This window comes from Pseudomonas sp. FBCC-B1565 (genome assembly GCF_059133265.1).
In genome coordinates this window covers 5,426,320-5,882,741 of the sequence record NZ_CP101438.1, presented here as the reverse complement: position 1 = coordinate 5,882,741, position 456,422 = coordinate 5,426,320, and the positions used below count along the sequence as shown (strand labels likewise).

Sequence of the window (456,422 nt, the reverse complement as noted above, 5' to 3'; positions counted from 1 at the left end):
AACCACGATTTTGACGCCAGCCGGGATTTCGGCGCCTACCGCAGCTGGGCCTGGAAAGACCCGGCCCTGCAATACCGCCCCGATGACCCGCGCATCAAGAGCGACCTCACCGAACAACGTATCCGCCAGGCCGTGGGTGAACAACTCGACCAGCGCGGCCTGCGCCCTGCGGCGCCTGGCACCAGGGCTGACCTGAACGTGCAGGCCTACCTGATCGTCGAAGACCGCCAGCAACAGGTCACCACCAACTACGGCGGCGCCTGGGGCGGCCCGTGGAATGGCTATTGGGGCGCGCCGATGTACAACGAAACGCGCAACATCACCTACAAAGTGGCGACCATCCAGATCGACCTGCTCGATGGCAAGGACGGCAAACTGGTCTGGCGCGGCAGCGACGAACAGATGATGGCCACCTCGCCCAACCCACAGGACCGTGACAAAGCCATCCGCACCACCGTCACCCGCGTCCTCTCCAGCTACCCCCCTCACTAACCCCTTTAGGCGCAGGCTCGCCGTGGTGAGCAGGCTTGCTTTGGCCAGCAGGCTTGCTGTAGCGAGCAGGCTTGCTGTGGTGAGCAGGCTTGCCCTGCGTTGGGCTGCGAAGCAGCCCCCTAAAGCCCTAAAGCCCTAAAACCGATTTATGGCAACGGGCCAGCCCTTGTCTACACTCAAAACCATCTACGGAGAGTAAGCGCTAAGGAGTGCCTGATGTCTCCCCGACTTGGTGACAGGCAGCGTGGTGCAATTGGCCTGATGGCGGCGGCTACCCTGGCGATGGCCATGGTGTTCCTGCTGCTGGCGGTAGACAGCGGCCGTCTCTACCTGGAAAAGCGCAAGCTGCAGTCCGTTGCCGACAGTGCCGCGCTGGAAGCCGCAAGCCGTGGCGGCCTGTGCACACCCACCACCACCGCCAATGACTACGCCGTGCAGAACGCCACACGCAACGGCTTCACCGTGGTCGCCGGCGACAACAGCCGTGGCCTGGCCGTGACCTGCGGCACACTGACCACCAATGCCAGCAATGTCCGCGTGTTTGCGGCCGATGCCACCAAAAACGATGCCGTCCGCGTGGTCGCCACCCGCAGCGTGATGACCAGCGTCGCCAGTGGGCTGTGGAACATGTTCAGCGGCGCGCCGATGTCTACCCAAATGGTGCTGAGTGCCACTGCCGTGGCCGCCTATGCACCGCCGGTGGCGCAACTGACGATTCGCAGCAGTCTGGCCTCGGTGAACTCCGGCAACTCCCCGCTATTGAACATGGTCATCGGCAACCTGTTGGGCGGCAGCCTGTCCCTGACCGCAGCGGGCTGGAATGGCTTGCTGACGACGAACGTGAATCTGCTCGGTTATCTGGACCAGTTGGCGATCCAATTGAACGTCAAGGCGGGGGACTACGACGCGTTGCTCAGCACCGCCGTATCCGCCAGCCAGTTGATCGATGCGGCGGTGAAGGTCCTGCAAAAAAATGGCGCGGTCGCCACGGCGGTGATCAACGACGTGATTACATTAAAAGCCATCGCCCCGAATACCCAGCTTCTGAAGGTGGGAGACTTGCTGAAAGTCGCCACCGGGACGCCGGCTGCGGCCTTGAATACCAGTGTGCAGTTGTTTCAGTTGCTGGAGACCGTGGCGCAGCTATCCAGTAGCAAAAGTGCGGTCAGTGCGGCAGCGCAGGTGAATATTCCTCTGGTTGGCACCGTCTCGGTCCAGACCAAAGTCATCGAACCGCCGCAACTGTCTGCGTTTGGCAATCCGGCCAAGGCCAAGGCGGGGCTGTTGAATAATCCGCCGACGGACCAGATTTTTGTACGAACTGCCCAGGTACGCACGTTGGTCACCATCGATGCGCCCATCATCAAGGTGGTCTCGGGGGTTTCCTCGATACTGACCGGGCTGGCGACGCCCGTGTCGAAGGTGGTCGGCGGTTTGTTGAACCTGAACCTGCTCGATGTGGTGGCCGGTGTCGTGTGCATAGTCGGGTGCAATGTGGCTGATGTGGATATCACCACAACCTTATCCATCTATATCGAGGCGGCCAGTGCAGAGAGCCACGTGACAGACTTCAGTTGCGCCACCCCGGCCACCAAGTCGTTGACGGTGCAGGCCACCACCTCACTCGCTACCTTGGGCGTCGGCTACGTTGACCCGGTGTCGGCGTTTTCATCGTCCCTGCCTGTGAATGTGCAGCCGGTGCGGCTGATCGACTTTGGCCAACGCTTTTGCCTGCTGACCCTGGTGTGCGGTCCGCGTACCGCCGGCGTCGGCGGTGGCTTGAACCTGAGGGCGTTGTCCACCGTAGGGGCACAAACCAATACGGTGTTGTTTTCGCCGGTGAATGACATCAATGCGGCGACGATCTACAAAAGCCCACCCGGCACCGCCAATATCGTTAACAGCCTGGGGGCTACCTTGAGCGGCTTGCAGGTGACCTATGTCCCACCTACCGGAAGCACGCCCGCTACGCCGAACAGCACAGTCACCAGTGCACTGGCGACCATCGTCAACTCGGTGGTCAGCCTGGTCCAGAACGTCCTGGCGCCGATCCTCGACCCTATCGTCAACACGTTGCTCGCAGCCCTGGGTGTCAACCTCGGCAATGCCGAAGTCGGCGCCAACCTCAGTTGTCACATGGGCCGCGCCTACCTGGTGATCTAGCTGATCGGCAACTCCACACAAAACTTCGCGCCGTGCTCACCATTGGCGACGCTCAGGCGTCCGCCCATGTTTTCCACAATCCCATAACTCACCGACAACCCCAGCCCGGTGCCCACGCCAATCGGCTTGGTGGTGAAGAACGGTTCGAAAATCCGCTCCAGCAGCCGTGGGTCAATGCCGCCGCCGTTGTCTTCCACCCAGATCCGTACATGGCGGCTGTCGTGCTCGCAATGCACCGCGATCCAGGGACGAAATTCAGGGTGTTTTTCCCGCTTGCTCAACAGCGCGTCACGGGCATTGACCATCAGGTTGATCAACACCTGTTCAAGCTGGTCGACATAGCCTTTGACCTGCACCTGGAAGTCCGCTGGGGTGATGCGCACCTCCACCCCCTTGCCGCGCAGACCCTCGCCGAGCAGTGACAGCGTGCCGTCCAACGCCTGCGACGGGTCGAAGGGCAGTTGTTCGATTTCCGAGCGGCGGCCGAACACGCGCATATGGTCCACCACCCGCGTGGCGCGCTGCACCTGGGCATCGATGCGCTGGAGTTTTTCGATGAGGTAGTCGATCTGCGCATCGCCATTGCCCAGGCGCTTGAGCACATTGACGACGGCCATGCGCATCACGTTCAGCGGCTGGTTGATTTCATGGGCCAGACCGGTGGCCATTTCGCCCAGGGTGGCCATCTTGGCGCTTTGCGTCAGTTGCTGCTGGGAGCGGCGCACTTCGGTGTTGTCACGGCCCACCGCCTGCACTTCCACCAGCGTGCCCTGTTCATCGAACACACCACGGTCCGACCAGACCCACCAGGCATGTTCGCGTCCCGGCAATTCCAAGCTGATTTCGGCGGTGCTGACCGGGAATTCCGGGGTCAACTGTTCGATGCGTTGCACAAAGGCCTGGCGTTGTTCGTCCGACAGCCAGTGACCCAGGTTCAGTCCCGGCAATTGCGCGGGCAGGCATTCCAGGTAGTTGGCCAGCGGTGTGTTGCCGAAGGTCAGGGTCAGGTCGGGGCGATAGCGGCAGATCATCGCCGGGGAGTCTTCGACCAGGATGCGGTAGCGTTCTTCGCTCTGCCTGATTTGCTCGGCGGCCAGGGTTGCCTCGGTGACATCCAGCCACAGGCCGACGGCTTCCACCGGCAGGCCGAGGTCATCGCGCAGCAACTTGGCTTCGTCCAGCAACCAGTGGTAGTGGCCCTGTTTGTCGCGCAGGCGGTAGCGACTGCGTACGCTGCCGTCACGTAGTAATTGGCGGCTGCGCTCGAAGTACAGCTCGCGGTCTTCGGGGTGGATCAAGGACGCCAGGCTTTCGTGGTTGCACTCGGCCAAGGTCCAGCCCAGCAGCGGTAGCAGGCTGTCGCTGAAAAAGGCCGGATGCAGGGCGCCGTCGACATAGCGCTGCACATAGATCACGGCCGGTGAGCTGGCGATCAGGTTGTCCAGGCGCGCATGGGCGGCGGCGGCTTGCAGTTGCTGGTTCTTGATGTCGCTGATGTCGAGCATGAAACCGATCCAGCGGCGGCTGTCGCCCACGCCCAGCACCTGGCCCTGCACGCGATACCAGAGCGGGTGGTGCTCGGCGTCGGTGCGTTGCAGGCGCACGCTGGTCAGCAAGGGTTTGCCCAGGGCCTGCAGGTCGTGCAGACGGCTGTCGAGGGCCTGGCGATCGGCCGGGTGGATCAGTTCCAGCCACTGGCTCAGGGGTTGGCGGGTAGGACCGTCTTCCAGGCTGAGGCTGTGCAGCAACTGCGGGGCCAGCTGGATTTCCTGGGTGGCCGGCAGCAGCTCCCACCAGCCGGTGCCGAGCAGGCCCTGCAACGCCTCCATACGGTCGAGCTGCTGGTGATAGCGCTGCTCGCGCAGCCGGCTCAGCAGGGGCGCGGCGAGGGCGGCGGCAAGGTTGAGCCAGTCGCGGTCGCGGGTGTGTTGCTGGCCGTTGTATTGGCCACAGAGCAACCAGGCGGCGACGCCCTGACTGTCGCGGTAGGGCACCAGGAAACCGTCGGCATCGCCGAAGATACTGTGCAGGCGCGGGTTATCGCTGCGCTCCTGGGCCAGGCTCAACGGTGCGTTGCCATTGACGCTGTCCAGGCTGATCCCCAGGTGTTGGCCGGCCTGCCACAAGGCGGGGGCGTCGTGGGCGGCGTACTGGCTGTAGATCCGCCAGCCGTGGTCTTCGTCATCGAGCAAGGCCAGGGCAACGCAGGGGATGTGCCAGCGCTGGGCCAGGCTGCGCAGGTGCTCGTTGAACACCTCGGGCAGGCGGGCCAGGCTGCACACCCGCAATTGCTCGCTCATCTGGCAGGCGAGTTGATGGTTCTGTTCGCGGTGCTGGGCCAGTTGCCGGCCGGCGAGCAAATCGCCAACGTCCTGCAGGCGCAGGCTCCAGGCATCACCGTCGGGTTCGATCCAGCCGCGGGTATGCAGCACCTGGCCGGTTGCGGCCTGGAAGTCCAGGTCCAGGCCCTGGTGTTGCCAGTCGGCGGGGCTGCCTTCGATAGTCAAGGCGCTGCTGGCGCACAGCAGTTCATGCAGTGGTGGCCGGCGTTCGCCGATGGCGTGCATCGCAAGCTGTGGGCGCAGGCTGCCGCTGATGCTCAGCACATGGCCTAGAGCATCCAATTGCACCTGCAGCCCTGGCAGGGGCACACCCGGCATGTCGAGGGGCGGCGCGCTGGCGCGACCGAGCAGGCGCCCGAAGAGTTTATCCCCCGACGTCAAAACTGCAGACTCGAACTGGCGGAGAGGTTGGCCGGCAGGTTCGGGACGGTGCCGATCCCCGGCAGCACCAGTGCCGGGAACACGGAATAGAGGTTGGTAGTGGGGTAGTTGATCGCCACGGTCAACGTGGTGCCGTTGTAGGTGCTGCTGATGTAACTGGGGGAGAACTGGAAGCTGGAAGGGATCCAGCTCAACTGGGTGATCACGGTGTTTTTGGCGCGGTCGGTCACCTGCGTCCCGTACGCGGTGCCGGCGGCTATCGGGTCCACCGACAGGGCCTGGCGCACGGCCTCCGCCGCCGCCTGGTTGAACGACTGCATCAACAGCAACGGCAGGCTATAGCTGATCAACCCGTAGAACACGGCAAAAAAGATCGCGAAGACCAGGGCGAACTCAATCGCCGCCGCACCTTTTTGCTTTCCAGGCAGGCCTGTTTTCATGACTGCGTCTACCCTGACGGCTACTACTTGATATCAGCATAGAATCATTCAGCGAAAAGGGATGTTTTTTACGTGATCCATGGCGTGGTGATTCTGCTCTGGCTGGGGCTCTGTGCGTTGCAGGATATGCGTCAGCGTCAAATTGCCAATGGCCTGACCCTGGGGGCGGCGCTGCTGGCGCTGATCTTCTTGCTGTGGACGGGCACGACCTGGCTCGGAGCGCCCGCCAGCGAGGGCGGCTGGGCCTTCGCCCTGGCCTTGCTGCTGACCTTGCCCGGCTATGCGCTGGGCCGCTTTGGCGCGGGGGATGTGAAGCTGCTGGCTGCGCTGGCCCTGGCCAGTACGCTGGACTATTTGCTTTGGTCGTTGATCGGTGCGGCGCTGTTTCAGGCGTGCTGGGTGCTTGTGAGTCAAAGGCTTAGGGCGCGTCGGGGGAGGACAGATGTGCAGGTGTCAACCAAACAGCCCTTTGCCCCCTTTGTTTTGACAGGATTTGTGCTGTGCTGGCTTTGGATCCATTAGTCGAACAACCGCTCTGCCGCTATGTACATAGTCGGAAAGTGCGTCTACGTTTATGTAGTATCCGGATGTTTTTTTTGTCCAAATGGATGGGTCGCCCATTTGCTTGCCAGGCATGGAGTAGCGCGTGAACAAGCTTACCTCGGCGGTAAAAGTGCTCGTGGTCGACGATCAGCCGTTGATCGTGGAAGAGCTCTGCGAATTTCTTGAAGGCAGCGGTTACCGCTGCGTCCCCTGTGAGTCCAGCCGACACGCTTTGCAGCGCTTCAGCGAAGACCTCGAGATCGGCCTAGTGCTGTGCGACCTGCATATGCCGGACATGGATGGCATCGAACTGGTGCAGGCCATGCAGAAGGTCGCGGGCAAGCAGCGCGCGTTCGAGGCCATCATGCTCACCGGGCGTGCCGACAAACAGGACGTGATCAAGGCCCTGCGCGCGGGGATCTCGGATTACTACCAGAAGCCGATCAACCTCGATGAGTTGCTCGAAGGCCTGCAACGCCAGGAAGCGGCGCTGGAGGAGCGGCAAAAGGAGCTGCACCTGGGGCACCTGAACCAGAAGCTGCAATACCTTTCCGAATCCATCAACGATTTGTACCAGGACCTCGACAAAGTGCGGCGCAGTCCTGGCGCCGGCTTGGCGGATGAGGGCGAGCCGGTCGTCGATGATGCCGGGCCGATCGAAATCCCGACCATCTTCAACCAGCTGTCGCCGCGCCAGCTCGATGTTGCGCGCCTGGTGGGCAAGGGCCAGACCAACTACCAGATCGCCTGTGAACTGGGGATCACCGAAAACACCGTCAAGCTGTACGTGTCCCAGGTGCTGCGCCTCACCCATATGCATAACCGTACCCAGCTGGCACTGGCCCTGTCGCCGGCTACCTCGGCGCTGCGGCAACGGGTGACGGCGCACTGACGGTTACTGACTCTTCCCACCCTTGGACGACCCGCCGGATTGCGACTCGAAGAACTCCGGAATTGGATGTTTGTTGCTGTCCAACCAACGCTGCAAGGCCTGCTCTCGTTCTGCGGGCGTGGTCCGTTGTGGCGTGGCGGAAGCTGCGCGCCCATCGACCTGCAAGGCCATCCAGTTTTCGGTCTCCGCCTGGTAGGGGGACGATGGGCCAGGTTCGATGGCCAGTGCGCTCAGGGGTAGCAGCGCCAGTGCGATGAAGTAGTGTGCTTTCATCTTGCTCTCCTTACTTGAGGGTCACCGGCAGGGTTTCGCTGACCGCTGCGACTTTGCGTGTCGCCACGCCGGAGGCCTTGAGTTTCTCCGCGCGGGCCTGGGCCTCGGTGAACTGTTCGCGGCTCAGGCCCAACTGGCTGACAACCTTGGCCGCTTGCCCCCAGTCATTCTGGTAAATCAACAGCGTGACCAGGTTGACGGCCGCCAGCGGGTCGCCTTGCTTGAGTTCGATGGCGGTCATGAATTCAAAGCGGGCGTCTTCCACCCTTAATTGGTTGAGGTACACCACGCCCAAGTCATTGCGGATCTTTTCGTCAGTGGGTGCCAGCTGCGCAGCCCGTTGCAAGTGAGTCATGGCCAGGCCGTTGTTGCCCCTGGCGGCCGCCAATTGCCCGAGGCCGTGCTCGCCTTCGGCCGTCATGCAGGTGCCGAGCAGGCTGCGGTACAACGGCTCGGCTTCGCTGCGCCCGAGCAGGCGATAAGTGCGGGCTTTGCGCTGGCGCACCTGGGGCAGTGACTCGGGCAGGTTTTGCAGGTTGGCCAGGCTGGCGTGCAGCTTGCCTTCGTTGGCCAGGTCATCGGACAGGTTCAGCGCCAGCTCCTGGTCCGCGCTCGGCTTGGCGCAACTGCCGGGTGAGGTCAGTGCCGCCCAGGGTGATTGGCCGTTGGTGGCGCAGCCGCCGAGCATCAACAGTGTCAGGCCGGCAATCAGTGCTTTCATCAAGGTCTCCTCAAAAGTGGCTCAACGCGCGGGCGATGCCGATAAAGGCCGGGCCGCCGAGCACGATCAACAAAGCGGGGAACAGAAACACCATCATCACCACCGACATTTTTGCCGACATCTTCGAGATGTATTCCTGCAAGCGGGTCAGGCGTCGGTCGTCGAGCAGTTGCTTGAGGGCCAGCAGGGACTTCATCGCGCCGCCACCCTGCTGGATCAATTGCTGGAGGATGATGCAGGTGTCGGTGAACTCATCTACCTCCAGCAGGCGCGCGGTCTTGCCCAGTTCCTCGCTCAGCTCCAGCCCGGAATCGACCCGTGCCAGGATCAGGCGCAGTTCATGGGTCAGTGCAGGCAGCAGGCGCTGCGCTTCGTTGCCCACCACCCGCAGCGACTGTTCAATCGCCATGCCGGATTCGAACAGGATGCGCAGCAGTGGAATGAAGGTTGAAATTTCCTTGGCGATGGTCTGCTGGCGATACTTGGCCGCAGCGGCGAGCACACGTTTGGGCAGCAGGTAGCCGATGCCCAGGGCAAACATCGGCGCAATCCATGCGGGGTCCGCGTGTGGGAACAGTATCTGCTGGCCAAGCAAGGTGAAACCCAGCAGCACAATCGGTGTACCGACCTGGAAGGCGGCGAACAGCGAACGCTGGCTGGCCTTGCGCCAACCCACGCGGTTCAGCAGGGTCTGGGTCTCGTTGTCCAGGCTGACCGAACGCTGTGCCAGGCTGCTGCCGCCCAGTTGGCGGATGAGCGTGGCGAGTTTGTCATCAGTGCCCATCCGCCCCTGCAAGCGCTCCGTGACCCTGCGCTCGCGCCGCCGGTTTTCGAGCAACTGGCCACCCACCAGGACGGCGGCGGCGAGCAACAACAAGGCGAAGGCCAGCAGTGCCATCTCAAACACTCCTCAGCATGCGCCACATGGCCAGGGTCCCGGCCATGTCCATCGCCAATGCCACGAAGAGCAGGGTGCGCCCGGTGCCGTCGTTCCACATGGTCATCAAGTATTGCGGGTTGACCATCATGAAGTAGCCCACGATCAGGATGGGCAGCCCGCCCAGCACATAAGCGGTCATGCGCGTTTCACCGGTCATGGCCTTGAGTTGCCTCGCGCCTTGTTCGCGCTCGCGGATCATCTTGATCAGGTTTTCCAGCAGTTCGCTGGCGTTGCCGCCGTAGCGGTGGTTGACCTTCAGGCCGAGGGCGAACAGGCGGAATTCGTCCTGCTCGTAGAACTCGGCAAAGTCGCTCACCGAGTCCGGCAGGCTGACCCCCATGCGCACGTTGCGCTGCACGCGGGCCATGGCGTCCTTGAGTGGGTTTTCAACGCCCTCGACGCCGCCCAGTACCGCGTCCGCCAGGGTTCTGCCGGACTTGAGGCTGCGTACGCTATGGTCGAGCAACTGCGGCAGTTGCTCGACCATGCGCTGCACGCGCCGTTGATAACGCCAGCTGATGTACACGCGCAGTACCAGGGGCGGCACCACGACCATCGCGATCAGCCCCAGACCGTCGGCCAGCAGCCAGCCGAACAGCGCGCCTATCACCCAGGCGCTCAGCCACAGGCCCAGGCGGTCGGTGGGCTTGCCCAGCCCGGCGCGCTGGAACATGCGCTCAAGGCCGCTCCACTTGGTATTCGGCTCCTGGGTGTCGGGCTGGCCTTCGCCGAGGCGCTCCAACACGCGGTCTGTCTGGGCTTTGCGCAGGCCATGCTGAAACTGCCAGAACGACAGGCCGATCAACAGCAGGCAGACAAGCAGCAACACCGGTCCTGTCATCACGCGCTCCCTAGGACTGCAACGCCGATTCGCGGCGCAGTTTGTCGCCGGCCGGGTTGAGGGCTTCGCGCAGGAAGCCAAAGCCGGTACGCCGGTCCAGGCGGAACAGGGTATTGGTGACGTACACGTCATCACGCACACCGACCACTTCCACCACTTCGCTCACGCAGCGACGCCCATCGGGCATGCGCGTCAGTTGGATGATCACGTCCAGTGCGGCGCAGATCATCTGGCGCAGGGTTTTTTCGGCGATTACCCGCCCGGTCAGACCCACCAGGGTTTCCAGGCGCAGCAACGCATCCTGGGCGTTGTTGGCGTGCACGGTGCTCATGGAGCCGTCGTGGCCGGTGTTCATCGCCGTCATCACGTCGAGCACTTCGACACCACGGATCTCGCCAAGGATGATGCGGTCCGGGCGCATCCGCAGGGCGTTGCGGATCAGGTCGCTGGACTTGACTTCGCCGTGGCCCTCGGCGTTCGGCGGACGGGTTTCCAGGCGTACCACGTGGGGATGGCCCAGTTGCAATTCGGCGACGTCTTCGATGGTCACCAGGCGCTCGTGGGGGTTGATCAGCTGGCTGAGGATATTCAGCAACGTGGTTTTTCCGGTGCCGGTACCGCCGCTGATCAGGATATTGCAGCGCTTGCCCACGGCCTCTTGGAAGAACTCGAAAATGCTCTGGTCGATGGTCTGCATGGCGACCAGGTCACTGCTCTTGAGCATGTCCTTGCGGAATTTTCGGATCGACAGGCACGGCCCATCCAGGGCAATCGGCGGGATGATCGCATTGACTCGGCTGCCATCAGGCAGGCGTGCATCCACCATCGGCGAAGACTCGTCCAGGCGCCGGCCCAGCGGTGCGAGGATGCGTTGCATCACGCGCTCCACGTGGTGGTCGTCGATGAAGCGCAGGTCGCTCTGGTGCAGCAGCCCATCACGCTCGATGAATACCCGATGGGGCCCGTTGACCAGGATCTCGGTCACCGAAGGGTCACGCAACAGCACCTCCAGCGGGCCGAAACCGGTGAGTTCGTCGACGATCTCTTCGGCCAGGCGCTCCGTTTCATAGCGCGAGATCGCCAGGCGCATGCGCGTGATGTACTCGGAAACTTTGTCGACGACGAATTGCGCCAGGGACTGGCGCGTGCCTTCGAGCAGGTTCTTACCCGACTCCTCGATGGCGTCGATGATGTAGCGATGCAGCACCAGTTTCAGGCCATCGTGATCGGTGTTGCCACCGGCAGCGCGGGCCGGGCCGCCAAACAGTTTTTCGCCGCTCATCGTCCGGACCCCAGGAAGCGTTCAAACCAGCGCATCGAGGGCTTTGCCAAACCCTCGGAGCGTTTTGCCAGGCGCTCGCCCAAGGCACGTACGGCCTGGGTCAAGGGTTCGCGTGGCGCCAGGGCGAACAGGGTCTGACCCTGGTTTTTCACATTCAGGCGCAATTCGGCGCTCAGGGGCAGCACGGCGACGCATTCGAGGCCGAAGCTCTTTTCCAGGGCTTCGGTGTCCGGCGCGCAGGCTTTGATATAGCGGTCCACCACCAGCTTGGCGTGATCGAGCTTCATGCCTTTCTCGCGCCAGCGGTTGATCACTGCCAGGTTGCGGCGGCAGTCCAGCACGTTCTGATCGGTACACCACAGCAGTTTGTCGCAATGGCCGACAAAGGTGCGCAGGGCTTCGCTGTCCGGCTGACCGGTAATGTTCACGACGATGTGCTGGAAGTGTTGGCGCAAGGCGCTGAGCAACATGTACAGCTCGGCGGCGCTGGTGAGTTTGAGCGGTTCGTCACCGGTGGCGTACGCCAGGATGCGCAGGCCATCCAGGGCGGTGGTGAACGCGCTGTTGATCATGGTGGTGTCGAGGCGGCGCAGATGCCGCAGCGCATCGCCGAAATTGAACGTGCTCTCCAGGCCCAGCAGCGCCAGGCTGTCGCTGCGTGGCAGGCCCAGGTCGAGCAGCAGGGTCTGCTGCCCGCTCTTCTGCACCACCAGCGCCAGGTGGGTGGCCAACATCGCCCCATCGGCGTTGCTCTGGGTGCCGAACAGTACGGTCAGGCCACCCAGTTGGGCGTTGGATGTCACGGTCGGCAGGCGCTTGCTCAGGCGCCGCACCAGGCCGGCCACTTCGCTGGAGCGTGAGCCGTAGGCGACAAAATCCCGAGCGCCGGCACGCATGGCATTCAGCACAAGCTGGTTGTCCATGCCATCGCCCAGGGCGACCACGGCGAGCATCGGCTTGGCTTCCAGGGCACCTTCGATCAGTGCGCTCTGGGCCACCAGGTTTTCGCGGTCCAGGCCGATGAACACCAGGTTGGCGAAGGTCACGTCGGCCAGTGCCAGCAGTTCGTCGAGGCTGCCGGTGCCGGCGCTCACCACTTGGCCAAGCGGTGCAAGGGCTCCCTGCAGCCACTCAAGGTCGGTGGTGTTGCGGGTGATGGCGAGGAAGGTCTGGCTCAGGCTATCGCTCATTGGGAAAGTCCACTGCGACGATCGAAGTTGCCGTTTTCCAGGAAAAACAGCCGGTACCAGTTCGGGTCGTAGCTGCGCAGTTTTTCGCCCGGCAAGGACGGCAGTTGGGCGTTGGCGGCCAACGGTTGCACCAGGTGCGGCGTGACGATCATCAGCAGTTCTTTTTCTTCGCGGCTGATCGTGGAGTCGCGGAAGAACGCGCCGAGGATCGGGATATCGCCCAGCCCCGGGAATTTGTCGATGGTCGAGCGGTTGTTGGTGCTGATCAGGCCGCTGATCACAAAGCTTTCGCCATCGGCCAGGGACACGCTGGTGTCGGTGCGGCGTACGGTCAGGGCCGGCACCTGGATGCCTTGGATCTGCACCGCGTTGCTGTAGTCGAGCTCGCTGACTTCCGGCGCCACCTTGAGGGTGATGCGGTTGCGGTCGATCACCGTAGGTGTCAGCGTCAGGCGGATGCCGAACTCCTTGTACTCGATAGAAATGGTGTCGCTGCCGGAGCTGGGCACCGGGATGGGCACCTCACCGCCGGCCAGGAAGGATGCGCTCTGCCCGCTCATGGCCACCAGGCTTGGGCGTGCCAGGGTGTAGGCAAAGCCACTGCGTTCCAGGGCGTTGATCATGGCCTTGACCCGGCCACCACCAAAACCGACGTTGAAGCTGTCCGTGCTCACCGGCAGTTTGAACACGCCTTCCGAGGGGGACAGGATGTTGGGGCTACCGAGGAAAAAGTTTGCACCCGTGCCCAACAGCTTGGTGCTGGCTTCCTTGAGCTTGCTGCGACTGACTTCCACGAAGCGGATATCGGTCTGCACCTGGCTGGGCAGCAACGGGTCTTGCGAGGGCGACAGCGACACGCTGGTCAGCGCCGAGGTGGCCTTGCCCTTGACGAACACCATGCTCTGGCGCGGCGCGCTGGCGCAGGCGGTCCACACCAGCAGGCTGGTGGCGCCGCTGCTGACACCGGTGAGCAGGAAGTTACGGTCGCCGTTGACCCGCACATCGGCGATCTTCGGGTCGCCGATGGCCAGGCGCGTGATTGCCACGGGTGATTGCAGTTCCTGCTGCAGGCCTTCTCCCACCTCGACCACGGCGGGCAACTGGCCCAGGGCGCTGCAATTACCCGGCGCTGCCAGAGCCATGCCGATCGGCAGGCTCGACAGCGTCAAGGCGCAGGCCAGCTGCGTGAACATGGGTGCGTAGCGATGGCTCATTCAAGGCATCCTTGTTCGATCACGGGGTTTGTGGCGCCGCTTGGGCGCCGCGAATCACTTCGATGCCACGGCGCACGCCAGGCCCACCGCCAACCGGCGCGACGCGTTTGGGCGGGCCGGTCAATGCCAGTTGAGTGAATTGGTAAAGGTCGCGGTTGGCACTTTCCAGCTTCTGCGCGGTGTCATCTTCACCGGCCCAGTAGCGGCTGAGCAGTTGCTCCTCGGCACTGCGCACGGCCAGGCGCAAGGTCCCGGCTTGCGCCGCGAGCATCAGGCGGCTTAATAAAGGCTCCGGCACGGCCAGCACCACGGTGCGTGCGGCGAGGCGGCGTTGTAGGGCCTGGGCGCGTTCTTCGGCGGTCGCTGGCGGTGGCACTGCCGGCTGGCCATCGTTGGCCAGGCCCAATTGATCGCCGACGCTGAGCAGACGCATGGCCGGCAGGACGATCTGGGCCGACTGTTCGGCGTTGCCGGCATCCTGGCGCAGGAACAGCAGCACATCCACGTAATCGCCGGGGCTCAACTGGCCTGCGGCGCCGACCACCTCGTCCACGGCCACGGCCAGCGCGCGCTCGTTGGGGCGGATCATGCGCGAGAGGGGGCCACCGGCGTTGAAACTGTCCTCGTTGAGCCAGGTACCGGCGCCGAGGGCTCTCAGGGGGATACGGCCGATGGCCTGGTCGAGCTGGGTCAGGCTGCCGGCGGGCGCGGTGCGCAGTTTCTCGACGGACAGGTCGGCGGCGGTCAGTGGCGTAAAGGCAGGCACCTCATGCCGCAAGACAACTACCGGCTGGCGGGTTTGGTCTTCAGCGGCGGCGAGGGTTTTTTCAACGGAAACGACAGGTGCGGCAGGCGCTACGACGGGCTCGGGTGTGCGGCTCAACACAAGTCCCCAGTACCCGGCAATCAATGCCCCGATCAGCAACAAGCCGGCCAGGACCATGCTGATGCGACTGTTCATGACGGCTCTCCCTTTCCCGTTGCACTGCACACCCTGTTAATCCAAACGGGTTAATCCGCAACCTGGCTGTGATGAACATCTAACGATTTGGCTATTTGAAGGTAGCTCAGCTAGGACGAAATGCCATTACCGCTGGAAAAAATTATCTGGCGTATAAAGTTGGCCTTTTAAATTGCAGTGTTGTGGCGTCAACTTTGCGACTAATACTTTGTGATTAATCCGTTCTTACAGTTGTGAGGCCGAGGTTTGTTGACAATGCTCTAATGGCACGCCGCGATCATCTGGTGGTAGAGCCTTTCCGGCTTTCAGTGGCGTTTTAGGGAGAAGTCCAATGTTCCTTGACATGATGTTGAAGCTGTATGTCCAAACCCAACTTTTCTTTCAACGCAAAGACGGCGCGTCCGGGATTGAGTACGCGATCATTGTGGCCATGGTTGCATTGGTGATCGTCGGTGCCGGTTCTGGGCTTGGAACTAAGATCAAATCGATCTTCGACAGCGTCGCCACTAAGATGACCACTTGATAGCCTGCTTATCCATGTGGAAACGCCTTATTAACGTTCTTCCTGTCCAGGTACAGCTATGAGCGCCTCTTCGCCTTGCCGCCAACAAATTCTTTTGGTGGATGACGAAGAGGACGCCTTGATCGAACTCGCCGAATCCCTCGAAAACGAAGGGTTTGTGTGTTTCACCGCCAATTCTGTCACGTTCGCCCTGCAAGAATTGACACTTCACCCCGACATTGCCCTGGTCATCACCGACCTGCGCATGCCCGAGGAAAGTGGCATTTCCTTGATCAAGCGCCTGCGCGAACACACCTCACGCTCCCACCTGCCAGTGATTGTGATGTCGGGTCATGCCGAAATGGATGATGTGAGCGACATGCTGCGCCTGCAGGTGCTGGACCTGTTTCGCAAGCCGATCTACCTGGTGCGGTTGATCGATACGTTGAACAACCTTTTTCCTCTGCCCAAAACGGTGTAGTGAGCTGGCCTGGTAAAAGCGGGAGTGCTGCGCACTCCAACGCGGGGCAAGCCCGCTCACCACATTAGAGCTGGTAGCTGAAGCTCAGCGAATAGCGCGGTCGACGATCGAAGCTGTCCAGGGCTTCGTCCGACATCGGCTTGGCGGCTTCCAGCGCGATGTTGTAGTACTTGGCGTCGCCAAAGCGCAGGCCCAGCGCCGCCGATGACAGGTCATTGCCCTTGACCGGCAGGTCGTTGAACCAGGTCTTGGCGCGGTCGAACACCACATAGGGTTGCAGGATCCTCACCCCATCACCGGCGCGGTTGTAGCTGTAGTTGACCTCGTATGCCACGCCCCAGCCTTTGTCGCCCGTGCCTTGGTCATCGGGGTAGCCGCGGCCGAAACTCTGCCCGCCGAAGGTGGCGCGCTCGCTGTCCGGCAGGTAGTCGTTGCTCCAGTAGAGCGCGCCGGACAGCACGCCTTGCCAATTGCCGAACAGCTTGTTGCTCTGCACGCCAGACAGGCGCAGGCGGAAGAAGTCGGGGTCGGGCTTGAGGCCGCCGAAGTCGGTGCGTGTCTTGGCACCCATGCCGTTGATGCCTTGGTAGAGGCCGCCGCTGATGATGCGCAACTGCGTGGGATCCGCTTTGCGCCAGTCGCCCTCGAAGGCCAGGGCGCGCAGGTTGGTTTCCAGCTCGAAACGCTGAGGGAAACCGCTGAGCTTGTACCGGGTGGTCTGGTCGACGGCGTAGAGGCGGGCGCCGAGGTTCAGCGATTCGCTGGGCGAGGCGATAAAAGGGTGGCTGAGGCCAAAGGAGTAACGGTCGATTTCCTGGTGCGGCTTGAGTTCCAGGCCATCGCCCAGTTGCAGGCTGGTGCTTGGGTCGGCGCGGTAGCGTTCGCCCGAGAGCGCCAGTTGGGTGCCTTCGGCATTGAGGAACTGGCTATAGGTCGCGCGGTAGTAGTGCTCTTTATCCTGGCCCGGCGGAAACAGGCCACTGATGCTCAGTTGCTCGCCCATGGAGGTCCACGAATTGCTGGTGCCGGTCAGCAGCGCCTGGGTGCCGCCACGGCTGGCCTGGTTGAGGCTCATGCTGGTGGTGACGGGCTTGCGGCTGGCGGTGACTTGCATATGAGTGCCGCCATCGGTGGTGCTGGGGGGCGGCACTTGAGCCTGCACGGTCAGGCCTGGGATCGCACTCATCAGCGTGGTGTAGCGTTCGAAGGTCTTGCGCGTGAGCGGGCGTTCGGCCTGGAGTTTTCCCGCCAGTTTGTCGACATAGGAGGAGACTGATCCGATGTCGCCTTGCAACTGGTAATCGCGGATGTAGCCCTCCACCAGCACCACCTGTACCAGGCCGTTTTCGAAGTGCTGTTCCGGCAGGAAGGCGTAGGACAGCAAGTAGCCGTCTTCCTGGTAGCGCCGGGTGATGCTGCGGGTGGCTTCGATCAATTGCGCCAGGTTGGTTTCATGGCCGATCAGCGGCGCGAATGCCTGGGCGACGTCCTTGAGCGGGTAGACGGTGCCGCCGTCGATCTGCAGTTTGCGAATGGTGACCTTGGTGTCCATCATCAGCGGCTGCCCGGCGGTGGGCGCCGGTGTTGGCACCTGGGTGGGCGTGCCGGTAGGCCGGTAGGCGTCGACGGGCAGATTGGGCACGGGCAGGTTGCGGATGGTGTCGTTGCTATTGAGGAAAGTGGGAAGGGTATCGGCGTGGGCGTAAGCACTGAGGGTGAGCAATAACAACGGCGTCAAAGCGCGCATAGGACACTCCATGGTCAAAACTGCAGCAGCGTTTCGCAGATTCCCGCCGGGCTCTGGGGGCGCGGTTCGGGTGTCTCCAGGGGTCGATCATTGACCCAAAAAAAAGACGAGAGACTTAGTGGGGTCTCTCGTCTCAACCAAGCGTAGGCGCTGTAGGTGAGGCCGTCTAATCGGCCAGGTGCAATTCTATTTTGTGCCGCTCAGGCCACCCAACAGCCCGCCGAGAACACCACCGTTTGCATTGGCGCCGGCCCCCGCGCCCGCCGAGGCACCGGCACCCACATTGAGACCGCCGCCGAGCAAGCCGCCACCGGTGTTGGTGCCGCCGGTGACCAGGCCGCCGATCGACGCCACGGTGCCACCCACTGCGGTCACGGTGCCGCCCAGGGCATTGGTGACCGGGTTGGCGTTGGTGGCGCTGATTTGCCCGCCCAGGCTGCTGACCGCGCCACCGACATTAGTGACCAGGCCATTCACCGGGCCACCCAGGCCGGTGGCGTTGCCGACGTTTTGCGTCAAGCTTTGCACGCCGCTGGTGACGGGGTTCAGTGCGCCGCCGATCTGGCTGGTCAGCCCTGCAATGGGGGCGCCTGCCGCCATGTTTGGAGCGCCGCTGCCGCCGAGGAGGGTACCCAGGGAGGCCACGGTGGTGCCGGCTTTGACACCGGTGACGCCGGTCGCGCTGACCACGCCATTACTGCTGCCTGCATCCAGGCCGCCACCGGCACCGGCAATCACGCCACCGATCAGTTCAGGCAAACCCAACCGGTTGATGCTGCCGCCTGTACCGCCGCCGCTGTTGCCACCGTTGTTGCCTTCATTTGGGTCGACATAACCGCCAGCCTTGCTCACCACGGTGCCGACGCCATTGAGCACATTGCCCACCGCACCCGTCACTGGGTTGCCAGTGCCACCTGCGCCGGCGACGTTATCGCCCAGGCCGTCGACGGTATCGCCAACTTTTTGCAGCAGGCCGCCCACAGGCTTATCAAGACCGGTCGCGGTGCCGACTTTACCCGTGGTGTTTTCCACCAGGGATACCACCGGTACCAGCACTCTCGCGCCGACGGTGTTGGTCACCGAGCCCAGTGGGCCGGTGGTGCTGGCGGTGCTCAGGGTGTCGCCCAGCATGGTCACGGCATTGCCGACCTTGCCGACGACGTTGCCGACTACCGGGGCTGCGCCGCTGACGACCGGCACTTTACCCAGCAGGGTGGCGACGTTGCTACCGGTGACGGTCACGCCATCGCCCAGGTCGGAAACCCCATTGGCCACGCCGGCGACGGTTTTGCCCAAGGCATTGCTGTCCGTGCCAAGCGAGCCCAGGCCATCCGACAGGCCGGTGCCGATGCTGCCGACCGCGTTGCCGGTGGCATTCACCAGGCCGCCCGCAGTGGCGCCAACGATGGGCAGGCTGCCAAGGGTGGTGCCCAGGCTCCTGACGGTGCCGCCGAGGTCGGTCACGGTATTACCGAGGGTGTCGACCACGGTGGCGGTGACCAAGGGGGTCGTGCCGCCGCCTGGGTTGGTGCCAGGATCGGTGCCGGGGTTGGTCCCTGGGTCGGTGCCGCCGCCTGTCCCGCCACCTGCACCCGCACCCGCACCCGAGGAGGACCCACCGCTGTGATGCCCGCCACCACCGCTGCTGCAGCCGCCGAGTGCCAGTGCTACTGCCAGGGCCAGCGCGGTACTTGCTTTCCAAAACACGACTTGAGTTTTCATGATTGAGTTCCTTGCACCTGTACAACCTTGGTTGTCTTCAAACGCTCGCTACTTCTGGGGATAGCGATGCGTTTGTCCGTGTGGCTATAGCAGCCCCGGCGGTGCGTTCTCTCAATGCTCTACTTGGTATTAACGATTTATATACAGCAGCGGTGTACCGGTTAAGCAACTAATGCCAAGGGTATAAGGGAAGGATGTATCAAGATGTATATATGTTATAAATCAATTGGTTAAATAAAAAAAGCGGACTTCATGAAGTCCGCTATTACTTAGTGTGTATATATACAATTAACCTGTTTGTTTCAGGCGATCGGCCGCCACTTGCCTACCATATGTTCAATATCGCCCGCGCCTTTCAACCACAACGCTCCGCTGGAACCGGCGGCGCTGGCCAATAACGTCACTTCACCGGGCAGGCGCACGGGTTTCCTGAACTCGACGTCGATCTCGATATTGGCGGCGGGCAAGTGTTCGCCGAGCGCGGCGAGGGTGTGCGCCTTGTTCCACAGCCCATGGGCGATGGCCTGGGGGAAGCCGAACAGCTTGGCGGTCAGGGCGCTGAGGTGGATCGGGTTGTAATCACCGGAGACTCGCGCATAACGACGGCCGATATCGGCGGGGGCTTTCCAGCGGGTCAGTTCGCTGACCTGGGCGGGAGACGGTTGGGTGATAGCTTCTGTCTCGCCTTCCAGCTTCACGCCCCGGCACAGCATGCGGCTGTCGGCTTCCCACAGCAGGCCGAGGGAATCTTCAACCGTGGTGATCAGATCGAAGGTTGCACCCTTGGGGTGGGGTTTGAGGTTCTGCGCGTGTACAGCCACGAAAAGGTCGCTCACACCCCCCAAGGGGCGATGAATGCGGATGCGGTTACTCAGGTGAATCAGCCCCAGCAGCGGGAAGGGAAAACGTTTATCGGTGAGCAACTGCATCTGCAGGCCGAACGCCAGGATATGCGGATACGTCGCCGGCAGGATTGGGCCGTCGGCAAAGCCGCAGACCTTGCGATAGGCCGTCACCCGCTGGGGATCGATGCTGACCCGGCAGCGCAACCCGAACTCGGGCAATGTACTGCCGGTGATTTTGCGCTTGAGGGCTGCGCGCCAATACAGCGGCGGCAGAGACGGTGCTGTGTCAAACGTCTTCCATTGCATGCTCACGCTCCCAACAGACTTTGCCCACACACCCGCAACGCTTGCCCGCTGATCGCACCGGAGCCCGGTTGGCCCAGCCAGGCCACCGCTTCGGCGACATCCTGCGGCAGGCCGCCCTGGCCCAGCGAACTCATGCGTCGCCCGGCCTCGCGCAAGGCGAACGGGATATGCGCGGTCATCTGGGTTTCGATAAACCCCGGCGCCACGGCATTGATACTGATGCCGCGCGCCTTGAGCAGCGGCGCCCAGGCCTGTGCGAGGCCGATCAAGCCGGCCTTGCTCGCCGCGTAGTTGGTTTGCCCACGGTTGCCGGCGATGCCGCTGATCGACGCCAGCAGCACCACGCGGGCGTTGTCATGCAGGGTGCCGCTGTCGAGCAGCGCCTTGGTCAGTACCTGCGGCGCATTGAGGTTGACGGCCAGCACCGCGTCCCAGTATTCCGGGGTCATGTTCGCCAGGGTTTTGTCACGGGTGATACCCGCGTTGTGCACCAGGATATCCAGGCCATCGGGCAGGTGTTCGATCAATTGGGTGGCGGCGTCTTCGGCGCAGATATCCAGCGCCACGGTGCGTGCACCCAGGCGTGCGGCCAGGGCATCGAGGTCGGCCTTGGCCTGGGGCACGTCGAGCAGGATCACCTCGGCGCCGTCGCGGGCGAGGGTTTCGGCGATGGATGCGCCAATGCCACGGGCGGCACCGGTGACCAGCGCCTTGCGCCCGGCCAGGGGCCGTGTCCAATCTTCGACCGGCGTGGCGCAGGCCTCCAGGCGGATCACCTGGCCGGAGATATAGGCGCTTTTCGGCGAGAGGAAGAAACGCAGGGCGCCTTCCAACTGGTCTTCGGCACCGTCGCCGACATACAGCAATTGCAGCACCCCGCCGTTGCGCAGCTCTTTGGCCAGCGAGCGGCTGAAGCCTTCCAGGGCGCGCTGGGCACTGGCAGCGAACGGATCGCCGAGGTTTTCCGGCGCACGGCCGAGGATCACCAGGTGCGCACTGTTATCCAGGTTTTTCAGTAGCGGTTGGAAGAACTCGCGCAATTGCTTGAGCTGATCGGTGTGTTGCAAGTCGCTGGCGTCGAACACTACGGCCTTGAGCTTGGGGCCGTGGCCGGGGATCCACGTCGACGTCTCTGCGCCGTAGGTGTAGATCGCGTCGGTGAGCTTGTTGGCGAACGCCTGCACCTTGCTGACCAGTGCACCGCCGCCCAGCAGCAATGCGCCTTCCACCGGGCGCAGGCGCCCGGCTTGCCAGCGTTCCAGGCGTACCGGCGACGGCAGGCCAATGGCGGCGACCAGACGATGGCCGAGGCTTGAGTTGGCGAAGTCGATATAACGGTCAGACATGGAACGCTCTCCGAAGGCTGGGGTTCAAAGGGTTGACCATCCCAGGGTAGCAGTCGTTCGACTAGGCTCAGTAATCCAGCCCACAACAGACAGAGGGAGCTTTCCATGACTCAATTGCGCCGTGTAGCGATCATTGGCGGTAATCGCATTCCTTTCGCGCGCTCCAATGGCCCTTATGCCACGGCGAGCAACCAGGCAATGTTGACCGCGGCCCTCGAAGGCCTGATCGAACGCTACAACCTGCACGGCCTGCGCCTGGGCGAAGTGGCTGCCGGCGCGGTGCTCAAGCATTCGCGGGATTTCAACCTGACCCGCGAATGTGTGCTCGGCTCACGCCTGTCCCCGCAAACCCCGGCCTATGACATTCAACAGGCCTGCGGCACCGGCCTGGAAGCGGCGTTGCTGGTGGCCAACAAGATTGCCCTGGGCCAGATCGAATGCGGGATTGCCGGTGGGGTCGACACCACCTCCGACGCGCCGATCGGCGTGAACGAAGGGCTGCGCAAGATTTTGCTGCAAGCCAACCGCAGCAAGTCCATGGCGGATAAATTAAAAGTCCTGTTACAACTTCGTCCCCATCACCTCAAGCCGGAACTGCCGCGCAACGGCGAACCGCGTACCGGTTTGTCCATGGGGCAACATTGTGAATTGATGGCGCAGACCTGGCAGATTCCCCGCGCCGAGCAGGACCAGTTGGCCCTGGAAAGCCATCAGAAAATGGCCGCTGCTTACGCCGAGGGCTGGCACAACGATCTGCTCACGCCGTTCCTGGGCCTGACCCGTGACAACAACCTGCGCCCCGACCTGACCCTGGAAAAACTCGCCGCCCTCAAGCCTGCCTTCGAACGCAGCGCAAAGGGCACGCTCACTGCCGGCAACTCCACGCCGCTCACCGATGGCGCATCGCTGGTGCTCTTGGGCAGTGAAGCGTGGGCCAGGGAGCGCGGCTTGCCGATCCTCGCGTACCTGCGCGATGGCGAAGCGGCAGCGGTGGACTTCGTCAACGGTGCCGAAGGCCTGCTGATGGCGCCGGTTTATGCGGTACCGCGCTTGCTGGCGAGGAATGGTCTGACGCTGCAGGACTTCGATTACTACGAGATCCACGAAGCCTTCGCTGCCCAAGTGTTGTGCACGCTCAAGGCCTGGGAAGATGCGGACTACTGCAAGACGCGCCTGGGACTTGACGCCCCCTTGGGCTCCATCGACCGTAGCCGCTTGAACGTTAAAGGCAGTTCCCTGGCCGCCGGTCATCCGTTTGCCGCCACCGGTGGGCGTATCGTCGCCAATCTGGCCAAGCTGCTGGACGCGGCGGGCCAGGGGCGTGGGCTGATTTCGATCTGCGCGGCGGGCGGTCAGGGTGTTACGGCGATCATTGAGCGCTGAAACTGGCATATTGGATGCATTCTTAAGTGATCAACGGTCGGTAGCCTCTCCCACCGGCGAGCTGATTGCCGTATAACGAGTGCCATACGCGTATTTGGTAATAAAGGACCCACAATAAAAGCTGATGAAGACTCCTAAACGCATTGAACCCCTGATCGAAGACGGTCTGGTCGACGAAGTGCTGCGCCCACTCATGAGTGGTAAAGAAGCAGCTGTTTATGTGGTGCGCTGCGGCAACGAATTGCGTTGCGCCAAGGTTTACAAGGAGGCGAACAAACGAAGTTTTCGTCAAGCGTCCGAATACCAGGAAGGCCGTAAGGTCCGTAACAGCCGGCAGGCGCGGGCCATGGCCAAGGGCTCCAAGTTCGGCAAGAAAGAAACCGAAGATGCCTGGCAGAACGCCGAAGTAGCGGCGTTGTTCCGCCTGGCCGGTGCGGGCGTTCGCGTGCCCCAGCCGTTCGACTTCCTCGAAGGCGTGCTGCTGATGGAGCTGGTGGCCGACGAGTACGGCGATGCGGCGCCGCGTCTGAACGACGTGGTGTTGGAGCCGGACCAGGCGCGCGAATACCACGCCTTCCTGATTTCCCAGATCGTGCTGATGCTGTGTACCGGCCTGGTGCACGGTGACCTGTCCGAGTTCAACGTACTGCTCACGCCAACCGGCCCGGTGATTATCGACCTGCCCCAGGCGGTGGATGCGGCGGGCAACAACCACGCGTTCAGCATGCTGGAGCGTGATGTGGGCAACATGGCTTCCTATTTCGGGCGTTTTGCCCCGGAATTGAAGAAGACCAAGTACGCCAAGGAAATGTGGGCGCTGTATGAAGCCGGCACCCTGCACCCGGCCAGCGTCTTGACCGGCGAGTTCGACGAGCCGGAAGAACTGGCGGACGTCGGCGGTGTGATTCGCGAGATCGAAGCGGCGCGGCTGGATGAAGAGCGTCGCCAGGCGATTCGCGCGGCGGACGATGCGCCGCCGAGCAAGGTGCCGGACGAACCGCCGCCGCCGCCGTGGATGCAGTGATTTCCAGATAACTGGAAATCACAATGTGGGAGGGGGCTTGCCCCCGATTGCAGTGGGTCAGCTACAGATAAGCCGGCTGATCCACCGCTATCGGGGGCAAGCCCCCTCCCACATTGGATTTTTGTACATTCGGTCAGGCGCAGCAGCTTCCGGACGCCAACTCCTTGAGAATCGGACAATCCGGCCGGTGATCGCCTTGGCAGTGCTCCACCAGGTCCTGCAAGGTATCGCGCAACTGCCCCAGCTCCAGGATCTTCTGGTTCAACTCATCGATATGCTGGCGCGCCAAGGCTTTTACATCGGCGCTGGCCCGTTGGCGGTCCTGCCACAGGGTCAGCAGCTTGCCGACTTCCTCCAATGAAAACCCCAGGTCGCGCGAGCGTTTGATAAACGCCAGGGTGTGCAAGTCATCCGCGCCGTACACGCGATAGCCGCTGTCGGTACGGTGGGCGGCCTTGAGCAGGCCGATGGATTCGTAGTAACGAATCATCTTGGCGCTGAGCCCGCTCTGACGGGCGGCTTGGCCGATGTTCATGGGCGTTGATCCTCCAAATCCTTGGGTTTCCAAGTCTTCAACAGTAAGGCATTGCTGACCACGCTGACACTCGACAAGGCCATCGCGGCACCGGCCAATACCGGGTTGAGCAGGCCGAATGCGGCCAGCGGAATGCCGATCAGGTTGTACACAAAGGCCCAGAACAGGTTCTGACGGATCTTGGCGTAGGTCTTGCGGCTGATCTCCAGTGCGGCCGGCACCAGGCGCGGGTCGCCGCGCATCAGGGTGATACCGGCCGCGTGCATGGCCACGTCGGTGCCACCACCCATGGCGATGCCGATATCGGCGGCGGCCAGGGCCGGGGCGTCGTTGATGCCGTCGCCGACCATGGCCACCACGCCGGTTTTTTTCAGCTCGGCGACAGTAGCGGCTTTGTCGGCGGGCAGCACCTCGGCGTGCACATCCTCTATGCCCAAGGCCTCGGCGACCACGCGGGCGCTGCCGCGATTATCGCCAGTGAGTAAATGACTGCTGATGTGCTGGGCCTTGAGTTGCTGTACCGCCTCCAGCGCGCCGGGCTTGAGCGTATCGCCAAAAGCGAACAGCCCCAGCACTCGCGGTTGGGCGCCTTGCGCGATCAGCCAGGACAAGGTGCGACCTTCGGCCTCCCAGGCTTTGGCCGAGTCGGCCAGGCCCCCCGCGTTCAAACCGTTTTCTTCAAGCAGGCGGCGATTGCCCAGGGCCAACTGCTGGCCATTCAGCGTGCCAGCGATGCCGCGGCCGGTCAGCGATTGGCTGGCCGTCACATCGGCTACCTCCAACCCTTGCTCGCTACAGGCATCCAGTACGGCTTTGGCCAAAGGGTGTTCACTGCCGCGTTGCAGCGCGCCGGCGTGTTGCAGCAGGAGCGCTTCATTGCCATCCACGGCTGCCAGATGAGCGATCTTTGGCGCGCCGGAGGTGAGGGTGCCGGTCTTGTCGAAGACCACGGCGCTCACTTCATGGGCGCGCTCCAAGGCTTCGGCGTCCTTGATCAGGATGCCGTGGCGGGCGGCAACCCCGGTGCCGGCCATGATCGCAGTCGGTGTGGCCAGGCCCAAGGCACAGGGGCAGGCGATCACCAGCACGGCGACGGCATTGATGATCGCGGTCTCCAGTGACGCGCCGTACAACCACCAGCCCACCAGGGTGATCAATGCCAGTACCAGCACGGCCGGGACAAACACCTGGCTGACTTTGTCCACCAGCTTCTGGATCGGTGCCTTGGCGGCCTGGGCGTCTTCCACCAGGCGAATGATCCGCGCCAGCACGCTTTCGGCGCCGAGGGCCAGGGTGCGTACCAGCAGGCGGCCTTCACCGTTGATGGCGCCACCGGTGACTTTGTCGCCAGGTTGCTTGGGCACCGGCAGGCTTTCGCCGCTGATCAAGGCTTCGTCGGCGTGGCTTTGGCCTTCGACCACTTCACCGTCCACCGGGAAGCGCTCGCCGGGTTTTACCAGCACCAGGTCATTGAGTTTCAACGCGTTGATGGCGACATCTTCTTCACGGCCGTCGAGCACTCGAATCGCCCGCTCGGGGCGCAGGGCTTCCAGGGCGCGGATGGCGCTGGCGGTCTGGCGCTTGGCGCGGCTCTCCAGGTATTTACCCAACAGCACCAGGGCGATCACCACCGCCGACGCTTCGAAGTACAGGTGCGGCGCCATGCCCGGGTGAGCGGTGAGCCATTCGTAAATACTCAGGCCGTATCCGGCGCTGGTGCCGATGGCGACCAGCAGGTCCATATTGCCGGCACCAGCCCGCACGGCTTTCCAGGCGGCGATATAAAAGCGTGCGCCGAAGATGAATTGCACCGGCGTGGCCAGGGCGAACTGCGCCCAGGCCGGCAGCATCCAATGCACGCCAAAGGGCTCCACCAGCATCGGCAACACCAACGGCAGTGCCAGTAGGATCGCCAGCAGCAGCGCCCACCGCTCGCGGAGCAGGCGCCGGGCCTGATCGGCATCGGTGGCGGTTTCGCTTTGGGGCAGGGTGGCGGTGTAGCCGGCTTTGTCGACGGCAGCGATCAGCACGCCGGGGTCCATCTGGCCGAGCACTTCAACATGGGCGCGTTCGTTGGCCAGGTTGACGCTGACGCTTTGCACCCCCGGCACCTTGCCCAGCGCGCGCTCGACCCGGCCGGCACAGCTGGCGCAGGTCATGCCACTGATGGGCAGGTCAAAGGTGGTGGATCCATTCATGGGGCAGTCCTCCAGGAGAAGTTGCCCCTAGCATCAACCTTGACCTGTGGGGAAGGTCAAGCGCGATCGTTCCCACGCTCGGCGTGGGAATGCATCCAGTGACGCTCTGCGTCACGATTCTTTTTGCTCAGTATTCCAATGCGGCGGGTTTCAGATACATCCCGTCCGGCCCTTGGGCAATGCGCAACTTGCGCACATCACCGACCTTCAGCGTGATGTTCTGCGCAGGCGGCGCTAGCAGGCCCGGTAGGCAACCCGGGGCCTGGCCCGGCAACAGCTTCAAGCGCAGGGACAGGTTGCCCGCCGGCAGGTTGAACGAAGTGGCCTGCTCCTGGAACAGCCGGCCCGCCAACTGGTCATTCAGGTACAGACCGATCTCGCAGTTGGTCGGCACTTCCAGGCGTTCCCGGGAAATGATCAGCACCGCATAGTCTTCTGCGGCGAGGGCTTGGGGCGCTGCGGCCGACAGGCTCATCAGGCCGGCAAGGGCAAAAAACGACCAGCGCATGGCGAATGCTCCGTGGTTTAAATCGACGATGAGTGAAGCTTGGCCTTTGAAGCGGCCAAATACCAGCCCGGCAGACATTTGCGGAACTTGACCTTGCCATCGTGGCAAGGTCGAGACTGGGTCCAACCTCATCAAAGGAGTCATGTCATGCAAGTATTCAGCGTTGAAGGAATGACCTGCGGCCATTGCGTTCGAGCGGTGACCCAGGCAGTGCAGGGCCAGGACCCGGCGGCCAGCGTGAAGGTCGACCTGGCAGCAAAGGAAGTGGGCGTCGAAAGCCGCCTGTCTGCCGAGCAAGTGATCGAGGCGATCGCAGAAGAAGGCTATAGCGCCAAGCTTGCCTGAGGCGGAAAAATAGTTAGCGAGCTATCGTGTTCAATGTACCCAAGCGCGGCTAGACTATCGGGCTGCCGACTCACTTGGGTGCCCGATGAACCTCCGCATAATCCTGATCCTGGGTGCCTTGAGCGCCTTCGCGCCGCTGGCGATCGATTTTTACCTGCCGGGCTTCCCGGCCATGGCCAAGGCCTTCGCCACCGATGAAAAACACATCCAGCTGACCCTGGCGGTGTACTTCGGCGGCCTGGCCATCGGCCAATTGATCTACGGCCCGCTGGCGGACCGCTTCGGTCGGCGCGGCCCGCTGCTCAGCGGCGTCACCTTGTTCACCTTGGCCTCCTTCGCCTGCGCCTTTGCGCCGTCACTGGAATGGCTGATTGGCGCGCGTTTCGTGCAAGCCCTGGGCGGCTGCGCGGGCATGGTGATTTCCCGCGCCGTGGTCAGCGACAAATGCGATGCGGTGGGCTCGGCCAAAGTCTTTTCCCAACTGATGCTGGTCACTGGCCTGGCGCCGATCCTCGCACCGTTGGCCGGTGGGGTGATGGTGGGGCTGTGGGGCTGGCAGTCGATTTTCCTGGCGCTGTCGATATTCAGCGTGATGGCGGCCATCGCGGTCGCCGTCGGGCTGCCGGAAACCTTTCCGGCCCATCAGCCGCGCCAGCCGTTGTCCGGCTCGTTGCGTCGCTATGCGGCCTTGTTGTCGGACCGGGTCTACTTGGGCTACGCCCTCACCGGCGGTATCTCGATTGCCGGGATGTTTGCCTACATCGCCGGTTCACCTTTCGTGTTTATCCAACTTTACGGCGTGCCAGCCGAGCATTACGGCTGGCTGTTTGGCTCCAACGCTGCGGGATTTATCCTGGTGGCCCAGGTGAATGCGCGGCTGCTGTCCAAGCGCGGGCCGGCGTTTCTGCTGTCGCGCAGTGTGTGGGTCTACCTGCTGGCGGCGTTGACGTTGCTGGGCATCGCGGCGTTGCGCACCGATGCGCTGTGGCCATTGCTGGTGCCACTGTTTATCTGCATCGCCAGCCTGGGCTGCATTTTGCCCAATACCTCGGCCTGCGCCATGAGCGGGCAGGGCGCACGGGCCGGTAGCGCTTCGGCGTTGCTCGGCTGCATTCAGTTTGGCGTGGCCGCCGGCGCCGCTTCGTTGGTCGGCGTGTTGCACGACGGCACGGCGATGCCGATGGCCATGGTCATCAGCTTGTGCGGTGTATTGGCGGTGACGATTGCGATGTCGACCCAGCGCCTGCAACGCAAACGGGCCTTGCAGGCGCAGGTCTGAAGAGCGGGTCAGCCAGCGGCAGAACGTTGCTGGCTGATGGGAAAACGGTGGGGCGCCTGGATACGGGCTTGCAGGGTTTCGGCAAAGGCACGGGCCTCGGCCTCGGTGCGGAAGGTGAAGGCGTCCTGGTCGAGTCGCACCTGCCATTTATTGCCTGCGGATTTTGCTAACGCTTTTATCAGGATTTTCATTGCTGACTTCCTCACGTAAAAGAATCGTGGCAAAGGCGGCCAATATAAACCCGAATACGCTCACACATATGACAAAGATCAACTCTCTGACTAGCGGTGTCGTCCATTACTCACATGAATAATGGACGACACTGACAGCCTTTTTTCAGAACCCTTCCAGCACGATCTTGCCCTTGGCCTTGCCGCTTTCCAGCAGCGCATGGGCACGGCGCAGGTTGGCCGCATTGATCACGCCGAAGTGCTCGCCTACCGTGGTTTTCAGGGTGCCGGCGTCGATCAGCTCAGCCACGCGGTTGAGCAGGTTGTGTTGCTCGATCATGTCCGGCGTCTCGAACATCGAACGGGTGTACATGAACTCCCAGTGCAACGACAGGCTCTTGCGCTTGAGCTTGCTGACGTCCAGCGCCTTGGGATCGTCGATCAGCGCCAGCTTGCCCTGGGGTTGCAGCGCTTCCACCAGTTGGTCCAGGTGATGGTCGGTCTGGGTCAGGCTGGCGACGTGGGTCACGTGCGGGTGGCCGGCGGCTTTCAGCGCTTCGCTCAACGGTTGGCTGTGGTCGATCACCAGGTCGGCACCGAGGGCCGTGGTCCACGCCTGGGTTTCAGGGCGCGAAGCGGTGCCGATCACTTTCAGGGCAGTGAGCTGGCTGGCCAGTTGGGTCAGGATCGAACCCACACCACCGGCGGCACCGACAATCAGCAGGCTCTGGCCTTCATCCTGATTACCCTCACGCACTTGCAGGCGTTCGAACAGCAGCTCCCAGGCGGTGATCGCCGTCAGCGGCAGCGCGGCGGCTTCGGCAAAGCCCAGGCTTTTCGGCATATGGCCGACGATGCGCTCATCCACGGTGTGCAGTTCGCTGTTGCCACCCGGGCGCACCAGGGATCCCGCGTAGAACACCTTGTCACCGGCCTTGAACAGCGTCACGTCGCTGCCGACGGCCTTGACCACACCGGCCACATCCCAGCCCAGCACCTTGGCGGCGCCGTTTTCCGGGGCGACGTTCTGGCGCACCTTGGTGTCCACCGGGTTGACCGAGATGGCTTTTACTTCCACCAGCAGGTCACGCGGGCCGGCAACGGGGGCTGGCAACTCGATGTCTTGCAAGGCGTTTGGATCGTTGATTGGCAGTGAGGCGTAGTAGGCAATGGCTTTCATGGGGGCTCCAGAAAAAAGGGTGGCAATCAGGCGAGAAATTTCAGGCGCTTGAGTTCGAAGTGTTCGATCACATCAGCGGCCATGGCGCGAAAGCTCTGGATATGCGCGCTCTGGTCGTGGTCGGCGAGCGCCGCGTCGTCGCTCCAGCGTTCGAGCATGTAGAAGGTCTCGGGATGTTGCAGGTCCTGGTGCAGGTCGTACTGTTCGCAACCGGCTTCCAGGCGCGTGGGTTCCAGCAGGTCGCGCAGCAAGGGTTCCAGGGTGGCCTGTTGGCCGGGTTTGGCGATCAGCGTGGCAATGACGTTAAAGGCAGTGGACATATTCAACTCCAGACACGTGATGAACGGGATGCACAGATGATTGGCTATTTCCCGCGCAGATAAAAGCGGCTAAAACAGCAGGCTGTTTCAATGAAATTTTGATAATGAGCGGGAATGCATGCTGCGCTTTGATGATTTGCAATTGTTTGTACGGGCGGCGGACCTGGGGAGCCTGTCCGCCGCCGCACGGGTGATGGATTTGTCGCCCGCCGTGGCCAGCGCCGCGCTCAAGCGTATTGAGCAGCAACTGGGCACGCGCTTGCTGGCCCGCTCCACCCGCAGCTTGCGCCTGACCGCCGAAGGCGAGGGCTTCCTGGAATATGCCCGCGCAGCGCTGAGTTCGCTGGATGAAGGCCGCCGTTTATTGGCCAGCGGCCAGGACCATGTCAGCGGTGTGCTGCAGCTGTCGGCTCCGTCGGATTTTGGGCGTAACCAGTTGCTGCCGTGGCTGGATGAATTTCAGCGTGAGTACCCGCAACTCACCGTGCGCCTGCTGTTGGGCGATCGGATTGCCGATCTGTTTCGCCAGCCGGTGGATATTGCCCTGCGTTACGGTGAGCCCGAAGATTCGAGCCTTATCGCACTGCCCGTTGCGCCGGATAACGTACGGGTGCTGTGCGCCTCCCCCAGCTACCTCGCACGTCATGGTCAGCCTCGGCACCTGGAGCAGTTGGCCCAGCACAATTGCCTGCTCTATATGCTCGGCAGCCGGGTCCATGACCACTGGACCTTTCACGACGGTAAACGCGAGGTCAGCCTGACGGTGACCGGCGACCGCTTCAGTGACGATGCCGACGTGGTCCGCCGTTGGGCGGTGGCGGGTGTGGGGATTGCCTACAAATCCTGGCTGGATGTCAGCACCGATGTGCTCGCGGGACGCTTGCGCCTGATCCTGCCGGAGCTGCGCGGTGAGCGCACGCCGCTCAATCTACTGTGTGCCCATCGTGCGCAACTGAGCAAACCCATCAACCTGTTGCGGGAAATGCTCGTGTCTCGCTGTGCGACGTTGACCGCTCAATTGCCGGAGCGATTGAACGCGATGTAACGCCCTCCATCACAGCAGGAAATTTCATTCAGGTTCTGTCCCTATCCACGCTGTCAGACGCCGTGGAACCGGTGGTTTGCGCCCCTATACTTTGGCTCCCGCATCAGTAGAAAAATAAGCCAACAGGGAGTGAAAAGATGGAAGCAGCACCTTGCATCAGTCAGATCGCCAGCTTGCTTGCCGAGCCTAAACGAACCGCCATGCTGTGGGCCTTGATGGACGGTTCAGCCAAGTCGCCGGTAGAACTGGCGACGCTCGCCGGGTTGTCCGCGACCTCCGCCCATGCGCATTTGGCGCGACTGACCGCAGGCGGTTTGCTGCGTGTGGAAGCCAGGCGTGGCAAGCGCCTGTTTCGCGTGGCGGCGCCGGATGTCAGTGCCGCCATCGATGCCCTGGCCAGGACCACCATGGCCTGCGCAGCGCGCAGCGCGCCGGATGCTTTGCCGCCGACCCTGCTTGCTCCGCCGTCGTTACGTCATGCCCGTTTGTGCCATGGGCACCTTGGTGGCGAGTTGGGGGCGCAGTTATATCAACATCTGCTGGAAGCAGGCTGGATCGAGCGCTACGAACAGCGTACCGATGTCACGGTGAAGGGCGCGAAGCGCTTGGCAAAACTGGGGATTTTTACCCAGGCATTGGCATCGCCGCTGGTGTGCAGCTGCTTTGACTGGAGCCAGCAGCAGCCGCACCTGGGTGGTGCGTTGGGGACGGGGTTGTTGCAACTGTTTTTGCAGTCGAACTGGATCAGCGTGATCAATGAGTCCCAGGCCTTGCAGGTTCATGCCATCGGGCGACAGGAAATCACCCGATTGGCCGTGCCACCAAGGAGCTGACCGTGTAGGAGCCAGCAAGCCGGCTCCTACTGGGTTACGGTTTTACCAGTCGCGCATCCAGGCTGTTTTGCGCCAGGCGTTTGGCCTGGTCCTGGGTCATGCCCAGTGAGGTGTACAACGCGTGGAAGTTCTCGGTGACATAACCGCCGAAGTACGCCGGGTCATCCGAGTTCACGGTCACCTTCACACCACGTTCGAGCATGTCGAGGATGTTGTGCTGGGCCATGTCGTCGAACACGCACAGCTTGGTGTTGGACAGCGGGCACACGGTCAGTGGGATCTGCTCGTCGATGATGCGCTGCATCAGGCGCTCGTCTTCGATGGCGCGTACGCCATGGTCGATACGCTGGATTTTCAGCAGGTCGATGGCTTCCCAGATGTACTCCGGCGGGCCTTCTTCACCGGCGTGGGCGACGGTGAGGAAGCCTTCGTGGCGGGCACGGTCGAACACACGCTGGAATTTGCTTGGCGGGTGACCCATCTCCGAGCTGTCCAGGCCCACGGCGACGAACGCGTCGCGGAACGGCAGGGCCTGGTCGAGGGTTTTTTCGGCTTCGGCTTCGCTCAGGTGGCGCAGGAAGCTGAGGATCAAGCCGCTGGTGATGCCCAGTTGCTGCTCGCCATCATTCAGCGCAGCGGCGATGCCGTTGAGCACGACTTCGAAGGGTATGCCACGGTCGGTGTGGGTTTGCGGGTCGAAGAAGGGTTCGGTATGGATCACGTTCTGTGCTTTGCAGCGCAGCAGGTAGGCCCAGGTCAGGTCGTAGAAATCCTGGGAAGTGCGCAGCACGTCGGCGCCCTTGTAATACAGGTCGAGGAATTCCTGCAGGTTGTTGAAGGCGTAGGCCTTGCGCAGGGTTTCGACGTCGTTCCATGGCAGCGCAATCTTGTTGCGCTCGGCCAGGGCGAACAGCAGCTCCGGCTCCAGCGAGCCTTCCAGGTGCAGGTGCAGTTCAGCCTTGGGCAGGGCGTTGAGCCAATCGTACATTTTCTAAATTCTCATCAGGTGCAATGGCGGCATTCTACAGGCCATGGCTGAAATAATTGGCAAAACCTGACCAGCAGGATTGTTTTCGTTGCATTCGCGCAAGGGCCTTGTGAACTAAGGTGTAACGAAACGTTAGCGGCTTGGCGCAGTCTGTACCCCATCAATGACTGATTTGCCGTACTAAAAGGCCCGGAATGCTCACATCCCTCAAGCAAGAAAAATTCATGCTGCTGGCGCTGATTGCCGCCATCGCCGCCTACCCGCTGGAGCACTGGATGCTCAATAGCGGGCAAATCACGGCGCTGTTGGCCGGCGTGGCGCTGATCGGCTTTATCGTGGTGGCGTCGATGCGCGTGGCCCATCACGCCGAACAACTTGCGGAAAAGGTCGGTGACCCCTACGGCACCATGATCCTCACCCTCGCCGCCGTGCTGGTGGAAGTGGTGATCCTGGCGATCATGATGAGCAACGAGCCGTCGCCCACGCTGGTGCGCGACACCATCTATTCGGCGGTAATGCTCGACATCAACGGGATTCTCGGCCTGGCCGCGCTGATGGGCGGCATCAAGCATGGTGAACAGTCTTACAACGACGATTCGGCACGCACCTATAGCGTGATGATCCTCACCGCCATGGGTGTGTCGATGGTGGTGCCGGAATTTATCCCCGAAGCCGACTGGAAAATTTACTCAGCCTTCACCATCGGCGCGATGGTGGTGTTGTACACCCTGTTCCTGCGCATGCAGGTGGGGCCGCACAGTTATTTCTTCAGTTACAGCTACCCGGAAAAACGCCGCAAGAAACTGCCGGAAGAGCAGGAGGCGCCGCCGGTCAACCTGGCGTTTTCCATCGGCACCCTGGTGTTTGGGGTGATTGTGATCGGCGCATTGGCCGAGGTGATGTCCAAGACTTTGGACCTGGGCCTGGAAGGTACAGGCGCGCCGCCGGTGATCACGGCGATCGTGGTCGCGGCTATTTCGGCGGCACCGGAGATTCTGACCGCGTTACGTGCTGCGTTGGCGAACCGCATGCAATCGGTGGTGAATATCGCGCTGGGTGCTTCGCTGTCGACGGTGATCCTGACGGTGCCGGTGATGGAGGCGATGGCGCTCTACACCGGGCAGCCGTTCCAGATGGCAATGACGCCGGTGCAAACGGTGATGGTGTTTATCACGCTGATTGTCAGCGCGATCAACCTCAACGATGGCGAAACCAACGCCATCGAAGGGATGACCCATTTTGTGTTGTTTGCGACCTTTATCATGTTGTCGCTGTTGGGGCTCTAAATCACCGAGAAACAATGTGGGAGGGGGCTTGCCCCCTCCCACATTTTTAATCGGCGTCTGGTCTAGGTTCCGGCGATCAACTGGCGCGCGGCCTGGGTGTGATCGGCGATCAGGCCCTTGAGGTCCAGGCCTTCGACCTGGCCATCGATCACGCGCCACTTGCCTGCAATCATCACCCGGTCCGCACGGTCGGCGCCGCATAACAGCAGCGCTGAAATCGGATCATGGCTGCCGGAGAAACGCAGCTCATCGAGCTTGAACAGCGCCAGATCGGCCTGCTTGCCTACGGCCAATTCGCCGATATCGGTACGCCCCAGCAACTGCGCCGACCCCTTGGTCGCCCAACCCAGTACGCCTTCCGGGGTGATTTTTTCCGCACCATAACGCAGCCGCTGGATGTACAGGGCCTGGCGCGCTTCGAGGATCATGTTCGACGCATCGTTGGACGCTGAACCGTCCACGCCCAGGCCGATAGGCGCGCCCGCTGCGAGCAGGTCCAGGGTCGGGCAGATGCCGGAGGCCAGGCGCATGTTCGAGCTTGGGCAATGGCAGATGCCGGTGCCGGCGGCGCCCAGGCGCGCGATTTCATCCGGGTTGAAGTGAATGCCATGGGCCAGCCAGGTGCGCGGACCGAGCCAGCCGACGCTGTCCAGGTAGTCCACGGTGCGCAGGCCGAAACGTTGCAGGCAGAAGTCTTCCTCGTCGAGGGTTTCCGCCAGGTGAGTGTGCAAGCGTACATCCAGGCGATTGGCCAGTTCAGCGCTGGCTTCCATGATTTCCGGGGTGACGGAAAACGGCGAGCAGGGCGCCAGGGCGATCTGGATCTGCGCGCCGTCGCCGCGCTCGTGGTATGCGCGGATCAGGCGCTGGCTGTCTTCGAGGATGACCTGGCCTTGCTGCACGGTCTGTTGCGGCGGCAGGCCGCCGTCGGCTTCACCCAAACTCATGGAACCACGGGTGAGCATGGCGCGCATGCCCAACTCGCGGACGCTTTCCACTTGTACGTCGATGGCGTTTTCCAGGCCGTCGGGGAACAAGTAGTGGTGGTCCGCCGCCGTGGTGCAGCCCGAGAGCAGCAATTCGGCCAGTGCGACTTTGCTGGCGAGAGCGAGCTTTTCCGGGGTGAGCCGTGCCCAGACCGGGTACAGGGTCTTCAACCAGGGAAACAAGGGTTGATTGACCACCGGCGCCCAGGCGCGGGTGAGGGTTTGATAGAAATGATGGTGGGTGTTGATCAGCCCGGGCAGGACCACATGTTCACGGGCGTCGAACACCTGCGCGCAGGGCTGCGCGGGTTCTTGGCCCTGGGCCAGTACTTCGGTGATCACACCGTCTTGCAGCACCAGGCCGCCACGGGCATCGAGGCCATTGGCCGTGAAAATCGCGAGGGGTTTTTTTAACCAGATACGGGTCGCAGGCATTGGCCGGCTCCTCTGAATGATGGGTTCAGGTTTGCCAGCTCAGTGTTGCCCTGTCTGCTGATCCAGGGTCGCCGGTGAAGGCGAGGGGGCAGTCTACGCGCGGATTGTTATCGACGGCAATCGGTCGATAACAATCCCGCACCGCTTACCAGGCGATGGCGTCGCCTTTGTAGTCGATGAAGTGATGGCCGCCTTTGCCGGTGTAGGCGCTCACTTGATCGACCAGGCCGCGCACGCTGGTGTCGACATCGATGTGTGCGTTTTCGCCGCCCATGTCAGTCTTCACCCAGCCCGGATGCAGCGACAATACGGTCAGCTTGTGATCACCCAACTGAGTAATGAAGCTGTTGGTCATGGAGTTCAGTGCCGCCTTGCTGGCTTTGTACAGCGCCAGGTCCGAGCCGTCGGGGATGGCCACGCTGCCCAGCACCGAACTCATGAACGCCAGCACGCCAGTGTCCTTGCGGATCTGCCCGACGAAACGCTGGGCCAGGTTGATCGGCGCTACGGCATTGGTGAAAAACAGTTGGCCGACTTCGGCCAGGGTGGCGTGGCCCGGCTCCTGGTTGGCGGGGCCCTTGACGCCCGCATTGACGAACAGCAGGTCGAAGGTGCTGGCCTTGAGGCGTTGGCTCAGGGCGATCACGGCTTGCTGATCGTCCATGTCGAGTTTCTCGATCTGCACCGGCCCAACGGCTTTCAGCGCATCGGCCTTGCTCGGGTCACGCACGGTGGCGGTCACGTCCCAGCCGTCCTGAAGCAGTTGCTTGACCAGCCCAAGGCCCAGGCCGCGGGAGGCGCCGATGATCAATGCGGTTTTTGGCGTAGACATGAAAAGCTTCCTTTAGCGTCGCGGTTCACGGAGTTCAACGTTGTAGCAGGATACGCCCACGGCTGAGGTCGGCGAGTTGAATTTGCAGGGTGTCGATATGTGCTTCGCCCAAGGCCAGTTGCAGCTCGACGCCGTTGGCGGTGAAGGTTTCTTCGACCACCAGTCCACCCAGCTCAGCCACACGCAATTTCACCAGGTTCAGCTCGGCGAAGCCACAGGCGCAACTCAACGGGACACGGCTGATCAGTTCGATGCGGTCGGCCGTTTGCAGGCATTTGTTGGCGCCGCCGCCGTAGGCCCGGGCGAGGCCGCCGGTGCCCAACTGGATGCCGCCGTACCAGCGAATCACCAGCACCGCCACCTGATCAAAACCCTGTGCCTCGATGGCCGCCAGGATCGGCCGCCCGGCGGTGCCGCCGGGTTCGCCATCGTCGTTGCTGCGGTATTGATCGGCCAGTTTCCAGGCCCAGCAATTGTGCGTGGCGTTCAAGTCGCTGTGTTGCTCGAAAAACGCCTGGGCGTCTTGCGGGCTGGTGATCGGTGCGGCGAGGGTGATAAAGCGGCTTTTGCGTATTTCTTCGCGAAACTCGCAAAGGCCGGTGAGCGTGAAAGGCATAAGTCGCTTCGTTTAATGGACGGGCTTGATGCCACAGCCCTTGAGGATGATATGGATCAGGTTGGTGCCGGCGTCTTCCATGTCCTGCTTGGTCAGCTTGGTGCGACCGGTGACGCGGCAGATCTGGGTGGCGAAGTCGGCATAGTGCTGAGTGCTGCCCCACAGCAGGAAGATCAGGTGCACTGGGTCTATCGGGTCCATCTTGCCGGCGTCGATCCAGGCCTGGAACACGGCTGCCCGGCCGCTGAACCAGGCGCGGTAGTCCTGGCTGAAATATTCGGTGAGGCATTCGCCGCCACTGATGATCTCCATGGCGAAGATTCGCGAAGCCTGTGGCTGGCGCCGCGAGAACTCCATCTTGGTGCGGATATAGCGGGTGAGCGCCGCGGCCGGGTCATCCTCGGCGGTCAGCGTGTTGAAAGTGCTGTCCCACAGTTCGAGGATATTACTGAGCACCGCGATGTACAGGCCCAGCTTGTTGGTGAAGTAGTAATGCAAGTTGGCCTTGGGCAGCCCGGCACTGGCCGCAATGGTGTTCATGCTGGTGCCTTTGTAGCCATGGCGCGCGAACTCGTCTTCAGCTGCCTGCAGAATCGCTTGTTCGTTCTTTTGCCGAATGCGGCTGGCGGGCTTACCGGCGTGGGTGCTGTGGGCAGGAACTTCGAGGCTCATGGAGGTTTCCGTGCTGATCGATTGAGACGACGTGTGCACAGATAACCCACCCTCAAGCCTCAGACAAGTCCTGATGCAATAAAACCGTCAAAGCGGTTCCAGGCTGTCGCTTTCCGGCGCTTTGTTTGCGGCAGCGTTGAGGGCCTTGCTTTCCGGCAGCAGCAAGCACAATACGATGGCCGTCAGCCCGCCGCTGGTGATGGCGGAGTCAAACAGGTTTTGTATGAGCGTCGGCATCTGATGCAGCAGGTTCGGCTGGGCGGCGATGCCCAGGCCGACGCCAAACGAAGTGGCGATGATCAGCATGCTGCGCCGGTCCAGCGGCGCCTGGGCGAGGATGCGTACGCCCGCAGCGGCGACACTGCCGAACATCACCAGCGTCGCGCCGCCCAATACCGGCTTGGGGATTTGCTGCAGTACTGCGCCAATCAGTGGAAACAAACCGAGACAAAACAGCACCACGCCGATGTACAGGCCAACGTAACGGCTGGCCACGCCAGTGAGTTGGATCACGCCGTTGTTCTGCGCGAAGGTCGTGTTGGGGAAGGCGCTGAAGGTGGCGGCGATCATGCAGCTCACGCCATCACCGAGTACGCCGCCCTTGAGTCGGCTTATATAAGAAGGGCCACTGATAGGTTGGCGGGCGATCATGCAGTTGGCGGTGAGGTCGCCGACGGTTTCAATGCTGCTGATCAGATAAATCAGCGCGATCGGCAGGAAGGCGCTCCAGTCGAAGTTGAAACCAAAGCGGAACGGGATCGGCAGGCTGACCAGCGGCAGGTCGGGCAAGGCTTGAGGCACGAGCTTGCCGCTGAACCACGCAGCCAGGCTGCCGAGCGCGAGGCCGATAATGATGGCCGAGAGGCGCACCCAGGCTGTGTTCGAACGGTTGAGTAGAATGATCGTCAGCACCACGAACAGACCCAGCGCGAGGTTGGTGGGTGCGCCGAAGTCGGGTGCGTTGAAGCCGCCGCCAAGGTCAGTGATACCGACCTTGATCAAGCTGATGCCGATCAGGGTGATGACAATTCCGGTCACCAGGGGCGTGATCACCCGGCGCAGTTGCCCGATAAACCGGCTCAACACGATCTGTACCACGGCGCCGAAAAAGCACACGCCGAAGATCATCGCCATGATGTCTTCCGGGCTGCCGCCGCGTTGTTTCACCAGAAAGCCCGCCGACAACACTGCGCCCAGAAACGCGAAGCTGGTGCCTTGCAGGCAGATCATCCCGGCACCGATACCAAATGGCCTGCGCGCCTGAATGAAGGTGCCGACACCGGAGACCATCAACGCCATGCTGATCAGGTAAGGCAAATGGGCGGTGAGGCCCAGGGTGGAGCCGATGATCAGCGGTGGAGTGATGATGCCGACAAATGCAGCGAGTACATGTTGCAGTGCGGCGAGAAAGGCCGGCGCGGGTTTCGGGCGGTCGTTGAGGCCGTAGATAAGATCGCTGCTGTTGGACGCTTCTGGTGGCATGGCGGGCAAACTCAAGGTCTATGTCCCTGGGTTGTTGCAAAAAGCTGTCCAACTGCTCAGCTTTTAGCTGCGAGGCCGAGTTAGCGGGTTGCTGCGAGGCTTTCCAGGAAGCTTTCCAGCACCAAATGGGGGCGCCGGCCTTTGCGCGTGACCGATGCGAGGCTTAAATCGTAAAAACGCGTAGCCGGTTTCAGCGCACGCAGTCGGCCTTGTTGTACCCACAGGCTCGCGTAGTGGTCGGGCAGGTAGCCGATGTAGCGGCCGGTGAGGATCAGGAACGCCATGCCTTCGCGGTCGGAGGCGCTGGCCGTGCAGTTGAGCGCCTGGTAATGGGCCTGGATCTCGGCGGGCAGGCGGAAGGTCGGAGCGATGGCGTCCTGGGCATCGATGCGTGCATCGTCGAGTTGCTTGTTGTCGGCGTAGAACAAGGGGTGGCCGACTGCGCAGTAGAGCAGTGAGCGTTCGCTGTACAGCGGCTGGTATTCCAACCCTGACAGGGCGCTGGCCTGGGGGACTACGCCGACATGCAGGCGACCGTCGAGTACGCCTTGTTCGACTTCGTTGGGGGCGATCATACGGATCTGGATCTGCACGTCCGGCCCGCGCTCCTTCAGCTGCGCAAGTGCGTGGGTGATGCGCATGTGGGGCAGGGTGACCAGATTATCGGTAAGGCCGATGATCAGCTCGCCGCGCAAGTGCTGGTGCAGGCCATTGACCTCGGTGCGAAAGCTTTCCAGGGCACTTAGCAGTTGCAGGGCCGACTGGTAGACCTCGCGGCCCTCTTCGGTCAGGGAAAAACCGGCGCGGCCGCGTTGGCACAGTCTTAATCCAAGGCGTTGCTCCAGGTCGCTCATTTGCTGGCTGATCGCCGAGCGCCCGATGCCCAGCACGGTTTCCGCCGCTGAAAAGCCGCCGCACTCCACCACGCTGCGAAAGATGCGCAGCAGGCGGATATCGAAGTCGCTGACTTGGGCCAGGGGATCGGGTCGACGGCTGCTCATAGTTTAGTGAAGGCCTGACTGAAGGTTAGAAGAGTTGAATTTCACCGACTTTATCGTCGTGGCAATTTAGCTGCAACAACGCTTTTCAATCCCGACGCTGCCTTTTGCCCTGCGAGGTTTTGCTGATGAACATGCCCGAAAACGCCCCATCGTCCCTGGCCAGCCAATTGAAGTTGGACGCGCACTGGATGCCGTACACCGCCAACCGTAACTTCCAGCGCGACCCGCGGCTGATCGTGGCCGCCGAAGGAAGCTGGTTGACCGATGACAAAGGCCGCAAGGTGTATGACTCGTTGTCGGGCCTGTGGACCTGTGGTGCCGGGCATACGCGCAAGGAGATTCAGGAAGCAGTCGCCAAACAACTGGGGACTCTGGACTACTCGCCGGGCTTCCAATACGGTCATCCATTGTCCTTCCAATTGGCGGAAAAGATCACCGACCTGACCCCAGGCAACCTGAACCATGTGTTCTTCACCGACTCTGGCTCCGAGTGCGCCGATACGGCGGTGAAGATGGTGCGTGCGTACTGGCGCCTGAAGGGCCAGGCCACCAAGACCAAGATGATTGGCCGCGCCCGTGGCTATCACGGTGTGAACATTGCCGGTACCAGCCTGGGTGGCGTCAACGGCAACCGTAAGCTGTTTGGCCAGGGCTTGATGGACGTTGACCATTTGCCGCACACCTTGCTGGCGAGCAATGCCTTCTCCCGTGGCATGCCGGAGCAGGGCGGTATTGCGCTGGCAGACGAACTGCTCAAGCTGATCGAATTGCACGATGCGTCGAACATCGCCGCAGTATTTGTCGAGCCAATGGCCGGCTCCGCGGGTGTGCTGGTGCCGCCACAGGGTTACCTCAAGCGTCTGCGTGAGATCTGTGATCAGCACAATATCCTGCTGGTGTTCGATGAAGTGATCACCGGTTTCGGCCGTACCGGCTCGATGTTCGGTGCCGACAGCTTCGGCGTGACCCCGGACCTGATGTGCATCGCCAAGCAAGTCACCAACGGCGCGATCCCGATGGGCGCGGTGATTGCCAGCAGCGAGATCTACCAGACATTCATGAATCAGGCGACGCCGGAGTACGCGGTGGAATTCCCCCACGGCTACACCTACTCGGCGCACCCGGTGGCCTGCGCGGCTGGCCTGGCGGCATTGGACCTGTTGCAGAAGGAAAACCTGGTGCAGAGCGTCGCTGAGGTTGCCCCGCACTTTGAGAACGCGCTGCATGGCTTGAAGGGCAGCAAGAACGTGATCGACATCCGCAACTACGGCCTGGCCGGCGCGATCCAGATTGCCCCGCGTGACGGTGATGCCATCGTGCGTCCATTCGAGGCTGGCATGGCCTTGTGGAAAGCCGGTTTCTACGTGCGCTTTGGCGGTGACACGCTGCAGTTCGGGCCAACCTTCAATAGCAAGCCGCAGGACCTGGATCGCCTGTTCGATGCGGTCGGCGAAGTGCTGAACAAGATCGACTGATTTCTCCTTCTATATAGAACAACTTTTTCAGGAGCCCCGCATGAGCCTTATCCAGCATTTGATCAACGGTGAGTTGGTCAATGATTTCGGCCGTAGTGCTGACGTGTACAACCCGTCGACCGGCCAGGTGATTCATCAAGTGCCGTTGGCCAGCCGTGAAACCATCCAACAGGCGATCGACTCCGCCAAGGCAGCGTTCCCGGCCTGGCGTAATACTCCGCCAGCCAAGCGTGCGCAGGTGATGTTTCGTTTCAAGCAATTGCTGGAACAGAACGAAGCGCGTATCTCGCAATTGATCAGCGAAGAGCATGGCAAGACGCTGGAAGATGCCGCCGGTGAATTGAAGCGCGGTATCGAGAACGTCGAGTATGCGTGCTCTGCACCGGAGATTCTGAAGGGTGAGTACAGCCGTAACGTAGGACCGAACATTGATGCCTGGTCAGATTTCCAGCCGCTGGGCGTGGTGGCCGGTATTACACCGTTCAACTTTCCGGCGATGGTGCCGCTGTGGATGTACCCGCTGGCGATCGTTTGCGGCAACTGTTTCATCCTGAAACCATCGGAGCGTGATCCGAGCTCGACATTGCTGATTGCACAACTGCTGCAGGAAGCCGGGCTGCCCAAAGGCGTGCTCAGCGTGGTGCACGGCGACAAGGGCGCGGTGGATGCGCTGATCGAAGCGCCGGAAGTGAAAGCGCTGAGTTTCGTGGGCTCGACGCCGATTGCCGAGTACATCTATTCCGAAGCGACCAAGCGTGGCAAGCGCGTACAGGCATTGGGTGGGGCGAAGAACCACGCGGTGCTGATGCCGGATGCAGATCTGGATAACGCCGTCAGCGCTCTGATGGGGGCGGCATACGGTTCCTGCGGCGAGCGTTGCATGGCGATCTCGGTGGCGGTGTGCGTGGGCGACCAGGTGGCGGATGCGTTGATCGCCAAGCTGGTGCCGCAGGTCAAGGCGCTGAAGATTGGGGCGGGGACTTCTTGTGGCCTGGATATGGGGCCGCTGGTGACCGGTCAGGCGCGGGATAAAGTCAGTGGCTATATAGAAGACGGTGTCTCAGCGGGCGCCAAGTTGGTGGTTGATGGGCGTGGGCTGAGTGTTGCAGGCCATGAAGAAGGTTTCTTCCTGGGCGGTAGTCTGTTTGATCATGTGATGCCTGAAATGCGTATCTACAAAGAAGAGATCTTTGGGCCGGTATTGTGTGTTGTGCGGGTGGATAGCCTGGAAGCGGCCATGCAACTGATCAACGATCATGAATACGGTAACGGTACGTGTATCTTCACCCGTGACGGTGAAGCGGCGCGTCTGTTCTGTGACGAGATTGAAGTGGGTATGGTGGGGGTGAACGTTCCATTGCCGGTGCCGGTGGCATATCACAGCTTTGGTGGCTGGAAGCGCTCGCTGTTTGGCGACCTGCATGCCTACGGGCCGGATGGGGTGCGTTTCTATACTCGTCGCAAGGCGATTACCCAGCGCTGGCCGCAACGGGCCAGCCATGAAGCCTCGCAATTTGCTTTCCCTAGCTTGTAAGCAGTGCTGAAAGCCGGCCCCTTGGGGCCGGCTTTCGCGTTTCTGGGGCTTTTTTGACCCATGTGACAGAAATATGAAAAAAGGTGTTGACGGCAGATTCTGGAAGTCTATAATTCGCCCCACTTCCGGCGCAGTCGAAACGAAAAACTCCTTGGTAAACAAAGAGTTACGCAGAATTCGACAGCGAGTTGCTTCAGTTCATCGAAGCCCAGAAGGAGTTGGTAGAGCAGTGTTGTCTGGCTCTATTAACGTTTCGATCCTCTCGGTCGAAAGCGGAGAAAAAGAGGTGTTGACAGCAGCGTGTAACGCTGTAGAATTCGCCTCCCGCTAACGAGAGATCGGAAGCGCAAGTGGTTGAAGTTGTTGAAGAAATCTTCGAAAACTTCTGAAAATAATCACTTGACAGCAAATGAGGCTGCTGTAGAATGCGCGCCTCGGTTGAGACGAAAGATCTTAACCAACCGCTCTTTAACAACTGAATCAAGCAATTCGTGTGGGTGCTTGTGGAGTCAGACTGATAGTCAACAAGATTATCAGCATCACAAGTTACTCCGCGAGAAATCAAAGATGTAACCAACGATTGCTGAGCCAAGTTTAGGGTTTCTTAAAAACCCAAAGATGTTTGAACTGAAGAGTTTGATCATGGCTCAGATTGAACGCTGGCGGCAGGCCTAACACATGCAAGTCGAGCGGTAGAGAGAAGCTTGCTTCTCTTGAGAGCGGCGGACGGGTGAGTAATGCCTAGGAATCTGCCTGGTAGTGGGGGATAACGTTCGGAAACGAACGCTAATACCGCATACGTCCTACGGGAGAAAGCAGGGGACCTTCGGGCCTTGCGCTATCAGATGAGCCTAGGTCGGATTAGCTAGTTGGTGAGGTAATGGCTCACCAAGGCGACGATCCGTAACTGGTCTGAGAGGATGATCAGTCACACTGGAACTGAGACACGGTCCAGACTCCTACGGGAGGCAGCAGTGGGGAATATTGGACAATGGGCGAAAGCCTGATCCAGCCATGCCGCGTGTGTGAAGAAGGTCTTCGGATTGTAAAGCACTTTAAGTTGGGAGGAAGGGCAGTTACCTAATACGTGATTGTTTTGACGTTACCGACAGAATAAGCACCGGCTAACTCTGTGCCAGCAGCCGCGGTAATACAGAGGGTGCAAGCGTTAATCGGAATTACTGGGCGTAAAGCGCGCGTAGGTGGTTTGTTAAGTTGGATGTGAAATCCCCGGGCTCAACCTGGGAACTGCATTCAAAACTGACTGACTAGAGTATGGTAGAGGGTGGTGGAATTTCCTGTGTAGCGGTGAAATGCGTAGATATAGGAAGGAACACCAGTGGCGAAGGCGACCACCTGGACTAATACTGACACTGAGGTGCGAAAGCGTGGGGAGCAAACAGGATTAGATACCCTGGTAGTCCACGCCGTAAACGATGTCAACTAGCCGTTGGAAGCCTTGAGCTTTTAGTGGCGCAGCTAACGCATTAAGTTGACCGCCTGGGGAGTACGGCCGCAAGGTTAAAACTCAAATGAATTGACGGGGGCCCGCACAAGCGGTGGAGCATGTGGTTTAATTCGAAGCAACGCGAAGAACCTTACCAGGCCTTGACATCCAATGAACTTTCTAGAGATAGATTGGTGCCTTCGGGAACATTGAGACAGGTGCTGCATGGCTGTCGTCAGCTCGTGTCGTGAGATGTTGGGTTAAGTCCCGTAACGAGCGCAACCCTTGTCCTTAGTTACCAGCACGTAATGGTGGGCACTCTAAGGAGACTGCCGGTGACAAACCGGAGGAAGGTGGGGATGACGTCAAGTCATCATGGCCCTTACGGCCTGGGCTACACACGTGCTACAATGGTCGGTACAGAGGGTTGCCAAGCCGCGAGGTGGAGCTAATCCCATAAAACCGATCGTAGTCCGGATCGCAGTCTGCAACTCGACTGCGTGAAGTCGGAATCGCTAGTAATCGCGAATCAGAATGTCGCGGTGAATACGTTCCCGGGCCTTGTACACACCGCCCGTCACACCATGGGAGTGGGTTGCACCAGAAGTAGCTAGTCTAACCTTCGGGAGGACGGTTACCACGGTGTGATTCATGACTGGGGTGAAGTCGTAACAAGGTAGCCGTAGGGGAACCTGCGGCTGGATCACCTCCTTAATCGACGACATCAGCTGCTCCATAAGTTCCCACACGAATTGCTTGATTCATTGAAGAAGACGATAAGAAGCAGCCCGAAATTGGGTCTGTAGCTCAGTTGGTTAGAGCGCACCCCTGATAAGGGTGAGGTCGGCAGTTCGAATCTGCCCAGACCCACCAATTTTGTGTGGGAAACGCCTGTAGAAATACGGGGCCATAGCTCAGCTGGGAGAGCGCCTGCCTTGCACGCAGGAGGTCAACGGTTCGATCCCGTTTGGCTCCACCACTACTGCTTCTGAAAGTTTTGAAAGCTTAGAAATGAGCATTCCATCAAGGTGATGGTGAATGTTGATTTCTAGTCTTTGATTAGATCGTTCTTTAAAAATTTGGGTATGTGATAGAAAGATAGACTGAACGTTACTTTCACTGGTAACGGATCAGGCTAAGGTAAAATTTGTGAGTTCTCTTAGTTGAGAAATTCGAATTTTCGGCGAATGTCGTCTTCACAGTATAACCAGATTGCTTGGGGTTATATGGTCAAGTGAAGAAGCGCATACGGTGGATGCCTTGGCAGTCAGAGGCGATGAAAGACGTGGTAGCCTGCGAAAAGCTTCGGGGAGTCGGCAAACAGACTTTGATCCGGAGATGTCTGAATGGGGGAACCCAGCCATCATAAGATGGTTATCTTGTACTGAATACATAGGTGCAAGAGGCGAACCAGGGGAACTGAAACATCTAAGTACCCTGAGGAAAAGAAATCAACCGAGATTCCCTTAGTAGTGGCGAGCGAACGGGGACTAGCCCTTAAGTGGCTTTGAGATTAGCGGAACGCTCTGGAAAGTGCGGCCATAGTGGGTGATAGCCCTGTACGCGAAAATCTCTTAGTCATGAAATCGAGTAGGACGGAGCACGAGAAACTTTGTCTGAATATGGGGGGACCATCCTCCAAGGCTAAATACTACTGACTGACCGATAGTGAACTAGTACCGTGAGGGAAAGGCGAAAAGAACCCCGGAGAGGGGAGTGAAATAGATCCTGAAACCGTATGCGTACAAGCAGTGGGAGCAGACTTTGTTCTGTGACTGCGTACCTTTTGTATAATGGGTCAGCGACTTATTTTCAGTGGCGAGCTTAACCGAATAGGGGAGGCGTAGCGAAAGCGAGTCTTAATAGGGCGTCTAGTCGCTGGGAATAGACCCGAAACCGGGCGATCTATCCATGGGCAGGTTGAAGGTTGGGTAACACTAACTGGAGGACCGAACCGACTACCGTTGAAAAGTTAGCGGATGACCTGTGGATCGGAGTGAAAGGCTAATCAAGCTCGGAGATAGCTGGTTCTCCTCGAAAGCTATTTAGGTAGCGCCTCATGTATCACTGTAGGGGGTAGAGCACTGTTTCGGCTAGGGGGTCATCCCGACTTACCAAACCGATGCAAACTCCGAATACCTACAAGTGCCGAGCATGGGAGACACACGGCGGGTGCTAACGTCCGTCGTGAAAAGGGAAACAACCCAGACCGTCAGCTAAGGTCCCAAAGTTATGGTTAAGTGGGAAACGATGTGGGAAGGCTTAGACAGCTAGGAGGTTGGCTTAGAAGCAGCCACCCTTTAAAGAAAGCGTAATAGCTCACTAGTCGAGTCGGCCTGCGCGGAAGATGTAACGGGGCTCAAACCATACACCGAAGCTACGGGTATCACGTAAGTGATGCGGTAGAGGAGCGTTCTGTAAGCCTGTGAAGGTGAGTTGAGAAGCTTGCTGGAGGTATCAGAAGTGCGAATGCTGACATGAGTAACGACAATGGGTGTGAAAAACACCCACGCCGAAAGACCAAGGTTTCCTGCGCAACGTTAATCGACGCAGGGTTAGTCGGTCCCTAAGGCGAGGCTGAAAAGCGTAGTCGATGGAAAACAGGTTAATATTCCTGTACTTCTGGTTATTGCGATGGAGGGACGGAGAAGGCTAGGCCAGCTTGGCGTTGGTTGTCCAAGTTTAAGGTGGTAGGCTGAGATCTTAGGTAAATCCGGGATCTTAAGGCCGAGAGCTGATGACGAGTTACCTTTTAGGTAACGAAGTGGTTGATGCCATGCTTCCAAGAAAAGCTTCTAAGCTTCAGGTAACCAGGAACCGTACCCCAAACCGACACAGGTGGTTGGGTAGAGAATACCAAGGCGCTTGAGAGAACTCGGGTGAAGGAACTAGGCAAAATGGCACCGTAACTTCGGGAGAAGGTGCGCCGGTGAGGGTGAAGGACTTGCTCCGTAAGCTCATGCCGGTCGAAGATACCAGGCCGCTGCGACTGTTTATTAAAAACACAGCACTCTGCAAACACGAAAGTGGACGTATAGGGTGTGACGCCTGCCCGGTGCCGGAAGGTTAATTGATGGGGTTAGCTAACGCGAAGCTCTTGATCGAAGCCCCGGTAAACGGCGGCCGTAACTATAACGGTCCTAAGGTAGCGAAATTCCTTGTCGGGTAAGTTCCGACCTGCACGAATGGCGTAACGATGGCGGCGCTGTCTCCACCCGAGACTCAGTGAAATTGAAATCGCTGTGAAGATGCAGTGTATCCGCGGCTAGACGGAAAGACCCCGTGAACCTTTACTATAGCTTTGCACTGGACTTTGAATTTGCTTGTGTAGGATAGGTGGGAGGCTTTGAAGCGTGGACGCCAGTTCGCGTGGAGCCATCCTTGAAATACCACCCTGGCAACTTTGAGGTTCTAACTCAGGTCCGTTATCCGGATCGAGGACAGTGTATGGTGGGTAGTTTGACTGGGGCGGTCTCCTCCTAAAGAGTAACGGAGGAGTACGAAGGTGCGCTCAGACCGGTCGGAAATCGGTCGTAGAGTATAAAGGCAAAAGCGCGCTTGACTGCGAGACAGACACGTCGAGCAGGTACGAAAGTAGGTCTTAGTGATCCGGTGGTTCTGTATGGAAGGGCCATCGCTCAACGGATAAAAGGTACTCCGGGGATAACAGGCTGATACCGCCCAAGAGTTCATATCGACGGCGGTGTTTGGCACCTCGATGTCGGCTCATCACATCCTGGGGCTGAAGCCGGTCCCAAGGGTATGGCTGTTCGCCATTTAAAGTGGTACGCGAGCTGGGTTTAGAACGTCGTGAGACAGTTCGGTCCCTATCTGCCGTGGACGTTTGAGATTTGAGAGGGGCTGCTCCTAGTACGAGAGGACCGGAGTGGACGAACCTCTGGTGTTCCGGTTGTCACGCCAGTGGCATTGCCGGGTAGCTATGTTCGGAATAGATAACCGCTGAAAGCATCTAAGCGGGAAACTAGCCTCAAGATGAGATCTCACTGGAACCTTGAGTTCCCTGAAGGGCCGTCGAAGACTACGACGTTGATAGGTTGGGTGTGTAAGCGCTGTGAGGCGTTGAGCTAACCAATACTAATTGCCCGTGAGGCTTGACCATATAACACCCAAGCAATTTGACTACTCTAACGAGCATCAGATTGCGGTGTGTGAAGACGAAATGAACCGAAAGTTCGATGTTCACAAAACACCGAAAGCTGTCACATACCCAATTTGCTGAAGCGAGGCCCAGGCCACGACTCAGTACCCGAATTTCTTGACGACCATAGAGCATTGGAACCACCTGATCCCATCCCGAACTCAGCAGTGAAACGATGCATCGCCGATGGTAGTGTGGGGTTTCCCCATGTGAGAGTAGGTCATCGTCAAGATTAAATTCCAGAACCCCTGATTGCTAACGCAGTCAGGGGTTTTGTTTTGGGCGGTCGAAAACTCAAGCGCTACTTATCCCCCGACAAATTTGCACAGTTATTTCTGAACCAGAGCACTAGAATAGGCACCTAACCATTTTTAGAGCCAGAGCCCTATCTATGCCTGATCCGGCTGATGCCCTCGAGCTATCGGATTTACCACTGGACGACCTGGTGGCATGCCATGAGTGCGACTTGCTGATGCGCAAACCGGAGCTCGCCCTTGGCGAAAAAGCCCAATGCCCGCGTTGCGGTTATGAGCTTTTTGCTCACCGCCACAATGTCGTTGAGCGAAGCCTCGCCTTGGTGCTGGCTGCACTGTTGCTGTATATACCCGCGAACTTTCTACCCATCATGCAGCTCAATCTACTTGGGCAGTCCTCCGAGGACACCGTGTGGAGTGGCGTCGTTGGTTTGTTTGACACCGGCATGCAAGGTGTCGCCGCTGTGGTTTTCCTGTGCAGCATGGGCATCCCCTTGCTCAAGCTGCTTTGCCAATTGGCAGTGCTGCTCAGCATCCGCTGGAATGTCGGGCGCAGTTATGGGCTGCTGCTGTACCGCATTTACCATCACATGAAAGACTGGGGAATGCTGGAGGTCTATTTGATGGGCGTACTGGTGGCGATCGTAAAACTCGCCGACATGGCCTCCATCACGATAGGCCTGGGGCTGGTCTGCTTTATCAGCCTATTGGTGGTTCAGGTGTTGCTTGAGGTGGTGATGTCGCCCCACCAGATCTGGCAAGCGCTATCAGGAGAGGATGATCATGCGGGCGATTGATGCAGGCATTCTGATTTGTACCGAATGCCACGAGTTGAACATACAAGACGCTGATAGCGACGAGCAAACCTGCACCCGTTGTGGAGCGCTGATCCATGCCCGTCGCCCCAACAGCCTTACCCGTACCTGGGCGCTGCTGATCACCGCGGCGATCTTGTACATTCCCGCCAACCTGTTGCCTATCATGACCATCAATTCGCTTGGACAGGGTGACCCCAGCACTATCATGGCCGGGGTGATTCAACTGGTGCAGCATGGCATGTACCCTATCGCGGCTGTGGTGTTCATCGCCAGCATCCTGGTGCCGACGTTCAAGCTGGTCGGCATAGGTCTGCTACTGTTCTCGGTGCAGCGTCACCAACCCCTGTCCGCGCAACAACGCATTGTGATGTACCGCTTTATCGAATTCATTGGCCGCTGGTCCATGCTGGATATCTTCGTGATCGCCATCCTGGTGGCGGTTGTAAACTTTGGGCGACTCGCCAGTGTCGAGGCCAATCTCGGCGCTGCGGCGTTCGCCAGTGTGGTGATCTTGACGATGCTTGCCGCAGTAACTTTTGATCCCCGACTGATTTGGGATAACACGGAGTCGGACGACGACCATGAGTGATTTGCCTAAAGCTAAAACCCGCCCAGCCTCCAACTGGTCGGCCATTTGGGTGTTGCCTCTGATTGCCCTGATCATCGGTGGCTGGCTGGGGTGGCGCGCCTATTCCCAGCAGGGCATCGACATCCAGGTGCGCTTTGAAAGCGGCGAAGGCATCCAGGTCAACAAGACCGAAGTGGTCTACAAAGGCATGCCGGTGGGCAAGGTCAAGGCCCTGGCCTTGGATGACGAGGGTAACAATCGCGGGGTGATTGCCACCATCGAGATGAACAAGGACGTCGAACAATACCTGAAGACCAATACCCGTTTCTGGCTGGTAAAACCGAGTGTCAGCCTCGCCGGCATCACCGGCCTGGAAACCCTGGTGTCGGGTAACTACATCGCTGCCAGCCCTGGTGACGGTGAGCCCACGCGCAAGTTCAAGGCGCTCTCCGAAGAGCCGCCCTTGTCCGACGCCAAGCCCGGTTTGCACCTGACCATCAAGGCTGACCGTCTCGGTTCGCTCAACCGTGGCAGCCCGGTGTTCTACAAGCAGATCCAAGTGGGCCAGGTCAAAAGCTACCTGCTCTCCGAAGACCAGAGCACCGTCGAGATCAAGGTCTATATCGAACCGACCTACGCCAGCCTTGTGCGTAAACACACACGTTTCTGGAACGCCAGCGGCATCAGCATCGATGCGAATCTCTCCGGCGTGAAAGTGCGCAGCGAATCCCTCTCCAGCATCGTGGCAGGCGGCATCGCCTTCGCCACGCCGGAGAACCGCAAGGACAGTCCGCCTACGGATCCGAGCCTGCCATTCCGCCTGTACGAAGATTTCGACGCCGCCGCGGCCGGCATCAAGGTCAAGGTCACACTCTCCGACTTCGAAGGCCTGCAGGCCGGCCGTACACCCGTGATGTACAAAGGTATCCAGGTCGGCAGCCTGAAAACGCTGAAGATCAACCCAGACCTTTCCAGTGCTAACGCCGAACTGACCCTTGATCCCCTGGCTGAAGATTACCTGGTGCAAGACACTCAGTTCTGGGTGGTCAAACCGTCTATTTCCCTGGCGGGTATCACCGGGCTTGAAGCCTTGGTCAAAGGTAACTACATCGCCATTCGCCCAGGTGACAAAGGGACGCCTCCACAGCGTGAGTACGTCGCACGGGCCAAGGCGCCACCGTTGGACCTGCGTTCCCCTGGCCTGCACATGGTGCTGTTCACCGACAACCTCGGCTCCCTGGATGTCGGCAGCCCGATCCTCTACAAACAGGTCAAGGTCGGCTCGGTGCAGAGCTACCAGTTCTCGCGCAAGAACAAGCAGTTGGTGATCGGTGTCCACATCGAGAAGGAATATGAAAACCTGGTCAACGGTTCGACACGCTTCTGGAATGCCAGCGGCGTCACCCTGACCGGTGGCCTTACTGGCGGCATCCAGGTGAAGAGTGAATCCTTGGCCAGCCTGATGGCCGGAGGCATCGCCTTCGAAACACCTGAGCAGAACGTTCCGCTGAAAAAGCGCATCCCGCGTTTCCGCCTGTTTGCCGACCGCGAGGCCGCCAACCAGCACGGTACCCTGGTGACCATCAAGGTCGACCGCGCTGACGGCATGCGCCCTGGTACACCGGTACGTTTCAAAGGCCTGGACGTGGGCAAGATCGAAAGTGTTGACCTCAGTGCCGATATGCAATCGGTGCTGCTCAGTGCGCGTATCACCCAGGTAGCGGATCGTATCGCCCGCGTCGGCAGTCAGTTCTGGGTGGTCAAGCCTGAGCTGGGCCTGATGAAAACCGCCAACCTGGAAACCCTGGTCACCGGTCAATACATCGAAGTGCAACCGGCAGCAAAAAACGCCGGCCCGCAGAAGAGTTTCGTCGCGCTGGACCAGCCCCCTGAAGCCGCCCATCAGGAAGCCGGCCTGAGCCTGACACTCAGCGCCGCCCGCCGTGGATCGTTGAAGGAGGGCGTACCGGTCACCTACCGCGAAGTCACCGTGGGCAAAGTCACTGGCTACGAGCTGGGCCAAACCGCCGACCGCGTGTTGATCCACATTCTGATCGAGCCGAAATATGCCCCGCTGGTCCGTGGCGGCAGCCGGTTCTGGAACACCAGTGGCTTTGGCCTCGACTTCGGCCTGTTCAAAGGCGCAACCGTACGCACGGAGTCCTTGGAAACCCTGGTCGCCGGCGGTATCGCCTTCGCCACACCCGATGGCGAGCGCATGGGCAATGCCGCCCGGCCACAGCAAACCTTCCCGCTGTTCGACAAGTTTGAAGATGAGTGGCTGACCTGGGCACCTAAAATCCCGCTCGGCAAATAAGCGCCACAAAAAAGGCCGCGATCCATAGATCGCGGCCTTTTGCATTTCAGTGTCTCGTCCTAAATAAGGTTTACACCTTCTGACGTCTTATCGGGAAGGTGCAATGAATACGGGCGCAAAACGCAGTCAACGAGATTACACGCTGACTTTTAAATTGTCGGTTGTCGACCAAGTCGAAAAAGGCGAGTTGAGTTATAAAGAAGCTCAACGGCGTTATGGGATTCAGGGTCGTTCGACGGTGTTGGTGTGGTTACGCAAGCATGGTCGGCAGGACTGGAGCCAAGGCGCCTCCATTCGGACCCAGAGGAGCCGACCGATGGACAAACCTACCTTGCCGTTGACTCCCGAGCAAAGAATCAAAGAGCTCGAGGAACAACTGGCACTGGCCAACCAGAAGGCCAAATTCTTTGAAGACGTGGTCGATGTTCTGAAGAACGATTACGGTGTATCCGTTGTAAAAAAGCGGTCCGGCAAGTCGTTGCGCAAACCCAGACCCTGAGTGTCAGCAGGGCTTGCCAGTTTATGAGTATCAGTCGCCAAGCCTATTACAAGCGTGACCGGGTCCATCGTGCCCGAGCCGATCAAGATCAGAAACTTCTCCAGTTTGTGCAGGAAGTTCGTGTGCGCCAACCGTGCATTGGCACCCGCAAATTGCACTCGATGATGCAAGCGAAGCATGACAAGCCAGAATTGCATGTCGGACGAGATCGTTTGTTTGGGGTTTTACGAGAGCACCGGCAGTTGGTGCGCAGGAGACGGGCCTATCACAAGACGACCGATAGCCATCATCGCTTTCGCTGCCATCCCAATTTGCTAAAGCCTGGCCCGCAACAAGTCGTAGCTACTGGCCCGGAACAGGTCTGGGTGGCGGATATCACCTACCTATCTACAGGGCGCGATGAACCGGCCTACCTAAGTTTGGTGACGGATGCCTTCTCGAGGAAAATAGTTGGTTATCACGTGCATGGCAGTCTACATGCCGATTCGGTAGCCCAAGCCTTACGCATGGCGTTGAAGGCACGTCGAACGGGCCAGAAACTGGTTCATCACTCGGATCGCGGCGTGCAGTACTGCTCAGTGCTCTATCAAAAAATCCATGCCAAGCATGGCATCACATGCTCGATGACTGATGGCTACGATTGCTACCAAAACGCCTTGGCAGAACGGGTCAACGGAATCTTGAAGGCGGAACTCTTGCTTCACCGGCCGACAGACTTGGTTCAAGCGGAGCAAATGGTGCGGGAGGCGATCTTGATCTACAACCAGGAGCGCCCGCACTTGTCCTTAAAATACAAAACGCCCGATGCAGTGCATCGGGCGTTGGGGTGAAACAGGTGTAAACCTATTTCAGGACTAGACACAGCGCAGGGCGTCAGACTTCATCCAGCTCCGGCTCATCCGCCTGCACATTCATCGTCGCCTTCACCACATCATGACGACGGATGTACTTCCAGTCCGCCTCATCGATGTAGATCCCATTCGGCCCGCTGCCACCTTCCAGGTCGATCGCCACCTGGGCGGAGACCTGCGGCTTCACACTGGCCAGGATCGGTACGAAGCCCAGCTGCAAGCTGGTCTCCAACAGGGCAGCCTGGTTCTTCTCATCGATGTCCGCCGCTTCGTCGAGGTAGTACGGCAAGCGCACACGCCCGGCCTGGTCACGGTCCATCAAGTGCAGCAACAAGTACATGTTGGTCAGCGCCTTGATGGTCATGGTGGTGCCGTTGGACGCGGCGCCATCGATGTCAGTGTGAATCACCGGCTGGCCATGCACTTTGGTGATCTCGAACGCCAGCTCGAACAAGTCCTTGAGGCCCAGTTGGTTATGGTTGGCCGCCACCAGCCGCGCCAGGTACTCCTTGGCTTCTTCGTTCTTGTTGTCCTGCTCGGCGCTCTGGCTCAGGTCGAACACCGACAGGGTTTCGCCTTCTTCATACTGACCGGCGCTGTGGATGATCTGGTCGATATGCTTGAGCGCTTCCTTGTTCGGCGCCAGCACGATGCGGAAGCTTTGCAGGTTGGAGACTTGGCGTTTGTTGATCTCACGGTTGAACAACGCCAGTTGATGCTCAAGGCTGTCGTAGTCGCTGCGGATGTTGCGCAGGGTCCGTGCGATATCGGTGACCGCCGCACGGCGGGCTTTGCCGAGTGTCAGCGCTTCATCCGTGCGGTGCGCATAAGCGTTGATCAGCAATTGCAGGCGACGCTCGACATCATCCTCGCTGTCGAACTTGGCCACGCCCTTGAGGCGAACCTGGGCGTACAGCGCTTCGATCTGGCCATCGGCGCGCAGCAAACCTTGCCAGCTGTCCTGATAGTCATTGAGCAGCGGCAGCAGGTTGTCCATGGAGTCGTCGACCGGGTCCATGAACGGCGTGCCGAACGGCAAGTCCGCCGGCAACAATTGACGGCGACGCAACGCGTCGTCCAGCGTACGTTGCTTGGCTTCCATGTCACCGATCTGGCGGCCGACCAATTGCAGCTTGGCCGACAGTTGCTGAACACGCTCGGTGAACGCATCACTGGAACGCTTCAACTCATCCTGCGCCGCTTCCATCTGCGCCAGGTTTTCCAGCTTCTCGCCTTCTTCGGCGCTCAGGGTTTGCGCACGGCGGAAGTCTTCAAGGGCCTTTTGCGCATCGAGCACCTGCTGGTACAGCGCTTCGGTCTGCGTCTTGCTCGCGGCACGGTCGGAGGCGACAGCCTGTTGGGTTTTCAGCTGCTTGAGTTCTTTCTCCAGGCGCTCTTTCTGGTCGCGCAACGCCGCGCGATCCGCCAGGGCCTGCAAGGCCGGTGGTTCGATGTGGGAGATGTCGATGGACAGCCCCGGTACTTCAAAGCGCTCACCCTTGAAGCCGTCGAGTATCTGCTCCAGGGATTTGACCCACTGGCCGTCCTCGTCCAGCGTGATGCCATGTTCGCCCAACGGCAGGCTGAACAACGAACTGTTGAACAGGCGCATCAGACGCTCGACGTCTTGCTGTGAGAATTCTTCGCGCAGTTTGGCGTAGCTGTTGTTGTCCGCGTGATCGAGCTGCTGCTTGACCGACTTCAGGCGCTTTTCCAGATCGCGCAAACGCTCGTCCAGATCCTCGGCGCTGAACTGCCGCGACTGCGCCAGGGCGCCCGCCAGTTCATCGTGGGCATCCTTGGCCGCCAGCAGTTGCTGCTCCAGCACCTTCACGTCATCCACCAGGGCGAAGCGATGCTTGAGCACCGACAATTCGCCCAGCCAACGCTGGATACCGCTGATTTCCCGCTCCAGGCGCATCAGCTCCTGGGTGCCGCCACGTTGGTCGTTTTGCAGCGCGTCCTGCTCGTTGCGGTAGTGCTCGGCCTGAATCGTCAGTTCTTCCTTGCGCGCACTGGCGTAGTCCGACCAGGTGCCCAGCAACGAGTCGAGCAATGGCGACAGGCGATGCAATTTGCCACGCAGCACGTCGCGCTGACGAACACCATTGGACAGCGCTTCAACCAGCGGGCCAGCTGCAACCAGGGAGTTGTAGTCCTGCTCCATGCGTCGCACATCGCGGAAGGCTTCTTCGCACGCCGCGATGTAGTCCACGCTACCCGAACGCAGGCTGTGTTCAAACGCATCGAGGAACAATTGCTTGAGCTTGGCCGCGGTGATTTCACGCATGTGCAGCAGGTTGATAAACAGTGCGCGGAAGGTCTTCAGGCTCTGCTCACTGGTGGAGCGCAGTGGAATCAACGTCAGGTCCAGCGGGATCGACGTATGCCCGCCCACCAGCAAGCGACGCAGTTCATCCGGCTTGAGTTCGTAGGCTTTCAGGCCTTCGCGCTCGAGGTTGGTGAACAGCTCTTTCTGACGCAGGCAGGTGTCATTCTTCTGGTAGTGCGCCAGGTCCAGCTTGCCGGCATAGGCGAAGAACTGGTGACCGAAACCACCGCCCGGGCCACGCCCGACCACGCCGATCACATGGGGGCCGTGGGGCAGCGAGACTTCCACGAGGATGTAGCTGGTGTCGGTGGCGAAGTAGAAGCGCCGCGATTGTTCCAGGGTGTACTTGCCGAAACTCATGTCCGACATGCGCGCCAGGATCGGGAACTGCAAGGCGTTGATCGAGGCGGATTTACCCAGGTTGTTCGCGCCATACACGGACAGCGGCTCTTCCAGCGGGAACAGGCCCAGGCTGTAGCCGGCGGTGTTCAATAGGGCGAAGCGGCGGATGCCGTAGCGTTCCTTGCTCATGCATCGGTCTCCTGTTCTTCGGCAATGGCGCGGGCCAGGGCGTCTTCTTCGCTTTCATCGGCGAAGTCGCTCAAGTCGAGTGGGTCATCGGTTTTCAGCAATTTCTCATCGCTGTCTTCGTCGATGATCACCGGTGCCGGCAGCGGCAACACGCTGTGCACGCTGGCTGCCAGGTCGCGGTCTTGCTGCACCGACAGGCACACATCGAGGAAGCGGTGCATCGGCGGCAGGAAGCGATAGATGCCGTTGTCTTCGCTGGCAAAACCCAGCTGGGTCATGCGGCGCATGATTTTTTCTTCGAGTTCTTCCTGGGTCTGCACCTCGGCCTGGATAAACAGGTCACGGTACTTCTCCAGCAACGATGGCAGCTCATCACGGCCGAGGCTGCCACCGTCAAGCACGGCGATCGGGTCGCGGCCCTGGTCGGCCAGGTGCTCGACGATGATGAAGGTGAACAGCGCCAGGCGCTGGGCGGTCTTGTTGACCTGCGCGGCGGCCACGGCAGTGTCCGGCACGAAGTAGTAAAAGCCCCGCGTGTCGCACACCAGCTCGAAGCCCAGGGCCTTGAAGAGCGTGCGGTACTGGTCCTGGAAGTTCGACAGCTGTGCGTACAGCTCCGGGTCGCGGCGGCTGACGTGGTAACCCTTGAACAGCTCGCGAAAGATCGGCGCCAGCTGGGACAGTTCGGATAGATCAAGATGCATGAGGTGTACTCGCAGGGTGCTCGGCGGCGTCGGATCCGGCCGGGAGCAGGGCGAATGAGCGCAGGCTGACCTGGTGCTCGTGTGTGTGGTAATCGCGGCGTTCCAGGCGTTCGCGCTTGAAGCGTTTTTCCCGCGAGAGGCGCGAGAACCAGTACAGCAATTCGTCGGTGGCGCCGTCCGGTTCCTGCTCCAGCAGCCAGGTCATCAGGTCCGGCATCGGCAGCGCGTCTTCGCAGCGCTCGAGCATCTCCTTGACCGTGCGCGGTGCACGCTGGGCGTCGCCTTTGTGGGACTTGTGCGCCTTGGGAAAGCGCGCCGGTTTCGGCTCGAAATTCGCCAGGGCATACACATAGGCTTCGACCTGGCTGGCGCTGCCGAGGAAGGTGCTCTGCGGCCGGGTAAACATCGGCATCGCCGCTTGCGGCACTGCGTCCAGGCCTTTGCGGCGAATGGCCGACAAGGCCAGCGCCGCACCACGGGTCACGGCGTTGTGCCGACGCGCTTCTTCACGCAGCGGCAGCAGCAGTTCGCGGGCATGACGCAAGGTCAACTGGGCGCTGGTCTGCATCTCCAGGATGCGCGCGTGGGTGCGCAGCAACATGTCGTCGTCCACCAGGTGGCCGAGGCGCTGCTGTTCGGTGAGCATGCGCAGCAACACATTTTCCACCTTGCGCACGCCTTGTTCGAAGGCGCCGTCGGCGTTCACCAGCTGGATCATCGGTTCGACGTATTCGTCCCAGGTCGCCAGGACCTCGGCATAACGCTGGCGCAACGGGATCTGCCGGTCGCTGGTCTTGGCGCGGTCGGCCACGGCGGCGAGGGCCTGTTCGTCGTTGGCGAGTTTTTTCAGCACATCGCGCACGCGCATGTCGAGCAGGCGCAGTTGACGGGCCAGGTCGTGGCCATCGCGGATGTCGAAGGCGTCCTGGATGTAACCGGCCAGGCGCTCGAGGTGGCGCAGGTAGGCTTCGATTTCCAGGCACAGGCCAAGCCGGTGCTCCTTGCGAAGATAAGCCAGGAAGTCGTGGATCTGTGCGTTGAGCTCGAAACGGTTCGGGCTCTTGGCGACAGGCACCAGGATGTCCAGGCGAATCCACACGTCCAGCAGGCTGGTGATGTCCTGTGGCGTGCTGTCCAGTTGTTGGGCGGCCAGTTGTGCGCGCAGTTCACTCAGGCTCAGGGTGCCCTGGTCGAAGTGTTCGCACAGTGGCTCAAGCAGGGCCCAGTGTTCGGCGAGGGCGCGCAAGACGCGCTTGGGTTCGATCATCGGAATGGCCAGCTGGTTGGCGATTAAAAGTCGCGATTGTACTGCATCGGACGCGGGATTTATCCACAGCCGGTCAGTACGCAGTGGGCGATTGTTGCCGAACAGCGGTAGAATCCCCGCTCTTTAGTTATCCACAAGTGGCCGAGCTGTGCTTATCGAGTCCCGACGTCGCGCTTACTTGACCGCCATGCAGGTGGTCAACTGGCTGCCCCGCACCGAACTGCCGTTTGCCGCGCCGTCGCGGCCCGAGCTGTTGCAGGCGCTTGAGCCCTATGAGGCGTTCGAGTCTTCGGGCGAGGAAGCGGCTGCGCCGGTGGCTGTGGTCAAGCCCACGCCGGAGGCGCGACCGGTGGTCGAACGGGCCAAGATCGAAGTGCCGCGCCCCGCGCCGGTGACCAAGGCCGCCAAGGTGGTCGAAGAGACGGCCCCGGTGGTCAAGGCCCCGGTGGTGCCGCCACCGCGCTTTGCCCTGCAATTGCTGCGTGCCGGGCGCTGCCTGCTGCTGGTGGAGTTGCCCACCGGCGAACGTTTCCAGACCCGCGACCCCGCCTACATGCTGCTCAAGGACATGCTGCGCGCCGCCGGCCTGCCCGACAGCCCGCAAATCGTCGGCGACCCGGTGCGCTGGCCGCTGCTGGTGCGTGGCAACATGGATCAAGGCCCCGAGGCCGCACGGGATTTTGTGCAAGGTTTTGTGTCTGCGCGTCTGGAAGACGAGCCTTGCGCGTGCCTGTGGCTGATCGGCCTGCCTGCCGTGCGTTTTGCCGGCGAGGCCAATGCCGAAGCCTGGTACCGCGAGTTGCAGGTCGAAAGCCTGGGCTTGGTGTGGGCCTTGCCGGGCCTGGAATTATTAATGGAAGAGCCACAGCGTAAGGCTGATGTCTGGCAAGCCATGCGCCGGCTGATGGCGCGCTGGAAAACAACCGATGAGTGAGGCTTTATCCTTCCGCCCGATGACCGAGGCCGACCTCGACGCCGTGCTGAAAATCGAATATGCGGCGTTCAGCCACCCCTGGACCCGTGGGATCTTTCTCGATGGGCTGGGCAAATACCAGATCTGGCTGATGTTTGAAGGTGAGCAGCAGGTGGGGCACGGCGTGGTGCAGATCATCCTCGACGAGGCGCATCTGCTGAACATCACCGTCAAACCGGAAAACCAGGGACGCGGCCTTGGCCTGGCGCTGCTGGAACACCTGATGTCCCGCGCCTATGCCGCCAGTGCGCGGGAGTGTTTCCTGGAGGTGCGCGACAGCAATACCGGCGCGTTTCGCCTGTATGAGCGCTATGGCTTCAACGAGATCGGCCGTCGCCGGGACTATTACCCGGCTGTCGGTGGCCGCGAAGATGCGGTCGTCATGGCCTGCACCCTGGTCGACTAAATACATAGGCCATTGTGGGAGGGGGCTTGCCCCCGATGGCGGTGTACCAGGCACCTTATCAGTCTGATATGCCGCTATCGTGGGCAAGCCCCCTCCCACTTTTAGGGCACGTTTTGTCAGCGGTTACCGTCTACTGGATCAATATCTGCCAATTCGGCCTCATCCAGGCCATTGCCCCCACCGATCTCATCCTCATCGACGATACTCAGGTCCCAGTCCGCCGGTTCGCTTTCGCCCGCTTCCTGAGCATCCCGTGCTCCATCTTCATGGATCAGCGTTTCAGGGCTCATGTCATCGTCCGTCGCTTCATGGTCTTCGGTTGAAGCCCCGGTCATCCCGGCCTCCCGCACCCGTTCGTCACCGATATGCGTGGTGGGCGCGTCTTCTTCAAAATCCAGCTCACGCATCGAGCCCATGCGATCTTCATTATCATCAATCGGTTCGGGCTGTGTAGCGCCGTAGGGACGTCGTGATTCAGTCATGGCCAATCCTCATACTGTGGGGCTTATAGTGTGTGGACAGGCACGGAGGGCTAAAGATTCAAGCTGATTCGTGCTGAGCGTGACCTGGACGCGGGGTTGTCAGTCACAAAACTGCGCATCATTCCTGAGGCTTTCCCTGATGAACGAACTACAAGACCTGCTTGATAACAATGAACGCTGGGCGGACGCGATTAAACAGGAAGATCCCGAATTCTTCGCCAAGCTCGCCCGCCAGCAAACCCCGGAATACCTGTGGATCGGCTGTTCAGACGCCCGCGTCCCGGCCAACGAGATTGTCGGCATGCTGCCGGGTGATCTGTTCGTGCACCGTAACGTCGCCAACGTGGTGCTGCACACCGACCTCAATTGCCTGTCGGTGATTCAGTACGCGGTGGACGTGCTCAAGGTCAAACACATCCTGGTCACCGGCCACTATGGCTGCGGCGGCGTGCGCGCCTCGATGCAGGACCGCCAGTTCGGCCTGATCGACGGCTGGTTGCGCACCATTCGCGACCTCTACTACGAGAACCGCGACCTGCTGGCCCAGTTGCCGACTGAAGAAGAGCGCGTCGACCGTCTTTGCGAGTTGAACGTGATCCAGCAAGTGGCCAACGTCGGTCACACCAGCATCGTGCAGAACGCCTGGCACCGTGGGCAGAGCCTGTCGATCCACGGTTGCATCTACGGCATCAAGGATGGCCGCTGGAAGAGCTTGAATACCACCATCAGTGGTTTCGAACAGTTGCCACCGCAGTACCGCCTGCGTCCGCTGGGCGAAGCCTAAGATCGTTTACGGTCGCGCCACTGAGCCATGAACGCCTGCCCCTCGGCGTTCAGCGGCTCATCGCGACCGGTAATCCAGCCCCGGCAGTTCAACTCGCCGCATTGGCAGGCAAACTGTTGGAACAGCACGTCTTCGGTGCTGGCGTAATCCATGGTCAGCAGGGTGCCGGCCATGATCTCGTGCAAGGTCCAGACCTCCAGGTAGTGCAAGTCGAGAAACACGTTCGGTTTGCACGAGTGCGACAGCAGGCCGCTGAACCAGCAGTCGTAGAGGTGGATGCGCGACGAAAGCTGCAAAGTGTGCAGGCATCGCTCGCTCAGGGCATAGCCGGAGATCTTGGCGATGCACACGCGGCTGTCAAAGGCCATGCTCGCCTTGATTCCGACGCCCACGCCAGCAATGTTGTGCACCACCTCGAATTGCTTGCGAGTTGGGTAGCCTTTTCCGAGTTTGGACTTGAAAGGGTAAAGGCAGTCACTCGCAGCGGTTTTAGCCTTATCCATGGCCTGAGTTTTCATAACTCTCCTGGTTTAGGCTGCATCGACCTGCGGGTGGTGGCTGACTACCAGTCTTGCAGCGGATGGGCGCGGCTCAAGACTCGCTGAACATGGAGCCGATTTCTACTGTCAATGTTGACAGTAGAAATCGGCTGTTTTTTGTGTGATTTACAGCGCCGGCGCACTGACCGTCGGGGTTGGGGCCGCATTGCGCAGCTGTTTCAATTGGGTCTTGATGGTGGGCGTAGCGCACTTGGCATTCGCGTCTTGCGGGGAAAGATTGCGCACCGAGGTGTAGAACAGCTCGCACGTCTGCTCCTTGCGCGTGACTTGCCAGGTATTCATGCAGGCCTTGAGCAAGACATTCGGATCGCTCGCGGGTTTCTGGCCCATCCCGGCCTGCCAGCAGGCGGCGCTCAGGTCCTGGCCCATGACCTTCAAGCCGGCCTCGTCGGCTTTCTGTTCGTTGCCGTCGTAGGTGTCGGGGCTCGCGGCATACCAGATGTAACTGGGGTGGTTCGATCCCAGCACCGAAACGGTTTGGCCGGCGGCGGGGCTGATCTGCGCCAGGCCCAGCACGCCTACCGTCTGCCCGTATTGTTGCTTGATCCAGCTGCGCACCGGTGCGCCGAACGCCACCATCGGCAACGCCCCTTTGGCCGGCAGGCTCAACTCCCGGACCATGCGCGTCTGGTAGTCGGTGAAGTAGCTGTAGACGGTTTCCAGGTCCTTGCCTGCATTGGACGGCGCGGCGATGGGCGCGATATCGATGATGGTCTGGTAAGCCGGCGTTTCGGTGGCCGGGATGCCATTGTCGGTCAACAGGGTAGCCCAGCGGTCGGTGGTGGCCGATTCCAGGTAGTCCTGGGCCTGGGTCAGCGAGTAGTCCGGCGGGAAGTGCAGCAGCTCGATGCTTTTGCGATTTTCCAGGGCCATGCCCAGCGGCAGGAACAGGTACCAGTTGTAGGCCCATTTACCATCGCTGTTGAGCTTGCTGGCGCCTTGATAGGCCAGGTCGGCGGTATTGAGCAGGGTGGTCAGCGGTTGGCCATAACTGTCCGGCACGCCGCTGAAGGTCGCCGATACCTGGCCGTCATGGGTCTTGACGCTGACTTTTGCCCGGCTGTACCCGTCCCGTTGCAGGCTCTGGTTCAAGTAATGCTCGGCAGTCTGTTCCAGCGTCCAGGGCCGAAAGCAGATCACATTGCAGTTATTGGGGAATGCGAACAGCTGAGTCACGCGCTGCGTGCTCCCCAGCGGCACCTCGATGTCGGCCTGTACCGCCGCACTCGCCATCAGTGCGGCCAGGGTGAAGGACAGCCTGGTTGGTTTGAACATGGTTGTTTCCTTGTCAGCGAAAGCCCGTCTGCGCGGGGTGAAAGCCCACCCCAACACAGTAGCGGCTGACCAGGAAAACCGCGTGCTAAATCACCGGGCGTGTCGCTATTGGATAAGAAAACCTACACGCTGAACTGCAACGCGTTGCTCAAGTCGCCCATGGGTTTCTGGCCGCGGGCGATCATCGCATCGTCGCGTTGCTTGAGGCCGTCCAGGGTTTCCAACTGGAACACCCGGGTGATCAGGCGCAGGATCGACGCGGTGTCGTACACCGTATGGTCCACCGTGCCTTTGCGGGCGAACGGCGACACCACCAGCGCCGGAATCCGCGTGCCAGGGCCCCAGCGGTCGCCCTTGGGCGGTGCCACGTGGTCCCACCAACCGCCGTTTTCGTCGACCGTCACCACCACCACCATGTTTTTCCACTGCGGGCTCTCTTGCAGCACCTTCAAGGCACGGGCGATATGGCGGTCGCCCGAGGCGACGTCGGCATAGCCTGCGTGCATGTTCAGGTTGCCCTGGGGTTTGTAGAAGGTCACGGCGGGCAGCTTGCCAGCCTGGGCGTCGGCAAAGAACTTGTTGGTGCTCGACTCGTCCCCCAAACCGCCATCGCGCAGGCGCTTGTCGCGCTCGGTGCGGTTCTCGGGGCCTTGCTGCTTGAAGTAATTGAATGGCTGGTGGTGATACTGGAAGTTCGGGATTTTCGGAATACCGCCCGAATCCTTGAACTGGTCCAGCGTCGCTTGCCACGCGCCGGCGTACCACGCCCAGTCGACGTTCTTCTTCGACAGCTTGTCGCCGATGTGTTCGTGGGTTTGCGGCACCAGCACGTTGGGCAGGTCAGGCTTGGAGTAGTCCGGGTTTTCCGGGTCGCGGATCCAGGTCGGCCAGTACGGTGGAGCCAGGGTGTTCACGCCGTAGCCATCCGGGGTCAGCGCGCTGGGGCCGAACTGCGGCGGGCCGGTCATCGCGCTGGCGGGGGACTTGTCCAGGGGCTTGAGGCGCGGGTCGGTCGGGTCATCGCTTTGCAGCGTGGCGATCTGCGCCTTGGCCACCGATTGCGCGGCATTCGGGTAAAACGGCGCGGTGGCGCTGATCAGGTATTGGTGATTGAGGAACGAGCCGCCAAACGCCCCCTGGAAGAAGTTATCGCAGAGCACAAACTCCTTGGCCACATCCCACAGGCGCAGGGCATAACGACTCTGGGTGTAATGCCCCATCACCAGGCCGCCGGAGTCGGCCCAGGCGACGAAGTTGTCATTCTTGCCGCCGTTGATCTGCATCTGGTTCTGGTAGAACACGTGCCACAGGTCACGGGTGACCAGGCTCAGGGGCAGGTCTTCGGCGTTCGGGCCCTTGAGGGCGAAGGGTGCGTTGGGCAGGTTTTCCTGGAATTGCACTTCGCTGGGGTAGGTCACCCCGTCCACCGTTTGCGGGCCGACTTGCAGCACGCCGCCCCACGTCGGAGGCAGGCTGGTCAACAAGCTGCCATCGCGGTCACGCTGCTGCGTGTCGGCGGCGGATAGCGCCGACAGCGGTTTCTCAACACCCGGGAAGTCCGCAAACAAGTTGTTGAAACTGCGGTTTTCGGCGTAGATCACCACCACGGTTTTCACCTGCTCACGCAAGGCCTTGTCCAACTCTTGCGGCGTCAGCGGCCGCGCCACCGGTTTGCCCGGTGCTTCGCTGGTATTGCCGCAGGCACTCAGGGTCGCACCGACCCCCAACACCGCCGCGCCCCCCAGGAAACGCCGACGGCTGGTGTCGACGGGCGGTTGGGCTGCGGAATCGGGGGAAGGGCGGTCTTCGTGCTCGTCGCTCATTGCGGGGAGTCCTTGGCGAGGTGTTGCAAGATATTTCGCAGGACGGTAGCAATGCAATGTGACGGAACGAAGACAGTGATTTGAATCAGAGGATCACAGCAGACGCAGTGCCAACTCGCTGCCGGCGCGCAAGTACTCGACCTGGGCCGTCACCGCGTCCTTGACGATGGCCTCGCCCGTGTCGGTCAGCCTGGCTTTCTTTGCATCGATGACACTGCTCTGCAACAACTGCATGGCCACGTCGATCGATTTCTGGAAGGCGGTCACGTTGTTGTGCAGGCCGAACTCCTTGACCACAGCGGCCATGCGGCGATCTGCGTCGTCGCGCAAGGTCCTGTATTCAGTGACTGAAACGTTGCCGTCCTGGTAAATATCAGTGATCAACTCTTCCAGTGATTTGGATAGGGGCGTCATCGGAGTTTCCTTGGTGCTAGGTGAGTAGGAGTCCGAGTCAGGTTAATCAACGGTATTGGTGGGTGAAGCCGGGGGTTGCCGTTGTCTGGAGTAGGACAACCCCACGCGTTAGATCAGAAGGTGCTTTTAGGGCATCACCGGCGGCAAATACTTCAACGTCGTCCCCAGCGCCCAAAGCAGGAACAACACCAGCGGCGTATGCACCAGCAACTGCACGAACGAGAATCCGATCAAGTCCCGTGCCTTCAACCCCAATACCCCCAGTAGCGGCAGCATATAGAACGGGTTGATCAGGTTCGGCAGCGCCTCGGCGGCGTTGTAGATCTGCACGGCCCAGCCCAGGTGGTATTGCAGGTCATTGGCCACTTGCATCACGTACGGCGCTTCGATGATCCACTTGCCACCGCCCGACGGGATGAAGAAGCCCAGCACCGCCGAATACACGCCCATCAGCAGCGCGTAGGTGTCGTGGGACGCGATGGAGGTGAAGAAGGTCGAGATATGGTGCGCCAGGGTCTGGCCGTCACCGCCCTTGACCACCGTCATCAGCGCGGCGATCGAGCCATACAGCGGGAACTGGATCAGCACGCCAGTGGTGGTCGGCACCGCCCGCGCCACTGCATCAAGGAAGCTGCGCGGGCGCCAGTGCAGCAGGGCGCCGGTCATGATGAACAGGAAGTTATAGGTGTTCAGCCCCGAGATTGCGCTGATCGCCGGTTTGGTCGAGAACTCATGGAACAGCCAACCGGCCGCCAGCAATGCCAGCAGGATGGTCAGCAATGGGCTGTGTTCCAGCCACTCGCCCGGGCGGGTCGGGGCTTGCAGCTTGGGCAGGTTGAACGCCGGGTCGACTCCACAGGCCTTGGCATCGCGGGCGCTGTTCGGGCCGGGTGCGGTGGCGTAGGCGATAATCAGCGACACCACGATCAACGCCAGCAACAGCACGCCGGATTGCCACAGGAAGATGGTGTCGGTGAACGGGATCACCCCCGTGATCGACAGAATCGACGGCGGCAGGCTCGCCGGGTTGGCCTGCAACTGAGCCGCCGAGGACGACAACCCCAACGCCCACACGGCACCGAGCCCCAGATACGCCGCGGCACCGGCAGCACGGTAATCCATGCGCAGATCCGTGCGCCGTGCCAGCGCCCGTACCAGCAAACCGCCAAACACCAGCGATAAGCCCCAGTTCAGCAACGAGGCGACCATTGAGATCAGCGCCACCCAGGCCACCGCCGAGCGCCCGTTCTTCGGGATTCGCGCCAGGCGGTCGATCAGTTTCACGGCGGGCGGCGAGCTGGCCACCACATAACCGCCGATCACCACAAAGGCCATCTGCATGGTGAACGGGATCAGGCTCCAGAACCCATCACCAAAGGCCTTGGCGGCCTCGGTCGGTGCGGCGCCCATACCCAGGGTCGCCACGGCAACGATGATCACCGCAAGGGCGGCGAATACCCAGGAGTCTGGAAACCAGCGCTCGGCGAAATTGGAACAACGCAGGGCAAATCGGGCATAGCGGCTTTCTTCGATAGCATCGGCCATGAGTCTTTCCTCTTATAGTTATTAGGGTGCAGGCGATTTTTCCGGCATGTTCCGCTACGGCCATTGATATGGGAATGCAGTTATCTTCATCGATCCATGAGGAAAACAAATATATCTGCCGCGATTGCCATCATTGGGCTCAGCTCATAACCTGCACGCCATTTTGTTTGTCTACCGAGCCTCCACATGACTGCCACCTTTCCTACGCAGGCGCAGCGTTTTTCCCGCTCCGACTACAAAACCCTGGGCCTGGCCGCCCTGGGTGGCGCCCTGGAAATCTACGACTTCATCATCTTCGTGTTTTTCGCGCTGACCTTGAGCCAGCTGTTCTTCCCGCCGGAAATGCCCGAGTGGCTGCGCCTGCTGCAAAGCTTCGGGATCTTCGTCACCGGCTACCTGGCGCGCCCGCTGGGCGGCATCCTGATGGCGCACTTCGCCGATCACCTGGGACGCAAGCGCGTGTTCAGCCTAAGCATCCTGATGATGGCCTTGCCTTGCCTGCTGATCGGGATCATGCCCACCTATGCGCAAATCGGTTACTTCGCTCCGTTGATCCTGCTGGCGCTGCGCGTGCTGCAAGGCGCAGCGGTCGGCGGTGAAGTGCCCAGCGCCTGGACCTTCGTCGCCGAACACGCACCGCCCCATCATCGCGGCTACGCCCTGGGCTTCCTGCAAGCCGGCCTGACCTTTGGCTACCTGCTCGGCGCCCTCACTGCCACACTGCTGGCGCAAGTCTTCACCCCTGCAGAAATCCTCGACTACGCCTGGCGCTTCCCGTTCCTGCTCGGCGGTGTGTTCGGCGTGATCGGCGTGTGGCTGCGCCGCTGGCTCAGCGAAACCCCGGTGTTCCTCGAAATGCAGGCCCGCCGCCAGGCCGCCGCCGAACTCCCGCTGCGTGCCGTGCTGCGTGACCATCGCGCGGTGTTGCTGCCGGCGATGATCCTCACCTGCGTGCTTACCTCTGCCGTCGTCGTGCTGGTGGTCATCACCCCGACCATGATGCAGAAAACCTTCGGCATGAGCCCCAGCCACACCTTCGCCTTGAGCGCCTTGGGCATCGTGTTCCTGAATATCGGCTGCGTACTGGCCGGCCTGCTGGTGGACCGCATCGGCGCCTGGCGCGCGGTGCTGGTCTACAGCCTGTTGCTGCCGGCGGGGATCGCGGTGCTGTACGCCAGCCTGATCAACGGCGGAATCTGGCTGGGCGCGGCGTATGCCGTGGCGGGCCTCAGTTGCGGCGTGGTCGGCGCGGTGCCGTCGGTGATGGTGGGCCTGTTTCCGGCGCAGGTGCGGGTGTCGGGGATTTCCTTCACCTACAACATTGCCTACGCGCTGTGGGCGAGTACCACGCCGCTGCTGCTGATTGCACTGATGCCGACCAGCCCGTGGATCTGCGTGGGGTATTGCGTGGTGATGGGGGCGGTGGGGGTGGGGAGTGTGGCGTTGTTTGGAAAACGCCACACGTTGGCTGCGTCGGATTAAGTCAAGAAGTGCCAAAGCACCAGCGTCCCCACCAGACCGACGACTGAGACAATCGTCTGCAACACCGACCACACCCAGATCGTCTGCTTCAACTGCAAGCCAAAGTACTCACGCACCATCCAGAACCCGGCGTCGTTGACGTGGCAGAAGAACACCGAGCCGGCGCCGATTGCCAGCGCGACCAACGAGCTTTGCGTCACCGCCAGCCCGGCCATCATCGGCGCGAGAATGCCCGCCGTCGTGGTGGTGGCGACTGTCGCCGAACCCGTTGCCTGGCGCAACGCAACTGCGATCAGCCACGCCATTAGCAGGTAGGGCATGTGCGCGCCTTCGGCGACCTTGCTGATGGTCTGGCTCACACCAGCATCCAGCAGGGTTTGCTTGAGGCCACCGCCAGCGCCGATGGTGAGCAGCAAGACGGCGATGGGGGCGAGGGCTTTGCGCAGGGTGTTGCCCACGTCGGCCCTAGGCATGCCAGCGGCCCAGCCCAGGCAGATTACGGCGGCGATCACAGCCAGGCCGAGGGCGATCAGCGGTTCGCCGAGAAACTTCAAGGTCAGGCCGAGGGTGCTTTCCGCCGGCAGCGCGACCTTGGCCAAGGTGCTGCCCAGCATCAGGATCACCGGCAACAGAATGATCAGCAACGACACGCCGAAGCTCGGTTGGCGCGGCGCCTTGGGCGGTGCGCTGAACAGTGCGCCGATGTCCGCCGGTTCATCCACCTGCAGGCGCTTGGACAGCCAGTTGCCGTAGATCGGGCCGGCCAGGATCACCGCTGGCACCGCCAGGCAGAAGCCCAGCAACATGGTCAGGCCGAGGTCGGCGTGTAACGCGCCCACCGCAATCAGCGGCCCCGGATGCGGTGGCATCAGGGCGTGCAGGGTGGTCATGCCGGCCAGCGCCGGGATGGCGATTTTCAGCAGCGGCTGGTTCGACCGCTTGGCCATTACAAAGATGATCGGCACCATCATCACCAGGCCCACTTCGAAGAACAGCGGCAGGCCGATCACCATCGCCACGAGCGCCATCACCCACGGCAATGACTTGCCCTTGCCCAGCCCGAGCAGGGTGGTGGCAATGCGGTCGGCCGCGCCGGATTCGGCCATCAATGCGCCGAGCATCGAGCCCAGGGCAATGATGATCCCGGCCTCACCGAGGATCGCCCCGGCACCTTTGCTGAAGGCCTTGGCGACTTCTTCCGGCGGCAGGCCGGCGCCGACACCGGCGATGAAGGTGCCGATCAGGATCGACAGGAATGGCGGCAACTTGGTCGCGCTGATCAGCACGATGATGCTGGCGATGGCCAGCAGTACACAAAACATAAGGCGAGTGTCGTGAACCATCCACGCGGCAGTCGATAACTCCAAGGCGGGACTCCTTATCGAACAGGTTGGGAGAATTGTTTCTTTTTGTTTCCTGCCCGAAAAGCATACCTGATACCGCGATAGCCAAGTGCTTATGTATCGTTTTGGTGCGATCAGCGACAGGCCGCCGAAATGCCCGCCGCAGAGCCATTGCTGTCGGATTTGTAATCTTTGCTCCACCGCCCTGATAAGTCGTGACCGCTACATTGCCCCGGCTAGTATTTCTTGGGCGTGGAACTCTCGTTATGGCAATTTCCGTTAGAAAACTCTTGGGGGCGGGGGCGTTGTGGCTGGTCGCTAGCGCTGCCCAGGCACAGACCCTCACCCTCAATTCAGCCCTGCAAACCGCCTTCGCCAATAACCCTGACCTAGCGGCCGCACAATGGGAAATCGACATCACCCAGGGCGGCCGCCAGCAGGCCGGTTTGATCCCCAACCCGGTGCTCTCCTGGGATGCCGAAGACACCCGTCGCAACTCTCGCACCACCTCCATCAAGCTCAGCCAGACCCTTGAACTGGGCGGCAAGCGTGGTGCGCGCATTGACGTGGCCAGCCGTGCCCAGGACGCCGCCGCCCTGACCTTGGAACAGCGCCGCAACACACTGCGCGCTGACGTCATCGACAACTACTACGGCGCGTTGCGTGCCCAGGAGCGCCTCGACCTGGCGCAGCGTTCCATGGCTGTGGCCGAGCGCGGCCTGGGCGTTGCCAATGGTCGCGTCGCGGCGGGCAAAGCGTCGCCGGTAGAGGCAACCCGTGCGCAGGTACAGCTATCGGAAATGCGCCTGGAATTGAACCGCGCACAGGTCGGCCTCACCGACGCCTATCGCCGCCTGGCCGCGAGTACTGGCAGTGCCGGCGCGGATTTCCAGGTCGTCGCCACACAGCCCCAATCCACACCGCCCCTGCCGCCGGTTGCGCAGTTGTTGACGCGCCTTGAGCAGACCACGGAACTGCGCCTGGCCGAACTGAACATCCTGCAAAACGAAGCCAGCGTCGGCCTGGAAAAAGCCCAACGCATTCCCGACCTCGATGTGTCCATCGGCAGCCAGTACGACGCTAGCGTGCGCGAGCGCGTGAACCTGGTGGGCGTATCGATGCCGATCCCGCTGTTCAACCGCAATCAGGGCAACGTGCTCGCCGCCACCCGCCGTGCCGATCAGGCCCGCGACCTGCGCAACGCCACCGAACTGCGCCTGCGCACCGAAACCCGCCAGGCGCTGGACCTGTGGCAAACCGCCAATACCGAAGTGCGCGCATTCAACCAGCAGATCCTGCCCGCCGCGCAAAGTGCAGTGGACAGCGCCACCCGTGGTTTCGAGATGGGCAAGTTCAGCTACCTCGACGTGCTCGATGCGCAGCGCACCCTGATCGCTGCGCGCAACCAGTACCTCACCGCCACCGCCCAGGCCACTGACGCCTGGGTGCGTATCGAACGGATCTACGGCGACCTCGCCCGGTTTTGATTGTCTTTGGAGTGTTTTATGAATAACCGACACGGCGTGGCACTTGCCGTCGCCCTGGGCCTGATGCTGTCCGGCCTTGCCAGGGCCGACGAGGAAGAAGGCGCCCTCGAACTCACCGAGCAGCAGATCCAGGCCGCCGGTATTCAACTGGCGCAAGCCCAACCCCGCACGATCAGCACGCTGCTGACATTGCCGGGCGAAGTGCGTTTCGACGAAGACCGCACCTCCCACATCATCCCGCGTGTGGCGGGCGTGGTGGAATCCGTCCAGGCCAACCTTGGCCAGTCGGTGAAGAAGGGCGAGCTATTGGCGGTAATTGCCAGCCAGCAGATCTCCGACCAGCGCAGTGAGCTGGCCGCCAGCGAGCGCCGGGTTGAGTTGGCGCGCACCACCTTCCAGCGCGAACGGCAGTTGTGGCAGGACAAGATCTCCGCCGAACAGGATTACCTGCTGGCGCGCCAGGCTTTGCAGGAAGCCGAGATTGCCCTCGACAACGCTCGCCAAAAGATGACTGCGTTGAGCGGCAGCGCTGTGCTGGTCGGCGGTAATCGCTACGAACTGCGCGCCCCGTTCGCAGGTGTCGTGGTGGAAAAACACCTGGGCGTCGGTGAAGTCGTCAGCGAGACCAGCAACGCTTTCACCCTCTCGGACCTGTCCCAGGTGTGGGTGACCTTCGGTGTGTTTCCCAAGGACTTGAACAAGGTCCGGGTCGGCAAACCGGTCACCGTCAGCTCCAGCGAAATGGGCACCCAAGTGCAGGGCACTGTGGCGTATGTCGGCAACCTGCTCGGTGAACAGACCCGCACGGCCACCGTGCGCATCAGTGTGCCCAACCCCGACGACGCCTGGCGCCCTGGGCTGTTTGTCAGCGTGCAATTGGCGACGGATTCCTACCAGGCCAAGGTCACCGTCCCGCAGGCCGCGATCCAGACCGTCGAGGACAAACCCTCGGTGTTCGTCCGCACCGCAGAGGGTTTTATCACCCGCCACCTGGAGCTCGGCGCCAGCGAAAACGGCTACGTCGAAGTGCGCCAGGGCCTCGACGCCGGGGCGCAGGTGGCCACGGTCGGTAGCTTCATCCTCAAGTCCGAACTGGGCAAAGGCTCGGCCGAGCACGCCCATTGATCCTGCGAGTGATTTCCCATGTTTGAGCGCCTTATCCAATTTGCCATCGAGCAGCGCATCATCGTGCTGCTGGCGGTGCTGTTGATGGCCGGTGTCGGCATCGCCAGCTACCAGAAATTGCCCATCGACGCGGTGCCCGACATCACCAACGTGCAGGTGCAGATCAACTCGGCGGCTGCCGGGTACTCGCCGCTGGAAACCGAACAGCGCATCACCTTTCCCATCGAAACTGCCATGGCCGGTTTGCCTGGCTTGCAGCAGACCCGCTCATTGTCGCGTTCCGGTTTGTCCCAGGTGACGGTGATCTTCAAGGACGGCACCGACCTGTTCTTCGCCCGCCAACTGGTCAACGAACGCCTGCAAGTGGCTCGCGAACAATTACCTTCCGGCATCGAAACTGTCATGGGGCCTATCTCCACCGGCCTCGGGGAAATTTTCCTATGGACCGTCGAGTCCGAGGACGGCGCCCGCAAAGAGGACGGCACGCCGTACACGCCCACCGACCTGCGGGTTATCCAGGACTGGATCATTAAGCCGCAACTGCGCAACGTGCCGGGCGTGGCCGAGATCAACACCATTGGTGGCTTCGCCAAGGAGTACCAGATTGCCCCTGACCCCAAGCGCCTGGCCGCCTATAACCTGACCCTGAATGACCTGGTCACGGCGCTGGAGCGCAATAACGCTAACGTCGGCGCCGGCTACATCGAGCGCAGCGGCGAGCAACTGCTGATCCGGGCGCCGGGGCAGTTGGCATCTATCGATGATATCGCCAACATTGTCATCACCAGCTCGGACGGCACGCCGATTCGCGTGCGCAATGTGGCCCAGGTCGAGATCGGCCGCGAACTGCGCACCGGCGCCGCCACTGAAAACGGCCGTGAAGTGGTACTGGGCACGGTGTTCATGTTGATCGGCGAAAACAGCCGCAGCGTGTCCCAGGCCGTGGCGAAAAAACTCGAAGAGATCAACCGCTCGCTGCCTAAGGGCGTAGTGGCGGTCACGGTCTACGACCGCACCAACCTGGTCGAAAAAGCCATCGCCACCGTGAAGAAGAACCTCTTCGAAGGTGCGCTGCTGGTGGTGGCGGTACTGTTCCTGTTCCTCGGCAATATCCGCGCTGCGCTGATCACCGCGATGGTGATTCCCCTGGCGATGCTGTTCACTTTTACCGGGATGTTCACCAACAAGGTCAGCGCCAACTTGATGAGCCTCGGCGCGCTGGACTTCGGCATTATCGTCGACGGCGCGGTGGTGATCGTCGAGAACGCCATCCGCCGCCTGGCCCACGCGCAACAGCGGCATGGTCGCCTGCTGACCCGCAGCGAACGCCTGCATGAAGTATTCGCGGCGGCGAAGGAAGCGCGGCGGGCGCTGATCTTCGGACAGCTGATCATTATGGTGGTGTACCTGCCGATCTTCGCCCTCACCGGGGTGGCCGGGAAGATGTTCCACCCGATGGCGTTTACCGTGGTGATCGCCCTGCTGGGCGCGATGATCCTATCGGTGACCTTCGTGCCGGCGGCGATTGCGTTGTTCGTCACCGGCAAGGTCAAGGAAGAAGAAAATATCGTCATGCGCAGTGCACGCCGAGTCTATGCACCGGTGCTGGACTGGGTGATGGCGCACCGATCGCTGGTGTTCAGCCTGGCCGTACTGACCATCGTCGCCTCCGGCGTTGTCGCCAGCCGCATGGGCAGCGAATTTATTCCCAGCCTCAGCGAAGGTGATTTCGCCCAGCAGGCCTTGCGTGTGCCCGGCACCAGCCTGACGCAATCGGTGCAGATGCAGCAGCAGTTGGAAAAAACCTTGATGGCCCAGGTGCCGGAAATCCAGCGAGTGTTTGCGCGCACCGGCACTGCGGAAATTGCTTCGGATCCGATGCCACCGAACATTTCTGACAGCTACGTGATGCTTAAACCCAAGGACCAATGGCCGGATCCCAAGAAGTCCCGGGAAACCCTGATCGCCGATATCCAACGTGCCAGTGCGATTGTGCCGGGCAGTGCGTACGAGTTGTCGCAACCGATCCAACTGCGCTTCAACGAACTGATTTCCGGCGTGCGCAGTGATGTGGCGGTGAAGGTGTTCGGCGATGACATGGACGTACTCAACGCCACCGCCGGAGAAATCGCCGAGGCCCTGAAGAAACTTGATGGTGCTTCGGAAGTGAAGGTTGAGCAGACCTCCGGCTTGCCGGTGCTGACCATCAATATCGACCGCGACAAGGCTGCGCGCTTTGGCCTGAATGCGGGCGATGTGCAGGACACCATTGCCGTCGCCGTGGGTGGGCGCCAGGCCGGTACGTTGTACGAAGGCGACCGTCGTTTCGACATGGTCGTGCGTTTGTCCGACGCTCTGCGTACCGATATCGACGGGTTGTCACGCCTGTTGATTCCGGTGCCGGGTAACGCGTCTGGCCAGTTGGGGTTTATCGCGTTGTCCCAGGTTGCCAGCCTGGACCTGGTGCTCGGCCCGAACCAGATCAGCCGCGAGAATGGCAAGCGCCTGGTGATCGTCAGCGCCAACGTGCGGGGGCGGGATATCGGTTCGTTTGTCGAGGAGGCCGAGGCTGCCTTGATCGCCCAGGTGAAAGTGCCGGCGGGCTATTGGACCACCTGGGGCGGCCAGTTCGAACAGTTGAAGGAAGCCTCCGAGCGCCTGCGCATCGTGGTGCCAGTGGCGTTGCTGCTGGTGTTCGGCCTGTTGTTCATGATGTTCAACAATCTGAAGGACGGCCTGCTGGTGTTCACCGGGATTCCGTTCGCCTTGACCGGTGGGATCATGGCGCTGTGGCTGCGGGATATTCCGCTGTCGATCTCGGCGGGCGTGGGCTTTATCGCCTTGTCCGGCGTGGCGGTGCTGAACGGCCTGGTGATGATCGCCTTTATCCGCAACCTGCGTGAGGAAGGGCGCTCATTGTCGATGGCGATCAACGAAGGCGCGCTAACCCGACTGCGCCCGGTGTTGATGACGGCGTTGGTGGCGTCCCTCGGGTTTATCCCCATGGCGCTTGCCACCGGCACCGGCGCCGAAGTGCAGCGGCCCTTGGCGACGGTGGTGATCGGCGGGATCATTTCCTCAACATTGCTGACCCTGCTGGTGCTGCCGGCCCTGTATCAGTGGGCGCATCGCAAGGAAGAGGAAACACCAGGCTGAACCGTGTGAACCGGCCCGGCTGGCTGCTGACCTCGGCGTGCCCCTGATGCAGGTGCATGATCGACTGCACAATCGCCAGGCCGAGGCCGGTGCCGCCTTCGGCGCGGGTACGGCTGCTGTCGGCGCGGTAGAAACGTTCGAACAGGTGGGGCAAGTGATGGGCCTCGATACCGCGCCCTGGGTTGCCGACCGACAGCGACACGTTCTGGTCGTAGCTTTCTACCAGCAGCAACACGCTGGAGTCGCAGGGGGTGTGGCGAATGGCATTGGACAGCAGGTTTGAAATGGCGCGCTGGATCATCAAGCGGTCCCCGGTCACCCAGGCATCACCGCGCAGGCTCAGGGTCACGTGCTTGTCTTCGGCGCTGAGGGCGAACAGTTCCATCACCCGTTGCGCTTCCTCGGCCAACCACACCGGGGCAAATTCGGCCCGTGCCGCCGGGTGACTGACCTGGGCCAGGAACAACATGTCGGACACGATCCGCGACAGACGCTCCATTTCTTCGGTGCAGGATTCCAGGCTGGCCTTGTACTCCGCCGAGGGCCGCTCGCGGGACAGGGTCACCTGGGCCTTGCCCATCAGGTTGGTCAGCGGGGCGCGCAGTTCGTGGGCCAGATCGTCGGAGAACTGCGACAGCTGCTGCACCCCGGCGTCCAGGCGATGCAGCATGAAATTGATGCCCTGGGCCAGTTCGCCGAGTTCCTTGGGCAGGTTGTCCAGAGCCAGGCGATGGGTCAGGTCCTGGGTGCTGACCTTGGCCGCCACCCGGCTGAACTGCTGCAAGGGCGCAAGCCCGCGTTGCACCAGCCACCAGGCGCCCATGCCGATCAGGATCAGCAGCATCGGCAGGGCGATCACCGTGGAGCGTAGGTAGGCACTGAGCAGCGCTTCATCATCGGAACGGTCCAGCGACAGCAGCACGCGTACGTACTCGCCCCCTTGCAAGGGCATCAGGCGCGTAGCGCTGAGAATACGATTGCCCTGGCCATCGACCCAGTTCAGATAGGCCAGGTTTTTGCCGGTGGGCACATCGAGCAACAGCGGTTGCTGGGGCTTGGCGCCGACGCTGAGGAGTACCGGTGCATCGGGCCGTGCGCCGATGATGGTCAGGTAGATGTTGTCGTGGCCCATCACCAGGTCCAGCAGTGAATGGGGGCGGTTGGTGATGCGGTGTTCATCGAGGCCCTGGCCGAGGGTATGGGCCAGTTGCTCCATTTTGTTTTCCAGGCCCTTGCGTGCGAGCTTGTCCAACTCGTGGGTCAGGGCCAGGTACGCCAGGGTTGCCAGCAGCACTACCAACCCGGCGCCCATCAGGCTGACGGTCAACCCCAGGCGCATCGACAGGCTGCTGGTCTTCATGGTCGCGCCTCCAGCACATAACCCACGCCGCGAATGGTGTGGATCAACTTCACCTCGCTCTGGTCATCGACCTTGGCCCGCAGGCGGCTGATGGAGACCTCCACCACATTGGTGTCGCAGTCGAAGTTCATGTCCCACACCAGCGAGATGATCTGCGTGCGGGTCATCACCTCGCCGTTCTGGCGCATCAGCACGTGCAACAGGGCGAACTCCTTGGTGGTCAGGTCGATCCGGCGGTTGCCGCGGTAGGCGCGATGCCGGCGCGGGTCCAGTTCCAGGTCCGAGACGCGCAGCACGTCCGGCACCGGGATGTGCTCGCTGCGCCGCAGCAAGGTGCGCACGCGGGCGAGCAGTTCGGGAAACTCGAAGGGTTTGACGAGGTAATCATCGGCGCCCATGTCCAGACCCTTGATCTTGTCGGCCAGCCGGCCGCGCGCGGTCAGCATCATCACGCGCTGGTTGCCGTCGCGGCGCAGTTGCTCCAGCACTTCCCAACCGTCGGTGTTGGGCAGGTTCACATCAAGGATCACCAATTCGTAGCTGTGCTGCCGGGCCAGGTGCAGGCCATCGATGCCGCTGGCGGCGCAGTCGACGACATAACCGCTTTCGGTCAGGCCTTGCTGCAGGTAGTCGGCGGTTTTTTGCTCGTCCTCAACCACAAGGATACGCATGGGGAGTTACCTTCATAGAAAACGAAAAGGGGCATGGCCTCATGGCGAGGCGGGGGAGGCTGTAGGAAAACTCTGAACCGTGAAGTAGCTTTAGGGTCAAGCCATGTCAGGCAGGTGCGACGATTCGTCACTGCGCCTGCACACAAAAAAAACGCCCCGAGCGGGGCGCAAAAATTCATCTCTGTTCCAAAGGAGCTACACAAAAGCCGCAGAGATGAGATGTGTTGGGTGTGCAGTGTAGAAAGTGCAACTTAACAAGAGAGTGAGACGAATATTACAGTTCTGACAGACTTCAACCTGTGAAGAGATGTAGCGCATCGGCAAGTGAATGTAATTGGCCTCCCTTAAAGCACTGCAATTGGAGACTCGATAATCAGCCTAACTTCTTCCAAGTCCGACTCGAATGCACTTGAGCGCACGGTTGCCTGGCGCAGTCGCAGTGATAAGTCTTTCAAGTTTCCACTTTGCACCACGTATTTGGCCTCGATATCCCGCTCCCAGCGGCGTTGATCGGTCAGTGGGGTGCCAGCTGCATCGCGACGCATGTACACCGCGTTGGCGTTGCTGTAGTCGGCGCCGGTGCCTTTGCCGTAGCGAGTCATGAACGACAGGCCGGGGATGCCGAATGCCTGCATGTCCAGGTCGTAGCGCACCATCCACGAGCGCTCCTTGGGCGAGTTGAAGTCGCTGTACTGGATCGAGTTGTTGAGGAAGATCGAGTCTGACTGGCGCAGGTAGTCGAAGTCGTCATCGCCGTTGTTGCGCTGGTGGGACAGGGCCAGGCTGTGGGCGCCGACCTTCACCCCGAGCCTGGCGCTCCAGATGTTGTTATCGAATTCACCGAGCTTTTTCTGGCCTTCGTCCACCGCCTTGTAATAGTTGACGTCGCCGAACAGCGAGACTTCTTCAGCCAGCGGATAGCTGGCGGCGCTGCCGACGTAGTATTGGTCCCAGGCGTCTTTCAAGCGGCTGCTGTAGAGGCTGACGCTGAGGTGTTGGTTGACGGTGTAATCACCGCCGAAATAGCCGATCCACGGTGAGTCGACGGGCCCGGCGTAGAAGGTCGCGAAGCCTTTGTTCATGCCGCTTTCGCTCGGTTGGCTCATGCCGTTCAAGCGCCCGCCTTGCAGGGTCAGGCCCTCGAGGCTGGTATTTTGTGCGGTCACGCCACGAAAGCTTTCCGGCAACACGCGTGAATCGCCGTAGGCCACGACCGGCGTCAGCGGGAATACGTCGCCGGCCTTGATGACGGTATCCAGCACGCGCAGTTTCGCGGCACCGCCGACTTTACTGTAGGTGTCCTCGGGGTGGTTTTCGCCGTCCACCGGCAGCACGCCGAAGGAGCCTTTGCCGCCGCTGCGGCCGGTGCCCGAGTCCAGCTTTATGCCGACCATGGTGAATGCATCCACGCCAAAGCCCACGGTGCCCTGGGTAAAGCCGGATTCGAAGCGGCCGATCAAGCCCTGCGCCCAGGCCTCTGAATAGCCATTGCCGGTGGGGCTGGACTGGCCTTTGCGATCATCGCGGTTGAAGTAGAAATTTCGCGCCAGCACATTGAAGCGGCTGCCTTCGACAAAGCCCTCGGGCGGGTCTTCTACCGCCACGGCGGTCAGCGGGAACGCGGCGCACAGTGAAAGGGGAAGGCTGTAATAACGGATACGCATGGTTCGCTCCTGGGTGTTGGCAGTTTCAGCTTCTTATAAGAGTGGGCGTTCTTATTGATCTGGCCCGGGCTGATAGTTGCAAACCACAGATAACGAAGAAGTGGCGCGAAGATTACAATTCTGGAAGCTCACACTTATCTAACAGATAAGTAATGTTCTGGTGAAGATTGCGTCAGGGTCAGTTGGTTAGTCTGCGCACTGAATCTTTCAGTCGAGGAACTAATCATGAAACTTTATAAAGTCGCGCTGGGTGTTTTAACTGCAGTCTTGTCGTTCGGTGTGTTGGCTGAAGGTGGGGGGGACCGTACGTTCGCACTGATGATGGAGCGTAATGAGAAAGCCATGGCTGACTACGCCGCCAAAAAGGGCAAGCCGGCGCCCGAGGTGCAGGCCTATCGCTATGGCATGAAGCTGGACATCGCCACGGTGGTCAACGTCACGCCGCCGATCCGCTCGTGCAACCCGGTGCCGTCGCGCATGACCTATGAAGACTCCAGCGGCAAGCTCAATACCCTTGAGTATCAAGTGATGGGCGTGTGCCGAAATAACGGTGGCTGATGGATCCAAAAAAATAGTTGGGCCAGGGCCGGAAGACCGCTTAAGAAAATGCCGGCAGCGCCGATGCAGGTCAGATTCCTCTCCGTCATTTGATCATCGGTGCCCCATGTTCAACACCCGTTTGAAGCAGGAGCTGTCGGCTCTTCGCGAAGAATTGTCCAGCTTGAATCAGGTCAAGGAGAGCCTGGAAAGTGAAATGCTGTGCCTGACGCTGGACGCCGAAGGCCGGGTGGAATGGGCCAACGCCAACTTCCTGCAGGAGTTGGCTTACCAGAGTGGCCAACTGCTGGGGCGCGCGATCGAAGACCTGGAGCCGGCCCACGTGCGCAGGGATGAGTTCCAGCAACGCTTCAAGAACGCCCTGGTGCGCGGCGAGCATTTCGCCGGCACCGTGCGCCTGATGCGGGGCAATGGCCAGGAAGCCTGGCTGCGCTCGATTGTGCAGCCGGTGCGCAGTTCCGATGGGCGCATCAAGCATTTTTCGATCTATTCCAGCGACCTCACCCGCACCATCGAAGCCTCCCGTGAGCATGAAAACCTCATGAACGCGCTGGTGCGCTCTACCGCCGTGATCGAGTTCGACCTCGGTGGCCACGTGCTGACGGCCAATGACCGTTTCCTTGGAGGCATGGGTTACAGCCTGGCGCAGATTCAGGGCAAGCATCACCGGATATTCTGCGAGCCGGAGGAATACAACAGCACCGAGTACCAGGACTTCTGGAAGCGCTTGAACGCCGGTGAGTTCGTTGCGGCCCGCTTCAAACGGGTCGACAGCCATGGCCGTGTGGTGTGGCTGGAAGCCACCTATAACCCGGTGCTGGACGCCAATGACCGGTTGTACAAAGTGGTCAAGTTCGCCACGGTCATCACCGATCAGGTCAACCAGGAGCAGGCGGTCGCGGAAGCGGCGAACATTGCCTACAGCACCTCGCTGCAAACCGACAACAGCGCCCAGCGTGGCACCACCGTGGTCACTCAGGCGGTGGATGTGATGCGCGACCTGGCCAAGCACATGCAACAGGCCGGTGACGGCATCGAGGCGCTGAACGCCCAGTCCCAGGTGATCGGCACCATCGTCAAGACCATCAGCGGGATTGCCGAACAGACCAACCTGCTGGCGCTCAACGCCGCCATCGAAGCCGCGCGTGCCGGCGAACAGGGCCGTGGTTTTGCGGTAGTCGCCGATGAAGTACGGCAGTTGGCCTCGCGCACTAGCAAGGCCACCGAGGAGATTGTCGGCGTGGTGCGTCAGAACCAGGACATGGCCCGCGATGCGGTTGCCCTGATGACCGACGGTCGCCTGCAAGCCGAACAAGGCCTGGCGCTGGCTGCCGAAGCGGGCACGGTGATCGTGGAAATCCAGGACGGTGCGCAGAAGGTGGTCAGCGCGGTGGGGCAGTTCGCCAACCAACTGTCGAGTTGAGCGTAGGGCTTCAGGTATCGTAGGGGCTTTCTGGTATGAAGAGTCGACTGTCCATGAGCCCTACCCACCGTCGCCCCGTCCCTCTGTCCAAGGCCTACCGCTTGCTCAACCATGGCCCTACGGTGCTGGTGAGCGCTGCCCACAACGGCCAGCGCAATATCATGGCAGCGGCCTGGGCCATGCCGCTGGATTTCGAACCGCCGAAAGTGGCGGTGGTGCTGGACAAGGCCACCTGGACCCGCCAACTGCTGGAAGGCGCCGGCACGTTTGTGCTGCAGGTGCCTTGCGTGGCGCAGGCCGATCTGGTGCAAACCGTCGGTAACGTCACCGGTGCCGACACCGACAAGTTTGCCGCTTACGGCCTGCAAACATTCAATGGCGAATACACTCAGGCTCCGCTGCTGGAAGGCTGTGTGGCCTGGCTGGAATGTCGTCTGTTGCCCGAGCCGCATAATCAGCAGACCTACGACCTGTTCCTCGGCGAAGTGGTCGCGGCCTATGCCGAAGAGCGTGTATTCAGCGACGGCCGCTGGCACTTCGAAGGGCATGATCAACTGCGCACCTTGCACCATGTGGCGGGCGGGCATTTTCTCAGCATCGGCCAGCCGATTGATGGGCACGCGCTCTAAGCCTTGTCAGCGCCCGAGCATCTTCACCCAGCGCGACGGCGGCATGCCGTAGGTGCTGCGAAATTGCCGGGTCATGTGGCTCTGGTCGGTGAAGCCGGCCATCATCGCCGCGTCCACCAGCGATTGGCCCTGGGCCAGCAGGCTGCGCACCAGGTCCAGGCGGCGCATGGTCAGGTAGCGATAGGGGCTGGTGCCGAACAGCAGGCGAAAATCCCGCGACAAGGCCCAGCGATCGCGACCGGCGTGGTCGGCCATTTCATCCAGGGTGATGCTGCGGCCCAGGGCACTGTGGATAAATTCGCGGGCGCGCTCGGCGGCCACGTAGTCGAAGGTCTTGCGGCTGATGATCCCGCCCGAGACGTTGTTCAGCGCGTGGGCCAGGTCGAACAGGGCGTCCTGTTCCTGCAATGGGTCGATGGGGTTGTCGAGGTTCTGCAGCAACACCTCACTGGCGCGGAACAGCCTGGGATCGGTGGACAGGCCGCCCGCGATAAACGGCAATGGCTTGCCGCCGAGGATCTGCTGGATCAGCGAGGGCTCGACGTAAATCATCCGGTATTTGAAGCCCTCTTCGCTGCCGGCGTGGCCGTCGTGGGTTTCATCGGGGTGAAGCACCATGGTGGTGCCGGGCACACTGTGGATCATGTCGCCGCGATAGTGAAAGCTCTGCACGCCTGTCAACGTACGCCCGATGGCGTAAGTGTCGTGGCGATGCGGGTCGAAGGCGAAGCCGGCAAAGTATGCCTCGATGCGATCCAGGCCACTGGCATGGGGCGCGCGGTGCAGCCAGTCGAGGGTGGCGGTGGGTTTGCCCATGGTGAGGGGTCACAAAAAAGAGAGGGAAATACGTTAACCCAGTCTGCATCCCTTGTCTGCCGGGGTCTTGTACGATTGTGCGAGTGGAGTAGGCAACGCTCGACTGTATTATTTTTGTATTGTTTTATGAGTAATTATTATTGTTTTACGATAATTTTTTCGCTATCTTGCCTCGACATTCCTTTCGAGAGGCATTTTATGAACACCCACCGTCTTGCCCAACTCAGCCAGCGTATGTCGACGATCACACTCCTGTTGATCATCACCATGCTCGTGCTCAATGCTGCTGTCTGGCTGTTTCCGGTGTTGAGTTCCTCTGCTGATGGACTCGGGTTTGGCTTCGCTCTGAGCGATCGTCAGATTCAAGGGCGCGTCGAGCGGGTGGCCTTGTTCCCCTTGTGGCAGGTTCTGGGCGCAATCGTACTGTCCAGCGTCCCCCTGATGGCACTGGCGTGTGGCTTGAATCACCTGCGCAAGCTGTTTCAGAACTATGCGCGCGGCGAGTATTTCTCCAGTTCGGCAGCGTTGCATTTGGGCAAGGTCGGCAAAGCGGTGGCAATTTGGGTCTTGCTGGATTTTTTATGTGAACCGCTGCTGAGTGTCTGGGTGACGATGAACGAGCCAGTCGGCCAGCGAATGATCAGCCTGAGTGTGACGGCCCCCAGCTTTGTGGCATTGTTCCTGGCAGCCTGTATCGCGGTCATTGCGCGTATCCTGTGGCAGGCCAATGAAGTGGATTCTGAAAACCGCACGTTTGTATGAGATTCAAATGCCCATCGTGATTGAGCTGGACGTTATGCTTGCCCGACGCAAGGTCAAATCCAAGGACCTGGCGGCGGCTATCGGAATTACCGAACAGAACCTGTCATTGCTTAAACAAGGCAAGGTCAAGGGCGTAAGGCTGGGGACTCTGGATGCTATCTGCGCCTACCTGGATTGCCAACCGGGTGACTTGCTTGTGCATATTCCCGCGCCTGCTGACGACCAGTAGCCGCTTATCAACATCGCAAGAGGGACCGTCCGATGCTGTTCTCCAACCTGCCGTACGCCGCGCCGTTACTGTCATTGGCGTTGCTCTGGACCGTTGCGGTAGTGACGCCCGGCCCCAACTTTTTCAACACGGCGCAACTGGCCGCCAGTTGTTCGCGCCGCCATGGTGTGGTGGCATCAGCCGGAGTGGCCACGGGTACGATCATGTGGGGCCTGGCGGGTGGCCTGGGCATCAAGTCGCTGTTTACGGCGGCACCGATGCTGTACCTGGCGTTCAAGATCATCGGCGGCTGCTACCTGATCTACCTCGGGTTGAAACTGTTCAAGCGCTCTTCACCGAGCATGAGCCAGAACGTGCTGCCGGACGAAGCCCGGCGTTCGCTGTTTTCCGCGTGGCGCCTGGGGTTGCTGGGTAATTTGTCCAACCCCAAGGCCGCCTTGTTTGTTGCCACCATCTTCGCGTCAACCATGCCGCCCTCGCCGTCGCCGATGTTGCTGACCCTGGCGGTGATCACCATGGCCACCTTGTCGTTCAGTTGGTATTCCAGCGTCGCCCTGGTGTTTTCCAGCGAACGCATGGCCACGCTCTACAGCCGATCGCGCAAGTGGCTCGACCGCTTTGCCGGCGGTTGCTACGTGTTGTTCGGTGCACATCTGGTAGCGAATCGCTGACGGCCCGTGGTAAGAAGCCTTACGTTCAACAGTGAGGTCGGGTCATGGGCAAGGTGCGGGTAGGTATTATTTTTGGTGGCCGTTCGGCAGAGCACGAAGTGTCGTTGCAGTCGGCGCGCAATATCGTCGATGCGCTCGACCGCTCGCGCTTCGAGCCGGTGTTGATCGGTATCGACAAGGCCGGCCATTGGCACCTCAACGACACCTCGAACTTCCTGCTCAACCAGGAAAACCCGGCCTTGATCGCCCTCAACCAGTCCAACCGCGAGCTGGCGGTGGTGCCTGGCAAGGCCAGCCAGCAACTGGTGGAGACCTCGGGCACTGGCTTGCTGGAACATGTCGATGTGATCTTCCCCATTGTCCACGGCACCCTCGGCGAAGACGGCTGCCTGCAAGGCCTTTTGCGTATGGCCGACCTGCCTTTCGTGGGTTCCGACGTGCTCGGCTCGGCGGTGTGCATGGACAAAGACATCAGCAAGCGCCTGCTGCGCGATGCCGGGATTGCCGTCACGCCATTCATCACCCTGACCCGCAGCACTGCCGCGCGTACCGCCTTTGATACGGCAGTGAGCAAACTCGGCCTGCCGATGTTCGTCAAACCCGCCAACCAGGGCTCATCGGTGGGCGTGAGCAAAGTCGGCGACGAAGCCGAGTACCATGCAGCTGTCGAACTGGCTCTGGGTTTCGATGAAAAAGTACTGGTCGAATCGGCTGTAAAAGGCCGCGAAATCGAATGCGCCGTGCTGGGCAATGAACACCCCATCGCCAGCGGTTGCGGCGAGATTGTGGTGAGCAGCGGTTTCTATTCCTACGACAGCAAGTACATCGACGCCCAGGCCGCCCAGGTGGTGGTGCCCGCCGATATCAGCCATGACGCCAGCGAGCGTATTCGTCGGTTGGCCATCGAGGCCTTCGAGGTGCTGGGCTGTTCCGGCCTGGCGCGGGTCGATGTGTTTCTCACCGATGATGACGAAGTGCTGATCAACGAAATCAACTCACTGCCCGGCTTCACCCGCATCAGCATGTACCCCAAGCTGTGGCAGGCCGCGGGGATGAGCTACAGCGAGCTGGTGAGCCGCTTGATCGAGCTGGCGCTGGAGCGGCATGCAGGGCGCAAGGGGTTGAAGATCAGTCGGTAGTCGTTCATCAGTGGCTCAGTAACGCCATTACGCGTTACTGAGGACTTCCCGAAAGACGTCCGGTCTGATTGCAGCGATATGCAGCAAGGAGCGTGCTGCGCCAGAAGGGGAGCGACGCCCTTGCTCCCACTCTTGAAGGGTTCTTACCGAAACGCCCAGAAGCTCAGCAAATTTGGGTTGCGACAACCCGGTCTTGCTTCTTGCTTCGGCGGCTTGAGTGATTTCGACCTGGTTCACCGAGCCGTATCGTCCCGCTTTAACATCCTGAACAGCGGCCAGGAACTCTTCGCCGATGTTGCGTTTGGCATCCCGTTCTTTCAGCTGTTTCTCAGTGAGTGGCATGGTTCATTTCCTTCGCGATTTTGTACAGGGTGTGCGCTGGAATACTGTCGGTTGCGCCCTTGCCATATATCAGTAGCGCTACCAGGGCCCCGCAAGCCAGTTGTGTGGTGTAGATGATTCGTACCGATCCACTTTTGCCTCGACCTTCCAGGCTCCAGCGTATTTTTCGGCATCCACCTGAGCCGGGTACAACGGTCCCTGCTTCAGGATGACTGGCTAGAAAAGCCATGAAAATGCCTCTTTCCTCTTCGGTCCAATAGTCAGGCCATAACCTGCTGAACAGAGGGGATTCTATTATCGTTAACACACGGAATTCTACGTCTTTGACGTAGCCTCTGGCAAGAACGGGCGGGCCAGAAAATCGCAGGATAACGGGTACTGCTCAAGGTGCGTTTTATCGCAAAAAATGACATGGCACTTTGCGTATCGGCGATATGAGCAGGGCCTGGGACCGTGTTTGGTAAGCTTTCTCTCACCGTTGCGTACGAGCAATCCACGAATAAATCAGTGTCTTTACTTCCTCCGGGTGATGCGTCCTGCGGCGGTAGCTGGCAAAGGTGGGGGAGGTGCAGTAAGTGCACACCTCACTCACCTCGATTTGTTCACGCCGGATGCCGGCCGCTTGCAGCAGCATCACCCCATACCGGCTCAAGTCAAACCACGCGCTGCCCATTTGCCGCGCATGGGGCGGTGCAATTTCAGGGGGCAACAACGGCACCGGCTGCACAGGGCTCCACGGCGCCCGCCCGGTTGACCACACGTGCCCCTGGTCAGCCTGGAACTGCGCAACAAACCCCTCGCTCACCTCATAGCAGCACGGTTTGATCGACGGTCCGATCGCCACGCGCAACTGGTCGACTGCAATTCCTTCGTCGGTAAAGCGCGTGATTGCATTGGCGATGATCCCGCTTTGCAGCCCCTTCCATCCACCATGCACCGCAGCGACCTTTTCGCCGTTTTGCGCGGCAATGAGAAGGGGCAGGCAGTCAGCGGTGATCACCGCGATGGGCTGATGCTCACCTGTGCACACCCCGTCCGCCTCAACGGTATTGGGTACCTGGTCGGCTTGCCACTCGATCACCGAGGCGCTATGCACCTGCTTGCAGATAAACACCTCTGCCGGGCGCAGCGGATCGTTGATCGAACAAAAACCATGATCGACGCCAGGAATGGCGCCGAGATTATCGGCCTGATGCACGCGTGTTTTCTCCGTTGATTGAAGTGTTCAGTCGCCGACCGCTTCGCCTTCGCGCCGCGGGTCGGCGCCGCCGCTGAGCGACACCTTGCCCTGGGCATCCCGCGTGCGAACGATGGCCTGGATGCCGCTGGTCATATCGATCTCGCTCAGCGCATGGCCCTTGTCCTTGAGGGCCTGTTTCAGTGCAGGGCTGAACAGGCCGCTTTCCAGCTCGGTCGCGCCGTTACGGCTGCCGAAATTCGGCAGGCTGATGGCCGCTTGCGGGTCAAGTTTCCAGTCGAGCATCGCCACCAGGGACTTGCTCACGTACTCGATGATTTGCGAGCCGCCGGGCGAGCCGAGCGTGACCAGCAGCTCGCCGCTCTTGCGGTCGAACACCAGGGTTGGCGCCATGGCCGAACGTGGGCGCTTGCCGGGCTCGACGCGGTTGGCCACCGGCTGGCCGTCCTCCTCGGGGATAAACGAGAAGTCGGTCATCTGGTTGTTGAGCAAGAAACCCTGGACCATCAGATGGGAGCCAAACGCCGCTTCCACCGTGGTGGTCATCGACACGGCACCACCCTGGTCATCCACCGCCACCACTTGTGAGGTGGAGATGCGCAGCGGCGAGCGATCCGGCGCATAGGCCACCTGGATACCCGCCGGTACGCCCGGTTTGGCGATACCCATGCTGCGCTCGCCGATCAAGGCGGCGCGCCTGGCCAGGTAGTCCGGTGCGACGAGGCCCGCGACCGGCACGGGGACGAAGTCTGCATCAGCGACGTAGAGACCGCGATCAGCAAAGGCCAGGCGACCGGCTTCGGCCAGCAGGTGCACGGCGTCGGGCGTTGGTTCAAGGCCGGCAGGCGCGGCGCTTTTTACCGGTGGCATCGCTGCGATGTCGTGGGCTTGCAGCGCCTGCAAGGTGCCCAGGATCTGCGCGATAGCGATCCCGCCCGATGATGGCGGTGGCATGCCGCAGACTTTCCACTGCTTGTAATCGGTGCACAGTGGCGTGCGTTCCTTGGCGGTGTAGCCTTTGAGGTCGGCCTGGGACAGGCTGCCTGGGTTGCGATGGCCCTGCACCTTGCGTGCGATCTCATCGGCAATCGGCCCTTGGTACAGCGCGTCCGGGCCTTCCTTGGCGATGCGTTTGAACACATTGGCCAGCGCCGGGTTTTTCAACACGGTGCCGGTGGCTTTCGGTGTGCCATCGGCATTCAGGAAATACGCCGCCATATCCGGTGACTGCGGGATGTTACGGTCAGCCGCGATCAGGCTGTGCAGGCGCGGAGACATGGCGAAGCCCTGCTCCGCCAGGCGGATCGCCGGCTCGAACAGCGTGGCCCATTGCAACCGGCCGGTCTTCTTGTGCGCCATTTCGAGCGCGCGCAGTACTCCAGGCGTACCGACTGAGCGTCCACCAATTTGCGCTTCTGGAAACGCCATCGGCGTGCCGTCGCCTCTCAGGAACAAACGCTCGGTGGCCCCGGCCGGTGCGGTTTCACGGCCGTCATACGCGTGTACGTTTTTCCCGTCCCACAACATGATGAACGCGCCGCCGCCGATGCCGGAGGACTGCGGCTCCACCAGCGTCAACACTGCCTGCATTGCAATCGCCGCATCTATTGCCGAACCGCCCACGCGCAGCATCTCGCGTCCGGCTTCGGCTGCCAGCGGGTTGGCGGCCGCGGCCATATGGCGCTCGGCGTGTTGAGTAGTGAGGTCGGTGCGATAGCCGGAACCCAGCTCCGGTGCCGGAGGCTGTTCGTTGACCGGGGTATGACAGGCAGCCAGGGTCAGGGCTGCGGCAATCATCGACAGTTGACGGCGGGAAATCGAAAACACGCGCTGAACTCCGTTCATTTTGAGAATGATCTGTTGTCCTTGGGGTAGTGCGTTTTACAGGTAAATCGTGCCTTGCAGGTAGAGCACCGCGTGGCCGGAAATGATCACGCGATCACCCTTGAGCTCGCAGCGCAGTTGGCCACGGCGCTTGCCGCCCTGTTCGGCGGTCAACCGGTTCTTGCCCAGGCGCTCAGCCCAGAATGGCGCCAATGAAGTGTGGGCCGAACCGGTCACCGGGTCCTCATTCACGCCCACATTCGGCCCGAACCAGCGGGAGACAAAATCAAACCGTGCGCTCTTGGCTGTCACGGCGATGCCGCGTTTGGGCAGGCCCTTGAGGCGGGCGAAATCCGGGGTCAGTGCGGCGACTTGCGCTTCGTCTTCCAGCAGTACGATGTAGTCATCAGTGCTGAACACGTCGGCCTGTTCAATGCCGAGCGCGCTCAACATGCCATCGGGAGATTCGCAGGGTTGTGGTTGCTTGGCGGGGAAGTCCATCGCCAGTTCATCACCATTGCGCGTCACCCGCAGCTCGCCGCTGCGTGTGGCGAAGCGCAATACCTCTGGCGCGTCCGTCAGTTGGTGAATCAACACCCACGCCGCCGCAAGCGTGGCATGGCCGCACAGGTCCACTTCGACTTCGGGGGTAAACCAGCGCAATTCATAGAGTTCACCGCGAGGTACAAAATAGGCGGTTTCAGAGAGGTTGTTTTCGGCGGCGATGGCTTGCAGTTGCTCATCGCTCAGCCACTCGGTAAGCGGGCAGACCGCCGCCGGGTTGCCGCCGAACGGGGACTGGCTGAAAGCGTCGACTTGGTAGATGTCCAGTTTCACCGTGGAGCACTCCGTGCATAGAAGGGAGGCTGGACACTAACAGTGGGTCAAGGGAGCGTCAAAATACAGATGGCGCCTTTTTTTGCGCGCAAGTGCACCGCTCGTAACCGCAATCCATCGTCCCGGCACTTTTCTCCAGGCATAAAAAAACGGCCTACCTTTCGGTAAGCCGTTTTTAGTACTTGGTGGTACACAGACATTTGAACTGGTTAATTAACTTGCTGTTTTAGTTGATTATTCTAGTGTTCGTATTTTGAAGGGATACACCTGGGGATACACGGTGCTGTCTGCTGGGGTGTTTCTGGCTTGTTTCACGCTGGCTGAAAAAGCCGTCTTGGTTCGTGGCTCCGTCCCCGACGAACGGTAACGTATCCTGATAAACCCGCCACAAGTGCAAAGGTATGGTCATCACCACCACTCCTTTGATGGATCAGCCCAAAAGTGGCCAGATTATCTCGTTCCTCACTTTTGAGGAGCCATCGTCACACTTTTGCGTCGATGGTGCTGGCGCCGTGTGGCAGCTGCACCACACAGAGGCGTTCTTGCCATTTCCCCGCGCCAGCACCACCCCGGATCAGGGTAGTGGCGCACCAGAGTTTGAGTTCGCGAACAGGCAAATAGAAAGCCCGGCACATGGCCGGGCTTGAATATTATTTCTCTGTGTTCTTTAGCCTTCTTTTCCGTAATGGCGGTTTCGCTTGAAGGGGCGGCGCAGGCGGGGCGAACGGAAACTCGATCGCATTAGCACCGAGGTACTCAAGCAGAGGCTTGGCTACGTTGCGAACGTAAGGATAGAGCAAAGAACCGAGTTCATATGGGGCGTCGGGATGGTCGAGGCCTCCCATTGCCGCATCGGTCATGGCCTGGAAGGTACCAATCATGCTCAGCGAGAAGAAACCTTCATTTCCATCAATTGAAGTTTCGAGGTTGATACGAACGTCGAAGTTGTCACGGACCTTCAGCTCCTTAATCGATCCTATAAACTCGACATTCATTTTCGCGGCGTAACCCTCTTCATCTTCAGACGGATCGAAGGGAAGCCCATGGATCTCTTCCACCCTAACCAGTTCGAGGCGAATATCATAAAGGTTCATTAATTCACGGCTCGCAGGGTGACTCGCTGTGTTGGTCGGCGCTCGTGAACCTTAAATGACGTCTCGTAGCTTGGGACCTCAGGATAATGGTGATGAATTTCCTGGTGTCTTCCATATAGGTGGCAGTCGATGGCCTCCCTGACTACGTCATTAATGCTCTTATCTTCGCGAGACGCATGGCGAGCGACTTCTCGATGAAGGCTCGTGCCAATGCGCACGTTGAACGTGCCCGAAAACGGTTTGTTGGGTTCGGTACCTAGCTCCTTGCAGGTTTCCAAATAATCTTCGATCGATTCGACGAAGGAGTCGTGCAGATCCTTGATGTTGTCTGCTTCGAAAGTCACCAGATCGTCGATGTGGAGAATTTTCCCAAAAAGGATGTTGTTTTCCAAAGAAAACTCCACCGATCCCTGAAATCCCTTGTGTTCAAGAATCTTTTTACTCATTTCAAATGCCCTTGAGATGTCAGAGCTTCAACCACAAGCTCAATCTGATAATCCAGCAGTGTGCTGTCAGGATGTCTTTTGTGAAGCAAAATCTTGTGTTTTGAATGGCTCACGAATTTTTTTCGCGAGCCTGTGCCTTCTATTTCAGCATAGCCAAAAGATTTCAAAATTTTGACTACGTCCGCCCAAGCGAAGTCTTTGGGGGATGGTTTGCGCGTCAAATCGTCGATGAGCTTCTGGAGCCTGCTCATTTGGACAACCCAGGAACGCGCGGGTTGCAACTATAGTTCAGTTGCAATCCAAGCTGCAAATGACAGACGGCAGGTATTTGTAGGGCTGTCGTTAGGCACGCTGAAATTGAGTGGCAATCCATACCAATTCACCAGGTTTATCAAAGACATAGTCTATTTATGAAATATTTTTTATGATTCGATAGCTTTCTCAAATGAGAATGCTTGCCGCTTTTGTCGCTCCGTTAATCCTGAAGGCGCATCTCAAAAGCAGTCAGGGCGATGCGGAAATCCTCACGCGAATACTATCAACATGATGGCGCGGCCTCGGCGAATATAACAAAGCCATAGGTATTTACGTAAGAGTTGTGGAAGTCGTGGGGTTGCAGATCCACATGAAGGTTTTTGAAAACGTCATCTTTGATCTGCTCCGCAGGCTGGGGGAGTTGAGCGATCGCTTCAAACGCTAGCTGAAGGGGGCGCGCAACAATTGATGCTTAGCCGCTGGTCGCGATATCTGAGCTCCCAGTCCGTTATGGCAGGTACTTGAAAAACTACCGAGGCCACGGCAATCCCATTTTCCGCCTACAAGCGCATTTCCCTGATGACTCGCGTTGGCTCAGTTCCCTGCGACAGTGCGCGTCGGGCGTCCTTGGTGAGCTGATCGAGGGCTTGCTCCTCGAATGCCGCGGCCATTGCGCTGGCCTTCCTGACGATCAGCAGCGCCAGCTCCGGCGGAAACACCACCTTGTCGGCGGGTAGATAATCACAGTCAATAACGGACACGGCTCTATCCTCGGTACGCGGTGGATGCTGGCGCCGGAATGAAGCGGGGCCAGCAGATGACCTGCAGATGTTACCAGCGGAACGTGAGCAACTACCTGGGAACCGGGGGTTGGCCAAGCTGGCAAGTCGACCAGCTCCCATCCCTGGGTGAACAACTCGTTCACCACCTGCTCCGACCTGCTGTCAGGTCGCCAGAAACCCCGGAAAATACTAGACGAATATCAGGCTCCAGCACGCCACCTTTAACGCTGTAAGCGGCGCATTGCTTGGGCTGCGGGCAGTTCGCCCGTGGTCTGTCGTCGGAAATCCGTCTAGTGCCTGTCTAGTATTGCCTGGCGCGCTAAGCATTTTTCTGGCCCGGTATTTCGCCACCCCATCCCGCCAGCGAGGGCCTGGATATTCATTTCACAGCAGCCTTGACGGCCACCTCTTAAATTCTTGACGAGGCTGGTGATGGCCAAGCTGCGAGAATGCCCGCAAAGCCCTGCCACGCTTGGCTTTAAGCGATCCTGCTGCTGGTGGCGCCAGATAAATCCGTCAAGACCTGTCAAGAATTTCGTCAAGGCTGGTCAAGGATAGCGGTCGCGTTTGCCCGGTTCGACCGAGTGCCACTTGTCCCGCAAGTAACTGTCTCGGCTAGCCACTGTTTCTGGACGAGGTAGCTACCCGGCCGCATGCCCGATCTGCCGCCAGCCTTTGCTGGCTTTGGCCCGCGGACCGAGTTGGATGAACTGCGGCCTCTCCAGCCGTCCAGAGCCTGTCCAGAATCCTAGCCTGCGTCACGACTGCCCCAGACTGCCGGCGACGGTCAGCTCAGCAATGCCCTGGCGAATGAACACCAGGTTCTCGTCGAGCGTCTCCAGTGCGCCGCGCACGTTATTGGCAATGTCTGCCGATCCGCGCTGCTCGACCCAGTTGGAAAGCTCCTCCACCGCGGCGCCCAAGGCGAGCTGGTTCTGATTGAGGCGGTCGAACAGGTTGGCGATCAGTTTGGTGTCCGTCATGGTGGCTCTCCGTGTTTCGAGAGAGCGTAGCACCGGCGCCGCGAATGCCTGGAATCACCTTTACGTGGTTTGCGTCTGCCGGCGGCAAAGTGGCCTGGCGATGTGATACGGGATTTCCCCGCATCTACCGCGTGAGCCCCGCCCGCATTTGTCGCTGCGCGTTCTCAGGCGGCCATGCTCGCCGAATCCGTCTCATGCCTGTCTCACATTCGCCAGCGATTCGGTAAAGGCCGGGTAAAAAGTAGGTGGGCCGAAAGCGCCGTATCCGTCTGGGGTCTGTCAGGGGTATCAGCGGCAACGGTGCGCTTGTTTGACGGGCTGGCCACGCGATAAGCCTCAGACGCCAACCGGCTTGGGTTTGGTCTGATGCCTGTCTCGCATTCCGTCAAAGTGTGGTCAAAGTAATTGCCTTCGCCAGCGTGTTGGGAACTACACGGTCAGTTGAATTCAACATTCAGTGCTAGCTCGGATCGTGCGCGCCGGCCAGTCGACCCCGAGCCGTGGTTTGGTCTGGGCCTGGCCAGGTTTCCAGTGGAAACCGCTGCTAAAGTCTGTAAACCACAGTGGAATCCTGCGCCTGGGAACCTTACTTTTGATAACAGGTGGGCGGCATGGTCCGCGCGCCGATGGTTGCACACCTGCCCTACACGATTCGATACTCTGTAGCGGCGTGTACAGAGTTGTATTCTGAAAAGTTAACGCGTCCTGCGACGCGCCAGGAATGCACTCCAAGCAGGCCGGGTGGCTGCGATCACAGGGTGCATTCTCTGACTGTCACATATCACCGCAGGCGAGGATAAACAGCGCTTGTCATATTGCGCCGGCCACCTAACCGAGACTCATTACGCGGTTACAGGTTCTCCCTGCAGAGAAACAGTCCAATGCCCACCAAGCTCCTTGTGTAAGTTCAACGAGTCATGTGCCTTCATCATTTCTAATAACCCAGAAAAACCGTATTTCGAGGGGGAGAAGCTAGGATCTCGTCGCTTGAGATAAAAGCCTACAGCACTAACAGTGACCTTGCCTTCCGGAGCGTCTCCAGCCAAGAGTGAAACTGCCTCCACGACGAATGCAGTGGATTCCTTGGATTCGTGCTCACTCACTTGGGCTGACCCGTCTCCTTTTTCAGTCAGGCTTGGAACGTCCTCACTTACGCTATCTTTGCGCCATTCGAAAAACTGATCGCTCGCGTTCCTCAAGGCAGGAGGGGTCTTACTCTCGCCCACAATACAGACAGCAGCTCCTCGTTCTCTGAGTTTTCGGCAAAGGTATGCGAAGTCGGAATCGCTGGTAACTAAGCAAAACAGATCAGCGCGATTGTCAAAAAGCGTCTCCTGGGCATCTAGCGCCAATGCGATATCAGACGTATTTTTACCTGCGGCGTATTGGAACTGAAGGCAAGGTGTGAATGCGAGTCGCACCAGTGCCTCTTGCCATTTGTTCGCGAGGGTTCCATGGTTTCCATATCCTCGTCTCACTACTATGCGCCCGAACTGAGCTGCGACCTTGAGAGCGTGTTCCAGTACGTCTGGAGATACGTTGTCACAATCAACGAGTACAGCTACTCGAGATTCCCCGTGGTTTTGTATAGACGCCATTGAATCCTCCTTGAATAAACGCGGTCTGCGGCTGATTAATTCAGCCCAATAGAACATAGCACTGTGCCACATATTGGATCTATACCGCGTGAGAGGACTATTGCGATTGACTGTATAGGTTCGCGCGTTGGCGGTTGCGAACCTCAGTGCGAACCTGCTGCCAGTACGCACCCGAATGCGTACCAACGTGCGTCTGAGCTGCGTAATTCCTGTGCGCAATTTGCGCAGTTACTGCGCAGTGCTGAGGCTTAAACATCTGCGGGCCGCCAGGGCTTCACGCGGCCCAGTGCGTGAACATGCTGCGTGAAGGGTGCGTGAAACCTTGACGGGGGAGGTCTTCGCGCAAAGGCCAAGTGCGCGACGGGCGTGCGCGAAGCACTGCGCGAAAGCTGGTCGACCGCCCCTTGACGTGAGCCTTCCATGGGGTTGTTTCGCAAACTGGGCATCGTGATGGTTGTGACCAGCACAAAGTGGTCACTGATGGCGGTCACCGCGCCTGGTCACCGCCATCATATCCAGCTTGGATCAGCAACAATCTGTGGATACCTGATTGGATACCGGCAGTTTTCCGCTAGAAGCTGCCGCTCAGTACTGTCCAAGACGCTCGGGGCGATTCACAGGTTCCGTCGACTCAAATGGCGACATCGCATCGCCTGCAGCCCGCGTGGGTCAAGCCGAGGTCGCTCGCCATCCAACTATCAGTCCCTACGTGTATCAATCAGCGCTTTGACCGTGCTGATGACCAGGGGGCTCATCCTGCTTAGGAGCAGAATGGATCGAAGTTACGGGAGCCGGTGATTTTCTTTTCGCCGACATAATCATCTGCACTTCTTCCTTCCCTGGAAAAAGAGGGCCAATTGGAGCATTAGCTGGATTTGCCCTGTACTTCTCGACTACGGATTCGCCGCACCACTCTTTGGTCAGCCGAGTCACACCCTCGTAAGCTTTTTGGTCTGACTTTTGTGCTTCCACAATCAAATGAAAATTTCTACGTTCTAATCCTGCCAAAATATTACTGAAGCACTCCCTCAGCAAACAATCATCAAGATCCCGAAATTTAATTCCCTGAGCGAGAAATTCGTAATAGTTTAGAATATATACGGAACCGTCTAACGCTTCCTTAATATCCTGGGGTACTTCAGCATCCCTAAATTCGTCTTTGTGGGGATCAACCCTCCACTCAGCGAGCTCCGAGGGCACAGCTGAGGCTCTGAAAACTTTACTCATATTTCTTGACTGGGTCTGGTACTCAGTGCTGGTTCGCGAGGACATAATTATGTTTAGCGTGTGCGTCCGCCGTGAGTGAGCGGCGCTGGTGATGGATTGAATCCACCAACCCATTCCGACGAAAACGCCAGTAACCAAGATCGAAAGTGAGGTCTGGTAAGTATCTTGATAGCGCAAAACTAGATAACTAGAAACAATTACTGCGCACACAATTACACTGAAGAGGGGAAGCATCTCTTTAGTATCTGGATATTTCTTTAAGACTAAGGAGTAGACCGATAACCCGAGACTGCTAGCAGTGCATAGCACTATGCAGAAATCGATCCATCCCAGCGAAAACGGCAGTGGAATGCTTGCCAGCTCGAAAAAAATCCTCGAGATGATCCCTATAATCAAGGACGCAAATGCAGAGCCGATGAGATATTTGCTCATAAGTTCCCTCTATTTATTTTTGGCATTAAAAAAGGCCCGTAGGGGGCCTTTTTCAAGGTTGTACCTTGCTCAGCTATTCAGCTGTCACCAAATCCGACATTCAGCATATCAATCTGCTCCCTTTAGTAAACGAAGTTACTACATCCCCACCCCAGGGGTACGGCCCACCCTAGGAGGGGTGGGAACTCAAGATGTCTGCTACAGATTTTGGCAATCTGGTCGCCTCGCGACGATCATCTATCTACATATTTAGCGAGTAAACGCCCTGCCGTCAACAGGCATGCCTCAGTTTCGGTTCCATCGAGACATGCCATCCGCAGGGCGTGCACTATGCCACAAGGATCAGGCCTTGCGAAGCTCATTCAAGCATTTGACTATGGTAGCTAGCCAAAAGCTAACTGTTGAGAGCGGTATCGCCGATCAAGAGGAATCGGCCAGGACGCTCGCTGCAGGCATCACAGCCTTCACTCCTCGCGCTCGTAAAGGTTATGCACATCGTGCAGAGGCTCGCGTACATCGTCTGAGTCGGCCCTACGTTCGCAGGCACATCTCACTGACTCCTTTTCCCGATTTCTGCCGTTTGGTCAGTGCCAGCGACTTAACAAAACTTAACCTTTTTTCAAGGCGAGAACCTGACAAAACCTGACATTGGATCGAGTGCGGGGCCTGCCGCATATTGAGAAATGTTGAGATCAGACCGGCCTGGAGCCAGTGGCAGTGCTCGCGGCCTGTTAGCAAAAGTTAGCCCCGGGGGAGGTTGCCCGCTCTCAGGCGGCTAACAAGTGGTAAGGCAAGTTTCAAACCTTCCATCTGCGACTATCATTGCGCTTTCAAGTGGGCGGGATGCTTTGTCGACAAATCCAAATTTCTCTAGATCACGAGGGGCCGTCCGATGGGGCTTTTTTTCGAACCATACCAAGCTGACCGCTGCTGCCTATGTGGCTCCCCGGAATCTCTCACGGGAGAACACATGGTAAAAGCTTCTGCGTTACGAAAGATCTTTGGGAAAGAGCCTACGGTCATCGGCAGTTTTGATGGCACCAGCGTTCCCCGTGACGCGCAAGGTCCGAAGTCCCAGGCCTTTCATTTCTCGGCTCGCATATGTTCGTCATGTAATAGCTCTAAGACCCAAGCTCCTGATCGCGAGTTTGACCGGTTTAGTGCCTTGGTATCCGAGCTGATATCGCAAGGTAAGTCTCCGGAATCAGTATTCAACCTACCGCAATATGAACTGTCGTCCACGCCGTACCTGAACGTATTCCGCTACTTCGCCAAACTCCTGTGTTGTCACGTTGCGGAGTCGTGCGGTCCGCGTCCATTGGCATTAAGCGAATTCGCGGTAGGGAAAACAGATCTTAATTTAGTGCTCCTAGATATTGATGCAGACCCAATGTACGAAAAATTGCTGGATAGATTCGGAGAGCAGCAATTTGCTGGGCACGGTGGGCTGACGGTTTGCGCTGATTCATCCAGCCTTCCCGCGAGCTTCCGAAGTTCACTAAGCGTTGGACGTGTTCGCTATAAATTTTGGGTTCAGTACGGCGCGGACGTACAAGCGGAGCTCCAACATTTCCATCCTGATTTTTGGGGGAAATGCGAGGCGGCATATCGTGAGGCAATAGAAGCTCGATTATCAGACGATGACCGAAGTCGCCTCGGCATTTAGCCTAGCTGGCTGAAGTTTACGAGGGGTGGCCAGTCTCTGAACCTGTTAACAATTGTCAAGGTTGGCGGGCGTGTGGCGCCTCCGTGAGGGAGATCCCTACGACTGAGGGTAACCAGGCGGGGTGGTTACTTTTGATGGTTACCTGAGTGGTTGCCAGGCACGGCTTCTATTCCGCCATCATCTTGCCGAGCTTGTAATTACAGTATGAGCACAGGCCTTCAAAATGTTGTTCATCCACGCTCAAACCCGTTTCACACGCTTTGCATGAGTTATATTCCAGTTCTGAAAAGCACACGGCACACTCACCTTGCGCGACCAGGAAGGTTTCCTCTCCGCACATAGGGCAGTCCTCTATAAGTGAATCGCCTCCATCCTTTACGCTCACATAGTTGGCACCTTCCATGCTTTCAGGAAGGGCTGCGGTGATGACGGTTTCATATGAAGAGTTTGACCCACAACTGCTACAAACGAATTCGATGTCAGCACCAAGATCTGTAGGGTCTAGTACCTTGATGAGCTGTGAGTCGCAGTCAGGACACCTCATATAATCAATGGCGTCCTTTACTTCTGGGTATGGCCAATCAACAGACTCAAGGTTCTCTTTTGCGGCTTTTAACTCAGCCTCATAGAGAGACGCCACGCCGAGAAGCAAATCCCAGCACTCTTGGCCTAGGATTTGTACCGGATCTTTTCCAAGATGAGGCTTGCAGAACTGAATAATCAAATGAAGCGCGCTTGCAATGGCCTCCTTCATTCGTTCAACAGGATCTTTGCTGTAATAGTGCTCTATATTATTTCGAATCTTCTGAAGGTTCTCCAAGCGGCTCCATTCGATGCCCTCGACCCCTAGAGATTTCAGCCGATCTCTGATGTCCCTAACCTCGACAGTGTTGATTCCTGATCCGATCCATACCGTTTCTCCTGTCACTGAGTCGATTACGGGAAGGATATTCTTCTTTAGCAGCACCTCTTCTGAACCCTCCGGGCTTAGCTCTTGCAGCTTGCATTTGAAGAGTAAGAGGATGCCGGCATAAAAGTTACGAATGGCCGAGACGGCTCGTCGAGGATCGTCATTGTGGAAGTCTTCCATGCCGATCCAAATGGAATCGACCGCGTTTTTCATCATCGACATGGTGCTCTCCTTGAACAGATGAGTTGACGATGCGGCTTCAGCAGCAATTTGAAACCACGTCTTGGATGGAGGCTATCGGTGAAACAGACGATTTGGTCTGAGTGAGACCATATCGTCTGTCTCGATCAGTCAGTTAAATGGAGCTCGGGCGTATGTCCGTTCCATTTTGAGTACCCGAAATCCTGAATTTTTGGGTTTCTCCTGAGCTGACCTCGGCTGCCGTTTCCTTCACGGGCTGACCGATCTGCATTGCACAGAGGCCGTTGCCTTCGTCATCGCCGGCAATGCCAACGATATGCCGACCTGGCTTGACCTTGAATTTCACAATTTCGCCGGTGTCGATGCGGGCGACCTTTTTTCCGTCGATGAGCACGGTGGCCAAGCAGCCGCCAGACGCCCAAAAACCGTTGTCTCGACTAACTGCCAGTGTCGCACCACCAGGAACGTCTGACTGATAGGCGTAGACCCTGTCGGCAGGCACCCGCTTTGCAGAGCCAGGCGCTACTGGTGTGCTTGAACATCCAGCCAGTAGTGCGAAGGTGACGGTGGCGAGCAAAATCCTGTGCATATTTCTTCCTCCGGGGTTGATGGATCACTTTACACCAGCACCCCTACATCTGGTCTTCGGCGTAAATGGCAGCGCTGATGATCGCTCCGCCTATCCGCCGTTTGCCGTAACAGAGCGGCACCGGGTTGCCACTGGCCGTGGTGTTCTTGGCGCTGCCGAAGGCGTACCCTGGGGTGTTCTGTGGTGCGGCACTGGTCTTGAGACCGCCGGCCTGGGGGCTGAGCATTTGGATAACACCACCAGCAGCGAGAGCAATCCCTGGGGCAAGCGTAGCGCCGTTGGTGAACGGACTAGCCACGATCAACACAATTCCGATGATGGTCTGAAGTATCCCAGCACGCTTGCTACCGGTGATCACGGGGACGACCCGTATCTCCTTGGCTCCGCCGAGTGTCAGCTCGGATTCGCCAACATTCTTCCTGTTGCGGAAAATTGCGAACTCCAGACCGATGGAGCGTGCTCGCGCGATATCGCTCAGGAACCCTGGGTGATTCACATCTATTGCCCTCAGCGCCTCCCTGGTGTCGCCATGAGCGGATAGGGCATAGGTGTGTCTACGGCCGTACTTTTTGGCCAGTGAACCGCTGAGCAGAATGGTTGTGCGCGGTGAATATTCGATGGCAGTCATACCCGATCCTCAGCGTAAATAGCAGCGCTGATGATCGCGCCACCCCAGCGGCGATGGCCGATGCAAAGAGGTACGGGCAAGCCTGATGCCACGGTGTTTTTTGCACCACCAAAGGCATAGCCAGGAGTATTCTCGGGCGCGGCGCTAGACTTCAAGCCCTGGGATTGCGGGCTCAACATCTGAATTACGCCGCCGGCGGCCAGCGCGATACCCGGCGCAAGTGTTGCGCCATTTGTGAAAGGGCTCATAACGATCAGTACGGCCCCTATGATCGTTTGCAAGATACCTGCCCGCTTACTGCCGACGATCACGGGGGCGATAATGATGTCGCCATGGCCTTGATAATTGAGCTCACTTTCACCGATGTTTTTCTTTCCTCGGAAAACAGCAAACACAAGTCCGCGCGACCTGGCGTTTGAGATGAATCTCTCAAGGCCGGGAATCTGCACGCACAGCGCTTTCAAGGCTTCCGCTGGCGTGCGCACGGCAAGGTCGTAGGACCTGCCGAACTGCCGGAGTTGTCCGTAGAGCTTGATGGTGGTCATAGGGGAGTTATCGAATGCGGTAGCGGCCATGTGGCCTCCTATACGGTGATCGAAGGGGCAGGTAGCCCAAGGCGAATGGCGAGTACTGCGCGCGACATATGCGCCTGGTCGATGGTCAGTTGTTCCTGGCGCGGGTCGTAGTTCCACACCCGGTTGTAGATTGTTTCGCTTGCCCTGGCGCCGCGGAATGTTCCCCGCATCAGGTCCGCCGAAACCCGGGCTTCTTCCTCAGTGAAGTAGGGGCCGTCTATGGTCACTTGATGGCCATTGCGAAGGTGCTGGACCTCCCACACCAGATAGCCTGCGCCCGGCCCCTGAATCAGCTCGTAGGGTTTGAATTTAAGTGTGTTGCATGCGTCGGTGAATCGCTCCTGATAGGTGGGCGTGTGGCCCGCTGTGTTGCTGTCTTGGTCAGTCATGTTTTCCTCAATGCGCCGCTGGCGCTGATCATGGGCAGTTGCCCGATGGTGTTGCTCGGTGTCGCGCCACGTTTTCGTGATTCGCAAAACGTGGCGCGCAAAATGGTCATTTGCCGACGATGCTTAGGGCGGGCGGCAGCTTTGGGCCGAACGGCGCGCCAGGGGCGAACGGGTCGGGTAGTTGGTCTTCTGGGCATTCCCTGATGAACCGGATCATCGCGGCGTGGCAGGCGCGATACAGCGGGCCACCGGCGCCCCATTCGTCGCTCTTGCGGTCGGCGCTGTCCTCCAGTTGGTATAGGTAGGCCACTCCGCGAAGGCTGGTGTCACCGTCTGCGCTGGCATCCTGGCGATGTACTGGGTTGACGCCCAGCAGATCGCACATCTGGTCGAAGCCCAACGCCTGCGCCAGCCCCTCGCGGTCGAACATCAGGGATTGGCCAAACCCAGCAAGTGCACTCCACGCTCCGCTGCGGGTGGTTTCCTGGTGCTCGCGGGCCTTCTCCTCCAGTTCCGCAATGGCCTGGCAAGTGAATGGGAGAAACGCTTTCAGCTTTCCCGCCTGCCGGCGAAGGGCTCGCCGTTCACTACGGATAACGTCGAGCTGGTCAGCAATGGCGCGACAGATTCGCCGGGTGGTGATGAGCTGCGTGGCGGCGCTGATGCCGGGTTTCATACCGATGTTGCACAAGCGGGTGATAAGGCTGGGCGTCATTGGTGCGCCTCCATAGGTGTGGCGTCGTAGCTGGCGCGCAGGTGGCTGCCAGCCGTGCAATAGCGGCCGGTGGGCGCGTAGCAGCTCCGACAAACCATGATGTGGTTGAGGTACTCGTCACGGGCGTGTCGCCATTCGAGCGTTGCAGTGGCGGCGCTTGCGTGTGGGCTTGTGATGAGCCGGGAAGTGCGCTCGACAGGGTTGGCCAGCACCAGGCGTGGGCGAGGCCGGCTATCCATTTTTGGCGTGTCGGTACTGGCAATGGCTGGCGGCATGTTATCGAGCAAGCCGGAAAGTAGACTCATGGGGTCGCCTCGGCCTGATTGCTCCATTGCCCATATGTGTCTCTAGAAAAAAATCTGGGGAACGGGGGAACAGTGGGAACAGCCAATGTTTCCAGGGCTTTCAGAGGGGGTTTCTGTTCCCCACGTTTTTTTGTGGGGAACGGTGATAACCAAATTCTGGAAAACGCGGACACGCTTATATTCAAAAACATGTTTGTGTTCCCCCTGTTCCCCATACATTCAATAAGGGGGAACGGCCACAGCCCACGGTTTTACTGGCTGTTCCCCCGTTCCCCCTGTTCCCCACGTTTATAGGTTCCTGTGAACTCGGGCATTCATACTTGGTGGATATGGTGGTCATGCGCCGCCCCCATCGCTGTCCATGGCTTCTGGGTCGATCACGTACAGGCGCGCCGATCCGCCGGCAGGGATGCGGTACTTTTTGGTTTTGCGGCTATCGCGGTCGGTGTCGCGTTTGGCCAGGGCTCCGCCAACCTCCAGTGCCTTGACCACGCGGGTGAGGCCGAACCCATGGGCGGCCTCGATCAGCGCGGACTTGTTGAACAGGTACAACCGTTTGCCGGCCGCCAGCTCCCAGTACCCGGCGCGGTTGAATACCTTGGCGTCCACCTCTGCTGCGTCGACATCGGAGAATCGGCTGCTACCGTGCTTGTCGATAAAATCGATGATGCCGGCCAGGATCTGGCGGTCTTCCGCGTTGCCCCCGCCGACACGGGAGAGCCATTCCCCGTAGAGCAAGCGGCAGTCGGAGAGGGCGGTGCCCGGCTCCCATGGCAACAGGCCGTAGGCGATGGCCATCTCGCCCGCCAGCGCGATCACGGCGAACCGGTCAGCCACGCGGCCGGCCTGGGCGTTGTCCTCGACGAACTGGGCGCGGATGCCGTCAAAGTCACTGAGTAGCCCGGGCTTATCGTCGGCGGCGACCAAGCACTCCACAAACGCTGGTCCAAGATGGCCGTGGTGGGCGCCTACCGCTACGGTGAGCTGGCGGTGAAAGTCTGCCCCCTCAAGCCCGTGCAATTCGTCGAAGGCCCGGTGTGTGCGGGTACCGGCGTTCACGTCGACCATGCGTAACTCAGCGCCAGCGTGGGCGGCATTGCCGGATATGGCCGCGTGCTCAGAGAGGGAGCGCTCGCCGCTGGAGAGTGTCAGCAGGCGCCAGCTCAATTTGGCGCGGCCTTCGCGCTCTCGGGTCATGGTGCCTTTGCCCTGGCCGTTGGCGAGGGAGTAGGCCATTTCCTGTACGCGCTTGGGGTCGGCGCGCTTGATCTCATCCAAGGGCAGGATGGTGTCATTGCGGCTCGACGCCTCGATCTCCAGGCCGCCCTTGGTCATGTCCCAACTGGCGGCGAACACGCCCGGGTCGCCCCATACCGACGATCCGATCAGTTGCGCCAGCGACTTACCGCTCGAGCTATCGCCCACCAGGTGAACACCGCCACCTAGCACGCCGACCAAACTCAGCAGTGGGCCAGCCAGCGAGCAGCCAATCGCGAGTGTCAGCACCGGGTTGCCCGCGCACTTGGCGGCTACCTCCGATTGCCACAGCGCCAGCTCGCCGCGCCGACTGAAAAGTACCTGAGCCTTGTTGCTGGCCTGGTACCGCACATTGGCGCTGCCGATGGTTCGCCCAGGCAGCACGAACGCGCCCGACTCATGCCAGCCCGGCCGGCTGGTGGTGGCAAACACTTCTGCAGGATGCTGGTCGAGCAGGTACTCCATGAACGTGCCGCGCTTCTTGAGGGCAATGATGACGCCCATCCCGAACAAGGCGCGCCGGGCGTCCTCGCCGCTGCCGCCGAACACCTCCATGGCGATGATCCATTCCTTGATGCCGCCCTCGGTGACCAGGCGCAGCAATCGGCCTTCGCTGTCATCGTCGCTGTTGGTGGTGCGGGCGACGACGGTGACGGGGCTGGAGATCCACTCATCGGTGATAGGCCGGTCGCCGGTATCGCCCTCGGCGTCGTCCTGGTCAGCGCCGGCGCGCTTGAAGCTATGCCAGTAAACGCCCGGGCGCAGCTTGCGACCCTTCTCATTGACTACCCAATGCTCATACACCGCCCAGCAGGGGCGATCTGGCGCAATGGTCGCGGCGTCCGGCCGAAGGTTGATCACGTTGGTGTCAGGCTTGGACATGAGCGAGTTTCCAGTTGGCGAGGTCGTTGAAGTCGGTGAGGTCATCGGGGGCGCCTTCCGGCCATTCAGGGAAAGCCACTTGGCCACCCACGGCCGCCGCCGCTGCGTTTGCCGCTGCGCGCCCCGGGTTGCCATCGGTGAGCCGGTCGTCGTCGCCGGCGATGACGATTGGCTGGCCCGGGTAGCGAGCGCGAAGTGCCATCGCCGCCGGGATCAAGTTGCCCGCGTTCATGGCAGCGGCAACGACATAGCCGCCGTGCTGGTGGAGGCTGGCGGCCGTCGCCCACCCTTCGCAGATGCAAAGCACAGAACCTGGCTCGATGATGCCCAGCGGTGAATAGGTGCCCTTGATCCGGCCGCCGAACAGGAAGCGCTTCTCGCCGTCCGGAGCAATTCGTTGCAGGTTGACCAAGCGCCCATCCAGGTACAGCGGGATCAGCAGGTCAGTGCCGCGCTGGCGCAGGCCGTAGGAGCGAACTGCCTTGGCTACCAGATACGGGTGGTCGGGTGAGGCGCGGCGCGCGTTGCGCCACCAGTGGTTAGCCTTCTCGGCGGCCTGCTGCTGGCGCCGGTGTTGCTCGGCTTCGCGCTGGCGCCGGGCCTGGTCAACTCGCTCGCGGATCTGGGCCGCTTCGCGGGCGTCCACCGGTTCGCGACTACACCAGGTACTGGCGCCGCCGGCTTTCCAACTGCCGAACGCGCCGGATGCGATGCCGTCCAGGTACAGCACATACCACCCGTTGAGCGAGCCGGGCTTATCCTCCGGCACACGGAACCGGTGGATTGCACCGTCGGGCTCTGGCAGCCAGTCGAGAGGGCCATAGATGGCCTGGAGGGCATCACGGAATTGGATCGTTGCGTCCGTCATGCGGCCCCCTTCGGCGGGGTAAACCGCTTGGCCAAGGTCTCCAGTTTCTGAGTCAGGCGCTCCAGCTCATCGCAGTGGCGGCCTTGATCGCCTTCCGAGATGCGCAGCTCCAGGAAGCCAACCATGGCTTCCACCAGCAGCACATAGCTGGCGCTGTCGATATAAGCGCCAGCAGCGGGTGGGCCGCCACTGCCCTTGCGCTTGATGGGGGTGACGTTACCCATGGCTGACCTCCCGGCGATCAGCGCCAGCAAAAGCCCGGCAAACTTGACCGTTGTTCACGCCGTGCCAGTGGGTGATGTCGTCGATCCCGTCAACTAGGCAGGCCGTTACCTGAGCGCCAGCACAACGCATAACTACGCGCCCGCACTCTGCGTCGGCCTCGCTCAAGAACGGCCCTAGCAAAGCCTTGGGCACCTTCGGGTGGGTGACGAACCAAAGCTCTGTGGCTTTTTTCGGGCAAGCCGATCCCGTCGACGCAGATGCGCCGTTTTGAATTTTCATGCTTAACCTCTTAGGTCAGTGCGTCGGCGGTTCGCGTGAGTACGCGGTGGAAAAAATGTGGGGCTGATAAAAAGGATCGAATGTGAACGCATGTGTTGGCTCATAGGGCGACCTCGCGGTATTGCTGAGCGCCGCCCAGGTCGTTCGATCCGAATAGGGCTTGATTGACGGCCTTCCGGCTTTCCAGCAGCAGATCGTGTTCATCATGCGTGCCGACGCCCGGCGCAACCCAGTCAGGCAGTTCCTTGCGGCGCCGCATCTCGTTTAAGTGCGTCCACCACCGGGTAGCGTGCGTGCGCTCGGCAGAAATCGCCTCGGCCACCTCGTTACTGCGCTGGTCCTGCAGGTAGTGCGCCAATGGCGCAGCCTTTTGCGCTTCGCCGTTCGCATCATCCAGCTCGTTTTCCATGCACTCACACCACTGGTAAACCTTGGTGTTCCAGTCGGTTATCTCGATAGTGCCCAACTGCGCGAAGGCGTGAGGCGTGCTGTCTTCGGGGAAGGTCTCAAGCATCAGCGTGAAGATTGCGCGCACGCTCTCGAGCGCACTGGTCACTTCGTACAGATCCTGGACGCCGGTCTCGGCTATTTCCTTGTAGGAACGGCTCATAGGTCCCCCCCGGCGCCCAGGCCAGCGCACCCGGACAGAGCGGCGGAAATTGCCTCGCGGTTGCAGTCGGCGGTGTTGGCACCGTCAGCGGCTAGGTTCCACGCGACATCTACCAGATTGCGGACGTGCTGACTCGTGCCCTTGTCTGCCAATGCGGCATAGAGAACGGCCTCAACCTTGCGCAGAGCGATCTGGGCGCTCTCGAGATCCTCAAGCGTATCGTGGGCGATTTCTTGGATGGTGCGGGCGGGAGTATTCATTGCGCACCCTCAGCAGACTCCAGGGTACGAGCGATGGCAATGTGGGAGTTGTAGCGGGCGAGGCGAACGGAGAGTGATGAGTTTGCGCGGAGGGCGCTCAGGGCCATGCGGCGGTGAGCAAATGCGCGAATCGCAGACGGATATAGGGCGGGCATACGTGGAGCTCCTAACGTAAAGAGGGAGCTGCCACGTTCGTTACCAAGCGAATGGGTGGCAGCTGTGCGCAGGTTGGTAAACCGGGACGTTAGGAACCCGGCAGGCACGAATGCCTCCCACGCACAGCCGCCATAACACGTAACTGCGGGCACAAAAAAAGCGCCTGCAATCGTAATGGGGGCGCTGTTGCGCCTAACGTTCAGCGGGTTACCAAGCCCGGTCGCTGAATTTGCAGCGACGGGCAAACCATACCGACGAGCGCGATTGCTTGCAACAAAAGTTATCGACCGTTTATCGCTGATCATGAGCATAGCTGTCATGGGCGGAAGTCCTCAGAATCGATTGGCAGCTTTAGTTGCTCCCTCAAATGAGCGACGTGCGCGTATACGCCTGGCTTGTCGTAGCGCCAGTGGGCGAGGCGCCGACCACTGCTGCTGGCTTCCTTCTTGCGGGCCTCCAGCGTCTGGCAGGCGTGCCCATACCGAGCCTCGCGGAACGCCATTATTAGGCTCGCTTTCAGTTCCACAACGCGGTCGGTATTGCGGGACAGCGACAGCAGGAAGAACGCTTGATCTTCGTTCAGCAGGGCGAAGCGCTCCGGTCTACCACCAGCAGTTCCGGCCAAGGGTTTCTCCGTTTGAAACGGAACAACCCCGAACTCTTCAAACTTCGCCAGGTATCGCTCAATCAGCGCCATTGGGTTTTTGTGCTTGGTTCCCAGTTGCTTCGCGAGTTGGCGGCTATCCACGCGCGGTTCGTTCCCGGTGTGGGTCAGCGTGATTGCATTCATGCTGTCACCTGCGCCGGCGGGTTAGTGCTGAGGTAGTAGAGCGCCATGCCCTGGTGAGTTCGCCCTTGATCGTCGGTCAGGGTGAGGCGGTGGGTCAGGATCTTGTGGCCCAGGCCGCGCAGTTCATTAATGCGCGCACCAGGGCGGACGATGTTCAGTTCGCGGATGGCGGTGAAGGTATCAATCGGGCCAGCTTGCAGGCGCTCCAAAAGGCGAGCGCGTTGTGCGGTTCCGCTGGTATTCTCGACGCGAGTATTTTTGTGGCTGGCCTGTTGGTCGGCCTTTTTTTTGTTCATTAGGCGGCCACCTCGCGCAGAGCGATGCGCTGGCGCACCCAAGCTTGCGCCTCAGCCAAAATCCAGCCGACAGGTGCCCCACGTGATTTGCTATCACTCAGCGGGACGGGGCGGGGAAAGGTCGGATCGTCTTTAAGGCGCTTGTAGATTGTCGGGCGGGCGTAGCCGGTGATCGCCGACAGTTCGCTGATACGGATGATGACCGTGGCCGGGTCGAACTGGTGATTGGTTGCAGCAGTTGGCTGCATATAAACTGAGGTTCTTTGCATGTTCTGTATCCCGTGATTGATAGAGATTGGTGGAGCGACGGGATAAAGACTGGCAGGCTGGATCGGGTGGGCGGCAACCCTCCGAGGTGGTCGGTAGGTGGGTACCTAAAATTGGTATTGGTTGGCCACCCAAGAGATTTTCTAGGTGGTCACCTATGCGAAGAGGTCCGTAGTTAAAGGCTTTATGAGGTGGGTGCCTTCTTCGTTTTTTGTCCTCCTCGTCTAAGTCGGGCCGGACGAAGAACGAGATTTACGGCATCCGCCATGTTAGAGCCCGCCCCTTTTTCGCGAAGGTGCCTAATCACTTCCTCCTGAGTCGGAGCAGTGCTTGGATCGTCTTCGTCATAGGTTGACCACAATTGTCTTATAGCCTCGTCTACGAACTCCAAGCCCTCTGAAGTATGTCCGTAGTACGGCAAAGAAAGCGCCTGAGGAATAACGTCTGCGGTGGCAGATGGCTCGGGTGGCGTGGCTATGACGGCAACTGTTTTGCGAGGTCTAGAAATTTGCACGCGCTCTGTAGTGATCCAGCCTACCAATGACGCGCGGGTGATGATGGTTTCCGTTGGACAGATTTCTCCATCTCTATCGGTTGGTTTGATGGTTCTAATCATCCGTTCAACATTTCCGTTGAAATCGGATTCAAAGAATTCTGCCCTGCATACGACAGGGCTTATTAGGCCTTGGCGGATGGCGGATACGATACCTAGAGCGTGCCCGTGTGCTTGCTTCCAGCGAGGGAGCTTTTTGGCTCTTGCTTCGTCAAGGCTGGTTTCAAATGGGTCGATTCCCGCCATCAGTAGCGAGGCCCGCTCCACGGTGAACTCCATTACGGTCTTCCAATGGTCTAGGTTTGGTAGATCGTCGATGTCTTCCATTGTCACGCCCTCCCAGGCGCTCCCCTGCAGAATAATTCGGCTTTCCAGGCAGGTGGGAAGTCCACTTTTCGCTCCGTCGAGCTAGGTCAGCCAAAACCGGTTTTTATGCGGGTGCTGTCTATTTAAACAGTGATAGTTGGCAGTCTATATCTATCTACGCCGACAAAGAAAGGGCCTCATTAAGCCCGCTTGCCAAAGTCACCTTGGACAACAACGCCACCGGCGAGGCAGTCGAGGTAGTTCGCATACCATTGCATCATCACCGTGCGCTGAGGCAGGTACTGGGCCTTGTTGTAGACGCCGGCAACACCGGGCTTTTTGTGTGATAGCTGGGCCTCGACGTGGTTCTCGTCGAACCCGTTCTCGTTGAGCACTGTCGACGCGATATGCCGGAAGCCGTGACCGGTTTGCCGGCCTTCATATCCCATACGACGCAGTGCCATCAGAAACACGGTGTCACTGCGTGGTTTGGTGTGGTCGCTGCGGCCAGGGAATAAAAGTGGATAGCTGCCGGTGTACTTGCGTAATTCCTCCAGCGCCGCGATCGCTTGCGACGAAAGCGGCACCAGGTGCTCAAGTCCTTTCTTGCGGCCTTTGCGCTCGACGGGGATCGTCCAAACCTTCTTGGCAAAGTCGAACTCAGACCACTGAGCTTCGCGTAGCTCGCTTGGACGCACGGCGAACAGGCTCAGCAGCCGCAGGCCGAGGCGCACGTCGTGGGCGTGTGGATAGGCTGCGATGGCTCGGATCAGGCCGGGAAGTTCATCGGGTGAGACGTGGGCGTAGTTCTCGGCCTTGCCGGACTGGAGATATTTTTGCAGCCCCTCGAGCGGGTTATGGGTGGCGCGGCCGGTTACCCTGGCCAAGTCGTAGGCATCTCGGCAGTACGAGCGCACTCGGCTCATTTGCTCAAGGATTCCCTGCCGCTCCATGCCGCGCAGAAACTCCATCCACTCAAGCGGAGTGATATCGGCATAGGGGCGCTTGCCGAACACCGGGAATACGTGACGTTCCAAGGCGCCGATTATTCGCTTGGCGGTACCCGCATCCCAGTTGGTGAGACGTGAGGCGTACCACTCTCTCGCCAGTGGCTCGAATGTCTCGCCGGCGATATCCCTTTCTGCTTTCTTGCGGGCTTGCTTGGTAACGATCGGGTTTTTGCCGTCGGCAGCGTCGGTGCGCAATTCGGCAGCTTTCTGCCTGGCGACTGATCCGCTCACCTCGGGGTAACCGCCAAGCCCAAGCCATGACCATTTGCCGTCGGGCTTCTTGTAGCGAAGCTGCCAGGACTTTTGGCCATCAGGCTTCACGCGGAAATAAAGGCCGCTCCCGTCCAGCTCGCGATACTCGTTGGCATCAGGCTCCAGGCCGGCCAATGCGGTATCGGAAAGGGGGCGGCGTTTTATCTCGGATCGCTTCATCTGGGCTTGTATCCCCTCGGTTCAATTATTTGTCGAGGATACACAGCGGGATACACGGAGGGAAGGTATAGGGGGATACAAGGGGAGATAGCCAGAAACAAGAAAGCCCGCACGAGGCGGGCTTCTTGAGGTGGTTTAGAGACTCATGTAGACATCTATAAACCGGTACTTGGTGGCTACACAGGGACTTGAACCCCGGACCCCAGCATTATGAATGCTATGCTCTAACCAACTGAGCTATGTAGCCAAGTGGCGCGCATTATTCGCGTAGAACGGCAATGCGTCAAGTATTTATTTTGAGTTTTTATCTACGCTTTCAACTGTTTAAGCGAAATTACCGGATCGGGCGACGAGTGGTTCGCTATTCACCCGTCTGCACAGCAAGAAAAACCTGATCGCGTTGGGCAGATATCCCTGCCGCCCAACGCGGGGGGCTGATATTAAGGGAACTTCGCGTTGTGAGTGGCGCGTTTAAGCTGTTCACGCGCCCGGGAGAGGCGCGAGCGAACCGTGCCGATCGGAATGTCCAGTGCGTCGGCGGTGTCCTGATAGCTGCCGTCGGTTTCCAGTGAGGCGTACAGCGTCTTGCGCATCTCTATCGGCAGGTGGTCGATGGCGCTCAAGGTTTTCTCCAGGCGCCGATTGATTTCAAATTCCCAGTCCAAGTTATGGTTCTCTTCCTGTCCATGCCACAGCGATTCGTCGAATTCGCAATGCACGGGCTTGGCGTACAGCCGCCTGAAGTGGTTGCGTATGAGGTTTTGCGCGATACCGCACATCCAAGTGCTGAGCGTGGCATTCCCGCTGAAACGCTCACGGTTGCGCCAGGCTTCCAGGTACGTCAATTGCAGCAGGTCGTCTGCATCTTCGGGGTTGAGTACGCGCTTGTGGATGAATCTGCGAAGTTTTTTTTGCTGGTCATCTGTCAGGTGAAGCATGAATTGAGGCGAGCTGCCAACCAGGTGCGCTAAAGCTTCAATAGGGATATTCATGGATTTTTCCTTGGAGTAGACACAGTCGAAAGGTGTCGACGAGAACCCCGTTTGCACTGGCTGTGCCAAGCGGAAAAATTTCTTAATTTATTGATTTATATAAATAAAAATCTTGTATTAATGCGATTTTGTGCAAGTGTTTGCAGAGGGCGTTGCAGGCGCATGCAAGTTTTTTCAAATGTGCAGTGGGCCGCTAGCTGATGGAACCGCTTGGGTTGGTCTTGCCACACAGGTAGACACTCTTCCTGTTCAGGTCCGGCCATGATTGAATTCCCTTCCGAACTGTCAAAGACCCACACCGTGGATCAGCCACGTGTCAATCAGACGTCCACACCTGCTGCCACCACAGGCCCGGTTACCGATAACCTGGCTCTGCTGTTCAACGAGGAAGTGGTCGCCAACAACCGGGCGCTGAATCACCGGCAGCTCATCCTGCCCTTGGCATCAGTTCAGATGCTCAAGCAGATTTATAACCAATTGGGTCATCCCGCCAAGAAGACCTTTGCAATGGCCAGATTGCAGATCAAGCAGCAACTGGAAGTACGTGGTGATGTTGCGAAGTTGCTTGAGGTTTGCGAAGGCGACCCCACGCTCACTTGTGTTGTGCTCAAGAATGAGGAGGCCCTGGGGGGCACTGCAGCAGCCTTGGCACGCGATGCACGCATCATGCTGGAGGCTAGTTTCAGAGGGCAGATCCAGGCAGGTCTGAATACTGCGGCTGCATTTGAGGAGGGGTGTCCCAATCTGCAAGAACGCATGGCGGTGCGAATGCTCTATTACGAGAGTGTGGTTCCGCACCAATCCCTGCCGACGATGTTGCAGAAGCTGTTGGATGTATACGGTGTCGAGCGGTTTCCAGAAGGACTCAAGGTCATGCAAAGAGCCTTGGCGGACGATATCGCCGCCAAGGTGTCTTCATCGCCCAATGCGTCCCTGCGTACCTTGCTCCTGGGCCTGCAAAGCTGTGGGCAACTGAGCGGGGTGTTGGCGGCGTGTCAAGGACTGCGCCAACGACTGGCTGTCGATCATGATGCGGTAGTCCTGCTGCAACGACTTCTGGGGTTCACTGGCGGTGGTGTTGGCGCTGCGGAAATCCTGAGATTTGTAGATGATTTGCAGGGTGGTTCAACTGCGCAGCAATTGCTGGTCCTCAATGCACTTTTGCCAGTGGTCGAGCAATTGCCATTGGCTTTATGGCCCGATAGTACAGTACGTAATGAAACCCTGAATTGCTTCCGGGTAGTGATCGGGGAGCTGGACCGGATTGCACGTAGCCATGCACGTTTTCCACGTGAGCTGGAGGCCCGGGCGTGACGATGCTGTCGGTCATCAACCGCTTTCTGCTCAAGGCGGCGCAGCGCGCCGAAGTGCTGGGCGCAGTGGTGGTGATGGCCATCGTGTTCATTTTCATCGTGCCGCTGCCCACCTGGCTGGTGGACATTCTGATTGCGCTCAACATCTGTATTTCGTGCCTGTTGATCGTGTTGGCGCTTTACCTACCAGGGCCATTGGCGTTCTCATCGTTCCCCTCGATTCTGTTGCTGACCACCATGTTCCGTCTGGCGTTGTCGATTGCAACCACACGTCTGATCCTGCTGGAGCAGGACGCCGGCGATATCGTCGAGGCGTTTGGCAATTTCGTGGTCGGCGGCAACCTGGCGGTCGGGATGGTCATCTTCCTGATCCTGACGCTGGTCAACTTTCTGGTCATCACCAAAGGCTCGGAGCGGGTGGCCGAGGTGGCGGCACGTTTCAGCCTGGATGCCATGCCCGGCAAGCAAATGTCCATCGACAGCGACTTGCGTGCCGGCCTCATTGACGGCATGCAGGCAAGGGACAAGCGAGACCAGTTGTCCCGCGAGAGTCAATTGTTCGGGGCCATGGACGGTGCGATGAAGTTCGTCAAGGGCGATGCTGTCGCCGGCTTGATTATCGTCGTGGTCAACCTGTTGGGCGGCTTCGCCACGGGCATGTTCCAGCATGGCTTGAGTGCTTCCGACTCTATCAGCCTGTACTCGGTGCTGACCATCGGCGACGGCCTGATCGCGCAGATCCCGGCGCTGCTGATTTCTCTCACCGCCGGCATGATCATCACCCGTGTGGCGCCGGATGGGCGCAGGGGCATCACGAATATGGGCGCCGAAATTGCCCGGCAGATGACCAGCGAACCCAAGAGCTGGATGATCGCTTCGGTAGGGATGCTGGCGTTTGCGGCGGTGCCTGGCATGCCTACCGTGGTGTTTATCCTGATAGCGCTGGTCACTGGTAGCCTGGGGTATTTCCTGATGCGCCAGCGCCAACGGCAGGAACAACCCACTGCTGAAGCCGCAGAGGCGGTGCGCCCCGAAGAGAACGGTCGTGAGGACTTGCGTGGGTTTGATCCTTCAAGGCCGTACCTGCTGCAGTTCTCTCCGGTGCTGCGTGGGACGCCCGAGGTGACCGATCTTATTCACGCGATTCGCCAGGCGCGAAATGCGCTGGTCGCCAATATTGGCCTGACATTGCCACCGTTCGAGGTGGAACTCGATGACACGCTGGCCGACGATGAAATGCGTTTTTGTGTGCACGAAGTGCCGATGGTCAAGGCCTCGGTCGTCAGCCTGGTTGCGGTTGAGCGCAAGGCGCTCACGGTCGAACCCGCGCACGCCATACCGGGGCTGGCGGAGCGCGATGAACAGGAGTGGCTCTGGTTGGCGCCGGATGATCCGCTGCTCGATGATCCGCAGTTGGAGCGCTTCACCGCGGCGAGCCTGATCGTCGAGCGCATGAAGCAGGCGATGATGCTCAGCGGGCCGCAGTTCCTGGGGATCCAGGAGAGCAAGTCGATCCTCAGTTGGCTGGAGCACAACCAACCGGAATTGGTCCAGGAACTGCAGCGGATCATGCCGCTGTCGCGGTTTTCGGCGGTGTTGCAACGCCTGGCCAGCGAAGGTGTGCCGTTGCGGGCGGTGCGGCTGATTGTCGAATCACTGATCGAGTACGGCCAGCATGAGCGTGAACCGGACGCACTGGCTGACTACGCGCGTATTGCGCTCAAGGCACAGATCTACCATCAGTACCGCGAAGCCGACGGCCTGCAGGCCTGGCTGCTGTCGCCGCAGACCGAAAACATCTTGCGTGATGCATTGCGCCAGACCCAGACCGGCGTGTTCTTCGCCCTCGACGAAGAGCATAGCGCGGCGTTGATCAACCTGCTCAATCAAGCCTTTTGCGCACGCCCGAAATTCAAGAGCGTGATGCTGGTTGCGCAAGATTTGCGCAGCCCTTTGCGCACGTTGTTGGTGGAAGAGTTCAACCATGTGCCGGTGCTGTCTTTCGCTGAGCTGGGCAGTACTTCCAAGGTCAAGGTGTTGGGCCGTTTTGACCTGGGCCAGGATGAGCTGATGCGCGGTGCAGTGGCGTGAGGGCTTGATGATGTTCGAGTTACGCGTGCTTGACGGGCTGCACCAGGGTGCTGCGTTGCCGTTGTTTGGGGAGCAGTGGACCATCGGTGCCCACACCGATGCAGACCTGTTGCTGAGTGATCCTGGCATTGCCGAGCGGCATGCATGTCTGTGGCTTATCGACGGCGTTTGGTCGGTGCAGGCCGAAGCTGGGTTGTTACGCGGGGCTGACGGTCAGGTGCTGGCTCAGATCGCGCGTCTGGCGCTCAATGGTGTGTTTTCGGTGGGAAACGTACGGCTGTGTGTCAGCCTGGCTGATGAGCCCTGGCCTCAAGCGCCTGCGCCTGCGGCGCCGCCCGTGTTCAATGAGGCGGCACGGACACTTAAGTTGTCGACTATCTCCCACTCCCAGCAGAAGCGCTTGATCAGCCTGGTGCTGGCGATAACGGTCATCTTTATCGTGGTGGGTATGGCGTCTACGGGTGAGCCTGAGGCCAAGCCTTCCTTGATGCCGCCTGTGGTGCGCAAGCACGAGTTGGCTTCACCGTTCGAGGTGCGTCAGCAGCTGTTGAAGATGCTCAATGAGCGCGAGTTGAGCCAGCGCGTCAACTTGCAGGTGATCAATGGGCAGGTCGCCCTCGATGGTGATGTGTCCCAGGATGATGTAGAGCTGGTCGCACGCATGCTCAATCGTTTCGGCGAGCAATTTGACAGCGCGGTCCCGGTGATCAGCCGTGTGCGCGTGCGCGACGCAACCTTGCCGTTCAAGATTGTGCAGATCGTGGGTGGGCCCAACGGTCATGTAGTCCTGGAGGAGGGCGGCCGGCTGTTTGTTGGCGATGAAGTGGAGGGTCTGCGCCTGGTGCTGATCGACAACAGCAAAGTGGTGTTCGATGGCGTGCAGCAGTATGAGGTGCGCTGGTGAGCGTGGAAGTGCAGGCACGCCTCGAGGCCTGGCAGCAGCGTCAGGCTCAGTCGCTGGCTACCTTCGCGCCTGTGACGATGCGGGGGCGCATCCAGCGCGTCAATGGCATGTTGTTGCAGTGCCGACTGCCCCAGGCGCGTATCGGGGATCTGTGCCAGGTAGAGAAAAAGCCGGGCGACTACATGCTCGCCGAGATCATCGGTTTTGATCAGCAGGATGCCGTGCTCAGTGCCCTGGGCAACCTTGAAGGCGTGCAGGTAGGCGCCGGCGTGGAGCGCCTGGGTGTTTCGCATCGGGTCCAGGTCAGCGAGGCACTCCTGGGGCAGGTGCTGGATGGTTTCGGACGACCGATCACCGGTGATGGCCCCAGCGCCTTTGTCGAAGCCGACTTGCCGGATACCAGCGCGGTATTGTGTGAGGCTCCTTTACCCACCGAGCGGCCACGCATCAACCGTGCATTGGCCACCGGGGTGCGTTCGATCGATGGCCTGCTGACGCTTGGTGAAGGCCAACGCGTAGGGCTGTTCGCTGGCGCGGGGTGCGGTAAGACCACCCTGCTGGCGGAGATTGCCCGTAACGTGGAGTGCGACGTCATCGTGTTCGGCCTGATCGGCGAGCGGGGTCGCGAACTGCGCGAATTTCTCGATCATGAACTCGATGAGCAACTGCGCTCCAAAGCGGTATTGGTGTGTGCCACCTCCGATCGCTCCAGCATGGAACGTGCACGTGCGGCGTTCACGGCCACCGCATTGGCAGAAGGCTTCCGGCGCAAGGGGCAGCGTGTGCTGCTGCTGATCGACTCCCTGACACGTTTCGCCAGGGCCCAGCGTGAGATCGGCCTGGCTGCCGGCGAACCCCTCGGCCGCGGCGGCCTGCCGCCATCGGTCTACAGCCTGCTGCCGCGGCTGGTCGAGCGTGCCGGCCTGACCCGTGAGGGCGTAATCACGGCGATCTATACGGTGCTGATCGAGCAGGACTCCATGAGCGATCCGGTAGCCGATGAAGTTCGCTCGTTGCTCGACGGCCATATCGTACTGTCCCGTAAGTTGGCCGAACGTGGCCATTATCCTGCGGTGGATGTGCTGGCGAGCCTTTCACGGATCTTGAGTAATGTTGTCGAGCCTGCGGATATCCAGGCGGGTACAGCGCTGCGTCGCTTGTTGTCGGCCTACCAGCAGATCGAGTTGATGCTCAAGCTGGGGGAGTATCAGCCTGGGAGCGATGCCTTGACCGACCTGGCAGTGGACAGTCGCCAGGCTGTCGATGGTTTCTTGCGCCAGGACTTGCGTGAACCCACACCCATGGCGGCAACGCTTGCTCAACTCAAGGAGCTGACGGCCTATGTCCCATTCTGATGTGCTGCTCAGTGAAGTCGAGACGCTGTGCCGCCTGCGCCGTCACCGGGCAGACCGCGCCGAGCGCGCCCTGCGTGAAGCCAAGCGAGCCCAGCAGGCCCTGCTTGCGCATATCCAGCAGGCCCAGGATGCACTTGAGCAAACCCGGCAGGAGGAGGCCGTGCAAAGTGCTCAGTTGCTCAGCCAACACCAGGGGCAGGTATTGACTCGGCAGGCTCTCAAATCCTGGGCGGCGCAGGAGCGCTCGTTATCTGCCAATACACGTCGAGACATAGGGCAGTTGGAGGCCTTGCAGGGCCAGCGTGACGCTCAGCAAACCCGTGTCGGCAGCGCCCAGAAGCAGGTGACCGAGTGCCTGCGGCAGGTCGAAAAACTTCAGGAGTTGTCCCTTTTATTGGTACAGGAGCCGACATGACCCAGGTTGCAGATAAACCCGCTGAGCGTCCACGCGTACGTGAACATCGAGAGGAGCGCGAGCCGGGAACTCGAGGTGTTGTGCCTGCGGAATTGACCCGGTTGTTCAGCCAGTTGTGGGCCGGTGACGGCAAGGGTTCTGGCTCTGGCACTTCCCTGTCGGGTGCGAAATCCTCGGGCAGTGCCGTGATGATCGAGGCGCTTGCCGAACAACTGGTTCCGCGTCTCCAGGCCGCTTCGCAGTGGCCGCTTCAGGCCGTGTTGTACCTGCCGCGTCTGGGGCGGATCAATGCCAGTGTGCATCGCGAACAGAACAGCTGGAGTATCGATCTGGACGCGCAAGAGGAGGCGACGGCGCGCTGGCTCAGTGGCGTGCGGCGACAGTGTGAGGATCGGATTGCGCTGACGCTGGGGCAGCCGGTCAGCCTGTTTCTGCCTAATGTCGGCAGAGCATGATAGTGCCGCTGCTGACATTGCCTTCTATCAAGGGCGACACCGCTGCCGCGCGACGCCGGCTGGGACGCGGTTTGGGCCTGGCGTTTGAAGTGGCCGGGCAAGCCGGTCAGTTGCGGCTCGAACCTGGACGTGCCCCCGCAGGTGGCCAGGCGATGTGCTTCGAAACGGGGTGTGGCGTGCTGGCCCTCGCCGAAGCAGGGCCGCTGCTCAGCCTGCTGGGTGAATGCCCGGTGACGTTGGCCCCCTCCGGCAACGATCCGGATTCCTGGTTTTGGGCGCTGTTCCAGTTTCACCTGAGCCCTCAGGTGAAAGCCCTGTTGGGCTATGTGCGATTGCTGGATACCGAACGGCCCAAGGCGTTTGGCTGCCGGCTAAGTGTGGCCCTGGGGAAAACCCGGGTCGAAGGGTATGTGTGGCTGAAGCCCGAGAGCTTTCTGGCGTTGTGCGATGCCGGCCCCTGGCGTGCTACGGCCAGGCCGATGCCCGCGTCGTTTCAGTTGGCCATTGCCGTGACCCTCGGACATTTGCAGTTGCCGATTGCGCAAGCACGCAGCCTGCGGACCGGGGATGTGCTGCTGCTTGAGAGGATCTTTTTCCTAGCCCAGGGCAGCGGCCATTTGCAGGTTGGCAAACGGCGACTGAATGGCTGCATTGATGATAACAACGGGTCGTTGTGCCTGACCCTGACTTCAATTGAGGAGACTTCTGTGGATGAAGAATTCATAGCCCCCGACTATGCCGGTGATGAGGGCGACGAGCCAGTGATGGACGTATTCGGTCACGAACCGTTCGATGAATTGAGCATGGGGCTGAACGTACGCTGCGGCACGTTGAACCTGACCCTGGGCGAGTTGCGTAACCTCGCGCCGGGCGCGGTGCTGGGCATTGGCGGTTATGCGCCAGGCATGGCAGGCCTCTATTACGGCGACCGGCCGATTGGCCAGGGACAGTTGGTGGAAGTCGATGGACGCCTGGGATTGCAGTTATCCCGCGTGATGTTTGGCCGATGATACTTCAGGGGTTGGACCCCTTAGTCCTGGCGGTGTTTCTTGCGGCATTATCGTTGATGCCCATGTTGCTGGTGGTGTGTACGGCGTTCTTGAAGATTGTGATTGTGCTGATGATCACACGTAACGCTATCGGTGTGCAGCAGGTGCCACCGAGCATGGCCATCAATGGCATCGCGCTGGCCGTCACGCTGTTTATCATGGCCCCAGTCGGGTATCAGATCGCTGAAAGCGTCAAAGTCTCCCCCCTTGATCTGAGCAATGTGCAAACGCTCCTACAGACGGGAAGCGAAGCCATCAAACCGTTGCGTGCCTTCATGCTGCGCAACATCGACCCGGATGTGCTCACGCATCTGCTGGACAACACCGCACGCCTTTGGCCGGCGCAGATGGCCCATGAGGTGCAGCGCGAAGACTTGATCCTGTTGATTCCGGCATTCGTGCTGTCGCAACTGCAGGCAGGGTTCGAGATCGGTTTCCTGATCTATATCCCCTTCATCGTGATCGACCTGATTGTTTCCAATCTGCTGTTGGCGCTGGGTATGCAAATGGTCTCGCCGATGACCATTTCCCTGCCGCTCAAATTACTGTTGTTCGTGATGGTGTCTGGTTGGTCGCGTTTGCTCGACAGTCTGTTCCTCTCCTATCTCTGAGTGGCTTATGGAACCCATCGTGCTGTTCAAGCAAGGCATGTTGTTGGTGGTTGTGCTGTCGGCACCGCCATTGATCGTGGCGGTAGTCGTGGGCGTGATGACGTCCCTGGTGCAGGCGCTGATGCAGGTGCAAGACCAGACGCTGCCTTTCGGCATCAAGCTGGTGGCGGTAGGTATCACGTTGATCATGACCGGCCGCTGGATTGGCGTGGAGTTGATTCAACTGATCAACCTCACCTTTGACATGATCGGCCGATCGGCCCTGAACTGAGGCCCTGCCTGTGCTGGTTTATCTCGAGTATCTGCCCAGCCTGGTGATTGGCATGGCGCGTATCTACCCTTGCGGCATCCTGGTGGCAGCCTTCTGTTTTCAGCATATTCGGGGCATGCCACGGCATACCATCGTGATGGTCCTGGCCTTGCTGCCTGCACCGGGTATTCATGCGGCGTTGGTCGGCCAGGACTACTCGGCGATGCTGCTTGGGGTGTTGGTGCTCAAGGAGGTGGGCCTGGGGATTTTACTGGGCGTGCTGCTTTCGATGCCGTTCTGGATGTTCGAGTCGGTGGGGGCGCTGCTGGACAACCAGCGCGGCGCCTTGGCGGGTGGCCAGCTCAACCCTTCGTTGGGGCCGGATGCGACACCGATCGGGCATTTGTTCAAGCAGCTGGCGATTTTCCTGCTGATGGTCAGCCTGGGGTTGGGGACGTTGACCCAAGTGATCTGGGACAGTTATTTGATCTGGCCGCCCACAGTGTGGTTTCCGGTGCCGGCCATTAACGGCATGAGCGTGTTTATCGACCTGTTGGGGGAGACGTTCACGCACATGATGCTCTACGCCGCGCCGTTTATTGCAGTGTTGCTGTTGCTGGAGTTCGGCATCGCACTGCTGGGGGTCTACAGCCAGCAGTTACAAGTGAGCACGCTGGCGCCACCAGTCAAGAGCCTGGCGGGGATCGGCATCCTCTTGCTCTACTTCACGTTGCTGCAGGACCTGATTGTCGGGCGTATGGGGCTATTGGGTGACCTTAAACAATCGCTGAGGTTGTTGATCAAGGTCGCTATCCCATGAGTGACTCCGGCGAAAAAAAGCACCCGGCGTCAGCCAAGAAGCTGCGGGATCAACGCAAGAAAGGCCAAGTCGCCCAAAGCCAGGATGTGGCAAAGCTGGTGGCGCTTACGGCCATCAGCGAAATTGCCTTGTTCACTGCCGAGAGCAGCCTGCAACGCTTCCAACAATTGATGCTGCTGCCGATGTCGCGCCTGACCCAGCCCTTTGCCCGAGCGTTGGAGGAAGTACTGTTTGAAGGCATGGTGGTGTTTTTCTCATTCGCCCTGTTGATGGCCGGGGTGGCGATTGCCGCCAAGCTGATCAGCAGTTGGATGCAGTTCGGGTTGCTGTTTGCACCGGAGACCCTGAAGCTGGATTTCAATCGCCTCAACCCGATCAGCCAAATCAAGCAAATGTTCTCGGCCCAGCAGTTGATGAACTTGTTGATGAGTGTCGCAAAAGCCTGCCTGATTGCGTTGATTCTGTATGTGGTGATCTGGCCCTCATTGGGTACGTTAGTCAATTTGGCCACCAGTGATCTGCAGAGTTATATCCTGGCGTTGATCGCTTTGTTTCGCCACCTGCTGCATGTCTGTCTCGGCATGCTGCTGGTGCTGGCGCTCATCGACCTGATCATGGCGAAGCACTTTTTTGCCAAACGCATGCGCATGACCCAGGTGGAGGTCGTCAAAGAGTACAAAGACATGGAAGGCGACCCCCATGTAAAGGGCCAGCGGCGCGCACTGGCGCAACAATTGGCCCAGGAGGAGCCGAAGGTCAAGCTGCCCAAGCTGGAAGAGGCCGATATGCTGGTGGTCAACCCGACGCACTTTGCTGTGGCCTTGTACTACCGCCCCGGTAAAACGCCGCTGCCCTTGCTGGTCAGCAAAGGCATGGATGCCGAAGCCCGTAAACTGATCCATCGCGCCAAGGTCGCCGACGTACCGGTAATCCAGTGCGTGTGGCTGGCCCGTACGCTCTACACAAGGCAGCTGGGTACCAGTATCCCCCGCGAAACCCTGCAGGCGGTTGCAGTGATTTATCGCACCTTGCGCGAGCTCGATGATGAAGCCAAGCGCGAAACCCTGGAGTTGCCGGAACTTGAGCAACGTTGATCAGCGGTTTCTACCTGCGTCCAAGGCTTGCAGATTGGCCAGCGACAGCAGACGGCTGAGGACCCTGTCCACAGCACTGTGGGCTGCGGGCAGAGCGTGCCAAATCACCAGAGCATCCTGGTCGTCGACGTAGATAAAACAACCATCGAACGCCAGCGCCTGCTCAAATCGCCGTTCTAACACCCGCTGCAATTGCCCGGCCTGCACTGCTTCGCGAGCGATCTTCAGTGCCAGTCCCTGGCGGTTTCCAGCCCGCAGTGCGCAAGCGCTGATACCGGGTGCCAGGGACAGGTGAGCATCGGTGCCGCTCACCAGGCTGCTCAGAAATACCTGGCGTTGATCGTCGGGCATTGGCTGGTGCTTCATCGTTCAAGCGAAATCGTCTGGTAGTCCGCGCGCTCGCCGGAGGGGCCGGGTTCGACTCGCATTGATGAGGGCCACCAGATGACCATCTTGTCTTTGGTCGATTGTGGGCGTGAGCACGAATCACCTTTGCAGGTAGGAGTGCATCCGCTGACGAGCAAGGCTGCACTGATCAGGATGATACGTAACGGTCTGTATTTCATGGCGTGGCCTTTTGAGCAGGTGTGATCAAGGAGGGACGGGGCACGCTGAGGTGTGCATCCTTCACTACTGGGCGCATGGCGATAAACACCTCGGTTTCCTCACCTGGCTTGAGCCAGGCGCGCGGCCACACGGTGACTGCCAGGGTCTGCGAGTTACTGCACTCCTTTTCGTCGATACGTACGTTGCGTTTGAACTGGTTGCGTAACACCACGACCGCTACGTTGTATTCTGGGCCCGCGTACCACTGGCTACGTTCGTTATTCAGCGCCAGGAGGTCACGGGTGTTGCATAAGGTGTTCAGTCCCAGTGGCATCGGCGCCGCGTTGAACGCCTTGGGCACTTCCCCGCTGACCAGATGCGCCAGGGTAGAAATGATGTCACTGCGCTTGATGACCGGCTGATGGGGAGCCAGGCGTTTGGCCAACGGAGCGAGGGCGGCCTGCAATTCGGCTTGGTCGGCTTGTGGCAAGTAGCGCGACGGGTCGTCCTGGTCCCCGATGACGCGTGGGGTGAGGATGAACAGGCGTTCACGGCGATTGCTATGGCGTTCTATCGATGAAAACAGTGCCTTGCCCAAAAGCGGAATATCTCCGAGCAACGGTATCTTGCTGTGCTTGTCGGTGTTGTCGGTGACATGGAAACCGCCGACGACCAGCGAACGTTTTTCCTCCATGACTGCCTGGGTACTGACCTTGCCCCGGCGCACATCAGGGTGGTTGGGCGTTGGGTTGGTCTCGTCGAAACTGCCATCTTCGATGTCGACCGCCAAATGGATCCGGTGAGCGCCCCGGCCGGTGGTGACCCGAGGTATGACTTGAAGGCTGGTGCCCACGGTGACCGGCAAAGTGGTTGCGAAATCTCCACTGGTGGTGATGTATTGGGTGCGGTTGAAGTCGATCACCGCCGGTTGGTTCTCCAGGGTGAGCACCGAGGGGTTTGAGACCATGGTTGCCAGTCCCTTTTCTTCCAGCGCGCGTATGTCGGCGTAGAAGCGATCGCGATGTTCAATCCACAGCTGCGACGAAGTCCCGGGTGCCATGTTGACGCCACCCCGGAAGCGGCTGTTCTGGAAACCCCAATTAACGCCGAATTCACGCAGTTGTGTACGCTCGATGTCGAGAATGATCGCATCGATTTCTATCAGCTTGCGTGCGACATCGAGTTGAGTGATCAACTCGCGGTACATGGCCTGGCGTTCGGGCAGGTCATAGATCAGCACGGCGTTGTTGCGCACATCGGCTTCGACACGGATTCGTCCGGCAGATACCGGCGCGCGCGGGGTAACCGCCGGCCCTGCGTCCACCTGCCCTGTGTTGGCGTGTGCACCGAGCATTTGGCCCAGCAGCGGGTTGCCCAACCGTGGCACATTGGGTGTGAGGGGGGCCGGTTGGGATGTTGGGCGTTGAGACAGTCCTGTAAGCGTCGAGGCGGAGCGCGGTTCCAGCAGGCCACGTAAAATGCTGGCGACGCCGGGCACGTTGAGCTTCTCGCCGCGATAATCCACCTGGCGGTCTGCCGCATTGGCAAACTTCAACGGGTAACTGAGCACGCTCTGTTTTTCATCTGCAGAGCGACGCTGGCTGCTGAATTGCTTGATCTGTTCTATGTAGCGCTTGGGGCCGGAGACGAGTACCACACCGTCTTCCGGCAACTCGCCCCAGCCAAAGCGGCTATCGAGCAGGCCGATATCGGTCAGGGCCTGCTTGAGGTCCGCTATCGTCTCTGAAGAGACCTCCAGGCGCGCGGACTCCTGTTGGTCAAGCGTGCTGACGAATAGGGTGTTGTTGTAGAGATACCATTGAAAACGATGCTCGACGCCCAGTCTGTCCAGCAGAGACTGGGGGGTATTCGCGCGGATCTTACCGTTGACGTTGCCTTCCAGCAGGCCCTCGATTTGCAGTTGGGTGCCAAAGGTCTGAGCGAAGTCTTCGAGTACTTCGCGCAGCGGTTTGTGCTCGGCCTCGTAGGCGTACGCGGTGTTTTTCCATTCGGGGGGGATGGCGGCCAAGGTGTTTCCTGCTGGAATCAGCAACCAGGAAAGCAGCACCAGATTTCGCCAATGAGGTCTTTTGGGCGAGTCGTCAGGCGAAGCAAGGCGCAAAAAAGTGCGCTTGTGGTTCTTGTTATGCATTGTCGGCTCTCTGGTTAGTACGACAGTGAACGTAGTGAGGTGGGTCTTAGGTTCCGGGGCTGGTGAGCAAAGCGTGCACACGCAGCGCGCCAGGTATCGCGTTGGTTGAGCAGGGCTTCGAGGCAAACGAGCACGCACGCCTCTCTTTGTTCGCCTTGCAGGCTTTGAATCAGCCAAAGCGCACCGTTGTCGGCTTTTCGGGCAAGTGCGCCTTGGAAATGATTCAGGCTGACGAAGCCCAGGCGCATCCACCGCTGCAAGGCTGTGTTATCTGAGCAGGTCGACGTCAGTTGAGCGGCGAGTAATAAAGACCCACTCTGGCGTTTTAATACGATTGGGTCATCGCCTTCATAGAAGGTTGTCTGTTCATCGCGGCTGTTTAACCAGTCACTGACTATCGCCTGCATATTATTGAAAACTCTCAAAACAATTCTTGAGCAGCAGGTGATTAACTCGATTGTGTTCCAGATAGGACATTTGAGTTGTCATTTTCTTTACGGCCAGTTCAAAGAACAGATCGGCGTCGGCATCGTCTGCCTGGGTGGCGAGAGACGTTGATTTGAATGTGTTGTGCGCGCGCTTGCTATTGTTCAGAAGTTGACGTGGTAGATCGCTGAAAAAGTCCATGGGTATTTCCTTTTTGTTTGCCGGGATAGTGAGTGAACACTGGATTTTTTCCCGGTGCGGAGGGCAAATGGCAAAGTCGGTAGCGTTAGATGTTTATCCGGTACTCGTTGCTGTGAATAAAAAAGGTATCGAGCATTGAGCGCCAACTGATACGAAAGTCTCCTTCGTCGGTTTTCAATACGAGTGTCTGAGAAGGAGTGGAACCGTCAGCATGAAGTTTCCAGAACATCGGCTTGTGAGTGGCCAGACACTGTTTTATTTCCTCAAAATCATTGGGGTGACATAACAGGGCTGCTTCGATCTCTGGGACTTGATTGGCCATCAATTGCTTCAGCATGGCTGCAAGCCTTTTGGGAGCTACCGTCTCGTCGAGCACACAGCGAATTGCCTGATTGGTGATGGACGTCGCGTACTGTTCCAGGTTGTCGAGCATTGCTTGGCGGTCGCGCTCCCAGCGCTTGAATTGCGTGTCTGCGCGCTGCCAGATCTCAAGCGATGAGGTTTCCAGAAGCGCTTCGCATTTTTTTTCTGCCTGGCGTATCAGTTCAGCGGCTTTAGTATGGGCGCGGTTCAAGAGCTCTTCTGCTTGCTCCCAGTTCGCAAGTTCTTCCCGGGGTATCAGATTGCCTCGCAACCCGGGTGTGTCCTTGAACAACTCAAGGGTGTATCGGCATAACATCGCTGGTCTCCTCACCATTGGAGTCAGGAAGCGTGGGGTCGTCCGCCCAGGTTGTAATGCGCCAGACTATGGCTTGCCATAACGTGTTCAGCCGACTGTTTACATGCTCGAATGAGGTGTTATTTTCCTCTACCCTCTGCACGCGCTCACGGGAAAAACGCAATCTAAGACGCTGCCAGGTAGTGGGTTCCACCCAGCTATGGAGCAGTTGCAGCGGGTCCAGGCTCGGCAACAACAGGTCTGGCGGGAGAGCCTTGGATAGACGCATGCACCACAGGTGATGGCTATCGCTCAACGGCATTGCCGGCTCAGTGCAGAAGGTTCGCTGAACCAGCGTGAGTGCCAGGCTCAGTTGTTCCTCGGAGGCCAGGGCCAGGTGCAATACCGTGGAGGGGGGCGTGGGAGGCAGGCAGGCTGTCACTCCCATGAAGTCGCGTGGCGTCCATCGCCTGCTTCGATAAAGCGCGTCAACCGCCCTGTACTCATCACCCTTCCAGTCGTCGTGCGCGTGCCTCCAAGGGAATGCCCACCATTTAGCCCAAGCCAGGTGTTCAGCGATGGAGGGGTACGGACTAGGCATCATGAGCCGGACCGACTGATTCACCTGCTACGGGCGAGCCTTGTAGGAGCTTTTTACGTCGATTGTGCAGGACCAGTGCGGCGACTACCGCTGCCACCATACCGAGCAGTGACGCGATAACGCTGCTTCGCCAAAAGGCGAGATTCTCGCTGGGCACCAGGAACGGACCGAAGTACACCAGGCGTTGCTGTTCCTGATAGGTAGTGGCAGGTACGAAGATCACGGTAAGTTTTTGCAGGTTGTCCACTGCAGTGGTCATGCCTGGGATGCTGCTTGCCACCATTCTGCGAACGCGCGCGCGGATGTTATCGGGGTCTAGGCGCGGATCGTGCTTGATGAATACCGAAGCGGATGCCGGTTGGACAGGTTCTCCTGGAGCGATGCGTTCGGGCAATACTACGTGCACACGTGCAACGATAACCCCGTCAATTTTGGATAAGGTCGCTTCAAGCTCCTGAGATAAGGCATAGATATAGCGTGCTCGCTCTTCCAGAGGTGTGGAAATAACCCCTTCCTTGCGAAATGTATCGCCTAGCGAAGTTCGAGCCACCCTGGGTAAACCAGCGGCTTCCAGCGTGCGTACTGCACGTCCGATGTCGGTTGCTTCTACCGCTACGACGACACCATCTTTTGCCGGGATTTTTTGGGCGCGAATATGTTTGTCTGCCAATTCAGCGACCACCTCATTGGCTTCTTGCTCAGAGAGTTGGCGATGAAGTTCTACGCGGTCACCGCAACCGCTTAACAGAAAGATAGCCGTGAGAAATAGAGCGGCCGGTAGAATGTTATTCATGATGACTATTGCAAGTTACAGATTTTGTCGATGCATTGAGTTGCCTTGCCAAGGCTTTTTACCATCAGTTGTGAGGTGATAACGGCACCTGATAATTCGCGTGGGTATTCGTTGAATGCAGTCATGTCTGTGCTGTTACTTGATGATTTCAGCGCTCGCGCCATGCGATTTTCTTTGGCTTTAAGCAGTTCCGATAGCTCTGCCAGTATGGTAAGTGTGGTACCTGAATCTGTAGGAGCGCGCGCCGACGTTGAAGGAGCGAGCATAGCGCTGAAAAAAGTGGCGTCTGTGTTGAAGGCCGAATGTTCTCGCGTGTCACGGGAGTCTTCGGAGCGGTGGTGTTGCGTTAAGAGTGCATATTCTTCTATCTGCATGTGAGGCCTTCAAGGTGGGAGAGCTAAAGCAGATGCTGAATGTTTGTGGATGCCATGATTGTTGTAATTTATATAGCGGCCTCCCCGGCAGTCGAGCCGGGGAGGTTATTGCGTTATCGCACTTCTTTACCTGCGGAGTACGCGTTTGTAATGGTCTTCGCTTGCAGGCTCTGCTGAAAACCTTTCTCGGCGACTGCGGCTGCTCGCGCGATCTGGTCATCGCTGCCTGGGGATACTTCATTGCCCGATAACATATCTTTGAGCTGTTGAAATATTGCGTTGTTGTTGCTACCAGATATACCAGAAATACTCATAATAAACTCCAAGTTCATCTATAGGGTTTGATTTACTCGCCTCGGATCAAGACACACAGCGGGTCTGCAAGGCTGATAAACTTAATCCAAGCTATGACTGTGTGGCGAGCGTGTATGAAACGTTCCGGATATTTTCGAGAGCATATGTTTCTATATGTTTTCCAATGAATAGGTTTTTGCCAGTGATATGTCCAGTTGTTTCATTCGGTAGTACAGCGTGCGCTTTGCAAGGCCTAGTTCTACGGCCGCGGTGTCTACACAATGGCGGTGGCGATGCAGCGACTCCTCTATCAAAGCTTTTTCAATTTGTTGCAGGCGAACTTTAAGGCTTACTTGGGTTTCTCGCTGGCTGTCTCCGGGGGGGGAGAGCGGTGACAAGCCCAGCACAAAGCGTTTTGCTGTCGACCGGAGCTCACGAATATTCCCGCGCCACGAGTGACTGAGCAGTTGTTGCAGTAACCCGCCTGAAGGGGGCGGGGCTGTGCATTTGAAGTGGTCGGCTTCCTGCTGGACCATTTCCAGGAACAACGGAATGATGTGCTCACGTCGATCGCGTAATGGCGGCAGCTGGATGTTCACGACATTCAGGCGGAAATAAAGATCACGTCTAAAGGTGCCCCGTTCGACCATCTGGTGGAGAGAAGCTTGGGCAGACGCGATGACACGCATGTCCACAGGGATGAAACGGGTTGAGCCCAGGCGCTCTACTCCACGCGACTCCAGAACGCGCAGCAGTTTGGCTTGCAGGCCCAATGGCATGCTATCGATCTCATCAAGGTAGAGCGTGCCCAGGTGGGCTGCCTCAATGAAGCCTGCCCTGGATTGCATCGCTCCGGTATAGGCACCACTGTTGACGCCGAACAATTGGCTTTCCGCAAGGCTTTCCGGGATGGCCGCACAGTTCACGGCAACAAAGTTGCCTCGGCGTCCCGATAAGCGATGAATTCGCTCTGCCAAGGTATCCTTGCCGGTACCGGTTTCTCCCAGTAACAGCAGGTCAATATTGAGGGTCGCCGTGCTGTTAAGTGTCTGTTCAATGTCCGGGCCTTCGATGAGTGACGTTGCCGTTTCATTTTCTTTGTTGAAGGCAGCCGACATTGAATGATGCTCCGTGCTCGCTATTACGCCATTGTCAAAAATACGGTATGTAGATGCTGACTAGTAACGCCTAGGGTATAGAAGTTTTCATACTTTCTTAAGGTGGGAAGGGGGAAAGTCTTGTGGGGAAGTGTCTCTTTTTTGTGGCGATAAAGTGACTATTTTGAACTTGAGCTTGAGGGGGGGTAGGAGAAGTCTGAAATTATTTAATATTTTGATGTGAGTAGTCACTTGTTGAGCATTAAACAGTCACGCATAAAAAAAGCCGATGCAGAGCATCAGCTTTTTTATCTGTAGCTTAAATGGCGAGTGATGATTACACGTTAAACCGGAAATGCATCACATCGCCATCTTTTACAATGTATTCCTTACCTTCCAAACGCCACTTGCCCGCTTCCTTGGCACCGGCCTCACCCTTGAACTGGATGAAGTCGTTGTAGGCAATCACTTCGGCGCGGATAAACCCTTTTTCGAAGTCCGTGTGGATCACCCCAGCAGCCTGTGGTGCGGTAGCACCGACCTTGACGGTCCACGCACGGACTTCTTCGACACCGGCGGTGAAGTAGGTCTGCAGGTTGAGCATTTCATAACCGGCGCGGATCACACGGTTCAGGCCAGGTTCTTCCAGGCCCAGGGCCTCGAGGAACATGTCTTTTTCTTCACCGTCATCCAGCTCGGCGATTTCCGCTTCGATCTTGTTGCACACCGGCACCACGATGGCGCCTTCTTCGTCGGCGATGGCCTTGACCACGTCCAGCAGTGGGTTGTTCTCGAAACCGTCTTCAGCGACGTTGGCGATGTACATCACCGGCTTGGTGGTCAGCAGGTGGAAACCCTTGATCACGGCCTTCTCATCGGCGCCCATGTTCTTCATCAGGCTGCGTGCCGGCTTGCCTTCGGTGAAGTGAGCAATCAACTGCTCCAGCAGGCCTTTCTGGACGACTGCGTCCTTGTCGCCGCCCTTGGCGTTACGTGCGACTTTCTGCAGTTGCTTCTCGCAGCTGTCGAGGTCGGCGAAGATCAGTTCCAGGTCGATGATCTCGATGTCGCGTTTCGGGTCGACGCTGTTGGATACGTGGATTACGTTCTCGTCTTCAAAGCAGCGGACCACGTGAGCGATGGCATCGGTCTCACGGATGTTGGCCAGGAACTTGTTGCCCAGGCCTTCACCCTTCGACGCACCGGCGACCAGGCCGGCGATGTCGACGAACTCCATGGTGGTCGGCAGGATGCGCTTGGGATTGACGATGGCCGCCAGGGCGTCCAAGCGTGGATCCGGCATCGGCACGATACCGCTGTTGGGCTCGATGGTGCAGAAGGGGAAGTTCTCCGCCGCAATACCGGATTTGGTCAGGGCGTTGAACAGGGTGGATTTGCCGACGTTGGGCAGGCCGACGATGCCGCAATTGAATCCCATGGTGTTTCCCCTCGGTAAGAGTCAGGCCTTCTGGCTGTGCAGGTTTTTCATCGCGCGGTTCCATTCACCGGCGAAGATATCCGGCAGCACGCCGAGGGCAAAGTCGATGCTGGCATCGAGTTTTTCCTGTTCGGCGCGTGGCGCACGACCCAGGACGAAATTTGAAACCATACTGGCAACGCCTGGGTGGCCAATGCCGAGCCGCAGACGGTAGAAATTATTCTGATTACCCAACTGCGCGATGATGTCGCGCAGGCCGTTGTGCCCGCCATGCCCGCCGCCCAGCTTGAGCTTGGCAACACCGGGTGGCAGGTCCAGTTCGTCATGGGCCACCAGGATTTCCTCGGGTTTGATCCGGAAGAAACCCGCAAGCGCCGCGACAGCCTGGCCGCTGCGGTTCATGTAGGTGGTGGGAATCAGCAGACGAACATCCTGACCCTGGTGCGAAAAGCGCCCGGTCAGGCCGAAATATTTGCGATCGGCCACCAGGTTCACACCTTGGGCGTGGGCGATGCGCTCAACAAAAAGGGCCCCCGCGTTATGCCGGGTCTGTTCGTATTCGGCGCCTGGATTTCCCAGGCCAACGATCAGTTTAATGGCAGTCACGACAGGGGCCCTTCCTTTGGAGTTGTGGATAACATCGCCAGACCTGAGTGCGGCGAAAGTGGACGACACTACATCATTTACTCAAGAGTAAACGCCGCGTTATCGCCCGCTTTCTCGCTACGTTTCGGTCCGCGATGTTTCCTCAAGCTCCGGCAATGCAGAGTGAATTACTCTGCAGCGCCTTCTTCAGCTTCTGGAGCAACGCGTGGAGCGTGAACGTTGGCAACTGCTTTGTCATCACCGTGAGCCAGTGCGACAAACTCAACGCCTTTAGGGGCCTTGAGGTCGGACAGGTGAACGATAGCGCCGATTTCCAGAGCCGACAGGTCGACTTCGATGAACTCAGGCAGGTCTTTCGGCAGGCAGGTCACTTCGATTTCGTTCAGTACGTGCGAGATCTCGCCGCCTTTCTTGACCGGAGCGTCTTCACCAACAAAGTGCACAGGCACGATAGCGGTCAGTTTCTGGCCAGCTACAACGCGAACGAAGTCTGCGTGCATGATGAACTGCTTGGACGGGTGACGCTGCATCGCTTTAACGATGACGTTCTGCTTGGCGCCGTCGACGTTCAGCTCGATAACGTGGCTGTAGGCAGCTTCGTTTTCGAACAGCTTGGCGATTTCCTTGGCCAGGATGGTCACGGATTCAGCAGGCTTGTTACCACCGTATACAACGGCTGGGATGTTGGCGGCGTGACGCAGGCGGCGGCTCGCACCTTTCCCCAGGTCAGTACGCGCTTGGGCGTTCAGAGTAAAGTCAGTCATTTTGTATCTCCAAAATAGCCATCATCGAGCGGCGTTTGCGACCAGCGCCGGCCTCGACATGGGCAAAAAAGCCCCGCCCCAACAGAATGTCGGGGCGGGGCGCTTTTCGTCAGTGGAATGTACCGAAGGTTTGACCCTTAGCGGAACATCGCGCTGATCGATTCTTCATTGCTGATACGGCGAACCGCCTCGGCAACTACCGGTGCGATATCCAGTTGACGGATACGCGAACAGGCTTGAGCAGCAGCGGACAACGGGATGGTGTTGGTCACCACCAGTTCGTCCAGCATGGAATTCTCGATGTTCTCGATCGCTCGGCCCGACAGCACAGGGTGTGTGCAGTAGGCGAAGACTTTAGCGGCACCGTGCTCTTTCAAGGCTTTCGCCGCGTGGCACAGGGTGCCGGCGGTGTCGACCATGTCATCAACCAGAATACAGGTACGCCCTTCGACATCACCGATGATATGCATCACTTCAGAGTGATTGGCTTTCTCGCGGCGTTTGTCGATGATCCCGAGGTCCACGCCCAGGGATTTGGCAACGGCCCGTGCACGCACGACGCCACCAATGTCCGGGGACACGATCATCAGGTTTTCAAAGCGCTGGTCTTCGATGTCATCCACCAATACGGGGGAGCCGTAGATGTTATCTACCGGAATATCGAAGAACCCCTGGATTTGGTCAGCGTGCAGGTCAACCGTGAGAACACGGTCGATACCTACCACGGTCAGCATGTCAGCAACGACTTTCGCGCTGATGGCCACACGTGCGGAGCGCGGACGGCGATCCTGACGGGCATAACCAAAGTAAGGGATTACAGCTGTGATTCGAGTCGCTGAGGAGCGGCGGAAGGCATCAGCCATCACGACGAGTTCCATCAGGTTATCGTTGGTCGGAGCGCAGGTCGGCTGAATAATGAACACGTCTTTACCGCGGACGTTTTCATTGATCTCGGCTGTAATTTCGCCGTCGGAGAATTTACCGACAGAGATGTCACCGAGAGGGATATGCAGCTGACGTACGACACGTCGAGCCAGATCGGGGTTGGCGTTCCCCGTAAAGACCATCATCTTGGACACGCGCAGTACCTAGAGGCTGAGGGTAACCTGGATGAGTATAGGAAAATGGCAGGGGCGGCTGGATTCGAACCAACGCATGGCAGGATCAAAACCTGCTGCCTTACCGCTTGGCGACGCCCCTGTATCTGTTGCAACGAGTGCCTAACACTCGGTTCCTTTAGAGCAGACTTTGCAACTTGCGATGCAACATCGAAACGTTGCTTCCCTTTGCTACAAACCCTGTAAGGGTCTCTGTAAGAAGGGCCGAGACTTTATCAGCTTCAGCTTTGCTTGGGAAGCCCCCAAACACACAACTTCCAGTTCCGGTTAATTTTGCTTCGGTAAATTTACCTAACAAATTCAAAGCGTTACGTACCTCTGGATAACGCCTTGCTACAACCGGTAAGCAGTCATTTCGACTGTTTCCCTTGGGAACGGGGCGCACTTTAATGGGAGAAGAGTTACGTGTCAACAACGGATCTGAAAAAATTTCTGCTGTACTTACAGATACTTGCGGCACAAGCACGACATACCACGGCTCTTCGGGGTATTCCGGGGTGAGTTTCTCCCCCACACCCTCGGCGAAAGCCGCGTGCCCACGCACGAAAACCGGGACGTCGGCGCCCAGTGTCAGGCCCAGTGTGGCCAGCCGATCATGGTCCCAACCCAGTTGCCACAAGTGATTCAGGCCCAGCAGAGTTGTCGCGGCATTCGAGCTGCCACCGCCGATGCCACCGCCCATGGGCAGGATTTTATCGATCCAGATATCGATGCCGAGCGCGCAACCGGATTGCTCCTGAAGTTTTTTTGCGGCCTTCACGATCAGGTTACTGTCGTGAGGCACGCCTTCGAATTCGGTATGCAGCTTGATCACGCCATCGTCGCGTACAGCGAAGGTCAGCTCGTCGCCGTAGTCGAGGAATTGAAACAGCGTCTGCAGTTCGTGATAGCCGTCTTCACGGCGACCGAGAATGTGCAGCATCAGGTTGAGCTTGGCCGGGGAGGGCAGGGTCAATGTTTGTACGGACACGTTATTGCCCCAGCTTGCGTGGTTGCCAGTCCTTGATCACCAGTGTGACGTCAAGGTCGGGACCATGCAGCTTGATGCGCTCTGGCAACCAATAGCCGCTTTGCTCTACGTAGCTCAAATACTCGACCTGCCAACCATCCTGCTCCAGGCTGGCCAGGCGGCTGTCGCCGTTGAGGCTCAGGCGACTCTTGCTGTCAGGTGCGGGCAAACCGCGTACCCACCACACCAGGTGAGACACCGGCAGCTTCCAGCCGATCTGTTGTTCCAGCAATTCTTCCGGAGAAGCCGCTTCGTAGCGGCCCTGGTTGGCCACTTCAAGGCTGACTTGCCCCGGCCGGCCGGTCAGGCGTGCGGCGCCACGGCCCAGCGGGCCAGACAGGCGAATATCGTAGTAGTCCTGGCGTTGCAGCCAGAACAAGGTGCCGCTGCCGGAGTCTTTCGGCGCGCGAACCCCCACTTTGCCTTCGATCTGCCAGCCATCGATGCTGCTGAGCTGGTCCTTGTGCTGCTTCCATTGCGCCGGGTTGCCCTGGCCTTCAACGGATTCACGGCTGCCGATGCCCGCGCAACCGGCGAGCAGGGCTATGAGGCTGAAAATAACAACGTGGCGCAAGAACATAAGCTTAAAGAGTCTCGGATCCGGTCAGGCGCTTGATGGTGCCGCGCAGGATAGGGCTTTCGGGTTGTTCCTTGAGGAATTTTTCCCAGATCTGGCGTGCTTCGCGCTGTTTGCCATTGGCCCACAGCACTTCGCCCAAGTGGGCGGCGACTTCCTGGTCGGGGAAGCGCTCCAGCGCCTGGCGCAGCAAGCGTTCGGCCTCATCCAGGTTGCCCAGGCGGTAATTCACCCAGCCCAGGCTGTCGAGCACGGCCGGGTCCTCCGGGTTGAGCTTGTGGGCTTGCTCGATCAGCACCTTGGCTTCGTCGTAGCGCGTGGTGCGGTCGGACAAGGTGTAGCCCAGGGCGTTTAGGGCCATGGCGTTGTCCGGATCGCGCTTGATGATCAGGCGCAGGTCTTTTTCCATCTGCGCCAGGTCATTGCGTTTTTCCGCCTGCATGGCGCGGGTGTACAGCAGGTTCAAATCATCCGGGAATTGCAGCAAGGCTTGTTGCAGCAGCTTCCAGGCGCGCTCGCCCTGGTTGTTGGCCGACAGGGTTTCGGCCTGGATCAGGTAGAGCTGGATCGCGTAATCCGGTTCGGCATCCCGCGCGGCGGCCAGGCGTTTCTCCGCCTCGTCGGTGCGGCCGTTGCTCATCAGGATGTCGGCCTGGCGCAATTGGGCGGGCAGGTAGTCGTTGCCGGGGCCGACCTGGGCATATTCGAGCAGGGCGGCTTGCGGATCGTTGCGCTCTTCGGCGATACGGCCGAGGTTCAGGTGCGCCGAATCCACATGGCTTTCACGTTGGATCAGCTCCTCCAGGTAACCCTTGGCCTCGTCCCAGGCCTTGGCTTCCAGGCACACCAGTGCCAGGGAATAACGCAATTCGTCGTCGTCCGGGTATTGCTGGACCAGGTTGGCGAACTGCACTTTGGCGTCCTCCATGCGGTCCTGTTCCACCAGCATGCGTGCGTAAGTCAGGCGCAGGCGCTTGTCGTCCGGATACTTCTTGAGGCTTTTTTCCAGCAGCGGAATCGCTTCCTTGCCGCGATTGAGGTTCTGCAGCAGGCGTGCGCGCAGCAGGATCGGCGCGATTTCGCCTTCTTCCGGCGGATTCTGCTCCAGCAGCTTCAGGGCCGCATCGGCTTCATCATCCTGTTGCAGCAGTAACGCCTTGCCAAAAATCAACTGGCTGTTCTTCGGGTGCTTTTGCAGCAGGCGGTCGAAACTCTTCATCAGGCCATTGCGCGTGTCCTGGTCGGTGTCGGCAGCCGACAGCGCGAGGAAGTCGAAATGGGTGTCGCCCTTGCCCTGCAGGACTTTCTCCATATAGACCATGGAGTCGTCATAGCGCCCGGCGCGTGCCAACTGAATGGCTGCCGCCCGCTGTGCTTCCAGGTCGTCCGGAGCGTTTTTCGCCCAGATCAGCGAGGAGTCCAGCGCAGCCTGATCGGCCCCCAGGTACTCGGCGATGCGGAAGGCCCGCTCGGAAATTCCCGGATCCTGGGTGTTGATGGCCTGGGTCACGTAGTTATCCAGCGCAATATCGAAGCGATTGCGCTGGCCGGCCAGTTCCGCGGTCAGCAGGCTGTACACCGTTTCTTCGGTGAACGAGGAATAAACCTTGGGCTTTTCAGGGGCGGGAGTGGTGTCTTCCACCGGCGGCGTACCGTCCGGCGACACGGGGGCCATGGCCTGGCAGCCGCTGAGAAAGACAAAGGCGAGGAGCAACGCGGAAGATCTATTCATATAGGAAGAGGACGACTAACCTGCGGTCGGATCATCATGACACAAGCCTTCGGCCAAACATAACCGAGTCTCAGTTGATGCCTTTATAGACACAAGGCATTAGGACAATAGACGACGGTGGTTGTTCTGAATCTTTCGAAGTAGGACAATTGTCGGCTTCCCGACATCATCAGCGATATTGAATGGCCTTCCTCGCACTCGGTATTAACCACAAGACTGCCTCCGTAGACGTGCGCGAGCGCGTGGCGTTTACGCCTGAGCAGTTGGTTGAGGCCTTGCAGCAGCTCTGCCGGCTCACCGACAGCCGCGAAGCTGCGATCCTTTCGACCTGCAATCGCAGCGAGCTTTATATAGAGCAGGAGCATCTTTCAGCGGATGTCGTACTGCGCTGGCTGGCCGATTACCATCATTTGGACCTCGATGACCTTCGCGCCAGCGCTTATGTGCACGAAGAGGATGCGGCAGTTCGTCACATGATGCGTGTGGCGGCCGGCCTCGATTCGCTGGTGTTGGGCGAGCCGCAGATTCTGGGCCAGATGAAGTCCGCCTACGCCGTGGCGCGTGAAGCCGGCACCGTCGGCCCGCTGCTGGGGCGCCTGTTCCAGGCCACCTTCAATTCCGCCAAGCAGGTGCGCACCGACACCGCCATCGGTGAAAACCCGGTGTCCGTGGCGTTTGCCGCCGTAAGCCTGGCCAAACAGATTTTCAGTGACTTGCAACGCAGCCAGGCGCTGCTGATCGGCGCTGGCGAGACCATCACGCTGGTTGCCCGCCATCTGCATGACCTGGGCGTGAAGCGTATCGTGGTCGCCAACCGCACATTGGAGCGCGCCAGCATCCTCGCCGAGCAGTTCGGCGCCCATGCGGTGTTGCTGGCGGACATTCCGGCCGAACTGGTGCGCAGCGATATCGTCATCAGCTCCACCGCCAGCCAACTGCCGATCCTGGGCAAGGGCGCGGTCGAGAGCGCGCTGAAGCTGCGCAAGCACAAGCCGATCTTCATGGTGGATATTGCCGTTCCCCGGGATATCGAGCCCGAAGTCGGCGAGTTGGACGACGTTTACCTCTATAGCGTCGACGATCTGCACGAAGTGGTTGCCGAAAACCTCAAGAGCCGCCAGGGTGCTGCCCAGGCCGCCGAGGAGATGGTCAGCACCGGCGCCGAAGACTTCATGGTGCGCCTGCGTGAACTGGCGGCGGTGGACGTGCTCAAGGCGTATCGTCAGCAAGGCGAACGCCTGCGCGACGAGGAATTGATCAAGGCCCAGCGCTTGCTGGCCAACGGTAGTAGTGCCGAGGAAGTGCTGATGCAACTGGCCCGTGGCCTCACCAACAAATTGCTGCATGCACCCAGCGTGCAACTGAAAAAGCTTACCGCCGAAGGCCGCCTCGATGCGCTGGCCATGGCCCAGGAACTCTTTGCCCTCGGTGAGGGCGCGTCAGATAGCTCTTCGGATAAAAAACCGCAATGAAAGCGTCACTGCTCAATAAACTGGACGTGCTCCAGGACCGTTTCGAAGAACTGACCGCCTTGCTCGGCGATGGCGAGGTCATCTCCGATCAGAGCAAATTCCGTGCCTATTCCAAGGAATACGCCGAAGTTGAGCCCGTTGTGGCCACTTACAAGAATCTGCTGAAGGTGCAGGCCGACCTTGAAGGTGCCCAGGCACTGCTTAAGGACAGCGACCCGGACATGCGCGAAATGGCCGTGGAAGAAGTCCGCGAAGCCAAGGAAAAACTCGCCGAGCTGGAAGGCGACCTGCAACGCATGCTGCTGCCCAAGGACCCGAATGACGGGCGCAACGTGTTCCTCGAAATCCGCGCCGGTACCGGCGGCGACGAGGCGGCGATCTTCTCCGGCGACCTGTTCCGTATGTACTCGCGGTATGCCGAACGTCGTGGCTGGCGTGTAGAGATCCTGTCCGAGAACGAAGGCGAACACGGCGGCTATAAAGAAGTCATTGCACGGGTCGAAGGCGACAACGTCTACGGCAAGCTCAAATTCGAGTCCGGCGCGCACCGCGTGCAGCGTGTCCCCGCGACCGAGTCCCAGGGCCGTATCCACACTTCGGCGTGCACCGTTGCCGTATTGCCCGAGCCGGACGAGCAGGAAGCCATCGAGATCAACCCGGCCGACCTGCGCATCGACACCTACCGCTCCTCGGGCGCCGGCGGTCAGCACGTCAACAAGACCGACTCGGCGATCCGCATCACGCACTTGCCGTCGGGCATCGTGGTGGAGTGCCAGGAAGAGCGCTCCCAGCACAAGAACCGGGCGCGGGCTATGTCCTGGCTGTCGGCCAAACTCAATGACCAGCAGACCAGCGCCGCCGCCAACGCGATTGCCAGCGAGCGCAAGTTGCTGGTGGGCTCGGGCGACCGCTCCGAGCGCATCCGTACCTACAACTTTGCCCAAGGCCGGGTCACCGACCACCGGGTCAACCTCACCCTTTACTCCCTGGACGAGATCCTTGCCGGTGGAGTGGATGCGGTGATCGAGCCGTTGCTCGCCGAATACCAGGCCGATCAACTGGCCGCGATAGGTGATTAAATGACCATTATCGCCAGCCTGCTGCGCGCCGCCGACCTGCCCGACTCGCCCACGGCGCGCCTGGATGCCGAATTGTTGCTGGCGGCTGCCCTGGGTAAGTCGCGCAGTTACCTGCATACCTGGCCCGAGAAAATCGTCAGCAGCGAGCACGCGCTGACCTTTGCCGGCTACCTGCAACGCCGTCGCGGCGGTGAGCCGGTGGCCTATATCCTCGGCCAGCAAGGCTTCTGGAAGCTGGACCTGGAGGTCGCGCCCCACACGCTGATCCCGCGTCCGGATACCGAATTGCTGGTGGAAACCGCCCTGGAATTGTTGCCCGCCACGCCCGCCAAGGTCCTCGACCTCGGCACTGGCAGCGGCGCCATCGCCCTGGCCCTGGCCAGCGAGCGCCCGGGCTGGCAGGTCACCGCCGTCGACCGTGTGCTGGAAGCCGTGGCCCTGGCCGAGCGCAACCGCCAGCGGCTGCACCTCAATAACGCCACGGTGCTGAACAGCCATTGGTTCAGCGCGCTGCACGGCCATACCTATGACCTGATCATCAGCAACCCGCCGTACATTGCCGCCAACGATCCGCACCTGGTGGCGGGCGACGTGCGTTTCGAGCCGGCCAGCGCATTGGTGGCCGGCCATGATGGCTTGGACGACCTGCGCCTGATCATCAAAGAAGCCCCGGCCCACCTGAATGCCGGTGGCCGGCTGTTGCTGGAGCACGGTTACGACCAGGCCCCGGCCGTGCGCGACCTGCTGTTGAGTGAAGGGTTTGAAGAGGTGCACAGCCGCATCGACCTCGGCGGCCATGAGCGCATCACCCTGGGGCGCCGGCCGTGCTGACCGATCAGGAGCTGTTGCGCTATAGCCGGCAGATTCTGTTGCAGCATGTCGACATCGACGGCCAGTTGCGCCTGAAAAACGGCCGTGCCTTGATCGTCGGCCTCGGTGGCCTGGGTGCGCCCGTCGCGTTGTACCTCGCAGCTGCCGGCGTCGGCGAGTTGCATCTGGCGGACTTCGACACCGTCGACCTGACCAACCTGCAACGCCAGATCATCCATGACACTGACAGCGTCGGGCAGACCAAGGTCGACTCGGCCCTGCGTCGCCTGGCGGCGATCAATCCCGAGATTCAACTGGTCGCCCATCGCACCGCGCTGGATGCCGACTCCCTGGCTGCGGCGGTTGAAGCGGTCGATGTGGTGCTCGATTGCAGCGACAACTTCTCCACCCGCGAAGCCGTCAACGCGGCCTGCGTCGCCGCCGGCAAGCCCTTGATCAGCGGCGCGGCGATCCGTCTTGAAGGGCAACTGTCGGTGTTCGACCCGCGTCGCGCCGAGAGCCCGTGCTACCACTGCCTATATGGGCACGGCAGCGACACAGAACTCACCTGCAGCGAAGCCGGCGTGGTCGGGCCATTGGTTGGTGTGGTCGGTAGCCTGCAAGCACTGGAAGCCCTGAAACTGCTGGCCGGTTTCGGTGAACCGTTGGTAGGCCGCTTGTTGCTGATCGACGCCCTGGCCACGCGCTTTCGCGAGTTGCGCGTCAAGCGTGACCCCGGTTGCAGCGTGTGCGGGACGCCACATGGTTAAGGGCGCGCCAATCGGTGTGTTCGATTCCGGTATCGGTGGCTTGACCGTGCTGGACGAAATCCAGCAGCTATTGCCCCAGGAATCACTGCTGTACGTGGCCGATTGTGGGCATATCCCCTACGGCGAGAAAAGCCCGGCGTTTATCCTTGAACGCTCGCGGCAGGTGGCGGCATTTTTCCAGGCGCAGGGCGCCAAAGCCTTTGTGATTGCTTGTAATACCGCCACTGTTGCCGCCGTCGCTGATCTGCGTCTGGATTTTCCCGATTGGCCGCTGGTGGGGATGGAGCCTGCTGTCAAACCGGCGGCGGCAGCTACCCGCAGTGGCGTGGTCGGGGTGCTTGCCACCACCGGCACGCTGCAAAGCGCCAAGTTCGCCGCGCTGCTCGACCGCTTCGCTACCGATGTGAAGGTCATCACCCAACCGTGCCCGGGCCTGGTGGAGCTGATCGAAAGCGGTGACCTGACCAGCCCGGCCTTGCGCCAGTTATTGCAGGGCTATATCGACCCGCTGCTCAGCGCCGGTTGCGACACTGTCATCCTCGGCTGCACCCACTATCCCTTCCTCAAGCCGCTCCTGGCGCACATGCTGCCCCCCAGCATCATCCTCATCGACACCGGCGCTGCCGTGGCCCGCCAGCTCAAACGTTTGCTGGGTGAGCGCGACCTATTGGCCGTCGGCAATCCAGCACCGGCACAGTTCTGGACCAGTGGCGATGTGTGTCACCTAAGAAATATCCTACCGACACTATGGAAATATCCGGGCGTTGTGAGAAGCTTCGACTCGTGAAAATTTCGTGAAATACCCGCGTTATTAGCTGGAACTTCTGGCTACACGCCAGCTTCCTATAGCGAGATAGCCTGTAGAAAATCATATAACTTCGTTCGGAAAGGATGTTTCTTATGAAGCGCTTGTTCTGTTTGGCTGCGATTGCGGCCGCTGTAGTGGGGCACTCTGTTTCGGCGCAGGCCGCTGGCCTGGAACTGGGGGTGGGGAGCACCAGCGATTCGACCATGACCTATCGGCTGGGGCTGACATCGGACTGGGACAAAAGCTGGTGGCAGAGCGATACCGGCCGGTTGACCGGCTACTGGAGCGGCGCCTACACCTATTGGGATGGGGACAAGCGGGCCAGCGCCAGCAGCCTGTCGTTCTCGCCGGTGTTTGTGTATGAATTTGCCGGGGAATCGGTGAAGCCTTACATCGAGGCCGGGATCGGGGTCGCAGTGTTTTCCCGCACCAAGCTGGAAGACAACAACATCGGCCAGGCCTTTCAGTTCGAAGACCGCCTGGGTTTCGGCCTGCGCTTCGCGGGTGGGCATGAGGTGGGTATTCGTGCCACGCATTATTCCAATGCGGGTATCAGCAGCAATAACGACGGGGTAGAGAGCTACTCGTTGCATTACACCTTGCCGTTGTAACTCTTCAGGACACTGAAAAAAATATGTGGGAGGGGGCAAGCCCCCTCCCACAGTTGATTGCCACAATCTTCAGCATCAGCGGTAGGCGGTAGCGATGCCCTGTCGCTCTTCCAGGCACTCCGGCGCGCCCATCTCGAACTCCCGACAAATCAGTGGCCGCCGCTCGTAGATCGTGCACATCATCGTGTCCCGGTCCAGCGCCGCGCACCAGCCGTCGTCCAGGCGCAGCATCACTTCACCGCCCCACTCATCGGTATCGATATAGCGCTCCGGCACGCCGGTGTCGGTGATCAACATGACTTCCAGCTGGCAGCAGCAGGCCGCACACGTCGAGCAGGTGACGGCGGGTTCGGCGATTTGGGTGTGGGGGATGTTGGTCATAGGCGTGCAGTGTAAGGCAAGCGGGTGACGCACGTGTGAAACGGCTGACGGACGTCAGCGCGCCAGCCGATGCAAACCCACAAACACCATCGCCCACAGCAGCGCCAGCGCAACCATCGTGGGCGCGAAGCCGAAACCAAACTGCACCCCTGCCAGTTGGCTACCGGCGTAATAAGACAGCGGGCCGCCCAGCGCACCCAGCACGGCGGCACGCCACCAGGGACGGGCACTCCAGGCCAGGCAATGACGCAACGTCGTCGCCAGCAATGCCCATAGCAGGATCAACCAGAAGGGAATCAACGTGCCCGGTTCCGTGAACTCAAACACCCCCAGCATGCGCAACGCGGTGTCCAATAGGGTGCCCAGAACCATCACGCTCAGGATCAACCTGCCGTCTTCAGCCCACGAACTTATCCACAGCAGGTGAACTGCCAGCACGGCAAGCCCCACCATTAACCACGGGCTGTCCCCACCCAGCACACAGGCAAACCAACCGCACTGAAACAGCACGGCATTGGCCAGCGTCTTAAGCATTGAAGCGCCCGAGCAGCGGCGGGTTGATCGCCGATGGCTTGGCCAGCAGCAATTGCGCGGTGCCAATGGTGCGCTCCATGAAGCCGCCTTCGCAGTAGCACAGGTAAAACTCCCACAGGCGCAGGAAGTATTCGTCGTAGCCCAGCTCGGCGAGGCGACCGTGGGCGCGACGAAAATTCTCATGCCACAGGCGTAGGGTTCGTGCGTAGTGCAGGCCGAAATCTTCCATGTGCAGCAGGTTCATGTCGGTGTTGCGGCTGACGATGTGCAGCATGTTCTGCACACAGGGCAGGGCGCCGCCGGGGAAGATATAGCGCTGGATAAAATCCACGCTGCGCTTGGCCTGTTCAAAGCGTTGCTCACGAATGGTGATGGCTTGCAGCAACATCAGCCCATCGTTCTTGAGCAGGTGCGCGCACTGTTTGAAGTAGGTCGGCAGGAAGCGATGGCCCACCGCCTCGATCATCTCGATGGACACCAGCTTGTCGTATTGGCCGGTGAGGTCGCGGTAGTCCTGCAGCAGCAGCGTGACCTGGCCTTGCAACCCCAGGGCTTCGATGCGCTGTTGGGTGTAGGCGAACTGTTCCTTGGAGAGTGTCGTGGTGGTGACCTGGCAGCCGTAATGCTGCGCCGCGTACAGCGCCATGCTGCCCCAGCCGGTGCCGATTTCCAGCAGGTGGTCGGTGGGCTTGAGGGCAAGCTTCTGGCAGATGCGCTCCAGCTTGTTCAACTGCGCCTGTTCGAGGGTGTCGTCGGGCGTCAGAAACTGCGCCGCTGAGTACATCATGGTTGGGTCGAGGAATTCTTCGAACAGGTCGTTGCCCAGGTCGTAGTGGGCGGCGATGTTCTTCTGCGAACCCTTGCGCGTGTTGCGGTTGAGCCAGTGCAGGCCCTGGGTGAACGGCCGCGCCAGGCGTGCCAGGCCGCCTTCCATTGCATCGAGCACGTCCAGGTTGCTGACCATCACGCGCACCACGGCGGTCAGGTCCGGGCTGGTCCAGTAACCGTGGATAAACGCTTCGCCGGCGCCGATGGACCCGCTGGCCGCCACGAGGCCCCACACGGCAGAGTCCAGGATCTGGATTTCCCCCAGCAAGTGCGCTTCCCGTGCGCCGAACACTTGCCGCTCGCCGTCCTCGATCACCACCAACTGGCCATGGCGCAGTTGGCTGAGTTGGCGCAATACCGCCTTGCGCAGCAGCGCGGCGGTCATGCCGTTGACGTTCAGGCGGTGAGTCTTGACCGATAAGCTAGGGGATTTCATGGCGGCGATCCTTGGTGTACCCGACTGCGGTGCGAGAGGCGCCATCGGCGGCCCGGTGGGAAAAAATCGGCGTGCGTTTGAGCAACAGGCGCAAAGCCTGCCAGTAAATGGCGAGGCAGGTCTTGGCGGTCATCCAGGGGAAACGCCACAGGTAGCGATGCAGGCTGGCGCGATCCAGCGTTTCTTTCTCCAGGCTCAACGTGGCGTCGAAGATTTTCTGCGTGCCCTGCCAATCGGCCATGTGCACGCCGAGCCTGGCGGCGGGAGGGCTGAAGCTCATGCGGTATTCCAGGTCGCGGGGTAGAAACGGCGACACATGGAAGGCCTTGGCCACGGCGAAATGCTGGTGCTCATCGGCGTCCAGGGCCTGGGCCGGCAGCACGTAGTGATAGCGTTCGCGCCATGGGGTGTTGGTCACTTCACACAGGATCGCGGCCAGACGTCCGTCGGCCTCGAAGCAGTAGAAGAAACTCACGGGGTTAAAAGCCAGGCCCCAACTACGGGCCTGGGTCAGTAGGCAGATAACGCCCTGGGGTGTATGCCCCAGTGCCTTGCCGACTTCCTGACGCACGGCATCGCTCAAGCTCATGCCGGTGCGCGTCCATTCACGCAGGTAATCCTGCTGGCGAAAACCGAAGGGGGCCAGGCGACTGCGCCCGGCCAAGGGCGAGAGCCCAAGCACTTGGTGTTCTTCGCTCAAATCCAGGTACAGCAGGCCGATGCGGTAGCGAAAGGCATGGGCTTTGGGCGCAAACCGCCGATGGGCGATCCAGCCGCTGTACAGGGCGCTGTTCACAGGGTTTCCCCAAAGGCTTCGGCCACGCGCAATGCGCTGACCACGCCGTCTTCGTGAAAGCCGTTGGCCCAGTACGCGCCGCAGTAAAACGTCTGGCGCACACCGGATATTTCCTCGCGACGCGCTTGTGCCGCCACCGCCGCCAGGCTGTATTGCGGGTGGGCGTAGGTGTAGCGGGCCAGCACCTTCAGTGGGTTGATCATTGGCGTCTGGTTGAGGCTGACGCAAAACGTGGTGGCGCTGTCGATGCCTTGCAGGATGTTCATGTCATAGGTCACCGCCGCCTGTGCCTGGCGATCGCCGGTCAGCCGGTAATTCCAGCTGGCCCAGGCGAGTTTGCGGTCGGGCAACAGGCGCGTGTCGGTGTGTAGCACCACGTCATTGTCGGCGTAGGGCATGGCGCCGAGGATCTCCTGTTCGGCCTGGCTCGGGTCGGCCAGCAACGCCAGGGCCTGGTCGCTGTGGCAGGCGAACACCACGCGATCAAACCCTTCACTGCCGGCCGGGCTGTGGATAACCACACCGTTGTCGGTGCGTGCCACTTTATGCACAGGGCAATTGAGGCGGATCTGTTCGCGAAAACTGCGGGTCAAGGGTTCGATATAGTTGCTTGAACCACCTTCGATCACACACCACTGCGGACGGTTGTTCACCGAGAGCAACCCGTGGTTCTTGAAAAAGCGCACAAAGAACTGCAACGGGAACCCCAGCATATCGGCCAGGGACATCGACCAGATCGCCGCGCCCATCGGCACGATGTAGTGCCGCACAAACCGCTCGCCGTAACCACCGGCGCTGAGATAGTCGCCCAGGGTCATCTCGGCGCTGATGCGCTGCTCCTGCAGGTCCAGCGGCGCCTGGCGATTGAACCGCAGGATATCGCGCAACATGCCCCAGAACCCCGGCGACAGGATGTTGCGACGCTGGGCAAACAGGCTGTTGAGGTTGTTGCCGTTGTACTCGAACCGGGTGTGCTCGTCGCACACCGAAAAGCTCATCTCGGTCGGTTTGAACGCCACCCCGATCTGCCCCAGCAGGCGGATGAAGTTGGGGTAGGTCCAGTCGTTGAACACGATGAAACCGGTGTCGACCGCGTAGCGTTTACCCTCGACGGTGACGTTGACCGTGTGGGTATGCCCGCCGACGCGGTCGCCCGCTTCGAACAGGGTGATGTCGTGACGGCGGCTGAGCAGATAGGCGCTGGTCAGCCCGGCGATGCCGCTGCCGATAATGGCGATCTTCACAGGTCGTCCTTTTTCGGCGGCGGGCTGCGCAACATGCGCTTGCCGATGATCAGTTGCGCACGGTTCGGCAGTTTCGACAGCGGCCACAACGTGGCGATGAACAGTGCGGGAAAGGCGATTTCCAACGGGCGCTTTTCCAGCTTGGCGAAAATATGCCGTGCGGCTTTATCCGCCGACCAACTGAGGGGCATGGGGAAGTCATTGCGTTCGGTCAGCGGCGTGTCGACAAAGCCCGGGCTGATCACGGTGACGTCGATATTTTCCGGCGACAGGCTGATGCGCAAGGATTCGAACAGATAGCGCAGGCCGGCCTTGGACGCGCCATAGGCCTCGGCGCGGGGCATCGGCAGGTAGGTCACGGCGCTGGCGACACCTACCAGGTGCGGCGTGTGCCCGGCGCGCAGCAGCGGCAGGGCGGCTTCGATGCAATAACTGCTGGCCAGCAGGTTGGTACGCACCACGTGCTCAATGATCGATGAGTCAAACTGCCGGGCGTCCACGTACTCACAGGTGCCGGCATTGAGGATGACCGTGTCCAGCGCGCCCCAGGCCACGCCAATGCGCTCACCGATCTCGCGCACGGTCTGGCTGTTGGTCAGGTCGCCGGCCACCACCAACACCTGGCCAGGGTAGCGTTGGGCGAGGGCTTCCAGCGGGCCTTTCGAACGTGAGCTCAAGGCGACGTGGGCGCCGCTGTTGAGCAACTCCACGGCCAGCGCGGCACCGATGCCACTGCTGGCGCCGGTCAGCCAATAACGGCGAGGCAATGTACGGCTCATCCCATTCTCCTTTTCAGCCAGCCCACGACGTTGCCCAGCACGGGCAAGTGTTCGTAGAGCATGGCGCCGGCATCGAAATAATCGCGGTGGCGGTACACCTTGTCGCGCCACATCACGTGCGAACAACCTTCCACCCGGATCACCTTGCCGTTGGCCAGGCGTGGGTGGCAGAAACTCATTTTCCAGCGCAGGTAACCCTCACCTTCGGCCACCTGATCGAAACCGTGGAAGTCGAAGCGTAGCTGGCTGACGTTGCTGTACAGCTCGGCGAAATAGCGGTGCATGGCGGGCAGGCCCTGCACCTCGTGCAGCGGGTCGGTAAAGCGGATGTCCTGGCTGTACAGGCTGTCGAGCAAGTGCAGGTTGTGCTTGTCCAGCGTGGAAAAGGCCTGGGCGAAGCGGCGCAGGAAGTCACTCATACTCGCCCCCTGCAGCTTGTCGCGAGGGCAGGCTGCGGAAGGCGGCCAGGGCGCGTTCACGGGACTTTTTCAGGTCGACAATCGAACGCGGGTAATCCGCCACGCCGAACAAGCCACCGGCGGCTTCGGGGTTGTGTACTTCTTTTTTATTCAGCGCGGCCAGTTCCGGCAGCCAGTGCTTGATGAACACGCCTTCGCTGTCGAATTTTTCCGACTGGCTCAAGGGGCTGAAAATCCGGAAGTATGGCGCCGAGTCGGTGCCGGTGGACGAACTCCATTGCCAGCCGCCGTTATTGGCCGCCAGGTCACCGTCGATCAGGTGGCGCATGAAGAAACGTTCGCCCTCGCGCCAGTCGATCAGCAGGTTCTTGGTCAGGAACATTGCCACGACCATGCGCAGGCGGTTGTGCATCCAGCCGGTTTCGAGCAGTTGGCGCATGGCCGCGTCGATGATCGGCAGGCCGGTGCGCGCTTGCTGCCAGGCGGCCAGGTCCTTGGGCGCGTTACGCCAGGCAACGGCTTCGGTCTCAGGGCGGAACGCCCGGTGGCGCGACACCCGTGGGTAACCCACCAGGATGTGCTTGTAGAACTCGCGCCACAGCAGTTCGTTGATCCAGGTGATGGCGCCCATGTCGCCGCTTTCAAACTCGCCGCCGTTGGTTTGCAGTGCGGCGTGCAGGCACTGGCGCGGCGATACCACGCCGGCGGCGAGGTACGCCGACAGCTGGCTGGTGCCGGGCTTGGCGGGGAAGTCGCGTTCGTCCTTGTAGTAGCTGATCTGCTGGTCGGCGAAGGCGTCGAGGCGGCGCCGGGCTTCGTCTTCACCGGCAGGCCAGAGGGCGCGCAGGGTCTCGCTGGGTGGCTCGAAACCGTCGACCGTCTTCGGGATTGGGTCGCTTTTCAGCGTGAGCGCAGCCTGGGCCTTGGGGGCCGCGACTATCCGCGGCAGTGCGCTGTGCAGGCGGGTGTAGCAGACCTTACGGAATTGGCTGAACACCTGGAAGTAGGTGCCGGTCTTGGTCAGCACGCTGCCCGGTTGGAAAAACAGTTGGTCCAGGTAACTATGGAAGCTGATGCCCGCCGACTCCAATGCCTTGGACACGGCCGCATCGCGACGGCTTTCATGGATACCGTATTCCTCGTTGACGTGCACCGACTCCACCGCCAGTTCACGGCACAGCGTGCCCAGTACGTCGGGCACCTGGTCCCAAGTTGCTGCGGTACGGATCAGCAGGGGAATGTTCAGTTCGCCGAGTGTCTTGCTCAGGTCATCCAGGTTGCGCAGCCAGAAATCCACCTTGCACGGTGCATCGTCATGGGCCAGCCATTGTTCGGGCGTGATCAGGTACACGGCGGCGATCGGCCCCCGCTGGCTCGCGGCGGTCAGGGCGGTGTTGTCGTGTAGGCGCAGGTCGGTGCGCAGCCAGATCAAATGCATTTAAACGAGTCCACGCTGGATCAGTAGCTGGTGGGCCGACAACAACTCTTCGGCGACGAACAATTCAGGGATGTCCTGGGTTAATACGGCCAACTCGGCCTGGTGGATGCATACCGTTGGTCCGACGATCAACTTTGGGCAACGGACGCCGCCCAAAAGTTTTGCCAGCGCCGACACATGCAGTGCTCTGCTCGAATACAGCAGCACGGCCCGCGGTTGCAGGTGCTCCACCGCCAGGGCCAGTTCGCCGGCGGGCAACGGCCAGTCGAACACCTCCACCGGGCAATCGGCACTGCTGGCGAGCCAGGCACTGAGCCACAGGTGTGGCTCCAGGGGCAGGTCGGACTGATTGACCAGCAACAACGGCGCGCCGTGCAACTGGCGATTGTTGTGGTAAATGCGTGCGCCGAATTTGCTGCGCAGCCATGAGAGGAAAAACACCCGCTCCATCTGCGCGCCGAACTGGCCTTGCCAACGCTGTTCCAACTCTCGCAGCAGCGGCAGCATCAATTGCTCGCACAACGTGCGTGGCGGGTACAGCGCCATGGCCTGGTTGAAGGCGTCATCGACTCGGCGTTCGGTCAATTCGCTGATGGCTTGCACCAAGTTCTGGCGCAGGCTGTGCCACTCGTTTTCCACCGCCTCGGGAAGGGACTGGGCCGAGTCGATCAGGCCTTTGACCTGGCTCACCGGCACGCCGCGATTGAGCCAGGTGAGGATGGTGTGGATGCGCTGCACATGCTCGGCACTGAACAGCCGATGGCCCTTGGGCGTGCGCTGGGGCACGATCAGGCCGTAACGGCGTTCCCAGGCGCGCAGGGTCACGGCGTTGACGCCGGTCTGGCGCGCCACTTCGCGGATCGGCAGCCAGCCATCTTCCAGGGCTTGGGCGATGTCTTCACCGGGTTCGTCTAGCAGGGCAGCTTTCATGGTCTAGATCGCATTTCGCAGGCTGAGGTTTTCCGGGTGCGGTTGCAGGTAGGCCTGCTGCGCGATGTAGCGGTCCGGGTGTTGGCGAAAGTGGTGTTTGAGCAGGGTCAGTGGCACCACCAGCGGCACGATACCGTGACGGTACTGGCCGATGACGGTCTGCATTTCCTGCTTGTCGTCGGCGCTGATGACCTGCTTGAGATAACCGCTGATGTGTTGCAGCACGTTGGTGTGGGTGCCACGGGTGGCGCATTGGGTGAGGCCGGTCATCAGGTCGCTGAAATAACAGGTCGCCAATTCATCGAGCTGGGTGCCCTTGTTCATGCTGCCCAGCAGGTGGCCAAGGCTTTTGTAGTGTGCCGGGCTGTGGGCCATCAACAAGTATTTGTAGCGTGAATGAAAGGCCAGCAGGCGGTGGCGGGTCAGGCCTTCGGCCAACAGTTTCTGCCAGCTGGCGTAGACGAATACGCGGGTCAGGAAGTTTTCCCGCAGCACCGGGTCGTTCAGCCGACCGTCTTCTTCCACCGGCAGGTTGGGATGGCGCGCACAGAACGCCTGGGCGTAGATGCCGCGCCCGCCACCGTCCACCGGGGTGCCGTTGTCGCGGTAGACCTTGACCCGCTCAAGGCCGCACGACGGCGATTTCTGCATGAAGATGTAGCCGCACAGATCGGTATGTTCCGCAGCCATCTGCTGGCCGTAATCGTCCAGCGGCTGGGTGACGTTCAACTCGCGGTTCACGGTGCCGACGGCTTGCGGGTGGGCGGGGTCGCCCACCAGGCGGATCGGTTCGCGTGGAATGCCCAGGCCGATGGCGACTTCGGGGCACAGCGGCACGAAGTCGAAATAGTCGGCGAGGGTCTGGCTGCACAACAGGGATTGTTTATGGCCGCCGTTGAAGCGCACGTTCTCGCCCAACAGGCAGGCGCTGATGGCGATCTTCGGTTTGGTGGTGCTGGACATACACGAACCCTCAGCGAGATTCCTGTACAAGATTTAAATCCTGTACAACTAAATCTCATCATAGGTTCGATGCTGTACAAGTCAAATTATTTGTACAAGTTTTGCGAGTGCGCTATTTCCAGCCGATTTTCCAGGCGTCGATATCCTGCAGGGTTTGCCAGGGCAGGCGCTCGCTGCGGTGTGTCATCACGGCCTGCAGTTCAATGTCGAGCACCGTGCCTTCTTCATCACGAAACAGCTCGGTGACCAGAAAGTGTTTTTCTTTGTTGCGAGGGTGGGCTGCTGTCCACTTCGACAGCAGCAATTTGGCGGGATTGATGCGGTTCATTGCAGGTGCTCGATCAAGCGTCGTGCGGCTTCCTGGCCGCTGAGCCAGGCACCTTCCACACGGCCCGACAGGCACCAGTCGCCACACACGTACAGGCCCAGGTCGGCATCGGCCAGCACACCGAATTCGTGGCTGCTGGATGGTCGAGCATAGAGCCAGCGGTGCGCCAGGCTGAATGACGGCGCGGGCATGGCGCTGTGCAGCAGTTCGGCGAAGGCGCCGTGCAGGTGCTCGATCACCGCCTCTTTGGGCAGGTCTAGGTGTGCCTTGCTCCAAGCGCTGGTGGCGTGCAGCACCCAGGTGTCGAGGGTGGTATCGCGCCCAGGTTTGCTGCGGTTGCGCGCTAGCCAGTCGAGGGGGCTGTCTTGCACGAAGCAGCCCTCCATCGGGGTATCCAGGGGTTTATCGAAGGCCAGGGCGATGGCCCAGGTCGGGTCCATTTTCACCCCGGCGGCGGCACTCGCCAGCTTGGGCGCTGCGGCCAGCAAGGCGGTGGCCTGGGGCGCAGGCGTGGCGATGATCACGTGGCTGAAGGGGCCATGGTTTTCGCCGTCCGCGTCCAGCAGGTTCCAGTGGTGTTTGCCCTGGAACACCTCGGTGATGCGGCAACCGAACTCCACCGGCAGGTCGTCGAGCAGGGCGCGGGTGATTGCGCTCATGCGCGGCGTGCCGACCCAGCGGATCTGTTCATCGGGGGAGGGAGTGAGCTGGCCGGACTTGAAGTTGTACAGCTGGGGCTTCCATTGCTCGGCCCAGCCGTGGCTTTGCCAGCGTTGCACTTCGTTGACGAAGCGCCGGTCGCGGGCGGTGAAGTATTGCGCGCCCATGTCCAGGGAGCCGGCATCGCTGCGCTTGCTGGACATGCGCCCGCCACTGCCGCGGCTTTTATCGAAGAGTTGTACAACGTGCCCCGCGTCTCGTAACGCTCGGGCGGCGGAGAGACCGGCGATGCCGGTGCCGATGATCGCGATGGGAACAGTCATGGGAGGCCTCGTTTTACCGTTGGGTACAGACTACGCCGACACCAATAGCTGTACAATATTGTTTTTTGGTATAAGTTTTGGCTTACCTGTTCTTACGGCGTGACCTATGGTTAAAGCAGAGGCTTAATCCAACGTGACGCCCGTTCAAATTGATCCCTGTTTATAAAATAGACCAGTGATGGACGGCGAACGTTACATGAGGGACATCCCATGCACATTTTGCTGACCGGCGGTACTGGCCTGATCGGCCGTCAACTCTGCCAGCACTGGCTTGCCCAGGGCCATCGCCTGACCGTGTGGAGTCGCCACGCGGATCAGGTCGCCAAGGTGTGCGGCGCTCAGGTGTCGGGAGTCAGCCGCCTTGAAGAGGTTATCGGCCCGGTCGACGCGGTCATTAACCTGGCGGGTGCGCCCATCGCCGACCGCCCCTGGACCCACAAGCGCAAGGCGCTGTTGTGGAGCAGCCGAATCAGTCTCACTGAGACCTTGCTGGCGTGGCTTGAAGGCTTGGAGCACAAACCGGCGGTGTTGATTTCCGGTTCGGCAGTGGGCTGGTACGGCGATGGCGGCGAGCGCGAATTGACCGAAGCCAGCGGCCCGGTGCAGGACGATTTCCCCAGCCAGTTGTGCATCGCCTGGGAAGAAACCGCCCAGCGTGCCGAAGCCCTGGGGATGCGTGTGGTGCTGGTACGTACCGGCCTGGTGCTGGCGGCGCAGGGCGGCTTTTTGTCGCGGCTGTTGCTGCCGTTCAAACTGGCGCTGGGCGGGCCTATCGGCAATGGTCGGCAGTGGATGCCGTGGGTGCATATCGAGGATCAAATCGCCCTGATTGATTTTCTTCTGCACCAGGCCGACGCCAGCGGTCCCTATAATGCCTGCGCGCCACACCCGGTGCGCAATCGCGAGTTTGCCAAAACCCTGGGCCAGGTGCTGCACCGCCCGGCGTTCATGCCGATGCCGGCCTTTGCATTGAGGGTGGGCCTGGGCGAGTTGTCCGGCCTGTTGCTGGGCGGGCAGAAGGCGCTGCCCGAGCGCTTGCTGGCTGCCGGTTTCACTTTCCAGTTCACTGAGTTGCGTGCGGCTTTGGATGACTTGTCCAGCCGCCTCTAAAGATAGGATGTTGCATGACGGATCACGCGTTGTTACTGGTCAACCTGGGCTCGCCGGCGTCCACTTCGGTGGCGGATGTGCGCAGCTACCTCAATCAGTTCCTGATGGACCCTTATGTGATCGACCTGCCGTGGCCGGTGCGGCGCTTGCTGGTGTCGCTGATCCTGATCAAGCGCCCCGAGCAGTCGGCGCATGCCTACGCGTCCATCTGGTGGGACGAGGGTTCGCCGCTGGTGGTGCTCAGTCGCCGCCTGCAACAGCAGATGACTTCGCAGTGGACCCAGGGCCCGGTGGAGTTGGCGATGCGTTATGGTGAGCCGTCGATTGAAAGCGTGCTGACCCGTCTCGCCGCCCAAGGCATTCGCAAGGTCACCCTGGCGCCGCTGTATCCGCAGTTTGCCGACAGCACCGTGACCACGGTGATCGAGGAAGCCAAGCGCGTGGTGCGCGACAAAAAGCTCGACGTGCAATTCTCGATCCTGCAACCGTTCTACGATCAGCCCGAATATCTCGACGCCCTGGCTGCCAGCGTAAGGCCGTACGTGGAACAGCATTACGACCACCTGCTGCTGAGTTTCCACGGTTTGCCCGAGCGCCATCTGACCAAGCTCGACCCTACCGGCCAGCACTGCTTCAAGGATGCAGACTGCTGCAAGAATGCGTCCGCCGAGGTGCTCAAGACCTGCTATCGCGCGCAGTGCTTCAGCGTCGCCCGCGACTTTGCCGCACGCCTGGGCTTGCCCGAAGACAAGTGGTCGGTGGCCTTCCAATCGCGCCTGGGCCGCGCCAAGTGGATCGAACCCTACACCGAGGCTCGCCTTGAAGCATTGGCCCAGCAGGGCGTGAAAAAGCTGCTGGTGATGTGCCCGGCGTTCGTCGCCGATTGCATCGAGACGCTGGAAGAAATCGGCGATCGCGGGCTGGAGCAGTTCCGCGAGGCCGGGGGCGAGGAGTTGGTGTTGGTGCCGTGCCTGAATGATGATCCGCAGTGGGCGAAGGCGCTTAATACCCTTTGCGAGCGCGCACCCACGGCGCTGTAACCAAACCAAGTGAAGATCAAAATGTGGGAGGGGACTTGCCCCTCCCACATTTTGGTTGTGTTACAGGTTGAGGGTCAGGCTGACCGTGAGGTTGCGCGGTTCGCCTGGGCTGATCCAGTAGTTGCTGTAGGACCGCTCGTAGTACTTCTCATCAAACAGGTTGTTGAGGTTCAAGCCCACGGTGACGTTGTCGGTGGCCTTGTAATGGGCCAGCAGATCAACCGTGTGGTAGGCCGGCAATTCGAAACTCGTGCCGGCCTCACCGGAGCGATCGCCCACATAGGTGAACGCCGCCCCCAGGTCTGAACCGCGCAACGCGCCATCCTGGAACTCATACACCCCCAACAGGCTGCCGCTGCGCTTGGCCACGCCGAGTATCCGGCTGCCGGCAGGAATGACTTTGTCGCCCTTGGTCACTTCAGCATCAATGTAGGCAAACGCGCCAATCACCCGTACGGCGTCGGTCACTTGCCCGGACAGTTGCAGGTCGAGGCCCTGGCTGCGCGCCTTGCCTACGGCGCGGTTGAGGTTGGTGGCCGGGTCCAGGCTCAGCACGTTTTCCTTTTCTATATGGAAGGCTGCGATCGTAGCGCTGAGGCGCTCGTCGAACAGCTCGCTCTTGATCCCCACTTCATAGCCCACGCCTTCCTCAGGCTTGAAGGACTTGTTGTCGGCGCCCAACCCGCTATTGGGCTTGAACGAAGTAGAGGCGTTGGCGAATACGCCGACTTGCGGCGTGAGCTGATAGAGCAGGCCGGCGCGCTGGGTAAAGGCGTTGTGGGTTTGCTCGGCTTTGGCGTGGTTGCGGGTGAAGTCGTCGATACGCTGCTCGAAATGCTCGAAGCGCGCTCCGACCATGCCGCGCAGGCGGTCGGTGAAGACGATCTGGTCTTGCAGGTTCAGCGCGTGGCTCTTGGTCTGTTCGAAGAAGTCGGTGCCGGAGCGCAGGCCGTTGGGTTTGGCCTGGCCGTAGACCGGGTTGTAGATGTCGATGCTGTAGCGGCTACCGCCAATCGCCGTGACGCGCTCTTTCTTGCGATAGTCCTCGTATTCGGTGCCGATCAGCAGTTCGTGCTGCCAACTGCCGATGTCGAACAGGCCGCGCAGCTCGAGCTGGGTAATGCTGTCGTGCCAGTCCATGGAGCGTTCACGGTAGCGGCGGTCGATGGTGTGACCGTCGGCATTCAGTGCACGGTTTTCCGAGGCGTCGCCCCACAGGCTGCCTTGTTTGTAGTGGCTGGCCAGACGCAGTTTCCAGGCATCGTTGAGGTGATGCTCAAGGGTGGCCTGGAGACGATTGTTGTGGTTGTCGATATCGCCGTCGTTGGGTTCGCCGAGGAAGGTGGAACGAGATACGCCGGGGGCGTCGACGATGCCACGGTCGAAGGTAGAGCTGTGGCGGACGAATTCACTCTCGACGAGCAGACTGGTGTCCGGGTCCAGTTGCCAACTGAACGAAGGCGCGACGAATACCCGCTTGCTCTGCACGTGATCGCGGAAGCTGTGGTTGTCTTCCACCGCCAGGTTGACCCGCGACAGCAGGTTGCCTTCGCCGTCCAGCGGAGTGTTCACGTCCACGGCGGTGCGATAGCGGTCCCAACTGCCGGCGCTGGTCTGCACGGTGGTGAAGGCTTCTGGCTGGGGCTTCTTGGTGACAATGTTCACGGTGCCGCCGGGATCGCCGCGTCCATACAGGCTGGCGGCAGGGCCCTTGAGTACTTCGATGCGCTCGATATTGGCCGCGTCCGGTGTACTCGGGTAGCCACGGTTGGCGCTGAAACCGTCCTGGTAGAACTCGGACGTGGTGAAGCCACGCACGCTGTATTCGTACAGAGTCAGGCCGCCGAAGTTGTTTTGCTTGGACACGCCGCCGGCAAATTCCAGGGCGCGTTCCACGTGGGTACTGCCCAGGTCCTTGAGCACTGTGGCGGGAATTACGCTGATGGATTGCGGGATGTCGCGAATGGCGGTGTCGGTTTTTGTCGCGCTGGCGGAGCGGGTGGCGCGGTAGCCTTTGACCGGGCCGGTGGCGGACTCATAGGCGTCGGTGGTGACGCTGATGGTGTCGAGTTCCAGGGTGTTTTCTTCGGCGAAGGCGGGGTCGAGCAGCAAACCCAAGGCCAGGCCAGCCATGGGGGCGATTCTTCGAGACGGCATGATAGAGCGTTCCAATAGCGATATTGAAACAATATAACATGCCTAATGAGAATGACTTGCTTTGAAATATCAGTTTACAGGTGCCCGGGAAGGGGCACCTGCAAGCGGCGACCTATTCCTCTTCTTTGACCGGCGCAGGCGGCGGACGCAGCCCGATTTCCGCCAGCAACTTGATCTCTTTGCCGTTGCGCATCACCTGGATCGCCACCTTCTCGGTCGGCTTGATCCGCGCCACCTGGTTCATCGACTTGCGGCCATCACCGGCCGGTTCGCCGTTGATGCTGAGGATGACATCCCCCAGTTGCAGGCCGGCTTTCTGCGCCGGGCCATCGCGGAAGATCCCGGCGACCACGATGCCAGGGCGTCCGGTCAAGCCAAATGACTCGGCCAGCTCCTTGGTCAGCGGCTGTACCTCGATCCCCAGCCAGCCGCGAATCACCTGGCCGTGCTCGATGATCGACTTCATCACCTCCATCGCCAGCTTCACCGGGATCGCAAACCCGATGCCCTGGGAGCCGCCGGACTTGGAGAAGATCGCCGTGTTGATGCCCGTCAGGTTGCCATTGGCGTCCACCAATGCACCGCCGGAGTTACCCGGGTTGATCGCCGCGTCGGTCTGGATGAAGTCTTCGTAGCTGTTAAGGCCCAGTTGGTTGCGCCCGGTGGCACTGATAATGCCCATGGTCACGGTCTGGCCCACGCCGAACGGGTTGCCGATGGCCAGCGCCACGTCACCCACACGCAAACCGTCGGAACGGCCGAGGGTGATGGAGGGCAGGCTCTTCAAATCGATCTTCAATACCGCAAGGTCGGTTTCCGGGTCGCTGCCCACCACACGGGCCAGGGTTTCGCGGCCGTCACGCAGGGCCACCACAATCTGGTCGGCGCCGGTGGTCACGTGGTTGTTGGTAAGGATGTAACCTTCGGGGCTCATGATCACCCCGGAGCCCAGGCTGGACTCCATGCGACGCTGTTTTGGCCCGTTGTCACCGAAGTAACGGCGGAACTGCGGGTCTTCAAACAGTGGATGGGCCGGTTTGTTGATGACCTTGGTGGTGTACAGGTTGACCACGGCAGGGGCGGCGATCACCACGGCATCGGCGTAGGTCACCGGGCCTTGCACCACCGAATTGCTTTGCGGCGCCTGTTGCAGGTTCACATCCAGGCTGGGCAGCCCCACCAGCTCGGGGTAACGCTGAATAATCAGCATCGCGATCAGCACGCCAGCCAGCAATGGCCATCCAAAAAAACGCAGCGCCTTGAGCATCAAGTAAGTCCTGACAGGTTGCAGGGGGCGGGAGAGCGCCCATAATGTCGCGCATTATACGAGGCTGTGACGCCTGCGAACCGGATATTTAGGAGTCTTTTATGGCCGTCCCCCTTACCACCCTCGTCGAGGAAGCGGACCGCTACCTCGGCAGCGCAAAAATTGCCGATTACTGCCCCAATGGCCTGCAGGTCGAGGGCCGGCCACAGGTGATGCGCATCGTCAGCGGCGTGACCGCCAGCCAGGCCCTGTTGGACGCGGCCGTCGAAGCCCAGGCGGATCTGGTCCTGGTGCACCACGGTTACTTCTGGAAAGGCGAAAACCCGTGCATCACCGGCATGAAGCAGCGCCGCCTGAAGACGCTGCTCAAGCACGACATCAGCCTGCTGGCCTACCACCTGCCGCTGGACCTGCATCCCGAGGTCGGCAACAACGTGCAGTTGGCCCGTCAACTCGACATCACCGTCGAAGGCCCGCTGGACCCGGGCAATCCCAAAATCGTCGGGCTGGTCGGCTCGCTCGCCGAACCGCTGTCACCTCGCGACTTTGCCCGCCGCGTGCAGGAAGTCATGGGCCGTGAGCCGTTGCTGATCGAAGGCAGCGAGATGATCCGCCGCGTCGGCTGGTGCACCGGCGGTGGTCAGGGCTACATCGACGACGCGATTGCGGCCGGTGTCGACCTGTTCCTCAGCGGCGAAGCCTCCGAGCAGACCTTCCACAGCGCCCGCGAAAACGACATCAGCTTCATCGCCGCCGGTCACCATGCCACTGAGCGCTACGGCGTGCAGGCGCTGGGCGATTACCTGGCGCGGCGCTTCGCGTTGGAGCATTTGTTCATCGACTGCCCCAACCCAATCTAACAAACACCACCGAACAAATGTGGGAGGGGGCTTGCCCCCGATGGCGGTGGATCAGCTACTCATGCAGTGACTGACACATCGCTATCGGGGGCAAGCCCCCTCCCACACTTGACCGCGATTAACCCCAAACTCCGTGGTATATCCATATACCGTTTCGGTCTAGTAGGCCGCCTGAATAGAAGCAGGTGCTGTGCTAGCATGCCCCGCTCGAACACGGCCCGCTGGCCGTCCATAAGATCGTTTTTCCGTGAGTAACCATGGTCGACAAACTGACGCATCTGAAACAGCTGGAGGCGGAAAGCATCCACATCATCCGCGAGGTCGCCGCCGAGTTCGACAACCCGGTGATGCTCTACTCGATCGGTAAAGATTCCGCCGTGATGCTGCACCTGGCACGCAAGGCCTTCTTCCCGGGCAAGCTGCCGTTCCCGGTGATGCACGTCGACACCCGCTGGAAATTCCAGGAGATGTACGCGTTCCGCGACAAGATGGTCGAAGAGCTGGGCCTGGACCTGATCACCCACATCAACCCGGACGGCGTGGCGCAGAACATCAACCCGTTCACCCACGGCAGTGCCAAGCACACCGACATCATGAAGACCGAAGGCCTCAAACAGGCCCTGAACAAGCATGGTTTCGACGCAGCCTTTGGCGGCGCCCGTCGCGATGAAGAGAAATCCCGTGCCAAAGAGCGCGTGTACTCGTTCCGCGACAGCAAGCACCGCTGGGACCCGAAAAACCAGCGCCCCGAGCTGTGGAATGTCTACAACGGCAACGTCAACAAGGGCGAGTCGATCCGCGTGTTCCCGCTGTCCAACTGGACCGAACTGGACATCTGGCAGTACATCTACCTGGAAGGCATCCCGATCGTACCGCTGTACTTCGCCGCCGAGCGTGAAGTGATCGAGAAGAACGGTACGTTGATCATGATCGACGACGACCGCATCCTCGAGCACCTGTCCGACGAAGACAAAGCCCGAATCGTCAAAAAGAAAGTACGTTTCCGTACCCTTGGCTGCTACCCGTTGACTGGCGCGGTGGAGTCCGAAGCCGAGACGCTGACGGACATCATTCAGGAAATGCTCCTGACGCGAACTTCCGAGCGCCAGGGCCGTGTCATCGACCACGATGGCGCAGGCTCGATGGAAGATAAAAAACGTCAAGGTTATTTCTAAGGGGCTGTCATGTCGCATCAATCTGATTTGATCAGCGAGGACATCCTCGCCTACCTGGGCCAGCACGAGCGCAAGGAAATGTTGCGCTTCCTGACCTGTGGCAACGTCGACGACGGCAAGAGCACCCTGATCGGGCGCCTGCTGCACGACTCCAAGATGATCTACGAAGATCACCTGGAAGCCATCACCCGCGATTCGAAGAAGTCCGGCACCACCGGTGACGACATCGACCTGGCCTTGCTGGTCGACGGCCTGCAGGCCGAGCGGGAGCAAGGCATCACCATCGATGTCGCCTATCGCTACTTCTCCACCGCCAAGCGCAAGTTCATTATCGCCGACACCCCCGGCCATGAGCAGTACACCCGCAACATGGCCACCGGTGCGTCCACCTGTGACCTGGCGATCATCCTGATCGACGCGCGCTACGGCGTGCAGACCCAGACCCGTCGCCACAGCTTCATCGCCTCGTTGCTGGGCATCAAGCACATCGTGGTGGCCGTCAACAAGATGGACATCAATGGCTTTGACCAAAGCGTATTCGAGCAGATCAAGGCCGATTACCTGAAGTTCGCCGACGGTATCGCCTTCAAGCCGAGCACCCTGGCCTTCGTGCCGATGTCGGCGCTCAAGGGCGACAACGTGGTGAACAAGAGCGAGCGTTCGCCCTGGTACACCGGCCAGTCGCTGATGGAGATCCTCGAAACCGTCGAGATCGCCAACGACCGCAATTACACCGACCTGCGCTTCCCAGTGCAGTACGTCAATCGTCCGAACCTGAATTTCCGTGGGTTCGCCGGCACCCTGGCCAGCGGCATCGTGCACAAGGGCGACGAAGTTGTGGTGCTGCCGTCGGGCAAGAGCAGCCGCGTCAAATCCATTGTCACCTTCGAAGGTGAGCTGGAGCACGCCGGCCCTGGTCAAGCGGTGACGCTGACCATGGAAGACGAGATCGATATCTCCCGTGGCGACCTGCTGGTGCATGCCGACAACGTGCCGCAAGTGACTGACGCCTTCGACGCCATGCTGGTGTGGATGGCCGAAGAGCCGATGCTGCCGGGCAAGAAATACGACATCAAGCGCGCCACCAGCTACGTGCCGGGTTCCATCACCAGCATCGTGCACCGTGTGGACGTGAACACCCTGGCCGAAGGCCCGGCGAGCGCGCTGCAACTGAACGAGATCGGTCGGGTCAAGGTCAGCCTCGACGCCGCCATCGCGCTGGACGGTTACGACAGCAACCGCACCACCGGTGCGTTTATCGTCATCGACCGTTTGACCAATGGCACAGTAGCCGCAGGCATGATCATCGCCCCGCCGGTCGGTCACGGCAGTGCGGCGCAGCACGGCAAGTTGGCCCATGTGGCCACCGAAGAGCGTGCACTGCGCTTCGGCCAGCAACCGGCCACCGTGTTGTTCAGCGGCCTGTCCGGCGCTGGCAAGAGCACCCTGGCCTATGCGGTCGAGCGCAAGCTGTTCGACATGGGCCGTGCGGTATTTGTGCTGGATGGCCAGAACCTGCGCCATGACCTGAACAAGGGCTTGCCGCAGGACCGTGCCGGTCGCACCGAGAACTGGCGTCGTGCCGCGCATGTGGCGCGTCAGTTCAACGAAGCCGGCCTGCTGACCCTGGCCGCGTTCGTTGCGCCGGATGCCGAAGGCCGTGAACAGGCCAAGGCGTTGATTGGCGGCGACCGTCTGCTGACCGTCTACGTGCAGGCGTCGCCGTTGGTGTGCGCCGAGCGCGATCCGCAAGGCCTGTACGCGGCCGGTGGGGATAACATCCCGGGCGAATCCTTCCCGTACGACGTGCCGTTGAATGCCGATCTGGTGATCGACACCCAGGCCCTGTCACTGGAAGAAAGCGTCAAGCAAGTGCTGGAGTTGCTGCGTCAGCGCGGCGCGATCTAAAGCCTGTCGCAATCAAATGTTGGAGGGGGCTTGCCCCCGATAGCGGAGTGTCAGTCAGTACATCTGTTACTGACCCAACGCCATCGGGGGCAAGCCCCCTCCCACATTCTTGATCATTGTTTACCTGGGAATTCTCTGTGCAGCTGCTCCAGTAGCTGATCCTTCTGTTCCCAGAGCTGGTTGATCCAGCCCTGGAACGCCAACCGATATTCCCCATCCTGCTCATAATTCTTGCCAATGAATTCGGCCGGGATCTGCACCTCTTCAAACTGCACCACCACGTCCCGCACATTCCCGCACAGCAAATCCCAATAACCTGGGCGCCCAGCCGGGTAGTGAATGGTCACGTTCACCAGTGACTTCAACTGCTCCCCCATGGCATCCAGCACAAACGCAATCCCGCCAGCCTTGGGCTTGAGCAGGTAACGGAAGGGGGACTTTTGCTGCGCATGCTTGCCTGGGGTAAACCGCGTGCCCTCGGCAAAGTTGAAAATACCCACCGGGTTGTCGCGAAACTTCGCGCAGGTCTTGCGAGTGGTTTCCAGGTCCTTGCCTTTCTTTTCCGGGTGTTTCTCCAGGTAGGCCTTGGTGTAGCGTTTCATGAACGGAAAGCCCAGCGCCCACCACGCCAGGCCAATCACCGGCACCCAGATCAGCTCCTGCTTGAGAAAGAACTTCAGTGGGCGAATCCGGCGGTTCAGCACGTATTGCAGCACCATGATGTCGACCCAGCTCTGGTGGTTGCTGGTGACCAGGTACGAGTGCTGGTAGTCCAGCCCTTCCAGCCCGGTGAGGTGCCAGCGGGTGCGTCGCACCAGGTTCATCCAGCCCTTGTTGTTGGTCACCCATGCCTCATGGGTGTGGTTCATCAGCCATTCGCTGAAACGCTTGGCAAACGGCAGGGCCTTGAACAACGCCACGATAAACAGGAACGAACACAACAGGATCGTGTTCAGCGCCAACAACAGCGATGCAATCACCCCGCGCACGGCGGCAGGTAGAAAATCCAGCATTTAGATATCCATAGGTCGGTTGGCGGCTTGGATCGCAGTGAGCGCGATGGTGTACACGATGTCGTCCACCTGGGCGCCGCGCGGCAGGTCGTTGACCGGTTTGCGCAGGCCCTGGAGCATCGGCCCCAGGCTCACGCAATCGGCACTGCGCTGCACGGCCTTGTGCGTGGTGTTGCCGGTGTTCAGGTCGGGGAACACAAACACTGTGGCCTTGCCGGCGACCTGGCTGTTGGGGGCCAATTGCCGGGCCACGTTTTCGTTGGCGGCGGCGTCGTATTGCAGTGGGCCGTCGATCAGCAGCGAGCTTTGCTGTTCGTGGGCGAGCAGGGTGGCTTCGCGGACTTTCTCCACTTCTTCGCCGCTGGCCGAATCGCCGCTGGAATAGCTGATCATCGCCACGCGCGGGGTGATGCCGAACGCGGCTGCCGAGTCGGCGCTTTGCAGGGCAATCTCTGCCAGTTCGGCGGCGCTCGGGTGCGGGTTCATCACGCAGTCGCCGTACACTAGCACCTGCTCGGGGAACAGCATGAAGAACACCGACGACACCAGGGTGCAGCCCGGCGCCGTTTTAATCAGCTGCAGGGCAGGGCGGATGGTGTTGGCGGTGGAGTGAATGACGCCGGAGACCAGGCCGTCCACCTCATCCAGTGCGAGCATCATGGTGGCGATCACCACGGTGTCTTCCAGTTGCTGCTCAGCCATCGGCGCGTTGAGGCTTTTGCTCTTGCGCAGCGCCACCATCGGCTCGACGTAGCGCTGGCGGATCAGGTCCGGGTCGAGAATCTCCAGGCCTTCAGGCAGTTCGATACCCTGGGCGCGGGCGACTGCTTCCACATCCGCCGGCTTGGCCAGCAGCACGCAACGGGCAATGCCGCGCGCCTGGCAGATCGCGGCGGCTTGCACGGTCAGCGGCTCGCTGCCTTCGGGCAACACGATGCGCTTGTTGGCGGCCTGGGCGCGCTGGATCAGTTGGTAGCGGAACACCGCCGGCGACAGACGCATTTCCCGTGGTGTGCCGCAACGTTGGTGCAGCCAGCGCGCATCGAGGTGGCTGGCGACGAAATCGGTGATGATTTCCGCACGCTCGCGGTCATCAATCGGGATTTCCTTGTTGAGGCTGTTGAGCTGGTTGGCGGTGTCGTAGGAACCGGTGCTCACCGACAGCACCGGCAGCCCGGCCTGGAACGCGCCACGGCACAACTCCATGATGCGCGGGTCGGGCAGGGTGTCGCTGGTCAGCAGCAGGCCGGCCAGCGGCACGCCGTTGATCGCGGCCAGGCTGACGGCGAGGATGATGTCGTCGCGGTCGCCGGGCGTCACCACCAGCACGCCGGGCTTGAGCAGCTCCACGGTGTTGCGCATGGTGCGCGCGCAAATGATGATCTTGGTCATGCGCCGGGTTTCGTAGTCGCCGGCGTTGAGGATCTGCGCGCCCATCAGGTCGGCCACGTCGCGGGTACGCGGTGCGTTGAGTTCCGGTTGATAGGGAATGCAGCCGAGCAAGCGGAAATCACCGCTGCGCAACAGCGGCGAATGTTCCTTGAGGCGTGCCGAGAAGGCTTCCATGCTTTCGTCGGTGCGCACCTTGTTGAGGATCACGCCGAGCACTTTGGGGTCTTTCGGGCCGCCGAACAGTTGGGCCTGCAGCTCAACACGCCCGGAGAGTTCGGTGAGCACTTCGTTTTCTGGTGCGGACACCAGGATCACTTCCGCATCCAGGCTCTTGGCCAGGTGCAGGTTGACCCGCGCCGCATAGCTGGCGCTGCGGGTGGGCACCATGCCTTCGACGATCAATACGTCCTTGCCCACCGCGGCTTGCTGGTACAGCGTGATGATTTCTTCGAGCAACTCGTCGAGTTGGCCGTCGCCGAGCATGCGCTCTACGTGGGCCAGGCCCAGAGGCTGTGGCGGCTTGAGGCCGTGGGTGCGCGCCACCAGCTCGGTGGAGCGCTCGGGGCCGGTGTCGCCGGGGTGCGGCTGGGCAATCGGCTTGAAAAAGCCGACTTTCAGCCCGGCTCGCTCAAGGGTACGCACCAGCCCAAGGCTGATGGAGGTCAGACCCACACCAAAATCGGTGGGCGCGATAAAAAAAGTCTGCATGCGGATTCTCTGGAGGTGCATGGCTTGGGTGACGCTCTATGGCTGAGCGTCTACCGCGAATCAGGCGCCAAGGTTATCGTTAATCGCGCTCCTGCGCACACCAGCCGCAGGCAAAGGGCTGGCCTAATTTTTCAATACGTTGCGCGGGGTCCAGCACCCAGGCGCGTGACTGCCAGGGTGGCTGGTGGCGCAGGTGCTGGGTGTGGCCGCAGGACAGCTCGGCGACCCAGTGCTGGTCGTCGTCCTGGTGGAACCCGATGATGAAGGATGCCGTTGATCGGTCCCGTCTGTCCGGGTTCTGTTCGCTTTCGGGCAAATCCTTGTTTAGACTTGTCCGTTCTTCATTCTTATGCAAAAGGTCTCGCCCCATGACGATCGCCGCTAACAAGGCTGTCTCCATCGACTATACCCTGACCAACGACGCTGGTGAGGTCATCGACAGCTCAGCCGGCGGCGCGCCGCTGGTCTACCTGCAAGGCGCAGGTAACATCATCCCAGGCTTGGAAAAAGCCCTGGAAGGCAAGAATGTCGGTGATGAGCTGACCGTTGCCGTAGAACCTGAAGATGCCTACGGCGAGTACTCGGCCGAACTGGTCAGCACCCTGAGCCGCAGCATGTTCGAAGGCGTTGACGAGCTGGAAGTCGGCATGCAGTTCCACGCCTCCGCACCGGACGGCCAAATGCAGATCGTCACCATCCGTGACCTGGACGGCGACGACGTCACCGTCGACGGCAACCACCCGCTGGCTGGCCAGCGCCTGAACTTCCAAGTGAAGATCGTTGCCATCCGCGACGCTTCCCAGGAAGAAGTGGCCCACGGCCACGTTCACGGTGAAGGCGGTCACCACCATTGATTGTGGTTTGATCAATCGGTAGCAAAAACGCCCCGACTGGTTCGGGGCGTTTTTTTGTGCCTGAAAAAATGTGGGAGGGGGCTTGCCCCCGATTGCAGTATGTCAGTCAGTACATTCTTTACTGACCCACCGTCATCGGGGGCAAGCCCCCTCCCACAACAAAAATGCCCCGGACCTTTCGGTACGGGGCATTTCTTAACTGTTTCGCAACCTGGGCTGCGTAGCAGTTGTTACCACTTAGGCTGCAGCAGCAACGCTCAGAGCCTTGATGTGGCCATTCAGGCGGCTCTTATGGCGAGCGGCCTTGTTCTTGTGGATGATGCCTTTATCGGCCATACGGTCGATAACTGGCACAGCCAGAACGTAAGCAGCTTGGGCTTTTTCAGCGTCTTTGGTGTCGATGGCTTTAACTACATTCTTGATGTAGGTACGAACCATGGAACGCAGGCTGGCGTTGTGGCTGCGACGCTTCTCAGCCTGTTTTGCACGTTTTTTGGCGGAAGGTGTGTTGGCCACCGTCGAGCTCCTCGAAAGACTTTTTAGGAAATAGCAAACAAAATAGGCCGCGAATCATGCCGATGACTTGATGGGTTGTCAAGGGCGGCTGATGCGAACTGCTGAGTGGTCGATCTGAAGAGGCGGGTGATTTATTTCCGGCGCTTGACCTGTAAACTCGCGAGCTTTGGCTCTGTGCTGTTGCAGGCGCGCAGTATCGCATAAGTGGGCGCTTTGTACGCCTGCTCTTTATCTAAAGGCGCAAACTCTTTCAATGAATCTGCTCAAATCGTTGGCCGCCGTCAGCTCTATCACGATGATCTCCCGGGTTCTGGGGTTTGTGCGTGACACCCTGCTGGCGCGCATTTTTGGCGCCAGCATGGCCACGGATGCCTTCTTTATTGCGTTTAAATTGCCCAACCTGCTGCGGCGGATCTTCGCCGAAGGTGCGTTTTCCCAGGCATTCGTGCCGATCCTGGCCGAGTACAAGACCCAGCAGGGCGAGGAAGCTACCCGTACCTTTATTGCCTATGTGTCCGGCCTGTTGACCCTGGTGCTGATGCTGGTGACGATTCTGGGCATGCTCGCCGCCCCCTGGGTGATCTGGGCCACGGCCCCCGGTTTTGCCAATACCCCGGAAAAATTCGCGCTGACCACCGATCTGCTGCGAGTGACCTTTCCTTATATATTGCTGATCTCCCTGTCATCCCTGGCCGGGGCGATCCTCAATACCTGGAACCGCTTCTCGGTGCCAGCCTTCGTGCCGACCCTGCTGAACGTCAGCATGATCATCTTCGCGCTGTTTCTCACGCCGTACTTCGACCCGCCGGTGATGGCGCTCGGTTGGGCCGTACTGGCCGGTGGCCTGGCGCAACTGCTCTACCAACTGCCGCACCTGAAAAAGATCGGCATGCTCGTATTGCCACGCCTGAACCTCAAGGACACCGGCGTATGGCGCGTGATGCGCAATATGCTGCCGGCGATCCTCGGCGTGTCGGTCAGCCAGATTTCGCTGATCATCAACACGGCTTTCGCTTCGCTGCTGGTGTCGGGCTCGGTGTCGTGGATGTACTACGCCGACCGCCTGATGGAGCTGCCCTCCGGCGTGCTCGGCGTGGCCCTGGGCACGATTCTGCTGCCTACCCTGTCGCGCACCTACGCCAGCAAGGACCGCCAGGAATACTCGCGCATCCTCGATTGGGGCCTACGCCTGTGCTTCGTGCTGGTGTTGCCGTGCGCACTGGCCCTGGGGATCCTGGCTGAGCCGCTGACTGTGTCACTGTTTCAATACGGCCAATTCGATGCCCACGACGCACTGATGACGCAGCATGCCTTGGTCGCCTATTCCGTTGGCTTGCTCGGCATCATCGTGATCAAGGTGCTTGCGCCAGGCTTCTATGCTCAGCAAAACATCCGTACACCGGTAAAAATCGCAATTTTCACGCTGATCGTCACACAACTGCTCAACCTGGTGTTTATCGGCCCGCTGGCCCATGCCGGCCTGGCCTTGGCCATCAGTGCGGGCGCGTGCATCAACGCAGGGCTTTTGTTTTACCAGTTGCGTAAGCAGCAGATGTTCCAGCCGCAGGCTGGCTGGGGTCTGTTCACCCTCAAGCTGCTGGTGGCGGTCGGGGCGATGTCGGCCGTGTTGCTGGGGTTGATGCACTTCATGCCGGCGTGGGATGAAGGCCATATGCTGGAGCGCTTCATGCGTCTTGGCGTGTTGGTCGTCGCGGGTGTGGTGGTGTACTTCGGGATGTTGCTGCTGCAGGGCTTCCGCCTGCGGGATTTCAATCGCAAGTCCCTGGGTTAGAGAGTTTGCCGCGATAAAACGGTTGTTTTATCGATTCGACCCATTTGGCCCGTTCAGTTGCCTGTCGTCCGGGGCCGGGTGTGGTTATAATCGACCACTTTATGAGCAAGAAGCGCGTTATGCAGCTGGTTCGAGGTCTCCACAACCTGCGCCCCGAGCATCGGGGCTGCGTCGCCACTATTGGCAACTTTGACGGTGTTCACCGTGGCCACCAGGCTATCCTGGCCAGGCTGCGCGAACGTGCGGTCGAGTTGGGCGTGCCCAGCTGCGTGGTGATTTTCGAGCCGCAGCCACGGGAATACTTTACGCCCGAGACTGCGCCGGCACGCCTGGCCCGTCTGCGTGACAAGTTGCAACTGCTGGCGGAAGAAGGCGTTGACCGCGTCCTCTGCCTGGCTTTCAACCAGCGTTTGCAAAGCCTGAGCGCTGCCGAGTTCGTCGACCGCATCCTGGTTGATGGCCTGGGCGTACAGCACCTGGAGGTCGGTGACGACTTCCGCTTCGGTTGCGACCGGGTCGGGGATTTCGATTTCCTGCAACAGGCCGGCGTCAGCCAGGGTTTTACCGTCGAAGCCGCGCAAACCGTCGAGCTGGACGGCCTGCGGGTGAGCAGTACCCAGGTGCGTAATGCCCTGGCGGCTGCCGACTTCGCCTTGGCCGAGCGTTTGCTCGGTCGCCCGTTCCGCATTGCCGGGCGGGTCCTGCACGGCCAGAAGCTGGCGCGCCAATTGGGCACGCCAACCGCCAACGTGCAACTCAAGCGCCGTCGTGTGCCGCTGACCGGGGTTTACCTGGTGAGCGTCGACATCGACGGCCAATCGTGGCCGGGAGTCGCCAACATAGGTGTCAGGCCCACGGTTGCAGGTGATGGCAAGGCCCACCTGGAAGTACATCTGCTGGATTTTGCCGGTGATCTGTATGACCGGCGTTTGACGGTGGTTTTCCACCAGAAGCTGCGTGAAGAGCAGCGTTTCGCCTCCCTTGAGGCGTTGAAAACGGCGATCAATGCGGATGTCGCCGCCGCCCGTGCACTAGCCGCACCTAGCGCCCATCGCTAACCGAAGAGCCTTAAATGACCGACTATAAAGCCACGTTAAACCTTCCGGACACCGCCTTCCCAATGAAGGCCGGCCTGCCACAGCGCGAACCGCAGATCCTGCAGCGCTGGGACAGTATTGGCCTGTACGGAAAGTTGCGCGAGATTGGCAAGGATCGTCCGAAATTCGTCCTGCACGACGGCCCTCCTTATGCCAACGGCACGATTCACATCGGTCATGCGCTGAACAAGATTCTCAAGGACATGATCCTGCGCTCGAAAACCCTGTCGGGCTTCGACGCGCCTTATGTCCCGGGTTGGGACTGCCACGGCCTGCCGATCGAACACAAAGTCGAAGTGACCTACGGCAAGAACCTGGGCGCGGATAAAACCCGCGAACTGTGCCGTGCCTACGCCACCGAGCAGATCGAAGGGCAGAAGTCCGAGTTCATCCGCCTGGGCGTGCTGGGCGAGTGGGACAACCCGTACAAGACCATGAACTTCAAGAACGAGGCCGGTGAAATCCGCGCCTTGGCCGAAATCGTCAAGGGCGGTTTCGTGTTCAAGGGCCTCAAGCCCGTGAACTGGTGCTTCGACTGCGGTTCGGCCCTGGCCGAAGCGGAAGTCGAGTACGAAGACAAGAAGTCCTCGACCATCGACGTGGCCTTCCCGGTCGCCGACGACGCCAAGCTGGCCGAGGCCTTCGGCCTGGCAAGCCTGGGCAAGCCGGCTGCCATCGTGATCTGGACCACCACGCCGTGGACCATCCCGGCCAACCAGGCGCTGAACGTGCACCCGGAATTCACCTACGCCCTGGTGGACATCGGTGACCGCCTGCTGGTGCTGGCCGAAGAAATGGTCGAAGCCTGCCTGGCCCGCTACGAGCTGCAAGGTTCGGTGATCGCCACCACCACCGGCTCCGCGCTGGAACTGATCAATTTCCGCCACCCGTTCTATGACCGCCTGTCGCCGGTATACTTGGCTGACTACGTCGAACTGGGTTCGGGTACCGGCATCGTGCACTGCTCGCCGGCCTACGGCGTGGACGACTTCGTCATCTGCAAGAAGTACGGCCTGGTCAACGACGACATCATCAACCCGGTGCAAAGCAACGGCGTCTACGTGCCTTCGCTGGAGTTCTTCGGCGGCCAGTTCATCTTCAAGGCCGACCAGCCGATCATCGACAAGCTGCGCGAAGTCGGTGCGCTGATGCAGACCGCGACCATCCAGCACAGCTACATGCACTGCTGGCGCCACAAGACCCCGCTGATCTATCGCGCCACTGCGCAGTGGTTCATCGGCATGGACAAAGAACCGACCAGCGGCGACACCCTGCGTGTCCGCTCGCTCAAAGCCATCGAAGACACCAAGTTCGTCCCGGCCTGGGGCCAGGCGCGCCTGCACTCGATGATCGCCAACCGCCCTGACTGGTGCATCTCGCGCCAGCGTAACTGGGGCGTGCCGATCCCGTTCTTCCTGAACAAGGAAAGCGGCGAGCTGCACCCACGTACCGTCGAACTGATGGAACAAGTGGCCCAGCGTGTCGAACAGGAAGGCATCGAAGCCTGGTTCAAGCTGGACGCTGCCGAGTTGCTGGGCGATGAAGCGCCGCAGTACGACAAGATCAGCGACACCCTCGACGTGTGGTTCGACTCGGGCACTACGCACTGGCACGTGCTGCGCGGCTCGCACCCGATGGGTCACGAAACCGGCCCGCGTGCCGACCTGTACCTGGAAGGCTCGGACCAACACCGTGGCTGGTTCCACTCGTCGTTGCTGACCGGTTGCGCCATCGACAACCACGCGCCGTACCGCGAACTGCTGACCCACGGCTTCACCGTCGACGAGACAGGCCGCAAGATGTCCAAGTCGCTGAAGAACGTGATCGAGCCGAAAAAGATCAACGACACCCTGGGCGCCGACATCATGCGTCTGTGGGTCGCGTCGACCGACTACTCGGGTGAAATCGCCGTGTCGGACCAGATCCTGGCTCGCAGCGCCGATGCCTACCGTCGTATCCGTAATACCGCGCGCTTCCTGCTGTCGAACCTGACCGGTTTCAACCCGGCCACCGACCTCCTGCCGGCCGAGGACATGCTCGCGCTGGACCGTTGGGCCGTGGACCGTACCCTGTTGCTGCAACGCGAGTTGCAGGAAAACTACGGCGAATACCGTTTCTGGAACGTCTATTCGAAGATCCACAACTTCTGCGTGCAGGAGTTGGGTGGTTTCTACCTCGACATCATCAAGGACCGCCAGTACACCACCGGCACCAACAGCAAGGCGCGCCGTTCGGCGCAGACCGCGCTGTATCACATCAGCGAAGCGCTGGTGCGCTGGATCGCACCGATCCTGGCGTTCACCGCCGACGAACTGTGGGAATACCTGCCGGGCGAGCGCAACGAATCTGTGATGCTCAACACCTGGTACGACGGCCTGACCGAACTGCCGGCCGGCTTCGAACTGGGCCGCGAGTACTGGGAAGGCGTGATGGCCGTGAAGGTTGCGGTGAACAAGGAGCTGGAAGTACAGCGTGCGGCCAAGGCCGTCGGTGGCAACCTGCAAGCCGAGGTCACCCTGTTTGCCGAAGACGGTCTCACCGCCGACCTGGCCAAGCTGAGCAACGAACTGCGCTTCGTGCTGATCACTTCTACCGCGAGCCTGGCGCCATTCGCCCAGGCCCCGGCGGACGCGGTTGCCACCGAAGTGCCGGGCCTCAAGCTCAAAGTGGTCAAGTCGGCCTTCCCTAAGTGCGCCCGTTGCTGGCACTGTCGTGAAGACGTTGGCGTGAACCCCGAGCATCCGGAAATCTGCGGTCGTTGCGTCGACAACATCTCGGGTGCTGGCGAGGTTCGCCACTATGCCTAACGCCAGTCGTTTCGGACGTCTGGGCTGGCTCGTACTGAGTGTGCTGGTCCTGGTCATCGACCAGGTCAGCAAGGCTCATTTCGAAGGCTCCTTGCAGATGTTCCAGCAGATCGTGGTGATCCCGGATTACTTCAGCTGGACCCTGGCCTACAACACCGGCGCCGCCTTCAGCTTCCTGGCTGACAGCGGTGGCTGGCAGCGCTGGCTGTTCGCCCTGATTGCCGTGGTGGTCAGCGCAGTGTTGGTAGTGTGGCTCAAGCGCCTGGGTCGCGATGACACCTGGCTGGCCATCGCCTTGGCCCTGGTGTTGGGCGGCGCGCTGGGCAACCTGTACGACCGCATTGCCCTGGGCCATGTGATCGACTTCATTCTGGTGCATTGGCAGAACCGCTGGTATTTCCCGGCGTTCAACTTTGCCGACAGTGCCATCACCGTCGGTGCAATCATGCTGGCGTTGGACATGTTCAAAAGCAAGAAAACCGGAGAGACCGTCAATGACTGATCAGGTATTGGCTGAGCAACGCATCGGCCAGAACACGGAAGTCACTTTGCATTTCGCACTGCGCCTGGAGAATGGCGACACGGTCGACAGCACGTTCGACAAAGCCCCGGCCACCTTCAAGGTCGGCGACGGCAACCTGCTGCCGGGTTTCGAAGCGGCCCTGTTCGGCTTCAAGGCCGGCGACAAGCGTACCCTGCAGATCCTGCCGGAAAACGCCTTTGGCCAGCCCAACCCGCAAAACGTACAGATCATCCCGCGTTCGCAGTTCCAGGACATGGACCTGTCGGAAGGCCTGCTGGTGATCTTCAACGATGCGGCGAATACCGAACTGCCGGGTGTGGTGAAAACCTTCGATGACGCGCAAGTGACCATCGACTTCAACCACCCGTTGGCCGGTAAAACCTTGACCTTTGACGTTGAAATCATCGACGTTAAAGCGCTCTGATCAACAACACACAATTAAATGTGTGAAGTGGGCTTGTGTGGGAGGGGGCTTGCCCCCGATAGCGGTGGAACAGTCAGGGGTTTGTTTACTGACCCACCGCCATCGGGGGCAAGTCGAATCGTCGCACCGCCCCTCCCTCCTTTGATCTTCATTTTCGGTTGGGTTAGCGTCACACCAGACCCAAATAGCTGCAAGACACGAGGCACAGCATGCAAATCAAACTCGCCAACCCCCGTGGCTTCTGCGCCGGTGTGGACCGGGCGATCGAAATCGTCAACCGCGCCCTGGAAGTCTTCGGGCCGCCGATTTACGTGCGTCATGAAGTCGTCCACAACAAATTCGTGGTCGAAGACCTGCGCGCACGCGGCGCCATCTTTGTCGAAGAGCTCGACCAGGTGCCGGACGATGTGATCGTCATCTTCAGCGCCCACGGTGTTTCCCAGGCGGTGCGTACCGAAGCGGCAGGCCGCGGCCTGAAAGTCTTCGATGCTACCTGCCCACTGGTCACCAAGGTGCACATCGAAGTCGCGCGCTACAGCCGTGATGGTCGCGAGTGCATCCTGATCGGCCACGCCGGCCACCCGGAAGTCGAAGGCACCATGGGTCAGTACGACGCCAGCAATGGCGGGGCGATTTACTTGGTGGAAGACGAAAAAGACGTCGCCAACCTGCAGGTACAGAATCCCGAGCGCCTGGCATTCGTGACCCAGACCACCCTGTCCATGGACGACACCAGCCGCGTGATCGACGCGCTGCGCAGTCGCTTCCCGGCCATTGGCGGCCCGCGCAAGGACGACATCTGCTACGCCACCCAGAACCGCCAGGACGCGGTCAAGCAACTGGCAGACGAATGCGATGTGGTCCTGGTAGTCGGCAGCCCCAACAGTTCCAACTCCAACCGCTTGCGTGAGTTGGCTGAGCGCATGGCGACGCCAGCGTACCTGATCGACGGTGCCGAAGACATGCAGCGTAGCTGGTTCGATGGCGTCGAGCGTATTGGTATCACGGCGGGTGCTTCGGCCCCGGAAGTGCTGGTGCGCGGTGTTATCCAGCAGTTGCACGCCTGGGGCGCCACCGGTGCCGATGAACTGGCTGGCCGCGAAGAGAACATCACGTTCTCCATGCCCAAGGAACTGCGGGTTCGCTCGCTGCTGTAAAAAACCGGCGTGCCGGATCAACTCCGGCACAATGCCTGCTCGGCACGCTCGCTGCGCAGGCTGATGCGCCCGCTGGGTGCCAGCACTACCTGATACAGGCTCTGCGCCTGGTCCGCGGCACACACATGCACGGTGCCGGCACGGAAGCCTCCCCCTGAAAAGATGGGCTCACCCAGCCCGCTGAAGCGCACCTGGTTCTTGAGCGGCCCATTGCCCACGATCGGCGCTTGCCTGCTGGCCTGGTGCTCCAACAGCACCGGGTTGTCATCGTCCAGGGGGCCGCGCCCGCTGATGTCCACGATGACCCGCCACCCCAGGCCCCAATCATCCCTCAGTGCGTGAATGACCACCGCCCGGTTGCGTGCGATGGCTTCGGTGCGTGCATAACGCAGGCCTTGCGTCAAGGACTGTGCTGCGCTCTGTCGCTGCTGTGACTCCAGCAGGCTCTTGAAACTCGGCACCGCCAGGTTGGCCAGAATGCCGCTCACGATCAGCCCCAGCAGCAGTTCGATCAAGGTGAACCCTCGTTGTTGCATGTGCCATCCCTCCGTGGATTTGGGTGTAGTCCTAGTTATAGCGTCCCGTCTGTGGTGCGGATGATGGCCTTCATGTCCAAAGTATTTCCCTTTGTTCCGGTTGCAGCGCAGGTGAAAAACCGGCGCTAGTCTTGGGCCGCACAGCAGGGTTTACCTGCTCTTTTTCGGACCTCGACACGGATGACGACGGTAATGCTTGCCTGCACGAACACCTGTTTGCCCAACGCCTTATCCCGCTACCAAGCCGGTACGACACTGATCGAAGTGCTGGTCGCGGTGTTGATTCTCACCATTGGCCTGCTGGGTGCGGCGGTGATCCAACTCAATGCGCTCAAGTACACCGACAGTTCCAGGATGACCAGCCAGGCCAGTTTCATTGCCTACGACTTGCTCGACCGGATCCGTGCCAATTCTGCTGCCGACTACACGTGGGGCCGGGCCGAGCGTGCCTTGGCCGGCAATGTTGCCGCCAGTGCGCGCGACCTGGACTTGCATGATTTCGAGGCCAACATTCTCGGTTTTGCCGGGGAGAGCGCCAAAGGCTCGGTGTCGATCAGTGGCGGCGAGGTGACGGTCAGAATCAGTTGGGATGACAGTCGAGGTACAGGCAGGCCGGGTGCCCGGGAAACCTTCACCCTGACCAGTCGCATCCGCGATGAACCGGGAGTGGCGCAATGAGGTGTCTTGTTCGAGGTTTCAGCCTGGTGGAGGTGCTGCTAGCGTTGGCGATGGGGCTGGTACTGGTGCTCTGGGCCAGCCAGGTGGCAATTCAGTCCAGGGCTACTCATGCCAGCCAGCAGGCCGCGCTGTTGATGCAGGATGATGCGCGGTTTGTGCTGGGCAAGCTGCTCCAGGATATCCGTCAGGCGGGCATGTTCGGCTGTCTGGCGACAGCGTTTATCGACAACGCCCCGCCCGCTTTTGACCGGCCTGTCGCTTGGCGTGTCGGAGGCGGATCAACCTCGCTGACGCTGGTGACCGCGGAGGTCGCCGTTGGAAGCGGCACGCCTGACTGGACTGTATTGTCCGATTGCACAGGCAGCGCCCACGCCTACGCGGGAAGCGCCCCGGCATCGGCACCCGGGCAAATCCGTTTTGCGTTACGCCAAGTTACCTACACCTTCGAAGCAGGGCAGTTGAAAGTCAGTACGCCTGCATCACCCGCCAAGGCGGTATTGGTGGATAACGTGAAGGCATTCGATATCAGTTTCGGCGTGTCCGCCAAACCTGCGTCAACGGAAGTGGTGCGCTACGACGCCGGCCCGGCCGACGAATCCTTGATACGCAGTGTGCGCATTGTGATGACGCTGCAAGACCCTACCGCCCGGGTGAAAGATCAAACCTACAGCGTCGTGGCGGCGCTGCGGAACCGACTGGGGTAGGGCTGCCATGATGCATTTAGAGCGTTTTCGTCTGCGACAGGCGGGCATGGTGCTGCTGGTCAGCCTGGTGTTGCTGCTGCTGTTATCGCTGATCGGCTTATCCTCGATGCAGGCTGCGCTCACTCAGCAAAAGATTGCCGGTAGTTTCTGGCACCGTAATCAGTCGCTGCAAAGTGCCGAGAGTGGCTTGAGATTGGGAGAACTCCTTGTAAGGCGGGCGTCCGCAGGCTTGACGTTGTGTCAGTCAATTGCCACCTGCGTGCCGCCCGCTGAAGCGTTTTCGGTTGTGGGCTCCGGAACCCACCCTGTCTCGGGCATCAAGTGGGTCGCTCTCAAAGGCGGGGTTTACGGCATTCAGTTCCTGGGCCCTGCGGTTGGGCTGACACATTTACCGGCACAAACCACGGCTGCGGTGTATCGAGTGACGGCAGTCGGGCTGCACGGGCAATTGCGCACGGTGCTGGAGAGTACCTATGCGCGGGTAGAAGAGGAGGGTGGCTCGCGGTTTCGGCGAGTGGCATGGCGACAACTTCAATAAGGAGTAGTGGAATGGGCATGGACAGCCAGGGTTTTACCCTGATCGAGTTACTGATCGCCGTGGTGATCATTGCGGTTCTGGCCGGGATTGCTTACCCCAGTTACACCGGCCATCTGAAAAAAGTCTATCGCGCTGAAATCGTTGCGCTGTTGACCGAGCAAGCACAGTACCTGGAGCGCTTTTATGCGAGAAACGGCAGTTTTATTGATGCAGCCGGCCTCAGTGCAGGCAATGATCGCTATAGAATCACCGCTGCATTGAACCCTCAGGACTTCCAACTGGTGGCCACACCGGTCGCCGACTCGGTGATGGCTGGCGATCCTTGCGGGGATTTCGGCCTGACCGGCGCGGGCACGCGGACCAACCCGGGCGCTGCGCCGCAGATGTCGCGCAAGCTGTGCTGGGGGCAATGATGAGGGTGCTGGATGATTGGGCGCCGGGTGCGCTTGTTCCTATTTATCGGCTGGATCAAATGATGGCAGAGCAACAGCAGGTAGTGATTGTCGGTGGCGGAGTCATCGGCTTGTTGACGGCGTTCAACCTCGCGACCCAAGGGCAGGCGGTGGTGTTGCTGGAGCGTGCTGGATTGGGACAGGAATCCTCCTGGGCCGGCGGCGGCATCGTTTCGCCCCTGTATCCGTGGCGCTACAGCCCGGCGGTCACGGCCCTGGCTCATTGGTCCCAGGATTTTTATCCACAGCTGGCGCAGCGTCTGTTCGCTGCGACGGGCGTTGATCCGGAGGTTCACACCACGGGCTTGTACTGGCTCGATCTGGATGACGAAGCCGAAGCCCTTTCTTGGGCCGCGCGTGAAGGCCGTCCCTTGAGCAAAGTGGACGTGTCGGCCGCCCATGACGCCGTTCCGGTGCTGGGCGGCGGTTATTCCCAGGCGATCTACATGGCCAACGTTGCCAATGTGCGAAACCCGCGCCTGGTCAAATCGCTCAAGGCGGCGCTGCTGGCGCTGCCCGGCGTGACCATTCATGAACAGTGTGAAGTGACTGGTTTTGTTCTGGATGCGGGTAATGTCGTGGGCGTGAACACAGCTGATGGGTCGATCTACGGCGATCAGGTCGTACTGGCCGCCGGCGCCTGGAGCGGTGAGCTGCTCGGCACGTTGGGCCTGTCGCTGCCGGTCGAGCCGGTAAAAGGCCAGATGATTCTGTACAAATGCGCTTCGGACTTCCTGTCGAGCATGGTATTAGCCAAGGGGCGTTACGCGATCCCTCGGCGGGACGGGCACATCCTGATCGGCAGTACCCTGGAACATGAAGGTTTCGACAAGACCCCCACCGAAACCGCGCTGGAAAGCCTCAAGGCATCAGCGGTGGAGTTGATTCCCGCCCTGGCGGACGCCGAGGTGGTCGGACATTGGGCCGGTCTGCGCCCTGGTTCGCCCGAAGGCATTCCCTACATCGGTCGTGTGCCGGGCTTCAATGGCCTGTGGCTCAACTGCGGGCATTACCGCAACGGCCTGGTGCTTGCGCCGGCGTCCTGCCAATTGTTTGCTGACTTGCTACTGGCGCGCGCACCGATCATCGACCCGGCGCCGTATGCGCCGGAAGGTCGGCTCAACGCTGGATAGATTTTGGCCCTTGCTCCAGGTGCGCCTGGGTGCAATACCACTCCTGGCGAGAGCTCAGGGCGCGATCCTGCGGCAGATGCACGCCGCAGTGGGCGCAGCGCACCATCAGGGCCGCGTCAGGCTCGCTGGCACGATGCTGCCTGGCGGCTGGGCTTTTGAATTTGCGCCAGAACCATACTGCGGCGGCAATGACGGCAATCCAGAACAGTAGACGAAGCATGATGGGCAGTTTCTCGACAAGGAATGCGCCAGTTTAGCCAAGGACGTGCCAGGCGCACAGCGCAATAATACCGCCCACAAAAAAGGAGCCTCGCAAGGCTCCTTCTTGATGACGCCGGTGCAATCAGTCAAATACACCGAAGGTCATGTAGCTGAACCACGAGCGGTCCTGGTTGTTGCCCAGGGCCTGCGGTGCTTCTTCTTCGATCACGTCGCCGTTTTCATCATGCGGCTTGAGGTCCGAAGGGATGGCGTCCTTGGCGTCCTGGTACTGCTTGATGACGTCCTGGTTGGCGCGGGTTTCGCCCGGCGGCAGCGGTGGACGGGACTCGATCAGGCCCAAGGTGTACTTGCTCAGCCACGAACGGTTGTCCGCTTCGGCCACCTGAGGCACGAACTGGCCGTCTTTCAGGCTTGGGTGGTCCGGGTAGTTGAGCTTCAGGGTTTCCAGGCTGGTGCTGGCCAGTTCGTCCAGGTGCAGGCGCTGGTAAGCCTCGGTCATCACGGCCAGGCCATCACCCACGGAAGGGGTTTCCTGGAAGTTTTCCACAACATAGCGGCCACGGTTGGCTGCGGCCACGTATGCCTGACGGGTCAGGTAGTAGTGGGCCACGTGGATCTCGTAGGACGCCAGCAGGTTGCGCAGGTAGATCATGCGCTGCTTGGCGTCCGGCGCGTACCGGCTGTTGGGGTAGCGGCTGGTCAACTGGGCGAACTCGTTATAGGAGTCGCGGGCAGCGCCCGGGTCACGCTTGGTCATGTCCAGCGGCAGGAAGCGCGCCAGCAGGCCGACGTCCTGGTCGAACGAGGTCAGGCCCTTCATGTAGTAGGCGTAGTCGACGTTCGGGTGCTGCGGGTGCAGGCGGATAAAACGCTCGGCGGCGGACTTGGCGGCTTCCGGCTCGGCGTTCTTGTAGTTGGCGTAGATCAGCTCGAGCTGGGCCTGGTCGGCATAACGCCCGAACGGATAGCGCGACTCCAGGGCCTTCAGCTTCGCTGTGGCGCTGGTGTAGCTATTATTGTCCAAGTCTTTCTGAGCCAGTTGGTACAACTCGACTTCGCTCAGGTTTTCGTCGACGACTTCCTTTGTTGACGAGCAAGCAGCAGTCATGGCGAGGATGGCGATCAGCAGCAGGTGTTTCACTTGCATGGCGGCTTGCGTCCCTATGACGGCCGCTGTCTTGGGCGGGGCCGTCCTGTTATGATGAGCGCCCCGTTGAAAGCCTCGGGGCAAAAGACGCCGTATTTAACCACAAGCGCGCAGCCGAAACCAAAGGCTGTGCCACGCCTAGTCTGAGCATGTCCGATAAAATTGAACTTCGCGCAGAGGTGCCGTCCGAATTGGGCGGCCAACGCCTCGATCAAGTCGCCGCACAATTATTCGCTGAGCACTCGCGCTCGCGCCTTTCCGCCTGGATCAAAGACGGCCGCCTGACTGTGGATGGGGCGGTTATCCGCCCGCGAGACATAGTCCATGGCGGTGCGATTCTTGAGCTGACTGCCGAGCAGGAAGCCCAGGGAGAATGGGTCGCCCAGGACATCGAGTTGGATATCGTCTATGAAGACGACGACATCCTGGTCATCAACAAACCCGCAGGCCTGGTGGTTCACCCGGCCGCCGGGCACGCTGATGGCACGTTGCTCAATGCCTTGTTGCACCATGTGCCGGACATCATCAATGTGCCACGCTGCGGCATCGTGCACCGCCTGGACAAGGACACCACCGGTCTGATGGTGGTGGCCAAGACCATTCAGGCGCAGACGCAACTGGTTACACAGTTGCAGAGTCGCAGCGTCAGCCGGATCTACGAATGCATCGTGATTGGTGTGGTGGTAGCCGGCGGCAAGATCAACGCCCCGATCGGTCGTCACGGCCAGCAACGCCAGCGTATGGCGGTGATGGAAGGTGGCAAGCAGGCCGTCAGCCATTACCGAGTACTCGAACGTTTCCGCTCCCACACCCACGTGCGGGTCAAGCTCGAAACCGGCCGTACCCACCAGATTCGCGTGCACATGGCACACATCAACTTCCCGTTGGTCGGTGATCCGGCCTACGGGGGGCGCTTCCGCATTCCACCGGCGGCGAGCCAGACCATGGTTGAATCGCTGAAAAACTTCCCGCGCCAGGCGTTGCATGCACGCTTCCTGGAATTGGATCATCCGACGAGCGGTAAGCGGATGAGCTGGGAATCGCCTCTGCCGGACGATCTGGTCTGGTTGTTGACGCTGCTCAAGCAGGATCGCGAGGCGTTTGTCGGATGAGTGACTGGCTGATACCTGACTGGCCCGCGCCGGCTCAGGTGAAAGCCTGCGTCACCACTCGAGCGGGCGGCGTCAGTCTGGCGCCGTTCGACAGCTTCAACCTGGGCGATCATGTTGAGGATAATCTTGACGCGGTCCTCGAAAACCGCCGCCGTCTTACCGGCGCGTTCAATATTCAGTCTGCCTGGTTGCGCCAAGTCCACGGGGTAACTGTGGTCGAGGCTGACCCGTCACGCATTGCCGAAGCTGATGGCAGCTGGACCAGCACCCCTGGCATCGCCTGCACCTCAATGACCGCCGATTGCCTGCCCGCGTTGTTCTGCAACCGCGCTGGCACCCGCGTGGCTGCAGCCCATGCTGGCTGGCGCGGCCTGGCGGCGGGGGTGCTGGAAGCGGCTTTCGAAAGCCTCGGCGCCGAACCTGAAGACGTGCTGGTCTGGCTCGGCCCGGCGATTGGCCCACAAGCCTTCGAAGTCGGCCCGGAAGTACGCGAAGCCTTCATGCAGCCGTTGCCGCTCACTGCCGAAGCGTTCGTGCCGAGCCACAACCCAGGCAAGTTCATGGCCGACATCTATAAGCTCGCGCGCCTGCGCCTCGCTGCGCGCGGCGTTAATGCTATCTATGGTGGCGGGTACTGTACGGTGACCGACCCGCGCTTCTTTTCCTACCGGCGTAGCCCCCGCACCGGACGTTTTGCCTCCCTTGTCTGGCTTGAACGCTAGACTCCTTTGATCTGGGTCAAACCCGGTCCATATCCGCCGTCGCGCGCTTGAATCTTCCAGAATCCACCCCATCTATAAGGGTATCTGGCAGGTTTCTTCATTCAGGATGTTTTATAGCTCCGGCCTGCTCAAAAGGAAGGTGACTAATGCGTATTGATCGTTTAACCAGCAAATTACAGTTGGCATTGTCTGACTCTCAATCCTTGGCGGTGGGCCTCGACCACCCGGCCATCGAGCCTGCGCACTTGATGCAGGCGCTCCTGGAACAGCAAGGTGGTTCTATCAAGCCCTTGCTGATGCAGGTGGGCTTTGACGTCAACAGCCTGCGCAAGGAACTGAGCAAAGAGCTCGACCAGCTGCCGAAAATCCAAAACCCGACCGGCGACGTGAATATGTCCCAGGACCTGGCGCGCCTGCTCAACCAGGCGGACCGTCTGGCCCAGCAGAAGGGCGACCAGTTCATCTCCAGTGAGCTGGTGCTGCTCGCCGCCATGGACGAGAACAGCAAGCTCGGCAAGTTGTTGCTCGGTCAAGGCGTGAGCAAGAAAGCCCTGGAAAACGCCATCAACAACCTGCGTGGCGGCGACGCGGTGAACGACCCCAACCATGAGGAGTCGCGCCAGGCCCTGGATAAATACACCGTCGACCTGACCAAGCGCGCCGAAGAGGGCAAGCTTGATCCGGTGATCGGTCGTGACGATGAAATCCGTCGCACCATCCAGGTGCTGCAGCGTCGTACCAAGAACAACCCGGTGCTGATCGGTGAGCCTGGCGTGGGTAAAACCGCGATTGCCGAAGGTTTGGCCCAGCGCATCATCAATGGTGAAGTGCCGGACGGCCTCAAAGGCAAGCGCCTGTTGTCCCTGGACATGGGGTCTTTGATCGCCGGTGCCAAGTTCCGTGGCGAGTTCGAAGAGCGCCTGAAGTCCTTGCTCAATGAACTGTCGAAGCAGGAAGGGCAGATCATTCTGTTTATCGACGAACTGCACACCATGGTCGGCGCCGGTAAAGGCGAAGGCTCCATGGATGCAGGCAATATGCTCAAGCCGGCCTTGGCGCGGGGTGAGCTGCACTGCGTCGGCGCTACCACGCTCAACGAATACCGCCAGTACATAGAAAAGGACGCGGCCCTTGAGCGTCGTTTCCAGAAGGTACTGGTGGAAGAGCCGAGCGAAGAAGACACCATCGCGATCCTGCGTGGCCTGAAAGAGCGTTATGAGGTGCACCACAAGGTGGCGATCACCGACGGTGCGATCATTGCGGCGGCCAAGCTGAGCCATCGCTATATCACCGACCGTCAGTTGCCCGACAAAGCCATCGACCTGATCGACGAGGCGGCCAGCCGTATCCGCATGGAGATCGACTCCAAGCCGGAAGTGCTCGACCGCCTGGACCGCCGCCTGATTCAACTGAAAGTTGAGTCCCAGGCCCTGAAGAAAGAAGAAGACGACGCGGCGAAGAAACGCCTGGAAAAACTCCAGGAAGAAATCGTCCGCCTGGAGCGCGAGTATTCGGACCTGGAAGAAATCTGGACCTCGGAAAAAGCAGAAGTGCAGGGCTCTGCGCAGATCCAGCAGAAAATCGAGCAGTCCCGTCAGGAGTTGGAAGCGGCACGCCGTAAAGGCGACCTGAACCGCATGGCCGAGTTGCAGTACGGGGTGATCCCGGACCTGGAGCGCAGCCTGCAGATGGTCGACCAGCATGGCCACAGCGAGAACCAGCTGCTGCGCAGCAAAGTGACCGAGGAAGAAATTGCCGAAGTCGTCTCCAAGTGGACCGGCATCCCCGTGTCGAAAATGCTCGAAGGCGAGCGCGACAAGCTGCTGAAGATGGAAAGCCTGTTGCACCAACGCGTGATTGGCCAGGAAGAGGCTGTGGTGGCGGTGTCCAACGCGGTACGGCGTTCGCGGGCCGGGTTGTCCGACCCGAACCGGCCGAGCGGCTCGTTCATGTTCCTCGGCCCGACCGGCGTGGGTAAGACCGAACTGTGCAAGGCCCTGGCCGAGTTCCTCTTTGATACCGAAGAGGCCATGGTGCGGATCGATATGTCCGAATTCATGGAGAAACACTCGGTGGCTCGCTTGATCGGTGCGCCACCAGGCTACGTAGGCTACGAGGAGGGCGGTTACCTGACCGAAGCTGTGCGGCGCAAGCCTTACTCGGTGATCCTGCTGGATGAGGTCGAGAAGGCGCATCCGGATGTGTTCAACATCCTGTTGCAGGTGCTGGAAGACGGCCGCCTGACCGACAGTCACGGGCGTACCGTGGATTTCCGCAACACGGTGATCGTGATGACCTCCAACCTGGGCTCGGCGCAGATCCAGGAGCTGGTGGGTGATCGTGAAGCGCAACGTGCGGCTGTCATGGATGCATTGACTTCGCACTTCCGCCCGGAATTCATCAACCGGGTCGACGAAGTGGTGATCTTCGAGCCTCTGGCGCGGGATCAGATCGCGGGCATTACCGAGATCCAGCTGGGTCGCCTGCGCGGCCGTCTGGCAGAGCGCGAGTTGTCCCTGGACCTGAGCCAGGAGGCGTTGGACAAGCTGATCGCGGTAGGTTACGACCCGGTATATGGCGCACGGCCTTTGAAGCGTGCGATCCAGCGCTGGATCGAGAACCCGCTGGCCCAGCTCATCCTGTCGGGCAGCTTCATGCCGGGCACCAGCGTCGAGGCGACCGTGGAAAACGACGAGATCGTCTTCCACTAAGCCCAAAGGGCAAAGCAAAAATGAAAGGCCCCGCATTGCGGGGCCTTTTTTTTCGATAGGGCGTTGAACTGTAAGGCAAAGGCTTGTAAAGTGCGCCCCGCAGCAACGTCAGCCCACGGGTTTCTTCTCCCCAAGAAGAAATCAGAAACAAGCGCAAATCATTGTCTTAAAAGCAATTTAAAGGGTTGACAGGGGTTTTTAAGATTGTAGAATAGCGCGCCTCAGAGACATGAACGTAGCGATACGAACAAGTCGAAGAGAAGGTAGTAAGCAGTAACGTAGTACTTTGAAATATGTAGTTCCGTGATAGCTCAGTCGGTAGAGCAAATGACTGTTAATCATTGGGTCCCAGGTTCGAGTCCTGGTCACGGAGCCAATTTCAATATCGGGGTATAGCGCAGTCCGGTAGCGCGCCTGCTTTGGGAGCAGGATGTCGGGAGTTCGAATCCCCCTACCCCGACCATATTTGGGTCGTTAGCTCAGTTGGTAGAGCAGTTGGCTTTTAACCAATTGGTCGTAGGTTCGAATCCCACACGACCCACCATTTTTGAGACCAGTTAACACTGGAATCGAATCTTAAGATCAGAGGCCAAAAGCACTGATCGAAGAAGGCGACTGAAAGGTCGCCTTTTTTTTACCGGGGTATAGCGCAGTCCGGTAGCGCGCCTGCTTTGGGAGCAGGATGTCAGGAGTTCGAATCCCCTTACCCCGACCATATTAAAAATCCTCGTATCGAAAGATACGGGGATTTTTTTTGTGCGTGAAAAACTCAAGTCCGGTGAAAATCGAATGTGGGAGGGCTTGCCCCCGATGGCAGTGTGTCAGTCGACAAATCAATGACTGCTTCACCGCAATCGGGGGCAAGCCCCCTCCCACATTTATTGAGTGGCCTCAGGGGCCGAGTTGTCAGTGAAGTTTGAGTCGCGGCTCGGTGCCACGGCCAATCTTGCTGCCCAGCATCAGCATCGCCGTACGGAAGAACCCATACAGCGCCATCTGGTGCATGCGATACAGCGACACGTAGAACATCCGCGCCAGCCAGCCTTCCAGCATCACGCTGCCGGTGAGGTTGCCCATCAAGTTACCCACCGCCGAGAACCGCGACAGCGAGATCAACGAGCCGTAGTCGGTGTATTTGTAGGAAGGCAGGTCCTTGCCTTCGATACGCAGCTTCAGCGACTTGGCCAGCAACGAGGCCTGCTGGTGAGCCGCCTGGGCCCGTGGGGGGACGTTGCGGTCGGTGCCCGGTTGCGGGCAGGCGGCGCAGTCGCCGAAGGCGAAGATGTTCTCGTCGCGGGTGGTTTGCAGCGTTGGCAAAACCTGCAATTGATTGATGCGGTTGGTTTCCAGGCCATCGATGTCCTTGAGGAAACCCGGCGCGCGAATGCCGGCAGCCCATACCTTGAGGCTGGCCGGGATCACTTGGCCACTGCTGGTGATCAGCGCATCGGCCGTCACTTCGCTGACCGCCGAGTTGGTCAGTACCGTCACCCCAAGCTTTTCCAGGGTTTTATGCACAGGCCCGCCAATACGCTCCGGCAGGGCCGGCAGTACTCGTGGGCCGGCTTCGATCAGGGTGATGTGCATGTTTTCCGGCTTGATACGGTCCAGGCCATAGGCCGCCAGCTCATGGGCGGCGTTATGCAGTTCGGCGGCCAGCTCGACCCCGGTGGCACCGGCGCCGACGATGGCGACGCTGATTTTTTCCACCACGTCAGTCTGCCCGGCATGGGCGCGCAGGTAGTGGTTGAGCAACTGCTGGTGGAAGCGTTCGGCCTGCTTGCGGGTGTCGAGGAACAGGCAGTGCTGCGCCGCACCTTCGGTGCCGAAGTCGTTGGTGGTGCTGCCGACCGCAATCACCAGGCTGTCATAGCCCAGCACGCGCGCGGGCACCAGTTCACGGCCTTCTTCGTCGAGGGTGGCGGCCAGCTGGATCTTCTTCTGTTCACGATCAAGCCCGCTCATGCGCCCCAGTTGGAACTCGAAGTGGTTCCATTTGGCCTGGGCGACATAATTGAGTTCGTCTTCCGAAGAGTTCAACGAGCCGGCCGCCACTTCGTGCAGCAGTGGCTTCCAGATATGGGTCAGGTTGGCGTCCACCAGCGTGATGCTGGCAGTGCCGCGCTTGCCCAGAGTCTTACCCAGGCGGGTAGCCAACTCCAGGCCGCCGGCGCCGCCGCCGATGATAATAATACGATGGGTCATGGGGATATCTCGCAAGGCTAAAAGAAATCGGAGCAGTTACCCCCGCGAGCGCCAGGCAGCTCATAGCGTCAGGTAACTCAAAAGGCGACTCAGCAGGCCGAGGCCGATCACCACGGCAAGCACCACGCCGAGGAGCAGCCACGGCCGGAAAGGCTTGCGCTCGACTCGGTTCTGGGAGAGTTGCAGGTACTCTTCGACATGCTGTTGGTCATCGGGGTTCAGGCGGCTGGTCATAAAGGCCTCGTCAGGTAGACGTTGCAAAAGGGCGCCACGTTACAGTCCGGGGGGGCTCAGAGGCTGATACCCACGTCGAACACTATGCTGCGGCCCAGGTTGTTGCGCAAGAAATCCGGTGCGTCCGGGTGAGCGAACAGCACCCGTGCAAAGGTCGGTCCTACCAGGGACAGCGAGCGCCAACCCTGGCGCAGGTATTCGGTAGGCGGAGGAAAATGGCTGTTGAGGTCGAGCACTTCGCGCTTGAGGCTGGTGAAGGCGACGATATCCAGCTCACCCAGGTCCATCCCGCGTTCTTTATAGTTGTGCGCCTTCTTGCGCAGCGTGGGCGCCAGGCGCAGCAGAAACTCGTGGGCCGGGATCCGTCGCGGCTTGGCTTCGCGTCGTACCAGTTGGCTCAGGGAAAACGCACTGCGCCGGCGCAGCAACTCGTCGCGCCATTCGTCATTCAGGCGACGGCCCTCGTCCAGCACGAAAAACACCTCGAAGCTTGCGTCGCGAAACAGCACGTCCGGCGGCTCTTGCCCGGCGGCGTGGAACTCTTCGGCACGGTAGGGCACGTTCAAGCCTTGCAGCAGACGCTGGCAGACCCAACGCTCACGCTCCCATTTGCGGGCATTGGACAGGAACGCGTTGGCTTGTTCGGCCGCTACGGTGAGCAGGCGCAAGTAATCTGAGTCATCCATAGCTAGCAGCTTAGCGCCCAAATGATGACCGCAGGAAGTACCCCTGTGAAACGTCGGTGTAGACTGATCATCCGACTCAATTCGACCCGGGGATTATCGCCGTGATCAGTGCCGCCCTGTTGGCGCCGACAACCATGGGCATCGGCTGGCTCCTGTACGCGCCAGTGGTACTGTGGGCGATCCTGCGTTCGCCGTGGGTCGAGTTGTTCGCCGACCGGCGCCGCCAGCATTTGCTGTTCGGCACCGTGTTCGCGTTGTTCATGCTGTGGCTGGTGCGGCGGGATTTTGATACCGGCGTGTCCTACCACTTCATCGGCATGACGGCGGTGACCCTGTTACTGGACTGGCCCCTGGCAATCGTCGGCGGTTTTGCCGCCCAATTGGGCTTGATGCTGTTGGGGCGCCAGGACCTCGCTGCCCTGGGCGTCAATGGCCTGTTGCTTATCGGGCTGCCGGTGCTGGTCACTGAAGCCTGCGCGCTGCTGGTCGAGCGTGCGCAACCGCGCAATCCCTTTGTGTATATCTTCTGTTCCGGTTTTTTCGCGGCAGCCCTGTCGGCACTGTTCTGCCTGCTGTTTGGGCTGGGGCTGTTGTGGTTCGACGGGCGTTTCGCCATGCCGGAATGGCTGGCGGATTTTGTCGGCTACCTGTGGCTGATCATCTTCCCCGAGGCCTTTATCAACGGCATGGTCATCAGTGCCCTGGTGGTGTTTTGCCCTGAATGGCTGGAGACCTTCAACCGCACGCGCTACCTCTCGGCGCCTTGGAAGGACGACGATTCGCAGCGTTGACCTGGATCAAATCCCGCGTCGACGAGCAGGCCCATGCTCTGCGAAATTTTTCCGGGAGCGCGGATCATGAGTGTGTACGAATGGGCACGGCAGGAGTTACGCAGAAGCCAGGACGCGGCACAGGAGATCGGTTTTGACCCAGGACTGACTTTGCGCGCCATGCTCAGCGCGGTGGTGCAACAGAGCAAAGGCGTGCGCAGTTTCGAAGACTTGGCCGACGAGCTGCAATACCTCGCAGAAAACCTCGACGACCAGCAGGAATATGCCTTTATGCGCCCTTAATGGCGCGGCGGCAGGTCTTCGGAAAACAGCTCGTCTTCGGCATCCGGCGCCACGGGGATCTTGTGTTCTTCAGCGGCCCAGGCGCCCAGGTCGATGAGTTTGCAGCGGTCCGAACAGAACGGCCGGTTGAGGTTGGTCGCTTTCCATTCCACGGGTGCGCCGCAGGTTGGGCAGTCGACGGTCAGGGGTTGGCTCATGATCGGCCTCCACGCAAAGTAAGGTAAAAGTGGTGCAGTCGCTCGACCTCGCTGTGCAGCCAGGCAAGGTCCTGGTCATTGACCAGTACGTCATCGGCATGTTTCAGGCGGTCTTCGCGGCTCGATTGGGCCTTGAGGATCGCCTGCACCTGTTGTTCGTTGATGCCGTCGCGCTGCAGGGTACGCTGAATCTGCAGCGATTGCGGCACATCGATCACCAGGATGCGCTGGGTCATGCTGTACTGGCCGGACTCGATCAGCAGTGGCGACACCAGGATCGCGTAAGGTGACGTCGCGCGCGCCAGGTGGCTGCGGATCTCCTCGCCAATCAACGGGTGCAGCAGGGCTTCGAGCCAGCGCCGCTCTTCGGGTACTTCAAAGATCAGCTTGCGCAATGCGGCGCGGTCCAACTGGCCGTCTGGCTGCAGCACGCCGGCACCGAAATGCTCGGCGATGTGCGCCAATGCTGGCCGACCAGGCTCTACCACCCAGCGGGCGGCGTGATCGGCGTCCACCAGGTCGATACCCAGGTCGATAAAGTGCTGGGCCGCCGCGCTTTTGCCGCTGCCGATGCCGCCGGTAAGGCCGAGAATCCAGGGTGTTGCAACACGAGTGGTCATCTGAAACCGACAGACTGCAAATAGAAGTCGGTTATTTGACCACCCCAGAGCAATGCAATCCAGCCGGCAATCGCCAGATACGGACCAAATGGCATCGGTGCCGACGCCTGGGACTTGCGCAGGCGCATCAGGATCAAGCCGGCGAATACCCCGACCAGTGACGACATCAACAGCGTCATCGGCAGGATCTGCCAGCCACCCCAGGCGCCTAGCAGCGCCAGCAACTTGAAGTCGCCGTGGCCCATGCCGTCCTTGCCGGTGACCAGCTTGAATAGCCAGAACACGCTCCACAGGCTCATGTATCCGATCACGGCGCCCCACAGGGCGTCGGCCAATGTCGTCAGCAGGCCGAAACTGTTGACGATCAGTCCCAGCCACAGCAGTGGCATTACCAGCACATCCGGCAGCAGTTGATGGTCGGCGTCGATCAGGCTCATCGCCAACAATCCCCAGCTCAGCACCATCACCGTTCCCGCCTGCCAGCCAAAGCCGAAATGCCAGGCCACCCAGGCCGAGATCAAAGCGCATGCCAGTTCCGTGAGGGGGTAGCGGATGCTGATCGCCCCTTGGCAATGCGCGCAGCGGCCGCGCAGAAACAGGTAGCTGAGCAGCGGGATATTTTCCCATGGGCGTATGGGATGGTTGCAGCGCGGGCAGCAGGAGTTGGGCTGCATCAGGTTGTAGGTCGGCCCGGCTGGTTCTGCGGGCAAGTCCAGCACTTCATGGGCCTGGGCGCGCCATTCCCGCTCGAGCATTTTCGGCAGGCGCCACACCAGCACGTTGAGAAAACTGCCGACGATCAGCCCCAGCACCGCCGCCATCGCCACAAACGCCCAGGGATGCTCCCCCAGCAGCAGGCTCAAAATGCGCTTCCCAGTTGGAATACCGGCAGGTACATGGCAATCACCAGCGCGCCGACGATGCCCCCCAGTACCACCATGATCAGAGGCTCCATCAGGCTGGTGAGGTGATCGACCAGGGTGTCCACATCGGCCTCGTAATGGTTGGCGACCTTCTCCAGCATGCGGTCAAGCGTGCCCGACTCTTCGCCGATGGCCGTCATCTGGATGGCCATGCCGGGAAACAGACCGCTGACGGCCATCGATTGATTCAGTTGCATGCCAGTGGATACATCGTGTCGCATATGCTCGATTGCCTGTCTGAACGGCCCAGAACCGGCGGCCCCGGCCACCGAGTCCAGCGCCTGCACCAACGGAACACCGGCGGCGAAGGTAGTGGACAGCGTGCGGGCGTAGCGGGCCACGGCCGATTTTCTCAGCAGTTTGCCTGCCACGGGCGCTTTCAACAAACCGGCATCCAGCCACAGCCGAAAAGCCGGTAAGGCATGGTAGGCGTGGCGCAACCCAAAACCTGCGGCAAGCAGGCCCAGTGCCACGCCCCACCATGCTCGCTGCATGAACTCGGACAAAGCGATCACCTGCAAGGTGAAGCCGGGCAGTTTGCCGTCGACTCCGGCGAACAGGCTTTGGAACTGCGGTACTACGTGGACCAGCAGCACGCCGGTGACCAGGCTGGCGACCATCAGCACGGTGATCGGATAGGTCATGGCTTTTTTGATCCTGGCCTTTAACTGCTCGCTCTTTTCCCGATGAATCGCTACGCGCTCCAGCAAGGTTTCAAGAGCACCGGCCTGTTCGCCGGCTGCTACCAGGTTGCAATACAACTCATCGAAATAGCGTGGATGCTTGCGCAACGTGTCGGCAAGGCTGGTGCCTGCGGCGATGGACTGTTTCAACCCCTCTGTCAGTTCACGCAGCGTGCGGTTGTCAAAGCCTTCGCCGATGATGTCGAAGGCTTGCAGCAGAGGAATCCCGGCCTTCAGCAAGGTGGCCAGTTGGCGCGTGAGCAGGGTGATATCCGCCGATTTGATAGATGGCTTGAGGCCCGCTAGAACTGGAGAATGCTTGCGTACAAGCCCTGGGCTGATGCCTTGCCGGCGCAGCTGAGCCTTGACCAGGGCTGGGTTGTGCCCGGCGCTGTGCCCGGACACCCTGCGCCCTTTGCGGTTGATGCCTTCCCAGGCGTAGATCGTTGAAGCGTTGTCCATGTCACCGTTCCGCACAGAGGTCGTTGAAGATTTATAGCTTAGTCAGGTGACGGATTCGGGCAGGCGGGCGGTGGTGGATAAAATGTCAGAATGTGCGTCTTGTGCGCGATTGACCGCCTGCGGATGAGTACACTGGCGCCGCTGCACAACTCGGGGCGCAGGAAGCGCCTTGTCATGAGTTCTATCCTGGAGAGTGAATGTGAGACGTCAAAAAGGTTTTACCCTGATCGAGCTGCTGATTGTCGTGGCAATCATCGGCATTTTGGCCACCATCGGCCTGCCCATGTACACCACCCACCAGGCCAAGGCCAAGTTCACCGCCGGCCTGGCTGAAATCACCGCGTTGAAGCCCGGGTATGAAGACACCCTCAACCAGGGGACCGTGCCGACCTTGGCATTGATCGGCGGCACCAGCCCCACCGCCAATTGCAAGATCGAAGTGGCAGGCGATGTGACCACCGGCGCGGGCACCATCAGTTGCGAAATACTCGACGCACCTGCGCCGGTGCTGGGCAAGACCATCAGCCTGACGCGCAACGCCACCACCGGTTGGAAATGCAGCACCACCGCTGAAGCCAAATATGTTGCCAAGGGCTGCGGCGCCGACGGGGCATAGCTGCTAAACCAACCACAGGTAACTTGAGGTGGCCGATGGCGTTATCCATACAGCAGCGTGGCAGTGTTTTCCTGGTGACAGTGGTGTGCCTGCTGGTAGTCGGAATATGTGCACCCTTCAGTGGGCATGATCTGCAGCGGGCTATGCAGATTGCCATCGGGGCGTGTGCGGTGCTGTATGGGTTATCTGTCGTCCCTGTCGGCCAATTGCTGGACAGGCCAACCGCCCTGGGCCTGATGCTGATTATCGTGCTTGGCCTGGTGTCTTCCACGTTGGCCCATCAGCCGCTCTGGGCACTGGCCGAAATGGCGCTGTTTGTCAGTTGCGGGTCGATTGCCGTGGCATTTGCCTTGCTGCGTCGTCATGGCGGCGAGCCTTTGGATCGCGCCTTGGTCATGGTGGTGGTGCTGCTGTGCCTGATCAAGTCGATTCAATACCTGTATGCGGGCGCACTTGTGTTCATCAACGCTGAACGTGTGCTGGACCCTGACCTGTTGCTGTCCGGTTTTTCCAACAAGCGCTTCTACGGGCAATTCCAGACGTTCACCCTGCCGCTGTTGGCGCTTCCTTTGTTGATTCCTGCTATTTCACGTCCACTCAAGGGCGCGGTGTTTGCGTTGCTGTGCGTGTGGTGGATGATTGCGATCGCCGGTGGTACCCGCGGTACCTGGCTTGGCATGTGTGTGGCCGGGGCTGTGCTAGCGGTACTTGGCCCCTGGGGGCGACGATGGCTGGGTTGGCAACTGGCGGCAGTGTTTGGCGGGCTGCTGCTGTACTGGCTGGTGTTTGCGTTAGGGGCGGATTACCTGGAAGTCGAGGTCTCCAAGGGCGCCAGTGACCGCCTCACCACCACCCTGTCGGGTCGTGGTCCGATCTGGTGGCAGGCTTGGCATATGCTCATCGAGCGTCCATGGTTGGGCTTCGGGCCGATGCATTTTGCCGATATTGCCAATGAAATCGCCGCTCACCCGCACCAGGCCATCCTGCAATGGGCCAGTGAATGGGGTGTGCCATCGGCCTTGTGCGTGATGGCTCTGGCGTGGCGAGGCGGCTGGGCGACGTTCGGTGTGTTGCGCGAACGAGCGCTCTCGAACACTCGCGCTGATCTGTTGCGACTATGCCTGTTTGCGGCCTTGGTAGGGGCGTTGGTGCAGTCCATGGTCGACGGTGTGATGGTGATGCCCAATTCCCAGGTCTGGCTGGCGCTGGTGGTGGGCTGGCTGATGGCGTTGCATGTGTGGAAAACCCCGGAGACCGCCGCGTTGCCATTGGCCTGGGCAGCCTGGAAAGTGCTGAGTGTGCTGGCCGTCGGTCTGCTGGTTTTTATCGCAGCTCGCGATGTGCCTCACATCAAGCAAGCCCAGCAGCAGTACCTGGGCACTCATGTCGGCCTGCTGCAACCCCGTTTCTGGGCCCAGGGCGTGATTGCGCGCTGAAGGCCGCAAGTTGCCGGACTTCCAATGCAGTGCTAGCTTTAGCCCACCGCCCGTGTAGCTCAGCCGGTAGAGCAGCGCACTCGTAACGCGAAGGTCGCAGGTTCGATTCCTGTCTCGGGCAAAAAGGCACCATGGCAACACCGTTTTCAGATGATCCCAGAATGGTTCTGAAGGCCAGACGAGCCGGCATTTGAGCCTGCTCTTTTGTATCTGCGCAACCTTGATGACCCAGATGCATCCCCATTCCTCGATCTAAGAGAACAACATGACCACGACTGAAATGACCCAGGAAGTTCGGCATCAAGCAGCCCTCGAAAAATACCTCGAGGAATCGCCGCAGCTTAAAGAAGAGATCAAGGACCTGAGCGCCGATGATCAGCGCGACCAGATTCAGTGGGCATTCGAGGACGAAGCCGAGAGCCAGGGCTATCAGCCTTGGGAGCTGACCCTCAAGTACACCTCGACACCGGAAGAATTCGAAGCGGCACGACTGGCCTTGCACAAAGAGGCGGCCGAAGTGCTGGGTGTCGAATGGGAAGAGTACTGCGAGATGAATGACCTGGTAGTCTGACGTTTGTAGTGAGCGGGCTTGCCCCGCGCTGGGTGGCGAAGCCGCCCAAAAATCTACCGCCGCGTTCTAATTGATATAACGCTGTGGCCTTATTGGGGCGGCTTCGCCACCCAGCGCGGGGCAAGCCCGCTCACTACTGCTTGCAACGGTCTAGATACTCAGGCGCATCGACAAATCCACCGCCTTCACATCCTTGGTCATCGCACCAATCGAGATGTAGTCCACCCCGGTCTCAGCGATCGGCAACAGGGTGTTTTCGTTGATCCCGCCGCTGGCTTCCAGCTTGGCCTTGCCGCCATTGAGGCGCACGGCTTCACGCATGTCTTCCAGGCTCAACTCATCCAGCATGACGATGTCCGCGTCAGCGGCCAGGGCTTCGCGCAGTTCATCCAGACTTTCCACTTCGATTTCCACCGGCTTGCCGGGAGCAATCCGGTGCGCGGCCGCAATCGCCTGGGCAATGCCACCGCTGGCAGCAATATGGTTTTCCTTGATCAGGAACGCGTCATACAAACCGATACGGTGGTTGTGACAGCCGCCGCAGGTCACTGCGTACTTCTGCGCCAGGCGCAGGCCCGGCAGGGTTTTGCGGGTATCCAGCAGCTTGACCTGGGTGCTGGAAACAAAGTCCGCCAGAAATTGGGCACGCGTGGCGACGCCGGACAGCAGTTGCAGGAAATTCAGTGCGCAGCGTTCGCCGCTGAGCAGCGAGCGCGCCGGGCCTTCAAGGTGAAATAGCACTTGGTTGGGGCTGACACGTTCACCATCGGCCACTTGCCAATGCACGGCGACCCGTGGGTCCAGCTGGCGGAACACCGCATCCACCCAGGCGGTGCCGGCGATCACTGCTGCATCGCGGGTGATGATGGTGGCCGTGGCCAGCCGTTCGGCCGGGATCAACTGCGCAGTGATGTCGCCGCTGCCGATGTCTTCCAGCAGTGCGCGGCGCACGTTGGCTTCGATTTCGGCGGTGAGGTCGGCAAGACGGAGATTCGGCATAACAGGCTCCACAGACAAAGTGCCCCGATTATAGGGGCAGTGCGCGTCTGAACCCAGCGACCTGCTCATTTACCGCCAAATGACAGAGTGTGCTGGCGCAAACCCCCTTGTTTGCAAGATAATCTCGCGCCTTGCAATTGGCGTCATAGCTTTGACGTCTCGCTAAATACCGCCGTTTCAGGAGGCCAGGATGCACAATGACGGAAAGGTGGTGCCAATCAAGAAGGCGCATGCCACGCCATCGCCGCTCGCCCGACTGCCGGTGGTGTTGCTGCAGGTTCGCGACAGAGCGGCGCAACAGTTGCAGCAAGGGTTGCAGGAACTGTTCGATAACGCCGACGACACGCTGTTCGAAATGGCCGACAAGGCGCGCAACAATCTTGACCACCACATTTTCTTTGAAGCCATGCGTGATCTGCGCCTCAAGCGCAAGAATTTCGAGCGTGTGTTCATGGAGCGTCTTTTCGACGCCTTTGCCAGTCTGGGCCAGGCAGGGCGGGGCGAGCTGCAACTGGTGCCGGTGGTTTCCTACGACGGGGTGCCGGGTTCAACCAGGGACGACCTGGAAAAAGCCGTGGCGCTTGAAGCCATGCTGGGTCGCGTGCGCCACCGTGACGGCCTGGCTCTCGCGCAACTTACGGCACGCTTGAGCGCCTTACTGGGCAACCGCCTGGATGATCGTGAGAACCCTCTGGGGCCGGCGCTGCTGTGTGAGTTTTTCCTGCGGGCGGGGCGCAGCCTGGGCGTGGAGATCCGCGTCAAACTGGTCATGCTCAAGCTCTTTGAAAAATATGTGCTCAGTGACGCCGACCAGCTATACGGCGAAGCGAATCAATTGCTGGTCGCAACCGGCGTCTTGCCTGAACTCAAGACCATACCGTCCCGACGCATCGATGGATGTGTGGCACCTGAGCATCCGCGCGAAGCTACTTCGCCAGTCCCCGACCGGTCCGGTGACGAAAATGGCCAGGAAGCCTTCGCCGCGCTTCAACCGCTGCTCACGGCGGTGCGTGGCAGCGTGGCGCCGACGCTTGAGGCCAGCGCCGAGCCGTTGCCTATTTCCACCCAGGACCTGCTGCGCCTGCTCTCCCATTTGCAGCAGTACGTGCCGGAGCCTGAGTCGGAGGACGATTTCGACCTGCGCAGCCAGCTTGAACAGTTGCTCACCCGTGTCAGCGTCAAGAGTGGTAAGTCGCGGGTGGTGGAGGACGCGGACGAAGACGTGATCAATCTGGTCGCGCTGCTGTTTGAGTTCATCCTCAATGACCGTAGCGTGCCCGATGCCTTCAAGGCCTTGATCGGCCGCTTGCAGATTCCCCTGCTGAAAGTGGCGTTGCTGGACAAGAGTGTTTTCAGTCGCAATGGCCACCCTGCGCGGGGTCTGCTCAATGAAATCTCGGCCGCCGCCATGGGCTGCAGCCCGCTGGATGACTACCAGCGCGACCATCTTTACCTGCGCATCGAGCAGGTGGTGCAGCGCTTGCTCAACGAATATGTCGAAGATCCGGCGATCTTTTCCCAGTTGCTCGCCGAGTTCAGCGCGTTTACCGCCGACGAGCGGCGGCGCAGCGACTTGCTCGAACAACACACCCGGGATGCCGAAGCCGGGCGCGTGCGCACTGAAGCCGCCCGCCAGCGCGTGGCCGATGTGCTGAATAAACGGCTGTTGGGCAAAGTCCTGCCGCGTCCTGTGGTGCAGTTCCTGCAACAGGCCTGGAGCCAAGTGTTGCTGTTGGCGAGCCTCAAGCACGGCGAGCAGTCAGTGCAATGGCAAGCGGGGCTGCGCACCATGGACGAACTGATCTGGAGCGTCGGCCTGCAGCAGGACACCGAGGCCGGGCGGCGTTTGCTGGACCAGCTACCAGGCTTGCTCAAGGCCTTGCGCGACGGCTTGACCAGTGCCGCGTTCGACCCCTTCAGCACCCGCGAATTTTTTGTGCGCTTGCAGGCGTTGCATATCCAGGCGCCTGAAGGTGTTGATGAGCTGATCGAGGTGCGTGAGCCATTTGTGCTGAGTACGGCGTCACCCGACCCGGTCACCGAGCTGCCGGGTAACGACCCTGACCTGTACAAGGCTCTCCAACTTAAAGTGGGCGACTGGGTAGTATTCCACGAAGGCCAGGCCAGCACGCTGCGCTGCAAGCTGACAGCGATCATGGCGCCGGCCAACACTTATGTATTCATCAGCCGCACGGGGCTCAAGGTATTGGAGAAGAGTGCCGGTCAATTGGCAATGGCGTTCAAGTGTGGCGCACTGCACACGCTGGAAGACGGGCCGTTGTTCGAGCGCGCCTTGACTGCGGTGGTGGGCAAACTGCATCAACTCAATCGCGGCAAGTGATCGCAACCGGAGGGTCGAACGCGGCATACTGGTCACACTTTGTATTGTTCAAGGAACCTGTATGCAGTTGGACCCCACCAGCGGTTGGTGCCGGGGCATCCATCATTGCCCTTCGCCCAACTTCAACGAGCGCCCCGCCGGCGAAATCTCACTGTTGGTGGTGCATAACATCAGCCTGCCACCGGCGCAGTTCGCCACTGGCAAAGTGCAGGAATTTTTCCAGAACCGCCTGGATGTGACGGAACATCCCTACTTTGAAGGGATTGCCGGCCTACGGGTATCTGCGCATTTTCTGATTGAGCGTGATGGCGCGGTGACGCAGTTTGTGTCCTGCATCGACCGTGCCTGGCACGCCGGGGTGTCGTATTTCGAGGGGCGCGACACCTGCAATGATTTTTCCGTCGGGATAGAGCTGGAGGGCACGGATGACCTGCCGTTCACCGACGCTCAATATGCAGCACTGATCGACCTGACCCGCCAGTTGCTGGTGGCTTACCCAAGCATCACCCCCCAGCGCATTTGTGGCCACAGCGATATCGCTCCGGGACGCAAGACCGACCCCGGCCCCGCTTTTGATTGGACGCGCTTTCGCAGCGCCCTGCAGGATGGAGAACACGCACGATGAGTTTCCTGGTGTTGGTGCTGGCTGTATGGATCGAGAAGTTTTCGGCCCTGCGCCAGCGGTTGCAGCGAGATGGCGGTTGGTTGCGCGAACTGGCCAAGCTGGAATCGAGCCCGCGCATGGGCAAGCAGCCCTGGCTGATTCTGACGTTGCTGGTGTTGTTGCCGGTGGCCTTGCTGGCGCTGTTGCTGCTGGTGCTGGAGCCGGTGGCGTACGGACTGCTGGCGCTACCGGTGCACCTGCTGGTGGTGATCTACAGCCTGGGGCGTGGTGACCTGCTCGCTGGGCTAGGTCCGTTCCGCGATGCCTGGCGACGCGGTGACCTGCAGGCCGCCGAGCATGTGGCCGAACGTGACCTGAGCCTGAGCGCCGACAGTGGCGAGCAATTGCTCGAACGCGTTCAGGGCCATCTGTTGTGGCAGGCCTACCAGAGCTTTTTTGCGGTGATTTTCTGGTACTTCCTGCTGGGCCCGGTTGCCGCTCTGGCTTATCGGCTGCTCGCACTGGCCAGTGAGCACAGCAAGAACCCCTTGGTGGCCGAGCGGGCCGGGCAACTGCGCCACGCGTTCGATTGGCTGCCGGTTCGCCTGCTGGCGGCCAGCTTTGCGCTGGTCGGCAATTTCGTTGCCGTCAGCCGTGTGATGCTCCATGAGCTGCTGAGCTGGGACATCAGCGCCGCCCAGCTGGTGGAAAAAGTCGGCCTGGTCGCCGCCGAAATCCCACCCCCTGCGGTCGGCCCCGATGGCATCAACAGCCTCGACCGACTCTGGGAACTGCTGCTGCGCGCAGCGGTGTTGTGGTACGCCGGCTTCGCCATCTGGACCGTCCTACCCTGACCCTGTAGAAGCCGGCTCGCCGTAGTGAGCAGTCTTGCCTGTGGCGAGCGGGCTTGCCCCGCGCTGGGCTGCGAAGCAGCCCCCCCCCATCCATTAACCTTAAGTTACAAAACTCCCTTTCAAATTGAGCTATACAGATGCTGGCTAACTGCCGCCCTGCACCTCAATAAAAATAAAAGAAAGGGAGTTCACCTGTGAAGAGCTTGCTCTATCCCGCCGTCGCCCTGATGAATCGCCTGAGCTTCGGCATGAAGTTCAGCCTGATCAGTGTGTTGTTCCTGCTGCCGATGCTGGCGACCAACTCTTATCTGGTGCGTGACTCGTGGCGTGAATTCCAAGGCACCCGCGTGGAACTGCAAAGCCTCGATTTACTTGGCAGCAGCCTGGCCCTGCGCCGCGACCTGGAAACCCTCAACAACCAGGTGCAGATCAACGCCACCCTCGGCCAGTCCGGCAAGGCCGGCGATCTTGAAGGCAAGATCAGTGCCCTTGAAGCCAGTGTGCTCAGCCGCCTGCAAGGCCTCGACGCCATGGCCACCGATCCCGAGCAGATTGCGGCTTTTGACGCCAAGCGCGACGAGATGATCGCGGCCTTCCAGGCCCAGCAACAGGAAACGTCGCTGCTGAGCAAAAGCGCACTGATCGGCAAGCTGCTCAACAAATCGCAGATGCTCAGCCAGATCATCGCCAGCCAATCCGGGCTGAGCCGCGACTCCCAGAGCGACCTGCGCCAACTCAGCGAGCTGATCACCAGCGTCACCCCGCAAGTCACCCAGGCCCTGGGCGAAGGCCGGGCGATGGGTGCGTATTCCCTGGGCCAGGGCTTTCTCAATTCTTCGTCCAGCACGCGGTTTGACGAGCTTTTGCAGCAACTGGAAAAACTCCAGGCCGAATATGGCCTGAAGTTGCAGGATGCCCTGGGCTCCAGCACCGCAGCCCACGCGGCACTCGACAACCTGGCCAAAGCCAGCAACGCCAGCCTCAAGCATGGCAGTGAGTTGTTTGAGGAGCAGGTGGTGATGGCCGAGACCCTCGACGCGCCCTGGCAGGGTTTTTACGACAGCGTCAGCCAGTTGATGGCCCAGACCTATCAGTTGGATGACGCGACCCTGGCGTTCCTCGGACAGCAGTTGGAGCAACGCCTGGCGCAAAACCGCACGCACATGGTGGTACTGGTCTCGGCCCTGAGCGCGGTGTTTTTGTTGATCTTCTATTTGTACGCCGGTTTCTACGCGTCCACCCGCACCACGCTGCGGCGCCTGGGGGCGATGATGGACAAGGTGGCGGCCGGCGACATGACCGTCACTTTTGTTGCACATAGTCGCGACGAGTTGGGCGACCTGGGCCAGGTGTTCAACGGCACCGTGGCGAAGATCCATGATCTGATCGAGCGCGTCGGGCATACCGTAAGCCAGGTCGAACTCCAGGCCGGCCAGGTGGAAACGGTCTCGGCCCAAAGCAACCTGGCGGTGTCCGGGCAGCGTAGTCAGATCGAGCAGGTGGCCACGGCCATGAACCAGATGTCGTCCACCGCCCAGGAAGTTGCGCGCAGCGCGGCGGCGGCCGTCAGCAGTGCCCACAGCGTCAATGACGAAACCGTCAGCGGCCGTGGCCTGGTGCAATCCCAGCAGGGCAGCATTGCGCGGCTGGCTTCGGAAATCGATCAGTCGGTGCAGGTGATCAACCAGTTGGCCACCGACAGCCAGTCCATCAGCAGCGTCCTGGAGGTGATCAAAAGCATCGCTGAGCAAACCAACCTGCTGGCACTCAATGCCGCCATCGAAGCCGCGCGGGCCGGTGAACAGGGGCGTGGTTTTGCGGTGGTGGCCGACGAAGTGCGCACTCTGGCCCGGCGTACTCAGCATTCCACCGAAGAAATCGAACAGATGATCAGCCGCCTGCACAGCGGTGTGGCCGCCGCCGTGAAGGCCATGGGTACCAGCCATGCCATGGCCAATGGCACGGTAGGGCAGTCGGAAAAGGTCCAGCAGGCCTTGGAAAATATTCTCGGTGCCGTGGGAATGATCGTCGACCAGAACCAGCAGATTGCCGCCGCCGTGGAGCAACAGACCGCCGTCGCCCATGACATTGACCAGAACATCGTCGAAATCAATCGCGCCGGCGAGCATGCGGCCCAGGGCGCCCACCAGACCGAAGCGGCGAGCCGGCAGCTGTCGATGCAGGTGATTGAGTTGAAGCAATTGATCGGCGCGTTTCGAGTGTAGGAATTGTAGGTAGGGCGTATTGCTTACGGGTGTAGTGCTTGTCCTGATTTCCCTGCGTGTCTTTTCTGGCGGCGTGAATGGGTGAGAATTTGTTTCAGCCAAATTCACGTTCAGGGGAGCACGACGATGACCATTGCAGTCGGCATCAAAGGGCATTGCGCCCATTGTGATATCAGGTTTGAACTCAAGCCCTGGCAGTTGAATGCCATCGCCATCGAAGAGCCCTTCGATTGCCCGTATTGCCGGCAGTTCTTGCAATTGAGTTGCCCTCGGCAATTGCGGGCGTTCAAGCTGTTGGGCCATTGGGCGCTGGTGCAGCCGAGCATGGCGGTGTTCACCTGCATGGTGCTGATCGTGGCCCTGGTCACGGAATGGGTGGGGCTGATCACGGTGATCGGGCAGTTCAACGTGTCACTGGTGGTGCTGCTGGTGCATTTCCTGGCGCTGCGCTATGCCCGTTACCGGCAGCGGATCACGTTGGACCTGCAAGTGGTCACGCCAGTCTTACCAATTGAACAGCTCGCACGCATTGCGTGTGCTCGCCTCAGCCAACGATAGCGCGCTGATGCCCATGCGCTCGGCCAGGGCGGTGCAGATGGCCGGCAGGTGTTCGGGGCTGTTGCGTTGGCCGGGGAACATGGCCGGCGCCATATCCGGTGAGTCGGTTTCCAGCACCACCGATTCCAGCGGCAGTTGCGCCAGCACCTTGTGCATGCGCAAGGCCTGGGGCCAGGTGGGGGCGCCGCCCAACCCCAGTTTGAAGCCGAGCTTGATGTACTCCCGAGCCTCTTCGTGGCTGCCGGCAAACGCATGGATGATGCCGCCGCGGGGCAGGCGGATGCGCTTGAGGGTGGCGATCACGGCGGCGTGGCTGCGGCGCACGTGCAGCAACGCCGGCAGTTGGAACTCCACGGCCAGTTTGAGCTGGGCTTCAAACAGGCTTTGCTGGCGTTCGCGGTCCAGCTGTTCGAGAAAGTAATCCAGGCCGATCTCGCCCACTGCACACAGTTGCCCGTGGCCGTGCAGGCGCGTCAACCAATCGCCCAACGCCGTCAGGTCAGCGGGGCGATGGTCGTCGAGGTACACCGGGTGCAGGCCAAAGGCGGCGAACAAACCTTCGTCCGCTTGCACCAGGTCCCACAGCCTTTGCCAATTCTGCTGATACACCCCCAACACCACCATGCGCCGCACGCCCAGCGCTCGGCTGTGGGCGAGGACTTCCCGGCGATCGCTGTCGAAATCCGGGAAGTCCAGGTGCGTATGGGTGTCGATCAACTCCACGCTCAAGCCTCGTGAATACGCTGCTTGAACGTCCGGCCGATGGCATGCACCCCAGGTTGGTACTGTTCTTCTTCGATCGCGGCCAGCGCCAGGCGCAGGGCGGTATCGGCGATCAGTTGGTGCTGCTGGGCCATGGCGTTGACCGGCAGCGGCAGGAAGTCCAGCAATTGGGTATCACCAAAGGTGCCCAGGCGCAGCGGGCGCGTCTTGAGCGGGAAGTCATGCAGCGCGTCGAACACGCCTTGCAGCAGCACGTAGGACGTGGTCACCAGCGCGTCAGGCAAATGCCCCAGTTGCTGTAGAAGTTGCTCCATCAGCTGTCGGCCGCAGTCGCGACTGAACGCTTCCGCGTGTTCGACGATCACCTCGCCGCTGAACCCGGCAAGGGCTTCACGGAAACCGGCGGCGCGTTCCTGGCTGATGCTCAATTCGGGCCGTGCGCCGATCAGCACAATCTGCTTGGGCAGCGGTTGCAGCAGGCTGCTGGTCAACTGCTGGCAGGCCTGGCGGTCATCGCTGACCACCGAACAGAACTGATCCGCACCCATCACCCGGTCGATGGCAATCACCGGCAACCCCTTGGCTTGCAGCTCGCGATAACTGTCATCGCTGGCCGGCAGGCAACTGGCGACGAACAGCGCATCACAACGTCGCGCGCGGAACAGTTGCAGCAACTGGCGTTCGCTGTCGGCATCATCGTCGGAGCTGGCGATCAGCAACTGATAGCCGCGCGCCCGTGCGCCTTGCTCCAGGAGTTTGGCGATACGTGCGTAACTGGGGTTTTCCAGATCGGGCAGGATGAAGCCCAAGGTGCGCGTGTGCCGACTGCGCAGCCCGGCGGCCTGTGGGTTGGGGGTAAAGCCATGGGCTTCGACGACAGCCCGCACCCGTTCGACGGTGGCGTTGCTGATGCGCTGCTGTTCGGCCTTGCCATTGATGACGTAGCTGGCGGTGGTCACGGACACACCGGCCAGGCGGGCGATATCACTGAGTTTCAAACCGGGATTTCCTTGTTTTCTGGAGCTTGCCCCGACATTTTGTCCAATCGTAACCGATTCCAGCACTCGACCAATGTCTCAGCTCAAGTGCCGAGTGGTTGTTCAAGGATGCGCAATTAACGCGTAATCTGCCATAAATTCTAGATTAAACGTTTCAGCCAGCGTATTTTTACGACGTTCGCGACTGAGTAGCTACTGCCAACTGACTGCTCAGTCAGCTATTGATGCACACCCATTACACTGTTTGTTTAAAACAATACCTAGTGCGGTCACCGCACTAACTAGGAGAACGGCATGCTTGAGCTCACTGTAGAGCAGATTTCCATGGGCCAGGTGGCTGTGGATAAATCTGCTGCCTTGCACCTGCTCGCTGACAAACTGGTGGCCGACGGCCTGGTCGCCGAGGGTTATCTCAGTGGCTTGCAGGCCCGTGAAGCCCAAGGCTCGACCTTTCTCGGCCAAGGTATTGCCATCCCTCACGGCACCCCGGAAACCCGCGACCAGGTGTTCTCTACCGGCGTGCGCCTGCTGCAGTTCCCTGAAGGGGTGGACTGGGGCGACGGCCAGATCGTGTACCTGGCCATTGGCATTGCCGCCAAATCCGACGAACACCTGCGCCTGTTGCAACTGCTCACCCGTGCCCTTGGCGAAACCGACCTGGGCCAGGCATTGCGCCGTGCCGGAAGCGCCGAAGTCCTGCTGAAACTGCTGCAAGGCGCACCGCAGGAACTGGCGCTGGATGCGCAGATGATCAGCCTGGGTGTGTCCGCCGACGACTTCGAAGAGTTGGTCTGGCGCGGCGCACGCCTGTTGCGCCAGGCCGATTGTGTGAGCAATGGTTTCGCCGCCGTGTTGCAGCAGGTCGACGCGTTGCCCCTGGGCGATGGCCTGTGGTGGTTGCACAGCGAACAGACCGTCAAGCGCCCGGGCCTGGCGTTCGTCACCCCGGACAAACCCATGCGTTACCTCGGCCAGCCGCTCCATGGCCTGTTCTGCCTGGCCAGTCTCGGCGAAGCCCACCAAACGCTGTTGGAGCGCCTGTGCGCCTTGCTCATCGAAGGTCGCGGCCAGGAACTGGGCCGTGCCACCAGCAGCCGCGCGGTGCTCGAAGTGCTTGGCGGCGAACTGCCCCCGGACTGGCCCAGCGCTCGCATCACCCTGGCCAACGCCCACGGTTTGCACGCGCGCCCGGCGAAGATCCTCGCGCAGTTGGCGAAAAATTTTGATGGCGACATCCGCGTACGCATCGTCGATGGCCCGGTCGGCGCCGTGTCGGTGAAAAGCCTGAGCAAACTGCTGAGCCTCGGCGCACGGCGTGGCCAGGTGCTGGAGTTCGTCGCCGAGCCGACGATTGCCGGCGATGCGCTGCCCGCGTTGCTCGCCGCTGTGGGGGAAGGCCTCGGTGAAGAGGTCGAGCCGCTACCGACGGTCAGCGCCCAACCCGCCGCCCTGGATATCGAGCCGGTTGTCAGTGCGCCGACCAGCGGCAGCCAGATCCAGGCCATTGCCGCTGCACCAGGCATCGCCATCGGCCCGGCACATATCCAGATCCAGCAAACGTTCGACTATCCTCTGCGCGGCGAGTCCTCCGCGATCGAGCGCCAACGCCTGCACAGCGCCCTCGGCGAAGTGCGCCGCGACATCCAGGGCCTGATCGAGCGCAGCCCATCCAAAGCGATCCGCGAGATTTTCATCACCCACCAGGAGATGCTCGACGACCCGGAACTCACCGACGAAGTCGACACTCGCCTCAAGCAGGGCGAAAGCGCCGAAGCGGCGTGGATGAGTGTGATCGAGGCGGCCGCCAGGCAGCAGGAGTCGTTGCAGGACGCCTTGCTCGCCGAGCGCGCCGCCGACCTGCGTGACATCGGCCGCCGTGTATTGGCGCAACTGTGCGGCGTCGAAACCGTCCAGGAGCCGAGCCAGCCCTACATCCTGGTGATGGACGAGGTCGGTCCGTCGGACGTGGCGCGTCTTGATCCCGCGCGCGTCGCCGGCATCCTCACCGCCCGTGGCGGTGCGACAGCGCACAGCGCCATCGTCGCCCGTGCCCTGGGTATCCCGGCGCTGGTCGGCGCGGGCCCGGCGGTATTGCTGCTGGCCTCCGGCACCCCCCTGTTGCTGGATGGCCAGCGCGGTCGCCTGCATGTCGACCCCGACGCCGCCACCCTGCAACGCGCCACGGTCGAGCGCGACACCCGCGAACAACGCCTGCAAGCCGCTTCGGCGCAACGCCACGAACCGGCGCTGACCCGCGACGGCCATGCCGTGGAAGTGTTCGCCAACATCGGCGAAAGCGCCGGTGTCGCCGGCGCGGTGGAGCAGGGCGCCGAAGGCATCGGCCTGCTGCGCACCGAACTGATTTTCATGGCCCACCCGCAAGCGCCGGACGAAGCCACCCAGGAAGCCGAATACCGCCGCGTGCTCGACGGCCTCGACGGTCGCCCGCTGGTGGTGCGCACCCTTGATGTGGGCGGCGACAAACCGCTGCCGTATTGGCCGATTGCCGAGGAAGAAAACCCCTTCCTTGGCGTGCGTGGCATCCGTCTTACCCTGCAACGCCCGCAGATCATGGAAGCGCAACTGCGCGCGCTGTTGCGTTCTGCTGACAGCCGCCCGCTGCGCATCATGTTCCCCATGGTCGGCAGCGTCGATGAATGGCGCGCCGCCCGGGATATGACCGAGCGCCTGCGCCTGGAAATCCCGGTGGCGGACCTGCAACTGGGGATCATGATCGAAGTGCCGTCGGCGGCCTTGCTCGCACCGGTACTGGCCAAGGAAGTGGACTTTTTCAGCGTCGGCACCAACGACCTGACCCAGTACACCCTGGCCATCGACCGTGGTCACCCCACCTTGTCCGCCCAGGCCGATGGCCTGCACCCGGCGGTGCTGCAACTGATCGACATCACCGTGCGCGCCGCCCATGCCCATGGCAAATGGGTGGGGGTGTGCGGCGAATTGGCAGCAGACCCGCTGGCGGTGCCGGTGTTGATCGGCCTGGGCGTGGATGAGTTGAGCGTGTCGGCCCGCAGCATTCCCGAGGTGAAGGCGCGGGTGCGTGAATTCAGTCTGAGCGAGGCCCAGGGCCTGGCGCAACAAGCACTGGCGGTGGGCTCGCCCGCCGAAGTGCGTGCCCTAGTGGAGGCCGTGTAGATGGCAAGGATTCTGACCCTGACGCTGAACCCGGCGTTGGACCTGACGGTGCGCCTGGCGCACCTGGAACCGGGTGAAGTGAACCGCAGCGAAACCCTGCTGACCCACGCCGCCGGCAAGGGCGTGAATGTGGCGCAGGTGCTGGCGGATTTGGGCCATCAGGTGAGTGTGGGCGGTTTCCTCGGCGAGGCGAACCCCCAGGCCTTCGAGACACTGATCGCCCGCCGTGGGTTTGGTGACGCGTTCATTCGCGTGCCGGGCGAAACCCGCAGCAATATCAAGATTGCCGAACAGGACGGCCGGGTCACCGATATCAATGCGCCGGGGCCGCAGGTCAGTGACGCGGCACAAGCCGCGCTGCTCAAGCGCATCGCCGACATCGGCGTGCAATTCGATGCGGTGGTGGTCGCCGGCAGTTTGCCGCGTGGCATCAGCCCGCAGTGGTTCCAGGGGCTGTTGCAGCAACTGAAAAACCTCGGGTTGAAAGTCGCCCTGGACACCAGCGGCGAAGCGCTGCGCGCCGGTTTGAAAGCGGGGCCGTGGATGGTCAAGCCCAACACCGAAGAGCTGGCCGATGCCCTGGGGCATGCCCCGGATGCAATCAGCCAACTGCATCGGCAAGGCGTGGAACATGTGGTGGTTTCCGATGGCGCTGCCGGCGTCACCTGGTATCGCCCAGGCGCGGCGCTGCAGGCCACGCCGCCAAAGGTGATGGTGGCCAGTACCGTCGGTGCCGGCGACTCGCTGCTGGCCGGCATGCTGCACGGTCTGCTCAGTGGCGATACGCCGGAGCAGACCCTGCGCCGCGCCACGGCGATTGCCGCGATGGCAGTGACGCAGATCGGTTTTGGCATCAGCGATGACGCGCAGTTGGCGCGCCTCGAAAGCGGCGTCCACGTACGCACGCTGACAGAACAATAAGAGGGTTTGTGATGAAGTTAGCCATTGTTACTGCCTGCCCGAACGGCATGGTCACCAGTGTGCTGTGCGCCCGCTTGTTGGACGCGGCCGCGCAGCGCCAGGGCTGGAGTACCAGCGTCGAAGTGGTGGATGTACAGCGCCCGGAGCGCCAATTGTCCCAGGCGGTCATCGACGACGCCGAATGGGTGTTGCTGGTCAGCAGCACCCCGGTGGACATGCAGCGCTTTGTCGGCAAGCGCGTGTTCGAGAGCACACCGGCCCAGGCGTTGGCGGACGTCGACGCCGTATTGCGCCGTGGCGCCGAAGAGGCGCAGGTGTATGTCGCGGCTGAGGCGCCGGCCAGGAACGCGCCGCGCATCGTCGCGATCACCGCCTGCCCGACTGGCGTCGCCCACACCTTCATGGCCGCCGAAGCGTTGCAGCAGACGGCCAAGCGCCTGGGTTATGACTTGCAGGTCGAAACCCAGGGCTCGGTCGGTGCCCGTACGCCATTGAGCGCCGAAGCAATCGCCAATGCCGACGTGGTGTTGCTGGCCGCCGATATCGAAGTCGCCACCGAGCGCTTCGCCGGCAAGAAGATCTACCGTTGCGGCACCGGCATTGCCCTCAAGCAGTCCGAAGCCACCCTCAACAAGGCCCTTGCCGAAGGTGCGGTGGAAAGCGCGGCCAGCGGCGCGGTGGCCAAGCCGGAAAAAACCGGCGTGTACAAACACCTGCTTACCGGTGTGTCGTTCATGTTGCCGATGGTGGTGGCGGGTGGGTTGTTGATCGCCTTGTCGTTCGTGTTCGGCATTCACGCCTTTGAACAGGAGGGCACCCTGGCCGCCGCGCTGAAAACCGTCGGCGACCGCGCCTTCATGTTGATGGTGCCGCTGCTGGCGGGCTACATCGCCTACTCGATTGCCGACCGTCCGGGCATCGCGCCGGGCATGATTGGCGGCCTGCTGGCCGGCACCCTGGGTGCAGGTTTTATCGGCGGCATCTTCGCCGGTTTCCTCGCCGGCTACTGCGTCAAGTTGATCACCCGTGCGGTGAAGTTGCCGCAGAGCCTGGAGGCGCTCAAGCCGATCCTGATCATCCCGTTGCTGGCGAGCTTGTTCACCGGCCTGGCGATGATCTACCTGGTGGGGCCGCCGGTCGCGCGCATGCTGGTGGGGCTGACTGATTTTCTCAGCACCATGGGCACGACCAATGCGGTACTGCTGGGCATCCTGCTGGGCGGCATGATGTGTGTCGACCTCGGTGGACCGATCAACAAGGCGGCCTACGCATTTTCTGTCGGCCTGCTGGCGGCCCACAGCGGCGCGCCGATGGCCGCGACCATGGCGGCCGGCATGGTGCCGCCGATCGGCATGGGTATCGCGACCTTCCTGGCGCGCCGCAAGTTTGCCCAGACCGAGCGCGAAGCGGGCAAGGCGGCGATGATCCTCGGCTTGTGCTTCATCTCTGAAGGCGCGATCCCGTTTGCCGCGAAAGACCCGTTGCGCGTGATCCCGTCCAGTATCGCCGGCGGTGCATTGACCGGTGCCCTGTCCATGTACTTCGGCTGCGTGCTCGCCGCGCCCCATGGTGGCCTGTTTGTGCTGGTGATCCCGAATGCGATGAACCATGCGCTGCTGTACCTGCTGGCAATTGTCGCCGGCAGCCTGCTGACCGGCCTGGTCTACGCGTTGATCAAACGCCCCGAAGCGCAAGAACTGACTGTGACGGTCTGACGCGGTGCAGAAAATGTGGGAGGGGGCTTGCCCCCGATAGCGGTGGGTCAGCCATAAATGTGCTGGCTGACACTCTGCCATCGGGGGCAAGCCCCCTCCCACCGTTGATCGCTGTATAGGTGTCATCTCTGCTTCATCGGGGCGTGCTTTAGTGGCCCTTTTGATACTCAAGAGGGCACTTGCATGAGCCACTTCGATCTCGGCCGCCGCCGCGTGATGCAAGCCGTCGGCGCCGGCCTGTTGTTGCCGGGCCTGGCTCCGGCGGTGATCGCTTCGGTCAAGGACCGGCCGCAGCTCACCGATGGCGTGCAGTCTGGCGACCTGCTCGGCGACCGCGCCATGATCTGGAGCCGCAGCGACCGCCCGGCCAGGATGGTGGTGGAGTGGGACACCCGCAGTGTGTTCAGCAACCCTCGTCGGTTTGTATCCCCGCTGGCCGACCAGCGCAGCGACTTCACCGCCCGCGTCGAGCTCACCGGGCTGCCCGTCGACCAGGCGATCTTCTACCGCGTGCACTTCGAGGATGCCCAGACCGGCATCGCCAGCGAGCCGTGGTTCGGCCATCTGCGTAGCGTGCCGCAACAGCGCCGCGACATTCGTTTTGTGTGGAGCGGCGACACCGTCGGCCAAGGCTTCGGCATCAACCCGGACATCGGCGGCATGCGCATTTACGAAGCCATGCGCCTGCGCTTGCCGGACTTTTTTATCCACAGCGGCGACACCATCTACGCCGACGGCCCCGTGCCCGCGCAGCTCACCGTCGAAGACGGGCGCATCTGGCGCAATATCACCACTGAGGCCAAGAGCAAAGTCGCCGAAACCCTCGACGAATATCGTGGTAATTACCGCTACAACCTGATGGATGAAAACGTGCGCCGCTTCAACGCCGAGGTGCCGCAGATCTGGCAGTGGGACGATCATGAAGTGGTGAACAACTGGTCGCCGAGCAAGCAGTTGGATGAGCGCTATCGGGTCAAGGACATCAATACCCTGGTCGGCCGTGCGCGCCAGGCCTGGCTGGAATACTCACCGATGCGCCGGCAGGCGGCGGACGGCGGCGGGCGGATCTATCGCAAGCTCAGCTATGGTCCGCTGCTGGATGTATTCGTGCTGGACATGCGCAGTTATCGCGGGCCCAACGATGACAACCTCGGCGGCGCAAAACCCTTCCTCGGGCGTGAGCAATTGGACTGGCTCAAGCGTGAACTCAAGGGCTCCCAGGCGCAGTGGAAAGTCATCGCTGCCGACATGCCCATCGGCCTCGGCGTACCCGACGGTGAAGTCAGCCCTGGCGTACCGCGTTGGGAAGCCATCGCCAACAACGAGCCTGGTGCGCCGCAAGGCCGCGAATTGGAAATCGCCGAGCTGCTGGGCTTTTTAAGGGCACAAAACGTGCGCAACCACGTGTGGCTGACCGCTGATGTGCACTACTGCGCAGCGCACCACTACCACCCGGATCGGGCGGCGTTCCAGGATTTCGAACCGTTCTGGGAGTTTGTCGCCGGGCCGTTGAACGCGGGGAGTTTCGGGCCTAATCCGCTGGACAAGACCTTTGGCCCCGAAGTGGTGTTCGAGAAGGCACCGCCGGCGCAGAACACCTCGCCGCTGGCGGGGTTTCAGTTTTTTGGGGAGGTGAACATTGATGGGCAGACGGCGGAGTTGACTGTGGTGCTACGGGACCTGGATGGCGTCTCGGTGTTCGAACAAAAACTCCAGCCCACCTGAATTGGAACGCTTTGAAAACTGTGGGAGGGGGCTTGCCCCCGATGAGGGCGTATCAGTCTCTGACTGAGCTATTGATACACCGCTATCGGGGGCAAGCCCCCTCCCACAGGTTGAGTGTTGTTCGTTCAGGGGGTCAGTACACATCTCGGCGATAGCGGCCCTGCTCGATCAACCGCTCCACGGCCTCACTGCCGAGGATGTCCACCAGCGTCTGATCCACCCCCGTGGCCATCCCCTGCAAACTCCCGCACACATAAATCGCCGCACCATCGGCCAGCCATTTGCGCAGCACATCCGCTGACTCGCGCAGGCGGTCCTGTACGTAGATCTTCTCCTCCTGATCGCGGGAAAACGCCAGATCGAGCAACGCCAGATCGCCGCTGGCCAACCAGCCTTGCAGTTCGTCCTGGCAGAGGAAGTCATGCTTGATATTGCGCTCGCCAAACAGCAACCAGTTGCGCTGCTGGCCGTCGGCGATACGTGCCTTGAGCAAACTGCGCAGGCCCGCCAGGCCGGTGCCGTTGCCCAGCAGGATCAGTGGTACCGGCGCCTGCGGCAGGTGGAACGCGCTGTTGCGGCGCAGGCGCAGGCTGATGTTCGAGCCGAGGGCGGCGTATTCGGTCAGCCAGCCTGAGCCCAGGCCCAGGCTGCCATCGGGGTGGCGTTCCTGGCGCACGATCAGTTCCAGCACGCCATCGCTGGCAATCGAGGCGATGGAGTATTCGCGCATGCCCAGCGGCACCAACGCGTCCACCAGTGCCTGGGCGTGCAGGCCGACCAGGTGTGCGCGATGGGTCGGCAGTTGGCGAGTGGCCAGAGCCTGGTCGAGCGTATGCGCCATGCCGTCGATCAACACGCCGTCGCTGCCGGCCAGGCCCAAGCCTTCGAGGAAGTGTTCGATGGCCCAGGGGCAATTGCGCGGCAGCACTTCCACCAGGTCGCCGGCTTGCCAGCTTTGTGGCGACGGCGAGGTGAGGCCCAGCAGATAGACGTCCGAGCCGCTGCTGTCGCGGTTGAGCAATGAGCGCTGGCTGAGCGTCCAGTTTTCATACTGGGCGGTCGGCCACGCGGATGCGGGGGCATGGCCGGTCAGTTGGCCGAGTTGCTGCTGCCAGTGAAGCAGGGCGGTGGTGTCGCCGCTGTCGACTTCCACGGGCGCAAACAGTGGGTTGCCGCCCTGGTTTGTCAGCCAGAAATGCAGGCGGCGGGCAAAGCCGCAGAAATGTTCGTACTGGCGATCACCCAGGGCCAGCACCGAGTAGTTCAGGCCCTTGAGGGACAGGTCCTGGCCGAGCACGCTGCGCTCGAAACCACGGGCACTGTCGGGGGCTTCGCCGTCGCCGAAGGTGCTGACTACAAACAGCGCGTTTTCCGACTGGCGCAGGTCGTCCTGGCTGACGCTGCCCAGGGGCTGCACCTTCACCGGCAGGCCGGCCGCCTGTAATTGCCCCGCCGTTTGCCAGGCAAGCTGTTCGGCAAAGCCGCTCTGGCTGGCAAAGCCGATCAGCCACGCAGGGGCATCGCTGTGGTTGGCGGTGAGGCCGTTGCGCGCGTCACGCACCTGGCGTTTTTTGCGCCGGCGGTCCAGGTACAGCAGCCAGCCGGTGATGAAGAACAATGGCATCAGCACCGAGCTGAGTGTGAGGACAATCCGCCCGATCAAACCGAAGTAGCTGCCGGTGTGCAGCGCATAGACGCTGGTCAGCAGTCTGGAACCGAGGCTTTTGCTGGCGTACTGATCGTGGGACTTGATCTCGCCAGTGGCCGGGTCGAGGTTGATCTGGTTCAGTGCCCGGTCATGGGGCGAGTTTTTCAGCAGGTAATAGACGGTAGCCGGCTGCCCGGCGACCGCTGGCATGCGGATGTTATAGGCGCTCAAACCTGGGCCGGCGTTGCTGTAGATGCTGCTCCAGATCGCGTCGTAGTTGGCCACCGGTGCCGCACCCTCGGGCGCCGGGCCGCGCTTGCGCACCCGTTCGTTTTGCGGGGCGTCGGACAGCAGTCTGGTCAGGCCCTGGCTGTACCAGTCGTAGGACCAATACAAGCCGGTCAGCGCCGACAGCAGGTAGGCCAGCAGGCACCAGGTGCCGAACACCGAGTGCAGGTCCCAGTTGAAGGCCCGGCCTTTTTTGCGCCAGTCCAGCGTCAGCCAGGCGCGCCAGCTCGCCACCTGGCGCGGCCAGCGCAGGTACAGGCCGGACAGGCAGAAGAACACCAGGATCAGTGTGCATGCGCCGGTGATGTTGCGCCCGGTGTCACCCATCACCAGGAAACGGTGGAACTGCAGCAGGAAGCCAAAGAGGTCCTGACCGACCACATCACCCATGTAGTCGCCGGTGTAGGGATCGAAATAGCGCAACTGGCCACGGCGCTCGCCGGGTGGCGGCGTGAAGAACACGCGGGCGGCGTTGCCGCTCTCACTTTCCACGAACAGCATGGCCACGGTCTGGCCTTCGGTGGCCTCCAGCTTGCGCACCAGCTCGGCGGGCGGCAGTACGCCGGCTTCGCGTTTTTCCACGGTCAGTACGCTGGGGTTGAGCGCCCGCAGTATTTCATCCTGAAACGAGACCGCAGCCCCGCTGATCCCCATCAAGGCCAGCACCAGCCCGGCTGTAATGCCGAAGAACCAGTGCAACTGGAACAGGGTTTTCTTCAACACGTCTGACCGCCTCGTCTATCCGGATATGTAGGGCACGGCGCGCATTATGCCGTGGCTTGTCGAGAAACATTCTGTTTTACACGCAAAAGCCCCACGCATCCGATGCGTGGGGCTCTTTGCTGCGTGGTGCTGCTGTTTAGAAGTGGAAGCTGGTGGTCAACAAGGCCGTACGACCGGCCGCCTGGTTGGCGAAGTGGGTGGAGAAGGCTTTGTCGTAATACAGCTTGTCCGTCAGGTTCTGCACGTTCAATTGCAGGTCGACGTTCTTGGTCAGCTTGTAACTGGCCATGGCGTCGTAGCGGGTGTAAGACGGTACGTAAACGGTGTTGCCCGCATCGCCATAAACCTGGTCGACGTAGAACGCGCCGCCGCCGATGGTGAGCTTGGAGGTGACGTCGTAGGTGGTCCACAGGCTGAAGGTGTTCTTCGGCGTGTTGGGCATTTGGTTGCCTTTGTTGGAGCCCGCGCTGACCACACCGTTACGCCCGTTCAGGCCGGATTTGACCAGTTCGCTGTCGAGGTAGCTGTAGCCAGCGAACACCTGCCATTGGTCGGTGAGCTTGCCGTTGGCGGACAATTCCACGCCGTCGACCTGGGACTCACCCGCATTCTGATAGGTCAGGGCGTCGACTAGGATGCGCGTATTTTTCTTCTCGGTACGGAACACCGCGGCGGTCAGGGACAGGCGGTCGTGGAACAGGTCCCACTTGGTGCCCAGTTCGTAGTTGACGGTTTCTTCCGGCTGCAAGTCGCTGCTGGCGGCGCCGGCAGACAGAGGGTTGCCGTCTGAACCTTCACCGACCAGCCCCCCGGCAGGCGTCGCCGATGTCGCGTAGGAAGCATAGATGCTGGCGTTTTCCACCGGCTTCCAGACCAGGCCGGCTTGCCAGTTGAAGAACTGGCTGTCTTCCTTGATTTTGCTGCGGCCGGTCGCGGAGTCGGTGTTGGCCACGGTGTCGAAGGTGTCGTAGCGCAGGCCGACGTTCAGCAACCACTTCGGGTCTAGCTCGATGGTGTCGAACACATAAGCGCCACGGCTGGTGGCCTTGGTGGCGGTGCCGTAGTAGTTGCGGGCGATGCTGCCGGTCCAGGCATCATCCGGGTTCGGATTGCTCAGGGAGGTGCACTGGCCGCCCAGGCTACCCTTGGCCACGGTGCAGACTGGGTTGGCGTTGGGGCTGATGGTGTAGCTGCTGACGCGGGTTTCTTCACCGGTGAACTCCAGGCCGGTAGAGTAGCTGTGTTTGAAGCCCAGCGCCTGGAAGCTGCCGAACAGGTCGGTCTGGTTGGTGGTGGTGGTCGTGGTCGACACCCGGCTGTTGGCGCGACGCCACACGGTGCCATAGCGGTTGACGTTGAATTTGCTGTCGTCCGGCTGGGTGAGAATGTAGTCCTGGCCGGTGCTGCCATGGCGCAGGGTATTTTTCAGCGTCATGGTGTCGCTCAGGTCGTGCTCGATGGAGAACGTGCTGATATCGGCGCGGGTCTTGCGGAAGTCGCGATCCTTGAGGCCGTAGAAGTTGTTGCTGTCGCCACCATCGTTGGGTTTGTCACGCACATGGGCGGTGGCGGTCGACGAGCCATAGCCGTAGGGAATCCCCGAATCCGGCAGGTCGTTGCTTTCCAGGTGGTAGTAGCTGAGGTTGACGCGGGTCGGGGTGCCCAGGCCGAAGGTCAGCGACGGGGCCACGCCCCAACGGTCGTAATTGACCGCGTCGCGTCCGGCGACGTTCTGTTCATGGCTCATCAGGTTCAGGCGGAATGCGGCACTGTCGTCGAGGAACTGACGGTTCACGTCGAGCACGTAGCGGCGGGTCTGGTCGGAGCCGTAGGTGAAGCCGCCGTTGGTGAAGTCCCGCGCTTGTGGGGTCTTGCTCACCAGGTTGAGGCTGCCACCGGCCGAACCACGACCGCCGAACGAGGAATTCGGGCCTTTGCTGACTTCAATCGACTCGATGTCGAAGATCTCACGGCTCTGGCCACCGGTGTCGCGCACGCCGTCCAGGTAGGTGTCGCCCTGGGCGTCAAAACCGCGGATGAACGGGCGGTCACCCTGGGGGTTACCGCCTTCGCCCGCACCAAAGGTGATGCCCGGCACGGTGCGCAAGGCATCCTGCAACGAGGTGGCGGCGGTGTCCTTGAGTACTTGTTGCGGCACCACGGTGACCGAGCGCGGCGTATCCACCAGCGGTGCGGTGTATTTCTGCGACGAGGCTTTTTCGACCTGGTAGGAGGTGTTGTCCTGCGCTTCCCCGGTAATGCTTGTGGCGCCCAGGGAAATGCTGTTGCGCTGGCCTTTTTGTTCAGTGTCTTCGGCGGCCTGTGCCAGATGGGCGACAGAGCTGGCGCTGAGGGCAACGCCGATGGCTGAAGCCAGCATGCGTGGTGAACCGGCAGGTATTTTTGTAGTGGTGCGCGACATGACGTGTCCTTTCCCCAAGGATGTGAGGCCGCGGAATATAGGGCGAACAAGACTTTCTATCAATTGCGATACATTGCTAATTGCACTGAATTTACATTCTTTACACTTTTTGCTTACGGTTTTTACGAACTCGTTCGTCCTGGCGTTTTACAGGGCGGATAAGAATCAATACCATTGGCGCCTCTCTGAACTCAGGTACTGCCCCATGCTGCTGCACATCCCCGGCCTGTTCTCTCGTGAGGAGGTGCAGCGCATTCGCCAGGCCCTGGAAAACGCCGATTGGGCCGACGGTAAAATCACCGCCGGGCACCAGTCCGCCAAGGCCAAGCACAACCTGCAATTGCCCGAGGGCCACCCGCTGGCCAAGGAAATTGGCGCGGCGATGCTTGAACGGCTGTGGCAGAACCCGTTGTTTATGTCAGCGGCGTTACCGCATAAGGTGTTTCCGCCGCTGCTCAATTGCTACACGGCGGGCGGCAGTTTCGACTTTCATATCGACAACGCCGTGCGCCAATGCAAGGGCAGCCACGAGCGTGTGCGCACCGACCTGTCATCGACGCTGTTCTTCAGCGACCCGGACGAATACGACGGCGGCGAACTGGAGATACAGGACACCTTCGGCCTGCAGCGCGTAAAGTTGCCGGCTGGCGACATGGTGCTGTACCCCGGCTCCAGCCTGCACAAAGTCAACGCCGTGACCCGTGGTGCGCGCTACGCCTCGTTCTTCTGGACCCAGAGCCTGGTGCGCGAAGACAGCCAGCGCACCCTGCTGTTTGAAATGGACGGTGCGATCCAGCAACTGACCCGCGATTTGCCTGACCATCCTGCGCTGATCCAACTCACCGGCACGTATCACAACCTGCTGCGCCGCTGGGTCGAGGTCTGACATGGGCTTTTTATTACGCCGGGAAGAAGTGCTCAACGCCGAGCAACTGCAAGCGATGCTCGACGATTCCCCCGTGCGCGCAGCCCAGGCGATCCTGATGGCGGCGAAGGAGGGGGTCGTCGATGCCCAGGCGTTGCTCGGGCAGATCTTGCTGGAAGGGCGCGGCATTGCACGCGATGAGGCATTGGCCTTGCGCTGGTTCCAGATCGCTGCACACAGCGGGCATTTGATGGCCCGCAACATGGCTGGGCGTTGCCGCGAGCATGGCTGGGGATGTGATGTCGACGAGGCGGCAGCTGCACGGGAATACCGGGTGGCTGCCGAGGCAGGGTTGGATTGGGGGCAGTACAACTACGCCAATCTGCTGGCTACGGGGCGCGGTGTCGCCGAGGACCAACCACAAGCATTGGCCTGTTATCGCCGGGCGGCCGAGCAGGGGCATGCCAAGTCGATGAACCTGCTGGGGCGTTACCTGGAAGATGGCCGGTTCTGCCCACAGGACCTGCACGCTGCTGTGGACTGGTATCGACGCTCAGCCGAGGCCGGAGATTTTCGCGGGCAGTTCAGCTATGCGGCGGTGCTGGCCGACAGAGGTCAGATCGACGCGGCACTGCAGTGGTTGCGCAAGGCGTTGGCGGGCGGGAACCTGAAGTTCTTGCGGGTGGCGCACAAGGCCCTGGTAGCGGCGAATGATCCGCGGATCCGGGCGATGGCCGATGCCTATCAACAACGCGCGGTAAGCCTTTCTTGAGGCGTAAAAAAACCCATGACATGTCATGGGTTTTTTATGTGCAGCCGTTTTACACGTAGAACGATTTCAACGGCGGAAAGCCATTGAACTCCACCGCGCTGTAGCTGGTGGTGTACGCACCGGTCGACAGCCAGTACAAGCGGTCACCAATCGCCAGGTTCAGCGGCAGGCCGTACTTGTAGTTTTCGTACATGATGTCGGCGCTGTCGCAGGTGGGACCGGCGATGACCACTTCTTCCATCTCGCCTTTCTTCTCGGTCCAGATCGGGAACTTGATGGCTTCGTCCATGGTTTCGATCAGGCCGGAGAACTTGCCCACGTCCGTGTACACCCAGCGCTCGACGGCGGTACGGGATTTACGTGCAACCAATACCACTTCACTGACCAGGATACCGGCGTTGGCGATCAACGAACGGCCCGGCTCCAGAATGATTTCCGGCAGGTCGTCGCCGAAATCTTCCTTGAGGAAGCGGATGATTTCTTCGGCGTAGGTTTCCAGGCTGTTGGTGCGGGTGATGTAGTTGGCCGGGAAGCCACCGCCCATGTTGATCAGCTTGAGGTGGATGCCGTCTTCTTCTTTCAGGCGCTCGAAGATCACTTTGACCTTGGCGATCGCCGCGTCCCATACGCTGATGTCGCGCTGCTGCGAACCGACATGGAACGAGATGCCGTACGGCACCAGGCCCAGGTCGCGGGCGAGGATCAGCAGGTCCATGGCCATGTCGGTCTGGCAGCCGAATTTGCGCGACAGCGGCCAGTCAGCCGTGGTCGAGCCTTCGGTGAGGATACGTACATACACTTTAGAACCCGGAGCGGCCTTGGCGATGTTGCGCAGGTCGGCTTCGGAGTCGGTGGAGAACAGGCGTACGCCTTTCTCGTAGAAGTAGCGGATGTCCTTGGACTTCTTGATGGTGTTGCCGTAGCTGATACGGTCAGGGCTGACGCCACGGCCCAGTACCTTGTCCAGCTCGTAGATCGAGGCGATGTCGAAGCTCGAACCTTTGTCTTTGAGCAGGTCGATGATCTCGACGGCCGGGTTGGCCTTGACGGCGTAATAGACCTTGGCGAATTCGAAACCGGCGCGCAGGTCATCGTAGGCCTGGCTGATCATCGCGGTGTCGATCACCACGAACGGGGTTTCTTGCTTGTCGGCGAACGCCTTCATTTTGTCAAAAGTGGCGCGCGCGAAATAATCTTCGACGTTGATCGACATGCTGGGAACTCCTAAGGGCAAACTGTAGTAATCAATGGGTGCAACTGAACGTCCTCCGTATCCCCACTTTGGTTCGCCTACTTCCCAAGGCATGTCGCCGAAAGCAAAAAGGCCATGGGATCAACCGCTTCCCTTGGCCTTGCTGTCTCGTCGTCAGTACTTGAGCCGGATGGATCGTTTCCAGCATGGACGTTCGGCGCGAACTTTAGGACGTGAGGGGCCATAGATCAACTAAAAATGTCGCGTTTTTGCACGCGCTCGTCGCACAGCCGCGTGCAGCTACTTATGTAACCGACCGGTGTGACGGAATGATGTTCCCCGGATAGGGCAAATTGGCGGGATTTCCCTGACACACCAGAGGGCAAATGTGGGAGGGGGCTTGCCCCCGATGTCGGAGTGTCAGCCATACATAGGCTGACTGACACCCTGCTATCGGGGGCAAGCCCCCTCCCACATTTTTAACCGAGCAGTGTCAGATCAAGCCAACGCGGTTTCAGCCGGCGAGACGATACTGGTCTTGCCGCCACGGGACTTACCGGAGCTCAAGTACTCGGCAATCGACTCCTGGGTCACTTCACCCAGGAATACCCGCTCCGCATCCATCACCGGCAGCCACGAGCGGTTGAACTCGTACATGCGCGACAGCAGGATGCGCAAGTGCTCGTCATATGCGGCCGTGGCGTTGAACTCGCGCAGGTACTGGCCGCAGGTACCGGTCTGACGGTGCAGGTCGCGACGGCGTACATAACCCAGCGCCTTGTTCTCGGCACAGGTGACGACCACATAGCGGCGGTCGGTTTCGTCCATTAGCTCCAGGGCATCGGCCACCGGCGTTTCCGGGCTCACCGACGGCGCGTTGTCCGCCGCGTCTTCGGCCTTCACCAGCAGCAGACGCTTGAGGGTGCTGTCCTGGCCCACGAAGTTGCTGACGAACTCGTCGGCCGGGTGTGCCAGCAGCGTGTCCGGGTGGTCGATCTGCAGCAGCTTGCCGGCGCGGAAGATGGCGATCTTGTCACCCAGCTTGATGGCCTCGTCGATGTCGTGGCTGACCATGATCACGGTCTTGTTCAGCGCGCGCTGCATCTCGAAGAATTCGTTCTGGATCATCTCGCGGTTGATCGGGTCGACCGCGCCGAACGGCTCGTCCATCAGCAGCAGCGGCGCATCGGCCGCCAGTGCGCGGATCACGCCGATACGCTGTTGCTGGCCACCCGACAGCTCACGCGGATAGCGATGCAGGTACTGCTTGGGCTCCAGCTTGATCATGCTCATCAACTCGCGGGCGCGGTCGTGGCATTTCTGCTTGTCCCAGCCGAGCAGCTTGGGCACCACCACGATGTTTTCCTCGATGGTCATGTTGGGGAACAGGCCGATCTGCTGGATCACATAGCCGATGTTGCGACGCAGTGTCACTTCGTCGAGGTCGGTGGTGTCTTCGCCGTTGATCAGGATCTTGCCCGAGGTAGGCTTGATCAGGCGGTTGATCATTTTCAGCGTGGTGCTTTTGCCGCAACCCGATGGACCGAGGAATACGCAAATCTCACCTTCGTTGACGGTCAGGCTTACATCGTTCACGGCCGTTACAGTCTTGCCGTTGCTTTGGAAGGTCTTGGACAGGTTTTGAAGTTCGATCATTTGAGCAATCCTTTTGGAGTCAGCGAGCGTTGCAGCCATTGCAGAAGCAGGTCGGCGAAGATGGCCAGGAGACTGACCAGCACGGCGCCAACGATCAGCATCGACATGTCGCTGCGGCTGATGGAAGCCAGAATAAGTACACCCAGGCCACCGGCGCCGATGGTGGCGGCGATGGTCATCACACCAATGTTCATCACCACGGCTGTGCGCACACCGGCGAGGATCACCGGCACGGCGATGGGCAACTCGACCATGCGCAGGCGCTGGCCGAAGGTCATGCCGATGCCTTTGGCGGCTTCGCGAATGCCCGGCTCCACGCCAGTGAGGGCGAGGTAGGTGTTACGCATGATCGGCAACAGGGAGTAGAGGAACACGGCGGTGATCGCCGGCATCGGCCCCAGGCCCTGGCCGAATTTGGAGTAGAACGGCAGCAACAGGCCGAACAGCGCGATGGACGGCACGGTCAGCAACACCGTGGCGCTGGCCTGCAATGGGCCGGCGAGGGTCGGGAAACGCGTCATCAGAATGCCCAGGGGCACGCCGATCAGGATCGCGAGGATCACGGCGATACCGACCAGGGTGATGTGCTGCCCGGTCAGGTGCAGGACTTGGGCCCAATCAAGATGGGAAAAGGCGTTCAGGAATTCCATGTCTTCTCCTCTTATTGATTGATGGGATGCTGGCGCAGGAAATCGGCGGCAACAGCGGAAGGGCTTTCATGGTCGACGTCGACCCGCGCATTCAGCTGGCGCATGGTTTCGTCGTCGAACAGGTCAGCCAACGGTTTGAGTTCAGCTGCGAGGGTTGGGTGCTGGTCGAGGTATTCCTGGCGGATCACCGGCGCGGCGGTGTAGTCCGGGAAGTAGTGCTTGTCGTCTTCCAGCAGCTTGAGCTTGAAGGCGTTCAGGCGGCCGTCGGTGGTGTAGACCAGGCCGGCAAATACCTGGCCATTACGCAGCGCGGTATAGACCAGGCCGGCGTCCATCTGTCGGGTGTTTTTACGCGTGAGGTTCATGTCGTACAGCTTGACCATGCCGGCCAGGCCGTCGGAGCGGTTGGCGAACTCTGTATCCAGGGCGACCAGGCGGTTGCTCTTGGCGTCTTGCGCCACGGCCTTGGTCAGGTCGCTGATCGTGCTGATCTCGGGATGCTCAGCGGCAACTTTCTCTGGCAGCGCCAGGGCGTAGGTGTTGCTGAAGCGCGACGGGGAGAGCCAGACCAGGCCCTTTTTCGCGTCGAGTTCTTTCACCCGTGCGTAGGACTGTTCGCTGTCGAGCTTCTCGTCGACATGGTTGTAGGCCACCAGCGACACGCCGGTGTACTCCCAGATCAGGTCCAGTTGCCCGCTTTCCTGGGCGCTGCGCGCCAGGTTGCTACCCAATCCGCCGGTCACGCGGGTGTCATAGCCCTTGGTGCGCAGGTACTGGGAAGTGATTTCGGCGAGCAGGGTCTGTTCGGTGAACACCCGGGCGCCGATGCGGATTACCGGTTTTTCGGCGGCTTGCGCAATGCCTGCAAAGAGCAGGACGCAGCTCACTATCAATGTCAGTTTTTTCATGTCGGTTCCTTAAGACGCACGCAACCCGCGTTCCAGCCAGAGGCGGCTGGCCAGGGTCACCAGACCGTCAAGCAGCAAAGCCAGCAGCGCGGTGCACGCGGCGCCGAGCAGCAATTGCGGCTGATTGTTCAGGGCGATGCCGGGGAAGATCAGGCTGCCCAGGCTGTTGGCACCGATCAGGAACGCCAGCGGCGCGGTGCCGACATTGATCGCCAGGGCCACACGCACACCGCCAATGATGATTGGCACGGCGTTGGGCAATTCCACGCGAAACAGCACTTGGCGCGGCGTCATGCCGATGCCGGTGGCGGCTTCTTTCAGGGAGCCCTGGACGTTTTTCAGGCCTTCGTAGGTGTTGCGCACGATAGGCAGGAGGGAGGCGAGGAACAGCGCGAAGATGGCCGGGCCGCTGCCGATGCCAAGAACGCCGAGGGCGATGGCCAGTACGGCCAGGGGCGGGACGGTGTTGCCGATGTTGAAGATCTGCATGAAGCGTTCTGCGCGCCCGACCATGTGCGGTCGGCTGAGCAGGATACCGGCGGGGATGCCCACAACGAGGGCGGCCAGCATGGAGACAAGAACGAGGATCAGGTGTGCTTGCAGGTAAAACAACAAATCGTCGCGGTACAGTTCGATCGTGTTGATGCCGATCCAGTGGACCAGCAGGGCCAGGAGCGCGACGACAACCGCACCTCCTATCAGCCCTTTGCCATAGCGAATAGCCACAGGCGGACTCCTTTTTTCTTTTGTCGGCGAACACATTTCCGAGCGGCAATGCCATTCCTGGCTGCCTCTGAATGTGGTCGCGAAATGCAGCTCGTCGATACCGGCAACGCGGTAAAAATCCGAGCCATGAGCGCAGCCTCGTCAGGCTAACTTGCTGATTTATCAGCCCCTGTTCCGAGTGCGGTAGCAGGGGAGTGGACGTCTCGACCTTTTAAAAGGTTCCATACTTGGCAGCATTTAGCCACCCCTAATCGGGTGAACGGTGGTCCGGCACCTGGGGTTTGCGCTATACTCGCCGCCCTTTTTTGACTCACCTGCCAGGCGATTTCCCATGACCCACCAGGCCGCCGAAGTCGCGAAACGCCGCACTTTCGCCATTATTTCCCACCCCGATGCCGGTAAAACCACCATCACAGAGAAGCTCTTGCTGATGGGCAAGGCAATCGCAGTGGCCGGCACGGTGAAATCCCGCAAATCCGACCGCCATGCCACCTCCGACTGGATGGAAATGGAAAAACAACGGGGTATCTCGATTACCACGTCGGTCATGCAGTTCCCGTATCGCGACCACATGGTCAACCTGCTCGACACCCCGGGCCACGAAGACTTCTCTGAAGACACCTACCGCACCCTGACCGCGGTGGACTCGGCGTTGATGGTCCTCGACGGCGGTAAAGGTGTCGAGCCACGTACCATCGCGCTGATGGACGTGTGCCGTCTGCGTGACACGCCCATCGTCAGCTTCATCAACAAACTCGATCGCGATATCCGCGACCCCATCGAGCTGCTGGATGAAATCGAAGCCGTCCTGAAGATCAAGGCCGCGCCGATCACCTGGCCGATCGGTTGCTACCGCGACTTCAAGGGCGTGTACCACCTGGCCGACGACTACATCATTGTCTACACCGCCGGCCACGGTCACGAGCGCACCGAAACCAAGATCATCGAGAAGCTCGACTCCGACGAAGCCCGCGCCCACCTGGGTGATGAGTACGACCGTTTTGTCGACCAGCTGGAACTGGTGCAGGGCGCCTGCCACGAGTTCAACCAGCAGGAATTCCTCGACGGCCAACTGACTCCGGTGTTCTTCGGGACCGCCCTGGGCAACTTCGGTGTCGACCACGTACTCGACGCGGTCGTCGACTGGGCGCCGCGCCCACTGGCACGGGTGGCCAACGAGCGCACCGTGGAACCGGTGGAAGAGAAGTTCTCGGGCTTCGTGTTCAAGATCCAGGCGAACATGGACCCCAAGCACCGCGACCGTATCGCCTTCATGCGCATCTGCTCCGGCAAATACGAAAAAGGCATGAAGATGCGCCACGTGCGCACCGGCAAGGACGTGCGCATCGGCGACGCCCTGACGTTCTTCTCCTCCGAGCGTGAACAGCTGGAAGAGGCGTTTGCCGGCGACATCATCGGCCTGCACAACCATGGCACCATCCAGATCGGCGACACCTTCACCGAAGGCGAAACCCTGGGCTTCACCGGCATCCCGCACTTCGCCCCGGAACTGTTCCGCCGTGTACGCCTGCGCGACCCGCTCAAATCCAAGCAACTGCGCCAGGGCCTGCAACAACTCGCGGAAGAGGGCGCCACCCAGGTGTTCTTCCCCGAGCGCAGCAACGACATCATCCTCGGCGCCGTCGGTGTGCTGCAGTTCGATGTGGTCGCCAGCCGCCTGAAAGAGGAATACAAGGTGGAGTGCTCGTATGAGCCAATCACCGTGTACTCCGCGCGGTGGATCGAGTGCAGCGATAAGAAGAAGTTGGAAGAGTTCTCCAACAAGGCCGTGGAAAACCTCGCGGTGGACGGTGGCGGTCACCTGACCTACCTCGCGCCTACCCGAGTGAACCTGGCGTTGATGGAAGAGCGCTGGCCGGATGTGAAATTCCGCGCGACCCGCGAGCATCATTAAGGGCTGAGCGGTAAATAGAAGGGTGAAGCTGTGATGGCTTCACCCTTTTTATTGGCCAAACACAAAATAAAATGTGGGAGGGGGCAAGTCGAATCGTCGCACCGCCCCTCCCACATTTTGATCTTCATCGATCAGGGCCATTGGCGAGAAACCCACATCCCGTCTAGCGTTTCAGGTATTTCACTTACCCATCGACGGAATAGGAGGCCACCGTGCGTATAACTCAACGCGCCATTCAACTGGTGCTGCTGGGGGCTCTGGGGTTGTCCGCCTCATTGGCGCTTGCAGGCGCCGGAGCGCCCCAATGGAAGGACACGGGCCCTGTCACCAAGAAGAAGCAGCAGGAGGTCAACTCCGGAAGTTGGCAACCCCAGGCGCAGCCTGCGCCCAAGGAGGATGCGGAAAACCCCTATAACGAAGGGGAAGACAGCGAAACCTATGATGACGGTGACACCTGATAGCTGGCGCAAACCCTCTATCACAACTAGCTTCAAGGACTGGCGACGGTAAATCGCTGTCGTACGGATTCATCTACTGACTGGACGGAAATCGACCATGACTATCTTTCAACGTGTAGTGCTGTTGCTGAAAGTGTTGGTGATGCTATCCCTGGGCATCTCGTCCGCATGGGCCAATGCGGCTGTGCAGAGCCAGGCGCCGGGCTTTGTGGCGGCGAAGACGGTGCAGGCCGGTGGTTTGCAACTGGCCAAGAGCGAGTCGGAACCCGGTGACGAAGATCAAGGCGGCTCAAAGGATGATGACGACCAGCAAGCGCCGCCAGATGACGATGACACTGAAGGTGACAGCGACACCTGATACGTCTGGGCTCCCCTGCCTGTAATGCCCGCGATCGTTCCCGCGCTCTGCGTGGGAACGCATTCTTTGACGCTCCCCATTACCTTTGATTGCTGAGCCGATCTGTCAGGTTTGACAGTAGACGGCCGGCGCTCGCCTCCTTATTTTTCAGGTGTCTTTATCCAGGGGCCTTTCAATGCCTGAAACAGGAGAGCACCATGAAAAACAAAGCGACGGGACGGTTTAAATGGAAAGTGGGAGCTCAGGCCTTTGAATCGACCGATCTGGATTTTGTGGCTGATGACCAAAGCGAGGATTTCGTGGTTCAAGCCCGTTCCACTGCAATCGACGGTGTAGATCTAGAGCTGACGCTTTATATTCCAGAACGAGACCCGCAAAGTAAAAAATACACCTACGGTTCCCATGACGAGTATCAAGCCTCGGTTCATTACACTGTCGGCGGTCGACCTAATAGTTGGGAGGGCGGCTACGTGGTTCGGGAAGCGGCGGACTTTTCTTCCATCGATCCGGGCATTTGGCGCGTCAAGCTCATTTTTGGGATTGAGGTTGCCCTGAACGGCGGTGTTATTTCGATAAAGGGCGAGGGCGAAGTCAAGGGGGCTGCTCCCTGGGGTAAAACCCTGCGCAAGCGTTTTCCATCCAAGCCCAAAAGAAAGCCCCTCCCACCAGGCTGATGCGCAACCTGATGGGAGGGGCTGTAGAACACATGCAATGCCCTGGGCTTAGTCACCCAGGGCATTTTTGTTGCGGTGTCACGCCACAAATTGCTCCGCGTAATGGCAAGCCACCTGGCGGTTATCCAGCGGCCGCAACTGCGGCTCCTCGGTGCTGCACCGCGCCGTCGCGTACGGGCAACGCTTGTGGAACGCGCAGCCCGGCGGTGGGTTCAGTGGGTTGGGCAGCTCGCCGACGATCTTGATCTTCGGCTTGTTCGGGTCCGGGTGGATGGTAGGGGTGGCCGACAGCAGCGCCTGGGTGTACGGATGCAGCGGGCGTGCGTAGATGTCTTCCTTGGGGCCCACTTCCACCGGGCGGCCGAGGTACATCACCATCACGTCATCGGCGACATGCTGCACCACCGCCAGGTTGTGGGAGATGAACACGTAGGCCGTGTTGAATTCCTGCTGCAGGTCCATGAACAGGTTGAGCACCTGGGCCTGGATCGACACGTCGAGTGCCGAGGTCGGTTCATCCGCCACCAGCACTTTCGGTTGCAGCATCATCGCGCGGGCCAGGGCGATGCGCTGGCGCTGACCACCAGAGAACATGTGCGGGTAGCGCTGATAATGCTCGGGGCGCAGGCCCACTTGCTTCATCATCGCCTGCACTTTTTCGCGGCGTTCGGCGGCGGACAGGTTGGTGTTGATCAATAGCGGCTCGCCGAGTTGATCACCGACCTTCTGGCGTGGGTTCAACGACGCGTACGGGCTCTGGAACACCATCTGCACGTCTTTGCGCAATTGCTTGCGTTGGGCCTTGTCGGCACCGGCGACTTCCTGGCCGGCGATTTTCAGGGAGCCCGAAGACGGCTCTTCAATCAGCGTGAGCGCACGGGCCAGGGTGGATTTGCCGCAACCCGACTCGCCCACAACCGCGAGGGTCTTGCCGGCTTCCAATTCAAAGGACACGCCATTGAGTGCGCGCACCAGCGCGTGGCCCTTGAACAGGCCGCGGGACACTTCGTAGTGACGGGTCAGGTCGCGGGCGGTAAGAACGACGGCCATTACGCCACCTCCTGGTTCAAGGGGTAGAAGCAGCGCGCAAGGCTGTTGGTTTTCGGATCAAGGCCGGGACGCTGGGCGCGGCAGCTGTCCTGCACATACGGGCAGCGCGGTGACAGCAGGCAACCCTGCGGGCGGTCATAACGACCTGGAACGATACCCGGCAGCGTGGCCAGGCGAGTGGCGCCGAGGCTGTGCTCGGGGATCGCCTTGAGCAGCGCTTCGCTGTACGGGTGCGCCGGAATGTCGAACAACTGCGGCACCTGGCCGACTTCCACGGCTTGGCCGGCGTACATCACGCACACGCGCTGGGCGGTTTCCGCCACGACAGCAAGGTCGTGAGTGATCAGCACCAGGCCCATGTTTTGCTCTTTCTGCAGGGCCAGCAGCAGTTCCATGATCTGCGCCTGGATGGTCACGTCCAACGCCGTGGTCGGTTCGTCCGCGATCAGCAGTTTCGGCTCGCCGGCAATCGCCATGGCGATGGCCACACGCTGGCTCATACCGCCGGACAGTTGGTGCGGGTAGGCATCCATACGGCTGGCAGCGCCCGGGATTTCAACCTTTTCCAACAGTTCGATGGCACGCTTGCGCGCTTGCTTGCCGGACATTTTCAGGTGCAGGCGCAGCACTTCTTCGATCTGGAAGCCCACGGTGTAGCTGGGGTTCAGCGCGGTCATCGGGTCCTGGAACACCATCGCCAGGTCTTTGCCGACGATCTGGCGGCGCTGGCGGTTGCTCAACTTGAGCATGTCCTTGCCGTCGAAGTTCAGGGCGTCGGCAGTAACGATGCCGGGGTGCTCGATCAAGCCCATCAGCGCCATCATGGTTACGGATTTACCCGAGCCCGACTCGCCAACGATGGCCAGTACTTCGCCTTTGTCGACGGAAATGTCGAGGCCATCGACCACCGGCACGGCGGTCTTGTCGCCGAAGCGCACGTTGAGATTCTTGATTTCTAACAGTGACATGGGAATCTCCTCAGGCGGCGTTCTTGAGTTTCGGGTCCAGCGCATCGCGCAGGCCGTCGCCCATCAAGTTGATTGCCAGCACGCTGAGCAAAATGGTCAAACCCGGCAGGCTCACCACCCACCAGGCGCGTTCGATGTAGTCACGGGCCGAAGCCAGCATGGTGCCCCACTCTGGGGTTGGCGGTTGTACGCCAAGGCCGAGGAAGCCGAGGGCCGCAGCATCGAGGATCGCCGAAGAGAAGCTCAAGGTGGCCTGGACGATCAGCGGTGCCATGCAGTTGGGCAGCACGGTGATGAACATCAGGCGCGGCAAGCCGGCGCCGGCGAGGCGGGCGGCAGTCACGTAGTCGCGGTTCAGTTCGCCCATCACCGCAGCGCGGGTCAGACGCACGTAGGACGGCAGCGACACGATCGCGATGGCGATCACGGTGTTGATCAGGCCAGGGCCGAGGATTGCCACAATGGCGACGGCCAGCAGCAGCGACGGCAGGGCCAGCATGATGTCCATCAGACGCATGATGGTCGGGCCGAGCAAGCGCGGGAAGAACCCGGCGAACAGACCCAGCAGAATGCCCGGGATCAGCGACATCACCACCGACGACAAACCGATCAGCAACGACAGGCGCGAGCCCTGGATCAGGCGTGAGAGCAGGTCACGGCCCAGCTCGTCGGTGCCGAGCAGGAACTGCATCTGCCCACCTTCCAGCCAGGCCGGTGGGGTCAGCAGGAAATCGCGGTATTGCTCGCTGGGGTTATGCGGTGCCACCCACGGAGCGAAGATCGCGCAGAACACGATCAGCAACATGAACAGCAGGCCGGCAACTGCGCCTTTGTTCTTGGAGAAGGCTTGCCAGAATTCTTTGTACGGGGACGGGTACAGCAGGCTTTGATCGACTGCTGACACTGGAGTAGGTGTGGTCATGGTCATGATCTCAGCGCTGGTGACGGATGCGTGGGTTGGCGAAGCCGTAGAGGATATCCACCACGAAATTCACCAGGATCACCAGGCAGGCGATCAGCAGGATGCCGTTCTGCACCACCGGGTAGTCCCGCGCGCCAATGGCTTCGATCAGCCATTTGCCGATGCCGGGCCACGAGAAGATGGTTTCGGTCAGGACCGCACCGGCCAGCAGGGTGCCGACTTGCAGGCCGACCACGGTCAGTACCGGAATCAGCGCGTTACGCAGGCCGTGCACGAACACCACGCGCGCCGGCGACAGGCCTTTGGCCTTGGCGGTACGGATGTAGTCTTCGCGCAGCACTTCCAGCATCGACGAACGGGTCATCCGCGCGATCACGGCCAGCGGAATGGTGCCGAGCACGATGGCCGGCAGGATCAGGTGGTGCAGAGCGTCGAAGAACGCGTCCGGCTCGTCAGCCAGCAGCGTGTCGATCAGCATGAAGCCGGTGCGCGGCTCGATGTCGTAGAGCAGGTCGATCCGCCCGGAAACCGGGGTCCAGCCCAGGCTGACCGAGAAGAACATGATCAGGATCAGGCCCCACCAGAAGATCGGCATCGAGTATCCCGCCAGGGAGATGCCCATCACCCCGTGGTCGAACAGGGATCCTCGCTTCAATGCCGCGATCACCCCGGCCAACAGGCCCAGGATACCGGCGAACAACAGGGCGGCCATGGACAGTTCCAGGGTCGCGGGGAAGAGGGCGGTGAATTCAGTCCACACGCTGGTGCGGGTCCGCAGCGATTCGCCAAGGTCACCCTGGGCGAGCTTGCCGACGTAATCCAGGTATTGCGCATACAGCGGCTTGTTAAGGCCAAGGCGTTCCATTGCCTGTGCGTGCATCTCGGGGTCGACGCGCCGCTCGCCCATCATGACTTCGACGGGGTCGCCAGGGATCATGCGTATCAACGCAAACGTGAGCAACGTGATGCCGAAGAACGTGGGGATCAATAACCCCAGTCGGCGGGCAATAAAACTAAACATCTTGTCGTGTACCTCAATCAGCCGGTTAGGCAGGTCCGGCGCCGTCAATGTCGACGGCGCCGAGCGTTTTTCTTATTTACTTCACCTGGGTGGTGGCGAAGTTATTGTTCGTCAGAGGGCTTTGGGTATAACCCTCGACGTTCTTGCGCATAGCGGTGAAAATTTTCGGGTAAGCCATGGGGATCCATGGTTGGTCCTTGTCGAAAACGTCCATGGCTTGTTCATAGAGTGCAGCGCGTTGTGCGGGTTCAGCCACAGCGCGCGCCTTGTCGATCAAGTCTTGAAACTCTTTGTTACACCAGCGCGCGTAGTTTTCGCCGTTTTTCGCTGCATCGCAACTCAGGTTCGGCGTGAGGAAGTTATCCGGGTCACCGTTATCCCCCGCCCATCCGGCGGATACCATGTCGTGCTCACCGTTTTTAGCACGCTTGAGCATTTCGCCCCATTCCATGACTTTGATATTCACCTTCAGGCCAATCTGCGCCAGATCCGCCTGCATGCGCTGGGCGCCGAGCATCGGGTTAGGGTTGGTCGGGCCGCCGCCGTTACGGGTGAACAGGGTGAACTCGGTGCCTTCCGGCACACCCGCTTCCTTGAGCAGGGCACGGGCCTTGTCGAGGTCGCGCGGTGGGTTTTTCAGCTTGTCGTTGAAGCCCAGCAGCGTAGGGGGAAACGGGCCGGTGGCATCGACAGCGTTGCCTTTGCCGTACAGCGATTCGTTGTAGCCTTTTTTGTCGAACGCGATGTTGATCGCGTGACGCACCCGCGCGTCGCTCATGTACTTGTGGGTGGTGTTCAGTGCGGTGTAGGCGGTGGTCATCGCCGCCAGTTCATCGACCTTCAGGTTCGGGTCTTTCTTGATGCTGGGCAGGTCATCGGGCTTGGGATATAGCGCGACCTGGCATTCGTTGGCCTTGAGCTTCTGCAGGCGCACGTTGTTATCGACCGCAATGGCCAGAATCAAGGGATCGGCCGGCGGCTTGCCACGGAAGTACTCCGGGTTGGCCTTGAAGCGCACCTGGGCATCTTTCTGGTAGCGGATGAAGATGAACGGGCCGGTACCGATCGGCTTGCTATTGAGCTCATCGGTCTTACCGGCGGCGAGCAGTTTGTCGGCGTATTCAGCGGAGTGGATGGCGGTAAACGGCATCGCGACATCGGCCAGGAACGGTGCTTCAGGGCGCGTCAGGGTGAAGACCACCGTGTGGTCATCAGTCTTCTCGACACTTTTGAGCAGTTCCTTGAAGCCCATGCTTTCGAAATAGGGGAAACCCGTGGTGGATTTGTTATGCCAAGGGTGTTTCGGGTCCAACTGGCGCTGGAAGCTCCAGAGCACGTCATCGGCATTCAAGTTACGCGTGGGTTTGAAATAGTCGGTGGTGTGGAACTTGACGTCATCGCGCAGGTGGAACGTATAGGTCAGGCCGTCGTCACTGATTTCCCAGCTCTTGGCGAGCGCGGGAACAATTTCAGTGGTGCCTGGCTTGAAGTCCACCAAACGGTTGAACATGGTTTCGGCGGCGGCGTCAGCGGTCACGGCCGTGGTGTACAGGACCGGGTCAAAACCCTCCGGGCTGGCTTCGGTGCAGACCACCAGTGGTTTGGCCGAAACGCCGATGGCCACGCTCAACAGCGCGGCAGCCACGGCGGCTTGTAGTGGGAGCAATTTCATTCGGAGCCCTCTGCAATCGATGGGACCAGACAAGCGTAGACGGCGGGCTCATCCTGAGCCCGCCGTCTACCTGGCGCTAATTAAAGAATGTTGAACGGGATGGTGGTGACCAGGCGGAACTCTTTGATGTTGCCGTCAGCTTGTTGGGCGCTGGCGCGGTGAGTCACGTAGGTGCCACGGATGGTGGTCGCTTTGAGCGGGCCGCTCTGGATTGCGTAGGACGAACCGATACCGTATTCCTGGTGCTTCTCGCCATCCATCAGGCGCAGGTCGCTGCGCGATGCGCCGGCTTCACCGTAGGCGGTGCCGTTGTAGTGAGTACCGTCGATGCCCCAGCCGCGAGCGGAGTAGATGTTGAACTTCAGGCCTGGCACGCCGTATTCGGCCATGTTGATGGCGTAGGCGACCTGGAAGGACTTCTCGTTCGGGCTGTTGAAGTCCGAAGTCAGGGAGTTGGCCAGGTAGATGCCGTTGGTTTCGTGCAGGTAGTCGAAGTACTCGTCACCGTTCACTTCCTGGTACGAGAAGGTCAGGGTGTGAGCCTGGTGGGTCAAGCCCAGGGACAACGAGTAAGTGTCGTTGTCGATGTTGCCCATCTTCTTGCTGCCGGTGTCGGTGGTCTTGTAGTAGTTCAGGCCGGTGGTCAGAGCCAGGGTCTGTGCATCACCCAGTTCGTGGGTAGCGCCGAAGTAGTACTGGTTCCAGAAGTCTTCGACGTTGGCGGCGAACACGCTGGTTTTCAGGCTCTTGAATGGCTGGTAGTTGAAGCCCAGGGTTTTGACCTTGTCGGTTTCCTGGCCATTGCCGTATTCGGAACGGAATTTCGACAGGCTCTGTTCGGTACGCGGCGAAACGCGATCGAAGATACCGCCCTGGAACGACAGGTTGCTGAACTCTTCGCTGTTGAAGCTCACACCTTCAAAGCTCGACGGCAGGGCACGGTTGCCGATGGTGTCGACAATACCGGTGCTGAAGTTCTGGCGACCGGCGGTCAAGGTGGTGTTGGAGACACGGAACTTGACGTTGGCCAGGCCCAGTTTGCTCCACTGGCCTACAGCGTCGCCGCCGGAATCCGCCAGGGTACGGTTGGAGCCGCCAGCGATGTCCTTGCGGTCGCGATCAAGGGCGATGAAGTTGTAGGCAGCGACTTCGGTGCTGACCCCAACAGTGCCTTGGGTGAAGCCCGAGGTGTAGTTGAGGATGGTGCCCTGGGCCCAGTTGATACGGCGCGAGATCGGCGTCTTCACACCGTCTTTGCGGTAGCTGAAGCGGTCATTGCGAAACTTCATTTCGTTCGCGTACCAGTTACGCGTGGTACCGCCCAGGCTTTGACCGTCGATAAAGCCCTTGGCCTCGCTTTGGGCGCTGGTGCCAGCCAACGTGGTCGGCACGAAGTCCTGGCTTTGGGTTTCAGCGTAGGCGGTGGCCGTGATGCTGCTGATGGCCAGGGCCAGAAGCGCTTTGCTGCTCAGTTTCATGGATGAAGCTCCTTTGGTTCTCTTTTTAATGCCGGTCTTTTTTGGTGATCCGGCTATTGGGTGTGTAACTCGTTCAAGTCATTGCAAACGTTTGGCGTAGGAAAAATCCCAACAAAAGGCCGCGCGTTTGCAGCAAGGCGGGGGCCGCCCTGCGCAATCCGGTTATTTTCTTATGGGGTGATACTGACGCCCGAGAACACGTTGCGGCCGAAGGGGCTGACCTTGAACCCTTCGACTTTGGCGCTTAACGGCTGGTTGACCGTCGAGTGGGCGACTGGCGTGATCGGCACCTGCTGCTTGAGCAGTTGCTGCGCCTGTTTGTACAGAACAGTCCGTTGTTCGCGGTCGGTGACGACCTTGGCTTGCTTGATCAGCTTGTCGTACGCCGGGTCACACCACATGGAGTAGTTGTTCCCGCCAATGGCGTCGCAGCTGTAGAGAGTGCCCAGCCAGTTGTCCGGGTCACCGTTGTCGCCGGTCCAGCCGATCAGGCTCACATCGTGCTCACCGTTCTTGGTGCGCTTGATGTATTCGCCCCATTCGTAGCTGACGATCTTGACCTTGAGGCCGATCTTGGCCCAGTCGCTTTGCAGCATCTCGGCCATCAGCTTGGCGTTGGGGTTGTACGGCCGTTGCACCGGCATCGCCCACAGGGTGATTTCGGTGCCTTCCTTCACGCCGGCGGCCTTGAGCAGTTCCTTGGCTTTTTCCGGGTTGTAGGCGGCGTCCTTGATGGTCTCGTCGTAGGACCATTGCGTCGGCGGCATGGCGTTGACCGCCAGTTGCCCGGCGCCCTGGTACACGGCGTTCAGGATGCTCTGCTTGTTCACCGCCATGTCCAGCGCCTGGCGCACTTCAAGCTGGTCGAATGGCTTGTGGCGCACGTTGTAGGCGATGTAGCCCAGATTGAACCCCGGCTTGGTCAGCAATTGCAGGTTCGGGTCGGCCTTGAGGGCGTCGACGTCAGCCGGGCGCGGATGCAGGGTCACCTGGCATTCGCCGGCCTTGAGTTTTTGCACGCGCACCGAGGCGTCGGTGTTGATGGCGAAAATCAGCTGGTCGAGCTTGACCTTGCTCGGGTCCCAGTACTGTTTGTTGGCCACATAGCGGATCTGCGAATCTTTCTGGTAACGCTGGAACACGAAGGGGCCAGTGCCGATCGGCTTCTGGTTGATGTCGCTGGGCTTGCCGGCCTTGAGCAGTTGCTCGGCGTATTCGGCCGACAGGATCGCAGCGAAGCTCATGGCGATGTTCTGGATGAACGCGGCGTCGACCGTGTTCAGGGTGATCACCACGGTGTGCGCGTCGGTTTTGGCGACCTTGGCAATGTTCTTGTTCAGGCTCATCCCGTTGAAGTACGGAAACTCGGTGGGGTAGGCCTTGCGAAACGGATGGTCGGGGTCAAGCATGCGGTTGAAGGTGAACAGCACGTCGTCGGCGTTGAAGTCCCGGGTCGGCTTGAATTCCTTGTTGCTGTGGAATTTCACCCCTTCACGCAGATGAAAGGTATAGGTCAGGCCGTCTGGCGAAATATCCCACTTGGTTGCCAGCGCAGGCACGACACCGGTCTCGCCCTTTTCAAACTCAACCAGGCGGTTGTACAGCGGCTCGGCCACATCGTTATCGGTGGCGGTGGTGTACTGCGCGGTGTCGAAGCCGGCCGGGCTGCCTTCCGAGCAGAACACCAGGCTCTGCTTGTCGGCGGCGTGACCCATCGTGGCGGCAGCCAGCAGGCTGGTGCCAAAAAGTGCGGATAGAACGGTGGTATGGCGCATGACGATCCCGATCCTTGTTTGTAGTTGTCATCAGTGAGCAATCACCCCGGCGTTCAGCCAGGGAGACATCACTGATCCCACGCGCAGCAAGTGCCTTTCCGAATTGGGAGCCTCTGCTGTCCTACGACGTTATGGGTCGCGGACTTCGCAGTAAATGCGCCAAATCGGACTGACCTTGTAGGCAATGGAGTCGCACTGCGCAGTTCATTGCTGTAGGAAGCAACGGTTTCGAGTGTGGTCCATGTCCTACGGCCAAGGCGGATGCAATAACGGCGACGTTTATGCAACGTCGCCGCCAGTGATCCTTACTTGCCGCTTACGCTCACGCCGTAGAAGGAGTTCAAGCCAAACGGGCTGATCTTGAAGTCCTGCACGGTGTTGCGCATGGGTTGATACACCGTCGAGTGCGCGATAGGTGTCATCGGGACTGCATCTTTGAGGATATGTTGCGCCTGCTTGTACAGCTCGGTGCGTTTGGCGACGTCCGACGTTGCCTTGGCTTCTTTGACGATGCCGTCGAATTTCTTGTCGCACCACTTGGAGAAGTTGTTGCCGGCCAGCGAGTCGCAGCCGAACAGCACGTTCAGCCAGTTGTCCGGGTCACCATTGTCGCCGCTCCAGCCAATGATCATGGCCTGGTTCTCGCCGCCTTTGGAACGCTTGATGTACTCGCCCCATTCGTAGCTGACAATGTTGACCTTCAGGCCGATCTGTTTCCAGTCGTTCTGCAGCATCTCGGCCATCAGTTTGGCGTTCGGGTTGTACGGACGTTGAACCGGCATGGCCCACAGGGTGATCTCGGTGCCGTCTTTGACGCCGGCCTGCTTGAGCAGGTCCTTGGCCTTGGCCACGTCGTACGGTGCATCCTTGATGGTGGTGTCGTAGGACCATTGGGTTGGTGGCATGGCGTTGACGGCCAGTTGGCCGGCGCCCTGATACACGGAGTCGATGATCTGCTGCTTGTTCACCGACATGTCCAGCGCTTCACGTACGCGCAGGTCGGACAGTGGGTTGGCGGCGGTCTGGCCCTTGAGGACCGGCATCACGTTGTAAGCGATATAGCCCAGGTTGAAACCGGCTTGATGCGGCAGTTTCAGGTCCTTGTCATCGCCCAGCGCCTTGAGGTCGGCCGGACGTGGGAACAAGGTGATCTGGCATTCATTTTTCTTCAGCTTCTGGATACGCACCGACGGGTCGGTGGTGATGGCGAAGATCAGGTTGTCGATCTTCACGTCTTCAGGTTTCCAGTAGTCCTTGTTGCCGGTGTAACGGATGTTCGAGTCTTTCTGGTAGCTCTTGAACACGAACGGGCCAGTGCCGATTGGCTTCTGGTTGATGTCCGCGGCCTTGCCGTCTTTCAACAGTTGGGCGGCGTATTCAGCCGACTGGATCGAAGCGAAGCTCATCGCCAGGTTCTGGATGAAGGCGGCGTCCACGGTGCCAAGGGTGAACTTGACAGTATGGTCATCGACTTTTTCGATGTTCTTGATGTTGGTGTCCATCCCCATGTCCGTGAAGTACGGGAACTCGGTGGGGTAGGCCTTACGGAACGGATCGTCCTTGTTGATCATGCGGTTGAACGTGAACAGCACGTCATCGGCATTGAAGGTACGGGTCGGCTTGAAGTACGAGGTGGTATGGAACTTGACGCCATCACGCAGGTGGAAGGTGTAGGTCAAGCCATCCGGGGACACGTCCCAGCTGGTGGCCAGCCCAGGAATCACAGCGGTGCCGCCGCGTTCGAACTGGGTCAGGCGGTTGAACATGGTTTCGGCCGAGGCATCGAAGTCTGTTCCGGTGGTGTACTGGCCTGGGTCGAAACCGGCCGGGCTCCCTTCGGAGCAGAACACCAGGTTAGTCGCCGCTTGGGCGAAAGGAGCTGCGGCCATAAGGCCAGCGCTAACAATTAACGGAATGACTGCGTGTTTAAGCATGTTGGCCTCATGATTTGTTGTCATTTTTGGTGGTGAGGGCGACCTCGTGAGTCGGCCTGCGGATACTTATGCAGGCGCCATACCCATTGCAAGATGCTGAACCGTTGCGAGGGTGAAACAGTGGTACGAACGTACAGGAATGTCGCAATTATGAAAGTTTCGACATATTTGCGCATATTTCGAGGGTTTTTTCGGTGCATTCATCGCACCAAAAAAGCCCAGCCGAGGCGTCTGGCGCACTCGGTTGGGGCGTTGCTGTTACTTATCTAGACTCACGCCGTAGAACGGTGTCAGGCCAAAGGGGCTGATCTTGAAGTCCCGCACTTCCTTGCGCAGGGGCTGGAAAACCGTCGAGTTTGCAATAGGTGTTATAGGTACTTGTTCCTTAAGGATTTTTTGTGCCTGTTGATACCACTTTATGCGCTGTTCGCGGTCGTTGCTGACCTTGGCCTGCTGCACCAATTTGTCGTAGGCCGGGTTACACCATTTGGCGTAGTTGCTGCCCTTCACCGCAGCACAACTGTAGAGCACGCCGAGCCAGTTATCCGGGTCGCCGTTGTCGCCGGTCCAGCCATAAATCATCGCGTCATGCTCGCCGTTTTTGGCGCGCTTGATGTACTCGCCCCATTCGTAGCTGACGATGTTGGCCTTGATCCCGATCTTTTCCCAATCCTGCTGGATCATTTGCGCCGACATGCGCGCGTTCGGGTTGGAGGCGCGTTGCACGGTCATTGCCCATAGGTTGATGGTGGTACCTGGTGCAACCCCTGCTTCTTTTAGTAGCGCCTTGGCTTTGGTCGGATCGTAGGGCGCGTCCTTGATGGTGGGGTCATAAGACCACTGCGCTGGAGGCAGCGCGTTCTGCGCCAATTGTCCGGCACTCTGGTACACCGCCTTGATAATCGCCGGCTTGTCGATCGCCATGTCCAGGGCCTGGCGCACCTTGAGCTGATCCAGCGGCGGGTGGGTCACGTTGTAGGCCAGGAAGCCCAGGTTGAAACCAGCCTGCTGCAGCACGCGCAAGTTCGGGTCCTGTTTCATCACTTCGATATCGGCAGGGCGCGGGTAGCCGCTGACCTGGCATTCGCCGGCCTTGAGCTTCTGCAAGCGCGACGCGGCATCCGGGGTGATGGCGAACACCAGGTTGTCGAGCTTCACATCCTCGGGCTTCCAGTACTGTTTATTGGCCACGTAGCGGATCTGCGAATCCTTCTGGTAGCGCTTGAACACAAACGGCCCGGTGCCTACGGGTTTCTGGTTGATCTCTTCGGCCTTGCCCTGCTTGAGCAGTTGCGCGGCGTACTCGGCGGATTGCACCGAGGCAAAGCTCATGGCCAGGTTTTGCACAAACGACGCATCGACGTTGTTCAGGTTGAAGCGCACGGTGTGGTCGTCAAGTTTCTCGACGCTCTTGATCGTGGTGTTCAAGCCCATGTCGGTGAAGTACGGCGACTCGGAGGGGTAGGCCTTGCGGAACGGACTGTCGGCATCCAGCAGGCGATTGAAGGTGAACAGCACGTCATCCGCGTTGAAATCGCGGGTAGGGGTGAAGAAATCGGTGGTGTGGAACTTGACGCCATCGCGCAGATGGAAGGTGTAGGTCAGGCCGTCTTTGGAGATGTCCCAGCTTGTCGCCAGGCCAGGTTCGACTTCGGTGCCGCCACGCTTGAACTGCGTGAGGCGGTTGAACACGGTTTCGGCCGAAGCATCGAAATCGGTGCCGCTGGTGTACTGGCTGGGGTCGAAGCCGGCAGGGCTGGCTTCGGAGCAGTAGACCAGGGTGCTGGCTGCCTGGGCCATTGGCATGAAGCCGAGCAGGCCTGCGGCGAGGAGGAGCGGTTTTAAGGCGATTCTTTCCATGGAGACCCCTGAAGTGGCAGTTGATCACTGTCCGAACGAAAAACGGCGGTTACCGAGGTTACCGCCGTTAAGCATCTTCAGGTAGGTGGAAGGCTGGTGGTGCTGGTCACGGCCTCATTGTTGATCGATGGTTACGGCGTTTTGACCGATACTTCCACGTGGGTTGGCGCATTTTTGTCGATAGTAAAGCGGCTGCCCGCTGAGCTGGAGTGGTGAATGGTAAAGGTGCGTCTGATTTTGACGTTGATGTTGTCCAGGTATCCCTCTTCTACGTGTTTGAGGCGATAGTCGCCGGTGGCCGATACACGGGTAATGTTTTTCGACGGGTCGTAGTCGATGTGATAGGTCGAGTCATTATTGGAGATCGATACGCCCTCGGCCAATACGCCTTCCTTCAATTCGCCAGAGGGTGTTCGGTGCAGGAGAAAAGATTCCATGGCAGGTCCCATTGAACCTTGGTGAGCCACTTCGGAAATACGGGCGCGCAATTCTGGATCGGGAATGATTTGTTCAAACTGTTTGATTTTTTCAGCCTGTATTGCCTGACCATTGCTCCCTGTACTGCGTAAGGTATGTTCAGTGATTCCGTCGGGCGTGGTTGTTCTCAGGTTGTAGTTTCCGCGATTGATATCGAGCACAAAGTTTTTGGAGTAGTCGTTGTCACCTTCCCAATGCGTGGCTTTTTCTTCTGGCAGAAGCTCAAAGTTTGGTTCTTCCAGCGTCCAGGAAACGTTGAGTTTGTGCTTGATTGCACCGCTTTCTTCGAAGTTGCTCGTGGACAAGACATAGTCCGTGTTTTTGCCGAAATCAAAGTAGTTATCAAACGATTCGGTCCCCTGCATTTTTGAGCCGTCAAGTGTCACGAACTGATCGGAGAACTTAGGCGGTATGCTTGATTCGTCACTGGGGGCTGGCGATGGCGTACGTTGCCATGGCCACTTGCGTGCGCCTCCTGGGCCGATTTCACGGGCCCATTCGCCGTCCAGCGTGGAATGAGCGGTCATCACCGGCTTGCGTGTTGCACGATCAATGATCTGTACATAATCGTTGCTCAGTTTGAAATCGCTTTTGATCTCGTACACCTGAGGCGTGCCGGTAGCATCGGTATAGCGGATAAACCATTGGTCCGTGCCATCGGGGGTTTTGATTTGATAGATCCCTTTTGAATTGCGGGTCGCGCCTTCGATCAGTTGCTCGCCGTTTGGCACTGCGTGCTGACTGATATTGGCTGCCTGAGTCGGCTTGAGTCGATTGACGGAGGGCTCTTCGACGATGGGCGTTGTCGGTGTGTCGGTGTCTGGCACCACTGGCTCTTTGACGGTGTCCTCTATGCTCTCGCTGACCGTGGTGACGGCCCCTTGCTCGCCTTTTATTAATTTGCTCGCCTCACCAGCGACAACGGGCACCGCATTCAATACGCCAAACACAATATGGTCCGCGCCACCTGGCTTGCCATGCTTGAGTTGGTCCGCGCCTATCCCGGCTTCCAACGCACCGGCAGCGGCATAAAATACCTCCAGTCCCACTGCGACCTCGGGCATGACGATAGCCAGCGGGGTCATCATCAAGGCGATCTTTGTGGTGGTTTCCAACACTTCAAGGATCGTGGCTTTGGTGACATCTCCATCGGTGGTTATTTCGGTTTCGGCATCGGCGTATGAGCGCTCTTTCTGCCGCCGGGTCATGGTTGTGAATGGGTCATCGGACAGCGGTTCGGTAGTAATGAACCGTTGTGGGTCAAATTCATTGAGACGTTCCAGAGGGCCGGCATCGGGTGCGTCTTTTTTCGACCAGCCGCCGAGCCCGGCCAGCGTTTGATTGACCCCGTCAGAGAAAAAGCGATTGGCCTGGTCACGTAACGGAAAGTGCATCGACAGGGCTTCACGCTTGACCGGATCAGCCGCCTGTTCAGCCAGCCAGTTCTTCATCTCGGCCTGGCTGTTGAACGAATGAATCGGCGAGGAGTTGCCGGGGATATACAGCAACGTACGGTTGAAAGGTTTACCTTCGGCATCGACGCGTGTTGTCTTGTCGGTGATGTAAAGCAGGTCTGTCGACTTGTAGCCATTGATGCTCAGCAGGCCAACTTCCATGTTGGGATCCTTGATGATAGCGGGCGAAAGATCATCAAGTTTGAGCTTCTCCCAGGTCGTGCTCAGCGGCAGGCCGGCGGCGCGCATGGCCAAGTCCGTATCACTATCGCTCAAGCTGTCGTTTTCAAATTGACGCAAAGCACCTCCCACGAAGGATGCTTTACTCATTTGTTCGTACTTGCGCTCATGCGCGGGCCAGAACTCATTCAGGAATTGCGTATACGGTTTGCTGAAGTCGGTGTTCCATACGATGCTACGAAATCCCGCAGGTGTTTGGGGTAGCAGGTTTGTACCGTTGTATACCTCTGGTTGGCCGGGCTGCGCCCCCACGTATATGCCTTCGTAGGTCTTCTGCGGGTGTGCGATCGAAACAACCTTATCAACCACCGCGGGCAAAGGGAGCGCGGGCGCGAGGCGGTCTAGCCAGGTGTGCAGGGTTGATCGCAGCTTTTCGGGCGACGTCTGGTGCTCGTCTTCCTTATTAGCGCTCTGGATGTTATGCAGCGCGGCCTGCGTCAGTGATATTTTATTTAAGACTTTGCCATTCTTGGGTTTTGGTTGCTTGGGGTCATAGTTCAACGTCACGATAAACGTGTTATCCGGATCAATATCCTTGTCCCAGCGTTTCTTCAAGTCGGCCTTGATAATCTCAGCGGTACTCTGGCTTGGAGTCTTGAACCCTTCGGCGGCTTTCCAGATGTACCTTTCCACCCCTGGGTTATATGGCAGGCCCGGAATGAGTGTTTCGTGATGGTTGCGTCGTTTGGCGCTTTTCTGGCGGGGCTCATGCTCAGCGCCGGGAGCAGGCGGTGTGGCAAGGTTTGCCGAGTTGCTGGGTGACTCGGGCACAGATGTCGAGGCAGGGCTTAGGGGCGTCTTTATCATTTGATCTCGCTCTTTTGAAGTGAGCCTCCCTGGCAGCTATGTTTCAGATAGATGCGTGGCAAATGATCGTGGGGACGTTCCGGCCTTACGTTTTGTTCTTTTCACATTGTTGTTACGGCATACATGTTTTGAATAAAACTCTTGGATAGTGCGTTGCTGCGATGAGGTAGGGCGCGTTTCCAGCGCACTATAAGGAGGAACGGGGAAGTGATAGCGTTGTAACGCGAGGTGAGTGCGGCTTTATATAGATATAATTGCCCCCATAAAAAAGGCGCGTCCATTCAGGACGCGCCAGATGCCATAGCATCAGGTAGCAAGCATGGCTGTTGATTCAATGGTTACAGCCCCTTTTGCCCGTTCAGTGCTTTACTGCAGCACTTCGATCACGCCATCGGCACTCATGCTGACCTGGCTGGTGCCGGCTTCCACTTCGGGCGTGGGAGCCGAATCGGCCATCGCGGCTTTCATCATCATCCCGCCACGGGCGTAAGGCATCGGGTAGCCATTTGTGTTGAAGTTCAAGTTGACGATCTTGTAGCCCTTGCCGCCCAGCGCATCGGTGGCCAGTTGGGCGCGAGCCTTGAATGCGGCGACTGCATCCTTGAGCAGCGCATCTTCGCTGGCCTTGCGCGTGGTGTCAGCGATGGCGAAGTCCATGTTTTCCATTTTCAGGGTATTCAGCAGTTCACCGGTGAGCTTGGACAGCGCAGGGAAGTCCGCGCTTTCCAGGCGCAGCTCGGCACGCTCGCGCCAGCCGGTGATCTTCTGGTTCTTGTTGTCGTAGATCGGGTAGCTGTTGCGGCTGCCCTGGCGCAGGGTTACGCCTTTGACTTCGCGGGCCTGGCCCAGCGCCTTGTTCATGGTGGTGGTGATTTCGGCGGCGAGCTTGGCCGGGTCGCTGTTCTGGGACTCGGTATACAGCGTGACGATCATCTTATCGCGGGCCACCTCCTGGCTGACCTCGGCGCGCAGGGAAATCTGGTTGTAGTTCAGCCCTTCGGCGGCCACGGCCGGAAGGCTGGCCAGGGTGGCGAGGCCGAGGGTGATAACAGCGGCACTGCGAGTGAAACGAGACATGAAAGCTCCTTGGGGTGGTCGTGTTCGGTATGACTGTAGACGGTGGCAGCGGGTTCTTCGGGTTTACACATTACCTACAAGTTGTGGCGCTGCCGACGAACGGTCATTTGCCCGGTCTGCGGCAAAGAGCCACACGTGCCGTGCCAGCGGGTCGGCTTCGTTTATACTCCTGCCGATCCGCCTGCAGCGCTCACCGGGAGAGCTCATGCTCGCCGCCGTAAAACTGACTTCCGCCACCCGCCAGAACCTCTGGCGCCTGACGTTCATCCGCACGCTGGTGCTGGCCGCACAGGCTGGCTCCGTCGGGCTCGCCTATTGGTTCGACCTGCTGCCGCTGCCGTGGCTGCAGCTGGGCGTGACCCTCGGGTTCTCCATTGTGCTGTGTGTGTTCACCGCCATCCGGTTGCGCACCACGTGGCCGGTGACCGAGCTGGAATATGCCCTGCAATTGGCTTGCGACCTGTTCATCCATAGTGTGTTGCTGTATTTCTCCGGCGGTTCCACCAATCCGTTCGTTTCTTATTACCTGGTGCCCTTGACCATCGCTGCCGTGACCTTGCCGTGGCGGTATTCGGTGGTGCTGTCGGGTATCGCCCTGACCCTCTACACCCTGTTGCTGGCGCGCTTCTATCCGCTGCAAACCTTCCCCATCGCCCGGGAAAACCTGCAGATCTACGGGATGTGGTTGAGTTTCGCGCTGTCCGCCGCCGTCATCACCTTCTTCGCCGCACGCATGGCCGAAGAACTGCGCCGCCAGGAAGAGCTGCGCGCCATTCGCCGTGAAGAAGGCTTGCGCGATCAGCAACTGCTGGCTGTCGCCACCCAGGCCGCTGGCGCCGCCCATGAACTGGGTACGCCGTTGGCGACCATGAGCGTGCTGCTCAATGAGATGACCCAGGACCATCACGACCCGGCGTTGCAGGAAGACCTCGGCGTGCTGCGCGAGCAGGTCAAGCAGTGCAAGCAGACCTTGCAGCAACTGGTACGCGCCGCCGAGGCCAATCGCCGCCTGGCGGTGGAGATGCAGGATGTGACCCAGTGGCTCGACGAAGCCCTGAACCGCTGGCACCTGATGCGTCCCGAAGCCAGTTACCGTTTTCATCTATTAGGGCAGGGCACCGTGCCGCGCATGGCGCCGCCGCCGGATCTGACCCAGGCCCTGCTCAACTTGCTGAACAATGCCGCCGATGCCTGCCCCGAAGGCCTGGGCGTGCAGTTGGACTGGGATGCCGAAGACGTGACCATCAGCATTCGCGACCACGGCGCGGGCGTGCCGCTGGCCATTGCCGAGCAGATCGGCAAGCCGTTCTTTACCACCAAGGGCAAAGGCTTCGGCCTGGGCCTGTTTTTGAGCAAGGCCAGCGTGACCCGCGCGGGCGGCTCAGTGAAGCTCTATAGTCATGAGGAAGGTGGCACGCTCACCGAGCTGCGCCTGCCCCGTGTCGCACGAGGAGATATCGATGAGTGACGAGATCCAAGTCGAAGGCGAAGAACTGCCGCACCTGCTGCTGGTAGATGACGACGCCACCTTTACCCGCGTGATGGCGCGCGCCATGAGCCGGCGCGGTTTCCGCGTCAGCACCGCTGGATCCGCCGAAGAGGGCCTGACCATCGCCCAGGCCGACCTGCCAGACTACGCCGCGCTCGACCTGAAGATGGACGGCGATTCTGGCCTGGTGCTGCTGCCCAAGCTGCTGGAACTCGACCCGGAAATGCGCGTGGTGATCCTCACCGGTTATTCCAGCATTGCCACGGCCGTCGAGGCGATCAAACGCGGTGCCTGCAACTACCTGTGCAAGCCGGCGGACGCCGACGATGTACTGGCCGCCTTGCTCTCCGAGCACGCCGACCTCGACACCCTGGTGCCGGAAAACCCGATGTCGGTGGACCGCTTGCAGTGGGAGCATATCCAGCGCGTGCTGACCGAGCACGAAGGCAATATCTCCGCCACCGCCCGCGCCCTGGGTATGCACCGCCGTACCTTGCAGCGCAAGTTGCAGAAGCGTCCGGTACGGCGCTGAGCCTGATCTGAACAACAGCTGAACAATCTGCTTCAGGCCGCACGGAGCCTCGAACCGATCAACTATGATCGGTTCGAAAGCCTGTCATCCTTTTCCCTACCGAGCCTGGACAATGAATCAGAACGCTGAGTATTCCGCGGTCAATGACGCGGTGCGTGGGCAATTTTTACGGCGGGTGTGGGGGTTGATCACGCCTTACTGGCGCAGTGAAGAGAAGGGCATGGCCTGGCTGCTGCTGTTGGTGGTGCTGGGGCTGTCGCTGTTCAGTGTCGCCGTGTCGGTGTGGTTCAACAGTTGGAACCGGGATTTCTACAACGCGCTGGAGCACAAGGACTACGACGCCTTTACCCACCTGCTGATGTACTTCAGCGTGATTGCGGTGGTGGCGATTGTGACCGGCGTGTTCACCTCTTATCTGCAACAGATGCTCACCATCCGCTGGCGCCGCTGGCTGACGGAAAGCTACTTTGCCCAATGGCTGGGCCACAAGAATTACTACCACCTGGAATACGGCGGCTACACCGATAACCCCGACCAGCGTATCTCTGAAGACCTCAATGCCTTTACCGCCAGCACCCTGACCCTGGGGCTGGGCTTTATCAGCAACCTGGTGAGCCTGGTGTCGTTCTCGGTGATCCTGTGGGGCGTGTCCGGCAGCATCGAAGTGTGGGGCATCACCATTCCCGGCTACATGTTCTGGGCCGCCCTGGTGTATGCGGTGATCGGTAGCTGGTTGACGCACTTGATTGGTCGAAAACTGATCGGCTTGAGCAACCGTCAACAACGCTTTGAGGCTGACCTGCGTTTCAGCCTGGTGCGGGTGCGGGAGAACGCGGAAAGCATCGCGCTGTTCAACGGTGAGCCCAACGAGCGCCAGCAGTTAAGCGCGCGTTTCGGACGGGTATGGAGCAACTTCTGGAGCATCATGCAGCTCAAGAAGCGCCTGAATTTCTTTACCAGCGGTTACTCGCAGATCGCGATCATCTTTCCCTTTGTCGTCGCGGCCCCGCGTTACTTTGCCGGCAAGATCGAACTGGGCGTGCTGATGCAGGTGGCGCAGGCGTTTGGCAGTGTGCAAGGCAGCCTCAGTTGGTTTGTCGACGCCTACACGTTGTTGGCCAGTTGGCGCGCCACCTGTGATCGTCTGCTGAGTTTCGGCCAAGCCATGCAAGACAACGAAACCCGCACCATGGGCATTGGCCTGCAGCATCAGGGCGCGGGGTTGCAGGTCAAGGACCTGAGCCTGGACCTGGCCGACGGTCGTCACCTGCTGCAAGGCGCCGACCTGACCGTTGCCGAGGGCGAGCGCCTGATGCTCAGCGGTCGCTCCGGCAGCGGCAAGTCGACGTTGCTGCGGGCGATGGGCAACCTGTGGCCCAACGGTCACGGCAATATCCGCCTGCCGGCCGAGCGTTATCTGTTCCTGCCGCAGAAACCCTATTTGCCGATTGGCACGTTGAAGGCGGTGCTGAGTTATCCACAGGACGACAGCGTCTACCCGGCGGAACGTTATGCACAGGTCCTGGAAACCTGCCGCCTGCCCCATCTGATCGGGCGACTGGACGAAGCGAACCACTGGCAGCGCATGCTCTCGCCGGGCGAACAGCAACGCCTGGCGTTTGCCCGCGCCTTGTTGTTTGCACCGCAATGGCTGTACATGGACGAAGCGACGTCGGCCATGGACGAAGAGGATGAGGCAACGCTGTATCAAGCGTTGATCGATCAGTTGCCGGGGCTGAGCATCGTCAGCGTCGGTCATCGCAGCAGCCTCAAGCGCTTCCATGGGCGGCATGTGCGGATCGAGGGGGGGCGTCTTCAGGAACAACTACTGGCTTGAGTCCTTTAGGTCGATGTGGGAGTGGGGCAAGCCCCCTCCCACAACAAAAAGCCCGGCTGATCATCGATCAGCCGGGCTTTTTAGTGCTTGAAGATTAGGTTACTTCTTCAAACCGTAATGCTCATCCAGCATGCCGGGGGCGTTCGGCGTTTTTGGCGCGTAGTCCCGTGGTGGCTCCTGGTTTTCCCGCGGAGGGGTCAGGCGCTCCCGTGGGGTTTGCGGTGCATCGGAATGCAACGCGGCCAGCAGGCGCTGGCGGGTGATGTCGTCGAGGGCGAGGCGGTTGGCGCCATCGGCGAGATGATCCTGTACTTCCTGGTAGCTCTGGGTGAGCTTCTTGACCAGGGTCGCGGTGCTGTTGAAGTGGGTAACAACCTCGTTCTGATAACTGTCAAAACGTTCCTGGATATCATCCAGCTGACGTTGCGTGCGGTTAGGCGCGGCATTCGGCAGCAAGCGAGCAACCAGGAAACCAATGGCGACACCGGCAACCAGGGCAAGAGTCGGCAACAACCAAACTAAGAGCGAGTGTTCCACGAGTCCTTCCTCTATAAACGGCTTTGCTTTACGTTAACGGCTCAAACCTGCGCTGTATACCGCGATTAAGCTCGCAATGATGCCATGCACAGACTTTTAGCTAGACGAGTCGACCCTTTGAGAGGTCACGGAGTTCATTCCTTGCTCATGCGTGAAACCCCCGTTTTGATCGATGGCCCGGTAGGTCAATTGGAAGCCCTGTACCTGGATCACCCCGAGCCACGTGGCCTGGCACTGATCTGTCACCCTAACCCGGTGCAGGGCGGGACCATGCTCAATAAAGTTGTATCGACCCTGCAACGCACCGCCCGCGATGCCGGTTTGATCACCTTGCGTTTCAATTACCGTGGCGTCGGCGCGAGTGCCGGCACCCACGACATGAGCACCGGTGAAGTGGACGATGCCGAAGCGGCTGCCACCTGGCTGCGGGAAAAACACCCCGACCTGCCGATCACCTTGCTCGGGTTTTCCTTCGGTGGCTACGTGGCCGCCAGCCTGGGTGGGCGCCTGGAGGCCAAGGGCGAAAAGCTCTCGCACCTGTTCATGGTCGCTGCGGCGGTGATGCGCCTTCGCGATACCGATGCGTTGCCACAAGGCTGCCCATTGACCCTGATCCAGCCGGAAACCGACGAAGTGGTCGACCCGCAGACCGTCTACGACTGGTCCGCCGCCTTGAATCGCCCCCATGAGCTGCTGAAAGTGGCAGAATGCGGACACTTTTTTCACGGCAAGCTCACCGATCTGAAGGATCTGGTGCTGCCGCGACTCTCGAATTGATAGCAGTCTGATAAGCGATTACCCATGACGACTCGTACCCGTATCCTCACCGGCATCACCACCACCGGCACGCCGCACCTGGGCAACTACGCCGGTGCGATCCGCCCGGCGATCCTCGCCAGCCAGGACGCCAATGCCGACTCCTTTTACTTCCTGGCCGACTACCACGCCCTGATCAAATGCGATGACCCGCAGCGCATCCAGCGCTCGCGCATGGAAATCGCCGCGACCTGGCTGGCCGGTGGCCTGGATGTGAACCGGGTGACGTTCTATCGCCAGTCGGACATCCCGGAAATCCCCGAACTGACCTGGCTGCTGACCTGCGTGGCCGCCAAGGGCCTGCTAAACCGCGCCCACGCGTACAAGGCCTCGGTGGACAAGAACGTGGAAGCCGGCGAAGACCCGGATGCGGGCATCAGCATGGGCCTGTACAGCTACCCGGTGCTGATGGCGGCGGACATCCTGATGTTCAATGCGCACAAGGTGCCGGTGGGGCGCGACCAGATCCAGCACGTGGAAATGGCCCGCGACATCGGCCAGCGTTTCAACCACTTGTTCGGCAACGGTAAAGAATTCTTCACCATGCCCGAGGCGTTGATCGAAGAAAGCGTCGCCACCTTGCCGGGCCTGGATGGCCGCAAGATGTCGAAAAGCTACGACAACACCATCCCGTTGTTCACCAGCGCCAAGGACATGAAGGACGCCATCTCGCGGATCGTTACCGACTCCCGCGCCCCGGGCGAAGCCAAGGACCCGGACAATTCGCACCTGTTCACCCTGTACCAGGCGTTTGCGACCAAGGCGCAGGAAGAAGAATTCCGTGCCGAATTGCTGCAAGGCCTGGGTTGGGGCGAGGCGAAGAACCGTCTGTTCCAACTGCTCGACGGCCAGTTGGGTGAAGCCCGCGAGCGCTACCATCAACTGATGTCGCGCCCATCGGACATGGAAGACCTGCTGCTGGTCGGCGCCAACAAGGCCCGTGCCGTGGCGGCGCCGTTCCTGGCCGAGCTGCGTGAGGCGGTGGGCCTGCGTTCGTTCGTCAACCAGGCTGCGGCGCCCGTGGCGACCAAGAAGAAAGCTGCGAAGGCCGCACGCTTCGTCAGTTTTCGCGAAGACGATGGCAGCTTCCGCTTTCGTCTGCTGGCCGCTGATGGCGAGCAACTGCTGCTGTCGCGCAACTTCGCTGACGGTAAAGCGGCCGGCGCGGTGACCAAGCAATTGCAAAGCGGCGACGCGCTGGACCTGCGCACCGAGGCCCTGGGCTTCAGCGTATGGCTGGACGGTGCCGCCGTGGCCGATAGCGCCGCGTTCGCCGACGAAGCGTCGCGCGATGCTGCCATCGCCGCCTTGCGCGTTGCGTTGACCCCCCTCGAGGATTAACCCGACCAAGGGTTGATTGCCATTATCCAGGGCCGTCGTTACAGTGACGGCCCGTTTTTGTTGCCTTGCTAACGAAATTATGACGCCCCTAGAACGATATCAAGCTGATCTGAAACGCCCTGAATTCTTCCATGACGCGGCCCAGGAAACGGCGGTGCGTCATTTGCAGCGCCTGTACGACGACCTGCTCGCGGCCTCGCAAAGCAAGCCAGGGATGTTCAGCAAGCTGTTTGGCAAGAAAGACCACACGCCGGTCAAGGGCCTGTACTTCTGGGGTGGCGTGGGTCGGGGCAAGACCTACCTTGTGGACACTTTTTTCGAAGCGCTGCCGTTCAAGGAAAAGGTACGTACGCACTTCCACCGCTTCATGAAGCGTGTGCACGAAGAGATGAAGACCCTGCCGGGCGAGAAAAACCCGCTGACCATCATCGCCAAGCGTTTCTCTGAAGAGGCGCGGGTGATCTGCTTCGATGAGTTCTTCGTCTCCGACATCACCGACGCCATGATCCTCGGCACGCTGATGGAAGAACTGTTCAAGAACGGTGTGACCCTGGTCGCCACCTCGAACATCGTGCCCGACGGTTTGTACAAGGACGGCCTGCAACGCGCGCGCTTCCTGCCGGCCATCGCGCTGATCAAACAGCACACTGAAATCGTCAACGTCGACAGCGGCGTCGACTACCGCCTGCGTCACTTGGAGCAAGCGGAGCTGTTCCATTTCCCGCTCAATGAGGCGGCCCACGACAGCCTGAAAAAGAGCTTCCGCGCCCTCACGCCGGAATGCACCCAGGCGGTGGAAAACGACAAGCTGATGATCGAGAACCGCGAAATCATCGCGCTGCGTACCTGCGATGACGTGGCCTGGTTCGAGTTCCGCCAACTGTGCGACGGCCCGCGCAGCCAGAACGACTACATCGAACTGGGCAAGATCTTTCACGCAGTGATTTTGAGCGGTGTGGAACAGATGAGCGTCACCACCGACGACATCGCGCGCCGTTTCATCAACATGGTCGACGAATTCTACGACCGTAACGTGAAGTTGATCATCTCGGCGGAAGTCGAGCTCAAGGACCTGTACACCGGTGGGCGCTTGAACTTCGAGTTCCAGCGCACCTTGAGCCGCTTGCTGGAGATGCAGTCCCACGAATTCCTGTCGCGCGGCCACAAACCCTAAGATCGATGTAGATCAAACTGTGGGAGGGGGCTTGCCCCCTCCCACATTTGTCTTGTGTACGCTCTGACTCAGGCAGCCTGCTGGAATTGCTGGCGGTACTGGTTTGGCGATAGCTCGGTGTGTTGCCTGAACAACCGCGCAAAGAAACTCGCATCGTCGTAACCCACCTCATAACTGATGGTCTTGATGCTCTTGCGGCTGCCCGAGAGCAGGCCTTTGGCCGTCTCGATCCGCAGGCGTTGCAGGTAATGCAGCGGCTTGTCGCCGGTGGCGGTCTGGAAGCGGCGCATGAAGTTGCGGATGCTCATGCCGTGTTCCCGGGCCACGTCTTCGAAGCGGAACTTGTCGGCGAAATGCTCTTCGAGCCAGTGCTGGATCTGCAGGATGATCACGTCCTGGTGCAGCTTCTGACCACCAAACCCGATACGTCCCGGCGAGTAGCTGCGCTGCACCTCGTAGAGAATGTCGCGGGCCACGGCCTGGGCGATGTTGGCGCCGCAGAAGCGTTCGATCAGGTAGATGTAGAGGTCGCACGCCGAGGTAGTGCCGCCGGCGCAATACAAGTTGTCGGCGTCGGTGAGGTGCTTGTCCTGGTTGAGCTGGACCTTGGGGAAGCGTTCGCTGAAGGCATTGAAGAAGCGCCAGTAGGTGGTCGCTTCCTTGCCATCGAGCATGCCGGCTTCGGCCAGCCAGAACACCCCGGTGGCTTCGCTGCAGAGCACCGCACCGCGTGCATGCTGTTCGCGCAGCCACGGCAGCACTTGCGGGTAGCGGGTGCACAAGGTGTCGAAGTCATCCCAGAAGGCCGGCAGCACAATGATGTCGGCGTCTTCCAGGCCGCCGTCCACCGGCATGATCACATCACTGAAACTGCACACCGATTGTCCATCGGGGCTGACCAGGCGTGTTTCAAACCCGGGCGTCAGGCCCAGGCCTTGTTGCTTGCCGTAACGCAGGCTGGCGAGGTGGAAGAAATCCTTGGCTTGCATGAGGGTGGAAGCGAATACCCGATCAATGGCCAAAATGCTGACGCGCCGCAAGGGCGTGGAGATTTGGTTAGACATAATTTCATTTATTCTTATAGGGGAAAGTGGTCACCAGACGGCTGGATCGTCTTATTTTTTGTCGCATGTGTCCAGTGTCCCGTGCTGCTTTCGCGGCATAGTCTCTGTGGGCTCGCTCTTGTCCGACAATCCACGCAGGTGACCCATGATTCCCAGAACCTTGTTCAGCCCGGAACACGAACTCTTCCGCGAGAGCGTGCGCACCTTCCTCGAAAAGGACGCCGCGCCGTTCCATGGGCAATGGGAGAAACAGGGCTATATCGACCGCAATTTGTGGAGCAAGGCGGGGGAGGCGGGCATGTTGTGTTCTCACCTGCCGGAGGAATATGGCGGGCTGGGTGCGGACTTTCTATACAGCGCGGTGGTGATCGAAGAGATCAGCCGGCTGGGCCTGACCGGTATCGGCTTTTCCCTGCATTCGGACATTGTTGCGCCGTACATCCTGCATTACGGCAGTGAAGCGCTGAAACACAAATACCTGCCCAAGTTGATCTCCGGCGAGATGGTCACGGCGATTGCCATGACCGAGCCGGGGGCGGGTTCCGACCTGCAAGGTGTGAAGACCACTGCGGTGCTGGACGGCGACGAGTATGTGATCAACGGTTCGAAGACGTTCATCACCAACGGCTACTTGGCCGAGTTGGTCATCGTGGTCGCCAAGACCGATCCCAAGGCCGGCGCCAAGGGTACCAGCCTGTTCCTGGTGGAGGCCGACACGCCGGGGTTTGCCAAGGGCAAGCGCCTGGAGAAGGTGGGCATGAAGGCCCAGGACACCTCGGAGCTGTTCTTCCAGGATGTGCGGGTGCCCAAGGAAAACCTGCTGGGCCAGGCCGGCATGGGCTTCGCCTACCTGATGCAGGAGCTGCCTCAGGAACGGTTGACCGTGGCGATTGGCGCTTTGTCGTCAGCTGAGGCAGCGCTTGAGTGGACCCTGGATTACACCCGCGAGCGCCAGGCGTTTGGCAAAGCGATTGCGGATTTCCAGAACACTCGCTTCAAGTTGGCCGAGATGGCTACCGAGATTCAGATCGGCCGGGTATTTGTCGACAAGTGCATGGCGTTGCACCTGGAAGGCAAGCTGGATGTGCCCACGGCGGCAATGGCCAAGTACTGGGCCACCGACCTGCAATGCAAGGTGCTCGATGAGTGCGTGCAGTTGCATGGCGGCTACGGCTTCATGTGGGAATACCCGATTGCCCGGGCCTGGGCGGATGCGCGGGTGCAGCGGATTTATGCGGGGACCAATGAGATCATGAAGGAGATCATTGCGCGGGCGCTTTGATTGGGCGGTTCTGCTGATGGCCAAATCGGGGGCAAGCCCCCTCCCACACTTGAATGTATTCACAGATCAAAATGTGGGAGCGGGCTTGCCCCCGATAGCGGTCTTAAGATCAGTCAAGGCGCTGGGTTCGGATGATCCTTCTGAATCGCCTCAATCCCTTCCAGCACTTCCTTCGACAGTTTCAGATTGGCACTGGCAATGTTGCTGTCCAGTTGCTCCAGGCTTGTCGCGCCAATGATGTTGCTGGTCACAAACGGCTGCTGTGTCACAAACGCCAGCGCCATCTGCGCCGGGTCCAGCCCATGTTCCTGCGCCAGTGCAACGTAACGGCTGCATGCCGCTTCCGACTGCGGGTTGAAGTAACGGCTGAAGCGGCTGTATTCCGTCAGTCGTGCCTTCGCTGGGCGGGCGCCATTCTCATACTTGCCGCTGAGCATGCCGAACGCCAGGGGGGAGTACGCCAGCAGGCCGCATTGCTCGCGAATCGCGACTTCCGCCAGGCCCACTTCAAAGCTGCGGTTGAGCAGGTTGTAGGGGTTCTGGATCGACACCGCACGCGGCCAGCCGCGGGCTTCGGCCAGGGCGAGGAATTTCATGGTGCCCCACGGGGTTTCGTTGGACAGGCCGATGTGACGGATCTTGCCGGCCTTCACCTGCTCATCCAGCGCTTCGAGGGTTTCTTCCAGCGGGGTGAGGTTGTCTTCGTCCTTGTGCTTGTAGCTCAGTTGGCCGAAGAAATTGGTGCTGCGCTCCGGCCAATGCAACTGGTAGAGGTCGATCCAGTCGGTCTGCAGGCGTTTGAGGCTGGCATCCAGGGCTTCGACGATGTGCTTGCGGTTGTGGCGCAGGTGGCCGTCGCGGATGTAGTCGATGGTGTTGCCGGGGCCGGCGATCTTGCTGGCGAGGATCCAGTCGGCGCGGTCGCCACGGCTCTTGAAGTAATTACCGATGTAACGCTCGGTGGTGGCATAGGTGTCGGCCTTGGGCGGCACCGGGTACATTTCGGCGGTGTCGAGGAAGTTGATCCCCGCGCCTTTGGCCCGCTCGATCTGCGCGAAGGCCTCTGCCTCGCTGTTCTGCTCGCCCCAGGTCATGGTGCCCAAGGCTATCGCGCTCACGTTCAGATCCGTACGGCCCAGCTGTCGATAATCCATCGGGTACTCCTTCAGGGAAAACAATCATAAAAGCAGGTTGAATTTTTTTTCGCAATCTGCATAATTGCCCACCTCTTTCTGCAGTGGAAGTGATGCGCCGCCTGCCGAAGAATCTTGCCGTTGAACGGACGCGCCGACCCGAGCCCCCGATAGCGTCTGTATCCGGCTGCCTTTGACTTGTCAAAGTACGCACTATTCAGTAAGATCCGCCGTCTAATTTACAGGGCGGCCCCTGAGGCTATTAAAGAATGACAACTTTTACTGCAAAACCGGAAACAGTTCAGCGCGACTGGTTTGTCGTCGACGCCGCTGGTCAGACCCTGGGTCGTCTGGCCACTGAAGTCGCCAGCCGTCTGCGTGGCAAGCACAAGCCTGAGTACACCCCTCACGTTGACACCGGTGACTACATCGTGATCATCAACGCTGAGCAGGTTCGTGTAACCGGCAACAAAGCAAGCGACAAAATGTACTACCGTCACTCCGGTTTCCCAGGCGGTATCAAGTCTTCCAACTTCGAAGGCCTGATTGCCAAGAAGCCTGAAGCCCCGATCGAAATCGCGGTCAAAGGCATGCTGCCTAAGGGCCCACTGGGTCGCGATATGTTTCGCAAGCTGAAAGTCTATGCGGGCGCTGTACACCCTCATGCTGCTCAGCAGCCCCAAGAACTGAAGTTTTAACGGAATAGTTCATTATGTCGGCGACTCAAAATTACGGCACTGGCCGTCGCAAAACCGCAACCGCTCGCGTTTTCCTGCGTCCGGGTACTGGTAACATCTCGATCAACAACCGCTCCCTGGACAACTTCTTCGGCCGCGAAACTGCCCGCATGGTAGTTCGTCAGCCGCTGGAACTGACCGAGACCGTTGAAAAGTTCGACATCTACGTCACCGTTATCGGTGGCGGTGTAAGTGGTCAAGCTGGCGCAATCCGCCACGGTATCACTCGCGCTCTGATGCAGTACGACGAAACCCTGCGTGGCGCTCTGCGCAAAGCTGGCTTCGTGACTCGCGATGCTCGTGAAGTTGAACGTAAGAAAGTCGGTCTGCGTAAAGCGCGTAAGCGTCCGCAGTACTCGAAGCGTTAATTCGCTTTACGTTCCACAAAAACGCCCAGCCTCCTCACGGAGCTGGGCGTTTTTTATTGCCTGCGATTTATGCAGAAAAATCGCCGTGACAACTTGCCACATCCGTAGACCCCCTATACTACAAGGCCTGGAGGCGGAGCCCCGGGCAATTCCCTTGTCAGACGTGGGGCTTTTCATTACCATTCGGCAAAATTTTTATAAGTAAAGATTCAACACTTAGTAGACGCCTGATTTAACAGGCCAAAAAGCTGATGGGAGAGGACTGAATGAGCAATGACGGCGTGAATGCAGGCCGGCGTCGCTTCTTGGTAGCAGCCACATCCGTGGTGGGTGCTGCAGGAGCGGTGGGGGCTGCGGTCCCGTTCGTGGGGTCATGGTTTCCCAGTGCCAAGGCGAAAGCCGCAGGTGCACCGGTGAAGGTGAATATCAGCAAGATCGAGCCAGGCCAGCAGATGATTGCTGAGTGGCGCGGCCAGCCGGTTTTCATTGTTCGTCGTACCGAGGAAATCCTGGGAAATCTCAAGAAGATCGAAGGCCAGTTGTCTGACCCCAAATCCGAGAAATCCGACCAACCCGCCTACGCCAAGAATGAAGTGCGTTCGATCAAGCCGGAGATCCTGCTGCTGGTCGGTCTCTGTACCCACCTGGGTTGCTCGCCTACCTTCCGCCCGGAAGTGGCCCCGGTCGATCTGGGCAAGGATTGGGTCGGCGGTTATTTCTGCCCCTGCCACGGCTCCCACTACGACCTCGCTGGCCGTGTCTACAAATCCCAGCCTGCTCCGCTGAACCTGCCGGTTCCTCCGCATACCTACGAAACTGACGACCTCATTGTCATTGGCCTCGATAAGGAGAACGCGTGATGAGCAAGTTCATGGATTGGGTGGATGCGCGCTTCCCCGCCACTAAAATGTGGGAAGACCATCTCAGCAAATATTACGCGCCGAAAAACTTCAACTTCTTCTACTTCTTCGGCTCCCTGGCCCTGCTGGTGCTGGTCAACCAGATCGTCACCGGCGTCTGGCTGACGATGAGCTATACGCCGTCGGCAGAAGAAGCGTTCGCTTCCGTCGAGTACATCATGCGTGACGTCGAGTACGGCTCGATCCTGCGCCTGCTGCACTCCACCGGCGCCTCGGCGTTCTTTATCGTCGTCTACCTGCACATGTTCCGTGGCCTGCTCTACGGCTCGTACCAGAAGCCTCGCGAGCTGGTGTGGGTGTTCGGCATGCTGATCTACCTGGCGCTGATGGCCGAAGCCTTCATGGGCTACCTGCTGCCGTGGGGCCAGATGTCGTACTGGGGCGCCCAGGTGATCATCTCGCTGTTCGGTGCGATCCCTGTGATCGGCAACGACCTGACCCAGTGGATCCGGGGCGACTACCTGATCTCCGGCATCACCCTGAACCGCTTCTTCGCCCTGCACGTGGTGGCCTTGCCGATCGTGATCCTGGGCCTGGTGGTGCTGCACATCCTGGCGTTGCATGAAGTCGGCTCCAACAACCCGGATGGCGTGGACATCAAGAAGCACAAGGACGAAAACGGCATCCCGCTGGATGGCATTCCGTTCCACCCTTACTACACCGTGAAAGACATTGTCGGCGTGGTGGTGTTCCTGTTCGTGTTCTGCTCGATCGTGTTCTTTTTCCCGGAGATGGGCGGGTATTTCCTGGAAAAGCCTAACTTCGAACAGGCCAACGCCTTCAAGACACCTGAGCACATTGCCCCGGTGTGGTACTTCACGCCGTTCTACGCGATCTTGCGCGCGATCCCCGACAAACTCATGGGCGTGATCGCCATGGGCGCGGCCATTGCTGTGCTGTTCGTGTTGCCCTGGCTCGATCGAAGCCCGGTCAAGTCCATGCGCTACAAGGGCTGGCTGAGCAAGATCTGGCTGTGGGTGTTCTGCATTGCGTTCGTGATCCTGGGTGTACTGGGCGTATTGGCACCAACCCCTGAGCGTACGTTGCTGTCGCAGGTCTGCACCTTCCTGTACTTCGCCTACTTCATTCTGATGCCGTTCTACACCCGGCTCGAGAAGACCAAACCGGTTCCGGAAAGGGTGACTGGCTGATGAAAAAGTTATTTGTTGCTTTGATGCTTGCGGCCCTGCCGCTCCTGTCCTTCGCCGCCGAACACGGTGGCCCGGCGCTGGAAAAAGTCGATATCGACGTGTCTGACAAGGCAGCCATGCAAGACGGCGCGCGTACGTTCGCCAACTACTGCATGGGTTGCCACAGCGCCAAGTTCCAGCGTTACGAGCGGGTGGCCGATGACCTCGGTATCCCCCATGAAATGATGCTGGAGAAGCTGGTATTCACCGGTGCCAAGATTGGCGACCACATGACCATCGGCATGAAGCCCGCCGACGCCAAGACCTGGTTCGGCGCGGCACCGCCCGACCTGACCCTGGTGGCACGTGTACGCGGCACCGATTGGCTCTACGGCTACCTGAAATCCTTCTACGAAGACCCGGCGCGCCCTTATGGCGTGAACAACCGTGTGTTCCCGAACGTCGGCATGCCTAACGTTCTGGTCGGCCTGCAAGGCAAGCAAGTGGTAGGATGCAAGCAGATTCAGGTCGTTGAAGACGGCAAGAAGCAATACGATCCGTTGACTGGCACGCCTTTGACTCATGAAGCGTGCGATCAACTGAAGATAGAAACCCCAGGTTCGTTGACAGACGAGCAGTTCGACGAGAAGGTCAAGAACCTCGTGACCTTCCTGGCCTACTCGGCCAACCCGGTCAAACTGCAGCATCAGCGCATCGGTACGTATGTGTTGCTGTACCTGGCCTTCTTCTTCGTATTCGCCTATCTGCTCAAACGCGAATACTGGAAGGATGTGCATTGATCCAACCGTAAGCAATTGCTGTTAATCTTGCGCGCCCAGCGGCATCTCTGAATACGTAGCGGTCTGGTTGTACCAGGCGTTACAGAGATGCTCTCTGGGCGCGCTCGTTTTTGAGCTTTCGATAATTTCAACAAGCGAGGAGGACCGCCATGGGCGTGACCAACCGGTTGGCCTGTTACTCCGACCCCGCCGACCACTATTCCCACCGAGTACGTATCGTGCTCGCAGAGAAGGGTGTCAGCGCCGAGATCATCAGTGTGGAAGCAGGTCGTCATCCACCCAAACTGATCGAAGTGAACCCCTACGGCAGCTTGCCCACCCTGGTCGATCGTGACCTGGCGTTGTGGGAGTCGACCGTCGTGATGGAATACCTGGATGAGCGTTACCCGCATCCACCCTTGCTGCCGGTGTACCCGGTGGCGCGTGCCAACAGCCGCCTGCTGATCCATCGGATCCAGCGTGACTGGTGCGGGCTGGTGGATGTGATCCTGGATACCCGCAGCAAAGAGGCGGCACGTGTACAGGCGCGTAAGGAATTGCGCGAGAGCCTGACCGGCGTTTCGCCGCTGTTCGCCGATAAGCCTTTTTTCCTCAGTGAGGAACAAAGTTTGGTGGATTGCTGCCTATTACCGATACTCTGGCGTTTGCCGATTCTTGGTATTGAACTGCCGCGGCCAGCCAAGCCGCTGCTTGATTACATGGAGCGCCAGTTTGCGCGTGAGGCTTTCCAGGCGAGTCTGTCTGGTGTCGAACGCGATATGCGCTAAGGCTTAAGGAGCCGCTGATGAACTCCAGTCGACCCTACCTGGTCCGCGCGCTCTATGAGTGGATTGTGGACAACGATTGCACCCCGCACATGCTGGTCAATTCGGAATTTCCTGCGGTTCAGGTACCGCAGGGTTTTGCCAGCGACGGGCAGATTGTGCTGAACGTATCACCCAGTGCCGTACGCCATCTGCACATGGACAATGAAGCGGTCAGCTTCGAAGGGCGTTTCGGCGGTGTGCCGCATACGCTGTACGTGCCGATTGGCGCCATCCTCGGCATCTATGCCCGGGAGAACGGCCAAGGCATGGTGTTCGATCTGGAGTCGCCTTTCGAGGACGACGAATCGATCGAAAGCGAAGAGGGTGATGATCAGCCGCCACCAGACTCCGAGCCACCGCGCCCCAGCGGCCGGCCGAGCCTAAAAGTGGTGAAATAACCGGCGTTCCCCTCGGGGTTAGCCGAAAAAAAGCCTCGACCTGTGTCGGGGCATTTTTTTGCGCGAAGGATGTAGATGAAAGTCGCGCCCGGACGGTGATCGTACAACCACCATGGGCTATGATGCGTGCTCAAGTTCGCCGAGAAAGATGATTCATCATGGAAAACGCCAACACCGCCCCTCGTCTTCCCCGCAAGCGCCGCAGCCTTGCCCAGGAATTGGTCACGGTGTTGTCCGAGCAGATCCGCGACGGCCAGCTCAAGCGGGGCGACAAACTGCCCACCGAGTCGGCGATCATGGACGCCCATGGCGTCAGCCGCACGGTGGTGCGTGAAGCCATCTCACGCTTGCAGGCGGCAGGGCAGGTGGAAACCCGTCATGGTATCGGCACCTTTGTGCTGGACACGCCGAGCCCGAGCGGCTTTCGCATCGACCCGGCTACCGTGGTGACCCTGCGTGACGTGCTAGCGATTCTGGAATTGCGGATCAGCCTGGAAGTGGAATCCGCCGGCCTGGCCGCCTTGCGCCGCAGCGATGAACAACTGGCCGCCATGCGTGCGGCGTTAGACGCCCTGAATGAAAGCGCGGCCCACGCCGGCGATGCGGTGGCCTCCGACTTTGCCTTCCACCTGGAAATCGCGCTGTCCACCGGCAACCGCTACTTCACCGACATCATGACCCACCTGGGCACCAGCATCATTCCGCGCACCCGCCTGAATTCGGCGCGCCTGGCCCATGATGACCAGCAGCACTACATGAGCCGCTTGAGCCGTGAGCACGAAGAGATCTATGAGGCGATTGCCCGCCAGGATTCGGATGCGGCGCGGGCGGCGATGCGTTTGCACCTGACCAATAGCCGCGAGCGGCTGCGCCATGCCCATGAAGAGGCAGAGGCGCAGCGCATCTAGAAGTGCTGCCTGTAGGCGCGGTTGTCAGTTTGTCGGGGTGTTTGGCTTGTAGTCCTTGAGCAGCAGGTAAGTGCTCCACCCCCACCAATCATTCGTCCAGCGCTTGTCGTTCAGGTCATTCACATCCTTGCGGCGCAGCACCTTGTCTCCCTCCATCTTGAACAGCGGCGAAAAGTTGTTCGCCGGGTTCTGTGCCGCATTCAGGTCGGGCACATACAGCGGTGCCTTGAAGTTGGCCGGGGAGGGCGCGGCACCACTGATAAACGTATCGAAGATCTCATCGGCTGAAGCTTGCACCGCACGTTTGACCTGCATCCGGTTGTCCGCATCGATATCATCGAAGTAGCGCTTGTCCCCATACGCGTGCCATTGATCGCCCAGGGCATTGCGCACTTTCAGCCCGAATTTGCTGTCTTCATCGTGCATGAAGCGGCTGATCAGCGAACCCAGTTCACCGGGTGTCACCACCGCTGCCAGTTGTTTGCGCGGTACACGCAAGTGGCCTGCCGAAAACAGATCGGTCAAAAAGTGATCAGCAAAGCTGTTCATGGCATAGGCCAGTTCCAGCGCCTGGTCGGTACCGATCTGGTGCGCCACGACGGCTTGTTGCAGCGCCACTGTGTGCCCCGCCAGGTACGCGGACAGCGCCCATTCGCCGAAGTGGTCGGCATTGTCTGCCGCCAGCTTCAGGTAGCGGCCCAGTGGGATCAGCGCTGACACCGCACTGCCACCGCCGGTGATGCGGTTCCATTCCTCAGACAACGTATCACCCAAGGCGTCGTAGGCTTCATGGGCCTGCTTGCCATCCTTGATCGCTTGCTTGACTGCATTGATCTCCTTTTGCATCACCGCGAGGATCTTGTGCGCTTCTTCCCGCGAGGCGGGTAGCGCGGCGAGCGTGTTGAAAGCAGCGGAAAAGCGTTGCACACGTTCGGCAGGGGAGGCGCCATCACTGATGGGCTGGCCGGGGATGCCATAGAAGTCGCCGCCCAAGGCAATGATCTGGCCATAGGTCAACGCCAGCCCGTTGGGCAGGTGCAGCTCGACTTGGCGGGCGGGAATTGCCGGGGCGTCCTTGGCGAAGCGCAGTAGCGTGTCGTCGCCGATGGCGGTGTGTTCACCCCCTTCGAAACGCAGGACAGGTGGTTTTTTTTCGGATACTGCGAGATCAAGACCTGACATGTTAGCTCCTTGCTATGTCGTAGGAATCTTCCTTAATAACTGTATGTATATACAGTTTTATCGAGCATAGAGTAAAAACTTCCTACGTCAAGACGGTGCTCTTCAACCCCTCGTTGAATGAAGTCTGATGAATTGCAGTTGACGAATCTTTTTATAGTTGTACGATGACGTACGACATCACCAAAACCAACAACAACCTTTCGATAGAAAGTCTTCGCCCAGGGTGTTCGAATAATGAATCCACAAGAACTGAAGTCCATCCTCTCCCACGGTCTGCTGTCTTTTCCGGTGACCGATTTCAATGCCCAGGGTGACTTCCACCAGGCGGGCTACATCAAGCGCCTGGAATGGCTCGCCCCTTACGGCGCCACTGCCTTGTTCGCTGCCGGCGGCACCGGTGAGTTTTTCTCCCTCGCCGCCAGCGAATATTCCCAGGTGGTGAAAACCGCCGTTGATACTTGCGCTACCAGCGTGCCGATCCTCGCCGGTGTCGGCGGTTCGACCCGCCAGGCCATCGAGTACGCCCAGGAAGCCGAACGCCTCGGCGCAAAAGGCCTGCTGCTGCTGCCGCACTACCTCACCGAAGCCAGCCAGGACGGCGTTGCCGCCCACGTAGAAGCGGTGTGCAAGTCGGTCAAAATCGGCGTGGTGGTCTATAACCGCAACGTCTGCCGCCTGACTGCGCCGCTGCTGGAACGCCTGGCCGAGCGCTGCCCGAACCTGATCGGCTACAAGGATGGCCTGGGTGACATCGAGTTGATGGTGTCGATCCGCCGTCGCCTGGGTGACCGTTTCAGCTACCTCGGCGGCCTGCCGACTGCTGAGGTTTACGCCGCTGCCTACAAGGCCCTGGGCGTGCCGGTGTACTCCTCGGCGGTGTTCAACTTCATCCCGAAAACCGCGATGGATTTCTACCACGCGATTGCCAAGGACGATCACGCCACCGTCGCCAAGATCATCGACGACTTCTTCCTGCCGTACCTGGACATCCGTAACCGCAAGGCCGGTTACGCGGTGAGCATCGTCAAGGCAGGTGCAAAAATCGCCGGCTACGACGCAGGCCCGGTGCGCACGCCGCTGACCGACCTGCTGCCGGAAGAATACGAAGCCCTGGCCGCGCTGATCGACAAGCAAGGCGCGCAATAACCTATCTACAAGGCCGCTGAGCAATCAGCGGCCTTTTGCGTCAGGAGAAGATTTGTGTCCCAAGCCCAACGTTTCGATAACTACATCAATGGCCAGTGGGTGGCCGGTGCCGACTATTGCGTCAACCTCAATCCGTCGGAGTTGTCCGATGTCATTGGCGAATATGCCAAGGCTGATGTTGCCCAGGTCAACGCTGCCATCGATGCTGCCCGTGCTGCATTTCCGGCCTGGTCGACGTCCGGCATCCAGGCGCGTCATGACGCCCTGGATAAAGTCGGCAGCGAAATCCTCGCTCGCCGTGAAGAACTCGGCACCCTGCTGGCCCGTGAAGAAGGCAAGACCCTGCCCGAAGCCATCGGCGAAGTGACCCGCGCCGGTAACATCTTCAAGTTCTTCGCCGGCGAATGCCTGCGTCTGTCCGGCGACTACGTGCCGTCGGTACGCCCGGGCGTCAACGTTGAAGTCACCCGTGAAGCCCTGGGTGTGGTTGGGCTGATCACGCCGTGGAACTTCCCGATCGCTATCCCCGCCTGGAAGATCGCCCCGGCCCTGGCCTACGGTAACTGCGTGGTGATCAAGCCAGCCGAGTTGGTGCCGGGCTGTGCCTGGGCCCTGGCGGAAATCATTTCCCGCGCCGGTTTCCCCGCCGGTGTATTCAACCTGGTGATGGGCAGCGGTCGCGTGGTTGGCGACGTGCTGGTCAACAGCCCGAAGGTCGATGGCATCAGTTTCACCGGTTCTGTGGGTGTTGGACGCCAGATTGCCGTCAGCTGCGTCTCGCGCCAGGCCAAAGTGCAGTTGGAAATGGGCGGCAAGAACCCGCAGATCATCCTCGACGACGCCGACCTCAAGCAGGCCGTCGAGCTGTCGGTACAGAGCGCGTTCTACTCCACCGGCCAGCGTTGCACCGCTTCCAGCCGCTTGATCGTCACCGCCGGCATCCACGACCAGTTCGTCGCGGCCATGGCCGAGCGCATGAAGTCGATCAAGGTCGGCCATGCACTCAAGAGCGGCACGGACATTGGCCCGGTGGTTTCCCAGGCTCAGTTGGACCAGGACCTCAAGTACATCGACATCGGCCAGAGCGAAGGTGCGCGGCTGGTCAGCGGTGGCGGCCTGGTGACCTGCGACACCGAAGGCTACTACCTGGCACCGACGCTGTTTGCCGACAGCGAAGCTGCGATGCGTATCAGCCGTGAAGAGATCTTCGGCCCGGTGGCCAACGTGGTACGCGTGGCGGACTACGAAGCGGCGCTGGCCATGGCCAACGACACCGAGTTCGGGCTGTCGGCGGGCATTGCCACTACCTCGCTCAAATACGCCAACCACTTCAAGCGCCACTCCCAGGCCGGAATGGTGATGGTCAACCTGCCGACTGCCGGCGTGGATTACCACGTTCCTTTCGGTGGCCGTAAGGGCTCATCCTATGGTTCGCGTGAGCAAGGTCGCTATGCGCAAGAGTTCTACACCGTGGTGAAGACCAGTTACATCGGTTCGTAACACGCATCACTTTGTGGGAGCCGGATGCCTGCCGGCTCCCACATTAAAAACAGAAAACCATTACCCGCAAAAAAAATAATTAGTGGGAGTACTTCTACATGCAAGCGACCAAGCCGACCCACGTCCGCTATTTGATCCTGCTCATGCTGTTCCTGGTGACCACGATCAACTACGCCGACCGGGCCACCATCGCCATCGCGGGCTCCAGCCTGCAAAAAGACCTCGGCATCGACGCGGTCACCCTCGGTTATATCTTCTCCGCATTCGGTTGGGCCTACGTGGCCGGGCAAATTCCCGGTGGCTGGCTACTGGACCGGTTCGGCTCGAAAAAAGTCTATGCCTTGAGCATCTTCACCTGGTCCCTGTTCACTGTGCTGCAAGGCTATGTTGGTGAATTCGGGGTCTCCACCGCCGTGGTTGCGCTGTTCATGCTGCGTTTCATGGTGGGCCTGGCTGAGGCGCCGTCCTTCCCCGGCAACGCTCGTATTGTGGCCGCCTGGTTCCCGACTGCTGAGCGCGGTACGGCGTCGGCGATCTTCAACTCGGCGCAATACTTTGCCACCGTGCTGTTTGCGCCGCTGATGGGTTGGATCGTCTACAGCTTCGGCTGGCAGCATGTGTTTATCGTGATGGGCGTGATCGGCATCATTTTCTCGCTGATCTGGCTGAAAGTTATCCACAGCCCGCGCCAGCACCCGATGATCAACGAAGCCGAGTTCAACCACATCGCGGCCAACGGCGCCATGGTCGATATGGACCAGGACAAAGGCAAGGGTAAGAAAACCGATGGGCCGAAGTGGGATTACATCCGCCAGTTGCTGACCAACCGCATGATGCTCGGCGTGTACCTGGGCCAGTACTGCATCAACGGCATCACCTATTTCTTCCTCACCTGGTTCCCGGTGTACCTGGTGCAGGACCGTGGCATGACCATCCTCAAGGCCGGTTTCATCGCCTCGTTGCCGGCGATCTGCGGGTTTATCGGTGGCGTGCTCGGCGGGGTGATTTCCGACTACCTCTTGCGCAAGGGCCATTCCCTGACTTTCGCGCGCAAGGCGCCGATCATCGGTGGCCTGCTGATCTCCAGCAGCATCGTGGCCTGCAACTACGTGGATATCGAATGGATGGTGGTTGGCTTCATGGCCCTGGCCTTCTTCGGCAAGGGCGTTGGCGCACTGGGTTGGGCGGTGGTGTCCGACACCTCGCCGAAACAAATCGCCGGCCTCAGTGGCGGCTTGTTCAACACCTTCGGTAACCTGGCGTCGATCACCACGCCAATCGTCATCGGCTACATCATCAGCACCACCGGCTCGTTCAAGTGGGCCTTGGTGTTCGTGGGTGCCAACGCCCTGGTGGCAGTGTTCAGCTACCTGGTTATCGTCGGCCCGATCAAGCGCGTAGTACTCAAAGAGCCGCCAAGCAAGGGGCCAGAGTTGACCAACCTAACCGAAGCGCATTCCTGAGGGGCGATGCAATGCAGTTGATTGAACATGCCGACTCGCCGCGCTCGATTCGTTTGCACGAGCGCGACAACGTAGTGATCGTGGTCAATGACCAGGGCGTTCCGGCCGGGACCGAGTTCCCGGACGGCCTGGTGACCGTGGATTTCATCCCCCAGAGCCACAAAGTGACCCTGGAAGATATCCCCGAAGGCGGCCAGATTATTCGCTACGGCCAGACCATCGGTTACGCCCTGGCGCCGATTCCACGCGGCAGCTGGGTGCAGGAGGATCAACTGCGCATGCCCACCGCGCCACCACTGGACAGCTTGCCGCTGTCCACCGAGGTGCCTGAAACCCAGGCGCCGCTGGAGGGCTTTACCTTCGAGGGTTATCGCAACGCCGATGGCACCGTGGGTACGCGCAATATCCTTGGGATCACCACCACGGTGCAGTGCGTCACGGGCGTGCTGGACCATGCGGTCAAGCGCATCAAGGATGAATTGCTGCCCAAGTACCCGCATGTGGATGACGTGGTGGCGCTGACCCACAGCTATGGCTGCGGCGTGGCGATCACCGCGACGGATGCCTACATCCCGATCCGCACCGTGCGCAACCTGGCGCGCAACCCCAACCTCGGCGGTGAAGCCCTGGTGATCAGCCTGGGCTGCGAGAAATTGCAGGCCGGGCAGGTGATGCACGACAACGACAGCTCGGTCGACCTGAGTGAGCCCTGGCTGTATCGCCTGCAGGACTCCAGCCACGGTTTTACCGAAATGATCGAGCAGATCATGGAGCTGGCCGAGACGCGCTTGAAGAAACTCGACCAGCGCCGCCGCGAAACCGTGCCGGCGTCCGAGTTGATCCTGGGCATGCAGTGCGGCGGCAGTGATGCATTCTCCGGCATCACCGCCAACCCGGCGCTGGGCTATGCCTCGGACTTGTTGCTGCGGGCGGGGGCGACGGTGATGTTTTCTGAAGTAACCGAAGTCCGCGATGCCATCTACTTGTTGACGTCTCGCGCTGAAAGCAAAGAAGTTGCCCAGGAGCTGGTCAGGGAAATGGATTGGTACGACCGTTACCTGGCCAAGGGCGAGGCGGATCGCAGTGCCAACACCACGCCGGGTAACAAGAAGGGCGGGTTGTCGAACATCGTCGAGAAGTCCTTGGGCTCCATCGTCAAGTCCGGTAGCAGTGCGATCAACGGTGTGCTTGGCCCGGGTGAACGCTTCAAGAGCAAAGGCCTGATCTTTTGCGCGACGCCGGCCAGTGACTTTGTGTGTGGCACCTTGCAACTGGCGGCGGGGATGAACCTGCATGTGTTCACCACCGGGCGTGGCACGCCTTACGGCCTGGCGATGGCGCCGGTGGTGAAGGTGTCGACGCGCACGGAGCTGGCGCAGCGCTGGCCGGACCTGATCGATATCGATGCCGGGCGCATTGCCACCGGGCGTGCGACCATCGAGGAGCTGGGGTGGGAGTTGTTCCACTTCTATCTGGATGTGGCCAGCGGCAAGAAGCAGACGTGGGCGGAACACCACAAGCTGCACAACGACATCACCTTGTTCAACCCGGCGCCTATTACCTGAGACCGAGTCGCCTGCATCGGGGGTAAGCCCCCTCCCACATTTTGAACGGTGAGCACCGTCAGAGGTGGGAGGGGGCTTGCCCCCGATAGCGGTAGACCAGACGAAGCGGCCTACACTGGCTTATCATTAGCCACCTAACGACGCTCACCAAGGTTCTCCCCGGCATGCTGGCAATTTTTCTCTCCACCCTCACCATCACCGCGCCGGTGTTTGCCATGCTGTTCCTGGGTGTGTTGCTCAAGCGCATCCACTGGATCAACGATAACTTTATCCACACGGCCTCGTCCCTGGTGTTCAACGTCACCATGCCGGCGTTGCTGTTCCTCGGCATTCTGCATGCCGACCTGCACTCGGCGCTCAAGCCGGGCTTGCTGATCTATTTTGCCGTCGCCACCTTGCTCAGCTTTGCCCTGGCCTGGGGTTGGGCGATCTTTCGTTGCCCGCGTGAAGACCGGGGCATCTACACCCAGGGGGCGTTTCGCGGTAATAACGGTGTAATCGGCCTGGCGCTGGCCGCCAGCATGTACGGCGACTACGGCATCTCCCTCGGCGCGATCCTCGCGGCGCTGGTGATCCTGTTCTACAACACGCTGTCGACCATCGTGCTGGCGGTGTACAGCCCGGTGATCAAGTCCGACCCATGGAGCATCTGCAAGAGCGTGCTGGCCAACCCGTTGATCATCAGTGTGATCGCGGCGGCGCCGTTCGCCTATTTCCAGATCGGCCTGCCCGGCTGGCTGGAAAAGTCCATGCAGTACCTGGCGGACACCACTTTGCCGCTGGCGTTGATCTGCATCGGCGGCACCTTGTCGCTGGCGGCACTGCGCAAGAGCGGCAACATGGCGCTGAGCGCGAGCCTGATGAAGATGGTCTGGCTACCGGTGATCGCCACCCTGGGCGCGTGGCTGCTGGGCTTTCGCGGGCCGGAGTTGGGGATTCTGTTCCTGTACTTCGGCGCACCGACGGCCGCGGCGAGCTTCGTGATGGCCAGGGCGGCCGAGGGCAACCATGAACTGGCGGCGGCGATTATCGTGATCACCACCTTGATGGCGGCGGTGACCACGAATATCGGGATCTTTGTGTTGCAGGCGGGTGGTTGGATCTGAACGCCCGGGTGCCTGTGAGGGCCAATCGGGGGCAAGCCCCCTCCCACATTGGACGGGCGAGCACATTCAAAGTGGGAGGGGGCTTGCCCCCGATAGCTATCTGACCGTCACTGCTGATCGGTCTGATACGCGTCGATCACTTCCTGCGCGGCACGGAACGCATCAATCGCTGCCGGCACACCGGCATACACCGCGCAATGCAGCAGTGCTTCGCGGATTTCCTCCACGGTGCAACCGTTGTTCAGTGCGCCGCGCACGTGGCCCTTCAGTTCCTGTGGGCACTTGAGCGCGGTCAGGGCGGCGAGGGTGATCAGGCTGCGGGTCTTCAGCGGCAATCCTTCGCGGTTCCACACGCTGCCCCAGGCATGTTCGTTGACGAAATCCTGCAGTGGCTGGCTGAACTCGGTGGCATTGCCCAGGGCGCGGTCGACGAACGCATCGCCCATGACCTGACGACGCATTTCCACCCCGGGCTTCTTCTGATCGGTCATTGCGGTTCCCTCTTGTGTTGGCGGCGCCAGGCTCGCAGCGTGCTGAACAACAGAAAAGCCACCAGCACTGGCAGGACGTAATACAGCATCAGTTGTTCAAGCTTGTTGGCCAGGGGCATGCCCGTGGTGAACGCCATCACATGCAGCCCGTACGCCAGGTACAGGCCCAGCAGCACCAGGCCTTCGGCGCGGGTCACGCGGTAACCGGTGTAGAACACCGGCAGGCACAGCACCACCACGCCGAGCATCACCGGCAGGTCGAAATCCAGGGCGTTGGGTGATACCGACAGCGGTGATGGCGCGAGCAGGGCGGTCAGGCCCAATACACCGAGCAGGTTGAACAGGTTGCTGCCGATCACGTTGCCCACGGCAATGTCACGTTCGCCGCGCAGGGCGGCGATCAGTGACGTGGCCAGGCAGGGCAGCGAGGTGCCGACACCGATCAGGGTCAGGCCGATCACACGCTCCGACAGGCCCAGGTCGCTCGCCACGTCCACCGCCGCGCCCAACAGCAAATGCCCGGCCAGTACCAGCACCAGAAAACCGCCGAGCATCAACAGCACGCTGCTCAGCCAGGGCGCGCTGGCCACCGTATCCAGCGTGCGCGGGCGGCGGGAGTGGCGCGTCTGGTAGTGCAATACGCCGAGGTAAGCGAGCAGGGCAACGAGCAGCATCAGGCCGTCGCTGGGCGTGAGTTCTTCGTTGGCCGCCAGGGTGAACACCAGCAGCCCGGCCAGGATCATCACGGGGATGTCCAGGCGCACCAATTGGCGTGAGACCCGCAGCGGAACAATCAACGCCGACAGGCCCAGGGTCACCAGGATGTTGAAGATGCTGCTGCCGATCACGCTGCCCACGGCGATATCGGTATTGCCGGCCAGGGTGGCTTGCAGGCTGACAGTCATCTGCGGCGCGCTGCTGCCGAAGGCGACGATGGTCAGGCCGATGATCAGTGGCCGCACTTTGAGGCTCGCGGCCAGGCGCACGGCGGCGCGCACCAGGATTTCGGCACCGAGGATCAGCAGCACCAGGCCGCTGACCAATTCCAGCAGGCTCCAGGGCGAGAGGGCGGTTAATCCGAAAATGGCCAGGGCTCCGTCTTCAATTGCTCAGGGCTTGCACGCGAACCCGCGCCGTACCGCTGCTGATCATACCCAGCTGTTCGGCAGCCTTGCGTGAAAGATCGATCAAGCGCCCACGGGTATGCGGGCCGCGATCATTGATGCGGACAACCACGGATCTGTCGTTGTCGAGATTGGTGACCTTGACCTGGGTGCCGAAGGGCAGGCGCCGGTGGGCAGCGGTCAGGGCGTTCTGGTTGAAGGGTTCACCGCTGGCGGTTTTGTTGCCGTGGTGTTTGGCGCCGTAATAGGAAGCGGTGCCGGTGTCGTCGTAGCCGTTGGGGTCGATGAGGCCGCTGGCGCAGCCGGCCAACAGGGAGAACAGGGCCAGGAGGCCGAGTAGACGCTTCATTCAAGGTTTCCCCATGTCAAAGGTAGAATGAATTTATGTGGGAGGGGGCTTGCCCCCGATAGCGGCGCATCAGCCAGACATTCGTCAGCTGACACTCTGCAATCGGGGGCAAGCCCCCTCCCACACTGGTCCGAGCCGAGCATGAAACCTGACTCGGCCCCTTCATCGCTATCAGCCTTCGAGCTTGCTTTTCAGCAGTTCGTTCACCTGTTGCGGGTTGGCCTTGCCTTTGGAGGCTTTCATCGCCTGGCCCACAAAGAAGCCGAACATCTTGCCGCGCTTGGCTTCGTCTGCCGCACGGTATTGTTCGACCTGCTCGGCGTTGGCCGCGAGCATTTCATCCAGTACGGCCGAGATCGCGCCGCTGTCGGTGACTTGCTTGAGGCCGCGCTTCTCGATGATCTCGTCGGCACTGCCTTCGCCACTGGCCATGGCTTCGAACACGGTCTTGGCGATTTTGCCGGAGATGGTGTTGTCCTTGATGCGCAGCAGCATGCCGCCCAGCTGCTCGGCGCTGACCGGGGCTTCGTCGATTTCCAGGCCCTGCTTGTTCAACAGGCTGCCCAGCTCAACCATCACCCAGTTGGCCGCCAGCTTGGCGTCACCGGCAATGCTCACGACTTTTTCGAAGTAGTCGGCTTGCTCACGGCTGGACGCCAGGACGCTGGCATCGTAGACCGACAGGCCGAACTGCTCCTGGAAGCGCTCGCGTTTCTGCTGCGGCAGTTCCGGCAGGGTGGCGCGGATGTCGTTGAGGAACGAGTCCTCCAGCACCACCGGCAGCAGGTCCGGATCGGGGAAGTAACGGTAGTCGTTGGCTTCCTCTTTGCTGCGCATGGCGCGGGTTTCGTCTTTGTTCGGGTCGTACAGGCGGGTTTGCTGGATGACCTTGCCGCCGTCTTCGATCAGCTCGATCTGGCGACGCACTTCGCTGTTGATCGCCTTTTCGATGAAGCGGAACGAGTTGACGTTCTTGATCTCGCAGCGGGTGCCGAATTCGACCTGGCCTTTGGGCCGGATCGACACGTTGCAGTCGCAACGCAGCGAGCCTTCGGCCATGTTGCCGTCGCAGATGCCCAGGTAGCGCACCAGCGCGTGGATCGTCTTGACGTAGGCTACGGCTTCCTTGGCGCTGCGCATGTCCGGCTCGGAGACGATCTCCAGCAGCGGCGTGCCGGCACGGTTCAGGTCGATACCGGTCGCGCCCGGGAATTCTTCGTGCAGGCTCTTGCCGGCGTCTTCTTCCAGGTGCGCACGGGTCACGCCGACGCGCTTGATGGTGCCGTCTTCCAGCGGGATGTCCAGGTGGCCCTTACCGACGATCGGCAATTCCATCTGGCTGATCTGGTAGCCCTTGGGCAGGTCCGGGTAGAAGTAGTTCTTGCGCGCGAACACGTTGTGCTGGCCGATCTCGGCGTCAATCGCCAGGCCGAACATCACCGCCATGCGCACCGCTTCCTGGTTCAGCACCGGCAATACGCCGGGCATGCCCAGGTCGACCAGGCTGGCCTGGGTGTTGGGCTCGGAGCCGAACGTGGTGGCGCTACCGGAGAAAATCTTCGATTGGGTGGCGAGCTGGGTATGAATCTCCAGCCCGATCACGACTTCCCATTGCATAGTGTTCTCCTCAGAAGCCGGTAGGGGTGCGAGTGTGCCAGTGAGTGTTCAACTGGTACTGGTGCGCCACATTGAGCAGGCGGCCTTCCTGGAAATACGGGGCGAGCAATTGCACGCCGACCGGCAGGCCATCGACGAAGCCAGCGGGCATGGACAAGCCCGGCAGGCCCGCGAGGTTGGCGGTGATGGTGTACAGGTCTTCGAGATACGCAGCCACCGGGTCGCCGTTCTTGGCGCCGAGTTTCCAGGCCGGGTTCGGCGTGGTTGGGCCGAGAATCACGTCGACCTGTTCAAAGGCGGCCATGAAATCGTTTTTCACCAGGCGGCGGATTTTCTGCGCCTTCAGGTAGTACGCGTCGTAGTAACCGGCCGACAGGGCGTAGGCGCCGACCATGATGCGGCGCTGCACTTCGGCGCCGAAGCCTTCGCCACGGGAGCGTTTGTACAGGTCGGTGAGGTCTTTCGGGTTTTCGCAGCGATAGCCGAAACGCACGCCGTCGAAACGCGACAGGTTCGAAGAGGCCTCTGCCGGCGCGATCACGTAGTACGCAGGGATCGCGTGCTGGTTGTTTGGCAGGCTGATTTCCTTGATCACGGCGCCGAGCTTTTCCAGCTCCTTGACGCTGTTGTGCACCAGCTCAGCGATACGCGGGTCGAGGCCGGCGCTGAAGTATTCCTTCGGCACGCCGATGCGCAGGCCCTTGAGCGAGGCGTTCAGGCTGGCGCTGTAGTCCGGCACCGGCTCATCGATGCTGGTGGAGTCCTGTTTATCAAAACCGGCCATACCTTGTAACAAAATAGCGCAGTCTTCAGCGGTGCGGGCCAGGGGGCCGCCCTGATCGAGGCTGGACGCATAGGCGATCATGCCCCAGCGGGAAACGCGACCGTAAGTCGGCTTCAGGCCGGTGAGGTTGGTGAACGCGGCAGGCTGGCGGATCGACCCACCGGTATCGGTGGCCGTGGCGGCCGGCAGGAAGCGTGCGGCGACGGCTGCAGCCGAACCACCGGACGAACCGCCGGGCACGTGCTCCAGATTCCATGGGTTTTTCACCGCGCCGTAGTAGCTCGACTCGTTGGCCGAACCCATGGCGAATTCGTCCATGTTGGTCTTGCCCAGGGTCACGGCCCCGGCGGCAGCCAGCTTGGACACCACGGTGGCGTCGTAGGGTGCCTTGAAGTTGTCGAGCATCTTCGAGCCGCAGCTGGTGCGAATGCCCTGGGTGCAGAACAGGTCCTTGTGGGCGATAGGCGCGCCCAGCAGCAGGCCATTTTCACCGTTGGCGCGACGTGCGTCGGCGGCCTTGGCCTGGCTCAAGGCCAGCTCTTCGGTGAGGCTGATGAAGCTGTTGACCTTCGGATCGTGCTCGGCGATACGCGCCAGAAGGGTCTTGGTCAGCTCTTCGGAAGAAAACTTTTTGTCGGCGAGACCGCGGGCGATCTCGGCCAGAGTCATGTGATGCATTGCAGGCTCTTTCCCTTTAGTCGATGACTTTCGGAACCAGGTACAGGCCGTTTTCGACCGCTGGCGCGATGGACTGGTAGGCCTCGCGATTATTACTCTCGGTCACGACGTCTGCGCGCAGGCGCTGGCTGGCTTCCAGCGGGTGAGCCAGGGGCTCGATGCCGTCGGTATTCACGGCTTGCATTTGGTCGACCAGCCCGAGAATGCTGTTCAGGGCGTCGGTGGTCTGTGGAAGATCGCCTTCATTGAGGCCCAGGCTGGCCAAATGAGCGATTTTTTCCACGTCGGAGCGTTCAAGCGTCATGGGAATCTCCAGTGGAAAACAGAACGGAGGCTGTCCGTGTGTTAGATTGTCGGAACACTACCGCATTTCTACGGTCTTACGGCCGCGATTGTGGGGTTAGGTGCACAGAAAGTCGGCCAATTTAGCACATTGGCGCCTTGCCCAAAATCCCTGTCGTTGTTAGAGTTTGCCGCACTTTTTTACCCACGCGTTGCCTAGGGTCCCTTTCCCATGTTCAAGAAACTGCGTGGCATGTTTTCCAGCGATCTTTCCATTGACCTGGGCACTGCCAACACCCTTATTTACGTGCGCGAGCGCGGTATCGTCCTGAATGAGCCATCGGTTGTGGCCATTCGGACCCATGGTAATCAGAAAAGTGTCGTTGCCGTCGGCACCGAGGCCAAGCGCATGCTCGGCCGTACACCAGGCAATATTGCTGCCATTCGTCCGATGAAAGACGGCGTGATCGCCGACTTCAGTGTCTGCGAGAAGATGCTGCAGTACTTCATCAACAAGGTTCACGAAAACAGTTTCCTGCAGCCCAGCCCTCGTGTGCTGATCTGTGTTCCATGCAAGTCCACCCAGGTTGAGCGTCGCGCCATCCGTGAATCGGCCCTCGGTGCCGGTGCTCGTGAAGTGTTCCTGATCGAAGAGCCAATGGCGGCTGCGATCGGTGCCGGCCTGCCGGTAGAAGAAGCGCGCGGTTCGATGGTGGTGGATATCGGTGGTGGTACCACTGAAATCGCCCTGATTTCCCTGAACGGTGTGGTGTATGCCGAATCCGTCCGCGTCGGCGGTGACCGCTTCGACGAAGCGATCATCACTTATGTGCGCCGCAACTATGGCAGCCTGATCGGTGAATCCACCGCAGAGCGCATCAAGCAGGAAATCGGCACCGCCTATCCAGGCGGCGAAGTACGCGAAGTCGATGTACGCGGTCGCAACCTGGCCGAAGGCGTGCCACGTGCCTTCACCCTGAACTCCAATGAAGTGCTGGAAGCTCTGCAAGAGTCCCTGGCCACCATCGTTCAGGCCGTGAAGAGTGCCCTGGAGCAATCGCCGCCGGAACTGGCTTCCGACATCGCCGAGCGTGGTCTGGTGCTGACCGGTGGTGGCGCCTTGCTGCGCGACCTCGACAAGCTGCTGGCCCAGGAAACCGGCCTGCCGGTGATCGTCGCCGAGGACCCGCTGACCTGCGTTGCCCGTGGCGGTGGTCGTGCACTGGAAATGATGGATAAACACACCATGGACCTGCTTTCCAGCGAATAAGCCTTTGCTGATGAGCCCATGTTTCGCCCGCAGGCAGCACTTTGCAGTGCTGCCTGTTGGCGTTTATCTTCTTCAATCTGCATCCAGGCCGGTTAGATGCCGTATGAATAAAGAGAACGTTTGCCTGGGAGGAGCGGCTTATTAAACCGCTTTTCGCCAAAGGCCCCTCATTGGGCGTGCGCCTGTTGGTGCTGGTCGTGCTTTCGGTCGCGCTGATGGTGGTCGATGCCCGCTTTGCACTGCTCAAACCCGTGCGCAGCCAGATGTCGCTGGTGTTGATGCAGACCTACTGGATCACCGACCTGCCGCAACGTCTGTTCCAGGGCGTGGCCAGCCAGTTCGGCAGCCGCACCGAGTTGGTCGCCGAGAACGAAAAACTCAAGACTGAGAACCTGCTGTTGCAGGGACGCATGCAGAAGCTGGCGGCCCTGACCGAGCAGAACGTTCGGCTGCGCGAGTTGCTCAACTCTTCCGCATTGGTCAATGAAAAGGTCGAAGTAGCCGAGTTGATCGGCATGGACCCCAACCCCTTCACCCATCGCATTATCATCAACAAGGGTGAACGCGACGGGGTGGTCCTCGGCCAGCCGGTGCTCGACGCCCGTGGCCTGATGGGCCAGGTGGTTGAACTGATGCCCTACACCTCGCGGGTGTTGTTGCTGACGGACACCACCCACAGCATCCCGGTGCAGGTGAACCGCAACGGCCTGCGTGCGATTGCCAGCGGCACCGGCAACCCGGAACGCCTGGAGCTGCGCCACGTCGCCGACACGGCGGATATCAAGGAAGGCGACCTGTTGGTCAGCTCCGGCCTGGGCCAGCGTTTCCCGGCGGGTTACCCGGTGGCGACGGTCAAGGAAGTGATCCACGATTCCGGCCAGCCGTTCGCTATTGTACGTGCCGTGCCGACCGCCGCCCTGAACCGCAGCCGCTACCTGCTGCTGGTATTCAGCGACAACCGCACCCCGGAAGAGCGTGCCAACGACGCCGCCCAGGCCCAGGAAGCGGAAGACAAGCGCAACGGTACAGCGCCGATCGTTCCTGCAACGGTGCCCAAGCCTGCATTCGTAGGGCCGCCCGCACCCGCCGCTACCCCGGCCGCGCCCGTGGCCACACCGGTCAAGCCGGCCGCCCACAACGCTCGCCCGGCCAAACCGGCGGCGACTAAACCACCGGCCGCCACGCCTGCAGCCAAGCCTCCTGCGGCCGCTGCGGCCACCACGCGGCAGAGGGAAGAATAATGGCCGGTACTCATTCGCGTAACGGTTGGATCGTCTGGCTGACCTTTGCCATCGGTTTGTTGCTCAGTGTTTCGCCGCTGCCGCAGTTCATGGAAATCCTTCGCCCGCTCTGGCTGGCGTTGCTGTTGGCCTTCTGGGCGCTGAACCTGCCGCACAAAGTCGGCATGGTCACGGCGATGTTCCTGGGCCTGGCGGAAGATGTGCTCTATGGCACCTTGCTGGGCCAGAACGCGTTGATCCTGACGTTGATCACTTTCCTGGTGCTGTCGTTGCAGCAACGTTTGCGCATGTTCCCGATGTGGCAACAGTGCCTGGTGATCCTGGTGATCTTCGGCCTGGCGCAGTTGGTTCAGCTGTGGCTCAGCGCGTTGACCGGCAACCGTCAACCGACCCTCGCGCTGGTGCTGCCGGCCCTGGTCAGTGCGTTGCTGTGGCCATGGATCAGCTTTGGTCTGCGTGGGTTGCGTCGTCGCTATAAAATCAATTGAATGGATTGCGAGGCTCTGCCTGGTTATCGAGCCCTACAGGGAGAGTCTGCAATGAATTCGCTTTACCTGGCCTCGGGCTCTCCGAGGCGGCGTGAACTGTTGACCCAGATCGGTGTGCCCTTCACCGTGGTCAGCGCCGCTATTGATGAAACCCCTCTTACAAATGAATCCGCCGTTTCCTACGTGGAGCGCCTGGCGCGCGGCAAGGCAGCGGCGGGTTTTGCTGTGCTCCCAAATACGTCTGGCGCCTGTGTGCTGGGGGCTGATACGGCTGTGATCGTTGACGGTCAGATCCTCGGTAAGCCCGTTGACCAGGCCGACGCCTTGGCGATGTTGATGGCCCTGGCGGGGCGTGAGCACGAGGTACTCACCGCCATTGCCCTCACCGACGGCCAGCGCTGCGAGATTGTTTGTGTAAGTAGTCGTGTACGTTTTCGCGACATTTCTGTCGAGGAGGCTACAACCTACTGGCACAGTGGCGAACCCCAGGACAAGGCGGGCGGCTATGCTATCCAAGGCCTGGGCTCGGTGTTTGTGGCCGGGCTCAATGGCAGTTATTCGGCGGTAGTCGGCCTGCCGGTGTGCGAAACCGCACAACTGCTCCATCAATTCGGCATACCCTGTTGGCAAAATCTTACCGCGCGCTGATCGCCGTTCCCCAGCGCCCAGCCTTAAGCGATTGGTCACTATTGTGAAAACGCCTGAACGAGACCCAGCCATGAGTGAAGAGATTCTGATCAATATCACGCCGATGGAATCGCGCGTGGCGGTGGTAGAGAACGGTGTTCTGCAAGAAGTGCACGTTGAGCGCACCCAGAAGCGCGGGATCGTCGGCAATATCTACAAAGGCAAGGTGGTGCGCGTATTGCCGGGGATGCAAGCGGCATTCGTCGATATCGGTCTGGATCGTGCGGCATTTATCCATGCTTCGGAAATTTCCCTGCGTGAAGGCCCTGCTGTGGAAAGCATCAGCGCGCTGGTGCATGAAGGGCAGAGCCTGGTGGTGCAAGTCACCAAGGACCCCATCGGTTCCAAGGGCGCGCGCCTGACCACTCAGCTATCGATACCATCGCGTTACCTGGTGTACATGCCGCGGACCGCGCATGTCGGCATTTCCTTGAAGATCGAAGACGAAGCCGAGCGCGAGCGCCTCAAGAAGGTGGTCAGCGACTGTGTGGCCGCCGAAGGCATCAAGGAAGCAGGCGGGTTTATCCTGCGCACCGCCGCTGAAGGCGCCGGCGCCGATGAAATCCTCATGGACATCCGCTATCTGCGGCGTCTGTGGGATCAGATCGGTGCCCAGATCAAGACCATCGGTGCGCCCAGCGTCATCTATGAAGACCTGGGCCTGGCCTTGCGCACACTGCGCGACCTGGTCAGCCCGAAGATTGAGAAAATTCGCATCGACTCGCGGGAAACCTTCCAGCGCACCACACAATTTGTTGCCGAACTGATGCCGGAAATTGCCGATCGCCTGGAGCACTACCCCGGCGAGCGGCCGATCTTCGACCTGTATGGCGTCGAAGATGAAATCCAGAAAGCCCTGGAACGCAAGGTGCCGCTCAAGTCCGGCGGCTACCTGGTGGTGGACCCGGCGGAAGCCATGACCACCATCGACGTCAACACCGGCGCGTTCGTGGGCCATCGCAACCTCGAAGAAACCATCTTCAAGACCAACCTCGAAGCCGCGACTGCGATTGCTCGCCAACTGCGCCTGCGCAACCTGGGTGGCATCATCATCATCGACTTCATCGACATGGAAGACGAAGAGCACCAGCGCCAGGTGCTGCGGACCCTCGAGAAACAGCTGGAGCGTGATCACGCCAAGACCAACATCATCGGCATTACCGAGTTGGGCCTGGTGCAGATGACCCGCAAACGCACCCGCGAAAGCCTTGAGCAAGTGCTGTGCGAGCCGTGCAGCAGTTGCCAGGGGCGCGGTAAGTTGAAGACCCCGGAAACGGTTTGCTACGAGATTTTCCGCGAAATCCTGCGCGAGGCGCGTGCCTACCAGGCCGAAGGTTATAGAGTGCTCGCCAACCAGAAAGTGGTCGACCGGCTGCTGGACGAAGAGTCTGGCAACGTTGCCGAACTGGAAGGCTTTATCGGGCGCACGATACGCTTCCAGGTTGAAACCATGTATTCCCAGGAACAATACGACGTGGTGCTGCTCTGATCCCCATTCGCTTTCCTTTTATGAGACAGGCAGGCCTTGATCTGCCGTTCGACTACTGCCTTGAGGGTCGCCTGACATGGAGCGTCTGATACGCTTTTTTGCCGCTTTGACCCGTTGGGGGCTGGGCCTCTGTGCCTTGTTGCTGGTGCTGGCGGCGGTGTACGTGAGCCTGGGGCGTGAATTGACTCCGTTGGTGGCCGAGTACCGCGCCGAAGTCGAAGCCAAGGCCCAGGCAGCCGTGGACATGCCTTTGCATATCGGCAGCCTCGAAGGCCGCTGGAGCGGCTTTGCGCCGGTATTGCTGGCCCATGATGTGATGGTTGGCGAGGGCAGCAGTGCCTTGCGCCTGGACCAGGTCGAAGTGGTGCCTGATGTCTGGGCCAGTCTGATGGCCCGCGAAGTGCGCATTGCCCACCTGCAAGTCAGTGGCCTGCAACTCAGCGTCAAGGAAGACAAGGACGGCAAGTGGGCCTTGCAAGGCCTGCCGGTGCAGGACGACCAGCCGCTGGACCCGGAGCAGTTGCTCACGCAGATGCAGAAGGTCAAGCGCGTGTCGCTGCTCGACAGCCAAGTGACGCTGCAACCGTTCGACCAGGCGCCGGTGACCCTGACGTATGTCGGCCTGAGCCTGCACACCGGCGTCACCCGCCAACGCCTGGATGCACGCCTGACCCTGCCTGACGGCCAGCCCCTCGCCATGAGCCTGCGCACCCGCATTCGCGCCAGCCAGTGGAAGGACGGGGAAGTCCAGGCTTATCTGAGCCTGCCCCAGAGTGATTGGGCCAAGTGGATCCCCGCAAAACTGACTCAACAGTGGAAGCTCACGCAGTTCAAGGCGGGCGGTGAGTTCTGGCTGACCTGGGCCAAAGGCACTGTGCAAAGCGCAGTAGTGCGCCTCAACTCGCCACAGGTGAAGGGCCACTACGCCGAGCGCAAGCCGGTGCATATCGAAAACCTCGCGCTTACGGCCTACCTGCAACGCAGTGACACCGGCCTCAGCGTGCTGTTCGACTCACTGGCGATGAATCTGGGCGAGACCCGCTGGGAATCACGCCTGCAGTTGCAGCAGACCCTGGCCACCGACAAGGACCTGGAAGTCTGGAAGCTCCAGGCCGACCGCCTGGACCTGACGCCTATCACACCATTGCTCAATGCGCTGGCGCCGCTGCCGGAAGGTTTTGCCAAGACGGTCGAGCACCTCAAGGCCACTGGCCTGCTGCGCAATGTGCTGGTGGATTTCCGTCCTCAAGACACGACCGATAAAAAAGTCAGCTTCGCCGCCAACCTCGAGCGTATCGGCTTCGATGCCTATTTTGGCGCACCGGCTGCGCGTAACGTTTCCGGCAGTATCAGCGGCGACCTGGGCCAGGGCGAGTTGCGCATGGACAGCAAGGACTTTTCCCTGCACCTCGACCCGATCTTCGCCAAGCCCTGGCAGTACCTCCAGGCCAATGCACGCCTGACGTGGAAGTTGGACAAAGAAGGTTTCACCCTGATCGCCCCGTATATCAAGGTGCTGGGCGAGGAGGGCAAGATTGCCGCGGACTTCCTGATTCGCCTGCATTTTGACCACAACCAGGAAGACTACATGGACCTGCGGGTCGGCATGGTTGATGGCGATGGACGCTTCACCCCAAAGTACCTGCCAGCGGTGTTGAGCCCCGCTTTGGATGAGTGGCTGCGCACCGCGATCCTCAAGGGGGCGGTGGATCAAGGCTTCTTCCAGTATCAGGGTTCGTTGAACCACGATGCACTGCCGGCTTCGCGCAATATCAGCCTGTTCTTCAAGGTGCACGATGCCGAGCTGGCGTTCCAGCCGGGCTGGCCTCATGTGAGCAAGGTCAACGGCGAAGTGTTTGTCGAGGAGAGCGGCGTGCGCATCCTGGCCAGCAAGGGCCAGTTGCTCGACACCAAGGTCAAGGATATCTACGTCAATATTCCCCACGCAGCTGCGGGCAAAGACAGCCATCTATTGCTCACGGGCGGTTTTGCCGGTGGCTTGGGTGATGGCCTGAAAATCCTCCAGGAAGCGCCGATCGGCACTGCATCGACTTTTGCCGGCTGGAAGGGCGAGGGTGACCTGCAAGGCAGCCTTGACCTGGATATTCCGTTGGCCAAGGGCACCGAACCGAAAATCGTGGTGGACTTCAAAACCGACAAGGCGCGCCTGCAATTGGCCGAGCCGCCACTGGACCTGACCCAGCTCAAGGGCGAGTTCCGTTTCGACAGCGCCAAGGGCCTCAGTGGCCAGAACATCACCGCCCAGGCGTTTGATCGGCCGATCACTGCGCAGATCGTTGCCGATGGCAAACCGGGCAATATCAGCACCCGTGTGAATGCCAAGGGCCAGGTAACGGTCAAGCGGCTGACGGACTGGTTGAAAATCAGCCAGCCGTTACCGGTGTCCGGCGATATTCCTTACCAGTTGCAGGTGACCCTGGATGGCGCCGACAGCCAACTGATGGTCAGTTCCAACCTCAAGGGCGTGGCCGTTGACCTGCCGGCGCCATTCGGCATGCCGGCCAGCCAGGGGCGTGACAGTGTGTTCCGCATGACCTTGCAGGGTGCCGAGCGCAGGTACTGGTTTGATTATGGCGAGCTGGCCAACTTCACGTTTGCCGCGCCCCCAGACAAGTTCAATGATGGTCGTGGTGAGTTGTTCCTCGGTGATGGCGATGCCGTGCTGCCGGGTGCCAAGGGCTTGCGCATTCGTGGGGTGTTGTCTGAGCTGGATATTGATCCGTGGAAAAAACTGGTGGATCGCTATGCGGGCAATGACCCGGGCGGCAGTGCCAAGCAATTGCTCAGCGGCGCCGACTTCAAGGTGGGCAAGCTGACCGGTTTTGGCACCCAGTTCGATCAAGTCAGTTTGCAACTTGACCGTAAGCCAGCGGCGTGGGGCTTGCAGCTCGACAGCCAGCAGGCCAAGGGTACGGTCAACCTGCCGGACGCCAAGGGCGCGCCGATTGCGATCAACCTGCAGTACGTGAAGCTGCCGGCGGTGGACCCGACGGTACAGGCGGATGAAAACGCGCCGGACCCCTTGGCGAACATCGACCCCAAGGATATTCCAGCGCTGGATATCGCCATCGACCAGTTGTTCCAGGGCCCGGACCTGATCGGCGCCTGGTCGCTGAAAATCCGTCCGACCGCCAAGGGCCTGGCCTTCAACAGCCTGGACCTGGGCCTCAAGGGCATGCAGCTCAAGGGCGCGGGGGGCTGGGAAGGCGCGGCAGGTGACAGCAGCAGTTGGTACAAGGGCCGCCTGGATGGCAAGAATATTGGCGATGTACTCAAGGGGTGGGGGTATGCGCCGACCGTCACCAGCCAGGATTTCCATCTGGATGTGGACGGACGTTGGCCTGGTTCTCCGGCCTATGTAGGGCCCAAGCGTTTCTCCGGCAGCCTGGATGCGGCGTTCCGCAACGGCCAGTTCGTCGAAGTGGAAGGCGGAGCCCAGGCCCTGCGGGTATTCGGCCTGCTGAACTTCAACTCCATCGGGCGGCGGTTGCGCCTGGATTTCTCGGACCTGCTCGGCAAGGGTTTGAGCTATGACCGGGTCAAAGGCCTGCTGGCCGCCAGCAATGGCGTATTCGTGACCCGCGAACCGATCACCATGACGGGGCCGTCGAGCAACCTCGAGCTCAACGGTACCCTGGACCTGGTGGCTGACCGCGTCGATGCCAAGCTGCTGGTAACGCTTCCGGTGACCAACAACCTGCCGATCGCGGCGTTGATCGTGGGTGCGCCGGCCATTGGTGGTGCGTTGTTCCTGATCGACAAGCTGATCGGCGACCGTGTTTCACGCTTCGCCAGTGTCCAGTACAAGGTCGAAGGCCCGTGGAAAGACCCGAAAATCACCTTCGACAAGCCATTTGAAAAGCCAAACTGAGAGGCTGTGGAGTAGCATGGTGCCATGCCCTTTATGGAGTGTTGGCCCATGTCCTTTGCGGTAATTCAAATGGTCAGCCAGAGTGACGTGCTGGCCAACCTGGCCCAGGCCCGTCGCTTGCTGGAAGAAGCCGCGGCCGGTGGTGCGAAACTGGCAGTGTTGCCGGAAAATTTCGCCGCCATGGGCCGTCGTGACATTGCCGATATCGGCCGTGCCGAAGCGCTGGGCGAAGGCCCGATCCTGCCGTGGTTGAAACAGACCGCTCGCGACCTCACCTTATGGATAGTGGCTGGTACTTTGCCATTGCCGCCCAAGGGCCAACCGCACGCCAAGTCCAACGCCTGCTCGCTGCTGATCGATGATCAGGGCGAAATCGTCGCCCGCTACGACAAGCTGCACCTGTTCGATGTGGATGTCGCCGATGCTCGTGGTCGTTATCGCGAATCCGACGACTATGCTTTCGGAGGTAACGTGGTGGTGGCGGACACGCCGGTCGGCCGTTTGGGCCTCACGGTGTGCTACGACCTGCGCTTCCCCGAGCTGTACAGCGAATTGCGTGCTGCGGGGGCTGAATTGATTACCGCGCCGTCGGCGTTTACGGCAGTGACCGGCGCCGCGCACTGGGACGTGCTGATTCGCGCACGGGCCATCGAGACCCAGTGCTACCTGCTGGCGGCTGCCCAGGGGGGTGTGCATCCGGGGCCACGGGAAACCTACGGTCACGCGGCAATTGTCGACCCCTGGGGGCGCGTGCTGACACAACAGGATCAAGGCGAAGCGGTGTTGCTGGCCGAACGCGATAGCAGTGAACAGGCGTCGATACGGGCGCGCATGCCGGTGGTCAACCATCGGCGCTTTTTCTCGCAGGGCGCACAGCGGCCTGCTTCGGAACGATGAATTTAAGGCCATACCTATGAGCGAGTTGTTGTCCTCAGTCAGTGATCACCTCCTGGCGCCCGGTGGCGTGACCATCGAAAGCTTGCAAACCGTGCTGGGCGATCTCGCCGGTCCGGGCATCGACGCGGCCGACCTGTATTTCCAGGGCCAGATTTCCGAGTCCTGGGCACTGGAAGACGGCATCGTCAAGGAAGGCAGTTTCAACCTCGACCAGGGTGTGGGCGTGCGGGCGCAATCCGGTGAGAAAACCGGTTTTGCCTACAGCAACGCGATAACCCTGGAGGCTTTGGGCCTGGCCGCACGTGCCGCACGCTCGATTTCCCGCGCCGGGCAGAACGGCACGGTGCAGGCGTTCAGCACGCAGGACGTGACCCAGTTGTACGGGCCGGATAACCCGTTGGAAGTGATGACCCGTGCCGAGAAAGTCGACTTGCTCAAGCGTGTCGATGCCGCGACCCGTGCATTGGACCCGCGTATCCAGCAGGTCACCGTAAGCATGGCCGGCGTGTGGGAGCGCATCCTGGTGGCGTCCACCGACGGCGGCCTGGCGGCGGATGTGCGGCCGCTGGTGCGTTTCAACGTGAGTGTGATCGTCGAGCAGAACGGCCGTCGCGAGCGCGGTGGCCATGGTGGCGGCGGGCGTACCGACTACCGCTATTTCCTCACCGACGACCGTGCCATGGGTTATGCGCGTGAAGCGCTGCGCCAGGCACTGGTCAACCTGGAAGCCATTCCGGCGCCGGCGGGTACATTGCCGGTGGTGCTGGGCTCGGGCTGGTCCGGCGTGCTGCTGCACGAAGCGGTCGGCCACGGCCTGGAAGGTGACTTCAACCGCAAGGGCAGTTCGGCCTACAGCGGGCGCATGGGGGAGATGGTTGCGTCCAAGCTCTGCACCATCGTCGATGACGGCACCCTGGCCGGGCGCCGTGGTTCGCTGAGCGTCGACGACGAAGGCACGCCGACCGAGTGCACCACCCTGATCGAAAACGGTGTGCTCAAGGGCTACATGCAAGACAAGCTCAACGCCCGTCTGATGGGCGTGGCGCGTACCGGTAATGGCCGTCGTGAATCCTATGCGCACCTGCCGATGCCACGCATGACCAACACCTACATGCTGGGTGGCGAAAGCGATCCGGCTGAAATCATCGCCTCGGTGAAGCGCGGCATCTACTGCGCCAACCTCGGTGGCGGCCAGGTGGATATCACCAGCGGCAAGTTCGTGTTCTCCACCAGCGAGGCGTACCTGATCGAAGACGGCAAGATCACTGCGCCGGTCAAAGGCGCAACCTTGATCGGTAACGGTCCGGAAGCCATGAGCAAGGTGTCGATGGTCGGTAACGACCTGTCGCTGGACAGCGGCGTGGGCACATGCGGGAAAGATGGGCAGTCGGTGCCGGTGGGTGTCGGCCAGCCAACGCTGAAGATTGATGCGATCACCGTGGGTGGCACGGGGTCGTAAGCGGTGGAGCTTCGGGTGGCGAAGGCCGCCACCCGGGGAAGGGCATCAACGCAGGCCGCGTTGAGTCTCGTCCAGCTCACGGATGTACTTGAAGATTTTACGGCTGGTGGCCGGCGCCTTGTTATGCGCCAGCTCGTGCTGGGCCTGACGGATCAGGGAGCGCAGTTGCTGGCGGTCCGCGTCCGGGTAGTCCAGCACGAATTTCTCCAGCACCGCGTCATCGCCCGAGATCAGGCGGTCACGCCAACGTTCCAGGTTATGGAAACGTTCGTTGTACTGGCGAGTGGAGGCATCGGTTTGATCGAGCAAAGTCAGAATGGCGTCGATGTCCTGGTCGCGCATCAGCTTGCCGATAAACGAGATGTGCCGTTTGCGCGCGATATTCGCGGTGTGCTTGGGCGCATCGGCCAGGGCTCGACGCATTTCGTCGGTCAAAGGCAGTTTTGCAATCAAATCTTTTTTGAGCGTTGTAAGGCGCTCGCCGAGGTCAACCAGCGCATGCAGCTCGCGTTTGACCTGGGTTTTGCTTTTCTCCCCATCGAGGGAGTCGTCGTAAGAATCAACCATGGTGGCAGTCCGCAAAGAAACGCCGCCATGATAACCAGTCGGGGGCCGCTTGTCCGGCCCGGTCGCTCGATGGCCTTAACCGAAAGCAGAATTTGAGTGGAGAAAACCATGAGTGCAGCCCAAAGCGTCGGTCCGCAAGCGTTACCGGCACTGCAGGAACAAGTCGAGCAGATCCTTGCTGAGGCCAAGCGCCAGGGGGCCAGTGCCTGTGAGGTGGCGGTGTCGCTGGAGCAGGGGCTGTCGACGTCGGTGCGCCAGCGGGAAGTGGAAACTGTTGAGTTCAATCGCGACCAGGGCTTTGGTATCACCCTGTATGTGGGGCAGCGCAAAGGTTCGGCCAGTACCTCGGCCAGTGGTCCGGAAGCGATTCGCGAGACGGTCGCGGCTGCGCTGGCGATTGCCAAGCATACGTCCGAGGATGAAAGCTCGGGCCTGGCCGACAAGGCGCTGATGGCCAAGGACTTGAAAGACTTTGATCTGTTCCATGCCTGGGACATCACACCGGAACAGGCTATCGAGCAGGCGCTGACCTGCGAAGCCGCCGCGTTTGAAGCTGATGCCCGCATCAAGAACGCGGATGGCACCACGTTGAGCACGCATCAGGGCTGCCGCGTATATGGCAACAGCCATGGTTTCATCGGTGGCTACGCGTCCACGCGGCATAGCCTTAGCTGCGTGATGATCGCCGAAGCGAATGGCCAGATGCAGCGCGATTACTGGTATGACGTGAACCGCCAGGGCGATTTGCTGGCCGACCCGGTCAGTATTGGCCAGCGCGCTGCGCAGCGGGCGGCGAGCCGCCTGGGCGCGCGCCCGGTACCGACCTGCGAGGTGCCGGTGTTGTTTTCGGCGGAGTTGGCCGGAGGCTTGTTCGGCAGTTTCCTGGGGGCGATTTCCGGCGGCAACCTGTATCGCAAGTCGTCGTTCCTTGAAGGTGCGATCGGCCAGAAGCTGTTCCCCGAATGGCTGACCATCGACGAGCGTCCGCACCTGATGCGCGCCATGGGCAGTTCGGCGTTCGACGGTGATGGCCTGGCCACCTATGCCAAGCCGTTTGTCGAGAAGGGTGAGTTGGTGTCCTACGTATTGGGTACTTACGCCGGTCGTAAATTGGGCCTGCCAAGCACCGCAAACTCCGGTGGCGTGCACAACTTGTTCGTTACCCATGGTGATGAGGACCAGGCGGCGCTGCTGCGGCGCATGGGGCGTGGCCTGCTGGTGACCGAGTTGATGGGCCATGGCCTGAATATGGTGACGGGCGACTACTCCCGTGGCGCAGCGGGGTTCTGGGTGGAAAACGGCGAGATTCAGTTTGCCGTTCAAGAGGTGACGATTGCCGGCAACATGCGCGATATGTTCAAGCAGATCGTTGCCGTCGGAAATGACTTGGAGTTGCGTAGCAATATCCGCACGGGTTCGGTGTTGATCGAGCGGATGACCGTCGCCGGCAGCTGATCCTTCAGACGCGCTTCAACAAGAAGGCGCGCCATCTTTATAGATGGCGCGCCTTTTTTTGTGGTGGCGTTTCAGGAGGATTGTCCTGCCACACTTGTTTTGATTCTCAATATCATTTAATAATAAATATCATTACCGAATGAGTGTGGATCATGAGTTCTGTCCTGCATGAGGATCCTTACCTGGAGAGCTGGCGCTGGATGAGTCGCCAGATTCGTTGCGGCCTCGACCCCAACGAGCCGCGCCTGATCGAACACTACCTCAACGAGGGCCGATACCTGGCGTGCTGCACCGCGACCCATCCGTGGACGATCGCTGAAACCTCATTCCGCCTGTTGCTCGACACCGCCAGCGATATCGCGCTGCCCTGGCATTGGCGCTCCCTGTGCGTGGACCAGGCCTGGCGCCCGCTGCGCGACCTGGAAAAACTCTCCCACTGTGCCTGCCGCCTCAAGCGCTGGCAGAGCTTTGCCTGGCAATTGGCGACCTGCGAATTGCTGCCGTCTATTTCTCACTCCGACCTTGTTCAAGGATCTAACGATGAGTAACACCCGTATCGAACGCGACAGCATGGGCGAGCTGCAAGTGCCTGCCGAGGCCTTGTATGGCGCACAAACCCAGCGAGCGGTGAACAACTTTCCGATCAGCAATCAACGCATGCCGGCGCAATTCATTCGTGCCCTGATCCTGGCCAAAGCTGCGGCGGCCAAGGTCAACGTCGACCTCAAGCAAATCAGCGAAAGCCAGGGCAAGGCGATTGTCGATGCCGCCCAGGGCTTGCTGGAAGGCGACTTCATGCAGCACTTCCCGGTGGACATCTTCCAGACTGGCTCCGGTACCAGCTCCAACATGAACGCCAACGAAGTGATTGCGACCCTTGCCAGCCGCTTGCTGGGTGAGCCGGTCAACCCCAATGACCACGTGAATTGCGGCCAAAGCAGCAACGACATCATTCCGACCACTATCCACGTCAGCGCCGCGCTGGTGCTGCATGAGCAAACATTGCCCGCGCTGTTGCATCTGGTGCAGGTGATCGAGCAGAAAGCCGAGGAAGTCCACCCGTTCATCAAGACCGGCCGCACGCATCTGATGGACGCCATGCCGGTGCGCATGAGCCAGGTGCTCAATGGTTGGGCGCAGCAGCTCAAGGCCAATATCGGGCATTTGCAGGACCTTCTGCCGAGTTTGCAAGCCCTGGCCCAGGGCGGTACTGCGGTCGGCACCGGAATCAATGCACACCCGGAATTCGCGGTGCGTTTCAGTCAGCAGTTGAGCAGCCTGACCGGTGTGAAATTCACCCCGGGCAAGAACCTCTTCGCGCTGATTGGCTCCCAGGACACGGCCGTCGCTGTCTCCGGGCAGTTGAAAGCCACCGCCGTGTCGCTGATGAAAATCGCCAACGACCTGCGCTGGATGAACTCCGGCCCACTCGCCGGCCTGGGGGAAATCGAGCTGGAAGGCCTTCAGCCTGGTTCGTCGATCATGCCCGGCAAGGTCAACCCGGTGATCCCTGAAGCCACCGCGATGGTGGCCGCACAAGTTATCGGCAACGACACGGTCATCACCGTCGCCGGCCAGTCGGGCAACTTCGAACTGAACGTGATGCTGCCGATCATCGCCAATAACCTGATCAGCAGCCTCGAGTTAATGGCCAACTCCAGTCGTTTGCTGGCGGACAAGGCCATTGCCAGCTTCAAGGTCAATGAGGCCAAGCTCAAGGAAGCGCTGTCGCGCAACCCGATCCTGGTCACCGCGCTCAACCCGATCATCGGTTACCAAAAGGCTGCTGAAATTGCCAAGAAGGCCTATCAACAGGGCCGTCCGGTGATTGATGTCGCCCTTGAGCACACCGACTTGCCGCGCAGTCAACTGGAAATCCTGCTGGATCCGGAAAAGCTCACGGCCGGCGGCGTGTAATCACCGACTCTGCTTTGGAGGCTCACCATGGAGCACTGGAAACGCACGATCGAACGGGCCAATCGCTGCTTTATGGCGGGTGAATTGGTTGACGCTCGCGAGGCTTACTTGCAAGCCCTGGCCCTGGCCCAAGTGCTGTTCGAACGCTGGGCGGATGCCGACGAAGCAGTGGCGGCTTGCGTCATTTCCCATCACAACCTGGCGGACCTGCACCTGCGGCTGAACCAGCCGGAAGAAAGCGCGGAATACCTTTGCGCTATCCACCAGCGTCTTTTGCAGACCATGCAGGACCCGCGCCTGAGCCCGCAGTTGCGGGAGGCGGCGCTGCGCCAGAGCAGCAAAACCTACGTCGAACTGTTGAATTTCATCAGCGATCACGGCGAATACCCTCGCACTCATCGCTTGCTGGGCAGTACTGCAGTGCAGCCCGCCACGCCCCACTACGGAGCCCATTGATATGACTTACACCCTGCCTGCCTTGCCTTACGCGTATGACGCCCTGGAACCGCATATCGATGCGCAAACCATGGAGATTCACTACACCAAGCACCACCAGACCTATATCAATAACCTCAACGCAGCGGTCGAAGGCACCGAGTTCGCGGGCTGGCCGGTCGAGAAACTGGTGTCCAGCGTGCAGCAACTGCCGGAAAAACTGCGCGCAGCGGTGATCAATCAAGGCGGCGGCCACGCCAACCATTCGTTGTTCTGGGCGGTGATGTCGCCCAAGGGAGGTGGCAAGCCCGAAGGCGTGCTGGGTAAAGCCATCGACGAACAACTGGGTGGTTTCGACAGCTTCAAGGAGGCTTTCACCAAGGCTGCGTTGACGCGCTTCGGCAGCGGCTGGGCCTGGTTGAGCGTTACCCCGCAAAAGACCCTGGTGGTTGAAAGTAGTGGGAATCAGGACAGTCCGTTGATGAACGGCAATACCCCGATCCTCGGCCTGGACGTCTGGGAGCACGCCTACTACCTGCTGTACCAGAACCGTCGCCCGGAATACATCAACGCCTTCTACAGCGTCATTAACTGGCCGGAAGTTGCTGCCCGCTATCAGGCCGCGGTGGCCTGACATTCACCTTCATAACAAGACCTAAGGCCGACTATGGGCACTGAAACACTGGCGATCAGCAGCGGACGAATGTTTCGTTATGCGTTTGGCTCGCTGCTGCTATTGGCAGGTACTGCATTGCTGGTGGCCCACGGGCTGGCCTGGCTGAACCTGGAACCGCGCATCCTGCGCGCCCTGCAAGGCGGCTCCATTTGCGCGCTGGGTACGGCGCTGGGCGCGGTCCCGGTACTGGTGATCCGGCGCATGCCGGTGGCGCTGAGCGACACATTGTTGGGCTTTGGTGCTGGGGTGATGCTGGCGGCAACGGCGTTTTCGCTGATCGTCCCGGGCATCGCCGCGGCTGAAAGCCTGGGGCTCTCGCCGTGGGGTGCCAGCGGCTTGATCAGCTTTGGCATCATGCTGGGCGCATTCGGGTTGTACCTGGTTGACCGCAAGGTCTCCGGTGCCAGCCCGGAAATGCTGATGGGCACGCCAGACAAGCCGGTGATCCCGCCGCGCATCTGGCTGTTTGTGTTTGCCATCATCGCCCACAACATTCCCGAAGGCATGGCGGTAGGCGTTTCCGCCGGTGGCGGCATGCCCGATGCTGACAGCTTGGCCATGGGCATTGCGTTGCAGGACGTACCCGAAGGCCTGGTGATTGCGTTGGTGTTGGCCGGGGCGGGGATGTCGCGGGTCAAGGCGTTCCTGATCGGCGCTGCATCAGGCCTGGTGGAGCCCGTATTCGCTGTGCTCTGCGCCTGGCTGGTCAGCCTGGCCGAAGTGCTGTTGCCTTTGGGGTTGGCCCTGGCTGCTGGCGCGATGCTGTTGGTGGTGACCCACGAAGTCATCCCCGAGTCGCGACGCAATGGTCACGAAAAACTCGCCAGCCTGGGCCTGTGCATCGGTTTTTGCTTGATGATGGTGATGGACACCGCTCTGGGGTAGGTTACGTCTACTGTAGGAGCAGGCAAGCTCGCTCCTACAGGGGGTTATTCACCTTCGTCGAAGTAATTGTTGATCAGCGCCACCAGCGCTGCCATCGCTTCGTCTTCCTGCTCGCCTTCCGTCTTCAAGTGAATCCTGGTGCCTTTGCCGGCCGCCAACATCATCATGGCCATGATGCTCTTGCCGTCGACCATGGATTCCGGTGTACGCCCGGCGCGGATCTGGCAGGGGAACTGCCCTGCTACGCCCACGAACTTGGCCGAGGCGCGGGCGTGCAAGCCCAGCTTGTTGATGATTTCAATTTCCAGAGCGGGCATCGCGGGGGTGTTCCTTTCAGCTAAGGTCGCGGTGGCGGACCTGGACGTTCTTGAGGGTTTGTTGCAGCACCTGGCCCAGGCGCTCGGTCAGGTAGACGGAGCGGTGATGGCCGCCAGTGCAGCCGATGGCAATGGTGACATAGGCACGGTTGCTTGCAGCAAAGCGTGGCAGCCATTTGAGCAAGTAGGAGGAGATATCCTGGAACATCTCCTCCACATCCGGTTGCGCTGCCAGGTAATCGGCCACGGGCTGATCCAGCCCGGACTGGTCACGCAGTTCCGGTTTCCAGTACGGGTTAGGCAGGCAGCGCACATCGAACACCAGGTCGGCGTCGACCGGCATGCCGCGTTTGAACCCAAATGACTCCACGAGAAACGCGGTGCCCGGCTCTGGCTGGTTCAGCAGGCGCAGCTTGATAGCATCGCGCAACTGGTAAAGGTTGAGGCTGGTGGTGTTTATCTTGAGGTCGGCGAGGTCAATGATCGGCCCCAGCAGCTTGGTTTCGTCTTCGATGGCTTCGGCCAGAGAGCGATGGGGGCTGCTTAGGGGGTGACGCCGGCGGGTCTCGGAGAAGCGTTTGAGCAGGGTTTCTTCGTCGGCGTCCAGGTACAGCACGTCGCAATGAATGTGCTTGCCCCGCACTTCCTCGAGCAATTGCGGGAATCGCTCAAGATGGCTGGGCAGGTTACGGGCATCAATCGAAACGGCGACCAGCGGTTGGGCCAGTTCGGTATGGATCAAGGCGCGTTCAGCCAACTCCGGCAGCAGGCCGGCGGGCAGGTTGTCGATGCAATAGAAACCGTTGTCCTCAAGAACGTTGAGGGCGGTGCTTTTACCCGAGCCGGAGCGGCCGCTGACGATGATCAAGCGCATGGTTACTGCCCGTTCTGTTCATCCAGGACAACCTGGTACAACGCCTCATTGCTGCTGGCGCTGCGCAGTTTGTCGCGTACTTCCTTGCGGTCGAGCATGCTGGCGATCTGCCGGAGCAGTTCCAGGTGCGCATCGGTGGCGGCTTGCGGGACCAGCAGAACGAACAGCAGATCAACCGGGGCGCCGTCGATGGCGTCGAAATCGATGGGGGCTTCCAGGTGCAGCAGGGCGCTGACAGGTGTTTCGCAGCCTTTGAGGCGGCAGTGAGGAATGGCGATGCCGTTGCCAAAACCGGTGGAACCGAGTTTTTCACGGGCAATCAGCGCATCGAAGACATCTTGCATCTCCAGATCCGGCACTTCGCGTGCGATCAGGTTGGCAATTTGTTCGAGGGCTTTCTTCTTGCTGCCACCCGGCACGTTCACGAGGGAACGGCCGGGGGTCAGGATGGTTTCAAGTCGGATCATGGGGGGAGAGTTAACGACCTGTACCTTGCATCAGGTGCAGATTCTTTTCCTTATGCTTTATGAGTTGGCGGTCCAGCTTGTCGTAGAGCGAGTCGATCGCCGCGTACATGTCTTCATGTTCCGCATTGGCGACGAGCTTGGCATTCGGTACGTGCAGGGTGGCCTCGATTTTCTGCTTGAGCTTATCGACCTCCATGATGACCTGCACGTTGGTGATCTTGTCAAAATGCCCTGCAAGCTTGTTCAACTTGCTTTCGGTGTACTCACGCAGGGGCTTGGTCACTTCCAGTTGGTGTCCACTGATGTTGACTTGCATACAGCTTCTCCTTCGTTGCCAGTGCATAAAGCGGCAGGCAAAGGCGCCTGCCACTGGAACGCTGTGGCCCGCCCGTCACATCAAACGCTTACGCTCGCTGGAAGGCGCGATCCCAAGGGACTCGCGGTACTTGGCGACGGTTCGACGGGCGACCTGAATGCCTTGTGCCTCCAGTAAACCAGCGATCTTACTGTCACTCAATGGCTTTTTCTGATTTTCCGCCGCAACCAGTTTTTTGATGATCGCGCGGATCGCCGTTGACGAGCATTCGCCGCCTTCGGAGGTGCTGACGTGGCTGGAGAAAAAGTATTTCAGTTCATAAATACCCCGTGGGGTATGCATGAATTTCTGCGTGGTCACGCGTGAAATGGTCGACTCATGCATGCCCACCGCTTCGGCGATGTCATGCAGTACCAGCGGCTTCATCGCCTCGTCGCCGTATTCCAGGAAGCCGCGCTGGTGCTCGACGATCTGGGTGGCGACTTTCATCAGGGTTTCGTTGCGGCTTTGCAGGCTCTTGATGAACCAGCGGGCTTCCTGCAACTGGTTGCGCATGAAGGTGTTATCGGCGCTGGTGTCGGCGCGGCGGACGAAACCGGCGTATTGCGGGTTGACCCGCAGGCGTGGCACCGACTCCTGGTTCAGCTCCACCAGCCACCGCTCGTTGTCCTTGCGCACGATCACGTCGGGGACGACGTATTCGGCTTCGCTGGACTCGATTTGCGAGCCGGGGCGCGGGTTAAGGCTCTGTACCAGCTCGATGACCTGGCGCAGGTCGTCTTCCTTGAGCTTCATGCGGCGCATCAACTGGCTGTAGTCGCGGCTGCCCAGCAGGTCGATGTAGTCGGTGACCAGGCGCTGGGCCTCGGCGAGCCATGGGGTCTTGGCCGGCAACTGGCGCAGTTGCAGCAGCAGGCATTCGCTGAGGGTGCGCGCGCCGATACCGGATGGCTCGAACTGCTGGATGCGGTGCAGGACGGCTTCGATCTCGTCCAGTTCGATATCCAGTTCGGGGTCGAAGGCTTCAAGAATTTCTTCAAGCGTCTCGTCTAGATAACCCTGATTGTTGATGCAGTCGATCAGGGTTACGGCGATCAGGCGATCGGTATCCGACATCGGTGCCAGGTTCAGTTGCCACAGCAGATGGCTCTGCAGGCTCTCGCCGGCGGAGGTGCGGGTGGTGAAGTCCCACTCGTCATCGTCATTGCTGGGCAGGCTGCTGGCGCTGGTCTGGTAGACATCTTCCCAGGCGGTGTCGACCGGAAGCTCGTTGGGAATGCGTTCGTTCCATTCGCCTTCCTCAAGGTTGTCCACCGTGGGGGCGGTTTCCTGGTAGGAGGGTTCCTGCACGTCGGAATTGGGTTTTTGCTCGATGTTATCGGCCAGCGGGTCTGCATTATCGAAGTCGTCGCCTTCTTCCTGGCGTTCGAGCATCGGATTGGACTCCAGGGCCTCCTGGATTTCCTGTTGCAGGTCCAGGGTCGACAATTGGAGCAGGCGGATGGCCTGTTGCAGCTGCGGTGTCATCGTCAGCTGCTGGCCCATTCTCAGGACTAGCGATGGTTTCATGGCAGGGGCTTAACACCTTATTCGCCGGCGCAATGCGCCATCCACGACAGGGCGCGTGAGCGCCAAACATAAGCAAATTATATGCCTGATGTCGGGTGCTTTGCCTAGAGCGCGGTAACAATAAAAATCCGGAGGTTTTCATTGACTCCCGCGCACCTTGGCGAACGCCGTGACACCACGGTGTTTACAGGCGGAACTCGTGACCCAGGTACACTTCCTTGACCAGTTCATTGGCCAGGATGGTAGCGGAATCACCTTCGGCAATCAGTTGGCCGTCATTGACGATATAGGCGGTTTCGCAGATATCGAGCGTCTCACGGACGTTGTGGTCGGTGATGAGCACGCCAATGCCCTTGGCCTTGAGGTGATGGATGATCTGCTTGATGTCGCCGACCGAAATCGGGTCGACGCCGGCAAACGGCTCGTCCAGCAGGATGAACTTGGGGGCAGTGGCCAGTGCGCGGGCGATTTCCACGCGACGACGCTCACCACCGGACAGGCTCATGCCGAGGTTGTCGCGGATATGGTTGATATGGAACTCCTGCAACAGGCTTTCCAGCTCCTTGCGACGGCCGTCACGGTCGAGTTCCTTGCGGGTCTCGAGGATCGCCATGATGTTGTCCGACACCGACAGTTTGCGGAAGATCGACGCTTCCTGCGGGAGATAGCCGATACCGGCCCGTGCGCGGCCGTGCATTGGCTGGTGACTCACGTCCAGGTCATCGATCAGGACACGGCCCTGATCCGCCTGGACCAGACCGACGATCATGTAGAAGCAAGTGGTCTTGCCGGCGCCGTTGGGGCCGAGCAAGCCGACGATCTGGCCGCTGTCGATCGACAGGCTGACGTCGCGCACGACCTGACGGCTTTTATAGGCCTTGGCCAGATGCTGGGCTTTCAGGGTTGCCATTACTCGGCCTTCTTCTTCGGCTGGATAACCATGTCGATGCGTGGACGAGGCGCGGTGACCTTGTTGCCATTGGCACGACCGGCATTAGCGATCTGTTTCACGGTGTCATAGGTGATCTTCTCACCTTCCGTGGAGTTGCCATCGGGGCTGAGCACCTTGGCCTGGTCAATCAGTACGATGCGGTTCTGCTGGGCGTGGTACTGGATGGTCTTGCCGTAGCCCTTCATCGGGCCGGTGTCGGTCGCGGACTGCTTCTGTTCGAAGTAAGCCAGGTTGCCCACCGAGGTCACGACATCGATGTCGCCGGTTTTGGTGCGCGTTAGCGTCACGGTATTGCCGGTGATTTTCATCGAGCCCTGAGTGATGATCACGCCACCGGTGTAGGTTGCGACGCCTTGCTTGTCATCGAGCTGTGCATCATCGGCCGAGATGTGGATCGGCTGCTGGCTATCGTTCGGCAGAGCCCAGGCGCTCACGCTTCCCAGTGCTGCGCCCAGGCCGAGCAAAATAGGGAGAGTTTTAACGAGCCTCATACTGTCCTCTTACGTTCGATAGCAGGTGTATCCTGCTTTCTTTCAAATACGCTTTCATTCCCTTGCCAGTCGATACACCGCCAGCGCCGTCGATTCTAACGTCTTGCTCGGTCTGCGCATATTGCTTCTGCGGGAATACGGTCATGCGACTGCTGGTAATCACCGTCTCACGGCTTTTATCGTCAGTGCGCGCAATGCGCACCGAGTCGATCAGTTCCACCTCGGTACCGTCCGGGTTGACCTCGCCACGCTTGCTGGTGACGTGCCATGGGAACTCGGTACCGCGGTAAATGTTCATGTCCGGGTTGGTCAGCAGGGTGACCTCGGTGGCCTTCACATGCTCGACCTTGTCCGAGGTCATTTCGTACTGCACCTTGCCGTCAGGCAGGAACTGCACACTTTTGGCATTGATGGCGTAATAGTCGATAGCGCCTTCGTCAACCTGCGCAGCAGGCTGGTCGAGAAAGCGCTCCGGGCTGATATTCCAGTAGCCCACCGCGAGGAACAGCGCGGCGATGACCCCGAATAACAGGAAGTTGCGAATCTTTTTGCTCAGCATAAAACGCTCTATAAGTAGGCGGCGTGTGCCGCTTCAAGGCTGCCCTGGGCACGCAGGATCAGCTCGCAGAACTCGCGGGCGGCACCTTCGCCACCGCGGGCGCTGGTGATGCCGTGGGCGTGTTCGCGAACAAACGCCGCCGCATTGGCGACGGCCATGCCCAGGCCTACTCGGCGAATCACCGGCAGGTCTGGCAAGTCATCACCCAAGTAGGCGACCTGCTCATAGCTTAGGTTGAGTTGGCCAAGAAGCTCGTCCAGAACCACCAGTTTATCCTCGCGGCCCTGATACAGGTGAGGAATCCCCAGGTTTTGTGCGCGACGTTCCACAACGGGCGTTTTTCGGCCGCTGATAATTGCCGTTTGCACACCCGCCGCCATCAGCATTTTGATGCCCTGGCCGTCCAGCGTGTTGAATGTCTTGAATTCGCTGCCGTCTTCGAGGAAGTACAGGCGGCCGTCGGTCAGCACGCCGTCAACGTCGAAAATCGCGAGTTTGATATTTTTGCCGCGTTGCAACAGGTCGCTGGTCATCTACATCACTCCTGCACGCAGCAAGTCGTGCATGTTCAGGGCGCCAATCGGGCGGTCGTCGCCATCAACCACCACCAGCGCGCCGATCTTGTGGTCTTCCATGATCTTCAAGGCTTCGGCTGCCAGCATCTCTGGGCGTGCGGTCTTGCCGTGGGGTGTCATTACCGCGTCGATGGTGGCGGTGTGGATATCAATCGTGCGGTCCAGGGTGCGGCGCAGGTCGCCGTCGGTGAAGACCCCGGCCAAGCGGCCATCGGCCTCCAGGATCACCGTCATGCCCAGGCCCTTGCGGGTCATTTCCATCAGCGCATCCTTCAGCAAGGTGCCGCGCTGGACATGGGGCAACTCCTCGCCGGAGTGCATGACGTTTTCCACTTTCAGCAGCAGGCGGCGACCCAGGGCGCCACCCGGATGGGAAAACGCGAAGTCCTCAGCGGTAAACCCGCGGGCTTCCAGCAGCGCTACGGACAAGGCATCGCCCATGACCAGCGCGGCCGTGGTGGAGGAGGTCGGTGCCAGGTTCAGCGGGCAGGCCTCGTGGTCCACGTGGACGTTCAGGTTCACTTCGGCGGCCTTGGCCAGCGTCGACTCCGGGTTGCCGGTGATGCTGATCATCTGGATGCCCAGGCGTTTGATCAGCGGCAGCAGGGTAACGATTTCGTTGGTAGTGCCGGAGTTGGACAGCGCAAGGATGATGTCATCCTTGGTGATCATGCCCATGTCGCCGTGGCTGGCTTCGGCCGGGTGCACGAAAAACGCGGTGGTTCCGGTACTGGCCAGGGTGGCGGCGATCTTGTTGCCGACGTGGCCCGACTTGCCCATGCCGACCACCACAACGCGGCCCTTGCTGGCCAGAATCATCTCGCAGGCGCGTACGAAATCCGCGTCAATATGGGCCAGCAAGCCTTCTACGGCTTCAAGCTCGAGGCGGATGGTGCGTTGTGCGGATTGAATAAGGTCGCTGGATTGGCTCATGTCTGAAATCGTATAGCCTGACGAAAAGTCGGCGATTATAGCGGTAATGATCAATTCCCTCACGCAAGTTCGTCAGGGTTTGTTCGCAATGTTCCTGAGATTCAACCCCAGCAACGATTTTTCCCTGTCCCCAATCTGAACAAGCACTGTTCCGGCCTTGGGCGCCTTGTACCAGCAGTGATATAGTTCGCCGCCAGTTCGGTCCGCCCAGCCCACGTGGCCAACTATTGCGCAACGGTTGCAAACGTTTGTCGCAAGCGTGGTGTCTGAGTGAGAGGCTGCATCCCAAGGAGTTTAGATGAGTGCCGATAACGCCTACGCGGTCGAGCTGAAGGGACTGACCTTCAAGCGCGGGACGCGCAGCATCTTCAATAACGTCGATATCCGCATTCCGCGCGGCAAGGTCACGGGCATCATGGGGCCTTCCGGTTGCGGCAAGACCACGCTGCTGCGCCTGATGGGCATGCAATTGCGCCCCAGTGCGGGAGAGGTGTGGGTCAACGGCCAGAACCTGCCGACGCTGTCGCGCAGCGATCTGTTCGATGCACGCAAGCACATGGGTGTGCTGTTCCAGAGCGGTGCGCTGTTCACCGATCTTGATGTTTTCGAGAATGTGGCCTTTCCGCTGCGGGTGCATACCCAGCTGTCCGACGAGATGATTCGTGACATTGTGTTGCTGAAACTGCAGGCCGTAGGCCTTCGCGGCGCCATCGACCTGATGCCCGATGAATTGTCTGGTGGCATGAAGCGCCGTGTGGCGCTGGCGCGTGCCATTGCCCTCGACCCGCAGATTCTCATGTACGACGAGCCCTTTGTCGGCCAGGACCCCATCGCCATGGGCGTGCTGGTGCGTCTGATCCGCCTGCTCAACGATGCACTGGGCATTACCAGCATCGTGGTCTCCCACGATCTTGCAGAAACCGCGAGCATTGCCGATTACCTCTATGTAGTGGGCGATGGTCAGGTGCTGGGGCAGGGCACGCCCGAAGAGCTGATGAACGCCGACAACCCGCGCATTCGCCAATTCATGACCGGCGATCCTGATGGCCCGGTGCCTTTTCACTTTCCGGCAGCGGATTACCGCTCAGATCTTCTGGGGAAGCGCTGATGCGCAAGACATCTCTTATCGAGAAGGTTCGCCTTTTCGGTCGCTCGGGCATCGACATCGTCGAAGTGCTGGGTCGTTCGACGATTTTCCTGTTCCACGCCTTGCTCGGCCGCGGCGGTATTGGCGGCGGGTTCGGCCTGCTGGTCAAGCAGCTGCATTCGGTGGGCGTGATGTCCCTGGTGATCATCGTGGTCTCCGGGGTGTTCATCGGCATGGTGCTGGCGTTGCAGGGCTTCAATATTCTGTCCAGCTACGGTTCGGAGCAGGCAGTGGGGCAGATGGTCGCCCTGACGCTGTTGCGTGAACTGGGGCCGGTGGTGACCGCCTTGCTGTTCGCCGGGCGCGCGGGTTCCGCGTTGACCGCCGAAATCGGCAACATGAAGTCCACCGAGCAGCTGTCCAGTCTGGAAATGATCGGCGTGGACCCGCTCAAGTACATTGTTGCCCCGCGCCTGTGGGCCGGCTTCATTTCCCTACCACTGCTGGCGATGATCTTCAGCGTGGTCGGGATCTGGGGCGGTTCGTGGGTGGCGGTGGACTGGCTGGGCGTCTACGACGGCTCCTACTGGGCCAACATGCAAAACAGCGTGACCTTCAGCGGTGACGTTCTCAACGGCATCATAAAGAGCATCGTCTTCGCCTTTGTGGTGACCTGGATCGCCGTATTCCAAGGCTACGACTGTGAGCCCACTTCAGAAGGGATCAGTCGCGCCACCACCAAGACCGTTGTGTACGCCTCGCTGGCGGTACTGGGCCTTGACTTCATTTTGACCGCCTTGATGTTTGGAGATTTCTGATGCAAAACCGCACTGTGGAAATCGGTGTCGGCCTTTTCTTGCTGGCTGGCATCCTGGCTTTACTCTTGTTGGCCCTGCGCGTCAGCGGCCTGTCGGCCAGCCCCACCGCCGACACTTATAAACTTTACGCGTACTTCGACAATATCGCCGGTTTGACTGTCAGAGCTAAAGTGACCATGGCCGGTGTGACCATCGGCAAGGTCACGGCAATCGATCTGGATCGCGACAGCTTCACCGGCCGAGTGACGATGCAGCTGGACAAGAAGGTAGATAATCTGCCGACTGACTCAACTGCATCTATCCTCACTGCGGGTCTGCTGGGCGAGAAATACATCGGTGTCAGCGTGGGTGGGGAAACAGCCCTGCTCAAGGATGGCTCGACAATCCACGACACACAGTCGTCGCTGGTACTTGAGGACCTGATCGGTAAATTCCTGCTTAATACGGTCAATAAAGACGCCAAATGAGGAATCTGTTCATGATCTCTACCTTGCGACGTGGCCTGCTGGTGCTGTTGGCAGCGCTGCCGCTGATGGCTAACGCGGCAGGTTCTGCGCACGATCTGGTGCAGGACACGACCAGCAAAATGCTGGCTGACCTGACTGCCAATAAAGAGCAGTACAAGCAAGATCCGAGTAAGTTTTACAACGCGCTCAACACCATTGTCGGCCCGGTGGTCGATGCTGAAGGCATTTCCCGCAGCATCATGACGGTCAAGTATTCGCGCAAGGCGACCCCTGCGCAGATGCAGACCTTCCAGGAAAACTTCAAGAAAGGCCTGTTCCAGTTCTACGGTAACGCGCTGCTCGAGTACAACAACCAGGGCATTACCGTTGCGCCTGCCGGTGATGAGTCGGGTGATCGCACCAGCGTCAACATGAGCGTCAAGGGTAACAACGGTGCCGTCTACCCTGTGCAGTACACGCTGGAGAAGGTCAACGGTGAGTGGAAGCTGCGCAACGTGATCATCAACGGCATCAACATCGGCAAGCTGTTCCGTGACCAGTTCGCTGATGCGATGCAGCGTAATGGCAACGACCTGGACAAAACCATCAACGGTTGGGCCGGTGAAGTCGCAAAAGCCAAGGAAACATCCGATAAAGAAGCCGGGAAGTCTGCGCAATGACCGAGTCGGCTGTTCGTCTTGGCGACGCCGGTGAGTTGTTTCTCAGCGGCGTGCTGGATTACCGCACCGGGCCTGAGCTGCGCAAGCAGGGTCAGGCGCTGATCAAAACTAGCACTGCGCCCGCGCTGGTGCTGGATTGTTCGGCCGTGACCAAGTCCAGCAGCGTCGGCTTGTCGCTGCTGCTGTGCTTCATGCGTGACGCCGAAGCGGCAAAAAAAACGGTCAGCATTCGGGCATTGCCCGAAGACATGCGCGAAATCGCCGAAGTTTCCGGCCTGACCGAGCTGCTGGCGCATCCTTAATACACATTATTAAAGAAGCCCCCCGTCAGAGTCCTGCTATGCGGGGTTCGCAGGCGCGGGGCTTTTTTGTATGATGTGCGACCCGCGCGCACTGGGCGCCGATAGAGGTTGAGCATGCAGGCCCTAGAAGTTAAGAGCTTTCTTGAAGGAAAGCTGCCGGAAACGACCGTTGAAGTTGAAGGCGAAGGCTGCAACTTCCAGCTGAACGTGATTAGCGATGAACTGGCGGCACTCAGCCCGGTCAAGCGTCAGCAGCAGATCTATGCCCATTTGAACCCGTGGATCACCGATGGCAGCATCCATGCGGTCACTATGAAATTTTTCAGCCGCGCGGCCTGGGCCGAGCGCACCTGAGCCCCCAAGGCGTCGAGATTCTTATGGATAAATTGATTATTACCGGCGGTGCCCGCCTTGATGGCGAGATTCGCATCTCCGGTGCAAAAAACTCCGCCTTGCCGATCCTGGCAGCGACCCTGCTGTGCGATGGCCCGGTTACCGTAGCCAACCTGCCGCACCTGCACGACATCACCACCATGATCGAGCTGTTCGGTCGCATGGGCATCGAGCCGGTGATCGACGAGAAACTGGCCGTCGAAATCGACCCGCGCACCATCAAGACCCTGATCGCCCCGTACGAACTGGTGAAAACCATGCGTGCGTCGATCCTGGTGCTCGGCCCGATGGTTGCCCGTTTCGGCGAAGCCGAAGTTGCCCTGCCTGGCGGTTGCGCCATCGGCTCGCGTCCGGTTGACCTGCACATCCGTGGCCTCGAAGCCATGGGCGCCGTTATCGACGTTGAAGGCGGCTACATCAAGGCCAAGGCGCCGGAAGGCGGCCTGCGTGGTGCCAACTTCTTCTTTGATACCGTCAGTGTGACCGGTACCGAGAACATCATGATGGCCGCTGCCCTGGCCAAAGGCCGCAGCGTCCTGCAAAACGCCGCGCGCGAGCCGGAAGTGGTCGACCTGGCCAACTTCCTGAACGCCATGGGCGCTAAGGTTTCCGGTGCCGGCACCGACACCATCACCATCGATGGCGTAGAGCGTCTGCATACCGCCACCTACAAGGTCATGCCTGACCGCATCGAGACCGGCACCTACCTGGTTGCCGCTGCCGTCACCGGTGGCCGCGTCAAGGTCAAGGACACCGATCCGACCATCCTGGAAGCGGTCCTGGAAAAACTGCGCGAAGCCGGTGCAGAAATCACCACCGGTGAAGACTGGATCGAGTTGAACATGCACGGCAAGCGTCCCAAGGCCGTCAACGTGCGTACCGCTCCGTACCCGGCGTTCCCGACCGACATGCAAGCGCAGTTCATCTCCCTGAACGCGATTGCCGAAGGCACCGGTGCCGTGATCGAGACCATCTTCGAAAACCGCTTCATGCACGTGTACGAACTGCACCGCATGGGCGCGAAGATCCAGGTTGAAGGCAACACCGCCATCGTCACCGGCACTGAGAAGCTCAAGGGCGCGCCAGTCATGGCCACCGACCTGCGGGCTTCGGCCAGCCTGGTGATCTCGGCGCTGATCGCCGAAGGCGACACCCTGATCGACCGCATCTACCACATAGACCGTGGTTACGAGTGCATCGAAGAAAAACTGCAGATGCTCGGCGCGAAAATCCGCCGCGTACCAGGCTAGTTGCCGTTTGTAGTGAGCGGGCTTGCCCCGCGCTGGACTGCGCAGCAGTCCCTTTTTTGGGGTCGCTACGCAACCCAGCGCGGGGCAAGCCCGCTCACCACAAGAAGGTGCCTGCCGTTGAATAAGCAGTATGCTGAACTTGTTTCAAATCGAGGCTGTAATGGCCTCGATCTGTGTCCGGCGCCGTTTGCGACCGGACCGCAATAGCCTGATGAAGGACTGACGTTTCCCATGTTGACCATCGCACTGTCCAAGGGCCGCATCCTTGACGACACGTTGCCGCTTCTGGCTGAAGCGGGCATCGTGCCGACCGAGAATCCGGACAAGAGCCGCAAGCTGATCATCCCCACGACCCAGGACGACGTGCGCCTGTTGATCGTGCGGGCTACCGACGTGCCTACCTACGTTGAACATGGCGCGGCCGACCTCGGCGTCGCCGGTAAAGACGTGCTGATGGAATACGGTGGCCAGGGCCTGTACGAGCCGTTGGACCTGCGTATCGCCCTGTGCAAGTTGATGACCGCCGGCCGTGTCGGTGATGTCGAGCCTAAAGGCCGTCTGCGCGTTGCGACCAAGTTCGTCAACGTCGCCAAGCGTTACTACGCCGAGCAAGGCCGCCAGGTCGACATCATCAAGCTCTACGGCTCGATGGAGCTGGCGCCGCTGATCGGCCTGGCTGACAAGATCATCGACGTGGTCGACACCGGCAACACCCTGCGCGCCAACGGTCTTGAGCCGCAAGAATTCATTGCAGACATCAGCTCCCGCCTGATCGTCAACAAGGCATCGATGAAGATGCAGCACGCCCGTATCCAGGCGTTGATCGACACCCTGCGCAAGGCAGTGGAGTCGCGACACCGCGGTTGACTTACCCGCGCGGCCTCAGGTCGCGCCCGTCTATCCGCCTCATAGCCAGAATTCTCAGGTGCCCAAGCGGATCGACTGCTAACTTTCGGCGCCTGAGCATTTTTGCCAATCCTATGAGGCCCTCGCTATGACCACGTCCACTGCAATTGCCCGACTCAACGCTGCCGACCCGGATTTCGCCCATCATCTGGATCATCTGCTGAGCTGGGAAAGCGTGTCCGACGATTCGGTCAACCAGCGGGTGCTCGACATCATCAAGGCCGTGCGTGAGCGCGGTGACGCGGCGCTGGTGGACTTCACCCGCCAGTTCGACGGTCTGGACGTCAAATCCATGGCCGACCTGATCCTGCCCCGCGAACGCCTGGAACTGGCCCTGACGCGCATCACCGCGCCGCAACGCGAAGCCCTGGAAGTGGCGGCCGCGCGTGTGCGCAGCTACCACGAAAAACAGAAGCAGGACTCCTGGAGCTACACCGAGGCCGACGGCACCGTGCTGGGGCAGAAGGTCACGCCGCTGGACCGCGCCGGTTTGTACGTGCCGGGCGGCAAGGCTTCGTACCCTTCGTCCGTGCTGATGAACGCGATTCCGGCCAAAGTGGCGGGCGTGACCGAGGTGGTCATGGTGGTGCCGACGCCGCGTGGTGAAATCAACGAGCTGGTGCTGGCCGCTGCCTGTATTGCCGGAGTCGACCGCGTGTTCACCATCGGTGGTGCCCAAGCCGTTGCCGCGCTGGCCTATGGCACTGAAAGCGTACCGAAGGTCGACAAAGTGGTCGGCCCCGGCAACATCTACGTCGCCACTGCCAAGCGCCATGTGTTCGGCCAGGTCGGTATCGACATGATCGCCGGCCCTTCGGAAATCCTCGTGGTGTGCGACGGCCAGACCGACCCGGACTGGATCGCCATGGACCTGTTCTCCCAGGCCGAGCACGACGAAGACGCCCAGGCGATCCTGGTCAGCCCGGACGCTGAGTTCCTCGATAAAGTCGCTGCCAGTATCAATAAGCTGCTGCCGACCATGGAGCGCGCCGAGATCATCGAGAAATCGATCAATGGCCGTGGTGCGCTGATCCTGGTGCGGGACATGGAGCAAGCCATCGAGGTGGCCAACCGCATCGCGCCGGAGCACCTGGAGTTGTCCGTGGCCGACCCACAAGCCTGGCTGCCGTCGATCCGTCACGCCGGTGCGATCTTCATGGGGCGCCACACCAGCGAAGCCCTGGGCGACTACTGCGCAGGCCCGAACCACGTGCTGCCGACTTCCGGTACTGCGCGTTTCTCGTCGCCGCTGGGGGTGTATGACTTCCAGAAGCGCTCGTCGATCATTTTCTGCTCGCCGCAGGGCGCTTCCGAGCTGGGCAAGACTGCCTCGGTGCTGGCCCGTGGTGAATCCTTGAGCGCGCACGCCCGCAGCGCCGAATACCGCATCCTTGAAGAGGGGAAGTGAGATATGAGCAAATTCTGGAGCCCTTTCGTCAAGGACCTCGTGCCTTACGTGCCCGGTGAACAACCGAAGCTGACCAAGCTGGTCAAGCTCAACACCAATGAAAACCCCTATGGTCCGTCGCCCAAAGCCTTGGCCGCCATGCAGGCCGAGTTGAATGACAACCTGCGCCTGTACCCGGACCCCAACAGCGACCTGCTCAAGCAGGCTGTGGCCAAGTACTACGGAATCGACGCTGGCAAAGTGTTCCTCGGCAACGGTTCCGACGAAGTGCTGGCGCACATCTTCCACGGTTTGTTCCAGCACGACCTGCCGCTGCTGTTCCCGGACATCAGCTACAGCTTCTACCCGGTGTACTGCGGCCTTTATGGCATCAAATCCGACCCGCTGCCGCTGGATGACCAGTTCCAGATTCGTGTGGCGGACTACGCCAAGCCCAACGGCGGGATCATCTTTCCCAACCCGAACGCGCCGACCGGTTGCGTACTGGCGCTGGACGCGGTGGAGCAGATTCTCAAGGCCAGCCCGGATTCGGTGGTGGTGGTCGATGAAGCCTATATCGACTTCGGCGGTGAAACCGCGATCAGCCTGGTGGATCGCTACCCGAACCTGCTGGTGACCCAGACCCTGTCCAAATCGCGCTCACTGGCCGGTTTGCGGGTGGGCTTGGCCGTGGGCCACCCGGACCTGATCGAGGCGCTGGAGCGGGTCAAGAACAGCTTCAACTCCTACCCACTGGACCGCCTGGCGATTGTTGGCGCGGCGGCGGCGTTCGAGGACCGTGAGTATTTCGAGAAGACTTGCCGGTTGGTGATCGACAGTCGCGACAAGCTGGTTGCGCAACTGGAAGAGAAAGGCTTTGAAGTGCTGCCGTCAGCCGCCAACTTCATTTTTGCCCGTCACCCACGGCATGATGCTGCGGGCCTGGCGGCCAAGTTGCGTGAGCAAGGGGTGATCGTGCGGCACTTCAAACAGGAGCGGATTGCCCAGTTCCTGCGGATCAGCATCGGCACGCCGGAGCAGAACCAGGCGTTGATCGATGGGCTGGGCCAGCTCTAACAAGCGCTGAAATCAAATGTGGGAGGGGGCTTGCCCCCGATTGCGGTGTATCAGCCAGCTAATGCGTTGACTGACACACTGCTATCGGGGGCAAGCCCCCTCCCACATTGGGTTCTACGGTGTGGGTTAGATCAACGGCTCGTCAGACTTCTTGTTCTTCCAGCCATCATTGCCCGGCAGCAGCAGGTTCAACCCAATCGCTACCACCGCACACAGGGCGATACCCTTGAGGCCGAAGTCATCCGGGCCGGTGCCGGTACCGACCAGCACACCGCCAATCCCGAACACCAACGTCACCGACACAATCACCAGGTTGCGCGCTTCGCCCAGGTCGATCTTGTGGCGGATCAGGGTGTTCATCCCCACCGCGGCAATCGAGCCGAACAGCAGGCACAGAATCCCGCCCATCACCGGCACCGGAATGCTCTGCAGCAACGCGCCGAACTTGCCGATGAACGCCAGGCTGATGGCAAACACCGCTGCCCAGGTCATGATCTTCGGGTTGTAGTTCTTGGTCAGCATCACCGCGCCGGTCACTTCGGCGTAGGTGGTGTTGGGTGGGCCGCCGAACAGGCCGGCAGCCGTGGTGGCAATACCATCACCCAGCAGGGTGCGGTGCAGGCCGGGCTTCTTCAAGTAGTCGCGACCGGTCACGCTGCCCACCGCAATTACACCGCCGATATGTTCGATCGCCGGGGCCAGGGCCACCGGGACGATGAACAGGATCGCCTGCCAGTTGAATTCCGGCGCGGTGAAGTGGGGCAGGGCGAACCAGGGGGCCGCCGCTATCTTCGCCGTGTCGACCACGCCAAAGTAGAACGACATGGCAAAACCCACTAGCACGCCGGAGATAATCGGCACCAGGCGGAAAATGCCCTTGCCGAACACCGCCACGATCAAGGTGGTCAGCAGCGCCGGCATCGAGATCATCATCGCGGTCTGGTAATGGATCAGCTCAGCGCCATCACCGGCTTTACCCATCGCCATGTTCGCGGCAATCGGCGCCATGGCCAGGCCGATGGAGATAATCACCGGCCCGATCACCACGGGTGGCAGCAACCGGTCGATAAACCCGGTGCCTTTGATCTTCACCGCCAGGCCCAGGAAGGTGTACACGAAACCCGCCGCCATCACCCCGCCCATGGTCGCCGCGAGGCCGAACTGGCCTTTGGCGAGAATGATCGGGGTAATGAAGGCAAAGCTCGACGCCAGGAATACCGGCACCTGCCGCCCTGTCACCACCTGGAACAGCAACGTGCCCAGGCCCGCGGTGAACAGTGCGACGTTTGGATCAAGACCTGTGATCAGCGGCATCAACACCAGCGCGCCAAATGCTACGAAGAGCATTTGTGCGCCAGACAGGATCTGGCGCCAAAGCGGGTCGTTGAATTCATCCTGCATGCTCACGCGTCCTTCTGCTTGGTGCCAAAGATCTTGTCACCGGCATCGCCCAGGCCTGGGATGATGTAGCCGTGTTCGTTGAGGCGCTCGTCGATGGAGGCGGTGTAGATCTGCACATCCGGGTGAGCCTTCTCGACGGCAGCGATGCCTTCGGGTGCAGCCACCAGCACCATGGCGCGGATATCCTTGCAGCCAGCTTTTTTCAGCAGGTCGATGGTGGCAACCATGGAACTGCCGGTGGCGAGCATCGGGTCGATGATCATCGCCAGGCGCTCGTTGATTTCCGGGACGAGTTTTTCCAGGTAAGTGTGGGCCTGCAAGGTTTCTTCGTTGCGGGCCACGCCTACGGCGCTGACCTTGGCGCCCGGGATCAGGCTGAGCACGCCTTCGAGCATGCCGATACCGGCGCGCAGGATCGGCACCACGGTGATTTTCTTACCGGCGATTTTCTCGACCTGCACGGGACCGGCCCAACCAGGGATTTCATAGCTCTCCAAGGGTAAATCCTTGGTCGCTTCGTAAGTGAGCAACGCTCCGACTTCCTGAGCGAGCTCACGGAAGTTCTTCGTGCTAATGTCGGCGCGGCGCATAAGGCCGAGCTTGTGTCGGATCAGCGGGTGGCGGATCTCGCGAGTGGGCATGGGAAAGGCTCCGGCGGCGGGCAAAAAAACCGGCCTAGATTAATCTATCCGAGGGTGTTGTCCTATAGACATCTAGTACGTTAGTCCATTAAGGCTTGCTCGGAGCGCACGAGAAGCGTACCTTCGCCCGCTTTTCTTGCCACAGCACCCCCTTGGAGAGCGCCATGTCCGCTGATCTCGAGCATATCCGTCAAATCATGCGCGAGGCTGACTGCCTGTACACCGAAGCGCAAGTCGAAGAAGCGATCGCCAAGGTCGGCGCACACATCACCCGCGAAATGGCCGACACCAATCCGGTGGTCTTCTGCGTGATGAACGGTGGCCTGATCTTCGCCGGAAAATTGCTGACCCACCTGCAATTCCCGCTGGAAGCCTCCTACCTGCACGCCACCCGCTATCGCAACGAAACCAGCGGCGGCGACCTGTTCTGGAAAGCCAAGCCGGAAGTCTCGTTCATCGACCGCGACGTGCTGATCATCGATGACATCCTGGACGAAGGTCACACGCTGGGTGCGATCATCGACTTCTGCAAACACGCCGGCGCGCGCAAAGTGCACACCGCCGTGCTGATCGACAAAGATCACGACCGCAAGGCTCGTCCGGACCTGAAAGCCGATTACGTCGGCCTGCCGTGCATTGACCGCTATATCTTCGGTTACGGCATGGACTACAAAGGCTACTGGCGCAACGCCAATGGGATCTTCGCCGTCAAAGGGATGTAAGTCATGGCCCGTTTTCTTGATCAGACGCTGTTTGCCGAACTGGCCGAGAAAGCGGCCGCCAGCCCCCGTGGCCGGCACCACCATAACTTCCACCAGATGGAAGAGCCTTGTCATCGCCTGGCGGTGGGCCTGCAACCTGACACCTATGTGCCGCCGCATCGGCACCTGAGTGCGGACAAGGCAGAAACCTTGCTGGTGCTGCAGGGCCGCTTGGGCTTGCTGGTCTTCAGCGAAACCGGTGAGGTCATTGCCAAGCGTGTCATGCAGGCCGGCGGTGAATGCGCTGGTGTGGATCTGCCACCCGGTGTCTTCCATGGCCTGGTGGTGTTGGAGCCCGACACGGTGATGTTCGAGTGCAAGGCCGGGCCTTATCGTCCGGTGGGCGAGGGCGAACAGGCCGATTGGGCACCCCGCGAAGGCGAGGCCGGTGTGGCCGAGTACCAACGCTGGATGCTTGCCCAGTTCGATTGAGCTACAGTGCTGGGCCCACCTTGCCGGAGCGGCCCATGAGCCTGTTGATACGCACCTGCGCCGCCCTGGCGCTGACCCTCAGTTTGCCCCTGGCTGCCGCGCCTGCGCCGATGCACAGCCAATTCCTGCCTTCGGACGACCTGACTCTGCGCGCTGAAGCGCCGGACCAGCAGCAATTGCTGCAAGTCACCGAGTACGCGGTGGTGGTGGGCAACCAGCGCCAGTCCAGCCAACAACCCATCCCGGTGACTGCGCCGTTGATGATTCGCCTGAAGGGCAAGTCCCTGAACAAAGGCGCGACCATCGCCCAGGTGGTGCTCAATTTCGACGCTGAAAGCAAAAGCCTGAAAAAGCCGGCCTACGATGACAAGAGCAAGACTTTGACCTTGTCCTACCCGGTGGCCCAATACCGTGTGATTGTTGACCTGTTGCGCAATGACACGGTGTATGTGCAGTTCCTCAGTTATGCCAATGGGCATATCTGGGCGGATTTGCATACTGGTGCGGTGCGTACCCAATAGCAAGAACACTGAAAAGCCAACGTGGGAAGGAGCTTGCTCCTGATTACGGTGGGGCGGTCAATTAGATGTCGCCTGACACTCCGCCATCGGGGGCAAGCCCCCTCCCACATTGAATATCCAGCGCTTTCGAAGCCTGCGTCGCACAGGTAGACTTCAAACCCCGTGTAAATGTCTGCAGGCTGGAGTCGGTAATGCGTAAAGATAAGAAACAGGTGATTGGTGACGAGATCGGCGACGATCAGATCAAGTTGTTCCTGGACTTCGAGCCGGTCGACGCGACTTCCCCGTCCCTGCACAAACTGATCAAGGCCTACCGTGGCCTGCGTATCGACGATTTCGAGCGGTTCCTGGGCTTCTTCAAGGAAGCCGGCCTGGACCTCGACGGCAAGGATGAGCATGGCCAGACCTTCGTCGATCTGATCAAGGACCAGCGCAACGCGGACGAGTACATCGAACTGATCGAAAACGCTCGCGGCTGATTATCCAAGCCACAAAAAAACGCCCCGTTCTCAGGTTGAGAGCGGGGCGTTTTTCATGGCGCCTCAAGCGTAGCTTTCGGTCTCGGCGGCAGGTTCAACCAGTTCCAGGCTGATGTTGTTCTGCGCGTTGATCTTGCGATACAACTCGGCATCCGTTTCCAGGACCTTTTCACGGGCCGGGAAGATCTCGTGCAGTTTGGCAGCCCACTCACCGGCGGCTTTTTCCGGGAAGCACTTCTCGATCAGTTCCAGCATGATCGAAACGGTCACCGAAGCACCCGGGGACGCGCCCAGCAGCGCCGCGAGCGTGCCGTCTTTGGCCGCGACCAGCTCGGTGCCGAATTGCAGCACCCCGCCTTTTTTCGGGTCTTTCTTGATGATCTGCACCCGTTGGCCAGCCACTTCCAGGCGCCAGTCTTCGGCTTTCGCCTCAGGGTAGAAGCGGCGTAGGGATTCCAGGCGCTGTTCCATGGACTGCATCACTTCGCTGACCAGGTACTTGGTCAGGTCCATGTTGTCGCGGGCCACGGCCAGCATCGGGCCGATGTTGCCGGCGCGAACCGACAGCGGCAGGTCGAGGAACGAGCCGTGCTTGAGGAACTTGGTGGTGAAGCCGGCGTATGGCCCGAACAGCAGGGATTTCTTGCCATCGACCACACGGGTGTCCAAATGCGGCACGGACATCGGTGGCGAACCCACGGCGGCCTGGCTGTAGACCTTGGCCTGGTGGTGCTTGACCACTTCCGGGTTGTCGCAACGCAGCCACTGGCCGCTGACCGGGAAGCCGCCAAAGCCTTTGCTTTCTTCGATGCCCGAGGCTTGCAGCAGCGGCAGTGCCGCGCCGCCGGCGCCGAGGAACACGAACTTGGCATCGACTTCACGGCTGTTGCCGCTGTTGACGTCCTTGATGCTCACGGTCCAGCCCGCGCCGTTGCGCTTGAGGCCGGTGACGCGTTTGCTGTACTTGACCTGGGCGTCTGCCGAGCTGGTCAGGTGGCTGAGTAGTTGGTTGGTCAGGGCGCCGAAGTTCACGTCCGTGCCGTTCATCACACGGGTGGCCGCGATTTTTTCGTCGAGCGGACGGCCCGGCATCATCAGCGGCATCCATTCGGCCATCTCACTGCGGTCTTCGGTGTAGTGCATGTCCGAGAACGCATGGTGCTGGCTGAGGCTTTCAAAGCGCTTCTTGAGGAAGGACACGCCTTTTTCGCCCTGCACGAAGCTCAGGTGCGGCACCGGGCTGATAAAGGACTTGGACGAGCCAAAGGTGCCCTTTTTGGTCAGGTACGCCCAGAACTGCTTCGACACCTCGAACTGGGTGTTGATGTGCACGGCTTTCTTGATGTCGATGGAGCCATCGGCGGCCTGCGGCGTGTAGTTCAGCTCACACAGCCCGGCGTGGCCGGTACCGGCGTTGTTCCACGGGTTGGAACTTTCCGCGGCACCCGAATCCATCAGCTCAACGACTTCCAGCTTCAGGCCGGGGTCGAGCTCTTTGAGCAGTACGGCCAGGGTGGCACTCATGATGCCGGCCCCTACCAGTACTACGTCGACTGCTTCGTTATGCGCCATTTAACGCGTCTCCAAAATCTGCAGCACCAAATTGACGGCATGGCTGCCAGGAGTGACGGGGCGGTTCACGTGTTGCCCCAGGTTACCCATGGCCAGGATCGCCATGTCCGATTCGCAATTCTTTGCATGTTCAGCGCACGCTTCCTGCCGGGCTAGTCTGCCTATGAACGCATTCATGGGCGCCTGTGGCAATTCGACTTATGGTCAAAGCGTGCGATTCGTGCAACCAATCCGTAGCGGACAGGCTCAAGCTCCGGTTTTTAAGGCGTGCTCGGTCCTGTGTGGTTGGGCTGTTCCAGACGCTGATGGTGCTTGTACAAACGCCAAACTATTCATTTGCTCGCCACACTCTTGTGAAGTTGTGAAAACCCGTTTTTTCACGCTCTTTTGAAGACGTGAACCTCAAAAAAGGGCTGCCCCAGCCTGGCACCTGGCCCCTAGCCGACACGCGGCAAAACGGGCAAACAACTCAAGTGGCCGAGCGCAATGGCAGCTCTGGCAGATTCGGTAAAGGCGGGTGGTTTGCAAAGAAAACAGCAAGCGCGCCAGCTTCACTCGATCTGTGTGGGCGGCTCTCTGTGGGCGATTCTTGGGGCTAATGCCGAGGCATTAACGATGCTGCGAGGCCCGATCAGGAGACGTCCTTATAATCGGGGGGAGATTGTAGCGAAGAACGCCAGGGAAATGGGCGTGTTTTATGACTTTTATTAGCCGTTCGGTCAGGCGGCCAACGGTTGGTGATGCGACGGCTGCGCTGCACGTGGGCTGACACGGGCGCTGGCTGGCAGCGGGTGGTGCATCCAGCTCAGGCGGATTTCATCGATTTCCACCCAGCCGTCGCCTACAGGAGGCTGGCAGCACTCTTTGAAGGCCTGGCAACGGCCTTGCACATCGAGCAGGGCGAACTGGCGAAGGACCGGTTTGCGCGTGAACAGTGACCAGAGAAATTGCATGGCGACAGACCTCTTGAGATTGAGGCCAAGCTTGCCTGTCGGGCATGACGGGCCTGTGTATCAGCCGTGACATATCAGTGACATCGAACCGCTACAGTCTGTGCAGGTCTCAGGTTGTAACTGGCGCTAGTTCCCGGCACTGGCGCACCGCTATACTGCCCGCCTGTCGGTACCCGATTTCTGGAGAGAAGAGCATGTTGCAACGCCTGTTGTTCGGTTTGATCACTGTGACCAGTTTGACCCTGGTTGGCTGCGCCAACAGCCCGCAACAACTGACCCCGGAACCAAAAATCACCACGCAGTTGGCCCCCGTGGGTCACGGTCAGCCAGTGTCGGTGCGTGTGGTGGATGGTCGTCCGTCGCCTACGCTCGGTTCGCGCGGCGGCCTGTATCCGGAAACCGCCCTGGTCTCGGTGAATGCGCAAGACGTGCTGCCCAAGCTGCAGGCCCAGGCCGAAGCAGCCGTGCGCCTGTTGGGTTTCACCCCGAGCGCCAACGCGCCGGGCGCTCCGCAGTTGACGATCACCCTGGCCGAATTGAAGTACCAGTCGCCTAAAGACGGCCTGTACGTGACCGAAGCGTCTATCGGCGCGACGTTCAAGTCCGACGTCACCGCCGGCACCCGTCGCTACAGCGGCCGCTACGGTGCGTCCCTGAACCAGCGTTTCGGTATGTCGCCGAACCAGGAAACCAACACCAAGCTGGTCAGCGACGTCCTGAGCGACGCCTTGACCCGTCTGTTCAAGGACCCAAGCATCGGTTCGCTGCTCAGCTCGCAATAACCGATTCTGTAAAAAAAACCGGGCTCATCATTGAGCCCGGTTTTTTTTGTCTTCAGTTTCATGCGGCCGTGTCGATACAGAAATCCAGCAGGCTCACCCCGGTCAACAGATCGGCCTCCGGCAGGTCGGCATGCTGGTGTCCGCCGAGGGCGCAATACACCAGCCAGTGGCGGTCCTGGACGTTGAAGGCCAGGCCGCCGATCAGCGCTTCCTGCTCATCGCTCTGGGCGATCAGATACAGCCGATCCTGGTTTTGTGCATGCAGCATGACAAGCTCCTAAAGCGTCGAAGGGCAACAGAGTGGCTTGTTAAGGTGACGTTCAGGTGACGTTGTAAATTACTGGATACATTAGCCGTCAATGGGGGAGGGAGCATTTCAGGCGCCGGAGGCCACTATCGTTCAGGTTTGTATCTGAACCGATACCAAAACACTGTTTTGCCGAGGTTTTTGATGGCGCTGCCCGCACTGTTGACCAATGTTGTTGCTTTGGCCGTGGCTTGTCCGGGCGCGGCGCTGCTGTTCATTACCCGTCTGCGCGAACAGCGCGCCATGGCTGACCTGACCGCGCAGAGCGAAGATCGCGCAATTGATCAGCCGATGTTGTTTCTGGATGTGCGCACCGAACGGGCGCATCGTCTGGCTTACCGCGTCGGTTTCGCCTGCCTGGGGTTGGCGCTGGCCATTTCCTGGCTCAGCACCCGCCTTTAAGAACACCACAAAACAAATGTGGGAGGGGGGCTTGCCCCCGATGACGGAGCTTCAGTCGACAGCTGATTGACTGATACACCGCTATCGGGGGCAAGCCCCCTCCCACATTTTTGAATCGGTGTTTAGAGGGGTATTCCAGCCTTGACCCGATACTGATTACGCACCGGCGTCGCATATTGCACCACCAGGAACGGCCGGTGCTCAGCCGGGCATTCGTTCAAACGCCGCTCCCACTCCGCCTTCGCCTTGGCCAGTTCATCGGCCGGGAATACTTCGGCCGCCGTCGGCACCTGCAATTGCGGGTCGGCGTCGCTCCACTGGGCGTAGGCCAGGTAATGCACCGGGAACAACCGGTAGCCCCCCAGAATCTGCCGGTCCATTTCTGCGGCCAGCAACTTGGTGTCTTCGAAACGCTCGGTAATCGGCGGCGCGAAGTTAATGTGCACGCGTCCCTTGTAGCCGGTGATGCCCAGGGCAATGCTCACATCGTCTTCGCCCTGCGCCTTGACGTAGGTGCCGGTGGTAGCACGGATGTACAGCTCGCGGGCCTTGGCTGAATCACATGGGTCGTATTCGTAGCTGATGGACACCGGCGTCAGGTTCAGCGACTGGATCACCTCGGCAAACGGCTCGTCCTTGCGGCTGACATGGAACATCTTGAGGATCGCCGACTCGGTACGGTCATCTCCATCCTTGGCGCGCCCTTCGGCCTGGGCGATCCAGATCGACGCACCGTCGTTGCGGATCGAATGGTTGATGTAGGCCGACAGCAATTGATAGGCCGCCATCTTCTCTTTGCGCCCGGTGATCGAGCGGTGCACGATGAAACTCTTGTTCAGGCGCATCAGGTCGCTGACAAACGGCTTTTGCAGCAGGTTGTCGCCAATGGCGATGCGGGGTGTCGGCAGGCCGGCGTGGTACACCGCATAGTTGACGAAGGCCGGGTCCATCACGATATCGCGGTGGTTGGCCAGGAACAGGTAGGCGGTGCCGGACTTGAGCTGCTCGACCCCGGTGTAAGTCACGCCGTCGGTCGCCCGGTCAATGGTGTGGTCGACGTAGTACTCGACTTTGTCCTGCAGCGTGGCCACGGTGGTGACGCCGGCGAATTCACGGCGCAGTTTGCGGGCGATCATCGGCTTGAGCAGCCAGCCCAGGGCGCCGGCAAAGCGCGGGAAACGGAAGTGGGTCAGGATGTCCAGAAAGGCCTTGTCACTGAACAGACGTGCCAGCACTGCCGGGACTTCGCTGTCATTGTAAGGTCGGATGGTATCGAATTCGCCCATCATGCTCTCTTGTTAGAAACGGCTAGGGTAAGTAAAGGAAATACCAGGGTGCGGCCCGAGTAATGGGCTCGGCCAAAAATAGCCCTGTAAATAGACCGGCGATTATACGCACAAGTCACCTTGGAGGCTGCGATGCTGGAAAGCGCGACGTACGATTGTCCTTATTGCGGTGAAGAGGTCGAGACAACGGTGGATTTGTCCGGGGGCGATCAGGTTTATATAGAGGACTGCCAGGTGTGCTGCCGACCGATCATTTTCGATCTGCAGGTGCATGGCGAAGAATGGATGCTTGAAACCCGTAGTGAAAACGAATAGCGGGGGCGCTGATGCAACGAATCTACGAACCGGAAAACCTGATGGAAGGCGAGTTGCTGCAACAGATGCTCGCCAGTGAAGGCATCGAGGCGCACCTGGTGGGGCGGCATTTGCTCGGTGGCACCGGCGAGTTGCCCATCTTCGGCCTGCTGGGGCTGGAGGTGGACAATGACCGCGCCCTCGACGCCCGCGAGTTGATTACCGCCTATATCGGCGCGCAACCGCTGCCGGGCGACGAACCCGACAGCTTCCCCGACGTGCTGGTCTGTTAGGCTGTCGGTCGGTTTACCCAAGAGTCGTGTTGCCCCATGTGTGGACGTTATGCCTTGTTTCGCTGGACCCCCGCTTTTGCTGCCCTGCCGGGCTTTCCGGCCGATCAGCAGGCCCAGTGGAACATCTCCCCGAATGATTCGGTGCTGATCCAGCGCGCCGCCGACGGCCAGCGCACCCTGGCCCGCGCTCGCTGGGGCCTCACCCCGCCCTGGCTGACTGATCTTTCCCGCACTCCCGCCCACGCCCGCGCCGAAACCCTGGCCGAACAGCCGATGTTCCGCGAAGCATTCCGTCAGCGCCGCTGCCTGCTACCGGCCAATGGGTTCTACGAATGGCGCGGCACCCAGCGCAAGCGCCCGTATTGGCTGACGCCGGGGGAGGGCTCCACGTTGTTTTTTGCCGCGATCTGGGAGGCCTACCCGGTGCAGGAACAGGTGTGGCTGAGCACCGCGGTGGTGACCCAGGCCGCGCAGGCCCAGCGTCGGCCACTGATTCTGGATGAGGCCGGACAGGCAGCCTGGCTCGACCCTGAGACGCCGTTGCATGTGTTGCAAGGCCTGCTGGCCAGTGAGCCGAGCGCGTTGCGCGAGCGGGTCCTGGCCAACATGGTCAATGATCCCAAGCTTAACGGGCCGGAGTGCCTGACCCCGGCTTAAACCTTGAACTGATTGATCAGCCGGCGCTGCTGCTCGGCCAACTTGGTCAAGTCTGCACTGGCCGCACTGGATTCATCCGCGCCGCCCGCCACTTCATTGGCCACCTGGCCGATATTGATCACGTTGCGATTGATGTCCTCGGCCACCGCGCTCTGCTCCTCGGCGGCACTGGCGATCTGGGTGTTCATGTCGTTGATCACCGACACCGCCTGGGTGATGGTCTCCAGTGCTTCGGCCGCCTTGGCCGCGTGTTGCACGCTTTCATCGGTGCGGTTCTGGCTGTCCTCCATCACCCGCACCACATCCCGCGTGCCTTGTTGCAACTGCTGGATCATAGTCTGGATTTCTTCAGTGGCCTTTTGCGTCTTCTGCGCCAGGTTGCGCACTTCGTCGGCGACCACGGCAAAACCACGACCTTGCTCGCCGGCCCGCGCCGCCTCGATGGCGGCGTTGAGTGCCAGCAGGTTGGTCTGCTCGGCAATCCCGCGAATCGCCGTGAGGATGGCGTTGATGTTTTCGCTGTCCTTGGCCAGGGTTTGCACCACACCGACGGCCTTGCCGATTTCCTCGGCGAGCGCGCCGATGGAGGTGGAGGTGTCACGCACAATACGCATGCCCTGGCTCGCGGCCTGGTCGGCATGGCTGGCGGCCTGTGCGGCTTGGGTGGCGTTGCGTGCAACGTCTTGCGCAGTTGCGGTCATCTCATGCACGGCGGTGGCGACCTGGTCGATCTCCACCATCTGTTTATGCACACCCTGGTTGGTACGGATCGCGATATCAGCGGTGTGCTCCGACGAGTCGCTGACCTTCTGCACCGAACTCACCACCTGGGTGATCATGCCTTGCAGCTTGATCAGGAAGGTGTTGAAACCGTTGGCAATCGCGCCCAGTTCGTCGGCGCGATCACTGGTCAGGCGCCGCGTCAGGTCACCTTCGCCCTGGGCGATGTCATTGAGCATCGCGACCATTTGCTTGAGTGGCCGGGCGATGCCGTGGCCTACCAGCCAGATCACCAGCAGGCCGATACCGGCGATCAGCAGGCCGGCGATGGTCATGCCGAAAATGTCGGTCTTGCGCTGGGTTTCCAGGTCGCTTTGCAGTTTCTGCGAGTCGGCCATTACGGCACTTAAAGGCAGCTGCATCATCAGGGTCCAGCGCGCATCGGTCTGGCCGATGTTGAACGGCAGGAACAACTCGATATGCCCGTGCTCCTTGTCGATGTCGTAGCGCACTTCGCCGATTTTCAGTTGGCCGAGGTTGGCCAGTTCATTGCTGTCGAGCAGGTCGCTGGCCTTTTCGCCGAGTTTGCTGGCGTCCTGGGTGTAGGCCACCAGGCGGCCGTTGCTGGAGATCAGCGCCAGTTCACCGGCGCCGTTGTAGAGTTTCTGGTCGGCACCGGTCAGCATGTCCTGGATGAAGTTCACCGACAGGTCGGCGCCGACGATGCCCTGGAACGTGCCATCGATCATGATTGGCTCGATAAATGAGGCCAGCATCACCATCGCGTTGCCCACCTTGTAGGGCGCGGGGTCGATGACACAGGCCTTTTTGCTTTCCTTGGAGCACAGGTAGTACTCGCTGGCGCGCACGCCTGTGGAGAGGATTTTCTGGTCGGCCACATCGGCCAGTTTATCCATGCCCAGGCTGCCATCTGCGTTGCGGTACCACCACGGCAGGAAACGTCCGTCGGCGCCCATGCCGACAATCGGGCTGTTCACGTAGGCCGCGTCGTTGTGATCGATAGCGTTGGGCTCCCAGCCGATGTAGGCGCCGAGGATTTTGGGGTTGCGTACCACGGTTTCGTGCAGCAGGTTGATCAGTTGCTCGCGGCCAAGCTGCAGGGCGGGTTCACCCTTCGCGTCTTTCATGCCGAGCAGTGCGTTGGTAGTGGCCAGGCTTTTGGCGGTTACCAACGGCGCTTCCAATTCACGCTGGATCAGCGTGGCCTGGGTTTGCGCCAGGGCGGTGAGGCGCTGTTCGATAATCTGTTCGAACTGCACCTGGGTGCGCTTCTGCACCATCTCCTGGGTGCGCGCGCCGGCAAACAAGGCGTAGAGCACCAGCACCGCCACTACGCTCAGGACAATGGCCCCGGCCAGGGCCGCGACAGAAAATTGAATCGACTTGAATTTCATGAAAGCTCCGGGCGCAGGGGAGAGGGCCTGTCCTGTGTATCGGCCGAGGGCGAGGTGGGCATGAGGGGGGCGCCCGGCAAAATAGGGGGATGTGTCGCAAACAGAATGCTCGGCGCCGCCGCTGGCGTGTGAGATGTATCGGAAAATCAGCGGTTACATGTCAGGTGTATCTGGCGTCGATACAAATGTGCGCCTACGATACGCGCCATGTTTAAGGGCGTGCTATCAGGGAGAGTGTTGATGAAGAAGTCATTGGTGATAAGTGGTTTGGTCGCGGCGATGCTGCTGGCCGGGTGTCAGTCGGTCAATACCACCAGCGGCGGCGCTGTCGGGGTAGAGCGCAAGCAGTACATGTTCAGCATGCTGTCGAGCCAGGAAGTCGACCAGATGTATGCCCAGTCCTACCAGCAGACCCTGGGGGAGGCCAGCAGCAAGGGCCAACTGGACAAGACCAGCGCCAACGCCAAGCGCGTGCAGGCCATCGCCAACCGCTTGATCGCCCAGGCGCCGACGTTCCGTGCGGATGCGGCGCAGTGGAAGTGGGAAGTGAACCTGATCAAGAGCGATGAGATGAACGCCAACTGCGGGCCTGGCGGCAAAATCTTCGTGTACAGCGCGTTGATCGACAACCTCAAGCTCACCGATGACGAACTGGCCGCCGTGATGGGCCATGAAATCGCCCACGCCTTGCGTGAGCATGGCCGCGAAGCCATGTCCAAGGCCTACGGGATCGAGATGGCCAAGCAGGGGGCCGGTGCGTTGTTCGGCCTCGGCCAGGACAGCCTGGCCCTGGCCGATACCGTGGCCAACTACGGCATGACCTTGCCCAACAGCCGCAGCAATGAAAACGAAGCGGACCTGATCGGCCTGGAGCTGGCAGCCCGTGCGGGCTACAACCCGAACGCGGCGATTACGCTGTGGAACAAGATGGCCAAGGCTTCGGAAGGCGCACCACCGGAGTTCATGAGTACCCACCCGGCTTCCGACAGCCGAATCGCCTCGTTGCAGGCGGCGATTCCGAAGGTGATGCCGTTGTACCAGCAGGCCAAGAAATCCTGACCTTTTGAAGATCTAAATGTGGAAGGGGGCAAGCCCCCTCCCACAGGGAACCCTTAGATCCACCCGCTGCTTTGCATGGCTTTGTACACAGCCACAATGGCCAGGATGAAAAACGCTGTAGCGGCCAAGCGACGAATCAACGTCAACGGCAGTTTCTCCGCCGCGAAATTCCCCGCCAAAACCACCGGCACGTTGGCAATCAGCATGCCCAGGGTGGTGCCGATGATCACCAGCCACAGCTCCGGATACTGAGCCGCCAGCATCACCGTGGCGATCTGCGTCTTGTCACCGATTTCCGCCAGGAAGAACGCGATCAGCGTAGTCAGGAACGGCCCGAATTTGCGTGTGGTGCTGGCTTCGTCATCGTCGAGTTTGTCCGGCACCAGGGTCCACAGCGCCGTGGCGCAGAAGCTTGCCGCCAGGATCCAGTGCAACACCGCATCCGAGAAGAAACTTCCGAACCACGCCCCCACGGCACCGGCGGCCGCATGGTTGGCCAGGGTCGCGGCAACGATGCCGGCGATGATCGGCCAGGGTTTGCGAAAGCGTGCGGCAAGGATGAGCGCGAGCAGTTGCGTCTTGTCGCCGATTTCGGCCAAGGCAACGATTGCGGTAGGAACGAGCAATGAATCCAGCATCAGGTAGGTTTCCAGGGGCGGGTCGACACGGCTATGACACGTACAGCCTTCCCGCCCCGGGTAAGGTGTGCGTGTCATAGGTCTTGTCAAACCCCGGTCCGTCTGTGCGGACTCCTGGGTCGCATACGCCATGGTCTGCTGACCAAGTATGTTGACGTATGCCGGACGAGCGTGGCGCTCGTGGGAGACTACTCCCCTAGGACGGAGCGGATTCTGCCTAGGCAAAACCCATTCGGCAAGCGTTCTTTTTCAAACGCCCGTCAGCCGCGCTTGGCGCGGTAGATGCGAAAACCGTTGCCTTCAGCCTTTACTCCACACACGCCCAAGTGCTCTTCGATCAGCGGCTGGTACTTCAGGAAACTGTTGGCGACCAGGCGCAGTTCGCCGCCTTTTGCCAGGTGTTTCGCTGCTTTTCGCAGCAGGTTTTCGGTGGCGAAATAATCGGTATGCACCCCGACATGGAACGGCGGGTTGCTCAAAATCGCGTTCAAACCCATCGGCGCCGCGTCGATACCGTCACCCGTCAATACTTCGGCTTCCAGACCGTTGGCAGCCAGGGTCAGGCGGCTGCTCGCAGCGGCAAAGGCGTCCACGTCCAGCATCGTCACGCTGTTATGCGGGTAGCGACGTTTGACCGCAGCCCCCAGTACACCGGCACCGCAGCCAAAATCCAGCAGATGCCCGCTCGGCAGTTTGTCCAGGTGCTCCAGCAACAGCTCGGTGCCGCGATCCAGGCGACCGTGGCTGAATACCCCCGGCAAGCTCACCACCTTCAGCGGGCCTTCGGCCAATGGCACCTCGAAAACCTGCGCCAGGCTTTCCAGTTCGACCGCTTGCGGCGCATTGGCCACGGTGACCTGCCACAGCTGGCAATGCCGTGCGTTGTCGAGCTTGCGCGGCTTGCCAAAGGGGATCATCTGCTTGGCCGCGCTTTCGATACCGGCCTTTTTCTCGCCGACCAGGAACAGCTCGGCGCCGGGCAGGCGTGCAGCCACGGCGTTGAGCAGGTAGTCGGTCAGGTCCTTGGATTTGGGCAGGAAGATCACCGCCGCATCGAACGCCCGCTCGGGCACATTCACACCGAACTGGCTGCGCTCGGCAAAGCGTGCATCGAGCGCCGCCTGGTCGCCGGCATGCCAGCTCCAGCCGTGGGCGTTGGGCAGGCGACCGAGCAGGTCGTCGGCGGGCAAGCCCACCAACAGCAGGTTGCCTTGAAAAAGTTCGGCCTGGCGAAGCAGTACTTCACTGCGCGGATCCATGGTCTGCTCCTTGAAAAGGGGCGCAGTTTATCAACTGACGACGCGCAGCGGGGCGCCGCTGAAAAAGCCCCGGGCGTTTTCCGCCAGTTGGCCGACGATGCGCTGCCGCGCTTCGCGACTGCCCCAGGCGTTGTGCGGGGTGACGATCAGCCGCGGAATATCGCCGGCCAGCAGTGGGTTGCCATTCACCGGCGGTTCCACGCTCAGCACATCGGTAGCCGCGCCACCCAAGTGGCCGCTACGCAACGCATCGGCCAGGGCCTGTTCGTTGATCAAACCACCGCGCGCGGTGTTGACCACAAACGCGCCGGGCTTGAGCAACGCCAGTTCGCGGGCGCCGATAAAGTCGCGGGTGTGTTCATTGAGCGGGCAGTGCAGGGTGAGCGCGTCGACCTGCGCCAGCAGTTCATCCAATGGCACGCGGTCGGCGCGGGCAGGGCGCCCCGGAATCGCACCGAGCAGCACACGCATGCCAAAGGCTTCGGCCAGGCGCGCCACCGCGCCGCCCAGTTCACCGTGGCCGAGCAGGCCCAGGGTCTTGCCTTCCAGCTCGACAATCGGGTGGTCCAGCAGGCAGAACTGCTTGGCCTGCTGCCACAGGCCGGCGCTGACGTCCCGTTGATAATCCTTCAAGCGCGTCGCCAGGTTGAGCAGCAGCATGATCGTGTGCTGGGCCACCGACGGCGTGCCGTAGCCCTGGCAGTTGCTCACGGTGATGCCGTGGGCGCGGGCGGCGTCGAGGTCGACGTTGTTGGTGCCAGTGGCCGACACCAGGATCAGATTGAGCTCCGGGCAGGCCGCCAGGGTTTCGGTGTTGAGGGCTATTTTGTTACTGATCACCACTTGCGCGCCTTGCACACGTTCAACCACGTTCTGCGCAGTGGTGTCCGTAAACAACTGCAACTCGCTGAAGCTGTTGCGCAATTCGCTGAGGTCAAGGTCCCCCAAGTCCAGGGAAGGATGATCAAGGAAGACGGCGCGGCGATTGTTCGTCATCAACTGTACCTTTTGCGACAGGGTTCGAAGGCGTAATCTGCCGAGCCTATCAGATGAAATAATCCGTTACTTAATGGAGTGAGTATGTACGCCGCCGAGTTCTTGACCGTAGCCCTGATTCACTTGTTGGCGGTGGCCAGCCCCGGCCCGGATTTCGCTGTGGTGGTGCGTGAAAGCGTGACCCATGGCCGCCGCGCTGGCACCTGGACCGCACTGGGCGTGGGCTCGGCGATTTTCCTGCACGTGGGCTACTCGTTGCTCGGCATCGGCTTGATCGTGTCCCAGTCCATCGTGCTGTTCAACGCGCTCAAGTGGGCGGCAGCGGCCTACCTGCTGTACATCGGCTTCAAGGCCCTGCGCGCGCAACCGGCCAAGCCCCCCGTTGAAGGTGAGTTGCATCGCGAAGCAGGCGAACGTACGCCGCGTGGTGCGTTTACCGCCGGTTTTGTGACCAACGGCTTGAACCCCAAGGCCACGTTGTTCTTCCTGTCGTTGTTCACCGTGGTGATCAACCCGCACACGCCGCTGGCAATCCAGGCCGGTTACGGCGTGTACCTGGCGGTGGCGACGGCGCTGTGGTTCTGCCTGGTGGCGATGTTGTTCAGCCAGCAGCGCGTGCGTGCCGGGTTTGCGCGGATGGGCCATTGGTTCGATCGGACCATGGGCGCGGTGTTGATTGCGATTGGGGTAAAGCTGGCCTTCACCAGCATGAAATAAGCTGGATGCTGGCGCAAAGCTAGCATTCGCTGGGGTCTGCAAATCATTCCTTTGGCTGATTTGGCTGAAACATAAGGTCTCTAAAGTGCAGGTCTTCAAGCCAAGACCGTGCAGTCAGAAAAGGGATTCGTATGTTGCAGACCCGTGTTATCCCGCCCGCCGAAGGTGCGTACCAATACCCGCTGTTGATCAAACGCCTGTTGATGTCCGGCACCCGCTATGAAAAGACCCGGGAAATCATCTACCGCGACCAACTGCGCTACACCTACCCGACCCTGATCGAGCGCGTCGCCCGCCTGGCCAATGTGCTGACCGAGGCCGGGGTCAAGGCCGGTGACACGGTGGCCGTGATGGACTGGGACAGCCACCGTTACCTGGAATGCATGTTCGCCATCCCGATGATCGGCGCGGTGATCCACACCATCAACGTGCGTTTGTCGCCGGAACAGATCCTGTACACCATGAACCACGCCGAGGACCGCTTCGTGCTGGTCAACAGTGAGTTCGTGGGGCTCTACCAGGCGATTGCCGGGCACCTCACCACCGTCGACAAGACCTTGCTGCTCACCGATGGCGAGGTCAAGACCGCCGAGCTGCCCAACCTGGTGGGGGAGTACGAAAGCCTGCTGGCCGCCGCCAGCCCGAAGTACGACTTCCAGGATTTCGACGAAAATTCCGTCGCCACCACTTTCTACACCACCGGCACCACCGGCAATCCCAAGGGGGTGTACTTCACCCATCGCCAACTGGTACTGCACACCATGGGCGTGGCGACCATCATGGGCAGCGTCGACAGCGTGCGCCTGCTGGGCACCAACGATGTGTACATGCCGATCACGCCGATGTTCCATGTGCACGCCTGGGGCCTGCCGTATGTGGCGACCATGCTCGGGCTGAAACAGGTCTACCCCGGTCGCTACGACCCGGAATACCTGGTGGAGCTGTGGCGCAAGGAAAAGGTCACCTTCTCCCACTGCGTGCCGACCATCCTGCAGATGGTGCTCAACGCCAAGGCCGCCCAGGGTGTGGATTTTGAAGGGTGGAAAATCGTCATCGGCGGCAGTGCGCTTAACCGTTCGCTGTACGAAGCGTCCAAGGCCCGTGGCATTCAGTTGACTGCGGCGTATGGGATGTCCGAGACCGGGCCGCTGGTGTCCTGCGCCCACCTCAACGAAGAACTGATGGCCGGCACCGAGGATGAGCGCACCACTTACCGCATCAAGGCCGGCGTGCCTGGCCCGTTGGTGGAAGCTGCGATCATCGACGGCGACGGCAACTTCCTGCCCGCCGATGGCGAGTCCCAGGGCGAGCTGGTGTTGCGTGCGCCGTGGCTCAGCGAAGGTTATTTCAACGAGCCACAGAAGGGCGCCGAGCTGTGGGCCGGCGGTTGGATGCACACCGGCGACGTGGCGACCCTGGATGCGTTTGGCGTAATCGACATTCGCGACCGCATCAAGGATGTGATCAAGACCGGCGGCGAATGGATCTCGTCCCTGGCCCTCGAAGACCTGGTCAGCCGTCACCCGGCGGTACGCGAAGTAGCGGTGGTGGGCATTGCCGACCCGCAGTGGGGCGAACGCCCATTTGCCCTGCTGGTAGTGCGTGATGGCCATGTGATAGGCGCTCGCGAGCTCAAGGAACACCTCAAGCCGTTCGTGGAACTGGGCCACTTGAGCAAGTGGGCGATTCCGAGCCAGATTGCGGTTGTTACTGAAATTCCCAAGACGAGCGTAGGAAAACTCGACAAAAAACGTATCCGTATCGACATCATCGAATGGCAGGCCAACAACAGCACGTTCCTGTCTACCCTGTGAGCTGACTCGCCGTGCCCTTGTGGCGCGGCAATGCTCTATCTCGCGCCTTCACTTGTGATTTGCCGATTTTCAGCCATCCTTGCCGCGTCGGCCTTTGTCGACATGGCGAAAGGGTCGTGGCAGACGGGTCGGTGATGCAAATCACACTTTAGAGGGATCAAGCACTACCCCCTGCTGGCTATAGTCCCTTCCAGAGTTTTTCACGGATGTTCCGCTTCGGGCCATGGGGGCTCGGCTGCCGAGCGGCATTGGAATCGTTGTATTCCGGCCGTTACATGCATCAGTAGGAAAAAACTCACTGCCATAACAATAATGCACATGGAGTAGCGTCGATGACCTCAGTAAACCAGTTCTGGCGCCGGGCAAGACTGCCCCTGGCCGTCAGTCTCGCCTCTACGCTCGCCGGGCCCGCATTCGGCGTCAGTTTCAATATCGGTGAAATCGAAGGGAGTTTTGACTCGTCTCTTTCCGTGGGTGCGAGCTGGTCGACGGCCAAGCCCAACCAGGACCTGATCGGGGTCAACAACGGCGGTAAGGGCCTGTCCCAGACTTCCGATGACGGCCACTTGAACTTCAAGCGCGGGGAGACGTTCTCGAAGATCTTCAAGGGCATCCATGACCTGGAACTGAAATACGGCGATACCGGCGTGTTTGTGCGCGGCAAGTACTGGTACGACTTCGAGCTCAAGGACGAAAGCCGCCCATTCAAGGACATCAGCGACAACAACCGCAAGGAAGGCGCCAAGTCTTCTGGCGGGCAGATCCTTGATGCCTTCATCTACCACAACTACAACATTGCCGATTTGCCGGGCAACGTGCGCTTCGGCAAGCAGGTGGTGAGCTGGGGTGAAAGTACCTTCATCGGCGGCGGCATCAACTCCATCAACCCGATCGACGTGTCGGCATTCCGGCGTCCGGGCGCCGAAATCAAGGAAGGCTTGATTCCGGTCAACATGTTCTATGTGTCGCAAACCCTGACCGATAACCTGTCGGCCGAGGCGTTTTACCAGTTGGAGTGGGACCAGACCGTTACCGATAACTGCGGCACATTCTTCTCTCAGCCTGATGTTATTTCCGACGGCTGCAGTGACAATTTGCGCGTGTTGAACAGTCGTCGCTTCCTGCCTGCCGCAGTATTGCCAGGGCTTGCCGCCAATGGCGTCGACGTCAATAACGAAGGTGTATTGGTGCGTCGTGGCCCAGATCGTGATGCGCGCGACAGTGGTCAGTTCGGTGTCGCATTCCATTACAACTTCGAGCCGCTGGATACAGAATTCGGCGCTTACTTCATGAACTACCACAGTCGTGCGCCGATCTTCAGTGCTCAGGGCGCACCGCAATCGAAATACACAGGTGCAACGCCTGGTGTGCCAGCCCAACTGCGTCCATTGGTGGTCGCGGGTAACTCCAACTACTACGTTGAATACCCCGAGGACATTCGTCTCTATGGCTTGAGTTTCTCCACCACCCTCCCCACAGGGACCGCATGGAGCGGCGAGTTGAGCTATCGTCCTAACGCGCCGGTACAACTGAGCACGACAGACATTCTTTTTGCCGGTGTCACGCCACTTCCCCCCTTCAACAACGCGTCTGTGTTGAAGGGGACGCCAGGCCAGGACCTGCACGGCTACCGTCGCAAGGAAGTCACCCAGTTCCAGACCACCTTCACGCACTTCTTCGATCAGGTCATGGGCGCCAGCCGCTTGACCACTGTCGGTGAAATCGGCGTGACTCACGTCGGTGGCCTGGAAAGCAAGTCCGAGGCACGTTATGGCCGTGACCCGGTCTTTGGCCCGGGTTCGTTGCCAGGTGGTTTCTGCAACACGCTCAACAACTCCACGGCGCAAGGGGGTGGTTTGCCTAACGCCGCGAGCCTGAACACCAACTGCAACAACGACGGTTACACCACCGCCACATCCTGGGGCTACCGCGCCCGCGCCATCTGGGAATACCCGGACGTGTTCGCCGGCGTCAACCTCAAGCCAAACGTGGCGTGGTCCCACGACGTCAAAGGTTACTCGCCAGGCCCTGGCGGTAACTTCGAAGAAGGTCGCAAGGCAGTCAGCCTGGGCCTGGATGCCGAATATCAGAACACCTACACCGCCAGCCTGGCCTACACCAACTTCTTTGGTGGCAAGTTCAGCACGGTGGATGACCGCGACTTTGTCGCTTTGAGCTTCGGCGCCAACTTCTAAGCACACTGCATTTCAGGAAGAACCAGAACATGAAAATAACCAAAAGTCTGTTGCACGTGGGTGTGCTTGGGCTGTCGATCCTGGCGAGTAACGTCATGGCGGCAGTCTCGGCGGATGAAGCCGCCAAGCTGGGCACGAGCCTGACCCCGATGGGCGCCGAAATGGCCGGTAACGCTGCCGGCACCATTCCAAAATGGTCGCCACTGCCCACCAACGCCGGCGCCGTCGACGCTCGTGGATTCCTGGCCAACCCGTACGCCAGTGAGCAACCGCAATTCACCATCACCGCAGCGAACGTCGAGCAGTACAAGGACAAGCTGGCACCGGGGCAGTACGCAATGTTCAAGCGCTACCCTGACACCTTCAAGATGCCGGTCTACCCGACCCATCGCGGCGCCACGGTGCCGGCGGATGTGTTTGCGGCCATCAAGAAGAACGCCTCTAACACCAACCTGGTGTCCGGCGGCAACGGTCTGGAGAACTTCGAGACCGCTATCCCGTTCCCGATCCCGAAAAGCGGCGTTGAAGTCATCTGGAACCACATCACCCGCTATCGCGGCGGCAGCGTGACTCGCCTGGTGACCCAGGCCACGCCGCAAACCAACGGTTCCTACAGCCTGGTGTACTTCCGCGATCAGTTCGTGTTCCGCGACAAGATGAAGGATTACGACCCGAAAAACCCGGGCAACGTGCTGTTCTACTTCAAGCAGCAAGTGACCGCGCCGGCGCGTCTGGCCGGTGGTGTGCTGCTGGTGCACGAAACCCTGGACCAGGTGAAGGAACCGCGTTCGGCGTGGGTCTACAACGCCGGCCAGCGCCGTGTGCGCCGGGCCCCGCAAGTGTCTTATGACGGGCCGGGTACCGCAGCCGATGGCTTGCGTACATCCGACAACCTCGACATGTACAACGGCGCACCGGATCGCTACGACTGGAAGTTGGAAGGCAAGAAGGAAATCTACATCGCCTCCAACAGCTACAAGCTCGACGATCCGAAGCTCAAGTACGCCGACATCATCAAGGCCGGCCACATCAACCAGGACCTGGCTCGCTACGAGCTGCGCCGTGTCTGGCATGTGGTCGCGACCTTGAAGGAAGGCCAGCGCCACATCTACGCCAAGCGTGACTTCTTCATCGATGAAGACACCTGGCAAGCGGCAGTGATCGACCACTACGACGGTCGTGGCCAACTGTGGCGCGTAGCGGAGGCCCATGCCGAGAACTACTACGACAAGCAAGTGCCGTGGTACGCCCTGGAGACCCTCTACGACCTGCAGTCCGGCCGCTACCTGGCGCTGGGCATGAAGAACGAAGAGAAGCAGGCGTATGACTTCGGCTTCACCGCTACCACCAGCGACTTCACCCCGGCAGCCCTGCGCCAGGATGGTGTTCGCTAAGCTGCACGCGTAACTCAATGCGGGAGGGGGCAGGCCCCCTCTCACATTTTTTGTCGCAGTTCTTTTTCAGTCATTTGTAGCAAAGATCTACAAACCTGCCGCTTTTACCGCTAGTCTGCGGACATCTGCAATGCCGACCACAGCCTTCTACAAGAGCCCGGCGATGACTGATCTGTCCCGAATCCAAGGGCCTGCCAGTGCGGTAATCCCGACCCTGGAAGGTCGCTTCTACAGACCCCCCCTGCCTGACGGCTACGTGCTGCGAGCGCGCCTGTGCGAACGCCTGAGCGCCGGGCTGGACGGGCGCCTGTTGCTGGTCAGCGCGCCGGCCGGGTTCGGCAAGAGTTCGTTGGCGGTGGAGTTCTGTCAGAGTCTGCCGAGCCATTGGCACAGCCTGTGGCTGGGCCTGAGTCCACGGGACAACGACCCAGGGCGTTTCCTCGAGCGCCTGCTCGACGGTCTGCAGCAATTTTTCCCGCAACTCGGCGCCCAGTCCCTGGGCCTGCTGAAAATGCGCCAGCGTCACCAGCCCTTTGCGTTTGAGGAATGGCTGGATGGCCTGCTCGACGAGCTGGCCGTGCACCTGTCCACCCGTGCGCCGCTGTTGCTGGTACTGGATGACTATCACCTGGCCCAGGGGCCGGTGCTTGACCGCTGCCTGCAGTTTTTCCTTAATCATCTGCCCGATGGCCTGGTGGTGCTGGTCACCAGTCGTCAGCGCCCGGACTGGCATCTGGCGCGCCTGCGCCTGTCGCGCCACCTGCTGGAGTTGAATGAACAGGACCTGCGCCTGACGCACGACGAATCACTGGCCCTGCTGGATCGCCACAGCAGTTCCCTGCGCGGTGAAGCGCTCGACAATCTGATCCGCCGCAGCGAAGGCTGGGTCGCCGGCCTGCGCTTCTGGTTGCTGGCCGCCTCCGAGGCCGGCAGCGATGGCGGCTTGCCGCAGAATCTGCACGGCGGGGAAGGGCTGATCCGCGATTATCTGCTTGAAGAAGTGATCGACTGTCTGCCGGCCGAAGTACAGGCGTTTTTGTACGATACAGCCCCGCAGGATCGTTTTTGCAGCGAACTCTGTGATGCCTTGCGTGAAGCTCACGACAGCGCCGAAATCCTGCGCTACCTGCAAGCCCATCAAGTCTTTCTGGTGCCTCTGGACGAACAGGGGCACTGGTACCGTTATCACCACCTGTTTTCTGACCTGCTGCGCACCCGACGCGCCAGTAGCCATGTACTGCCGGCCGCCAGCCTGCACCTGCGTGCGTGCCGCTGGTTCAATGCCCAGGGCTTGATCGATGAAGCGGTGGAGCAGGCGTTGCGTGCCGGGCACCTGGATGTGGCGGCCAACCTGGTGCAGAACCTGTCCGAAGAACAACTGCTGGCCGAGCAGAATGTGGGCATGTTGCTGCGCTGGAAGATGGACTTGCCCGATAGCCTGCTGATCAGCACGCCGCGCTTGATCGTGCTGTACAGCTGGGCGTTGGGCCTGGCTTGCCAATTGGACGCGGCGGAAGAGTTATCAAGCTACCTCAGCCGCTTCCTGCCGGCACCGTCGGCCACCGCGCAAAAATCGATGTTGGCGCAGTGGCTGGCACTGAGTGGGATCATCGCCCGAGGCAGGGGGGATCGTGAGTTGACCCAACGCTATTGCAGCGAAGCGTTGGAAAGCCTGCCGCAACGGCGTTACGGCCAGCGCTTGATGTGCCTGTCGACGCTCTCCAACCTGGCCATCGTCGATGCCGACCTTTGGCGCGCCCGTGGTTTGAATCGTGAATCCCTTGAGCTGGCGCAGCGGGTAGGCAACCCGTTATTCGAGGCCCTGGCCCATTACGACCGTGCGCGGGTGTTGCAGGCACGCGGCGAAATCCTGCGTTCCCTGGATGAGGTGCGCCAGGGCTTGCAGCGCCTGCATGGCCTGGCGCCGCAACGCTTGTACGCAGTACGTGCGCGGTTATCGCTCTACGAAGGTTTCTTGCTGCTGGTGCGCCTCCAGCCTGAAGCCGGCCTCGCTCGCTTGCGCGCCGGCCTCGCCGAAGCCCGTGCTTGCCGCGATATCAGCGTGTTGATCGGTCATTGCGTGATCGCCAGTTTCGAAGGGCGCCGGGGTGACTTCGCCAAGGCCTTCGCCGAACTTGCCGAGGCGGAGCGCCTGATGCATATCTGGGACGTGCCGCCGATCTACTACCTGGCGATGATCACCCTGATCAAATGCGAGCTGTGGCTGGCCCAGGGCCGCACCGACCTGGCCGACGCCTGGCTGACCCGCCTGGGGCAGACCTACAACGGCGAACACGCTGCGGCCGCACCGGAGTTCCACCCGCACCTGCCACAGCATATCGGGCTGCAACAGGCTGCGCTGGATGCCACGCGCCACCAACCGGCTGCAGCGCTGCAACGGCTTGATGAACTGGCGCAGCAGGCGCATCACAGTGGGCGACAGATGATCGCCCTCATGGCGCTGACCCAGCAGGCGCAGTTGCTGCTGGAGAGCGGCCAGGAGGCCAAGGCGTGTCCGGTGCTGGCCCAGGCGCTGGAGGCGGGGGTCGGTGGCGCGTTGCAACCTTTCCAGCGTCTGCTGGAAAACCACCCGGACTGGATGCGCGAGCAACTCGCCAAAGACCCCCATGGCCTCTTGAACGAGAGCCTGCTGGCGCTGTTGCCCGCCGCCTTGGTGGTGGAGGCGGTGTCGACTCAAGAAACCTTGAGCGCACGGGAGCTGGCCGTGCTGCAACTGATCGCTCAGGGCTGTTCCAACCAGGAGATCAGCAATCGGTTGTTCATCTCCCTGCATACGGTGAAGACCCATGCCAGCCACATCAACAGCAAGCTGGGCGTCGAGCGGCGCACGCAGGCGGTGGCGCGGGCGCAGGAGCTGAGGTTGATTGGCTAGGCCTGGGCTTTTGCGAAAGCCGCGGCCATGGAGTCTTGTTCTCGCTGCGAAAGACCAACCGCTTGAGCCACAGTCCTCCAATGGCTGACTGAGTTGATGCAGTCAGCGATGATTTCATCCGCCTTCCCAAGGTTCACACGGAAGAAACCGGCGACTTCTCTCGCCAGTTCCAGATCCAGCGCATTGTCGTATTCGGTGATATTGAGTTTCAGGCCGTCTCCCAGTGGCGTGGGATTCAAGTCATACGCATCCGAAAGGCGCCATCCGTTGCCTGGCTCCAGGATAAAGCCATGATTGCGCAAGTGGTCGTCGGTGTTTGAAACCAGAATATTGAAAACGATGCGCGTCCACAGCTCTTGCAGATCCTGGTCGGTATTCGAGCCGCTGCGCATCAGCACTTCAGCTAGCTCCAGGTAACTTGCGCCTGAGCTGGCGTCGTCACCATCGACTCGGCCTGTGAGCGTCATGGCGGATGCAAAGTGCAGGCGGCCCCCAGCAGTCGTCCGGTCGAAACGTTTGACCATGAAGCAATGAAAGTCGCTGGCATAGCGCTTGCCGATCGCCGAGGCGACGTTCAGGCCGCAGCCCTTGGCCAGGGCGTTGACGACCAGCTCCCAGCCGCCCACATCGTAGGTGTCGCGGGTCGAGGGAAACTTGGCGATCCATAGATGGTTATCGTGGTCGGCGACGCTGGCTTTCGGACGTGCGCCGCCCAGGGAACCGCCGGGTGCAATCAACATGCGTAGCCATTGCCGGCCTTCTGGGGCCTGATTATCCGGGTCGTTTTCCAGCTCGCGACTGGCTCTTTCCAGCGCATGCAGCTCGACAAAAGGCGGCGCGGCAATGGCGTCCTGATCATCGAGAAAACTGCCGGTATCGTTCAGCCGGTAGCGTAGGGCGCCGGTGCGGAAGAGGTCGTGTACGCCAAGCAGATAGTCCGACTCGCCGAGCCGAGTATTCGCCTCGTATAGCCCTTCGCGGATGTCGCGTTCCAGGCGTCGTTTCATCAACAATCGCCCCCAGCGATCCGGGCAGGAGTCGCTGAAGACACCAAACATGTTTCGCCCCTCAACGGGGAACTGAGCGCCTGCATAGGGGCCGATGCCTGGATCGATCCGAACGGCGCTCAGCACCCGGTCTTGCAATGCCAGAGGGTCGCTTTCGTACTCGAACTTTTCGGTCATCCGGGTTTTTCTTGCGTGCAGCCAACCAAGACGCCGGGGGCCGTCGATACCTTCCCAGTCGGCATAAACCCCAATCATGGTCATTACGTATCTGTCCTTTGCCGTGGTGGGATCAGTGCGGCCAGTGCATCGCTGCTGATCGTGCCCTTGTCGGGAGGGGGCATAGGCTTTGAAGGTAGTGGCTTCTTGCGAACGATGGCGTTGTTTCTTGTAACTTTCTCTGACGCCATCGGCTTATTCGGGCGCGGGGTTGATGCCTTGCCTGTCAGCAGTGTTGCATCCTGCAGATGTCGGCCCAGCTCATCGTCCGCTGCCACGGTGTTCAGGTCTTTTTCGAGGCCCAGCACCTGCAATATCGCCAGGTAAGCGCCCATGGTACTCCCCGAAGAACCACGCTCCAGTGCGCGAAGTGTCATCTGGGACATGCCGGCGCGCTCCGCTGCTTGCTTGGCGGTGATTTTTCGGCGCAGGCGCGCAAGCTTGATCCGCTCGCCGAGGTCCGAAAGCAGACGCTCTGTACGGGGCAGCAAGGGGGCGATCTTTTTAGCCATGCTGTTATTCCTGCACTTTTTGGCACTAAGTGAAAGAATAATAGCATTTATGTTGTTTTCTAAAGTGCAATTATTCTGGCGATAAAGCGCGCGAAGTTATAGTTTAATTGCATTGACCAAGATTCAGAGGATCACCCATGACGCTCACGGCTTCCACGCTGATTCGCGAAACCTTCCCCGTAGGCTCCTTGCAGTGCAACTGCACCATCATCGGCGATCCCATCAGCAAAAAGGCCATCGTGGTCGACCCGGGTGGCAACCATGAGCTCATCCTGGCGCGGCTCGATGCCCTGGGCCTCAAGGTGGTCAGCATCATCCACACCCATGCCCATCTCGATCATTTCCTGGCGTCCGGCCAGTTGAAGGAAAAGACCGGCGCCACCTTGCACTTGCACAAAGAAGATCAATTCCTTTGGGACAACCTGGAAATGCAATGCCAGATGTTTCGCGTGCCCTATACCCCGGTGCCTTCGCCAGATCGCTGGCTGGAGCATGATGAAGAGTTGGCCTGCGGCTGTGGTGTGGCGTTGCACACGCCGGGACATACGCCGGGGTCGATGAGTTTCTGGTTTGCCGATGCCAAGCTGCTGATTGCCGGCGACACGCTGTTTCGCCGCGGTATCGGGCGTACGGATTTGTGGGGTGGAGACCAGGCGACCATCGTGCGTTCGATCAAGCAGCGGCTGTACACGCTGGATGAGGGGGCAACGGTGGTGACCGGTCACGGACCGGATACCCGATTGGGTGATGAAATGCGTGAGAACCCTTTTGTACGGGCGTGACGGAATAATTGCCGGGTTAGAGGCAAGCGTTGCAGCAAAAACTCAGGTCGGGTTCAGCGTGCGTCTGCTACGGTTGCTGTAGCGACGGAATTTTTGCCGTTTGTCGTGTTCCAAACTCGGCACAGGTCCATTGCCAATGTCCTTTGCACCATAGAATGCAAAAGTAGGAGCTCCCTTCATGTTCACTTCGCGTCGTCTGCTTGTTGTTGCTACCGTCGTAGCCCTGTTGTCCGGCTGCGCATCCCCTAACCCTTATGACGGCAGCAGCCAGGGGCAGGCGAGTAATGAATCCGGCGGTATGAGCAAGACCGCCAAGTACGGCGGCCTGGGTGCCCTGGCCGGTGCGCTGGCGGGTGCAGCCATCGACCATAACAACCGTGGCAAGGGCGCACTGATCGGTGCGGTCGTTGCGGGTGCCGGCGCAGCCGGTTACGGCTACTACGCCGACCAGCAGGAAAAGAAACTGCGTGAAAGCATGGCCAATACCGGTGTTGAAGTTCAGCGCCAGGGCGACCAGATCAAGCTGATCATGCCGGGCAATATCACTTTCGCCACCAACTCGGATGCGATCTCCAGCAGCTTCTACCAGCCGCTGAACAACCTGGCCAACTCGCTCAAGCAGTTCAACCAGAACACGATCCAGATCGTTGGTTATACCGACAGCACGGGCAGCCGCCAGTTGAACATGGACCTGTCCCAGCGTCGTGCGCAGAGCGTGGCCAACTACCTGACGTCCCAGGGCGTCAACGGTGCCAACCTGAGCGCACGCGGTGCCGGCCCGGATAACCCGATTGCCAGCAACGCCGACGTCAACGGCCGCGCCCAGAACCGTCGTGTGGAAGTGAACCTCGGTCCGATCCCGGGCCAGCAGTACGGCCAGCCAGGTGCTCAGCAACAGGCGCCACAGCAGAACAACCAGTTCCAGGGCAACCCGTACTCGCAGTACCAGTAAACATTCGCTAATAAAAAAGGGCGCCTATGTAAGGCGCCCTTTTTTGTAGCTGTCGGTTACATCAGTCGATGTATTCGAACACCTTCACGATCTTCTGCACGCCAGACACACCCTGCACCAGATTGGCTGCACGCGTGGCTTCGGCCTGGGTCAGCAGACCCATCAGGTAGACGATACCGTTGTCGGTCACGACCTTGATGCGCGAACCGGGGATCGCGTTATCGGTGAGCATCTGCGCCTTGATCTTGGTGGTCAGCAGGGCGTCATTACTGATGGCCAGCAGGGTGATTGGGTCCATCACCTGCAATTCGTTATGCACTTTCTTCACGCGCTGTACGGCAGCGGCGGCTTGCTCGGCCTGGGCCTTGAGGTCGGCGCGTGGTGTCTGGCCGGCGAGCAAAACAACGCCGTTGAAGCTGGTCACGACGATGCGCGATGCACCGTTGCCCAGGTCGGTCGCGGCCTTGGCGACGTTGACTTCAACCTTGGTTTCGATCAGCGAGTCGTCGATTTTGCTGCCGAAGGTACGGGTGCCCTTGTCATCCTGGATAGGGGTGTCGCGTGTTGCAGTGATGGCCGTGCTGCAGCCGCTGATAGCGAGGCACAGGGTGATGGCCAAAAGGCTGAGGCGGTTAACGGTCATTCTTCACTCCCAAACAGTTGGCTGTCGATCAGATCGCACAGGCAGTGGATCGCCAGCAGGTGGACTTCCTGGATACGTGCGGTGACATTGGCCGGGACGCGAATCTCCACGTCTTCAGGCAACAGCAATGAGGCCATGCCCCCGCCATCGCGCCCGGTCAATGCTACGACAATCATTTCGCGATCATGTGCGGCCTGGATCGCCTGAATAATATTCGCAGAGTTGCCGCTGGTGGAAATCGCCAGCAGCACGTCACCTGGTTGGCCCAGGGCGCGAATCTGCTTGGAGAAGATTTCGTTATAGCTGTAGTCGTTGGCAATCGAGGTGATCGTCGACGAATCGGTGGTCAACGCAATGGCCGGCAAGCTCGGGCGCTCACGCTCGAAGCGGTTGAGCAGCTCGGAAGAGAAATGCTGGGCATCGCCGGCCGAACCACCGTTGCCGCACGAAAGCATTTTGCCCTCGTTGAGCAGGGCGTTGACCATGACCTGACTGGCTTGCTCGATGTGCGGTGCAAGTACGTCCATCGCCTGTTGCTTGGTGTCGATACTGGCCTGGAAAAGCTGGCGAATTCGGGATTGCATGTCCATCTGTGTGACCTTAAGTAGCGCGGCTGTATGGCACAGGAATGTGCAGCCCGCAAAGCAAAGAGCAAAAGTGTGTGGTGAAGATGTCCGGCGAATCAGCTGTCGAAGGCATTTTTGAGCCAGTTCAGATCAGCCTGACCAGACGGTGTGCTTTCTATGGCAACCACATCGAAACGGCAGGGGGCGTCGGCCCAGCGATGCTCTTTTTGCAGGAAGAACTGCGCGGCAAGTATCAGCTTCTGACGCTTGCGCCCGTCGATACTGGCGAGCGCGCCACCCCATTGTGCGTGTTTTCTGTAGCGGACTTCGACGAATACTACTGTATCGCCGTCAAGCATGACCAGATCAAGCTCACCGCGTTTACATAACCAGTTCTGCGCCAATAGGCGCAGACCTTGTAGTTGCAAGTACTTCAGGGCTTGCAGTTCGGCGTCCTTGCCGCTTTGTGCGCTGGACCGCTCGGGCATCAGCGCGGCGTGTCCGGCAGGCGCTGGATCTCGCCACCGACAAACTTGGCCCATGGCATCTGGCGATCAACGCGCTGGTTGGCGCTGATACCCAGGTTGCCCGACAGGCCGTCAACACGGGTATCCGGCAGTGCCTTGAGTTGCCCCAGGCGCGGCGCCAGGCGGTAGGCGTCGACGCCCATCGCATACAGGCGACCGAGGCTGCCATTGGCTTGTGGCCATTGTGCAGCCACCTGGTTGCGCAGTGGGTCGGTGGTGTTGAGCAACCAAGGCGTTTCGCAGAACATCACGTTGGTCATGTCCAGGTACTGGTTCTTGTCGCCGCTGGCACTGAACACGTGGGATGTGGCGTACACCGGCACGTCGCCGGCGTATTGGAAGTTCAAGGTCGGCTTGATCTGCTGGGCCAGTTGCGGGGGCACGGCCAGGAAGATGAACTCGATGTCCTGGCGACGCGACGGCTGCGCGGCTACGTCGGTGCCTACGGTGCTTTGCAGGCTCTTGGCGCGGCCTTCGCTTTTGCGCAGCTGGAACAGATCGGCAATCTGCTGGGCGAGGGCGACGGGCTGATCGACATACTCAACCCCCATGACCTGGCCGCCATTGGCTTCCCAGTCCTGGCGGAAGGCTTTGTAGACACGCTCACCCCATTCGCCACGCGGAACCATGGCAGCGGCGCGATGCAGGCCGTCGGCACGGGCGCGGCGCGACACTTCGCGGGCTTCGTCTTCAGCGGCCAGGCCGAACTGGAACAGTTGCGCCGGGCTGCGATCAGTCTCGCTGTAGTTCAACGCCAGGGTGGTGATCGGCAATTGCGGGCGGGCACTGAGCTGTTTGACCAAAGGCTTCTCCAGCGGGCCGACTACCAGTTGCACGCCAGCGGCCTGGGCCTTGGCGTAGAAGTCGTCGAGGGAGGTCAGGCGCGAGCTGTCATAGAACTCGATGACCGGTGGCTTCTGCCCGGCCTGTTCGGCCTGGTAGTGCGCCGCCATGAAGCCTTCACGCAGCGCCTTGCCGACGGAGGCCAGCGGGCCGTCCTGTGGCAGCAGCAGGGCGATCTTGTTCAGGGGCTGGCTGGCCAGTTCCTTGAGCTTGGTCAGTGGTGTGGGCAGTTGCACGGCAGCCGGGTGGCCCGGGTTCTGTGCGCGCCAGGTGTCGATGGCAGCCTGTTGCTGCTCCAGCGTACCGGCGCCCTTGACCGCTTGGGCCAGGGTGATCCAACCGTCCAGGACCGGATTGCCGCTGGCTTGCAGCTGTTCGGCCGGCACGGCGGCAATCACGGCCCAGATGGCTTCGTGGTTGCTTTTGGCGGCATCACCCGTGAGCAGTGGGGCCATGGCGACACGTTCCCGGGCGGCAGCCAGGGTCTGGCCGTCGGCCTCATAAGCGCGGGCGTGCACGCTGCCGGTACGGATCTGCTGTTCAGGCGGCAGCTCCTTCAGGCTTTGCAGGCTCGGATGGTTCAAGGCGGTCAGCGCAGCCTTGGGCTGGTTGCGCGCCATGGCCAGTTCGGCGGCCAGGGTGCTGGCAAACACTTGCGCGGCGGGCTTGAGGACATCCAGGGGCACTTGCGCAAGAATCTGCGACGAGCGCCCGGGGTTGTTCTGCTTGTAGGCCATGTCTGCCGCACTCAGGCGCAGCAACGCGGCCTTTTCTGGCGTCTTGGCGGTGGTGGCCTGTTCGAGCAGTTGCTCGATACTGGCGTCCGGGGTCCGTGGAAGGTCGCCAAGGCTGGACGAGGGCGAGCTGGCGCACGCGGCCAACAAGGCAGCGAGGCAGAGGGCGGAGAGCAGCCGCAGGCAAGCGATCATGTAAGTGTTCCTGATACCGATCAAATTAGCGTGGAATTGTACCCAAGCACTGGCCCAGGCGCGATGTTACTGGCGTGAAACCATCGATTTAGGTCGTGCAAATGTTGCAGCTGGCGCCAAACGGCTGAAAAGGCATCGGCCGTGGTGGCATATTTTCAAGGCGCCTACGCGCTACAATGTCGCTTTTGCCAACCATCGAGGTGTGCGTTTTGACTGCTCCAGGTCCTTTGAATTCCACTGCAGGCTCGCTTTTTGTCGTGGCGACGCCCATTGGCAACCTGGACGACATCAGTGCCCGGGCACTGAAAGTGTTGCGCGAGGTTAAATTGATCGCGGCTGAAGACACGCGGCACTCCCAGCGTTTGATGCAGCATTTTGGTATCAGCACGCCATTAGCCGCCTGCCACGAACACAACGAGCGTGAAGAAGGCAGCCGTTTTATCGTGCGCCTGTTGGCCGGCGACGATGTGGCGCTGATCTCCGACGCGGGCACGCCACTGATCTCCGACCCTGGTTACCATCTGGTGCGCCAGGCACGGGCCGCTGGTATCAATGTAGTGCCTGTTCCGGGCGCGTGCGCGCTGATTGCGGCATTGTCGGCGGCGGGCCTGCCGTCGGATCGTTTTATTTTCGAGGGTTTCCTGCCGGCCAAGGCCGTCGGGCGGCGCGCACGCCTGCAAGCGTTAAAGGAAGAGCCGCGCACCTTGATCTTCTATGAGGCCCCCCATCGCATCCTCGAATGCCTGCAGGACATGGAGCTGGTGTTTGGCGGCGAGCGCCTGGCACTGCTGGCCCGTGAGCTGACCAAGACCTTCGAAACCCTCAAGGGCTTGCCGCTGGAAGAGTTGCGTGCGTTTGTCGAAGGTGACAGCAATCAGCAGCGCGGCGAGTGTGTGGTGCTGGTGGCAGGCTGGACCGCGCCTGAGGACGAAGATGCGGTGGGCAGCGAAGCCATGCGCATCCTTGACCTGCTGCTCAAGGAGATGCCCCTCAAGCGTGCGGCCGCCCTGGCGGCGGAAATCACCGGGGTGCGCAAGAACCTCTTGTATCAAGCTGCGCTGGATAAACAGAAAGCCGAATAGTTCCGGGGTTGAACCGGTATTCCGTCTGAACGTGATGGCAATTCTGAACTTTTATTACTTGTCCTAAGTCCGCCGTGCCGTTAACCTGCGCGGCGGAGAGTCGATTGGACAGTCGCTGCCCTCTATGAAAATTAGGGGGGGGAGGAAAGTCCGGGCTCCATAGGGCGAAGTGCCAGGTAATGCCTGGGAGGCGTGAGCCTACGGAAAGTGCCACAGAAAATAACCGCCTAAGCACTTCGGTGCCGGTAAGGGTGAAAAGGTGCGGTAAGAGCGCACCGCACGACTGGCAACAGTTCGTGGCTAGGTAAACCCCACTTGGAGCAAGACCAAATAGGGTCCCAAGGCGTGGCCCGCGCTGGGACCGGGTAGGTTGCTAAAGATGTCCAGTGATGGCCATCGTAGACGAATGACTGTTCAAGACAGAACCCGGCTTATAGATCGACTCTCCACCTTTTTCCTTCTGTCCGAATCTCGAGCAGAAACCCGGTAGTAACGCAAGAATCCCTCCCTGCCGAATCATTGGCAGATGCATCTTCGTAATACCAAAAAAATCTTACTCTTAATAAATTACTTTAAGTTCAGCCTATAGCTCTTTGAGCTATTTGTGCTTGTTGGGCCAAAAACATCGCCGAACTCTGGTTTCTCCTCCCTTTACGCTCCTAAATCTCCGTTCTGTAAGGCTTTTCCTTGAATCCGCGCCTTGACGGTGTGGTGGGCGCATTCCTATAGTGTGCGCAAGTGGCGGAAAGTGGCACAAAGTGGGTTTTTTGAACGTAAAACGCTAAAATTTGGAGAAACGCATCTGTGTTTCGCGGAGCTAACGCTATCAGTCTCGATGCAAAAGGCCGTCTCGCCATGCCGAGCCGGTATCGTGACGAGCTCATTTCGCGAAGTTCCGGACAGTTGATCATCACCATCGATGCCGTTGACCCTTGTTTGTGTGTTTACCCGCTCGATGAGTGGGAGTTGATTGAAACCAAATTGCGCGCCCTGCCTTCATTGCGTGAAGAGAACCGCCGCCTGCAGCGTTTGCTGATTGGTAACGCCGTCGACCTTGAGCTCGATGGCAGCGGTCGTTTCCTGGTGCCGCCGCGCTTGCGCGAATACGCCAAGCTCGACAAGCGCGCAATGCTGGTTGGCCAACTGAACAAGTTCCAATTGTGGGACGAAGATGCCTGGGATGCTGTTTCTGCAGCTGACCTGGCTGCTATTCAACAACCGGGCGCCATGCCTGATGAACTGCGTGATTTGATCCTGTGACTATTGATAGCGGCTTTAACCACATCACCGTACTGCTTGACGAAGCCGTTGAGGCTCTCGCCGTACGCGCGGATGGCTGCTATCTGGACGGCACGTTCGGCAGGGGCGGGCATAGCCGGTTGATACTCAGCCAGCTCGGGTCCGACGGCAAACTCCTCGGGTTCGACAAAGACCCCCAAGCGATTGCCACCGGGCAAGCGCTAGCGGCCGAAGACGGCCGCTTTGTCGTTGTGCAGCGCAGCTTTGCCGAGCTGGGTGCCGAAGTCGCCGAGCGCGGCATGGCGGGCAAGGTGGCCGGGGTTTTGCTCGACCTGGGCGTGTCCTCGCCGCAACTCGATGACCCGGAGCGCGGCTTCAGTTTCATGAACGACGGTCCGCTCGATATGCGCATGGACCCGACCCGTGGCGTCAGCGCCGCACAGTTCATTGCCACCGCGCCGGTGGAAGAAATCGCCCGTGTGTTCAAGGAATACGGTGAAGAACGCTTCGCCGGCCGCATGGCGCGTGCCGTGGTCGAGCGCCGCGAAATCCAGCCGTTCGAGCGCACTGCCGACCTGGCCGAAGTGCTGAAGGTCGCCAACCCTGCGTGGGAAAAGGGCAAGAACCCGGCGACCCGTGCGTTCCAGGGCCTGCGTATTCACGTCAATAACGAATTGGGCGACCTGGAGGCCGGCCTCGAGGCTGCCCTCGAGGCGCTGGAAGTGGGCGGTCGCCTGGTGGTGATCAGCTTCCACTCCCTGGAAGACCGTATCGTCAAACTGTTCATGCGTCGCCTGGTCAAGGGCGAATCCGACAACCTGCCGCGCAATCTGCCGGTACGTTTCGAAGCCTTTGTGCCGAAAATCAAAATCCATGGCAAAGCGCAGTTCGCCTCCGAAGCCGAGCTCAAGGCCAACCCACGTTCCCGTAGCGCCGTCATGCGCGTCGCGGAGAAGTTGCGGTGAGCAAGCTTTTCGCCAAGCCCCTCCCGGGCGGCAGCTTCTTTATGTTGCTGCTGTTTGTTGGCGTGCTGATATCCGCGATTGCGGTGTCCTACAGCGCCCACTACAACCGCCAGTTGCTCAATACCCTGTACGGGGAATTGAGTGTGCGCGACAAAGCGCAGGCGGAATGGGGCCGGTTGATCCTGGAACAAAGCACCTGGACAGCCCACAGCCGCATCGAAGTGCTGGCGACTGAACAGTTGAAAATGCACATCCCGGGCGCGGCCGAAGTCCGCATGGTGGCGCCATGATGAAACTTGAAGGCGCACTCTACCCCTGGCGCTTCCGCCTGATGCTCGGCTTGCTGGCATTGATGGTGGGTGCGATCGCCTGGCGGATCATCGACCTGCAAGTGGTCGACCGTGACTTCCTGATCGGCCAGGGTGATGCCCGTAGCCTGCGTCACATCCCGATTCCTGCGCATCGCGGCCTGATCACCGACCGTAACGGCGAGCCGCTGGCTGTCAGTACACCGGTCACCACCCTGTGGGCCAACGCCAAGGAGTTGCAGGTCGCCAAGGATCGCTGGCCGGCGCTTGCCGCCGCGCTGGGGCAAGACCCGAAAGCCTTGGCTGAACGCCTGGAAGCCCAGGCCAACAAAGAATTCATCTACCTGGTGCGCGGCCTTACCCCCGAACAAGGCCAGCAGGTGCTCGACCTTAAAGTCCCCGGTGTCTACGGCATCGAGGAATTCCGTCGTTTCTACCCGGCTGGTGAAACCACCGCGCACATGGTCGGCTTTACCGACATCGACGACCACGGCCGTGAGGGTGTGGAACTCGCCTACGATGAATGGCTCGCCGGGGTTCCCGGCAAACGACAAGTCATCAAGGATCGGCGCGGCAGACTGATCAAGGATGTCCAAGTCACCAAAAACGCCAAGGCCGGTAAGCCCTTGGCGTTGTCGATTGACCTGCGCCTGCAATACCTGGCCAACCGCGAGCTGCGTAACGCGATCATCGAGAACGGCGCCAAGGCCGGCAGCCTGGTGATCATGGACGTCAAGACCGGCGAGATCCTCGCCATGGTCAACCAGCCGACCTACAACCCCAACAACCGTCGCAACCTTCAGCCGGCGATGATGCGCAACCGCGCCATGATCGACGTGTTCGAGCCGGGTTCGACCATGAAAGCCATCTCCATGAGTGCCGCCCTCGAAACCGGACGCTGGAAACCCAGCGACAAGGTCGAGGTGTATCCGGGTACGTTGCAGTTGGGCAAATACACCATTCGTGACGTGTCCCGTACCGAAGGCCCGGTGCTGGATCTGACAGGTATCCTGATCAACTCCAGTAACGTGGGCATGAGTAAGGTCGCCTTCGATATCGGCGGCGAAACCATTTACCACCTGGCGCAGAAGATCGGTTTGGGCCAACCCACCGGCCTGGATTTCCCCGGCGAGCGCGTGGGCAACCTGCCGAACTACCGCGACTGGAAAAAGGCCGAGACCGCCACGCTTTCCTATGGTTACGGCCTGTCGGTGACGGCGATCCAACTGGCCCATGCTTTCTCTGTATTGGCAAATAACGGCCGCATGGTTCCGCTGAGCCTTATCCATGTCGACGAAGCGCCGAAAGCCACCCAGGTGATCCCGGAAAACGTCGCCAAGACCATGCAAGGCATGCTGCAACAAGTGATCGAAGCGCCACGCGGTGTGTTCCGTGCCCAGGTGCCGGCGTATCACGTGGCTGGCAAGTCGGGTACTGCGCGTAAGACGTCGGTGGGCACCAAGGGCTACGCCGAAAACTCCTACCGTTCGCTGTTCGCTGGCTTCGGCCCGATGAGCGACCCACGCTACGCCATCGTGGTGGTGATCGATGAGCCGAGCAAAGCCGGTTACTTCGGTGGCCTGGTCTCGGCGCCGGTGTTCAGCAAAGTGATGTCCGGCACCCTGCGCCTGATGAACATCACGCCGGACAACCTGCCGCCGACTCAACAAGCGAACGCCGGTCCACCGGCCGCCGCTGTGAAAGCCAATGGAGGGCGCGGCTGATGTCTCTTAGCCTGAACAAGATTTTTGCCCACGCCGGCCGCGATCTGCTGATCCGCGAGTTGAGCCTGGACAGCCGCAATGTGCGCGCCGGTGACCTGTTCCTGGCGGTGCCTGGCGGCAAATTCGATGGCCGTGCGCATATCGCCGACGCCCTGCAACGCGGCGCGGCTGCCGTGGCCTACGAAGTGGAAGGCGCCACCGTGCTGCCGATCACCGATGTTCCGCTGATTCCGGTCAAGGGGTTGGCCAAACAGCTCTCGGACATCGCCGGGCGTTTCTATGGCGAGCCAAGTCGGCACGTCAACCTGGTCGGCGTTACCGGCACCAACGGCAAGACCAGCGTGACCCAACTGGTCGCGCAGGCCCTTGACCTGCTGGGCCAGCACTGCGGCATTGTCGGTACCTTGGGCACCGGTTTCTACGGCGCGCTGCAAAGCGGCCTGCACACCACGCCGAACCCGATTGCCGTGCAGGCGACCCTGGCCGACCTGAAAAAGGCCGGCGCAAAGGCGGTTGCGATGGAAGTGTCGTCCCACGGCCTTCACCAGGGCCGCGTTGCTGCGCTGGCATTTGATGTGGCGGTGATGACCAACCTGTCCCGCGATCACCTCGACTACCACGGCACCATGGAAGCCTACGCTGCCGAGAAGGCCAAGCTGTTTGCCTGGAATGACTTGAAGTGCCGCGTAGTGAACCTGGACGACGAGTTCGGTCGCCAACTGGCCGCCGAAGACCGTGAATCGCGCCTGATCAGCTACAGCCTGGAAGACGCCAGCGCGTACCTGTATTGCCGCGATGCCCAATTCAATGACGAAGGCGTGCGCGCGACGTTGGTGACGCCTCAGGGCGAACATCATCTGCGCAGCACCTTGCTCGGTCGTTTCAACCTGAGCAACACCCTGGCTGCCGTCGGCGCATTGCTCGGCCTGGATTACGCTCTTGACGAAATCCTGCGTGTGCTGCCCAAGCTGGAAGGCCCGGTCGGTCGCATGCAGCGCCTGGGTGGCGGCAAACAGCCGTTGGTGGTGGTCGATTACGCCCACACCCCGGACGCCCTGGAAAAAGTCCTGGTGGCCCTGCGTCCCCACGCCAAGGGCAAGTTGCTGTGCCTGTTTGGTTGTGGTGGTGATCGTGATCGCGGCAAGCGCCCGTTGATGGCCGAGATTGTCGAGCGCCTGGCCGATGGCGTGCTCGTCACCGACGACAACCCACGCAGCGAAGACCCGAGCCAGATTTTCGACGACATCCGCGTCGGCTTCAAAGATGTGTCCAAGGCTACGTTTGTAGCCGGTCGTGGCGCGGCCATCGCCCAACTGATCGCCAGCGCCAGTGCTGACGACGTGGTGGTGCTGGCCGGTAAAGGTCACGAGGACTATCAGGAAATCAACGGCGAGCGCCATGCCTTCTCCGATCTGGTCGAGGCCGATCACGCCTTGACCGCCTGGGAGGTTGCCCATGCTTAAACCGATGACATTCAGCGAACTGACCCAGGCCCTGTCGGCCCGTGTACTGTCCAGCGATTGCCGCTTCGACGGCGTGAGTATCGACAGCCGCAACATCAAGCCGGGGCAACTGTTTGTTGCCCTGGCTGGCCCACGTTTCGACGGTCACGACTACCTGAATGAAGTCGCCGCCAAAGGTGCCGTGGGTGCCTTGGTGCAGCGCGAAGTCGCGGATTCCACGCTACCGCAGCTGCTGGTCGCCGATACCCGCCTGGCCCTTGGCCAATTGGGTGCGTTGAACCGTGCGGCGTTCACCAACCCCGTTGCCGCCATCACGGGCTCCAGCGGCAAGACCACGGTCAAGGAACTGCTCGCCGGTGTATTGCGCACCCGCGGCCCGGTGCTCGCCACCCGTGGCAACCTGAACAATGACTTTGGCGCACCGCTGACCCTGCTCGAACTGGCCCCGGAACACACCGCGGCGGTGATCGAGCTGGGCGCGTCGCGCATCGGCGAAATTGCCTACACCGTGGCGCTGACCAAGCCCCACGTGGCGATCATCAACAATGCCGGAACCGCCCACGTCGGTGAGTTCGGTGGCCCGGAAAAAATCGTTGAAGCCAAGGGTGAAATCCTGGAAGGCCTCGATGCATCGGGCACCGCTGTACTGAATCTTGACGACAAGGCCTTCGAAACCTGGCGTGTTCGCGCAGCCGGTCGCAAGGTCCTGACGTTTGCCGTGCTCAATGCTGCGGCTGATTTCCACGCATCCAACATCACCGTTGATGCCCGTGGCTGCCCGTCTTTTACCTTGCACACCCCGCAAGGCAATGAGCACGTGCAGTTGAACCTGCTGGGCAACCATAACGTCGCCAATGCCCTGGCCGCCGCCGCTGCCGCCTACGCCTTGGGCGTGTCGCTGTTCGGCATCGCCACCGGGCTTGGCGCGGTGCAGCCGGTCAAGGGCCGTACCGTGGCGCAGCTGGCAACCAACGGCATGCGCGTGATCGATGACACTTACAACGCCAACCAGTCCTCGGTCTGCGCCGCCATCGACCTGCTTAAAGGCTTCGACGGCCGCAAGGTACTGGTGCTGGGCGACATCGCCGAGCTGGGCGACTGGGCTGAACAGTCCCACCGTGAGGTCGGTGCCTACGCTACCGGCAACGTCGACGCGCTGTACGCCGTCGGCCCGAACATGGCCCATGCCGTCAATGCGTTCGGCCCCGGTGCACGTCATTTCGCGACCCAGGCCGAGCTGATCCAGGCGCTGACGACGGCTGAACACGACAAACATACAACCATTTTGATCAAGGGATCGCGCAGCGCGGTGATGGAAAACGTCGTCGCGGCCTTGTGTGGCTCAAGTACGGAGAAACATTAATGCTGCTGCTGCTGGCTGAGTATCTGCAACAGTTCCACAAAGGCTTCGCGGTCTTTCAGTACCTGACCCTGCGCGGGATTCTGGGTGTGCTGACCGCGTTGTGTTTGTCGCTGTTCCTGGGGCCGTGGATGATCCGCACCCTGCAGAACCTGCAAATTGGTCAATCGGTTCGTAATGACGGCCCGCAGTCGCACCTGTCCAAGTCCGGCACCCCGACCATGGGCGGTGCGCTGATTCTGTCGTCCATCGGCGTAAGCACTTTGCTGTGGGCCGACCTGCACAACCGCTACGTGTGGATTGTGCTGTTGGTGACGTTGCTGTTCGGCGCCATCGGTTGGGTGGATGACTACCGCAAAGTGATCGAGAAGAACTCCAAGGGCCTGCCAAGCCGCTGGAAGTATTTCTGGCAGTCGGTGTTTGGCCTCGCCGCGGCGATCTTCCTCTACACCACTGCGCCCAGCGCAGTGGAAACGACCCTGATCATCCCGATGCTCAAGGACGCCAGCATTCCCCTGGGCATTGGCTTCGTGGTGCTGACCTACTTCGTGATCGTCGGTTCCAGCAACGCGGTCAACCTCACCGACGGCCTCGACGGCCTGGCGATCATGCCGACGGTGATGGTGGGCGGCGCGCTCGGCATCTTCTGCTACCTGTCGGGTAACGTGAAGTTCGCCGAATACTTGCTGATCCCTTACGTACCGGGCGCGGGTGAATTGATTGTGTTCTGCGGCGCGCTGATCGGTGCCGGCCTGGGCTTCCTGTGGTTCAACACGTACCCAGCGCAAGTGTTCATGGGCGATGTCGGCGCACTGGCGCTGGGCGCGGCCCTTGGCACCATCGCGGTGATCGTTCGCCAGGAAATCGTGCTGTTCATCATGGGCGGTGTGTTCGTGATGGAAACCCTGTCGGTGGTCATCCAGGTGGCGTCCTTCAAATTGACCGGGCGTCGGGTGTTCCGCATGGCGCCGATTCACCACCACTTTGAACTCAAAGGCTGGCCCGAGCCACGCGTGATTGTCCGCTTCTGGATCATCACTGTGATTCTGGTGCTGATTGGCCTTGCCACCCTGAAACTGAGGTAGAAACGAGTGTCCCTGATCGCTTCAGACCACTTCCGCATCGTTGTCGGCCTCGGCAAGAGCGGCATGTCCCTGGTTCGCTTCCTGGCGAACCGGGGCACGTCGTTTGCCGTGGCCGATACGCGGGAAAATCCACCGGAGCTGGTCACGCTGCGCCGTGACTACCCGCACGTGGAAGTGCGTTGTGGCGAGCTGGATGTCGAGTTTCTGTGCCGTGCCGACGAGCTCTACGTGAGCCCCGGCCTGGCCCTGGCGACCCCGGCCCTGCAAGCCGCCGCCGCCCGTGGCGTTAAGCTGTCCGGCGATATCGACCTGTTTGCGCGTAACGCGAAGGCGCCGATCGTGGCCATCAGCGGTTCCAACGCGAAAAGCACCGTGACGACCCTGGTCGGCGAGATGGCGGCTGCGGCCGGCAAACGCGTGGCCGTGGGCGGCAACCTCGGCACACCGGCGCTGGACCTGCTCAGCGATGACGTCGAGCTGTACGTCATGGAGTTGTCGAGCTTCCAACTGGAAACCACCCACGACCTCGGTGCCGAAGTGGCCACCGTGTTGAACGTGAGCGAGGACCACATGGATCGCTACAGCGGCCTGCCGGCGTATCACCTGGCCAAGCACCGGATCTTCCGTGGCGCACGGCAAGTCGTGGTCAACCGCCAGGATGCCCTGAGCCGTCCGCTGATGGGCGAGGGCCTGCCTTGCTGGACCTTCGGCCTCGGCAAACCCGATTTCAAAGCCTTCGGCATCCGCGAAGAGAACGGCGAGAAATACCTGGCCTTCGAATTCCAGAACCTGATGCCGGTGCGCGAGCTGAAAATTCGTGGCGCCCATAACCAGTCCAATGCCCTGGCGGCCTTGGCACTGGGGCATGCCGTCGGCCTGCCGTTTGACGCCATGCTCTCGGCGCTGCGCAGCTTTGGCGGCCTTGAGCATCGCTGCCAGTGGGTGCGCGACCTTGATGGCGTCAGCTATTACAACGATTCCAAGGCCACCAACGTCGGTGCAGCCCTGGCAGCCATCGAAGGCCTTGGCGCCGATATCGACGGCAAGCTGGTGCTGATCGCCGGTGGCGACGGCAAGGGTGCCGACTTCAAGGACCTTAAAGGCCCGGTGGCTGAACATTGCCGCGCCGTGGTGCTGATGGGCCGTGATTCCGATCTGATTGCCGCCGCCCTCGGTGACGCTGTACCGCAAGTGCGAGCTACGTCCCTGGACGACGCCATCGCCCGTTGCAAGGCCCTGGCTCGGCCCGGCGATGCGGTGCTGCTGTCGCCAGCCTGCGCCAGTTTCGACATGTTCAAGAACTACGAAGAGCGCGGCCAGCTGTTCGCCCGCGCCGTGGAGGCCTTGGCATGAATTTCCGGAATATCATCAAGCCGTATCCGTCGCCGATCATCACCGGGCGCGGTATCGACCTCGATTTCCCGATGCTCGCCGGTTGCCTCGCCTTGTTGGGCCTGGGCCTGGTGATGATTACCTCGGCGTCGTCCGAAGTGGCTGCCGTGCAGTCGGGCAACACCCTGTACATGATGATCCGTCACCTGGTGTACCTGGTGATCGGCCTCGGCGCCTGCATCGTTACCATGATGATCCCCATCGCCACCTGGCAACGCCTGGGCTGGCTGATGCTGATCGGGGCGTTCGGCTTGCTGATCATGGTGATCCTGCCCGGCATCGGCCGCGAGGTGAACGGTTCGATGCGCTGGATCGGCTTTGGCGCGTTCAACGTGCAGCCGTCGGAAATCGCCAAGGTATTCGTGGTGATCTACCTGGCCGGCTACCTGGTACGCCGCCAGAAAGAAGTGCGCGAGAGCTGGATGGGTTTCTTCAAGCCGTTCATCGTGCTGCTGCCCATGGCTGGCCTGCTGCTGATGGAGCCCGACTTCGGTGCCACCGTCGTGATGATGGGCGCTGCTGCGGCGATGCTGTTCCTTGGCGGCGTGGGACTGTTCCGCTTCACCTTGATGGTGGTGCTGGCCGTGGCGGCAGTGACCGTCCTGGTGCAGGCACAACCCTACCGGATGGCGCGTCTGATCACCTTTACCGATCCCTGGGCCGACCAGTTCGGTTCCGGCTACCAGTTGACCCAGGCGCTGATCGCCTTTGGTCGCGGCGAGTGGCTGGGCGTGGGCCTGGGCAACAGTGTGCAGAAGCAGTTCTATCTGCCGGAAGCGCACACCGACTTCGTGTTCTCGGTACTGGCCGAAGAGCTCGGTGTGGTGGGTTCGCTATGCACCGTCGCGCTGTTCGTGTTCGTGTGTGTACGCGGCATGTACATCGGCCTGTGGGCCGAGAAGGCCAAACAGTATTTTGCCGCCTATGTGGCGTACGGCTTGTCGTTCCTGTGGATCGGCCAGTTCCTGATCAATATCGGTGTGAACGTCGGCCTGTTGCCGACCAAGGGCCTGACCTTGCCGTTTCTCAGTTACGGCGGCAGTTCGTTGGTGATCTGCTGCGCGTGCCTGGGCTTGTTGCTGCGCATCGAGTGGGAGAGTCGAACCCATTTGGGCAGCGAAGAGATGGAATTCAGCGAGAGCGATTTCGCCGAGGAGCCGACCCATGGGCGCTAACGTGCTGATCATGGCGGGCGGTACCGGGGGCCACGTGTTCCCGGCCCTGGCCTGCGCGCGCGAATTCCAGAACCGTGGCTACACCGTGCACTGGTTGGGTACGCCGCGCGGTATCGAAAACGAGCTGGTGCCGAACGCCGGTTTGCCGCTGCACCTGATCAACGTCACCGGTCTGCGCGGCAAGGGCAAGTTGTCCCTGCTCAAGGCGCCGTTCGTGTTGCTCAAGGCGGTGTGGCAGGCGCGCAAGATCATTCGTGAACTGAAGCCGGTGTGTGTGCTCGGTTTTGGTGGCTATGTGACCGGCCCGGGTGGCGTCGCCGCCAAGCTCGCCGGTGTGCCGGTGATCGTGCACGAACAGAATGCCGTCGCCGGCACCGCCAACCGCCTGCTGGTGCCTCTGGCGGCGCGGGTGTGCGAGGCCTTTCCGAAGACCTTTGGTGCATCGGACAAGCTGCGCACCACCGGTAACCCGGTGCGTACCGAACTGTTCATGGGCATCGCCCGTGAAGCATTGGCCGGGCGCAAGGCGCACCTGCTGGTCATGGGCGGCAGCCTGGGCTCCGAGCCTTTGAACAAACTGCTGCCGGAAGCCCTGGCACAACTGCCTGTGGAGATGCGTCCAGAGATCTTCCACCAGGCCGGCAAAAACCACGGTGAAGTCACCGCCACGCGCTATCGCGAGGCCGGTGTGGAGGCGAACGTACAGCCCTTCATCAAAGACATGGCCCATGCCTATGGCTGGGCCGACCTGGTGGTCTGCCGCTCCGGTGCGCTGACCGTCAGTGAACTGGCCGCCGCCGGTCTGCCGTCCTTGCTGGTGCCTCTGCCCCATGCGATCGACGATCACCAGACCCGCAACGCTGAATATTTGGCCGGGGAGGGCGCTGCCTTCCTGCTGCCGCAAAGAACGACTGGCGCCGCCGACTTGGCCGCACGCCTGACCGAGGTATTGATGCAACCGGAACGACTCAACAGCATGGCGAGTACTGCAAGCCGCCTGGCCAAACCTGACGCAACCCGCACCGTGGTCGATATCTGCCTGGAGGTGGCCCATGGTTGAGAATCAGAAAGCCATGCCGCAACCAGAAATGCGCCGCATCCGTCGCATCCACTTCGTCGGTATCGGCGGCGTGGGCATGTGTGGCATTGCCGAAGTACTGCTGAACCTGGGCTACCAGGTGTCCGGCTCCGACTTGAAAGAGTCGCCGGTCACCGACCGCCTTAAGTCGTTCGGCGCGCAGATCTTTATCGGCCACCGTGCCGAGAACGCCGCCGAGGCCGATGTGCTGGTAGTGTCCAGCGCCGTGAACACCTCCAATCCGGAAGTGGCCACCGCCCTTGAGCGCCGCATTCCCGTGGTGCCTCGCGCCGAGATGCTGGCCGAGCTGATGCGCTATCGCCACGGCATCGCCGTCGCCGGTACCCACGGCAAAACCACCACCACCAGCCTGATCGCCTCGGTGTTCGCCGCCGGCGGCCTGGACCCGACGTTCGTCATCGGTGGCCGCCTGAATGCAGCTGGCACCAATGCCCAGCTCGGCACCAGCCGCTACCTGATCGCCGAAGCCGATGAAAGCGATGCGAGCTTCCTGCACCTGCAGCCGCTGGTGGCCGTGGTCACCAACATCGACGCCGACCACATGGCGACCTACGACGGTGACTTCAACAAGTTGAAGAAAACCTTCGTCGAATTCCTGCACAACCTGCCGTTCTACGGTTTGGCGGTGGTGTGCCTGGACGATCCGGTGGTGCGCGAAATCCTGCCGCTGGTCAAGCGTCCGACCGTTACCTACGGCTTCAGCGAAGACGCCGACGTGCGCGCCATCAATGTGCGCCAGGAAGGCATGCAAACCTTCTTCACCGTACTGCGTCCGGACCGTGAACCGTTGGATGTCTCGGTGAACATGCCGGGCAACCACAACGTACTCAATTCTTTGGCGACCATCTGCATCGCTACCGACGAGGGCGTCAGCGATGAAGCCATCGTCGAAGGCCTGTCGCGCTTTGCCGGCGTGGGCCGTCGCTTCCAGGTCTACGGCCAACTGCCGGTAGAGGGCGGCGACGTGATGCTGGTGGACGACTACGGGCACCACCCGACTGAAGTTGCCGCGGTGATCAAGGCCGTGCGTGGTGGTTGGCCGGAGCGCCGCCTGGTGATGGTGTACCAGCCGCACCGGTACAGCCGTACCCGCGACCTGTACGACGATTTCGTCAATGTACTGGCCGATGCCAACGTGCTGCTGTTGATGGAAGTCTACCCGGCCGGTGAGGAGCCGATCCCAGGCGCTGACAGCCGCAAGCTGTGCAACAGCATCCGTCAGCGCGGCCAGTTGGACCCGATCTACATCGAGCGTGGCGTGGACCTGGCGCCAATCGTCAAGCCGCTGCTGCGTGCCGGCGACATCCTGCTGTGCCAGGGCGCCGGTGACATTGGTGGCCTTGCGCCGAAATTGCTGGCGAGCCCGCTGTTTGCGGCAAAAAAGGGAGCGGCGAAATGATCACTGACTACGCCTCCCTGTTTTCCACGATCACGCCTGCCGACTTCGGTCGCGTAGCCGTGCTGTTCGGCGGCAAGAGCGCCGAGCGCGAAGTCTCGCTCAAGTCCGGCAACGCCGTGCTCGAAGCACTGCAAAGTGCGGGCGTGAACGCGTTCGGCATCGACGTGGGTGATGACTTCCTCGCCCGCCTGCAGGCCGAGAAGATCGACCGCGCTTTCATCATCCTCCACGGCCGTGGCGGTGAAGACGGCAGCATGCAAGGGCTGCTGGAGTGTGCCGGCATTCCTTATACCGGCAGCGGCATCCTGGCTTCGGCGCTGGCAATGGACAAGTTGCGCACCAAGCAGGTGTGGCACAGCCTGGGCATTCCGACCCCGCGTCACAGCGTGCTGTGCAGCGAAGACGATTGTATTTCTGCAGCCAAGGAACTGGGCCTGCCTTTGATCGTCAAACCTGCCCATGAAGGCTCCAGTATCGGCATGGCCAAAGTGAACTCGGCCGCCGAATTGATCGACGCATGGAAAGCGGCAAGTACCTACGATTCGCAAGTGTTGGTGGAACAGTGGATCCAGGGTCCCGAGTACACCATCGCCACCCTGCGTGGCCAGGTATTGCCGCCTATCGCATTGGGCACGCCCCACACCTTTTACGACTACGACGCCAAGTACCTGGCTTCCGATACCCAGTACCGGATCCCGTGCGGCCTCGACGCAGCCAAGGAACAGGAATTGATGGACCTCACGGCGAAAGCCTGTGAGGCGCTGGGTATCGCCGGTTGGGCGCGGGCAGACGTGATGCAGGATGACCAAGGGAATTTCTGGTTCCTGGAAGTCAACACTGCACCGGGCATGACCGACCACAGCCTGGTACCTATGGCCGCTCGCGCTGCGGGCCTGGACTTCCAGCAACTGGTGCTGGCGATCCTGGCTGCAAGCATTGAGCCACGAGGCTAAGGACATGAAAGGCGCATCGCTTCGTCATCAGCCCCCACAAGCACCGAGCCGCAAGCCGGTGCCACGGGGTGCCAGCCGAATGGTGGCTAAAGAGCCGATGTCGGCGCGCCTGCCGAAAGCCAACTTTGGTTTCCTCAAGGCGTTGTACTGGCCGGTGTTGCTGGTGGTCTTGGGCTTCGGAACCTACGAGGGCGCGCAGCGTCTGTTGCCGTATGCCGACCGGCCGATCACCAAAATCAGCGTGCAGGGCGACTTGAGCTACATCAGCCAGCAAGCGGTACAGCAGCGCATCGGCCCGTACCTGGCGGCGAGCTTCTTTACCATCGACCTGGCCGGCATGCGCTCGGAGCTGGAACAGATGCCGTGGATCGCCCACGCCGAAGTCCGCCGCGTATGGCCGGACCAGGTGACGATCCGCCTGGAAGAGCAACTGCCCGTGGCCCGTTGGGGTGACGAAGCGCTGTTGAACAACCAGGGCCAGGCGTTCACCCCGCGTGAGCTGGCCAACTACGAGCATCTGCCGCAGCTCTTCGGGCCGCAGCGGGCGCAGCAGCAAGTGATGCAGCAGTACCAGGCCTTGAGTCAGATGCTGCGGCCACTGGGCTTCTCCATTGCACGCCTGGAACTGCGTGAACGGGGCAGCTGGTTTTTGACGACCGGGGCAGGCAGTTCCGGCCCGGGCATCCAGTTGTTGCTGGGACGCGACCGCTTGGTGGAAAAGATGCGCCGCTTCATTGCCATCTATGACAAGACCTTGAAAGAACAGATTACGAACATTGCGAGCGTCGACCTGCGTTACGCCAACGGCCTTGCCGTCGGCTGGCGTGAACCGGCTGCGCCCACGGCAGCGCAACCCGCTGTCGCGAAGAATTAAGAAGAGGCAGGACCCATGGCAAACGTGCAAAGCGGCAAAATGATCGTCGGTCTCGATATCGGCACCTCCAAGGTGGTGGCGCTGGTGGGCGAGGTCGGGGAAGACGGCACGATCGAAATCGTCGGTATTGGCACGCATCCGTCCCGGGGCCTGAAGAAGGGCGTGGTGGTGAACATCGAGTCCACCGTGCAATCGATCCAGCGCGCCATCGAAGAAGCGCAGCTGATGGCCGGTTGCCGGATCCACTCGGCGTTCGTCGGCGTGGCGGGTAACCATATCCGCAGCCTGAACTCCCACGGCATCGTGGCGATCCGCGACCGCGAAGTCAGCTCGGCCGACCTCGAGCGCGTGCTCGACGCTGCCCAGGCTGTGGCGATCCCGGCTGACCAGCGCGTGCTGCACACCCTGCCGCAGGACTACGTGATCGACAACCAGGAAGGCGTGCGCGAGCCCCTGGGCATGTCGGGCGTGCGCCTGGAAGCCAAGGTCCACGTGGTGACCTGCGCCGTCAACGCCGCACAGAACATTGAAAAATGCGTGCGCCGCTGCGGCCTGGAAATCGACGACATCATTCTCGAGCAGTTGGCCTCGGCCTACTCGGTACTGACCGACGACGAGAAAGAGCTGGGCGTGTGCCTGGTGGATATCGGCGGCGGCACCACCGACATCGCGATCTTCACCGAGGGTGCGATCCGTCACACCGCCGTGATCCCGATTGCCGGTGACCAGGTGACCAACGACATCGCCATGGCGCTGCGTACACCGACCCAGTACGCCGAAGAAATCAAGATCCGCTACGCCTGCGCCCTGGCCAAGCTGGCCGGTGCCGGCGAGACCATCAAGGTGCCGAGCGTGGGTGATCGTCCACCGCGCGAACTGTCGCGCCAGGCCCTGGCCGAAGTGGTCGAGCCACGCTACGACGAGCTGTTCACCCTGATCCAGGCTGAACTGCGCCGCAGCGGCTACGAAGATTTGATCCCGGCCGGCATCGTGCTGACCGGTGGTACCTCGAAGATGGAAGGCGCGGTCGAGCTGGCCGAGGAAATCTTCCACATGCCGGTCCGCCTGGGCGTGCCCCATGGCGTGAAGGGGCTGGGCGACGTGGTACGCAACCCGATTTATTCCACCGGCGTGGGCTTGCTGTTGTACGGGCTGCAAAAGCAGACCGACGGCATTTCCCTGTCGGGCCCGAGTAACCGTGACAGCTACCGCAGCGACGACGAGGCCAAGGCGCCGTTGTTCGAGCGGTTGCAGGCATGGGTCAAGGGCAACTTCTAACGATTTACCGCGACACCGCAACACCGTTGTAAGCAGTAGGCGAAAAAACTAGAGAAATGAAAGGAGAGGGAACATGTTCGAACTCGTAGACAACATCCCCGCAAGCCCGGTCATCAAAGTGATCGGTGTCGGCGGTGGCGGCGGCAACGCTGTCAACCATATGGTCAAGAGCAACATTGAAGGCGTTGAATTCATCTGCGCCAACACTGATGCCCAGGCGCTGAAAAGCATCGGCGCGCGGACCATCCTGCAATTGGGCACTGCGGTGACCAAGGGCCTTGGCGCTGGCGCCAACCCGGAAGTCGGCCGTCAAGCCGCGCTGGAAGACCGCGAGCGTATCGCTGAAGTGCTGCAAGGCACCAACATGGTGTTCATCACCACCGGCATGGGCGGCGGTACTGGTACCGGTGCTGCGCCGATCATTGCCGAAGTGGCCAAGGAAATGGGCATTCTGACGGTCGCTGTCGTGACCCGTCCGTTCCCGTTCGAAGGTCGCAAGCGCATGCAGATCGCCGACGAAGGCATCCGTCTGCTGTCTGAAAGCGTCGACTCGTTGATCACCATCCCCAACGAGAAGCTGCTGACCATCCTGGGCAAGGACGCAAGCCTGCTGTCCGCTTTCGCCAAGGCTGACGATGTACTGGCCGGTGCCGTTCGCGGTATCTCCGACATCATCAAGCGCCCAGGCATGATCAACGTCGACTTTGCCGACGTCCGTACCGTGATGAGCGAAATGGGCATGGCGATGATGGGCACTGGCTGCGCCAGCGGTCCGAACCGTGCACGTGAAGCCACTGAAGCGGCCATCCGCAACCCGCTGCTGGAAGACGTGAACCTGCAAGGTGCACGCGGCATCCTGGTGAACATCACCGCCGGTCCTGACCTGTCCCTGGGTGAGTACTCCGACGTGGGTAGCATCATCGAAGCCTTCGCTTCCGAGCACGCCATGGTCAAGGTCGGTACCGTTATCGATCCGGACATGCGCGACGAGCTGCACGTGACCGTGGTTGCCACCGGCCTGGGCGCGAAAATCGAGAAGCCTGTGAAGGTCATCGACAACACCCTGCACAACAGCCAGGCCAGCCACGCCAGCCAGGCGGCTGCTGCTCCAGCGCCTTCGCGCCAGGAACTGCCGTCGGTGAACTACCGTGACCTGGATCGTCCGACCGTGATGCGCAACCAGGCTCAGGCCGGTGCTGCGGCGTCCCGTAGCCCGAATCCGCAAGATGATCTGGACTACCTGGACATCCCGGCATTCCTGCGTCGTCAGGCCGATTGATGGAATGTATCAGGGCTATGAAGGTGATTGGTGTTCAGCAAAGGTCTGGTCTGCTATTATCGCCAGCCTTTGTTGATACCAGTTCGCAATTTGCGCTGAAGCGGTCCAAGCCATGATTAAACAACGCACCCTGAAGAATATTATTCGTGCCACAGGTGTAGGTCTGCACTCCGGGGAGAAGGTATACCTGACCCTCAAGCCTGCACCTGTCGACACCGGCATCGTGTTTGTGCGTGCCGACCTGGACCCTGTGGTGCAGATTCCTGCTCGCGCGGAAAACGTTGGCGAAACCACGATGTCGACCACATTGGTCAACGGTGACGTCAAGGTGGACACGGTGGAGCACTTGCTCTCGGCCATGGCCGGTTTGGGCATCGATAACGCCTACGTCGAGCTCTCCGCGTCCGAAGTCCCGATCATGGATGGCAGCGCTGGACCCTTCGTATTCTTGATTCAATCTGCCGGCCTGGAAGAACAGGACGCAGCTAAGAAGTTCATTCGCATTCTGCGGGAAGTGACAGTAGAAGACGGCGACAAGCGCGCCACCTTCGTCCCGTTCGAAGGCTTTAAAGTGAGCTTTGAGATCGATTTCGATCACCCGGTATTCCGTGACCGCACCCAAAGTGCAAGCGTGGATTTTTCCAGTACTTCGTTCGTAAAAGAAGTCAGCCGCGCCCGTACCTTTGGTTTCATGAGTGACATCGAGTACCTGCGCAAGCACAACCTCGCACTCGGCGGTAGCGTTGAAAACGCCATTGTGGTCGACGCGGATGGTGTACTGAACGAAGACGGCCTTCGCTACGAAGACGAATTCGTGAAGCACAAGATCCTCGATGCAATCGGTGACCTCTACCTGCTGGGCAATAGCCTGATAGGTGAGTTCAAAGGCTTCAAGTCGGGCCACGCCCTTAACAACCAGCTGCTGCGCAAGTTGATTGAGCAGACAGACGCTTGGGAAGTCGTGACCTTCGAAGATGCCAGCACCGCACCGATCTCTTACATGCGTCCCGTTGCGGCGGTGTAAGTAACAACTCTCTTTCTTTAGTTTTGAAAGGCTGCCTTCGGGTGGCCTTTTTTTATGCGCACTTTTTCTGACTCTGCCTCGGTTCAGGGGTGGGAGGGGGCTTGCCCCCGATTGCAGCGGGTCAGGCCAGGCATTTGTCACTGATGCACCGCCATCGGGGGCAAGCCCCCTCCCACATTAGGTCGGGTTTATTATTTAGAGGGTTGCGGAATCGACAATGCGGTTTCTGCCGCTGTGCTTGGCCTCATACAGCGCTTGGTCCGCACTCAGCAGCAACGCCTCCAGCGACTGGCGACTGCGCTTGTCCCACGTACTCATGCCAATACTCACCGTAATCGGCTGCTCATCACCCTCCACTCGCGGCAAGTGCTCGACACCGCTGCGGATATGCTCGGCGATCACCGAGGCACCCTTGGCGTCGGTCACCGGCAGCACCACCGCAAACTCTTCACCGCCATAGCGTGCCGCCAAGTCGGCCGGGCGGCGGATGTTGGTACCGATCACTTGGGCCACGTTACGTAGTGCCTCATCGCCGCCATGATGACCATGACGATCGTTGAACGCCTTGAAGTGGTCCACATCGATCATCAGCACCGTGAGCGGCTCGGTCGAGCGTTGGGCGCGGTCCCACTCCAGGCGCAGGCGTTCGTCCAGCACGCGGCGGTTGGCCAGGCCCGTCAACGCATCGGTGGCTGCCAGTTCTGACAGTACCCGTTCAGCGCGCCGCCGCCGTCGCAGTTCCCGGCGTAGCATCCAGGTCAGCCACAACAAACCGGCACAGAGCACTCCTGTGGCACTACTGGTCAGCAGTGCCACGCGACTCCAGGGCGCGAATACGTCCTCGCTGGACAGCGCCACGACCACGATCAGCGGCAGTTCACCGACATTGGTAAAGGTATACAGGCGCTCTTTGCCACTGATGGCAGAGATCGCCTGAAAGCTGCCGCTTCCGTCACGCAGTATTCGCTTGAAGTTGGGCCGGTCACTGAGGTCCTTGTCGATCATGTCGCGTTCGAGCAGCGGCTGCTGGGCCAGGAGAATGCCATTCCTGCTCAGCAGGTTGACGCTGCTGCCGTTGCCGATGGTCAGGGTGTTGAAGAGCTGATCGAAATACGCCAGGCGCATGGTCGCAACCGCCACGCCGGCAAACTCTCCCTTGGGGCCCGACACACGTCGACTGAATGCCATGCGCCAGACCTGGTCGCAGTCGCAACGGACCTTGAACGGCCGACTGATAAACAAGCCGGCGTTGGCGTCCTTGGCATGCACCTGGAAATAATCGCGGCTGGCAAAATTACGCGGCGTGGGCCGCAGCGTGGAGGAGTCGGCGATAACCGTACCGGTGGTGTCCAGCAGCAGGACCTCGCCTTTGAAAGGCGCCGCCGTGGACAAATCAAACTGCACCAGGTGCTGGATATTGGCGGCAACCTGGGACAGGTCTTCGCGTTGCGTGGCCGCAATCAGACCGTTGAGCGCCATGTCATACAGTTCGACGTTACGCAGCACGTCGGCATTGATCAATTGGGCGATGTTGGTGGTAGACCGCTTGGCCGCTTCGAGCGTGCTGGCGTGTTCGCGCATCAACAGCACCGCGACAATGATCACAATCAGGGCGACGCTGAGCCCGCTGCCCAGGATCAGTAACAACTCAGGGTGTGCGGGTGAGGTACGAACAGGGCGTGGACTCATCGGGCAGACTTCAGCGGTGAGGATGCTGGCAGTTTAGTTCTACCCGATGAAAATTAAATACTTGGTTAAAAAGAAAAAATCACCCCTCAGAACACGTTGATCGGATAGTCGACGATCACGCGGTACTCGTCCACATCCCGATCCACCGCCGCGTAGCCATTGCCACCGCGGTTGGTCGCCCATTGCAGGCGCACCGCCAGGTCCTTGGCCTTGCCGCCCTGCACCACATATTTCAGGTCGATGTCGCGTTCCCAGTGCTTGGCGTCCTTGCCATCGGCGCTGTACCAGGCGCTGTAGCCACGGCTTTGCGGGTCGACCTTGGTCAGGTCGGTCTTGCCGCTGATGTAGGACACCGCCGAGGTCAGGCCGGGCAGGCCGAGGCCGGCAAAGTCGTAGGCGTACTTGAGCTTCCACGAGCGTTCGTTGGGGCCGTTGAAGTCGGAGTACTGCTGGGAGTTGTCCAGGTAGACGCTGTCACCTTGGGCGATGTAGTCGAACGGCGTGTTGCCGTTGACCCGCTGGTAGGCGGCGGTGACGCTGTGGTGACCCACGCCCACGGTGAAATGCAGGCTGTAGGTGTTGTTGTCGATGCTGCCGAGCAGCGACTGGCCGGTGTCCTGGGTGTGGTAGTAGTGCAGGCCCGGGTTGAGGCTGACCAGGTCATTCAGCGCATAGGTGTAGTCCAGGTCGTAGTAGTACTGGTTCCACACATCCTTGAGTTCGGCGGCGTAAAGGTTGCTGGTCAGCCCGTCGATGCCGCTGAACGACACGCCGGCCCAGTTCATGTGCTGGCTGTCGGCAGTGTTGGGCAGCGCGCCGTAGCTGGTGCCGATGCGGCGATGGCCGCTCTGGTTGTAGAGCTTGGTGAAGCTGGCCTGGCCGCCTTCGAACATCCAGCCGTCCAGGCTGAGATTGGTCAGGCTCACGCCACGGAAGGTCTGCGGCAGCATGCGTGTCGCGCCGCCGGCGATCACCGGGTTATTGAGGAACAGATCGCCGGCTTTCAGCTCGGTATCGAACGCGCGCATTTTCAAGGTGCCGCCTGCCGTGGAGAACGAGCCGGGTGCCTTGCCGTTGCCACTGCCATACGGAAGGATGCTGGAACCATCGGTGCCGCCACCGCCGTCGAGCTTGAGGCCGAGCATGGCATGGGCGTCCAGCCCGAAGCCGACGGTGCCCTGGGTGTAGCCGGATTCGAAGATGCCGATGAAACCCTGGCCCCACTCCTTGCTGTCATCGGTGTGGATGTCGCGCCGGTCGCGGTTCATGTAGTAGTTGCGGGTGTTGATGTTGAGGTGGGCGCCTTCGACGAAACCGTCGGCGGGGGTGGTGTCTGCCGCGTGGGCAAGGGAGGTAATCGTTGCGGCTACTGCGAGGAATAACGGGGTGAACGTCAGCGAGTTCTTCACCGGTGGAGCTCCTTTGGTCAATCGGAAACAGCCAGTGTCGTTGGGGGTGCCTGGCCTTTTTTGACGGCAAAAAAAAGCCGCTGAAGGTCAGCGGCTTTAAGACAGATTCCCAGTGTAGAGCCCTGGAAATAAGTCGAGGGAAATTCGGGTAAGCGGGAAAGCTGTCTTTGCCGTCGCGCTCATCGATGCGTCAAATTAACGCAGGCGAGCGGTGCGGTACAGAGTGTAACAAGATAATGACTGTTGCCCAAATCGCAACAGTCAGGTGCTAGACCGGTAGGGTAAGGCCAAAGGTATTCCCACCGCTGTCACTGCGCACAAACACATCCCCGCCATGCATCAACGCAATCGCCTTGACGATTGCCAGCCCTAACCCGTGATTTGCCCCACTGTTGCTGCGCGACGCATCTACCCGATAAAAACGTTCGAACAGGCGCGGCAGGTGCTCGCTGGCAATCGTGTCGCCGGGGTTGGTCACACCGATAGAGACCTGATGCGCCTGCACCTCGATGTTCACGGCGATGACCTGGCCGGGCGCAGTGTGCTGCACCGCATTGCTCAGCAGGTTGATCAGCGCGCGGCGCAGGTGGGCCTTCTCGATCTGCACCAGGGCGTCACCGTGGACCTGCACCTGGACCTGGGCGTCTTCGAGGATGAAGTCCAGGTAGTCCAGGGTCGTGGCCACTTCGTCGGCCAGGGAGCTTTCGATCAGCTTGGTGGCTTTGCTGCCCTGGTCGGCGCTGGCGAGGAACAGCATGTCGTTGATGATCGAACGCAGGCGCTCCAGCTCTTCGAGGTTCGATTGCAGTACCTCGAAATAATGCTCGGCCGAGCGCCCTCGGGTCAGCGCCACCTGGGTCTGGCCGATCAGGTTGGTCAGCGGCGAGCGCAGTTCATGGGCCACATCGGCGTTGAACGACTCCAGGCGCGAATAGGCTTGCTCGACGCGGTCGAGGGTGGAGTTGAACGAATTGACGAACTGGCTCAACTCGGGGGGCAACGGCGACAGCTGCAGGCGCCCGGAGAGCTTCGGCGGCGCGAGTTTCTGCGCTTCGTCCGAGAGTTTGCCCAGCGGTTTGAGGCCGATGCGCGCCACCCAGAACCCCAGCAACGATGCCAGCACCACGCCTACCAGAGCCAGGCTGATCAACGCCACCAGCAGGTGATGCTGGGTGGCGCGGAAGTTCTCGGTGTCGATGGCGATCATGAAGCGCAGCGGCGGGCGTTGATCCTTGGCCGGGAACTGGCTCACCAGTACCTTGAACGGGTGTTTGTCGCCGGCCAGGCGCAAGTCGCGCTTACCTGTGCGTCCTTCGGCGAAGGCGCGGATCTGCGCATCTGGGTTGCCGTACTCGTAGTTCGGGTCGCTGCTCACGACCCAGAAGCGGATGCGTTTGTCTTCCTCGCTCAGCAACTTGAGCTTGGCCTGTATCTTTACCCAATGGTCCGGTGTACCGAAGCGATTCACCGACGATTCGAGCACGCTGTAGCGCGCCTCCAGTTCGGCGCCCGGCAGCAGGCCAAGGCTGCGGTCCACCTGTTGATAGAGCGCGCCGCCAATCAACAGGAAGATCAGTGCCGCCACCAGGGTGAACATGCTGCTCAGGCGCAAGGCAATCGAGTTAGCCGACACTGCGACTCTCCAACACATAGCCCATGCCGCGGATAGTGTGCAGCAGCTTGGTGTCGAACGGCCCGTCGAGCTTGGCGCGCAGGCGCTTGATCGCGACTTCCACCACATTGGCATCGCTGTCGAAATTGATGTCCCAGACCATTTCTGCAATCGCTGTCTTGGAGAGGATTTCGCCCTGGCGCCGTGCCAATACGCTGAGCAGCGAGAACTCCTTCGCAGTCAGGTCCAGGCGCTGGCCGTTGCGGCTGGCCTTGCGGCTGATCAGGTCGATCCACAGGTCGTCAACGGTGACCTGCACCGGCTCGTGCCCGCCACTGCGGCGGGTCAGGGCTTGCAGGCGCGCCACCAGTTCCAGGAACGAAAACGGCTTGCCCAGGTAATCGTCGGCGCCTTCGCGCAGGCCGCGAATGCGGTCTTCCACGCGCTCACGGGCGGTCAACATGATCACCGGTGTCTGCTTGCGCGCACGCAGCGCACGCAACACGCCGAAGCCGTCGAGGCCGGGCAGCATCACGTCGAGCACGATCACCGCGTAGTCGTTCTCCAGCGCCAGGTGCAGGCCTTCGACACCTTCGCGGGCGACATCGACCGTATAGCCTTGCTCGGTCAGACCGCGATGCAGGTAGTCCGCGGTTTTTTCTTCATCTTCAATAATCAGGACACGCATGAGTCTTTTGCTCCAGGGCCGGGCCTCAGTGTGTGCTCGCCAGCGCAGGCGTTGGTTTGGGCCGGTGGAAAAACTTCTCGAGGTACAAGTATATGACCGGTGTGGTGAACAGCGTCAGCGCCTGGCTCACCAGCAAGCCGCCGACCACCGCGATCCCCAGCGGCTGGCGCATCTCCGCACCGGGGCCGGCGCCAAGCATCAGCGGCACCGCGCCGAGCAGGGCGGCGAGGGTGGTCATGATGATCGGCCGGAACCGTGTAACGCAGGCTTCATAGATCGCATCTTCCGGCGACAGGCCCCTGACACGCTGAGCCTCCAGGGCAAAGTCGATCATCAGGATGCCGTTCTTCTTCACGATGCCGATCAACAGCACCAGGCCGATCAAGGCCATGATCGAAAAGTCCTGGCCCATCAGCGACAGCATGATCAGCGCCCCCAACCCGGCTGATGGCAAGGTCGAGATAATCGTCAGCGGGTGCACGAAACTTTCATACAGCACGCCGAGGATGATGTAGACCGCCACCAGCGCCGCCAGGATCAGCCACGGTTGGCTGGCCAGGGAGCTCTGGAACGCCTGGGCGGCGCCCTGGAAGTTGCCGATGATGGTGGTGGGCATGCCGATTTCATTCTTGGCCTGGTTGAGCATGATCACTGCATCGCCCAAGGCCACCCCCGGCGCCAGGTTGAATGACAGGTTGGCTGCCGGGAACATGCCGTCGTGGCTGATCGAAAGCGGCCCCACTGTGGGCGGGTCAACCTTGGCCAGCGCCGACAGCGGCACCATCTCATTGGTCAGCGGCGAGCGCAGGTAAAAGTAGTTGAGGCTTTCGGCCTTGCCGCGTTGCTGGGTGTCCAGTTCCAGCACCACTTGGTACTGGTTGATCTCGGTCTGGAACTCGTTGATCTGGCGTTGGCCGAAAGCATCGTACAGCGCCTGATCCACATCGGTGGCGGTCAGGCCGAAGCGTGCGGCGGCCTGGCGGTCGATGCTGATGTGGGTGATGCTGCCGCCCAGTTGCAGGTCGTTGGACAGGTCGCGAAAGGCCGGGTTGGCGCGCAGTTTTTCGGTGAGGCGCTGGGTCCAGGTATTCAGCGTCGGGCCGTCATTGCTCTTGAGCACGTACTGGTACTGGGCGCGGCTGGGGCCGGAACTCAAGTTGATGTCCTGGCCGGCACGCAGATACAGCACGATGCCCGGCACCTTGGCGAGTTTCGGCCGAATGCGGTCGATGAACTGGCTGGCGGACACATCGCGATCACCCCGGTCTTTCAAGGCGATCCAGAAACGGCCGTTGGCGATGGTCTGGTTGCTGCCGGTCACGCCTACCGAGTGCGAAAACGCTTGCACCGCCGGGTCGGCCTTGACGATCTCGGCCAGGGCCTTGTGCTTGGCGACCATGTCCGGGTACGACACGTCGGCCGCCGCTTCGCTGGTGCCGAGCACAAATCCGGTGTCCTGCACCGGGAAGAAGCCCTTGGGGATAAACACATAGCCGACCACGGCCAGGGCCAGGGTCACCACGAAGATCGCCGCCATACTGCGTTGATGGGCCAGGGCGCGGCGCAGGTTGCGTGCGTAGCCGGCCAACAGGCGCTCGCTGAAACCTGGTTTGTCGTGGGCGTGATGGGTGGGCGCTCGCATGAACAGCGCTGCGAGTGTCGGCGCCAGGGTTAGCGATACCACCACCGAAATCAGGATGGTCGAGGTGGCTGTCAGCGCGAATTCCTTGAACAGCCGCCCGACCACGCCGCCCATGAACAGCAGCGGAATGAATGCCGCCACCAGCGAGAAGCTGATGGACACCACGGTAAAGCCGATTTCACCGGCGCCCTTGATCGCCGCTTCGCGCTTGTCGAGGCCCGCCTCCAGATGACGGTGAATGTTCTCCACCACCACGATCGCATCGTCCACCACAAAGCCCACGGCAATCACGATTGCCACCAGCGTGAGGTTGTTCAGGCTGAAGCCCATCAGGTACATCAGCGCAAAACTGGCGACCAGCGACACGCCGAGCACACTGGACACAATCATCGTCGCCGATAATTGGCGCAAGAACAGCGCCATCACCGCCACCACCAGCAGGATGGCAATCAGCAGGGTCACTTCCACTTCGTGCAGGGAGGCGCGGATGGTCTTGGTGCGGTCGGTCAACACGCTGACCTGCACCGACGCCGGCAGCATGGCTTGCAGGCGCGGCAGCTCGGCTTGAATACGGTCGACGGTCTCGACGATGTTCGCGCCGGGTTGGCGCGAGATCACCAGGTTGACCCCGGGCGTGTCGCCGGACCAGGCCTGCACGTAGGCGTTTTCCGAACCGTTGATGACCTTGGCGATATCGCGCAGTTGTACCGGTGCGCCGTCCTTGTAGGACACGATCAATTGCGCGTAGTCCTCCGGGTGGAACAACTGGTCGTTGGTCGACAAGGTCGACACGCTGTTCTCGCCGTAGATCGCGCCCTTGGCCAGGTTGAGGCTCGATTGCTGGATGGCCAGGCGGATATCGGCGAGGGTCAGGCCGATGGCGGCGAGTTTGTCCGGGGACGCTTGCACGCGGATCGCCGGGCGTTGCTGGCCGGTGATGTTGATCTGGCCAACGCCGTCGATCTGGCTGATCTGCCGGGCCAGCAGGGTTTCCACGTAGTCGCTCAGTTCGGTGCTGGGCATGCTGTTGGAACTGACGCTGAGGATCAGTACCGGGCTGTCCGCCGGGTTGACCTTTTTCCAGGTCGGCAGGCTCGGCATATCGCTGGGCAGCTTGCCGGACGCGGTGTTGATCGCGGCTTGCACTTCCTGGGCGGCGGTGTCGATGCTCTTGTTCAGGGTGAACTGCAGGGTCAGCAGGCTGGAGCCCAAGGCACTGCTGGAGGTCATCTGGGTCATGCCGGGAATGGCGCTGAACTGCACCTCCAAAGGCGTGGCCACGGACGAGGCCATGGTGTCCGGGCTGGCGCCGGGCAGGGTGGCGGTGACCTGGATCGTCGGAAACTCCGCTTCCGGCAGTGGGGCGATGGCCAGGCGCGGGAAGGCAATCAGCCCGAGTAGCACCAGGGCGAAGGTCAGCAGCAGGGTGGCGACCGGGTGGTCGACGCACCAGGCTGATGGCGAACGGCTCATGGCTGCACCTTGGCATCGACGGTCTGGATGACCTGCGGCGGCTCCTTGAGCACCTCCACCTGCGCACCGGCCTTGAGCCGCGACTGGCCGTCACTGACCAGCACATCCCCGGCCTGCACGCCCTTGATGATGTTGAGGTCGCTGTCCTGGTACGTCACCTGCACCGGCACCACCTCGACCTTGTCACCGTTGACCCTGTACACGAAGTGCGAATCCAGACCGCGTTGCACCACGGTCGGCGGCACCACCAGCGCGTTTTTGTCGAGGGCGGTCTGGATCTTGATGGTCACCAGTTGCCCCGGCCACAGGCGTTGCGAGGCGTTGTTGAACTCGGCCTTGGCGCGCAGGGTGCCGGTGGTGGAGCTGATCTGGTTGTCGATCAGGCTCAAGTGGCCTTCGCCGAGCAAATCGCCGGTCTGGCCGTCGGTGTCGGCGCCCAGGTAGGCGTCGACGCTGGCTGGGGTGGGCGCTGCGATCAGGCTTTGCAGGGTGGGCAGCATCTGTTGCGGCAGGGAAAACTCGACGGCAATCGGGTCGATCTGGGTCACGGAAAACAGGCCCTGGGTATCGGCGGTACGCAGGAAATTGCCCTCATCCACGGTGCGAATACCCACGCGGCCGCTGACCGGTGAGCGAATCTGGGTGTAGGAAAGTTGCACTTGCGCCGAATCGATGGCGGCCTGGTTGCCCTGGGCGGTGGCCTTGAGCTGGTTGACCAAGGCTTGCTGCTGGTCATAGGTCTGCTTGGACACGCCGTCGTCAACGCTCAATGCCTTGTAGCGCTTGAGGTTGACCAGCGCCACCTGCAACTGTGCCTGGCTTTCGCCCAGTTGCGCCTTGGCCTGGTCGAGGCTGGCGCGGATCGAGCGGTCATCGATGGTCGCCAGCAGGTCGCCGGCCTTGACCCGTTGGCCTTCCTTGACCAGCAATTTAGTGAGGATGCCGTCCACTTGCGGGCGAATCACCACACTGTGCAGTGACAGCACCGAACCGATCCCGCTGACAAAACGCGGAACATCCTGTTGCGCCACGCTCACCACCCGCACCGGAATCGCCGTGGGCGCCGCCAGTTTGGCTTTGGCTGGACGGGTCAAGGTCCAGGCTGCAACGGCCAACACCACGAGGACAGCCACGATCAGGGCGGTTTTGCGTTGAATGTGCATGGGGTGAGGCGCCAGGGCAAAGGATTGGAAGTGTGTGAGGCCTTTATAGCCTGCCAACCCGGTCAGCAAGGTGACCGCTAACTGACGGCGCTGTCAGTAAAGGCAGACCATTCGTACGGGTGGTGGTTAAAGATCCGAGGCGGGCAGGTATACTGCGCGCCAGCGTGGCCCGCAAGCCGGCCCCGCGTCATTTCTTGCACGCTCCGGAGCTTCCATGACTTCCCCGACACAACCCCCTGTTGAAGCGGCCGACCTCGTCGATCCGGCCAGCGCCGAAGGCGTTGAAAAAGCCGAGATCCCGGCGTTCAAATTCCCCTTCAAGCCGGGTGAGCTGGCCGGGGCCAAGAATGCCGCCCAGCCCTGGTACAAGAACGGCGCCAAGAACGGTCACACCAAGACCCCAGGCATGGCGCCACCGGGCACCCGCCGTTCCATGGGTAAACGTTAAGATTAATCCACTGTAATATTTGCGGGATGTTGCCTACAGCTCCAGTCGCTATTTCGTCTTGTAGGCCCGCGACCGTTTCTTGAAAGCTTGCACAGCTTCCGCTGCCCCCCTGGTTTTTCCACAGGGCGCAGCGGAGGGCGCTCTTTCCGGAAAAGGACGTTTCCTGTGGCCCTGATACACCTCTGTGTAGCGTTTGCCCTGTTGCTGGCGGTGGATGCCGTTGCAGGCCTTGATCAACCGCGACGCGAAATCCGCTTCGCCGTTGCCGCGCAATTTCCGCCCTTCCAGAGCCGCAACCCGCAAGGGCAGTTGGTCGGCTTGAATATCGAGTTGGGCAACGCCCTTTGCCAGCAGTTGAATGTGCGCTGTACTTGGGTCGACCAGGTGCTGGTCGAAGACTTCGAACGTCTTGAAGCGCGGCAATTCGATGCAATCATGGGTATTGCCCCTACACCACTACGCCGGCGCTGGGTCAGTTTCACCGACAACCTCTACCCCTTCACCACACGCCTGGTCGCACGTCGAACCTCGGGCCTGATGCCGCTACCAAGGTCGCTCAAGGGCAAGCGAGTGGGCGTATTGCTGGGCAGTAATCGAGAAGCCTTTGTTCGTTCGCAATGGGCGCGCAAAGGCGTGATTATCAAGAGTTTCTGGCTCAACGACGAACTGGTCCGCAGCCTGGTGGCAGGCGATATCGATGCGACCCTGCAGGGCACTGTGGAAATTCGCGAGGCCCTGCTCGACACGGCTGCCGGCCAGGACTTCGACTTCCTGGGCCCCGCCGTTTGTGCTGAGCTGTTGGGCAATGGTGTTGCGATTGCGCTGCGCAATACCGACACGGCGCTGCGTGTCGAGCTTAACCGTGCGCTTGAGCAGCTCAAGCACAATGGCGAGTACCAGCGGATCGTCGCGCCTTATCGGCTGGACGTGCCGTGATGGCTAATTAATTGCGCAGAACATGAGCTGGATCAGTATTTGCCCCCTCGGTGCGCTTAGAGTCGACGCCCTGCCGACTCCCCTAACAATCACGAGCGCGCTTCTCCATGAAGATCAATCTGCCGGTCACCGGTCGGAATGTGGACTTTGCCCCCGACGCCAACATCCTTTCGACCACCGACCTGACCAGCGCGATTACCTACGCCAACCAGGACTTCATCGACATCAGCGGCTACAGCCGTGACGAGCTGCTGGGTGCGCCGCATAACGTCCTGCGCCATCCGGACATGCCAGCCGAGGCGTTCGCCCATATGTGGCAAACCCTCAAGAGCGGCCGGTCGTGGATGGGCATGGTGAAAAACCGCTGCAAAAACGGTGACCACTATTGGGTCAGCGCGTATGCCACACCGGTGACCCGAGAGGGCGCGACCGTGGAGTATCAATCGGTGCGTACCAAGCCGGATGCGCACAGGATCGCAGTGGCGGAGCGGATGTATGCGCGCTTGCGAGCGGGTAAGCGGCTGTCCTGGCCGGTCGTCGGCATGGGGGTGAAATTGTCGGCATGGGTCATCGCCACTTGCGCGGTGACCTGGGCCTTGGGCTTGAGCCTGACGGGCTACGCGCTGGTCTGGCAGTTACTGGCGTTGGTGGCGGGGTGTGCGGTGGGGGCGGCTGGCGTGCGGCTGATGTTGCGGCCCTTGGCTGAACTGCAACGGCGGGCGCGCTGGGTGGCCGACAACCCGCTGAGCCAGGTGATCTACACCGGGCGCGGTGATGAGTGTGGGCAGATCGAGTTCGCCCTGCACATGCTCGAAGCCCAAGCGGGCGCGGTGGTCGGGCGTATTGGTGATGCCGCCCAGCGCCTCTCCGGCCACGCCGCACGGTTGGTGCAGCACCTTGACAGCAGTCACGCCAGCAGCCTGGGCCAGCAGACCCAGACCGACCAGGTGGCGGCAGCCATTCACCAGATGGCCGCCAGCGTGGCCGAAATGGCCAACCATGCCCAGCAGGCGTCCAGGGCGGCCGAGCAGGCCGGCAGCGAAACCCGTGAAGGCCACCTGCGTGTGGATGAAAGTCGTGATGCGGTGTTGCGCTTGTCCCAGGAGCTGGCGCGGGCCACGCAGGTGATCCACCAGTTGGAAAACCACAGCGGTGAAATCAGCAGCGTGCTGGAAGTGATCCGCACGATTGCCGAGCAGACCAACCTGCTGGCCCTGAACGCGGCTATCGAAGCGGCGCGGGCCGGTGAGCAAGGGCGCGGGTTTGCGGTGGTGGCCGATGAAGTGCGTGGCCTGGCCCAGCGCACCCAGCAATCGACCGACGAAATCCAGCGCATGATCAGTACCCTGCAAGGCGGCGCACGGGACGCGGTGCAGGCGATGGCCCACAGTGGCGAGCATGTCCAAGCCAGTGTCAAACAAGCCCAGCAGGCCGCCGCCGCACTGGATGGCATCAGCCAGCGCGTCATGCAAATCACCGCCATGAGCCAGCAGATTGCAACCGCCGTGGAAGAGCAGAGCACGGTGAGCGAGGACATCAATCGCAACATCGTCGGCATCCGTGATGCCGGCGAGGCCACCGTCAGTGCCGGGCAGCAGAGCCGGCTCAGTTCAAGCGACGTGGCCGGACTGGCGGAGGATCTGCGCCAGCTGGCGCGTGAGTTCTGGTCTAGGCCGCGCGCAACGAGATAAACGCGTAGTTGGCCGGCACCTCGGTGGCGATCTGCGCCCCGGCATCCAGCACTTGCTCGGCGATGTCCATCCCCGAGACATGGAACACCCACTCGTTGGCCACGGACGGCTGACCCATCGCCAACTCGATCGCTTGGGCAAACGCGCCCATGTCCGGCAGGTAAGCGGTAAACCCATCCCCCTTGAGTGCTGTGGTGCGAATGCCGAGCAAGGCGCACACCGCTTCCTTGGTCTGCACATCATCACGGTCGGCCTGGCGTGAGCGCTGGATCAACTGCGCCAGTTCCGGGTCCATCAACTGGCCGCCCACGATCAGCTCCGGCCCCTGCTCCCAGGACTCCGGCGGGCAATCCTTGGCGGCGGGGTTCAATGGGATATGCGGGTTGATCTCCATCGGGTAGATGCGGCACACCAGCGGGCGGCGCTCATAGATACGGCAGCGGTTGTCCTCGTCAAGATTCCGGCAGGGGCCGGCGTTGTAGGCGGCAAAGGTGATTGCCACAAACGCCTCGGTGTTGCCGCTGGGCACGACCACCGAACGGCGTTCGGCATGTTCGCGTTGTTGTGGGGGCAGGCCCAGGCCATTGCCCAGGAAACCTTCCACCAGGACGATGACGCTGCCGCCGTCGGCCGCCCACTGGCGGGCTTCTTCGAGGGTCAGGGGGACGTGATGATCGGAGCAGCATTTGCCGCAACCTACGCAGGAAAATTGAGTGTTCATGGCAGATCTGTCACCAGGCTAGGTCAGAGGGCACGCAAGAACGGTGACGGGTTTTTACCTCTGTTCACCGTTTTGTCTCTCTGGAAGCAAGTTACACGCCAGTGCCTGTCAGTCCTCTGTCACTACGTCGCGTAGGACAAATCTCATGCCTGCGCTCTCATACAGCTGCCGAGCGCGCAGGTTGCTTTCCAATACCTTGAGGTCCACATAGGGCTCGCCGCGTTGCTTGAAGGTATGGAAGCTGTGCAGCAACAACGCGCGGCCCAAGCCCTGGCCTTGGGCGCAAGGGTGAACGGAGAGGTGCTTGATGAACGCGCTGGTCCAGCATTGCGCGACGGCGAGAATACCGTCGTGGTTGCTCGCCACCAGGCACAGCGTGGGGTCGAACTCGGCGTCGGTGGTGAATTGTTGTTGCCAGGTTTCCAGGTGGGGGACGCGGCCGCCGCCCTGGTCCTGGGTCATGCGCAACACCGCATGAATCGCGGGTGCAAGCTCGTCACGGTAATGATCCAACTGTGTACCCGCCGGCCACAGCGGGGCGGGCAGGCTGCCGGTGAGGTCGCGGCGCAGCAGTTGGAAGTATTCGCTCACAGGCCTTTTTGCGCCACGCTTTGAGCGGCCACCACCAGGCACTTGGTCAACTCGGGAGAAGAGAACTTTGTGAGCACCGCGTCGGCGCCGGCCAGCCGGGCTTTTTCGCTGTTCATCGCGCTGTCCAGGGAGGTGTGCAGCAAGATATACAGGTGCTGGAAATCAGGGGTTTCGCGCAGGGTGCGGGTGAGGGCGTAGCCGTCCATTTCCGACATCTCGATGTCCGACACCACCACATTGATCTGCTCCGCCGTGCCTTGCAGCTCCAGCAGCACATCGATGGCTTCCTTGGCGCTGCGCGCGGTGTGGCAAGTGAGGCCGAGGTTGCGCAGGGTGTGTACCGATTGCTGCAGCGCGACCTGGCTGTCGTCCACCACCAGGATGCGCGCATTGCCCAGCACTTCGGCTTCTTCCATGGTCAGGTCGGTGGGCGCGGCTTCAATCGGCGCCGGGGCGATGCCGTGGATGACTTTTTCGATATCCAGCACCTGCACCAGGCCGCCTTCCACCTGGGTCACCCCGGTGATAAACGCACGGTTACCGCCGGAGCCGTAGGGCGGTGGGCGGATGTCGGTGGTCAGGCAATGCACGATCTTGCTCACCGCTTGCACATGCAGGCCCTGCTTGGAGCGGCTCACATCGGTAACGATCAGGCAGCCGCCGTCCGGGTCTGCCAGGGGCATTTCGCCGAGGGCGCGGCTCAGGTCGATCACCGCCAGCGAATTGCCGCGCAGGGTGGCGATGCCTTTCACATGCGGGTGGGACTCCGGCAGCTTGGTCAGCGGCGGGCATGGGATGATTTCGCTGACTTTCAGCAGGTTGATCGCCATCAGCTTGCCGCTGCGCAAGGTAAAGAGCAGAAGCGAGAGTGAGTCTGCGCGGGCTTTGGTGGTGGACATAAAAACCTTCTGTGGATCAGGGATGACGAACATCTATGGAAGGTTATCGACTTGAGTGAGCCAGGCTTTAACCGGATTTCGTGCCGGACGGAAGTCGATGTGGGAGGGGGCCCCTCCCACATTAATGTTCGGTCAGTGTTTCCAGACTTGCGGGTTTACCAGGTCCTGCGGGCGCTGGCCCAGCAGGGCGCTGCGCAGGTTGTCCAGGGCGCGGTTGGCCATGGCTTCGCGGGTTTCATGGGTGGCCGAGCCAATGTGCGGCAGGGTCACCGCATTGTTCAGTTGGAACAGTGGCGATTCGGCCAGTGGCTCCTGTTCATACACATCCAGCCCGGCGCCACGGATACGCTGGCTTTGCAGGGCTTCGATCAGCGCCGGTTCGTCTACCACCGGGCCGCGGGAAATATTGATCAGGATTGCGCTGGACTTCATCAGCCCCAGCTCGCGGGTGCTGATCAGGTGCCGGGTCTTCTCACTCAATGGCACCACCAGGCACACGAAATCCGCCTCGGCCAGTAGCGCGTCCAGGCTGCGAAACTGTGCGCCCAGCTCCTGCTCCAGCGCCTGCTTGCGGCTGTTGCCGCTGTACAGGATCGGCATGTTGAAACCCAGACGTCCACGCCGAGCCACGGCCGCGCCGATATTGCCCATGCCGACGATGCCCAGGGTCTTGCCGTGCACATCGCAACCGAACAACGGCGCGCCGACGCTGGCTTTCCACTGGCCGGCCTTGGTCCAGGCGTCCAGCTCGGCCACCCGGCGAGCGCTGCTCATCAGCAGGGCGAAGGCCAGGTCGGCGGTGCTTTCGGTGAGTACATCCGGGGTGTTGGTGAGCATGATCCCGCGTTCGTTGAAGTACGCCACGTCGTAGTTGTCGTAGCCCACCGACACGCTGGACACCACCTCCAGCTTGCTTGCGCCCTGCAACTGCTCGCGGCCCAGCTTGCGGCCAACGCCGATCAGGCCGTGGGCGTGGGGCAGGGCTTCATTGAATTGAGCATTGATGTCGCCCAGCTTGGGGTTGGGCGCGATCACTTCGAAATCCTGTTGCAGGCGTTCGATCATTGCCGGGGTGACGCGGCTGAAGGCGAGGACAGTCTTTTTCATTGCAGGCGGGCTCATCGACTACGGAGGAATGCCAAGCACGCTAACATTCCTTGCCACTGTTGTCAGGGGACGGCAGACCTAAAGTGGGCAGAGAAAAATGTGGGAGGGGGCTTGCCCACGATGGCAGTGTATCGGCCAACACATCTGGTGACTGACGCACCGCTATCGGGGGCAAGCCCCCTCCCACATTTAATCTGTATCACCTGGGAAAGATCAGTTCGCCAGGCGAGCACCGCTGAGGCTGCCACTCAATTCATACGCCACCAGTTCCGCCTGATGCGCCGCCAGAATCTCCGGCAACGAGCCGCGCAGGTATTCCACCCAGGTCTTGATTTTCGCATCCAGGTACTGGCGCGAGGGGTAGATGGCGTACAGGTTCAATTCCTGGGAACGGTAGTTGGGCATGACCCGCACCAGGGTGCCGTTGCGCAGGCCCTCGATGGCCGCGTACACCGGCAGCAGGCCGACACCCATGCCGCTGGTGATCGCGGTTTTCATCGCATCCGCCGAGTTCACCAGGAACGGCGAGGTGTTGATCGCCACGCTTTCCTGGCCTTCGGGGCCGTTGAAGGTCCACTTGTCCAGCTGAATCACCGGGCTGACCAGGCGCAGGCAGGCGTGGTTAAGCAAATCCTGTGGGCGCTGTGCGCAACCTTTGGTCTTGACGTAATCCGGCGAGGCACAGGCGATGCTGTAGGTGATGCCCAGGCGCTGGGACACGAAGCCCGAGTCCGGCAGTTCGCTGGCCAGCACGATGGACACGTCATAGCCTTCGTCGAGCAGGTCCGGCACGCGGTTGGCCAGGGTCAGGTCGAAGGTCACGTCCGGGTGAGTACGGCGATAGCGAGCGATGGCGTCGATGACGAAATGCTGGCCGATGCCGGTCATGGTGTGCACTTTCAACTGCCCGGCGGGACGGGCGTGGGCGTCACTGGCCTCGGCTTCGGCTTCTTCGACATAGGCCAGGATCTGTTCACAGCGCAGCAGGTAGCGTTTACCTGCCTCGGTCAGTGCAATGCGCCGGGTGGTGCGGTTGAGCAAGCGGGTTTGCAGATGGGCCTCAAGGTTGGAGACCGCGCGCGACACATTGGCAGTGGTGGTATCCAGTTGCACGGCGGCGGCGGTGAAGCTGCCGGCCTCGGCCACGCAACTGAAGGCGCGCATGTTTTGCAAAGTGTCCATGGAGTGTTCTCAGGGGAGATAACAAATTGTGACAGAAAGTTACGCCGTCCAGTGATCCCTACCAACGGATTATCGCCTGAACGGTAACAAAGATTCACAGGAATACCAGCTTATCGTCCTTCATATCGCCCCCTAGAATTGCGCCACCTACCCCGCACCACCACCTCAGGAAGTCGCTTGCCGTGCCGCGTCGCATCAGCAGAGAGCTGAAGACTCTCAGTGTTTGGGCCTTATCGTTAGCAATCAGCGGCTGCATCGGAACCGGAGGAATCGCCCCACAAGGCCAGTCCCTGAACGCCAATAACCTGGCCACCGACGACGCCATCCAGAGCGCCGCACAAGACGCCCACTGGCCCACCGCACACTGGTGGCAAGCCTTCGGCGATCCCCAACTGAACCGCTGGGTCGACCTCGCGACCCAACACAGCCCAAGCATGGCCATGGCCGCCGCGCGGGTGCGTGAAGCACGGGCCATGGCCGGGGTTGCCGAGTCGGCCGAGTCGTTGCAGATCAATAGTGACACCACCCTCAAGCGCCACAACTGGCCGAAGGATCAGTTCTACGGGCCAGGTGAGCTGAGCGGTGCCAACACCTGGGACAATAATGCGTCCCTGGGCCTGAGCTACGCCCTCGACCTGTGGGGCCGTGAAAGCAATGCCACCGAGCGTGCCGTTGACCTGGCCCACATGAGCGCCGCCGAGGCACGCCAGGCCCAGCTTGAATTGCAGAACAACGTGGTGCGCGCCTATATCCAGCTGTCGTTGCAGTACGCCAACCGCGATATCGTTGCGGCGACGCTGGCGCAACAGCAGCAGATCCTCGACCTGGCCAACAAACGCCTGGACGCAGGCATCGGCACCCATTTCGATGTGAGCCAAGCCCAAACCCCGTTGCCGGAAACCCACCGCCAACTGGACGCATTGGACGAGGAAATCGCCCTGAGCCGTAACCAGTTGGCGGCGTTGGCGGGTAAAGGTCCGGGAGACGGTGCGCAGTTGCAGCGCCCGAGCCTGTCCCTCGCCGCGCCCTTGAAGTTGCCATCGAGCCTGCCTGCGCAATTGATTGGCCAGCGCCCGGACGTGGTCGCCAGCCGTTGGCAGGTCGCAGCCCAGGCCCGTGGCATCGATGTGGCCCACGCCGGGTTCTATCCCAACGTGGACCTGGTCGGCAGCCTCGGCTACATGGCCACCGGCGGCGGCATGCTGGAGTTCCTGGCGGGCAAGAAATTCAACTACAACGTCGGTCCGGCGATCACCTTGCCGATCTTCGACGGAGGGCGCCTGCGTGCGCAATTGGGTGAAGCCAGCGCCGGTTATGACATCGCGGTCGCCAGGTACAACCAGACGCTGGTCAACGCGCTCAAGGGCATCAGCGACCAGTTGATCCGTCGCGAGTCCATGGACAAGCAAGCGTCCTTCGCCGCGCAGTCGGTGGCCTCGGCGCAGAAAACCTACGACATCGCGATGATCGCCTACCAGCGCGGCCTCACTGACTACCTCAATGTGCTGAATGCGCAGACGTTGCTGTTCCGCCAGCAGCAGGTGCAGCAACAGGTGCAGGCCGCCCGCCTGAGCGCCCACGCGGAATTGGTCACCGCCCTGGGCGGTGGCCTCGGTGCCGGCAGCGACGTACCGCAAGACGCCAAGACCCTCCCGAGCAAGACCCCGACGGCACTGGCCGTATTTGATCACTGAGTAGGATTTGATGACTCCCTTGCCTGCACCGCTGCGCTGGCTGCATGCCCTTGAGTGGCGCCGTGGTTTTTTCGACTGGGCACGCAGCGACGGCGTGACCTGGGTGTATATCTTCAAGGTGCTGGCCGCCGCGTTCCTCACGCTGTGGTTGGCCATGCGCCTGGAATTGCCGCAACCGCGCACGGCGATGATCACTGTGTTTATCGTGATGCAACCGCAAAGCGGCCAGGTATTTGCCAAGAGCTTCTATCGCTTCCTCGGCACCCTGGCAGGGTCGGCGGTGATGGTGCTGTTGATCGCCTTGTTTGCGCAGAACACCGAGTTGTTCCTCGGCGCGCTGGCGATCTGGGTCGGCATTTGCACCGCCGGTGCGACGCGCAACCGTAACTTTCGGGCCTACGGTTTTGTGCTGGCCGGCTACACGGCGGCGATGGTCGGCCTGCCGGCCCTGGCGCATCCGGAAGGAGCCTTTATGGCGGCGGTGTGGCGGGTGCTGGAAATCTCCCTGGGGATCCTGTGCGCCACGCTGGTCAGCGCCGCGATCCTGCCGCAAACCTCCAGCGCCGCGATGCGCAACGCCTTGTACCAGCGCTTTGGCGTGTTCGCGCTGTTCGTCACCGATGGCCTGCGCGGGCGCAGCCAACGTGAAGGGTTCGAGGCCAGCAATGTACGTTTCATCGCCGAAGCCGTGGGCCTGGAAGGGCTGCGCAGCGTCACAGTGTTTGAAGACCCGCACATGCGGCGGCGCAATGGTCGGCTCAGTCGCCTCAACAGCGAGTTCATGAGCCTCACCACGCGCTTCAGTGCCTTGCACCAGTTGCTTGAACGGCTGCGCACCGATGCCGCCGACCACGTTGTTGCGGCGATCAAACCCGGCCTGCAAGACCTGGCTGAAGTGCTCGATGGTTTCTCGGGTCGAGCGCTCACCAGTCCCGACGCGGCGCGCCTGGTCAATCAACTGAGCGCCTACAAGGACGGCTTGCCCACCAAAGTGCGCAGCCTGCGCGCAACGTTCCAGGAAGGCGACCCCACCGAAGCCGAGCAACTGGATTTCCACACCGCCTACGAGCTGCTCTACCGCTTCGTCGACGACCTGCACAACTATGCGCAAACCCACGCGTCGTTGGCCGATCACAGCCATGCGCGTGAGCAGTGGGACGAAACCTTTATCCCGAAGACCAACTGGCTGGCCTGCGCTGCGTCGGGGATTCGCGCGTCGTTTATCTTGATTGTGCTCGGTAGCTATTGGGTGGCCACCGCGTGGCCCAGCGGCGCGACCATGACTTTGATTGCCGCCGCCACCGTGGGCCTGTCCGCCGCCACGCCAAACCCCAAACGCATGGCGTTCCAGATGGCCTGCGGCACCTTGATCGGTGCGTTGGTGGGCTTTGTCGAAATGTTCTTTGTGTTCCCCTGGATCGACGGCTTCCCGCTGCTGTGCGTGATGCTTGCGCCGGTGATCATCTTCGGCGCGTTTCTCGCCTCGCGCCCGCAGTACGCGGGTGTCGGCGTGGGCCTGTTGATCTTTTTCAGTACCGGCTCGGTGCCGGACAACCTCACGATCTACAACCCCTACACCTTTATCAACGACTACATCGCCATGATCATCGGCATGCTGGTGTGCGCGGCGGCCGGTGCGATCATCCTGCCGCCCAACAGCCGCTGGTTGTGGCGCCGCCTGGAGCAGGACCTGCGTGAACAGGTGGTGTATGCGATCAGCGGCAAGCTCAAGGGCCTGGCTTCGAGCTTCGAAAGCCGCACCCGCGACCTGCTGCACCAGGCCTACGGCCTCGCCGTCGGCCAGCCGCAAGTGCAACGCGACCTGCTGCGCTGGATGTTCGTGGTGCTGGAAGTCGGCCACGCGATCATCGAGTTGCGCAAGGAGCAGGCGATCCTGCCGGTGCACCCGGCGTACGCCGAGTCCCAGCCGTGGCGCCAGGCGATCCGCGTGATGGGCCGCTCGCTGGTGCGGCTGTTCCTGCAACCCAGCGCGAGCAACCTGGAGCGTGGCCTGATTGCCGTCGACCATGCGATCAGCCGCGTGCAGGCCACCGACGAACCCTTCGCCCCGCACTTCGACACCTCGGCCCTGCGCCGGGTGAAAAGCTACCTGCACTTTATCCGCACCTCGTTGCTCGACCCGCAATCGCCACTCGCTGCCTTTAAAGGAGCTGCGCATGCCCCGTGAAATCGCCTTCCACGGCATCTACATGCCGACCATGACCCTGATGTTTCTGATCGCGGCGGGGCTGGCCTGGGGTGTGGACCGCTTCCTGGCCGGGTTCGACCTGTACCGTTTTTTCTGGCACCCGGCGTTGCTGCGCCTGAGCCTGTTCGTCTGCCTGTTCGGCGCCCTGGCGCTGACCGTCTACCGTTGAGAATGCCCCGATGAAAAAGTTTTTCAGCCTGCTCGCGACCTTGCTGGTACTGGCCCTGGCGATCTGGATTGGCCGCACGCTGTGGGTGCATTACATGGAAACTCCATGGACCCGCGATGGCCGTGTGCGCGCCGACATCATCAACGTTGCCGCCGACGTCACCGGCGAAGTGGTCGACGTGCCGGTGCGTGACAATCAGTTGGTGAAGAAGGGTGACCTGCTGATGCAGATCGACCCCGAGCACTACCGCATTGCCGTCAAGCAGGCGCAATCCCTGGTCGCGTCGCGCAAAGCCACCTGGGAAATGCGCAAGGTCAACGCCCATCGCCGGGCGGACCTGGATGCGCTGGTGATTTCGAAGGAAAACCGCGACGACGCCAGTAACATCGCCGACTCAGCATTGGCCGATTACCAGCACGCGCAGGCGCAACTGGAGGCGGCCGAACTGAACCTGAAACGCACCCGAGTGCTGGCGGCGGTGGACGGTTACGTCACCAACCTCAACGTGCACCGAGGCGATTACGCACGCATCGGCGAAGCCAAGATGGCCGTGGTGGATATGAATTCGTTCTGGGTCTATGGCTTCTTCGAGGAAACCAAATTGCCCCAGGTGAAAGTCGGCGACAAAGCCGATATGCAGTTGATGAGCGGCGAGACGTTAAAGGGCCATGTAGAAAGCATCTCGCGCGGCATCTACGACCGCGACAACCCCGAGAGCCGCGAGCTGATTGCCGATGTGAACCCGACCTTCAACTGGGTACGCCTGGCCCAGCGGGTGCCGGTGCGGATTCATATCGATGAGGTGCCGCAGGGGGTGTTGTTGGCGGCGGGGATTACTTGCACGGTGATCGTCGATAAGGCCCGTTAGCCGAGAAACCCGCGAATCACACCGACGCCTTCTGGAGTGATCCCGAGGGTGTTTGCCGCCACAATGATTCTTTGGTCGCCTCGCTCGGTCAACAGTACAGGATCCGTCACCACGGGGGACTGCATGTCGGTATAGCCCTTTCTGTCGAAGATCAGGTCCAGGGTGCCATCTGCTTTGAAGCGGGCCACATAGATCCAACCACCCCGAGAAGCGGTGACGATGTTCCCGGCGTTGGTGGACATCACGCACTGCCAGCCATTGTCACGTTTGTTATCGAATTGACTCCGTAGAAGCTGACCATTGTTGAATGGAAGATGTGGCGCGCCGTCGGGCGTAATGGCCCGCAGGAGGCCCTGGGTGGTTCCCGCGCCGATCACCCCAACCTGGCCCGCAGCCACGATGCTGTTGTCTGCGCGTTCTACAAGGGCATTGAAGGTCGTGTGCTCGCCGCTGATGCCAACGGTGTGATAGCCAGGTGTTTGAGGGGGACCAAAGGTAGTGTCGAGTGTACCGCCATGGTTGAGCCGTGCGACAAAGGCGGTATCGGTAGCAGGGTCAAAACGGGCATGACCGACAATAACAATTTTATGGCGGTTGCCCTGGCTGATACAGGCGTTGACCGCAGTAGCCGCGTTGGCGACGGGCAATTTGAAGTCCAGCCTTCCATTGCCGTTGAGGCTGGGGTCCAGCTGCCCATTTGGCTGCAAGCGGAACACCGTCCCGTTCGTCATCGTCGGCGCTGCACGCTGTGCGTAGTTGGCAGTGACCAGGATGCTCCCGTCGTGTTGCAGGTATACGGTTGCCGAGTCTTCAGTCAGCCCTTCACTTTGGTGGGTCAGCAGGATGCACACACCCGCGTTGGCAAACTGAGGGTCGAGTGTGCCTTGGCTGTCGAAACGAGCGATGACCAAGTCTGCCCATGGCGTGTCTTGATCGCGCCATGTCCAACCCAGCATCAGGATTTTTCCATCGGGCTGAACTGCCAGCCTTGAGCCTCCGGCCTGTGTCAGGGGCAAGAACATGCCTGACACCAAGCCATTGTTACCCCATGAGTCATCCAGGCTGCCATCTGTCTTCAGGCGACCCAACCCGAATACGTAGTTGCCATTGTGAAAGAGGTTGGCGCTGAACAGGACCTTGCCGTCCAAGGTGGTCGTCAGCCCTTTGAAATGATGGGTGACGATGAAGTCGGGATGTTTTTTGAGTATCCACTCCAGCGCGGCCACACCATTGTTACCGAAATTGGGGTCTGGGCTACCGGGTTGTTGCGAGGAGGCGGCGCTTGGGAGGTTCATTGGCGTGTCGCTCCATCTGCTGTCAGAAAGGACCGGCCTCAGTCTGTTGGTGAATGAATGCCTCGTCTACTGTCAGATCTGACAGGTGGCCGGGGCTATTGCAGGTTGCCAGGTGTTTGCGCCAACAACGTCTCATGCAGGTGGCGCCACAAAAGCACACCACTGGCCTGCTTCTCGAACACCACGGTTGCGCGGCGATCTGTCTGCGTGCCGCTGGCGTCCACTTGATGCTCGCGGTAAGTCACCGTTGCCCCACGGGCATGCCGGTCGATCCCGGCCATCTCGCTCAAGGTGATCTTCAACCCAGGGCGCATGCCGCCTAAACGCGTGAACAGTGCATTGACCCCGGCTGCATTCACCCTTGCGCCGGTAGCGGGGGCGATCATGCTGAACGCCGGCGAGAAGCGGGCGAGCAACGTCTGCAAGGTGCCTTCGGGTGCGACACCGGCAAACCATTGCTCGATCTCGACGTGGGTCTGGATCACTTCTTCAAAAAAATCGCTGTAGTCGATCATTTACAAACTCCCATTCAAACCAAAACGTTTCTTCAACACCTTCTCCAACAACCCCTTGGGCAACAACGCCGCCAGCAGCGGCAACGCGCGGCTGCCGTTACCCGAACGCAGCAGGCGCGGCGGTTGCGACTGTTGCACGGCCTTGAGCACATCCGCGGCAAACTCATTGGCGGGTGTCGGCTTGTCCTGGGACGCCTGGCTGCGTGCGCGGATGCCGTCGCGCAATGGCCACCAAGGGGATTGCTCGTTGATCAACAGTTCGGCCTGGGCGCCGGCGTTTTTTGCGAAGCGGGTATTGATCGCACCGGGCTGCACTTCCATGACCCGCACGCCAAACGGCGCGAGTTCCATGCGCAGCGCGTCGCTCAAGGCATGTACGGCCGCTTTTGATGCGCAGTAGGCACCGGCAAATGGCGTGACCAATACGCCGGAAACACTGCCAATGTTCACCACCAGGCCTTTGCTGCGGCGCAGGGTCGGGAACAGCGCCTGGGTCACACCGACGATAGAAAATACATTGGTCTCGAACTGGCGTTGCATGGCCTCGGTGCCGCCATCGAGCAACGGGCCCATGGCGCCATATCCGGCGTTGTTGACCAGCACATCCAGATCGCCTAGCTGTTCGGCCAGGTGTTGCAGGGCGGTGCTGTCGTTGACGTCCAGCTCGACCGCATTGAAGCCCGCAGCGGCAAGGGCGGCGACATCTTCCGGGCGGCGGGCGCTGGCCCACACGCTGTAGCCGGCGGCTTTGAACGCGTCAGCCAGGGCACGGCCAATACCACTGGAACAGCCGGTGATGAGTACGTTGGGCATGGGTCAGTCCTTTGTCAGTCCGAGAAACTGCCTTGCAGGTGCTCGGCACGAAATTCCAGGGTTTGCGGGCGATAGCCGGGGCGCAACGGCGGCGTGGGCAGGCAGTCTTCCCAGGTCGACCCGGCCTGCAACTCCCCAGGGCCGCGATAGCGGGGGGCGGCGTAGACGTTGTCGGCCAGGTTGACCGAGTCGCCCGGTGCATAGGCGGCGACGCGCCAGCGCAGTTCGGTCAGCGGTACATCGTTGCCGTTGTTGAGGGTCAACTTGAGCGGGCGGTCGGCCGGGCACTCTTGCGGGGCGTAGCTGATGCGCAGTTCCAGGCGGGCCAGTTGCGAGGCTTCGCGGTTGTCCAGCCAGACCACCCAGATTGCTACGAAACCCAGGCCCACGGCGGCGGCCAGGGAGACGGGCAAGGCCTTGGCGGGGTAGCGCAGCAGCAGGATCAGCCAGGTGATGATCAGGAGAACGCCGAAGAACATGGAGACCACCTCGAATAGGGAACGAGCATCCTAACTTAAGCGTAGGTGGGATTGGCGACCTTGAGTGCTGTGGTGACTGTGTGGGCGTCATCGGGGGCAAGCCCCCTCCCACCCTTGATCTGTGAACACATTCAACTGTGGGAGGGGGCTTGCCCCCGATGAGGCCCTTGCAGTCACCGCAAAAGCCCAAACAAAAAGCCCCCACCCAACCCACTGCGGATAGGGGACGCAATGGGCTGGGCGAGGGCTTCTTGTACGACTGTTTTACTGCGCGATAGTTTTCACCGACACGCCACGTTCTACCGGTGTGGAGCGACCGTAGATATCTTCGAAGCGCTCGATATCGTCTTCGCCCAGGTAGCTGCCCGATTGCACTTCGATGATCTCCAGCGGGATCTTGCCCGGGTTGCGCAGGCGGTGCACCGAGGCGATCGGGATGTAGGTGGACTGGTTCTCGGTGAGCAGGAACACGTTCTCGTCACAGGTCACTTCGGCGGTGCCGCTGACCACGATCCAGTGTTCGGCGCGGTGGTGGTGCATCTGCAGCGACAGGCATGCGCCCGGCTTGACCGAGATGTGCTTGACCTGGAAGCGCCCGCCCATGTCCACCGAGTCGTAGGAGCCCCACGGACGATAGACTTCGCAGTGGTTCTGGGTTTCGCTGCGGCCCTGGTCGTTGAGGGTGCTGACCATCTGCTTGACGCCCTGGACCTTGTCCTTGTGGGCAATCATCATCGCGTCCTTGGTTTCCACCACCACGATGTTGTCCAGGCCGATCACCGATACCAGCTTGCCGTTGCCGTGGATCATGCAGTTGCGGCTGTCCTGTATCACCACGTCGCCTTTGCTGACGTTGCCGTGGACGTCTTTATCGTTGACCGCCCACAGCGAGGCCCAGCAACCCACGTCGCTCCAACCGGCACTCAGCGGCACCACGCAGGCGCGCTGGGTTTTTTCCATCACGGCGTAGTCGATGGAATTGTCCGGGCAGCAGGCGAAGGTGGCTTCGTCGAAGGACACGGTATCGGCATCCTGTTCGCTGCGTTCCAGGGTCAGCAGGCAGGTGTCGTAGATGTCCGGGTCGTGCTTTTTCAGCTCTTCGAGGAAGCGGCTGGCGCGGAACAGGAACATGCCGCTGTTCCAGAAGTAACCGCCGCTTTTGACGAACTCGATGGCGCGTTTTTCATTGGGTTTTTCCACGAACTGCTCGACGCGGCTCACGCCTTCCGGCAGCAGCGAATCGTTGGTGGACTTGATGTAGCCATAACCGGTTTCCGGACGGGTGGCCGGCACGCCAAACAGCACCATCTCGCCACGCTCGGCAGCCACGGTGGCCAGGGCCAGGGCGCGCTGCAGGGCTTTCTGGTCGTCGATCACGTGGTCGGCGGGCAGCACCAGCATCAGCTCGTCACGGCCTTCGTTGACCAGCATCATCGCGGTAAGGGCCACGGCCGGCGCGGTGTTGCGGCCGAACGGCTCCATCAGGATGCGCTGGCTTTCCAACTTACGGGAGGCCAGTTGTTCGTTGACGATAAAACGGTGGTCCTTGTTGCAGACCACGATCGGGGTGTCCATGCCTTCGAACACAAGGCGCTCCAGGGTCTGCTGGAACAGCGTGTGCTCACCGGTCAGGGCCAGGAATTGTTTAGGGAACTGTTTACGGGAAAGCGGCCAAAGACGTGAGCCGCTACCACCGGAAAGGATGACTGGAATCATGGGGGTTTCTCCTTGAATCGATTTGGGTCAGAGCTACGAAGGTTTGTCGTTTCACTCTTGTTTTTGTCTCGGTCCGGGTTGGTCTCAACCAACCCGGAAAAATGCTTTAGCGGGTCGACACTGGGCGTTTCACCCAGACTGGCGACAAGCTCGAACCGGAACCTGTGACGTACAGCACGGCTGCCTCACCACGTTCCAGGGCCACTGGCTTCACATCGCCGACTTTCTTGTCACCGTCATACAGCGCCAGGCTCACCTTCACCGGGTTGATCTCACGCTCGCCACGGCCCTTGGCTGCCACCGACTTGACCACATCGGTCTTGCCATCGGCGGTTTTCAGGGTCAGGGCCTTGTCGCTGAGGTTCTGCACGCGCACCAGGGACTTCTGCTTGTTCTTGAACGGCGGTTCTTCGATCAGCTGTGGCTGGCCGCTGCCGCTGTTGACCAGGGTGTAGTAGTGGTCTGGAGCGAGCTTGACCGGTACGGTCTGGCTGCCGACCTTGGCGCTGTAGTCACCGCCGGGCATGAAGCTGAAGTCGCTGCTGGCCAGTGGGGCCACGTCGCTCAGGTTGGTGGCGCCAACGGTAGCGCTGACTTCCTGGTTGCTGGCGTTGTAGATGCGCACGAAGCTCGAGCCTTTTGGCGCGGTAGGGCCGTACAGGGCGGCGTCGCCACCGGCGAAGGCGGACATCGATACGAAGCTCAAACCGGCTGCAATGGCCAGGGTTTTAGCGAGACGACGCGGAGTTGTAGTGAAAGTCATGTGAGTTACCTCTCTTTCAGTTTTGCGCCCGGTCGGGCGTCTCGGATTTTTGAGTGTTCAAAGCCATGTTCTGTTGGCGCGAACCGGCTTGTTTAAGCTGCGCAACCCACGCGGGGTCGGCATCACCGATTTCGTTGTTCACGGGCAGATAACGTTCAGGAAACTCCCAGATCAGCACCTGGGGCGGGCTGTTCTTGAAGTCATCGCTTTTCAGGTAGCTGAGCATCGGCAGGATCGGGCCATGGCCGTCTTCGGCGTAGCTGACCACGTCGCTGCCCAGGGCTTGCTTGAGGGCACCGACGAAGTTCCAGTTGGGGTTGGCGCTGTAGCTGGTGCCCACCAGGGCTACCGGGGTTTCGCTGTCGCTGAACAGCGCGTCGTCACCTTTGGTTTCGGCCAGGTGCGTGACACGTTTTTGCAGCGGCTCTTGCGGTGGCATCAGGTTTTCGAACAGCGGGTCCAGCGGCAGGAACAGACGCAGGTCGCCTTTGTGCGGTGTGGTGCTCTCGGCCTCGGTGACAAAACGCTGTGGCTCGCCGCTCAGTGGGGTCTTGGCGGCAATGGTCTTGGCCAATTGCTTGGCGGCGATTTCAGCGCCGTCCGGGGTCCAGTGGGTGTCGGTGCGCAGGAACACCTGCTTGCCGCCGAGCTTGGCCTGTTGCAGCGGGCCGAGCAGGTCCGGGGCGATGATCTTGTCGGCGGCGACACGGGCGTGGAAGTCCTGGTAAAGGTTGGCGTGGATGCTGGCCGGTTTCACTTCACCCAGGTGTTCCGGATACAGGCGCACCTTGGCCGGCACGATTGCCATCACCAGTTGGATGCCTTGGGCCTTGAGCTTCTGGCGCACGCCTTCGACCAGCGCGTAGTTACCTTCCAGGTTCTGGTCTTCGTTGACGGCGGGGTTGAACTCCTCGTCGCTGTACAACCAGTGATCGCGGCCCAACACCACACCAGGGCGGCCTTCATTGAACAGCTTGTAGTCCAGCGCCGCCCACAGGTTGGTGCCCAGACGCTTGATCGGGAACTGGTCGTCGTAGTGGGTCTCGACGGCCTTGGTCCAGCGACCGTTGAGCACGGTGGCGTCGGCGTTGGTGCTGAAGCCGAAGAAACTGCGCAGCGACCAGGCGCCCAGGGCCAGCAGCACCACCAGGAACAGGCCGATATAGAGGACGCGTAATGAACGGGTCATGGTCGGCTCCCTCAGAATTGGAAGTAAAGGAACGGCGAGAAACTCTGCGCCGACAGTTTGAGAATCGACGCCACGAACAGCAGCAGCACCGCAGCGCGCATGGCGTAGCGTGGCCAGTCAGCGGTCCAGTAGGCCGGTTGCACGGCGGCATCCTGGCCCACGGTGAAGCCGGGCTCGTGGATGCTGCCGGGGTTGTCGCCCGGTACGGCCTTGATCAGGCTCGGGTCGGCCGGCTTGGTTTTCTCGGCAGGGCGATTGGTGTAGAAGTCGCGCAGGCCAAAGAACGCCAGGGTTGCGTAGGCCACCACCAGGGTTGCCACTTGCAGGCCGGTGAGGTTGGCGCGGTTGAGTTCCGACAGCGACCACTCGCCAAAGCTGAACATCGCACCGTACATACGCCCGGCGACGTGCAGGTTTTCGGCACGGAAGATCACCCAGCCCATCACTACCAGCAGGAAGGTGAAGGCCCAGCGCACGACGTTGAAGCTGCGTGGCGCGGTGTTGAGGCCGATGGCTTTTTCAATCGCCAGCCACATGCCGTGCCAGGCGCCCCACACGATGTAGGTGATGTTCGCACCGTGCCACAGGCCGCCAAGCAGCATGGTCAGGAACAGGTTGCGGTAGGTGGTCAGCGTGCCTTTACGGTTGCCGCCCAGGGTGATGTACAGGTAGTCACGCAGCCAGGTGGACAGGCTGATGTGCCAGCGCCGCCAGAACTCGGTGATCGACTGGCTGATATACGGCTGCTTGAAGTTTTCCATGAAGCGGAAACCCATCATCAAGCCCAGGCCGATAGCCATGTCGCTGTAGCCGGAGAAGTCGAAGTACAGCTGCGCGGTGTAGGCCAGTGCGCCGAGCCAGGCATCACCGGTGGTGGGGTTCTGCAGGGCGAAGCAGTGGTCGGCGACGACTGCCAGGGTGTCGGCAATGAACACCTTCTTGATGAAACCCTGCATGAACCGCGTGCAGCCCTCGGAAAATTTGTCGAGGGTGTGGGTGCGGTTGTTGAACTGGTCGGCCAGGTCGCGAAAGCGCAGGACCGGGCCGGCAATCAGGTGCGGGAAGATCGCCACGAACGCCGCAAAGTCGATCAGGTTGCGGGTCGCCGGGGTATCGCCACGGTACACGTCGATGATGTAGCTGATCGACTCGAAGATGTAGAACGAGATACCGATCGGCAGCAGCACGTGGGTCAGGATGAACGGCTCAAGGCCCGCCGACTTCATCATCACGTTGATGCTGTCGACGCCGAAGTTGGCGTACTTGAAGTAGCCGAGGATGCACAGGTCGACCGCCACGCCGAGCAGCAGCCAGCGCTGGGCCGGCTTGGTGCGCACACCGGCGGCACCGACTTTCAGGCCGATCCAGTAGTTCCACAGCGTCACGGCGGCGAACAGCGCCAGGAAGTCCACTCGCCACCAGGCGTAGAACACGTAGCTGGCAATCAGCAGCAGCAGGTTGCGATAGCGTTGCCCGCTCAAGTAGTACAAGCCGAGAAAGATCGGCAAGAACAGAAACAGGAACACATTGGACGAGAAAACCATCCCGATCTCTCCATGTTTAACCAACAGTCAAGGGCCAGAGCCCCCCCAAACCCCCCCACGAAAAATCGGGGGCGGGCCGTACAACATTCCAACTGACGAAACCGATTCAAACTGTGGGAGGGGGCTTGCCCCCGATGGCGGTGTAACAGTCTCCATCTGTGTTGAATGACACCCTGCTATCGGGGGCAAGCCCCCTCCCACATTTTTCTACCGTGTTTTGTCAGGAACCCTTGTTGCCTTTCTCATGCGTCGGGTCATAGACCTTGGTCAGGTCGCCCCCGAGGCGGAAGGTCTTGAACGGTTGCATCCCATGCTTGCGCTCGATCACGTCCGGCGCGCAGGTGTAGAGGGTGCAGAAGGGTTCGAGCCAGGCGAATTTCATGTCCTGCTTCAAGTCCTTCATGTCCTGTTCCTTGCCGTTCTTCTGTTCGAAGATCTCGGGATCCTTGACCCCGGCGAGCACTTTGTCGCCCAGGCGCTTGAGCGCGCTGTTGTTTTCCTGGCGCAGGTCCACGCCATTGACCAGGGCAAAACTGGCGATCATCGACAGCGGCGGCAGGGCGTAGTTGTGGTACGACAGGGCGCGTTGCTGACGCTTCAACTCGTTGGGCAGGAACCCTTGGTCGTCGACCTGGTTCACGCCGACCTTGTATTCCTTCACCGCCCAATCAAACAGGTCGCGACGGTTGGTGGCGACGGACGTTGCCATCACCGACCAGGCGGCCCAGTAGGAGTGGTTGTTGGTTTTTTCCAGCGGCAGGTTGTCCCAGTCGCTGACCACTTGATCGGCAAGCTTGTTGAACCAGGCTTCGATCAGTTGCGATTCCTGCTGGTGATTGGCCAACGGGTGCGAGTCGGAGAACTTCAGGCGCACATAGGCCGAGGCCATGCTGCCCAGCGCCCATTTGCGCATGGATTTGCCGGTGTGGTTGAAGTCCTTGGACATCAACGCATCGGCCTTGGCCCACGACACCAGCCAGTTCAGAGTGCATTCGAGCTGCTCGGGACGGCCGTCACGCATGAACTGCATCACGCGCTTGCTGGTGTCTTTTTCCAGCTTGGTGATGTCGGCGGTGCTGTCACGGAAGGCTTTTTCCGACTGCACGTTCAGGGTGGACCGGGCTTTGTCCGAGCCTTCGTACTTGCTGCGAAACTGCAGCGGCCCGGTGTACGGTGCCGGCATGGTGTCGCAGTTTTCCTTGAAGTCGCCGGTCTTGAACGCTTCAATCGGTGCGAAATAGCCTTGTGGCGGACGCAGCGGTGCGGCGGCGTTGACGGAGCCTGCGAACATCGCCAGGCCCAGTAACGTAGGGATCAGTAACTTCTGCATAGGTAACCTCATTGCCCGAGGGAGGCGGTTTTTTGGCCGCCGCTTGGGAATATGTTGCGTGTGCAAATTTTCGCTTCGACCTTCTGCGCAGCAGCGCCCGCTTCGGGACCCTGCACTTCCACGGCCAGCAGGTTCTGCGAGGCCCAGTCTTCATCGGTACGCAGTTCAAAGGCGAAACGCCCGTCTGTATCGGATGTTTCGGGTTTCTCGATCTTGATGTCCTCGTGGCGCCCGTTCATGTACCAGAGGGTGGCTTGCAGGGTTTTCACCGACGGATCGGCGAAGCGGATATCAACCTGGTGATTGGCATTACGCAGGTCTTTGTTCGAACTGTTCACCAGCAATTCGTTCTTGCCGGGTTTCAACGTGGTGCTCGCGGTCATCTGCGCGGTCTTGCCTTCGCAGCCGTTGTCGAGCAGGGCCATCATCTGGCGGTAGATGGTCTCCTGGTCCAGGCGATACAGCGGCGAGAACTCCCAGATGAGGATTTTCGGCGGGCTCTTCTGGAATTCATCGCTGCCCAGATACTGAATCATCGAACCTTCCAGACCACCGCCGGGGAAGGCGACGTTGAGGATGTCGGCGCCGATTTCCTGTTCCAGGAAGCCGGCAAAGTTGTAGTTCTTGCCGCTGTGGCTGGTGCCCACCAGGGTGATCTGCGGGTTGCCCGAATCGCCGAACAGGTCGCCGTCGCCCGCTTCGCCCTTGGGCTCGGTGGTGAACTGGTCCATGTACTGGATCGCGTAGCTGGTGCCGCACAGTTGCCCGGCCATGTTGTGCAGGGTGCCGGTCTTGCCCATGCGCCCGGAGCGCTTGGTTTCGAATTCACGCTTGGGAATATCCGCGAACTCAGGCATGGCGCGTACTTTGGCGCCGACGATTTTCGCGGTGCGCTGGGCGCCGTACGGAGTCCAGTGCTGGTCGCCACGGAAGTAGAAGTCGTGGGCGGGCAGTTCATCCGGCAGTTGCTCGTTGGTCAACGGCGACAGGTCTGGTACCACGTAGCCCATCTTGGCGAAGCGGCCGAGCATGGTCTTGTAGTTACCCAGGGCCTTGTCGAAGTCGAACTTGGCTTTCTCTTCCGGGTTGAGTTTGTTGCGGTTCACCAGGCCACGGGTCGGCTGGTAGACCACCACCAGTTCCACGCCCTTGGCCTTGAACGCGTCGTGCAGCTGTTGCATGCGCTTGTAGCCGGACGGGGTGGTGTCGAATTCGGTGCGCAGGTCTTCCTGGGTCCGGAACAACCAGTCGCCCTGGGCTTGCACCAGGGTGGTGAAGTTCTGCTGATAGCGCGTGGTGTAGTTGCGCGCATCATGGGCGGCCGGGCACAGGCTGCAGCACGGTTCGGCGGTGAAGGTTGGCGCCTTGACTTCATCGGCGCGTACGCCCTGGCTGGCCGCGAGCAGGCCGAGGGTCAGACCCGAGAGGCTCAGCAGTTTGATCATGTGTGGGTGCATAAGGGTCATCCTCAGTCCTGCATTTCGGTCTGGCGTTCGACAGGGTCGATCAGCACGGCTTTCTGCTGGCGCACCAGCAGGTCGAGAATCTCTTCCTGGCGATCGCCAAGCACGCCGGAGAAGCTGATGCCGCTGGATTTGGTCGGCGCCAGCATCGACACGCGGTACAGCTCGATGCTCAACGGCGAGTCGATGGACAGCGGCCCGCTGCCGTTACCCGCCAGTTCACCGCCGACCACGATCAGCGAGACTTTGGCGTCGAACGGGTCGAGGGCGATGTCGCGGTCGGTGTCGGTCAAATCCTTGATGTGGCCGTACACACCGGTCAGGCCGTTGGCCATCGCGGTGTTTTCGTAGAGCTTGATGTTCACGCTGTTGCGCACGCGGATGCCGTGGCGGCGGTTGCTGATCACCTTGTTGCCCCACAGCAGGTTGTCGCCGCTCTCATAGAGGGTGATGCCGTCGGTGTGGTTGCGGTAGATCTCGTTGTCGGCGATCAGGTTGTTCACGCTGTTACGGTCGATTACCAGGCCCGAGAGCTTGTTGTCGTAGCTGCGGTTGTTGAAGATGAAGCTGTCGTTCACTTCACGGGAAATGATGATGCCGTGCTTCTTCTTGGTGCCGTAGACGGTGTTGTCCGCGATGATCAGGCCGTGGGAACGGTCGTGGGGGTCAATGCCGTAGACGATGTTGTCTTTGTAGGTATTACCCTTGATCACAAAGCCGGTGGTCTCGTAGCAGTAGAAGCCGTACCACATGTCCGAGAACTCGGAATCGATGATCCAGCCGGTCGGCTCGGGACGCTTGAGCACCTTGGCCATGTTCGGCGTGTACTGGGAAATACTCACCCCGTACGACTTACTGTTGGCGTAGCCGAAACTGGCCATCTTGGTGTTGGAAATGTAGGTTTCGGTACCGCCCCAGGCCAGCAGGAACGGGCGGAATTCCTTGGGCGACTTGAACAGCGCCGGGCCGTTGGCCTTTTCGCTCCAGCCGGTAACCTTAGTGTCACGCACAAACAGCTGGCCGTCGTTGATCAGGAACGAACCGCCTTCCTGGGACAGGCGCAGCTCCTGGGTCTTCTTGTCGATTTCCAGGATGCCCTTGCGCCCGACCACGATCGGCAACTTGGCCACGATCACTCCCGGCGAGGTCTCGCTCAGGTACTGCTTGGGCACCTTGCCCAGCAGGTCCTTGAGGTTCATGTAGCCGTCGTCGACAAAGATCGCCTGGGGAATACCGTGCTGACGCACCACCCATTCGGCCATCTTGTTGTCACCGCCGATGAAATCCTTGAGCGCATCTTCCTGCATCATGCGGCGGATGCTGATTTTGCCTGGCTTGGTCCTTACGATCTTTTTTTCCATTGCCGCGGCGGTGTAGCCCGACAGGTCCGGCAGGGCCGGCTTGGCCATTTCCAGCGGCGCGGTCGGCGGGCTGGAGATGGTGTAGGTCTTGGCCTGCTGCAGTTCCTTGGCGATGGTCGGCGCCTTGGCCGCCGTATCGGCAAACGCTGTGGCACTGGCCAACAGCATTGCCGCGACGAGTAGGCTTTGAGCATTCATTGGGCGGGCTCCCATCAGAATTTCCAGATCACGTCGACAAACGCGCGATGCATGTACGAGTCGACGTTGCTGCCATAGGCATCGCCCGGTTTGAATACGCCGGCACGGAAACGCACCAGCGCCGATGGCTCATCAATCGACTGGCTGAGCGCCGCCGGCAACAGGCCGGTCTTGAAGTATTTGGTGACCACCAGGTCCATTTCCTGACCCAGGTCTTTCTTGCCATCTTCAAGCGGCAGGGAAGTACTGGACAGGATCGCGCCGGTGACGTCGTCGGTGTTGTTCTGCACCGCATCGATACCGTTGCTGCCCACCGGCTTGTTGCCGTCGACACGCCAGAACTTGTGGTACACCAGGCTGGCGTCGTAGTCCTCGCGCAGCTGCCAGGAACCGAACAGGCTCATGGCCTGCATGTTGTTCATCTCACCACGGAAGGCCTCACCGAAGCGGTGCACACGGGACTGGGTGCCGGTCCAGTTCGAACGGTTGCTTTGCAGGCCGTTCTGCTCGTACTCGGCGCTGGCGCGGGAGTAGGCCGCGCCGACTTGCCACTGCGGGTCAAGGCGCAGGCGGATACCCAGGTCGGTGGCCCAGCCATTCACGTTATCGCTGCGCTTGGTCTGGTCGGGGCGGCTGCCGTCGGCTTTCAACGCGTTGACGGTGTCGCGGTCGCCCTGCATGCCGGTGATGCTGGCCCAGTAGTTGACGGTGTTGGTGTTGCGCCAGTTATAGGCGTCGCTGTTGGCTTCGATGCCGAGCCAGGTCAGGTCGCCGTTTTCACGCTTGTCCAACGAGTCGGTGGGTACTCCCGGTTCCGGGTAGTCGAGCTTGCCGTTGTCATGGGTGTGGTGACCGCGCAGGCCGATCCACTGGCCGGGCGTCCACTGGTAGGCGGCGTCGGCGTAGAGGTGCTGACGGTCCTTGTCCTTGGGCGACAGCTCCTTGAGGTCGGTACGGTACTCGCTGAAACGTTCGGCGACGCCGACATTGGCCTTGAGCAGGGTGGTGTCGAAGGTCCAGTTCAGCGCTTCGATGTTGGTGTCGCGCCATTGGCCGTCGTCATTGCGCAGGCGTTGGCGACCCAGCTTGAGGATCTCGCCGGGGTAGGGCGTGAAGCCGCTGTAGCCGACCCAGAACTCGCGCATGGCCAGGTAGTTTTTCTTGGCCTTGCGGTCGTTGTTGGTGGTCTGCTGGTTCGCGTCATCGGCCGACTGTTGCAGCGGGTCGGTCTCGATGATGTCGCTGGACACCACCGCCTGGCCCATGGCGTAGGCGCTCCACGCGCCGCTTTCACCGTAGATCCACGGGCGCAGGTCGAGGCCGACGCCGTTGACGTCGCCGCCTTTCTGCGTGCCGAGGTCGCGGTCATCTTCGGACTGTGCGGTGGCTTTGACTTCCAGGCCGAAGTTCTTGGCTTCGGTCAGCGCGGCCAGGGTCGGGCACGACCACAGCAGGGCGAAGGTCAGGCCGATGCCGGCCTTGACGAATGGGTTGAGCTTCATAGGGATTCCTCGCCGTCGTCTTCTTCATCCAGGGCGTGCAGTTGCAACGTGCTCTGGGCCAGGGTGCCGCGGGCGGCCAGTTCCTGTTGCACCAGGCGTTGGCCCTGGGCGCGTTGCTCCGGCGTCAAGGGCGCTTCGAGCTGGGTCGCCAGGTCATTGGCTTCCGGGGTGTCCTGGGCTTTGGCCAGCTGGCTGAAGACATAGGCGTTCAATGGGTCGGGCTTGGTGCCCTTGCCTTGGGAAAACAACTGGGCGATGGCGAAGTCGGCGCTGTTCTGGCCGTTGCGCGCAGCGGTCAGCAAGTGGTCGAGGGCTTTTTGCGGATAGACCTTGCCCAGGTAGCCACGGCGATAGATCTGGCCGAGGTAGTAATCGGCGGCCACTTCCTTGCCCACGGCTTTTTCGAAGTGCGCTTCGGCTGCCTTGGCATCCGCCGGCACCCACTTGCCTTCGTAGTAGAGCTTGCCCAGCAACAGTTCGGCGCGCGGCTGGTCGGCGGCGCGGCCGTTGTCCAGGTACTTCATCATCTGGTCGACGTCACCGAGTTCCGGGAAGTCATAGAGCAGTTGCGCCAGGCTGACCCAGGAAGCCGGGTAGCCAGGGGCGATTTTTTCCAGCAGGGCCTGGGCGGTTTTTTCGTCCGGCTGGCCGAGGGTGGCGTCACCCAGCACACGCGCCACGCTGTCGACACGCTGTGCGGTAACGGTGCCACGGCTGTAACCGGCTTCCATTTGCTTGAGCAGTTCGGCCTGTTTTTCCGGCTCGGCTTTTTTCTGGTAGACCGTGGCCAGTTCGACGTAGCAAATGTCGGTGGTGTTCAGCGCGGCTTTGCAGATGCGCTCCACGTCATCCAAGTGCTGGTCGTAGGTGTCCTGGGTGCGATACAGCAGCACCTGGGCCAGGCCGGCTTCCGGGTAACCGGCGGCCTGCCATTGGCTGATCTGCCGCTGGGCATTCACGTTCGGGAAGCTGTGCGGGTATTGCAGGTACAGCATCGCCAGCGGAATCAGGGTGTTGCCTTCGCCATTGGCAAAGGCTTTTTTCAGCAGGCCTTCGGCTTCATGGTGTTCGGCCTCGGTGCTGCCGGGCTTGGCCACCAGCAGGCGACCCAGGCGCGCCTGGGCGCGGGGCGAGGTGTCCGCTGCCGCACGGTAGGTGGCTTCGGCCTGTTTGATTTGCGCCGGATCGCGAGTGCCTACCTGGATGTCAGCCAGGCCCACCTGGGCCTCGCTGTAGCCCAGGTCCGCCAGTTGCTGGTAATTCTGCTGCGCGGTGACGGTGTCGCCACGCTTGAGCGCTTCATTGGCCAGGCGTTGGTCGGGCAGGCCGGCGCAACCGGCGAGGGCGATGGCCAGCGCCAGGGGTACCGGCAGGTTTCGAAGGGCGCTCATGATTAAAGACCCGCAGCCATGGCTTTATCGATCAGCCAGTTCAGCGATGGGCCACGGTCGCTGGTGACTTCCACCGGGCGACCGGCGTAGGTGCTGTCCAGCGGTGCGTCCGGCTTGATCTGCACGCGGATGTCGGAGGACAGGTCGGCGCTGTTCAGGCTGGTGCTGCTGACGATGGTGCCGGTGCGGATCTGCTCCTCGTCGGCCACCTGGAAGCTCACCGGGGTACCTGGGCGCACATCGGCGAACTGGCGATAGGTGAAGCGTGCTTCCACGTTGGCCTGGCTGCCGCGTGGGACCAGTTGGAAGATCACGTCGCCCTTGCTGGCGTACTGACCGTCAGCCACCAGTTGCTGCGCCACCACGCAATCGCACGGCGAAGTCAGGGTGCCGGTCATTTGCTTGCCGAACAGCTCTTCAACCTTGGCCGGTTGCAGTTGGTCTTCGTCCAGGTGGCCCTTGAGCACGTCGAGCATGCTGGTGCTGAAGGTTGCCAGTGGCGCGCCTTTGGCGGCGACCGCATCACCCTTGAGCAGGCTCTGCACGGTGCCGTCGCGTGGCATGGTCACGTTCATGCCGGGCACGCTTACCAGGCCGGCCTGGGCGTGGCTGACGAAGTACATGCCGTACACCGACTTGAAGACGAAACCGAAAGCCGCCAGGCCGACGATGAAGATACCCGCGCTGAACACCACGGCGCGCAGGCGGCCGGCGGCGCTCATGTTGCTGCCGCTGTCCTTGACCTTGCGTGCCTTGGTGAAGTTGTCGCGTTGCAGGGTCGCCAGCACGTCGCCCATGGTCACGATGTCGCCGGACAGGTGCGAGGTGATCAGGTGGCGCAGGGTGGAAATATCCTGGGCGTCGAGGTTCTGGAACTGGCAACCGGTGCGGCCGGTCTGGCGGTCGTAGGAGCGGATCTGCAGTTCCACGTCCATGGCCAGGCCGAGGTTATCGATGACAAATTGCAGGCGGCCCTTGTGCACCTCGCCGACGGTCAACGGCTGGGTGGCGGTGAACGCCAGGCCGCCGGCGGACAGGTCGATCACCCGTGCTTCGGTCTGGGTGCGGTCGGTGTTGAAGAAGCGCAGCTTGGCCGGGATTTTTACGCGGGCATGTTGGCGCTGGGCTTCGGATTCGTGGACAACATTGGCATTTACTTGGCTGTTCATCAGGGCAATTTCCTAGAGTTAATTCAGGCTTGGCAGGGTCAGACCATCATCAGCAACACGGCAACGAAGATGCTGCCGGCGGAGAAGGTCATGGTCCGAGACGACCAGGTGTTGAACCAACGTTGAAAGCTGGCCAAATCGCGGGTCAGTTTGGTGTCCTGGCGGGTCCAGGACTGTTGATCGAGGCGGAAGAACACGTAGATCTTCACCAGCGCGCCCATGATCTGGTTGTAATAGAGAATCACCGGGTACGCGGGGCCGATCTTGTGGCCGGAGCACGACAGCAGCAGGGTGAGAATCAGGCGAGTGATGCCGATCCACAGCAGGTACGCGAGGATGAAGGCGCCGCCGTATTTGAAGGTGGCGATGATCGCCACGGTCAGGCCGAGCAGGGACGTCCACATCGACACGCGCTGGTCGAACAGCACGATGCTGGTGAACAGGCCCAGCCGACGCACACCCAGGCCCAGGGCTCGGGAGTTCTGGCGCAGGTTGTTGCCGTACCAGCGGAACATCAGCTTGCGGCTGGCCTTGATGAAGCTCTTTTCCGGCGGGTGTTCCACGGTGTTGATCGCGGCGTCCGGCACGTAGAAGGTGTCGTAGCCCAGGCGCATCAGGCTGAACCAGCTGGACTTGTCGTCGCCGGTGAGGAACTTGAAGCGGCCCAGGCGCCAGTGCTGCAGCGAGTCGCTTTCCACGTCGGCGATAAAGCCCGGGTCGGTGACCACGCTGGCACGGAACACCGACATGCGGCCGGTCATGGTCAGCACGCGCTTGGACAGGGCCATGGAGCACATGTTGATGTGACGCTGGGCGAAGCGCAGTTTGTGCCACTCGCTCATGATGTAGCCGCCGCGCACTTCGCAGAACTCGTTGGTGGTCAGGCCGCCGACATTGCCGAACAGTTGGAACCACGGCACGGTCTTGCGTACCACACCTTCGGCGAGCACGGTGTCGCCATCGATCACCGCAACCACGGCGCGGTCATCCGGCAGGTGGCGGGAGATGGCGCGGAAACCGAAGGCCAGGCCGTCGCGCTTGCCGGTGCCAGCGATGCGCACGAAGTCGAGCTTCACATGCTCGGGTGGGTTCATGCGTTCCCACAGGCTCTTCACCAGCAGCTCATCGGACATTTCCACCAGCGAGCAGACCACGGTGGTGGGGAAGCCACATTCGATGGCTTCACGGATCACCGAGCTGTAGACCTGCGCGGTGGTCAGCGCATCGATACGGAAGCTGGTGACCATCAGGAACACATGGGATGGGTCGGCAGCCTTGCCCAGCTTGCGCACTTTGCGGCGCAGGTGCGGGTAGACCACATACAGGAACAACATGCCGCGAAAGAAATGCGTAGCACCCATCGAGTAGCGCCAGATGCCGACGGCGCCAATCAGGAAAATAAAATTCTTCGACTCGGAGTCGAACGTACTCGCCGGCAAGAGCAGGGCGAGTCCCATCAGCAGGCTCAAAAAGAACAGCCAGCCGGCGGATTGGAGCAGTACGTGTTTTAACTTGGACATAAGCGTCATCCGAAGGTGAAGAAGGCTCCCGGCTGCAAGCGCTGGGGATGGGAACGCTTGCAGCCCGGAACTTGCCGTTGCTGTTACCAGCAAATGCCTTCGGTACGGCCTGTGGCACAGGTGGCCTTGGACATGAAGCCCACCAGGTCGATCACTTGCTTGCCGTGTGGTGCGTTCTGCGCCAGGGCACGGAACTTCTCATCGCGGTTGCCCAGGATGATCACGTCGGAGTTGTTGATCACTTCGTCGAAGTCCGAGTTGAGCAGGGACGACACGTGCGGGATCTTGCCTTCGATGTAGTCCTTGTTCGCACCGTGGACACGGGCGTACTCAACGTTGCTGTCGTAGATGCTCAGGTCAAAGCCCTTGCCGATCAGCATTTCGGCCAGTTCGACCAGCGGGCTTTCGCGCAGGTCGTCGGTGCCGGCCTTGAAGCTCAGGCCCAGCAGGGCGACTTTGCGTTTGTCGTGGCTGGAGACGATGTCGAAGGCGTTCTGTACCTGGGACTCGTTGCTGCGCATCAGCGAGTTGAGCAGCGGCGCTTCCACGTCCAGGGAACCGGCGCGGTAGGTGAGGGCACGCACGTCTTTGGGCAGGCACGAACCACCGAAGGCGAAGCCTGGGCGCATGTAGTACTGGGACAGGTTGAGGGTCTTGTCCTGGCAGACCACATCCATCACTTCGCGACCGTCGACGCCGACGGCCTTGGCGATGTTGCCGATTTCGTTGGCGAAGGTCACTTTGGTGGCGTGCCACACGTTGCAGGTGTACTTGATCATTTCGGCAACGGCGATGTCCTTGCGGATGATCGGTGCGTCGAGTTCTTCGTACAGCGATTGCAGGACATCGCCGGAGGCTTTGTCGAACTCGCCGATGACGGTCATCGGTGGCAGGTCGTAGTCGGCGATGGCGGTGGATTCACGCAGGAACTCCGGGTTGACCGCGACACCGAAGTCGACGCCGGCTTTTTTGCCGGAGCAGTCTTCGAGGATCGGGATCACCACGTTGGCCACAGTGCCCGGCAGTACAGTGCTGCGCACGACCACGGTGTGGCGGGTGGTTTTGTCACGCAGGACAAAACCGATTTCGCGGCACACGGCCTCGATGTAGTCCAGTTCCAGGTCGCCGTTTTTCTTGCTCGGCGTGCCGACGCAGATCATCGACAGGTCAGTATCACGGATGGCGTCGGCGAAGTTGGTGGTGCCACGCAGCCGGCCGGTTTCGATACCCTGGCTCAACAACTCGCCCAGACCGGGCTCAACGATGGGCGATTTGCCTGCATTGATCAGGTCAATCTTGTCCTTGGAGATGTCTACGCCGACCACATCGTGGCCACGGGCAGACAGGCAACCGGCACAGACTGCGCCAACGTAACCTAAACCAAATATGCTGATGCGCATCGCATTTACCTCTTTGTCTTCAAGACCGTATTAATCATGCCAATAATTGGCCGGAGTTCATGTTTGCAAGCGTCACTGATGCTACGGAAGTTGGGCGAATAGACGCCGACTTACCGCGTACAGGCATGTTAATTAGTGAGTGACTAACTATTGCACTCAAGTTGTGCGCAACTTGGCCTTGTTATTGGGGCTTGCCCTGAAATGCAGCCGGCCTTTCTGGGGAAAGGTGCCGACGCCAGTGCCGCAAGACCCTGATAGAGGCTTTTAGCCTTTATTTATCAACGTCTTGGGTGTCATCACTGACACATTTGGGTAAGCGCTGCCTTGGCCTATAGGGGATAGCAATTGATCCTTATCGCCGCCCTCAACTCATATCAGTTGATGATATGACCCGTGAGTCAAAGTTGATGGGGCAACTTTGCTACTTCCTTGGGTCGTCATGTAAGTCATCTCTTACAGAAGCAGAGAATTTCGTTACCGGTGGTATGAGCCGTGCGTTTAGACGAAGTTCCGGGCCGCTCATCCTGTTTCCTGAAATTTCTTGAAATATTAGGAAAGATGGCACTGGTAGTATATTGATAGCACTTGCTATTTGAGCCAGTAGTTATAGGGAGTTGGCGCGCTGGGATAGTTTTGTGCCACTAGTGTTTGAAAAAAGTGGTGCCACTACGAAAAAAATCGACGAATGTCGAGTGAAAGAATTGTTAGAGATGCGTCGGGATATTTTTTGACGTCAAAAAAATGACGATTCGCGAATTAAAATGCGGTTAAAAATGTGGGAGGGGACTTGCCCCCGAAGACGGTGGGTCAGCTAAAGATAAGCTGGCTGATCCATCGCCATCGGGGGCAAGCCCCCTCCCACATTTGTTCATCAGTGTTCTCGGGAGCTTTATTCTGGTGCGTGATCGCGCAAAAACACCAGGTTATCCGGCTTGGACTGCTCGGCGTTGAAGCGATAGCCCTGCACATCAAACTGCTTGAGCTTCGCCGGGTCGTTGATGCGTTCCTCGATCACAAAGCGGCTCATCATCCCCCGGGCTTTTTTGGCGTAGAAGCTGATGATCTTGTACTGGCCGTTCTTCAGGTCCTTGAACTCGGTGTCGATGATCCGCGCCTTCAAGGCCGTACGCTTGACCGCCGAGAAGTATTCGTTGGAGGCCAGGTTTAGCAGCACGTCGTCGCCTTGTTCGGCCAGCGCTTGGTTGAGCCACTCACTGATACGCGTGCCCCAGAAGGCGTACAGGTCCTTGCCACGTGCATTGGGCAGCTTGGTGCCCATTTCCAGGCGGTACGGCATCATCAGGTCCAGGGGGCGCAGCAGGCCATACAGGCCCGAGAGCATGCGCAGGTGGTCCTGGGCGTAGCTGAAGTCGGCATCGCTGAAGGTCTCGGCGTTCAGGCCGGTGTACACATCGCCCTTGAAGGCCAGTAGCGCCTGCTTGGCATTGTCCTGAGTGAATGCCGGGGTCCAGCTGCCGAAGCGGGCGGCATTGAGGCCGCCGATCTTGTCGGATACGTGCATCAATTCGCTGATTTGCGCCGGGCTGAGGGTGCGCAGTTGCTCGATCAGCTCCTGGGAGTGGTCCAGGTACTGCGGCTGGGTAAAGCGCTGGGTCGCCGGCGCGGTCTCGAAATCGAGGGTCTTGGCGGGGGAAATCACCATCAGCATGAAGTCGTCTCCTTTAAACGTGAGGCGATTCTAGGGGCTGGGGCGTTTTGACTCCACCTATGATGGCGATAGGCGTGATCCGCTATGATGGCCGGTGACTCTGGAGAGGGAGACCCTGTGTGCGAATAGCGCTTTTATTGTCGGCATGCCTGCTATGCCTGAATGCCCAGGCGGCGCCCGTGGATGTGGCCAGCCTGGACCGTGGCTCCTGGCCCGAAAAACTCGGCAGCCCGGCGCTGTTCGACGTGGCGTCACGCGCCGAAATCCTGATGTTCGCCCACAGCCTCCTGGCCAGCGAGAACCAGGACGAAACCGCGCTCAAGCAGCGCCTGGGCCTGAAGATCATCAACCTGGCCGCCATCGACGACCTGCGCCGCCAGCTCTGGCAGCGCCTGCTGGAGAACTACACCTTAGCCCAGCAGAGCTGCGAGGAAGACGCCTCGTTCTGCTATCTGGTGGAGAACATGGACGACCTGCGCGAGCAGGCCGGCAAGTTCGAGGTGAGCGAAGACTCCTTCTATATAGGCTGGGCCGCTCCGAGCCATACCTTCCATGAGCGCTACCTGGATGAACTGCTGCGCAAGGCGGCGCTGTTTCCGCAGATCAGCAGCGAAATCGCGCGTTTCGGCGACCATGAGCGCAATGGCGACGAGTTCAACGATCGCCTGTTCCTGCTGACGTTCGATGGCGGCCCGGCCCCCGTCAGCGGCAATACCGACTGGCTCGCCGACTACCTGCGCAAGCAAAAGATGAACGCGACCTTCTTCGCCCTCGGCAGCAGCCTGCAAACCCGGGTCGAGCGCAACTCGGTTGCCGATGTGCAGGCGCTGTACCAGGGCCAGTGTGTTGGCACCCAGGGTTGGCAGTACCGTTCCCACAGCCATTGGGTGGACTGGCAGAGTTCGATCACCCGCAGCGCGTCGTTGGCGCAGAACCTGATGCCGGAAAACTACGTGCCGCTGTTCCGTCCGCCCTATGGCCAGCGCCGCGCGGACAGCCAGGGGTTCTTTCAAGCCCAGGGCTTGCAGGTGGCGTTGTGGGACATCGATTCCCAGGATGAACCGGGCAAGCTCAAGGCCGATGAGTCGGCGCAACGGGTGCTGACCTTGATGCTGTTGTGGCGCAAAGGCGTGATTGTGTTCCACGACACCCAGGACAAGGCACGGGTCGCTTTGCCCATGCTGTTGCAGGCGACGGCGCAGAGTGGTCTGGGTTGGCAGGACTGCCGGGAGGCGTTTCGCTGAAGTGCCCGGAACTGTTGGGTTTTGGGCGATTTCGGGGTGATTTTGTGCGACATTTCGATGCAGGCGGACTTCCGACTTTAGCGGGGTAAGTGGCACTCGGCTAGTGCTATTCGTCATCCTGAAAAATAAACTTCAAAAAAGCGTCAAAGTGCTTTTTCCTGTCACACGTTTTGCGGTATTACGAAGTCAGATCGCCGAAACCTGCAACACAGGTGGCGTCTTCCAAGACTCCTCATGTGGGCACTGCGCTTGACGTCACTCAGGTGCAGTCGGTGGTCGAATCGAGGCGCAGCACCGCCCAGGTATTGCGTCGACTGGCTCCCACAAAGGTGACCGAGTATGGATGATCATGGACGTAACCCTTCTTCCGACCAGCCAATCCTTTATGTGCTTGATACCAACGTATTGATCCACGATCCAAACGCACTGCTCAACTTCGAAGAACACCACGTCGCCATCCCGATGATCGTGCTTGAGGAGCTCGACAAACTCAAAAGCGGACACCACAGCGTGGCCGCCGAATGCCGCCAGGCCATCCGCCTGATCGACAAGACATTGGGCGAAGCCTCGCCGGAAGATGTTGAAGTCGGCGTGCCGATCCAGCGCGGCAAAAGCGGACCCAAGGGCTTGCTGTCGATTCTGATGAGCAAGCGCAGCGAGCCCAACAGCCTGCTGCCGGAGAACCTGAACGACAACAAGATCATCAACCAATTGATCGACCTGCACGCCCGCGACAAGGAAATGCGCGTGGTGCTGGTGACCAAAGACATCAATATGCGCCTCAAGGCCCGAGCGTGTGGGATCGCGGCCGAGGACTACAGCACCGACCAACTGGTCGACGACGTGTCGATGCTGTCCCGTGGTTATCACATGATGACTGGCTCGTTCTGGGACCGCGTCAGCAAGGTCGAAACCCGTCAGGACCATGGCCGTACCTGGCACCAGGTGCAGCTGATCGACAACCTGCCGGCCGTGCACATCAATGAGTTCATCGTCGACGAACAGGGCTTCGTGGGCTGGATCAAAGAGATCCAGGTCGACAAGCTGCTGATCCTCGACCTGCATCAGGAACCCCTGTTGCACCAGGAAGCCTGGGGCCTGAAACCGCGTGATATCTACCAGAGCCTGGCGCTGTACGCGCTGCTCGACCCGGACATCCACCTGGTCAACCTGACCGGCGCCGCAGGCTCGGGGAAAACCATCCTCGCCCTGGCTGCCGCCATCGAGCAGACCATGGTGACCAAGCGCTATCGCCGCATCATCGCCACCCGCAGCGTGCAGGGCCTGGACCAGGAGATCGGTTTCCTGCCCGGTACCGAAGCGGAAAAAATGGAGCCTTGGCTGGGGGCGATCACCGACAACCTCGAAGCCTTGCACATGGATGATGAAAACACCCATGGCAGCGTCGACTACATCCTCAGCAAAGTGCCGTTGCAGTTCAAATCCCTCAACTACATCCGAGGTCGCAGCTTCCAGCAGAGCCTGATCCTGATCGATGAATGCCAGAACCTCACGCCGCACCAGATGAAAACCATCATTACCCGTGCCGGCGCCGGTTCCAAAGTGGTGTGCCTGGGCAACCTGGCGCAGATCGACACCCCGTACCTGTCCGCGACCAGCTCCGGGCTGACGTACCTGACTGAACGCTTCAAAGACTTCCCGAACGGCGTGCACATTGCGCTGCAGGGTGTTCCACGTTCGATCCTGGCCGAATACGCCGAATCCCATCTCTAACCGTCAGCACCTACCAAAACGGGCGTCCCATGGGGCGCCCGTTTTTTGTGCTCAGGCCGATTGCTCGACCTGTGCCCAATCGATCGCCGGTTTATGTGCCCTGGACAGCAGGGTGTACACCGACGGCAGGACAAACAAGGTAAACAGCGTGCCCACCAGCATGCCGATCACGATCACCAGCCCCAAGCCAAAACGGCTGCTGGCACCGGCACCCGACGAGAACAGCATCGGCACCAGGCCCACCACCATGGCCGCCGTGGTCATCAGGATCGGCCGCAGCCGAATGCGTGCCGCGCGCATGATTGCCTGGGCCGGCGTGCAGCGGTACAGCACCTGCAGCTCGTTGGCGAACTCGACCATCAGGATCCCGTGCTTGCTGATCAGACCGATCAGGGTGACGAGGCCGATCTGCGTGTAGATATTGATGGTCGCCAGCCCCAGCGCCAGGGGAATCAACGCGCCGCAGATCGACAGCGGCACCGTGATCAGAATGATCAGCGGGTCGGTCAGGCTTTCATACTGCGCGGCCAGCACCATGTAGATCACGATCAGCGCAAACAGGAAGGTCAGCATCAGCGCATTGCCCTCGTGGATGAACTGCCGCGAATCGGCCTGCCAGTCATGGCTGAAACTGGCGGGTAACTGGCGGCTCTGTTCCTGCAAGAAAGCCACTGCCTGGCCGAGGCTGACGCCGGGTGCCGGAATACCCTGGAAGGTCGCGCTGTTCTGCTGGTTGAACTGCTTGAGCTTGTTCGGCTCGATCACGTTGTGCAGGCTCACCACGGTGGACAGCGGCACCTGCTGGCCGGTGTCGGTGTCGACGTAGAAGCCATTCAGGTCCTGGGGCGTGAGGCGCCGCGAGGCCTGGCTCTGGGGGATCACATCGTAGGAGCGGCCTTGCAGGGCGAACCGGTTGGTGTAGTTCTCACCGATCAACACCGCCAGGGTACTGCCGATGTCCTGCATGCGAATCCCCAGGCTGTTGGCCTTGCTGCGGTCGATGCGCACTTGGGTCACCGGGTTATTGAACGCCAGGTCACTGTCGACCACCGCAAACAGCCCGCTGGCCCGCGCCTGGGTTTTCAGCGCCTCCATGGCCTGGTACAGCGAACGGTAGTCTTCTGTACTGCGCATCACCATTTGCACCGGCAAACCACCGGTGGAGGCGGGCAGTGGCGGCAACTGAAACACGAAGATCGAGTTGCCTTCCACGGCGTCGACACTTTGTTGCAGCTCGGCCTGGATCGTCGCGGCGCTGCGCTGGCGCTGCGACCATTCGGTGAAGTTCACCCCGGCAAAACTGGCGGCGACGCCGTCATTGCCGTTGATGATCCAGGTGCTCACGGTCTCCGGCAAGTGGCCGAGAATCCCGCTCAACTGATAGGCGTAGCGCTCTACATAATCCAGGTTGGCGTGCTGTGGTGACTTGATCGCCAGCAGCAGGTTGCCCTGGTCTTCGTTGGGCGCCAACTCCTTGCTCGCATTGCCATACAGCCAGGGCAGGCTGAGCAGCACCAAGGCGCCGAACAACAGGATCAGCCCGCGCTTGCGCAGCGAACCCAGCAATGCGCGCTGATACAGGCGTGCCAGGCGGTGGAAGAAGCGCTCGGCCAGGCGGCTCATGGTGCCTTCGTGCTCCTGGCCAGGTAGCAGTTTGGCGCACATGACCGGGGTCAGGGTCAGGGCGATTACCCCGGAGACCAGCACGGCGCCGGCCAGGGTCAGGGCGAACTCCTTGAACAGCGCGCCTGTCAGGCCGTTCATCAGGCCGATGGGCATGTACACCGCCGCCAGGGTGATGGTCATGGCGATCACCGGCGAAGCGATCTCGCGCGCGCCGAACAAGGCAGCCTGCAGCGCGCTGCGGCCTTCCTTGACATGCCGGTGGATGTTCTCCATCACCACAATGGCGTCATCCACCACCAGGCCGATCGCCAACACCATCGCGAGCAACGTCAGCAGGTTGATGCTGAAGCCGAACAACGTCATCAAACCCAGGGCGCCCAGCATCGACAACGGAATACTGACGATGGGGATGATCACGCTGCGCACCGAGCCCAGGCACAGGTAGATGATCACCACCACGATCAGGATGGCCTCGATCAGCGTTTCGATCACTTCGATAATCGAGGCTTCGATAAAGTGCGCGGTCTCGAACGCCAGCGCCACCTTGACCCCTGGCGGCAGGGTTTTCTCGATGTTCGGCAACAAGCGCTTGATGTCGGCGACGATCAACAGCGGGTTGCCCTTGGGGGTCGCATAGAGGCCCAAGTGCACCGCGGGCTTGGCGTCCATCAGCGCACTGGTTTCATAGGCCGCCGAACCCAGTTCGACGGTCGCGATATCGCGCAGGCGCAGCAGGTGGTCGCCGTTGTTGCGGATGACCATGTTGCGAAACTCATCGAGGCTGCTCAGGTCGGTGTTGACCTGAATCGAGGAGATCACATAGTGGCCTTTGATCTGCCCCGGCGCTGCCTGGAAGTTGTTGTTGCGGATCGCCTGTTCCACCTGGGCGGCACTGATGCCGTGGCCTGCCATGCGTTGCGGGTCGAGCCACAGGCGCATGGCCAGGCGCTGGCCGCCGAAGGTCTCGACCTTGGCCACGCCGTCGATCGTGGAAAACAACGGCTGCACCACGCGGCTCAGGTAATCGCTCAAGGCCGAGGCCGACAGCGAATCACTGGAAAACCCTACGTACGCCACCGCTGTCGCATCGCCGGCGGAACGTTCGATCACCGGATCATAGGCCTGTTCAGGCAGGCGGTATTTGACCTGGTTGACCTTGGCAATCACATCGCTCAACGCCTTGGCCGAGTCCTGGTTGAGTGCCATGCGCAGGGTGATCTGGCTGCGGCCCTGCACCGATGAGGAACTGACATAGTCCACGCCTTCCACCGAGGCCAGGGACTGGTTGATCGGTTGGGTCACAAAGCCTTGCATCAGCTCGGCGGGGGCGCCGGGGTAGTCGGTGGTCACGCTGATCACCGAGCTTTCCAGCAGCGGATATTGACGCACAGGCAGGTCGAGGTAGGCCTTGAGCCCGGCCAGTACGATCAGCAGGCTGACCACCAGGGCCAGTACCGGGCGACGTACGAACAGGTCGGTGAATTTCACGGGTTTTCTCCGGCCATGGTCATCCCCGAGGGCGGGTTGGCGTCGCTCAACACCGTACGTTCGAGGGGCTCGATAGCGGCACCGTCACTGAGCTTGATCTGCCCGGAAATCACCACCTGGTCACCCGGATTCAAGCCTGCATCGATCACCACGCGACCATTGCGCCGTTCGCTGGTCTTGACCAATACGCGGCGGGCGACGGGCGGGGTGTTGGCATCGGCCGATGGCTGCACCACGAATACGTCTTCACCGTAGGCGTTATAGGTAATGGCGGTTTCCGGCACGCTCAAGGTGTTGCCGGGCAATGACTGTGGCAGGCGCACTTTGGCGAACATGCGCGGCAGGGCGCCGTCGGTGGGGGCCTGCAGTAGCGCCTGGACACTCAGGGTGCGTGAGCGGTCGAGGAACGGGTCGATACTGCTGATGCGTGCGCTGAAGCTTTGCCCCGGCAGGGCGTCGAGTTGTACATCCAGGGTATTGCCGACCTTCAGTTGTGCCAGGGCTTGCTCCGGCACGCTGAAGTTCACGTACAGGCCCTTGTCGCCGACCAGGTTGATCAGGCTGTCGCCGGGGTTCACAAATTGGCCCAGGTGAACCTTGCGAATCCCGAGGGTGCCAGCGAACGGTGCACGAATGGTCAATTGGTCGATCTGCGCCTTGAGCTCCTGCAGGGCGCCTTGAGCGGTGGTGTATTCGGTCTGGGCATTGTCGAAGGCTTCGCGAGACGTGGCGTTCACCTTGACCAGGGTGCGCGAGCGTTCCAGCTTGACCTTGGCATTTTCCAACTCACCCTGCAGGCGCATCAGGTTGCCGCGTTGGGGCGCATCGTTGAGCCTGACCAGCACTTGGTCGCGCTCGACGCGCTGCCCGGATTCCACTGGCAACTGCACCACACGCCCGCCGACTTCAGCCGGTACGCTCACCTGCTGCACGGCTTCCAGCTCACCGATGGCTTCCAGATAGCGGGTGAACGGTGCGTCGCTGACCGGCGCCACCGCCACTTTGATCGGCGCGGGCGCGTAGGCAGCGGCAGCCGGATGGCTCCAGCGCCACAATGCCCACGCCAATGCAATAAGGATGACCACGGCAATCGACAACGCCACGGTGGTTCGTGAGACGGCACGTCCGGATCGACTGACGTGTGACATAAGCTTCATTCCTTGATGGCAATCAGTAGATGGGCCAGCAGCCCGGCGTCAGTAGTTCGACGAGGTTCTCATCCGGATCACGGAAATAGATGCTCGATCCACCCTTGGGCCAGTGGGTGCGCCCCTCAATGGCAATATCTGCGTTGTCCAGGCGCGCCTCCCAGGTCGGCAGGTCGTCGGCGTCGATGGCAAAGCAGATATGAATGCGCCCGTTGGCGTCATGGGGCGGGATCTCGCCGCCGCTCAAGTATTTGGTTTGAAGAGAGGCGCCCCGTTTGAAGAGCAAGAGGGTATTCTGCTGGCCGACGTTTAACGCGACGAGTACGTTGCTCTCGACCATCGTCTCAAGCTCCAGGTGCTGGGCGTAAAACGCTTTGGCGCGGTCGAGGTCGTCTACGTACAGCGCGGTCTCAATGATTCGTTTGAGTTGAGGCATGGTTTTGCTCCTTGTTGAAGGTTGCTCCCTGAGATGGAATTCACAGCATGGTCACGGTCCTACTGCGCAATATCGATTTGAATTTGTTGGTGGTGCTCGATGCACTGCTGACTGAAAAACACGTCACCCGCACCGGTGCACGACTGCATTTGAGCCAGCCGGCCATCAGTCATTCCTTGAGTAAATTGCGGGTGCTGCTCGACGATCCGATCCTGATCCGCGAGGGTAACGAAGTGGTGCTCAGCGCCCTGGCGCAGAATATCCAGGTGCCGTTGCGCGACATCCTCAGCCAGATCGAAACACTGTTCGGCAAGTCCATCGACTTCGACGCGGCCAGTTCCCAACGCACCTTTCAATTGGCGATGTCGGACTACGGTGCGGCGATTATCCTGCCCAAGTTGCTGGTGCGACTGCGCAGCGAGGCGCCGAACACCACGCTGGTGGTGACCCAGGGCAGCCGGCATGCGATGTTCGAGCAAGTGGCGCAGGGCAAGATCGACCTGGCTCTGGGGGTGTTCCCCAGCCTGACGCCCGATGTGTCGATGGAAGTGTTGTTCGAGGAAACGTTTTCCTGCCTGCTCGACCGGCGGACCCTGTCCAAGGACGGCATGCTCGATCTGGAGAGCTACCTGGATCGTCCGCATATCCAGGTGTCCATGGATGGTGGTGCCAATGGTGAAGTAGACAGCCTGTTGCGTGCCGAAGGCTTGCGCCGTCGTATCGCCGTCAGTGTGCCGCACTGGCGTACGGCGCCGAGCCTGTTGCACAACACCGACCTGATCCTTACCGTCGCCACCCGCACGCTGGAAGACACGTTGCTCAACCCGGACCTGGTGCAGTTGCCGCCACCGTTCAGCATTCCGCGCTTTCCCTTTGTGCAGATCTGGCACCAGCGATTCTGTGACGATCCGGCACATGCGTGGTTGCGCGAACAGGTCAAGCAAGTGGTGGCTCATACCGTGCAGGTCGACTGATCGGGGCGCAGGCGTAACCGCAAGTCCTGGCCCAACTGGGTCACTTCGTACAGGGTGAAGTCCAGGGAATGGGTGAGGTTTTCCAGCTCCGGCAAATGCACCAGCGGCCGTGCGAGGTCGCCGAGCAGGCGCGGCGCGACGTACAGCAACAGCTCATCCACCAGCCCGGCGCGCAGCAGGTTACCGGCCAGGGTCGGCCCGGCTTCGACCATCACATCATGCAAACCGCGCTGGCTCAGATGGACCATCAAGGCATGCAGATCGAGACCACTCTGGTTGCCCGGCAGGCCGAGCAAGCGCTCAGTGTTGGCGCCTGGCGGCAGATGTTGCTCGTGCACCACATGCAGGCTTGGCGCCTGGTCGTCGAACACCTTCGCGGTATCGGGCACCCGCGCCTGGCTGTCGAGGATCACCCGCAGCGGCGCGATGGCTTCGGCAGACGCCATCTCACGTACGGTCAATGAGGGGTTGTCGGCCAGCACCGTGCCGCTGCCGGTGAGGATCGCCGCACTGCGCGCTCGCCAATACTGCACATCGGCCCGCGCCCTGGCGCCGGTGATCCATTGCGAGCGCCCGTTGTTCAGCGCGGTGCGGCCATCCAGGCTCATGCCCATCTTCAACTGCACCCACGGCCGATGACGCTTGACCGAGGACAAGAAGCCACGGTTCAACTCGCGGGCGGCCGCATTGAGCAAGCCCACGCGCACCTCGATCCCGGCGTCGCGCAGTTCGGCGATCCCACGACCGTCGACCTGCTCGAATGGATCTTCGTGGGCGACGACCACACATGCCACGCCAGCCTCGATCAGCGCCAGGTGACAGGCGCCGGTGCGCCCGACATGGCTGCAGGGTTCCAGCGTCACATAGGCCGTGGCGCCCTTGGCCAGGGCACCGGCCTGGCGCAGGGCGAAGACCTCGGCGTGCGGACCGCCCGCACGCCGATGCCAGCCCTCGCCCACGATGTGTGCACCGTGAGCGATGACGCACCCGACCCGTGGATTGGGCCAGGTGGAGTGACTGCCGCGCTCGGCCAACGACAATGCATGGTGCATATGTTGAAAGTCGATTTCGCTGAAGTGGGTCATGGGCGGCGTTGCCCTGCCACGGCGTGAGCGGTGATCGGGTAGATACGCCCGTCGTAGGCGCTGGCCAGGAAGCCACTGCCTTCGGCGTCATGGGTCAGGCATGAAATACCGCTGGCGGTGATCTTCTCCACCTTTGCCCATTTGCGCTTGGCCAGGTCGAACACGGCCACGGTGCCGCCGTAGCTGCCGGTGGCGATCATCTGGCGGTCCTTGGAGATGGCAATGCACTTGATCGAGTGGCTGTGAGGGGTGTCATACACCTCGCTGTTGCCGGCTTGCCACAGGCGCAGCTTGAGGTCGCGACCGATACTGGCAAAGCCGCCCTGGATCTGCGTGCAACCGTTGGAAATACGGTCGTGGGCCTTGTCCAGGTAGGTTTCCAGCTCGAAGTCGCTGATCCGGAAGAACGCCGCGGCCGCAGTCGCGCATACGCTGAACAGGTACTGTTCATCGGCGGCGATGCCCTTGATGGCGTTCTCGTGCATGCGCACTTCGCGCAGGAAGCGCGGCTGCTGGTGTTCCAGGTTGAAGATCAAGGCTTCGCCAGTGTACGTACCGATTGCGGCGTGCAACTGGCCATCTTTTTCAAAGGTGGTGCCGCAGTTGAGCGGTGAGCGGTGCTGGTAGATGACGTCGCCGGTCTTGGCGTCGAACACCGTGCCCATCTGGCCGCCGGTCAACACGCTGTCGCCGAAGGGCAGCAGGAAGTTGCACAGGCTGCCGGCCTTGGTGCTGGGCTGGCCATTGATCTGCAGGATGCCGGCATCACCGATGCTGTAGATGTCGTCGCCGACCACGGTGACGGCGTTCAAACTGATGGCCGGCTCGATGCCGCCCACGTCCCATTCCTGAGTAGTGAAATCCCAGGTGGCATAGGTTGAGCCGAAGGTCACGAAGGCGATGCGATGGTTGCCCAGCAATGCACAGCTGCGTGGCCAGATGATGCTTGGCAGTGAAGTCTGGGCGGTTTTCACCAGTTGGTTATCGGGCGTCAACTCCCACAGCATGACGCAACGGTCGTAGCTGAGGCTGACCAGCAGGCGCTGTGCGTCGTTCCATACGATGCGCTTGATGCCGGCGGCATGGGCAGCTTGCAGGTAGGTGCCGGTGCTGCTGATCACGGAGATTTTGCCTTCGTCGTCACCGGCGAAAATGATGCCCTCACGGGACAGGGCCACGGTGTCGGTTTCGACGCCGCCCAGGTCGATCAGGTCCAGTTGTTCGCCGCTGGCAGCGTCCCAACGACGGATCGAACCGTCATCGCTGCTGGACACCAGGGTCTTGCCATCGGCGGCCCAGCACACCGAAATCACGTCGGCATCGTGACCGCTGAGGATTCGCAGGGTTCGCCCGCTGAGGTCGAACAGGCGGATGCTGTGGTCCCGCGAGCAGGTGGCGATGGTCTGGCCATCCGGTGAGAAGGCGGCCATTTCGATGTCGTCATCGTGACCCACCAGCACGCTTTTCAAGCGCAGCGAGGGAATTTCCCAGACGCGGGCGGTGTAGTCGCTGCTGGCACTGACCAGCAGGGTGCCGCTGGCGTTGAACGCGCATTGGTTGGCCAGGTGGTCGTGGAGCACACGCTGGATCGGCGTCTTGGTTTTTGCATCCCACAAAATAACCTGGTTGTCATAACCGGCGGTCGCAACGTACGTATCGTTGAATGTTGCAATACCACTAATAGGGCCAAAGTGTCTCATGCGTCATCATCCTTAATGTAGTGTGGGCGGAAGAAAGTGTCAGGCGCGCTTCGGTTGTTTCATCAGGTTGATCACGTGATTTTTCTTATCGACTTTCGCTTGCAGGTAATGAGTGTTATGTCGGGTGACAAACACGCCGGTCGGAATAACGTTGTCCACTACAATGCCGTTATCCACCAGGGCCTGAACTTTGTCCGGGTTATTGGTGATCAATTGGCACTGTTTGATGTTCAGCGCTTTTAACATGCCAGCGGCCATGGAAAAGTCGCGGTCATCTTCAGGAAAGTTCAGATGGGTATTGGCTTCGAACGTGTCCATGCCAGAATCTTGCAGGCGGTAGGCGTCCAACTTTGCATATAAGCCGATGCCGCGGCCTTCTTGCCGCAGGTAGATAAGATAGCCACCCACTTCCTGCATGCGCAGGATCGACTCGTTTAATTGCGGGCCGCAGTCACAGCGCTGTGAACTGAATACATCGCCGGTCAGGCATTCGGAGTGAATACGCACCAACGGGCTGATGGGATTGGCGGGGCCAAGCTTTACCACGATATGTTCGTGTGCCGTGTCCAACCCACTGAACGTGTAGAAAGTTCCAGGGTTGGAATGGTCGTCCAGGGGGATATCAACGTGGTTGCGTACGCTTAGGCGGTTCATGGCGGTTCCTTCCGTGCTTGAATGTTCAACGCGTTATTGTTTTGGTACGGGGAGGGGTTACAGGGTTTGTGCGAGGCGAAAGCCCATTACGTAAATCTGTCGCGGATACTTGCCGTGACGCCGGCAATTGCGGGTCAGGTCGCGAAACCGCGTGAAGCTGCCACCACGGGCGATGCGGTGGGTGCCGACCACAGTGACGAGGTCGTCGGTGATGGCGGTGCCGCCGGGGTAGGGGGCGTAGTCGTCAGCCACGAATTCTTCGACATTACCGGCCATGTCCAGGCAGCCAAATGGCGACGCGCCTTCGACCAGAAGGCCGACCGGGGTGGTGTCGAACAGGCCCAGTTCAGCGGTGTTGGCACGCTCGGGCAGGAAGGTATCCCCCCAGGGATATTCGAGGTTTTCCGGGCCGGCGGCGGCGTATTCCCATTCCGCCTCAGTGGGCAGGCGGAAGCTGCGGCCACTGGCTTCGCTGAGCCAGGCAGCGTAGGCGTCGGCGTCTTCGGCAGTGACCCCGTAGACCGGATGGTTGGCGCGTTCGTGAGGGTACTGTCCGAAGGCCCAGCTTTCGGGAATCCGTGCCTGCGTGTTGGCTTCGAGAAAGGCTCGGTATTCGAGGTTGGTCACCGGGTATTTACCGATGGCGTAGGGCCGCAGGTGTACGCGATGACGAGGGACTTCCTTGGCAATCCAGTCCCGATCCAGGCCCAGGCCGCGCATGTCGTGCATCACCTGGTCGACCGCCGATTCGGCCAAACCGATCTCGACGGTGCCTGCGCTGATTTGAATCATCGTAGGGTTGAGTACATCGAGCCTGGGGTCGTTGGTCAGTGCCAGCAGTTGGGCGGCTGCATAGCGCCAGGCCAGCGGCGAGACAGGGTTTTCGACGCGGTTGGCCAACTGTTCGCTGGTCTCTTCCGAAACCAGGCGCCAGGCTGCCAGCGGCAACTTGAGGTTGACGGCTTCGTGGAAGTGCTCAGGCAGGCCCATCAAGAAACGGTCTGTCATTTCGGCGGTCAGGGGGCCGTCGAACACGGGCCAATGGTTGAAACCCTTGGAAGTCATAACGCTCGTTTTCCTACTGCGTGGGAGAAAAGGCACGTACACCCAGGCGCACGTACCCGGCCTTCAGAGGGTGCAGATCAGTCCGGTTTGCAGGCAGTTGCGTTCGAAGTCATCCCAGTAGCCCTTGGGGTGCTTGGCCCGCTCGGCCTCGGAAATAATCGGTTTTTGCCACTGCAGGCGGGAGAAGCCGGCTTTCATGATTGCCAGCTCATAGCGCTCGCGGCTCCAGCGATGGAAGGTGAAGGCGCTGGGCGGTGTGGTGACGAATTCGGCGTGGTGACGGAAGCCGCCTTCGTGGGGTTCTTCGGTGAGTACGTGCACGCCGTATTTGGTGAAGTTGCCACGTTTCAATTGAAAGGTTGGCTCTACCGTGTAAGCCACGACCCGTCCGCCGGGGGCGAGGTTCTTGGCGACGACTTGGAACATCTTGTCGAGTTTTTCTGGCGAATCGGCGTAGTTGAACAGCCAGGCGGCGGTGATCAGGTCGAATTTGCCGAGAATGCCCAGATCGCAGATATCGCTGACGTGGTACTCGATCGGCTCCTGGTTGCGCGCCGACTCTTGGCGGGCCAGGTCAATCATGGAGGCGGAAATATCCACGCCAACCACTTTGCTGGCACCTTGGCGATACAGCTCGCGTCCGAAAAAACCGAAGCCGCAGGCCAGGTCCAGTACGGATTTGCCCTTGGGATTACCGACCATGCTGAAGAAGGTCGCGGTTTCCACCGAGCGCTGCGAGGCGCTGTCCGTGAAAGCTTCGAAGCGTTCGCCGATGGCGTCGTAAGTTGCCGTTGCAGTTTGAGTGGTCATTGCCTCACCTTTTTAAAGTTAATAGCTGTCGTCAATCCCTGACTGGGAGCATGAAGAGTTCTTCTGTTTTCGGTGACCCTGTTTTGTCTGAATCAAGTGCGAGTGGTAATAAGGAACCCTCCTATGACGACAAGTACGCCGACCAGTTTGTTAATGTTGAGAGACTGTTTGGGGAAACCCAGCAGGCCGAAATAGTCAATCGCAATTGAAACGATAAGTTGTCCGATCAATACCGCCATGATGAAGTTGAGGGCGCCCAGTCGAGGCGCCATCAATAACGCTACGGTAATATAAAAAACGCCGGCAACACCGCCCATCCAAATCCACCAGGGCCCGTCTTGCACGGCGGCAAGATTAGGGCGAGGCGCCTTGACTGCAATAATGACAATAATGAGTACAACCAGGCTGACCAATAGGGATACTGCAGTGGCCCATAAAGGATGACCTAGCAGATTACCCAGTTTCGCGTTGGTGCCTGCCTGCAAGGGCACTGCAAAACCGGCGAATAAACTGAGCAGGATGAAATACAGTAAGGTCATGAAGTAGGCATTCCGTTTTTTTTCAAGTTTTACGGTGCTTGGATTGTTGGCGCCAATTCTTTGTTCTGATGGGGAGTATTCGTCGTACTGATCGGGCATTTGGCTACTCGTGATTCAGCGGCGGGCTACGGGTGTAATCAGGTGTGCGCAATCTTGACCGACGGGTTTACAATCGCTGCTCCTGATCAGGAGTATCCCTGTGCTGACTCATCTCGATTCCCAAGGTCGCGCCCATATGGTCGACGTCACCGACAAGTCCGTGACGTTCCGTGAGGCCGTGGCCGAAGCGCGCGTGCGCATGCTGCCCGAGACCCTGAAAATGATTGTCGACGGCGCCCACCCCAAGGGCGACGTGTTTGCGGTGGCCCGCATTGCCGGGATCCAGGCGGCGAAAAAAACCAGTGACCTGATTCCCCTCTGCCACCCGTTGATGTTGACGGGCGTCAAGGTCGAACTGAGCGCCGACGGTGCAGACTCGGTGCATATCGTGGCGCGCTGCAAACTCTCCGGCCAGACCGGCGTGGAGATGGAAGCCCTGACCGCCGCCAGCATCGCGGCGCTGACGATCTACGACATGTGCAAGGCGGTGGACCGTGGCATGACCATCGAAAGCATTCGCCTGCTGGAAAAACTCGGCGGCAAAAGCGGGCATTTCAAGGCGGACCAGGCATGAGCATCAACGTATTATTTTTTGCACGTTACGCAGAAGCTGTGGGCTTTGATTCGCTGGAGATGGAGGGCGAGTTCGCCACCGTTGATGCTGTGCGCCTCGCGTTGGCCAGTGACCCGGAGTTTGCAGTACTCAACGAGACCAGCCTGATGTGCGCGCGCAACGAAGAGTTGTGTGGTCTCGATGAGCCGGTGCAGGCGGGTGACGAAGTGGCGTTCTTCCCCCCTGTGACTGGAGGCTGAGCATGGCCATTCGTGTACAGGCCCAGGCCTTTGATCCAGGCAGCGAGGTGAATGCCATGCACGCGGCCAACGTTGGCGTGGGCGCGGTGGTGAGTTTCGTGGGGTATGTACGCGACTTCAACGACGGCCGTGAGGTGTCGGGGATGTTCCTTGAACACTACTCCGGCATGACCGAGAAGGCCCTGGCCAAGATCGCCGTCGAGGCTGAACAGCGCTGGCCGTTGCTCAAGCTGGAGGTGTTGCACCGCATCGGCGCGCTGGAGCCGGGTGAGCCGATTGTGTTCGTGGCGGCAGCCAGTGCCCATCGCCAGGCGGCGTTTGATGCCTGTGCGTTTGTGATGGACTACCTGAAGACGCGGGCGCCGTTCTGGAAGAAGGAGAACACCAGTGAGGGGCCGCGTTGGGTGGAAGGGCGTCACAGCGATCACGCCGCCGCAGATCGCTGGAAGTCTTAGGCCAAACACAGCACCAAATGTGGGAGGGGGCTTGCCCCCGATTGCAGTGGGTCAGCCAACAGAGATGTTAGATGTGCCATAGCTATCGGGGGCAAGCCCCCTCCCACAGTTTTTACTGCATTCCAGCTTACGGACGCTTGCGTTCCACGGCGCGCAACAGGTGCGTCGGCGGCGTCTCGCAACTGATCTTGCGCCCTAGCAGCGCTTCGATCGACGGCAACTGATACGAGTCATCTTCCCCGGCAAAGCTGATCGACACACCCGCCGCCCCGGCACGGCCGGTACGGCCAATGCGGTGCACGTAGTCATCCGGCACTTCCGGCAGGGTGAAGTTGATCACGTGGCTGATGCCGTCGATGTGAATCCCGCGTCCCGCCACGTCGGTGGCCACCAGCACACGGATCTTGCCTTCGCGGAAGCCTTCCAGGGTCTTGATACGCTTGTGCTGTGGCACGTCGCCGGACAGTTGCGCGGCGTTCACACCATCACGCACCAGGCGTTCTTCGATGCGGCGCACCTCGTCCTTGCGGTTGGCGAACACCATCACGCGCTCCCAGCCGTTGTCGTTGACCAGGTTGTAGAGCAGCTTGTACTTGTCGGCGCCAGCCACCGCGTAGATGTGTTGCTCGACGTTTTCGCTGGCGACGTTTTCCGCTTCGATCTCGACGATGGACGGGTCGGTAGTCCACTGCTTGGCGAGGTTCATCACGTCTTCGGTGAAGGTCGCGGAGAACAGCAGGGTCTGACGCTCGGATTTCGGCGGGGTCTGGCGAATGATCTGGCGCACTTGCGGGATAAAGCCCATGTCGAGCATGCGGTCGGCTTCGTCCAGCACCATCACTTCGACCATGTCCAGGTGCACGTCGCCGCGCTGGTTGAAGTCCAGCAGACGGCCAGGGGTGGCCACCAGGATGTCGCAGTGACGAGCTTCGAGGTGCTTGAGCTGCTTGTCGAAGTCCATGCCGCCCACGAACGTCATGACGTTGAGGCCGGTGTACTTGGTCAGGTCGGCGGCGTCCTTGGCGATCTGTACCACCAGCTCCCGGGTCGGGGCGATGATCAGCGCGCGCGGTTCACCCATGTAGCGCTCTTTGGGCGGCGGCGTCTGCAGCAGTTGGGTGATGATCGAGATCAGGAACGCGGCGGTCTTGCCGGTGCCGGTCTGGGCGCGGCCGATGGCGTCTTTGCCGGCCAGGGTGAAGCCCAGCACCTGCGCCTGGATCGGCGTGCAATACGGGAACCCCAGGTCCTGGATGGCGTGCATCAGTTCCGGGGCCAGCTTGAAATCATGGAAACGGGTCTTGCCTTCCTGGGGCTCGACGACGAAGTCTTCGAGTTTCCACGCAATCACCGGCGGTTTTGGCGCACGTTCACGGCGCGGTTTTGGTGCCACCGGTGCGGCAACGGGCTCGACTGGCCTGGCCTGTTCGGCTGGGGTCACCGTCGGCTTCTTCGGCTGGGCGGCAGGTGCGGTCCGGTCGGGCTGTCTGCCGTCATTGCGGCTGCCGGCTGTCGGGGCAGGAGCACTGGAATCTGGCGCGAGCGGCTCAGCCTCGCTTTTGCCGAACATCTTCTTGAGTGCTTTGAGCACGGTGATCTCATTAATTGGTTAAGGAATGTACGCCGGCCAGTGTAATGCAAGAATCGGGCGCGGCGTAGTGCGTCTGTCATACAGCTACATAAACGCTGGTTTTCAGCCCAGGCGAGCGGTCAACCAGGCACCGATGTCGCGTATCTCCTCGGGTAACACTTCGTGGCCCATTGGGTATTCCTGCCATGTCACGGTGACACCACGGCTCTTCAGATGCTCGTAGGCGCTGCGGCCCATGGCGTTCTGCACCACATCGTCGTATTGGCCGTGCAGGCACAGTGCGGGAATGCGCTGCTGGCTGGCGGATAATTCCAGCTCGTCGCTGAACGTGGGCGCGTAGGTGGAGAGGGCAATCACGCCGCCCAAGGGGCCTTCCCAATTCAGGAAGGCGGTGTGGAACACCACGGCGCCACCTTGGGAAAAACCGGCGAGGAAAATCCGCGAAGCGTCTATTCCGGTTCTCTTCTGTGTCTCGATCAGGTCCGTGACCATTTTTGCCGACACTTCCAGCTCTTCCAGGCTGATGGAACGGGCCGGGCTCATGGCCTTGATGTCGTACCAGCTTGGCATCTCGTAGCCACCATTGATCGTCACCGGGCGGGTCGGCGCCTGGGGCAAAACGAAACGCGTGGTCAGCAGGCTTTCCTGCAGCGCCTCGGCCACCGGCAGGAAGTCGTAGCGATCGGCACCCAGGCCATGCAACCAGATAACGCAGGCGTCTGCGGGTTTGGCGGGCTGAAGAATCAAGGGTTCGGTCATGTCTGCTCCATTAATGTGCGTGCGCTCCGATTAAGTGCGACGGAACGGTGCGCGATGGGTTGATCTGTTAAGAAGATGTCGCACGGTTGAATCTTTTTCTATTGACCATGGGCTGAAACGACTCAGCCATCACTCTGGTACGGGGCTTGCTATGTGTTGAACGATGTCAGCGCTATCCCGGGACGGTAACACTATCAGTGACTGCCGCTTATGGGATAGCAACTGGAATTACTGCGACAACTTCATGCCGCTTGACCCTAAAAAAAGCCAACACGGGTCGATATCGCCTCATAAGGGTGCGCTGAGGTTCGAGCTCCGACACAACAAGAGCAAACTGGAGGTTTGAATGAAGGTATTGAAATCCACCCTGGCCATCGTGACCGCGGCGGCTGTATTGGGTGTCAGTGGTTTCGCCCAAGCGGGTGCCACGCTGGACGCCGTGCAGAAGAAAGGCTTTGTGCAGTGTGGCGTGAGTGACGGCCTGCCGGGTTTCTCGGTACCGGATGCCAGCGGCAAGATCCTCGGGATCGATGCTGACGTTTGCCGCGCTGTGGCCGCTGCTGTTTTCGGCGATGCGACCAAGGTCAAATTCAGCCAGTTGAATGCCAAGGAGCGTTTCACCGCGCTTCAATCCGGCGAAGTCGACATTCTGTCCCGTAACACCACCATGACCAGCTCCCGCGATGCCGGCATGGGCCTGAAATTCCCGGGCTTCATCACCTACTACGACGGCATCGGCTTCCTGGTAAACAACAAGCTGGGCGTGAAAAGTGCCAAGGAACTGGACGGTGCAACCATCTGCATCCAGGCCGGTACCACCACCGAGCTGAACGTTTCCGACTACTTCCGTGGCAACGGCCTGAAATACACCCCGATCACCTTCGACACTTCCGACGAAAGCGCCAAGTCGCTGGAGTCCGGGCGTTGCGACGTACTGACCTCCGACAAGTCCCAGCTGTTTGCCCAGCGCAGCAAGCTGGCCTCGCCGAAGGACTACGTGGTGCTGCCGGAAACCATTTCCAAGGAGCCACTGGGCCCGGTCGTGCGTAATGGCGACGACGAGTGGCTGGCCATCGTGCGCTGGGTTGGCTACGCCATGCTCAACGCTGAAGAAGCCGGCATCACCTCCAAAAACGTCGAAGCTGAAGCCAAGTCCACCAAGAACCCGGACGTTGCGCGTCTGCTCGGTGCTGACGGCGAATACGGCAAAGACCTGAAAGTGAAGAAAGACTGGGTTGTACAGATCGTCAAGCAAGTCGGTAACTACGGTGAAGTGTTCGAGCGCAACCTGGGCAAGAGCACCCCGCTGGAAATCGACCGTGGCCTGAACGCGCTGTGGAACGCCGGCGGCATTCAATACGCACCACCTGTGCGCTGATCGCTGATGGTTCTGTCACCCGGTGGGCCAACCGCCGGGTGATGTTCTGTTCCATTATTTCCGGGGCACTTCATGCAAAATCAAATCGGCGCACCCAAGCAGAAGCTCAGCTTCAGCGACCCTAAAGTGCGTGCGTGGCTCTTCCAGATCATCACGATAGTGGCGGTGGTCTCGCTGGGCTGGTACCTCTTCAACAATACCCAGACCAACCTTCAGCACCGGGGCATTACCTCGGGTTTCGACTTTCTTGAACGCAGTGCCGGCTTCGGCATCGCGCAGCATTTGATCGACTACACCGAATCGGACAGCTATGCCCGAGTCTTCGTGATCGGTTTGCTCAACACTTTGCTGGTCACTTTTATCGGCGTGATCCTGGCGACCTTGCTGGGGTTCATCATCGGTGTAGCGCGGCTGTCACCGAACTGGATGATCAACAAGCTGGCGACCGTGTATGTGGAAGTGTTCCGCAACATTCCGCCGCTGCTGCAAATCCTGTTCTGGTACTTCGCGGTGTTCCTGACCATGCCGGGGCCGCGTAACAGCCATAACTTCGGCGACACCTTCTTTGTCAGCAGCCGTGGCCTGAACATGCCGGCAGCGATTGCCGCTGACGGGTTCTGGCCGTTTGTGGTCAGCATCGTCGTCGCCATCGTGGCAATCGTGCTGATGGCGCGTTGGGCCAACAAGCGTTTTGAAGCCACCGGCGTACCGTTCCACAAGTTCTGGGCGGGCCTGGCGCTGTTCATCGTGATCCCGGCGTTGTGCGCCTTGATCTTCGGTGCACCACTGCACTGGGAAATGCCCAAGTTGCAAGGCTTCAACTTTGTCGGCGGCTGGGTACTCATCCCCGAACTGCTGGCGCTGACCCTGGCGCTGACCGTCTACACCGCGGCTTTTATCGCCGAGATCGTGCGGTCGGGCATCAAGTCCGTCAGCCACGGCCAGACCGAAGCCGCGCGCTCCCTTGGCCTGCGCCCCGGGCCGACGCTGCGCAAGGTCATCATCCCGCAAGCATTGCGAGTGATCATTCCGCCGCTGACCAGCCAATACCTGAACCTGGCGAAAAACTCGTCCCTGGCCGCCGGTATCGGTTACCCGGAAATGGTCTCGCTGTTTGCCGGTACGGTGCTCAACCAGACCGGCCAGGCCATCGAAGTCATTGCCATCACCATGAGCGTGTACCTGGCGATCAGCATCAGCATTTCCCTGCTGATGAACTGGTACAACAAGCGCATTGCGCTGATCGAGCGGTGAGGAAACCAGCATGACTACGCATACATTCAAACCTGATATGCCGCCACCGAACAAAGTATTCGGGCCGATGGCATGGATGCGCGCCAACCTGTTTTCCAGCTGGCTCAACACCCTGCTGACGCTGTTGGCGTTTTACCTGATCTACCTGGTGGTGCCGCCGATCCTGCATTGGGCGATCCTGGATGCCAACTGGGTCGGCACCACGCGGGCCGATTGCACCAAGGAGGGCGCCTGCTGGGTGTTCATCCAACAGCGCTTCGGGCAGTTCATGTACGGCTACTACCCTGGCGACCTGCGCTGGCGTGTGGACCTGACCGTGTGGCTGGCCATCGTTGGCGTGGCACCGCTGTTCATCTCGCGTTTCCAACGCAAGGCGATCTACGGCCTGAGCTTCCTGGTGCTGTACCCGATCATCGCCTTCTTCCTGCTGCACGGCGGCATCTTCGGCCTGACCAACGTGGCGACCAGCCAATGGGGCGGGCTGATGCTGACCCTGGTGATTGCCACCGTCGGCATCGCCGGCGCCTTGCCGCTGGGCATCATGCTGGCGTTGGGGCGGCGCTCGAACATGCCGGCGATTCGGGTGGTCTGCGTGACCTTCATCGAATTCTGGCGCGGCGTGCCGTTGATCACCGTGCTGTTCATGTCCTCGGTGATGCTGCCGTTGTTCCTGCCCGAAGGCATGGGCATCGACAAGCTGCTGCGAGCGTTGATCGGCGTGATCCTGTTCCAGTCGGCCTACGTGGCCGAGGTGGTGCGCGGTGGCTTGCAGGCGATTCCCAAAGGTCAGTATGAAGCGGCCGCAGCGATGGGCCTGGGTTACTGGCGCAGCATGGGCCTGGTGATTCTGCCGCAAGCCCTGAAGCTGGTGATTCCTGGCATCGTCAACACGTTCATCGCGCTGTTCAAGGACACGAGCCTGGTGATCATCATCGGCCTGTTCGACCTGCTCAACAGCGTCAAGCAAGCCGCCGCCGACCCCAAATGGTTGGGCATGGCCACCGAAGGCTACGTGTTTGCGGCCCTGGTGTTCTGGATTTTCTGTTTTGGTATGTCGCGCTATTCCATTCATTTGGAACACAAGCTCGACACAGGCCACAAGCGTTAGGAGTTGTTGTTATGAGCGAAGCGATCAAACAGCCTGTGAGCCCTGAAGGCATTATCCAGATGCAGGGCGTCAACAAGTGGTACGGCCAGTTCCACGTGTTGAAAGACATCAACCTCAACGTCAAGCAGGGCGAGCGTATCGTGCTGTGCGGCCCGTCTGGTTCGGGCAAGTCCACCACCATCCGATGCCTCAATCGCCTGGAAGAGCACCAGCAGGGCCGCATCGTGGTCGATGGCGTGGAGCTGACCAACGACCTCAAGCAGATCGAAGCGATCCGCCGCGAAGTCGGCATGGTGTTCCAGCATTTCAACCTGTTCCCGCACCTGACCATCCTGCAAAACTGCACGCTGGCGCCAATGTGGGTGCGCAAGATGCCCAAGCGCAAGGCCGAGGAAATCGCCATGCACTACCTGGAGCGCGTGCGCATCCCGGAGCAGGCGCACAAGTTTCCGGGACAACTGTCCGGCGGCCAGCAGCAGCGCGTGGCGATCGCCCGTGCGTTGTGCATGAAGCCCAAGATCATGCTGTTCGACGAGCCGACTTCGGCACTCGACCCGGAAATGGTCAAGGAAGTACTCGACACCATGATCGGCCTGGCCGAAGACGGCATGACCATGCTGTGCGTGACCCACGAAATGGGCTTTGCGCGCACCGTGGCCAACCGCGTGATCTTCATGGACAAGGGGGAGATCGTGGAACAGGCGGCGCCGAATGACTTCTTCGACAACCCGCAGAATGATCGGACCAAGTTGTTCCTGAGCCAGATCTTGCATTGATCGATGCTTGAAACGATAAACCCGGCCTGGCGCCGGGTTTATTTTTGGGGCTAGGACACTTTGAGCGTTTCAGCGTTATCGTGTTTGATGTAGGTGAACGCGCCGCGCATGTCTGCACCCTCGGCCAGGGTTTTTGCGTCAGCCAGCAAATGCGGGTGACGATCCAGCAAGCGCATCAGTAATACCAGGGGTTTGGGGGCAAGCAGTTCGCCGCGTTCGTAGCGTGAGAACGCGTTGTGGCCGCCTCCCGACAGCAGTTCGACGGCCTCTTTTTGCGTAAGATGCAGCTTGCGTCGGATGCGTTTTATCTCGGCGCCGATGATTTGTCGGAAGGCAAGGATCAATTCTTCCTTGGCTTTGCCGTAGCGGTCTGCACTGTCGTTTTCTGGGTCCCAGAATCCGTCACCACACACCTCACACTCCCAGCCTGAAAGATTGTCGATCCGACGCTCCATATCTTTGACTCTGATTGTTTCGCTGCGGCCCTGGTAATAACTCAATGCATCGGGGGCCCCGCAGATGCAGCACAGCTCTTTCTTTTTCATGGGTTTTCTCCTTGAAGGAGATCACCGGAGGTCTACCGTCTGTGCGGTAAGTGACCTTGATGTAAATCTCCCTACCTTTCGAGTGGGTGTGGTACACGTCCTGCCATACTCGATGGTCTCCATAAGTGGTCATCGACTTGTACAACATCCAGTTTCGCAACTCATAAATAACGTCCTGCATTTCCTCGATGCCAAATCCAAGACGCTCGCCACATTCCTCTGCTGTCCGGGTGAATGCTTTCCTTCCCAACCGCCTCACATCCGCCTTTATCACCGCCAAATCGTAATGAGGTGTGTACTTTTCCATAAGACACCTGAGTTCATAATTACCCTCAGAGGGTAATTTTACCAATCGAAAATACTGCTCCTTTACCTGCCTAAGAACCGTAGTGCGTTGCCTTTGTAGGCAAGTCCGAATAGGCTGTAGGAAAATTCATCCTATGATTGGACGAAAGTGCGAAACCCATGACAGACATCGCCCCGCTGATCAAACGCTCCCTGGTCGACCAGGCCCTGGAGCAGTTGCGCCTGCGCATCACCGAAGGCCGGTGGGCCATCGGTGAGCGCCTGCCCACCGAGCCCGAGCTGTCCGCCGAGCTGGGCATCAGCCGCAATACCGTGCGCGAGGCCATGCGCGTATTGGCGTTCTCCGGCTTGATTGAAATCCGCCAGGGTGACGGCAGTTACCTGCGTTCGATGACCGACCCGCTGGGCGCGATGCGGGCGTTGTCCCACTGCACCCTGGAGCAGGCGCAGGAGACCCGGCAGATTCTTGAAGTGGAAGCCATCGGGTTGGCGGCAATGCGCCGTACCGAGCAAGACCTCATCACCTTGCGCGAGGCCCTCGATACCAGCGCCGCGCTGTATCACGGCGACCTTGAGGCCTATATCAGCGCTGACCTGGTGTTCCACAAACACCTCGTGGACGCCGCGCACAACCCGGCACTCAGCGAGCTGTACCAGTATTTTTCGCGCATCGTTGCCGCCCAGTTGCGCCAGACCCTGAACATTTCACCGCGTCGCCAAGCGGTGTTCGACCTGCATACCGCCTTGCTCGACGCCGTGGCACAGCAAAACCCGGAACGCGCCAAATCCCTCTGCCGGCAGTTGATCAATGAGCCTTGAAGCCCAACGTAAAACCGAATTCGAAGAACTGTTGATCGACGCCGAAGCCGACGACGAGGTGGTGCAGCACACGCCACCGCCGGTGAGCCGCCCATGGCTGTTGCTGCTGGGCCTGGTCCTGGTGGCACTGAACCTGCGCCCGGCACTGTCGAGCATGGCGCCGTTGCTGGCCGACGTCTCCGCCAGCCTGGGGCTGTCGGCAGCCAGGGCCGGTTTGCTGACCACGTTGCCGGTGTTGTGCCTGGGCCTGTTCGCGCCGACCGCTCCGCTGCTGGCGCGCCGTTTCGGTGCCGAACGGGTGGTGCTGGGCATCCTCCTGACCCTGGCCGCAGGCATCATCCTGCGCAGTTCATTCGGCGAAGCCGGGTTGTTCGCCGGCAGCCTGATTGCCGGGGCGAGCATCGGCATCATCGGCGTGCTGCTGCCGGGGATCGTCAAGCGTGATTTCCCGCGGCAGGCGGGCACCATGACCGGTGTCTACACCATGGCCCTGTGCCTGGGAGCGGCACTGGCAGCCGGCGCGTCGGTGCCCCTGAGCCACGCCTTCGGTGACAGCTGGAGCATCGGCCTGGGGTTCTGGGTCTTGCCGGCATTGGTGGCGGCGCTGTTCTGGCTGCCACAAGTGGGGCAAAAGCACGGTGCCCACCAGGTGGCCTATCGCGTGAAGGGCTTGCTGCGTGATCGGCTGGCCTGGCAGGTGACGTTGTACATGGGCCTGCAATCGTCCTTGGCCTATATCGTGTTCGGCTGGTTGCCGTCGATCCTCATCGGCCGTGGCCTGAGCGCCACGCAAGCCGGGTTGGCGCTCTCGGGTTCGATCATCGTGCAGTTGCTCAGTTCGTTGGCAGCCCCGTGGTTGGCGACCCGGGGCAAGGATCAACGGCTGGCCATCGTGGTGGTGATGCTGCTGACCCTCGGCGGTCTGTTTGGTTGCCTGTACGCGCCGCTCGACGGCCTGTGGGGCTGGGCGATCCTGCTGGGCCTGGGGCAGGGTGGTACCTTCAGCCTGGCACTGACCTTGATCGTGTTGCGTTCGCGCGACTCCCATGTCGCAGCCAACCTGTCGAGCATGGCGCAGGGCTTTGGCTACACGCTGGCATCCATGGGGCCGCTGGCGGTCGGTGTGGTGCATGACTGGACCGGCGGCTGGGCGGCTGTGGGCTGGATTTTCGCGGTGCTGGGCCTGGGTGCCATCGTGGCCGGGCTGGGTGCGGGGCGCGCGCTGTACGTGGGCGTGCGCAGCGAGAAGGTCTAAGGGCTACAGGTACCTCACTTCGATCGTCACCGAGCCGTCGATAGGTTGTTCCTCGGTCAATGTCAGTGCATTGGCCGGGGCGATGGCGGTGTCGATTTGCATATCGCTGGTCAGGTCCTTGACCGCCAGCGGCACAGGGGCGCCCGTGACGTCATTGCTGAAGGCTATGAGGCTGTCCGGGTACCACAAATAGAAGCTGCCCGGGAACGCCTGCCACGAACTTCCGCCGTCCTCTGACCTGATCGGCGTCAGGTCCCCTCCGTCTGCGGACGCGCCCAGAAAGCGCAGTGTGATATTCCCCAGTTTTTCGCCGCCATTGATCAGACCCAGGCCCCAGTGTAGGTCGAGCCAGCCGGATCCGGGGCGGTTATCCACGCCCTTGAGCGCAAACACCGTGGCGGCCTCGCAGTTGATCTGCAGTTGCATAACGGCGACAGGCAGTTGGGTGGGGATCTCTTTATTGAGGTCGCGTGCCGACAACTTGCCGTGATCCACCACACCGCCACCGCTCAAGGTGGGCGTGCAGGCGCTGGGCGTGATCAGGCCTTTCACGGTCAGGTCGACGCTGCTGGCAGCCAAGGTGGTGGCGCCATAGCCCGTCAACAGGGTGGCAGTGAGGGCGGTGATAAGTGTTTTCATTTTCAGGGTGTTCCCAGGGCAGTCATCGGGTAAAGGTGTTGCGGTCAGAGGTACACCACTTCCAGGGTGGCGGAACCGTCCATCGGCGTCTCGGTGCTCAAGTCCAGGTTCTGCTTGGCGTTGATCACCGCCTCCAGTTTCAGCGTGCTGGTCAGCGTCTGGATCGCCGAGGGGCCGGCGGTGCTGCCTTCGATATTGGTAAAGCCCAAGAGGCTTCGGGAACCGATATCGATCGGGTTGCGATTGGAGGTTCGCCACGCCACCCCGCCGGTGGTGGACTCGGTGCCGTAGATCACCGGCAAGTCATCGACCACGGTTTGCTTGGGGTCGAAACTCACCGAGTACACACCGATCTTGTTGCCGCTGCTGTCCAGGCCCAGCCCGTAGTAGATCTCGCTGTTGACATGGGCGGTGCCGTCGCGGTTGTCGCGCATGCGCAGGGCATAACGGCCCGCCGAATTGCAGTTGACGGTCAGGGTCAGGTACTTGAGCGGCAGGCGTGTGCCGGTTGCCTGGTTGAGGTCCTGTTGGGAGATCTTGCCGAAGTCGACCAGCCCGCCGGCGGACAGCACGGGTGTGCAGGCCATGGGGGTGATCAGGCCGGTCACCGTCAAGTCGACGGTGGAGGCAGCCTGGGCCAACGAGCCGACACCGAGCAGGGACACGGCGGCCAGGGGGATCAGGTGAGTCTTCATCGCGTAGCTCCTTTTTCAGTGGGTCAGAGGTAGATGATTTCGAGGGTGCCCGAGCCGTCGAGTCGCACTTCATTGCTCAGGTCCAGGGTGTCGAGGGGGGCGATGACCGCTTCGACGTTGGCTGTGGCGCTCAGGTGTTGAATCGCGCTCGGGCCGTTGCTGCTGCCGGCGCTGGCAGTGAAGCCCAGCAAACGTGTGGCACCCACGTCGATGGGGTTGGCGCTGCTGTTGCTCCAGGAAGTGCCGGCGGTGGTGGAGTCGGTGCGATACACCTGGGGCAGGTTGTCTGCGGTGGTATGCGCGGGGTTGAAGCTCAACCGATAACGGCCGATGTTCTGCTGTCGCGCGTCCCGGCCCAGGCCGTAGGTGCTGTCATCGTCGGGGCCGCTGGCGGTGCCCTGGCGGTTGTCGTGCATGCGCAGGGCAAAAAAGCTCGGTGCGTCGCAGGCCACGTTGAGCACCAGGCTTCGCGGCGCCAGTGTTGTCTCCTGGCGCGGGTTCAGGTCATTGACCGACAGTTTGCCCAGCGCCACGGTGCCGCCATTGGACAGGCTGGGGGTGCAGGCGGCCGGTGCAAAGCGCGTCGTCCAGCGCAATTCGCGGGCCTGGCCGGTGTGGACCGCATCGAACAGGCCGGCGCTGTCCCAGGTCACGGCGTCGCGTACCCGCAGGGCCTCTTCGCTGGCCCACGCCCGGCCCTCCAGGCGCAATGACAGGCTGCGACCGCTGGCCGCCACGCCGTTGCGTAACGGTACGACCCCGTGTTCCGGGCGCCAGGTGAGGGTGCTGGCGCTGCTCACCGGCGGTTGGCCGGCGGCGGTAACCAGTCCCAATTCAACTGCCTGGCCATCCAGCACCGCCTCGGTCACCCGCAGGCCATAGCTGCCCCGTTCGGTGAAGCGAAAACGCTCCGCGCTGGCGCCCATGGCGCGGTAGAACACACTCACGTCGGTGGGCTGCTGGCAGTTCAGCGTGAGGTTGAACCGGCGCTCACCCAGCAGCCGTTCAGGCGTGGGCAACTGCGCTGCGGCGCGGTTCATCAGGCCGAAATCCAGCTTTGATTCGCTCAGGCTGAGCTGGCAGTCTTCCGCCCCCCAGGCGCTGGCACTCAACAACAGGATCAGGGGCAACAAGTGGGGTTTCAGGCCCATGGCAAGGTCCTCATGATGCGCGGCACTGGGCCGGGGCAGTTTCGAAATACAGGTCGGGGTCGGCTTTTTTCGGTAGCTCGAAGTCCAGTCGGCAACGCGCTTGACCAGCCGCTTTGATCCACAACGCACCTTGCTCAAGCACGTTGGGCAAAAACACCTGGCTGCCTTCCTGCACCAAGGTCACGAACTCGCCGCTGTCGGTACTCACCACCGCGCCCCGGGGCAATGGCGCACCGTGGTCGTTGGTCACGCTGAGCAATGCGCGACGGGTGACCACCACGCCAAACTGCACGCTGTCGACGGCACCGCGCCCGGCCGACAGCACCGCCAGGCCGTTGTTGATATCGGCGTTGCGTGGCAGTGAACGGGTCTGCACTTCCACCGCACTGCGACCGTAGGCGGTCAGTTGCGGCACCACGGCCTGGCCTTGCCAGTCGGTCCATACCGGCCCGCTGGGGGTGGTCACCTTGATCCCGGCCATTTCACCCACGGACATCACCGCAAAGGTGTCGCGCACCGGGTACGGCGAGAACGTCACGCCGTCGCCATGTACCACCACGCCGCCACGCGCACCGCCCTGGTAGCTGGCGTTGTCGGCAGTGGAGCGGGTGTAATTGAAGTCCAGCTGGCTGTAGTACGGCAGGGCTGACACACCGAGGGACGATTCCACTTCCTGGTCGCGACTGTCACGTTCAACGCCAACCCGGTAACTCAATTGATCGTTGAGTTGCTCGCTCACGCCCAGGCCCAGGCGATGCTCGCCGCCGGTGTTGCGGGCCCAGGCGCGGGCGCGGCGGGTCTCGCCCAGGGGCAGGCTGATATTCAGGTACAGGCTGTTGTCACTCTGCTGGCGACCGCCCATTTGCCATTCGGCGCTGGCCGACACCGATACCCGGCCGAAACTGCTGCCCCACGACGCCAGCGCCCGGCTGCTGCTGTTGCCGTCATAGGACGATGAGCGGGAAACCCCGGCACTGAAGGCGCCAAACTGCGGGTGCGACCACGACGCCGTGGCGCTCTGTTGGTCACGGTAGCGCGTGCGTTGTTGTTCACGGGTGGGGTGACGGTAGGTGGAATCTTCAAGGTCGCGATAACCCAGGGAGCGCCAGGACGCTGCGGTGCTGATCGACCAGCTTTCGCTCAAGCGCTGGGACCAGGAGAGGTCGGTCTGTATGCCATGTTCGCGCTGCACGCGAGTGGCTTGAGCGGCTTGCAGCGTGCCTTGCAACTGGCTGTCCTGCCACGGCAGCCAGCCCAGGTTCAGGCCTGCCGAGCGGTAGTCCTCGGCCATCAGTGCACCTGCCCCCACACTGACTTGCGGGTGCAGCGCACCGCTCCAGCCGGCGCTCACCACCCAGGGTTCGGCGCCGTCGTCGTTGCCGATCTTGCGCACGCGACCCGCTGCCACCGAGTACCCCGGCGCGGGCAGCCCCAGGCCGAGCATCGCTGCCGGTACAGTAAAGCGGCGTTCTTCGCCGCTGGTTTCCTTGACCGTGACTTCCACATCCGAGCGACTGTTCAAGCGCCGCACATCGGTCAGGGAGAACGGCCCGGCCGGCACCACCGTGGAATGAATCAACTTGCCGTTCTGGCGCACTTCGACCTGGGCCGGGCTATTGGCGATGCCGTTGATGGTCGCGCCCTGGTTCTGGTCCTGCAGGGCGGTTTCGGTGAGGACCTGCGCGCCGGTGATCTGGGTGCCCGCCAGCACCGGGTTGTACAGGCTGATCTGGCCGGCCTGCAGCACCGCCTGTTGGGCGGCGAAGGTGCGTTGGGCGTAGGCATCCAGGTGGGTGGTGCGTGAATAGTTGTCCTGCCAGGTGCGCACCTGGCGGCTGCGCACAATCCAGTCGCCGGCGTTGAAACCGACCTCGGTGTTGGCCGAGCCGAAGCGGCTGTTGTCGTCGTCGTATTCGTTGTACAGCCCGGTCAGGTCATAGTTGAGCAGGCCGGCAAAGCCCCCGGTCTGGTAGCCGGAAATGTCCTGGGTGACGGGGCGCAGTGCATCCGTCGGCACCACCAGTGACAGGGTCAGGGCGGCGGGGTCCTGCTCGATCACGGTCTGCGGATAGGCTTGGATAAACCCGTAGCACGCGCCGTATTGCGCACTGTCGATGGCTTGCTCGGGCACGTTGAGGTTGCCTGCGTCCAGCAGCCCGCGGGTGAAACACAAAGCGCCTTGCTGGTCGAAGACCGCGTCCACGCGTTCGCGGCGCTGGCCGTTGACGGTCAGGTTGACCGCGTGGCGTCCGGGGGCGAAGCGTGGGGCCTCCAGCAGCAGGTGGGCCAGTTGGGGGTCGATGCCCCGTTGGGACAGGGTCTGGGGGTCGAAAGTGCCCCGGGTTGCGGTCTCGTCGGCCAGGCTTTCGCCGCCGGGCAGCGTGCTGCCCAGGGCCAGTGCCAGGAGCCAGCGCGAGCGGCGCGATGAAAAACCGGGCACGGCGTTGCCGTCGCGGTCAGTGGTTACTGTGCTCACAAGGTCGTACTCAATGTGGTGACCTTCAATGGGAGGTCACTTCGTTATCAGGGCGCAGGCCTGTGTGTGCCGGCGCCTGGGGTCAGCGGGTCAGAGGCGCGTCGTAGGGCGCCACGGCAAAGCCGTATACGGTGGCCGGTTGCAGTTGCACGGTGGTTGCGCCCGGTGCGCTGGCGGTAACCTGCAAGGTTTCCCCCGGCAGCACATAAGTGCGTGGCAGCAGCGCCGAGCCGTTGCCGGGCAGCAAACGCAGCTCCTGGGCCAGGCGGACCACATAAGGCGTAGGGTTGTGCACGCTCAACTGCTGTTGGTCGAGGCGCCAGGTCAGGCCGGTCCAGGGCGAACGATTGGGCGCCAGGCCCTTGGGGTGCAGGATCACCGGCAGGTTCTGGCGCACCGTCACACCCACCCGTGCATGCCCGGCCTGGGCTTGCGAGCGTCCTTGCGGCATGCCTTCGAAAATCACTCGTTTCAGGCGTTGGGTTTTCAGCGGCTCGGGCGATTGCAGGATGAACCGGATCAGTTGGCTCTTGGACGGCTCGACCCGGGCCAACGGCGGCGTGACGAACAGCAGGGTGGCCTTGTCTTCGGGGATGTCTTCCAGGGTGACGTGCAGCAGGGCGAGCCGCGAGTCAGTGTTGGTCACTGACACCGACGCTTCGCCGTCGGCTTCGTTGACGATGACCACCGACGTGTCGGGCACCATACCGTCGGCCAGCACCCATGTGGGGCCGCCGAATGTCAGGGCCAGCGCACCGAGGTAGAGACTGGCGTAGCGGATGGCCGTGAAGGCTCGGGTTGAAAAGGGCAGAGGGGACATGGCTACAAATACCTCAGGTCAAGCACGATGGAACCGTCCAGGGGGACTTCCTGCTTGAGGGTCAAATAGGCGGCCGCATTGATCGACGTGTTGACTTGCAAGGTGGCCGTGATCTGGCGGTGCGGTTCCGGCACCAACGTGCCGGGGTGGGCGAACCCCATGTAATTGTTCGGGTAGGCATTGGTTTCCGGGAACCAGGTCTGTCCCTGATTGCTGGAGGCCAGCACTAGCACGCGCTCGCCGTCGCCCATCACGTCGCGAAAGGCAATGGACACGGTGCCGAGTCGCTCGGTGGGGACGTGGACGTTGTGGCCCAGGCCGTAGTAAAAGCCCGGGCCCAGGGATGAGTCGGCGCGGTTGTCCAAACCCACCAATACAAACAGCACCGAGTCGTTGCAGCTCACGTCCAAGTCCAGGGCTTGGGTGGGCAAGACACTGAACTCGAATTGGTTGAGCGTGTGTGCCGGCACCCTGCCGTGGTCGACGATGCCGTTGGCCGATAACGTCGGTGTGCACGCGCTGGGCGTGATCAGCCCGGTCACATTCAGTTCGGTGCTGGATGCCGCCAGTGCAGCGCAGCCGCCACTCAGCAGGCAAAACAGGGCAAGAAGGCGTGAAGAGGTGTGCTTCATGGGGGAGGTTCACCGGTTGCCTGGTTCATCGTTTCAACAGGGCAGCGGCAGGTGCGATGACCTGCCGCTGTGCGTTTCAAAGTGGGCTTACAGGTAGCGCACCGTGACGGTCACCGAGCCGTCGATGGCCACCTCGTTGGTCAGCGTCAACTGGCTGGATGGGGCGATTTTCGGGCTGACGGTCAGGTCCGAGGTCAGCACCTGCACCGGGATGGGCGCGTCGACGGCGGTGTCGGCCACCGAGATCAGGTTGTCGGGCGTCAAGTTGCGTGCAACGACCCAGGTGACACCGCCGTCGACAGAGGTGATCGGCCGGCCCGCCACGCCATCGGCGACCGGCGTGTTCAGGCTGAGGGTCATGGCGCCGAGCTTTTGCGTGCCGTTGATCAGGCCCAGGCCGAACTCAGTGATGTCGCCGCCGTAATTAGAACCGGGTCGGTTGTCGTCGGCGTCCAGGGCCATGAGGGTGGCCGCATCGCAGGTGACCGTCAGTTGTACGGTCTGCTCGGTGAGCGGGGTGACCTGGTCGACATTCAAGTCCCTGGCGGAAATCTTGCCGTAGTCCACCGACCCACTGTTGGACAGGGCGGGTGTGCACGCGCTGGGCGTGATCATGCCCTTGACGGTCAGGTCGACGCTGGAGGCGGCGAAGGCGCTGGCGCTGCCGATCAGCAGGGTGGCAGCGAGCAGAGTGTTGAGGGATACATTCATGGTCAGTCTCCAAAGAAAGAAGGCGAAAAAAGGGTTACCAGTACTTGAGCTGCAACGTCGCGTGCCCATCGATGGGCAACTCGTCGAGCAGGGTCAGGCCGCTGGCGGGGGCGATGATGGTGAAGGCGCGCAGGCGCGCACTGAGTTCGGTGATGGCAATGGGGGTATAGGGCGCTCCCGCTGCCGAAAAGGCGGTCAATGCCGCGTGCCCCAGGTAGGACGACGGTCCCCAGCTTGCACCGCCGTCACGGGACATGATGGTCTGCACCGGCGCCGTGTCGGCCACCGGCTCGAACAGCCCGAGTGCGACGCTGCCCAACTTCTGGTCGTCGTTGACCATCCCCAGTCCGTGGAACACCGGGTTGATCGCTGATGTGCCGCTGCGGTTATCCACTGTGGTGAGGGTGAAGTGGGTGGCGCCTTCGCAATGCACTTGCAGCAGCATCTCGCCCGGTTGCAGGCGGGTGGGCAGGTCGATGTCCAGGTCCCGGCCGGTCAGCTTGCCATGATCGACGACACCGTCATTGGACAGGCTTGGGGTGCATGAGCTGGGCGTAATGGTGCCCGTAACGCTCAGGTCGGTATTGCTGGCCGCGAAGGTTGCGGGGGCGCAGGCGGCCAGCAGGAGGGCAAGTGTGGCGCGGGTTCTTCTGTCCATCGGCACGGGTCCTTGTGTGAAGAGAAAAGAGGGGATTACAGGTAGCGCATTTCCAGGGTGGCCGAGCCGTTGAGTAGATACTCCTCGGTCAGGGTCAGGCCGCGGGTGGCGGCGATGTAGCCGTATATGAGCAGGTTGCTGGTCAAGTTGCGGATCGGAACCGGTGCCCAGGCCCCGCCTGAGTCGTCGCCGAAACCGGCGAGTCGACCACGGATCCACAATGCGTTTGGCGAGCTCTGGATCCAGGTGACACCGTTGTCTCGTGAGGACAGGGTGGAGATCGGCAGACCTTCGGCGGTGGAGCTGTTCAGCCCCAGGTGGTAAGCACCGATGGAGCGGTTCTGGTTGATCACCCCCAGGCCGTAGGAGGTATCGCCGCCGCCTTGACCATTCTCCAAGGCATGAAATGCAAACAACGTTGCGGCGTCGCATTCCACGCTCAGTTGCAGGTTGGCGGTCGGCAAGACCGTGGCGCTTTCCACGTAGAGGTCGGCGAAGGCAATCTTGCCGTAGTCGACAACGCCGCCTGAGCTGAGGGTAGGCGTGCAGGCGTTCGGGGTGATCACACCCGTGACGTTCAGGTCGGTACTGCTGGCAGCCAGCGCAGGGGTGGCTGCGGCCATCAGTAAGGTGGTGAGAAGCAGGGAATGTGGGACTTTCATTTGAACAACATATTCCTGAGCAAAGTGTTGGCACGAAGGGCAGTGAGTGGCTCGGGTGAGGCGCTGGCGTCGAGGGTTGGATTGTTTTTGTGGGCGACGACGCGCCTTCTGGTTGTGTTGAGCCGGGACGCATTTAACGCCCGTTCCCGACGGTGGCGGAATGCAACAATTACGATAGTGATGCCGCCGGATGAACCTCTGCAGCGTCGATTGAAACGGCTGACGCGCTTGTAAGAAAAAGTGCTTAGTCGTAGTTGTTGTATCGCCCTATTACATTCATTCGGATATTTTTCGCGCTCTCTTAATCCGCACAGTCTGTTTTTTTGAACAGGTCTGAATGTAGTTGCGCGAAAAGTTCGAGTGAAATCGTCCGGCAGGTCATCAACCTTTCAGGCGTCTCCCTGCGCCAGGTGCACGCCTGGTGAGCTGATCGCTCTGCATGAGGTTGTTATGCCGGGCAATGATCCACGTCGTCATCCGCGCAAGGCCTCGCACTCGACTGCCGCGCCATCCCATTGGCAGCAAGCCAGAGTCCTGGTGGCCGACGACCATGCCACCTACCGGTTGCTGGTGGGGTCGTTGCTCCAGGTGCTGGGTGTCGGCCACGAAACCTGCAGCGACGGGCGCATGGCGTTGCAGGCCTTGGCTGCGCGTCACTTTGATCTGGTCATCAGCGATTGCCGAATGCCGGTCATGGATGGTTATGCCATGACGCGCGAATTACGCCGACGCGAACGGGCTGCGGGCAGACCGTGTGTTCCCGTCATCGCCATGACCGGTCGCCTGGGTCGGGAAGAGATTCGCCGTTGCCTGGAATGCGGGATGGATGGGTGGCTGGTCAAACCGGTCAGCCTGAGGCAGTTGCGCGAGTTACTCACCGAATGGTTGGCGCCAAGGCCGTTGCATGCGGAGCAGCGCAAGCAGTCGTTGCCGCGTCGACGCGAAGCGCTGCCTTCGCGTGCCCGCCTTATCGCGACCTTTGGTTCCTGGACGGTGGTAGAGGCGATGTTGGCGAGCCTGGTGCTCGAGGCCCGGGACGACCTGGCAGTGCTGGAGCAGGCGCGCGTCAGCGGGGATGCCCTGTTGACCTCGCAGCGCTTGCACCGCCTGGCGGGCAGTGTGGCGTTCCTGGGGGCAACGCGATTGGAGCAGCACGCCGCCAGGTTGATTGACCGCGTGCAGGCCAGCGGGGTGGAGGTGAATCGGCAGGCACTCGAGCTGTTTCATCGTGACGTCGAACGTTACCTGCAGCGTTTGCATCAACTCTGAATCCAGGGATTTGTAAGAGTTTTCATGTATGAAGTGTAGGAATAATCTGTATGTAATTTCTTTTTATTGTGTGGGCTAAATGTTGCTCTCCAATAACTAGGGGGAGTAGGAAGAGCCGTCCAGTTATTTCAGGTTGTTGCATAGGGCTGAGCGAGCTATTTTGCATGTATTCAAATTGCCATCATGGGTAACGACGATGATTCGCATAATTATTGCTGACGATCACCCCATCGTCCGTATTGGGCAAAAAGTGGTAATTGAAGCCAGTGGTAAGTGCAAAGTCGTAGGGGAGGCCAATGGTCCGGATGAATTGCTGGCGCTGGTGAACAGTACCGCTTGCGACGCCATCGTGACCGACTTTGCCATGCCGGGCGATCAGCAGGCGGATGGCTACGGACTGCTGGGTTTGTTGCACCGGCAATACCCGAGGTTGCCGGTGATCCTGGTGACCATGTTCGCCAACGTGGTCACGTTGCGCGAGGCATTCGCCCATGGCGCGCGGGCGATCGTGGCCAAGAGCGCGTCTGCACGGGAGCTGCCCCTGGCGCTGCGGGCGGTGGTCGAGGGGCGTACGTTTGTCAGTGAGTGCCTGCGCCTGCAGATGGAGCAGACCCAACTGGCGCATCCGTCCCAGCCACAATTGTCTGGCAAGGAGCGAGAGGTGGTAAGAATGCTCGCCAGCGGCATGACCGTCAGCCAGATCGCCGCGCGGGTCAACCGCAGTATCTCGACCATCAGCAAACAGAAGAGCACGGCCATGCAGCGGCTATGCATTTCCACCGATGTGGATCTTTTCACCTATGCGCGGCAAAGCGGCATGGTGCCTTAGTTGTTGTGCATGGCGTGAAAGTTTCAGATTTATTATGTAGTTAATCAGGATATTCGTATTACTTGTATGGGGCAGTAGTGTGGGGCGAGTTAGTGTGTGTTCATGTACCCGGCAGTGATAAGTCGGCGGCATAACTACCTATGTCCAACACAGGGTCAGGCGGAGGCGAGTGTCTTGTTATTCGACAAGGCAAGCGTTTCCGTTTTGCCTTGAATGCGAGCACTTGAATAAATGAAACAATCACTTTCCCTTGTTACCAGCGCTTTTCTATTGATGGGCGCCTCGAACTTGTTTGCGGCTTCCAGTATTGACCTGAGTGTCGTGGGTGCCTTGACCCCTTCCGCCTGCACCCCGGCTTTGTCCGGCGGCGGCGTGGTGGATCATGGCAAGATTTCCATGAGTGATCTTCCTTTTGACGCCTACCTGCCTGAGGCGACGCTGGCGTTGAGTGTCAACTGCGAAGCATCGACGCTGATGGCGGTTATGGCTACCGACAATCGCCCCGGTACTGCTTGGTACGGCTACGACACTGATAGCGCATTTGGCCTGGGACTTTACAATAGCCGGCGGTGGGGCGGGTATCAGCTCCTCGTGAAAAACGTCCAGGCGGACGGTGCAGCGGCACCGGCGATTGAGTCCGTGGATGGCAAAACCTGGTTTCCCGCGCCCGAAGACCAAACCTGGCAAGTGGGCTGGATGCGTTCGGTGGGGGCGGTCGGTGAAGTTGACGCGCTGCCGGTACCGGTCCAGAACCTGGCAATGGAAGTATTGATCCAGACCCGCGTCAGGAAGCCTACGGGCGCTACCGAGGAAGTCCCTTTGGACGGCAGCGCCACCCTGAGCATCTTCTACCTCTGACCCACCCTCGCTTATCCACCGGGTGAATGAGCATGGTGTTTCCGAGCGCCGCGGATTATCGTGCTGGCCTTATGCCGATAACTGCGGAGCCTGCCCATGAGTGATGCCCACAACGCCTTGATCACCGAGTTCTACAGCGCGTTCCAGCGCCTGGACGCTGAAGCCATGTCGGCCTGCTACACCGACGATGTGGTCTTCAGCGACCCAGCCTTCGGTGAACTGCGCGGCCGGGATGCCGGTGACATGTGGCGCATGCTCACCACCCGCGCCAAGGATTTCTCCCTGACCTTCGACAATGTGCGCAGCGACGACCGTAGCGGTGGCGCTCACTGGGTGGCGACTTACCTGTTCAGCGCCACCGGTAATACGGTGGTCAATGATATCCAGGCGCGCTTTGTGTTTCGCGACGGCAAGATCTGCGAACACCATGACAGCTTCGACCTGTGGCGCTGGTCGCGCCAGGCCTTGGGCACCAAGGGCTTGTTGCTGGGGTGGACGCCGCTGGTGAAAAACGCCGTGCGCGCCCAGGCACGTAAAGGCTTGAAGGCATTCCAGGCCAGTCGTTGATAAGCTTGGCAATTCCTATGCCTTGCCGAATCGATCCGTGAATACGCCTGACCCCAAACCCTGGTTCGTCTACCTGGTGCGCGCCGCCAATGGCGCGCTGTATTGCGGCATCAGCAATGACCCGGTGCGTCGGTTTGCCTCGCACCAGAGCGGCAAGGGCGCACGGTTTTTCCTGTCCAGCCCGGCCGTTGCGCTGGTGTACACCGAGCAATGCGCGAGCAAGGGCGAGGCCCTGCGCCAGGAACGCTTGATCAAGAAGTTGAAGAAGAGCGCCAAGGAGTGCCTGGCGGCAAGCGGCTCATTGATTTGACTGATGGGTTCCCATCATGCCCGCGCCAGGGTTTGCAGGCTAAGCTAGCGATTCACTTCTCTAGCGGAGCCTGGCATGTCCGAATTGATCCTGCACCACTACCCGCAGTCCCCCTTCGCTGAAAAAGCCCGGCTGTTGCTGGGCTACAAGGGCTTGTCCTGGCGCTCGGTGCATATCTCGCCGGTGATGCCCAAGCCGGATCTCACCGCGCTGACCGGCGGCTATCGCAAGACCCCTGTGCTGCAAATCGGTGCCGATATCTACTGCGACACCGCGTTGATCGCCCGGCGCCTGGAGCAGGAAAAAGCCGCGCCGGCACTGTTTCCCCAGGGCCTGGAACTGGTTACCCAAGGCTTCGCCGCCTGGGCCGATTCGGTGGTGTTTTCCCATGCGGTGGCGCTGGTGTTCCAGCCCGAATCCCTGGCGGTCAAGTTCGCCAAGGTGCCGCCGGAAATGCTGCAGGTGCTGGTGGCGGATCGCAGCAAGCTGTTCAGCGGTGGCACGGCGACTCGGGTGCAATTGGATGTAGCCAAGCATCAATGGCCGGCGATTGTCAGCCGCATCGACCAGCAACTGCAGCACCAGGCCGGGGATTTCCTGTTCGGCGAGCCATCGATTGCCGACTTTTCCCTGGCCCATCCCTTGTGGTTCCTCAAAGGCTCTTCAGTGACGTCGCCTTTGGTAGACGCCCATCCCGCCGTCGCCGCCTGGTTGGATCGTGTGCTGGGCTTCGGCCACGGTACATCCACTCAGATGAGCGCCGAGCAAGCCCTGGACGTGTCGCGCAATGCGGCACCGGCTGCGCTGCCCGAAGAACTGTTTGAAGACTTGAACGGTTTCAAGGCAGGCCAGCAGGTGACCATCTCCGCCACTGACTACGGCACCGACCCTGTCGCCGGCGAATTGCTGTTTGCCGGGCGTGAAGAGCTGATCCTGCGCCGCACCGATGAGCGCGCGGGCACCGTGCATGTGCATTTCCCGCGCATCGGTTTTCGCATCCAGGCGCAGTAGGGAAAAATATTTGCAAATAAAAGTGAGGTAAATCCACCGCCCAACCGTGTAGTGCTTGAAACTGCGATCTATTCGCATTAACAGCGTTTTCTACACGGGTTCTCACAGCATGAAGTCAGCGGCGGGCGGTTGGGTAAAACAGTGGCTGGGAGCCTCGGCATTGGCGGTATCGGGGCTGGCGTTGCTGCCCCTGAGCGTGGCGCAGGCGCAGGAGCAGCAAAGTGCCCAGTTCAACTTTGCCCTGGCAGCCAAGCCGCTGCCCCAGGCCCTGAGCGATTTCAGCCGGGTCACCGGGATCAGCGTGATCTACACCGACGAAGCGCCCTACGGCATCAAGGCCCCGGCGGTCAGCGGCCAGATGAGCGCCACCCAGGCCCTGCAACGCCTGCTGGGCAGTTCCGGCCTGACCTTCCGCCAGATCGACGCACGCACCCTGGCCCTTGAGCCGGCGCCTACCGAAGGCGCGGTCAACCTTGGCGCCACCACCATCAGCGGTGCCAACCAGACCCAGGACAGCACCAGCTACCAACCACCGCCCACCAGCTCGGTGATGCGCTCCCATGGCCTGCTGCTGGAAACCCCGCAGACCGTCAACGTGGTGCCGGCCCAGGTGTTGCGCGATCAGACCCCGCGCAACCTGGATGACGCCCTGGGCAATATCAGCGGCATTACCCAGGCCAATACCCTCGCCAGCACCCAGGACGCGGTGATGCTGCGCGGCTTTGGCGACAACCGTAACGGCTCGATCATGCGCGACGGCATGCCCATCGTGCAGGGCCGCGCGCTGAACGCCACGGCGGAGCGGGTCGAAGTACTCAAGGGCCCGGCGTCGTTGCTGTATGGCATCCAGGATCCGGGCGGCGTGGTTAACATCGTCAGTAAAAAGCCTGAACTGGTCCAGTCCACCGCCCTCACCGTACGCGGCTCCACCTTCGGTGACGGCAAGAACGGCAGCGGCGGCAGCCTCGACACCACCGGCCCGATTGGCGACAGCGGCCTGGCCTATCGGCTGATCGTCGATCATGAAGATGAGGATTACTGGCGCAACTTCGGCACCCACCGCGAGAGCCTGATCGCGCCGTCGCTGGCCTGGTATGGCGACAGCACCAAACTGCTGTTCGCCTACGAGCACCGCGAATTCCTCACGCCCTTCGACCGTGGCACCGCCATCGACAAATCCAACCACCCGCTGGACATCCCGGCCACACGTCGTTTGGATGAACCGTTCAACAACATGGAAGGCCGTTCCGACCTGTACCGCTTCGAAGCCGACCACGACCTGAACGACGACTGGAAAGCCCACTTCGGCTACAGCTGGAACCGCGAAACCTATGACGCCAGCCAGGTGCGCGTCAGTGCGGTGGGTAATAATGGCGCCCTGACCCGCAGGATGGACGGCACCAAGGGTGCGATCACCACTGACCGCTTTACCACCGCGAGCCTTGAAGGCAAGGTCAATGTGTTCGGCCTGCAGAACGATCTGGTGTTTGGCCTGGATGATGAGTACCGCAAGATCTACCGGGCTGACCTGATTCGCCAGAACTCCCGTGGCACCTTCAACTACAACAACCCGGTGTATGGCAACGAAGTGGCGGGTACTACCGTCAGCCCCGCCGACAGCGCCCAGACCGACCTGCTGCGCAGCGACTCGCTGTTCTTCCAGGATGCGATTCACCTCAACGACCAGTGGATTTTTGTCGCCGGTGCGCGCTACCAGATGTATGACCAATACGCGGGCAAGGGCGTACCGTTCAAGGCCAACACCAACGGCAACGGCCAGGCCTGGGTACCGCGTGCAGGGCTGGTGTACCGCTACACCGACGAGCTGTCGTTCTACGGCAGCTACACCGAATCGTTCAAACCCAACTCCACCATCGCCGCCTTGGCCGATGGCAGCACGCTGACCGGCGACCTGACGCCCGAGAAATCCAAGTCCTGGGAGCTGGGCGCCAAGCTCGACATCCCCGGGCGTATCACCGCCAGTGCTGCGTTGTTCAACATCGACAAACGCAATGTGCTGGTGTCATCGGAAGTGGCTGGAAGCACCATCTATAGTCTGGCTGGCCAGGTGCGCTCCCGTGGCCTGGAACTGGACGCCACCGGGCAACTGACCGACAAGTGGAGCGTGATCGGCAGCTACGCCTACACCGACGCGGAAGACACCAAGGACAAGGACCCGACCCTGGAAGGCAACCGCCTGCAGAACGTGGCCAAGCACACCGGCTCGCTGTCGGTGGCCTATGACTTCGGCAATGTGTTCGGTGGCGATCAGTTGCGGGTAGGCACCGGCGCGCGGTATGTCGGCGAGCGAGCAGGCGATGCCGCCAACGACTTCACCCTGCCGGGGTATACCGTGGCGGATGCGTTTGCCACGTACGACACCAAGATTGATGGGCAGAAGGTCAAGTTCCAGCTCAACGTGAAGAACATGTTCGACCGCGTCTACTACACCTCGGCGGCCAGCCGGTTGTTTGTGTCCATGGGCGATGCGCGGCAGGTGTCGGTGTCGAGCACCCTGGAGTTCTGATGCGCCTATTGTGTGGCGAGCCTGCTCGCCACAGGGGGAGGGAGCTGTTAGCGTTGCTGCCACTGACAGCTTTAGGAAAACGCTACTGATGTACTTTGGAAAATGGATACCCACCAGCGGGCTGCTGGTGGGCTTGAGCTTTTTGCTGGTTGGCTGCGCGAGTGTTTCCCAGACCTCCACCCCAACCATCATCGACCAATTGATGGCCGACCCGGCCCTCCATGGCGCCACTGTTTCCCTGATGGTGCGTGATGCCCGCAGCGGCAACACCCTCTATCAACACAACCCGCGAACCCGCCTGATTCCCGCATCCAATCTCAAGTTGCTCACCACCGCAGCCGCGATGGATGTGTTGGGGCCGCAGTATCGTTTTTCCACGCAACTGTTGAGCAACGGCACGCAGCAGGGCGAGCGTCTCAGCGGCAACCTGTACCTCAAGGGCCTGGGCGATCCGACCACGCAATTCGCCGACTACCAGGCATTGGCGGCACAGCTTGCAGCCCTGGGCGTGCGTCAGGTCCAGGGTGACCTGGTGTTCGACGATACCTTTTTCGACGCCGAACGCTTGGGCGTGGATTGGGCCCAGGACGACGAAAGCACCTACTACGGCGCGCAGATTTCGGCGTTGACTGTGTCACCCAATGCAGATTTTGATGCGGGCACGCTGCTGGTCACGGCGAAGGCTCCCGCCGTGGTGGGTCAACCGGTCAGCGTGGTGGTGAGCCCGGCAACCGACTATGTGCAAGTGAACAACCGCGCCGTCAGCGGCCCCGGCAACAGCTATGGCATTACCCGCCAGCACGGCACCAACCTGCTGCAACTCAGCGGTGCGCTGGCCCCAGGCAAGCAAAGCCGGCAGTGGGTGAGTGTGTGGGAGCCGACGCAACTGGTGGCCAACCTGTTTGAACAGGCGCTGGCGCAGCAGGGTATCCAGGTGCTGGGCCGTCGTGTGATAGGCAGTGCAAGTCCAGAGACGGCCAAGGTGCTGGCCGAACATCAGTCGGCACCGTTGCAGGAACTGATCACGCCGCTGCTCAAGCTGTCGAACAACAACATGTCCGAAGCCTTGCTCAAGGCCATGGGGCGCAAGACGTCCAACGCAGGCACGGCACAGGCGGGGGTTGCTGCGGTGGCGGACTTCATGCGGCGCCAGGGCCTGGACCCGATGACGCTGAGCCAGGTCGATGGTTCGGGTCTGTCGCGGCGCAACCTGGTGTCTTCCCAGGGGCTCACTGATTTGCTGCTGGCGACGGCCAGACAGCCCTGGTTCGACGCCTGGTACAACGCCTTGCCGATTGCCGGCAACGCCGACCGCATGACCGGTGGCAGCCTGCGCTACCGCCTGCGCGGGACGGCTGCGCAAAACAACCTGCACGCCAAGACCGGCTCCATGGCCGGTGTGTCGTCGTTGAGCGGCTACATCACCGACGCCGAGGGCCGGCGCCTGGTGTTTTCAATGATCAGCAATAACTACCTGAGCACCGCCGCACCGATCCGCGCCCTGGAAAACCGTGTGGCGCTGGCCCTGGTGCAATGGCACGACTAGCTCAGGACTGATAACCCATACGCCAACTCACAGCCCGGCTCGCCGCCAGCAAGCGCTGCGCCGCCGGGCCGTCTTCATCGGCGTGGAACAACGAGGTGGGGCCGACCACGGTCATCACCGCCGCCACCTGCCCGATGGCATTGAACACCGGCGCCGACAGCGCATCGACACCGGGCATCAGCAAACCATGCACAAAATGCAGGCCACGGCTGCGGATCTGTTCACAGGTGGTGGCGTAGGCCTGGTCGTCCGCCAGAGCGTGGGCGATGCCGGCCTGGATCTCACGCTCGCGCAGCTCAACGGTTTCCCGCGACGGCAGGAAGGCGCTGAACACCAGCCCAGTGGATGAACTGAGCAGCGGCAGCACCGAGCCCAGTTGCGTTACCACCGTCACTGCGCGCACTGCTGGTTCGATCTGCACCACGGTCGCGCCCTGGTTGCCCCACACTGCCAAAAAGCAGGTTTCATTCAGTTCATCGCGCAACTCCGCCAGGGGCATGGCACCGACTTTCAGTACGTCCATGCTGCCCAGCGCCGCCAGGCCAACCCGTAACGCTTCGCGGCCCAGGCCATAGTGGTTGGTGGCGGTGTTCTGTTCGGCGAAACCCGAGGCGATCAGCGCCTGCAGATAACGGTGCACCTTGCTGGCTGGCATCTGTACATGTTCGGCCAGGCGTGACAGCGACGTTGCCGGGGACAACTCGGCCAGGGCCTTGAGGATATCGGTGCCCACTTCGGCCGAGCGGACTTTCTGTTTACCGGTGTCGCGGGGCTTTTCCATGGAGGGGCGAGAATCCGAGAGATGAATGGGCGTCTTTATAGCTTGACGGTCGATAGTGATCAAATTACGTTATGCGTAACTGGATTACGATAAAAACAACTTCCGTACAGAGGATGATCCATGAACCTCGAATACCTGTCGGGCTTCGGCAATGAATTCGCCAGCGAAGCCTTGCCCGGCGCCCTGCCCGTCGGCCAGAACTCCCCGCAAAAAGCGCCCTATGGGCTGTACACCGAACTGTTCTCCGGCACCGCGTTCACCATGGCCCGCAGCGAAGCCCGACGTACCTGGCTGTACCGCATCCAGCCGTCGGCCAATCACCCGGCGTTTATCAAGCTGGAGCGGCAGTTGGCCGGTGGGCCGTTGGGGGCGGTGACGCCCAATCGACTGCGCTGGAACCCTTTAGATATCCCGAGCGAGGCGACGGACTTTATCGATGGGCTGGTAAGGATGGTGGCCAATTCGGGTTCGGAAAAACCCTCGGGCATCAGCATTTATAACTACCGCGCCAACCGCTCCATGGAGCGTGTGTTCTTCAACGCCGATGGCGAGTTGTTGATTGTTCCCGAGCAAGGCCGCCTGCGCATCGCCACCGAGCTTGGCGTGTTGGAAGTGGCGCCGCTGGAAATCGTTGTGTTGCCCCGTGGCCTGAAGTTCCGCGTCGAGCTGCTGGATGCGCAAGCGCGCGGTTACGTCGCCGAGAACCATGGTGCACCCTTGCGTTTGCCGGACCTGGGTCCTATCGGCAGCAACGGCTTGGCCAATCCGCGTGATTTCCTGACGCCGATTGCCCACTACGAAGATGTGAAGAAACCTACAACGCTGGTACAGAAATTCCTCGGCGAACTCTGGGCCTGCGAGCTGGACCATTCCCCGCTCAACGTGGTCGCCTGGCACGGCAACAACGTGCCGTACAAATACGACCTGCGCCGCTTCAACACGATTGGTACCGTCAGCTTCGATCACCCGGACCCGTCGATCTTCACCGTATTGACCTCGCCCACCAGTACCCACGGCCTGGCCAACCTCGACTTCGTGATCTTCCCGCCGCGCTGGATGGTGGCCGAGAACACCTTCCGCCCGCCATGGTTCCACCGCAACCTGATGAACGAATACATGGGCCTGATCCAGGGCGCCTACGACGCCAAGGCCGAAGGCTTCCTGCCGGGTGGCGCATCCTTGCACAGCTGCATGAGCGCCCATGGCCCGGACGGCGAGACCTGCACCAAGGCCATCAATGTGGAACTGGCGCCGCACAAGATCGATAACACCATGGCGTTCATGTTCGAGACCAGCCAAGTGCTGCGCCCGACCCAATTCGCCCTGGACTGCCCGCAACTGCAACCTTCCTATGACGCGTGCTGGGCCTCGCTGCCTGCCACCTTCAACCCGAACCGGAGATAACCCATGACTCAGCCCACACTTACCCGCAGTTGGGTGGCCTCCGCCAACGGTCACACCGACTTCCCCCTGCAGAACCTGCCGCTGGGTGTGTTCAGCATCAACGGCGCGGCACCACGCGTCGGTGTGGCGATTGGTGACTCGATCCTGGATTTGCATGCCGCCATCGACGAGTTCAGTGGCGAGGCCCGCCGCGCCGTCGAGGCCACCGCTGGTGGTCAACTGAACGCCTTGTTTGAACTGGGCCGTGGCCCGCGCGTGGCCCTGCGCGAGCGTTTGCTGGAGCTGCTGGCCGAAGGCAGCCAGCTGCAAACCCGCGAGGCGCAGGTACTGCACCGCGCCGCCGATTGCCAGATGCACGTACCGGCACGGATCAACGACTACACCGACTTCTACGTCGGCATCGAGCACGCGCAGAACGTCGGCAAATTGTTCCGTCCCGACAACCCGCTGCTGCCCAACTACAAGTACGTGCCGATTGGCTACCACGGCCGCGCCTCGACTATCCGCGCCTCGGGCACCGACGTGCGCCGTCCCAAGGGCCAGACCCTGCCGGCCGGCCAGACCGAGCCGACCTTCGGCCCGTGCGCACGCCTGGACTACGAGTTGGAGCTGGGTATCTGGATCGGCCAGGGCAATGCGATGGGCGATTCAATCGCCATCGGCGACGCGGCGGACCACATCGCCGGTTTCTGCCTGCTCAATGACTGGTCGGCGCGGGATATCCAGGCCTGGGAATACCAGCCGTTGGGGCCGTTCCTGTCGAAAAGCTTCATCACCACGATCTCCCCGTGGGTGGTCACGGCGGAAGCACTTGAGCCGTTCCGCAAAGCGCAACCGCCACGCCCTGAAGGCGATCCGCAACCGTTGTCGTACCTGCTGGATAAACGTGACCAGGCTGCCGGTGCCCTGGATATCGAATTGGAAGTGTTGCTGACCACCGCCGCGATGCGCGAACAGAAGCTGCCGGCATTTCGGTTGGCCCTGAGCAACAGCCTGCATATGTACTGGACCGTTGCGCAGTTGGTGGCGCACCACAGTGTGAATGGCTGCCAGTTGCAGGCCGGTGACCTGTTTGGTTCGGGCACCTTGTCCGGGCCGCAGGCGGGCCAGTTCGGCAGCCTGTTGGAAATGACCGAAGGCGGCAAAAAGGCGGTCGAGTTGCCGTCTGGCGAGGTGCGCAAATTCCTCGAAGATGGCGATGAAATCATCCTGCGTGCACGCTGCAGCAGGGAAGGCTTTGCCTCCATCGGCTTCGGCGAATGCCGTGGCACCGTGGTCGCGGCGCGCTAGGAGGGCAGGGCGATGGAGCTCTACACCTACTACCGTTCCACTTCGTCGTACCGGGTGCGCATTGCCCTGGCGCTCAAGGGCCTGGATTTCACCGCCGTGCCGGTCAACCTGCTGGTACCGGCGGGCGGTGCCAATCGCCAGCCCGAGTACCTGGCGATCAACCCGCAGGGCCGTGTGCCGGCGTTGCGCACCGATGAGGGCGAGCTGTTGATTCAATCGCCGGCGATCATCGAATACCTGGAAGAACGTTATCCACAGGCACCGCTGCTCTCCAACGATCTGCCGACCCGAGCCCATGAACGGGCGGTGGCGTCGATCATCGGCTGCGATATTCATCCGCTGCACAATTCCAGTACCCAGAATCTGCTGCGCCAGTGGGGGCATGACGAGGCGCAACTGCTGGAATGGATCGGCCATTGGATCAGCCAGGGGTTGGGTGCGGTGGAGCAGTTGATCGGCGACACAGGGTTTTGCTTCGGCGAGCAGCCGGGGCTGGCCGATACGTTCCTGATTCCCCAGTTGTACGCGGCGGAACGCTTCAAGGTGCCATTGGCGGCGTACCCGCGCATCGGGCGGGTGGCGGCGTTGGCGGCGCAGCATCCGGCGTTTGTGAAGGCGCACCCCGCCAATCAACCTGACACGCCTTAGGACCCAATGTGGGAGGGGGCTTGCCCCCGATTGCGGTCTATCGGCAATGAATGCGTCGACGGTGCCACCGTATTCGGGGGCAAGCCCCCTCCCACATTTTGACTGCGACACCCTTATAAAAATAATAGGTACCTTGCGATGCACAATCAGATTGCCAGCTTTCGCGCGGCACTCGACGCCCGTCCGGTGTCGCGCTATCAGTGGTTGATTCTCCTGTTACTGGCGCTGCTGCTGGTGACCGATGGCTACGACGCCCAGGTCCTGGGTTATGTGGTGCCGGCACTGGCGCAGGATTGGGGGTTGGAGAAGGCTGCCTTCGGCCCGGTGTTCAGCGCCAACCTGCTCGGGCTGACCTTGGGCTCGTTGCTGGTCACGCCGCTGGCGGATCGTTTCGGTGTGCGCCGTATCCTGCTCGGCTGTGTGCTGATCTACGCCACCCTGACTGTGCTGATGGTGTTCGCCAACTCGCTGACCACGTTGATGGCCGCACGCTTTATCTGCGGCATTGGCATGGGCGGCGCCATGCCGAGTGCGATGGCCTTGATGTCGGACTATTCCCCACCACGCCTGCGCACCTTGATGGTGACCTTGGCGGCTTGTGGTTTTTCGTTCGGCGGGGCGGCGGGTGGGTTTGTGGCGGCGGGGTTTATCGAAGGCTTTGGGTGGCAGGCGGTGTTCCTCGCCGGTGGCGTGACGCCGCTGCTGCTGTTCCCGTTTCTGATGTGGCTGTTGCCGGAATCATTGCCGCGTCTGCTACGAGACGCACCGCCTTATGCGCGGCTGCAAAGCGTGACGTTGCGGATGTTGCCGGGCTGGCAACCGCCGCTGGCCACTGAGGCGGAAAACCAACAGGAGCAGGGCAGCAAACTGACGGTGGTGGAGTTGTTTCGCAACGGCTACGCGCGCCCGACTGTGCTGATCTGGGCGACCTTTTTTGTCAGCCTGATCCTGCTGTATTTCATGATCAGTTGGTTGCCATCACTGCTGCTGGAAAGTGGGCTGGCATTAAAAGAAGCCAACCTGGTGACTTCGATGTTCCTGTTCGCCGGGACCTTGGGCGCTATCGGCATGGCCTGGTTCGCCGACCGTTTGAAAAACAAAGTGCGTCTGTTGTCGGGCGTGCTGGCGGCTGCGGCGGTGTGCACCATCCTGCTCGGTTTGAACCATGACAACCCGCGTTACCTGGTGGCCTGTGTGTTTGCGGCCGGGTTTTGCATCATCGGTGGGCAATTGACCCTCAATGCCTTTGCCAGCAATTTCTACCCGGCGCATGTGCGCGCCACGGGGACGGGCTGGGCGTTGGGCGTTGGGCGGTTTGGTTCAATCCTGGGGCCGTTGTTTGGCAGTATGTTGCTGGCGATGCATATCCCGGTGCAGCAGATTTTCTTCTTTTGCGCGATCCCGGCGGTGGTGGCGGCGTTGTTGATCATTCAGGTGCGTTCGCCTGGGGTTGGGGCGACGAAGAGCCCGTTGCCCGGCGACATTTTCAAGAGACCAGCCAATCACTGACGCGGGCTTCACGGCGAGCGCCCTTGTTGTGGCGAGCGGGCTTGCCCCGCGTTGGGTCGCGAAGCGGCCCCTGAATTGGGCCTGCTACGCAGTCCAACGCGGGACAAGCCCGCTCACCACAGAAAGAAATGATCTCCTGGAATTCGTGTGTTCAGTGCACCACTGAATTGGGCGGCAAATGCCCCAGGCGTTCGGTCAGGCGCAGGCGCTGGATCGGGTCTTCGCTGAGCATCAGCGCGTGTTCCAGGTCGAAACGCTCGGCGTTGGGGCAGTCCAGGCGCTGGTACAGGCTGGCCCGTGCCAGGTAATCGGCGGCGCTGGCATTGCCCAGTTCCAGCACACGTTCGGCGTCGACCAGTGCCTCGAGCGGGGCGTCGTTGGACAGGTGCAATTGCCGCAGGTTACGTGACAGCCGCTGCAGGATCGAACGCGGGTCGGCGGTGTGCAGGTGGTCGGCCTGCAGCTTGAGGTTGGGGCCGTACTGGCGTTGCAGCAGGTCGCGGCAATCATTGGGATACAGGCGCCGCCCGCCGCACGGGTCCAACAGGTGATCGGCACCGGGTACGCGCAGCAGGAAATGCCCGGGGAAGTTCACGCCGACCATGGGAATATCCATCCGTCGCGCCAGTTCCATGGCGATCAGCCCCATCGCCAGGGGTTGTCCGCGCTTGCGTTGCAACACCTTGTCCAGCAAGGCTGCCGCGGGGCGCAGCGGAGTGAATTCATCCTGGGCAAAGCCCAGGTCATTCAGGCGCCGCAGCAGCGGTTGACCGAGTTCATCCGCCGGCAGCATGGGCATGCCGATGCTCAACTGTTGTTGCAGCAGCGTCAGTTCTTGCATGACCACTGACGGCTGCACCGCCGGGTCATGCTCGGCAGCAATCCACAGCGCCGCTTCAAACAGCGCGGGCGGGGAGCGTTCCAGGCAGGCGAAAAAGGCTTTGCGGGGGTTCATTGCATTCTCCGGCGGATGCCCCCGTTTTAGCCTTGCTGGGAATTTTCGTCCAGTGGCTTGGGAAATATCCTGCGCGCTTATGTCGCAAGTCCTACGAAATCGAACGGCTTATTCCAGCGTATTCCGGCAGTTTTCTACCGCAAGCCTATACTTGGCCCACTACCAGAAGTGACTCGGGAGCTTGACGATGTTTGCTCTCATGCACAGCACCCGCCTTGAATCGCTGCACTTGAGCGTCGACCCGGTCACCGGGCTGAAGGCGGTCATTGCCATCCACAACAGCCGCCTGGGGCCCGCCCTCGGTGGCTGTCGCTACCTCTCCTATCCCGACGACGAAAGTGCCGTGGCGGATGCCGCGCGCCTGGCCCAGGGCATGAGCTACAAGGCGGCCCTGGCCGGTTTGCCGGTGGGCGGTGGCACCGCCGTGATCCTGCGTCCCGCCCATGTGGAAAGCCGTGCTGCCTTGTTTGAAGCCTTCGGCCGTTGCATCGAACAGCTCGACGGACGCTACATCACGGCCATCGACAGCGGCACTTCGGTGGCCGACATGGACTGCATCGCCCAGCACACCCGCTACGTCACCAGCACCACCGCCGCAGGCGACCCTTCGCCCCACGCCGCCATGGGCGTGTTCGCCGGCATCCGCACCACCGCCATGGCGCGCCTGGGCAGCGACAACCTCGAAGGCTTGCGCGTCGCTATCCAGGGCCTGGGCAACGTCGGCTTCGCCCTGGCCGAGCAGCTGCACGCGGCCGGCGCCGAACTGCTGGTGAGTGACATCGACCACGGCAAGGTGCAACTGGCCATGGAGCAACTGGGGGCGCACCCCATCGCCAACGACGCCTTGCTCAGCACACCGTGCGACATCCTCGCACCGTGCGGCCTCGGTGCCGTGTTCAACCGCCAAAGCGTAGGCCAACTGCGCTGCGCTGCCGTGGCCGGTTCCGCCAGTGCACAACTGACCCACCTCGACAATGCGGATCAACTTGAGGCGCGTGGCATCCTCTACGCACCGGACTACGTGATCAACTCGGGAGGGCTGATCTACGTCGCCCTCAAGCACAGCGGTGCCGAGTTGCCGTCCATCACCGCGCACCTGTCCAACATCGGCACGCGCCTCACCGAAATCTTCGCCCACGCCCAGGCCGAAAAACGCTCACCCGCCCGCGTGGCCGACGAACTCGCCGAGCGCCTGCTTTACCAATAGCCAGGTATTAAAAAGGCCCTGAACCAAAGATTCAGGGCCTGTTCAATTCGGGCTTTATTCCGCCGCTGCGTTCAGCAACTCGGACAACGCGTCCGGCTGGCTCTTGAACGCCTTGGCAAACACATCGCGGTTCTTCGCCATGTAGATCCCGGCTTCTTCCACCTGCTGCTCGCTCAGGGACGGCACGGCTTTTTGCAACACTTCTGCGAGCAACTCAGCGAGTTCAAGCATCTTGTCATGACGGTCAGCTTCGGCTTTATCCATGAACAAACGCTCCAGATCTCGGCTGCTGCGGTATACCACTTCGACGGCCATTCACCACCTCACATGCCTTCACGATAGTTGTCTTTTGCGACTACTGTATTTATATACAGCAAAAAGGGTAAGCCAAACCGTGGGGTTTGGGTAGCAGTTTTTTAATGTAGTCGGGAAATGGGGGTTTGCTACAACGGAAATTTCTGACAACTTGCCGGGGTTGCGCTGGAATTGTCCGGCGGCTTACCTTCCTCGGGCGCTGCATTGGCAGCGAATGGGCTTGGCGGCCCAACAAGGAAGCGCAACAACCCCCTATGAGATACAGATGCTTTTTTGCATTTGTATTCTTATGTCATGGCGGGTTGCGCATGGACCCCTCGGGGTGCCGGGTCGTTCCTTACCGGTCCGCCAACCTTGTGCAATCCGTCACCCAACCTGCTTGGCGGCAGACGGTGATGGTTTCTTTAACTAAGGAACTAGACCGATGAAGAAAATCACTCCCAACCCTCCTTCTATCGATTCGACGCTATTTCGCGTTACACCTGAAGCTGACACAGAAACCTTACTGGCCAACGCCAGCGAAACTCTTAGCAGCGCCCGTGAAATGGCCAATACGCTGGCATTCGATCTTGACGGTCCGCAGCGGAGTCTAGTGTTAGCCATTCAGCAATTGGTTGAGATAGGCTGTCTGTTAGTCGACCGAGCGTTAGAGAAAGTCGCACCAGTTTGATGCTTCGCCCTCTGACCGCTCCCGCGGTTGCGGGAGCGGTCAAAACATGGTCTCGGTGGCTTCGATTTTTTCTGTTACTCACTTGATCGCTCAGAACACGACAGCGAAAACGCCAGCGACTAGACTCCTTCTTCATCGACAACGGAGGCTTTTATGGACACTTCATTTTCCTCTGGTATCCAGGCAGATACCGAAGAGCAGGCCGATAGCTACGACCGCTGGTTTCGCGCCAAGGTACAAGCTGCTCTTGATGACACCAGCCCCGGCATTCCTCACGATGAGGTGATGGCCGAGATGCAAGCGCTGATCGAGTCCAAACTCAAGAAAGGCGATGCTGATTGAGTGGGTGCCCGCAGCGCGGGTAGAACTTCGGCAAATTATTGAATACCTCAATCATCGCAATCCTGTAGCAGCTCTTGAGCTAAAGCGCTCAATCGAAGCTTCAGTTCTGGCTCTCTCCCGCAGACCCCATCTTTACCGTCCTGGCAGAATCCTCGGTACGCGCGAGATGGTGGTACATCCGAATTACCTGGTCGTTTACAAGGTGACAGACAACATTCGGGTTCTCTCTGTTTTACACGCACGTCAGCGATATCCCTGATCGATCCGTACTTCGGATGAGCATAGTTTCTACTCTGCTCATCCTTATACGTGCCTCATGTCACCCCGCCATCATCTTATACCCGTCCCTGGCCTTTTTTCTGCATGCAGAACAACCGTCACGTCCAACCCGCATTATCCGGTCGAGTCGACCTAAGGAAGCATCATCGTGAAAATCAACTGGGCCGAAAGGCTGCGCCAGCAAGTACACGGGCTGGCCGAGTCCCTGGGTAACCTGTTCGTCGAGTCGTTCCACTACCTGGCGCTGTTCGCCATTGGTGCGGTGACGGCCTGGGCGGCGGTGATGGAGTTTCTGGGGATGCTGGAGAACGGGCACATCAAGATCGATGACATCTTGCTGCTGTTCATCTATCTGGAATTGGGCGCGATGGTGGGGATTTACTTCAAGACCAACCACATGCCGGTACGCTTCCTGATCTACGTGGCAATCACCGCGCTGACGCGTCTGCTGATCTCCAACGTGTCCCACCACAACCCGCCGGATGTAGGCATCATCTACCTGTGCGGTGGGATTCTGCTGCTGGCGTTCTCGATCCTGGTGGTGCGCTACGCCTCGTCGGCGTTCCCCTCCGTGAAGGTCGAAGGCCCGCGTCGCAAGGGCGAGGCGAGCCTGGAAACCGAGAAGGGCGAGCTTTAAAGCCCGACGCTGAAGGGCAGGGTGCGGGTAGGCGGCCGCTGGAGCACTTTGTGGTCGCCATCCGTCATCACCGTGAGGATGTCCAAGGCGCTGTGCCCCTGTTCGATGGCAATGCCGAACTGGATGCTTTGCACCAGGCGCTTGAGTCGCTTTGGATCGTTGCGTTGTTCGGCGCTGATCATGCGTTTGGCGACCACGCCTTGTTCGTTGGAGAGGGTCAGCATGATGCTGCCGTCCAACCGTTGGATGCTCAGGTTGACACGGTATTCGGGCGTGAAGGTGTCGGTGATGATCTGAAAAGGGTTGTCCATGGTGCGTTACCGCCTGATAAGAACATGCAGTCATTGACGACCGGTATCGGGATTAGTTCGCGTTGCCTGACCACCGGCCACTTCGTCGCTGAGGTTTCACAAGGTCCGTTTGCCTCATGAGCTGTACAGCAAAGGCCGTGCCGTGCAGCGCTCGTATCCCAATGTGGGAGGGGGCTTGCCCCCGATAGCAGTGTGTCAGCCAATGAATGCTCGGCTGAAAGACCGCTATCGGGGGCAAGCCCCCTCCCACCGTTGTTTCGGGTTGTGCTTGAGGTGGGTGACCTGTTTCAGGGCAGTACCGAGAAAACGATCGCAGACAGCGCAATCAAGCCGATTACCACCACGAACACGTTCGACAGCTGGCCCGAATACTGGCGCAGAGCTGGCACGCGGCGGATTGCATACATCGGCATCAGGAACAGCAGGCACGCGATGATCGGCCCGCCCATGGTCTCGATCATGCCCAGGATGCTCGGATTGAAGGTGGCCACGGCCCAGCAGGTGAGTACCATGAACAGCGCGGTGCAGCGCTCCAGCCATTTCGACGACATCGAACGGTTACGACCGCGCAGGGATTTGACGATCATGCCCTGAAAGC

General features: G+C 60.6%; 432 protein-coding genes, 9 tRNA genes, 3 rRNA genes, 1 other RNA gene, 6 pseudogenes and 1 riboswitch (2 of these 452 only partly in view). Of the genes and pseudogenes, 219 read left to right on the top strand and 232 right to left on the bottom strand.

Features of this window, described 5'->3' with window-relative positions; translation table 11 throughout:
- Positions 1–492, top strand: partial view of a DUF4136 domain-containing protein gene (locus NL123_RS27355; protein WP_248485931.1) — the 3' portion only. It extends 66 nt beyond the left edge of the window; only the last 492 of its 558 coding nucleotides appear in the window; its start codon lies beyond the left edge, outside the window; it ends in the stop codon at positions 490–492.
- A gap of 216 nt (positions 493–708) precedes the next feature.
- A complete protein-coding gene (locus NL123_RS27350; RefSeq protein WP_494356716.1) occupies positions 709–2,655 on the top strand; it encodes a pilus assembly protein TadG-related protein in 1,947 nt (648 codons plus the stop codon).
- Here NL123_RS27350 and NL123_RS27345 read toward each other — a convergent pair.
- The gene (locus NL123_RS27345) at positions 2,652–5,378 is read right to left on the bottom strand and encodes a PAS domain-containing sensor histidine kinase (RefSeq protein WP_494356715.1); all 2,727 of its coding nucleotides are present in this window, start codon (positions 5,376–5,378) and stop codon (positions 2,652–2,654) included. The genes NL123_RS27350 and NL123_RS27345 overlap by 4 nt on opposite strands.
- Positions 5,375–5,818, bottom strand: a complete 444-nt coding sequence (locus NL123_RS27340; protein WP_248485934.1) for a TadE/TadG family type IV pilus assembly protein — start codon at positions 5,816–5,818, stop codon at positions 5,375–5,377. The genes NL123_RS27345 and NL123_RS27340 overlap by 4 nt, the downstream gene beginning before the upstream one ends.
- A 72-nt stretch (positions 5,819–5,890) precedes the next feature.
- On the opposite strand from NL123_RS27340, the gene NL123_RS27335 reads away from it, so the two are divergent.
- Together NL123_RS27335 and NL123_RS27330 are read left to right on the top strand one after the other, a co-directional pair.
- The gene (locus tag NL123_RS27335) at positions 5,891–6,340 is read left to right on the top strand and encodes a prepilin peptidase (protein ID WP_494356714.1); all 450 of its coding nucleotides are present in this window, start codon (positions 5,891–5,893) and stop codon (positions 6,338–6,340) included.
- A gap of 124 nt (positions 6,341–6,464) precedes the next feature.
- Entirely contained in the window at positions 6,465–7,253 is a 789-nt protein-coding gene (locus NL123_RS27330) for a response regulator transcription factor (RefSeq protein WP_248485936.1), read from the top strand.
- Between the two features lie 3 nt (positions 7,254–7,256).
- Here NL123_RS27330 and NL123_RS27325 read toward each other — a convergent pair whose 3' ends face one another.
- The 8 genes from NL123_RS27325 to cpaB are packed head-to-tail and all read right to left on the bottom strand — an operon-like array spanning position 7,257 to position 14,675.
- Positions 7,257–7,526, bottom strand: a complete 270-nt coding sequence (locus NL123_RS27325; RefSeq protein ID WP_248485937.1) for a DUF3613 domain-containing protein — start codon at positions 7,524–7,526, stop codon at positions 7,257–7,259.
- 10 nt (positions 7,527–7,536) lie between these two features.
- Positions 7,537–8,247 carry a tetratricopeptide repeat protein gene (locus NL123_RS27320; protein WP_248485938.1) on the bottom strand — a complete coding sequence of 237 codons (711 nt, stop codon included), beginning with the start codon at positions 8,245–8,247 and terminating at the stop codon, positions 7,537–7,539.
- A 10-nt stretch (positions 8,248–8,257) separates the two neighbouring features.
- Positions 8,258–9,145 carry a type II secretion system F family protein gene (locus NL123_RS27315; protein WP_494356713.1) on the bottom strand — a complete coding sequence of 296 codons (888 nt, stop codon included), beginning with the start codon at positions 9,143–9,145 and terminating at the stop codon, positions 8,258–8,260.
- A gap of 1 nt (position 9,146) precedes the next feature.
- Positions 9,147–10,028: a type II secretion system F family protein gene (locus NL123_RS27310; RefSeq protein WP_494356712.1), complete on the bottom strand. Its 882-nt coding sequence runs from the start codon at positions 10,026–10,028 to the stop codon at positions 9,147–9,149.
- 10 nt (positions 10,029–10,038) lie between these two features.
- Positions 10,039–11,310 (bottom strand): TadA family conjugal transfer-associated ATPase, encoded by a 1,272-nt coding sequence (locus tag NL123_RS27305; RefSeq protein WP_248485941.1) that lies wholly within the window; start codon positions 11,308–11,310, stop codon positions 10,039–10,041.
- Positions 11,307–12,500, bottom strand: a complete 1,194-nt coding sequence (locus tag NL123_RS27300) for a CpaE/TadZ family protein (RefSeq protein WP_058423606.1) — start codon at positions 12,498–12,500, stop codon at positions 11,307–11,309. The genes NL123_RS27305 and NL123_RS27300 overlap by 4 nt, the downstream gene beginning before the upstream one ends.
- Positions 12,497–13,714 carry a type II and III secretion system protein family protein gene (locus tag NL123_RS27295; RefSeq protein WP_248485942.1) on the bottom strand — a complete coding sequence of 406 codons (1,218 nt, stop codon included), beginning with the start codon at positions 13,712–13,714 and terminating at the stop codon, positions 12,497–12,499. The genes NL123_RS27300 and NL123_RS27295 overlap by 4 nt, the downstream gene beginning before the upstream one ends.
- Positions 13,715–13,733: 19 nt before the next feature.
- Positions 13,734–14,675 (bottom strand): Flp pilus assembly protein CpaB, encoded by a 942-nt coding sequence (cpaB, locus tag NL123_RS27290; protein WP_494356711.1) that lies wholly within the window; start codon positions 14,673–14,675, stop codon positions 13,734–13,736.
- A 331-nt stretch (positions 14,676–15,006) separates the two neighbouring features.
- Here cpaB and NL123_RS27285 point away from each other — a divergent pair, with 331 nt between their 5' ends.
- Both NL123_RS27285 and NL123_RS27280 read left to right on the top strand, forming a co-directional pair.
- Positions 15,007–15,198, top strand: coding sequence for a Flp family type IVb pilin (locus tag NL123_RS27285; protein WP_058423609.1), 192 nt, complete (start codon positions 15,007–15,009; stop codon positions 15,196–15,198).
- 58 nt (positions 15,199–15,256) lie between these two features.
- Positions 15,257–15,658: a response regulator gene (locus tag NL123_RS27280; protein WP_058423610.1), complete on the top strand. Its 402-nt coding sequence runs from the start codon at positions 15,257–15,259 to the stop codon at positions 15,656–15,658.
- Between the two features lie 64 nt (positions 15,659–15,722).
- On the opposite strand, the gene NL123_RS27275 is transcribed toward NL123_RS27280, so the two are convergent.
- The 4 genes from NL123_RS27275 to NL123_RS27260 form a co-directional block, all read right to left on the bottom strand.
- Positions 15,723–17,405, bottom strand: coding sequence for a ShlB/FhaC/HecB family hemolysin secretion/activation protein (locus NL123_RS27275; RefSeq protein WP_494356710.1), 1,683 nt, complete (start codon positions 17,403–17,405; stop codon positions 15,723–15,725).
- A 186-nt stretch (positions 17,406–17,591) separates the two neighbouring features.
- Positions 17,592–19,127, bottom strand: coding sequence for a collagen-like triple helix repeat-containing protein (locus NL123_RS27270; RefSeq protein ID WP_494356709.1), 1,536 nt, complete (start codon positions 19,125–19,127; stop codon positions 17,592–17,594).
- Between the two features lie 302 nt (positions 19,128–19,429).
- On the bottom strand, positions 19,430–20,278 hold the full coding sequence (locus NL123_RS27265) for a MaoC family dehydratase (protein ID WP_494356708.1): 849 nt from the start codon (positions 20,276–20,278) through the stop codon (positions 19,430–19,432).
- 2 nt (positions 20,279–20,280) lie between these two features.
- Complete coding sequence (locus tag NL123_RS27260) at positions 20,281–21,624, bottom strand: 3-oxoacyl-ACP reductase (protein ID WP_248485947.1); 1,344 nt, start codon at positions 21,622–21,624, stop codon at positions 20,281–20,283.
- A 105-nt stretch (positions 21,625–21,729) separates the two neighbouring features.
- Between NL123_RS27260 and NL123_RS27255 the strand changes: the two genes are divergently transcribed.
- Both NL123_RS27255 and NL123_RS27250 read left to right on the top strand, forming a co-directional pair.
- Positions 21,730–23,007, top strand: a complete 1,278-nt coding sequence (locus tag NL123_RS27255; protein ID WP_494356707.1) for an acetyl-CoA C-acetyltransferase — start codon at positions 21,730–21,732, stop codon at positions 23,005–23,007.
- 124 nt (positions 23,008–23,131) lie between these two features.
- The gene (locus NL123_RS27250; RefSeq protein ID WP_014716761.1) at positions 23,132–24,031 is read left to right on the top strand and encodes a PA4780 family RIO1-like protein kinase; all 900 of its coding nucleotides are present in this window, start codon (positions 23,132–23,134) and stop codon (positions 24,029–24,031) included.
- Positions 24,032–24,164: 133 nt separating this feature from the next.
- Here NL123_RS27250 and cueR read toward each other — a convergent pair whose 3' ends face one another.
- From cueR to NL123_RS27235, 3 genes are all read right to left on the bottom strand, one after another.
- Positions 24,165–24,566, bottom strand: coding sequence for a Cu(I)-responsive transcriptional regulator (cueR, locus tag NL123_RS27245; RefSeq protein WP_058423616.1), 402 nt, complete (start codon positions 24,564–24,566; stop codon positions 24,165–24,167).
- Positions 24,563–26,764 (bottom strand): heavy metal translocating P-type ATPase, encoded by a 2,202-nt coding sequence (locus NL123_RS27240; RefSeq protein WP_494356706.1) that lies wholly within the window; start codon positions 26,762–26,764, stop codon positions 24,563–24,565. The genes cueR and NL123_RS27240 overlap by 4 nt, the downstream gene beginning before the upstream one ends.
- 127 nt (positions 26,765–26,891) lie before the next feature.
- Positions 26,892–27,272: a hypothetical protein gene (locus NL123_RS27235; RefSeq protein WP_058423618.1), complete on the bottom strand. Its 381-nt coding sequence runs from the start codon at positions 27,270–27,272 to the stop codon at positions 26,892–26,894.
- A gap of 147 nt (positions 27,273–27,419) precedes the next feature.
- Between NL123_RS27235 and NL123_RS27230 the strand changes: the two genes are divergently transcribed.
- Together NL123_RS27230 and NL123_RS27225 are read left to right on the top strand one after the other, a co-directional pair.
- Entirely contained in the window at positions 27,420–27,617 is a 198-nt protein-coding gene (locus NL123_RS27230) for a heavy-metal-associated domain-containing protein (protein ID WP_248485950.1), read from the top strand.
- Between the two features lie 85 nt (positions 27,618–27,702).
- Positions 27,703–28,896, top strand: a complete 1,194-nt coding sequence (locus NL123_RS27225) for a Bcr/CflA family multidrug efflux MFS transporter (RefSeq protein WP_248485951.1) — start codon at positions 27,703–27,705, stop codon at positions 28,894–28,896.
- A gap of 8 nt (positions 28,897–28,904) precedes the next feature.
- On the opposite strand, the gene NL123_RS27220 is transcribed toward NL123_RS27225, so the two are convergent.
- The 3 genes from NL123_RS27220 to NL123_RS27210 all read right to left on the bottom strand — a co-directional run bounded on the left by NL123_RS27220 (position 28,905) and on the right by NL123_RS27210 (position 30,566).
- Positions 28,905–29,087 carry a hypothetical protein gene (locus NL123_RS27220; RefSeq protein WP_494356705.1) on the bottom strand — a complete coding sequence of 61 codons (183 nt, stop codon included), beginning with the start codon at positions 29,085–29,087 and terminating at the stop codon, positions 28,905–28,907.
- Positions 29,088–29,232: 145 nt separating this feature from the next.
- Positions 29,233–30,246 carry a zinc-binding alcohol dehydrogenase family protein gene (locus tag NL123_RS27215; protein ID WP_248485952.1) on the bottom strand — a complete coding sequence of 338 codons (1,014 nt, stop codon included), beginning with the start codon at positions 30,244–30,246 and terminating at the stop codon, positions 29,233–29,235.
- 26 nt (positions 30,247–30,272) lie between these two features.
- A complete protein-coding gene (locus tag NL123_RS27210) occupies positions 30,273–30,566 on the bottom strand; it encodes a putative quinol monooxygenase (protein ID WP_248485953.1) in 294 nt (97 codons plus the stop codon).
- A gap of 118 nt (positions 30,567–30,684) precedes the next feature.
- Between NL123_RS27210 and vimR the strand changes: the two genes are divergently transcribed.
- Together vimR and NL123_RS27200 are read left to right on the top strand one after the other, a co-directional pair.
- The gene (gene vimR / locus NL123_RS27205) at positions 30,685–31,611 is read left to right on the top strand and encodes a transcription regulator VimR (protein WP_248485954.1); all 927 of its coding nucleotides are present in this window, start codon (positions 30,685–30,687) and stop codon (positions 31,609–31,611) included.
- A 137-nt stretch (positions 31,612–31,748) separates the two neighbouring features.
- The gene (locus NL123_RS27200; protein ID WP_248485955.1) at positions 31,749–32,444 is read left to right on the top strand and encodes an ArsR/SmtB family transcription factor; all 696 of its coding nucleotides are present in this window, start codon (positions 31,749–31,751) and stop codon (positions 32,442–32,444) included.
- Between the two features lie 34 nt (positions 32,445–32,478).
- Here the strand turns inward: NL123_RS27200 and NL123_RS27195 are convergent, their stop codons facing one another.
- The gene (locus NL123_RS27195; RefSeq protein WP_494356704.1) at positions 32,479–33,432 is read right to left on the bottom strand and encodes an adenosine deaminase; all 954 of its coding nucleotides are present in this window, start codon (positions 33,430–33,432) and stop codon (positions 32,479–32,481) included.
- Between the two features lie 194 nt (positions 33,433–33,626).
- On the opposite strand from NL123_RS27195, the gene NL123_RS27190 reads away from it, so the two are divergent.
- Positions 33,627–34,718 carry a calcium:cation antiporter gene (locus NL123_RS27190; protein WP_058423626.1) on the top strand — a complete coding sequence of 364 codons (1,092 nt, stop codon included), beginning with the start codon at positions 33,627–33,629 and terminating at the stop codon, positions 34,716–34,718.
- 62 nt (positions 34,719–34,780) lie between these two features.
- Here NL123_RS27190 and NL123_RS27185 read toward each other — a convergent pair whose 3' ends face one another.
- The 6 genes from NL123_RS27185 to NL123_RS27160 all read right to left on the bottom strand — a co-directional run bounded on the left by NL123_RS27185 (position 34,781) and on the right by NL123_RS27160 (position 40,742).
- Complete coding sequence (locus NL123_RS27185) at positions 34,781–36,139, bottom strand: 8-oxoguanine deaminase (RefSeq protein WP_494356703.1); 1,359 nt, start codon at positions 36,137–36,139, stop codon at positions 34,781–34,783.
- A 145-nt stretch (positions 36,140–36,284) separates the two neighbouring features.
- A complete protein-coding gene (locus NL123_RS27180) occupies positions 36,285–36,971 on the bottom strand; it encodes an SDR family oxidoreductase (protein WP_494356702.1) in 687 nt (228 codons plus the stop codon).
- A 34-nt stretch (positions 36,972–37,005) separates the two neighbouring features.
- Entirely contained in the window at positions 37,006–37,587 is a 582-nt protein-coding gene (locus tag NL123_RS27175) for an IMPACT family protein (protein WP_058423629.1), read from the bottom strand.
- 12 nt (positions 37,588–37,599) lie between these two features.
- Entirely contained in the window at positions 37,600–38,259 is a 660-nt protein-coding gene (locus NL123_RS27170) for a TetR/AcrR family transcriptional regulator (RefSeq protein WP_494356701.1), read from the bottom strand.
- 87 nt (positions 38,260–38,346) lie between these two features.
- A complete protein-coding gene (locus tag NL123_RS27165; RefSeq protein ID WP_494358347.1) occupies positions 38,347–39,741 on the bottom strand; it encodes a uracil-xanthine permease family protein in 1,395 nt (464 codons plus the stop codon).
- A gap of 80 nt (positions 39,742–39,821) precedes the next feature.
- Positions 39,822–40,742, bottom strand: coding sequence for a LysR family transcriptional regulator (locus NL123_RS27160; RefSeq protein ID WP_038845836.1), 921 nt, complete (start codon positions 40,740–40,742; stop codon positions 39,822–39,824).
- A 125-nt stretch (positions 40,743–40,867) separates the two neighbouring features.
- Between NL123_RS27160 and aptA the strand changes: the two genes are divergently transcribed.
- The 11 genes and pseudogenes from aptA to NL123_RS27105 all read left to right on the top strand — a co-directional run bounded on the left by aptA (position 40,868) and on the right by NL123_RS27105 (position 54,671).
- Entirely contained in the window at positions 40,868–42,217 is a 1,350-nt protein-coding gene (gene aptA / locus NL123_RS27155; RefSeq protein WP_065900385.1) for an omega-aminotransferase AptA, read from the top strand.
- Between the two features lie 40 nt (positions 42,218–42,257).
- Positions 42,258–43,751: a CoA-acylating methylmalonate-semialdehyde dehydrogenase gene (locus NL123_RS27150; RefSeq protein ID WP_494356700.1), complete on the top strand. Its 1,494-nt coding sequence runs from the start codon at positions 42,258–42,260 to the stop codon at positions 43,749–43,751.
- A gap of 624 nt (positions 43,752–44,375) precedes the next feature.
- Positions 44,376–45,912, top strand: a 16S ribosomal RNA gene (locus NL123_RS27145).
- Between the two features lie 82 nt (positions 45,913–45,994).
- Positions 45,995–46,071 (top strand) — tRNA-Ile (locus NL123_RS27140).
- Positions 46,072–46,101: 30 nt separating this feature from the next.
- Positions 46,102–46,177 (top strand) — tRNA-Ala (locus NL123_RS27135).
- Positions 46,178–46,426: 249 nt separating this feature from the next.
- Positions 46,427–49,318, top strand: a 23S ribosomal RNA gene (locus NL123_RS27130).
- Between the two features lie 155 nt (positions 49,319–49,473).
- Positions 49,474–49,589 (top strand): 5S ribosomal RNA (gene rrf, locus NL123_RS27125).
- Together the 16S, 23S and 5S rRNA genes with 2 tRNA genes alongside form the textbook arrangement of a ribosomal RNA operon.
- A 159-nt stretch (positions 49,590–49,748) precedes the next feature.
- Positions 49,749–50,408, top strand: coding sequence for a paraquat-inducible protein A (locus tag NL123_RS27120; RefSeq protein WP_494356699.1), 660 nt, complete (start codon positions 49,749–49,751; stop codon positions 50,406–50,408).
- Positions 50,395–51,018 (top strand): paraquat-inducible protein A, encoded by a 624-nt coding sequence (locus tag NL123_RS27115; RefSeq protein WP_248485960.1) that lies wholly within the window; start codon positions 50,395–50,397, stop codon positions 51,016–51,018. Before NL123_RS27120 ends, NL123_RS27115 begins: the two co-directional genes overlap by 14 nt.
- Complete coding sequence (locus tag NL123_RS27110; RefSeq protein WP_494356698.1) at positions 51,011–53,314, top strand: PqiB family protein; 2,304 nt, start codon at positions 51,011–51,013, stop codon at positions 53,312–53,314. Before NL123_RS27115 ends, NL123_RS27110 begins: the two co-directional genes overlap by 8 nt.
- A gap of 103 nt (positions 53,315–53,417) precedes the next feature.
- Positions 53,418–54,671: pseudogene (locus tag NL123_RS27105) on the top strand (IS3 family transposase).
- 15 nt (positions 54,672–54,686) lie between these two features.
- On the opposite strand, the gene mksF reads toward NL123_RS27105, so the two are convergent.
- The 3 genes from mksF to mksB are packed head-to-tail and all read right to left on the bottom strand — an operon-like array spanning position 54,687 to position 59,498.
- Entirely contained in the window at positions 54,687–57,527 is a 2,841-nt protein-coding gene (gene mksF, locus NL123_RS27100) for an Mks condensin complex protein MksF (RefSeq protein ID WP_028618682.1), read from the bottom strand.
- On the bottom strand, positions 57,524–58,231 hold the full coding sequence (gene mksE / locus NL123_RS27095; protein ID WP_016974932.1) for an Mks condensin complex protein MksE: 708 nt from the start codon (positions 58,229–58,231) through the stop codon (positions 57,524–57,526). Before mksE ends, mksF begins: the two co-directional genes overlap by 4 nt.
- Positions 58,221–59,498: an Mks condensin complex protein MksB gene (mksB, locus tag NL123_RS27090; protein WP_071494283.1), complete on the bottom strand. Its 1,278-nt coding sequence runs from the start codon at positions 59,496–59,498 to the stop codon at positions 58,221–58,223. Before mksB ends, mksE begins: the two co-directional genes overlap by 11 nt.
- A 187-nt stretch (positions 59,499–59,685) precedes the next feature.
- On the opposite strand from mksB, the gene NL123_RS27085 reads away from it, so the two are divergent.
- Entirely contained in the window at positions 59,686–60,432 is a 747-nt protein-coding gene (locus NL123_RS27085) for an energy transducer TonB (RefSeq protein ID WP_494358346.1), read from the top strand.
- The gene (rimI, locus tag NL123_RS27080; RefSeq protein ID WP_005784514.1) at positions 60,425–60,877 is read left to right on the top strand and encodes a ribosomal protein S18-alanine N-acetyltransferase; all 453 of its coding nucleotides are present in this window, start codon (positions 60,425–60,427) and stop codon (positions 60,875–60,877) included. The genes NL123_RS27085 and rimI overlap by 8 nt, the downstream gene beginning before the upstream one ends.
- 116 nt (positions 60,878–60,993) lie before the next feature.
- Here the strand turns inward: rimI and NL123_RS27075 are convergent, their stop codons facing one another.
- Entirely contained in the window at positions 60,994–61,359 is a 366-nt protein-coding gene (locus NL123_RS27075) for a serine kinase/phosphatase (protein ID WP_248485962.1), read from the bottom strand.
- A 139-nt stretch (positions 61,360–61,498) separates the two neighbouring features.
- On the opposite strand from NL123_RS27075, the gene can reads away from it, so the two are divergent.
- The gene (can, locus tag NL123_RS27070; RefSeq protein WP_010213394.1) at positions 61,499–62,143 is read left to right on the top strand and encodes a carbonate dehydratase; all 645 of its coding nucleotides are present in this window, start codon (positions 61,499–61,501) and stop codon (positions 62,141–62,143) included.
- On the opposite strand, the gene NL123_RS27065 is transcribed toward can, so the two are convergent.
- The 5 genes from NL123_RS27065 to NL123_RS27045 all read right to left on the bottom strand — a co-directional run bounded on the left by NL123_RS27065 (position 62,140) and on the right by NL123_RS27045 (position 67,760).
- Positions 62,140–62,661 carry an SET domain-containing protein-lysine N-methyltransferase gene (locus tag NL123_RS27065; RefSeq protein ID WP_248485963.1) on the bottom strand — a complete coding sequence of 174 codons (522 nt, stop codon included), beginning with the start codon at positions 62,659–62,661 and terminating at the stop codon, positions 62,140–62,142. The two genes, can and NL123_RS27065, sit on opposite strands and share 4 nt — an antisense overlap.
- A gap of 147 nt (positions 62,662–62,808) precedes the next feature.
- A complete protein-coding gene (locus tag NL123_RS27060; protein WP_248485964.1) occupies positions 62,809–63,978 on the bottom strand; it encodes a hypothetical protein in 1,170 nt (389 codons plus the stop codon).
- A gap of 122 nt (positions 63,979–64,100) precedes the next feature.
- Complete coding sequence (locus tag NL123_RS27055; RefSeq protein ID WP_494356697.1) at positions 64,101–65,801, bottom strand: acid phosphatase; 1,701 nt, start codon at positions 65,799–65,801, stop codon at positions 64,101–64,103.
- Positions 65,802–65,894: 93 nt separating this feature from the next.
- The gene (locus NL123_RS27050) at positions 65,895–66,215 is read right to left on the bottom strand and encodes a hypothetical protein (protein ID WP_248485966.1); all 321 of its coding nucleotides are present in this window, start codon (positions 66,213–66,215) and stop codon (positions 65,895–65,897) included.
- A 126-nt stretch (positions 66,216–66,341) separates the two neighbouring features.
- Positions 66,342–67,760, bottom strand: a complete 1,419-nt coding sequence (locus tag NL123_RS27045; RefSeq protein WP_058423151.1) for a short-chain fatty acid transporter — start codon at positions 67,758–67,760, stop codon at positions 66,342–66,344.
- 186 nt (positions 67,761–67,946) lie between these two features.
- Between NL123_RS27045 and NL123_RS27040 the strand changes: the two genes are divergently transcribed.
- Positions 67,947–69,242: an MFS transporter gene (locus NL123_RS27040; RefSeq protein ID WP_494356696.1), complete on the top strand. Its 1,296-nt coding sequence runs from the start codon at positions 67,947–67,949 to the stop codon at positions 69,240–69,242.
- On the opposite strand, the gene NL123_RS27035 is transcribed toward NL123_RS27040, so the two are convergent.
- A complete protein-coding gene (locus NL123_RS27035) occupies positions 69,239–70,609 on the bottom strand; it encodes a GntT/GntP/DsdX family permease (RefSeq protein WP_494356695.1) in 1,371 nt (456 codons plus the stop codon). The two genes, NL123_RS27040 and NL123_RS27035, sit on opposite strands and share 4 nt — an antisense overlap.
- A 242-nt stretch (positions 70,610–70,851) precedes the next feature.
- Here NL123_RS27035 and NL123_RS27030 point away from each other — a divergent pair, with 242 nt between their 5' ends.
- Genes NL123_RS27030 through NL123_RS27020 form a run of 3 tightly spaced genes read left to right on the top strand, consistent with a single transcriptional unit; the run spans position 70,852 to position 76,353 of the window.
- On the top strand, positions 70,852–72,072 hold the full coding sequence (locus NL123_RS27030) for a TolC family protein (RefSeq protein ID WP_248485968.1): 1,221 nt from the start codon (positions 70,852–70,854) through the stop codon (positions 72,070–72,072).
- Between the two features lie 18 nt (positions 72,073–72,090).
- Positions 72,091–73,197 carry an efflux RND transporter periplasmic adaptor subunit gene (locus NL123_RS27025; protein ID WP_248485969.1) on the top strand — a complete coding sequence of 369 codons (1,107 nt, stop codon included), beginning with the start codon at positions 72,091–72,093 and terminating at the stop codon, positions 73,195–73,197.
- A gap of 18 nt (positions 73,198–73,215) precedes the next feature.
- Entirely contained in the window at positions 73,216–76,353 is a 3,138-nt protein-coding gene (locus tag NL123_RS27020; protein WP_494356694.1) for a CusA/CzcA family heavy metal efflux RND transporter, read from the top strand.
- Here the strand turns inward: NL123_RS27020 and NL123_RS27015 are convergent.
- The 3 genes from NL123_RS27015 to NL123_RS27005 all read right to left on the bottom strand — a co-directional run bounded on the left by NL123_RS27015 (position 76,268) and on the right by NL123_RS27005 (position 80,048).
- The gene (locus NL123_RS27015; protein ID WP_494356693.1) at positions 76,268–77,713 is read right to left on the bottom strand and encodes a heavy metal sensor histidine kinase; all 1,446 of its coding nucleotides are present in this window, start codon (positions 77,711–77,713) and stop codon (positions 76,268–76,270) included. The two genes, NL123_RS27020 and NL123_RS27015, sit on opposite strands and share 86 nt — an antisense overlap.
- Positions 77,710–78,384, bottom strand: coding sequence for a heavy metal response regulator transcription factor (locus NL123_RS27010; protein WP_248485972.1), 675 nt, complete (start codon positions 78,382–78,384; stop codon positions 77,710–77,712). Before NL123_RS27010 ends, NL123_RS27015 begins: the two co-directional genes overlap by 4 nt.
- A gap of 344 nt (positions 78,385–78,728) precedes the next feature.
- Entirely contained in the window at positions 78,729–80,048 is a 1,320-nt protein-coding gene (locus NL123_RS27005) for an OprD family porin (RefSeq protein ID WP_494356692.1), read from the bottom strand.
- Between the two features lie 225 nt (positions 80,049–80,273).
- Between NL123_RS27005 and NL123_RS27000 the strand changes: the two genes are divergently transcribed.
- The 4 genes and pseudogenes from NL123_RS27000 (at position 80,274) to NL123_RS26985 (ending at position 82,658) form a co-directional block, all read left to right on the top strand.
- Positions 80,274–80,606 carry a DUF2790 domain-containing protein gene (locus tag NL123_RS27000; protein ID WP_494356691.1) on the top strand — a complete coding sequence of 111 codons (333 nt, stop codon included), beginning with the start codon at positions 80,274–80,276 and terminating at the stop codon, positions 80,604–80,606.
- Between the two features lie 106 nt (positions 80,607–80,712).
- Positions 80,713–81,441: pseudogene (locus NL123_RS26995) on the top strand (PAS domain-containing protein); the annotation flags it as partial.
- A gap of 156 nt (positions 81,442–81,597) precedes the next feature.
- Positions 81,598–82,029: a methyl-accepting chemotaxis protein gene (locus NL123_RS26990; protein WP_425274728.1), complete on the top strand. Its 432-nt coding sequence runs from the start codon at positions 81,598–81,600 to the stop codon at positions 82,027–82,029.
- Between the two features lie 53 nt (positions 82,030–82,082).
- A complete protein-coding gene (locus NL123_RS26985; RefSeq protein WP_494356690.1) occupies positions 82,083–82,658 on the top strand; it encodes a flavin reductase family protein in 576 nt (191 codons plus the stop codon).
- A gap of 6 nt (positions 82,659–82,664) precedes the next feature.
- On the opposite strand, the gene NL123_RS26980 is transcribed toward NL123_RS26985, so the two are convergent.
- Positions 82,665–83,474: an AraC family transcriptional regulator gene (locus NL123_RS26980; protein ID WP_248485979.1), complete on the bottom strand. Its 810-nt coding sequence runs from the start codon at positions 83,472–83,474 to the stop codon at positions 82,665–82,667.
- Between the two features lie 198 nt (positions 83,475–83,672).
- On the opposite strand from NL123_RS26980, the gene NL123_RS26975 reads away from it, so the two are divergent.
- From NL123_RS26975 to ddlA, 4 genes are read left to right on the top strand one after another with little or no spacing between them, the layout of a single operon-like run.
- A complete protein-coding gene (locus tag NL123_RS26975) occupies positions 83,673–84,236 on the top strand; it encodes a DUF2975 domain-containing protein (protein ID WP_248485980.1) in 564 nt (187 codons plus the stop codon).
- Between the two features lie 7 nt (positions 84,237–84,243).
- The gene (locus NL123_RS26970; protein ID WP_248485981.1) at positions 84,244–84,465 is read left to right on the top strand and encodes a helix-turn-helix domain-containing protein; all 222 of its coding nucleotides are present in this window, start codon (positions 84,244–84,246) and stop codon (positions 84,463–84,465) included.
- Positions 84,466–84,497: 32 nt separating this feature from the next.
- Positions 84,498–85,136: a LysE family transporter gene (locus tag NL123_RS26965; RefSeq protein ID WP_248485982.1), complete on the top strand. Its 639-nt coding sequence runs from the start codon at positions 84,498–84,500 to the stop codon at positions 85,134–85,136.
- Between the two features lie 44 nt (positions 85,137–85,180).
- Positions 85,181–86,275, top strand: a complete 1,095-nt coding sequence (gene ddlA / locus NL123_RS26960; RefSeq protein ID WP_494356689.1) for a D-alanine--D-alanine ligase — start codon at positions 85,181–85,183, stop codon at positions 86,273–86,275.
- A 27-nt stretch (positions 86,276–86,302) separates the two neighbouring features.
- Here ddlA and NL123_RS26955 read toward each other — a convergent pair whose 3' ends face one another.
- From NL123_RS26955 to NL123_RS26940, 4 genes are all read right to left on the bottom strand, one after another.
- The gene (locus NL123_RS26955) at positions 86,303–86,617 is read right to left on the bottom strand and encodes a helix-turn-helix domain-containing protein (protein ID WP_494356688.1); all 315 of its coding nucleotides are present in this window, start codon (positions 86,615–86,617) and stop codon (positions 86,303–86,305) included.
- A 472-nt stretch (positions 86,618–87,089) separates the two neighbouring features.
- On the bottom strand, positions 87,090–87,815 hold the full coding sequence (gene pgeF / locus NL123_RS26950; RefSeq protein WP_494356687.1) for a peptidoglycan editing factor PgeF: 726 nt from the start codon (positions 87,813–87,815) through the stop codon (positions 87,090–87,092).
- A gap of 27 nt (positions 87,816–87,842) precedes the next feature.
- Positions 87,843–89,660 carry a gamma-glutamyltransferase gene (gene ggt / locus NL123_RS26945; RefSeq protein ID WP_494356686.1) on the bottom strand — a complete coding sequence of 606 codons (1,818 nt, stop codon included), beginning with the start codon at positions 89,658–89,660 and terminating at the stop codon, positions 87,843–87,845.
- A gap of 36 nt (positions 89,661–89,696) precedes the next feature.
- On the bottom strand, positions 89,697–90,476 hold the full coding sequence (locus tag NL123_RS26940) for a PhzF family phenazine biosynthesis protein (RefSeq protein ID WP_494356685.1): 780 nt from the start codon (positions 90,474–90,476) through the stop codon (positions 89,697–89,699).
- 401 nt (positions 90,477–90,877) lie between these two features.
- Here NL123_RS26940 and NL123_RS26935 point away from each other — a divergent pair, with 401 nt between their 5' ends.
- A complete protein-coding gene (locus NL123_RS26935) occupies positions 90,878–91,123 on the top strand; it encodes a hypothetical protein (protein WP_494356684.1) in 246 nt (81 codons plus the stop codon).
- 3 nt (positions 91,124–91,126) lie between these two features.
- Here NL123_RS26935 and NL123_RS26930 read toward each other — a convergent pair whose 3' ends face one another.
- From NL123_RS26930 to NL123_RS26900, 7 genes are all read right to left on the bottom strand, one after another.
- Positions 91,127–91,570 (bottom strand): hypothetical protein, encoded by a 444-nt coding sequence (locus NL123_RS26930; RefSeq protein ID WP_471840894.1) that lies wholly within the window; start codon positions 91,568–91,570, stop codon positions 91,127–91,129.
- Complete coding sequence (locus tag NL123_RS26925) at positions 91,570–92,016, bottom strand: type II toxin-antitoxin system HicB family antitoxin (protein ID WP_471840893.1); 447 nt, start codon at positions 92,014–92,016, stop codon at positions 91,570–91,572. The genes NL123_RS26930 and NL123_RS26925 overlap by 1 nt, the downstream gene beginning before the upstream one ends.
- Positions 92,013–92,267, bottom strand: coding sequence for a type II toxin-antitoxin system HicA family toxin (locus NL123_RS26920; protein ID WP_494356683.1), 255 nt, complete (start codon positions 92,265–92,267; stop codon positions 92,013–92,015). The genes NL123_RS26925 and NL123_RS26920 overlap by 4 nt, the downstream gene beginning before the upstream one ends.
- Before the next feature lie 564 nt (positions 92,268–92,831).
- On the bottom strand, positions 92,832–93,032 hold the full coding sequence (locus NL123_RS26915) for a hypothetical protein (protein WP_471840889.1): 201 nt from the start codon (positions 93,030–93,032) through the stop codon (positions 92,832–92,834).
- Positions 93,033–93,811: 779 nt separating this feature from the next.
- Complete coding sequence (locus tag NL123_RS26910; RefSeq protein WP_078827578.1) at positions 93,812–94,036, bottom strand: hypothetical protein; 225 nt, start codon at positions 94,034–94,036, stop codon at positions 93,812–93,814.
- 842 nt (positions 94,037–94,878) lie between these two features.
- Positions 94,879–95,634, bottom strand: coding sequence for an NYN domain-containing protein (locus NL123_RS26905; protein ID WP_471840888.1), 756 nt, complete (start codon positions 95,632–95,634; stop codon positions 94,879–94,881).
- Positions 95,635–96,348: 714 nt separating this feature from the next.
- Complete coding sequence (locus NL123_RS26900; RefSeq protein ID WP_471840886.1) at positions 96,349–97,293, bottom strand: DUF4760 domain-containing protein; 945 nt, start codon at positions 97,291–97,293, stop codon at positions 96,349–96,351.
- 970 nt (positions 97,294–98,263) lie between these two features.
- On the opposite strand from NL123_RS26900, the gene NL123_RS26895 reads away from it, so the two are divergent.
- Positions 98,264–98,959 (top strand): hypothetical protein, encoded by a 696-nt coding sequence (locus NL123_RS26895; RefSeq protein ID WP_494356682.1) that lies wholly within the window; start codon positions 98,264–98,266, stop codon positions 98,957–98,959.
- Positions 98,960–99,125: 166 nt separating this feature from the next.
- Here the strand turns inward: NL123_RS26895 and NL123_RS26890 are convergent, their stop codons facing one another.
- From NL123_RS26890 to NL123_RS26795, 20 genes are all read right to left on the bottom strand, one after another.
- The gene (locus NL123_RS26890; protein ID WP_471840882.1) at positions 99,126–100,091 is read right to left on the bottom strand and encodes a hypothetical protein; all 966 of its coding nucleotides are present in this window, start codon (positions 100,089–100,091) and stop codon (positions 99,126–99,128) included.
- 133 nt (positions 100,092–100,224) lie between these two features.
- Positions 100,225–100,659 (bottom strand): hypothetical protein, encoded by a 435-nt coding sequence (locus NL123_RS26885; protein WP_125969312.1) that lies wholly within the window; start codon positions 100,657–100,659, stop codon positions 100,225–100,227.
- 43 nt (positions 100,660–100,702) lie between these two features.
- Positions 100,703–101,287, bottom strand: a complete 585-nt coding sequence (locus tag NL123_RS26880; protein ID WP_471840879.1) for a tail assembly protein — start codon at positions 101,285–101,287, stop codon at positions 100,703–100,705.
- Positions 101,284–101,862, bottom strand: coding sequence for a tail assembly protein (locus NL123_RS26875; protein WP_471840878.1), 579 nt, complete (start codon positions 101,860–101,862; stop codon positions 101,284–101,286). The genes NL123_RS26880 and NL123_RS26875 overlap by 4 nt, the downstream gene beginning before the upstream one ends.
- A gap of 8 nt (positions 101,863–101,870) precedes the next feature.
- On the bottom strand, positions 101,871–102,251 hold the full coding sequence (locus NL123_RS26870) for a hypothetical protein (protein ID WP_471840876.1): 381 nt from the start codon (positions 102,249–102,251) through the stop codon (positions 101,871–101,873).
- A 106-nt stretch (positions 102,252–102,357) separates the two neighbouring features.
- Positions 102,358–102,966, bottom strand: coding sequence for a hypothetical protein (locus NL123_RS26865; protein ID WP_494356681.1), 609 nt, complete (start codon positions 102,964–102,966; stop codon positions 102,358–102,360).
- Positions 102,963–103,271: a hypothetical protein gene (locus NL123_RS26860; protein WP_494356680.1), complete on the bottom strand. Its 309-nt coding sequence runs from the start codon at positions 103,269–103,271 to the stop codon at positions 102,963–102,965. Before NL123_RS26860 ends, NL123_RS26865 begins: the two co-directional genes overlap by 4 nt.
- Positions 103,272–103,607: 336 nt before the next feature.
- Positions 103,608–105,410: a DUF927 domain-containing protein gene (locus NL123_RS26855; protein WP_471840871.1), complete on the bottom strand. Its 1,803-nt coding sequence runs from the start codon at positions 105,408–105,410 to the stop codon at positions 103,608–103,610.
- Positions 105,397–106,278, bottom strand: a complete 882-nt coding sequence (locus tag NL123_RS26850) for a toprim domain-containing protein (RefSeq protein WP_471840870.1) — start codon at positions 106,276–106,278, stop codon at positions 105,397–105,399. The genes NL123_RS26855 and NL123_RS26850 overlap by 14 nt, the downstream gene beginning before the upstream one ends.
- Complete coding sequence (locus tag NL123_RS26845; RefSeq protein WP_494356679.1) at positions 106,275–106,502, bottom strand: hypothetical protein; 228 nt, start codon at positions 106,500–106,502, stop codon at positions 106,275–106,277. Before NL123_RS26845 ends, NL123_RS26850 begins: the two co-directional genes overlap by 4 nt.
- Positions 106,495–106,782 carry a hypothetical protein gene (locus NL123_RS26840; RefSeq protein ID WP_494356678.1) on the bottom strand — a complete coding sequence of 96 codons (288 nt, stop codon included), beginning with the start codon at positions 106,780–106,782 and terminating at the stop codon, positions 106,495–106,497. The genes NL123_RS26845 and NL123_RS26840 overlap by 8 nt, the downstream gene beginning before the upstream one ends.
- 100 nt (positions 106,783–106,882) lie before the next feature.
- Positions 106,883–107,392: a hypothetical protein gene (locus NL123_RS26835; protein ID WP_471840864.1), complete on the bottom strand. Its 510-nt coding sequence runs from the start codon at positions 107,390–107,392 to the stop codon at positions 106,883–106,885.
- Positions 107,389–107,652 (bottom strand): hypothetical protein, encoded by a 264-nt coding sequence (locus NL123_RS26830; protein WP_275964835.1) that lies wholly within the window; start codon positions 107,650–107,652, stop codon positions 107,389–107,391. The genes NL123_RS26835 and NL123_RS26830 overlap by 4 nt, the downstream gene beginning before the upstream one ends.
- Positions 107,653–108,124: 472 nt before the next feature.
- Complete coding sequence (locus tag NL123_RS26825; protein ID WP_017844439.1) at positions 108,125–108,598, bottom strand: Rha family transcriptional regulator; 474 nt, start codon at positions 108,596–108,598, stop codon at positions 108,125–108,127.
- Positions 108,595–108,894 (bottom strand): helix-turn-helix domain-containing protein, encoded by a 300-nt coding sequence (locus NL123_RS26820; RefSeq protein ID WP_092278013.1) that lies wholly within the window; start codon positions 108,892–108,894, stop codon positions 108,595–108,597. The genes NL123_RS26825 and NL123_RS26820 overlap by 4 nt, the downstream gene beginning before the upstream one ends.
- Complete coding sequence (locus tag NL123_RS26815; protein WP_494356677.1) at positions 108,894–109,163, bottom strand: helix-turn-helix transcriptional regulator; 270 nt, start codon at positions 109,161–109,163, stop codon at positions 108,894–108,896. Before NL123_RS26815 ends, NL123_RS26820 begins: the two co-directional genes overlap by 1 nt.
- A gap of 182 nt (positions 109,164–109,345) precedes the next feature.
- Entirely contained in the window at positions 109,346–110,041 is a 696-nt protein-coding gene (locus tag NL123_RS26810; RefSeq protein WP_415915128.1) for a hypothetical protein, read from the bottom strand.
- Between the two features lie 179 nt (positions 110,042–110,220).
- Positions 110,221–111,462 (bottom strand): tyrosine-type recombinase/integrase, encoded by a 1,242-nt coding sequence (locus NL123_RS26805; protein ID WP_494356676.1) that lies wholly within the window; start codon positions 111,460–111,462, stop codon positions 110,221–110,223.
- Positions 111,463–111,632: 170 nt separating this feature from the next.
- Positions 111,633–111,709: transfer RNA gene (locus tag NL123_RS26800), tRNA-Met, on the bottom strand.
- A 193-nt stretch (positions 111,710–111,902) separates the two neighbouring features.
- Complete coding sequence (locus NL123_RS26795; RefSeq protein WP_248485987.1) at positions 111,903–112,454, bottom strand: RNA polymerase sigma factor; 552 nt, start codon at positions 112,452–112,454, stop codon at positions 111,903–111,905.
- 261 nt (positions 112,455–112,715) lie between these two features.
- On the opposite strand from NL123_RS26795, the gene NL123_RS26790 reads away from it, so the two are divergent.
- From NL123_RS26790 to sctU, 11 genes are read left to right on the top strand one after another with little or no spacing between them, the layout of a single operon-like run.
- On the top strand, positions 112,716–113,768 hold the full coding sequence (locus NL123_RS26790) for a TyeA family type III secretion system gatekeeper subunit (protein WP_494356675.1): 1,053 nt from the start codon (positions 112,716–112,718) through the stop codon (positions 113,766–113,768).
- Positions 113,765–115,858 carry a type III secretion system export apparatus subunit SctV gene (sctV, locus tag NL123_RS26785; RefSeq protein WP_494356674.1) on the top strand — a complete coding sequence of 698 codons (2,094 nt, stop codon included), beginning with the start codon at positions 113,765–113,767 and terminating at the stop codon, positions 115,856–115,858. The genes NL123_RS26790 and sctV overlap by 4 nt, the downstream gene beginning before the upstream one ends.
- 10 nt (positions 115,859–115,868) lie before the next feature.
- Positions 115,869–116,762: an FHA domain-containing protein gene (locus NL123_RS26780; RefSeq protein WP_494356673.1), complete on the top strand. Its 894-nt coding sequence runs from the start codon at positions 115,869–115,871 to the stop codon at positions 116,760–116,762.
- Complete coding sequence (locus NL123_RS26775; protein ID WP_248485991.1) at positions 116,759–118,117, top strand: FliI/YscN family ATPase; 1,359 nt, start codon at positions 116,759–116,761, stop codon at positions 118,115–118,117. Before NL123_RS26780 ends, NL123_RS26775 begins: the two co-directional genes overlap by 4 nt.
- Entirely contained in the window at positions 118,104–118,532 is a 429-nt protein-coding gene (gene sctO / locus NL123_RS26770) for a type III secretion system stalk subunit SctO (RefSeq protein WP_494356672.1), read from the top strand. The genes NL123_RS26775 and sctO overlap by 14 nt, the downstream gene beginning before the upstream one ends.
- Positions 118,529–118,987 carry a type III secretion system HrpP C-terminal domain-containing protein gene (locus NL123_RS26765; RefSeq protein WP_494356671.1) on the top strand — a complete coding sequence of 153 codons (459 nt, stop codon included), beginning with the start codon at positions 118,529–118,531 and terminating at the stop codon, positions 118,985–118,987. The genes sctO and NL123_RS26765 overlap by 4 nt, the downstream gene beginning before the upstream one ends.
- Positions 118,984–119,997 carry a FliM/FliN family flagellar motor switch protein gene (locus NL123_RS26760; protein WP_248485994.1) on the top strand — a complete coding sequence of 338 codons (1,014 nt, stop codon included), beginning with the start codon at positions 118,984–118,986 and terminating at the stop codon, positions 119,995–119,997. The genes NL123_RS26765 and NL123_RS26760 overlap by 4 nt, the downstream gene beginning before the upstream one ends.
- A complete protein-coding gene (gene sctR, locus NL123_RS26755) occupies positions 119,994–120,647 on the top strand; it encodes a type III secretion system export apparatus subunit SctR (RefSeq protein WP_248485995.1) in 654 nt (217 codons plus the stop codon). The genes NL123_RS26760 and sctR overlap by 4 nt, the downstream gene beginning before the upstream one ends.
- Positions 120,648–120,654: 7 nt before the next feature.
- A complete protein-coding gene (gene sctS, locus NL123_RS26750) occupies positions 120,655–120,918 on the top strand; it encodes a type III secretion system export apparatus subunit SctS (protein WP_065888055.1) in 264 nt (87 codons plus the stop codon).
- A 10-nt stretch (positions 120,919–120,928) separates the two neighbouring features.
- On the top strand, positions 120,929–121,717 hold the full coding sequence (gene sctT / locus NL123_RS26745; protein WP_494356670.1) for a type III secretion system export apparatus subunit SctT: 789 nt from the start codon (positions 120,929–120,931) through the stop codon (positions 121,715–121,717).
- Positions 121,714–122,811 carry a type III secretion system export apparatus subunit SctU gene (sctU, locus tag NL123_RS26740; protein WP_248485997.1) on the top strand — a complete coding sequence of 366 codons (1,098 nt, stop codon included), beginning with the start codon at positions 121,714–121,716 and terminating at the stop codon, positions 122,809–122,811. The genes sctT and sctU overlap by 4 nt, the downstream gene beginning before the upstream one ends.
- Here sctU and NL123_RS26735 read toward each other — a convergent pair whose 3' ends face one another.
- The 18 genes from NL123_RS26735 to NL123_RS26650 all read right to left on the bottom strand — a co-directional run bounded on the left by NL123_RS26735 (position 122,812) and on the right by NL123_RS26650 (position 137,197).
- Complete coding sequence (locus NL123_RS26735; protein WP_248485998.1) at positions 122,812–123,162, bottom strand: transcriptional regulator; 351 nt, start codon at positions 123,160–123,162, stop codon at positions 122,812–122,814.
- An 11-nt stretch (positions 123,163–123,173) separates the two neighbouring features.
- Entirely contained in the window at positions 123,174–123,377 is a 204-nt protein-coding gene (hrpT, locus tag NL123_RS26730) for an HrpT family type III secretion system protein (RefSeq protein WP_248485999.1), read from the bottom strand.
- Positions 123,374–125,509: a type III secretion system outer membrane ring subunit SctC gene (gene sctC, locus NL123_RS26725; RefSeq protein ID WP_494356669.1), complete on the bottom strand. Its 2,136-nt coding sequence runs from the start codon at positions 125,507–125,509 to the stop codon at positions 123,374–123,376. The genes hrpT and sctC overlap by 4 nt, the downstream gene beginning before the upstream one ends.
- A 14-nt stretch (positions 125,510–125,523) precedes the next feature.
- Positions 125,524–125,934 carry a type III secretion protein gene (locus NL123_RS26720; RefSeq protein WP_348984768.1) on the bottom strand — a complete coding sequence of 137 codons (411 nt, stop codon included), beginning with the start codon at positions 125,932–125,934 and terminating at the stop codon, positions 125,524–125,526.
- The gene (locus NL123_RS26715) at positions 125,918–126,136 is read right to left on the bottom strand and encodes a hypothetical protein (RefSeq protein WP_248486001.1); all 219 of its coding nucleotides are present in this window, start codon (positions 126,134–126,136) and stop codon (positions 125,918–125,920) included. The genes NL123_RS26720 and NL123_RS26715 overlap by 17 nt, the downstream gene beginning before the upstream one ends.
- Before the next feature lie 85 nt (positions 126,137–126,221).
- Positions 126,222–126,815 (bottom strand): type III secretion system stator protein SctL, encoded by a 594-nt coding sequence (gene sctL / locus NL123_RS26710; protein WP_248486002.1) that lies wholly within the window; start codon positions 126,813–126,815, stop codon positions 126,222–126,224.
- A 572-nt stretch (positions 126,816–127,387) separates the two neighbouring features.
- Positions 127,388–128,188: a type III secretion system inner membrane ring lipoprotein SctJ gene (gene sctJ / locus NL123_RS26705; RefSeq protein WP_248486003.1), complete on the bottom strand. Its 801-nt coding sequence runs from the start codon at positions 128,186–128,188 to the stop codon at positions 127,388–127,390.
- A gap of 5 nt (positions 128,189–128,193) precedes the next feature.
- Entirely contained in the window at positions 128,194–128,562 is a 369-nt protein-coding gene (locus NL123_RS26700; protein WP_248486005.1) for an EscI/YscI/HrpB family type III secretion system inner rod protein, read from the bottom strand.
- Between the two features lie 113 nt (positions 128,563–128,675).
- Entirely contained in the window at positions 128,676–128,876 is a 201-nt protein-coding gene (locus NL123_RS26695) for a hypothetical protein (protein WP_494356668.1), read from the bottom strand.
- 150 nt (positions 128,877–129,026) lie between these two features.
- Positions 129,027–129,974 (bottom strand): sigma 54-interacting transcriptional regulator, encoded by a 948-nt coding sequence (locus NL123_RS26690; protein ID WP_248486009.1) that lies wholly within the window; start codon positions 129,972–129,974, stop codon positions 129,027–129,029.
- 316 nt (positions 129,975–130,290) lie between these two features.
- Complete coding sequence (gene ychF / locus NL123_RS26685) at positions 130,291–131,391, bottom strand: redox-regulated ATPase YchF (protein WP_003171595.1); 1,101 nt, start codon at positions 131,389–131,391, stop codon at positions 130,291–130,293.
- Between the two features lie 21 nt (positions 131,392–131,412).
- Positions 131,413–131,997 carry an aminoacyl-tRNA hydrolase gene (gene pth / locus NL123_RS26680; RefSeq protein WP_010213318.1) on the bottom strand — a complete coding sequence of 195 codons (585 nt, stop codon included), beginning with the start codon at positions 131,995–131,997 and terminating at the stop codon, positions 131,413–131,415.
- A 167-nt stretch (positions 131,998–132,164) separates the two neighbouring features.
- Complete coding sequence (locus NL123_RS26675) at positions 132,165–132,761, bottom strand: 50S ribosomal protein L25/general stress protein Ctc (protein ID WP_033896953.1); 597 nt, start codon at positions 132,759–132,761, stop codon at positions 132,165–132,167.
- A gap of 137 nt (positions 132,762–132,898) precedes the next feature.
- Positions 132,899–133,840, bottom strand: a complete 942-nt coding sequence (locus NL123_RS26670) for a ribose-phosphate pyrophosphokinase (protein WP_003208392.1) — start codon at positions 133,838–133,840, stop codon at positions 132,899–132,901.
- 46 nt (positions 133,841–133,886) lie between these two features.
- Positions 133,887–133,961: transfer RNA gene (locus NL123_RS26665), tRNA-Gln, on the bottom strand.
- A 36-nt stretch (positions 133,962–133,997) separates the two neighbouring features.
- The gene (ispE, locus tag NL123_RS26660; protein WP_248486013.1) at positions 133,998–134,849 is read right to left on the bottom strand and encodes a 4-(cytidine 5'-diphospho)-2-C-methyl-D-erythritol kinase; all 852 of its coding nucleotides are present in this window, start codon (positions 134,847–134,849) and stop codon (positions 133,998–134,000) included.
- A 1-nt stretch (position 134,850) separates the two neighbouring features.
- Positions 134,851–135,468 (bottom strand): lipoprotein insertase outer membrane protein LolB, encoded by a 618-nt coding sequence (gene lolB / locus NL123_RS26655; protein ID WP_494356667.1) that lies wholly within the window; start codon positions 135,466–135,468, stop codon positions 134,851–134,853.
- Between the two features lie 4 nt (positions 135,469–135,472).
- The gene (locus tag NL123_RS26650) at positions 135,473–137,197 is read right to left on the bottom strand and encodes a tetratricopeptide repeat protein (protein ID WP_494356666.1); all 1,725 of its coding nucleotides are present in this window, start codon (positions 137,195–137,197) and stop codon (positions 135,473–135,475) included.
- 182 nt (positions 137,198–137,379) lie between these two features.
- Between NL123_RS26650 and hemA the strand changes: the two genes are divergently transcribed.
- From hemA to NL123_RS26620, 6 genes are all read left to right on the top strand, one after another.
- Positions 137,380–138,669, top strand: coding sequence for a glutamyl-tRNA reductase (hemA, locus tag NL123_RS26645; RefSeq protein ID WP_058423108.1), 1,290 nt, complete (start codon positions 137,380–137,382; stop codon positions 138,667–138,669).
- On the top strand, positions 138,666–139,748 hold the full coding sequence (prfA, locus tag NL123_RS26640) for a peptide chain release factor 1 (protein ID WP_494356665.1): 1,083 nt from the start codon (positions 138,666–138,668) through the stop codon (positions 139,746–139,748). Before hemA ends, prfA begins: the two co-directional genes overlap by 4 nt.
- The gene (gene prmC / locus NL123_RS26635; RefSeq protein ID WP_494356664.1) at positions 139,749–140,579 is read left to right on the top strand and encodes a peptide chain release factor N(5)-glutamine methyltransferase; all 831 of its coding nucleotides are present in this window, start codon (positions 139,749–139,751) and stop codon (positions 140,577–140,579) included.
- Positions 140,573–141,328, top strand: a complete 756-nt coding sequence (locus NL123_RS26630; protein WP_248486021.1) for a molybdopterin-synthase adenylyltransferase MoeB — start codon at positions 140,573–140,575, stop codon at positions 141,326–141,328. Before prmC ends, NL123_RS26630 begins: the two co-directional genes overlap by 7 nt.
- Positions 141,321–142,115, top strand: a complete 795-nt coding sequence (gene murI / locus NL123_RS26625; RefSeq protein WP_248486023.1) for a glutamate racemase — start codon at positions 141,321–141,323, stop codon at positions 142,113–142,115. Before NL123_RS26630 ends, murI begins: the two co-directional genes overlap by 8 nt.
- 113 nt (positions 142,116–142,228) lie before the next feature.
- Positions 142,229–142,747 carry an acyloxyacyl hydrolase gene (locus tag NL123_RS26620; protein ID WP_058423103.1) on the top strand — a complete coding sequence of 173 codons (519 nt, stop codon included), beginning with the start codon at positions 142,229–142,231 and terminating at the stop codon, positions 142,745–142,747.
- Positions 142,748–142,822: 75 nt separating this feature from the next.
- On the opposite strand, the gene NL123_RS26615 is transcribed toward NL123_RS26620, so the two are convergent.
- The 12 genes from NL123_RS26615 to NL123_RS26560 form a co-directional block, all read right to left on the bottom strand.
- Positions 142,823–143,128 carry a YkgJ family cysteine cluster protein gene (locus NL123_RS26615; RefSeq protein ID WP_105524328.1) on the bottom strand — a complete coding sequence of 102 codons (306 nt, stop codon included), beginning with the start codon at positions 143,126–143,128 and terminating at the stop codon, positions 142,823–142,825.
- Positions 143,129–143,182: 54 nt separating this feature from the next.
- Positions 143,183–143,662 (bottom strand): DUF2878 domain-containing protein, encoded by a 480-nt coding sequence (locus NL123_RS26610; protein ID WP_248486025.1) that lies wholly within the window; start codon positions 143,660–143,662, stop codon positions 143,183–143,185.
- Positions 143,655–144,926 carry an SAM-dependent methyltransferase gene (locus NL123_RS26605; RefSeq protein WP_248486027.1) on the bottom strand — a complete coding sequence of 424 codons (1,272 nt, stop codon included), beginning with the start codon at positions 144,924–144,926 and terminating at the stop codon, positions 143,655–143,657. Before NL123_RS26605 ends, NL123_RS26610 begins: the two co-directional genes overlap by 8 nt.
- Complete coding sequence (locus NL123_RS26600) at positions 144,913–145,722, bottom strand: DUF1365 domain-containing protein (protein WP_248486029.1); 810 nt, start codon at positions 145,720–145,722, stop codon at positions 144,913–144,915. The genes NL123_RS26605 and NL123_RS26600 overlap by 14 nt, the downstream gene beginning before the upstream one ends.
- Entirely contained in the window at positions 145,719–146,966 is a 1,248-nt protein-coding gene (locus tag NL123_RS26595) for an NAD(P)/FAD-dependent oxidoreductase (protein ID WP_248486031.1), read from the bottom strand. Before NL123_RS26595 ends, NL123_RS26600 begins: the two co-directional genes overlap by 4 nt.
- Positions 146,963–147,745, bottom strand: coding sequence for an SDR family NAD(P)-dependent oxidoreductase (locus NL123_RS26590; protein ID WP_248486033.1), 783 nt, complete (start codon positions 147,743–147,745; stop codon positions 146,963–146,965). Before NL123_RS26590 ends, NL123_RS26595 begins: the two co-directional genes overlap by 4 nt.
- Positions 147,742–148,164 (bottom strand): nuclear transport factor 2 family protein, encoded by a 423-nt coding sequence (locus tag NL123_RS26585; RefSeq protein ID WP_248486035.1) that lies wholly within the window; start codon positions 148,162–148,164, stop codon positions 147,742–147,744. The genes NL123_RS26590 and NL123_RS26585 overlap by 4 nt, the downstream gene beginning before the upstream one ends.
- Positions 148,157–149,602 carry a deoxyribodipyrimidine photo-lyase gene (phrB, locus tag NL123_RS26580; RefSeq protein ID WP_494356663.1) on the bottom strand — a complete coding sequence of 482 codons (1,446 nt, stop codon included), beginning with the start codon at positions 149,600–149,602 and terminating at the stop codon, positions 148,157–148,159. Before phrB ends, NL123_RS26585 begins: the two co-directional genes overlap by 8 nt.
- Positions 149,603–150,532 (bottom strand): MerR family transcriptional regulator, encoded by a 930-nt coding sequence (locus NL123_RS26575; RefSeq protein WP_494356662.1) that lies wholly within the window; start codon positions 150,530–150,532, stop codon positions 149,603–149,605.
- Between the two features lie 3 nt (positions 150,533–150,535).
- Positions 150,536–151,495 (bottom strand): YbgA family protein, encoded by a 960-nt coding sequence (locus NL123_RS26570; protein WP_494356661.1) that lies wholly within the window; start codon positions 151,493–151,495, stop codon positions 150,536–150,538.
- A gap of 112 nt (positions 151,496–151,607) precedes the next feature.
- Positions 151,608–151,823, bottom strand: a complete 216-nt coding sequence (locus tag NL123_RS26565) for a TIGR02450 family Trp-rich protein (protein WP_058423092.1) — start codon at positions 151,821–151,823, stop codon at positions 151,608–151,610.
- On the bottom strand, positions 151,820–152,806 hold the full coding sequence (locus NL123_RS26560; protein WP_248486045.1) for an NAD(P)/FAD-dependent oxidoreductase: 987 nt from the start codon (positions 152,804–152,806) through the stop codon (positions 151,820–151,822). Before NL123_RS26560 ends, NL123_RS26565 begins: the two co-directional genes overlap by 4 nt.
- A gap of 210 nt (positions 152,807–153,016) precedes the next feature.
- Here NL123_RS26560 and NL123_RS26555 point away from each other — a divergent pair, with 210 nt between their 5' ends.
- Together NL123_RS26555 and hemH are read left to right on the top strand one after the other, a co-directional pair.
- The gene (locus NL123_RS26555) at positions 153,017–153,916 is read left to right on the top strand and encodes a TIGR01777 family oxidoreductase (protein WP_494356660.1); all 900 of its coding nucleotides are present in this window, start codon (positions 153,017–153,019) and stop codon (positions 153,914–153,916) included.
- Between the two features lie 14 nt (positions 153,917–153,930).
- Positions 153,931–154,956, top strand: a complete 1,026-nt coding sequence (hemH, locus tag NL123_RS26550; protein ID WP_494356659.1) for a ferrochelatase — start codon at positions 153,931–153,933, stop codon at positions 154,954–154,956.
- Positions 154,957–155,016: 60 nt separating this feature from the next.
- On the opposite strand, the gene NL123_RS26545 is transcribed toward hemH, so the two are convergent.
- A complete protein-coding gene (locus tag NL123_RS26545) occupies positions 155,017–157,113 on the bottom strand; it encodes a TonB-dependent siderophore receptor (protein ID WP_494356658.1) in 2,097 nt (698 codons plus the stop codon).
- A 112-nt stretch (positions 157,114–157,225) separates the two neighbouring features.
- Positions 157,226–158,380, bottom strand: a complete 1,155-nt coding sequence (algW, locus tag NL123_RS26540) for a Do family serine endopeptidase AlgW (protein ID WP_248486050.1) — start codon at positions 158,378–158,380, stop codon at positions 157,226–157,228.
- A gap of 101 nt (positions 158,381–158,481) precedes the next feature.
- Here algW and NL123_RS26535 point away from each other — a divergent pair, with 101 nt between their 5' ends.
- From NL123_RS26535 to cysN, 3 genes are all read left to right on the top strand, one after another.
- A complete protein-coding gene (locus tag NL123_RS26535) occupies positions 158,482–159,240 on the top strand; it encodes a Nif3-like dinuclear metal center hexameric protein (protein WP_248486052.1) in 759 nt (252 codons plus the stop codon).
- Positions 159,241–159,497: 257 nt separating this feature from the next.
- On the top strand, positions 159,498–160,415 hold the full coding sequence (cysD, locus tag NL123_RS26530) for a sulfate adenylyltransferase subunit CysD (RefSeq protein WP_494356657.1): 918 nt from the start codon (positions 159,498–159,500) through the stop codon (positions 160,413–160,415).
- A 9-nt stretch (positions 160,416–160,424) separates the two neighbouring features.
- Positions 160,425–162,323: a sulfate adenylyltransferase subunit CysN gene (gene cysN, locus NL123_RS26525; RefSeq protein WP_248486054.1), complete on the top strand. Its 1,899-nt coding sequence runs from the start codon at positions 160,425–160,427 to the stop codon at positions 162,321–162,323.
- Positions 162,324–162,436: 113 nt separating this feature from the next.
- On the opposite strand, the gene yihG is transcribed toward cysN, so the two are convergent.
- The 3 genes from yihG to NL123_RS26510 all read right to left on the bottom strand — a co-directional run bounded on the left by yihG (position 162,437) and on the right by NL123_RS26510 (position 165,806).
- Positions 162,437–163,336 carry a 1-acylglycerol-3-phosphate O-acyltransferase, YihG family gene (gene yihG / locus NL123_RS26520; protein ID WP_248486056.1) on the bottom strand — a complete coding sequence of 300 codons (900 nt, stop codon included), beginning with the start codon at positions 163,334–163,336 and terminating at the stop codon, positions 162,437–162,439.
- Positions 163,337–165,436: a phosphate acetyltransferase gene (pta, locus tag NL123_RS26515; RefSeq protein ID WP_025856577.1), complete on the bottom strand. Its 2,100-nt coding sequence runs from the start codon at positions 165,434–165,436 to the stop codon at positions 163,337–163,339. It abuts the gene before it with no gap.
- Between the two features lie 79 nt (positions 165,437–165,515).
- Positions 165,516–165,806, bottom strand: coding sequence for a DUF3565 domain-containing protein (locus NL123_RS26510; protein ID WP_348984776.1), 291 nt, complete (start codon positions 165,804–165,806; stop codon positions 165,516–165,518).
- On the opposite strand from NL123_RS26510, the gene NL123_RS26505 reads away from it, so the two are divergent.
- Positions 165,805–166,290 carry an FKBP-type peptidyl-prolyl cis-trans isomerase gene (locus NL123_RS26505; protein WP_003188398.1) on the top strand — a complete coding sequence of 162 codons (486 nt, stop codon included), beginning with the start codon at positions 165,805–165,807 and terminating at the stop codon, positions 166,288–166,290. The two genes, NL123_RS26510 and NL123_RS26505, sit on opposite strands and share 2 nt — an antisense overlap.
- Positions 166,291–166,527: 237 nt before the next feature.
- On the opposite strand, the gene rpsT is transcribed toward NL123_RS26505, so the two are convergent.
- A complete protein-coding gene (gene rpsT / locus NL123_RS26500) occupies positions 166,528–166,806 on the bottom strand; it encodes a 30S ribosomal protein S20 (RefSeq protein WP_016976313.1) in 279 nt (92 codons plus the stop codon).
- Positions 166,807–167,059: 253 nt separating this feature from the next.
- On the opposite strand from rpsT, the gene murJ reads away from it, so the two are divergent.
- The 6 genes from murJ (at position 167,060) to ispH (ending at position 174,606) form a co-directional block, all read left to right on the top strand.
- Positions 167,060–168,598 (top strand): murein biosynthesis integral membrane protein MurJ, encoded by a 1,539-nt coding sequence (murJ, locus tag NL123_RS26495; protein WP_248486060.1) that lies wholly within the window; start codon positions 167,060–167,062, stop codon positions 168,596–168,598.
- 119 nt (positions 168,599–168,717) lie between these two features.
- Positions 168,718–169,656 carry a bifunctional riboflavin kinase/FAD synthetase gene (gene ribF, locus NL123_RS26490; RefSeq protein WP_071494209.1) on the top strand — a complete coding sequence of 313 codons (939 nt, stop codon included), beginning with the start codon at positions 168,718–168,720 and terminating at the stop codon, positions 169,654–169,656.
- A gap of 14 nt (positions 169,657–169,670) precedes the next feature.
- Positions 169,671–172,502: an isoleucine--tRNA ligase gene (gene ileS, locus NL123_RS26485; RefSeq protein WP_248486062.1), complete on the top strand. Its 2,832-nt coding sequence runs from the start codon at positions 169,671–169,673 to the stop codon at positions 172,500–172,502.
- Positions 172,495–173,004: a signal peptidase II gene (gene lspA / locus NL123_RS26480; RefSeq protein ID WP_071494207.1), complete on the top strand. Its 510-nt coding sequence runs from the start codon at positions 172,495–172,497 to the stop codon at positions 173,002–173,004. The genes ileS and lspA overlap by 8 nt, the downstream gene beginning before the upstream one ends.
- A 7-nt stretch (positions 173,005–173,011) precedes the next feature.
- A complete protein-coding gene (gene fkpB, locus NL123_RS26475; protein WP_010213263.1) occupies positions 173,012–173,449 on the top strand; it encodes an FKBP-type peptidyl-prolyl cis-trans isomerase in 438 nt (145 codons plus the stop codon).
- A gap of 209 nt (positions 173,450–173,658) precedes the next feature.
- Complete coding sequence (ispH, locus tag NL123_RS26470; protein ID WP_012722142.1) at positions 173,659–174,606, top strand: 4-hydroxy-3-methylbut-2-enyl diphosphate reductase; 948 nt, start codon at positions 173,659–173,661, stop codon at positions 174,604–174,606.
- Here the strand turns inward: ispH and NL123_RS26465 are convergent.
- Positions 174,560–175,142: pseudogene (locus NL123_RS26465) on the bottom strand (GspH/FimT family pseudopilin). The gene ispH and the pseudogene NL123_RS26465 overlap by 47 nt on opposite strands.
- A 192-nt stretch (positions 175,143–175,334) precedes the next feature.
- Here NL123_RS26465 and pilV point away from each other — a divergent pair.
- The 5 genes from pilV to thiO all read left to right on the top strand — a co-directional run bounded on the left by pilV (position 175,335) and on the right by thiO (position 178,647).
- The gene (pilV, locus tag NL123_RS26460) at positions 175,335–175,820 is read left to right on the top strand and encodes a type IV pilus modification protein PilV (RefSeq protein ID WP_248486065.1); all 486 of its coding nucleotides are present in this window, start codon (positions 175,335–175,337) and stop codon (positions 175,818–175,820) included.
- A complete protein-coding gene (locus NL123_RS26455; protein WP_248486067.1) occupies positions 175,817–176,524 on the top strand; it encodes a PilW family protein in 708 nt (235 codons plus the stop codon). The genes pilV and NL123_RS26455 overlap by 4 nt, the downstream gene beginning before the upstream one ends.
- A gap of 10 nt (positions 176,525–176,534) precedes the next feature.
- Positions 176,535–177,062: a pilus assembly PilX family protein gene (locus NL123_RS26450; RefSeq protein WP_494358345.1), complete on the top strand. Its 528-nt coding sequence runs from the start codon at positions 176,535–176,537 to the stop codon at positions 177,060–177,062.
- Between the two features lie 11 nt (positions 177,063–177,073).
- A complete protein-coding gene (locus NL123_RS26445; RefSeq protein ID WP_248486072.1) occupies positions 177,074–177,475 on the top strand; it encodes a type IV pilin protein in 402 nt (133 codons plus the stop codon).
- Between the two features lie 62 nt (positions 177,476–177,537).
- Positions 177,538–178,647, top strand: coding sequence for a glycine oxidase ThiO (gene thiO / locus NL123_RS26440; RefSeq protein ID WP_494356656.1), 1,110 nt, complete (start codon positions 177,538–177,540; stop codon positions 178,645–178,647).
- Here thiO and NL123_RS26435 read toward each other — a convergent pair.
- Both NL123_RS26435 and NL123_RS26430 read right to left on the bottom strand, forming a co-directional pair.
- Positions 178,634–178,867, bottom strand: a complete 234-nt coding sequence (locus NL123_RS26435; protein ID WP_071494201.1) for a PP0621 family protein — start codon at positions 178,865–178,867, stop codon at positions 178,634–178,636. The two genes, thiO and NL123_RS26435, sit on opposite strands and share 14 nt — an antisense overlap.
- Positions 178,868–178,990: 123 nt before the next feature.
- Entirely contained in the window at positions 178,991–180,016 is a 1,026-nt protein-coding gene (locus tag NL123_RS26430) for an outer membrane protein assembly factor BamD (protein ID WP_248486076.1), read from the bottom strand.
- A gap of 149 nt (positions 180,017–180,165) precedes the next feature.
- Here NL123_RS26430 and rluD point away from each other — a divergent pair, with 149 nt between their 5' ends.
- The 7 genes from rluD to NL123_RS26395 all read left to right on the top strand — a co-directional run bounded on the left by rluD (position 180,166) and on the right by NL123_RS26395 (position 185,276).
- Complete coding sequence (gene rluD, locus NL123_RS26425; RefSeq protein WP_058423068.1) at positions 180,166–181,128, top strand: 23S rRNA pseudouridine(1911/1915/1917) synthase RluD; 963 nt, start codon at positions 180,166–180,168, stop codon at positions 181,126–181,128.
- Positions 181,125–181,850 carry a peptidoglycan editing factor PgeF gene (pgeF, locus tag NL123_RS26420; RefSeq protein WP_248486078.1) on the top strand — a complete coding sequence of 242 codons (726 nt, stop codon included), beginning with the start codon at positions 181,125–181,127 and terminating at the stop codon, positions 181,848–181,850. Before rluD ends, pgeF (NL123_RS26420) begins: the two co-directional genes overlap by 4 nt.
- 146 nt (positions 181,851–181,996) lie before the next feature.
- Complete coding sequence (gene clpB / locus NL123_RS26415; protein WP_464704778.1) at positions 181,997–184,561, top strand: ATP-dependent chaperone ClpB; 2,565 nt, start codon at positions 181,997–181,999, stop codon at positions 184,559–184,561.
- Between the two features lie 300 nt (positions 184,562–184,861).
- Positions 184,862–184,937, top strand: a tRNA-Asn gene (locus NL123_RS26410).
- 10 nt (positions 184,938–184,947) lie between these two features.
- A tRNA-Pro gene (locus NL123_RS26405) sits at positions 184,948–185,024 on the top strand.
- A gap of 5 nt (positions 185,025–185,029) precedes the next feature.
- Positions 185,030–185,105: transfer RNA gene (locus NL123_RS26400), tRNA-Lys, on the top strand.
- A gap of 94 nt (positions 185,106–185,199) precedes the next feature.
- Positions 185,200–185,276: transfer RNA gene (locus NL123_RS26395), tRNA-Pro, on the top strand.
- A 191-nt stretch (positions 185,277–185,467) separates the two neighbouring features.
- Here the strand turns inward: NL123_RS26395 and NL123_RS26390 are convergent.
- From NL123_RS26390 to NL123_RS26380, 3 genes are read right to left on the bottom strand one after another with little or no spacing between them, the layout of a single operon-like run.
- On the bottom strand, positions 185,468–186,766 hold the full coding sequence (locus tag NL123_RS26390; protein ID WP_494356655.1) for an NAD(P)/FAD-dependent oxidoreductase: 1,299 nt from the start codon (positions 186,764–186,766) through the stop codon (positions 185,468–185,470).
- Between the two features lie 60 nt (positions 186,767–186,826).
- Positions 186,827–187,000, bottom strand: coding sequence for a DUF3094 family protein (locus NL123_RS26385; protein WP_046034083.1), 174 nt, complete (start codon positions 186,998–187,000; stop codon positions 186,827–186,829).
- Positions 187,001–187,056: 56 nt separating this feature from the next.
- Entirely contained in the window at positions 187,057–187,686 is a 630-nt protein-coding gene (locus NL123_RS26380; RefSeq protein WP_010213242.1) for a DUF1780 domain-containing protein, read from the bottom strand.
- 101 nt (positions 187,687–187,787) lie between these two features.
- Here NL123_RS26380 and NL123_RS26375 point away from each other — a divergent pair, with 101 nt between their 5' ends.
- Both NL123_RS26375 and NL123_RS26370 read left to right on the top strand, forming a co-directional pair.
- Positions 187,788–188,477, top strand: a complete 690-nt coding sequence (locus NL123_RS26375) for an energy-coupling factor ABC transporter permease (protein ID WP_494356654.1) — start codon at positions 187,788–187,790, stop codon at positions 188,475–188,477.
- Positions 188,478–188,543: 66 nt separating this feature from the next.
- Positions 188,544–188,759: a hypothetical protein gene (locus tag NL123_RS26370; protein ID WP_003171680.1), complete on the top strand. Its 216-nt coding sequence runs from the start codon at positions 188,544–188,546 to the stop codon at positions 188,757–188,759.
- On the opposite strand, the gene yacG is transcribed toward NL123_RS26370, so the two are convergent.
- Genes yacG through NL123_RS26350 form a run of 4 tightly spaced genes read right to left on the bottom strand, consistent with a single transcriptional unit; the run spans position 188,756 to position 191,644 of the window.
- Complete coding sequence (gene yacG, locus NL123_RS26365) at positions 188,756–188,956, bottom strand: DNA gyrase inhibitor YacG (RefSeq protein ID WP_003188437.1); 201 nt, start codon at positions 188,954–188,956, stop codon at positions 188,756–188,758. The two genes, NL123_RS26370 and yacG, sit on opposite strands and share 4 nt — an antisense overlap.
- Entirely contained in the window at positions 188,953–189,576 is a 624-nt protein-coding gene (gene coaE / locus NL123_RS26360) for a dephospho-CoA kinase (protein ID WP_248486083.1), read from the bottom strand. Before coaE ends, yacG begins: the two co-directional genes overlap by 4 nt.
- A complete protein-coding gene (locus NL123_RS26355) occupies positions 189,573–190,439 on the bottom strand; it encodes a prepilin peptidase (RefSeq protein ID WP_248486085.1) in 867 nt (288 codons plus the stop codon). The genes coaE and NL123_RS26355 overlap by 4 nt, the downstream gene beginning before the upstream one ends.
- Entirely contained in the window at positions 190,436–191,644 is a 1,209-nt protein-coding gene (locus NL123_RS26350) for a type II secretion system F family protein (RefSeq protein ID WP_494356653.1), read from the bottom strand. The genes NL123_RS26355 and NL123_RS26350 overlap by 4 nt, the downstream gene beginning before the upstream one ends.
- A 193-nt stretch (positions 191,645–191,837) precedes the next feature.
- On the opposite strand from NL123_RS26350, the gene NL123_RS26345 reads away from it, so the two are divergent.
- The 4 genes from NL123_RS26345 to NL123_RS26330 all read left to right on the top strand — a co-directional run bounded on the left by NL123_RS26345 (position 191,838) and on the right by NL123_RS26330 (position 194,267).
- Complete coding sequence (locus tag NL123_RS26345) at positions 191,838–192,260, top strand: pilin (RefSeq protein WP_282579045.1); 423 nt, start codon at positions 191,838–191,840, stop codon at positions 192,258–192,260.
- A 35-nt stretch (positions 192,261–192,295) separates the two neighbouring features.
- Entirely contained in the window at positions 192,296–193,696 is a 1,401-nt protein-coding gene (locus NL123_RS26340; RefSeq protein WP_494356652.1) for an O-antigen ligase family protein, read from the top strand.
- A 48-nt stretch (positions 193,697–193,744) separates the two neighbouring features.
- Positions 193,745–193,817: transfer RNA gene (locus NL123_RS26335), tRNA-Thr, on the top strand.
- A gap of 144 nt (positions 193,818–193,961) precedes the next feature.
- The gene (locus NL123_RS26330) at positions 193,962–194,267 is read left to right on the top strand and encodes a DUF6388 family protein (RefSeq protein WP_033903347.1); all 306 of its coding nucleotides are present in this window, start codon (positions 193,962–193,964) and stop codon (positions 194,265–194,267) included.
- 150 nt (positions 194,268–194,417) lie between these two features.
- Here NL123_RS26330 and nadC read toward each other — a convergent pair whose 3' ends face one another.
- Positions 194,418–195,266 (bottom strand): carboxylating nicotinate-nucleotide diphosphorylase, encoded by an 849-nt coding sequence (nadC, locus tag NL123_RS26325; RefSeq protein WP_248486093.1) that lies wholly within the window; start codon positions 195,264–195,266, stop codon positions 194,418–194,420.
- 190 nt (positions 195,267–195,456) lie between these two features.
- Here nadC and NL123_RS26320 point away from each other — a divergent pair, with 190 nt between their 5' ends.
- The 5 genes from NL123_RS26320 to NL123_RS26300 all read left to right on the top strand — a co-directional run bounded on the left by NL123_RS26320 (position 195,457) and on the right by NL123_RS26300 (position 201,848).
- Complete coding sequence (locus NL123_RS26320) at positions 195,457–197,607, top strand: DUF1631 domain-containing protein (RefSeq protein ID WP_494356651.1); 2,151 nt, start codon at positions 195,457–195,459, stop codon at positions 197,605–197,607.
- Between the two features lie 61 nt (positions 197,608–197,668).
- Complete coding sequence (ampD, locus tag NL123_RS26315; RefSeq protein WP_494356650.1) at positions 197,669–198,232, top strand: 1,6-anhydro-N-acetylmuramyl-L-alanine amidase AmpD; 564 nt, start codon at positions 197,669–197,671, stop codon at positions 198,230–198,232.
- A complete protein-coding gene (gene ampE, locus NL123_RS26310; RefSeq protein ID WP_248486099.1) occupies positions 198,229–199,065 on the top strand; it encodes a regulatory signaling modulator protein AmpE in 837 nt (278 codons plus the stop codon). Before ampD ends, ampE begins: the two co-directional genes overlap by 4 nt.
- A gap of 194 nt (positions 199,066–199,259) precedes the next feature.
- Entirely contained in the window at positions 199,260–201,290 is a 2,031-nt protein-coding gene (locus tag NL123_RS26305) for a methyl-accepting chemotaxis protein (protein WP_494356649.1), read from the top strand.
- Positions 201,291–201,416: 126 nt separating this feature from the next.
- Positions 201,417–201,848, top strand: coding sequence for a hypothetical protein (locus NL123_RS26300; protein ID WP_248486102.1), 432 nt, complete (start codon positions 201,417–201,419; stop codon positions 201,846–201,848).
- Here NL123_RS26300 and NL123_RS26295 read toward each other — a convergent pair.
- Together NL123_RS26295 and cra are read right to left on the bottom strand one after the other, a co-directional pair.
- Positions 201,795–202,571, bottom strand: a complete 777-nt coding sequence (locus NL123_RS26295; protein ID WP_248486104.1) for a TatD family hydrolase — start codon at positions 202,569–202,571, stop codon at positions 201,795–201,797. The genes NL123_RS26300 and NL123_RS26295 overlap by 54 nt on opposite strands.
- Positions 202,572–202,573: 2 nt before the next feature.
- Entirely contained in the window at positions 202,574–203,569 is a 996-nt protein-coding gene (gene cra, locus NL123_RS26290; protein WP_248486106.1) for a catabolite repressor/activator, read from the bottom strand.
- A gap of 294 nt (positions 203,570–203,863) precedes the next feature.
- Between cra and ptsP the strand changes: the two genes are divergently transcribed.
- From ptsP to NL123_RS26270, 4 genes are all read left to right on the top strand, one after another.
- Positions 203,864–206,722 carry a phosphoenolpyruvate--protein phosphotransferase gene (ptsP, locus tag NL123_RS26285; RefSeq protein ID WP_494356648.1) on the top strand — a complete coding sequence of 953 codons (2,859 nt, stop codon included), beginning with the start codon at positions 203,864–203,866 and terminating at the stop codon, positions 206,720–206,722.
- On the top strand, positions 206,723–207,643 hold the full coding sequence (pfkB, locus tag NL123_RS26280; protein ID WP_494356647.1) for a 1-phosphofructokinase: 921 nt from the start codon (positions 206,723–206,725) through the stop codon (positions 207,641–207,643).
- A gap of 11 nt (positions 207,644–207,654) precedes the next feature.
- Positions 207,655–209,358, top strand: coding sequence for a PTS fructose-like transporter subunit IIB (locus tag NL123_RS26275; protein ID WP_494356646.1), 1,704 nt, complete (start codon positions 207,655–207,657; stop codon positions 209,356–209,358).
- Positions 209,359–209,541: 183 nt separating this feature from the next.
- Positions 209,542–211,083, top strand: a complete 1,542-nt coding sequence (locus NL123_RS26270) for an alkaline phosphatase D family protein (RefSeq protein WP_494356645.1) — start codon at positions 209,542–209,544, stop codon at positions 211,081–211,083.
- A gap of 133 nt (positions 211,084–211,216) precedes the next feature.
- Here NL123_RS26270 and NL123_RS26265 read toward each other — a convergent pair whose 3' ends face one another.
- Together NL123_RS26265 and NL123_RS26260 are read right to left on the bottom strand one after the other, a co-directional pair.
- Positions 211,217–213,742: a PepSY domain-containing protein gene (locus NL123_RS26265; protein ID WP_494356644.1), complete on the bottom strand. Its 2,526-nt coding sequence runs from the start codon at positions 213,740–213,742 to the stop codon at positions 211,217–211,219.
- A 136-nt stretch (positions 213,743–213,878) separates the two neighbouring features.
- Positions 213,879–216,164 (bottom strand): TonB-dependent receptor, encoded by a 2,286-nt coding sequence (locus tag NL123_RS26260; RefSeq protein ID WP_494356643.1) that lies wholly within the window; start codon positions 216,162–216,164, stop codon positions 213,879–213,881.
- 205 nt (positions 216,165–216,369) lie between these two features.
- Between NL123_RS26260 and NL123_RS26255 the strand changes: the two genes are divergently transcribed.
- Both NL123_RS26255 and NL123_RS26250 read left to right on the top strand, forming a co-directional pair.
- Entirely contained in the window at positions 216,370–217,050 is a 681-nt protein-coding gene (locus tag NL123_RS26255) for a Fe2+-dependent dioxygenase (protein ID WP_494356642.1), read from the top strand.
- Position 217,051: 1 nt separating this feature from the next.
- Positions 217,052–217,801, top strand: coding sequence for a tetratricopeptide repeat protein (locus tag NL123_RS26250; protein ID WP_494356641.1), 750 nt, complete (start codon positions 217,052–217,054; stop codon positions 217,799–217,801).
- A 49-nt stretch (positions 217,802–217,850) separates the two neighbouring features.
- Here NL123_RS26250 and NL123_RS26245 read toward each other — a convergent pair whose 3' ends face one another.
- From NL123_RS26245 to NL123_RS26225, 5 genes are all read right to left on the bottom strand, one after another.
- Entirely contained in the window at positions 217,851–219,014 is a 1,164-nt protein-coding gene (locus NL123_RS26245) for a type III PLP-dependent enzyme (protein WP_025856258.1), read from the bottom strand.
- A gap of 477 nt (positions 219,015–219,491) precedes the next feature.
- On the bottom strand, positions 219,492–220,649 hold the full coding sequence (locus tag NL123_RS26240; RefSeq protein WP_071491102.1) for an osmoprotectant ABC transporter ATP-binding protein OsmV: 1,158 nt from the start codon (positions 220,647–220,649) through the stop codon (positions 219,492–219,494).
- Entirely contained in the window at positions 220,646–221,299 is a 654-nt protein-coding gene (locus NL123_RS26235; protein ID WP_058423040.1) for an ABC transporter permease, read from the bottom strand. The genes NL123_RS26240 and NL123_RS26235 overlap by 4 nt, the downstream gene beginning before the upstream one ends.
- Before the next feature lie 11 nt (positions 221,300–221,310).
- Positions 221,311–222,207, bottom strand: coding sequence for a glycine betaine ABC transporter substrate-binding protein (locus NL123_RS26230; protein ID WP_248486126.1), 897 nt, complete (start codon positions 222,205–222,207; stop codon positions 221,311–221,313).
- A gap of 9 nt (positions 222,208–222,216) precedes the next feature.
- On the bottom strand, positions 222,217–222,969 hold the full coding sequence (locus NL123_RS26225; RefSeq protein ID WP_240164127.1) for an ABC transporter permease: 753 nt from the start codon (positions 222,967–222,969) through the stop codon (positions 222,217–222,219).
- Positions 222,970–223,264: 295 nt separating this feature from the next.
- On the opposite strand from NL123_RS26225, the gene NL123_RS26220 reads away from it, so the two are divergent.
- The 4 genes from NL123_RS26220 to NL123_RS26205 all read left to right on the top strand — a co-directional run bounded on the left by NL123_RS26220 (position 223,265) and on the right by NL123_RS26205 (position 226,338).
- The gene (locus tag NL123_RS26220; protein WP_071494175.1) at positions 223,265–224,848 is read left to right on the top strand and encodes a peptide chain release factor 3; all 1,584 of its coding nucleotides are present in this window, start codon (positions 223,265–223,267) and stop codon (positions 224,846–224,848) included.
- A gap of 212 nt (positions 224,849–225,060) precedes the next feature.
- Positions 225,061–225,306 carry a hypothetical protein gene (locus NL123_RS26215; RefSeq protein WP_494356640.1) on the top strand — a complete coding sequence of 82 codons (246 nt, stop codon included), beginning with the start codon at positions 225,061–225,063 and terminating at the stop codon, positions 225,304–225,306.
- 97 nt (positions 225,307–225,403) lie between these two features.
- Positions 225,404–225,664 carry a hypothetical protein gene (locus NL123_RS26210; protein WP_099494033.1) on the top strand — a complete coding sequence of 87 codons (261 nt, stop codon included), beginning with the start codon at positions 225,404–225,406 and terminating at the stop codon, positions 225,662–225,664.
- Between the two features lie 197 nt (positions 225,665–225,861).
- Positions 225,862–226,338, top strand: a complete 477-nt coding sequence (locus NL123_RS26205; protein ID WP_494356639.1) for a hypothetical protein — start codon at positions 225,862–225,864, stop codon at positions 226,336–226,338.
- Between the two features lie 78 nt (positions 226,339–226,416).
- On the opposite strand, the gene NL123_RS26200 is transcribed toward NL123_RS26205, so the two are convergent.
- The 11 genes from NL123_RS26200 to NL123_RS26150 all read right to left on the bottom strand — a co-directional run bounded on the left by NL123_RS26200 (position 226,417) and on the right by NL123_RS26150 (position 243,073).
- On the bottom strand, positions 226,417–227,388 hold the full coding sequence (locus NL123_RS26200) for a peptide ABC transporter ATP-binding protein (protein ID WP_248486130.1): 972 nt from the start codon (positions 227,386–227,388) through the stop codon (positions 226,417–226,419).
- Positions 227,388–228,356: an ABC transporter ATP-binding protein gene (locus NL123_RS26195; RefSeq protein WP_028618822.1), complete on the bottom strand. Its 969-nt coding sequence runs from the start codon at positions 228,354–228,356 to the stop codon at positions 227,388–227,390. The genes NL123_RS26200 and NL123_RS26195 overlap by 1 nt, the downstream gene beginning before the upstream one ends.
- Before the next feature lie 10 nt (positions 228,357–228,366).
- Positions 228,367–229,278, bottom strand: coding sequence for an ABC transporter permease subunit (locus tag NL123_RS26190; RefSeq protein ID WP_010213191.1), 912 nt, complete (start codon positions 229,276–229,278; stop codon positions 228,367–228,369).
- Positions 229,279–229,288: 10 nt separating this feature from the next.
- Entirely contained in the window at positions 229,289–230,299 is a 1,011-nt protein-coding gene (locus NL123_RS26185; RefSeq protein WP_017739471.1) for an ABC transporter permease subunit, read from the bottom strand.
- Positions 230,300–230,375: 76 nt separating this feature from the next.
- Positions 230,376–231,971 carry an ABC transporter substrate-binding protein gene (locus tag NL123_RS26180; RefSeq protein WP_494356638.1) on the bottom strand — a complete coding sequence of 532 codons (1,596 nt, stop codon included), beginning with the start codon at positions 231,969–231,971 and terminating at the stop codon, positions 230,376–230,378.
- A gap of 80 nt (positions 231,972–232,051) precedes the next feature.
- Complete coding sequence (locus NL123_RS26175; RefSeq protein WP_248486132.1) at positions 232,052–233,449, bottom strand: OprD family outer membrane porin; 1,398 nt, start codon at positions 233,447–233,449, stop codon at positions 232,052–232,054.
- A 170-nt stretch (positions 233,450–233,619) separates the two neighbouring features.
- Positions 233,620–235,224, bottom strand: coding sequence for an ABC transporter substrate-binding protein (locus tag NL123_RS26170; RefSeq protein WP_494356637.1), 1,605 nt, complete (start codon positions 235,222–235,224; stop codon positions 233,620–233,622).
- A 305-nt stretch (positions 235,225–235,529) separates the two neighbouring features.
- Complete coding sequence (locus NL123_RS26165) at positions 235,530–237,158, bottom strand: ABC transporter substrate-binding protein (protein WP_248486136.1); 1,629 nt, start codon at positions 237,156–237,158, stop codon at positions 235,530–235,532.
- 258 nt (positions 237,159–237,416) lie between these two features.
- Positions 237,417–239,018, bottom strand: a complete 1,602-nt coding sequence (locus NL123_RS26160; RefSeq protein ID WP_248486138.1) for an ABC transporter substrate-binding protein — start codon at positions 239,016–239,018, stop codon at positions 237,417–237,419.
- Between the two features lie 131 nt (positions 239,019–239,149).
- The gene (locus NL123_RS26155; RefSeq protein WP_494356636.1) at positions 239,150–241,996 is read right to left on the bottom strand and encodes a dermonecrotic toxin domain-containing protein; all 2,847 of its coding nucleotides are present in this window, start codon (positions 241,994–241,996) and stop codon (positions 239,150–239,152) included.
- Between the two features lie 366 nt (positions 241,997–242,362).
- Positions 242,363–243,073, bottom strand: coding sequence for an SIMPL domain-containing protein (locus tag NL123_RS26150; RefSeq protein ID WP_248486142.1), 711 nt, complete (start codon positions 243,071–243,073; stop codon positions 242,363–242,365).
- A 205-nt stretch (positions 243,074–243,278) separates the two neighbouring features.
- Between NL123_RS26150 and NL123_RS26145 the strand changes: the two genes are divergently transcribed.
- From NL123_RS26145 to NL123_RS26135, 3 genes are all read left to right on the top strand, one after another.
- Positions 243,279–244,541: an ATP-binding protein gene (locus NL123_RS26145; protein WP_058423028.1), complete on the top strand. Its 1,263-nt coding sequence runs from the start codon at positions 243,279–243,281 to the stop codon at positions 244,539–244,541.
- Positions 244,534–245,094 (top strand): response regulator transcription factor, encoded by a 561-nt coding sequence (locus NL123_RS26140; RefSeq protein WP_003171731.1) that lies wholly within the window; start codon positions 244,534–244,536, stop codon positions 245,092–245,094. Before NL123_RS26145 ends, NL123_RS26140 begins: the two co-directional genes overlap by 8 nt.
- A 112-nt stretch (positions 245,095–245,206) precedes the next feature.
- Positions 245,207–246,931, top strand: coding sequence for an ABC transporter ATP-binding protein/permease (locus tag NL123_RS26135; RefSeq protein ID WP_248486144.1), 1,725 nt, complete (start codon positions 245,207–245,209; stop codon positions 246,929–246,931).
- 99 nt (positions 246,932–247,030) lie between these two features.
- Here the strand turns inward: NL123_RS26135 and NL123_RS26130 are convergent, their stop codons facing one another.
- Positions 247,031–247,468 (bottom strand): Z-ring associated ZapG family protein, encoded by a 438-nt coding sequence (locus NL123_RS26130; protein ID WP_003171734.1) that lies wholly within the window; start codon positions 247,466–247,468, stop codon positions 247,031–247,033.
- Between the two features lie 147 nt (positions 247,469–247,615).
- On the opposite strand from NL123_RS26130, the gene NL123_RS26125 reads away from it, so the two are divergent.
- From NL123_RS26125 to zapE, 3 genes are all read left to right on the top strand, one after another.
- Complete coding sequence (locus tag NL123_RS26125) at positions 247,616–248,245, top strand: alpha/beta hydrolase (protein ID WP_038850899.1); 630 nt, start codon at positions 247,616–247,618, stop codon at positions 248,243–248,245.
- Positions 248,246–248,269: 24 nt separating this feature from the next.
- The gene (locus NL123_RS26120; protein ID WP_494356635.1) at positions 248,270–249,625 is read left to right on the top strand and encodes a tryptophan--tRNA ligase; all 1,356 of its coding nucleotides are present in this window, start codon (positions 248,270–248,272) and stop codon (positions 249,623–249,625) included.
- A 79-nt stretch (positions 249,626–249,704) separates the two neighbouring features.
- The gene (zapE, locus tag NL123_RS26115; RefSeq protein WP_058423024.1) at positions 249,705–250,799 is read left to right on the top strand and encodes a cell division protein ZapE; all 1,095 of its coding nucleotides are present in this window, start codon (positions 249,705–249,707) and stop codon (positions 250,797–250,799) included.
- Positions 250,800–250,867: 68 nt separating this feature from the next.
- On the opposite strand, the gene NL123_RS26110 is transcribed toward zapE, so the two are convergent.
- Positions 250,868–251,788, bottom strand: a complete 921-nt coding sequence (locus tag NL123_RS26110) for a GlxA family transcriptional regulator (protein WP_494358344.1) — start codon at positions 251,786–251,788, stop codon at positions 250,868–250,870.
- Positions 251,789–252,008: 220 nt separating this feature from the next.
- Here NL123_RS26110 and NL123_RS26105 point away from each other — a divergent pair, with 220 nt between their 5' ends.
- The gene (locus tag NL123_RS26105; protein WP_494356634.1) at positions 252,009–253,145 is read left to right on the top strand and encodes an acyl-CoA dehydrogenase family protein; all 1,137 of its coding nucleotides are present in this window, start codon (positions 252,009–252,011) and stop codon (positions 253,143–253,145) included.
- A gap of 113 nt (positions 253,146–253,258) precedes the next feature.
- Here the strand turns inward: NL123_RS26105 and NL123_RS26100 are convergent, their stop codons facing one another.
- A complete protein-coding gene (locus tag NL123_RS26100; RefSeq protein WP_494356633.1) occupies positions 253,259–254,299 on the bottom strand; it encodes an NADP(H)-dependent aldo-keto reductase in 1,041 nt (346 codons plus the stop codon).
- A 248-nt stretch (positions 254,300–254,547) separates the two neighbouring features.
- Here NL123_RS26100 and rplM point away from each other — a divergent pair, with 248 nt between their 5' ends.
- From rplM to NL123_RS26060, 8 genes are all read left to right on the top strand, one after another.
- Complete coding sequence (gene rplM, locus NL123_RS26095; RefSeq protein WP_003188508.1) at positions 254,548–254,976, top strand: 50S ribosomal protein L13; 429 nt, start codon at positions 254,548–254,550, stop codon at positions 254,974–254,976.
- A gap of 14 nt (positions 254,977–254,990) precedes the next feature.
- On the top strand, positions 254,991–255,383 hold the full coding sequence (rpsI, locus tag NL123_RS26090) for a 30S ribosomal protein S9 (protein WP_002555064.1): 393 nt from the start codon (positions 254,991–254,993) through the stop codon (positions 255,381–255,383).
- A 266-nt stretch (positions 255,384–255,649) separates the two neighbouring features.
- Positions 255,650–256,243 carry a ubiquinol-cytochrome c reductase iron-sulfur subunit gene (gene petA / locus NL123_RS26085; protein ID WP_016976232.1) on the top strand — a complete coding sequence of 198 codons (594 nt, stop codon included), beginning with the start codon at positions 255,650–255,652 and terminating at the stop codon, positions 256,241–256,243.
- Positions 256,243–257,454 carry a cytochrome b gene (locus NL123_RS26080; protein ID WP_003171746.1) on the top strand — a complete coding sequence of 404 codons (1,212 nt, stop codon included), beginning with the start codon at positions 256,243–256,245 and terminating at the stop codon, positions 257,452–257,454. Before petA ends, NL123_RS26080 begins: the two co-directional genes overlap by 1 nt.
- Positions 257,454–258,233, top strand: coding sequence for a cytochrome c1 (locus NL123_RS26075; protein ID WP_071491123.1), 780 nt, complete (start codon positions 257,454–257,456; stop codon positions 258,231–258,233). The genes NL123_RS26080 and NL123_RS26075 overlap by 1 nt, the downstream gene beginning before the upstream one ends.
- 149 nt (positions 258,234–258,382) lie before the next feature.
- Complete coding sequence (locus NL123_RS26070; protein ID WP_024073431.1) at positions 258,383–259,000, top strand: glutathione S-transferase N-terminal domain-containing protein; 618 nt, start codon at positions 258,383–258,385, stop codon at positions 258,998–259,000.
- Between the two features lie 17 nt (positions 259,001–259,017).
- A complete protein-coding gene (locus NL123_RS26065; RefSeq protein WP_248486150.1) occupies positions 259,018–259,437 on the top strand; it encodes a ClpXP protease specificity-enhancing factor in 420 nt (139 codons plus the stop codon).
- Positions 259,438–259,595: 158 nt separating this feature from the next.
- The gene (locus NL123_RS26060; protein ID WP_248486152.1) at positions 259,596–260,345 is read left to right on the top strand and encodes a FadR/GntR family transcriptional regulator; all 750 of its coding nucleotides are present in this window, start codon (positions 259,596–259,598) and stop codon (positions 260,343–260,345) included.
- Positions 260,346–260,369: 24 nt separating this feature from the next.
- Here NL123_RS26060 and NL123_RS26055 read toward each other — a convergent pair whose 3' ends face one another.
- On the bottom strand, positions 260,370–261,527 hold the full coding sequence (locus NL123_RS26055) for a phospholipase (protein WP_248486154.1): 1,158 nt from the start codon (positions 261,525–261,527) through the stop codon (positions 260,370–260,372).
- Between the two features lie 234 nt (positions 261,528–261,761).
- On the opposite strand from NL123_RS26055, the gene kdgD reads away from it, so the two are divergent.
- From kdgD to NL123_RS26030, 5 genes are all read left to right on the top strand, one after another.
- The gene (kdgD, locus tag NL123_RS26050; RefSeq protein ID WP_034102171.1) at positions 261,762–262,673 is read left to right on the top strand and encodes a 5-dehydro-4-deoxyglucarate dehydratase; all 912 of its coding nucleotides are present in this window, start codon (positions 261,762–261,764) and stop codon (positions 262,671–262,673) included.
- A 54-nt stretch (positions 262,674–262,727) separates the two neighbouring features.
- Complete coding sequence (locus NL123_RS26045; protein WP_049710003.1) at positions 262,728–264,173, top strand: aldehyde dehydrogenase family protein; 1,446 nt, start codon at positions 262,728–262,730, stop codon at positions 264,171–264,173.
- Between the two features lie 98 nt (positions 264,174–264,271).
- Positions 264,272–265,636, top strand: a complete 1,365-nt coding sequence (locus NL123_RS26040; protein WP_248486156.1) for an MFS transporter — start codon at positions 264,272–264,274, stop codon at positions 265,634–265,636.
- 11 nt (positions 265,637–265,647) lie between these two features.
- A complete protein-coding gene (gene garD, locus NL123_RS26035; RefSeq protein ID WP_248486158.1) occupies positions 265,648–267,201 on the top strand; it encodes a galactarate dehydratase in 1,554 nt (517 codons plus the stop codon).
- Between the two features lie 164 nt (positions 267,202–267,365).
- Positions 267,366–268,307: an AEC family transporter gene (locus tag NL123_RS26030; protein WP_071494153.1), complete on the top strand. Its 942-nt coding sequence runs from the start codon at positions 267,366–267,368 to the stop codon at positions 268,305–268,307.
- Between the two features lie 107 nt (positions 268,308–268,414).
- Here NL123_RS26030 and NL123_RS26025 read toward each other — a convergent pair whose 3' ends face one another.
- The 6 genes from NL123_RS26025 to gatC all read right to left on the bottom strand — a co-directional run bounded on the left by NL123_RS26025 (position 268,415) and on the right by gatC (position 273,654).
- Positions 268,415–268,798, bottom strand: coding sequence for a carboxymuconolactone decarboxylase family protein (locus tag NL123_RS26025; protein WP_058423012.1), 384 nt, complete (start codon positions 268,796–268,798; stop codon positions 268,415–268,417).
- Positions 268,795–269,841, bottom strand: coding sequence for a calcium/sodium antiporter (locus tag NL123_RS26020; RefSeq protein WP_248486165.1), 1,047 nt, complete (start codon positions 269,839–269,841; stop codon positions 268,795–268,797). The genes NL123_RS26025 and NL123_RS26020 overlap by 4 nt, the downstream gene beginning before the upstream one ends.
- Positions 269,842–269,899: 58 nt before the next feature.
- A complete protein-coding gene (locus tag NL123_RS26015; RefSeq protein WP_494356632.1) occupies positions 269,900–270,271 on the bottom strand; it encodes a septal ring lytic transglycosylase RlpA family protein in 372 nt (123 codons plus the stop codon).
- 171 nt (positions 270,272–270,442) lie between these two features.
- Positions 270,443–271,888: an Asp-tRNA(Asn)/Glu-tRNA(Gln) amidotransferase subunit GatB gene (gatB, locus tag NL123_RS26010; protein ID WP_494356631.1), complete on the bottom strand. Its 1,446-nt coding sequence runs from the start codon at positions 271,886–271,888 to the stop codon at positions 270,443–270,445.
- Positions 271,889–271,898: 10 nt separating this feature from the next.
- On the bottom strand, positions 271,899–273,350 hold the full coding sequence (gene gatA / locus NL123_RS26005) for an Asp-tRNA(Asn)/Glu-tRNA(Gln) amidotransferase subunit GatA (RefSeq protein WP_494356630.1): 1,452 nt from the start codon (positions 273,348–273,350) through the stop codon (positions 271,899–271,901).
- Positions 273,351–273,366: 16 nt separating this feature from the next.
- The gene (gatC, locus tag NL123_RS26000) at positions 273,367–273,654 is read right to left on the bottom strand and encodes an Asp-tRNA(Asn)/Glu-tRNA(Gln) amidotransferase subunit GatC (protein WP_494356629.1); all 288 of its coding nucleotides are present in this window, start codon (positions 273,652–273,654) and stop codon (positions 273,367–273,369) included.
- Between the two features lie 210 nt (positions 273,655–273,864).
- Between gatC and mreB the strand changes: the two genes are divergently transcribed.
- The 8 genes from mreB to tldD all read left to right on the top strand — a co-directional run bounded on the left by mreB (position 273,865) and on the right by tldD (position 285,055).
- Positions 273,865–274,902 (top strand): rod shape-determining protein MreB, encoded by a 1,038-nt coding sequence (mreB, locus tag NL123_RS25995; protein ID WP_002555108.1) that lies wholly within the window; start codon positions 273,865–273,867, stop codon positions 274,900–274,902.
- Between the two features lie 170 nt (positions 274,903–275,072).
- Positions 275,073–276,143, top strand: coding sequence for a rod shape-determining protein MreC (gene mreC, locus NL123_RS25990; protein ID WP_494356628.1), 1,071 nt, complete (start codon positions 275,073–275,075; stop codon positions 276,141–276,143).
- Entirely contained in the window at positions 276,143–276,631 is a 489-nt protein-coding gene (mreD, locus tag NL123_RS25985) for a rod shape-determining protein MreD (protein WP_058423006.1), read from the top strand. The genes mreC and mreD overlap by 1 nt, the downstream gene beginning before the upstream one ends.
- 51 nt (positions 276,632–276,682) lie before the next feature.
- Positions 276,683–277,279, top strand: a complete 597-nt coding sequence (locus tag NL123_RS25980) for a Maf family protein (RefSeq protein WP_058423005.1) — start codon at positions 276,683–276,685, stop codon at positions 277,277–277,279.
- 70 nt (positions 277,280–277,349) lie between these two features.
- A complete protein-coding gene (gene rng / locus NL123_RS25975) occupies positions 277,350–278,807 on the top strand; it encodes a ribonuclease G (RefSeq protein ID WP_010213134.1) in 1,458 nt (485 codons plus the stop codon).
- A gap of 76 nt (positions 278,808–278,883) precedes the next feature.
- Entirely contained in the window at positions 278,884–282,699 is a 3,816-nt protein-coding gene (locus NL123_RS25970; RefSeq protein ID WP_494356627.1) for a YhdP family protein, read from the top strand.
- Between the two features lie 48 nt (positions 282,700–282,747).
- Positions 282,748–283,596 (top strand): carbon-nitrogen hydrolase family protein, encoded by an 849-nt coding sequence (locus NL123_RS25965; RefSeq protein WP_494356626.1) that lies wholly within the window; start codon positions 282,748–282,750, stop codon positions 283,594–283,596.
- Positions 283,597–283,612: 16 nt separating this feature from the next.
- Positions 283,613–285,055 (top strand): metalloprotease TldD, encoded by a 1,443-nt coding sequence (gene tldD / locus NL123_RS25960; RefSeq protein ID WP_058423001.1) that lies wholly within the window; start codon positions 283,613–283,615, stop codon positions 285,053–285,055.
- Positions 285,056–285,100: 45 nt separating this feature from the next.
- Here tldD and yjgA read toward each other — a convergent pair whose 3' ends face one another.
- Positions 285,101–285,622 carry a ribosome biogenesis factor YjgA gene (gene yjgA / locus NL123_RS25955; protein WP_248486181.1) on the bottom strand — a complete coding sequence of 174 codons (522 nt, stop codon included), beginning with the start codon at positions 285,620–285,622 and terminating at the stop codon, positions 285,101–285,103.
- A gap of 108 nt (positions 285,623–285,730) precedes the next feature.
- Between yjgA and pmbA the strand changes: the two genes are divergently transcribed.
- The 6 genes from pmbA (at position 285,731) to NL123_RS25925 (ending at position 290,990) form a co-directional block, all read left to right on the top strand.
- On the top strand, positions 285,731–287,077 hold the full coding sequence (pmbA, locus tag NL123_RS25950) for a metalloprotease PmbA (protein WP_248486183.1): 1,347 nt from the start codon (positions 285,731–285,733) through the stop codon (positions 287,075–287,077).
- Positions 287,078–287,229: 152 nt separating this feature from the next.
- A complete protein-coding gene (locus NL123_RS25945; RefSeq protein ID WP_494356625.1) occupies positions 287,230–287,625 on the top strand; it encodes a FagA protein in 396 nt (131 codons plus the stop codon).
- Positions 287,618–288,994 carry a class II fumarate hydratase gene (locus NL123_RS25940; RefSeq protein WP_248486187.1) on the top strand — a complete coding sequence of 459 codons (1,377 nt, stop codon included), beginning with the start codon at positions 287,618–287,620 and terminating at the stop codon, positions 288,992–288,994. The genes NL123_RS25945 and NL123_RS25940 overlap by 8 nt, the downstream gene beginning before the upstream one ends.
- Positions 288,995–289,021: 27 nt before the next feature.
- A complete protein-coding gene (locus tag NL123_RS25935; protein ID WP_058422996.1) occupies positions 289,022–289,450 on the top strand; it encodes a DUF2753 family protein in 429 nt (142 codons plus the stop codon).
- A gap of 1 nt (position 289,451) precedes the next feature.
- Complete coding sequence (locus NL123_RS25930; RefSeq protein ID WP_033899365.1) at positions 289,452–290,063, top strand: superoxide dismutase; 612 nt, start codon at positions 289,452–289,454, stop codon at positions 290,061–290,063.
- A 33-nt stretch (positions 290,064–290,096) separates the two neighbouring features.
- Entirely contained in the window at positions 290,097–290,990 is an 894-nt protein-coding gene (locus NL123_RS25925) for a ZIP family metal transporter (protein ID WP_248486194.1), read from the top strand.
- Positions 290,991–291,034: 44 nt separating this feature from the next.
- Here the strand turns inward: NL123_RS25925 and NL123_RS25920 are convergent, their stop codons facing one another.
- From NL123_RS25920 to NL123_RS25875, 10 genes are all read right to left on the bottom strand, one after another.
- Positions 291,035–291,307 (bottom strand): HPr family phosphocarrier protein, encoded by a 273-nt coding sequence (locus NL123_RS25920; protein WP_058422993.1) that lies wholly within the window; start codon positions 291,305–291,307, stop codon positions 291,035–291,037.
- 16 nt (positions 291,308–291,323) lie between these two features.
- Entirely contained in the window at positions 291,324–292,181 is an 858-nt protein-coding gene (gene rapZ, locus NL123_RS25915; protein ID WP_248486196.1) for an RNase adapter RapZ, read from the bottom strand.
- Between the two features lie 2 nt (positions 292,182–292,183).
- Positions 292,184–292,648, bottom strand: a complete 465-nt coding sequence (ptsN, locus tag NL123_RS25910) for a PTS IIA-like nitrogen regulatory protein PtsN (protein ID WP_061435337.1) — start codon at positions 292,646–292,648, stop codon at positions 292,184–292,186.
- A gap of 10 nt (positions 292,649–292,658) precedes the next feature.
- Entirely contained in the window at positions 292,659–292,964 is a 306-nt protein-coding gene (gene hpf, locus NL123_RS25905) for a ribosome hibernation-promoting factor, HPF/YfiA family (protein ID WP_003171804.1), read from the bottom strand.
- A 75-nt stretch (positions 292,965–293,039) separates the two neighbouring features.
- Positions 293,040–294,533: an RNA polymerase factor sigma-54 gene (locus tag NL123_RS25900; protein WP_248486198.1), complete on the bottom strand. Its 1,494-nt coding sequence runs from the start codon at positions 294,531–294,533 to the stop codon at positions 293,040–293,042.
- 184 nt (positions 294,534–294,717) lie between these two features.
- Positions 294,718–295,443, bottom strand: a complete 726-nt coding sequence (lptB, locus tag NL123_RS25895) for an LPS export ABC transporter ATP-binding protein (protein ID WP_016974288.1) — start codon at positions 295,441–295,443, stop codon at positions 294,718–294,720.
- Entirely contained in the window at positions 295,443–295,976 is a 534-nt protein-coding gene (gene lptA, locus NL123_RS25890) for a lipopolysaccharide transport periplasmic protein LptA (protein ID WP_032893554.1), read from the bottom strand. The genes lptB and lptA overlap by 1 nt, the downstream gene beginning before the upstream one ends.
- The gene (lptC, locus tag NL123_RS25885) at positions 295,963–296,535 is read right to left on the bottom strand and encodes an LPS export ABC transporter periplasmic protein LptC (protein WP_248486200.1); all 573 of its coding nucleotides are present in this window, start codon (positions 296,533–296,535) and stop codon (positions 295,963–295,965) included. Before lptC ends, lptA begins: the two co-directional genes overlap by 14 nt.
- 8 nt (positions 296,536–296,543) lie before the next feature.
- Complete coding sequence (locus NL123_RS25880; RefSeq protein WP_058414321.1) at positions 296,544–297,068, bottom strand: KdsC family phosphatase; 525 nt, start codon at positions 297,066–297,068, stop codon at positions 296,544–296,546.
- Positions 297,069–298,043 carry a KpsF/GutQ family sugar-phosphate isomerase gene (locus NL123_RS25875; protein WP_058422988.1) on the bottom strand — a complete coding sequence of 325 codons (975 nt, stop codon included), beginning with the start codon at positions 298,041–298,043 and terminating at the stop codon, positions 297,069–297,071.
- 298 nt (positions 298,044–298,341) lie between these two features.
- On the opposite strand from NL123_RS25875, the gene NL123_RS25870 reads away from it, so the two are divergent.
- From NL123_RS25870 to hisC, 10 genes are all read left to right on the top strand, one after another.
- Positions 298,342–299,151, top strand: a complete 810-nt coding sequence (locus tag NL123_RS25870; RefSeq protein ID WP_003171811.1) for an ATP-binding cassette domain-containing protein — start codon at positions 298,342–298,344, stop codon at positions 299,149–299,151.
- The gene (mlaE, locus tag NL123_RS25865; RefSeq protein WP_028618862.1) at positions 299,151–299,948 is read left to right on the top strand and encodes a lipid asymmetry maintenance ABC transporter permease subunit MlaE; all 798 of its coding nucleotides are present in this window, start codon (positions 299,151–299,153) and stop codon (positions 299,946–299,948) included. Before NL123_RS25870 ends, mlaE begins: the two co-directional genes overlap by 1 nt.
- Positions 299,948–300,415, top strand: a complete 468-nt coding sequence (mlaD, locus tag NL123_RS25860; RefSeq protein ID WP_003171814.1) for an outer membrane lipid asymmetry maintenance protein MlaD — start codon at positions 299,948–299,950, stop codon at positions 300,413–300,415. Before mlaE ends, mlaD begins: the two co-directional genes overlap by 1 nt.
- Positions 300,416–300,426: 11 nt before the next feature.
- Positions 300,427–301,074: an MlaC/ttg2D family ABC transporter substrate-binding protein gene (locus NL123_RS25855; RefSeq protein ID WP_058422987.1), complete on the top strand. Its 648-nt coding sequence runs from the start codon at positions 300,427–300,429 to the stop codon at positions 301,072–301,074.
- Complete coding sequence (locus tag NL123_RS25850) at positions 301,071–301,376, top strand: STAS domain-containing protein (RefSeq protein ID WP_248486202.1); 306 nt, start codon at positions 301,071–301,073, stop codon at positions 301,374–301,376. The genes NL123_RS25855 and NL123_RS25850 overlap by 4 nt, the downstream gene beginning before the upstream one ends.
- A 114-nt stretch (positions 301,377–301,490) precedes the next feature.
- The gene (locus NL123_RS25845) at positions 301,491–301,730 is read left to right on the top strand and encodes a BolA family protein (RefSeq protein ID WP_003188597.1); all 240 of its coding nucleotides are present in this window, start codon (positions 301,491–301,493) and stop codon (positions 301,728–301,730) included.
- Positions 301,731–301,753: 23 nt separating this feature from the next.
- Positions 301,754–303,019 (top strand): UDP-N-acetylglucosamine 1-carboxyvinyltransferase, encoded by a 1,266-nt coding sequence (gene murA, locus NL123_RS25840; RefSeq protein ID WP_010213103.1) that lies wholly within the window; start codon positions 301,754–301,756, stop codon positions 303,017–303,019.
- A gap of 231 nt (positions 303,020–303,250) precedes the next feature.
- Positions 303,251–303,886, top strand: a complete 636-nt coding sequence (gene hisG, locus NL123_RS25835; RefSeq protein WP_010213102.1) for an ATP phosphoribosyltransferase — start codon at positions 303,251–303,253, stop codon at positions 303,884–303,886.
- A 127-nt stretch (positions 303,887–304,013) separates the two neighbouring features.
- Positions 304,014–305,333 carry a histidinol dehydrogenase gene (gene hisD, locus NL123_RS25830; RefSeq protein ID WP_494356624.1) on the top strand — a complete coding sequence of 440 codons (1,320 nt, stop codon included), beginning with the start codon at positions 304,014–304,016 and terminating at the stop codon, positions 305,331–305,333.
- A 3-nt stretch (positions 305,334–305,336) separates the two neighbouring features.
- A complete protein-coding gene (gene hisC / locus NL123_RS25825) occupies positions 305,337–306,389 on the top strand; it encodes a histidinol-phosphate transaminase (protein ID WP_248486204.1) in 1,053 nt (350 codons plus the stop codon).
- A 126-nt stretch (positions 306,390–306,515) separates the two neighbouring features.
- Here hisC and NL123_RS25820 read toward each other — a convergent pair whose 3' ends face one another.
- Together NL123_RS25820 and upp are read right to left on the bottom strand one after the other, a co-directional pair.
- The gene (locus NL123_RS25820) at positions 306,516–307,790 is read right to left on the bottom strand and encodes a uracil-xanthine permease family protein (protein WP_058422983.1); all 1,275 of its coding nucleotides are present in this window, start codon (positions 307,788–307,790) and stop codon (positions 306,516–306,518) included.
- Between the two features lie 2 nt (positions 307,791–307,792).
- On the bottom strand, positions 307,793–308,431 hold the full coding sequence (gene upp, locus NL123_RS25815) for a uracil phosphoribosyltransferase (RefSeq protein WP_024073483.1): 639 nt from the start codon (positions 308,429–308,431) through the stop codon (positions 307,793–307,795).
- A 164-nt stretch (positions 308,432–308,595) separates the two neighbouring features.
- Between upp and NL123_RS25810 the strand changes: the two genes are divergently transcribed.
- From NL123_RS25810 to NL123_RS25795, 4 genes are all read left to right on the top strand, one after another.
- Positions 308,596–309,153, top strand: a complete 558-nt coding sequence (locus NL123_RS25810; RefSeq protein WP_025856323.1) for a hypoxanthine-guanine phosphoribosyltransferase — start codon at positions 308,596–308,598, stop codon at positions 309,151–309,153.
- 3 nt (positions 309,154–309,156) lie between these two features.
- On the top strand, positions 309,157–309,624 hold the full coding sequence (locus NL123_RS25805) for a WbuC family cupin fold metalloprotein (protein WP_248486206.1): 468 nt from the start codon (positions 309,157–309,159) through the stop codon (positions 309,622–309,624).
- 35 nt (positions 309,625–309,659) lie between these two features.
- Positions 309,660–310,145, top strand: a complete 486-nt coding sequence (locus tag NL123_RS25800; protein ID WP_494356623.1) for a hypothetical protein — start codon at positions 309,660–309,662, stop codon at positions 310,143–310,145.
- A 191-nt stretch (positions 310,146–310,336) separates the two neighbouring features.
- Positions 310,337–310,624 carry a PA4642 family protein gene (locus NL123_RS25795; protein WP_016976601.1) on the top strand — a complete coding sequence of 96 codons (288 nt, stop codon included), beginning with the start codon at positions 310,337–310,339 and terminating at the stop codon, positions 310,622–310,624.
- 63 nt (positions 310,625–310,687) lie between these two features.
- On the opposite strand, the gene mqo is transcribed toward NL123_RS25795, so the two are convergent.
- Both mqo and NL123_RS25785 read right to left on the bottom strand, forming a co-directional pair.
- Positions 310,688–312,196: a malate dehydrogenase (quinone) gene (mqo, locus tag NL123_RS25790; RefSeq protein WP_058422978.1), complete on the bottom strand. Its 1,509-nt coding sequence runs from the start codon at positions 312,194–312,196 to the stop codon at positions 310,688–310,690.
- Positions 312,197–312,915: 719 nt separating this feature from the next.
- Complete coding sequence (locus NL123_RS25785) at positions 312,916–313,149, bottom strand: hypothetical protein (protein ID WP_494356622.1); 234 nt, start codon at positions 313,147–313,149, stop codon at positions 312,916–312,918.
- 194 nt (positions 313,150–313,343) lie between these two features.
- On the opposite strand from NL123_RS25785, the gene NL123_RS25780 reads away from it, so the two are divergent.
- Entirely contained in the window at positions 313,344–313,931 is a 588-nt protein-coding gene (locus NL123_RS25780) for a YajG family lipoprotein (RefSeq protein ID WP_179030190.1), read from the top strand.
- A 58-nt stretch (positions 313,932–313,989) separates the two neighbouring features.
- Here NL123_RS25780 and NL123_RS25775 read toward each other — a convergent pair whose 3' ends face one another.
- Entirely contained in the window at positions 313,990–314,199 is a 210-nt protein-coding gene (locus NL123_RS25775; protein ID WP_058422975.1) for a hypothetical protein, read from the bottom strand.
- Positions 314,200–314,382: 183 nt separating this feature from the next.
- On the opposite strand from NL123_RS25775, the gene NL123_RS25770 reads away from it, so the two are divergent.
- Positions 314,383–314,640 (top strand): hypothetical protein, encoded by a 258-nt coding sequence (locus NL123_RS25770; RefSeq protein ID WP_058422974.1) that lies wholly within the window; start codon positions 314,383–314,385, stop codon positions 314,638–314,640.
- Positions 314,641–314,762: 122 nt separating this feature from the next.
- On the opposite strand, the gene NL123_RS25765 is transcribed toward NL123_RS25770, so the two are convergent.
- Positions 314,763–315,926, bottom strand: a complete 1,164-nt coding sequence (locus tag NL123_RS25765; protein WP_179030189.1) for a 1-acyl-sn-glycerol-3-phosphate acyltransferase — start codon at positions 315,924–315,926, stop codon at positions 314,763–314,765.
- A 132-nt stretch (positions 315,927–316,058) separates the two neighbouring features.
- Here NL123_RS25765 and NL123_RS25760 point away from each other — a divergent pair, with 132 nt between their 5' ends.
- Genes NL123_RS25760 through NL123_RS25750 form a run of 3 tightly spaced genes read left to right on the top strand, consistent with a single transcriptional unit; the run spans position 316,059 to position 317,170 of the window.
- The gene (locus tag NL123_RS25760) at positions 316,059–316,241 is read left to right on the top strand and encodes a CPXCG motif-containing cysteine-rich protein (protein ID WP_248486212.1); all 183 of its coding nucleotides are present in this window, start codon (positions 316,059–316,061) and stop codon (positions 316,239–316,241) included.
- An 11-nt stretch (positions 316,242–316,252) separates the two neighbouring features.
- Positions 316,253–316,513, top strand: coding sequence for a putative signal transducing protein (locus NL123_RS25755; RefSeq protein WP_034095939.1), 261 nt, complete (start codon positions 316,253–316,255; stop codon positions 316,511–316,513).
- 36 nt (positions 316,514–316,549) lie between these two features.
- A complete protein-coding gene (locus NL123_RS25750; RefSeq protein ID WP_071491168.1) occupies positions 316,550–317,170 on the top strand; it encodes an SOS response-associated peptidase in 621 nt (206 codons plus the stop codon).
- Here NL123_RS25750 and NL123_RS25745 read toward each other — a convergent pair.
- Both NL123_RS25745 and NL123_RS25740 read right to left on the bottom strand, forming a co-directional pair.
- Positions 317,167–317,871 (bottom strand): methyl-accepting chemotaxis protein, encoded by a 705-nt coding sequence (locus tag NL123_RS25745; RefSeq protein ID WP_395601003.1) that lies wholly within the window; start codon positions 317,869–317,871, stop codon positions 317,167–317,169. The genes NL123_RS25750 and NL123_RS25745 overlap by 4 nt on opposite strands.
- Positions 317,872–318,072: 201 nt before the next feature.
- A pseudogene (locus tag NL123_RS25740) lies at positions 318,073–318,129 on the bottom strand (hypothetical protein); the annotation flags it as partial.
- 1,416 nt (positions 318,130–319,545) lie between these two features.
- Between NL123_RS25740 and NL123_RS25735 the strand changes: the two are divergent.
- A complete protein-coding gene (locus NL123_RS25735) occupies positions 319,546–320,364 on the top strand; it encodes a M48 family metallopeptidase (RefSeq protein WP_071491170.1) in 819 nt (272 codons plus the stop codon).
- Between the two features lie 53 nt (positions 320,365–320,417).
- Here the strand turns inward: NL123_RS25735 and NL123_RS25730 are convergent, their stop codons facing one another.
- The 3 genes from NL123_RS25730 to NL123_RS25720 form a co-directional block, all read right to left on the bottom strand.
- Positions 320,418–321,002, bottom strand: a complete 585-nt coding sequence (locus NL123_RS25730; protein ID WP_004372026.1) for a TMEM165/GDT1 family protein — start codon at positions 321,000–321,002, stop codon at positions 320,418–320,420.
- Positions 321,003–321,090: 88 nt separating this feature from the next.
- A riboswitch (yybP-ykoY riboswitch) is annotated at positions 321,091–321,212 on the bottom strand.
- A 50-nt stretch (positions 321,213–321,262) separates the two neighbouring features.
- Positions 321,263–322,261: a methyltransferase gene (locus tag NL123_RS25725; protein WP_494356621.1), complete on the bottom strand. Its 999-nt coding sequence runs from the start codon at positions 322,259–322,261 to the stop codon at positions 321,263–321,265.
- Positions 322,262–322,291: 30 nt separating this feature from the next.
- Entirely contained in the window at positions 322,292–323,257 is a 966-nt protein-coding gene (locus NL123_RS25720; RefSeq protein WP_248486222.1) for a 2-hydroxyacid dehydrogenase, read from the bottom strand.
- Positions 323,258–323,341: 84 nt separating this feature from the next.
- Between NL123_RS25720 and NL123_RS25715 the strand changes: the two genes are divergently transcribed.
- The 5 genes from NL123_RS25715 to NL123_RS25695 all read left to right on the top strand — a co-directional run bounded on the left by NL123_RS25715 (position 323,342) and on the right by NL123_RS25695 (position 332,270).
- Positions 323,342–323,974, top strand: coding sequence for a LysE family translocator (locus NL123_RS25715; protein WP_058422966.1), 633 nt, complete (start codon positions 323,342–323,344; stop codon positions 323,972–323,974).
- A 131-nt stretch (positions 323,975–324,105) separates the two neighbouring features.
- Positions 324,106–325,788, top strand: coding sequence for a fatty acid--CoA ligase (locus NL123_RS25710; protein ID WP_248486224.1), 1,683 nt, complete (start codon positions 324,106–324,108; stop codon positions 325,786–325,788).
- A 332-nt stretch (positions 325,789–326,120) separates the two neighbouring features.
- Entirely contained in the window at positions 326,121–327,983 is a 1,863-nt protein-coding gene (locus NL123_RS25705; protein WP_248486226.1) for a DUF1302 domain-containing protein, read from the top strand.
- A gap of 29 nt (positions 327,984–328,012) precedes the next feature.
- A complete protein-coding gene (locus NL123_RS25700) occupies positions 328,013–329,377 on the top strand; it encodes a DUF1329 domain-containing protein (RefSeq protein ID WP_248486228.1) in 1,365 nt (454 codons plus the stop codon).
- A gap of 163 nt (positions 329,378–329,540) precedes the next feature.
- Positions 329,541–332,270 carry a winged helix-turn-helix domain-containing protein gene (locus NL123_RS25695; RefSeq protein WP_494358343.1) on the top strand — a complete coding sequence of 910 codons (2,730 nt, stop codon included), beginning with the start codon at positions 329,541–329,543 and terminating at the stop codon, positions 332,268–332,270.
- On the opposite strand, the gene NL123_RS25690 is transcribed toward NL123_RS25695, so the two are convergent.
- Both NL123_RS25690 and NL123_RS25685 read right to left on the bottom strand, forming a co-directional pair.
- Complete coding sequence (locus NL123_RS25690) at positions 332,267–333,538, bottom strand: type II toxin-antitoxin system HipA family toxin (protein ID WP_494356620.1); 1,272 nt, start codon at positions 333,536–333,538, stop codon at positions 332,267–332,269. The two genes, NL123_RS25695 and NL123_RS25690, sit on opposite strands and share 4 nt — an antisense overlap.
- Positions 333,538–334,005 carry a helix-turn-helix domain-containing protein gene (locus NL123_RS25685; protein ID WP_494356619.1) on the bottom strand — a complete coding sequence of 156 codons (468 nt, stop codon included), beginning with the start codon at positions 334,003–334,005 and terminating at the stop codon, positions 333,538–333,540. The genes NL123_RS25690 and NL123_RS25685 overlap by 1 nt, the downstream gene beginning before the upstream one ends.
- 137 nt (positions 334,006–334,142) lie before the next feature.
- On the opposite strand from NL123_RS25685, the gene NL123_RS25680 reads away from it, so the two are divergent.
- Together NL123_RS25680 and NL123_RS25675 are read left to right on the top strand one after the other, a co-directional pair.
- Positions 334,143–334,787, top strand: a complete 645-nt coding sequence (locus tag NL123_RS25680) for an MBL fold metallo-hydrolase (protein ID WP_494356618.1) — start codon at positions 334,143–334,145, stop codon at positions 334,785–334,787.
- Between the two features lie 178 nt (positions 334,788–334,965).
- Complete coding sequence (locus NL123_RS25675) at positions 334,966–335,739, top strand: YiaD family glycine zipper/OmpA-like lipoprotein (RefSeq protein ID WP_012722283.1); 774 nt, start codon at positions 334,966–334,968, stop codon at positions 335,737–335,739.
- Positions 335,740–335,800: 61 nt separating this feature from the next.
- Here the strand turns inward: NL123_RS25675 and NL123_RS25670 are convergent, their stop codons facing one another.
- From NL123_RS25670 to NL123_RS25655, 4 genes are all read right to left on the bottom strand, one after another.
- Positions 335,801–336,382, bottom strand: coding sequence for a BON domain-containing protein (locus NL123_RS25670; RefSeq protein ID WP_016974948.1), 582 nt, complete (start codon positions 336,380–336,382; stop codon positions 335,801–335,803).
- Positions 336,379–336,972 (bottom strand): phosphoheptose isomerase, encoded by a 594-nt coding sequence (locus NL123_RS25665; RefSeq protein ID WP_007904374.1) that lies wholly within the window; start codon positions 336,970–336,972, stop codon positions 336,379–336,381. Before NL123_RS25665 ends, NL123_RS25670 begins: the two co-directional genes overlap by 4 nt.
- 92 nt (positions 336,973–337,064) lie before the next feature.
- Positions 337,065–337,436, bottom strand: a complete 372-nt coding sequence (locus tag NL123_RS25660) for a YraN family protein (protein WP_248486248.1) — start codon at positions 337,434–337,436, stop codon at positions 337,065–337,067.
- Positions 337,436–339,247, bottom strand: a complete 1,812-nt coding sequence (locus NL123_RS25655; protein WP_494356617.1) for a penicillin-binding protein activator — start codon at positions 339,245–339,247, stop codon at positions 337,436–337,438. Before NL123_RS25655 ends, NL123_RS25660 begins: the two co-directional genes overlap by 1 nt.
- Positions 339,248–339,423: 176 nt before the next feature.
- Between NL123_RS25655 and rsmI the strand changes: the two genes are divergently transcribed.
- From rsmI to lpxC, 18 genes are all read left to right on the top strand, one after another.
- The gene (gene rsmI, locus NL123_RS25650) at positions 339,424–340,329 is read left to right on the top strand and encodes a 16S rRNA (cytidine(1402)-2'-O)-methyltransferase (protein WP_166794329.1); all 906 of its coding nucleotides are present in this window, start codon (positions 339,424–339,426) and stop codon (positions 340,327–340,329) included.
- A 96-nt stretch (positions 340,330–340,425) separates the two neighbouring features.
- An RNA gene (gene rnpB, locus NL123_RS25645) (RNase P RNA component class A) lies at positions 340,426–340,779 on the top strand.
- A gap of 354 nt (positions 340,780–341,133) precedes the next feature.
- Complete coding sequence (gene mraZ / locus NL123_RS25640) at positions 341,134–341,589, top strand: division/cell wall cluster transcriptional repressor MraZ (RefSeq protein ID WP_003171868.1); 456 nt, start codon at positions 341,134–341,136, stop codon at positions 341,587–341,589.
- Positions 341,586–342,533, top strand: coding sequence for a 16S rRNA (cytosine(1402)-N(4))-methyltransferase RsmH (gene rsmH / locus NL123_RS25635; RefSeq protein WP_012722289.1), 948 nt, complete (start codon positions 341,586–341,588; stop codon positions 342,531–342,533). The genes mraZ and rsmH overlap by 4 nt, the downstream gene beginning before the upstream one ends.
- A complete protein-coding gene (gene ftsL / locus NL123_RS25630; RefSeq protein WP_010213047.1) occupies positions 342,530–342,823 on the top strand; it encodes a cell division protein FtsL in 294 nt (97 codons plus the stop codon). Before rsmH ends, ftsL begins: the two co-directional genes overlap by 4 nt.
- Complete coding sequence (locus tag NL123_RS25625) at positions 342,823–344,565, top strand: peptidoglycan D,D-transpeptidase FtsI family protein (RefSeq protein WP_165447909.1); 1,743 nt, start codon at positions 342,823–342,825, stop codon at positions 344,563–344,565. The genes ftsL and NL123_RS25625 overlap by 1 nt, the downstream gene beginning before the upstream one ends.
- Positions 344,565–346,028 (top strand): UDP-N-acetylmuramoyl-L-alanyl-D-glutamate--2,6-diaminopimelate ligase, encoded by a 1,464-nt coding sequence (locus NL123_RS25620; RefSeq protein ID WP_248486254.1) that lies wholly within the window; start codon positions 344,565–344,567, stop codon positions 346,026–346,028. The genes NL123_RS25625 and NL123_RS25620 overlap by 1 nt, the downstream gene beginning before the upstream one ends.
- Entirely contained in the window at positions 346,021–347,391 is a 1,371-nt protein-coding gene (locus NL123_RS25615) for a UDP-N-acetylmuramoyl-tripeptide--D-alanyl-D-alanine ligase (RefSeq protein WP_494356616.1), read from the top strand. The genes NL123_RS25620 and NL123_RS25615 overlap by 8 nt, the downstream gene beginning before the upstream one ends.
- Positions 347,391–348,473, top strand: a complete 1,083-nt coding sequence (gene mraY, locus NL123_RS25610; protein ID WP_494356615.1) for a phospho-N-acetylmuramoyl-pentapeptide-transferase — start codon at positions 347,391–347,393, stop codon at positions 348,471–348,473. The genes NL123_RS25615 and mraY overlap by 1 nt, the downstream gene beginning before the upstream one ends.
- Positions 348,474–348,479: 6 nt before the next feature.
- Complete coding sequence (murD, locus tag NL123_RS25605; RefSeq protein ID WP_248486257.1) at positions 348,480–349,826, top strand: UDP-N-acetylmuramoyl-L-alanine--D-glutamate ligase; 1,347 nt, start codon at positions 348,480–348,482, stop codon at positions 349,824–349,826.
- Positions 349,823–351,040, top strand: coding sequence for a putative lipid II flippase FtsW (ftsW, locus tag NL123_RS25600; protein ID WP_083360078.1), 1,218 nt, complete (start codon positions 349,823–349,825; stop codon positions 351,038–351,040). The genes murD and ftsW overlap by 4 nt, the downstream gene beginning before the upstream one ends.
- Positions 351,030–352,100, top strand: a complete 1,071-nt coding sequence (gene murG / locus NL123_RS25595) for an undecaprenyldiphospho-muramoylpentapeptide beta-N-acetylglucosaminyltransferase (RefSeq protein WP_494356614.1) — start codon at positions 351,030–351,032, stop codon at positions 352,098–352,100. Before ftsW ends, murG begins: the two co-directional genes overlap by 11 nt.
- Positions 352,093–353,538 (top strand): UDP-N-acetylmuramate--L-alanine ligase, encoded by a 1,446-nt coding sequence (gene murC, locus NL123_RS25590; protein WP_071491186.1) that lies wholly within the window; start codon positions 352,093–352,095, stop codon positions 353,536–353,538. Before murG ends, murC begins: the two co-directional genes overlap by 8 nt.
- Entirely contained in the window at positions 353,535–354,491 is a 957-nt protein-coding gene (locus tag NL123_RS25585) for a D-alanine--D-alanine ligase (protein WP_071491187.1), read from the top strand. Before murC ends, NL123_RS25585 begins: the two co-directional genes overlap by 4 nt.
- A 4-nt stretch (positions 354,492–354,495) precedes the next feature.
- Entirely contained in the window at positions 354,496–355,365 is an 870-nt protein-coding gene (locus tag NL123_RS25580) for a cell division protein FtsQ/DivIB (protein WP_058422950.1), read from the top strand.
- A 15-nt stretch (positions 355,366–355,380) separates the two neighbouring features.
- Positions 355,381–356,643: a cell division protein FtsA gene (gene ftsA / locus NL123_RS25575; RefSeq protein WP_025855584.1), complete on the top strand. Its 1,263-nt coding sequence runs from the start codon at positions 355,381–355,383 to the stop codon at positions 356,641–356,643.
- A gap of 73 nt (positions 356,644–356,716) precedes the next feature.
- Positions 356,717–357,922, top strand: coding sequence for a cell division protein FtsZ (gene ftsZ / locus NL123_RS25570; RefSeq protein ID WP_017526184.1), 1,206 nt, complete (start codon positions 356,717–356,719; stop codon positions 357,920–357,922).
- 112 nt (positions 357,923–358,034) lie between these two features.
- Positions 358,035–358,946: a UDP-3-O-acyl-N-acetylglucosamine deacetylase gene (gene lpxC, locus NL123_RS25565; protein ID WP_003171886.1), complete on the top strand. Its 912-nt coding sequence runs from the start codon at positions 358,035–358,037 to the stop codon at positions 358,944–358,946.
- 195 nt (positions 358,947–359,141) lie between these two features.
- On the opposite strand, the gene NL123_RS25560 is transcribed toward lpxC, so the two are convergent.
- The 6 genes from NL123_RS25560 to NL123_RS25535 form a co-directional block, all read right to left on the bottom strand.
- Positions 359,142–360,635, bottom strand: a complete 1,494-nt coding sequence (locus NL123_RS25560) for a GGDEF domain-containing protein (RefSeq protein ID WP_494356613.1) — start codon at positions 360,633–360,635, stop codon at positions 359,142–359,144.
- Positions 360,636–360,721: 86 nt separating this feature from the next.
- Complete coding sequence (locus tag NL123_RS25555; protein ID WP_494356612.1) at positions 360,722–362,044, bottom strand: OprD family porin; 1,323 nt, start codon at positions 362,042–362,044, stop codon at positions 360,722–360,724.
- Positions 362,045–362,312: 268 nt separating this feature from the next.
- Positions 362,313–363,677 carry a heavy metal sensor histidine kinase gene (locus tag NL123_RS25550; protein ID WP_494356611.1) on the bottom strand — a complete coding sequence of 455 codons (1,365 nt, stop codon included), beginning with the start codon at positions 363,675–363,677 and terminating at the stop codon, positions 362,313–362,315.
- Positions 363,667–364,344 carry a heavy metal response regulator transcription factor gene (locus tag NL123_RS25545; RefSeq protein ID WP_494356610.1) on the bottom strand — a complete coding sequence of 226 codons (678 nt, stop codon included), beginning with the start codon at positions 364,342–364,344 and terminating at the stop codon, positions 363,667–363,669. The genes NL123_RS25550 and NL123_RS25545 overlap by 11 nt, the downstream gene beginning before the upstream one ends.
- Before the next feature lie 25 nt (positions 364,345–364,369).
- Positions 364,370–367,459, bottom strand: coding sequence for a multidrug efflux RND transporter permease subunit (locus NL123_RS25540; protein ID WP_494356609.1), 3,090 nt, complete (start codon positions 367,457–367,459; stop codon positions 364,370–364,372).
- Positions 367,456–368,622 carry an efflux RND transporter periplasmic adaptor subunit gene (locus NL123_RS25535; protein WP_494356608.1) on the bottom strand — a complete coding sequence of 389 codons (1,167 nt, stop codon included), beginning with the start codon at positions 368,620–368,622 and terminating at the stop codon, positions 367,456–367,458. Before NL123_RS25535 ends, NL123_RS25540 begins: the two co-directional genes overlap by 4 nt.
- Before the next feature lie 214 nt (positions 368,623–368,836).
- Here NL123_RS25535 and NL123_RS25530 point away from each other — a divergent pair, with 214 nt between their 5' ends.
- The 4 genes and pseudogenes from NL123_RS25530 to NL123_RS25515 all read left to right on the top strand — a co-directional run bounded on the left by NL123_RS25530 (position 368,837) and on the right by NL123_RS25515 (position 371,697).
- Positions 368,837–369,070 (top strand): hypothetical protein, encoded by a 234-nt coding sequence (locus tag NL123_RS25530; protein ID WP_010213018.1) that lies wholly within the window; start codon positions 368,837–368,839, stop codon positions 369,068–369,070.
- Positions 369,071–369,235: 165 nt separating this feature from the next.
- Positions 369,236–370,006, top strand: a complete 771-nt coding sequence (locus NL123_RS25525) for a transporter substrate-binding domain-containing protein (RefSeq protein ID WP_248486275.1) — start codon at positions 369,236–369,238, stop codon at positions 370,004–370,006.
- A gap of 107 nt (positions 370,007–370,113) precedes the next feature.
- Positions 370,114–370,395: pseudogene (locus tag NL123_RS25520) on the top strand (PAS domain-containing protein); the annotation flags it as partial.
- Positions 370,396–370,590: 195 nt separating this feature from the next.
- The gene (locus NL123_RS25515; RefSeq protein ID WP_494358342.1) at positions 370,591–371,697 is read left to right on the top strand and encodes a methyl-accepting chemotaxis protein; all 1,107 of its coding nucleotides are present in this window, start codon (positions 370,591–370,593) and stop codon (positions 371,695–371,697) included.
- Here the strand turns inward: NL123_RS25515 and NL123_RS25510 are convergent.
- The 5 genes from NL123_RS25510 to NL123_RS25490 form a co-directional block, all read right to left on the bottom strand.
- Complete coding sequence (locus NL123_RS25510; RefSeq protein ID WP_248486280.1) at positions 371,675–372,418, bottom strand: YkgJ family cysteine cluster protein; 744 nt, start codon at positions 372,416–372,418, stop codon at positions 371,675–371,677. The two genes, NL123_RS25515 and NL123_RS25510, sit on opposite strands and share 23 nt — an antisense overlap.
- A 108-nt stretch (positions 372,419–372,526) precedes the next feature.
- On the bottom strand, positions 372,527–373,009 hold the full coding sequence (locus NL123_RS25505; RefSeq protein ID WP_248486282.1) for a GNAT family N-acetyltransferase: 483 nt from the start codon (positions 373,007–373,009) through the stop codon (positions 372,527–372,529).
- Entirely contained in the window at positions 373,006–373,908 is a 903-nt protein-coding gene (locus NL123_RS25500; protein ID WP_071494091.1) for a chemotaxis protein CheV, read from the bottom strand. Before NL123_RS25500 ends, NL123_RS25505 begins: the two co-directional genes overlap by 4 nt.
- A gap of 132 nt (positions 373,909–374,040) precedes the next feature.
- Positions 374,041–375,015 carry a 2-hydroxyacid dehydrogenase gene (locus tag NL123_RS25495; protein WP_248486284.1) on the bottom strand — a complete coding sequence of 325 codons (975 nt, stop codon included), beginning with the start codon at positions 375,013–375,015 and terminating at the stop codon, positions 374,041–374,043.
- A 213-nt stretch (positions 375,016–375,228) separates the two neighbouring features.
- Complete coding sequence (locus NL123_RS25490; RefSeq protein ID WP_122719937.1) at positions 375,229–376,197, bottom strand: LysR family transcriptional regulator; 969 nt, start codon at positions 376,195–376,197, stop codon at positions 375,229–375,231.
- A 182-nt stretch (positions 376,198–376,379) separates the two neighbouring features.
- On the opposite strand from NL123_RS25490, the gene NL123_RS25485 reads away from it, so the two are divergent.
- From NL123_RS25485 to NL123_RS25470, 4 genes are read left to right on the top strand one after another with little or no spacing between them, the layout of a single operon-like run.
- Entirely contained in the window at positions 376,380–377,891 is a 1,512-nt protein-coding gene (locus NL123_RS25485) for an efflux transporter outer membrane subunit (RefSeq protein WP_494356607.1), read from the top strand.
- A 10-nt stretch (positions 377,892–377,901) separates the two neighbouring features.
- Positions 377,902–380,079, top strand: coding sequence for an FUSC family protein (locus NL123_RS25480; RefSeq protein ID WP_494356606.1), 2,178 nt, complete (start codon positions 377,902–377,904; stop codon positions 380,077–380,079).
- Positions 380,069–380,269 (top strand): DUF1656 domain-containing protein, encoded by a 201-nt coding sequence (locus NL123_RS25475; protein ID WP_058422933.1) that lies wholly within the window; start codon positions 380,069–380,071, stop codon positions 380,267–380,269. The genes NL123_RS25480 and NL123_RS25475 overlap by 11 nt, the downstream gene beginning before the upstream one ends.
- Positions 380,270–380,279: 10 nt before the next feature.
- The gene (locus NL123_RS25470; protein ID WP_494356605.1) at positions 380,280–381,137 is read left to right on the top strand and encodes an efflux RND transporter periplasmic adaptor subunit; all 858 of its coding nucleotides are present in this window, start codon (positions 380,280–380,282) and stop codon (positions 381,135–381,137) included.
- Here NL123_RS25470 and NL123_RS25465 read toward each other — a convergent pair.
- From NL123_RS25465 to yaaA, 17 genes are all read right to left on the bottom strand, one after another.
- Positions 381,134–382,432 carry a hypothetical protein gene (locus tag NL123_RS25465; protein WP_494356604.1) on the bottom strand — a complete coding sequence of 433 codons (1,299 nt, stop codon included), beginning with the start codon at positions 382,430–382,432 and terminating at the stop codon, positions 381,134–381,136. The two genes, NL123_RS25470 and NL123_RS25465, sit on opposite strands and share 4 nt — an antisense overlap.
- Before the next feature lie 95 nt (positions 382,433–382,527).
- A complete protein-coding gene (locus NL123_RS25460; protein ID WP_248486289.1) occupies positions 382,528–382,947 on the bottom strand; it encodes a DUF4440 domain-containing protein in 420 nt (139 codons plus the stop codon).
- A complete protein-coding gene (locus tag NL123_RS25455; protein WP_248486290.1) occupies positions 382,948–383,760 on the bottom strand; it encodes an SDR family oxidoreductase in 813 nt (270 codons plus the stop codon).
- A 14-nt stretch (positions 383,761–383,774) separates the two neighbouring features.
- Complete coding sequence (locus NL123_RS25450) at positions 383,775–384,239, bottom strand: multidrug transporter (protein WP_494356603.1); 465 nt, start codon at positions 384,237–384,239, stop codon at positions 383,775–383,777.
- A gap of 264 nt (positions 384,240–384,503) precedes the next feature.
- Positions 384,504–385,955 carry a mannose-1-phosphate guanylyltransferase/mannose-6-phosphate isomerase gene (locus tag NL123_RS25445; protein WP_494356602.1) on the bottom strand — a complete coding sequence of 484 codons (1,452 nt, stop codon included), beginning with the start codon at positions 385,953–385,955 and terminating at the stop codon, positions 384,504–384,506.
- Between the two features lie 106 nt (positions 385,956–386,061).
- Positions 386,062–386,718 carry an alginate O-acetyltransferase AlgF gene (locus tag NL123_RS25440; RefSeq protein ID WP_058422926.1) on the bottom strand — a complete coding sequence of 219 codons (657 nt, stop codon included), beginning with the start codon at positions 386,716–386,718 and terminating at the stop codon, positions 386,062–386,064.
- 16 nt (positions 386,719–386,734) lie between these two features.
- Positions 386,735–387,907, bottom strand: coding sequence for an alginate O-acetyltransferase (locus tag NL123_RS25435; RefSeq protein WP_058422925.1), 1,173 nt, complete (start codon positions 387,905–387,907; stop codon positions 386,735–386,737).
- Positions 387,908–387,918: 11 nt separating this feature from the next.
- Positions 387,919–389,451 (bottom strand): MBOAT family O-acyltransferase, encoded by a 1,533-nt coding sequence (locus NL123_RS25430; protein WP_034118206.1) that lies wholly within the window; start codon positions 389,449–389,451, stop codon positions 387,919–387,921.
- Between the two features lie 220 nt (positions 389,452–389,671).
- Positions 389,672–390,781, bottom strand: a complete 1,110-nt coding sequence (locus tag NL123_RS25425; RefSeq protein ID WP_122304790.1) for a mannuronate-specific alginate lyase — start codon at positions 390,779–390,781, stop codon at positions 389,672–389,674.
- An 8-nt stretch (positions 390,782–390,789) separates the two neighbouring features.
- The gene (locus tag NL123_RS25420) at positions 390,790–392,238 is read right to left on the bottom strand and encodes an alginate O-acetyltransferase (protein ID WP_248486294.1); all 1,449 of its coding nucleotides are present in this window, start codon (positions 392,236–392,238) and stop codon (positions 390,790–390,792) included.
- An 11-nt stretch (positions 392,239–392,249) separates the two neighbouring features.
- Positions 392,250–393,818, bottom strand: a complete 1,569-nt coding sequence (gene algG / locus NL123_RS25415) for a mannuronan 5-epimerase AlgG (RefSeq protein WP_248486295.1) — start codon at positions 393,816–393,818, stop codon at positions 392,250–392,252.
- The gene (locus NL123_RS25410; protein ID WP_494356601.1) at positions 393,818–395,305 is read right to left on the bottom strand and encodes an alginate export family protein; all 1,488 of its coding nucleotides are present in this window, start codon (positions 395,303–395,305) and stop codon (positions 393,818–393,820) included. Before NL123_RS25410 ends, algG begins: the two co-directional genes overlap by 1 nt.
- Positions 395,302–396,696, bottom strand: a complete 1,395-nt coding sequence (gene algK, locus NL123_RS25405) for an alginate biosynthesis TPR repeat lipoprotein AlgK (RefSeq protein ID WP_464704832.1) — start codon at positions 396,694–396,696, stop codon at positions 395,302–395,304. Before algK ends, NL123_RS25410 begins: the two co-directional genes overlap by 4 nt.
- Positions 396,697–396,698: 2 nt before the next feature.
- The gene (locus NL123_RS25400) at positions 396,699–397,865 is read right to left on the bottom strand and encodes an alginate biosynthesis protein Alg44 (protein WP_071488569.1); all 1,167 of its coding nucleotides are present in this window, start codon (positions 397,863–397,865) and stop codon (positions 396,699–396,701) included.
- 38 nt (positions 397,866–397,903) lie between these two features.
- Positions 397,904–399,385: a mannuronan synthase gene (gene alg8 / locus NL123_RS25395; protein ID WP_162276396.1), complete on the bottom strand. Its 1,482-nt coding sequence runs from the start codon at positions 399,383–399,385 to the stop codon at positions 397,904–397,906.
- An 83-nt stretch (positions 399,386–399,468) separates the two neighbouring features.
- Positions 399,469–400,785 carry a nucleotide sugar dehydrogenase gene (locus NL123_RS25390; RefSeq protein WP_058422917.1) on the bottom strand — a complete coding sequence of 439 codons (1,317 nt, stop codon included), beginning with the start codon at positions 400,783–400,785 and terminating at the stop codon, positions 399,469–399,471.
- Between the two features lie 889 nt (positions 400,786–401,674).
- The gene (yaaA, locus tag NL123_RS25385; RefSeq protein ID WP_248486303.1) at positions 401,675–402,454 is read right to left on the bottom strand and encodes a peroxide stress protein YaaA; all 780 of its coding nucleotides are present in this window, start codon (positions 402,452–402,454) and stop codon (positions 401,675–401,677) included.
- Between the two features lie 119 nt (positions 402,455–402,573).
- Between yaaA and NL123_RS25380 the strand changes: the two genes are divergently transcribed.
- Together NL123_RS25380 and NL123_RS25375 are read left to right on the top strand one after the other, a co-directional pair.
- Complete coding sequence (locus NL123_RS25380) at positions 402,574–403,698, top strand: polysaccharide deacetylase family protein (protein WP_494356600.1); 1,125 nt, start codon at positions 402,574–402,576, stop codon at positions 403,696–403,698.
- A 339-nt stretch (positions 403,699–404,037) separates the two neighbouring features.
- On the top strand, positions 404,038–405,432 hold the full coding sequence (locus NL123_RS25375) for a PhoH family protein (protein WP_494356599.1): 1,395 nt from the start codon (positions 404,038–404,040) through the stop codon (positions 405,430–405,432).
- Between the two features lie 51 nt (positions 405,433–405,483).
- On the opposite strand, the gene NL123_RS25370 is transcribed toward NL123_RS25375, so the two are convergent.
- The 3 genes from NL123_RS25370 to NL123_RS25360 are packed head-to-tail and all read right to left on the bottom strand — an operon-like array spanning position 405,484 to position 410,130.
- Positions 405,484–408,546 (bottom strand): MexW/MexI family multidrug efflux RND transporter permease subunit, encoded by a 3,063-nt coding sequence (locus NL123_RS25370; protein WP_494356598.1) that lies wholly within the window; start codon positions 408,544–408,546, stop codon positions 405,484–405,486.
- The gene (locus tag NL123_RS25365) at positions 408,543–409,694 is read right to left on the bottom strand and encodes an efflux RND transporter periplasmic adaptor subunit (protein ID WP_494356597.1); all 1,152 of its coding nucleotides are present in this window, start codon (positions 409,692–409,694) and stop codon (positions 408,543–408,545) included. Before NL123_RS25365 ends, NL123_RS25370 begins: the two co-directional genes overlap by 4 nt.
- Before the next feature lie 22 nt (positions 409,695–409,716).
- The gene (locus NL123_RS25360) at positions 409,717–410,130 is read right to left on the bottom strand and encodes a VOC family protein (protein WP_248486313.1); all 414 of its coding nucleotides are present in this window, start codon (positions 410,128–410,130) and stop codon (positions 409,717–409,719) included.
- A gap of 47 nt (positions 410,131–410,177) precedes the next feature.
- Between NL123_RS25360 and NL123_RS25355 the strand changes: the two genes are divergently transcribed.
- Positions 410,178–411,104: a LysR family transcriptional regulator gene (locus NL123_RS25355; protein WP_058422911.1), complete on the top strand. Its 927-nt coding sequence runs from the start codon at positions 410,178–410,180 to the stop codon at positions 411,102–411,104.
- On the opposite strand, the gene ribD is transcribed toward NL123_RS25355, so the two are convergent.
- The 6 genes from ribD to NL123_RS25325 form a co-directional block, all read right to left on the bottom strand.
- Entirely contained in the window at positions 411,083–412,189 is a 1,107-nt protein-coding gene (ribD, locus tag NL123_RS25350; RefSeq protein ID WP_248486314.1) for a bifunctional diaminohydroxyphosphoribosylaminopyrimidine deaminase/5-amino-6-(5-phosphoribosylamino)uracil reductase RibD, read from the bottom strand. The two genes, NL123_RS25355 and ribD, sit on opposite strands and share 22 nt — an antisense overlap.
- Positions 412,186–413,889, bottom strand: coding sequence for a WD40 repeat domain-containing protein (locus tag NL123_RS25345; RefSeq protein ID WP_494356596.1), 1,704 nt, complete (start codon positions 413,887–413,889; stop codon positions 412,186–412,188). Before NL123_RS25345 ends, ribD begins: the two co-directional genes overlap by 4 nt.
- A 39-nt stretch (positions 413,890–413,928) precedes the next feature.
- Positions 413,929–414,543 (bottom strand): GTP cyclohydrolase II, encoded by a 615-nt coding sequence (locus tag NL123_RS25340; RefSeq protein WP_494356595.1) that lies wholly within the window; start codon positions 414,541–414,543, stop codon positions 413,929–413,931.
- Positions 414,544–414,600: 57 nt separating this feature from the next.
- Positions 414,601–415,608 carry a formylglycine-generating enzyme family protein gene (locus NL123_RS25335; RefSeq protein ID WP_494356594.1) on the bottom strand — a complete coding sequence of 336 codons (1,008 nt, stop codon included), beginning with the start codon at positions 415,606–415,608 and terminating at the stop codon, positions 414,601–414,603.
- Between the two features lie 63 nt (positions 415,609–415,671).
- On the bottom strand, positions 415,672–416,418 hold the full coding sequence (locus NL123_RS25330) for a class I SAM-dependent methyltransferase (RefSeq protein WP_071494067.1): 747 nt from the start codon (positions 416,416–416,418) through the stop codon (positions 415,672–415,674).
- A 92-nt stretch (positions 416,419–416,510) separates the two neighbouring features.
- On the bottom strand, positions 416,511–416,957 hold the full coding sequence (locus NL123_RS25325; protein ID WP_494358341.1) for a DMT family transporter: 447 nt from the start codon (positions 416,955–416,957) through the stop codon (positions 416,511–416,513).
- A gap of 199 nt (positions 416,958–417,156) precedes the next feature.
- Between NL123_RS25325 and moaC the strand changes: the two genes are divergently transcribed.
- From moaC to moaE, 3 genes are read left to right on the top strand one after another with little or no spacing between them, the layout of a single operon-like run.
- Positions 417,157–417,630 (top strand): cyclic pyranopterin monophosphate synthase MoaC, encoded by a 474-nt coding sequence (gene moaC / locus NL123_RS25320; RefSeq protein ID WP_248486320.1) that lies wholly within the window; start codon positions 417,157–417,159, stop codon positions 417,628–417,630.
- Positions 417,627–417,869, top strand: a complete 243-nt coding sequence (gene moaD, locus NL123_RS25315) for a molybdopterin converting factor subunit 1 (protein ID WP_177050154.1) — start codon at positions 417,627–417,629, stop codon at positions 417,867–417,869. Before moaC ends, moaD begins: the two co-directional genes overlap by 4 nt.
- A gap of 2 nt (positions 417,870–417,871) precedes the next feature.
- Entirely contained in the window at positions 417,872–418,324 is a 453-nt protein-coding gene (moaE, locus tag NL123_RS25310) for a molybdopterin synthase catalytic subunit MoaE (protein WP_248486322.1), read from the top strand.
- Positions 418,325–418,451: 127 nt separating this feature from the next.
- Here moaE and rhlB read toward each other — a convergent pair whose 3' ends face one another.
- Both rhlB and NL123_RS25300 read right to left on the bottom strand, forming a co-directional pair.
- Complete coding sequence (rhlB, locus tag NL123_RS25305) at positions 418,452–419,921, bottom strand: ATP-dependent RNA helicase RhlB (RefSeq protein WP_248488173.1); 1,470 nt, start codon at positions 419,919–419,921, stop codon at positions 418,452–418,454.
- A 96-nt stretch (positions 419,922–420,017) separates the two neighbouring features.
- Positions 420,018–420,674, bottom strand: a complete 657-nt coding sequence (locus NL123_RS25300; protein ID WP_494356593.1) for an alpha/beta hydrolase — start codon at positions 420,672–420,674, stop codon at positions 420,018–420,020.
- A 346-nt stretch (positions 420,675–421,020) separates the two neighbouring features.
- On the opposite strand from NL123_RS25300, the gene NL123_RS25295 reads away from it, so the two are divergent.
- The 4 genes from NL123_RS25295 (at position 421,021) to NL123_RS25280 (ending at position 425,190) form a co-directional block, all read left to right on the top strand.
- Positions 421,021–422,052, top strand: a complete 1,032-nt coding sequence (locus NL123_RS25295; protein ID WP_058422899.1) for an amino acid ABC transporter substrate-binding protein — start codon at positions 421,021–421,023, stop codon at positions 422,050–422,052.
- Positions 422,053–422,124: 72 nt separating this feature from the next.
- Positions 422,125–423,306 (top strand): amino acid ABC transporter permease, encoded by a 1,182-nt coding sequence (locus NL123_RS25290; protein WP_058422898.1) that lies wholly within the window; start codon positions 422,125–422,127, stop codon positions 423,304–423,306.
- Positions 423,307–423,316: 10 nt separating this feature from the next.
- Positions 423,317–424,414: an amino acid ABC transporter permease gene (locus NL123_RS25285; protein ID WP_494356592.1), complete on the top strand. Its 1,098-nt coding sequence runs from the start codon at positions 423,317–423,319 to the stop codon at positions 424,412–424,414.
- An 11-nt stretch (positions 424,415–424,425) separates the two neighbouring features.
- Positions 424,426–425,190 (top strand): amino acid ABC transporter ATP-binding protein, encoded by a 765-nt coding sequence (locus NL123_RS25280; RefSeq protein WP_003171943.1) that lies wholly within the window; start codon positions 424,426–424,428, stop codon positions 425,188–425,190.
- A gap of 50 nt (positions 425,191–425,240) precedes the next feature.
- Here the strand turns inward: NL123_RS25280 and NL123_RS25275 are convergent, their stop codons facing one another.
- Positions 425,241–425,735 carry a type II toxin-antitoxin system MqsA family antitoxin gene (locus NL123_RS25275; RefSeq protein WP_494356591.1) on the bottom strand — a complete coding sequence of 165 codons (495 nt, stop codon included), beginning with the start codon at positions 425,733–425,735 and terminating at the stop codon, positions 425,241–425,243.
- Positions 425,736–425,739: 4 nt separating this feature from the next.
- Positions 425,740–426,042 (bottom strand): annotated as a pseudogene (locus tag NL123_RS25270) (type II toxin-antitoxin system MqsR family toxin); the annotation flags it as partial.
- 158 nt (positions 426,043–426,200) lie between these two features.
- Between NL123_RS25270 and NL123_RS25265 the strand changes: the two are divergent.
- Complete coding sequence (locus NL123_RS25265) at positions 426,201–426,860, top strand: FadR/GntR family transcriptional regulator (RefSeq protein WP_248486328.1); 660 nt, start codon at positions 426,201–426,203, stop codon at positions 426,858–426,860.
- Positions 426,850–428,115: a CynX/NimT family MFS transporter gene (locus NL123_RS25260; RefSeq protein WP_494356590.1), complete on the top strand. Its 1,266-nt coding sequence runs from the start codon at positions 426,850–426,852 to the stop codon at positions 428,113–428,115. The genes NL123_RS25265 and NL123_RS25260 overlap by 11 nt, the downstream gene beginning before the upstream one ends.
- Positions 428,116–428,118: 3 nt before the next feature.
- Here the strand turns inward: NL123_RS25260 and NL123_RS25255 are convergent, their stop codons facing one another.
- From NL123_RS25255 to NL123_RS25215, 9 genes are all read right to left on the bottom strand, one after another.
- Entirely contained in the window at positions 428,119–428,754 is a 636-nt protein-coding gene (locus NL123_RS25255) for a DUF1120 domain-containing protein (RefSeq protein ID WP_494356589.1), read from the bottom strand.
- A 44-nt stretch (positions 428,755–428,798) separates the two neighbouring features.
- The gene (locus tag NL123_RS25250; protein WP_248486335.1) at positions 428,799–429,449 is read right to left on the bottom strand and encodes a DUF1120 domain-containing protein; all 651 of its coding nucleotides are present in this window, start codon (positions 429,447–429,449) and stop codon (positions 428,799–428,801) included.
- A gap of 23 nt (positions 429,450–429,472) precedes the next feature.
- Positions 429,473–430,600 (bottom strand): DUF1120 domain-containing protein, encoded by a 1,128-nt coding sequence (locus NL123_RS25245; RefSeq protein ID WP_248486337.1) that lies wholly within the window; start codon positions 430,598–430,600, stop codon positions 429,473–429,475.
- Positions 430,601–430,610: 10 nt separating this feature from the next.
- Complete coding sequence (locus NL123_RS25240) at positions 430,611–433,076, bottom strand: fimbria/pilus outer membrane usher protein (protein ID WP_494356588.1); 2,466 nt, start codon at positions 433,074–433,076, stop codon at positions 430,611–430,613.
- A gap of 82 nt (positions 433,077–433,158) precedes the next feature.
- On the bottom strand, positions 433,159–433,896 hold the full coding sequence (locus NL123_RS25235) for a fimbria/pilus chaperone family protein (protein ID WP_248486341.1): 738 nt from the start codon (positions 433,894–433,896) through the stop codon (positions 433,159–433,161).
- A 2-nt stretch (positions 433,897–433,898) separates the two neighbouring features.
- The gene (locus NL123_RS25230; RefSeq protein ID WP_494356587.1) at positions 433,899–434,528 is read right to left on the bottom strand and encodes a DUF1120 domain-containing protein; all 630 of its coding nucleotides are present in this window, start codon (positions 434,526–434,528) and stop codon (positions 433,899–433,901) included.
- Between the two features lie 87 nt (positions 434,529–434,615).
- Complete coding sequence (locus NL123_RS25225; protein ID WP_494356586.1) at positions 434,616–435,239, bottom strand: DUF1120 domain-containing protein; 624 nt, start codon at positions 435,237–435,239, stop codon at positions 434,616–434,618.
- Positions 435,240–435,273: 34 nt separating this feature from the next.
- Positions 435,274–435,897: a DUF1120 domain-containing protein gene (locus tag NL123_RS25220; RefSeq protein ID WP_494356585.1), complete on the bottom strand. Its 624-nt coding sequence runs from the start codon at positions 435,895–435,897 to the stop codon at positions 435,274–435,276.
- Positions 435,898–435,932: 35 nt separating this feature from the next.
- Complete coding sequence (locus tag NL123_RS25215) at positions 435,933–436,559, bottom strand: DUF1120 domain-containing protein (protein ID WP_248486350.1); 627 nt, start codon at positions 436,557–436,559, stop codon at positions 435,933–435,935.
- 450 nt (positions 436,560–437,009) lie between these two features.
- Here NL123_RS25215 and NL123_RS25210 point away from each other — a divergent pair, with 450 nt between their 5' ends.
- From NL123_RS25210 to dacB, 8 genes are all read left to right on the top strand, one after another.
- Positions 437,010–437,828, top strand: coding sequence for an Hpt domain-containing response regulator (locus NL123_RS25210; RefSeq protein ID WP_248486352.1), 819 nt, complete (start codon positions 437,010–437,012; stop codon positions 437,826–437,828).
- A gap of 196 nt (positions 437,829–438,024) precedes the next feature.
- Entirely contained in the window at positions 438,025–438,657 is a 633-nt protein-coding gene (locus NL123_RS25205) for a response regulator (protein WP_248486354.1), read from the top strand.
- A gap of 231 nt (positions 438,658–438,888) precedes the next feature.
- Positions 438,889–439,515, top strand: a complete 627-nt coding sequence (locus NL123_RS25200) for a DUF1120 domain-containing protein (RefSeq protein ID WP_248486355.1) — start codon at positions 438,889–438,891, stop codon at positions 439,513–439,515.
- Between the two features lie 96 nt (positions 439,516–439,611).
- Positions 439,612–440,082, top strand: coding sequence for a nuclear transport factor 2 family protein (locus NL123_RS25195; RefSeq protein WP_248486357.1), 471 nt, complete (start codon positions 439,612–439,614; stop codon positions 440,080–440,082).
- A 37-nt stretch (positions 440,083–440,119) separates the two neighbouring features.
- Complete coding sequence (locus NL123_RS25190; RefSeq protein ID WP_248486359.1) at positions 440,120–440,392, top strand: GIY-YIG nuclease family protein; 273 nt, start codon at positions 440,120–440,122, stop codon at positions 440,390–440,392.
- Positions 440,393–440,467: 75 nt separating this feature from the next.
- Positions 440,468–441,403 carry a glutathione S-transferase family protein gene (locus tag NL123_RS25185; RefSeq protein WP_248486361.1) on the top strand — a complete coding sequence of 312 codons (936 nt, stop codon included), beginning with the start codon at positions 440,468–440,470 and terminating at the stop codon, positions 441,401–441,403.
- A 109-nt stretch (positions 441,404–441,512) separates the two neighbouring features.
- Positions 441,513–443,930, top strand: a complete 2,418-nt coding sequence (locus tag NL123_RS25180; RefSeq protein WP_494356584.1) for a TonB-dependent siderophore receptor — start codon at positions 441,513–441,515, stop codon at positions 443,928–443,930.
- A gap of 88 nt (positions 443,931–444,018) precedes the next feature.
- Positions 444,019–445,476, top strand: a complete 1,458-nt coding sequence (gene dacB, locus NL123_RS25175) for a D-alanyl-D-alanine carboxypeptidase/D-alanyl-D-alanine endopeptidase (RefSeq protein ID WP_494356583.1) — start codon at positions 444,019–444,021, stop codon at positions 445,474–445,476.
- Between the two features lies 1 nt (position 445,477).
- Here dacB and NL123_RS25170 read toward each other — a convergent pair whose 3' ends face one another.
- Positions 445,478–446,257 carry an IclR family transcriptional regulator gene (locus tag NL123_RS25170; RefSeq protein ID WP_494356582.1) on the bottom strand — a complete coding sequence of 260 codons (780 nt, stop codon included), beginning with the start codon at positions 446,255–446,257 and terminating at the stop codon, positions 445,478–445,480.
- A 120-nt stretch (positions 446,258–446,377) separates the two neighbouring features.
- Between NL123_RS25170 and hmgA the strand changes: the two genes are divergently transcribed.
- From hmgA to NL123_RS25150, 4 genes are all read left to right on the top strand, one after another.
- The gene (hmgA, locus tag NL123_RS25165; protein ID WP_248486369.1) at positions 446,378–447,661 is read left to right on the top strand and encodes a homogentisate 1,2-dioxygenase; all 1,284 of its coding nucleotides are present in this window, start codon (positions 446,378–446,380) and stop codon (positions 447,659–447,661) included.
- A gap of 3 nt (positions 447,662–447,664) precedes the next feature.
- Positions 447,665–448,951 carry a fumarylacetoacetase gene (gene fahA / locus NL123_RS25160; protein ID WP_494356581.1) on the top strand — a complete coding sequence of 429 codons (1,287 nt, stop codon included), beginning with the start codon at positions 447,665–447,667 and terminating at the stop codon, positions 448,949–448,951.
- Positions 448,952–448,963: 12 nt separating this feature from the next.
- Positions 448,964–449,599, top strand: a complete 636-nt coding sequence (maiA, locus tag NL123_RS25155; protein WP_494356580.1) for a maleylacetoacetate isomerase — start codon at positions 448,964–448,966, stop codon at positions 449,597–449,599.
- A gap of 138 nt (positions 449,600–449,737) precedes the next feature.
- A complete protein-coding gene (locus tag NL123_RS25150) occupies positions 449,738–451,108 on the top strand; it encodes an MFS transporter (RefSeq protein ID WP_494356579.1) in 1,371 nt (456 codons plus the stop codon).
- 151 nt (positions 451,109–451,259) lie between these two features.
- On the opposite strand, the gene NL123_RS25145 is transcribed toward NL123_RS25150, so the two are convergent.
- On the bottom strand, positions 451,260–452,063 hold the full coding sequence (locus tag NL123_RS25145; protein WP_248486377.1) for a SirB1 family protein: 804 nt from the start codon (positions 452,061–452,063) through the stop codon (positions 451,260–451,262).
- Between the two features lie 187 nt (positions 452,064–452,250).
- Here NL123_RS25145 and NL123_RS25140 point away from each other — a divergent pair, with 187 nt between their 5' ends.
- Entirely contained in the window at positions 452,251–453,270 is a 1,020-nt protein-coding gene (locus tag NL123_RS25140) for a Leu/Phe/Val dehydrogenase (protein ID WP_248486379.1), read from the top strand.
- A gap of 54 nt (positions 453,271–453,324) precedes the next feature.
- Here the strand turns inward: NL123_RS25140 and NL123_RS25135 are convergent, their stop codons facing one another.
- On the bottom strand, positions 453,325–453,585 hold the full coding sequence (locus tag NL123_RS25135) for a YebG family protein (protein ID WP_003171979.1): 261 nt from the start codon (positions 453,583–453,585) through the stop codon (positions 453,325–453,327).
- 424 nt (positions 453,586–454,009) lie between these two features.
- Between NL123_RS25135 and NL123_RS25130 the strand changes: the two genes are divergently transcribed.
- The 4 genes from NL123_RS25130 to NL123_RS25115 all read left to right on the top strand — a co-directional run bounded on the left by NL123_RS25130 (position 454,010) and on the right by NL123_RS25115 (position 455,513).
- Positions 454,010–454,255, top strand: a complete 246-nt coding sequence (locus NL123_RS25130; RefSeq protein ID WP_494356578.1) for a DUF6124 family protein — start codon at positions 454,010–454,012, stop codon at positions 454,253–454,255.
- Positions 454,256–454,408: 153 nt separating this feature from the next.
- A complete protein-coding gene (gene relB, locus NL123_RS25125) occupies positions 454,409–454,597 on the top strand; it encodes a type II toxin-antitoxin system RelB family antitoxin (RefSeq protein ID WP_124376454.1) in 189 nt (62 codons plus the stop codon).
- Positions 454,587–454,856 carry a type II toxin-antitoxin system RelE/ParE family toxin gene (locus NL123_RS25120; RefSeq protein WP_248486385.1) on the top strand — a complete coding sequence of 90 codons (270 nt, stop codon included), beginning with the start codon at positions 454,587–454,589 and terminating at the stop codon, positions 454,854–454,856. The genes relB and NL123_RS25120 overlap by 11 nt, the downstream gene beginning before the upstream one ends.
- 168 nt (positions 454,857–455,024) lie before the next feature.
- On the top strand, positions 455,025–455,513 hold the full coding sequence (locus NL123_RS25115) for a phosphate-starvation-inducible protein PsiE (protein ID WP_058427808.1): 489 nt from the start codon (positions 455,025–455,027) through the stop codon (positions 455,511–455,513).
- Here the strand turns inward: NL123_RS25115 and NL123_RS25110 are convergent.
- Complete coding sequence (locus tag NL123_RS25110; protein WP_058427809.1) at positions 455,510–455,824, bottom strand: DUF3509 domain-containing protein; 315 nt, start codon at positions 455,822–455,824, stop codon at positions 455,510–455,512. The two genes, NL123_RS25115 and NL123_RS25110, sit on opposite strands and share 4 nt — an antisense overlap.
- 287 nt (positions 455,825–456,111) lie before the next feature.
- Positions 456,112–456,422 carry the 3' end of a serine/threonine transporter gene (locus NL123_RS25105; RefSeq protein ID WP_494356577.1) on the bottom strand. It continues 976 nt past the right edge of the window, so only the last 311 of its 1,287 coding nucleotides appear in the window; its start codon lies off the right edge, out of view; it ends in the stop codon at positions 456,112–456,114.

Coding starts and splice junctions, on each gene's coding strand:
- NL123_RS25280 (WP_003171943.1), top strand. CDS start 424,426: ATGAGCGAAGCGATCAAACAGCCTGTGAGCCCTGAAGGCATTATCCAG.
- NL123_RS26920 (WP_494356683.1), bottom strand. CDS start 92,267: ATGAGCAGGCTCCAGAAGCTCATCGACGATTTGACGCGCAAACCATCC.
- NL123_RS25260 (WP_494356590.1), top strand. CDS start 426,850: ATGAGCCTTGAAGCCCAACGTAAAACCGAATTCGAAGAACTGTTGATC.
- NL123_RS25410 (WP_494356601.1), bottom strand. CDS start 395,305: ATGAAGCTCAACCCATTCGTCAAGGCCGGCATCGGCCTGACCTTCGCC.
- NL123_RS25335 (WP_494356594.1), bottom strand. CDS start 415,608: ATGACTTCCAAGGGTTTCAACCATTGGCCCGTGTTCGACGGCCCCCTG.
- yacG (WP_003188437.1), bottom strand. CDS start 188,956: ATGAGCCAACCCCTGACCGTCGACTGCCCAACCTGCGGCGCACCCGTG.
- NL123_RS26985 (WP_494356690.1), top strand. CDS start 82,083: ATGAGCCCTACCCACCGTCGCCCCGTCCCTCTGTCCAAGGCCTACCGC.
- zapE (WP_058423024.1), top strand. CDS start 249,705: ATGACGCCCCTAGAACGATATCAAGCTGATCTGAAACGCCCTGAATTC.
- vimR (WP_248485954.1), top strand. CDS start 30,685: ATGCTGCGCTTTGATGATTTGCAATTGTTTGTACGGGCGGCGGACCTG.
- ampD (WP_494356650.1), top strand. CDS start 197,669: ATGCAGTTGGACCCCACCAGCGGTTGGTGCCGGGGCATCCATCATTGC.
- NL123_RS26055 (WP_248486154.1), bottom strand. CDS start 261,527: ATGTCAGGTCTTGATCTCGCAGTATCCGAAAAAAAACCACCTGTCCTG.
- clpB (WP_464704778.1), top strand. CDS start 181,997: ATGCGTATTGATCGTTTAACCAGCAAATTACAGTTGGCATTGTCTGAC.
- NL123_RS26585 (WP_248486035.1), bottom strand. CDS start 148,164: ATGAGTGACTTCCTGCGCCGCTTCGCCCAGGCCTTTTCCACGCTGGAC.
- algG (WP_248486295.1), bottom strand. CDS start 393,818: ATGGGAGCCCGCCCAATGAATGCTCAAAGCCTACTCGTCGCGGCAATG.
- NL123_RS26260 (WP_494356643.1), bottom strand. CDS start 216,164: ATGTCGCGCACCACTACAAAAATACCTGCCGGTTCACCACGCATGCTG.
- NL123_RS25665 (WP_007904374.1), bottom strand. CDS start 336,972: ATGGACATGCAATCCCGAATTCGCCAGCTTTTCCAGGCCAGTATCGAC.
- cueR (WP_058423616.1), bottom strand. CDS start 24,566: ATGAACATCGGCCAAGCCGCCCGTCAGAGCGGGCTCAGCGCCAAGATG.
- NL123_RS27060 (WP_248485964.1), bottom strand. CDS start 63,978: ATGTTCAAACCAACCAGGCTGTCCTTCACCCTGGCCGCACTGATGGCG.
- NL123_RS27030 (WP_248485968.1), top strand. CDS start 70,852: ATGGCAATTTCCGTTAGAAAACTCTTGGGGGCGGGGGCGTTGTGGCTG.
- rng (WP_010213134.1), top strand. CDS start 277,350: ATGAGTGAAGAGATTCTGATCAATATCACGCCGATGGAATCGCGCGTG.
- NL123_RS26145 (WP_058423028.1), top strand. CDS start 243,279: ATGCTCGCCGCCGTAAAACTGACTTCCGCCACCCGCCAGAACCTCTGG.
- murC (WP_071491186.1), top strand. CDS start 352,093: ATGGTTGAGAATCAGAAAGCCATGCCGCAACCAGAAATGCGCCGCATC.
- NL123_RS27260 (WP_248485947.1), bottom strand. CDS start 21,624: ATGTCTGACCGTTATATCGACTTCGCCAACTCAAGCCTCGGCCATCGT.
- NL123_RS27280 (WP_058423610.1), top strand. CDS start 15,257: ATGAGCGCCTCTTCGCCTTGCCGCCAACAAATTCTTTTGGTGGATGAC.
- NL123_RS25585 (WP_071491187.1), top strand. CDS start 353,535: ATGATCACTGACTACGCCTCCCTGTTTTCCACGATCACGCCTGCCGAC.
- rluD (WP_058423068.1), top strand. CDS start 180,166: ATGTCCGATAAAATTGAACTTCGCGCAGAGGTGCCGTCCGAATTGGGC.
- NL123_RS26320 (WP_494356651.1), top strand. CDS start 195,457: ATGCACAATGACGGAAAGGTGGTGCCAATCAAGAAGGCGCATGCCACG.
- NL123_RS26835 (WP_471840864.1), bottom strand. CDS start 107,392: ATGAGCCGTTCCTACAAGGAAATAGCCGAGACCGGCGTCCAGGATCTG.
- NL123_RS25980 (WP_058423005.1), top strand. CDS start 276,683: ATGAATTCGCTTTACCTGGCCTCGGGCTCTCCGAGGCGGCGTGAACTG.
- NL123_RS25290 (WP_058422898.1), top strand. CDS start 422,125: ATGCAAAATCAAATCGGCGCACCCAAGCAGAAGCTCAGCTTCAGCGAC.
- NL123_RS25685 (WP_494356619.1), bottom strand. CDS start 334,005: ATGGCTAAAAAGATCGCCCCCTTGCTGCCCCGTACAGAGCGTCTGCTT.
- NL123_RS25420 (WP_248486294.1), bottom strand. CDS start 392,238: ATGCACCCACACATGATCAAACTGCTGAGCCTCTCGGGTCTGACCCTC.
- can (WP_010213394.1), top strand. CDS start 61,499: ATGAACGAACTACAAGACCTGCTTGATAACAATGAACGCTGGGCGGAC.
- NL123_RS25730 (WP_004372026.1), bottom strand. CDS start 321,002: ATGCTGGATTCATTGCTCGTTCCTACCGCAATCGTTGCCTTGGCCGAA.
- NL123_RS26850 (WP_471840870.1), bottom strand. CDS start 106,278: ATGACGGACGCAACGATCCAATTCCGTGATGCCCTCCAGGCCATCTAT.
- NL123_RS25545 (WP_494356610.1), bottom strand. CDS start 364,344: ATGCGTGTCCTGATTATTGAAGATGAAGAAAAAACCGCGGACTACCTG.
- mqo (WP_058422978.1), bottom strand. CDS start 312,196: ATGGCGCATAACGAAGCAGTCGACGTAGTACTGGTAGGGGCCGGCATC.
- NL123_RS27045 (WP_058423151.1), bottom strand. CDS start 67,760: ATGGCCGATGCTATCGAAGAAAGCCGCTATGCCCGATTTGCCCTGCGT.
- NL123_RS27270 (WP_494356709.1), bottom strand. CDS start 19,127: ATGAAAACTCAAGTCGTGTTTTGGAAAGCAAGTACCGCGCTGGCCCTG.
- NL123_RS25820 (WP_058422983.1), bottom strand. CDS start 307,790: ATGCAGGATGAATTCAACGACCCGCTTTGGCGCCAGATCCTGTCTGGC.
- NL123_RS26155 (WP_494356636.1), bottom strand. CDS start 241,996: ATGATAAAGACGCCCCTAAGCCCTGCCTCGACATCTGTGCCCGAGTCA.
- NL123_RS25195 (WP_248486357.1), top strand. CDS start 439,612: ATGAGTGATGCCCACAACGCCTTGATCACCGAGTTCTACAGCGCGTTC.
- NL123_RS25805 (WP_248486206.1), top strand. CDS start 309,157: ATGGCCCGTTTTCTTGATCAGACGCTGTTTGCCGAACTGGCCGAGAAA.
- NL123_RS27175 (WP_058423629.1), bottom strand. CDS start 37,587: ATGCCTTTCACGCTCACCGGCCTTTGCGAGTTTCGCGAAGAAATACGC.
- NL123_RS25135 (WP_003171979.1), bottom strand. CDS start 453,585: ATGGCCGTCGAAGTGGTATACCGCAGCAGCCGAGATCTGGAGCGTTTG.
- NL123_RS26605 (WP_248486027.1), bottom strand. CDS start 144,926: ATGAAATCCCCTAGCTTATCGGTCAAGACTCACCGCCTGAACGTCAAC.
- NL123_RS25455 (WP_248486290.1), bottom strand. CDS start 383,760: ATGCCCAACGTACTCATCACCGGCTGTTCCAGTGGTATTGGCCGTGCC.
- NL123_RS27020 (WP_494356694.1), top strand. CDS start 73,216: ATGTTTGAGCGCCTTATCCAATTTGCCATCGAGCAGCGCATCATCGTG.
- NL123_RS26735 (WP_248485998.1), bottom strand. CDS start 123,162: ATGCCCGACGATCAACGCCAGGTATTTCTGAGCAGCCTGGTGAGCGGC.
- ftsW (WP_083360078.1), top strand. CDS start 349,823: ATGAATTTCCGGAATATCATCAAGCCGTATCCGTCGCCGATCATCACC.
- NL123_RS25615 (WP_494356616.1), top strand. CDS start 346,021: ATGCTTAAACCGATGACATTCAGCGAACTGACCCAGGCCCTGTCGGCC.
- NL123_RS26905 (WP_471840888.1), bottom strand. CDS start 95,634: ATGGCGTCTATACAAAACCACGGGGAATCTCGAGTAGCTGTACTCGTT.
- NL123_RS26930 (WP_471840894.1), bottom strand. CDS start 91,570: ATGAACCTTTATGATATTCGCCTCGAACTGGTTAGGGTGGAAGAGATC.
- yjgA (WP_248486181.1), bottom strand. CDS start 285,622: ATGGTTGATTCTTACGACGACTCCCTCGATGGGGAGAAAAGCAAAACC.
- prmC (WP_494356664.1), top strand. CDS start 139,749: ATGACCATTATCGCCAGCCTGCTGCGCGCCGCCGACCTGCCCGACTCG.
- NL123_RS26560 (WP_248486045.1), bottom strand. CDS start 152,806: ATGACTGTTCCCATCGCGATCATCGGCACCGGCATCGCCGGTCTCTCC.
- NL123_RS26025 (WP_058423012.1), bottom strand. CDS start 268,798: ATGACCGATCAGAAGAAGCCCGGGGTGGAAATGCGTCGTCAGGTCATG.
- NL123_RS25795 (WP_016976601.1), top strand. CDS start 310,337: ATGCGTAAAGATAAGAAACAGGTGATTGGTGACGAGATCGGCGACGAT.
- NL123_RS25215 (WP_248486350.1), bottom strand. CDS start 436,559: ATGAAAGTCCCACATTCCCTGCTTCTCACCACCTTACTGATGGCCGCA.
- NL123_RS26105 (WP_494356634.1), top strand. CDS start 252,009: ATGATTCCCAGAACCTTGTTCAGCCCGGAACACGAACTCTTCCGCGAG.
- NL123_RS25580 (WP_058422950.1), top strand. CDS start 354,496: ATGAAAGGCGCATCGCTTCGTCATCAGCCCCCACAAGCACCGAGCCGC.
- NL123_RS26910 (WP_078827578.1), bottom strand. CDS start 94,036: ATGACGGACACCAAACTGATCGCCAACCTGTTCGACCGCCTCAATCAG.
- hemA (WP_058423108.1), top strand. CDS start 137,380: ATGGCCTTCCTCGCACTCGGTATTAACCACAAGACTGCCTCCGTAGAC.
- NL123_RS26030 (WP_071494153.1), top strand. CDS start 267,366: ATGCTGGCAATTTTTCTCTCCACCCTCACCATCACCGCGCCGGTGTTT.
- NL123_RS25810 (WP_025856323.1), top strand. CDS start 308,596: ATGTCCGCTGATCTCGAGCATATCCGTCAAATCATGCGCGAGGCTGAC.
- NL123_RS27305 (WP_248485941.1), bottom strand. CDS start 11,310: ATGAGCGGCGAAAAACTGTTTGGCGGCCCGGCCCGCGCTGCCGGTGGC.
- NL123_RS26555 (WP_494356660.1), top strand. CDS start 153,017: ATGCACATTTTGCTGACCGGCGGTACTGGCCTGATCGGCCGTCAACTC.
- NL123_RS26185 (WP_017739471.1), bottom strand. CDS start 230,299: ATGTTTAGTTTTATTGCCCGCCGACTGGGGTTATTGATCCCCACGTTC.
- NL123_RS26505 (WP_003188398.1), top strand. CDS start 165,805: ATGACGATCGCCGCTAACAAGGCTGTCTCCATCGACTATACCCTGACC.
- NL123_RS26880 (WP_471840879.1), bottom strand. CDS start 101,287: ATGACTGCCATCGAATATTCACCGCGCACAACCATTCTGCTCAGCGGT.
- hrpT (WP_248485999.1), bottom strand. CDS start 123,377: ATGAAATACAGACCGTTACGTATCATCCTGATCAGTGCAGCCTTGCTC.
- NL123_RS26195 (WP_028618822.1), bottom strand. CDS start 228,356: ATGTCACTGTTAGAAATCAAGAATCTCAACGTGCGCTTCGGCGACAAG.
- gatC (WP_494356629.1), bottom strand. CDS start 273,654: ATGACGCTTGAACGCTCCGACGTGGAAAAAATCGCTCATTTGGCCAGC.
- lptA (WP_032893554.1), bottom strand. CDS start 295,976: ATGAGGCTCGTTAAAACTCTCCCTATTTTGCTCGGCCTGGGCGCAGCA.
- NL123_RS26965 (WP_248485982.1), top strand. CDS start 84,498: ATGCTGTTCTCCAACCTGCCGTACGCCGCGCCGTTACTGTCATTGGCG.
- NL123_RS25530 (WP_010213018.1), top strand. CDS start 368,837: ATGACTTCCCCGACACAACCCCCTGTTGAAGCGGCCGACCTCGTCGAT.
- hpf (WP_003171804.1), bottom strand. CDS start 292,964: ATGCAAGTCAACATCAGTGGACACCAACTGGAAGTGACCAAGCCCCTG.
- NL123_RS26795 (WP_248485987.1), bottom strand. CDS start 112,454: ATGAATATCCCTATTGAAGCTTTAGCGCACCTGGTTGGCAGCTCGCCT.
- NL123_RS26860 (WP_494356680.1), bottom strand. CDS start 103,271: ATGAGTCTACTTTCCGGCTTGCTCGATAACATGCCGCCAGCCATTGCC.
- NL123_RS26200 (WP_248486130.1), bottom strand. CDS start 227,388: ATGGCCGTCGTTCTTACCGCCCGCGACCTGACCCGTCACTACGAAGTG.
- fahA (WP_494356581.1), top strand. CDS start 447,665: ATGACTCAGCCCACACTTACCCGCAGTTGGGTGGCCTCCGCCAACGGT.
- NL123_RS27340 (WP_248485934.1), bottom strand. CDS start 5,818: ATGAAAACAGGCCTGCCTGGAAAGCAAAAAGGTGCGGCGGCGATTGAG.
- ribF (WP_071494209.1), top strand. CDS start 168,718: ATGCAGCTGGTTCGAGGTCTCCACAACCTGCGCCCCGAGCATCGGGGC.
- NL123_RS25225 (WP_494356586.1), bottom strand. CDS start 435,239: ATGAATGTATCCCTCAACACTCTGCTCGCTGCCACCCTGCTGATCGGC.
- NL123_RS25745 (WP_395601003.1), bottom strand. CDS start 317,871: ATGACCGCAACTGCGCAAGACGTTGCACGCAACGCCACCCAAGCCGCA.
- sctC (WP_494356669.1), bottom strand. CDS start 125,509: ATGCATAACAAGAACCACAAGCGCACTTTTTTGCGCCTTGCTTCGCCT.
- NL123_RS25725 (WP_494356621.1), bottom strand. CDS start 322,261: ATGGATCCGCGCAGTGAAGTACTGCTTCGCCAGGCCGAACTTTTTCAA.
- NL123_RS27165 (WP_494358347.1), bottom strand. CDS start 39,741: ATGCCACCAGAAGCGTCCAACAGCAGCGATCTTATCTACGGCCTCAAC.
- NL123_RS25330 (WP_071494067.1), bottom strand. CDS start 416,418: ATGACCACTCAAACTGCAACGGCAACTTACGACGCCATCGGCGAACGC.
- NL123_RS25940 (WP_248486187.1), top strand. CDS start 287,618: ATGAGTAACACCCGTATCGAACGCGACAGCATGGGCGAGCTGCAAGTG.
- NL123_RS27185 (WP_494356703.1), bottom strand. CDS start 36,139: ATGCCTGCGACCCGTATCTGGTTAAAAAAACCCCTCGCGATTTTCACG.
- NL123_RS25150 (WP_494356579.1), top strand. CDS start 449,738: ATGCACAATCAGATTGCCAGCTTTCGCGCGGCACTCGACGCCCGTCCG.
- ispH (WP_012722142.1), top strand. CDS start 173,659: ATGCAAATCAAACTCGCCAACCCCCGTGGCTTCTGCGCCGGTGTGGAC.
- NL123_RS27065 (WP_248485963.1), bottom strand. CDS start 62,661: ATGAAAACTCAGGCCATGGATAAGGCTAAAACCGCTGCGAGTGACTGC.
- NL123_RS26650 (WP_494356666.1), bottom strand. CDS start 137,197: ATGAATAGATCTTCCGCGTTGCTCCTCGCCTTTGTCTTTCTCAGCGGC.
- NL123_RS27115 (WP_248485960.1), top strand. CDS start 50,395: ATGCGGGCGATTGATGCAGGCATTCTGATTTGTACCGAATGCCACGAG.
- NL123_RS26165 (WP_248486136.1), bottom strand. CDS start 237,158: ATGCTTAAACACGCAGTCATTCCGTTAATTGTTAGCGCTGGCCTTATG.
- NL123_RS25670 (WP_016974948.1), bottom strand. CDS start 336,382: ATGACCGTTAACCGCCTCAGCCTTTTGGCCATCACCCTGTGCCTCGCT.
- lpxC (WP_003171886.1), top strand. CDS start 358,035: ATGATTAAACAACGCACCCTGAAGAATATTATTCGTGCCACAGGTGTA.
- NL123_RS27050 (WP_248485966.1), bottom strand. CDS start 66,215: ATGACGCCCCTATCCAAATCACTGGAAGAGTTGATCACTGATATTTAC.
- NL123_RS25170 (WP_494356582.1), bottom strand. CDS start 446,257: ATGGAAAAGCCCCGCGACACCGGTAAACAGAAAGTCCGCTCGGCCGAA.
- NL123_RS26885 (WP_125969312.1), bottom strand. CDS start 100,659: ATGCACAGGATTTTGCTCGCCACCGTCACCTTCGCACTACTGGCTGGA.
- sctO (WP_494356672.1), top strand. CDS start 118,104: ATGTCCCATTCTGATGTGCTGCTCAGTGAAGTCGAGACGCTGTGCCGC.
- NL123_RS25705 (WP_248486226.1), top strand. CDS start 326,121: ATGACCTCAGTAAACCAGTTCTGGCGCCGGGCAAGACTGCCCCTGGCC.
- NL123_RS27325 (WP_248485937.1), bottom strand. CDS start 7,526: ATGAAAGCACACTACTTCATCGCACTGGCGCTGCTACCCCTGAGCGCA.
- sctS (WP_065888055.1), top strand. CDS start 120,655: ATGGAACCCATCGTGCTGTTCAAGCAAGGCATGTTGTTGGTGGTTGTG.
- NL123_RS26340 (WP_494356652.1), top strand. CDS start 192,296: ATGGCGTTATCCATACAGCAGCGTGGCAGTGTTTTCCTGGTGACAGTG.
- NL123_RS27215 (WP_248485952.1), bottom strand. CDS start 30,246: ATGAAAGCCATTGCCTACTACGCCTCACTGCCAATCAACGATCCAAAC.
- NL123_RS26275 (WP_494356646.1), top strand. CDS start 207,655: ATGAAGTTAGCCATTGTTACTGCCTGCCCGAACGGCATGGTCACCAGT.
- algW (WP_248486050.1), bottom strand. CDS start 158,380: ATGCTCAAGGCGCTGCGTTTTTTTGGATGGCCATTGCTGGCTGGCGTG.
- NL123_RS27160 (WP_038845836.1), bottom strand. CDS start 40,742: ATGAGCAGCCGTCGACCCGATCCCCTGGCCCAAGTCAGCGACTTCGAT.
- NL123_RS26190 (WP_010213191.1), bottom strand. CDS start 229,278: ATGACCACACCTACTCCAGTGTCAGCAGTCGATCAAAGCCTGCTGTAC.
- NL123_RS26900 (WP_471840886.1), bottom strand. CDS start 97,293: ATGAGCAAATATCTCATCGGCTCTGCATTTGCGTCCTTGATTATAGGG.
- NL123_RS26445 (WP_248486072.1), top strand. CDS start 177,074: ATGGGCATGGACAGCCAGGGTTTTACCCTGATCGAGTTACTGATCGCC.
- NL123_RS26700 (WP_248486005.1), bottom strand. CDS start 128,562: ATGCAGATAGAAGAATATGCACTCTTAACGCAACACCACCGCTCCGAA.
- rplM (WP_003188508.1), top strand. CDS start 254,548: ATGACAACTTTTACTGCAAAACCGGAAACAGTTCAGCGCGACTGGTTT.
- NL123_RS25695 (WP_494358343.1), top strand. CDS start 329,541: ATGACTGATCTGTCCCGAATCCAAGGGCCTGCCAGTGCGGTAATCCCG.
- NL123_RS25475 (WP_058422933.1), top strand. CDS start 380,069: ATGCCCCGTGAAATCGCCTTCCACGGCATCTACATGCCGACCATGACC.
- NL123_RS26825 (WP_017844439.1), bottom strand. CDS start 108,598: ATGAATGCAATCACGCTGACCCACACCGGGAACGAACCGCGCGTGGAT.
- NL123_RS26100 (WP_494356633.1), bottom strand. CDS start 254,299: ATGGATTATCGACAGCTGGGCCGTACGGATCTGAACGTGAGCGCGATA.
- NL123_RS26935 (WP_494356684.1), top strand. CDS start 90,878: ATGGTCATCACCACCACTCCTTTGATGGATCAGCCCAAAAGTGGCCAG.
- NL123_RS25450 (WP_494356603.1), bottom strand. CDS start 384,239: ATGTTCTTCGGCGTTCTCCTGATCATCACCTGGCTGATCCTGCTGCTG.
- NL123_RS26895 (WP_494356682.1), top strand. CDS start 98,264: ATGGTAAAAGCTTCTGCGTTACGAAAGATCTTTGGGAAAGAGCCTACG.
- aptA (WP_065900385.1), top strand. CDS start 40,868: ATGAACATGCCCGAAAACGCCCCATCGTCCCTGGCCAGCCAATTGAAG.
- NL123_RS26060 (WP_248486152.1), top strand. CDS start 259,596: ATGGAAAACGCCAACACCGCCCCTCGTCTTCCCCGCAAGCGCCGCAGC.
- NL123_RS25210 (WP_248486352.1), top strand. CDS start 437,010: ATGCCGGGCAATGATCCACGTCGTCATCCGCGCAAGGCCTCGCACTCG.
- NL123_RS27255 (WP_494356707.1), top strand. CDS start 21,730: ATGACTCAATTGCGCCGTGTAGCGATCATTGGCGGTAATCGCATTCCT.
- mlaD (WP_003171814.1), top strand. CDS start 299,948: ATGCAAAACCGCACTGTGGAAATCGGTGTCGGCCTTTTCTTGCTGGCT.
- NL123_RS26455 (WP_248486067.1), top strand. CDS start 175,817: ATGAGGTGTCTTGTTCGAGGTTTCAGCCTGGTGGAGGTGCTGCTAGCG.
- NL123_RS25770 (WP_058422974.1), top strand. CDS start 314,383: ATGGCGCTGCCCGCACTGTTGACCAATGTTGTTGCTTTGGCCGTGGCT.
- pta (WP_025856577.1), bottom strand. CDS start 165,436: ATGCAGACTTTTTTTATCGCGCCCACCGATTTTGGTGTGGGTCTGACC.
- NL123_RS25845 (WP_003188597.1), top strand. CDS start 301,491: ATGCAGGCCCTAGAAGTTAAGAGCTTTCTTGAAGGAAAGCTGCCGGAA.
- NL123_RS25755 (WP_034095939.1), top strand. CDS start 316,253: ATGCAACGAATCTACGAACCGGAAAACCTGATGGAAGGCGAGTTGCTG.
- NL123_RS25275 (WP_494356591.1), bottom strand. CDS start 425,735: ATGAAAAAGAAAGAGCTGTGCTGCATCTGCGGGGCCCCCGATGCATTG.
- NL123_RS26245 (WP_025856258.1), bottom strand. CDS start 219,014: ATGTCGATCAACGTCGAAGATTATTTCGCGCGCGCCACTTTTGACAAA.
- NL123_RS26435 (WP_071494201.1), bottom strand. CDS start 178,867: ATGCTTCGTCTACTGTTCTGGATTGCCGTCATTGCCGCCGCAGTATGG.
- NL123_RS26210 (WP_099494033.1), top strand. CDS start 225,404: ATGACTATCTTTCAACGTGTAGTGCTGTTGCTGAAAGTGTTGGTGATG.
- NL123_RS25140 (WP_248486379.1), top strand. CDS start 452,251: ATGTTTGCTCTCATGCACAGCACCCGCCTTGAATCGCTGCACTTGAGC.
- pmbA (WP_248486183.1), top strand. CDS start 285,731: ATGAGTGCAGCCCAAAGCGTCGGTCCGCAAGCGTTACCGGCACTGCAG.
- NL123_RS25235 (WP_248486341.1), bottom strand. CDS start 433,896: ATGTCCCCTCTGCCCTTTTCAACCCGAGCCTTCACGGCCATCCGCTAC.
- sctU (WP_248485997.1), top strand. CDS start 121,714: ATGAGTGACTCCGGCGAAAAAAAGCACCCGGCGTCAGCCAAGAAGCTG.
- NL123_RS26820 (WP_092278013.1), bottom strand. CDS start 108,894: ATGAACAAAAAAAAGGCCGACCAACAGGCCAGCCACAAAAATACTCGC.
- NL123_RS25970 (WP_494356627.1), top strand. CDS start 278,884: ATGGAGCGTCTGATACGCTTTTTTGCCGCTTTGACCCGTTGGGGGCTG.
- yaaA (WP_248486303.1), bottom strand. CDS start 402,454: ATGCTGATGGTGATTTCCCCCGCCAAGACCCTCGATTTCGAGACCGCG.
- NL123_RS25855 (WP_058422987.1), top strand. CDS start 300,427: ATGATCTCTACCTTGCGACGTGGCCTGCTGGTGCTGTTGGCAGCGCTG.
- coaE (WP_248486083.1), bottom strand. CDS start 189,576: ATGACCACTCGTGTTGCAACACCCTGGATTCTCGGCCTTACCGGCGGC.
- lptB (WP_016974288.1), bottom strand. CDS start 295,443: ATGGCAACCCTGAAAGCCCAGCATCTGGCCAAGGCCTATAAAAGCCGT.
- NL123_RS26370 (WP_003171680.1), top strand. CDS start 188,544: ATGAGTGTGTACGAATGGGCACGGCAGGAGTTACGCAGAAGCCAGGAC.
- gatA (WP_494356630.1), bottom strand. CDS start 273,350: ATGCATCACATGACTCTGGCCGAGATCGCCCGCGGTCTCGCCGACAAA.
- NL123_RS27230 (WP_248485950.1), top strand. CDS start 27,420: ATGCAAGTATTCAGCGTTGAAGGAATGACCTGCGGCCATTGCGTTCGA.
- pfkB (WP_494356647.1), top strand. CDS start 206,723: ATGGCAAGGATTCTGACCCTGACGCTGAACCCGGCGTTGGACCTGACG.
- NL123_RS26270 (WP_494356645.1), top strand. CDS start 209,542: ATGAGCCACTTCGATCTCGGCCGCCGCCGCGTGATGCAAGCCGTCGGC.
- nadC (WP_248486093.1), bottom strand. CDS start 195,266: ATGCCGAATCTCCGTCTTGCCGACCTCACCGCCGAAATCGAAGCCAAC.
- NL123_RS27275 (WP_494356710.1), bottom strand. CDS start 17,405: ATGCGCGCTTTGACGCCGTTGTTATTGCTCACCCTCAGTGCTTACGCC.
- NL123_RS25360 (WP_248486313.1), bottom strand. CDS start 410,130: ATGCCTCAACTCAAACGAATCATTGAGACCGCGCTGTACGTAGACGAC.
- NL123_RS27240 (WP_494356706.1), bottom strand. CDS start 26,764: ATGAATGGATCCACCACCTTTGACCTGCCCATCAGTGGCATGACCTGC.
- NL123_RS26890 (WP_471840882.1), bottom strand. CDS start 100,091: ATGTCGATGATGAAAAACGCGGTCGATTCCATTTGGATCGGCATGGAA.
- NL123_RS25765 (WP_179030189.1), bottom strand. CDS start 315,926: ATGGGCGAATTCGATACCATCCGACCTTACAATGACAGCGAAGTCCCG.
- NL123_RS26975 (WP_248485980.1), top strand. CDS start 83,673: ATGAACACCCACCGTCTTGCCCAACTCAGCCAGCGTATGTCGACGATC.
- phrB (WP_494356663.1), bottom strand. CDS start 149,602: ATGCATTTGATCTGGCTGCGCACCGACCTGCGCCTACACGACAACACC.
- NL123_RS26980 (WP_248485979.1), bottom strand. CDS start 83,474: ATGGGCAAACCCACCGCCACCCTCGACTGGCTGCACCGCGCGCCCCAT.
- hisC (WP_248486204.1), top strand. CDS start 305,337: ATGAGCAAATTCTGGAGCCCTTTCGTCAAGGACCTCGTGCCTTACGTG.
- NL123_RS25710 (WP_248486224.1), top strand. CDS start 324,106: ATGTTGCAGACCCGTGTTATCCCGCCCGCCGAAGGTGCGTACCAATAC.
- cpaB (WP_494356711.1), bottom strand. CDS start 14,675: ATGAACAGTCGCATCAGCATGGTCCTGGCCGGCTTGTTGCTGATCGGG.
- NL123_RS25245 (WP_248486337.1), bottom strand. CDS start 430,600: ATGGGCCTGAAACCCCACTTGTTGCCCCTGATCCTGTTGTTGAGTGCC.
- NL123_RS27180 (WP_494356702.1), bottom strand. CDS start 36,971: ATGTCTACGCCAAAAACCGCATTGATCATCGGCGCCTCCCGCGGCCTG.
- murA (WP_010213103.1), top strand. CDS start 301,754: ATGGATAAATTGATTATTACCGGCGGTGCCCGCCTTGATGGCGAGATT.
- NL123_RS26780 (WP_494356673.1), top strand. CDS start 115,869: ATGTTCGAGTTACGCGTGCTTGACGGGCTGCACCAGGGTGCTGCGTTG.
- NL123_RS27210 (WP_248485953.1), bottom strand. CDS start 30,566: ATGTCCACTGCCTTTAACGTCATTGCCACGCTGATCGCCAAACCCGGC.
- NL123_RS27265 (WP_494356708.1), bottom strand. CDS start 20,278: ATGCAATGGAAGACGTTTGACACAGCACCGTCTCTGCCGCCGCTGTAT.
- mlaE (WP_028618862.1), top strand. CDS start 299,151: ATGCGCAAGACATCTCTTATCGAGAAGGTTCGCCTTTTCGGTCGCTCG.
- rapZ (WP_248486196.1), bottom strand. CDS start 292,181: ATGCGCTTGATCATCGTCAGCGGCCGCTCCGGCTCGGGTAAAAGCACC.
- NL123_RS25680 (WP_494356618.1), top strand. CDS start 334,143: ATGACGCTCACGGCTTCCACGCTGATTCGCGAAACCTTCCCCGTAGGC.
- NL123_RS25800 (WP_494356623.1), top strand. CDS start 309,660: ATGAGCCTGTTGATACGCACCTGCGCCGCCCTGGCGCTGACCCTCAGT.
- pilV (WP_248486065.1), top strand. CDS start 175,335: ATGCTTGCCTGCACGAACACCTGTTTGCCCAACGCCTTATCCCGCTAC.
- NL123_RS25205 (WP_248486354.1), top strand. CDS start 438,025: ATGATTCGCATAATTATTGCTGACGATCACCCCATCGTCCGTATTGGG.
- NL123_RS25445 (WP_494356602.1), bottom strand. CDS start 385,955: ATGATTCCAGTCATCCTTTCCGGTGGTAGCGGCTCACGTCTTTGGCCG.
- mraY (WP_494356615.1), top strand. CDS start 347,391: ATGCTGCTGCTGCTGGCTGAGTATCTGCAACAGTTCCACAAAGGCTTC.
- NL123_RS25230 (WP_494356587.1), bottom strand. CDS start 434,528: ATGAAGCACACCTCTTCACGCCTTCTTGCCCTGTTTTGCCTGCTGAGT.
- NL123_RS26855 (WP_471840871.1), bottom strand. CDS start 105,410: ATGTCCAAGCCTGACACCAACGTGATCAACCTTCGGCCGGACGCCGCG.
- NL123_RS25775 (WP_058422975.1), bottom strand. CDS start 314,199: ATGCTGCATGCACAAAACCAGGATCGGCTGTATCTGATCGCCCAGAGC.
- hisD (WP_494356624.1), top strand. CDS start 304,014: ATGACCACGTCCACTGCAATTGCCCGACTCAACGCTGCCGACCCGGAT.
- mksE (WP_016974932.1), bottom strand. CDS start 58,231: ATGCATCTTGATCTATCCGAACTGTCCCAGCTGGCGCCGATCTTTCGC.
- NL123_RS25340 (WP_494356595.1), bottom strand. CDS start 414,543: ATGAACCGCCTAAGCGTACGCAACCACGTTGATATCCCCCTGGACGAC.
- NL123_RS26450 (WP_494358345.1), top strand. CDS start 176,535: ATGCATTTAGAGCGTTTTCGTCTGCGACAGGCGGGCATGGTGCTGCTG.
- NL123_RS25935 (WP_058422996.1), top strand. CDS start 289,022: ATGGAGCACTGGAAACGCACGATCGAACGGGCCAATCGCTGCTTTATG.
- NL123_RS26235 (WP_058423040.1), bottom strand. CDS start 221,299: ATGGAATTCCTGAACGCCTTTTCCCATCTTGATTGGGCCCAAGTCCTG.
- NL123_RS25145 (WP_248486377.1), bottom strand. CDS start 452,063: ATGAACCCCCGCAAAGCCTTTTTCGCCTGCCTGGAACGCTCCCCGCCC.
- NL123_RS26125 (WP_038850899.1), top strand. CDS start 247,616: ATGCGTGAAACCCCCGTTTTGATCGATGGCCCGGTAGGTCAATTGGAA.
- NL123_RS26175 (WP_248486132.1), bottom strand. CDS start 233,449: ATGAAACTGAGCAGCAAAGCGCTTCTGGCCCTGGCCATCAGCAGCATC.
- mreD (WP_058423006.1), top strand. CDS start 276,143: ATGGCCGGTACTCATTCGCGTAACGGTTGGATCGTCTGGCTGACCTTT.
- NL123_RS26810 (WP_415915128.1), bottom strand. CDS start 110,041: ATGGAAGACATCGACGATCTACCAAACCTAGACCATTGGAAGACCGTA.
- murI (WP_248486023.1), top strand. CDS start 141,321: ATGGTTAAGGGCGCGCCAATCGGTGTGTTCGATTCCGGTATCGGTGGC.
- NL123_RS26385 (WP_046034083.1), bottom strand. CDS start 187,000: ATGACCAGCCGCCTGAACCCCGATGACCAACAGCATGTCGAAGAGTAC.
- ddlA (WP_494356689.1), top strand. CDS start 85,181: ATGGGCAAGGTGCGGGTAGGTATTATTTTTGGTGGCCGTTCGGCAGAG.
- NL123_RS27055 (WP_494356697.1), bottom strand. CDS start 65,801: ATGAGCGACGAGCACGAAGACCGCCCTTCCCCCGATTCCGCAGCCCAA.
- murG (WP_494356614.1), top strand. CDS start 351,030: ATGGGCGCTAACGTGCTGATCATGGCGGGCGGTACCGGGGGCCACGTG.
- NL123_RS27010 (WP_248485972.1), bottom strand. CDS start 78,384: ATGCGTATCCTTGTGGTTGAGGACGAGCAAAAAACCGCCGACTACCTG.
- NL123_RS25700 (WP_248486228.1), top strand. CDS start 328,013: ATGAAAATAACCAAAAGTCTGTTGCACGTGGGTGTGCTTGGGCTGTCG.
- algK (WP_464704832.1), bottom strand. CDS start 396,696: ATGAGCGCCCTTCGAAACCTGCCGGTACCCCTGGCGCTGGCCATCGCC.
- NL123_RS27250 (WP_014716761.1), top strand. CDS start 23,132: ATGAAGACTCCTAAACGCATTGAACCCCTGATCGAAGACGGTCTGGTC.
- NL123_RS25430 (WP_034118206.1), bottom strand. CDS start 389,451: ATGGTTTTCTCGTCCAATGTGTTCCTGTTTCTGTTCTTGCCGATCTTT.
- NL123_RS26840 (WP_494356678.1), bottom strand. CDS start 106,782: ATGAAAATTCAAAACGGCGCATCTGCGTCGACGGGATCGGCTTGCCCG.
- NL123_RS26675 (WP_033896953.1), bottom strand. CDS start 132,761: ATGACTGACTTTACTCTGAACGCCCAAGCGCGTACTGACCTGGGGAAA.
- NL123_RS26070 (WP_024073431.1), top strand. CDS start 258,383: ATGGGCGTGACCAACCGGTTGGCCTGTTACTCCGACCCCGCCGACCAC.
- NL123_RS27195 (WP_494356704.1), bottom strand. CDS start 33,432: ATGTACGATTGGCTCAACGCCCTGCCCAAGGCTGAACTGCACCTGCAC.
- NL123_RS27005 (WP_494356692.1), bottom strand. CDS start 80,048: ATGCGTATCCGTTATTACAGCCTTCCCCTTTCACTGTGCGCCGCGTTC.
- NL123_RS26110 (WP_494358344.1), bottom strand. CDS start 251,788: ATGCAAGCCAAGGATTTCTTCCACCTCGCCAGCCTGCGTTACGGCAAG.
- NL123_RS25400 (WP_071488569.1), bottom strand. CDS start 397,865: ATGAACAGCCAAGTAAATGCCAATGTTGTCCACGAATCCGAAGCCCAG.
- NL123_RS25200 (WP_248486355.1), top strand. CDS start 438,889: ATGAAACAATCACTTTCCCTTGTTACCAGCGCTTTTCTATTGATGGGC.
- NL123_RS26205 (WP_494356639.1), top strand. CDS start 225,862: ATGAAAAACAAAGCGACGGGACGGTTTAAATGGAAAGTGGGAGCTCAG.
- NL123_RS25465 (WP_494356604.1), bottom strand. CDS start 382,432: ATGAACCTCCCAAGCGCCGCCTCCTCGCAACAACCCGGTAGCCCAGAC.
- ftsA (WP_025855584.1), top strand. CDS start 355,381: ATGGCAAACGTGCAAAGCGGCAAAATGATCGTCGGTCTCGATATCGGC.
- NL123_RS26040 (WP_248486156.1), top strand. CDS start 264,272: ATGCAAGCGACCAAGCCGACCCACGTCCGCTATTTGATCCTGCTCATG.
- NL123_RS26760 (WP_248485994.1), top strand. CDS start 118,984: ATGATAGTGCCGCTGCTGACATTGCCTTCTATCAAGGGCGACACCGCT.
- ribD (WP_248486314.1), bottom strand. CDS start 412,189: ATGACCCACTTCAGCGAAATCGACTTTCAACATATGCACCATGCATTG.
- mksB (WP_071494283.1), bottom strand. CDS start 59,498: ATGATCGAACCCAAGCGCGTCTTGCGCGCCCTCGCCGAACACTGGGCC.
- NL123_RS25355 (WP_058422911.1), top strand. CDS start 410,178: ATGGTCACGGTCCTACTGCGCAATATCGATTTGAATTTGTTGGTGGTG.
- maiA (WP_494356580.1), top strand. CDS start 448,964: ATGGAGCTCTACACCTACTACCGTTCCACTTCGTCGTACCGGGTGCGC.
- NL123_RS26225 (WP_240164127.1), bottom strand. CDS start 222,969: ATGTGTTCGCCGACAAAAGAAAAAAGGAGTCCGCCTGTGGCTATTCGC.
- NL123_RS27000 (WP_494356691.1), top strand. CDS start 80,274: ATGAAACTTTATAAAGTCGCGCTGGGTGTTTTAACTGCAGTCTTGTCG.
- NL123_RS25750 (WP_071491168.1), top strand. CDS start 316,550: ATGTGTGGACGTTATGCCTTGTTTCGCTGGACCCCCGCTTTTGCTGCC.
- NL123_RS27200 (WP_248485955.1), top strand. CDS start 31,749: ATGGAAGCAGCACCTTGCATCAGTCAGATCGCCAGCTTGCTTGCCGAG.
- NL123_RS25715 (WP_058422966.1), top strand. CDS start 323,342: ATGTACGCCGCCGAGTTCTTGACCGTAGCCCTGATTCACTTGTTGGCG.
- NL123_RS26240 (WP_071491102.1), bottom strand. CDS start 220,649: ATGATCGAACTTCAAAACCTGTCCAAGACCTTCCAAAGCAACGGCAAG.
- prfA (WP_494356665.1), top strand. CDS start 138,666: ATGAAAGCGTCACTGCTCAATAAACTGGACGTGCTCCAGGACCGTTTC.
- NL123_RS25285 (WP_494356592.1), top strand. CDS start 423,317: ATGACTACGCATACATTCAAACCTGATATGCCGCCACCGAACAAAGTA.
- moaD (WP_177050154.1), top strand. CDS start 417,627: ATGAGCATCAACGTATTATTTTTTGCACGTTACGCAGAAGCTGTGGGC.
- ptsP (WP_494356648.1), top strand. CDS start 203,864: ATGCTTGAGCTCACTGTAGAGCAGATTTCCATGGGCCAGGTGGCTGTG.
- NL123_RS25660 (WP_248486248.1), bottom strand. CDS start 337,436: ATGCCCGAGCGGTCCAGCGCACAAAGCGGCAAGGACGCCGAACTGCAA.
- pgeF (WP_248486078.1), top strand. CDS start 181,125: ATGAGTGACTGGCTGATACCTGACTGGCCCGCGCCGGCTCAGGTGAAA.
- NL123_RS25620 (WP_248486254.1), top strand. CDS start 344,565: ATGTCTCTTAGCCTGAACAAGATTTTTGCCCACGCCGGCCGCGATCTG.
- NL123_RS27170 (WP_494356701.1), bottom strand. CDS start 38,259: ATGAGCCTCGAAGTTCCTGCCCACAGCACCCACGCCGGTAAGCCCGCC.
- NL123_RS26545 (WP_494356658.1), bottom strand. CDS start 157,113: ATGCCGTCTCGAAGAATCGCCCCCATGGCTGGCCTGGCCTTGGGTTTG.
- NL123_RS26135 (WP_248486144.1), top strand. CDS start 245,207: ATGAATCAGAACGCTGAGTATTCCGCGGTCAATGACGCGGTGCGTGGG.
- mreB (WP_002555108.1), top strand. CDS start 273,865: ATGTTCAAGAAACTGCGTGGCATGTTTTCCAGCGATCTTTCCATTGAC.
- NL123_RS25345 (WP_494356596.1), bottom strand. CDS start 413,889: ATGAGACACTTTGGCCCTATTAGTGGTATTGCAACATTCAACGATACG.
- NL123_RS25540 (WP_494356609.1), bottom strand. CDS start 367,459: ATGAGCCGTTCGCCATCAGCCTGGTGCGTCGACCACCCGGTCGCCACC.
- ampE (WP_248486099.1), top strand. CDS start 198,229: ATGAGTTTCCTGGTGTTGGTGCTGGCTGTATGGATCGAGAAGTTTTCG.
- NL123_RS26610 (WP_248486025.1), bottom strand. CDS start 143,662: ATGCTTAAGACGCTGGCCAATGCCGTGCTGTTTCAGTGCGGTTGGTTT.
- NL123_RS26250 (WP_494356641.1), top strand. CDS start 217,052: ATGGGCTTTTTATTACGCCGGGAAGAAGTGCTCAACGCCGAGCAACTG.
- NL123_RS25250 (WP_248486335.1), bottom strand. CDS start 429,449: ATGAAGACTCACCTGATCCCCCTGGCCGCCGTGTCCCTGCTCGGTGTC.
- relB (WP_124376454.1), top strand. CDS start 454,409: ATGGACACTTCATTTTCCTCTGGTATCCAGGCAGATACCGAAGAGCAG.
- ychF (WP_003171595.1), bottom strand. CDS start 131,391: ATGGGATTCAATTGCGGCATCGTCGGCCTGCCCAACGTCGGCAAATCC.
- NL123_RS25920 (WP_058422993.1), bottom strand. CDS start 291,307: ATGCCCGCTCTGGAAATTGAAATCATCAACAAGCTGGGCTTGCACGCC.
- NL123_RS25180 (WP_494356584.1), top strand. CDS start 441,513: ATGAAGTCAGCGGCGGGCGGTTGGGTAAAACAGTGGCTGGGAGCCTCG.
- ileS (WP_248486062.1), top strand. CDS start 169,671: ATGACCGACTATAAAGCCACGTTAAACCTTCCGGACACCGCCTTCCCA.
- NL123_RS26120 (WP_494356635.1), top strand. CDS start 248,270: ATGACGACTCGTACCCGTATCCTCACCGGCATCACCACCACCGGCACG.
- NL123_RS26695 (WP_494356668.1), bottom strand. CDS start 128,876: ATGAGTATTTCTGGTATATCTGGTAGCAACAACAACGCAATATTTCAA.
- NL123_RS26390 (WP_494356655.1), bottom strand. CDS start 186,766: ATGACCCATCGTATTATTATCATCGGCGGCGGCGCCGGCGGCCTGGAG.
- sctR (WP_248485995.1), top strand. CDS start 119,994: ATGATACTTCAGGGGTTGGACCCCTTAGTCCTGGCGGTGTTTCTTGCG.
- tldD (WP_058423001.1), top strand. CDS start 283,613: ATGAGCGAGTTGTTGTCCTCAGTCAGTGATCACCTCCTGGCGCCCGGT.
- NL123_RS26970 (WP_248485981.1), top strand. CDS start 84,244: ATGCCCATCGTGATTGAGCTGGACGTTATGCTTGCCCGACGCAAGGTC.
- NL123_RS27320 (WP_248485938.1), bottom strand. CDS start 8,247: ATGAAAGCACTGATTGCCGGCCTGACACTGTTGATGCTCGGCGGCTGC.
- yihG (WP_248486056.1), bottom strand. CDS start 163,336: ATGCTGGATTTTCTACCTGCCGCCGTGCGCGGGGTGATTGCATCGCTG.
- NL123_RS26765 (WP_494356671.1), top strand. CDS start 118,529: ATGACCCAGGTTGCAGATAAACCCGCTGAGCGTCCACGCGTACGTGAA.
- NL123_RS26955 (WP_494356688.1), bottom strand. CDS start 86,617: ATGCCACTCACTGAGAAACAGCTGAAAGAACGGGATGCCAAACGCAAC.
- NL123_RS25785 (WP_494356622.1), bottom strand. CDS start 313,149: ATGCAATTTCTCTGGTCACTGTTCACGCGCAAACCGGTCCTTCGCCAG.
- NL123_RS27120 (WP_494356699.1), top strand. CDS start 49,749: ATGCCTGATCCGGCTGATGCCCTCGAGCTATCGGATTTACCACTGGAC.
- NL123_RS25425 (WP_122304790.1), bottom strand. CDS start 390,781: ATGCAGAAGTTACTGATCCCTACGTTACTGGGCCTGGCGATGTTCGCA.
- ftsZ (WP_017526184.1), top strand. CDS start 356,717: ATGTTCGAACTCGTAGACAACATCCCCGCAAGCCCGGTCATCAAAGTG.
- NL123_RS26330 (WP_033903347.1), top strand. CDS start 193,962: ATGACCACGACTGAAATGACCCAGGAAGTTCGGCATCAAGCAGCCCTC.
- NL123_RS25880 (WP_058414321.1), bottom strand. CDS start 297,068: ATGACCAGCGACCTGTTGCAACGCGGCAAAAATATCAAACTCGCGATT.
- cysN (WP_248486054.1), top strand. CDS start 160,425: ATGTCGCATCAATCTGATTTGATCAGCGAGGACATCCTCGCCTACCTG.
- NL123_RS25480 (WP_494356606.1), top strand. CDS start 377,902: ATGACTCCCTTGCCTGCACCGCTGCGCTGGCTGCATGCCCTTGAGTGG.
- NL123_RS26790 (WP_494356675.1), top strand. CDS start 112,716: ATGATTGAATTCCCTTCCGAACTGTCAAAGACCCACACCGTGGATCAG.
- NL123_RS25460 (WP_248486289.1), bottom strand. CDS start 382,947: ATGATCGACTACAGCGATTTTTTTGAAGAAGTGATCCAGACCCACGTC.
- NL123_RS27300 (WP_058423606.1), bottom strand. CDS start 12,500: ATGAGCGATAGCCTGAGCCAGACCTTCCTCGCCATCACCCGCAACACC.
- NL123_RS26170 (WP_494356637.1), bottom strand. CDS start 235,224: ATGCGCCATACCACCGTTCTATCCGCACTTTTTGGCACCAGCCTGCTG.
- NL123_RS25510 (WP_248486280.1), bottom strand. CDS start 372,418: ATGAACACTCAATTTTCCTGCGTAGGTTGCGGCAAATGCTGCTCCGAT.
- NL123_RS25720 (WP_248486222.1), bottom strand. CDS start 323,257: ATGACGAACAATCGCCGCGCCGTCTTCCTTGATCATCCTTCCCTGGAC.
- NL123_RS26430 (WP_248486076.1), bottom strand. CDS start 180,016: ATGCAAGTGAAACACCTGCTGCTGATCGCCATCCTCGCCATGACTGCT.
- NL123_RS26865 (WP_494356681.1), bottom strand. CDS start 102,966: ATGACGCCCAGCCTTATCACCCGCTTGTGCAACATCGGTATGAAACCC.
- NL123_RS26535 (WP_248486052.1), top strand. CDS start 158,482: ATGGCCGTCCCCCTTACCACCCTCGTCGAGGAAGCGGACCGCTACCTC.
- NL123_RS26380 (WP_010213242.1), bottom strand. CDS start 187,686: ATGGATGACTCAGATTACTTGCGCCTGCTCACCGTAGCGGCCGAACAA.
- dacB (WP_494356583.1), top strand. CDS start 444,019: ATGTACTTTGGAAAATGGATACCCACCAGCGGGCTGCTGGTGGGCTTG.
- NL123_RS26350 (WP_494356653.1), bottom strand. CDS start 191,644: ATGGACAACGCTTCAACGATCTACGCCTGGGAAGGCATCAACCGCAAA.
- NL123_RS26620 (WP_058423103.1), top strand. CDS start 142,229: ATGAAGCGCTTGTTCTGTTTGGCTGCGATTGCGGCCGCTGTAGTGGGG.
- NL123_RS26870 (WP_471840876.1), bottom strand. CDS start 102,251: ATGACTGACCAAGACAGCAACACAGCGGGCCACACGCCCACCTATCAG.
- NL123_RS25435 (WP_058422925.1), bottom strand. CDS start 387,907: ATGACCCGTTCATTACGCGTCCTCTATATCGGCCTGTTCCTGGTGGTG.
- NL123_RS25375 (WP_494356599.1), top strand. CDS start 404,038: ATGGATGATCATGGACGTAACCCTTCTTCCGACCAGCCAATCCTTTAT.
- NL123_RS25930 (WP_033899365.1), top strand. CDS start 289,452: ATGACTTACACCCTGCCTGCCTTGCCTTACGCGTATGACGCCCTGGAA.
- NL123_RS26080 (WP_003171746.1), top strand. CDS start 256,243: ATGAGCAAGTTCATGGATTGGGTGGATGCGCGCTTCCCCGCCACTAAA.
- rpsI (WP_002555064.1), top strand. CDS start 254,991: ATGTCGGCGACTCAAAATTACGGCACTGGCCGTCGCAAAACCGCAACC.
- NL123_RS27110 (WP_494356698.1), top strand. CDS start 51,011: ATGAGTGATTTGCCTAAAGCTAAAACCCGCCCAGCCTCCAACTGGTCG.
- NL123_RS27235 (WP_058423618.1), bottom strand. CDS start 27,272: ATGCGCTGGTCGTTTTTTGCCCTTGCCGGCCTGATGAGCCTGTCGGCC.
- NL123_RS25390 (WP_058422917.1), bottom strand. CDS start 400,785: ATGCGCATCAGCATATTTGGTTTAGGTTACGTTGGCGCAGTCTGTGCC.
- NL123_RS25945 (WP_494356625.1), top strand. CDS start 287,230: ATGAGTTCTGTCCTGCATGAGGATCCTTACCTGGAGAGCTGGCGCTGG.
- rimI (WP_005784514.1), top strand. CDS start 60,425: ATGAGTGAGGCTTTATCCTTCCGCCCGATGACCGAGGCCGACCTCGAC.
- NL123_RS25925 (WP_248486194.1), top strand. CDS start 290,097: ATGGGCACTGAAACACTGGCGATCAGCAGCGGACGAATGTTTCGTTAT.
- thiO (WP_494356656.1), top strand. CDS start 177,538: ATGGCAGAGCAACAGCAGGTAGTGATTGTCGGTGGCGGAGTCATCGGC.
- NL123_RS25185 (WP_248486361.1), top strand. CDS start 440,468: ATGTCCGAATTGATCCTGCACCACTACCCGCAGTCCCCCTTCGCTGAA.
- NL123_RS25735 (WP_071491170.1), top strand. CDS start 319,546: ATGAAGAAGTCATTGGTGATAAGTGGTTTGGTCGCGGCGATGCTGCTG.
- sctL (WP_248486002.1), bottom strand. CDS start 126,815: ATGTTATGCCGATACACCCTTGAGTTGTTCAAGGACACACCCGGGTTG.
- NL123_RS27190 (WP_058423626.1), top strand. CDS start 33,627: ATGCTCACATCCCTCAAGCAAGAAAAATTCATGCTGCTGGCGCTGATT.
- NL123_RS26150 (WP_248486142.1), bottom strand. CDS start 243,073: ATGTCTCGTTTCACTCGCAGTGCCGCTGTTATCACCCTCGGCCTCGCC.
- NL123_RS25780 (WP_179030190.1), top strand. CDS start 313,344: ATGTTGCAACGCCTGTTGTTCGGTTTGATCACTGTGACCAGTTTGACC.
- rsmI (WP_166794329.1), top strand. CDS start 339,424: ATGTCGCTTTTGCCAACCATCGAGGTGTGCGTTTTGACTGCTCCAGGT.
- NL123_RS25965 (WP_494356626.1), top strand. CDS start 282,748: ATGTCCTTTGCGGTAATTCAAATGGTCAGCCAGAGTGACGTGCTGGCC.
- NL123_RS25490 (WP_122719937.1), bottom strand. CDS start 376,197: ATGGACACTTTGCAAAACATGCGCGCCTTCAGTTGCGTGGCCGAGGCC.
- NL123_RS26690 (WP_248486009.1), bottom strand. CDS start 129,974: ATGTCGGCTGCCTTCAACAAAGAAAATGAAACGGCAACGTCACTCATC.
- NL123_RS25535 (WP_494356608.1), bottom strand. CDS start 368,622: ATGCACATTCAACGCAAAACCGCCCTGATCGTGGCTGTCCTCGTGGTG.
- NL123_RS25500 (WP_071494091.1), bottom strand. CDS start 373,908: ATGTCCACCACCAAAGCCCGCGCAGACTCACTCTCGCTTCTGCTCTTT.
- NL123_RS25255 (WP_494356589.1), bottom strand. CDS start 428,754: ATGAAAACACTTATCACCGCCCTCACTGCCACCCTGTTGACGGGCTAT.
- gatB (WP_494356631.1), bottom strand. CDS start 271,888: ATGCAATGGGAAGTCGTGATCGGGCTGGAGATTCATACCCAGCTCGCC.
- NL123_RS25675 (WP_012722283.1), top strand. CDS start 334,966: ATGTTCACTTCGCGTCGTCTGCTTGTTGTTGCTACCGTCGTAGCCCTG.
- hmgA (WP_248486369.1), top strand. CDS start 446,378: ATGAACCTCGAATACCTGTCGGGCTTCGGCAATGAATTCGCCAGCGAA.
- moaE (WP_248486322.1), top strand. CDS start 417,872: ATGGCCATTCGTGTACAGGCCCAGGCCTTTGATCCAGGCAGCGAGGTG.
- lolB (WP_494356667.1), bottom strand. CDS start 135,468: ATGTTCTTGCGCCACGTTGTTATTTTCAGCCTCATAGCCCTGCTCGCC.
- NL123_RS26990 (WP_425274728.1), top strand. CDS start 81,598: ATGCGCGACCTGGCCAAGCACATGCAACAGGCCGGTGACGGCATCGAG.
- cysD (WP_494356657.1), top strand. CDS start 159,498: ATGGTCGACAAACTGACGCATCTGAAACAGCTGGAGGCGGAAAGCATC.
- NL123_RS26065 (WP_248486150.1), top strand. CDS start 259,018: ATGAACTCCAGTCGACCCTACCTGGTCCGCGCGCTCTATGAGTGGATT.
- NL123_RS26255 (WP_494356642.1), top strand. CDS start 216,370: ATGCTGCTGCACATCCCCGGCCTGTTCTCTCGTGAGGAGGTGCAGCGC.
- NL123_RS26220 (WP_071494175.1), top strand. CDS start 223,265: ATGACCCACCAGGCCGCCGAAGTCGCGAAACGCCGCACTTTCGCCATT.
- NL123_RS25850 (WP_248486202.1), top strand. CDS start 301,071: ATGACCGAGTCGGCTGTTCGTCTTGGCGACGCCGGTGAGTTGTTTCTC.
- NL123_RS25440 (WP_058422926.1), bottom strand. CDS start 386,718: ATGACTTTCACTACAACTCCGCGTCGTCTCGCTAAAACCCTGGCCATT.
- NL123_RS27315 (WP_494356713.1), bottom strand. CDS start 9,145: ATGGCACTGCTGGCCTTCGCCTTGTTGTTGCTCGCCGCCGCCGTCCTG.
- NL123_RS27310 (WP_494356712.1), bottom strand. CDS start 10,028: ATGACAGGACCGGTGTTGCTGCTTGTCTGCCTGCTGTTGATCGGCCTG.
- NL123_RS25110 (WP_058427809.1), bottom strand. CDS start 455,824: ATGGACAACCCTTTTCAGATCATCACCGACACCTTCACGCCCGAATAC.
- ptsN (WP_061435337.1), bottom strand. CDS start 292,648: ATGATCCGACTTGAAACCATCCTGACCCCCGGCCGTTCCCTCGTGAAC.
- NL123_RS26230 (WP_248486126.1), bottom strand. CDS start 222,207: ATGAAAAAACTGACATTGATAGTGAGCTGCGTCCTGCTCTTTGCAGGC.
- hemH (WP_494356659.1), top strand. CDS start 153,931: ATGACGGATCACGCGTTGTTACTGGTCAACCTGGGCTCGCCGGCGTCC.
- upp (WP_024073483.1), bottom strand. CDS start 308,431: ATGCCCACTCGCGAGATCCGCCACCCGCTGATCCGACACAAGCTCGGC.
- NL123_RS25220 (WP_494356585.1), bottom strand. CDS start 435,897: ATGGACAGAAGAACCCGCGCCACACTTGCCCTCCTGCTGGCCGCCTGC.
- NL123_RS27075 (WP_248485962.1), bottom strand. CDS start 61,359: ATGACTGAATCACGACGTCCCTACGGCGCTACACAGCCCGAACCGATT.
- NL123_RS27350 (WP_494356716.1), top strand. CDS start 709: ATGTCTCCCCGACTTGGTGACAGGCAGCGTGGTGCAATTGGCCTGATG.
- NL123_RS25900 (WP_248486198.1), bottom strand. CDS start 294,533: ATGAAACCATCGCTAGTCCTGAGAATGGGCCAGCAGCTGACGATGACA.
- NL123_RS26830 (WP_275964835.1), bottom strand. CDS start 107,652: ATGAATACTCCCGCCCGCACCATCCAAGAAATCGCCCACGATACGCTT.
- NL123_RS26160 (WP_248486138.1), bottom strand. CDS start 239,018: ATGGAAAGAATCGCCTTAAAACCGCTCCTCCTCGCCGCAGGCCTGCTC.
- NL123_RS27220 (WP_494356705.1), bottom strand. CDS start 29,087: ATGAAAATCCTGATAAAAGCGTTAGCAAAATCCGCAGGCAATAAATGG.
- ggt (WP_494356686.1), bottom strand. CDS start 89,660: ATGAACGGAGTTCAGCGCGTGTTTTCGATTTCCCGCCGTCAACTGTCG.
- NL123_RS26570 (WP_494356661.1), bottom strand. CDS start 151,495: ATGTCCAGCACCACCAAACCGAAGATCGCCATCAGCGCCTGCCTGTTG.
- alg8 (WP_162276396.1), bottom strand. CDS start 399,385: ATGTCCAAGTTAAAACACGTACTGCTCCAATCCGCCGGCTGGCTGTTC.
- NL123_RS26615 (WP_105524328.1), bottom strand. CDS start 143,128: ATGACCAACATCCCCCACACCCAAATCGCCGAACCCGCCGTCACCTGC.
- kdgD (WP_034102171.1), top strand. CDS start 261,762: ATGAATCCACAAGAACTGAAGTCCATCCTCTCCCACGGTCTGCTGTCT.
- NL123_RS25655 (WP_494356617.1), bottom strand. CDS start 339,247: ATGATCGCTTGCCTGCGGCTGCTCTCCGCCCTCTGCCTCGCTGCCTTG.
- NL123_RS26715 (WP_248486001.1), bottom strand. CDS start 126,136: ATGGACTTTTTCAGCGATCTACCACGTCAACTTCTGAACAATAGCAAG.
- NL123_RS25470 (WP_494356605.1), top strand. CDS start 380,280: ATGAAAAAGTTTTTCAGCCTGCTCGCGACCTTGCTGGTACTGGCCCTG.
- NL123_RS27150 (WP_494356700.1), top strand. CDS start 42,258: ATGAGCCTTATCCAGCATTTGATCAACGGTGAGTTGGTCAATGATTTC.
- NL123_RS26140 (WP_003171731.1), top strand. CDS start 244,534: ATGAGTGACGAGATCCAAGTCGAAGGCGAAGAACTGCCGCACCTGCTG.
- murJ (WP_248486060.1), top strand. CDS start 167,060: ATGAATCTGCTCAAATCGTTGGCCGCCGTCAGCTCTATCACGATGATC.
- NL123_RS26180 (WP_494356638.1), bottom strand. CDS start 231,971: ATGAAATTGCTCCCACTACAAGCCGCCGTGGCTGCCGCGCTGTTGAGC.
- mksF (WP_028618682.1), bottom strand. CDS start 57,527: ATGAGCAAGGAACGCTACGGCATCCGCCGCTTCGCCCTATTGAACACC.
- NL123_RS27015 (WP_494356693.1), bottom strand. CDS start 77,713: ATGAAGACCAGCAGCCTGTCGATGCGCCTGGGGTTGACCGTCAGCCTG.
- NL123_RS25325 (WP_494358341.1), bottom strand. CDS start 416,957: ATGACCTTACTGTATTTCATCCTGCTCAGTTTATTCGCCGGTTTTGCA.
- NL123_RS25870 (WP_003171811.1), top strand. CDS start 298,342: ATGAGTGCCGATAACGCCTACGCGGTCGAGCTGAAGGGACTGACCTTC.
- NL123_RS26925 (WP_471840893.1), bottom strand. CDS start 92,016: ATGAGTAAAAAGATTCTTGAACACAAGGGATTTCAGGGATCGGTGGAG.
- NL123_RS25760 (WP_248486212.1), top strand. CDS start 316,059: ATGCTGGAAAGCGCGACGTACGATTGTCCTTATTGCGGTGAAGAGGTC.
- NL123_RS26075 (WP_071491123.1), top strand. CDS start 257,454: ATGAAAAAGTTATTTGTTGCTTTGATGCTTGCGGCCCTGCCGCTCCTG.
- NL123_RS26510 (WP_348984776.1), bottom strand. CDS start 165,806: ATGGGGCGAGACCTTTTGCATAAGAATGAAGAACGGACAAGTCTAAAC.
- lspA (WP_071494207.1), top strand. CDS start 172,495: ATGCCTAACGCCAGTCGTTTCGGACGTCTGGGCTGGCTCGTACTGAGT.
- NL123_RS26015 (WP_494356632.1), bottom strand. CDS start 270,271: ATGAAGCGTCTACTCGGCCTCCTGGCCCTGTTCTCCCTGTTGGCCGGC.
- NL123_RS27025 (WP_248485969.1), top strand. CDS start 72,091: ATGAATAACCGACACGGCGTGGCACTTGCCGTCGCCCTGGGCCTGATG.
- NL123_RS27085 (WP_494358346.1), top strand. CDS start 59,686: ATGCAGGTGGTCAACTGGCTGCCCCGCACCGAACTGCCGTTTGCCGCG.
- NL123_RS26565 (WP_058423092.1), bottom strand. CDS start 151,823: ATGAACCGCATCAATCCCGCCAAATTGCTGCTGTCGAAGTGGACAGCA.
- NL123_RS25130 (WP_494356578.1), top strand. CDS start 454,010: ATGAAGAAAATCACTCCCAACCCTCCTTCTATCGATTCGACGCTATTT.
- petA (WP_016976232.1), top strand. CDS start 255,650: ATGAGCAATGACGGCGTGAATGCAGGCCGGCGTCGCTTCTTGGTAGCA.
- sctJ (WP_248486003.1), bottom strand. CDS start 128,188: ATGAATAACATTCTACCGGCCGCTCTATTTCTCACGGCTATCTTTCTG.
- NL123_RS25295 (WP_058422899.1), top strand. CDS start 421,021: ATGAAGGTATTGAAATCCACCCTGGCCATCGTGACCGCGGCGGCTGTA.
- lptC (WP_248486200.1), bottom strand. CDS start 296,535: ATGCTGAGCAAAAAGATTCGCAACTTCCTGTTATTCGGGGTCATCGCC.
- NL123_RS27040 (WP_494356696.1), top strand. CDS start 67,947: ATGACTGCCACCTTTCCTACGCAGGCGCAGCGTTTTTCCCGCTCCGAC.
- NL123_RS26575 (WP_494356662.1), bottom strand. CDS start 150,532: ATGAAAGCTGCCCTGCTAGACGAACCCGGTGAAGACATCGCCCAAGCC.
- NL123_RS25300 (WP_494356593.1), bottom strand. CDS start 420,674: ATGACCGAACCCTTGATTCTTCAGCCCGCCAAACCCGCAGACGCCTGC.
- NL123_RS26845 (WP_494356679.1), bottom strand. CDS start 106,502: ATGGGTAACGTCACCCCCATCAAGCGCAAGGGCAGTGGCGGCCCACCC.
- NL123_RS26590 (WP_248486033.1), bottom strand. CDS start 147,745: ATGAGCCGTACATTGCCTCGCCGTTATTGGCTGACCGGCGCCAGCAGT.
- NL123_RS25690 (WP_494356620.1), bottom strand. CDS start 333,538: ATGACCATGATTGGGGTTTATGCCGACTGGGAAGGTATCGACGGCCCC.
- NL123_RS27285 (WP_058423609.1), top strand. CDS start 15,007: ATGTTCCTTGACATGATGTTGAAGCTGTATGTCCAAACCCAACTTTTC.
- NL123_RS25120 (WP_248486385.1), top strand. CDS start 454,587: ATGCTGATTGAGTGGGTGCCCGCAGCGCGGGTAGAACTTCGGCAAATT.
- NL123_RS25875 (WP_058422988.1), bottom strand. CDS start 298,043: ATGAGCCAATCCAGCGACCTTATTCAATCCGCACAACGCACCATCCGC.
- NL123_RS27225 (WP_248485951.1), top strand. CDS start 27,703: ATGAACCTCCGCATAATCCTGATCCTGGGTGCCTTGAGCGCCTTCGCG.
- NL123_RS26815 (WP_494356677.1), bottom strand. CDS start 109,163: ATGCAAAGAACCTCAGTTTATATGCAGCCAACTGCTGCAACCAATCAC.
- NL123_RS25625 (WP_165447909.1), top strand. CDS start 342,823: ATGAAACTTGAAGGCGCACTCTACCCCTGGCGCTTCCGCCTGATGCTC.
- NL123_RS26875 (WP_471840878.1), bottom strand. CDS start 101,862: ATGGCCGCTACCGCATTCGATAACTCCCCTATGACCACCATCAAGCTC.
- garD (WP_248486158.1), top strand. CDS start 265,648: ATGCAGTTGATTGAACATGCCGACTCGCCGCGCTCGATTCGTTTGCAC.
- NL123_RS27295 (WP_248485942.1), bottom strand. CDS start 13,714: ATGAGCCATCGCTACGCACCCATGTTCACGCAGCTGGCCTGCGCCTTG.
- NL123_RS25365 (WP_494356597.1), bottom strand. CDS start 409,694: ATGTCACACGTCAGTCGATCCGGACGTGCCGTCTCACGAACCACCGTG.
- NL123_RS25495 (WP_248486284.1), bottom strand. CDS start 375,015: ATGAAAAAGACTGTCCTCGCCTTCAGCCGCGTCACCCCGGCAATGATC.
- NL123_RS25265 (WP_248486328.1), top strand. CDS start 426,201: ATGACAGACATCGCCCCGCTGATCAAACGCTCCCTGGTCGACCAGGCC.
- hisG (WP_010213102.1), top strand. CDS start 303,251: ATGTTGACCATCGCACTGTCCAAGGGCCGCATCCTTGACGACACGTTG.
- NL123_RS25560 (WP_494356613.1), bottom strand. CDS start 360,635: ATGAGTCCACGCCCTGTTCGTACCTCACCCGCACACCCTGAGTTGTTA.
- NL123_RS26805 (WP_494356676.1), bottom strand. CDS start 111,462: ATGAAGCGATCCGAGATAAAACGCCGCCCCCTTTCCGATACCGCATTG.
- NL123_RS26300 (WP_248486102.1), top strand. CDS start 201,417: ATGACCATTGCAGTCGGCATCAAAGGGCATTGCGCCCATTGTGATATC.